Source organism: Pelagibaculum spongiae, assembly GCF_003097315.1.
Lineage (GTDB): Bacteria > Pseudomonadota > Gammaproteobacteria > Enterobacterales > Pelagibaculaceae > Pelagibaculum > Pelagibaculum spongiae.
In genome coordinates this window covers 57,672-442,556 of the sequence record NZ_QDDL01000003.1, presented here as the reverse complement: position 1 = coordinate 442,556, position 384,885 = coordinate 57,672, and the positions used below count along the sequence as shown (strand labels likewise).

Annotated in this window: 323 protein-coding genes, 22 tRNA genes, 3 pseudogenes and 1 CRISPR repeat array (1 of these 349 cut by a window edge); of the genes and pseudogenes, 213 read left to right on the top strand and 135 right to left on the bottom strand. The window is 43.6% G+C overall.

Annotated elements, in window-relative coordinates; genetic code table 11:
- Positions 1-398 precede the first annotated feature (398 nt).
- The 4 genes from DC094_RS10875 to mutS form a co-directional block, all read right to left on the bottom strand.
- Positions 399-1,895 carry an F-box-like domain-containing protein gene (locus DC094_RS10875; RefSeq protein ID WP_116687121.1) on the bottom strand — a complete coding sequence of 499 codons (1,497 nt, stop codon included), beginning with the start codon at positions 1,893-1,895 and terminating at the stop codon, positions 399-401.
- Between the two features lie 493 nt (positions 1,896-2,388).
- Entirely contained in the window at positions 2,389-3,918 is a 1,530-nt protein-coding gene (locus DC094_RS10865; protein ID WP_116687119.1) for an F-box protein, read from the bottom strand.
- Between the two features lie 197 nt (positions 3,919-4,115).
- Positions 4,116-4,439, bottom strand: a complete 324-nt coding sequence (fdxA, locus tag DC094_RS10860) for a ferredoxin FdxA (RefSeq protein ID WP_116687118.1) — start codon at positions 4,437-4,439, stop codon at positions 4,116-4,118.
- A 152-nt stretch (positions 4,440-4,591) separates the two neighbouring features.
- Positions 4,592-7,201 carry a DNA mismatch repair protein MutS gene (gene mutS / locus DC094_RS10855; RefSeq protein WP_116687117.1) on the bottom strand — a complete coding sequence of 870 codons (2,610 nt, stop codon included), beginning with the start codon at positions 7,199-7,201 and terminating at the stop codon, positions 4,592-4,594.
- A 306-nt stretch (positions 7,202-7,507) separates the two neighbouring features.
- Between mutS and DC094_RS10850 the strand changes: the two genes are divergently transcribed.
- The 14 genes from DC094_RS10850 to DC094_RS22115 all read left to right on the top strand — a co-directional run bounded on the left by DC094_RS10850 (position 7,508) and on the right by DC094_RS22115 (position 15,510).
- Positions 7,508-7,984 (top strand): CinA family protein, encoded by a 477-nt coding sequence (locus DC094_RS10850; RefSeq protein ID WP_116687116.1) that lies wholly within the window; start codon positions 7,508-7,510, stop codon positions 7,982-7,984.
- Positions 7,985-8,103: 119 nt separating this feature from the next.
- Positions 8,104-9,198, top strand: a complete 1,095-nt coding sequence (recA, locus tag DC094_RS10845) for a recombinase RecA (RefSeq protein ID WP_116687115.1) — start codon at positions 8,104-8,106, stop codon at positions 9,196-9,198.
- 174 nt (positions 9,199-9,372) lie between these two features.
- The gene (locus DC094_RS10840) at positions 9,373-9,915 is read left to right on the top strand and encodes a regulatory protein RecX (RefSeq protein ID WP_116687114.1); all 543 of its coding nucleotides are present in this window, start codon (positions 9,373-9,375) and stop codon (positions 9,913-9,915) included.
- A gap of 13 nt (positions 9,916-9,928) precedes the next feature.
- A complete protein-coding gene (gene alaS / locus DC094_RS10835) occupies positions 9,929-12,541 on the top strand; it encodes an alanine--tRNA ligase (RefSeq protein ID WP_116687113.1) in 2,613 nt (870 codons plus the stop codon).
- A gap of 58 nt (positions 12,542-12,599) precedes the next feature.
- The gene (locus DC094_RS10830; RefSeq protein ID WP_116687112.1) at positions 12,600-13,862 is read left to right on the top strand and encodes an aspartate kinase; all 1,263 of its coding nucleotides are present in this window, start codon (positions 12,600-12,602) and stop codon (positions 13,860-13,862) included.
- A gap of 166 nt (positions 13,863-14,028) precedes the next feature.
- Complete coding sequence (gene csrA / locus DC094_RS10825; protein WP_116687111.1) at positions 14,029-14,232, top strand: carbon storage regulator CsrA; 204 nt, start codon at positions 14,029-14,031, stop codon at positions 14,230-14,232.
- A 58-nt stretch (positions 14,233-14,290) separates the two neighbouring features.
- Positions 14,291-14,381, top strand: a tRNA-Ser gene (locus DC094_RS10820).
- 35 nt (positions 14,382-14,416) lie between these two features.
- A tRNA-Arg gene (locus DC094_RS10815) sits at positions 14,417-14,493 on the top strand.
- Positions 14,494-14,547: 54 nt separating this feature from the next.
- Positions 14,548-14,624: transfer RNA gene (locus DC094_RS10810), tRNA-Arg, on the top strand.
- 58 nt (positions 14,625-14,682) lie between these two features.
- Positions 14,683-14,759: transfer RNA gene (locus DC094_RS10805), tRNA-Arg, on the top strand.
- 70 nt (positions 14,760-14,829) lie between these two features.
- Positions 14,830-14,920, top strand: a tRNA-Ser gene (locus DC094_RS10800).
- Between the two features lie 35 nt (positions 14,921-14,955).
- Positions 14,956-15,032: transfer RNA gene (locus DC094_RS10795), tRNA-Arg, on the top strand.
- Between the two features lie 93 nt (positions 15,033-15,125).
- Positions 15,126-15,202 (top strand) — tRNA-Arg (locus DC094_RS10790).
- Positions 15,203-15,336: 134 nt separating this feature from the next.
- Positions 15,337-15,510, top strand: coding sequence for a hypothetical protein (locus DC094_RS22115; protein ID WP_158527290.1), 174 nt, complete (start codon positions 15,337-15,339; stop codon positions 15,508-15,510).
- Between the two features lie 927 nt (positions 15,511-16,437).
- Here the strand turns inward: DC094_RS22115 and DC094_RS10785 are convergent.
- On the bottom strand, positions 16,438-17,400 hold the full coding sequence (locus DC094_RS10785; RefSeq protein ID WP_241504024.1) for a tRNA dihydrouridine synthase: 963 nt from the start codon (positions 17,398-17,400) through the stop codon (positions 16,438-16,440).
- A 214-nt stretch (positions 17,401-17,614) separates the two neighbouring features.
- Here DC094_RS10785 and DC094_RS10780 point away from each other — a divergent pair, with 214 nt between their 5' ends.
- The 5 genes from DC094_RS10780 (at position 17,615) to DC094_RS10755 (ending at position 22,816) form a co-directional block, all read left to right on the top strand.
- Positions 17,615-17,869: an OadG family protein gene (locus tag DC094_RS10780; RefSeq protein WP_116687110.1), complete on the top strand. Its 255-nt coding sequence runs from the start codon at positions 17,615-17,617 to the stop codon at positions 17,867-17,869.
- A gap of 49 nt (positions 17,870-17,918) precedes the next feature.
- Complete coding sequence (gene oadA / locus DC094_RS10775) at positions 17,919-19,715, top strand: sodium-extruding oxaloacetate decarboxylase subunit alpha (protein WP_116687109.1); 1,797 nt, start codon at positions 17,919-17,921, stop codon at positions 19,713-19,715.
- A 10-nt stretch (positions 19,716-19,725) separates the two neighbouring features.
- A complete protein-coding gene (locus DC094_RS10770) occupies positions 19,726-21,003 on the top strand; it encodes a sodium ion-translocating decarboxylase subunit beta (protein ID WP_116687108.1) in 1,278 nt (425 codons plus the stop codon).
- Between the two features lie 458 nt (positions 21,004-21,461).
- Positions 21,462-22,010 carry a GNAT family N-acetyltransferase gene (locus tag DC094_RS10765; protein WP_133245521.1) on the top strand — a complete coding sequence of 183 codons (549 nt, stop codon included), beginning with the start codon at positions 21,462-21,464 and terminating at the stop codon, positions 22,008-22,010.
- Between the two features lie 617 nt (positions 22,011-22,627).
- Positions 22,628-22,816: a hypothetical protein gene (locus DC094_RS10755; RefSeq protein WP_116687105.1), complete on the top strand. Its 189-nt coding sequence runs from the start codon at positions 22,628-22,630 to the stop codon at positions 22,814-22,816.
- Here DC094_RS10755 and mnmL (DC094_RS10750) read toward each other — a convergent pair.
- On the bottom strand, positions 22,813-23,355 hold the full coding sequence (mnmL, locus tag DC094_RS10750; RefSeq protein ID WP_255420889.1) for a tRNA modification radical SAM protein MnmL/YtqA: 543 nt from the start codon (positions 23,353-23,355) through the stop codon (positions 22,813-22,815). The two genes, DC094_RS10755 and mnmL (DC094_RS10750), sit on opposite strands and share 4 nt — an antisense overlap.
- A 196-nt stretch (positions 23,356-23,551) precedes the next feature.
- Between mnmL (DC094_RS10750) and DC094_RS10745 the strand changes: the two genes are divergently transcribed.
- Positions 23,552-24,370, top strand: coding sequence for a hypothetical protein (locus DC094_RS10745; RefSeq protein WP_116687103.1), 819 nt, complete (start codon positions 23,552-23,554; stop codon positions 24,368-24,370).
- Positions 24,371-24,523: 153 nt separating this feature from the next.
- Here DC094_RS10745 and mnmL (DC094_RS10740) read toward each other — a convergent pair whose 3' ends face one another.
- Both mnmL (DC094_RS10740) and DC094_RS10735 read right to left on the bottom strand, forming a co-directional pair.
- Positions 24,524-25,441: a tRNA modification radical SAM protein MnmL/YtqA gene (mnmL, locus tag DC094_RS10740; RefSeq protein ID WP_116687102.1), complete on the bottom strand. Its 918-nt coding sequence runs from the start codon at positions 25,439-25,441 to the stop codon at positions 24,524-24,526.
- Positions 25,442-25,809: 368 nt separating this feature from the next.
- Positions 25,810-26,709 (bottom strand): YopT-type cysteine protease domain-containing protein, encoded by a 900-nt coding sequence (locus DC094_RS10735; protein WP_116687101.1) that lies wholly within the window; start codon positions 26,707-26,709, stop codon positions 25,810-25,812.
- A gap of 515 nt (positions 26,710-27,224) precedes the next feature.
- On the opposite strand from DC094_RS10735, the gene fusA reads away from it, so the two are divergent.
- The 9 genes from fusA to DC094_RS10690 all read left to right on the top strand — a co-directional run bounded on the left by fusA (position 27,225) and on the right by DC094_RS10690 (position 49,623).
- The gene (gene fusA / locus DC094_RS10730) at positions 27,225-29,306 is read left to right on the top strand and encodes an elongation factor G (RefSeq protein WP_116687100.1); all 2,082 of its coding nucleotides are present in this window, start codon (positions 27,225-27,227) and stop codon (positions 29,304-29,306) included.
- Between the two features lie 217 nt (positions 29,307-29,523).
- Positions 29,524-30,381: a helix-turn-helix transcriptional regulator gene (locus DC094_RS10725; RefSeq protein WP_116687099.1), complete on the top strand. Its 858-nt coding sequence runs from the start codon at positions 29,524-29,526 to the stop codon at positions 30,379-30,381.
- Positions 30,382-30,520: 139 nt separating this feature from the next.
- A complete protein-coding gene (cas1f, locus tag DC094_RS10720; RefSeq protein WP_241504023.1) occupies positions 30,521-31,525 on the top strand; it encodes a type I-F CRISPR-associated endonuclease Cas1f in 1,005 nt (334 codons plus the stop codon).
- The gene (cas3f, locus tag DC094_RS10715; RefSeq protein ID WP_116687097.1) at positions 31,522-34,905 is read left to right on the top strand and encodes a type I-F CRISPR-associated helicase Cas3f; all 3,384 of its coding nucleotides are present in this window, start codon (positions 31,522-31,524) and stop codon (positions 34,903-34,905) included. The genes cas1f and cas3f overlap by 4 nt, the downstream gene beginning before the upstream one ends.
- A gap of 39 nt (positions 34,906-34,944) precedes the next feature.
- The gene (locus DC094_RS10710) at positions 34,945-36,297 is read left to right on the top strand and encodes a type I-F CRISPR-associated protein Csy1 (RefSeq protein WP_116687096.1); all 1,353 of its coding nucleotides are present in this window, start codon (positions 34,945-34,947) and stop codon (positions 36,295-36,297) included.
- Positions 36,294-37,199: a type I-F CRISPR-associated protein Csy2 gene (gene csy2 / locus DC094_RS10705; RefSeq protein ID WP_116687095.1), complete on the top strand. Its 906-nt coding sequence runs from the start codon at positions 36,294-36,296 to the stop codon at positions 37,197-37,199. Before DC094_RS10710 ends, csy2 begins: the two co-directional genes overlap by 4 nt.
- Before the next feature lie 16 nt (positions 37,200-37,215).
- Positions 37,216-38,241, top strand: a complete 1,026-nt coding sequence (gene csy3, locus DC094_RS10700; protein ID WP_116687094.1) for a type I-F CRISPR-associated protein Csy3 — start codon at positions 37,216-37,218, stop codon at positions 38,239-38,241.
- An 8-nt stretch (positions 38,242-38,249) separates the two neighbouring features.
- The gene (gene cas6f / locus DC094_RS10695; RefSeq protein WP_116687093.1) at positions 38,250-38,831 is read left to right on the top strand and encodes a type I-F CRISPR-associated endoribonuclease Cas6/Csy4; all 582 of its coding nucleotides are present in this window, start codon (positions 38,250-38,252) and stop codon (positions 38,829-38,831) included.
- Between the two features lie 132 nt (positions 38,832-38,963).
- A CRISPR array of direct repeats spans positions 38,964-47,995; the repeat unit is 28 nt; unit sequence GTTCACCGCCGCAAAGGCGGTTTAGAAA.
- Between the two features lie 764 nt (positions 47,996-48,759).
- On the top strand, positions 48,760-49,623 hold the full coding sequence (locus DC094_RS10690) for a substrate-binding periplasmic protein (protein WP_116687092.1): 864 nt from the start codon (positions 48,760-48,762) through the stop codon (positions 49,621-49,623).
- Between the two features lie 222 nt (positions 49,624-49,845).
- Here DC094_RS10690 and DC094_RS10685 read toward each other — a convergent pair whose 3' ends face one another.
- Entirely contained in the window at positions 49,846-51,543 is a 1,698-nt protein-coding gene (locus tag DC094_RS10685; RefSeq protein ID WP_116687091.1) for an alkaline phosphatase D family protein, read from the bottom strand.
- Positions 51,544-51,826: 283 nt separating this feature from the next.
- On the opposite strand from DC094_RS10685, the gene DC094_RS10680 reads away from it, so the two are divergent.
- The 4 genes from DC094_RS10680 to DC094_RS10665 all read left to right on the top strand — a co-directional run bounded on the left by DC094_RS10680 (position 51,827) and on the right by DC094_RS10665 (position 57,266).
- On the top strand, positions 51,827-52,564 hold the full coding sequence (locus tag DC094_RS10680) for a hypothetical protein (protein WP_116687090.1): 738 nt from the start codon (positions 51,827-51,829) through the stop codon (positions 52,562-52,564).
- A 91-nt stretch (positions 52,565-52,655) separates the two neighbouring features.
- A complete protein-coding gene (locus tag DC094_RS10675) occupies positions 52,656-54,065 on the top strand; it encodes a glycosyltransferase (protein ID WP_116687089.1) in 1,410 nt (469 codons plus the stop codon).
- 174 nt (positions 54,066-54,239) lie between these two features.
- Positions 54,240-55,676 (top strand): glycosyltransferase, encoded by a 1,437-nt coding sequence (locus DC094_RS10670; protein WP_116687088.1) that lies wholly within the window; start codon positions 54,240-54,242, stop codon positions 55,674-55,676.
- 180 nt (positions 55,677-55,856) lie between these two features.
- Positions 55,857-57,266, top strand: coding sequence for a glycosyltransferase (locus DC094_RS10665; protein WP_116687087.1), 1,410 nt, complete (start codon positions 55,857-55,859; stop codon positions 57,264-57,266).
- A gap of 131 nt (positions 57,267-57,397) precedes the next feature.
- Here DC094_RS10665 and DC094_RS23035 read toward each other — a convergent pair whose 3' ends face one another.
- From DC094_RS23035 to DC094_RS10655, 3 genes are all read right to left on the bottom strand, one after another.
- A complete protein-coding gene (locus tag DC094_RS23035; RefSeq protein WP_500796512.1) occupies positions 57,398-57,505 on the bottom strand; it encodes a YibE/F family protein in 108 nt (35 codons plus the stop codon).
- Between the two features lie 125 nt (positions 57,506-57,630).
- Entirely contained in the window at positions 57,631-58,995 is a 1,365-nt protein-coding gene (trhP, locus tag DC094_RS10660; protein WP_116687086.1) for a prephenate-dependent tRNA uridine(34) hydroxylase TrhP, read from the bottom strand.
- A gap of 120 nt (positions 58,996-59,115) precedes the next feature.
- Entirely contained in the window at positions 59,116-59,925 is an 810-nt protein-coding gene (locus DC094_RS10655) for a TatD family hydrolase (RefSeq protein ID WP_116687085.1), read from the bottom strand.
- A 193-nt stretch (positions 59,926-60,118) separates the two neighbouring features.
- On the opposite strand from DC094_RS10655, the gene DC094_RS10650 reads away from it, so the two are divergent.
- The 4 genes from DC094_RS10650 to DC094_RS10635 all read left to right on the top strand — a co-directional run bounded on the left by DC094_RS10650 (position 60,119) and on the right by DC094_RS10635 (position 66,329).
- Positions 60,119-61,105, top strand: a complete 987-nt coding sequence (locus DC094_RS10650; protein ID WP_116687084.1) for an OmpA family protein — start codon at positions 60,119-60,121, stop codon at positions 61,103-61,105.
- Between the two features lie 306 nt (positions 61,106-61,411).
- Positions 61,412-63,088, top strand: a complete 1,677-nt coding sequence (locus tag DC094_RS10645; RefSeq protein ID WP_206605628.1) for an FAD-binding dehydrogenase — start codon at positions 61,412-61,414, stop codon at positions 63,086-63,088.
- Between the two features lie 329 nt (positions 63,089-63,417).
- Positions 63,418-65,157 carry a thiamine pyrophosphate-binding protein gene (locus DC094_RS10640; RefSeq protein WP_116687083.1) on the top strand — a complete coding sequence of 580 codons (1,740 nt, stop codon included), beginning with the start codon at positions 63,418-63,420 and terminating at the stop codon, positions 65,155-65,157.
- A 308-nt stretch (positions 65,158-65,465) separates the two neighbouring features.
- A complete protein-coding gene (locus DC094_RS10635) occupies positions 65,466-66,329 on the top strand; it encodes an outer membrane protein OmpK (RefSeq protein ID WP_116687082.1) in 864 nt (287 codons plus the stop codon).
- A gap of 247 nt (positions 66,330-66,576) precedes the next feature.
- On the opposite strand, the gene trpB is transcribed toward DC094_RS10635, so the two are convergent.
- From trpB to DC094_RS10615, 4 genes are all read right to left on the bottom strand, one after another.
- Positions 66,577-67,779, bottom strand: coding sequence for a tryptophan synthase subunit beta (gene trpB, locus DC094_RS10630; RefSeq protein WP_116687081.1), 1,203 nt, complete (start codon positions 67,777-67,779; stop codon positions 66,577-66,579).
- A gap of 185 nt (positions 67,780-67,964) precedes the next feature.
- Positions 67,965-73,691, bottom strand: a complete 5,727-nt coding sequence (locus tag DC094_RS22300; RefSeq protein ID WP_116687080.1) for a CBM96 family carbohydrate-binding protein — start codon at positions 73,689-73,691, stop codon at positions 67,965-67,967.
- A gap of 255 nt (positions 73,692-73,946) precedes the next feature.
- Complete coding sequence (locus DC094_RS10620) at positions 73,947-74,375, bottom strand: hypothetical protein (protein ID WP_116687079.1); 429 nt, start codon at positions 74,373-74,375, stop codon at positions 73,947-73,949.
- Positions 74,353-75,030: an SMI1/KNR4 family protein gene (locus DC094_RS10615; RefSeq protein WP_145959850.1), complete on the bottom strand. Its 678-nt coding sequence runs from the start codon at positions 75,028-75,030 to the stop codon at positions 74,353-74,355. Before DC094_RS10615 ends, DC094_RS10620 begins: the two co-directional genes overlap by 23 nt.
- A 110-nt stretch (positions 75,031-75,140) precedes the next feature.
- Here DC094_RS10615 and msrB point away from each other — a divergent pair, with 110 nt between their 5' ends.
- From msrB to sthA, 11 genes are all read left to right on the top strand, one after another.
- Positions 75,141-75,551 carry a peptide-methionine (R)-S-oxide reductase MsrB gene (gene msrB / locus DC094_RS10610; RefSeq protein ID WP_116687144.1) on the top strand — a complete coding sequence of 137 codons (411 nt, stop codon included), beginning with the start codon at positions 75,141-75,143 and terminating at the stop codon, positions 75,549-75,551.
- 18 nt (positions 75,552-75,569) lie between these two features.
- Positions 75,570-77,024, top strand: a complete 1,455-nt coding sequence (locus DC094_RS10605; RefSeq protein ID WP_116687077.1) for a glyceraldehyde-3-phosphate dehydrogenase — start codon at positions 75,570-75,572, stop codon at positions 77,022-77,024.
- Between the two features lie 302 nt (positions 77,025-77,326).
- Entirely contained in the window at positions 77,327-78,670 is a 1,344-nt protein-coding gene (locus DC094_RS10600; RefSeq protein WP_116687076.1) for a Na(+)-translocating NADH-quinone reductase subunit A, read from the top strand.
- A complete protein-coding gene (locus DC094_RS10595) occupies positions 78,670-79,890 on the top strand; it encodes an NADH:ubiquinone reductase (Na(+)-transporting) subunit B (protein ID WP_116687075.1) in 1,221 nt (406 codons plus the stop codon). The genes DC094_RS10600 and DC094_RS10595 overlap by 1 nt, the downstream gene beginning before the upstream one ends.
- Positions 79,883-80,668: a Na(+)-translocating NADH-quinone reductase subunit C gene (locus DC094_RS10590; RefSeq protein WP_116687074.1), complete on the top strand. Its 786-nt coding sequence runs from the start codon at positions 79,883-79,885 to the stop codon at positions 80,666-80,668. Before DC094_RS10595 ends, DC094_RS10590 begins: the two co-directional genes overlap by 8 nt.
- Positions 80,669-80,679: 11 nt before the next feature.
- The gene (locus tag DC094_RS10585) at positions 80,680-81,339 is read left to right on the top strand and encodes an NADH:ubiquinone reductase (Na(+)-transporting) subunit D (RefSeq protein ID WP_116687073.1); all 660 of its coding nucleotides are present in this window, start codon (positions 80,680-80,682) and stop codon (positions 81,337-81,339) included.
- On the top strand, positions 81,339-81,947 hold the full coding sequence (gene nqrE / locus DC094_RS10580) for an NADH:ubiquinone reductase (Na(+)-transporting) subunit E (RefSeq protein ID WP_116687072.1): 609 nt from the start codon (positions 81,339-81,341) through the stop codon (positions 81,945-81,947). The genes DC094_RS10585 and nqrE overlap by 1 nt, the downstream gene beginning before the upstream one ends.
- 16 nt (positions 81,948-81,963) lie before the next feature.
- Positions 81,964-83,184, top strand: coding sequence for an NADH:ubiquinone reductase (Na(+)-transporting) subunit F (nqrF, locus tag DC094_RS10575; protein WP_206605627.1), 1,221 nt, complete (start codon positions 81,964-81,966; stop codon positions 83,182-83,184).
- A gap of 47 nt (positions 83,185-83,231) precedes the next feature.
- Positions 83,232-84,248 carry an FAD:protein FMN transferase gene (locus DC094_RS10570; protein ID WP_116687142.1) on the top strand — a complete coding sequence of 339 codons (1,017 nt, stop codon included), beginning with the start codon at positions 83,232-83,234 and terminating at the stop codon, positions 84,246-84,248.
- Entirely contained in the window at positions 84,248-84,451 is a 204-nt protein-coding gene (gene nqrM, locus DC094_RS10565; RefSeq protein ID WP_116687071.1) for a (Na+)-NQR maturation NqrM, read from the top strand. Before DC094_RS10570 ends, nqrM begins: the two co-directional genes overlap by 1 nt.
- A gap of 243 nt (positions 84,452-84,694) precedes the next feature.
- On the top strand, positions 84,695-86,089 hold the full coding sequence (sthA, locus tag DC094_RS10560) for a Si-specific NAD(P)(+) transhydrogenase (RefSeq protein ID WP_116687070.1): 1,395 nt from the start codon (positions 84,695-84,697) through the stop codon (positions 86,087-86,089).
- Positions 86,090-86,146: 57 nt separating this feature from the next.
- On the opposite strand, the gene DC094_RS10555 is transcribed toward sthA, so the two are convergent.
- The 4 genes from DC094_RS10555 to mnmC1 all read right to left on the bottom strand — a co-directional run bounded on the left by DC094_RS10555 (position 86,147) and on the right by mnmC1 (position 92,730).
- On the bottom strand, positions 86,147-87,268 hold the full coding sequence (locus DC094_RS10555; protein WP_116687069.1) for a hypothetical protein: 1,122 nt from the start codon (positions 87,266-87,268) through the stop codon (positions 86,147-86,149).
- A gap of 710 nt (positions 87,269-87,978) precedes the next feature.
- A complete protein-coding gene (locus tag DC094_RS10550) occupies positions 87,979-89,106 on the bottom strand; it encodes an NHL repeat-containing protein (protein ID WP_116687068.1) in 1,128 nt (375 codons plus the stop codon).
- A 515-nt stretch (positions 89,107-89,621) separates the two neighbouring features.
- Positions 89,622-90,848 carry a conjugal transfer protein TraF gene (traF, locus tag DC094_RS10545; protein ID WP_116687067.1) on the bottom strand — a complete coding sequence of 409 codons (1,227 nt, stop codon included), beginning with the start codon at positions 90,846-90,848 and terminating at the stop codon, positions 89,622-89,624.
- 70 nt (positions 90,849-90,918) lie between these two features.
- Complete coding sequence (mnmC1, locus tag DC094_RS10540; protein ID WP_116687066.1) at positions 90,919-92,730, bottom strand: FAD-dependent 5-carboxymethylaminomethyl-2-thiouridine(34) oxidoreductase MnmC1; 1,812 nt, start codon at positions 92,728-92,730, stop codon at positions 90,919-90,921.
- A 390-nt stretch (positions 92,731-93,120) separates the two neighbouring features.
- On the opposite strand from mnmC1, the gene ilvB reads away from it, so the two are divergent.
- The 4 genes from ilvB to DC094_RS10520 all read left to right on the top strand — a co-directional run bounded on the left by ilvB (position 93,121) and on the right by DC094_RS10520 (position 96,850).
- Positions 93,121-94,815, top strand: coding sequence for a biosynthetic-type acetolactate synthase large subunit (gene ilvB, locus DC094_RS10535; protein ID WP_116687065.1), 1,695 nt, complete (start codon positions 93,121-93,123; stop codon positions 94,813-94,815).
- A 16-nt stretch (positions 94,816-94,831) separates the two neighbouring features.
- Complete coding sequence (locus DC094_RS10530) at positions 94,832-95,134, top strand: acetolactate synthase small subunit (RefSeq protein ID WP_158527288.1); 303 nt, start codon at positions 94,832-94,834, stop codon at positions 95,132-95,134.
- A 126-nt stretch (positions 95,135-95,260) separates the two neighbouring features.
- Positions 95,261-95,647 (top strand): Aq_678 family protein, encoded by a 387-nt coding sequence (locus DC094_RS10525; protein WP_116687063.1) that lies wholly within the window; start codon positions 95,261-95,263, stop codon positions 95,645-95,647.
- 30 nt (positions 95,648-95,677) lie between these two features.
- On the top strand, positions 95,678-96,850 hold the full coding sequence (locus DC094_RS10520) for a patatin-like phospholipase family protein (protein ID WP_116687062.1): 1,173 nt from the start codon (positions 95,678-95,680) through the stop codon (positions 96,848-96,850).
- Between the two features lie 150 nt (positions 96,851-97,000).
- Here DC094_RS10520 and yidD read toward each other — a convergent pair whose 3' ends face one another.
- Positions 97,001-97,297 carry a membrane protein insertion efficiency factor YidD gene (gene yidD, locus DC094_RS10515; RefSeq protein WP_116687061.1) on the bottom strand — a complete coding sequence of 99 codons (297 nt, stop codon included), beginning with the start codon at positions 97,295-97,297 and terminating at the stop codon, positions 97,001-97,003.
- A gap of 402 nt (positions 97,298-97,699) precedes the next feature.
- Here yidD and pyk point away from each other — a divergent pair, with 402 nt between their 5' ends.
- The 4 genes from pyk to DC094_RS10495 all read left to right on the top strand — a co-directional run bounded on the left by pyk (position 97,700) and on the right by DC094_RS10495 (position 101,742).
- Entirely contained in the window at positions 97,700-99,136 is a 1,437-nt protein-coding gene (gene pyk / locus DC094_RS10510; protein WP_116687060.1) for a pyruvate kinase, read from the top strand.
- Positions 99,137-99,332: 196 nt separating this feature from the next.
- Positions 99,333-99,596 carry a hypothetical protein gene (locus DC094_RS10505; protein WP_116687059.1) on the top strand — a complete coding sequence of 88 codons (264 nt, stop codon included), beginning with the start codon at positions 99,333-99,335 and terminating at the stop codon, positions 99,594-99,596.
- A gap of 930 nt (positions 99,597-100,526) precedes the next feature.
- On the top strand, positions 100,527-101,504 hold the full coding sequence (locus DC094_RS10500; protein WP_116687058.1) for a PD-(D/E)XK nuclease domain-containing protein: 978 nt from the start codon (positions 100,527-100,529) through the stop codon (positions 101,502-101,504).
- Positions 101,497-101,742: a hypothetical protein gene (locus tag DC094_RS10495; RefSeq protein ID WP_116687057.1), complete on the top strand. Its 246-nt coding sequence runs from the start codon at positions 101,497-101,499 to the stop codon at positions 101,740-101,742. The genes DC094_RS10500 and DC094_RS10495 overlap by 8 nt, the downstream gene beginning before the upstream one ends.
- A gap of 12 nt (positions 101,743-101,754) precedes the next feature.
- On the opposite strand, the gene tnpC (DC094_RS10490) is transcribed toward DC094_RS10495, so the two are convergent.
- Positions 101,755-103,197, bottom strand: a complete 1,443-nt coding sequence (tnpC, locus tag DC094_RS10490; RefSeq protein WP_116685486.1) for an IS66 family transposase — start codon at positions 103,195-103,197, stop codon at positions 101,755-101,757.
- Between the two features lie 258 nt (positions 103,198-103,455).
- Here tnpC (DC094_RS10490) and DC094_RS10485 point away from each other — a divergent pair, with 258 nt between their 5' ends.
- The 3 genes from DC094_RS10485 to DC094_RS10475 all read left to right on the top strand — a co-directional run bounded on the left by DC094_RS10485 (position 103,456) and on the right by DC094_RS10475 (position 106,215).
- The gene (locus DC094_RS10485) at positions 103,456-104,283 is read left to right on the top strand and encodes a hypothetical protein (RefSeq protein WP_116687056.1); all 828 of its coding nucleotides are present in this window, start codon (positions 103,456-103,458) and stop codon (positions 104,281-104,283) included.
- Positions 104,284-104,286: 3 nt separating this feature from the next.
- The gene (locus tag DC094_RS10480; protein WP_116687055.1) at positions 104,287-104,973 is read left to right on the top strand and encodes a hypothetical protein; all 687 of its coding nucleotides are present in this window, start codon (positions 104,287-104,289) and stop codon (positions 104,971-104,973) included.
- Positions 104,974-105,120: 147 nt separating this feature from the next.
- Positions 105,121-106,215, top strand: a complete 1,095-nt coding sequence (locus DC094_RS10475; RefSeq protein ID WP_116687054.1) for a transposase — start codon at positions 105,121-105,123, stop codon at positions 106,213-106,215.
- A gap of 294 nt (positions 106,216-106,509) precedes the next feature.
- Here the strand turns inward: DC094_RS10475 and DC094_RS10470 are convergent, their stop codons facing one another.
- Positions 106,510-107,091: a Fe-Mn family superoxide dismutase gene (locus DC094_RS10470; RefSeq protein ID WP_116687053.1), complete on the bottom strand. Its 582-nt coding sequence runs from the start codon at positions 107,089-107,091 to the stop codon at positions 106,510-106,512.
- 346 nt (positions 107,092-107,437) lie between these two features.
- Between DC094_RS10470 and grxD the strand changes: the two genes are divergently transcribed.
- The 4 genes from grxD (at position 107,438) to deoD (ending at position 111,722) form a co-directional block, all read left to right on the top strand.
- A complete protein-coding gene (gene grxD, locus DC094_RS10465) occupies positions 107,438-107,767 on the top strand; it encodes a Grx4 family monothiol glutaredoxin (protein ID WP_116687052.1) in 330 nt (109 codons plus the stop codon).
- Positions 107,768-108,127: 360 nt separating this feature from the next.
- Entirely contained in the window at positions 108,128-108,730 is a 603-nt protein-coding gene (locus DC094_RS10460; protein WP_116687051.1) for a peroxiredoxin, read from the top strand.
- 961 nt (positions 108,731-109,691) lie between these two features.
- Positions 109,692-110,927: a NupC/NupG family nucleoside CNT transporter gene (locus DC094_RS10450; protein ID WP_116687049.1), complete on the top strand. Its 1,236-nt coding sequence runs from the start codon at positions 109,692-109,694 to the stop codon at positions 110,925-110,927.
- 87 nt (positions 110,928-111,014) lie between these two features.
- Positions 111,015-111,722 (top strand): purine-nucleoside phosphorylase, encoded by a 708-nt coding sequence (gene deoD, locus DC094_RS10445; RefSeq protein WP_116687048.1) that lies wholly within the window; start codon positions 111,015-111,017, stop codon positions 111,720-111,722.
- A 145-nt stretch (positions 111,723-111,867) separates the two neighbouring features.
- Here the strand turns inward: deoD and rnt are convergent, their stop codons facing one another.
- Together rnt and pyrC are read right to left on the bottom strand one after the other, a co-directional pair.
- Positions 111,868-112,593, bottom strand: a complete 726-nt coding sequence (gene rnt, locus DC094_RS10440) for a ribonuclease T (RefSeq protein WP_178030895.1) — start codon at positions 112,591-112,593, stop codon at positions 111,868-111,870.
- Positions 112,593-113,633, bottom strand: a complete 1,041-nt coding sequence (pyrC, locus tag DC094_RS10435) for a dihydroorotase (protein WP_116687047.1) — start codon at positions 113,631-113,633, stop codon at positions 112,593-112,595. Before pyrC ends, rnt begins: the two co-directional genes overlap by 1 nt.
- A gap of 120 nt (positions 113,634-113,753) precedes the next feature.
- Here pyrC and DC094_RS10430 point away from each other — a divergent pair, with 120 nt between their 5' ends.
- The 3 genes from DC094_RS10430 (at position 113,754) to DC094_RS10420 (ending at position 116,678) form a co-directional block, all read left to right on the top strand.
- The gene (locus DC094_RS10430) at positions 113,754-114,647 is read left to right on the top strand and encodes a flagellar protein MotY (protein ID WP_116687046.1); all 894 of its coding nucleotides are present in this window, start codon (positions 113,754-113,756) and stop codon (positions 114,645-114,647) included.
- A 125-nt stretch (positions 114,648-114,772) separates the two neighbouring features.
- Complete coding sequence (locus DC094_RS10425) at positions 114,773-115,978, top strand: argininosuccinate synthase (protein ID WP_116687045.1); 1,206 nt, start codon at positions 114,773-114,775, stop codon at positions 115,976-115,978.
- 520 nt (positions 115,979-116,498) lie between these two features.
- Positions 116,499-116,678 (top strand): hypothetical protein, encoded by a 180-nt coding sequence (locus DC094_RS10420; RefSeq protein ID WP_116687044.1) that lies wholly within the window; start codon positions 116,499-116,501, stop codon positions 116,676-116,678.
- A 240-nt stretch (positions 116,679-116,918) separates the two neighbouring features.
- Here the strand turns inward: DC094_RS10420 and DC094_RS22600 are convergent.
- Positions 116,919-117,063 (bottom strand): annotated as a pseudogene (locus DC094_RS22600) (transposase); the annotation flags it as partial.
- 778 nt (positions 117,064-117,841) lie between these two features.
- Here DC094_RS22600 and DC094_RS10410 point away from each other — a divergent pair.
- The 5 genes from DC094_RS10410 to DC094_RS10395 all read left to right on the top strand — a co-directional run bounded on the left by DC094_RS10410 (position 117,842) and on the right by DC094_RS10395 (position 123,676).
- Positions 117,842-121,702, top strand: a complete 3,861-nt coding sequence (locus DC094_RS10410) for an Ig-like domain-containing protein (RefSeq protein ID WP_116687042.1) — start codon at positions 117,842-117,844, stop codon at positions 121,700-121,702.
- Between the two features lie 71 nt (positions 121,703-121,773).
- On the top strand, positions 121,774-122,322 hold the full coding sequence (locus DC094_RS10405; RefSeq protein ID WP_133245520.1) for a hypothetical protein: 549 nt from the start codon (positions 121,774-121,776) through the stop codon (positions 122,320-122,322).
- A 65-nt stretch (positions 122,323-122,387) separates the two neighbouring features.
- Positions 122,388-122,723: a YopT-type cysteine protease domain-containing protein gene (locus tag DC094_RS10400; protein WP_116687040.1), complete on the top strand. Its 336-nt coding sequence runs from the start codon at positions 122,388-122,390 to the stop codon at positions 122,721-122,723.
- A gap of 100 nt (positions 122,724-122,823) precedes the next feature.
- A complete protein-coding gene (locus tag DC094_RS22110) occupies positions 122,824-122,982 on the top strand; it encodes a hypothetical protein (RefSeq protein WP_158527287.1) in 159 nt (52 codons plus the stop codon).
- A 31-nt stretch (positions 122,983-123,013) separates the two neighbouring features.
- Positions 123,014-123,676, top strand: coding sequence for a hypothetical protein (locus DC094_RS10395; protein WP_116687039.1), 663 nt, complete (start codon positions 123,014-123,016; stop codon positions 123,674-123,676).
- A gap of 559 nt (positions 123,677-124,235) precedes the next feature.
- Here DC094_RS10395 and DC094_RS10390 read toward each other — a convergent pair.
- Entirely contained in the window at positions 124,236-125,516 is a 1,281-nt protein-coding gene (locus DC094_RS10390; protein ID WP_116687038.1) for a valine--pyruvate transaminase, read from the bottom strand.
- Between the two features lie 257 nt (positions 125,517-125,773).
- Between DC094_RS10390 and DC094_RS10385 the strand changes: the two genes are divergently transcribed.
- The 9 genes from DC094_RS10385 (at position 125,774) to DC094_RS10345 (ending at position 135,524) form a co-directional block, all read left to right on the top strand.
- On the top strand, positions 125,774-126,226 hold the full coding sequence (locus tag DC094_RS10385; protein WP_116687037.1) for a hypothetical protein: 453 nt from the start codon (positions 125,774-125,776) through the stop codon (positions 126,224-126,226).
- A 214-nt stretch (positions 126,227-126,440) separates the two neighbouring features.
- Entirely contained in the window at positions 126,441-127,304 is an 864-nt protein-coding gene (locus DC094_RS10380) for a putative selenate ABC transporter substrate-binding protein (RefSeq protein ID WP_116687036.1), read from the top strand.
- Positions 127,304-127,960, top strand: a complete 657-nt coding sequence (locus tag DC094_RS10375; RefSeq protein ID WP_116687035.1) for an ATP-binding cassette domain-containing protein — start codon at positions 127,304-127,306, stop codon at positions 127,958-127,960. Before DC094_RS10380 ends, DC094_RS10375 begins: the two co-directional genes overlap by 1 nt.
- Positions 127,947-129,473, top strand: coding sequence for a PhnE/PtxC family ABC transporter permease (locus DC094_RS10370; protein WP_145959849.1), 1,527 nt, complete (start codon positions 127,947-127,949; stop codon positions 129,471-129,473). The genes DC094_RS10375 and DC094_RS10370 overlap by 14 nt, the downstream gene beginning before the upstream one ends.
- Positions 129,474-130,178: 705 nt before the next feature.
- Complete coding sequence (locus tag DC094_RS10365; protein ID WP_116687033.1) at positions 130,179-131,174, top strand: BMP family lipoprotein; 996 nt, start codon at positions 130,179-130,181, stop codon at positions 131,172-131,174.
- A 187-nt stretch (positions 131,175-131,361) separates the two neighbouring features.
- The gene (locus DC094_RS10360; RefSeq protein ID WP_116687032.1) at positions 131,362-132,906 is read left to right on the top strand and encodes an ABC transporter ATP-binding protein; all 1,545 of its coding nucleotides are present in this window, start codon (positions 131,362-131,364) and stop codon (positions 132,904-132,906) included.
- Positions 132,906-134,003, top strand: a complete 1,098-nt coding sequence (locus tag DC094_RS10355; protein WP_116687031.1) for an ABC transporter permease — start codon at positions 132,906-132,908, stop codon at positions 134,001-134,003. The genes DC094_RS10360 and DC094_RS10355 overlap by 1 nt, the downstream gene beginning before the upstream one ends.
- 2 nt (positions 134,004-134,005) lie before the next feature.
- Positions 134,006-134,980 carry an ABC transporter permease gene (locus tag DC094_RS10350; RefSeq protein ID WP_116687030.1) on the top strand — a complete coding sequence of 325 codons (975 nt, stop codon included), beginning with the start codon at positions 134,006-134,008 and terminating at the stop codon, positions 134,978-134,980.
- Positions 134,981-135,128: 148 nt separating this feature from the next.
- A complete protein-coding gene (locus DC094_RS10345; RefSeq protein ID WP_133245519.1) occupies positions 135,129-135,524 on the top strand; it encodes a hypothetical protein in 396 nt (131 codons plus the stop codon).
- Between the two features lie 10 nt (positions 135,525-135,534).
- On the opposite strand, the gene DC094_RS10340 is transcribed toward DC094_RS10345, so the two are convergent.
- A complete protein-coding gene (locus DC094_RS10340; protein ID WP_116687028.1) occupies positions 135,535-136,167 on the bottom strand; it encodes a LysE family translocator in 633 nt (210 codons plus the stop codon).
- Between the two features lie 80 nt (positions 136,168-136,247).
- On the opposite strand from DC094_RS10340, the gene DC094_RS10335 reads away from it, so the two are divergent.
- The 3 genes from DC094_RS10335 to DC094_RS10325 all read left to right on the top strand — a co-directional run bounded on the left by DC094_RS10335 (position 136,248) and on the right by DC094_RS10325 (position 138,552).
- Positions 136,248-136,667, top strand: coding sequence for a VOC family protein (locus DC094_RS10335; protein WP_116687027.1), 420 nt, complete (start codon positions 136,248-136,250; stop codon positions 136,665-136,667).
- Between the two features lie 633 nt (positions 136,668-137,300).
- Entirely contained in the window at positions 137,301-137,735 is a 435-nt protein-coding gene (locus DC094_RS10330) for a hypothetical protein (RefSeq protein ID WP_116687026.1), read from the top strand.
- A 121-nt stretch (positions 137,736-137,856) separates the two neighbouring features.
- Positions 137,857-138,552, top strand: coding sequence for a hypothetical protein (locus DC094_RS10325; RefSeq protein WP_116687025.1), 696 nt, complete (start codon positions 137,857-137,859; stop codon positions 138,550-138,552).
- A 114-nt stretch (positions 138,553-138,666) separates the two neighbouring features.
- Here the strand turns inward: DC094_RS10325 and DC094_RS10320 are convergent, their stop codons facing one another.
- The 7 genes from DC094_RS10320 to DC094_RS10290 all read right to left on the bottom strand — a co-directional run bounded on the left by DC094_RS10320 (position 138,667) and on the right by DC094_RS10290 (position 144,117).
- A complete protein-coding gene (locus DC094_RS10320) occupies positions 138,667-139,401 on the bottom strand; it encodes an NRDE family protein (protein ID WP_116687024.1) in 735 nt (244 codons plus the stop codon).
- 78 nt (positions 139,402-139,479) lie between these two features.
- A complete protein-coding gene (locus DC094_RS10315) occupies positions 139,480-139,995 on the bottom strand; it encodes a DinB family protein (protein ID WP_116687023.1) in 516 nt (171 codons plus the stop codon).
- 17 nt (positions 139,996-140,012) lie between these two features.
- Positions 140,013-141,248, bottom strand: coding sequence for a hypothetical protein (locus tag DC094_RS10310; protein WP_116687022.1), 1,236 nt, complete (start codon positions 141,246-141,248; stop codon positions 140,013-140,015).
- Complete coding sequence (locus DC094_RS10305; RefSeq protein ID WP_116687021.1) at positions 141,248-142,156, bottom strand: cyanophycin synthetase; 909 nt, start codon at positions 142,154-142,156, stop codon at positions 141,248-141,250. Before DC094_RS10305 ends, DC094_RS10310 begins: the two co-directional genes overlap by 1 nt.
- Positions 142,153-143,013, bottom strand: a complete 861-nt coding sequence (locus tag DC094_RS10300; RefSeq protein ID WP_116687020.1) for a D-alanine--D-alanine ligase family protein — start codon at positions 143,011-143,013, stop codon at positions 142,153-142,155. Before DC094_RS10300 ends, DC094_RS10305 begins: the two co-directional genes overlap by 4 nt.
- Positions 143,014-143,082: 69 nt before the next feature.
- Positions 143,083-143,583, bottom strand: coding sequence for a hypothetical protein (locus DC094_RS10295; protein ID WP_116687019.1), 501 nt, complete (start codon positions 143,581-143,583; stop codon positions 143,083-143,085).
- A 66-nt stretch (positions 143,584-143,649) separates the two neighbouring features.
- Positions 143,650-144,117 (bottom strand): YHS domain-containing (seleno)protein, encoded by a 468-nt coding sequence (locus DC094_RS10290; RefSeq protein WP_178030893.1) that lies wholly within the window; start codon positions 144,115-144,117, stop codon positions 143,650-143,652.
- A gap of 280 nt (positions 144,118-144,397) precedes the next feature.
- On the opposite strand from DC094_RS10290, the gene DC094_RS10285 reads away from it, so the two are divergent.
- The 10 genes from DC094_RS10285 to DC094_RS10240 all read left to right on the top strand — a co-directional run bounded on the left by DC094_RS10285 (position 144,398) and on the right by DC094_RS10240 (position 156,643).
- Positions 144,398-144,751 carry a DUF423 domain-containing protein gene (locus tag DC094_RS10285; RefSeq protein WP_116687018.1) on the top strand — a complete coding sequence of 118 codons (354 nt, stop codon included), beginning with the start codon at positions 144,398-144,400 and terminating at the stop codon, positions 144,749-144,751.
- Between the two features lie 97 nt (positions 144,752-144,848).
- Positions 144,849-145,544, top strand: coding sequence for a phosphate regulon transcriptional regulator PhoB (gene phoB, locus DC094_RS10280; RefSeq protein ID WP_339374121.1), 696 nt, complete (start codon positions 144,849-144,851; stop codon positions 145,542-145,544).
- Between the two features lie 58 nt (positions 145,545-145,602).
- Positions 145,603-146,955, top strand: a complete 1,353-nt coding sequence (gene phoR, locus DC094_RS10275) for a phosphate regulon sensor histidine kinase PhoR (protein WP_158527286.1) — start codon at positions 145,603-145,605, stop codon at positions 146,953-146,955.
- Between the two features lie 264 nt (positions 146,956-147,219).
- The gene (locus DC094_RS10270; RefSeq protein ID WP_116687015.1) at positions 147,220-148,200 is read left to right on the top strand and encodes a PstS family phosphate ABC transporter substrate-binding protein; all 981 of its coding nucleotides are present in this window, start codon (positions 147,220-147,222) and stop codon (positions 148,198-148,200) included.
- A gap of 391 nt (positions 148,201-148,591) precedes the next feature.
- On the top strand, positions 148,592-149,650 hold the full coding sequence (locus DC094_RS10265; RefSeq protein WP_116687014.1) for a transporter substrate-binding domain-containing protein: 1,059 nt from the start codon (positions 148,592-148,594) through the stop codon (positions 149,648-149,650).
- Between the two features lie 146 nt (positions 149,651-149,796).
- Positions 149,797-152,022: an ABC transporter permease subunit gene (locus DC094_RS10260; RefSeq protein ID WP_116687013.1), complete on the top strand. Its 2,226-nt coding sequence runs from the start codon at positions 149,797-149,799 to the stop codon at positions 152,020-152,022.
- 15 nt (positions 152,023-152,037) lie between these two features.
- On the top strand, positions 152,038-153,690 hold the full coding sequence (pstA, locus tag DC094_RS10255) for a phosphate ABC transporter permease PstA (protein WP_116687012.1): 1,653 nt from the start codon (positions 152,038-152,040) through the stop codon (positions 153,688-153,690).
- Positions 153,691-153,797: 107 nt separating this feature from the next.
- Positions 153,798-154,592: a phosphate ABC transporter ATP-binding protein PstB gene (pstB, locus tag DC094_RS10250; protein WP_422615583.1), complete on the top strand. Its 795-nt coding sequence runs from the start codon at positions 153,798-153,800 to the stop codon at positions 154,590-154,592.
- A gap of 144 nt (positions 154,593-154,736) precedes the next feature.
- Positions 154,737-155,453 carry a phosphate signaling complex protein PhoU gene (gene phoU, locus DC094_RS10245; protein WP_116687138.1) on the top strand — a complete coding sequence of 239 codons (717 nt, stop codon included), beginning with the start codon at positions 154,737-154,739 and terminating at the stop codon, positions 155,451-155,453.
- Positions 155,454-155,881: 428 nt separating this feature from the next.
- Positions 155,882-156,643, top strand: coding sequence for a DUF2971 domain-containing protein (locus tag DC094_RS10240; RefSeq protein ID WP_158527285.1), 762 nt, complete (start codon positions 155,882-155,884; stop codon positions 156,641-156,643).
- 314 nt (positions 156,644-156,957) lie between these two features.
- On the opposite strand, the gene DC094_RS10235 is transcribed toward DC094_RS10240, so the two are convergent.
- Together DC094_RS10235 and DC094_RS10230 are read right to left on the bottom strand one after the other, a co-directional pair.
- On the bottom strand, positions 156,958-157,215 hold the full coding sequence (locus DC094_RS10235; protein WP_116687010.1) for a hypothetical protein: 258 nt from the start codon (positions 157,213-157,215) through the stop codon (positions 156,958-156,960).
- Positions 157,216-157,547: 332 nt separating this feature from the next.
- Entirely contained in the window at positions 157,548-158,471 is a 924-nt protein-coding gene (locus DC094_RS10230; RefSeq protein WP_116687009.1) for a M14 family metallopeptidase, read from the bottom strand.
- 240 nt (positions 158,472-158,711) lie between these two features.
- Between DC094_RS10230 and DC094_RS10225 the strand changes: the two genes are divergently transcribed.
- Entirely contained in the window at positions 158,712-159,827 is a 1,116-nt protein-coding gene (locus DC094_RS10225) for a transposase (RefSeq protein WP_116687008.1), read from the top strand.
- A 122-nt stretch (positions 159,828-159,949) separates the two neighbouring features.
- Entirely contained in the window at positions 159,950-160,381 is a 432-nt protein-coding gene (locus DC094_RS10220) for a GFA family protein (protein ID WP_116687007.1), read from the top strand.
- Between the two features lie 17 nt (positions 160,382-160,398).
- Here the strand turns inward: DC094_RS10220 and elbB are convergent, their stop codons facing one another.
- A complete protein-coding gene (gene elbB / locus DC094_RS10215; RefSeq protein WP_116687006.1) occupies positions 160,399-161,052 on the bottom strand; it encodes an isoprenoid biosynthesis glyoxalase ElbB in 654 nt (217 codons plus the stop codon).
- Positions 161,053-161,478: 426 nt separating this feature from the next.
- Here elbB and ppnN point away from each other — a divergent pair, with 426 nt between their 5' ends.
- The 3 genes from ppnN to DC094_RS10200 all read left to right on the top strand — a co-directional run bounded on the left by ppnN (position 161,479) and on the right by DC094_RS10200 (position 165,003).
- On the top strand, positions 161,479-162,849 hold the full coding sequence (ppnN, locus tag DC094_RS10210; protein ID WP_116687005.1) for a nucleotide 5'-monophosphate nucleosidase PpnN: 1,371 nt from the start codon (positions 161,479-161,481) through the stop codon (positions 162,847-162,849).
- A gap of 259 nt (positions 162,850-163,108) precedes the next feature.
- Entirely contained in the window at positions 163,109-164,119 is a 1,011-nt protein-coding gene (nadA, locus tag DC094_RS10205; RefSeq protein ID WP_241504027.1) for a quinolinate synthase NadA, read from the top strand.
- A 422-nt stretch (positions 164,120-164,541) separates the two neighbouring features.
- Complete coding sequence (locus DC094_RS10200; protein WP_116687003.1) at positions 164,542-165,003, top strand: hypothetical protein; 462 nt, start codon at positions 164,542-164,544, stop codon at positions 165,001-165,003.
- 297 nt (positions 165,004-165,300) lie between these two features.
- Here the strand turns inward: DC094_RS10200 and DC094_RS10195 are convergent, their stop codons facing one another.
- Complete coding sequence (locus DC094_RS10195) at positions 165,301-166,737, bottom strand: M48 family metalloprotease (protein WP_158527284.1); 1,437 nt, start codon at positions 166,735-166,737, stop codon at positions 165,301-165,303.
- A gap of 119 nt (positions 166,738-166,856) precedes the next feature.
- On the opposite strand from DC094_RS10195, the gene DC094_RS10190 reads away from it, so the two are divergent.
- The 3 genes from DC094_RS10190 (at position 166,857) to DC094_RS10180 (ending at position 169,340) form a co-directional block, all read left to right on the top strand.
- Positions 166,857-167,075, top strand: a complete 219-nt coding sequence (locus DC094_RS10190) for a sulfurtransferase TusA family protein (RefSeq protein ID WP_116687001.1) — start codon at positions 166,857-166,859, stop codon at positions 167,073-167,075.
- Between the two features lie 163 nt (positions 167,076-167,238).
- Positions 167,239-168,141, top strand: a complete 903-nt coding sequence (locus DC094_RS10185; protein ID WP_116687137.1) for a LysR family transcriptional regulator — start codon at positions 167,239-167,241, stop codon at positions 168,139-168,141.
- A gap of 125 nt (positions 168,142-168,266) precedes the next feature.
- Positions 168,267-169,340, top strand: a complete 1,074-nt coding sequence (locus DC094_RS10180) for an AI-2E family transporter (RefSeq protein ID WP_116687000.1) — start codon at positions 168,267-168,269, stop codon at positions 169,338-169,340.
- 186 nt (positions 169,341-169,526) lie between these two features.
- On the opposite strand, the gene bcp is transcribed toward DC094_RS10180, so the two are convergent.
- Positions 169,527-169,994, bottom strand: coding sequence for a thioredoxin-dependent thiol peroxidase (gene bcp, locus DC094_RS10175; protein ID WP_116686999.1), 468 nt, complete (start codon positions 169,992-169,994; stop codon positions 169,527-169,529).
- 222 nt (positions 169,995-170,216) lie between these two features.
- On the opposite strand from bcp, the gene dapA reads away from it, so the two are divergent.
- From dapA to purC, 4 genes are all read left to right on the top strand, one after another.
- A complete protein-coding gene (gene dapA, locus DC094_RS10170) occupies positions 170,217-171,098 on the top strand; it encodes a 4-hydroxy-tetrahydrodipicolinate synthase (RefSeq protein ID WP_116686998.1) in 882 nt (293 codons plus the stop codon).
- Positions 171,098-171,328, top strand: a complete 231-nt coding sequence (locus tag DC094_RS10165) for a hypothetical protein (protein ID WP_116686997.1) — start codon at positions 171,098-171,100, stop codon at positions 171,326-171,328. Before dapA ends, DC094_RS10165 begins: the two co-directional genes overlap by 1 nt.
- A 296-nt stretch (positions 171,329-171,624) precedes the next feature.
- A complete protein-coding gene (locus tag DC094_RS10160; protein WP_116686996.1) occupies positions 171,625-172,386 on the top strand; it encodes an MBL fold metallo-hydrolase in 762 nt (253 codons plus the stop codon).
- Positions 172,387-172,397: 11 nt separating this feature from the next.
- Positions 172,398-173,111 (top strand): phosphoribosylaminoimidazolesuccinocarboxamide synthase, encoded by a 714-nt coding sequence (gene purC / locus DC094_RS10155; RefSeq protein WP_116686995.1) that lies wholly within the window; start codon positions 172,398-172,400, stop codon positions 173,109-173,111.
- A 306-nt stretch (positions 173,112-173,417) separates the two neighbouring features.
- On the opposite strand, the gene DC094_RS10150 is transcribed toward purC, so the two are convergent.
- From DC094_RS10150 to DC094_RS10105, 10 genes are all read right to left on the bottom strand, one after another.
- Positions 173,418-173,861: a hypothetical protein gene (locus DC094_RS10150; protein WP_116686994.1), complete on the bottom strand. Its 444-nt coding sequence runs from the start codon at positions 173,859-173,861 to the stop codon at positions 173,418-173,420.
- Positions 173,862-174,235: 374 nt separating this feature from the next.
- Entirely contained in the window at positions 174,236-174,451 is a 216-nt protein-coding gene (locus DC094_RS10145; RefSeq protein WP_116686993.1) for a hypothetical protein, read from the bottom strand.
- 87 nt (positions 174,452-174,538) lie between these two features.
- On the bottom strand, positions 174,539-175,591 hold the full coding sequence (locus DC094_RS10140) for a DUF2804 domain-containing protein (RefSeq protein ID WP_116686992.1): 1,053 nt from the start codon (positions 175,589-175,591) through the stop codon (positions 174,539-174,541).
- 308 nt (positions 175,592-175,899) lie between these two features.
- Positions 175,900-176,595, bottom strand: a complete 696-nt coding sequence (locus DC094_RS10135) for an OmpW/AlkL family protein (RefSeq protein WP_116686991.1) — start codon at positions 176,593-176,595, stop codon at positions 175,900-175,902.
- 449 nt (positions 176,596-177,044) lie between these two features.
- Positions 177,045-179,126, bottom strand: coding sequence for a TRAP transporter large permease subunit (locus tag DC094_RS10130; protein WP_116686990.1), 2,082 nt, complete (start codon positions 179,124-179,126; stop codon positions 177,045-177,047).
- Between the two features lie 6 nt (positions 179,127-179,132).
- Positions 179,133-180,191 carry a putative solute-binding protein gene (locus DC094_RS10125; protein WP_241504022.1) on the bottom strand — a complete coding sequence of 353 codons (1,059 nt, stop codon included), beginning with the start codon at positions 180,189-180,191 and terminating at the stop codon, positions 179,133-179,135.
- 91 nt (positions 180,192-180,282) lie between these two features.
- Positions 180,283-181,341 (bottom strand): hypothetical protein, encoded by a 1,059-nt coding sequence (locus DC094_RS10120; RefSeq protein ID WP_116686989.1) that lies wholly within the window; start codon positions 181,339-181,341, stop codon positions 180,283-180,285.
- Positions 181,342-181,783: 442 nt separating this feature from the next.
- Positions 181,784-182,803, bottom strand: a complete 1,020-nt coding sequence (locus DC094_RS10115) for a LysR family transcriptional regulator (RefSeq protein ID WP_116686988.1) — start codon at positions 182,801-182,803, stop codon at positions 181,784-181,786.
- A gap of 10 nt (positions 182,804-182,813) precedes the next feature.
- Positions 182,814-185,852, bottom strand: a complete 3,039-nt coding sequence (locus DC094_RS10110) for an efflux RND transporter permease subunit (RefSeq protein WP_116686987.1) — start codon at positions 185,850-185,852, stop codon at positions 182,814-182,816.
- A 3-nt stretch (positions 185,853-185,855) separates the two neighbouring features.
- Positions 185,856-186,929, bottom strand: coding sequence for an efflux RND transporter periplasmic adaptor subunit (locus DC094_RS10105; protein WP_116686986.1), 1,074 nt, complete (start codon positions 186,927-186,929; stop codon positions 185,856-185,858).
- Between the two features lie 593 nt (positions 186,930-187,522).
- On the opposite strand from DC094_RS10105, the gene thpR reads away from it, so the two are divergent.
- From thpR to DC094_RS10065, 7 genes are all read left to right on the top strand, one after another.
- Positions 187,523-188,098, top strand: a complete 576-nt coding sequence (gene thpR / locus DC094_RS10095; RefSeq protein WP_116686985.1) for an RNA 2',3'-cyclic phosphodiesterase — start codon at positions 187,523-187,525, stop codon at positions 188,096-188,098.
- 324 nt (positions 188,099-188,422) lie between these two features.
- Positions 188,423-190,057 (top strand): anaerobic glycerol-3-phosphate dehydrogenase subunit A, encoded by a 1,635-nt coding sequence (glpA, locus tag DC094_RS10090; RefSeq protein ID WP_116686984.1) that lies wholly within the window; start codon positions 188,423-188,425, stop codon positions 190,055-190,057.
- Complete coding sequence (gene glpB / locus DC094_RS10085) at positions 190,054-191,340, top strand: glycerol-3-phosphate dehydrogenase subunit GlpB (RefSeq protein ID WP_116686983.1); 1,287 nt, start codon at positions 190,054-190,056, stop codon at positions 191,338-191,340. Before glpA ends, glpB begins: the two co-directional genes overlap by 4 nt.
- A complete protein-coding gene (glpC, locus tag DC094_RS10080; protein WP_241504021.1) occupies positions 191,340-192,620 on the top strand; it encodes an anaerobic glycerol-3-phosphate dehydrogenase subunit GlpC in 1,281 nt (426 codons plus the stop codon). The genes glpB and glpC overlap by 1 nt, the downstream gene beginning before the upstream one ends.
- Before the next feature lie 348 nt (positions 192,621-192,968).
- Complete coding sequence (locus DC094_RS10075) at positions 192,969-193,610, top strand: hypothetical protein (protein WP_206605624.1); 642 nt, start codon at positions 192,969-192,971, stop codon at positions 193,608-193,610.
- A 69-nt stretch (positions 193,611-193,679) separates the two neighbouring features.
- Positions 193,680-194,027 carry a hypothetical protein gene (locus DC094_RS10070; protein WP_116686982.1) on the top strand — a complete coding sequence of 116 codons (348 nt, stop codon included), beginning with the start codon at positions 193,680-193,682 and terminating at the stop codon, positions 194,025-194,027.
- 739 nt (positions 194,028-194,766) lie between these two features.
- A complete protein-coding gene (locus DC094_RS10065; protein WP_116686981.1) occupies positions 194,767-195,804 on the top strand; it encodes a transposase in 1,038 nt (345 codons plus the stop codon).
- Between the two features lie 220 nt (positions 195,805-196,024).
- Here DC094_RS10065 and DC094_RS10060 read toward each other — a convergent pair whose 3' ends face one another.
- From DC094_RS10060 to DC094_RS10045, 4 genes are all read right to left on the bottom strand, one after another.
- A complete protein-coding gene (locus DC094_RS10060) occupies positions 196,025-196,246 on the bottom strand; it encodes a VF530 family protein (RefSeq protein WP_116686980.1) in 222 nt (73 codons plus the stop codon).
- A 428-nt stretch (positions 196,247-196,674) separates the two neighbouring features.
- Positions 196,675-197,598, bottom strand: a complete 924-nt coding sequence (locus DC094_RS10055; protein ID WP_116686979.1) for a YeeE/YedE thiosulfate transporter family protein — start codon at positions 197,596-197,598, stop codon at positions 196,675-196,677.
- A 259-nt stretch (positions 197,599-197,857) separates the two neighbouring features.
- Positions 197,858-198,436 (bottom strand): putative antibiotic biosynthesis monooxygenase, encoded by a 579-nt coding sequence (locus tag DC094_RS10050; protein ID WP_116686978.1) that lies wholly within the window; start codon positions 198,434-198,436, stop codon positions 197,858-197,860.
- Between the two features lie 127 nt (positions 198,437-198,563).
- The gene (locus DC094_RS10045) at positions 198,564-200,291 is read right to left on the bottom strand and encodes a TrkH family potassium uptake protein (RefSeq protein ID WP_241504020.1); all 1,728 of its coding nucleotides are present in this window, start codon (positions 200,289-200,291) and stop codon (positions 198,564-198,566) included.
- A 116-nt stretch (positions 200,292-200,407) separates the two neighbouring features.
- On the opposite strand from DC094_RS10045, the gene mnmH reads away from it, so the two are divergent.
- Positions 200,408-201,502, top strand: a complete 1,095-nt coding sequence (gene mnmH / locus DC094_RS10040; protein WP_116686977.1) for a tRNA 2-selenouridine(34) synthase MnmH — start codon at positions 200,408-200,410, stop codon at positions 201,500-201,502.
- A 329-nt stretch (positions 201,503-201,831) separates the two neighbouring features.
- Here mnmH and DC094_RS10035 read toward each other — a convergent pair whose 3' ends face one another.
- The 5 genes from DC094_RS10035 to DC094_RS10015 all read right to left on the bottom strand — a co-directional run bounded on the left by DC094_RS10035 (position 201,832) and on the right by DC094_RS10015 (position 207,960).
- Positions 201,832-202,614 carry a hypothetical protein gene (locus DC094_RS10035; RefSeq protein ID WP_116686976.1) on the bottom strand — a complete coding sequence of 261 codons (783 nt, stop codon included), beginning with the start codon at positions 202,612-202,614 and terminating at the stop codon, positions 201,832-201,834.
- Positions 202,615-203,280: 666 nt separating this feature from the next.
- Entirely contained in the window at positions 203,281-203,970 is a 690-nt protein-coding gene (locus DC094_RS10030; RefSeq protein WP_116686975.1) for a hypothetical protein, read from the bottom strand.
- Between the two features lie 439 nt (positions 203,971-204,409).
- Positions 204,410-205,003 carry an ISAzo13-like element transposase-related protein gene (locus DC094_RS10025; protein ID WP_116686974.1) on the bottom strand — a complete coding sequence of 198 codons (594 nt, stop codon included), beginning with the start codon at positions 205,001-205,003 and terminating at the stop codon, positions 204,410-204,412.
- A 594-nt stretch (positions 205,004-205,597) separates the two neighbouring features.
- On the bottom strand, positions 205,598-207,316 hold the full coding sequence (locus DC094_RS10020; RefSeq protein WP_116686973.1) for an amidohydrolase: 1,719 nt from the start codon (positions 207,314-207,316) through the stop codon (positions 205,598-205,600).
- Positions 207,313-207,960, bottom strand: a complete 648-nt coding sequence (locus tag DC094_RS10015) for a TVP38/TMEM64 family protein (protein WP_116686972.1) — start codon at positions 207,958-207,960, stop codon at positions 207,313-207,315. Before DC094_RS10015 ends, DC094_RS10020 begins: the two co-directional genes overlap by 4 nt.
- Positions 207,961-208,502: 542 nt before the next feature.
- Between DC094_RS10015 and DC094_RS10010 the strand changes: the two genes are divergently transcribed.
- The 11 genes from DC094_RS10010 to DC094_RS09960 all read left to right on the top strand — a co-directional run bounded on the left by DC094_RS10010 (position 208,503) and on the right by DC094_RS09960 (position 221,137).
- Positions 208,503-209,294: a spondin domain-containing protein gene (locus DC094_RS10010; RefSeq protein ID WP_116686971.1), complete on the top strand. Its 792-nt coding sequence runs from the start codon at positions 208,503-208,505 to the stop codon at positions 209,292-209,294.
- Between the two features lie 14 nt (positions 209,295-209,308).
- The gene (locus DC094_RS10005; RefSeq protein WP_116686970.1) at positions 209,309-210,034 is read left to right on the top strand and encodes a spondin domain-containing protein; all 726 of its coding nucleotides are present in this window, start codon (positions 209,309-209,311) and stop codon (positions 210,032-210,034) included.
- 624 nt (positions 210,035-210,658) lie between these two features.
- A protein-coding gene (prfB, locus tag DC094_RS10000; protein ID WP_116686969.1) for a peptide chain release factor 2 occupies positions 210,659-211,757 on the top strand; the annotation gives its coding sequence in 2 pieces (ribosomal slippage) (positions 210,659-210,733 and positions 210,735-211,757; 1,098 coding nt in all).
- A gap of 113 nt (positions 211,758-211,870) precedes the next feature.
- Entirely contained in the window at positions 211,871-213,358 is a 1,488-nt protein-coding gene (gene lysS, locus DC094_RS09995) for a lysine--tRNA ligase (RefSeq protein WP_116686968.1), read from the top strand.
- Positions 213,359-213,730: 372 nt separating this feature from the next.
- Positions 213,731-214,006, top strand: a complete 276-nt coding sequence (locus DC094_RS09990) for a GIY-YIG nuclease family protein (RefSeq protein WP_116686967.1) — start codon at positions 213,731-213,733, stop codon at positions 214,004-214,006.
- Between the two features lie 112 nt (positions 214,007-214,118).
- Positions 214,119-214,733, top strand: coding sequence for a hemerythrin domain-containing protein (locus DC094_RS09985; protein WP_158527283.1), 615 nt, complete (start codon positions 214,119-214,121; stop codon positions 214,731-214,733).
- Positions 214,734-215,326: 593 nt separating this feature from the next.
- Entirely contained in the window at positions 215,327-216,064 is a 738-nt protein-coding gene (locus DC094_RS09980) for a complement resistance protein TraT (RefSeq protein WP_116686965.1), read from the top strand.
- A gap of 335 nt (positions 216,065-216,399) precedes the next feature.
- Complete coding sequence (gene fadB, locus DC094_RS09975) at positions 216,400-218,571, top strand: fatty acid oxidation complex subunit alpha FadB (protein WP_116686964.1); 2,172 nt, start codon at positions 216,400-216,402, stop codon at positions 218,569-218,571.
- Between the two features lie 11 nt (positions 218,572-218,582).
- Entirely contained in the window at positions 218,583-219,746 is a 1,164-nt protein-coding gene (fadA, locus tag DC094_RS09970; protein ID WP_116686963.1) for an acetyl-CoA C-acyltransferase FadA, read from the top strand.
- Positions 219,747-219,935: 189 nt separating this feature from the next.
- Complete coding sequence (locus DC094_RS09965; RefSeq protein ID WP_116686962.1) at positions 219,936-220,514, top strand: HAD family hydrolase; 579 nt, start codon at positions 219,936-219,938, stop codon at positions 220,512-220,514.
- A gap of 332 nt (positions 220,515-220,846) precedes the next feature.
- Complete coding sequence (locus DC094_RS09960) at positions 220,847-221,137, top strand: DUF3817 domain-containing protein (RefSeq protein WP_116686961.1); 291 nt, start codon at positions 220,847-220,849, stop codon at positions 221,135-221,137.
- Positions 221,138-221,316: 179 nt separating this feature from the next.
- Here DC094_RS09960 and DC094_RS22105 read toward each other — a convergent pair whose 3' ends face one another.
- A complete protein-coding gene (locus DC094_RS22105; RefSeq protein WP_158527282.1) occupies positions 221,317-221,493 on the bottom strand; it encodes a hypothetical protein in 177 nt (58 codons plus the stop codon).
- A 212-nt stretch (positions 221,494-221,705) separates the two neighbouring features.
- Between DC094_RS22105 and DC094_RS09955 the strand changes: the two genes are divergently transcribed.
- From DC094_RS09955 to DC094_RS09935, 5 genes are all read left to right on the top strand, one after another.
- Complete coding sequence (locus DC094_RS09955) at positions 221,706-222,416, top strand: hypothetical protein (protein ID WP_116686960.1); 711 nt, start codon at positions 221,706-221,708, stop codon at positions 222,414-222,416.
- Positions 222,417-222,841: 425 nt separating this feature from the next.
- Positions 222,842-224,005: a hypothetical protein gene (locus DC094_RS09950; protein ID WP_133245518.1), complete on the top strand. Its 1,164-nt coding sequence runs from the start codon at positions 222,842-222,844 to the stop codon at positions 224,003-224,005.
- A gap of 639 nt (positions 224,006-224,644) precedes the next feature.
- Positions 224,645-224,872, top strand: a complete 228-nt coding sequence (locus DC094_RS09945) for a YdeI/OmpD-associated family protein (protein ID WP_241504019.1) — start codon at positions 224,645-224,647, stop codon at positions 224,870-224,872.
- 142 nt (positions 224,873-225,014) lie between these two features.
- Positions 225,015-225,635 carry a LysE family translocator gene (locus DC094_RS09940; protein WP_116686958.1) on the top strand — a complete coding sequence of 207 codons (621 nt, stop codon included), beginning with the start codon at positions 225,015-225,017 and terminating at the stop codon, positions 225,633-225,635.
- A 155-nt stretch (positions 225,636-225,790) separates the two neighbouring features.
- Entirely contained in the window at positions 225,791-226,366 is a 576-nt protein-coding gene (locus DC094_RS09935; RefSeq protein WP_116686957.1) for a YdeI/OmpD-associated family protein, read from the top strand.
- Positions 226,367-226,999: 633 nt separating this feature from the next.
- Here DC094_RS09935 and DC094_RS09930 read toward each other — a convergent pair.
- Positions 227,000-228,499: a glycosyltransferase gene (locus DC094_RS09930; RefSeq protein ID WP_116686956.1), complete on the bottom strand. Its 1,500-nt coding sequence runs from the start codon at positions 228,497-228,499 to the stop codon at positions 227,000-227,002.
- Between the two features lie 152 nt (positions 228,500-228,651).
- Here DC094_RS09930 and DC094_RS09925 point away from each other — a divergent pair, with 152 nt between their 5' ends.
- A complete protein-coding gene (locus DC094_RS09925) occupies positions 228,652-228,858 on the top strand; it encodes a hypothetical protein (protein WP_116686955.1) in 207 nt (68 codons plus the stop codon).
- Positions 228,859-228,880: 22 nt separating this feature from the next.
- On the opposite strand, the gene DC094_RS09920 is transcribed toward DC094_RS09925, so the two are convergent.
- The 4 genes from DC094_RS09920 to DC094_RS09905 form a co-directional block, all read right to left on the bottom strand.
- The gene (locus DC094_RS09920) at positions 228,881-229,501 is read right to left on the bottom strand and encodes a 3'-5' exonuclease (protein WP_116686954.1); all 621 of its coding nucleotides are present in this window, start codon (positions 229,499-229,501) and stop codon (positions 228,881-228,883) included.
- Between the two features lie 45 nt (positions 229,502-229,546).
- Entirely contained in the window at positions 229,547-231,391 is a 1,845-nt protein-coding gene (locus DC094_RS09915) for a DUF294 nucleotidyltransferase-like domain-containing protein (RefSeq protein WP_116686953.1), read from the bottom strand.
- Positions 231,392-231,677: 286 nt separating this feature from the next.
- Positions 231,678-233,495: a sodium:solute symporter family protein gene (locus DC094_RS09910; protein ID WP_116686952.1), complete on the bottom strand. Its 1,818-nt coding sequence runs from the start codon at positions 233,493-233,495 to the stop codon at positions 231,678-231,680.
- Between the two features lie 17 nt (positions 233,496-233,512).
- The gene (locus DC094_RS09905) at positions 233,513-233,776 is read right to left on the bottom strand and encodes a DUF4212 domain-containing protein (protein ID WP_116686951.1); all 264 of its coding nucleotides are present in this window, start codon (positions 233,774-233,776) and stop codon (positions 233,513-233,515) included.
- Positions 233,777-234,352: 576 nt separating this feature from the next.
- On the opposite strand from DC094_RS09905, the gene DC094_RS09895 reads away from it, so the two are divergent.
- Together DC094_RS09895 and DC094_RS09890 are read left to right on the top strand one after the other, a co-directional pair.
- On the top strand, positions 234,353-234,982 hold the full coding sequence (locus DC094_RS09895) for a 3'-5' exonuclease (RefSeq protein ID WP_116686949.1): 630 nt from the start codon (positions 234,353-234,355) through the stop codon (positions 234,980-234,982).
- A gap of 154 nt (positions 234,983-235,136) precedes the next feature.
- Complete coding sequence (locus DC094_RS09890) at positions 235,137-235,523, top strand: hypothetical protein (protein ID WP_116686948.1); 387 nt, start codon at positions 235,137-235,139, stop codon at positions 235,521-235,523.
- Positions 235,524-235,598: 75 nt separating this feature from the next.
- Here DC094_RS09890 and yqeB read toward each other — a convergent pair whose 3' ends face one another.
- Together yqeB and yqeC are read right to left on the bottom strand one after the other, a co-directional pair.
- Complete coding sequence (gene yqeB / locus DC094_RS09885; protein ID WP_116686947.1) at positions 235,599-237,185, bottom strand: selenium-dependent molybdenum cofactor biosynthesis protein YqeB; 1,587 nt, start codon at positions 237,183-237,185, stop codon at positions 235,599-235,601.
- Positions 237,186-237,244: 59 nt separating this feature from the next.
- Entirely contained in the window at positions 237,245-238,141 is an 897-nt protein-coding gene (yqeC, locus tag DC094_RS09880; RefSeq protein WP_116686946.1) for a selenium cofactor biosynthesis protein YqeC, read from the bottom strand.
- A gap of 58 nt (positions 238,142-238,199) precedes the next feature.
- Between yqeC and DC094_RS09875 the strand changes: the two genes are divergently transcribed.
- The 3 genes from DC094_RS09875 to DC094_RS09865 all read left to right on the top strand — a co-directional run bounded on the left by DC094_RS09875 (position 238,200) and on the right by DC094_RS09865 (position 240,954).
- Entirely contained in the window at positions 238,200-238,871 is a 672-nt protein-coding gene (locus DC094_RS09875) for an NTP transferase domain-containing protein (protein WP_116686945.1), read from the top strand.
- Positions 238,872-239,255: 384 nt separating this feature from the next.
- Positions 239,256-239,888, top strand: coding sequence for an AF_1327 family membrane protein (locus DC094_RS09870; protein WP_133245517.1), 633 nt, complete (start codon positions 239,256-239,258; stop codon positions 239,886-239,888).
- A gap of 409 nt (positions 239,889-240,297) precedes the next feature.
- Positions 240,298-240,954: a M23 family metallopeptidase gene (locus tag DC094_RS09865; protein WP_241504017.1), complete on the top strand. Its 657-nt coding sequence runs from the start codon at positions 240,298-240,300 to the stop codon at positions 240,952-240,954.
- Positions 240,955-241,011: 57 nt separating this feature from the next.
- Here the strand turns inward: DC094_RS09865 and DC094_RS09860 are convergent, their stop codons facing one another.
- From DC094_RS09860 to DC094_RS09850, 3 genes are all read right to left on the bottom strand, one after another.
- Entirely contained in the window at positions 241,012-241,923 is a 912-nt protein-coding gene (locus DC094_RS09860; RefSeq protein ID WP_116686943.1) for a bile acid:sodium symporter family protein, read from the bottom strand.
- A gap of 346 nt (positions 241,924-242,269) precedes the next feature.
- Positions 242,270-242,728, bottom strand: a complete 459-nt coding sequence (locus DC094_RS09855; RefSeq protein WP_116686942.1) for a GAF domain-containing protein — start codon at positions 242,726-242,728, stop codon at positions 242,270-242,272.
- A 354-nt stretch (positions 242,729-243,082) separates the two neighbouring features.
- Positions 243,083-243,538, bottom strand: a complete 456-nt coding sequence (locus tag DC094_RS09850; RefSeq protein ID WP_116686941.1) for a DUF4442 domain-containing protein — start codon at positions 243,536-243,538, stop codon at positions 243,083-243,085.
- Between the two features lie 149 nt (positions 243,539-243,687).
- On the opposite strand from DC094_RS09850, the gene DC094_RS22100 reads away from it, so the two are divergent.
- From DC094_RS22100 to DC094_RS09830, 5 genes are all read left to right on the top strand, one after another.
- On the top strand, positions 243,688-243,855 hold the full coding sequence (locus DC094_RS22100; protein WP_158527281.1) for a hypothetical protein: 168 nt from the start codon (positions 243,688-243,690) through the stop codon (positions 243,853-243,855).
- A gap of 371 nt (positions 243,856-244,226) precedes the next feature.
- Positions 244,227-245,393: an AI-2E family transporter gene (locus DC094_RS09845; protein ID WP_241504016.1), complete on the top strand. Its 1,167-nt coding sequence runs from the start codon at positions 244,227-244,229 to the stop codon at positions 245,391-245,393.
- Between the two features lie 26 nt (positions 245,394-245,419).
- Positions 245,420-246,082 carry a TetR/AcrR family transcriptional regulator gene (locus tag DC094_RS09840; RefSeq protein WP_116686940.1) on the top strand — a complete coding sequence of 221 codons (663 nt, stop codon included), beginning with the start codon at positions 245,420-245,422 and terminating at the stop codon, positions 246,080-246,082.
- Positions 246,070-246,855, top strand: coding sequence for a peroxide stress protein YaaA (gene yaaA / locus DC094_RS09835; protein ID WP_116686939.1), 786 nt, complete (start codon positions 246,070-246,072; stop codon positions 246,853-246,855). The genes DC094_RS09840 and yaaA overlap by 13 nt, the downstream gene beginning before the upstream one ends.
- A 205-nt stretch (positions 246,856-247,060) precedes the next feature.
- Entirely contained in the window at positions 247,061-247,810 is a 750-nt protein-coding gene (locus tag DC094_RS09830; protein WP_116686938.1) for an START domain-containing protein, read from the top strand.
- Positions 247,811-248,258: 448 nt separating this feature from the next.
- Here the strand turns inward: DC094_RS09830 and gltX are convergent, their stop codons facing one another.
- Complete coding sequence (gene gltX, locus DC094_RS09825) at positions 248,259-249,746, bottom strand: glutamate--tRNA ligase (protein ID WP_116686937.1); 1,488 nt, start codon at positions 249,744-249,746, stop codon at positions 248,259-248,261.
- Positions 249,747-250,558: 812 nt separating this feature from the next.
- On the opposite strand from gltX, the gene DC094_RS09815 reads away from it, so the two are divergent.
- On the top strand, positions 250,559-250,798 hold the full coding sequence (locus DC094_RS09815) for a DUF7957 family protein (protein ID WP_116686935.1): 240 nt from the start codon (positions 250,559-250,561) through the stop codon (positions 250,796-250,798).
- A gap of 279 nt (positions 250,799-251,077) precedes the next feature.
- On the opposite strand, the gene DC094_RS09810 is transcribed toward DC094_RS09815, so the two are convergent.
- The 3 genes from DC094_RS09810 to DC094_RS09800 form a co-directional block, all read right to left on the bottom strand.
- On the bottom strand, positions 251,078-251,806 hold the full coding sequence (locus tag DC094_RS09810) for a hypothetical protein (protein WP_116686934.1): 729 nt from the start codon (positions 251,804-251,806) through the stop codon (positions 251,078-251,080).
- A gap of 320 nt (positions 251,807-252,126) precedes the next feature.
- Positions 252,127-252,807 (bottom strand): 2OG-Fe(II) oxygenase, encoded by a 681-nt coding sequence (locus DC094_RS09805; RefSeq protein ID WP_116686933.1) that lies wholly within the window; start codon positions 252,805-252,807, stop codon positions 252,127-252,129.
- Positions 252,808-253,118: 311 nt separating this feature from the next.
- Positions 253,119-254,345: a KamA family radical SAM protein gene (locus DC094_RS09800; protein ID WP_241504015.1), complete on the bottom strand. Its 1,227-nt coding sequence runs from the start codon at positions 254,343-254,345 to the stop codon at positions 253,119-253,121.
- Positions 254,346-254,550: 205 nt separating this feature from the next.
- Here DC094_RS09800 and DC094_RS09795 point away from each other — a divergent pair.
- The 13 genes from DC094_RS09795 to DC094_RS09735 all read left to right on the top strand — a co-directional run bounded on the left by DC094_RS09795 (position 254,551) and on the right by DC094_RS09735 (position 259,268).
- A tRNA-Glu gene (locus DC094_RS09795) sits at positions 254,551-254,626 on the top strand.
- Between the two features lie 61 nt (positions 254,627-254,687).
- A tRNA-Glu gene (locus DC094_RS09790) sits at positions 254,688-254,763 on the top strand.
- A 50-nt stretch (positions 254,764-254,813) separates the two neighbouring features.
- Positions 254,814-254,889 (top strand) — tRNA-Glu (locus tag DC094_RS09785).
- 60 nt (positions 254,890-254,949) lie between these two features.
- Positions 254,950-255,025 (top strand) — tRNA-Glu (locus tag DC094_RS09780).
- Between the two features lie 50 nt (positions 255,026-255,075).
- A tRNA-Glu gene (locus DC094_RS09775) sits at positions 255,076-255,151 on the top strand.
- A gap of 343 nt (positions 255,152-255,494) precedes the next feature.
- Positions 255,495-256,574 carry a DUF3080 family protein gene (locus tag DC094_RS09770; protein ID WP_116686932.1) on the top strand — a complete coding sequence of 360 codons (1,080 nt, stop codon included), beginning with the start codon at positions 255,495-255,497 and terminating at the stop codon, positions 256,572-256,574.
- Positions 256,575-256,647: 73 nt separating this feature from the next.
- Complete coding sequence (locus tag DC094_RS09765; protein WP_133245516.1) at positions 256,648-256,839, top strand: hypothetical protein; 192 nt, start codon at positions 256,648-256,650, stop codon at positions 256,837-256,839.
- Between the two features lie 96 nt (positions 256,840-256,935).
- Complete coding sequence (locus tag DC094_RS09760; RefSeq protein WP_116686930.1) at positions 256,936-258,012, top strand: 3-deoxy-7-phosphoheptulonate synthase; 1,077 nt, start codon at positions 256,936-256,938, stop codon at positions 258,010-258,012.
- Positions 258,013-258,060: 48 nt separating this feature from the next.
- Positions 258,061-258,136, top strand: a tRNA-Ala gene (locus tag DC094_RS09755).
- Positions 258,137-258,161: 25 nt separating this feature from the next.
- Positions 258,162-258,237: transfer RNA gene (locus DC094_RS09750), tRNA-Ala, on the top strand.
- A gap of 26 nt (positions 258,238-258,263) precedes the next feature.
- Entirely contained in the window at positions 258,264-259,007 is a 744-nt protein-coding gene (locus DC094_RS09745) for an alpha/beta hydrolase (protein ID WP_116686929.1), read from the top strand.
- Positions 259,008-259,049: 42 nt separating this feature from the next.
- A tRNA-Glu gene (locus tag DC094_RS09740) sits at positions 259,050-259,125 on the top strand.
- A 67-nt stretch (positions 259,126-259,192) separates the two neighbouring features.
- Positions 259,193-259,268 (top strand) — tRNA-Glu (locus tag DC094_RS09735).
- Between the two features lie 118 nt (positions 259,269-259,386).
- Here DC094_RS09735 and gltA read toward each other — a convergent pair.
- Complete coding sequence (gene gltA, locus DC094_RS09730; RefSeq protein ID WP_116686928.1) at positions 259,387-260,679, bottom strand: citrate synthase; 1,293 nt, start codon at positions 260,677-260,679, stop codon at positions 259,387-259,389.
- A 328-nt stretch (positions 260,680-261,007) separates the two neighbouring features.
- Here gltA and sdhC point away from each other — a divergent pair, with 328 nt between their 5' ends.
- The 9 genes from sdhC to sucD all read left to right on the top strand — a co-directional run bounded on the left by sdhC (position 261,008) and on the right by sucD (position 272,139).
- Positions 261,008-261,394 carry a succinate dehydrogenase, cytochrome b556 subunit gene (sdhC, locus tag DC094_RS09725; protein WP_116686927.1) on the top strand — a complete coding sequence of 129 codons (387 nt, stop codon included), beginning with the start codon at positions 261,008-261,010 and terminating at the stop codon, positions 261,392-261,394.
- Positions 261,385-261,735 (top strand): succinate dehydrogenase, hydrophobic membrane anchor protein, encoded by a 351-nt coding sequence (gene sdhD, locus DC094_RS09720; RefSeq protein WP_116686926.1) that lies wholly within the window; start codon positions 261,385-261,387, stop codon positions 261,733-261,735. Before sdhC ends, sdhD begins: the two co-directional genes overlap by 10 nt.
- Positions 261,736-263,502: a succinate dehydrogenase flavoprotein subunit gene (gene sdhA, locus DC094_RS09715; RefSeq protein WP_116686925.1), complete on the top strand. Its 1,767-nt coding sequence runs from the start codon at positions 261,736-261,738 to the stop codon at positions 263,500-263,502.
- A gap of 12 nt (positions 263,503-263,514) precedes the next feature.
- Entirely contained in the window at positions 263,515-264,216 is a 702-nt protein-coding gene (locus tag DC094_RS09710; RefSeq protein WP_116686924.1) for a succinate dehydrogenase iron-sulfur subunit, read from the top strand.
- Positions 264,217-264,479: 263 nt separating this feature from the next.
- Positions 264,480-267,305, top strand: a complete 2,826-nt coding sequence (locus DC094_RS09705) for a 2-oxoglutarate dehydrogenase E1 component (RefSeq protein WP_116686923.1) — start codon at positions 264,480-264,482, stop codon at positions 267,303-267,305.
- A 28-nt stretch (positions 267,306-267,333) separates the two neighbouring features.
- Positions 267,334-268,554, top strand: coding sequence for a 2-oxoglutarate dehydrogenase complex dihydrolipoyllysine-residue succinyltransferase (gene odhB, locus DC094_RS09700; RefSeq protein ID WP_116686922.1), 1,221 nt, complete (start codon positions 267,334-267,336; stop codon positions 268,552-268,554).
- A 26-nt stretch (positions 268,555-268,580) separates the two neighbouring features.
- Positions 268,581-270,023 (top strand): dihydrolipoyl dehydrogenase, encoded by a 1,443-nt coding sequence (lpdA, locus tag DC094_RS09695; protein WP_116686921.1) that lies wholly within the window; start codon positions 268,581-268,583, stop codon positions 270,021-270,023.
- 77 nt (positions 270,024-270,100) lie between these two features.
- Positions 270,101-271,270, top strand: a complete 1,170-nt coding sequence (gene sucC, locus DC094_RS09690; RefSeq protein WP_116686920.1) for an ADP-forming succinate--CoA ligase subunit beta — start codon at positions 270,101-270,103, stop codon at positions 271,268-271,270.
- The gene (gene sucD / locus DC094_RS09685) at positions 271,267-272,139 is read left to right on the top strand and encodes a succinate--CoA ligase subunit alpha (RefSeq protein ID WP_116686919.1); all 873 of its coding nucleotides are present in this window, start codon (positions 271,267-271,269) and stop codon (positions 272,137-272,139) included. Before sucC ends, sucD begins: the two co-directional genes overlap by 4 nt.
- A gap of 108 nt (positions 272,140-272,247) precedes the next feature.
- Here sucD and DC094_RS09680 read toward each other — a convergent pair whose 3' ends face one another.
- Positions 272,248-273,084, bottom strand: coding sequence for a hypothetical protein (locus DC094_RS09680; RefSeq protein ID WP_133245515.1), 837 nt, complete (start codon positions 273,082-273,084; stop codon positions 272,248-272,250).
- Positions 273,085-273,309: 225 nt separating this feature from the next.
- Between DC094_RS09680 and nhaB the strand changes: the two genes are divergently transcribed.
- Positions 273,310-274,809, top strand: coding sequence for a sodium/proton antiporter NhaB (gene nhaB, locus DC094_RS09675; protein ID WP_116686917.1), 1,500 nt, complete (start codon positions 273,310-273,312; stop codon positions 274,807-274,809).
- A gap of 100 nt (positions 274,810-274,909) precedes the next feature.
- On the opposite strand, the gene dnaQ is transcribed toward nhaB, so the two are convergent.
- Genes dnaQ through DC094_RS09660 form a run of 3 tightly spaced genes read right to left on the bottom strand, consistent with a single transcriptional unit; the run spans position 274,910 to position 276,821 of the window.
- A complete protein-coding gene (dnaQ, locus tag DC094_RS09670) occupies positions 274,910-275,644 on the bottom strand; it encodes a DNA polymerase III subunit epsilon (RefSeq protein ID WP_116686916.1) in 735 nt (244 codons plus the stop codon).
- Positions 275,645-275,652: 8 nt separating this feature from the next.
- Entirely contained in the window at positions 275,653-276,087 is a 435-nt protein-coding gene (gene rnhA / locus DC094_RS09665; RefSeq protein ID WP_116686915.1) for a ribonuclease HI, read from the bottom strand.
- Positions 276,084-276,821, bottom strand: a complete 738-nt coding sequence (locus tag DC094_RS09660) for a class I SAM-dependent methyltransferase (protein ID WP_116686914.1) — start codon at positions 276,819-276,821, stop codon at positions 276,084-276,086. Before DC094_RS09660 ends, rnhA begins: the two co-directional genes overlap by 4 nt.
- Positions 276,822-276,840: 19 nt before the next feature.
- On the opposite strand from DC094_RS09660, the gene gloB reads away from it, so the two are divergent.
- Together gloB and DC094_RS09650 are read left to right on the top strand one after the other, a co-directional pair.
- Positions 276,841-277,593 carry a hydroxyacylglutathione hydrolase gene (gene gloB, locus DC094_RS09655; RefSeq protein ID WP_241504014.1) on the top strand — a complete coding sequence of 251 codons (753 nt, stop codon included), beginning with the start codon at positions 276,841-276,843 and terminating at the stop codon, positions 277,591-277,593.
- A gap of 12 nt (positions 277,594-277,605) precedes the next feature.
- On the top strand, positions 277,606-279,249 hold the full coding sequence (locus DC094_RS09650) for a lytic transglycosylase (protein WP_133245514.1): 1,644 nt from the start codon (positions 277,606-277,608) through the stop codon (positions 279,247-279,249).
- A 205-nt stretch (positions 279,250-279,454) separates the two neighbouring features.
- Here DC094_RS09650 and DC094_RS09645 read toward each other — a convergent pair whose 3' ends face one another.
- The 3 genes from DC094_RS09645 to DC094_RS09635 all read right to left on the bottom strand — a co-directional run bounded on the left by DC094_RS09645 (position 279,455) and on the right by DC094_RS09635 (position 283,575).
- Positions 279,455-280,096 carry an IS4 family transposase gene (locus DC094_RS09645; protein ID WP_158527280.1) on the bottom strand — a complete coding sequence of 214 codons (642 nt, stop codon included), beginning with the start codon at positions 280,094-280,096 and terminating at the stop codon, positions 279,455-279,457.
- Between the two features lie 236 nt (positions 280,097-280,332).
- A complete protein-coding gene (locus DC094_RS09640; protein ID WP_116686910.1) occupies positions 280,333-280,728 on the bottom strand; it encodes a hypothetical protein in 396 nt (131 codons plus the stop codon).
- Entirely contained in the window at positions 280,729-283,575 is a 2,847-nt protein-coding gene (locus DC094_RS09635; protein ID WP_116686909.1) for a polymorphic toxin-type HINT domain-containing protein, read from the bottom strand. It lies immediately after the preceding gene.
- 216 nt (positions 283,576-283,791) lie between these two features.
- Here DC094_RS09635 and DC094_RS09630 point away from each other — a divergent pair, with 216 nt between their 5' ends.
- Positions 283,792-284,193 carry a hypothetical protein gene (locus DC094_RS09630; protein ID WP_116686908.1) on the top strand — a complete coding sequence of 134 codons (402 nt, stop codon included), beginning with the start codon at positions 283,792-283,794 and terminating at the stop codon, positions 284,191-284,193.
- Positions 284,194-284,303: 110 nt separating this feature from the next.
- Here the strand turns inward: DC094_RS09630 and DC094_RS09625 are convergent, their stop codons facing one another.
- The 4 genes from DC094_RS09625 to DC094_RS09610 form a co-directional block, all read right to left on the bottom strand.
- Positions 284,304-285,830, bottom strand: coding sequence for a SpoVR family protein (locus DC094_RS09625; protein WP_116686907.1), 1,527 nt, complete (start codon positions 285,828-285,830; stop codon positions 284,304-284,306).
- The gene (locus DC094_RS09620) at positions 285,827-287,083 is read right to left on the bottom strand and encodes a YeaH/YhbH family protein (RefSeq protein WP_116686906.1); all 1,257 of its coding nucleotides are present in this window, start codon (positions 287,081-287,083) and stop codon (positions 285,827-285,829) included. Before DC094_RS09620 ends, DC094_RS09625 begins: the two co-directional genes overlap by 4 nt.
- 15 nt (positions 287,084-287,098) lie before the next feature.
- Positions 287,099-289,021, bottom strand: a complete 1,923-nt coding sequence (locus DC094_RS09615) for a PrkA family serine protein kinase (RefSeq protein ID WP_116687131.1) — start codon at positions 289,019-289,021, stop codon at positions 287,099-287,101.
- Between the two features lie 353 nt (positions 289,022-289,374).
- Positions 289,375-289,731, bottom strand: a complete 357-nt coding sequence (locus DC094_RS09610) for an SCP2 sterol-binding domain-containing protein (protein WP_116686905.1) — start codon at positions 289,729-289,731, stop codon at positions 289,375-289,377.
- Between the two features lie 142 nt (positions 289,732-289,873).
- On the opposite strand from DC094_RS09610, the gene sohB reads away from it, so the two are divergent.
- Entirely contained in the window at positions 289,874-290,914 is a 1,041-nt protein-coding gene (gene sohB / locus DC094_RS09605) for a protease SohB (RefSeq protein ID WP_116686904.1), read from the top strand.
- A gap of 101 nt (positions 290,915-291,015) precedes the next feature.
- On the opposite strand, the gene DC094_RS09600 is transcribed toward sohB, so the two are convergent.
- Together DC094_RS09600 and DC094_RS09595 are read right to left on the bottom strand one after the other, a co-directional pair.
- Positions 291,016-291,510: a DUF934 domain-containing protein gene (locus tag DC094_RS09600; RefSeq protein WP_116686903.1), complete on the bottom strand. Its 495-nt coding sequence runs from the start codon at positions 291,508-291,510 to the stop codon at positions 291,016-291,018.
- Positions 291,491-293,155, bottom strand: a complete 1,665-nt coding sequence (locus tag DC094_RS09595; RefSeq protein ID WP_116686902.1) for a nitrite/sulfite reductase — start codon at positions 293,153-293,155, stop codon at positions 291,491-291,493. The genes DC094_RS09600 and DC094_RS09595 overlap by 20 nt, the downstream gene beginning before the upstream one ends.
- Positions 293,156-293,319: 164 nt before the next feature.
- On the opposite strand from DC094_RS09595, the gene DC094_RS09590 reads away from it, so the two are divergent.
- Positions 293,320-294,207, top strand: a complete 888-nt coding sequence (locus DC094_RS09590) for an esterase-like activity of phytase family protein (RefSeq protein ID WP_133245513.1) — start codon at positions 293,320-293,322, stop codon at positions 294,205-294,207.
- A gap of 22 nt (positions 294,208-294,229) precedes the next feature.
- A complete protein-coding gene (locus DC094_RS09585; RefSeq protein ID WP_116686900.1) occupies positions 294,230-294,472 on the top strand; it encodes a DUF2970 domain-containing protein in 243 nt (80 codons plus the stop codon).
- 58 nt (positions 294,473-294,530) lie between these two features.
- Here DC094_RS09585 and DC094_RS09580 read toward each other — a convergent pair whose 3' ends face one another.
- A complete protein-coding gene (locus DC094_RS09580; RefSeq protein ID WP_116686899.1) occupies positions 294,531-295,301 on the bottom strand; it encodes a sulfite exporter TauE/SafE family protein in 771 nt (256 codons plus the stop codon).
- 234 nt (positions 295,302-295,535) lie between these two features.
- On the opposite strand from DC094_RS09580, the gene cysB reads away from it, so the two are divergent.
- Positions 295,536-296,504 (top strand): HTH-type transcriptional regulator CysB, encoded by a 969-nt coding sequence (gene cysB / locus DC094_RS09575; RefSeq protein WP_116686898.1) that lies wholly within the window; start codon positions 295,536-295,538, stop codon positions 296,502-296,504.
- Positions 296,505-296,598: 94 nt separating this feature from the next.
- Here the strand turns inward: cysB and DC094_RS09570 are convergent, their stop codons facing one another.
- Positions 296,599-297,396 (bottom strand): phosphoadenylyl-sulfate reductase, encoded by a 798-nt coding sequence (locus DC094_RS09570; RefSeq protein ID WP_255420883.1) that lies wholly within the window; start codon positions 297,394-297,396, stop codon positions 296,599-296,601.
- Positions 297,397-297,589: 193 nt separating this feature from the next.
- Between DC094_RS09570 and DC094_RS09565 the strand changes: the two genes are divergently transcribed.
- The 3 genes from DC094_RS09565 (at position 297,590) to DC094_RS09555 (ending at position 300,400) form a co-directional block, all read left to right on the top strand.
- Positions 297,590-298,942 (top strand): PAS domain-containing protein, encoded by a 1,353-nt coding sequence (locus tag DC094_RS09565; RefSeq protein WP_116686897.1) that lies wholly within the window; start codon positions 297,590-297,592, stop codon positions 298,940-298,942.
- 267 nt (positions 298,943-299,209) lie between these two features.
- Complete coding sequence (thrH, locus tag DC094_RS09560) at positions 299,210-299,818, top strand: bifunctional phosphoserine phosphatase/homoserine phosphotransferase ThrH (protein WP_116686896.1); 609 nt, start codon at positions 299,210-299,212, stop codon at positions 299,816-299,818.
- 174 nt (positions 299,819-299,992) lie between these two features.
- On the top strand, positions 299,993-300,400 hold the full coding sequence (locus DC094_RS09555; protein ID WP_116686895.1) for a hypothetical protein: 408 nt from the start codon (positions 299,993-299,995) through the stop codon (positions 300,398-300,400).
- Between the two features lie 87 nt (positions 300,401-300,487).
- Here DC094_RS09555 and DC094_RS09550 read toward each other — a convergent pair whose 3' ends face one another.
- From DC094_RS09550 to pabB, 3 genes are all read right to left on the bottom strand, one after another.
- Positions 300,488-300,805: a YciI family protein gene (locus tag DC094_RS09550; protein WP_116686894.1), complete on the bottom strand. Its 318-nt coding sequence runs from the start codon at positions 300,803-300,805 to the stop codon at positions 300,488-300,490.
- A 71-nt stretch (positions 300,806-300,876) separates the two neighbouring features.
- Entirely contained in the window at positions 300,877-301,497 is a 621-nt protein-coding gene (locus DC094_RS09545) for a CoA pyrophosphatase (RefSeq protein ID WP_206605623.1), read from the bottom strand.
- On the bottom strand, positions 301,497-302,861 hold the full coding sequence (gene pabB, locus DC094_RS09540; protein ID WP_158527279.1) for an aminodeoxychorismate synthase component I: 1,365 nt from the start codon (positions 302,859-302,861) through the stop codon (positions 301,497-301,499). Before pabB ends, DC094_RS09545 begins: the two co-directional genes overlap by 1 nt.
- 397 nt (positions 302,862-303,258) lie before the next feature.
- Between pabB and DC094_RS09535 the strand changes: the two genes are divergently transcribed.
- Positions 303,259-304,245, top strand: coding sequence for a YhdH/YhfP family quinone oxidoreductase (locus tag DC094_RS09535; protein ID WP_116686892.1), 987 nt, complete (start codon positions 303,259-303,261; stop codon positions 304,243-304,245).
- Between the two features lie 48 nt (positions 304,246-304,293).
- Here DC094_RS09535 and phbB read toward each other — a convergent pair whose 3' ends face one another.
- Positions 304,294-305,043 (bottom strand): acetoacetyl-CoA reductase, encoded by a 750-nt coding sequence (gene phbB, locus DC094_RS09530; RefSeq protein ID WP_116686891.1) that lies wholly within the window; start codon positions 305,041-305,043, stop codon positions 304,294-304,296.
- Between the two features lie 425 nt (positions 305,044-305,468).
- Here phbB and queF point away from each other — a divergent pair, with 425 nt between their 5' ends.
- Entirely contained in the window at positions 305,469-306,296 is an 828-nt protein-coding gene (gene queF / locus DC094_RS09525; RefSeq protein WP_241504013.1) for an NADPH-dependent 7-cyano-7-deazaguanine reductase QueF, read from the top strand.
- A gap of 57 nt (positions 306,297-306,353) precedes the next feature.
- Entirely contained in the window at positions 306,354-306,851 is a 498-nt protein-coding gene (locus DC094_RS09520) for a SixA phosphatase family protein (RefSeq protein WP_116686889.1), read from the top strand.
- A gap of 38 nt (positions 306,852-306,889) precedes the next feature.
- Here the strand turns inward: DC094_RS09520 and DC094_RS09515 are convergent, their stop codons facing one another.
- Positions 306,890-307,390: a MaoC/PaaZ C-terminal domain-containing protein gene (locus DC094_RS09515; protein WP_116686888.1), complete on the bottom strand. Its 501-nt coding sequence runs from the start codon at positions 307,388-307,390 to the stop codon at positions 306,890-306,892.
- Positions 307,391-307,562: 172 nt separating this feature from the next.
- On the opposite strand from DC094_RS09515, the gene DC094_RS09510 reads away from it, so the two are divergent.
- The 5 genes from DC094_RS09510 to rmf all read left to right on the top strand — a co-directional run bounded on the left by DC094_RS09510 (position 307,563) and on the right by rmf (position 312,963).
- Entirely contained in the window at positions 307,563-307,949 is a 387-nt protein-coding gene (locus tag DC094_RS09510; RefSeq protein WP_158527278.1) for a phasin family protein, read from the top strand.
- Positions 307,950-308,101: 152 nt separating this feature from the next.
- Entirely contained in the window at positions 308,102-309,895 is a 1,794-nt protein-coding gene (locus tag DC094_RS09505; RefSeq protein WP_116686886.1) for a PHA/PHB synthase family protein, read from the top strand.
- A gap of 1 nt (position 309,896) precedes the next feature.
- Complete coding sequence (locus DC094_RS09500; protein WP_116686885.1) at positions 309,897-310,802, top strand: tetratricopeptide repeat protein; 906 nt, start codon at positions 309,897-309,899, stop codon at positions 310,800-310,802.
- A 79-nt stretch (positions 310,803-310,881) separates the two neighbouring features.
- Complete coding sequence (locus DC094_RS09495) at positions 310,882-312,594, top strand: hypothetical protein (protein ID WP_133245512.1); 1,713 nt, start codon at positions 310,882-310,884, stop codon at positions 312,592-312,594.
- A gap of 195 nt (positions 312,595-312,789) precedes the next feature.
- Positions 312,790-312,963, top strand: a complete 174-nt coding sequence (gene rmf / locus DC094_RS09490) for a ribosome modulation factor (protein WP_116687128.1) — start codon at positions 312,790-312,792, stop codon at positions 312,961-312,963.
- A gap of 174 nt (positions 312,964-313,137) precedes the next feature.
- On the opposite strand, the gene lexA is transcribed toward rmf, so the two are convergent.
- Positions 313,138-313,749, bottom strand: coding sequence for a transcriptional repressor LexA (lexA, locus tag DC094_RS09485; RefSeq protein ID WP_116686883.1), 612 nt, complete (start codon positions 313,747-313,749; stop codon positions 313,138-313,140).
- Between the two features lie 174 nt (positions 313,750-313,923).
- On the opposite strand from lexA, the gene thiI reads away from it, so the two are divergent.
- Positions 313,924-315,408, top strand: a complete 1,485-nt coding sequence (gene thiI / locus DC094_RS09480; protein ID WP_116686882.1) for a tRNA uracil 4-sulfurtransferase ThiI — start codon at positions 313,924-313,926, stop codon at positions 315,406-315,408.
- A 99-nt stretch (positions 315,409-315,507) separates the two neighbouring features.
- Positions 315,508-315,900: a DUF6172 family protein gene (locus tag DC094_RS09475; protein ID WP_206605622.1), complete on the top strand. Its 393-nt coding sequence runs from the start codon at positions 315,508-315,510 to the stop codon at positions 315,898-315,900.
- Between the two features lie 90 nt (positions 315,901-315,990).
- Here DC094_RS09475 and DC094_RS09470 read toward each other — a convergent pair.
- Positions 315,991-316,359: pseudogene (locus DC094_RS09470) on the bottom strand (transposase); the annotation flags it as partial.
- A gap of 135 nt (positions 316,360-316,494) precedes the next feature.
- Between DC094_RS09470 and DC094_RS09465 the strand changes: the two are divergent.
- Complete coding sequence (locus DC094_RS09465) at positions 316,495-317,640, top strand: transposase (RefSeq protein WP_133245511.1); 1,146 nt, start codon at positions 316,495-316,497, stop codon at positions 317,638-317,640.
- 315 nt (positions 317,641-317,955) lie between these two features.
- Positions 317,956-319,398, top strand: coding sequence for an IS66 family transposase (tnpC, locus tag DC094_RS09460; protein WP_116686879.1), 1,443 nt, complete (start codon positions 317,956-317,958; stop codon positions 319,396-319,398).
- 314 nt (positions 319,399-319,712) lie between these two features.
- On the opposite strand, the gene DC094_RS22860 is transcribed toward tnpC (DC094_RS09460), so the two are convergent.
- The 6 genes and pseudogenes from DC094_RS22860 to DC094_RS09435 form a co-directional block, all read right to left on the bottom strand.
- Positions 319,713-319,910: a lasso RiPP family leader peptide-containing protein gene (locus DC094_RS22860; protein WP_369406199.1), complete on the bottom strand. Its 198-nt coding sequence runs from the start codon at positions 319,908-319,910 to the stop codon at positions 319,713-319,715.
- Positions 319,846-320,445 (bottom strand): annotated as a pseudogene (locus DC094_RS09455) (glutathione S-transferase N-terminal domain-containing protein); the annotation flags it as partial. The gene DC094_RS22860 and the pseudogene DC094_RS09455, both read right to left, overlap by 65 nt.
- Before the next feature lie 31 nt (positions 320,446-320,476).
- Entirely contained in the window at positions 320,477-322,768 is a 2,292-nt protein-coding gene (locus DC094_RS09450; protein WP_116686877.1) for a peptidase U32 family protein, read from the bottom strand.
- 82 nt (positions 322,769-322,850) lie between these two features.
- Entirely contained in the window at positions 322,851-323,138 is a 288-nt protein-coding gene (locus DC094_RS09445; RefSeq protein WP_116686876.1) for a Fis family transcriptional regulator, read from the bottom strand.
- A 242-nt stretch (positions 323,139-323,380) separates the two neighbouring features.
- Entirely contained in the window at positions 323,381-323,692 is a 312-nt protein-coding gene (locus DC094_RS09440; RefSeq protein ID WP_116686875.1) for a DUF6693 family protein, read from the bottom strand.
- 118 nt (positions 323,693-323,810) lie between these two features.
- Entirely contained in the window at positions 323,811-324,206 is a 396-nt protein-coding gene (locus DC094_RS09435; protein WP_116686874.1) for a hypothetical protein, read from the bottom strand.
- 214 nt (positions 324,207-324,420) lie between these two features.
- Here DC094_RS09435 and DC094_RS09430 point away from each other — a divergent pair, with 214 nt between their 5' ends.
- On the top strand, positions 324,421-324,645 hold the full coding sequence (locus DC094_RS09430) for a DUF6429 family protein (protein ID WP_116686873.1): 225 nt from the start codon (positions 324,421-324,423) through the stop codon (positions 324,643-324,645).
- 51 nt (positions 324,646-324,696) lie between these two features.
- On the opposite strand, the gene DC094_RS09425 is transcribed toward DC094_RS09430, so the two are convergent.
- The 6 genes from DC094_RS09425 to DC094_RS09400 all read right to left on the bottom strand — a co-directional run bounded on the left by DC094_RS09425 (position 324,697) and on the right by DC094_RS09400 (position 325,396).
- Positions 324,697-324,772 (bottom strand) — tRNA-Met (locus tag DC094_RS09425).
- 34 nt (positions 324,773-324,806) lie between these two features.
- Positions 324,807-324,882 (bottom strand) — tRNA-Met (locus tag DC094_RS09420).
- A 56-nt stretch (positions 324,883-324,938) separates the two neighbouring features.
- A tRNA-Met gene (locus DC094_RS09415) sits at positions 324,939-325,014 on the bottom strand.
- 51 nt (positions 325,015-325,065) lie between these two features.
- Positions 325,066-325,141 (bottom strand) — tRNA-Met (locus DC094_RS09410).
- A 51-nt stretch (positions 325,142-325,192) separates the two neighbouring features.
- Positions 325,193-325,268, bottom strand: a tRNA-Met gene (locus DC094_RS09405).
- A gap of 52 nt (positions 325,269-325,320) precedes the next feature.
- A tRNA-Met gene (locus tag DC094_RS09400) sits at positions 325,321-325,396 on the bottom strand.
- Between the two features lie 498 nt (positions 325,397-325,894).
- Here DC094_RS09400 and rlmKL point away from each other — a divergent pair.
- Positions 325,895-328,072 carry a bifunctional 23S rRNA (guanine(2069)-N(7))-methyltransferase RlmK/23S rRNA (guanine(2445)-N(2))-methyltransferase RlmL gene (gene rlmKL, locus DC094_RS09390; RefSeq protein WP_158527277.1) on the top strand — a complete coding sequence of 726 codons (2,178 nt, stop codon included), beginning with the start codon at positions 325,895-325,897 and terminating at the stop codon, positions 328,070-328,072.
- 251 nt (positions 328,073-328,323) lie between these two features.
- Here rlmKL and DC094_RS09385 read toward each other — a convergent pair whose 3' ends face one another.
- On the bottom strand, positions 328,324-329,754 hold the full coding sequence (locus DC094_RS09385) for an IQM protein middle domain-containing protein (protein ID WP_116686870.1): 1,431 nt from the start codon (positions 329,752-329,754) through the stop codon (positions 328,324-328,326).
- A gap of 325 nt (positions 329,755-330,079) precedes the next feature.
- Between DC094_RS09385 and DC094_RS09380 the strand changes: the two genes are divergently transcribed.
- Positions 330,080-331,186: a transposase gene (locus DC094_RS09380; protein ID WP_116686869.1), complete on the top strand. Its 1,107-nt coding sequence runs from the start codon at positions 330,080-330,082 to the stop codon at positions 331,184-331,186.
- Positions 331,187-331,491: 305 nt separating this feature from the next.
- On the opposite strand, the gene DC094_RS09375 is transcribed toward DC094_RS09380, so the two are convergent.
- On the bottom strand, positions 331,492-334,020 hold the full coding sequence (locus tag DC094_RS09375) for a DUF6531 domain-containing protein (RefSeq protein WP_116686868.1): 2,529 nt from the start codon (positions 334,018-334,020) through the stop codon (positions 331,492-331,494).
- A gap of 222 nt (positions 334,021-334,242) precedes the next feature.
- Between DC094_RS09375 and DC094_RS09370 the strand changes: the two genes are divergently transcribed.
- Entirely contained in the window at positions 334,243-335,871 is a 1,629-nt protein-coding gene (locus DC094_RS09370) for a FimL-related protein (protein ID WP_158527276.1), read from the top strand.
- Positions 335,871-336,107: a glutaredoxin family protein gene (locus tag DC094_RS09365; protein WP_116686866.1), complete on the top strand. Its 237-nt coding sequence runs from the start codon at positions 335,871-335,873 to the stop codon at positions 336,105-336,107. Before DC094_RS09370 ends, DC094_RS09365 begins: the two co-directional genes overlap by 1 nt.
- A gap of 92 nt (positions 336,108-336,199) precedes the next feature.
- Here the strand turns inward: DC094_RS09365 and DC094_RS09360 are convergent, their stop codons facing one another.
- Positions 336,200-338,248, bottom strand: coding sequence for an outer membrane protein assembly factor BamD (locus tag DC094_RS09360; RefSeq protein ID WP_116686865.1), 2,049 nt, complete (start codon positions 338,246-338,248; stop codon positions 336,200-336,202).
- A gap of 137 nt (positions 338,249-338,385) precedes the next feature.
- On the bottom strand, positions 338,386-340,320 hold the full coding sequence (locus DC094_RS09355; protein WP_116686864.1) for a transglycosylase SLT domain-containing protein: 1,935 nt from the start codon (positions 340,318-340,320) through the stop codon (positions 338,386-338,388).
- Between the two features lie 292 nt (positions 340,321-340,612).
- Between DC094_RS09355 and uup the strand changes: the two genes are divergently transcribed.
- The 3 genes from uup to dusA are packed head-to-tail and all read left to right on the top strand — an operon-like array spanning position 340,613 to position 343,838.
- Entirely contained in the window at positions 340,613-342,538 is a 1,926-nt protein-coding gene (gene uup, locus DC094_RS09350; protein WP_116687127.1) for an ATP-binding cassette ATPase Uup, read from the top strand.
- A 3-nt stretch (positions 342,539-342,541) separates the two neighbouring features.
- Complete coding sequence (locus DC094_RS09345) at positions 342,542-342,850, top strand: glutathione S-transferase N-terminal domain-containing protein (RefSeq protein ID WP_116686863.1); 309 nt, start codon at positions 342,542-342,544, stop codon at positions 342,848-342,850.
- The gene (dusA, locus tag DC094_RS09340; protein WP_116686862.1) at positions 342,834-343,838 is read left to right on the top strand and encodes a tRNA dihydrouridine(20/20a) synthase DusA; all 1,005 of its coding nucleotides are present in this window, start codon (positions 342,834-342,836) and stop codon (positions 343,836-343,838) included. The genes DC094_RS09345 and dusA overlap by 17 nt, the downstream gene beginning before the upstream one ends.
- 82 nt (positions 343,839-343,920) lie before the next feature.
- Here dusA and DC094_RS09335 read toward each other — a convergent pair whose 3' ends face one another.
- Positions 343,921-344,244 (bottom strand): DUF6763 family protein, encoded by a 324-nt coding sequence (locus DC094_RS09335; RefSeq protein WP_178030891.1) that lies wholly within the window; start codon positions 344,242-344,244, stop codon positions 343,921-343,923.
- Between the two features lie 250 nt (positions 344,245-344,494).
- Here DC094_RS09335 and DC094_RS09330 point away from each other — a divergent pair, with 250 nt between their 5' ends.
- From DC094_RS09330 to DC094_RS09295, 7 genes are all read left to right on the top strand, one after another.
- A complete protein-coding gene (locus DC094_RS09330) occupies positions 344,495-345,295 on the top strand; it encodes an outer membrane lipoprotein-sorting protein (RefSeq protein ID WP_206605620.1) in 801 nt (266 codons plus the stop codon).
- Positions 345,295-346,716, top strand: coding sequence for a hypothetical protein (locus DC094_RS09325; protein WP_116686861.1), 1,422 nt, complete (start codon positions 345,295-345,297; stop codon positions 346,714-346,716). Before DC094_RS09330 ends, DC094_RS09325 begins: the two co-directional genes overlap by 1 nt.
- Positions 346,717-347,250: 534 nt before the next feature.
- Positions 347,251-347,598, top strand: a complete 348-nt coding sequence (locus tag DC094_RS09320) for a hypothetical protein (RefSeq protein ID WP_116686860.1) — start codon at positions 347,251-347,253, stop codon at positions 347,596-347,598.
- Positions 347,599-348,075: 477 nt separating this feature from the next.
- The gene (locus tag DC094_RS09310) at positions 348,076-348,471 is read left to right on the top strand and encodes a hypothetical protein (protein ID WP_116686858.1); all 396 of its coding nucleotides are present in this window, start codon (positions 348,076-348,078) and stop codon (positions 348,469-348,471) included.
- A 161-nt stretch (positions 348,472-348,632) separates the two neighbouring features.
- A complete protein-coding gene (locus tag DC094_RS09305; RefSeq protein WP_116686857.1) occupies positions 348,633-348,884 on the top strand; it encodes a hypothetical protein in 252 nt (83 codons plus the stop codon).
- Between the two features lie 94 nt (positions 348,885-348,978).
- Positions 348,979-349,206, top strand: coding sequence for a hypothetical protein (locus tag DC094_RS09300; protein ID WP_133245510.1), 228 nt, complete (start codon positions 348,979-348,981; stop codon positions 349,204-349,206).
- 466 nt (positions 349,207-349,672) lie between these two features.
- Positions 349,673-350,776 carry a transposase gene (locus tag DC094_RS09295; RefSeq protein ID WP_133245509.1) on the top strand — a complete coding sequence of 368 codons (1,104 nt, stop codon included), beginning with the start codon at positions 349,673-349,675 and terminating at the stop codon, positions 350,774-350,776.
- 485 nt (positions 350,777-351,261) lie between these two features.
- Here DC094_RS09295 and tnpC (DC094_RS09285) read toward each other — a convergent pair whose 3' ends face one another.
- The 10 genes from tnpC (DC094_RS09285) to DC094_RS09240 all read right to left on the bottom strand — a co-directional run bounded on the left by tnpC (DC094_RS09285) (position 351,262) and on the right by DC094_RS09240 (position 361,258).
- Positions 351,262-352,704 carry an IS66 family transposase gene (tnpC, locus tag DC094_RS09285; protein WP_116686853.1) on the bottom strand — a complete coding sequence of 481 codons (1,443 nt, stop codon included), beginning with the start codon at positions 352,702-352,704 and terminating at the stop codon, positions 351,262-351,264.
- A gap of 449 nt (positions 352,705-353,153) precedes the next feature.
- Positions 353,154-353,816: a 7-cyano-7-deazaguanine/7-aminomethyl-7-deazaguanine transporter gene (locus DC094_RS09280; RefSeq protein ID WP_116687125.1), complete on the bottom strand. Its 663-nt coding sequence runs from the start codon at positions 353,814-353,816 to the stop codon at positions 353,154-353,156.
- 167 nt (positions 353,817-353,983) lie between these two features.
- Positions 353,984-354,964: a ketopantoate reductase family protein gene (locus tag DC094_RS09275; RefSeq protein ID WP_116686852.1), complete on the bottom strand. Its 981-nt coding sequence runs from the start codon at positions 354,962-354,964 to the stop codon at positions 353,984-353,986.
- Between the two features lie 84 nt (positions 354,965-355,048).
- The gene (locus tag DC094_RS09270) at positions 355,049-355,489 is read right to left on the bottom strand and encodes a methylglyoxal synthase (RefSeq protein WP_116686851.1); all 441 of its coding nucleotides are present in this window, start codon (positions 355,487-355,489) and stop codon (positions 355,049-355,051) included.
- Between the two features lie 23 nt (positions 355,490-355,512).
- On the bottom strand, positions 355,513-356,553 hold the full coding sequence (locus DC094_RS09265; RefSeq protein ID WP_116686850.1) for an ABC transporter permease: 1,041 nt from the start codon (positions 356,551-356,553) through the stop codon (positions 355,513-355,515).
- A 4-nt stretch (positions 356,554-356,557) separates the two neighbouring features.
- Positions 356,558-357,436 (bottom strand): ABC transporter ATP-binding protein, encoded by an 879-nt coding sequence (locus DC094_RS09260; RefSeq protein ID WP_116686849.1) that lies wholly within the window; start codon positions 357,434-357,436, stop codon positions 356,558-356,560.
- A gap of 55 nt (positions 357,437-357,491) precedes the next feature.
- Entirely contained in the window at positions 357,492-358,793 is a 1,302-nt protein-coding gene (locus tag DC094_RS09255; RefSeq protein ID WP_116686848.1) for an AmpG family muropeptide MFS transporter, read from the bottom strand.
- A gap of 36 nt (positions 358,794-358,829) precedes the next feature.
- Positions 358,830-359,228, bottom strand: coding sequence for a hypothetical protein (locus DC094_RS09250; protein ID WP_116686847.1), 399 nt, complete (start codon positions 359,226-359,228; stop codon positions 358,830-358,832).
- Positions 359,229-359,323: 95 nt separating this feature from the next.
- On the bottom strand, positions 359,324-360,055 hold the full coding sequence (locus tag DC094_RS09245; RefSeq protein WP_116686846.1) for a TIGR04219 family outer membrane beta-barrel protein: 732 nt from the start codon (positions 360,053-360,055) through the stop codon (positions 359,324-359,326).
- Between the two features lie 240 nt (positions 360,056-360,295).
- Positions 360,296-361,258, bottom strand: coding sequence for a porin (locus tag DC094_RS09240; RefSeq protein ID WP_116686845.1), 963 nt, complete (start codon positions 361,256-361,258; stop codon positions 360,296-360,298).
- 225 nt (positions 361,259-361,483) lie between these two features.
- Here DC094_RS09240 and DC094_RS09235 point away from each other — a divergent pair, with 225 nt between their 5' ends.
- The 3 genes from DC094_RS09235 to DC094_RS09225 all read left to right on the top strand — a co-directional run bounded on the left by DC094_RS09235 (position 361,484) and on the right by DC094_RS09225 (position 362,887).
- Positions 361,484-361,687 (top strand): hypothetical protein, encoded by a 204-nt coding sequence (locus DC094_RS09235; protein WP_116686844.1) that lies wholly within the window; start codon positions 361,484-361,486, stop codon positions 361,685-361,687.
- A 44-nt stretch (positions 361,688-361,731) separates the two neighbouring features.
- Positions 361,732-362,205: a hypothetical protein gene (locus tag DC094_RS09230; RefSeq protein WP_116686843.1), complete on the top strand. Its 474-nt coding sequence runs from the start codon at positions 361,732-361,734 to the stop codon at positions 362,203-362,205.
- Between the two features lie 196 nt (positions 362,206-362,401).
- A complete protein-coding gene (locus tag DC094_RS09225) occupies positions 362,402-362,887 on the top strand; it encodes a hypothetical protein (protein ID WP_133245508.1) in 486 nt (161 codons plus the stop codon).
- Positions 362,888-362,920: 33 nt separating this feature from the next.
- On the opposite strand, the gene DC094_RS09220 is transcribed toward DC094_RS09225, so the two are convergent.
- The 4 genes from DC094_RS09220 to DC094_RS09205 all read right to left on the bottom strand — a co-directional run bounded on the left by DC094_RS09220 (position 362,921) and on the right by DC094_RS09205 (position 367,353).
- On the bottom strand, positions 362,921-363,496 hold the full coding sequence (locus DC094_RS09220) for a DUF2058 domain-containing protein (RefSeq protein WP_116686841.1): 576 nt from the start codon (positions 363,494-363,496) through the stop codon (positions 362,921-362,923).
- 273 nt (positions 363,497-363,769) lie between these two features.
- A complete protein-coding gene (locus DC094_RS09215) occupies positions 363,770-364,846 on the bottom strand; it encodes a DUF3549 family protein (RefSeq protein WP_116686840.1) in 1,077 nt (358 codons plus the stop codon).
- A gap of 288 nt (positions 364,847-365,134) precedes the next feature.
- Entirely contained in the window at positions 365,135-366,202 is a 1,068-nt protein-coding gene (locus DC094_RS09210; RefSeq protein ID WP_158527275.1) for a hypothetical protein, read from the bottom strand.
- Positions 366,203-366,633: 431 nt separating this feature from the next.
- Positions 366,634-367,353: a hypothetical protein gene (locus DC094_RS09205; RefSeq protein ID WP_133245507.1), complete on the bottom strand. Its 720-nt coding sequence runs from the start codon at positions 367,351-367,353 to the stop codon at positions 366,634-366,636.
- Between the two features lie 223 nt (positions 367,354-367,576).
- On the opposite strand from DC094_RS09205, the gene sbcB reads away from it, so the two are divergent.
- The 7 genes from sbcB to DC094_RS09175 all read left to right on the top strand — a co-directional run bounded on the left by sbcB (position 367,577) and on the right by DC094_RS09175 (position 376,565).
- Positions 367,577-369,004: an exodeoxyribonuclease I gene (gene sbcB / locus DC094_RS09200; protein WP_116686837.1), complete on the top strand. Its 1,428-nt coding sequence runs from the start codon at positions 367,577-367,579 to the stop codon at positions 369,002-369,004.
- A gap of 94 nt (positions 369,005-369,098) precedes the next feature.
- A complete protein-coding gene (ppc, locus tag DC094_RS09195) occupies positions 369,099-371,756 on the top strand; it encodes a phosphoenolpyruvate carboxylase (RefSeq protein ID WP_255420882.1) in 2,658 nt (885 codons plus the stop codon).
- Between the two features lie 496 nt (positions 371,757-372,252).
- On the top strand, positions 372,253-373,179 hold the full coding sequence (locus tag DC094_RS09190; RefSeq protein WP_241504012.1) for a DMT family transporter: 927 nt from the start codon (positions 372,253-372,255) through the stop codon (positions 373,177-373,179).
- A gap of 50 nt (positions 373,180-373,229) precedes the next feature.
- Positions 373,230-373,370: a TerC family protein gene (locus tag DC094_RS22855; protein ID WP_369406198.1), complete on the top strand. Its 141-nt coding sequence runs from the start codon at positions 373,230-373,232 to the stop codon at positions 373,368-373,370.
- Positions 373,318-373,533, top strand: coding sequence for a TerC family protein (locus DC094_RS22595; RefSeq protein WP_241504011.1), 216 nt, complete (start codon positions 373,318-373,320; stop codon positions 373,531-373,533). Before DC094_RS22855 ends, DC094_RS22595 begins: the two co-directional genes overlap by 53 nt.
- Before the next feature lie 129 nt (positions 373,534-373,662).
- On the top strand, positions 373,663-376,047 hold the full coding sequence (lon, locus tag DC094_RS09180; RefSeq protein ID WP_116686835.1) for an endopeptidase La: 2,385 nt from the start codon (positions 373,663-373,665) through the stop codon (positions 376,045-376,047).
- 254 nt (positions 376,048-376,301) lie between these two features.
- Positions 376,302-376,565: a hypothetical protein gene (locus tag DC094_RS09175; protein WP_133245506.1), complete on the top strand. Its 264-nt coding sequence runs from the start codon at positions 376,302-376,304 to the stop codon at positions 376,563-376,565.
- Positions 376,566-376,578: 13 nt separating this feature from the next.
- On the opposite strand, the gene DC094_RS09170 is transcribed toward DC094_RS09175, so the two are convergent.
- Both DC094_RS09170 and DC094_RS09165 read right to left on the bottom strand, forming a co-directional pair.
- Positions 376,579-377,079 (bottom strand): RrF2 family transcriptional regulator, encoded by a 501-nt coding sequence (locus DC094_RS09170; protein WP_116686833.1) that lies wholly within the window; start codon positions 377,077-377,079, stop codon positions 376,579-376,581.
- A gap of 76 nt (positions 377,080-377,155) precedes the next feature.
- Positions 377,156-377,647, bottom strand: a complete 492-nt coding sequence (locus DC094_RS09165) for a hypothetical protein (protein WP_133245505.1) — start codon at positions 377,645-377,647, stop codon at positions 377,156-377,158.
- Positions 377,648-377,744: 97 nt separating this feature from the next.
- On the opposite strand from DC094_RS09165, the gene DC094_RS09160 reads away from it, so the two are divergent.
- The gene (locus DC094_RS09160; RefSeq protein ID WP_116686831.1) at positions 377,745-378,551 is read left to right on the top strand and encodes an MOSC domain-containing protein; all 807 of its coding nucleotides are present in this window, start codon (positions 377,745-377,747) and stop codon (positions 378,549-378,551) included.
- 52 nt (positions 378,552-378,603) lie between these two features.
- Here the strand turns inward: DC094_RS09160 and DC094_RS09155 are convergent, their stop codons facing one another.
- The gene (locus tag DC094_RS09155) at positions 378,604-379,473 is read right to left on the bottom strand and encodes a S8 family serine peptidase (RefSeq protein WP_116686830.1); all 870 of its coding nucleotides are present in this window, start codon (positions 379,471-379,473) and stop codon (positions 378,604-378,606) included.
- Positions 379,474-379,780: 307 nt separating this feature from the next.
- Positions 379,781-381,073 (bottom strand): acetyl-CoA C-acetyltransferase, encoded by a 1,293-nt coding sequence (locus DC094_RS09150; protein WP_116686829.1) that lies wholly within the window; start codon positions 381,071-381,073, stop codon positions 379,781-379,783.
- 277 nt (positions 381,074-381,350) lie between these two features.
- Between DC094_RS09150 and DC094_RS09145 the strand changes: the two genes are divergently transcribed.
- Complete coding sequence (locus DC094_RS09145) at positions 381,351-382,775, top strand: 3-oxoacyl-ACP reductase (RefSeq protein ID WP_116686828.1); 1,425 nt, start codon at positions 381,351-381,353, stop codon at positions 382,773-382,775.
- 82 nt (positions 382,776-382,857) lie between these two features.
- Here DC094_RS09145 and DC094_RS09140 read toward each other — a convergent pair whose 3' ends face one another.
- The 3 genes from DC094_RS09140 to DC094_RS09130 all read right to left on the bottom strand — a co-directional run.
- The gene (locus DC094_RS09140; protein WP_116686827.1) at positions 382,858-383,271 is read right to left on the bottom strand and encodes a globin domain-containing protein; all 414 of its coding nucleotides are present in this window, start codon (positions 383,269-383,271) and stop codon (positions 382,858-382,860) included.
- A gap of 145 nt (positions 383,272-383,416) precedes the next feature.
- The gene (locus tag DC094_RS09135; protein ID WP_116686826.1) at positions 383,417-383,833 is read right to left on the bottom strand and encodes a globin domain-containing protein; all 417 of its coding nucleotides are present in this window, start codon (positions 383,831-383,833) and stop codon (positions 383,417-383,419) included.
- Positions 383,834-384,130: 297 nt separating this feature from the next.
- Positions 384,131-384,885: the 3' portion of an AraC family transcriptional regulator gene (locus tag DC094_RS09130; protein WP_116686825.1), read on the bottom strand. 277 nt of this gene lie beyond the right edge of the window; only the last 755 of its 1,032 coding nucleotides appear in the window; its start codon lies off the right edge, out of view; it ends in the stop codon at positions 384,131-384,133.

The following is a 384,885-nucleotide window of genomic DNA, read 5'->3' as shown; positions in this document are numbered from 1 at the left end:
ACAGCAGAGTTTTAAATCTGTAAAATAAAGCTGTTAATTTTAGTTAATAATTATTGGATAAGACCATCTGCCATAAATCCCAGCTGCCCGAAATGTTCACGTTTATCTTTAATGCCGTTTTATTTATTATCCGGGACGATGACCAAGAAATTTGGGATTACGAGGATATGAAACCAGCACTCGGGAAGAAGTGAGTGATGAGATTAGTTTAACTCGTGAGCGAGTAAAGAAAACTTAGGTTAAAGCGCTTCATAGCTTGCAAAAAATTTTAGAAAAACAAGGATTATCGATCGAGTCTTTATTCCGCTAGTTTTTATATTTTTAATGCGTGTTTAAAGTTTATAGCGACTCAGCTTCACTGGAAAGCTTGGTACTAGAATCATCGGAAATACCTTTCTCTAAAGGAAGGAGCTAAAGACTATCGATCGAATAGGTGCTGCATTGCAAACAGAAATACCCTTTGGTGTAATTAGAATCAGTAATTTGCCGCAGGGGCTGACAATATAACGAGATATCCTGGGTTTAAAAGAATCACCGTCACTGTCGCCGCTATCGGGGAAGGGATATGCTTGTTCTTCAGGCCCAATTTTCTGGCTCATTAACCCAGCTGTTGATGTGTATGTTAAATAATTATCCGATGATATAGTAATCTCATGGTAAGGTGGGTTGCCTGCAAGTTTAAAATTTGGATATATGTCATGTCTGTTTGTTTTCAGGTCGAATCGTACAAGTGATCCGTCAATTCGGACCAAATAAATTTCTTGCTTATTGTTCGAAAAAAATAGAGTGCTTTCGAATGGTAATCTTGGCCGGAGATGAGGCGGAGTCGTGTAATCAAAAGTAGTAGTTGTTGAAGTAAGTGGAGACCAACGATGAAGTTTGTCACACAATATAAAAATCGACTCTTCGTTAGGGTGAACCATCGCAGACAGAATTTTTTTTGAAAAATTTTTTTGAATTTTTTTGTTTACAGCAGCACAATCTCGATAGATTAGCTTGGTGCCAGTAGGGTTTATGCCAGGTGGTCTTTGGGTGTAGTACATCATGCCTAAAGTATAAGCTTTCAAAGGATGATCGACGACTTGGCCTTGAATATGAGTAATTGACAATTGCTGTAAGTAATGAGACTGCGGTATATTAAAACAAGATAGAGATGGTATTATATTATATGAAACGCCGGTATGCCTAGCTTCATCAAATATTAGCATTTCTACATTTTTCTGATTAATAGAGCGGGGGTTTAGTTTTTTCGGTCCAGCATGGGGGTCGAGTCTCCAACCAGAGAATCGGTTTTCTCTAAGGCTATATAAACGATCACCACTAAAAGTTAAATTACCAAAATCTGAAAACTTTTTGGAGTGGACGGAAATAGTGCCTAGCCTCCAAGATAGGTGGTTGTCGAAATTGAAAACCCATAGGGTATGTCGATCGTTTGGAAGCGAAAATATTGCAGCAAGCCATTGATTAGATCTTGAAATCGCGATTGAACCAATTTCTGAATCACGGGCTGGATAGTTTGTAAAAGGTAGTCGTTTGATAACGGAAAATGCTGGAGAATGTAGTCCTGAATCGCACCTCAGAGATTGACGCAGTGGCGTAAATTGACGTATAAGAAGCGCAGGTGAGCGCAGGGTTTGAAAAAAAACTTCGGCCTCACTTCTGGAAATCACGATATCATAATTAAGATGCCATGGGGTCCGGTGCGCAAAATCTCTGCTAAGATATTGCCGTTGAAATGAAGGGCACAGAACAATGTTGCGAAAGCCTATTGAGGTCTGCGTGAGCCTTGCAAGGGATTGAAAATCAAGATAGCTGAATATTTCAAACAACATCTCTTGAGGTAAGGTATCAAAATGCGAAAATTCAGATTGCCTACTTTCAGGGTCCTTATCCATTTGCTTTTCCTAAAGAAGGTTTTGCTTAAAGGCTTAGTATCTTCAAAATATAGTTCAGGATTCAGGATTTAGGATTATTAGTTGGTAATTTAAATGATATTGAGTCAAATGCAGCAGTGTTTTAAATCTGTAAAATAAAGCTGTTAATTTTAGTTAATAATTATTGGATAAAACCATCTGCCATAAACCCCAGCTGCTCGAGATGTTCACGTTTATCTTTAATGTCGTTCTATTTATCATCCGGGACGATGACCAAGAAATTTGGGATTACGAGGATATGAAACCAGCACTCGGGAAGAAGTGAGTGATGAGATTAGTTTAACTCGTGAGCGAGTAAAGAAAACTTAGATTAAAGCGCTTCAGCACTTGCAAAAAATTCTAAAAAAGCAGGGATTACCGACCGAGTATTTATTCCGCTAGCTTTTATATTTTTTGAAGAATAAAATGCCGTACCATTTATTTATAGGCGGCATTTTTAATACGTGTTTAAAATTTATTGTGGTCCAGCCACACTGGAAGATTCGCTCTGAGACGTATCGTGAATATGCGCTTTTAACATTTTGACTAACACTGGCATAGGTACTGCGTTGCAAATAGAAATGCCTGTTGGTGAAATTTGAATCAGCGATGTGCCGCAAGGGCTAATAATATAGCGGGATATATTAAGATCATCAGTGTTGGATAGTGAGGGATGTTTGTGTATCGCGCCTTCGTTTTGACCTTGCGAATTGACCTTCTGGCTAATTAACCCAACTGATGATCTGTACGTTAAATGGCTAGCTGGTAATTCAGTAATCCCATCGTAAGGTTGGCTGCCTGCAAGTGTGAAATTTGGGTGTGCGAAATGCTCTTTTGTTTCCAGATTGAATCGTATAAGTGATCCGTCAATCCGAACTAGGTAAATTTCTTGATTATTGTTTGAAAAAAATAGAGAGCTTTTGGGTGTTGTATTTGTAAATCGTGACATGTTTGGCTTAAAATCAAGTGGAGTGGTGTAGTTAAAAGTAGTGACTGTTGAAGTAAGTGGAGACCAGTGAGAAAGCTGTTTTTGGCAAAATATAAAAATCGACTCTTCATTAGAGTGAACCGCTGCACATTGAATATTACCTAGAAAATGCGTTTCAATTGGTTCGTTTTTAACGCCACAAGTAAATTTTTGATATATTAATTTAGAGGTAATTTCATCCGTTAATGCATTAAATTGTGAGCTGCTGTAATACATCATGCCTGGAATATGAGCCTTAAAAAGATGGGTGGCCCTACCTTTAATTAGAGTAACTGACGATTGCTGTAAATTATTAGGCCACAATATCGCGGTCTTCCCTTGCTTGCTATGTGAAACACCGGTAAGCGTGCTTTCATCAAATAGTAGCGTTTCTATATTTTTCTGATTATTAACAGTGCAGTGATTTAATTTTCTCTCTCTAGCGCTAGGGTCAAGGCTCCAAGCAGTGATTTGGTTTGCTCCACCGCTATATAAACAATCATTACCAAAAGTTAAAGCATGGTTTGATTTGGGAATAGTGCCCAGTTCCCAAGATTGTTTGTTGCGGAGATTAAAAACCCATATGGAAAGTTTGTCTGACGCTAAAAATGTTGCAGCAAGCCATTTATTAGAGTTTGAAGTAGCTATCGAATTAACTCTTGTAATACTGGATGGATAGTTTTCAAGAGCTATTGGTGTAGTAACGGAAAATGCCGGAGAGTTTAGTGCTGGATTGCTGCGCAGGGATTGAAATAGCAATGTAGCTTGATGTGTAGGAAATACAGGTAAACGTAAGAGTTGAAAAAAAAGTTTAACATCACTTGCAAGAAGCATTCTGCCATGCGGATGACTTTGAGGAATTTGACATGAAAGATCTTTGCCAAGATATCGCTGTTGAAATAAGGGGGATTCAACAATGCAGAAAATTTTTTTTGAGACTCGCTTGACTCTCATAAGAGATTGAAAATCAAGGTGAATCAGTATTTCAAACCACATCTCTGTAGATAATGTTTCGATTGGGGCTGCAGAAGGATCCATTGATGTTCCCTGAAGAATATTTTGGTTTAAAGGTTTCGGATCTTCAAAATATAGTTCAGAATTATTGACGGATAATTTAGATGATACTGTTTTGGTAAGTCATTGTTTTAATTTGTAAAATAAACTTGTCAGCCTCAATCAGTAATTGTTAGATAATCCCAGCTACCTTGCTTATGGCAGCCGGGTATCAAAGAAATTTACTGTTCCAAGTGCTCAAGCTTGTCTTTAATGCCATTCCATTTGTCTGCATCATCCGGAGCATCTTTTTTAACGGTCAACACTGGCCAAACTTGGCTTAAATCGCGGTTCAATTCGATATAAACTTCTTGGTCATCAGGTAGCTCATCTTCTGGGAATATCGCATCGGCAGGGCATTCTGGTTCGCACAATGCACAGTCGATACATTCATCCGGGTCGATGACCAAGAAATTTGGGCCTTCGTGGAAACAGTCAACTGGGCAGACTTCAACGCAGTCAGTAAATTTACATTTCACGCAATTATCGCCAACGATAAAAGTCATGGTCCAAATCCTCACTATCTCTGGCTAACCTCACTTAAGCAAAAGTACTCAAGCAGTGCCAATAAAAATGGTTGAACCGTTGCTGTTTTGCGACAAAATCCTGCAAAACAGTGGCAATTCAGTTGTTATGGTTGTGACTCGCTAGTTAGTTGCTAGCTGAGTAGTTCGCGCAAGCGATAGAGTTCATCCATTGCTTGTTTGGGCGTTAAATTGTCAGGATCTACTGCTTTTAAGGCTTCTATCGCTGGATGCGGTGCGCTGGCAAATAAATCGCCTTGCAATTGATCGGTCGAGCTCGTGATAGCTGGAGTTGCCGCTAGTTCGACTTCAGCTTGCAATGTAACTGGCTGCCCAGACTTAGCTTCCAGCAGTGCGAGCTGTTGTTTTGCCTGGTCAATAATTGGTTTGGGAACACCGGCCAGTTGTGCGACTTGCAAACCATAGCTCTGGTTGGCAGGGCCGTCCTGAACTTCATGTAAAAATACAATTCGATCATCATGCTCAATCGCATCTAGGTGAACATTGACCGTGCCAGAAGTATTTTCAGGCAGGCTGGTCAATTCGAAATAATGAGTAGCAAATAAGGTATAAGCCGAGATTTTTTCTGCCAGATGACGCGCAACAGCCCAAGCCAGAGATAAACCATCGAAAGTACTGGTGCCGCGACCAATTTCATCCATTAACACCAAGCTTTGGTTGCTGGCGTTATGCAAAATATTAGCGGTTTCTGTCATTTCAACCATAAAAGTTGAGCGGCCGCTGGCTAGGTCATCGGATGCGCCGATTCGAGTAAAAATTCGATCAATCGGGCCGATCAATGCGCTTTGTGCTGGCACATGGCAACCGATATGGGCCAATAGAGTAATTAATGCTGTTTGGCGCATGTAGGTCGACTTACCACCCATGTTTGGGCCGGTAATAATCAGCATTTTTCGATCATTTGAAAAGCGAGTGTTGTTGGCTACAAATGGGGTGTCCAATACCTGTTCGACCACCGGATGGCGACCGCCTTGAATATCTAACCCTGGCTGATCGGTAAATTCTGGCTGGTGGTAATCTAGGGTTTCTGCCCGTTCGGCTAAATTACTAAATAAATCAATGCAGGCAATTGCTTGTGCTGATTTTTGTAGCGGTGGTAGTTCACCAAGTAATTTTTCAAGCAAGGCTTCGTAGAGTGCTTTTTCACGTGCCAAAGCGCGCTCTTTACTACTGAGTGCTTTTTCTTCAAAGCTCTTTAGCTCTGGAGTAATAAACCGCTCGGCATTTTTTAATGTTTGGCGGCGAATATATTCATCGGGTGCTTGTAGAGCGGCCATTTTGGACATTTCGATGAAATAACCGTGTACTCGGTTATAGCCCACCTTCAAGGTAGAAATGCCGGTTTTTTCTTTCTCACGAATTTCCAAGTCGATCAGGTATTGCCCAGCATTTTCACTAATACCGCGCAGCTCATCTAATTCGCTGTCGTAACCTTCGGCAATCACACCGCCATCGCGAATCAGCATTGGCGGATTATCGATCACCGCTTTTTGCAACAGCCCGGTAATTTCCGGAAATGGTCCCAGCTGCTGTCGATAATCTTCTAAAGGTTCGCAGTCGGTGCCGGATAATAAATCGAGCATTTCTGGTAATTGTTCTAATGCATAACGCAACTGGGTTAAATCACGCGGGCGAGCAGACTTTAATGCGATACGTGCCAGAATGCGCTCAACGTCGCCAATTGGTTTTAATAATTGGTGCAAGCTGTGGTGACGATCTTGTTCGCCAATCGCAGCAATAATACCCTGTCGCTGCCGCAATAAATCATGATTGCGCAACGGGCGGTGTAACCAGCGTTTTAATAAACGTGAGCCCATCGCAGTGGCGCAATAATCCAGCACGCTGGATAAGGTGTGCTCAGTGCCGCCAGACAGGTTTTCAGTTAATTCCAAATTGCTGCGAGTTTGTGCGTCGAGCAATATACAGTCATCGCGCTGTTCTATGGCAATGCCGTGAATATGCGGTAGCTCGCAGCGCTGGGTGTCTTTGGCGTATTGTAATAAACCGCCAGCGGCGCAGACAGCTAATGGCATTTGTTCCAAACCAAAACCGGCCAAATCTTTAGTAGCAAACTGCTTTAATAGACAGTGGCGGGCACTGTCGATTTCAAAATGCCACGGTGCCATTTGCCGCAAACCTCTGCGGGCTTTTAGTACTGCGGGTGGCGTTAAATCTTCAGGGATCAACAGCTCAACTGGATTGATTCGCTGGATTTCCGACAGCATGGCTTCGCCGTCGTCTACTTCACAGCAGCTGAACTGACCCGAGGCCATATTTAAAACGGCTAAGCCAAAGCGACCTTTATAACTAACCAATGTGGCGAGCAAGCTGTCATTTTTTTCATCAAGCAGCGCAGAATCACTCACCGTGCCAGGCGTGACAATTCGAGCAACTTTGCGCTCGACTGGCCCTTTGCTGGTCGCCGGGTCGCCAAACTGCTCAGCAATGGCGACGGTTTCGCCCATTTTTACCAGTCGTGCCAGATAACCTTCGGCAGCATGATAAGGGATACCAGCCATGGGGATTGGCTCGCCGCCCGAATTACCACGGGAGGTCAGGGTGATATCCATTAAGCTGGACGCTTTTTTAGCATCGTCATAAAACAGTTCGTAAAAGTCACCCATACGATAAAACAGCAGATGATCTTTATGGTCTGCTTTCAGCTTGAAGTACTGCTGCATCATTGGCGTGTGGGGGCTTTTGCTATCCTTGATTTTGCTCATCAGTCTACTGTTCTACGCTCTGTGGAGGTTGGAAATCACTACGGGTTATTTCGGCTGATCACTGCTGTTGTTGATTTCAGCAAACCAATCAGCCGGCCATTGTAGCAATCGCTGTCCAAGGTGCCAGTAGAGAAGTGCTTTTTACGGTTAATCTGATTGATTCAGCAGGATGGATTACTGATCAAAACGAATTCGATATAGTTACTCATTTTTGAGATCCTGCAAGAATGCTGGTTCTGCGACGAACTGTGGTGGGGTTACTTATTTTATGCAGGTTCACTTTTGCCTGATAGCGCAGGAGGCGCCATGAATGCTTTTCAATTAGCTCAAGCGGTGGGCGAACGCCTACAGCAAAAGAAACTGTTTTTAGTTACGGCGGAATCTTGCACCGGTGGTGGCATTGCCGATGCAGTTACCGCCGTTGCCGGTAGTTCTGGCTGGTTTGAGCGCGGTATTGTTACCTATTCCAATCAAGCCAAAAATCGTTACTTGCAAGTGCCGATGGATCTGATTGATCAGCATGATGCGGTTAGCCAACAAGTGGCTGCTGCTATGGCGCTTGGTGCTGCTGAGCGTAATAATGAAGTCTCGATTTCTGTCACGGGCTTAGCTGGCCCAGATGGTGGCAGTGAAAAAAAACCAGTAGGTACGGTTTGGTTTGGCTTCTCAATTAAAGGAAATGTTGTCACTATTTGTCAGCATTTTATAGGTGATCGTCAGGCAGTAAGAGCGCAGGCAGTAGTCTTTGCCTTGTCTCAACTGCTTAAGCAACTGGCTGACTAATCATCAGTTATTGGCCAACGACTAGTGATTGTTAGAAAATTTTATTTGCAAAGATTCTTTGCCAGACCAAAACAACTGTATTAACATACAGCAAAACGCACTGTTTATCAGAGGATGGTATGGACGATCAAAAACGTAAAGCGTTAGACATGGCACTCGGTCAAATTGACCGCCAATTCGGTAAAGGCTCAGTAATGCGCCTGGGCGAGGAACAGCGTAAAGCGATTCCTGCTATTTCTACCGGTTCTTTGGGTTTGGATGTTGCGCTGGGTATAGGCGGATTGCCTAAAGGCCGAGTAGTTGAAATCTATGGTCCGGAGTCTTCTGGTAAAACCACGCTGGCATTGCAAGCGATTGCTGAATCTCAAAAAACAGGCGGCACTTGTGCCTTTGTTGATGCCGAGCATGCGTTAGATCCAAACTACGCCGAAAAACTGGGTGTTAATGTCGATGAGTTACTGGTTTCTCAGCCAGATACCGGCGAGCAGGCATTAGAAATTACCGATATGTTGGTGCGCTCAGGTGCAGTAGATTTAGTGGTAATTGACTCGGTAGCGGCATTAACGCCAAAAGCTGAAATTGAAGGCGACATGGGTGATGCCCACGTCGGTTTACAAGCGCGTTTAATGTCACAAGCACTGCGTAAAATCACCGGCAGCATCAAGCAAGCGAACTGTATGGTTATCTTCATCAACCAGATTCGTATGAAAATCGGTGTCATGTTTGGCAGCCCAGAAACCACCAGTGGTGGTAACGCACTAAAATTCTACGCTTCAGTTCGTTTAGATATTCGTCGTATCGGCGCTATCAAGAAGGGCGATGAAGTACTGGGTAACGAAACCCGGGTTAAAGTTGTTAAGAACAAGGTAGCTCCTCCTTTCCGTCAGGCTGAATTCGATATTCTGTATGGCGAAGGTGTTTCCCGTGAAGGTGAAATCATCAGCATGGGCGCCAAGGAAGAGATCATCGAAAAGTCCGGTGCATGGTATAGCTATTCCGGTACTCGAATTGGCCAAGGTAAGGAAAATGTTCGTCAGTATCTGAAGGACAACCCTGAAACTGCCAACGAGATTGAACAGAAAATTCGTAAAAAACTGTTGGTTGATCCTTTGCAGGCAGAAGCAGATAAAAAACAGGCAGCAACTGACGCGAAAGCGGCAGCAGAAAAGCCAGCAGGTAAAGCTGCGCTTAAGGAAGTTGGCAAAAAAGGCTAACTTCCCGGCAGTGCGTTAATCTGCCAAATCCTCTGAGAAGCCGCGTTTGCATTACGATGCAAGCGCGGCTTTTTTTGTGGTTAAAACTTTTTATGGCTGAACATTGCACTGGTTAATGAGTTTTAGCTGGTGGATCAAATAATTAATTTGCATGAATAATCGTCTAGTTGATCGGTGGCAGCTAAAAAGTGCCTGAAGGTCGAAGCCTTGTTGTTGCTGCGTTATACTGCTGTGTCGAATATTTTCCCTGCTGAGGATTTCTGTAGCACTATGGAAGATCAGGATATCCGGGTAAGGGCAATTGGTTTGCTCTCACGACGGGAGCATTCATTAAAAGAGCTGCAACAAAAGTTGTTAGCTAAAGGTGCCGACCCCGACGCATTGAAGCCAGTGCTGGAGTGGGTAGTAGCCGAAAATTATCAAAGCGATCAGCGTTATTGTGAAATGTTGGTGCGCAATCGTTGTGACGCTGGCTATGGCATGATGCGAATCCGCCAAGAGTTGTCAGTAAAAGGTATTGATAGAGAGTTAGCTGGTGAAGTGCTGGAAAGTTTGCAGCCCGACTGGTGTGACATTGCGTATCAGCAACTCCTGAAAAGGTTTGGCGAAAATTGGCAAGTGGGGCATGATGCCCGCAAGGTTCAAGCCTTTTTAGCTCGACGTGGATTTGATTCTTCTCAAGTAAAGGTTGCCATGCATCGGCAGCAAGATTGGTAGGTTAGAGGATTAGATGGATAACCGTTTTGTAAGTAGCGCAGATCTGCGTGAAGCTTTCCTGAATTATTTCGAAGAGCGTGGTCACCAGCGTGTGCCATCCAGTCCTTTGGTTCCGGGCAATGACCCGACCTTGCTGTTTACCAATGCTGGCATGGTGCAGTTTAAGGACGTTTTCTTGGGTGATGATATTCGTAACTACACCCGGGCGACGACTTCCCAGCGTTGTGTGCGTGCCGGTGGCAAGCATAACGATCTGGATAACGTCGGTTATACCGCGCGTCATCACACCTTCTTTGAAATGATCGGCAATTTTAGTTTTGGTGATTACTTTAAGCGTGAAGCGATTCAATACGCTTGGGACTTTTTGACCAAAGAAATGGGCCTGCCACAAGAAAAATTGTGGATCACCGTTTATGAAGATGACCAAGAAGCTGAAGATATTTGGCTAAAGGAAATGGGCGTTTCCGCTGAGCGTTTTTCTCGCTGCGGTGCCAAGGACAACTTCTGGTCAATGGGCGATACCGGCCCTTGCGGACCTTGTTCTGAAATTTTCTATGACCACGGCGCTGATGTTGCCGGTGGTCCTCCAGGTACTCCAGAAGAAGATGGCGATCGCTATATCGAAATCTGGAACATGGTTTTCATGCAGTACGACCGTGATGACAAGGGTGTATTAACGCCGTTGCCAAAGCCTTGCATCGATACTGGCATGGGCTTGGAGCGTTTGGCTGCAGTGATGCAGGACGTTCACAATAACTACGATATCGATTTATTCCAGAGTCTGATTAAAGCCGTCGCTAAGCTGGCTGATTTTAACGACTTGGAAAACCGCTCTTTGCGGGTAATTGCTGACCATATCCGTTCTTGCGCCTTCTTGGTGGTTGACGGTGTGGTGCCTTCTAATGAAGGTCGCGGTTATGTATTGCGCCGAATTATTCGTCGCGCAGTGCGCCATGGTCATAAGTTAGGTCTGAATGACAGCTTCTTCTTTAAACTGGTTGCGCCATTAGCTAAAGAGATGGGCCAAGCCTTCCCTGAGCTGGCGGAATCTGAAGCACGGGTTGAAAAAGTACTGCGGATCGAAGAAGAACAGTTTGCGCGCACCTTGGATCAGGGTATGAAAATCCTGGAACAAGCGATTGCTGAACTTGAAGGTAAAGTATTGCCAGGCGAAACCGTGTTCAAGTTATATGACACTTACGGTTTCCCACTCGATTTAACGGCTGATATTTGCCGTGAGCGAGATCTCGATTTGGATCAGGCCGGTTTTGATGCAGAAATGGCAGCGCAGCGAGCGCGTGCGCGTGCGGCAAGTAATTTTGCAGCCAACCGGCCTGAAGGTTTGGAGCTGGAAGGTAAAACCGAATTTACCGGTTATGCGCATCGGACTGGATCTTCACAGATTGCTCATTTATATGCGGGCGATCAGAAATCTGAAGCATTAAGTGAAGGCGATCAGGGTTTGTTGATCCTCGATCAAACGCCTTTCTATGCGGAATCAGGTGGTCAGGCTGGCGATAAAGGTTTGCTGGTGACGGCAACTGGTAGTTTCCAGGTAACTGATACCACCAAAGATGGCGGCTTATTCTTGCACCACGGTGTGGTTAAGTCTGGTTCGGTGGTTGCTGGTGATTTGATTGAAGCCAAGGTCGACACTGAAGTGCGTGACGCGACCGCGTTAAACCACTCAGCGACTCACTTGTTGCATGAAGCATTGCGTCAGTTGTTAGGTCGTCATGTCACTCAGAAAGGCTCTTTGAACGATTCAGCGCGGTTGCGTTTTGACTTTGCCCACCCTGAAGCAGTCACTGCTGAAGAGTTGTTGCAAGTAGAGCGTTTGGTCAATCGAAAAATTCGTGAAAACCTGAAAGTTTCGACTGAAATAATGACACCAGAGCAAGCGCAAGAAAAAGGCGCTATGGCGTTATTTGGTGAGAAATACGGCAGCGAAGTTCGCGTATTGACCATGGGCGATTTCTCCATGGAATTATGCGGCGGTACCCACGTTGAACGTACTGGCGATATTGGTTATTGCAAAATTGTCAGCGAGTCTGGCATTGCGGCTGGTGTTCGTCGTATTGAAGCAGTGACCGGTGAAGCGGCTGAAGCTTGGGTTACCGCTCAATCAGATCGTATCAATTCAGTATCTGCCATGTTTAAAGCGGCTCCAGATGAATTGGCAGATAAAGCCAAGCAGAATCTGGAGCGGGTTCGTGAGCTAGAAAAGCAGCTTAGACAAATGAATGAAAAACTGGCCAGTAATGCCGGTAATGACCTGCTCTCAACTGCAATTGATGTTGAGGGTGTTCAGCTGTTGGTTTCTAAAGTAGAAGGCGATGGTAAAGGTCTGAAGGATTTAAACGACCAACTCAAAAGCAAATTTGACAAGGGCGTTTGGTTATTGGCTGCGGTCAATGGCGATAAGGTCAGCTTACTGGCGGGTGTTAGCAAATCATTAATCAAAACTGTTAAAGCGGGCGATTTGGTTAACTTTGTTGCACAACAAGTCGGTGGTAAAGGTGGCGGCCGTCCGGATATGGCGATGGCGGGGGGTAGCGAACCTGCAGCGTTGGATGGTGCACTAGCCGGGGTTGAGCAATGGCTCAATCAGCGGTTGGCTGGATAATTAAATCGCAACGGGCAGTCACTTCGGTGACTGCCCGTTTTTTATATCGAAGGCAGAAATGACACTGATCGTAAAAAAATTTGGCGGCACTTCAGTTGGCACTGTTGAGAAAATCGAAGCAGTGGCAGATAAGTTAGTCGCAGCAAAAAAACAGGGTGAAGATATTGTCGTTGTGGTTTCTGCCATGAGTGGTGAAACTAACCGACTAATCGATTTAGCCAATCAAATAGATCCTGAATTACCAGCACGCCGTGAATACGACGTTTTGGTGTCAACAGGTGAGCAGGTCACAATTTCACTATTAAGCATGGCGTTAATTCGTCGTGGCCAAGATGCGCGATCCTATACTGGGTCACAGGTTCGTATTCTTACCGATGATGTGCACTCCAAGGCGCGAATTCTTAATATTGATGACAGCCGTATTCGAGAAGACTTGAATCAAGGGCGTATCGTAGTGGTTGCTGGCTTTCAAGGAGTGGACGCTGGCGGCAATATTACTACTTTGGGTCGTGGTGGTTCAGATACGACAGCGGTGGCATTAGCGGCTGCTTTAAAAGCAGATGAATGCCAGATCTTCACTGATGTTGATGGGGTTTATACCACTGATCCACGTGTTGAGCCTCGAGCGCGACGCTTGGAGAAAATTACTTTTGAAGAAATGTTGGAGCTGGCAAGTTTGGGCTCAAAAGTATTGGAGATCCGTTCGGTAGAATTTGCAGGAAAATATAAAGTTCCATTGAGGGTGCTTTCAACATTTGAAGATGGACCTGGAACACTTATAACGCTGGATGAGGAAAATAAAATGGAGCAACCGGTAATCGCTGGAATCGCCTTTAATAAGGATGAAGCCAAAGTCACGATTAAGGGTGTTCCTGATCGTCCTGGCGTGGCCTGGCACATTTTAGGCCCGATTGGCGAAGCTAATATTGAAGTGGATATGATTGTTCAGAATATTTCTGAAGACGGTTCCACTGATTTTACTTTCACCGTGCACAGAAATGATTACAGCAGGGCGCTTAAGATTCTTGAGCAAATTTGTGATGAGGTATCAGCGAAGCAAGTTGTTGGTGATGATTATATCGCTAAGGTTTCTTTGGTCGGTGTAGGTATGCGTTCTCACGCAGGTGTTGCTAGTCTCATGTTCAAGGCTTTGGCTGAGGAAGGAATTAACATCCAGTTGATCTCTACTTCAGAAATAAAAATTTCAGTTTTGGTCGATGAAAAATATCTCGAATTGGCAGTTCGAACGTTACATTCTGCCTTTGAGCTTGACGAGAAAGCCATCAAGCAGGAAACACTTGAAGGTTTTGCTAAAAAATAGAGATATGAAAAATTGAGCAGCTTTTCACAAAGAAGCTTTGGGGAGTCAACGATACTCTGTTGAGTTTCTTTGTAATAGAAAAAGGACAAGCTCGTGGGTGGCGGCCTGAGGGTGACATAATAAAAATGGAACGCGGAGCACATTTGGTTGTATATGGAGATTGAGAATGCTGATTCTGACTAGACGCGTAGGAGAGACACTAATGATCGGTGACGAAGTCACTGTGACTGTTCTTGGTGTTAAAGGTAACCAGGTACGTATTGGTGTAAATGCTCCAAAGGAAGTTTCCGTGCATAGAGAAGAAATCTATCAACGGATCCAAAAGGAGAAAGAGCAGGCCGCATCTGGAGACACTTTAGGCAATTTGTAATTGCCCGCACAAAAAGCTTGAAACCAAAAAAACTAGTGGTAGTATACGTGGCCGCAACGGAGAGGTGGCCGAGTGGCTGAAGGCGCTCCCCTGCTAAGGGAGTATACGTTAATCGCGTATCGAGGGTTCGAATCCCTCCTTCTCCGCCATTTTGTTTTAGTGGTATCGTTGCAGTGATTTATAAGCACCCGTAGCTCAGCTGGATAGAGTACTTGGCTACGAACCAGGCGGTCGTACGTTCGAATCGTACCGGGTGTACCATTTTTAAAAAAGGAATTGCATCGCAATTCCTTTTGTTTTGAATAAAGTTTTAATGCACCCGTAGCTCAGCTGGATAGAGTACTTGGCTACGAACCAGGCGGTCGTACGTTCGAATCGTACCGGGTGTACCATTTTTAAAAAGGGAATTGCATTGCATTGCAATTCCTTTTGTTTTGAAAAAGTTTTAATGCACCCGTAGCTCAGCTGGATAGAGTACTTGGCTACGAACCAGGCGGTCGTACGTTCGAATCGTACCGGGTGTACCATTTTACAAGAATTAATTTTCTTGTATGTTGCAAAAACATTGTTAAAAAGATAATGTTTCGCGGCAAATACGGAGAGGTGGCCGAGCGGCTGAAGGCGCTCCCCTGCTAAGGGAGTATACGTTAATCGCGTATCGAGGGTTCGAATCCCTCCCTCTCCGCCATTATTTTTAATGGCAGCAACAAGTAGTAATTTAATGCACCCGTAGCTCAGCTGGATAGAGTACTTGGCTACGAACCAGGCGGTCGTACGTTCGAATCGTACCGGGTGTACCATATTTTAAGAAGAGATTTAAAAGCCTCTTTTATCTTGAATTATTTAAGTAATTTAAGCATGTGTTGAAATACACATAATACAATAAGTTTTATGCACCCGTAGCTCAGCTGGATAGAGTACTTGGCTACGAACCAGGCGGTCGTACGTTCGAATCGTACCGGGTGTACCATCTTAGAAAGGAGATCAGAAATGATCTCCTTTTTTTGTGTTTGTCTGATAGGAAAATTAGAAAATTTTGAAATCAGAAAACTTTTTTGTTCTGAATCGTTCTAAAATATCAGAAAGCAGATATGGAGGCCGATTATGAAGGGCAAGATTGTTGATATCAGCAGCAAACGAAATGAAGCTGATCTTAAGCGTAAAGCAGAAAAATTAGATCAAATGAAAGATCGCTTTAAAGCTGCCCGAGCAGTTGATAAAGACGCACCAAAGAAAAAACTATTAAGCATTTTTACCCGCAACAAGCCCAAGCGCTAAAATGGCTAATCGACTCGGTCGATATCCGCCCAGTTCACCGTAAAGTCTTTAAAATTATAAATGATGTCTGGCTGGTCCTAAATGAGTGCTTATCTCAGCACAGTGGTAAGTTGCATTCTCTTTTTCATCGATCGGTGCGGCATGACAATCGCCTTTGCTAACTGTTCTATGTCTGTCTTCCCATCACCCTGTCTGCTAAATACTGAAAAGAAACCGGGCGGCCGTCAGCAGTCGTAATGGTTTGATGAAATCGTAAGTGTCCCCAGCATTTTTTAGTATTGCCCGTGCCCATATCGGTCGAGGAACGATGCACTGTAGTGAGCAACCAAAGCGGAGAAAAAACTCGACTGGAAAGCTCAGTATGGTTATCAGCCAGTGTTAGATATGCTTGCTCGGCAGTGGTCTGAAGTATCGCCAGTTGGAGGATATTGAAATCAGTAGGTGATATTTTATTATTTAATGCGAGTTTTTTAATGTGATCATTAAATAGAAAAGAATAAGATTATTTCTTTTTATCTTGAAGTGTTCGATGAACAATAGATGGGTGGTTTTGGCGGCGTAAATCCCATTGATAAGGGTCTTGGAATTAAATAATACACCGGTTGCTAATTATTCAGCTTTACCTGTGAACATATGAGGGAATTCTATAGTTTTGCTCTCCCTGCTTATGGATACCCGCCTTCCATGGCGAGCATGACGGAGTGACTAATGAAGCGCTGTAGTTTACAGCATACTCCGAGCTGTCATTCCGGACAGGGAAGCCGGAATCTATGTGCCAGGGATGGTAGCTCCGCTCCAGAAAATCATTTCAAAAACTGAAACTGTTTAGGGTAATTTAAAATTTCTGCGGCCCTAAAGCAGAAAAAGGTTCTTTTAAACGCTAAGGGGCTGTATCAATCAGACAAAAGCCCCAAGCGCGACAGTTGATTAAATGGCGTTTTGAATAAATTTTCCAGCAGTCACTGAGCATTTCTCTTTTTTTATCTGCTCGAATAAAACATCGGCCTCGATATAGTGTTTAGCTAATTCCCTGATCCATTGTTTAGTTCTGGAAACTGCATGTTTCCCCAAGCCTTTTTCTATCAGAAATTGATGATATTCATCGATCATTTGCAAAATTCTTGGCCAATCAACCAGTCTGCCAGTAGACACTTTTCCTTGTAGCGCCTGCTCAATTTCTAGCGCTAACCCTGGGTTATAAACAATACCGCGACCAATCATTACTGAGTGGCACTCAGATATTTCCAAGCAACGAAAATAATCATCAGCTGTTTTTATGTCGCCATTAGCGACTATGTCGATATTAAGTTGTTGTTTTGCTTTTGCTAACCATTCCCATCGAGCAGGATGTTTATAACCATCAACCCGGGTGCGCGCATGAATAGTGAGCCAATTGGCACCGGCTGATTCGGCTGCCGGGGCTGTTTCGTAGATTAACTCTGGGTCATCCCAGCCTAGGCGTAATTTTGCGGTGACTGGAATTTCTTTTGGTACAGCTTGTCGAACCTGATTAATTATCTGATAAACCTTTGTTGGCTCTTTTAATAATAGAGCGCCACCGCCATGTTTATTAACGGTTTTAGCCGGGCAACCAAAATTTAAATCAATACCAATTGCGCCAAGCTCTGCGGCTTTTGCCGCATTATCTGCCATGGCAATTGGATCGCTGCCTAATAATTGTAAATGAACCGGAATACCGCTTTTGGTCTGACAATTATTAGCCAGTTCCGGCATGATTCGAGTGAACACTTTTTGAGGATAAAGTTGGTTAGTCACTCTAAGGAATTCAGTTGTGGCTAACTGAAATCCACCCAGTCGTCCCAGCAAATCACGTATTGCCGGATCCAATAGACCTTCCATCGGTGCCAGCTGGATCAGGGGTGGACTCATAAAGCGACCTTGTGGTCTGCTTCCAATCAGATTTGCATCAGAAGTCTTTGTGTTTCTGGGTATAGGTTTGATTTGCGTCATAGCTATAAGGTAAATTGACTGCGTTTTTTTGCCCGGAAGCAGCAAACAAAGAATAGTATTGTTTCAGGGCGGCCATTCTATCTGCGAAAGCGAGCGCAGGCTATGAAGGTCATCTAAAAAGGGGTTACAGGCAATGTCAGAAATTTTGCTTGAAGGGGTCGAAATCATGCTGATAGGCATGGGGACGGTCTTTGTATTTTTGGGCTTATTGGTAGTTGCTACCAGTACCATGTCCCGACTGATCACCCGAATGCAGGGCGAGCCTGAGACGATTGCAGCCACTACGGCACAGCAATCTAAGCCGAAAAACGGCCAGGTAACTGATCCTGCATTATTAGCAGTGATATCCGCTGCAGTTCACCAGTTTCGAAGAAAACACAACAAATAATTTTAATCGGTCTTCAGACTGAGTCAGTTCTGATGGAGGTGTATTTGTCATGGCCAAAAAGCCGCTGGGTATCACAGAAGTAGTGTTGCGTGATGCGCATCAGTCCCTACTGGCGACGCGTATGCGAATCGAAGATATGTTGCCGATCGCCGAGAAATTGGACAAGGTCGGTTACTGGTCTTTAGAGACATGGGGTGGCGCTACATTTGATTCATGCATTCGTTATCTGGGCGAAGATCCATGGGAACGTTTGCGTCAATTGAAAAAAGCAATGCCAAATACCAAACAGCAGATGCTGTTTCGTGCACAGAATATTCTAGGTTATCGGCATTATGCTGATGACGTAGTAGAAAAGTTTGTTGAGCGTTGCGTTGCCAATGGTATGGACGTGTTCCGTATTTTTGATGCGATGAATGACATGCGCAACCTGGAAACCGCAGTTAAATCGGTGATCAAGCAAGGGCGACACGCCCAGGGCACCATTTCTTACACGGTTAGCCCAGTGCATAACATCGACATGTGGGTTGATATGGGTAAGCGTCTGGAAGACATGGGTGCTCATTCAATCGCAATTAAAGATATGGCCGGTTTGTTAAAGCCTTATGTGGCTGAAGAACTGGTAACTCGCTTGAAAGCGACCTGCGACATTCCAGTTGGTTTGCACTGCCATGCAACCACTGGCTTGAGTACCGCAACCATCGTCAAGGCTGTTGAATCTGGCATTGATATGGTCGACACCTCAATTTCTTCCATGAGCATGACCTACGGCCATTCGCCAACCGAATCTGTGGTATCGATTTTTGAAGATACCGAGCGTAATACCGGTCTGGATTTGGTGTTGCTTGAAGAAATCGCCACCTACTTCCGCGATGTGCGTAAGAAATACGCCAGTCGCGAAGGCTCGTTGCGCGGTATTGATGGCCGAATTCTGTTGGCGCAAGTGCCAGGTGGCATGTTGACCAATATGGAAAGCCAGCTCAAAGAGCAAGGCGCAGCGGATCGTCTGGACGAAGTATTGCTGGAAATTCCTAAGGTTCGTAAAGATCTCGGTTACATCCCTCTGGTGACACCAACTTCACAAATTGTCGGCTCTCAGTCAGTACTTAACGTGATGAGCGGCGAGCGTTACAAGGTGATTACCAAAGAAGCGGCCGGTGTTCTGAAAGGCGAATATGGCGCGACTGCAGCACCGGTTGATGCGGCGTTACAAGCACGGGTTCTTGATGGCGGCCAGCCGATTGCGTGCCGTCCAGCTGATTTAATTGAACCTGAGTGGGATAAGCTGCTGGCAGAAACTAAAGATCTGGCGGAGAAAGAAGGCTTCAAACTGGCTGATTCCGCTGAAGATGATGCTTTGATTTATGCCTTGTTTCCGCAAGTTGGCCTGAAGTTCCTGAAAAACCGTGGCAACGCCGATGCATTTGAACCGGCTCCAGGTAAAGAACCCGCGCCAGTTGTTCCAGTTGCGGCACCAACTGCTTCTGCGGCGGCAATTGGCCCTGAAACTTACACAGTTAAGGTTTCTGGTCAGGCTTATGTAGTGGAAGTTAGCGAAGGGGGTGATATTGGCCAGGTAATGGCTACACCAGCATCAACGCCAGCAATGGCTCCTGCGGCACCTGTTATGGGTGGTGGTGAGCCGGTACCGGCACCTTTAGCCGGTAATATCGTCAAGGTTCAAGTATCTGCAGGCCAGATGGTTGGCGAAGGCGATGTGATTTTGCTGATGGAAGCGATGAAAATGGAAACCGAAGTACGGGCATCTAAAGCCGGTACTGTGAGTGAAATTTGTGTCAAAGATGGCGATGCGGTTGCCGTTGGCGATCCTTTGATCAAGCTGGGATAAGGACTGGAGTATGCAAGAGAGTTTATTAAAGCTCTGGTACTCAACCGGTTTTGCAAATATTGAAATCGGCCAACTAGTAATGATGCTAATTGCGCTGGGTTTGATGTTTTTGGCAATTCGCAAGGGCTTTGAGCCCTTGCTGTTGCTGCCAATCGGTTTTGGTGCCCTATTGAGTAATATTCCCGGTGCTGGCTTATCGCTGGATGCTGCGGAATATGTCTTAAAGTACGGAACAAACGAAGCAATAGAATCGATACGTCTGGTGCTGGATGGTGTTAGCTACAAAGAAGCCAGCTATGAGTTGCAGCATTTAGCGCAAGAAGCTGCGATGGCAATTGGCTATGACCATGGCTTTATCCATAAATTCTACTTAGTTGCGATAGGTAGTGGTGTGGCACCCTTGCTGATTTTTATCGGCGTGGGAGCGATGACTGACTTTGGTCCGTTGTTAGCCAATCCGAAGATGATGTTTTTAGGTGCGGCAGCCCAGTTTGGTATTTTCACCACCTTGCTCGGTGCTTTAGCGCTTAATTCGATTCCTGGCTTTGGCTTTACACTGTCAGATGCTTCGGCAATTGCGATTATTGGTGGTGCCGACGGCCCCACGGCAATTTTCCTTGCATCGCGATTGGCACCAGATCTTTTAGGTGCAATTGCGGTAGCAGCTTATTCGTATATGGCATTGGTGCCGATTATTCAGCCACCTATTATGCGACTGCTAACTACCAAAGAAGAACGTGGCATCGTAATGAGCCAGCTACGGGTTGTCTCGCATCGTGAGAAGATTTTATTCCCGATCGCAGTGTTATTACTCTGTGCTTTCTTCTTGCCAGATGCGGCACCATTAATTGGTTGCTTCTGTCTCGGTAACTTGATGCGTGAATCCGGTGTGGTAGATCGTTTAAGCAAAACTGCGCAAAACGAACTGATCAACATTGTGACCATTTTCCTAGGCTTGTCAGTTGGTTCGAAATTATCAGCCGATAAATTCTTATCACTGGAAACGCTCGGTATTTTGGCATTAGGTGCTGCGGCATTTAGTGTTGGTACTGCGGCAGGCTTGATGATGGCTAAGCTGATGGGCAAGTTCAGTAAAGAGCCTATCAACCCGTTAGTAGGTGCGGCAGGTGTTTCGGCTGTGCCTATGGCGGCGCGAGTGGTTAATAAACTAGGGCTTGAAGCAAACTCTCAGAACTTCTTGTTAATGCATGCGATGGGGCCAAACGTAGCCGGTGTTATCGGCTCGGCAGTTGCAGCGGGTGTATTGCTGGCAATTGTTGGTGGCTAGATAGCTTCATTGATCGTTCCAAAAGCCGCATCTGAATTTTCAGGTGCGGCTTTTTTGTGCGCAAAATAAATGTAAGGTATTTTTGATGCTTTGTTTTAATAAAAATGGGCGTGCTGTGGAGGTGGTTCTGCTGAGGGGCTGTTCGGGTATTTAATCTAAAGAATGGCACGCCCCAGGTAATTTTGTCACTGTAGTGGCAAGAAAAACGTGTATATGATTTTTGTGTCCGAAGACACAAGTTAAGGCATAGTAATCGTTTTCTTTGCAGGTGTTGGGACGAAAATTTGGGGGTTACATAGCTCAAATTTAGCTCCTTGTGCTAAGTTATTCTTTGGGTTTGGATGCACTTTAGTAACGAAGCAAGGTGCTGTTTATAAAAAAAGTGGGAGCGTATTATTTTATCACTAATACATGAACAGTTGGTTTTGCACGCTGCTGCCAAGAGTGTGAAGTTAGTTATGACTCCTGCAGGGAGTCCTTTTTATTACCATATGGATCCATTTTATAATGTTAGCTTTGAAAGAAGGAAGTCTAAAATAAAAGAATCGAAGCAATCTGAAACTAGTGATATGAGGTTTCAAATTGCTTTATTTCATAAAGAAGAAAAATTTGCTGCCAAAATTGAGTTTGTATGCTTGAGTTCCGAAGAGTTAGCAGTCGACGAGTTTGATGTTGCTCTGGCATACAGAGGGAAGGGCTATGGTAGTTTGTTAATGGCTGCTATTTTTAGTGTCTCTATCATTAATCATATAGAAAAAGTCGTCCTGTACGATGTCTCCCATAATGATGGTATGTATGAATATTTTGGTTTCAAATACGTATCAGATGATAACGATATGGAAGTTCCTTTTTTCCTACAGCAGGGCCCTGCCAACCCAGGTGTATTTTGTTATTATCCAAACTTGTTTCTTTTAAAAAAATTAACAGGGAATGATGATAATGTGCGGATGGTAAATATTGATGCAGGGATTTTTTTTCAAAAGATGAGTGCGGTCAATACTGGGTGAGTTATGTTATTTATGGACGAGTGAGGTTGAAATCACTGTTGTTATTAATCACTAATGTAGTTTACTTGGCGATTGTAAGTCGGTTAAGGTGAAGTGAATTATCTCAGGTTGTCGATAAATAGTACTGAAATTCTAAGTGTACTCTTGAAAGGTAATGGTCATGTTTGCACTAAAAATAAATAAGAGGTTATAGGATAAAGCTCGCTCTATGGGGGTGAGGCTTGTTTGTTACCTTTTTTTGGATGAGCTTGTCAATAAAATTTGTCATTATAGAAAAAAGAGTATTTTTTTTGAAAACCCTATGATGAGATTATATAGTCTGGATTATCTTAGTGCTCCAGATGCATCATTTACATTGATGTTAGAAGAGTTGGCAAAGAAAAACACTATATGCTCTATTGCCTTTCTCAAATTGCACCCCAAACTAATCAAGTAAAAATAGAGCAAATACAAGTACATCAAAAGCAACTTAAAAAAGGGTGTGCTCGATTTTTGATGGCGACAGTTATTGACTTGGCAAAAAACAATAACTTGCATTCAATATTTTTTTTGATTATGCACCATTTGAATTTTATGAAAAATATGGTTTTTCACATGTTGCTATGTCTGGGGTAAGGATGCAATTGATTACTCAGGGGCCTGCAATTTCCGGGCGGCAATTTAGTCAAGGAAATGTTTTCTTAAAGAGGTATATAGGTGTTGATGCTGATGATGTTCAGTATGTTTATATACCATGTGGTGCAGAAACAATTCCTTCTGTTTCTCTGAATGAAGTCTTGCCAAATGAAAAAGTAACCTACTTCTAGTTAGTAGATAAGATTTTCAATTTACTTCCCTGTACCCCTTCCACCGCCAAAACCTTAGCAATTTTACTGCTAACGCCGCGTGCGGTGGTACACCATTCTGGTGCAATCAAAGTCGGTCGGCGTGCCTGGGCGGCAATGCGGTGATACACCACATGGGTCGGTGTCCGCTGAATCATTTCTGCCGCTAGTGCAATGTAATCATCTTCTTCCATCACTTCTAATTCACCCGCCGCATATTGCTTGGCCATTAAACTGCCACGCACCACCATTAATGGGTGCAATTTAATGCCGTCAACGCCGACTTCAATAATTCGGTCTAGCGTAGTGTGGCAGTCAGCTGCAGTTTCACCGGGCAAGCCGAGAATTAAATGGGCACATACCTGAAATCCTAAAGCTTTGGCTCGTTTTACCGCATCGATATAGGCATCAAAATGGTGGCTGCGATTAATCAGATCCAACGTATGGTTATGGGATGTTTGCAAGCCTAGTTTCAGCCAGACTTTATCGTCTATCGCTTTGAAAAAATGATAGAAAGACAACCCTTCGATGGCCGGTCATTTTGGGATGTCGTTCTAGCTTCTCTTCGAAATAAGTAATCGCAAAACATTTTGTCGGCCTGTGGTTTATGAGGCGTTTACATTGAAGTTGCCAGTGATAGTGTTAAAACTCATATTATTCCTTGAATAACTACAGTCCGGGTATAACCTTGTTATGTGACAATCATAAGGAAGAGCAATGGACTGTTCAGGTTCAAGTTTCACAAGTGAGTTTGTTGAGGCTCGGCAGCAATTTCACCAAGAAACTTATATGAGATTGAATGCAAAATTTAACCCCGAAATTTTCATTAGGTTTAATCAATTAGCTAATTTTGCAATTAAGCAAGTTTATGAACCTGTTATTGCGAGCGGTGAGCGTCAGTCTGTTAGAATACCGTGCCCTGATATGGGAGGATTTTGTATGGGTTTAGGTATTATGATGGTAATGTTTGGTGGAAATTTTGAAGAATTCGTAAAAGCGATTGCAACGCCGCGGGGGTTTATCCATGTTCAACAAATACAAAAAGGTTATATGGCTTTATTTTTTGCACAAACTTCTAAAATAAATGATGTGAATTTTTTGAATTGGATTAATTCATCTAGATGCTTATCCAAACTGCTCAATAAAGATTTTAGCGTTAGAGATACAAAATCAATTTCATTAGCTGATAGAATCATATGTGAAGACCAAGAGTTCGAGTGCAAAGAGAATGGTGGTTGTTGCTTTCATGTAGTGCTGCAAGGTGAAAATTTTTCGCATGCATTTATTGCTATTTGGGCAATTAATGGTGTTGCTGTATTTGATCCTAATGTAGGATATTTAGCATTTGAAAATGCAAGCATAAGAGTTGATATAAATTCTGGTGAATATTATAAAATTCCACTTTTAAATGATTTGCTATTTGAATTTATGAAATTGTATAAAGAAAAATATCAAGGAGGTCGTGGTCAAGATATTTTTCATTCAACTCCAATTTATTCTAACAACCCAGTGCTTATATCGAAACCAGTTGTGTAGCGTATAGCTTTTTAGATAGCTTGTTTGCAGTTTAAGATCACCATAAATATGAGGCTTCCTGTATTGATAATCCTTGATATATCTCAATCTTATGTGAAGCAGAAACAAATCCTTTTGTCTCTTCAAATAAAATTTTCCAAAAGAAAAAACGATTTAAATTTTAGTAAAACCACCTAATTTACTTCCCTGCACACCACTCACTGCCAATACCTTGGCAATTTTACTACTAGTACCACGGCCTGAGCTACACCATTCTGGTGCAATCAAAGTCGGTCGGCGTGCTTGGGCGGCAATGCGGTGATACACCACGTTGATCGGTGTCCGCTGAATCATTTCTGCCGCCAGTGCAATATAATCATCTTCATCCATCACGGTTAATTCACCCGCCGCATATTGCTTGGCCATTAAACTGCCACGCACCACCATTAAAGGGTGTAATTTAATGCCGTCAACGCCGACTTCAACAATTCGGTCTAGCGTAGTGTGGCAGTCAGCTGCGGTTTCGCCGGGCAAACCGAGAATTAAATGCGCACATACTTGTAATCCTAAAGCTTTGGCGCGTTTCACTGCATCAACATAGGCATCAAAATGATGGCCGCGATTAATCAGATCCAATGTGTGGTTATGGGATGTTTGCAAACCAAGCTCCAGCCATACCTCATAACCCATCGCTTTGAATTCTGCTAATAGCTCAAGTGTTGCATCGGGCAAACAATCGGGGCGAGTGCCAACACAAAGCCCAACCATATCTGGGTCTTGTAGCGCTTCCTGATAAAGCTGGCGAAGCACTTCTGATTCAGCATAGGTGTTGGTATAGGCCTGAAAATAAGCCATGTAATTATTGGCGCGTAATTTTTCACGCCCGGCATTTAGCTGGCTATCAATCCCGGCTTTGCGCAATGACTGGTCATGGAAAGAAGCGTTATTGCAAAAGGTGCAGCCGCCTCGGCCTAGCGTGCCATCGCGATTAGGGCAGGTAAAACCAGCATCGATGCCAATTTTCTGCACCGGAAAGTCGAAACAGCTTTTCAGATGTTTACCAAGGGTGTTGATGTATAAGTCAAGTTGCATAGTGAACGATGTGGCGGGGCAAAAGAGTGCAGATGCTATCAGCATCAATATGATAAGCAATGATGTATAGCACGGATGTTAATGTTGTCAGAAGCTTGCTATCTCGATAAACGAACCCATTTAGAAATGTAAAAAGTAGGTAGGACAAAATAAGTGAGGCATGCTTGTTTTGTAAGCTTTAATTGTTATATGGAAAATTTTCAATCAGTTATAGCTATTTCTACAGTGGCGCTAGCCGAGAGCTGTTTGTTTTCTAGTTGGCTGTGAATTTTTTAGAAAAAGTGCGAGAATTATTTTTTAATGATTGGCTTTCAATTATCGAAGTTAGCTTGTGATGGTTGACGTCCATGTCAAAAAAAATAGCTTTTTTAAGCAGACCAAGTCGAGATATAAAAATTTGAAGTGAACATAGCTCCGTATGTCTCGCGCCAAAATAACTCAAACCATAAGGCGAATGACTGTTTTTTTGGGAACCAAAATTCACCGAAGTTTGGATCAAAAAAAGTTACATCATCGTCAACCCACAATGCAACTGCATGCCCTTGATTGGGACTTCGAAAACTGAATTGTTTGTAATGGCCCGAATTTTCAACCAATCGCATTGCCATTTCACGAGCATTAGTAGCAACAGAATAGCTAAGAGGTGTGGTGCTGCTATTGCTTCCTGGTGTGATGCCAGTAGAGGGTTTCATTCCAAACACTTCAAAGATAGTATCCACCCATTGATCGCCATCAATACCGAGCTCGTAGGAGGATAAGAAGTCTGCGTTGCATACGCCTATATAGCTAGCCTGTAAGTTGGTTAAATAGATTGCTGACGATAATATTACCTCATCATTTGGACCAATTAACCATGACCAGAAGTCACGCTCTTTAGCGTGGCAATATATCCAATATACGGCCATCCCCTTACATAGTCCGCCCCAACTTTGTCCGTTTGGAGTGAACGAAGGGTCGCGAAACCAATACCCTAAGCCATACCGAGTGTCATATGACCCTTGGCTGAATTTTTTTACTTGAGCGCCGCCACATCTTAATGCAAGGTTCGCTAATTTTTCTGATTGTTGACTAGGATTAACGTGACAGTCAATTAGATGTGGATGACTAATTGCGTTGGTATTTTTTTTGCTAGAAGGCGTTGGCTTAATTCTTCGTGGAATAAGCAGTGGTAGGCCGCCAGGAGCACTTGATATAGGGGGTACTAGCGGCGGGTAAGGCACCCTGCTTCTTGGTCTTTGTCTGGGTGGTAATGGTGGTGGTAATGCCATAAAACCTCACTAAAAAGTTTAAAATCATCCAAAGATGATAAATAACATTAAAATTAAGGGTTGCAGTAAGTGCTCTTGTGTATATTTTTTTAACATTTACTTAATGGAGTGTTGGCTTTCTATTAATTTCAGTCGAAAGGTTATGTTTTGTGATTAATGGCTGTGGCGAATTGATATTTTTTACGGGTGCTTGGGTGAGTTTTTTAATAATAATTGTGACCAACTTATAAGATAAAATTTGAAATCATTGAAAAGCGACAACCTATCTAGTTAGAGCTGTTAGTTGACTTATGTCATATTTCAAGGGTTGGGCAAGCGTATACTCAAAGACAAATAGTTCGATTGGCACAGTTTTTTGACCGTTTAATTCATTTCACTTACTTGATTAGTAAAGAGATCGCTGGATTAGAGGTTGTTGGTCGCTATTGCGCTGTGAGTCATGAGTTGATGACGAATAGAGCATGGTCGCCAGATAAATCCGGTTGCTCCTTTGCTTGCCCTTAAGGAGGGTTGCGATGGCCGGTTTTCACAGTGATCACATTCGGAATATTGCGCTGCTTGGCCATGCCGGCAGTGGCAAAACATCTCTAGCCGAAGCTTTACTAGCCCGGGTTCAAGGAAAAGAATCTATGGGCAGTGTTCTAGGAAAGAATACCATTTCAGATTATTCCGATCTGGAAAAACAAGCAGGCCATTCGCTAGAAACTTCTTTACTTCACTTGATTTATCAGCCTAAAAAATCTTCAAAACCTGCAGCGCCCAGCTTAATTAATCTGCTCGACACTCCCGGCTATAAAGACCTATTTGGCCGTGCAATGTCGGTATTGCCCGCAGTAGAAACCGTGGCGATTGTGATTAATGCCAGAAATGGTGTTGAAGCGGTCAGTAAAAAAGCCTGGAAACTACTAAAAGAATGCAATAAATGCGGTTTGATTATTGTTAATCAAATTGATGACCCAGAAGCTGATTTACCCGCAGTAATTGAAGAGATTCGCCAGCAATTGGGCGAAGACTGTTTGCCGATTAATTTACCTTGCCCCGACCGCACGGTAGTTGATTGTTATTTTGAGCCTGAAGATAAAGCGACATTATTTTCTTCCGTTGAACAAGCACATTCTGATTTAGTCGACCAAGTAGTCGAAATGGATGAGCAGTTAATGGAGGTTTATCTGGAGCAGGGGCAAAACCTCAAGCCAGAACAGTTACATGATCCATTTGAAAGTGCACTGCGTCAGCGTCATTTAATACCGGTTTGCTTTACATCAGCGATTACTGGAGCAGGTATTGATTCATTATTGCGGGTAATCAGTGAATTAATGCCCACGCCGCTGGAAGGAAATCCTCCCGAGTTCTTGTTAGGTGAAGGTGAAGACGCAGCACCGTTTACTTTAACCCATGAAAATACCGACACCGATAATCACCATGTGATTGCCCATGTATTCAAGCTCACCATGGATCCATTTATGGGTAAATTGGGTGTGTTTAGAGTCCACCAAGGAATTGTTCGTAATGGTAGCCAATTATTTGTAGGTGATGGCCGTAAACCCCTGCGAATTTCTCATATGGTTAAGCTGCAAGGTAGCGAGCATATTTCAATAGAAGAAGCCCACCCCGGTGACATCTGTGCCATAGCCAAGGCCGACAGTGTTTTCTTTGATGCGGTATTGCACGACTCCCATGAAGAAGATCATTTCCATTTACTGCCGTTGGAATTTCCAACGCCCATGGTCAGCGAAGCCATTGCCCCCACTCGCCAAGGCGATGAGCAAAAAATGTCGGATGTTTTGCATAAAATGGCAGCAGAAGATCCGAGTTTAAAAATAGAATTCCGCGAGCAGCAAAACGAAACGGTTATTCTTGGTTTGGGTGATATTCATTTAAATGCGGTGTGCGACAAAATGGCGCAAACCTATAAAATGGAAGTTTCTCGAAGCGAGCCGACCATTCCTTATAAAGAAACCATCTCCGGAAAAGCACAAGCGACTTATCGCCATAAAAAACAAACCGGTGGTGCCGGTCAATTTGGCGAAGTCTCTCTCAGAATTGAACCTTTGGAAACAGGCGGTGGCTTTGAATTTATTAATGCCATTGTTGGCGGTGTTATTCCGGGCTCATTTATTCCTGCGGTAGAAAAAGGCGTGCGTGAAGTTTTAGCGCATGGCGCAGTGGCCGGTTTCCCATTGCAAGATGTTCGAGTGACCTTGTTTGATGGCAAGCACCATAGTGTTGACTCCAAAGAAATCGCCTTTGTATCTGCCGGTAAAAAAGCCTTTATCGAAGCGGTTGAAAATGCATCTCCTGTGATTTTGGAGCCCTACGTCAACCTTGAAATTGTCGTGCCAGCCTCAGCCACCGGCGATGTAACCGGCGACTTAGCAGGCAACCGAGGCATGGTTACCGGCACAGAAACCCGCGCTAGCGGCAAACTAGAAATTCATGCCAAGGCACCTTTAGCTAGCTTGCGGGGTTATAGCTCACGGCTGAAGTCATTCAGTGGTGGTGAAGGTGAATATTCCATGGAATTGAGCCATTACGAAGCCGTGCCTTTGGATTTACAAAAACAGCTGGTTGCAGCGTTCAGTAAGGAAAAAAATTAGTAGAGCAATATAAAAACCATAATTGATTGCTAATAATAAAAATGAACGGCGTAATGAAAGTTGCGCCGTTTTTTTTGTTAATTATATGGTGCTTGGCTTGCATCTCGATTGTTATGGAGATACAAAGAAAACAAGTTGTGGCGTTTTGACGCAATAGCGTCAAAGGAGCTTTTTTTTGATGCAATTTATCTGATTTAGTCATCTAAAGGAAAACAATATGCCTTGTCTGGATAAACATCATTACCAGCTGCAACTAATTGAAATGCTTTTAAAGTGGCAAGGGCAATTGAACAGTAGTGATTTGACTGAAAAGTTATCAATATCCCGCCAAAGTGCTTCAGCGCTAATCAAGCAGTACAAAAGTCGTTACCCGCAGAATATGTTTTACGACAATCAACGAAAAACTTATCTCGCCTGCGATCAGTTTAAAGAACACCTAAGCTGTTCAAATTTATCTGATTATTGTCATCAGTTTATGCCAGAGCAGGTAGTCGATAGGCAGCCGAGTTCTAATGATTTTGGCCATAGCGTGGTACTACACGGCTTGCAAAGGAATGTTCAACCACACAACATTCGGCCTATTCTACAAGCGATTCGCCAGCAACAGCGCATCGATATTCAATATGCATCTCTAAGCAACCCGCAGTTCAATGAACGTATTATCAGCCCTCACAGCTTGATTTTTGATGGCCAGCGTTGGCATGTTCGTGCGTGGTGTGAAAAGAGAAAAGCCTTCCGCGACTTTGTTTTATCGCGAATTCAGCAGATTCACTATTTAGAAGGCCCCAGCCAACATGGCTCAGCTGAAGATAAACAATGGAACCAACTATTAGAACTGGAAATTATTCCCGACCAAAGATTAGACCCACAGCGCCAAGCCATTATTGCGCTTGACTATGCCATGCAAAAAGATGCCAGTGGCCAGCACCATAAAGTGATCCACATTCGAGCAGCGCTACTTATTTACCACATCAACCAAATGCGACTTAAAGGGTTGCATGATCACCCGCAAATACAACAAATCACCCTATCTTCAGAATGCCGTCAACGGCTGCAACCTTGGTGGCCAAATTAAATGGCTGCTAGCGCGGTGAAAGCCAAGTTCACTTATTTGCTTGTTTAGTGTGTAAAGAAATTTTACATGTGTATTTGTACAGTTGTAGTAATGAATGCAGTAGGTTGTTTTAATCAGGTTATTCATCTGGCTGTCGTTCATGAAAGAAGTAAGGAAAGAAGCAATGGAAGCACTCACTGACCTTAAAGCAATTCTTCACTCGAAGCGCGCCAATATCTATTACCTGGATAAATGCCGGGTGATGCAAAAAGATGGCCGAGTGCTCTATCTCACAGAGGCTGAAAAACAGAATCAGTATTGGAATATCCCAATTGCCAATACCACGTGCATCTTATTGGGAACCGGAACCTCAATTACCCAGGCCGCAGTGCGAATGCTGGCTTCAGCGGGTGTGCTGATCGGGTTTTGCGGTGGTGGCGGTACACCGCTACTGGCGGCTAATGAAGTCGAGTGGTTATCACCGCAAAGTGAGTACCGACCGACTGAGTTTTTGCAAGGTTGGGTAGGCTTCTGGTTTGATGAAGCTAAGCGCTTACACACTGCCAAACAGTTTCAAATAGCGCGTTTGCAGTATATGAAAAAAGTTTGGGGTAAAGACCGTGATTTACAACAAGCCGGTTTTCATCTGGATGACCCGCAAATGGAGTCTCTGTTAAACCATTACCCAAAAGCAGTCGCACAAGCAGCAAATGTAGGGCACTTGCTACAACATGAAGCCCGAGTTACCAAGCAGCTATATAAAATTGCCGCTACCTGCACCAAATATGGCGAATTTGTCCGAACCCGAGATGGTGAAGACAACGCCAATGCTTTTTTAAACCACGGTAACTACCTGGCTTATGGTTTGGCAGCAACCACATTGTGGGTGCTCGGTATTCCCCATGGTTTTGCAGTGGTTCACGGCAAAACCAGAAGAGGGGCTTTGGTGTTTGATGTCGCAGATTTGATCAAAGACACCTTAATACTGCCCTGGGCGTTTATTTGCGCTAAGGATGGTGCGACTGAGCAACAATTCCGTCAGCAATGTTTGCAAGCATTCACTGACCATAAAGCCCTGGATTTTATGTTTGCTGAAGTTCAGCGGGCAGCGTTAAACCAGAGCTGGGATGAGTTAGATGATTGTGCTGAGATAACCCAGCCATGATGGTGACCTTTGTATCTCAATGCCAAAAGAATGCGCTGAAGAAAACTCGCCGAGTACTCGATGCCTTTGCCGATCGAATTGGTGATAACACCTGGCAAACCGTAATTACCGAAGAAGGCTTGCAAGCGGTGCGTAAACTGCTGAGAAAAACCGCTAGTAAAAATACCGCAGTGAGTTGTCATCGTTATCGGTCACGTTCTTCAACAGAGCTTATGTGGGTGGTGGGGCGAAAAGATGCTTTTAATCTGCAAGGTCGAGTGCCAGTGAATACCACTCAGGTGAATCGAACACTACGAGATGACGCTGAAGACTGGATCTATTTACCACTAATTCAAGCTTTGACCGCGCTAGCGGCATTACTCCATGATTGGGGTAAAGCGAATCAGCAATTTCAGAGCAAGTTAAAAGCGGACTCAGGAAAGCCACAAGGCGATGCATTACGCCATGAATTTATCTCCTGTTTATTATTCAGAATTTTAATTGAGCAAACAGATGCTTCCAGTGATCAATCATGGTTGGAGTTGTTTGCAAATGGTCAGCTACTGCAACTGAATAGGGTCGAGACGAATACAACATTAGAAAAGCCCTTAAAAGATTTGCCGTTGATGGCGCAAGTCATCAGCTGGTTGGTGTTGTCTCACCACCGCTTGCCTTATCAAGATACCACCGCCGCGATCTCGCCCACCTTTTCTGATTTGCTCGATCAGATGGATAAAAACTGGGGATATTTTAACCCCAAAGCCAGCCAGACCTTACAAGCCTGTCTGGGTTTTGAATTTGGCGTGTTAAGCGAAGCAAAACTGTGGTTAAAACAGGTAAAACGCTGGGCTAGCAAGTTAATAACGTTACAAGCACAGCTAGAACAAGTTGCTGACGATGGATCGATCCGATTATTGCTGCATCACTGTCGGTTAAGTTTGATGCTGGCAGATCATTGCTATTCATCACAGCAGGTTAGTGGGAAATGGCACGGTGAGAAAAATCTGGTAGCCAATACTCGCAGTTATCAGGCGGATAATAAAAAAGGTTTCTATAAAACCAGCGAACCCAATCAGTATCTTGATCAGCATTTGTTGGGCGTGTGCGACGCCAGTAAAAGCAATACCCGATTACTGCCAATGATTGAAAATCGATCATTAAAGAGCAGCGATACTGCCAAGTTAAAAAAACGCAGCCCGCAAGATTTTCAGTGGCAAGACAAAGCAGTGCAGCAGATAAAAGCCTGGCAGAAATCTGAAGCAGACTATCAAAAACAGGGTTTCTTCGCGGTTAATATGGCCAGCACTGGTTGTGGTAAAACTTTTGCCAATGCCAAGGTAATGCGAGTGCTATCTAATGATGGCGATAGTCTGCGTTATATTTTGGCGCTTGGGCTGCGAACCCTGACGTTGCAAACCGGCGATGAGTACCGACAAAAAATATTCAGTAAAACCGATGGTGCAGATTTAGCCGTGTTGATTGGTTCTAAAGCGGTTAAGGAACTGCACCAAAGCGCAAAAGCAGAAAGCTTAGATGATGTATTTCAACAAACGGGTTCTGAATCCGCGCAGCCAATGCTGGCTTCGCAAGACCAAGTGATTTACGACGGAGAAATTCCTGAAGACGGCTTGCAAACCGTTTTAAAAAATGAAAAAGACCAAGCGTTTTTCCACGCTCCGGTTTTAGCATGCACCATTGACCATTTAATGTCTGCGGTCACTTCAAGCCGTGGTGGACGATATATTTTACCCAGCTTGCGTTTATTGTCGTCTGATCTGGTCATAGATGAGATTGATGATTTTACCGGTGAAGATTCAATTGCCATTGGTTGGCTGATTCATTTGGCGGGTATGTTAGGCCGCAAGGTAATGATTTCATCAGCAACCATTCCACCGGCAATGGCCGAGGGTTATTTCAAAGCCTATCAGGCAGGCTGGCAGATGTTCGCAAAAATGCGCAACAGAAGCAGTAAAGTGGGTTGCGCCTGGATTGATGAATTTAAAACCTCCGTCGAAAGCGTTTATCAACCAGATAATACTGAACTGTTAAAACAGTATCAGGCACATCATCAAACATTTATTAATGCCCGTGTAACTAAATTGGCAACCGAAATTGCCAAGCGAAAAGCCATCATTATTAAGGCTGAAAAACTGTTAAATTTGCAGCAACCAGAAAAGCTGGAAGGCTACCAGCAAACTATTTTAGATGCTGCGATTAACCTGCATCAGCAGCATAGCTGGAAAGACCCCGCATCAGAGTCTGATCGTTCTTTTGGCCTGAATATTTCATTCGGTGTTGTGCGCTGTGCCAATATTTCTTTTGCATTATCGTTAACTCGTTTTTTACTTGATTGCCAAATTGATTCAGATTACTGCTTGCGTGTAATGCCCTATCACAGTCAGCAAGTGTTGTTGCTGCGCAATGCCCAAGAGCAACATTTAGATCAGGTATTAAAGCGCAAAGAAAAAGCAGGTGAGCAACCGCAAGCTTTAGATAATTCAGTAATTCAGCAGCATATTGTTACAGCTAAAAAGCAAAGTGCTAAACAACTGGTTTTTATATTGGTAGCAACGCCGGTAGAAGAAGTGGGTAGAGATCATGATTTTGACTGGGCAGTAATTGAACCATCTTCATATCGCTCACTGGTGCAAATGGCTGGCCGAGTACGTCGCCATCGCAAAACAGCCACCGAGAAACCGAATATTGGTATTTTGCAATACAACTGGAAAGCGTTGGAAGATGGAGATAAGGCCAAAGCGTGTTATTTCAAAAAGCCGGGTTATGAAACCGGCAAAACAATTAAAATTGGCCGACGAGAAAAGCCGTTAAGATGCAATTCTCACAACCTCGAAAAACTCCTTGATGAATCGGTAATTGCAGAACGGTTTGATGCAACTACCCGTATTGACAGCACAGATAAAAGCAGTGGGTTAGCTCAATTAGAGCATGCTTCGATTCAAAATGACTTAACTTCCAATCATGACAGCAAGCCTGACACATTAGATGGTTATCTGACCCAATACTGGTTTTTAAGCAGTATTTGCCAACAAAAAATCCGCTTTAGAAGAAGTGAGCCCGGCATTCAACTTTATTTGGCGATGTCTGAAGATGAAGAAATTTTCTTTATTGAAAAGGATGATGCTGGTAAGCCGGTTCGCACAGAAGATGGTGAGCTATCCAATGTTGAAAAGTCACAAAATATAGAAAGATATTCTCTTGGGTTACAACAAACTCAGCGATTGTGGTTGAGTCGAGATTATCTATTGCTCATTGAGCAGCAAGCTGAAAAACAAAGCATTAGTCGTTACTACGCCAGCGTGCGTTATGGCGAATTGACGATGAGAGATTCAAAAAGCCAATGGCTGTACAACGATCAGCTAGGGCTGTTTAAAGACATTTAATTTTCCTCGACCCAAGTATTCAATATAAGGGAGGATCCCATGCCAGATCCGGCAATTAAGGCGTTTTTTGAAGAACGTAAAGACGCCTGGTTAAAAAAAGCAATTAAATCATCTGTAGATGATTTACAGCAACAACAAAAAATTACGGAAGGGGAGGAAAAGTTTTCATTTGAACAATGGTTGCCTGATGCAGCAAAGCGTTCGATGCAAAGAGCTTTTTCTACGCATCCAAGTACTTTCAGTCATTCTGCAACAGGGATCAGCGAAAGTAACAAGAAAAAATACACGTATGTTACGCCGATAATTTATTACTCTGGATTGAGTAATGACGGTTTCTTACGCAGTGGGAATGTTGAATCATCATTGAGGTTAGATTCATTAGGTAATGCAGCTGCATTAGATATTGACTCGTTTCTTTCGTTAGAAATGCAAGATGGCCAGAGTTTATTGCAGCATATTGAACAAGAAACCGAACTGGCTCAGTCGCTGTTGAATATCAAAAGCAAATCTTATGCTGAGCTGCGAGATGGTTTTTTGGCAATGACGGCAGCTGCCACTGAACAGGTTACTAGCTCTAAAATCAAACAGGTTTTTTTCCCAATTCCTGATGACACGGCAGCCGAGGGTTATCACCAGCTGTCGATACTCACTAATTCGGGCATTGTATTTGAAATGCGTCGTCGGTTAGATGCATTGCGGTTCGGGCTCGAACCAGAAAAAATGTCGGATGATGACCGGAAAAAATATCTGACCAAAGATGAGCTAAAGCAGGCAAGAGACAAACGTCGTAACAAAGCGTTTTTCGAACAATCATTTTCTGAAATTTATGGTTTAACCACCATTGGCTATGGCGGCACTAAACCGCAAAATATCAGTGTGTTGAATAATCAAAATGGTGGCAAAGCACATTTGTTGTTGTCTGTTCCACCGAATCTGCAGCAGCGGGATTTTAATTTTCCGACCCGAGATTTTTTTCAGCAGGCAGTTTCACCTTATCAGGCAAAAGAGGCATTTATTGCCTTACATAAAATCTTTGTGACCCATTCGGCTGAATCGGTTATTCCACTGAAAAACCTGCGTTCAAGACGAGACAACCGACTGCAACAGATTACTGATGTGATTATTCAGGCAATGTGGCAAGCCAGAGCCGTGGCTGGTGAGCAGTTTTCTACAGCCACTTCGCAATTACCTTTGTGGCAAAAAAAATGGTTAGGCGTAGAAGTTTCAAAGCCAGAAGAAACAAATGATTGGATGGATAACGTACTGGAGCAAATCAGTCGCTGGATTATTCAGGGTTATCGAAAAATCAATAAAGATCACTGCACGCTAGGCGATGCAGAAATTCAATTCATTCATGCCTTTGTTGAACAATATCGGGAGGCATTGCGATGAGTAGTGACTATCTGGTTATTCCCAGAATCAAGGTGCATAACGCCAATGCGTTATCCAGCCCTTTTACTGTTGGTTTTCCTGCGATGACGGCTTGGTTGGGTGCGGTGCATGCTTTGCAGCGAAAGCTCAATCAGCAATCGATTACAGCAGAATTTTCTGCGGTAGGTGTGGTGAGCCATGCGTTTGATTTGCAAACCTATCAGGGGGCGGGTGACTTTGTTCACTCGATTATTGGTACCGCTAACCCACTAGATAAAAATGGTAATCGCCCGGCATTTATTGAAGAGGCACGCTGCCATTTAACGGTTAGCTTGGTGATTGAAATATCGGCAATGACCGGTGAGCAACAAAACCAGCTTATAGAAGGTGTTCAGCATTTACTTAATGCGCGAATGAAAATTGCCGGTGGCGACATTTTACAATTTCAAACACCATTTATTGCCAATGATTTTACTCAGTTTAGAAATCAGTTAATGCCAGGTTATGCGATTGTTGAACGGCGAGACCTGATGGTTGAAGCGATGGAGCAGGGCGAAGATGCTTTGGATGCTTTGATTGGTTATCTCCAAGTTGAAAATCATTGCCAGCCAGCGGAGGTCGACGATCAAAACCCGCCAGATGAAAAAGCAAAAGTTATCTGGTCACGTCAGCGTAAAGAGAATGCTAAGGGATGGCTGGTTCCCATTGCCACAGGGTTTCATGCAATCAGCCCATTGGGGCAAGCCAAAAACCAGCGAGACACTGATGCACCACACCGATTTGCTGAAAGTCTGGTGACGCTAGGTGAATTTAAAATGCCCTATCAGCTAGAGCAGGCCAGTGATTTGCTCTGGTATTACGAAACAGATTTAACCAATAACGTTTATTTATGCCAACAAGCGCCAGAAGCTGACGGTTTTTAATTCAAGGAGAAATATCATGGCTAAAAAAGAAAATATTGCATCGGTACTGGCGTTTGAGAAAAAACTAGTGCCTTCTGATGGTTACATGTACGGCACCTGCTGGGATGTACGTGCTGAACAAACTACACCATTAAAACTTCAGGAAAAATCAGTTCGCGGCACTATTTCCAATCGTCAAAAACCAGCTGTTCAAAAAGACCCGGCCAAATTAAATGCTGAAGTAGAAAAAGCGAATTTACAAACAGTTGATGCCTGCTCGCTGGCACCAGAGCAAGATACCCTCAAGCTGCACTTTACCTTAAAAGTGCTTGGTGGTATTTGTCAGCCATCAGCCTGTAATAACGCAGCATTTAAACAAAGTTATGCTAAAGCCGCGCGAACCTATATTGAAAAAGAAGCTTTTGGTGAGCTGGCGCGCCGCTATGCACTGAACTTGGCTAATGCGCGTTATTTATGGCGTAACCGGGTCGGTGCAGAAAAAATTGAAGTCGTGGTTAACGCATTAAACGGTGAGAAAAAGCAATGGAAATTCGATGCAACTGAATTTACTACGCGTCATTTTGATGCTGATGATAATCAAGTAAATGACTTGGCCGCGCATATGGCAAAAGCGCTTGCCAGTGATGATGATTTTTTGATGCTGGATATTTGCTGTTATGCCAAAGTGGGCAAAGCTCAGGAAGTTTATCCAAGTGAAGAGCTGGTGCTGGATAAAGGTAAAGGCAGCAAGAGTAAGGTTCTCTATTCAGTAGAAAATATGGCAGCGATGCACTCACAAAAGCTGGGTAATGCTTTGCGAACCATCGACACCTGGTATCCAGAATTTACCGATGTTGAACAAAGTGCCGGGCCGATTGCGATTGAGCCTTTTGGTGCGGTAACTAACCTGGGTAGAGCCTTTAGAACCCCAAAAGAAAAGCAAGACTTTTATAGCTTGTTTGATAACTGGGCGCGCGGTGAACAGTTGTCACGCACTGAGGACGAGCATTATGTAATGGCAGTTCTGGTTCGTGGTGGCGTGTTTGGCGAAAGCGATAAATAGGAGTCGCTATGAAAGTCTATATTGATCTGACTTTGCTACCCAGCGATGACATTGGCCAAAATTTTCTGTGGCAGAAAATGTTCCAGCAGATTCATTTGGCACTTGCTGAGTTAAATAATGCCAAGGGCGTGCAACCAGTTGCTTTAGCATTTCCTGGTTATCGTGTACATGGACTGGGTAATAAGCTGCGGCTGATGGCGATAGATTCTGCAGACTTACATGCGCTTGATTTGTCGCAGTGGCTAGATCGCTTAATGGATTATGTGCATATTTCATCGGTGCGCGATGTGCCAGAAAAAGTAGAAAAGTATGTTTGCTACTCCCGTCAACGTAGTAAAACGGGTGTTGAACGATTAGCCCGGCGCTATGCCAAGCGGCACAACATCGAGCTTGAACAAGCCATGGCACATTATCAGGACTTTCAACCGAAATATCTGAAAGCGCCATTTATTCAAATGCAAAGTCTTAGTGGTGATCAGCAGTTTCGCTTGTTTATTGAGCGAACCTGGTGCGCAGAAGCATCTGCTGAAGCGACAGCAGATTTTGGTAGCTATGGATTAGGCAAGAACACCGCCTTACCCCATTTTTAACCAATAAAATTGGCTCTTTAACAAATTGAAGTAAAATCAACGCGTTGTGTGTGGTGTCGAAAACATAGGTCAAAGAAGGATTTCTTTGAGCCAGGCGCCGCTGCAACGCGCTTTTTAGTTTGTTAAACTCCTGTTCACCGCCGCAAAGGCGGTTTAGAAACAAACAGAGGCATCGCTCCGATCTGAATCATCGTTCACCGCCGCAAAGGCGGTTTAGAAATTGAGTTAAAAGAAACCAGCCGATTGTAAATTGTTCACCGCCGCAAAGGCGGTTTAGAAAAGCCAGTTGGCGCTCTTCAAACAGCACGCCTGGTTCACCGCCGCAAAGGCGGTTTAGAAAATCGGCAGTTGACACTGTAGACGCGGTGATTAGTTCACCGCCGCAAAGGCGGTTTAGAAAATTGAAAAAGATGTAACTGCCATGCAAAGCAAGTTCACCGCCGCAAAGGCGGTTTAGAAACAGTCGTGCGGCTGCTATAGCAGAATCGTACAGTTCACCGCCGCAAAGGCGGTTTAGAAATGCCGGTGATCCCCTTGCTATAGCGCAAGTTTGTTCACCGCCGCAAAGGCGGTTTAGAAAGGAAAGCACTTACAAGAAAGGTCTAGTATCTCGTTCACCGCCGCAAAGGCGGTTTAGAAAATCAAACCCTTTAATCCAAAAATAACATTTAGGTTCACCGCCGCAAAGGCGGTTTAGAAAGGTAACATTTAGAAAAACAAGCCAGGGAACGGGTTCACCGCCGCAAAGGCGGTTTAGAAATTCCCAAATGCCAGCGGCTACATGTTGGGGCGGTTCACCGCCGCAAAGGCGGTTTAGAAAAAGCATGACCGAAACCGGACTACCGTCGCCTTGTTCACCGCCGCAAAGGCGGTTTAGAAATGTATGGTGGTTTTGGCTAATGTTGACGGTATGTTCACCGCCGCAAAGGCGGTTTAGAAATAAACGCTCAAGCGTTGCTGACAACGAGTGAAGTTCACCGCCGCAAAGGCGGTTTAGAAAAGTTGCTGCACATCTGCAAGCTTTAAATTATTGTTCACCGCCGCAAAGGCGGTTTAGAAAGATTAATGACAAGGTTGATTTGTTGTTGCTGCGTTCACCGCCGCAAAGGCGGTTTAGAAATGTATTCGTGCGGTGTAATGCCTAACTGCTGGGTTCACCGCCGCAAAGGCGGTTTAGAAAATTTACATCAAGGATTGCGGGTCGTTCGTTCGGTTCACCGCCGCAAAGGCGGTTTAGAAATCAAAACATCGCGGCGTTTAATCCTGATTGGAGTTCACCGCCGCAAAGGCGGTTTAGAAATATCAGGTCGTGGGTAGCGAACCGGGATTGATGTTCACCGCCGCAAAGGCGGTTTAGAAAACAAACGGCAATTGAAGATAGATCCTACTCACGTTCACCGCCGCAAAGGCGGTTTAGAAAAGTTGCCTTGCAGACGCTTTCTAAGATCATTTGTTCACCGCCGCAAAGGCGGTTTAGAAAATGATCTCGGTCTTGCATCAGACTTTGCTTTTGTTCACCGCCGCAAAGGCGGTTTAGAAACGTACCGCGGCGACACGGCAGGCACCGTCGCAGTTCACCGCCGCAAAGGCGGTTTAGAAAAGACGGAACAGAGACTTCATTTGCTTGAATGAGTTCACCGCCGCAAAGGCGGTTTAGAAATCATGACTGTAGTGTCGAAAAACCAGTAATTCGTTCACCGCCGCAAAGGCGGTTTAGAAATAATCTTGATTTTCAGTTTGTACGAATACCAGGTTCACCGCCGCAAAGGCGGTTTAGAAAATGGTCAAGACGCCCAAGTCTTCCGTCTTCAGGTTCACCGCCGCAAAGGCGGTTTAGAAAGCTAACGGATCGAGGACGGTTATCGGCTCGATGTTCACCGCCGCAAAGGCGGTTTAGAAATCGTCGATTATCAATCGGGCACAACAGTATACGTTCACCGCCGCAAAGGCGGTTTAGAAAAACCTACCGAAATATCACCATCCCAAATTTTCGTTCACCGCCGCAAAGGCGGTTTAGAAATGGTTCCTTGCCTTGCGATGATGGCGACGAAAGTTCACCGCCGCAAAGGCGGTTTAGAAAAACTTGACAACAGGGAAAGGAACAGTGCAAGCGTTCACCGCCGCAAAGGCGGTTTAGAAAATAGGGCACTTACCCTCAAGCCCATGCGTTAGGTTCACCGCCGCAAAGGCGGTTTAGAAAATCCCCAAACGTGACCCGGGTTGTGTATGGTCGTTCACCGCCGCAAAGGCGGTTTAGAAAGCTTTACCTTCAGATAACAGCAAGAAAATTGTGTTCACCGCCGCAAAGGCGGTTTAGAAATCAGATAAAAATCGGCCTATCGCTTCAGATACGTTCACCGCCGCAAAGGCGGTTTAGAAAAAAATCACCGTAGCCAGCACGCTGAATAATCTGTTCACCGCCGCAAAGGCGGTTTAGAAATTTAGATTATGGTTGGTGATCCATCCGCCAACGTTCACCGCCGCAAAGGCGGTTTAGAAAGAAAAGTGCACCCAAAAGGTAACCGAGATTTTGTTCACCGCCGCAAAGGCGGTTTAGAAAATCAGCTGGATTCGTTCGCCAGAAAATGCGGTGTTCACCGCCGCAAAGGCGGTTTAGAAAAAAAAGAGTAAAGAACTTGTTAGTGGCACTTGGTTCACCGCCGCAAAGGCGGTTTAGAAACCAAATACGTGTGGTGGCTCGATATCAAAATGGTTCACCGCCGCAAAGGCGGTTTAGAAAGCATCAATCGTTCTCAGTAATAATGATGTTGTGTTCACCGCCGCAAAGGCGGTTTAGAAACAAAAAAGACCCTAAAATCTCATTAACGCAAGGTTCACCGCCGCAAAGGCGGTTTAGAAAGCCTCCATCACCGCCGCCGTCACCACCACCATGTTCACCGCCGCAAAGGCGGTTTAGAAAGGTCGCATTGTTTCATGGATGCGGCGCACTTAGTTCACCGCCGCAAAGGCGGTTTAGAAAAAATGATCCGGATTCCTTGCCTTGCGATGACGGTTCACCGCCGCAAAGGCGGTTTAGAAAGAACAAAAAAGGGGCTACCAGCAATTTAAGATGTTCACCGCCGCAAAGGCGGTTTAGAAAGGAAAGTAATCTACATGCCACCGCCCGAGAATGTTCACCGCCGCAAAGGCGGTTTAGAAAAGAGATTAAAAGGTTTTTCTCTTCCATCTGGCGTTCACCGCCGCAAAGGCGGTTTAGAAAATTCTTCCAACCAGTAAAAACGGTTGATTTGCGTTCACCGCCGCAAAGGCGGTTTAGAAAATTGCGGTGAATGGCTGCTTCGTTCGCTTTCAGTTCACCGCCGCAAAGGCGGTTTAGAAATGATGCAGATGCAGATGACGACGATCTAAACGGTTCACCGCCGCAAAGGCGGTTTAGAAAAGCAATTTAAGATCGAAAGCGCCAACAGGTAGGTTCACCGCCGCAAAGGCGGTTTAGAAAATTAACCATACTATCATCCGCTACTATACCGAGTTCACCGCCGCAAAGGCGGTTTAGAAATACTTGTTTCTTACTTACACCCTACTTGTTCCGTTCACCGCCGCAAAGGCGGTTTAGAAATGGCAAAAAAAATGGGGAAGAAATTATGAGCAGTTCACCGCCGCAAAGGCGGTTTAGAAATTATGGAACGCACGGCAAAGGCATTGAGCTGCGTTCACCGCCGCAAAGGCGGTTTAGAAAACACGCTGCCTACTTGGTCTAGCGCGGGTTGCGTTCACCGCCGCAAAGGCGGTTTAGAAAACCAGGGTCGCTGACGATATCGGTCAAACGCCGTTCACCGCCGCAAAGGCGGTTTAGAAACAAAGCACCGCCGACAAAGCCGCGCTGGAAGAGTTCACCGCCGCAAAGGCGGTTTAGAAAATACTCAAGATCTAGGTGATGATCTACAAACAGTTCACCGCCGCAAAGGCGGTTTAGAAACAATGACGAACGGTATGCCGGAGGATCGAGCAGTTCACCGCCGCAAAGGCGGTTTAGAAATTCTTCTGTTGGATGATCCTCTTCATACGCTCGTTCACCGCCGCAAAGGCGGTTTAGAAACATCGGCGCAGGCGTGGCAGAACTTACTTGGCGTTCACCGCCGCAAAGGCGGTTTAGAAAAACAACCAATCAGGGCAAAGCCGCTTTACTGAGTTCACCGCCGCAAAGGCGGTTTAGAAAACCATTGATCATGTTTATTTGTTCTTTAATTGGTTCACCGCCGCAAAGGCGGTTTAGAAAATCCCTTCCGGGATGTCATCGCAGCCGAGATAGTTCACCGCCGCAAAGGCGGTTTAGAAAACCGTAATTATTAGCGCTTTTCTTTGCAATTTGTTCACCGCCGCAAAGGCGGTTTAGAAAACAATGCTTGGTAGCAGCAATACGCAGAACAAGTTCACCGCCGCAAAGGCGGTTTAGAAACATTCTGCGGGAGATAAAATTGAGGATCTTTCGTTCACCGCCGCAAAGGCGGTTTAGAAAGGAGTGGCTGGAGATTCACAGCAAGAATCTGAGTTCACCGCCGCAAAGGCGGTTTAGAAAATTACGTTGAGTCTGCGCCAATGGTCGCTGAGGTTCACCGCCGCAAAGGCGGTTTAGAAACGTGGCCAGCCCTGAAGCTTACGTGCTTGAAAAGTTCACCGCCGCAAAGGCGGTTTAGAAATTCTGAAACTCAGCACACGACTGGCGTACACCGTTCACCGCCGCAAAGGCGGTTTAGAAAACTACAAAGGAAAACTAAAGCCAACCGGCAAAGTTCACCGCCGCAAAGGCGGTTTAGAAAAAATTAATTACGATGAAAACCCATTTCTGTCCGTTCACCGCCGCAAAGGCGGTTTAGAAAATTTGATCAACAAATCTAAAAACCCTGTCACCGTTCACCGCCGCAAAGGCGGTTTAGAAAGCGTCAGATCGTTATGACGGTACTTACTGGCCGTTCACCGCCGCAAAGGCGGTTTAGAAAAGAGTTACTTAATGCCGCCTACCAGCTATTTGGTTCACCGCCGCAAAGGCGGTTTAGAAAAAAATAAGCCAGCCCGGTTTTGGGGTTGGCGGGTTCACCGCCGCAAAGGCGGTTTAGAAAATACGCCTGTGGGGTTGGTATTGGCGTAGAAGGTTCACCGCCGCAAAGGCGGTTTAGAAATAAAAAAGTAAATAGTAAACTGCTTTGCAATAGTTCACCGCCGCAAAGGCGGTTTAGAAAAAATACTGCAGTAGCTCGACTAAAGATTTTTTCGTTCACCGCCGCAAAGGCGGTTTAGAAAAAACAGCCTCAATAGTTACAGAAGATGGAAAAGTTCACCGCCGCAAAGGCGGTTTAGAAAATCACGAGTGGAAGTATCAATGTTGATTATTTGTTCACCGCCGCAAAGGCGGTTTAGAAATTTGATATCGACCACCCGCATAGCCAAAATGCGTTCACCGCCGCAAAGGCGGTTTAGAAAGTCGATGTAATTGATTTGAAATAGACCGATTAGTTCACCGCCGCAAAGGCGGTTTAGAAAAGATCTCACCATCAATCGAAACTGATAAATTAGTTCACCGCCGCAAAGGCGGTTTAGAAACGTTTAAGTTCGAAACGACACACATCGGCGGAGTTCACCGCCGCAAAGGCGGTTTAGAAAACAACCGGATCAAAAAGCTCCCGCTGCAAATGGTTCACCGCCGCAAAGGCGGTTTAGAAATTGACGAAGTGGTGCGGTATGCTTTGGGCGGAGTTCACCGCCGCAAAGGCGGTTTAGAAATTTCCCGCTCCTCGCTGCATTCCCGAGAGCTGGTTCACCGCCGCAAAGGCGGTTTAGAAAAACCAGGTAAGTACGCAAATCGTCATCGCCAAGTTCACCGCCGCAAAGGCGGTTTAGAAAACCGCGCAGCGAACTATCCGCATCGTAGTGGCGTTCACCGCCGCAAAGGCGGTTTAGAAAGGCGTTGATTCCACAAACGATATCGACTGGTCGTTCACCGCCGCAAAGGCGGTTTAGAAAAGCAGAACAACCAAGTCACCTGCAGTGCGCAAGTTCACCGCCGCAAAGGCGGTTTAGAAAGCCGTAGGTTTTGCGCGCCAGCGCTTCAACATGTTCACCGCCGCAAAGGCGGTTTAGAAAAGCTTTCGTAACGCTCCGGGTCAGATTTCATTGTTCACCGCCGCAAAGGCGGTTTAGAAAACTAAGGGCGCGGTCGGCTGGACTCGCATGGAGTTCACCGCCGCAAAGGCGGTTTAGAAAAACAGCTGAAAAACTGGATTCCTGAACTGTTCGTTCACCGCCGCAAAGGCGGTTTAGAAAAGAAACCAAGCCGCCGATTATTGGTCGCGTATGTTCACCGCCGCAAAGGCGGTTTAGAAAATCCTGGCGGCCATCGTTGCGCCGCTGAACCAGTTCACCGCCGCAAAGGCGGTTTAGAAAGCCATATGCTGAAGCTTGAAGCGCTAGTGTATGTTCACCGCCGCAAAGGCGGTTTAGAAAAACGTCTGACTTTGGTTTTGAAAGGCGTTAATGTTCACCGCCGCAAAGGCGGTTTAGAAATAGGTAACTCTCTTGAACAGATAGGCGAAGGGGTTCACCGCCGCAAAGGCGGTTTAGAAAATGTAGCCAAAGTCATTTTCATCAATTTCAATGTTCACCGCCGCAAAGGCGGTTTAGAAATGCAGGGAAGATGAGGCTGAGTTGAAAGGCGAGTTCACCGCCGCAAAGGCGGTTTAGAAAAACCAACCGCCCAAAGATGGCACAAAAGCCACGTTCACCGCCGCAAAGGCGGTTTAGAAAAAAAAAATGCAGCAGCATTATGTGCGCACGGCGTTCACCGCCGCAAAGGCGGTTTAGAAATGCAGGGAAGATGAGGCTGAGTTGAAAGGCGAGTTCACCGCCGCAAAGGCGGTTTAGAAAGTTATCGGTGCCGGGAATATCAGAAAAAGAAAGTTCACCGCCGCAAAGGCGGTTTAGAAAAGCACCGAAGTTGCGTGATTAACTCGCAATTCGTTCACCGCCGCAAAGGCGGTTTAGAAAAGACCCTTGGTTTCCAGAGAACAGCACTGTACGTTCACCGCCGCAAAGGCGGTTTAGAAAATCAAGCGGTTTTAATGGCCTTAAATTAGATAGTTCACCGCCGCAAAGGCGGTTTAGAAATGGCGAAAATAGCAACATTGACGGGAATTATTGTTCACCGCCGCAAAGGCGGTTTAGAAAGCTGAATGAAACCGGATTGATGCTCGCTACCGGTTCACCGCCGCAAAGGCGGTTTAGAAAAAGGAGTACGCGCAGGACGCCACGATCACAAGGTTCACCGCCGCAAAGGCGGTTTAGAAAAAAATCGCTTCAATCCTCGCTCTGTTCAACAAAGTTCACCGCCGCAAAGGCGGTTTAGAAATACACGATCTGGAAAAGGCGTTGGTATTGTTATTTCACCGCCGCAAAGGCGGTTTAGAAAAAGCGCGGGAGGTGTATCAATAATGCAAATATGTTCACCGCCGCAAAGGCGGTTTAGAAAACTCTGCAAATTTGAATAGTTTCTTGATCAGTGTTCACCGCCGCAAAGGCGGTTTAGAAAGCTTGTTCGCCAAAATTGGTTTTGTACCATTCGTTCACCGCCGCAAAGGCGGTTTAGAAACGAATAAATCAACAGGAACGCCGTAACGCGCAGTTCACCGCCGCAAAGGCGGTTTAGAAAATCACCGCTGCTTTTGATTCCGGTGGAACTTCGTTCACCGCCGCAAAGGCGGTTTAGAAAACCATGGGACAAGATCGGGCTATTATATATAGGTTCACCGCCGCAAAGGCGGTTTAGAAAATGTCTGAATCTTTGTACTCTGAGCAGTGCATGTTCACCGCCGCAAAGGCGGTTTAGAAAATCAGACTCTAGAGAATCCGCCTTTGTAAAATGTTCACCGCCGCAAAGGCGGTTTAGAAACCAAAAAAAACCCCGGATAATTTCCGGGGTAAGTTCACCGCCGCAAAGGCGGTTTAGAAAACCACCCGCAACGATTTCATGTTCGGTTGAATGTTCACCGCCGCAAAGGCGGTTTAGAAAATTTACGATGGTCGCCAGATTGCGAACTTCCGGTTCACCGCCGCAAAGGCGGTTTAGAAAAAAATGAGCGTAACCATTCTGTTCTTGTTTAAGTTCACCGCCGCAAAGGCGGTTTAGAAATACACGATCTGGAAAAGGCGTTGGTATTGTTAGTTCACCGCCGCAAAGGCGGTTTAGAAATGTTGGTTTTTACACTGTTGCCCCGAGTTCTTGTTCACCGCCGCAAAGGCGGTTTAGAAACATTTGTTACAACTACACGACCGTCAAACAAGGTTCACCGCCGCAAAGGCGGTTTAGAAAAAGTTGATCCAAAGACCGGCGAAAGCAAGCATGTTCACCGCCGCAAAGGCGGTTTAGAAAAAAATGAGCGTAACCATTCTGTTCTTGTTTAAGTTCACCGCCGCAAAGGCGGTTTAGAAAATCACCGAAACGTCAGCAGTAGCTACCACTTGGTTCACCGCCGCAAAGGCGGTTTAGAAAATTGTCTTCTGAGCAGATCTGAATACCTATTGGTTCACCGCCGCAAAGGCGGTTTAGAAATACAGTAATCGGTCTATTTCAAATCAATTACAGTTCACCGCCGCAAAGGCGGTTTAGAAAGCTAACTGAGCCATCACCATCTGATTTGCGCTGTTCACCGCCGCAAAGGCGGTTTAGAAAAATAGCGTATCAATTGAACCATTATTAGCCGAGTTCACCGCCGCAAAGGCGGTTTAGAAAGTTGAATGAAACCGGATTGATGCTTGCTACCGGTTCACCGCCGCAAAGGCGGTTTAGAAAAGGCTCAGGCTAACCCTACCCCAGCTAGCAAAGTTCACCGCCGCAAAGGCGGTTTAGAAAAATTGCTGCCGCGTTTCACCGCGCATTTCTGCGTTCACCGCCGCAAAGGCGGTTTAGAAACGAAACCATCACATCAATTAAAACGCGAATTTGTTCACCGCCGCAAAGGCGGTTTAGAAAAGCCGCAGCAATGGGTTTGCCGCATGCGAAGCGTTCACCGCCGCAAAGGCGGTTTAGAAACCAAAAAAACCGTAGAGCAAATATCTTGAAAAAGTTCACCGCCGCAAAGGCGGTTTAGAAAGGTAGACTTGCTCAACACCGCCGCGGTCTTCAGTTCACCGCCGCAAAGGCGGTTTAGAAATAAAAAATTATTTTGATGGCTATAACTTGATCCTACTTTTTTTTGTTGGCTATGCAGTGAGTTTTTGTAATTTAAAATATCGGGTGGTGCTGCGCTAATCCAATTTATAGTCTTGGAATTAAATAATACACCGATTGCTAATGATTCAATTTTACCTGCGAACATGTGAGGAAATTTTAGAGTTTTGCTCTCTTTGCTTATGGATACCCGCCTTCCATAGCGAGCATGGCGGAGTGATTAATGAAACGCTGTAGTTTTGAACATACTCTGAGTCGTCATTCCAGACAGGAAGTGCATGGATACACGGATTAGGGCGACGCAGGGTGCCAAACCCGATAAGTCGGAATCTATGTGCTAAGGATGGTAGCTCTGCTCCAGAAAAATCATTTCAAAAATTGAAATCGTTTGGGGTAATTTAAAATTTCTTCGGCCTTTATGTTTTAAATATCTGGCCTGGCAAGGCGTAAACGAGTAAGCATTTTAAGTAACCTGCCACTAAATATTCTGCATTAAAAAAATACGGTTATTTAGCTTTTCGAGTTGTCTCGGCGGAGGTTTTCCGAAGTGACTGTGCCCACGCTCACCACGCCCTTGCTAATACGTTTCATTCTTGAGGGGCTGTTGTAGCTTGTTAGCCGGTATCAGCGCGGTCAGATTTTTGACTAGGCTTTAACTATCTGTGAATTAAGGTGTACAGGTTGTAATTTTTGCTGCGTTTGTTACGGGTTTTTATAAGTTGTATTGGCTGTTTTGCTGGGTTGATAGTGGCTACTGAGTCTGCTGCTAGCCAAGTTGTCCCGGTTAACTCAAATTGTTCTGGCTGCCAACAGCAGATCAGTTTTGCGTTTTCAATTGGTCGGCCTGCACCCTATGTGATTGATGAAACGAAAGGGATTGAAGTTGAAATAGTTAGGGCAGCCTTGGCGGCGGTTGATGTTGAATTAAAGCCGGTCTGGATGAGTTATTTGCGTATGGATCGCATTGCGCAGTTGCCATTAGATGGCCGTGGTGTCACCAAACCAGGGTTGGTGCCGGCGCCAGAAGTCTATTATTCCCAGCCTTATATTTATTATCAGGATGTGGCGATTACTCGCACGAATGACAACTTGCAGCTTAATAGAGCGAGTGATTTAAAAGATTATAAAATCGCGAGTTGGCAGTCAGCAGCGAATGATCTTAACCAAGAATTTGCTAGTTTGTTTGCTGACAAAGGTGATTACAAAAAGCAGTTTTTCCCGGTGGTGAATGATTTCTCCCGTACTCGTTTATTTTGGTCGGGTCGGGTTGATGTAATCGTTGATGATTTGATTGTTTTCCGGCAAATGACAGAGCGGTTAAAGCGGCAAGATCCTAAAAAGCATTTTCGTTATCAGGTTCATTCGCTATGGCCAGTCAGAAATTGGTTTAATGCAGCATTTGTTGATAAGCAGCATCGTGATTTATTTGACCAAGGTTTAGCTAAGATTATTAAAAATGGTCGTTGGCAAAAAATATTTGAAAAATATCAAGCAGCACCAGTGGCTAAAACTTTTTTGTCTCCGATGAAAAGTTACCCTGATTTATATATGCCCGAACATATTGATGAGATAAATAAAGACGTGTGGGCTGGTCTGCTGGGTAGTTGGTGATGATCGTTAGATATATAAAAAAGCGCTCAAATAATTGAGCGCTTTTTTTGTATTTAAAATAAAAGAGAATTATTCAGTATGCGTATAAATACACGGATACTGGGAGCGTAGGTTGCTTATCTGAATTCAAATACAACAGTATTTATCAAGTCGTAAAGCATGTGCCTTTGGCACTTTGCAGGCAAGCCGCCTGTGCTCCCAGTAAAAGCATGGCATTTGCGATTAGCTGGCTGGCTGATTTAAGTAAAATGGTGCAGTAACTAATGCCGGTGGGTTGGCTTTGTTTTCAGCGGGGCCACTTTTTACTACTTCAATTCGGTTTCTGCCATTGGTGACTTCATATGCCTTGGCGTGAAATTCTTCATCGGAAGGTTCGTCAACCGTAGGTACATGGAACCAGTCAGCTTGAATTCTATCTCGCTTGATATCTAATACGACATATCCCCGGTAAAAGAAGTTGCAATATTTAATGTGTGGATTGACGATTTTGATTGCATCTGCTGCCAATACTGCCAATTTTTCTTCTGGTATGCCAGGAGAGCTAATACCTGGAGTAACAAACTCGACGGCAACCGAACCTTCTCCGCTGACGTAATCATACTGCTGACTGCTATATGGGTTTTCGGCAACTTCCATTGCCCAAGATGAGTGAATATCACCCGTGAGTACGACTACGTTATCAATCTTTTCACCGCTTTGTTTGCCGGTGATATGGTCGAGAAAACGCTGGCGGCTTGGCTTATAACCATCCCATTGATCCATATTAAAACCAATGTTATTAAAGCCCAGTTGCCCCATCATTACTTGCTGGCCCAATAATTTCCAAATGGTATTGTTGTTATTGGAACTACTCAGTTGTTGATACAACCAGTCTTCTTGCTCGGCACCTAATAAGGAGCGGCTTTCATCTTCCACCGTTTCCATATCAATTTTGGCAGTGAGGCGCTGCATATCTTCTTCATTAAACAAGCCATCTTTTACCAGCTTGGCAATTTCACTGACGATGCCAGGAGCTTGTTCGCTGCGGCCATAAAACCGAGTGTCTAGCATAGTCAGGTCGGCCAAGTCGCCTAGGGCAAATTGGCGGAAAATCCTAGATTTATCTTCGGCGTCGGTTTGCCGAATCGGCAGCCATTCATAAAAAGCACGAATTGCATTTTGCTTGCGTTCAACCCATGCGCCTTCTTCACCTTCGGTATGGTTTTCTGCGCCGCCATTCCAGGTGTCGTTGGTAAATTCGTGGTCATCCCAAACATTTATAAAAGGGTGTTGCTGGTGCACGGCTTGTAAATCAACATCGGTTTTATATTGGCCGTGGCGGGTGCGGTAATCTTGCAGCGTTAGCATTTCATGGGCAGGTAATGGGCTACGAATATCACCATATTGGCCGTCGCCATATTCATAAATGTAATCGCCCAAGTGCAAAACTAAATCGAGGTCGGCACGTTTAGCCATTTGTTTATAGGCATTGAAATAGCCATAGGGCAGGTTGGAGCAAGAGCACATGGCTATGCGCAAATGTTCAGGGCTGCCAGTAGGCAAAGTTCGAGTTCGACCGACCATGCTGGTGGTGCCTTGGGGTAAATCGAACTGGTAATAATAAGTGGTGGCAGGCTGAAGACCGGTTACATCAACCTTAATGGTGTGGTCGCGATCTGGCCCGGTTAAATGCCAGCCAGATTGAACAATGTTAACCATCTCTGGGTCGCTGGCAATGGTCCAGCGCACATCAATCATTTGGCTCATATCTTGTTGAGTCACCCGGCTCCATAAAATTACTCGGTCTTGTAGCGGGTCGCCGCTGGCAACGCCGTGGGCAAATTGAGCATCGGGATCTGCTGCTTTGGCTAAACCGCCAATCAGGGGGAGGGCTGCGCTAGAAGCTGCGCCAATAAAAAACCGTCTGCGGCTAATGGCCATTGTTATTATTCTCCGGGCTTATTCTTATGCGGCAGTTGCAGCTCAATCGGCTGCTGTGCCTTTTAGCTGACAGATTCTAACTGGCTTTTCTTTCAGTTGGGTGACTGTTTGTCGGTTGTTGTTCTTAAGGTGTTACGCGGGTACGCAAAAAGCCTCTGAGCAGTATGATTGCTGCGTATTGTTATGACATCGCATATTCAGCCAGTGAAGAACTCTTAGGGCTAGCAGAGGACAGATGCTTATGCTAAACCAAGAAGGTTAAAGTTAAGTTCTGAGGGAATAAATGGATTCGAATGATCTGGTATTTTACAAAGAAGAAGTGGCCTTGTTAAAGCAAGTTAGAAGTATTGCATCACCGCACCGGGTATTTAATTTATTCCATACAAGTGAAAGCAATAAGCTGTTAGAAGAAAAAAAACGAATAGGGTCTGAGATCCTGATTCGTGAGCAGAGTATTAAAGGGGGGAGATCCCCAATATTTACAAAGGAAGGGTTCAATATTGTTTCGAAATTGATCATGATTGAGAATGCATGGGATTGTCGAAGTATGTCAATTTTATTGTATTCATTATTAAAAGATCAGTTAAAGGGAAAAGCTTACCTTCTTATTTTTACTTGGAGTTTTGGGCGACATTATGCAGTAATGACAGGCTCTGAATATAGCAAGACGATGTTTAGTGAACCATGGTCAAATTTAAAGGCGAATAAAACAAATAAAAATGCGGTGGTTATTGACCCGTGGTGTGACTTGGTGGCACCGGTTAGAAATTATGCTGCTTTTGCTTCTATGATAATGAAACATAAAGAGAGCAGTGGTTGGAAAACGTTATCTCCAGGAGGTAACGTGGGCTCGTTGCCGCACCACTTTAAAGATGCTCAGGTGTATGGTGTCGATTTACAGGCTTGCTGGAAGATGGACTGGAATGAAGTTCTTGCGGAAGGGAGATGTATTTTTAAAGAACTAATATGGGCGCTGCTTTGGCATCTACCCGGAGAAAATGGATCCGACAAAGAAATCTGACAGAAAATAATTAAATAATGAGATCTGTAATGAATGGTGTCGTCGGAGTAAGGTGCCACTTTAAAAAATAAAAACAATAGGTTAAAGTTCAGTGATAAAAGAAACAATTGATATTGCTTTGCAGTCAATGTTGACGCAAACAACCAAATTGCTGAGAGTTTACCATTCAACTTCGCCAGAAATTCTTCAGGAATTCAAAAAGAATGCTGAAATAATGTTGGGAATGGAATTAGAGGGAGATTATCGAGTAAAATTTAAATTAATAACTTGGTTTGTGTGCTGCTCGTTGAATATCGATAGTACTAAAAAAATTCCGTTGCTACAGTTTGTTAATATTGTTTTAATCGCGAACCTAGAAGATGACAGGCTAATTGGTTTAATAAATACCGCTAAAACTGTTTATTCTAAACTAATGTTTTATTTAGTAGAACAAAATCCGATAGCGTCAAGCAGAATTGTTTTACCTTCCGATCAGTGCGTTCATCGTATCTGGGTTGGCGGAAAAATTTCAGAAGACCAGCTAGTTTCTATGGCTGCAGCAAATTTGATAGTCGCTAAAAAAATGGGCTTTTCACAGCCGGTGTTTCATCTCTGGACCGATAATTCAGCCATGCTGCATCAGAAAAACACAGGGAAGTTTGTGCACTTTAATCTGGTAGATATTTGCCAATTATATATAACCGATAGAACCCATCCAGATTTTAAGTTAATGAATGAATTGGTTGATTATTCTAGGTTGCTGATTAAATTCAGAGAGTTTGCAATAGCATCTAATCTGTTGAGGATGATCGTTCTATATCAATATGGTGGTTTTTATCTAGATGCTACTTGGGTGCAATCTATTTTTCCAATAGAACCATTTGCGTCTTCTACCGAGCCGGAGGGCTCATTGTTAAGTAAGGCCGAGTTAGGTAAAGCCGAATTTGCAGCGGCCTTAACAAGTAATGGTGAGTCTTATGAGCGACACTATGCTTTCGATTATTTATCTTACCAGACACCGTATTTTGATTTTTTAAATTTATCTAAAAACCCTTCTTCTGGTGGGTTTCGTGCTGCCAGCAATAAAACTTTAGTGTATGTTAATGGAAGGTTTAACCCAGTAGTTAAGTCCGTTTTACAAAACAGCAAAATTTATCTAGACAATCGATCTAGGCATGAAATTTCTTGGATATTAGTTAAATATCGAGAATTTAAGCATAAACATCTTAGGAATTCTTTTATTCGAGGTGCAGGCTACAACCAATCAGAAGATGATTTAGAATTCATTGTATCTTTAAGTGCGCTTCCTTTTGAAAGTGCACTCGCGCAAAATGGTTGTTTCGATTTTTATATTTATAATTACGCAGTTCATGCTGAAGGTGCTGGGCAGCCGATGTTATCGATCAAGGAATCGCCAAATACTCAATATCAATTTATTTCTAATATAGGTCTAGTTAAGAAATTCTCTAGAAGTTGGAAGAGCCTTGATTTAAAAGATAGGCAAAATGCAGAGTGGCCGTAGTTTTTTTTTGGTTTTCTTGTATCTATTTATTTGTATGAAGTTAAATGGTTTTAAATTAAAAAACTCGAATGGGTAGGAGAAATTAGCAGTGGGTGGTAGTGTTTTGCAGATTTTTAAGTAAAAAGAATCGAACTTGTTTAGAGCTCAGGTTCTAACTAAATTAAGAGATGATAAATGCTAAAAGAAATAATAAACTCAACTTTTATTAAGTTGGTGCAGTGCACTTATGATCTCCAGAGTAAAAATAGCAATGAAGAGCTATATCCAAATTTTTTAAATGCTGCTCAAGAGATTGAATTACATAAGCTCTCTGGCTCTGTGTATGGAACCTGTTATGAAAAGCTGAGAATAATAAATTTCTACATGACGTTCTTAATAGAAGAAGAGGTTCAATCTTGTAAAATCGAAATTTTTCTGCAGAAACTTTTAAGCTATCGGTCTAGAAAAGAAATAGAGTGTTCTGGGGCAGGCCTAGATTCTCTTACAGATGAAGATATTATTTTAATTGATATCGCACTTCCTTTATACCATCAATTGGTTTTCTGCTTGGCTGCAACTGGATCGAAAGAAAAAAATATTTCGCCGCAAAATCAGTTGTCTGAATCGGTTGTTGCGATTCATCGCATTTGGGTTGGAGATAAAGCGGGAGTAGATCGTCTAACTTCAATAGCAGCTGCCAATGAATACTTTTCTAAAAAAATTGGTTACCAACCTGCAATTTTTTATTTGTGGACGGATAATCATGCAATGCTGCAGCAGCAAGATGTAGGAGTTTTAAAAAGATTCAAGGTGTGTGATATAAATCAGTTGTACATAAAAAATAAGTGTGACCCGAATTTTGATATGATTAATGAGGTTGTAACTTACGCAAGAGTGTTATGTCATTTTAGAGAGTTTGCCAATGCTTCGAATTTATTAAGATTTGTCATACTGTATTTGTATGGTGGAATATATTTAGATGCAACTTGGCAAAGATCCATTGAAAATAAATATGAGCAAGATCAGGTTGAATTTAATAAAAAAGATTTTCCATTTTCAAGCATTACCACTGAAAATAACTGCATAGCATCTTATGAAATAAACTTGTCCTATGCTATGGGAGGAGTAGGGTTTGATGCTCTTATTAAAACGGAAAACGACGAATTTTATGTGGCGAAAGAGGCGATTAACAAAACAATGGTGCACGTCCCTGTAAAAAAGCATCCTTTGATTGAAGTTATTCTGAAACGCAGTCTACATATTATTCGCAATCGCTACAAAGGAGCAATAGGAGAAGCCTTGAGGCGCTATAGACACACAAAGCATGTAGTGCTCCATGATGTGTTTTATTCTGGACAACAATATGTTGAAAAAGACGGTGATTTAGCTTTTATCGGTTGGATTAGTCGTGTGGCTTTTGATTATTCGCTAGTTACAGAGGGCTACTGCAGTTTTCAATTGCACGATACAAGGTATTTGTTTCTTGCGCTTGATTGCAACCCATCATTCAGTATGGTTTATCAAAACCATCCATTATATGAATTTCATAGTATTTATGGTTTATCCAAGAAGCGCTCTGCTAGCTGGAAAAAAGCAGACCTGAAAAGCAGGATCCATGCAGAGTGGCTATAAACATATTTTTTTAAGATAAAATAATTGTTGCGGTAATTTGCACAAGGCCAAAGTGATTGATCTATTCTGTGAATAGCTTGGCATCGAACTTTGCAAGATGCGTGAATGAACCTGATATTTTGTGTGTTTGAGATGACTAAAAGAATGTCAGGTTAAGAAATAAAAAAAGGTTGAGGTTCAATGATAAAAGAAACAATCGATACTACTTTGCAGTTAATGCAATCGCAGGCAATAGAACTACAAAGAGTACATTGTTCAGCTCCGATAGAAATCCTTGAGAAATTGAAAGAATACCTATATATAGCGTTGAATTCAGTATACAAAGAAGATTACCAATTGAAAATCAATATGGTCACTTGGTTTGTATGTAGTGCTTTGAATATTGATATTAAAAATAAAATTCCATTTTCACAGTTTTGTAATGTTGTTTTAACAACAAGTCCAGAAGATGAAAGATTAACCCATTTAGTAATAACTGCCCGACGCGTTTATTGTGAGCTAATAACTATTTTGGTAAAACAAAATCCGATAACGCCAAGTATAGTTGCCTTACCTTCTGATCAGTGTGTTCATCGTATTTGGGTCGGCGGAAAGGCCTCGGAAGATCAGCTGGTTTTTATGGCTGCAGCAAATTTAACAGTTGCTAAAAATATGAGTTTCTCGCAGCCAGTATTTTATCTTTGGACCGATAATTCTGCCATGTTACATCAGAAAAGTATTGGGACGCTTGCGCGCTTTAATTTGAGAGATGTTTGCAGTTTATATGTAGTCGATAGAAGTCATTCAGATTTTAAGTTGATTAATGAATTAATTGATTATTCTAGGCTGCTAATTAAATTCAGAGAGTTTGCGATAGCATCTAACCTGCTAAGAATGATTGTTTTATATAAATATGGCGGTTTTTATCTCGATGCAAACTGGGTGCAATCCATTTTTCCAATCGATCCTTCGGCATTTCCTGCCAAGCCAGGATCACCGCTGTTTAGTCAAGATAAGTCGAAAGATGTTGAGTTCTCAGAAGTCCTAGAAAGTAATGGTATGCCTAATATAAGATGTTATGATTTCGATTTTTTATCTTACCAATCGCCATATTTGGGCTTTTTCAAAATCGACAAGCTGCCTTCTGCCAGTTTATGCCTTGCGAATACTAATAAATCTTTGGCCTATGTTAAAACAAAATTTAATCCGACAATCAGAACAGTTTTGGAGAACAGTAAGGTATACCTAGATAATCGATCTGAACATAATATTTCCAAAATATTGATTAATTATCGAGAGTTTAAGCATAAAAAGCTTAGAGATTCTTTTGTTCGGAATGAAGCTTATCGTACTTCATCTGATGATTTAAAATTCATTGTTTCGTTAAGCTCGCTCCCTTTTGAACATGCGCTTGTGCAGACTAGCTATTTTGATTTTTATATTGATTATGATGGAATTTATGCAGAGTGTGCTGATCAGCCAATGTTGTCTATCAGAATGACACCTAGCGGTCCTTATCGATTTGTTTCAAATATTGGCCTTGCCAATAAGTATTCTAATAGTTGGAAAAGACTTGATTTAAAAGATAGGCAAAATGCAGAGTGGCCGTAGTTTTTGTAAAATAGAGTAATTTTTATAGCAATTCTCAATGTGGATTACAGGCGAAGATTTAAGAATGTTTGCGTGGTTGTCGAGTTGATCAAAAAGAGCTTTGAATGACTCAAAGCTCTATGATAGCGATGTTAAGTGCCTTGAGGTGCTTCTGAAAAAATCCAGTTAGCTAACCAAGCGGTAAAGGGGATAGTTAAAACAACACCAACACTGCCAGCCAATGCATGGACAATACTCACAGCAATAATTGGTTAAATATTTTTTTGAATGCGCCACAAAAAATGCCGCGCAGTGTATTCACTGTGCGGCATTTTTAATCAATCTGCGCTGCTGTTAACGACCAAGGCGATAAAGCCGTGTTAGCTTAACCAAGTTCACGCATTAGCAGGCCATATTCTAATTCTTTGCCCTGCAGGAAGGCTGGGTCAATTTCGATGACCACTTCATGGCCAGAGCCTGGAGCAACCGGTTTGTCTTTACCTTTAACATCCCACATGTTTTCTAGCTTGAAGCTCATATTGCCTTGGGGGGTCATTAATTCAAGCTGATCACCACAAGCAAAACGATTTTTCACTTCAATGTGAATGCGGCCATTGGTTGGGTGAACTTCGGTAATTTCACCAACAAATTGCTGCTTAGTGCTAGTTGAGTTGCCTTGTTCATAGTTTTGGTATTCATCGTGGACGTGACGACGCAAGAAGCCTTCGGTATAACCGCGGCTGGCTAGTTTTTCTAAGCCATCCATTAATGACATATCAAAAGCTTGGCCAGAAGCTGCGCGATCGATTGCTTCGCGGTATAGCTGTGCGGTTCTAGCTACATAATAATGAGATTTAGTACGGCCTTCGATTTTCATCGAATGCACGCCTAGCTCGGTTAATTTTTCAACGTGCTGAATGGCGCGTAAATCTTTTGAGTTCATGATGTAGGTACCATGCTCATCTTCAAAAGCAGCCATATATTCGCCGGGGCGATTTTCTTCTTCTAGCAAGAACATTTTATCGGTAGTGCTGCCTTCGCCCAAAGTGGGTGGCGGAGCAATGATTTGCGGATCAGGCACAACAATTTGTGGTTCCTGAAGCCGAACCACATCACCGGTATCGGTTTCTTTGGCTTCGTGCGATTTGTAATTCCAGCGGCAAGAGTTGGTACAAGAGCCCTGGTTTGGATCGCGCTTATTAATGTAGCCAGACAGCAAACAACGGCCCGAATAAGCAATACATAGCGCGCCGTGAACAAATACTTCCAGTTCCATTTCTGGGCAGTGCTCACGAATCTCGGCGATTTCTTCGATTGATAGCTCGCGAGAAACAATCACGCGCCGCACACCGACCGAATACCAGAATTTCACCGACCACCAGTTAACTACGTTAGCTTGAACTGACAGGTGAATTTCCATGTCAGGCCAAGTTTCCCGAACCTTCATGATTAGGCCTGGGTCAGACATGATGAGGGCATCTGGCTTAAGGGCGATTACTTCCCCGATATCTTTAAGATAAGTTTTTAGCTTGCTGTTATGCGGTGCAATATTACTGGCGATATAGAATTTTTTGCCACGAGCATGGGCAAATTCAATACCTTTACCAATATTTTCAAGACCGAAATCGTTGTTACGAACGCGCAGGCTGTAACGTGGTTGGCCAGCATAAACAGCGTCAGCACCGTAGGCATAGGCGTAGCGCATGTTGCGCAAAGTACCAGCAGGGGAAAGTAATTCTGGTTTAAACATCTCAATTCTCAAGCTGATTGCAGGTCAGTATTCCTGATATTTTTGACAGCAAAATGTTTGCGGTCAATTTAGGCGGCGGATCATACCAGAGAGAATGTACGGTTGGCAGCCAAAAGATAATTAACTTGGTAGCTGAAGTTTCAGTGCAGACTGGGTGTTTTGCAGGCAGTTTTCAGCCAGTTCCGCTAAAGGTTGTTGGCGGATTGCGGCGATCACTGCGGCAATTTCAGGCAAATAAAGTGGGCTGTTGTTGGGCGTTGTATCGAGATTATTTATAAATGCAGGCCGCATATCAGGCGCATCGGTTTCAAGCACAATGGCATGATCCGGCAATTGCTTTAGTAGAGTTCTAAGGCGATTGGCTCTCGGGTGAGTCACTGCACCACCAAACCCCAGTTTAAAACCTAAGTCGAGTAGTTTATGTGCCTGCTGCAAACTGCCAGCAAATGCATGGGCAATTCCACCGTGGTGAAAATCTTTTTTTACCAGTTGACTGGTTATTTCATCCCAAGCTTTTCGACAGTGCAGAATAAGTGGCATTTGGTTACTTTTAGCTAAATCAATTTGCCGTTGAAAAAACAAGATTTGTTTATGACGATCTGTTTGTTTATCCCAAAAATCCAAACCGCATTCGCCAATTGCAATAATGGTCTGTCTGGGCAGTTTGTGATCATTGGTAATTAATTGCTGCAAAATTAACCAATCATTTTCATTAGCCTGATCGAGGAAGTAGGGATGAAAGCCTAGCGCGGCGTATAGCTGATAATTGCGCGCTATATTTAACTGGTTTACCCAACTTGCTGGTTTAACACCACTAATCAATTGGAAGAGAATACCTCTGGCGTAGCAATTGTCCACCAGTTGTCTTCTTTCTTTATTGAAGCAAATAAAGTCTAAATGGTTATGGCTATCAAAGAACTCAATAGGCATACGGTATCCTTAAAAAAATCTGGTTAATAATAGATTTATAGATAGCATGACAAAGTTCGCAAGAGCGCCAATCAACTGCTAAATAATAATGACTTGAATACGCCATAGCTGGCAAGGATTCCACTTATTTCTCCCTCCAAGTAGCCAGCAAAGGATACTGCCAATGTGCTGCTCATATTGAAGTGTTTTTTCAATGGCAAAATTTATTAAATTAGTTGTTGCTGCATTCTTGGTAACTATGGTTAGTGGTTGCTCGATTATTCCTGAAATATCTCCCCAATATAGAAACTGTCTAATTGCGGGTGCTGTTGCTGGCGGAGCATATCAAGCTATAGATAATGATGGCGAAGGCGTTGGCTCAGGAGCAGCCAAAGGTGCTGCACTTACAGGGCTGTTGTGTGCCGTTGCTACTTACAGACCCGAGCCTAAGTTATCAGAACTGGATACCGACCTAGATGGTGTTTTTGACGATAAAGATGTTTGTCCAGAAACCCCGCAAATAGCTAAGGTCGATGATTCAGGTTGTGCGTTGGATACCGATAGTGATGGTGTGCCAGATTACCGAGATGATTGCCGAGGTACGATTTCTATTGCCAAGGTCAGTAGTCGAGGTTGTCCATTAGATAGTGATCAGGATCGAGTGCCGGATTATCGAGATGATTGCCCTCTGACCAAACGTGGTACACCAGTTAATAGTCGTGGCTGTCCGAGAGATAGCGACAACGATGGTGTGAAAGATTTGCAAGACCAATGCCCAAATACCGAAAGAGGTGTCAGGGTTGATAAAAAAGGTTGTGAATTGAAAGCAGTTTCATTGCAAACCTTTGTCGAGCCGTTACCTTGGATGTCACCGGTGTTGTTTGAAATTGACTCGGCAGCATTGGCAGATAAAACAGTGGAAAACCTCAATCGACTAGCTGACAAGTTGCAAGGTAGAAGTGATTACTTCCTGACAGTGATTGGTCATGCCGATGATACCGGTAGCGAGCAATACAACTTGGACTTGTCAGTTCGCCGGGCAGAAGCTGCAGAAACATTGTTAATCGAGTTGGGTGTACCAGCTTTCCGGATTCAAATTTCCGGTGAAGGTGAGCATAACCCTGCATCTGCTAACGATAACGAGCGAGGCCGTAAGTTTAACCGACGTGTTGAAGTTGAGGTTGAGTACGAGAGCAATTAAGCCAAAAAGAATTTGGCTCGCTTAAAGCCAAGTTAAGGCGATATAAGAAAACCCCGGTTTGAGTTCAGCTCAAGTCGGGGTTTTTTTTATATCGCATCAAGTCGTGACACATCAAGTCATGCCTCATCAAGATGCGCGCTCAGGGGTTCTGGGTGGCAAGTTGATTTGGTCATCAATTCCTTAGGTAACAAATATCAAAAATAATGACTCTAAACGATTAAAAACTGCTGCCAAATTAGCGGTAAGTTGCTCATATTGATTTGTTGTTTCGATGCGGCTCAGGGATGAATGATGCAGGTAACAGAAGTGAGTAAGTCCGAAGTAGTGATCGTGGGTAGCGGTATCGCAGGAATTGTTGCCGCATTGGAGCTGCTGGAGAACGATCAGCAATGCCAGATCACCATGATTGATCGGGATGAAGCTAAAAAAATGGGTGGCCTAGCCCGGTCTGCTTTTGGTGGCATGGCGTTGATTGATACGCCTGAGCAGCAGCGAATGAAAATAAAAGATTCACCAGATATCGCACTAAAAGATTGGCTGTCTTTTGCCGAATTTAGCGAAAGTGATTATTGGCCACGCCGCTGGGCTGAATTTTATGTTGAGCGATCACGTCGTGATGTCTACGACTGGATGAAGGCTAAAGGTATTCATTTTATCCCAGCGGTTAATTGGACAGAAAGAGGCGATTACACGCCCGGTAACTCTGTTCCTCGATACCATGTTATTTGGGGTACTAGCCAACATTTAGTTGAAACGCTGATTCAAAAGTTACAAAACCACCCCCAGCAACAACGATTGCAAATGTTGTTTCGCCATCGGCTAGATAGTTTGCAGGTTCAACAAGGAAAAGTGACGGGAATAAAGGGCTTTGATGAGCACAATCAGCGTGATTTTGAAATTACTTGTGATCGAGTGATTGTTGCTACTGGCGGTATAAACGGCAGTTTGGATCGTGTTCGCCGGGTGTGGAGCGATGCTATTTCACCTGTCCCTAGAGCAGGCAAGCTTTTAAATGGTTGCCACCCTTATTGCGATGGTCGAGGCCATGATGCGGTAACGGCGGTTGGCGGCAAGGTAACTCGCTTAGAACACATGTGGAATTATGCTGCGGGTGTCGCGCATACCGACCCAAAATTTTCTGAGCATGGTTTAAGTCTAATCCCTCCTAAAACGGCGTTATGGCTAGATAGTTCTGGAAAGAGAATTGGCCCTAAGCCGTTAATTACTGCTTTTGATACTCATGATTTGTGTAAGGCGATCGCCGAGCTTCCTGATCAATATAGTTGGCAGTTATTAAACCTTAAAATATGTGAAAAAGAATTAGCGGTATCGGGGGCGCAACATAACCCGAATATTCGCGATCGAAATATACTGGCATTTATTAAAGATATTCTGCTGGGTAATAAATGGTTAGCTAAAGAAATGATTGACCATTGTCCAGATTTTATTACTGGAAATAACTTAGCTGAACTGGTGGATAATATGAATCAGCTAACCGGTGAAGATAAAGTCAGGCTTTCTGATGTGCGTCATGCGGCTGAAGCATGGGACCATCAAATAAACTTGCCTGAAAAATTCCAAAATGATGAGCAGCTTAGGCGGATTAAACACTTGCGACAGTGGAAAGGCGATAAGCTGCGTACTTGTAAGAAACAGACCATTCTCGATCCAAAGGCTGGCCCACTCATAGCGATTCGCGAGCGAATTATCTCCAGAAAAAGTCTTGGCGGTATTCAAACCGACCTTGATAGTCAGGTGCTCAATATACAAGGGCAGCCCATAGAAGGTTTATACGCAGTTGGCGAAGCAGCAGGTTTTGGTGGTGGTGGTGCCAGTGGCAAGCGCTCATTGGAAGGTACTTTTTTATCGGGTTGTATTCTTACCGCCCGCCAAGCAGCTAAGCATATTGTAAATTCTGATTTATCTGAACGACCAATCAACCGACAAGTAAGTGCAGAGAAAGAACTGGCTGCCGAAATATAACGATTGGATGTAGGTTGTACTGAGCCTCCGGCGACGACCACATGGATGTGGAAGGTAGGGCGACGCAGGATGCCAAAGCCGAACTACAGCTTTTGGGGTTTTCCGTAAGTGCCGTGCAGACAATATGTCGATTACCAGAAAATAATTCTAGACATCAATTGACGGAATTAATTGTCTCATGGTCAAGTTGCAGTTCACGCCTACAGCTGCTCAGTGCAACAGCGATCAGGATGATTTTAATATTCTTCGGTTCTTAGATCAGACATGCAGGAAAAGATAATGATATTTCTGCTGTTTCTAATAAATAATAAAAAATCCAGGGGAAAATAATGAAAAAAACAGGCGCTTGGTTGGTTAGAGATGCACTGGAAAAGTTAAAAATAAAATTCACTTTCGGTATTCCCGGTGTTCATAATACCGAGCTTTATGACGAGCTGAATAAATCGACTTCGATAAAACCGATACTAGTCACCCACGAAGGCTGTGGTGCGTTTATGGCAGAGATTCAAGGCCGGTTGGCTGATGCTGAGTCGGGTCATATGAGCGCTATGGCTATTGTACCTGCCGCAGGAGCGGCTTATGCGTCAACCGGAATTGGCGAGGCATTTCTTGATGGTATTCCTATGCTGGTGATTGCCGCAGGAACACGTACCGATACCGGGCATAGCTATCAATTGCACCAGATGGATCAGGTGGCAATGATGAAACCAATTACCAAATTCGCGACCACCGTTGAAACGCTGGATCAAATTCAGCCGACACTTTATAAAGCGTGGCAAAAAGCATTGGAAGGTGAGCCAGGGCCAGTATTTGTAGAAATTCCGGTGAATTTATTATTGTTTGCCCGTGAAATTAAAGCTTTGCCGTCGGTGCCTGGTTTACCGAAAACGCCGGTAATTGATTTATCTGCAGTAGAGCGTGCAGCGACATTACTGCAAAAAGCTAAAAAACCTGGGCTATTTATTGGTTGGGGTGCGAAGGGCGCGGCAAAACAAGTTCAGCAGCTAGCAGAGCAATTAGGTATGCCTGTTGCAACCAGTTTGCAAGGCGCAGGTTGTTTTCCAGCGAACCATCCATTGCATGCCGGCTTTGCTATAGGCCAGCATGCGGTGCCAGCGTCAGAAAATGCTTTTGCTGATTGCGATTGCTTATTGGCAGTGGGAGTTAGGTTTGGTGAAATTGCTACCGGAAGTTTTGGTATGCAAGTACCAGATAACTTGATTCATATTGATATTAATAAAGAAGTGTTTAGCGCTAATTACCCAGCAAAAATTGCACTGCATGGTGATTCAGCAGAAGTATTGGATCAGTTACAAGCAAAAATTACCGTCAAGCCTACCGATTCAAGCAAGCTAGCAAAGCAAATCGCTAACGACAAAAAAGCTTATTTGAATGAATGGTTGGCGCATAAAAATACTAAAAATCGAGTTAATCCCGCACGGTTTTTTCAGCAATTGCGCAGCACAATAGATGATGATGCGTTAGTAGTTGCTGACGATGGCAATCATACTTTTTTAACTGCTGAATTAATGCCGATACACTGTGTGGGCGGTTTTATATCGCCAACTGATTTTAACTGTATGGGCTATTGTGTTCCAGCAGCGATTGGTGCCAAGTTGGCCCAGCCAAAAAGAACGGTTGTTGGTATTGTTGGAGATGGTTGTTTGATGATGACTGGTTTGGAGCTAGTCACTGCAGTAAAGCATCAGCTAGGCGTGATGCTGTTTATTTTTAATGATGGTGAACTGTCGCAAATATCCCAAGCACAACACTTACCCTATAACCGCAAAACCTGTACCACTTTACCTGAGGTAAATATGCAAGGCTTAGCGATTATGGCTGGTGCTGAATATATCTCGATAGAAAACGACGGCCAGCTTGCTGAAGCGATGGCCAAGGCCAAGCGGCTATCTGAAAGCGACAAGCCAGTATTGATCGATGTCAAAATCGACTACAGCAAGCAAACTCGGTTTACGAAAGGTATTTTAAAAACCAATCTAAAAAGAATTGAATTGGGCGATAAGGCAAGAATGATTTCTCGGGCGGTGGTTAGGAAAGTCACTGGTTGAGTTCAAGAAAGATAAATGGTTGACATTTAATTATTTTATTTTTTCCTCAAAAAAGATAGGCAAGAAAGGCTCTCACTTTTCTTGTCTTTTTTTTATTTCGGCTCAAGCGTAATTTTTGTAGTAATTAAATTGAACTTTTTGCGTAATGAGCAACAAAAAAAATAACAACACTTGCTCTCGGTCAGTGAATTCGTGAAAAGCTGTCCTGTACAGACCAATGGTACTTTTGTGAGTGTGTATTTCGGAATGTAATGTGATCTGCCTAGAGCGGTTATTGACGACTGCTTGTATTTCGGAGTTTATGCACAATGAAAGCTATCAAGTATGCAGCAGTAGCTGCACTGGCCATGGGTATGGCTGCACCAGCATCGGCTGATTATTTATATGGTTTTGGTGATGTATCTGTTAACTATTTAGATTGGTCTGATGGAACTGAAGCACGTTCTGGCCACCACAACGAGTTTGTATACCTGGAACTGGAAGGTGGTGCAGGTTTTACTTGGGGTGAAGTATACGGTTTCTTCGATATTGAAAATGCTCCTCGTGGTAATGAAGGTATCCGTACTGCATACAAAGGCACTATCGCATATAAAACTGGTTTAGCAGACTTACGCCTGTATGGTCAGCATTATGCATCTAATTCTGGTGGGTTTAACGCTAGTAACACCGTTGCTGGTGTTAGCTATAACCTGGGTGGCAATGGTTGGTTCTTTAACCCATTTATTGGTTTCCATCATACAGTTACCACCAGTGTATTTGGTGCGGCTGGTGCAACATTGGCTAATGTTGATGCTGGTGTAGTTGATGACCCTGCAACTCCATTCGACGAACGCGGTGCTCCTCTGGCTGGTAAGTTCAGTGGCTTGAATGGTGGTATGTTCGGTTGGGTTGGTATGTACAACTTCGAACTGGCAGGTCAGAAGTTTGCAGTTTCACAGTGGCATGAAACTGAATTCGGCCGCAAGGATGCATACAGTAAGGTTGCTGTAGGTGTGTCAACATCGGGCAAATTGACTAGTGAAAAGTCTCTGAGCCATCAGGGTGCAGTTGCTGCATGGTGGAATATTACGCCTCAGTTCGCTACTGGTGTTCAGTACCGCTACGCAGACAGCAAGCTGGGCGGTGACGGATACAAGAATGCTGCTATCTACACTGTTAAGTACAACTTCTAATTTGTACTTCTCAGTAAAAAAGGCCGCTTTTGCGGCCTTTTTTAATGCTTGTAGGAAATGTTCAGTTCAATATAGGCTGGTTTTTCTGGGAGCGCGGGCGGCTCGCCTGCAAAGTGCCGAAGGCACAAGAGTGATTCATTAAAATGCTATCGCATTTAAATGCAGGCAAGCTGCCTGCGCTCCCAGCGTGTCGGTCTTTACAGAAAAAAGGCCCCTTAAGCTTGCTGAGTGTATGCGCAGAAAAAAATTACAATCCCAGCTTCTCTGCCACAAAATCTGCATCTTTATCGCCACGACCACTTAAATTCACCAAAATATTAGTCGTTTTCGGCAAATATTTTGCCATGCGAGCAGCAGCTGCAACGGCATGGGCGCTTTCTAATGCGGGAATAATCCCTTCCAATCGAGAAAGTTTCATAAAGGCATCGAGGCATTCATCGTCGGTGGCGGTGGTGTATTCTACTCGGCCGATATCTTTCAGATAGCAGTGTTGCGGGCCAACGCCAGGATAATCTAACCCTGAAGCAATTGAATAAACTGGCAATGGCTGGCCATTTTCATCTTGCAGTAAATAAGATTTAAATCCATGTAAAGCACCGGGTTTTCCAAGCGTCATGGTTGCAGCATGATCCGGTGTATCTAAACCTTTGCCTGAAGGCTCAACGCCAATTATTTTAACGCTTTCGTCACTTAAAAATGCAGTGAACAAACCAATTGCGTTTGATCCGCCGCCAATACAAGCCATTGCATAATCTGGTAGGCGACCGGTGCGTTCAATCATTTGCTTGCGGGCTTCTTCGCCAATAATTTGTTGGAAGTCGCGCACCATTGCCGGGAAGGGGTGCGGGCCAACGACCGAGCCAATCGCATACAAATAATCTTGCGGATTGGTTAAATATTCTTCAAAGGCACTATCAACTGCATCTTTTAAAGTGCGGGTGCCGCGGTCAACCGAAATTAGTTTACAGCCCAGGATTTTTATTTTGACGACGTTGGGGTGTTCTTTGGCAATGTCAATTTCGCCCATGTGGATTTCACAGGGAATGCCGACAAGGGCGCAAGCTGCCGATAAAGCAACGCCATGTTGCCCGGCACCGGTTTCGGCGATTACTTTCTTTTTGCCCATATGCTTGGCTAGCAAGGCTTCGCCTAGGCAATGGTTAATTTTATGGGCGCCGGTATGGTTAAGATCTTCACGCTTAAGCCAAATTTGCGCGCCGCCTGCATCATCGCTGAGTCGTTTGGCGTGATAAACCGGACTGGGGCGACCGACATAATGCTTTAGTAAATCGCGTAGTTCTTCTTTAAAAACGTCGGTCTGACGGATTTCTTCATAGGCTAGAGTGATTTCATCGATCGCTTTTTGCAGCTCAGGTGGGATGATTGAGCCGCCGTATTCACCAAACATGCCGTTGTGGTCTGGCATCGGCAGAAAAGATTGATTCGACATTGTTATTGCTCTCTTTTAATGCTGATTTGTGGGGCTAGATTCTAGATTCGCATCAAGAGAAAACGAATGCAATCAGCAGTAACCGGATTTTAGTAGTTGGCTGAATCTAAAAATGCCTGAAGCTCGGTTAAGTGCTTCAGGCATTTTTATTGTTACTCAATAGTTAAGAAGGGTATTTTCAGCGATTAATGGCGACCAAACGTATTGAAGTAACTGTATCCAGGCGTCGCATCGAACAGATGCCAAGCATCGTCGAATCGAATTAGTGTCCAGATATGACCGTTAGTATCCGCCTGAGTTGCGGCGTAGCCAAGATAGCGGGCATAGCCTGTGAATAGTGAGGTGTAGCCCCAGCATGCAATGCCTACTCTTTTTTCATTGTTTACTTGCTTGTTGTGCAAAATTTTATTCATTACAAAAGTGGCAGTGCCTCGACCAGCGGCAGAGTTGTAGTAGACGTCATCATTATCCCCTTTGATGAAATCATAAAATGCGCGTAGTTTTTCATAAGCTGTTTTGCCCTGTAAATTTAAGCGCTGTTCCATGGAGTTGTAATAGCCAAGAATGCCTGGATCATAATGATTAGCAGAACTTGTTGGCATTCGGTAATAGGCTTCATCTGCGGTATTAAATAGAGTCCATTTTTTATCATCTGCATATGGATTAACTACATAGGTGCCCCGCCCCATTCTTAGCCAAACATGAAAACGATCATCGTAATGCGGGGTTGTTCCTTCTCTTTCTAACCCGCTTTGCGGTAGCGCTTGGCCCTCTAGCTCAAGTGTTGCTGGATTATCATCTGGATAATAAATAATTGGATATTGAGCAGGCTCTGGAACCTTGTCGTATTCAATAATTGCACCGCCATGCACTGTGACACGATCTTGCCCGGCGGTGATTAGCGTTTGCGTCCAGTCTTCTTGAATCAAGTCTGAAGTGGATGCGGGTAACGGGTGATGATTGTTGATTCTTAGTTGTGGAAATTCGGTTGGATTTCCTCTGGACAGACCTTGTGCTCGAGTAACATGTGTTGAATCAGTTTGCTCATTAAACTCAAAACTTAATGTCATTAAGCCTTCCGTTAGCGGAGTGTCAAAGAGCGAGCTGATATCAATTAAATGGGTTTTTCCTGCATCAGAATAACGAATTATTTTTGATACATAAGCTTTAGATGGCAAATTGTTCACCACATTTCTAATAATGAGCGGTGTGCCATCATCACGAATATCTTTCAGAGTTATTTGTAAAATAACCGAGCGGGCTACTTCATTCTGAGCGGGAATATCGAATAGAAGTATGCCGTTATTTAAATTGACATCTTGCCTTATATAAATTGAATCTTTTATTGCTGCAGGTAGCTGAACTGGTTCGATTATTGGAATGGTAGTTGATGGCGTTGCAGCTAGAGTGTCATCATTTATTGAGCGAATTTGTGTGTGATCTAAACTGAATGATGCGAAATAGTCGCCATCACTAATCATCGATATTTGATAAGTGTTGTCAGATGTTTTTACTAGCGCTAATAATTCTGCATTTTCCAACATTACAGCGCTATCGGGTAGCGTTTGAACTGGCTTAGAAAACTGCAAATTAATTGTTTGATTGATTTGCCGATTAAGGAAACTTGAGCTTGCATCGTGGCTAACAGTAAATGCGGCGCTATTATCCGCCTGATATTTCAGGATTAATTTTGGTGCTTTATCTGCGACTTCTTTTGAAGAGAAATCGACAAAAGAATCTCCGTCGTGTGCGCGTGACATAAAGAATGATATTGCTGATTTATCTGTGCGCAGTGTAGAGGTGATCAAATTAGAAACATCAATTCGGATAGTTGTGTTAGTGGTATTTTCGGCAATCGTATTGCTTATTTTTGGCCCAAAAAATGGAAGGCGAGTTTTTGATGAGCCAAATATGAATAAAGTAAACCAGTTTACACTTGCTTCATTCCAATTATTGGCAACACCATCAATAATTACTGGCACGTCGCCATGCTTTATTTTGGCTACATGTAGCTCTAAAAAAGCAGATATGAGTGGTTCTGAAGTTATGGGTGTGTCAAAGCGTAAAATACTTTGTTGGTAGCCATTGTATTGCTGGCTACTGATTCTAAGGCTGTTTTCGTTTCCGTATTTAAAATCTGTACTGTTTGTTAAATAGCTGTCTGCTACGGCAGTTAAAGCTTCGGTGCGTACTGTATTATCGACCAGTTTCTTACTAGGTTCGATAACAATTGTGGTTGAAAAATCGCTGGATTTTTGGCCGCTAGTGGCTCTTAAAGTCAAGCGATAATAACCGGCGTATTGTGGCATTCCGCTAATGCTTAAATTGTTAGCGTCATGATGAATTGAAAGCCCCTGCGGCAGAACACCTTGAATCATTTCAAATGAATCTGCATTGCCGTTATTAAGGCTGAAAGAAAAATCAACCGAGCTTTGCGCATCACCTTGATAAATCGTTCGCCCGCTTAATAAAAACTCGGCGTCACCTTGATTGCTTGGGTCGTTAGGGTAAATGTCAGCATTGTCGCCAATGCCATCACCATCGCTATCAACTGTTTCTGAAGCATCATTTGGAAATGCATCGGCATTATCGCCCATGCCGTCTTTATCTGAATCTGAAGTTTCTTTTGGATCGAATGGGAAGGCATCAGCGTTATCGCCAACACGATCGTTATCTGAATCTAGAGTTTCATTCGGATCATTTGGAAAGGCATCGGCGTTGTCGCCAACGCTATCGTTATCTGAATCCAGAGTTTCATTCGGATTATTTGGGAAGGCATCAGCATTGTCGCCAACACTATCTTTATCTGTGTCTTTAGTTTCAGAAGCATCTAATGGGAAAGCATCGGCATTGTCGCCAACGCTATCGTTATCTGAATCCAGAGTTTCAGATGGATCATTTGGAAAGGCATCGGCATTATCGCCCATGCCATCACCATCGCTATCAACTGTTTCTGAAGCATCATTTGGAAATGCATCGGCATTATCGCCAACACTATCTTTATCTGTGTCTTTAGTTTCAGAAGCATCTAATGGAAAAGCATCGGCATTATCGCCAACATTATCGTTATCTGAATCTAGAGTTTCTTTTGGATCGAATGGGAAGGCATCAGCGTTATCGCCAACATTATCTTTATCTGTGTCTTTAGTTTCTGAAGCATCATTTGGAAATGCATCGGCATTATCGCCCATGCCATCACCATCGCTATCAACTGTTTCTGAAGCATCATTTGGAAATGCATCGGCATTATCGCCAACACGATCGTTATCTGAATCTAGAGTTTCAGATGGATCATTTGGAAATGCATCGGCATTATCGCCAACACGATCGTTATCTGAATCTAGAGTTTCAGATGGATCATTTGGGAAGGCATCGGCGTTGTCGCCAACATTATCGTTATCTGAATCTAGAGTTTCTTTTGGATCTAATGGAAACGCATCGGCATTATCGCCCATGCCGTCTTTATCTGAATCTGAAGTTTCTTTTGGATCGAATGGGAAGGCATCGGCGTTATCGCCAACACTATCTTTATCTGTGTCTTTAGTTTCTGAAGCATTATTTGGAAACGCATCGGCATTATCGCCAACACTATCTTTATCTGAATCTAAAGTTTCTTTTGGATCGAATGGGAAGGCATCAGCGTTATCGCCAACATTATCTTTATCTGTGTCTTTAGTTTCTGAAGCATCATTTGGAAATGCATCGGCATTATCGCCCATGCCATCACCATCGCTATCAACTGTTTCTGAAGCATCATTTGGAAATGCATCGGCATTGTCGCCAACACGATCGTTATCTGAATCTAAAGTTTCATTCGGATCATTTGGGAAGGCATCGGCGTTGTCGCCAACACGATCGTTATCTGAATCTAGAGTTTCAGATGGATCATTTGGGAAGGCATCGGCGTTGTCGCCAACACGATCGTTATCTGAATCTAGAGTTTCAGATGGATCATTTGGGAAGGCATCAGCGTTATCACCAACACGATCGTTATCTGAATCTGAAGTTTCTTTTGGATCCAATGGGAAGGCATCAGCGTTGTCGCCAACATTATCGTTATCTGAATCTAGAGTTTCTTTTGGATCGAATGGGAAGGCATCAGCGTTATCGCCAACACGATCGTTATCTGTGTCTTTAGTTTCTGAAGCATCATTTGGAAATGCATCGGCATTATCGCCCATGCCATCACCATCGCTATCAACTGTTTCTGAAGCATCATTTGGAAATGCATCGGCATTATCGCCAACACGATCGTTATCTGAATCTAGAGTTTCATTCGGATCATTTGGGAATGCATCAGCATTGTCGCCAACGCTATCGTTATCTGAATCTAGAGTTTCATTCGGATCATTTGGGAAGGCATCAGCGTTATCGCCAACACGATCGTTATCTGAATCTAGAGTTTCATTCGGATCATTTGGAAATGCATCGGCATTGTCGCCCATGCCGTCTTTATCTGAATCTGAAGTTTCTTTTGGATCTAATGGGAATGCATCGGCGTTGTCGCCAACATTATCTTTATCTGTGTCTTTAGTTTCTGAAGCATCATTTGGAAATGCATCGGCATTATCGCCAACATTATCGTTATCTGAATCTAGAGTTTCTTTTGGGTCTAATGGAAACGCATCGGCATTATCGCCCACGCTATCGTTATCTGAATCTAGAGTTTCATTCGGATCATTTGGGAAGGCATCGGCATTATCGCCAACGCTATCTTTATCTGTGTCTTTAGTTTCTGAAGCATCATTTGGGAAGGCATCGGCATTATCGCCAACATTATCGTTATCTGAATCTAGAGTTTCTTTTGGATCTAATGGAAACGCATCGGCGTTATCGCCAACACGATCGTTATCTGTGTCTTTAGTTTCTGAAGCATCATTTGGAAATGCATCAGCGTTATCGCCAACACGATCGTTATCTGAATCTAGAGTTTCATTCGGATCATTTGGGAAGGCATCAGCATTGTCGCCAACACGATCGTTATCTGAATCTAGAGTTTCATTCGGATCATTTGGGAAGGCATCGGCATTGTCGCCCATGCCGTCTTTATCTGAATCTGAAATTTCTTTTGGATCTAATGGGAATGCATCAGCATTGTCGCCCATACCATCTTTATCTGTGTCTTTGGTTTCAGATGGGTTGTTTGGAAAGAGGTCTGAATTATCGCCAACACCATCTTTATCTGAATCTGAAGTTTCTTTTGGATCTAATGGGAATGCATCGGCATTGTCGCCCATACCATCTTTATCTGAATCTTTGGTTTCGGCCGGATTGTATGGGAAGGCATCTGCATTGTTGCCCACGCCATCGCCGTCTGTGTCGGTGGTTTCACTAGGGTCGTTTGGGAATGTGTCGAGATTGTCTGTTACGCCATCTGAATCCGAATCCGGTATGCCGACGTCTGGAACGCCATTAGGCGTTGGATCAGCGTTGTCGCCGGTACCGTCCTTATCAAGATCGGCAGTTTCAGTTGGGTCGTTAGGGAAGGCATCAGTATTGTCACCGACACCATCTTGGTCTGAGTCTTTTGTTTCGGCGGGGTTGTTGGGGAATTTGTCTGCATTGTCACCGGTGCCATCATTATCGGAATCGGCAGTTTCAGTTGGATCTTTGGGGAATCTATCGGCGTTGTCGCCGACACCATCGTCATCTGAATCTTTTGATTCAGCGGGGTTGTTGGGGAATCTATCGGCCCTATCACCTACGCCATCGTTATCGGAGTCTTTGGTTTCGCTTGGATCGAAAGGGAATGCGTCCAGCTCATCTCGAACGCCGTCGGAGTCACTATCTAAAATAACGGGTTTAGTGTCTTCCGATGTTGTGCTTTCAGGAGTGCTGCTTGAGCAGCCTGCGATGAAAAAAATAGCAAAGAATAACAATAACGCTCTAAAGCGAAGAGGTGTGATGGCCATGTAATGCTCTCTTTTAGCCACCGCGGTGACAAAAAATGATAGTTGCGCTAATGATGGAAACCATATCAATTAATGTGTCGCGTTAATGAGAGCGGGCTCGCATTTGATGTGAGGTGGGCGTGAATTTCTTGCTTAAATAGTTGTTTTGATCTACCGACAATAGAATGGTGCTGTGTGGTAGAAGGCAGGCTGTTTTGAAAAAAAACAGCCTCTTAGCTAGAGCTCGGATGTGTGTGCTTTTTCTACAGGCACGCCTTATGCAAAAGCTGCTGTATCAATCGAACCAAAAAACATTTGGCATGCGTGTTTAATTTTAATTGATGACCGATCGTGTATGGCTTGCTCAATAATGCTGGCGATATTTTCTATCTGCTGTTGTTCTGAAACGTCGCTAATCGTGATGGCTTTGGTTAATTGTTTAAAGGCTCTTTCGCTTAATACTGCTTGGTCTAAGCCATCGGGATTGTAATCACCGCTGTGGCGAATATAGCCTTCTTCAGCCAACCAGCTCATGGCAGAAAGTGCCGAGCGAAAACGTCGATCTTGTAAGCCAAATTCATCTAATACTGCCGGGCCAGTTAGGTCATCAACATATAAGTTGGCCTTGCAAGGGAAATTTCTAAATAAGGTCAGCAGAATAACGCTGATATCTTTGTAAAAATCATCGATATGAACATCGAGCATGTTGGTTTCTCAGTTGCTGGTGGAGCTGGTCAATTAATGGCTGTTCAGGATTGTTGCGGCTTAATAGCTGGCCATGGCAATCGCTGGTGAGCTGATGATCATCTAATCGATGTAAAAAGTCATCTATAAAGCTGCCAAAGCTATCGGCGAGTAAAGAAACTTCTTTTGAATGATGAAATAGCACTAGTATTTGGCCGACTGTGCCAAAGCCTGCCGGTGAAAAATCGATGGCTAATGATGCGCCAGATGACGGTTGCTTAGATGAAGCCTGTTTAGATGACTGAGCTGTTTTACTGTGATTGCCTGCAAACACTAGCCATTTTTCACTGCGAAGCGGTTGTTGGATTTGCTCTGGTGAGATGATTTGGTAATCCAAGTTACTCTGGCAGAAGAAATGTTGCTCCAAAGTTAGCCAATGCAAGCCCAACCATAAACCGGGTGTTCGTTTATGGTTTTGGCCACTACTGAATTTATGCAGGCGGCGATAGTCATTGGGTAGGCAGCAGCTCCATTGTTGTTCAAGCTGGTTGATTGTGTGATTGGATATAGGCGGTTGCAGGCTGTCTTGAATCTCTGGCGAGATTGCACTCAAGTATGATTGCAGTCTTTTCCAGCGAAGTCCGGCGTGCCAAGTTGCAGCAATTGATTCGAGCATCAGAACCTCAGTGGCTTTTTCGAGTCTTACATCCAACTTACTTCAAAATTCAGTTGTTAAATTTGAAGTGGCTTGAGTATCTATATGTTTTTCGTCTGAGGAATCGACCAATGAGTGATGAAAAAAACAATCAAGATGAAATCTTCCGTGCAAAATTAACCCCAGAACAGTACCATGTGTGCCGCGAAAAAGGCACGGAGAGGCCTTTTACTGGTCGCTACTGGAATGCGTTCGACGATGGTGTTTATCGGTGTATTTGCTGCAATGAACCGTTATTTAATGCCGATGAAAAGTTCGACGCAGGTTGCGGCTGGCCGAGTTTTACCGACTCTGTCGGAAATAGTCATCAGGAGCACACAGATTCTAGCCATGGTATGACGCGCACTGAGGTGACGTGTCGTAGTTGTGGTTCGCATCTGGGGCATGTATTCCCTGATGGCCCTGCACCCACTGGACGGCGTTTTTGCATAAACTCGGCTTCGCTTGATTTCGATCCCACAAATTCAGACACAGATAACTAGCAAGAATGAGGTGTTGAAGTGAGCCCGGAGTATGACCAGAAAGAAGCCTGTTTCAGCGATTGGAAACAGCGCGAAGAAATCGCCGAGCAAATGCTGCCTGTTATAGGCCGTTTGTATCGAGATAATGGTGTGGTAATCAACCTTTTTGGTCGTCGATTGGTCAATCAATCCACGATCGGCATTTTGAAAGCCCATCGTTTCGTTCGCCAAATTGCTGGTAGAGAACTGTCGGTTAAAGAGACCTTCCCAATTATTCAAGCAATGACCAAGCTGAACCTAGCTTCAGGTCGAGTGGATGTTGCACGGTTGGCGATTGCCTGGCAAGAGCAAGCCGAAGGTGATCTATTTGACTTCGTCAAGCAACAGCTAGAAGGGTTGAATACTGGCCGTCAAAATGTGCTCAAACAGCCACAAGATGTCGTGCTGTATGGCTTTGGTCGGATTGGCCGTTTGCTAGCAAGAATGCTGGTTGAGCGTTCAGGTGGTGGCGATAAGATGCGCTTGCGCGCCATTGTGGTGCGTAAAACCGGTGCAGAAGATGACCTAGCCAAGCGTGCCAGCTTGTTGCGTCGCGATTCAGTTCACGGCAGCTTCCAGGGCACCATTCTGATCGATGAAGAAAACAGTGCATTAATTTGCAATGGTAACTTCATCAAGCTTATCTATGCCGATGGACCGGATAAAATCGATTACACCGCGCATGGCATTGATAATGCGATTGTGGTGGATAACACAGGTATGTGGCGCGACAAAGAAGGCCTAGGCTTGCATTTGAAAAGCAAAGGCGTTTCTAAAGTATTGCTGACTGCGCCGGGTAAAGGAGATATCCCGAATGTAGTACATGGTATTAACCACAATGAGCTGGATTCTGATGAGAAGATTTTCTCGGCAGCTAGTTGTACTACCAATGCAATCGTGCCAATTCTTAAAGTATTAAACGACAATTACGGCATAAAGAATGGCCATGTCGAAACTTGCCATTCTTACACTAACGACCAGAACCTGATTGATAATTATCACAAGGGTTCTCGTCGCGGTCGTGCTGCTGCATTGAATATGGTTATCTCTGAAACGGGCGCAGCAAAAGCGGTCGCTAAAGTCTTACCACAATTAGCAGGCAAATTAACCGGAAACGCTATTCGGGTACCGACTCCCAATGTTTCATTGGCAATCCTTAACCTGAATTTTGATAAGGCAACAGACCGGGATTCATTGAACAATGAATTGCGTCAGGTAGCCCTTCATTCACCGCTTAAGGAGCAGATTGCTTATACCAATTCTCCTGAAGTAGTTTCGAGTGATTTTGTCGGTTTCCCAGCGGCAGGCATTGTCGATTCGTTAGCAACAATTGTTGATGGCGATCGGGCAGTGGTTTACGTCTGGTATGACAATGAATTTGGTTATAGCTGCCAAGTCATTCGGGTGATTCAGCAAATGGCAGGAATTGAGTTTCCTGAGTATCCGTTAGGCTAAATTTGCCGCGTTTTTTTTCGTAGTTTTTCGAAAGCGCTTCCACAAAGTTTGATGGAAGCGCATTTTGTTGATTTTGGTCAGCAAAACATCAATTCCTTTGCGTGAGTTGAGTCAAAAATCAGTGATTTAAATGAACTAACATTCAGTGGCGATTGAAAAAATTGCGCGGTGTTCGCAAAGGAAAGGGTTATATCTCAAGCTATATGGTCAAAGGGATTAGCTGACCGTATAATACGGGCGATTTTTGTCCCTACTTCTCGTTAAGTAGGGCAGTTAACAAAACAGGGTTTATCGGGCTAATTATGCATAAGATCAGCAAAGGCTTGGATCTGCCCATAAGTGGTAAACCGGACTTCAACCAGACAACTAGTCTGAATGTGAAGTCCGTTGCATTGCTTGGGGAAGATTATTTTGGCCTACGACCTACCATGCTTGTGCAGGTGGGTGATCAGGTCAAGCTAGGACAGCCGCTTTTCAGTGACAAGAAAAATCTGGGAGTTATTTTTACTGCTCCTGGCGCTGGTAAAGTAACGGCTATTAATCGTGGTGCCCGTCGAGCGCTGCAATCGGTGGTTATTGAACTGCAAGGTGATGAGGCAGAAAGCTTTGAAAGCTGGTCTGTTGATCAGCTGGCTACAATCGAAAGAGAGAAGGTTCAGCAGAACCTGATCAACTCCGGTTTGTGGACATCGCTGAGAACTCGCCCATACAGCAAGGTGCCATCTCCTGAATCTAAAGCATCAGCAATTTTCATCAACGCAATGGATACTAATCCATTAGCTGCCGATCCTGCACAAGTTCTGGCAGAACGCGCTGAAGATTTTGCACGTGGTGTGACGGTTCTGTCCCGGCTGACTGAAGGCAAGGTATTTGTATGCCATGAGGCCTCTCAGAAATTGTCAGTTTCTGGTAGCAATGTTTCTGTTGAAGCATTCTCTGGTCCTCATCCCGCTGGCCTAAGCGGCACTCACATTCATACATTGCAACCTGCCAGCAAGGAACGTCCTGTTTGGTCGGTGAATTATCAAGATGTGATTGCAATTGGTCATCTGTTTGTTACAGGCAAACTAGATACCTCGCGCCTGATTAGTCTTGCTGGTCCAATGGTTAAAAAGCCTGGCCTAGTGAAAACAAGAATTGGCGCTTCAATCGAAGAAATTACTGCTGGCGCGTTACAAGCTGGCGATGTTCGCGTGATTTCAGGTTCAGTCTTGGCAGGCGCTAAGGCGCATGGCCCGCTGGCTTATCTGGGTCGTTATGACCTGCAGATTTCAGTAATCGAAGAAGGTTACAAGCAGGAATTCATGGGCTGGGCTGTACCTGGTACCAAGAAGTTCTCAATGACCAATACTTTTGTTTCTGCATTAAAGCGTAAAGGCCTTAGCTTGCCATTTACTTCCAGCTTTAACGGCAGTAAACGAGCCATGGTGCCAATCGGCGTTTATGAAAAAGTGATGCCATTAGACTTGTTGCCTACTCAGTTGCTGCGTGCACTGGCAGTTGGTGATATGGAAAATGCTGAAGCTTTAGGCGCATTGGAACTGGCAGAAGAAGATCTGGGTCTATGTACCTATGTGTGCCCAGGTAAGTTCGATTTCGGACCGATCCTGCGTGCGAATTTGACTCAGATAGAGAAGGAAAGCTGATGAGCAAGTTAAACCAGTTTTTCAAAGACCTGGAACCGCACTTTGAAAAAGGCGGCAAGCACGAACGTTGGTTTGCTTTGTTTGAAGCAACTTATACGTTTTTTTATACGCCTCCTGCGGTCACCAAGCAAGGTGCTCATGTTCGTGATTCAGTTGACCTGAAGCGAATCATGATTTTCGTATGGCTGGCTGCTATGCCTGCTGCATTTGCAGGTATGTATTTCACAGGTTTGAATGCTAACGAAGCCATCATTCCTGGTACTGCGGCTCCGGATACTATCCGTGGCGCAATTATTGCCATGTTCGGCACAGACCCTAACAGCCTGATTGATAATGTGATGCATGGCGCTGTTTACTTCTTGCCGCTGTATCTGACGGTATTTCTGATCGGTGGTTTCTGGGAAGTACTGTTCTGTATGGTTCGTGGCCATGAAGTTAACGAAGGCTTCTTCGTTACCTCTATCTTGTTTGCTTTAACCCTGCCTGCAACAACCCCTCTGTGGTTAGCTGCGCTAGGCATCACTTTTGGTGTGGTGGTGGGTAAAGAAGTATTCGGTGGTACTGGTAAGAACTTCTTGAACCCGGCTTTAGTCGGTCGTGCATTCTTGTTCTTTGCTTACCCAGCTTATATGTCTGGCGATGCAGTGTGGATTCCAATTCAGGGCTGGGAAGTAATTGATAACTTCTCTGGCGCAACTGCTTTAGGTACCGCTTTCCTTGACGGTATGGCTGGTTTGCAAGCAAGCGGTTACACCTGGATGGATGCATTTATTGGCCACATCCCTGGTTCAATCGGTGAAACATCGACTCTGGCGATCTTAATTGGTGGTGCGTTCTTGGTGGTTACCGGAATTGCTTCTTGGAGAATTATCCTTGGTGTGATGCTGGGTATGGTTGCCACTACTTTGCTGTTCAACGCGATTGGCTCTGACACTAACCCAATGTTCGCGATGCCTTTCCATTGGCATTTGGTTCTGGGTGGTTTCGCTTTCGGTATGATCTACATGGCAACCGATCCAGTATCTGCTTCGATGACTAACACAGGTCGTTGGTGGTTTGGTGCTTTGATTGGCTTCATGGTGATTATGATCCGCGTTGTTAACCCGGCGTTCCCTGAGGGCATGATGCTGGCAATTTTGTTTGCCAACTTGTTTGCACCTCTGATTGACCATTTCGTGGTCAAGGCCAATATCAAGCGGAGGAAGCTGCGTCATGTCTAAACAGGACAGCACTCTGAAAACATTATCTGTTGCTCTTTTGGTCTGTTTGGTTTGTTCGGTAATCGTTGCTGGTGCGGCGGTTACTCTTAAACCAATCCAACAGATTAACAAGGTATTGGATAAAAAGCGTAATATTCTGGCAGCGGCAGGTTTGCTAAAGCCGGGAATGGGCATTGAAGATACATTTGCCCAAATCGATGTTCGTGTAATCGATATTCGTACTGGTGAATATGTTGAGAAAGACGTAAGCAAGTTTGATCAACGTAAAGCAGCTAAAGACCCATCGCTGAATATTGAACTAGATCGCACACTAGATACTGCACAGATTAAGCGCCAAGCTAAAAATGCTCTGGTGTATCTGGTTAAGCGTAATGCTGCTGGTGAGCTAGATCGCAATGGTGAGTTGGAGCAAGTGATTTTTCCAGTTCATGGCTACGGTTTGTGGTCAACCATGTATGGTTTTCTTGCTGTGAAGAAAGACCTCAATACAATTGTTGGTCTTGGCTTTTATGAGCATGGTGAAACTCCTGGTCTAGGCGGTGAAATTGATAACCCTCGTTGGCAGGCAAAGTGGCAAGGCAAGTATTTGCTGGACGGCACTGGTCAGGTCAAGTTCGACATCGTTAAAGGTGCGGTAGTGCCAGGAAATGCTGCAGAGCAATTCCAGGTAGATGGCCTTTCTGGTGCAACTCTGACCAGTAATGGTGTAGAGAACATGATCCTCTTCTGGTTGGGTGAAGAAGGTTTTGGCCCATACATCAGCAAGCATAAGGCGTAGGAGTAAAGACCATGTCCGATACAAAAGACGCCCTAACAAAACCGCTATTGCGTAACAATCCAATTGCGTTGCAGATGTTGGGTGTATGTTCTGCACTGGCAGTGACCACTTCGATGTCGACCGCATTTGTAATGTGTATCGCATTGACTGCAGTAACCGCTTTATCGAATACCTTTATCTCGATGATTCGTCATCAGATCCCAAGCAGTATTCGAATTATTGTTCAGATGACCATTATCGCTTCTTTGGTAATTGTGGTGGACCAAGTGCTCAAGGCTTATGCCTATGAGATTTCCAAGCAGCTATCGGTATTTGTTGGTTTGATTATTACCAACTGTATCGTTATGGGTCGTGCAGAAGCTTTTGCGATGTCTAACAACGTCAAAGACAGTTTCTTCGACGGTTTGGGCAACGGTTTAGGTTACAGCATCATCTTGATGGTTGTTGCTTTCTTCCGTGAACTGTTTGGTACTGGCAAGTTATTCGGTGAGAGTATTTTCCCTCTGATTACCGAAGGCGGCTGGTATGAGCCAAACGGAATGATGGTTCTGGCACCCAGTGCTTTCTTCCTGATTGGTTTCTTTATCTGGGTTGTTCGTCAGTGGGACAAGAGTCAGGTAGAACAAGATCCGGTTAACTGCGCTAAAGACGCTGTAGGGGAGGGTCACTAATGGAAGAGTATATCTCACTATTTGTTCGCTCTATTTTCATCGAAAATATGGCGTTATCGTTCTTCCTAGGAATGTGTACTTTCCTGGCAGTTTCGAAAAAAGTAGATACGGCAATTGGCTTGGGTATTGCGGTAGTTGTCGTGCAGACCTTAACAGTTCCTGTCAACAACTTGCTGTATACCTTCCTGTTAAAAGAAGGCGCATTGGCCTGGGCAGGCTTTCCAGAAGTTGACCTGAGCTTTTTAGGTTTGATCTGTTATATCGGTGTTATTGCAGCGCTGGTTCAGATTATGGAAATGTTCCTAGATCGCTATGTACCTGCTTTGTACAACGCACTGGGTATCTTCCTGCCACTAATCACAGTTAACTGCGCCATTATGGGTGGTTCATTGTTCATGGTTGAGCGTGACTACAACTTTGGCCAAAGCATAGTGTTCGGTGCAGGTTCTGGTATTGGTTGGGCGTTAGCAATTGTTGCTCTGGCCGGTATCCGTGAAAAGATGAAGTACAGCGATGTGCCAGATGGTTTGAAAGGTTTGGGTATTACTTTCATTACAGTTGGCTTATGTGCGCTGGGCTTTATGTCCTTCTCTGGCGTGCAGCTGTAAAACAGGAGCGATTTAAATGCTGGAAATATCTCTCGGCGTAATCATGTTTACAGCGATCGTGCTGGCATTGGTTTTGGTTATCCTGTTTGCCAAATCTAAGCTGGTACCTAGCGGTGACATCACCATCATGGTGAACGGCGAAACTGAAGTTAAAGTACCTGCTGGTGGCAAGCTGCTAGGCGCTATGGCTGAAGGCGGTATTGTTATCCCTTCTGCATGTGGCGGCGGCGGTACCTGTGGTCAGTGTACGGTAACAGTAAAATCTGGTGGCGGTGATTTACTACCAACGGAAGAAAGCCATATCACCAAGGGTGAAGCTAAGCGCGGCACTCGTCTGTCTTGTCAGGTAGCTGTTAAGACTGATATGGAAGTAGAAGTACCAGAAGAAGTCTTTGGCTGTAAGTCCTGGGAATGTGAAGTTGAGTCCAACTACAACGTTGCAACTTTCATTAAGGAATTCAAGCTGAAGCTGCCTGAAGGTGAAGATGTTGACTTCCGTGCTGGTGGTTATGTGCAGATCGATGCACCGGCTCACCATATAAAGTACAAAGACTTTATCATTGAGGAAGAGTATCGCGAGGATTGGGATAAGTTCGATATTTGGCAGTATGAGTCCAAAGTTGATGAGCTGACTACCCGTGCATACTCCATGGCAAGTTGCCCTCAAGAGAAAGGTATCATCATGCTCAACGTGCGGATTGCAACACCTCCGCCACGTGCGCCTGCAGGTACACCTCCTGGGAAGATGTCTTCTTACATATTTTCGCAAAAGCCTGGTGACAAGGTCACGATCTCTGGTCCATTTGGTGAGTTCTTTGCCCGCGAAACTGACAATGAAATGGTATTCGTTGGTGGTGGTGCAGGTATGGCACCAATGCGTTCACATATCTTTGATCAGTTGAATCGCCTTAACTCCAAGCGCACCATGACTTTCTGGTATGGCGCTCGTTCTAAGCGTGAAATGTTCTATGTAGAAGATTTCGACAAGCTGCAAGAAGAGAATGATAACTTCAAGTGGCATGTCGCACTGTCTGATCCGCTTCCTGACGATAATTGGGATGGTCATACTGGATTCATTCATAATGTGTTGTTGGAAAATTATCTGAAAGATCACGCGGCTCCAGAAGATTGTGAATACTATCTTTGTGGGCCTCCAGTGATGAATGATGCTGTGATTAACATGCTGCACGATATGGGCGTGGAAGATGACAATATCCTGCTGGACGATTTTGGATGATAAAAAATAGCAATTTTGCTATTCACAAAAGCCCCCATTGGGGGCTTTTGCGGTTAATAGCCCTTTTTACAATTACGGTTTTTGTCGCGGCTTGTTCTGAGCCACAACCACGTGTCGCCAGCATTTCAGGCCCAACAATGGGCACCCGCTATAACGTTAAGCTGGTAGAAGTAGCAGATCTCGATTTGGATAAGGTTAAATCGGCGCTGGAGCAATCGCTGCGTGATTTGAACCAGAGCATGTCGACTTATATTCCAGTTTCTGAACTGTCTTTGTTAAATAAAGGCCAAGCGGGAACGGTAAAAGCCAGTGAGCAATTACTGACAGTTTTGGCGCAAGCCAAGCGAATCAATAAACTCAGTGGCGGCGTATTTGATATTACGGTTGGCCCATTGGTGAATGCTTGGGGCTTTGGTCCAGATCCTCGAACCAATAAAGCACCCGCCGACGCGCTGTTACAACAACTGAAATCAAATATTGGTAGTGATCACTTTCAATTGGATTTAACCGCCAAAACAGTCACTCGCGACAGTGCTGATTTGTATATGGATCTATCTGCGATTGCTAAAGGTTATGCAGTTGATCAACTGGCTGAAGTGCTCGATCAAAATGGCATAAAGTCTTACCTAGTTGAGATTGGCGGCGAAGTGAAGACTCGCTCGAAAAAACCAGATGGACAACCTTGGCGAATTGCAGTTGAGCGACCTACCGAAGGTGCTCAGCAAATTCAGCGAGTGATTGTGCTAGAAGATATTGGTATTGCGACTTCAGGCGATTATCGTAATTACTTTGAGCAAGATGGCGTGCGTTATTCGCATACGATTGACCCGAGAACCGGTTATCCGATTAATCACAATTTGGCTTCAGTCTCGGTTTTGAGCAAAAGTGTGATGGAAGCCGATGCCATGGCAACGGCATTAATGGTGATGGGCCCGGTTGAAGGAATGAAATTGGCAGAAAAAATGAAACTGCCGGTGCTTATGCTGGTCAAGGAGAATGAGAGTTTTAAAGAAATTGCTTCTTCAGCTTTCAATCCTTGGATGAAAAAAGAGCAGAAAAAATAATGTATATATTTTTAATTACTTTTGTTGCGCTGTTATTGGTTGTGTTGATGATGTCAGTCGGCTGGATTTTCTCTAAAAAGAAAATCAGTGGTAGCTGTGGTGGTATTGGAGCACTAGGTATGGATAAAGCTTGTGATTGTGAAGAAGTTTGTGACGACCATAAACTTTATCAAATCGAAGAGCCAGATTCTGCCGCTAAGTAAAATAGCCGTAATAGCCCAATTTTGTGACTGACATGAATGACTGTGTCGGTCTGACGGGTTGGTGAAACTAAGCAACCGTTAGGTATTGGTGATGTCTCTTGCTGGTATCTGATCGAGCCGAAGGGCAATGCTGATTTATTAGCTGCAAATTGCATCATTGAATCTTTCTAGTGCTAATTGGCTGGGAGTGCATTGCTTGAAATTTTCGCTGCCCGTTTCATACCACTCAAGGGGAGAGAGCGTATGGAACATTTCAAATATGATGTAGCAGTTATCGGAACCGGCCCTGGCGGCGAAGGCGCTGCTATGAAAGCTGCTAAGGAAGGCAAGCGGGTCGCTGTAATTGAAAAGCATCGGATTGGTGGTGGTTGCACCCATTGGGGGACCATTCCATCTAAAGCACTGCGCCATAGCGTGAGTCGCTTAATTGAATATAAAAGCGCGCCTTTATTTCGTGAAAAAGGCGGCAATATCAGTTTTAGCTTTCCAGAAATCCTACGTGCTGCCGAATCGGTTATTGAACGCCAAGTAAAATTGCGTAGTGGTTTTTATCAGTACAATAATATTGATTTAATTGAAGGCACCGCAACTTTCACCGGCCCTAATCAATTAACGATTGCCCAACCTAACGGTGCAAATGAAGTAATTGAGGCCAATGACTTTGTATTAGCAACCGGTTCTCGGCCTTATCAACCTGACGATATCGATTTTAACCACCCGCGTGTTTATGACAGCGATAAAATCCTCACGCTAGGTTATACGCCGCGTCGAGTAATTGTTTATGGCGCAGGTGTTATCGGTACTGAATATGCCTCGATATTTCGTGGTTTAGGGGTCAAAGTTGATCTGATTAATAACCGTGATCGCTTGTTGTCATTTCTTGATGATGAAATTTCTGATGCTTTAAGTTATCACCTGAGAATTAGCGGTGTTGTGGTTCGTCATAATGAAACCTACGACAAAGTAATTGGTGGTGATGACGGTGTTGAACTGCATTTAAAGTCTGGTAAAAAGCTAAAGGCAGATATTTTCTTGTTTGCTAACGGCCGTACTGGCAATACCCAAAATATGGGTTTGGAAGATATCGGTTTGCATCCAGATCGTCGAGGTCAGTTAAAAGTTGACCAGGACTACCGAACCGAATTGCCGCATATTCATGCGGTGGGCGATATTATTGGTTATCCGAGTTTGGCATCTGCGGCATATGACCAGGGCCGTTTTGCCGCCAGCGCGATTATTGAAGGGCAATGTCATCACCAGTTAGTGGAAGATATTCCTACCGGTATTTACACTATTCCGGAAATTAGCTCAGTGGGTCGCTCAGAGAGTGAATTAACCGATGCACAAATCCCTTACGAAGTTGGTCATGCTTTTTTCAAAGATTTAGCCAGAGCGCAAATTGCCGGGCAAACCGTTGGCATGCTAAAACTGCTGTTCAATCGTGATACTAAAGAAATTTTAGGGATTCATTGCTTTGGTGAACGTGCGGCAGAAATTGTTCACATCGGCCAAGCAATTATGTGTCAGAAAGATGGTGGTAACTCTTTGGACTATTTCGTAAATACCACGTTTAACTATCCGACTATGGCAGAAGCTTATCGAGTGGCAGCATTGAACGGATTAAATCGATTATTTTGATTGGTTGTTCTTAAATTGAAATAAAAGAGCCGGATTAATATCCGGCTTTTTTTTATTTTAATTTCCTAAAATTACCCAGCGAGCATTGCCATAATCTCCGATAATTAACTTGTCGCCTACAAAACTACATAAAGAAGCATCATCAAAAAGTGTTTCTGATTCCGTTAAAGCCATGCTGGCAGGTTGCATATTTTGAGTAGGAAACTGATTCCAAATTAGAATGCGGTTATTGCCACTGTCGCCTAGGCAAATCTGAGTGCCGTTGGAATGAATATATTCATAGTTCTGTTTAAACACGCTTAAATCAGGGTTGGTATCAGTTAAGCCATCTTGATTGACATCATTGGGTGCATCGTTAATAAAGTTATTTTGTCCCAGTACTAAATCTGCAGGTGCAAAGTTAGCTGTTGGGAAAGTATTCCAAATTAAAACTCGGGAATTATCTGAATCGGCAGCAATAATCCGAGTTCCGTCGCTCCAAACACTGGTTGGGTTATCAAGCGTTCTGGCAGACGGTGTGGCATCTTTGGTATCATTTTGGTCGTCATCATTTTCAGTGCAATGGGTAAAATCAGATTGCCCTAACACTAAATCTGCTGGCTGATTATTTTCAGTGATGGGTAGATTCCAAATCATAATTCGAGCATTTTGCCTATCGGCTGACAGCAAATAATCTTCTGTAACTGAAATATCAGTAGTATTAGACAAGGCACTGGCGCTACAGCCTGGGCCACCCAAAACAAAATCAGGCTCCAATGTTGCGTTAGATGTTGGAGCAGTGTTGTAGACAAGGATGTCTCCGCCTTGATAACTGCTCTCAATAAAGAATTGGCTGCTATTACTTTCAATTGAATTGGGTCGTAGAGTTTGGTCGCCTTTTAAAATGAAAGCGGGCGTGGGATTGTTGGTTTTCGGTATTCCAGTAAACCCCAGAATTGCATTGTTGTCGTAGCTGGTAAGGTAAAAGATACCATTATGCAGTAATGGTCGGCCATAGGGTTCCTCTAGCTCGGGGTATAGTAAAGAAGGCTCGTTGATTTGGGTGATTGAAATGCCAACCTGGCCAGGCTGAAAATTAACTGTACCGGGAGTTGAGGTTTGAGTATTGTCTGAGTCGCTTGAGCATCCAATGAGTCCAATGGATAATAGCAAGGGTAATATTGTGGTAAAGCGCTTCATTCTTTCCCCTAAATCGTTAGCTATAAAAACCGATCAAATTAGTTTGAGCAATAAGTAGAATAAAAAATACGTGAAAAACACCAGCTCTGTATTTCAATAGTCTAACTCTTTTATTGATAAGTTGCATTATAAGTGGGCGTCTGTCTCTGTCGCAGGCGTTCTAAATTCAAAATCGGTAGCGGCGTTCCTGACAATGACTTTTATTATGTCTTGAAATTGTCTGGAAAGTCGAAAGCATTTTTCTCGTATGCTCGCTAAGATTGGCGTATGAGGTATTAGAGGGTGGTATTAAATAATACTCCTATTTATCTCCGAATATTTGAGTGGATTTTAGAGCCTTGCTCTCGCTGCGTCGTGATATCCGCCTTCCTTAACGAGCATGGCGGAGTAGCTGGTTCGCTATGATGCTAGCCACTCACGCCGGGCAGTCATTCAAGACAGAAAATGCACGGATGGACGGATTAGAGCGATTCAGGCGGCAAATGTTCTAGATGTTTGTTTTGCATTTCCTTAATCTATGGAGGTCATGCCAAAGCCGAGAAACCAGAATCTATGTGCCAAGAACGGTAGCTTTAAATCAAAAGAATGCTTCAGAGTATAAAAAATAAACATAGGTGTTATTTAAAAATTATGCGCCCAGTTAGTGGAGAGATATTGCTAGGGTTTAGAGCAGAAATATTATTTCTGCTCCAAAATATATTTAATGTTAACTACTGTTGACTAGTGATATCAAATATTAACCATCGTTCATTGCCAAGATCATTTATTATAAGTTTGTTTTCAACAAAGCTACATGCGACAGGTCCTGAAAAAGGGATTCTGGATTGAGTTATCTCAATGTCAGCTGTTTGCATAATGTTAGTTGGGAATTGCTCCCACAGTAATACTCGATTGTTGAATCTATCTGTTAAACACAGTTGGCTGCCGTCGGAATGTAGCCTCGATGAATGAGCGACATTGTGTTTATTTATATTGAATGTACTTAAATTAGTCGTGAGATCTGAGATGCCATCCTGATCGGCATCATTGGCAGCGCTATTAGTAAAATTACTCTGTCCTAATACAAGATCTGCAGGCTGAAAGCTAGAAACTGGAAAGCTATTCCATATTAATGCTCTGTTATTGTTTGAGTCGAGAACAGCAATACGATTGCCATCGCTCCAAACACTTGTCGGGTTACTTAGTGTTCTCTGTGACGGTGTACTGTCAGCGATATCATTTTGGTCGTCATCGTTTTCTTGGCAATTATTTAAATTAGATTGCCCCAATACCATGTTTGCAGGTTGTTGATTTTGAGTGATAGGCAAATTCCAAATGATGATGCGATTGCTATTCTGGTCTGCAGCTAACAAGTGGTCTTCAGTTACAGAAATGTCTCCAACGAAACGTTGAGTACCATTGCTGCAGGAAGGAATAGTCAGGCTATAATATTCTGGCGATAAATTGTCGATCGTTAGTTTAGCGTTATATACAATAATATCCCGATTATTAGAACTACGACTAGTAAGGAAAAATTGCGAACTATTATTACGAATAGTTTGCACGCTGGAAAGTTCGGTATTATCTAGTACGAAACTAGGTGTCGGGTTGTTTTCTGTCGGGATACCATTAAAGCCAAAAACAACGTTTTCTGCATCATTCGGTAAATAAAATATACCGTTGTGAAATAACGGAGTGCTAAACACGTCATATAAAAAAGGATCAATGCTAGAGCTATCGGGGAGGTTGACTCTATCTATTGCTAAGGCTTCTGATTCGAATGAATTAGTGCCGCAAGATGCAAGTAGTCCTGCAGATAGCAATAGTGATGCAGCCCGCATGGCTTTTATTTTAAGCATATTAAGTGGTAACCCGTCAGTTTATAAAGTTAAATATTGCAAGCGGTTTGCAAATATTAGAACTGTCGATTGTAAATGTGTTTTTTGTTATTTTACATAGTTGACGATTGAATGGCGTTTTTTGGAAAAGGAATGGTTTTTTATAACATATAGTCTGTTTTAGCGATTGTTTAGATAGATTGTGCTCAATATAAGCGGGTGGATATAAAAAACCTGATTGTGACAAGTGATCGTTTTTTGTTAATTGTTAATTATTATGTGAAGATGTATTGGTTGTTTTACTAAGTTTTTCAAATAATAATATTGAAAATAAATATACGATCTATTGGTCTTCAGCTGTAAAGATAATTGTAGCGGAGGGTTTAGTAGATAGTTCAGCTGCTGACTGCTGCTTTGATGGTAACAGTAGGCGGGTTGTGACACTAAATATTATTAGGGTTTCAGTAGGGTGTCGAGCAGAGAAAACATCAAAATAAGAACTAACATTGAAATGTTAGTTCTTATTTTGATGTGTGTTAAAGCGGTGCAGAATAACCAATATTAAATGCAAATTTTCTTGGCAGAGAGCTGTCGTCGATTTCTACAGTATCTAAAGCAAAGGCCATATCCGCGGTAAATCCACCAAACCAAGTTGCACCGACACCGATAGTAGTCAGCTTTTCGCCTTCCAAATCTTTTTCTGCGCCCAGCCGAACGTTAGGTAACCAAGCTGTTTGCGGACGGTACATGGCGGCAAACTGTAATAATTGCTGCTCTTGTCCAAAGATGGTGGTGTGGTCGGTGACATCCATATAAGAAGTCAAAGTAAAGCTGTGATCGACGGACTCAAATGATGCTTCAACCGAAAATGAACGATCTAATGTGTATTCACTAGACGTTGGTGCGGCTGTTAATACAGCTGTATCGCTATAATTTAGTGTACCAAATTCAAATTTTGGTTCGTTGATATTGTAAATAGTCGCGCCCAATGTCAGGCCTTCGGTTTTCCAAAGTAGGCCTAAGTCAAAAGAGGGCTTAGTATTGCTCTCTAGGTTTTCATCGGCATTGTCTAAAATGTCACCCACCGAATCCATATCGCGGAGTGCAATTAGCTGACGACTTAATTGTAAATTGTGAATGTTAGCACGCAAACCACCGTAAAGTTCGCTGGATTTAAAATCGAATAAAGTACGGCTATAACCAAACGTTGCTCGGGTGTGTAAGGCACCAACTAAATAAGCAGCGGCATCTTCAGTTAAAATGTTGCTTGGGTTATTGCCGACGGTGTTGTCATCGTCAATTACCGATAAATGTGCGCCGCTGTCAAAGGAAATATCAAATACCAAAACGCCATCTAGCAAATCGTTTTTTACCACAACAGGCAACAATGGTATTGAAGAACCAAAACTCATATTGATATAGCCATCTTTGGCTAAACGAGTGATCGTTGAATCTAGCTTAGCAACAACTGCCGGATCTGATGAATCCAACCCATCAAGCACATCATCTAGATCATCTTCAAAGTTATCAATTTGACCGACTTCAGTTTGAAAGCCTGCGGAACCCCAAATAGCCATTCTGAAACTGTTTTCAGGCGTTAGCATAATACTGGCAGAAGCTGGGTTATAAATAGAAGCAGTCAGAATATTATCTGGCGTGGACGCGCCGCCTTGAGTCAGCAGAGCTCCTGGTTTGTGGATTAACGGATAGGCCTGAGCCGATAAAGACAGGCAAAGAGAGCCTAGTAATACCAATTTTTTCATAACTGCTCCTTGTTTTGCTATTTGCAAATATCAGCAATATTATGCCGATATTTGTTTAATTCCCGATAAACTAATCACGCTTTACCCGTGCTGCTTTGCGACTTGGATCAATGAAGGATGACAAATCGTTAGGATAAGGCAAGTTGCACAACTGACTGGTTAAAATTTCTGCCACCAGCGGCGCGGTTACCAAGCCCCGTGCACCATGACCAGTGTTGATCCATAGGCCAGGTTTTAGCGCGCCAGCAATCGGTGTGTAATCTGGGACGGTGGCACGAATTCCTGAAGTTGCGGAGATTAATTCAGGCTTCAATTGATCATACTCTTCTGGCAGTAATTGTTGCAAAGCTGCAATGTTTTGCTGATCTTGCTGTGAATCCACCTCAGTATTTAATTCACCGCGATTGAATGTTGCGCCAATACAATATTGGTCGCTGGTGCCGGGGATTTTTGCAATGTAGCTTTTGCCACAAATGGCTGGGTGAGAAATTGTTTTATTAGATTTAATTTGACTAACTTGGCCTTGCAGTGGGCGCGTTAATAAACCATCGAATTGCTCGGGTAACTGATGCAAATGACCTGGACAAAAAATCACGTTATTTGCTTGTCCAACCAATAGCCGCTGCTGATCAAATAATTTCCAGAACTGATTGTGCTGCTCAAGATGCGCAACGTTAACACCAGTTTTTAACTCAATAGACGGGTGATCAATTAGTAAATGGCAGATTTTAGCCGGTGCGCAAATACCTGCTTGGTCGATGATTAAACTCGATGCTTGAGCGTTAGTTTGATTGGCTGTTGCCGGTATCAATTGAGCGACTAGATTTAGCGCAGGTCTTTTTTGCAGCATGCTGGCCAGTCGATTATCACTATGCTTTCCAGGTTGCTCGACAATGCCGCAAGGGTTCCATATTGGTTGATCAGAAGTCTGACTCAGTTGTTCAATTCGGCGCAATGAATAGAAGTAGCCAATATTATGAAAGATTTCTCGCTTGCTTGGCTGCAAATGTAGCAAAGGCTTGAGTAGACCGGCCGGGTTACCAGAAGCACCTAAAGCGACTTGCGAGTTTTGCTCTAACAAAATAACTCGCTGGCCATGTTCGGCTAAGCGCCTAGCAAGGTGACAGCCAGCTAAACCAGCGCCTACAACAATGATTGGTTGTTCGACGGGTTGTTCTGTAAGTGAGTTTGCAGCTACTTCGGCAATGTCGCTATTGGTCGTTTTGCAAAACTGTCCAGCAGCGGTTCCCTGCTTTGCTGCAAAACCGATTTCAGCTAGCTGATGGCAAATAGATGAAGTGAAATGAGAGCTGGCTAGAGTCGTTTGCTGATGGGAACAGTTGGCAATCGCTTGAAAGAGTTCGCCTTGCCAAATTTGTGGATTTTTGTTTGGAGAGAATCCATCGAGATACCAAGCATCGACGCTGGCGTTCATGTTCTGCCACATCTCGCTGGCATCGCCTAAGAGTAGATCGAGTGTTATCCCATCTTCAAAATGCATTCGATGAAAGCCAGCCCAGGCTCTTGGCCATTGCTTTAGCAGTTGCTTGGTAAAGGGTGCTAATTCTGACCAAGGGGCGAGTGCCGCTTGAAGGTCGGCTCGACTCAGTGGAAATTGTTCCGCCGAAATATAATGCAAGCGTTCGCTATTTTGGCGATTTCTTTTCCATTCAAGCCAGCTACTTAGAAAATTTAATCCAGCCCCAAAGCCCGTTTCGCCAATCACAAAATTCTGACCGTGCCAGCGCTTGGGTAACTGGTTGCCTTGGAGGAACATTGCGCGATGGTCTTTGAGTCCGTTTTTACTGTGGTAGTAAACCTCACCGAACTGAGATGAAGATGGACCTTGACTATTTTTCCAATGGAGATCGCCGTGCTGCATTGATAAGAATCTGGCTGGTAAAAAGTAGCCTGAATTCTAGCAGACTGGGCTATAGATGGTCAGTTGAGGACAAGTTATAAATATGCCTTTGATTTGGTTATATAAGAATTCAATGGTCAATCAACCAAAGCTAGCTTGACAGGCTATAGAGCAGCTTATAGTCTGGTCGACATGAATAGATTTGTAACTTTCCTTATTAGCGTCTTAATAGTCGTGGTCGTCCTACCGGATAGGCGAGCGGCTATCTGCTATTGCTAAGGCAAAAAGTTCAGAAAAACCCGCTCGCCCAACCAGGCCGGCGGGTTTTTTTATGCAATTTACCAAGTGCACAACCTAATAATTCAGATAAAATGCTGGCAAAACGAACAAATTAAGAAGGGTGTTCAATAAATGAAAATGACAGGTGCCCATGCGATTTGTGAATCGCTGATCAGTGAAGGCGTTGAGATTATCTTCGGATATCCCGGCGGCGCCATTATGCCAACCTACGATGCGCTATATGATGTTCGTGACCGGCTAAAGCATGTGTTGGTTCGACATGAACAAGGCGCGGGCCATGCTGCTCAAGGTTATGCGCGAGCAACCGGAAAAGTCGGTGTTGCACTGGCGACCTCAGGCCCAGGTTCTACTAATTTAGTCACGGCGATGATGGATGCCACCATGGATTCAACGCCGATTGTTTGTATTACCGGCCAGGTTGCTTCGCATCTTTTGGGGACAGATGCATTTCAGGAATCAGACATCATGGGCATGAGTATTCCTGCCACCAAGTGGTGTACTCAGGTTTCTGATCCAGCTGAAATTCCTGCGGTATTGGCCAAGGCATTTCATATTGCACAAGATGGCCGACCAGGCCCGGTATTAGTTGATATCACTAAAGATGCTCAAATATCAGAAATGGACTTCAGCTATCAACACCATATTGAAACCATTGATACCAGCAAGCTATACCCACACAAATATCAAGATCTTAGCCAGCTTGAATTAGCCGCTGAATTGCTAAACAACGCTAAAAAGCCATTTATGTTATTAGGCCATGGTGTTCTGATTTCTCAGGCCGAAAAGCAAGCAGTTGAATTAGCAGACAAATCTGGTATTCCAACGGCATGTACCTTGCTAGGCTTATCGGCCATGGCACCAGACCATGAATTATATGTTGGCATGCCAGGTATGCACGGTAATTATGGTGCCAACCTGCTAACCAATGAAGCCGATGTGATCATCGCGATAGGTATGCGCTTTGATGACCGAATCACCGGTCGCCTGGATCAATATGGTAGCAAGGCCAAATTTATTCATATCGATATTGACCCATCGGAAATGAACAAAAATGTGCTTAATACTGCATCGATTGTTGCTGATGCCGGTGTTGCACTGGATGCATTGCTGCCATTAGTTAACGAGCAAAAGCATCCTGAATGGATCGCTGAATATCGTCGTTGCGATGAAATTGAATATAAGAAAGTCATCAAAAACGATATTTTCCCAACCAAAGGCCCATTACATATGGGTGAAGCGGTTCGCAAAATTTCTGATTTAACTTCCGGTGATGCGATTGTTGTTTCCGATGTTGGTCAGCACCAAATGGTTACGGCCCGTTATTACAATTACCGCAATCCAAATAGCCATATTACTTCAGGTGGCTTGGGTACTATGGGCTTCTCTCTGCCTGCTGCGATTGGTGCGCAAATGGGCCGTCTAGACAAGCAAGTAATTGCAATAATGGGTGATGGCGGCTTTCAGATGAATTTGCAGGAAATGGCAACCTTGCATCAGGAAGGTGCGCCACTGAAAGTGGTTATTCTCAATAACAGTCATTTGGGTATGGTGCGTCAATGGCAGGAAATGTTCTTTGATGAGCGTTATTCATTTGTTGGTATGGAAAACCCGGATTTTGTTGCACTGAGTAAGGGTTTTTACGTTGATGCAGAGCGGGTTGAAGATCGAGAAGATCTGGAAGGTGCGATTCAACGAATGCTCGATGCGCCAGGGCCTCGCTTGTTAGAAGTTGTGGTTCAGAATATGCACAACGTTTTCCCAATGGTTGCTACCGGTGATTCGGTATCTCAGGTACGCCTGGATTAATTTAGGAGATATGAATATGCTGCTGCATTCCCATACCATTACTGCTTATACCGAAAATGCGGTAGGTATATTAGCTCGAATGGCTTCATTGTTTTCTCGTAACCGGGTCAACATTGAAAAACTGCATGTAGAAGAATCTGAAACCAAGGGCATTTCTCAATTTACCATTGTTGTTTATTGTGATTCTGAGAAGGCACGCAAGTTGGTCAATCAGTTACGTCGTATCATTGAATTACAGGACGTATTTATTAGTCGCGATGAAATGATTGAAGAGTCAAAAGAAAATGAGACTTCAATTTCTGCTGCTGCCAACGGCTAAAAAATAAAACAGGCTGTTAGTTCTGCGGCCTGTTTAATCTGTGTCACGGATTTGCGGAATTATATCCGCAAATCCGTAGTCCTATATGTTATTTCATAGCTAGAAATAAATAAGGCCGGAGGCACAATGCTTTTAATTCGTTCGAGCTGCATACTGTTAGTTGTTTTTCTTTTTGGTTGCCAGTCAGTACCTGTTTATAAAACTCAATATATTCTTGAACCCCCTCGTGACAACCAAGGCCGCAGTTGCGTACTTTCTTGTGATGTTCCCCGACAGCAATGCTCAGCTTCTTCCGCGGTACAACAAAAAGTCTGCAATACTCAGCAGCAAGCTAAAACAAACCAGTGGCAGTTATGCCTTGACACACTGGAAGATCCAGCGGATTGTCAAGAACCTGAAATAAAAGATTGTAGTCAAGTAGATGCAGGAATTTGTGAAGTAACTTATCGTGGTTGCTATCAGGAATGCGGGGGCGAAATTCAGCAACGTAGGATCTGTACAGAAGGTTGCTAAGACCGCTCTCTGACCGTGGAGAGAATAATAATGAAACAGCAGGGGAAGACCGGATTAGTTTTATCGGGCGGAGGCGCTCGAGCAGCTTATCAAGTTGGAGTTTTAAAAGCGTTGGCAAGAATTCTTGACCAGCCGAAGGAAACCCCTTTTCCTGTTGTTTGTGGAACATCTGCCGGGGCTATCAATGCGATTTCTCTGGCAAGTTCTGCTGATAATTTTTCGCTTGCAGTTAATAACCTTGAAAAACTCTGGTCTAATTTACACGTTCAAAATATTTATCGCTCTGACCCATGGAATTTAATTGTTGGTGGTGGGCGCTGGTTTTTATCTTCGTTATTTGGTGGTGGCTTGGGAGATCAGGGTCATAGCTTATTAGACAATACGCCGCTCAGAAAACTGCTTGAAAAGCAGGTTAATTTTGATCAAATCGATATTTCAATTGCCAAAGGCTATTTGCATGCTTTGAGTATTACCTGTTCAGGTTATCGCTCAGGATTATCGGTTTCATTTTTTCAAGGTCATAGCTCGATCAAGCCCTGGCGTCGTACGTTACGCAGTGGCGAATTTGCTAATATCGGACTAGACCATTTAATGGCTTCAGCAGCTATCCCCTTTGTATTTCCTTCCATTCGATTACGCCGTGAATATTTTTGTGATGGCTCAGTTCGGCAATTGGCACCTTTTAGCCCAGCATTAAACCTAGGAGCCGATAAGGTGATCGCAGTCGGTGTCAGCAAGCCGCACAATATTGAAGAACCAAAACTACACCAAGCATCTTACCCGACCTTTGCCGAACAACTAGGCCATGTACTGGATAGTGTTTTTCTAGATAGCTTGAGTTTGGATTTGGAGCGGGTGCAGCATATTAATGAAATACTTGATGGTGTCGCCCATGGTTGTGAACCTTTGCCGGATCAAACTATGAAAAAGGTCGACACCTTAGTGATTGAGCCAAGCGAAGCGATTGATCATGTCGCGGCGCGACATAGCCAAGAGTTGCCGTTTACTTTAAGAATGCTATTGGCAGGAACGGGTGCGACTAAAAAAAGTGGTTCTACTGCTTTAAGCTATTTGCTGTTTGAGCCTGGCTATTGCCAAGAGTTAATTGCGCTGGGTTATAAAGACGCAATGATGCAGGCAGATAAAATTGAACACTTTGTTCGCTCGGAGCACCCTCAATGTTCGGAATCGACCTCGGTGTGACGCAGCGAGATATGAGCTGGTAGTAAAAGAGATCGCAAGTAAATGTAACGGTATGGTGTTATATCCAAGCAAGTGTTGTTTGGTGAGATTTAAACCTGCTGTATCAGAGCGGGGGGCATGCGAAGTGATGGCTAGAAATTATTGATCAACTTATCGCTTGTGCTGTGAGCAGTCACAGTCAGAATTTTCTGTTTGCAAAATTTCTCGGGTACGCTGTATTTTTTCAGCTTCAGTTAATGGTACTGGGTCATAGCCACCGGCACAAAATGGATGGCAACGGCCAATTCGTCTAGTGGCCATCCAGCCACCTCTAATTGCACCATGTTTGTTGATGGCCTCGATCGCGTAAGCAGAGCAGGTCGGGTAGTAGCGGCAATTGGGCCCCATCAATGGGCTGATCACCAGCTGATAAATTCTAACCAGCTTCAACATGATTTTCTTAAACATTTAGCAGTCTGCTCAGAGTGGGTTTTCTGTCGTTAAAAGTGTCGAAATATCGTGATTGGTTGTCGAGTTTGTCTAGCTAATTAGCAGCTATCCTATTCTGGAGTGTTGGAAATACAAGTGCAATCTGATGGTGTTGCCGATATAAGTTGGTAATGAGTGAGTGGTGCGATATTTATTGGTTGTTTTGATATTTAAGCGCCAGTGATTTATGACTTTATTTAACAGAAGTTGATTGGCTTACTCCAATAGAATGATAACGGTTTTCTGATTACAACTTTTTACTCATCGTTTAGCGATAGCTTGTTTTCCATCACGAAACTATCGCGTGGGAAGTTTATAATCTGCGCCGAAATTGCTGCTGAATTATGAAAGCAGCCCAGTGTTAATGTTATTGAGGTGGATATGAAACGCAGAACAAAAATTGTCGCCACACTAGGCCCTGCAACAGAGAAGCCAGAAGCTCTAGAGCAGTTAATTAAAGCGGGTGTAAACGTTGTTCGCATGAACTTCTCTCATGGTGAGCCAGAAGAACATATCGAACGCGCACGCTTGGTGCGTGAAATTTCTGCCAAGCTGGGCCGCAGTGTTGCTATCTTGGGAGACCTGCAAGGTCCTAAGATTCGCATTGGAAGATTCCGTACTGGCGCAATCCTGTTGGAAAAAGGCGACAAATTTGCTCTGGACGCTGAAATGCCAGTGGATGAAGGCGATCAACACCAAATCGGCCTGACCTACAAAACTCTGCCAAATGATTGTAAAGCTGGCGATATGCTGTTGCTAGACGATGGCCGAGTCACGCTGAAAGTTTTATCAACCAACGCTACGCGTATTGAAACTGAAGTTGTTAACGGCGGTACGCTGTCAAACAACAAAGGTATCAACCTGCAGGGCGGTGGTTTATCAGCACCTGCGCTGACTGAAAAAGACCGTCGCGACATTATTACTGCAAGCAAAATCGATGTTGATTATTTGGCAGTATCTTTCCCACGTTGTGGTGCCGATATGGACCTAGCGCGTCAGCTAATCAATGAAGCTGGCTGTTCTGCCGCTGTATTATCTAAAATCGAACGTGCTGAAGTAACCAATTGCGAAGCGCTGCTGCGTGAAGTGATCTTGGCTTCTGACGCGGTTATGGTTGCGCGTGGTGACCTAGGTGTTGAGATTGGCGATGCTGAACTAATTGGCGTTCAAAAGAAAATGATTGCGATGTGTCGCAAGTTGAATCGTCCTGTGATCACTGCGACCCAAATGATGGAGTCGATGATTCATAACGCACTGCCAACCCGCGCCGAAGTATTCGACGTTGCTAACGCAGTTTTGGACGGAACTGACGCAGTAATGTTGTCAGCTGAAACTGCAACAGGTGATCACCCATCTGAAGTAATCAAGGCAATGGCGAACATCTGCCTGGGTGCTGAAAAGCACACCCAAGAGCAGGGTATTCCTGCTTCTGAAATGTCAGAAGTTTCCATGCGTAAGTCTGATGAAGCGATTGCAATTGCAGCTACTTATGCGGCTAACCACTTAGATAGTGCCAAGGCGATTGTTGCTATCACTGAAAGTGGTACCACGCCATTGTGGATGTCTCGTTTAAGTTCACGCTTACCCATTCTGGCGGTAACCTGGAAGCTGTCTACCATGCGCCGCATGGCAATGTATCGTGGTGTTGAACCATTCTTCTTTGATGCAGCAGAAGTATCTTCCGATCAGGTAGTACGTGAAGCGCTGGAATCATTGGTAAAAGAAGGTCAGTTAAACCGTGGTGACGAAGTAATCGTTACTTGCGGCGATATGATTGGTAAAGGTTCTACCAGCGTAATGAAGATTGTTCGCGTTTAATCGCTAATCTTTGTTTGCATAAAAAAAACCGCCAATTGGCGGTTTTTTTTATGGCTGGAAAATATATTTTCAGGTGGGTTTTTAATAAATAAGCTGGTGTTGACGTCATCAAAACAATTAATTTCGAATGGCTCTGATATCTCATGGCTCTAGGTGATAGGGGTTTCGTTCTGGTGGTGAAGGCTTTTTAGTCAGCTTGTCGCTGTCAGATTTAGTCAGTCATAAAACCCGCATCGATTCATTGTTTCTCGATGAAGGCTTTGGCACCCTCGATGCCGAAACGCTGGAAATCGCGCTCAATGCACTAGATAACCTAAACGCCAGCGGCAAAATAATCGGTGTAATTTCCTACGTCGAAGCATTAAAAGAACGTATTCCATTACAAATTGAAGTGCGCAAGGAAAATGGGCTGGGATATAGCCAGTTAGCGGCGGAATATCGGGTGGGTTCAGCAGGTTAATTGTGACGCCATCCTTGCATATTGGTAGGTCATCCCTGAGCCACAGCGAAGCGTGACGTTTGTACTGTTGGTTTATATATAGGTAGGTCATCCCTGAGTCACGGCGAAGCGTGACGTTTGTACCGCGTCATGCTCGCAGTTTATTGTTGCCTCTCGCGGTATTCTCGTCAGGGAATGGCGGGAAGCCTGGAGTGACAAGTTCCGAGTATGCTGCTGGGTTCGTCATCCCGTCAGGGAAGGGCAGGAAAGGCATGGATGTCTGGAGTAGGATGACGCAGGAGCCAAAATCGAAATGCCCGGAGTAGAGCGACGTCGGGCAGAAAATGTTCCCGACATTTGCTCTGCATTTCCTCCATCCCTAGAAGCCAAAGCCGAGAATAGCGGGACAGAAAACCTGCATCCCTGCGTTTTCTGCATTCATCACATCCATGTGATTTACCCAGTGCCATGGATGGCAAAAGCAACACACTCAGCACCAAAACCCCACTCCAAACACGTTACAGCTCCCACTCAACTTCTCACCCCTTCAAAACCTATCTCTCAGCCGCAACTGCGGCAAATCAATATCTTATGTTGACCATTTAATCGTTAAGGATACAATTGAGTCATTCACCGCCCATGGTCTTTATTGCCCACCGACTCATAAATTAGTAATCCAAAAGCGATAATCTGATAGTCGAACACAAACTAAAAGCAGCTAAAGCTAGAATTTAATGCAGGTGGATGAATAGTCAGGACAGAATGTATTCACAGTCTCACGAACAAAAAATTTAGTGCTTTATTGCTGAGATAGATAGTGACTTAAATTCCAAAAAACAACTATAGGCGCTTTAATTAATAAGCATGTTGCTAAAGCGATAATAGTGTATCAACGTAAAATCTACCCGATTTATTTCACAGGTTAAATGTGCAGTCAAAGGAAGTCGTAGTATGTCAGAGACAGGAAACATAGAAGCAATAGCAAAACTCATATCAGGCGATATTTTCAAGTGGTTTAAATGGAAGTCTTTTCCACTGAGAGATACAGATTGGGATTGTGTAAATGAACATCATAAAAAGAAAACTCACCCTTCAGACGTGGTTTTTTATTATGATGATCCATACAGTGGTAAATGTATTTATTTCAATACCGATTTAAAAAGTTATGCCAAAGGTAGCATCTCTTCAAGTAGTGTAGGAAAAGCTTTAGCTTCTCTGGCTTTGTCTGCAGAGTGTGCAAACGTAAGCCCTAGCTGGCATGAGAAATTCATTATTGATGATAATAATTTTGGCACTGTCATTGGCTTGCTTTTCATTTATAACCATGACGATGAATTTGATAAAAACCTTTCAGAGATGATTGCAACTATAGATTTTAATAGAATAAACATTGCTGAAGATGTAAAAATATCTGTGATGGACCCGCTGTTAATACGACGACTGCTTAATACTGTCGTAGATATGAAGAAACTTGTAGTTGATGATATTTTACCAAAAAATAAATATACGTTCTTTTACCCAGATTTAGTTCGTGCTCGAAGGTTTGGAAGTGAATGGGATCAACCAGCATCACTCGAAGCTTTAACTGCACCTTGGCTTATTATTAAGCATAAAAAAACTGAAGAAAATAGTGATGGCTATATTATTTACTATCACAGCAAGGGTAATACGGTTGAAGAGTTTGTATACTTAATTGATGCCATGTCTCATTACCAAATGTTATTAAGTAATAAGTCGATCAGAGTAAGGTTTACAGATGCTTGTCCCGAGGCAACTATAAATTTCGAAAAAGCTAAATTAGAGTATTTAGCAATGTGGGGTGATGACAAATTCAGAAAAACACGACTTAAATCTATTGATGCAGGGCATATCACACAATTTGCAACAAAGTTAAGTCCATTGGAAATAGGAATGAGACAAGATGACTAATACACATGGGCCGTCAATTTATATTCCAAATGATAAAAATATATTTGATGCGTTGCAACATAAAAAAGTAACACACTCCACATTATTGATTTTTCTTCGAAAAAGAGGAGTTTTTGTATCATCTAATATTGAAAAAAATGAACTTGTCAGTATTATTTCTTCATTAACTCTTGATTACCATGATTATCTTTGGCTTTGCAAGCAATTAGAAAACCCTAACAGGAAAGAAAAAACGTAACCATTCAGCATGTCACACCAACCGATCCAATTTCTCCTGAATAAAGTCCGGCCATTTACCCGCAAATAATAACGACAAAGCTTCCCCAACACCGACCCCATTTTTTTGGCAGGTCGATATATAGCTCCGGATTCTGCAATACGCTTTCACGCCATCCCATGAGCGGAAGCAGCCTGATATCTTCTGCTGAACCTTGCTCATACGGAAGTCCCGTTCACCCTGATTATTGGTAAACGGTGCTCGGGTATTACTCATAAACCGCAGCACGTCTGCTTCAAAATCCCGCAGCCGCTCTAATAAATTTCTCGATTTACTTCGTGCTAATTTCCCTCGTTTTAATTGACCTTTTTTATCCGCTTTTTTTGGCTCAGGTGCCGGGCATTCCCGATCACCTGCTTTTAATATTTTTCGATATCGCTTCACCCATTTTTGACACTGCTTTTCATCCAACTCACCCCCCGCCTCATTGACTGCTGTATTCATTTCATAAAGCAGATCTTCCATTGCCTTGGCCCACTGCTGGCCATCTTGCTCATGGGCTCGCGCCAATTCACGTACATGATGGGCGTTACACAATACATGCAAGCACAGCACAAATCGGTAGTAGCTTTTCCAGTGATCGTGTACCAATAAACCGGTAAATTTAGGCAAGATGTCGATCGCTTCCATTGCCTCGATACCTCTTGATTCATGCGCTTCAATCCACGTCCAGCGGTCATTGCTCGCGACATGTAGCCACTTTCGTTTACCATTGATATTGACGCCGGTTTCATCGGCATGAATCAAATCTCCAGCACGCAAAATAGCCGGTACTAACTGAGCAAATGGCTTCAGTCGATGAAAAGCTTCCTGATTAAAATTGGCAAGGCTACCGGTGCTGATTGGCGCATCCAATATCTCAGCGAAGTGCTTTTGAGTCCGTTCATAAGGAATCAGCTGGTAGCTCGACATATAAACCGCGTTGGCTTTAAACTCATTGCCATATTGTATTGGCCGAGTGACCCCTTGCGGAAACTCAGCAACAAACTGGTTACCCTGCTCGTCTTGTAGAATCTGCGCCCGATATTCGGTGACATATCGGGTAATACGAACATCAACTACTTGGCGGCTTTCACTGCCAACAACACGGTATTTTCCTTTCGGCAATTGGCTACGATCAATCGTAATATCCAGCACTTCATCTGGGTCTTTCACCGGTGATAAATTACTGCCTTTATGGCCAGGCTGCCCGCCTGGGTTTTTATTGCTTTTGGCGCGCGATTTCTTTTCTCGATTAGGATCTGCCGATGGCGGAATGCTGGAGTTTTTGCTGTTTAGCCCTTTGCTATCAAGCAATATCTTAACGACGAGCATCAGCATACGAACCATCGCCACCAGTTCGGGCGGTAAGCTTTTGCTTTTGGCTAACAATCGCTCGGTTTCAGCGATGGTTTTATTAATTTCGATTGAGTCCATTCGGTTATTATCGCACAGGTTTTCAGGGTGGTTTTTTTGTCTCTGAGGCTTACTGTGGCGACTTTTTAGAAGCGGAATGCTGATGCGCTATTCTGAGCAAAAAACATTGATAATCAGGTGTGTTAATAGCAGTTTAATGCGGCGTTTAAGTGGTATTCTGAAAGAGGTGCTTAAATTCGGGAAAATATCAAAAAACCTGTCAAGCGATTTTTATATTAAATTGTGCTGAATGGTTACGAAAAAACTACACATTCTGTTATGAAAGGAGAGATAAGTAATGAACAAATAATGAAAGCTTGCAATACTGTCAAAGCCAATATTGGCATAGAAGATTCTGTTAAAATAATAAAAAAAGGAAGTAGTACTAGTCTCGTTGTAACTTACATAGATACTGATTTCACTAAAACAGAATTAAGACAGAGAACAGTTAAAAAATGTGTAGTTGAGCTAGAGAAAAAAGGTGAAGAAGTTACAATTAAAAGACCAGCTAACAAGAAAGCTAAAGAGATTTCAGATAGAGTGAAAACAGTTCTAATAGGTCAGAATCTGACAAAATTAGAAGAATCAGTAATATCACTTGAAGGTTTTTCAGAAGCTAAAATAAGAAGTGAGTTTTTTGATTTTTTGATTCGAAATATTAAAGGGTACTCATTTGATAATGTATCTAGTGTTGATGTTTATCACCAAGTAGATGAGCTAGATGAGCTAAGTGAAGATGATAAGCAGGATGCGCGTTTGGCTGGGTATATCAACAAAGCAGCCCTAGCAGGGCAAGGCGTATTAGATTCACAAGAGTTTAATCAGTTGCATAAAAGAGGTTTCTTTATTTGTAAAATAATATGGACTGTAGATTCATTAATTAGGTTTGGAGACAAGGCTGAACTTGAGGCTCAATTCGGAACGCCGAAATCTTGTACGGAATTTAATTATGCCGTCCGTGGGATATTTAATTACAATGAAAGAACAGCGATGCATAATGTTAAAAGAAGAGCTACTACACATATAGAAAATAATGAATTAAACTCTCTTCTAAAGGATGCTGCTGAACGAGCGCATGATGATATAAAAACTAAATACGGAGCCTAGCTCATGATTAAGGCCAAATGGTTGTACTCTGAATTGCCATTGTCATTAGATATAGTAACTACTCGATTATTAGCTGAACAGTACTCTGATGATAAAGGTGAAGGTTTTTTATTGAATTCTTCTGGGAAAAATTTTTTATCTGGTCGATATATTGAAAAAATCATAGGAAAATCCATAGTAACAGATCCTTTTGGTAATCAATCAGAGCAAACGACTGTAGCGTATTACACGTGTAAATTTAATTGGCAGAACGGTTCTAAATTATTATGTATAACGGAACCACCTCGTTCACTTCGGAAATTTCTAGCAAAGTTGCATAATTTGTTAGGGTTAGGGGTTGTGGTAGCAGATATTGATGTCGATCCTCTAAAATGGTTGCAGCAAATAGAAAGCCAGCTGGGTAGGACAACTATTACACATATATCTTCTTTGGGCATTCATACTCCTGTTGGTGGCCTCGCGAAAATTAGCGTATCAGGGAAAAAGGATATACGTACTGATTTTGAAGAATTAATATCGAACCGAAGGCACAAGATAGATAATGTTAAATTTAACCTAAAATATAGTAATGATATTCAAGCTTTAGTTGAATTAACAGGGGCTGGAAGTTGCAAGCTAAAGTCTTACAATCACAAAGAAATATTAGAAAAATTTAGGTTGTGCTTAGAGCTGATAGTTGAAGGCTATTAATTAAGGAGAACATTGCTATCCACCAGAAAAACCTGCCAGGCATAATTTTATTAATACAGCCCTGATGAAGATTAATTATTTTAATTTTTCAGCAGGGCTTTTGTTTTCTATGCTAGTGGAACTTCAATAGCGTAGGTAAGCAGTGCTATGACAGGTCATAATTTTAATTCCGCATCATCAAACATTTCTGTTGATTCCAAAAACAATATTTCTGCTCGTGACACCAATAAGGTAGAAATTGCCCGTGTTGGCCCTCGTCGCTCTGCTATGAACCTAGATTATTGTCATTGGTTCCACTGCGTGAGTAGGGTATGTCGCAAAGCGTGGTTATGTGGGGTTGATCCTGATACCGGTGAAAGTTTTGAGCATCGTCGTGACTGGATTGTAAAACGACTGGCATTATTAGCAAATGCATTTTCTATTGAAATTGCTAGTTATGCGGTGATGAGTAACCACTATCATTTAGTGCTTTGTGTTAATAAAGAAAAAGCTATGTCTTGGCGCGGTGATGAGGTACTGCAACGTTGGTGCAAGGTTTACCAAGGCCCAGAGATTGTTCAGCGATATTTGGCCGGCGATAATTTAATGCCATCTGAAGTGAAATATGCGGAAAGTTTTGTTGAAGAGTACCGAGCAAGATTAACTGATATTAGCTGGTTTATGCGCAGTTTAAATGAGCCACTAGCAAGAATGGCCAATGCGGAAGATGAATGTACTGGTCACTTCTGGGAAGGGCGTTTTAAAGTGCAAGCACTGCTTGATCAGCAAGCTATTTTAACGTGCATGGCCTATGTCGACCTAAACCCACTTCGAGCAGGTATAGCTAAAACGCCTGAGCAGTCTGAATACACTTCGATTCAACAGCGAATCCAAAGAAAACGAAATTCGACAAAAAAGACGAACCTAAAAGCGTTTAAACAAACTAGTGTAAAGCCAAAACTTAAACCATTTCATAGCAAAGATCCTTTGCAGGAAAAGATTCCGTTCTCTTATAAAGATTATTTGGAACTGGTTGATCAGACAGCGCGAATTATCCGCAAAGGAAAAACTGCTATGGATCCCTCACTCCCTCCAATTATTGACCGACTCGATATTGACAAGCATGGCTGGATGCAAACTATGAGCCGTGGCGGAAATAAGTTTCACCGCGCAGTAGGAAGCAGAAATGCATTAGAGAAATATGCAGAATTACTGAAGCAGCTTTGGGTGAACGGACTAGGAGATAGTTCTCTGTTTGACTAGCGAGATGCTTGATTGTTGTTGATGATCAGACAAGATTATAAAGTAAATTATGCCTGGCAGAATTATTGGTTTGCCAGTTCTCAAAAACCTTCCAAGTATTGATAGCGTACATTGAAGTAATCAATGTGGTACGCGCGTTTAAAAGAGTTTGTACTTGTAATGGATGCGAGGGAGTTGCTGGTGAATCAACTTTTTAGGCTGGATAAAATAAAAAAAACCACCAAAGTTTTTACACTCTAGCGGTTTTTTATTTTCAAAGTAACTCGCTTTAAAGGCTCGCTACTTTAAAAGAAATTACGCTGCGAAGTTCGCAGAAGCGAATTCCCAGTTTGCTAATGCCCAGAAACCATTTAAGTAGTTAGGGCGTACATTGCGATAGTCAATGTAGTAAGCGTGTTCCCACAAATCAACCGTGATCAGAGGCGTTTGGTCGCCAGTGATAGGTGTTGCAGCATTGCTGGTATTAACGATTTCTAAAGAACCATCGGCATTCTTTACTAACCAAGTCCAGCTAGAACCGAAGTTGTTCACTGCTTTGTCGTTAAACTGAGTTTGGAATTCTGCAAAAGAACCAAATGCTTTAGTGATGGCTGCAGCCAGTTCACCTGTTGGCTCGCCGCCGCCATTTGGGCTCAAGCTGTTCCAGTAGAAAGTGTGGTTCCAGATTTGAGCTGCATTGTTAAATACAGGGCCGGTTGAGCTCTTGATGATCTCTTCCAGGCTCTTGTCTGCCATATCAGTACCGTCAACCAGGCCATTTAACTTGGCAACGTAAGTTGCATGGTGCTTACCGTGGTGGAAGTCCAGAGTTTCTGCAGAAATATGTGGTTGCAGAGCGTCTTTTGCATAAGGCAGTGCAGGCAATTCAAAAGCCATGATTCTCTCCTGAGATCGTTTATTTTGTTCGCGATTCGGTGGCAGTACCGAAATGTATGCAGCGATTGTATACTGATCGAGATCAATTTCCAGTCGTAAGGGGTAGTAATCGTTACCTCTAAACGCTTCGTATTAGAAGATTGTTAAGCAAGATGATCGTTTTATGATGGTTTTTCCGGTTTTGACAATTTTATGAGTTGTTCTAATTGGTAATGACGGGCAGACAAAAGGCGGGGGAACTGAGTACCCCTATGAATATTGTGGCTGACCCGGTGCGCTGGCTGAGTTAAAATGCTGCAAATTTTTATCGCGCTCCCATTTCGGGAGGCTGTTATCGAGGTGGAACATGGATCAGGCTGTAGTTGATCAGATCAAACAACAGATCGAGCAAAACACGATTTTGCTTTACATGAAGGGATCTCCTCAGATGCCTCAGTGCGGCTTTTCAGCGCGATCGTCCCAAGCTTTGATGGCTTGTGGCCAGAAATTTGCGTTTGTTAATATTCTGGAAAACCCAGCGATTCGCCAGACTTTGCCAGAATATGCCGAGTGGCCTACATTCCCTCAGTTATGGGTTAAAGGTGAGTTGGTTGGCGGTTGCGATATTATCACCGAGATGTACGAAAACGGTGAGCTGAAAACCTTGATTGACCAAGCAGCACCAGATTCAGAATAATTGAATCGGGCTTTTTTAAAGAGCCTGCTGCTAAAAAAATGGTTGGTGCTCTATATAGAGTGTCAGCCATTTTTTTTTGCGTATGATTGTTCGTTTTATGCAATAACCACTTTTAATATGACGGTTTCGCTCTCTATTGAAGAAGCGGCGGTGTAAGTATTTGTTAGTTTGTGTTTTTTTTAATGGGTTTTTTAAGTGTTGGTTTGAAAGTAACAATGATTGGCTGTATCAATCGGTATCATAGAAAATTCCAAATAACTATTTATCAAGTTTTTGGTATAGGCTGTTGCTCATTGATTCGGGAGTTGCTCCCAAATCGTTCAAATACTGAATATTGAAAATTCTAATTAGGAGATAAAAATGAGTGTTCTGGTTGGTAAGAAAGCCCCTGACTTTACCGTTCCTGCAGTATTAGGTAATGGCGAGATTGTTGATGAGTTCACGCTGTCAACTGCAATCGATGGCAAGTACGGCCTGGTATTCTTTTATCCACTGGACTTCACTTTCGTATGTCCTTCAGAGCTAATTGCTCTGGATCACCGTATGGAACAGTTCAAAGAGCGCGGTGTTGAAGTTATCGGTGTTTCTATCGATTCACATTTCAGCCACAACGCATGGCGTAATACTCCTGTAGATCAGGGTGGTATCGGCCCAGTTAAGTACACCTTAGCTGCTGACATGACTCACGGTATCTGTAAGTCATACGACGTTGAATCAGATGGCGGCGTTGCTTTCCGTGGCGCATTCATCATCGACAAAAACGGCGTTGTTCGCTCACAAATCGTTAATGACCTGCCATTAGGTCGTAACATGGATGAGCTGATCCGTATAGTTGACGCGCTACAGTTCCACGAAGAGCACGGCGAAGTTTGCCCTGCAGGTTGGAGCAAAGGCGATAAGGGTATGGATGCATCTCCTACCGGCGTTGCGAGCTACCTGTCAGAAGAAGCTGACAAGCTGTAAATCCAGCTAAACAAGCTTCATAGCACTATAAAAAAAGCCGAGCACATTGCTCGGCTTTTTTATTTCCATGGACGGAATGTATGGCGCAAGGAGGCAGGAAGCCGATGCGTATATATATGAGGTTTGACATGCAAATGATAACTGTTATCATTCGCATGTCGATTGCGGTAGGGCGCGATTGGCTCTCTCCTACGCGGTAAAATCTGGGTTTGACCCCTCGAACTCCAGATAGCAGTCTCTGGGGGTGTGGCAGCACCCCTTGTTTTTTTTCTCTTGTTTGGTTTGTTCATTCTACTTTTATCTTATCCGTTTGATTTTCATCTTCTGCTATCCATCTGTTTTTAAATAACCTTTAATCTTTGTTATTGCTCGGCTCTGCTCGAATTTTGGCTTGATCTGTTTCCTGTCAGTCAGACTCAACGAATAGTGGGTTTGCAAGTAGTGGCTGTAGAGCGTGGTTTTGTTAAAAGTGAAGATTCGAGAGCAGTGATATTACGACGACTTCTGTTAATGTTAGTGAGTCGATTATTCTCTCCAAGTGACAACCTTTGCTTTACCTCTGGTTATTAATTAAATAATTGGTTAATTAAATAAAAAAATCACCTGCTTTTCTGTCAGGTTAATATCAAATTTTGTTGGGTTGAAATTCTCTTCCAGTAATGTCTCTTTTTTAAATAAAGTTTTTTAAAGTATTGGTCGTTGATTTGTTTTTATAAAAAACCGTGACTTAGTATTTTTGGAAGCTGATTTTTACTATTAGATTGAGATAGTTGTAGTTTTGTTGAGTGGGGGAGTGTTTATTAAAAAATATTTTTTCTCAGAAAAAACCGCCCCAAGTCAGGAAAGATTCTGATGAAAGGAATCAAAATGGCATCGCCTCGAGCGTCCCTAGATGCCCTCATATTATATGGGTATCGGTGCCCGATGGTTTACTAGATAATCTTAGGAGTTGATAAGTATTATGCAGCTTATAATGAGCTTAATTGGCATGGCCGTTCTGATTGGCCTTGCTCTGTTGCTTTCTGATAATCGCAAAGCCATCAAGTTACGTACGGTTGGTGGCGCTTTCGCGATACAAGTGTGTTTCGGTGCTTTCGTTCTGTATGTTCCCTTCGGTCAATCTGTGTTGGAGTCTATCTCTGGTGCTGTGAGCAATATTATCATTTATGCAAATGACGGTATTGGCTTTCTGTTTGGTGATTTAGCTAGATTTAAAGTTGGCTTTATCTTTGCAATCAATGTATTGCCCATTATTATTTTCTTCTCTGCTTTAATCTCGGTTCTTTATTACCTAGGTGTAATGCAGAAAGTCGTTAATATTTTAGGTGGCGCACTGCAAAAAGCGTTGGGCACTAGCCGTACTGAATCTTTATCTGCAACAGCAAATATTTTTGTTGGTCAGACTGAAGCACCTTTAGTGGTTAAGCCTTTTATTGCCAAAATGACGAATTCAGAATTGTTCGCGATTATGGTCGGTGGTTTGGCTTCGGTTGCAGGTTCTGTATTGGCAGGTTATGCCGGTTTGGGTATTGAATTGAAATATCTGATCGCTGCAAGTTTCATGGCTGCTCCAGGCGGCCTGATGATGGCGAAAATCATCAAGCCTGAAACTGAGGTTCCTCAAGACCAGGCTGCCGATATCGTTGAAGATGAAGCGGACAAACCTGCTAACGTTTTAGATGCAGCAGCGACAGGTGCTTCCGGTGGTATGCGTTTGGCAGCTAACGTGGGTGCGATGTTGATCGCCTTTATTGCATTGATCGCCATGATCAATGGCATGATTGGTGGCATTGCGGGTTGGTTTGGTATGGAGAATTTAACGCTGCAGGTTATACTCGGCTACGTATTCGCTCCTCTGGCATGGGTAATTGGTGTGCCATGGGCTGAAGCGACTCAAGCGGGTAGTTTGATTGGCCAAAAAATCATCGTAAACGAGTTTGTTGCTTACATTGATTTCATCGGAATGAAGGAAACCCTGTCTGCTCATACTCAGGCAATCGTAATCTTCGCTCTGTGTGGCTTTGCTAACCTATCTTCTATTGCCATTTTGTTAGGTGGTCTGGGCTCACTAGCTCCAAGCCGTCGTGGTGATATTGCTCGCATGGGTCTGAAAGCAGTAGCTGCTGGCTCGCTTTCAAACTTGATGAGTGCTGCAATTGCTGGCTTCTTTCTGACGCTGCTGGCATATAGCGCTTAATCAACATATCTAATGCATCAAGAAAGGGGCGAGTAATCGCTCCTTTTGATATTGTTTTTCCGATAGGGAAGTATCTGGAGTTAAATCATGGCAACACCACATATTAATGCTAAGTCTGGCGCTTTTGCTGAAACCTGTTTATTACCGGGCGATCCACTGCGTGCCCAGTATGTTGCAGAAAAATTTTTGGAAAATGCAGAGCTGGTAACTGACGTTCGTAACATGTTTGGTTATACCGGCACCTATAAAGGTAAGCGTATTTCAATCATGGGTTCAGGCATGGGTATTCCATCCGCCTCTATCTATTACAAAGAACTGATCACCGAATACGGTGTGAAGAATTTGATCCGTGTAGGCAGTGCTGGTGCAATCTCTAAAGACGTTAAAGTTCGCGACGTTGTCATTGGTATGGGCGCTTGCACCGATTCAAATGTAAACCGCATGCGCTTTAAAGGTTTTGATTTTGCCGCAATCGCTGACTTCAGTTTGCTGGAAAAAGCAGTGGCTGCAGCGCGTACTAAAGGTTCTAACCCAATGGTTGGTAATCTTTTCTCGGCTGACTTGTTTTACAACCCAGATCCAACCATGTTCGATTGCATGGAAAAGCACGGTGTTTACGGTGTTGAAATGGAGGCTGCAGGCTTGTACGGCGTTTGTGCTGAATTCGGCGCAAAAGGCTTAGCAATTTGCACCATTTCTGACCATATCCGTACCGGTGAAGCTCTGGATGCTGAAGCGCGCCAGAACAGCTTTGATGAAATGATCGAAATTGCTTTGGAATCTGCACTGCTGTAATTTTTAATTCTCAGCTGTCGAACCAGACAAAAAAACCGACATCTAGTGTCGGTTTTTTTTGTTTTTTAAGATTGTCGATGATCAAAAAAACGCCAGTCGATTGACTGGCGTTTCTATGTGGTTTTTATATCACACAGGGCGTGGATTAATCCGCTTGTGTTTCTATATCAGTATCCGATTTTTCCTGAACATTAGCGCTTTGTTCAGCTGGATCGCTGTCACTTGCTTGCTCTAATGGCCAGCCGCCTAATGCTTTATAACGGTTCACTAAAGCGCAGAATAATTCGGCAGTTTTCACTGTGTCATATTTTGCGGAGTGAGCTTCCTTGGCATCAAAATGAATACCGGCGGCGCGCACTGCACGAGCCAATACGGTTTGGCCATAAACCAAGCCACTTAAAGCAGCGGTATCAAGGGTGCTAAAAGGGTGGAACGGATTGCGCTTTATTTTGGCGCGTTCTGCCGCAGCATGCACAAAGCCTAAATCGAAGCCGGCATTGTGCCCGACCAATACGGCACGGGTGCAGCCGCTGGCTTTAATGGCCGCGCGTACCGGCGCAAATATTTGTTCAATCGCTTTGTCTTCTTTAATTGCAAAGCGGAACGGGTGCCATGGATCTATGCCATTAAAGTCAATTGCGGCTTTATCAATGTTGGCGCCTTCAAAGGGTTCAACATGAAAATGAATGGTTTCTGCTGGTTCTAAATCGCCGTCATCGTTCATGTGAACAATGACTGCGGCAATTTCCAGTAATGCATCTTTTTTGGCGTTAAAACCGCCACTTTCAACATCGATGACTACTGGCAAAAATCCGCGAAAACGCTTGCCCATTTCTTTGTTGTAAGTAAAAGAAGCTTGGTTATCGGACATCAGGAATTGCAACTCCAATCTAGGGTCTCTCCGGCAAACAAAGGTCTGACGGTTTGGCCACCCAGTGGTAGTTCAGCAGGAATAATTTGCGGCTTGCGCTGCAAGGTGATCTGCTGAGTATTTCTGGGTAGCTGATAAAAATCGGCACCGAAATGACTGGCAAAAGCTTCCAGTTGGTTCAATGCATCAGCTTTTTCAAATGCGCTGGCATACAGTTCAATTGCGTGCTTGGCAGTATAAATACCGGCGCAGCCGCAACTGCTTTCCTTGGCACCAATGACATGCGGTGCGCTATCGGTACCAAGAAAGAAACTTGAATCGCCGCTAATTGCAGCTTTAACCAATGCCTGGCGATGGGTCTCCCGTTTCAGAACTGGCAAGCAGTAATGATGTGGGCGAATGCCACCAGCCAATAAATGATTGCGATTTAATAACAAATGGTGGGCGGTAATGGTAGCGGCAACATTGTTAGATGACTGACTGACAAATTCTGCCGCCTGAGCGGTGGTGATATGTTCCAGTACCAGCTTTAAATTGCTGTGGCGCTGGGTCAGTGGCACCAAATGTCGCTCAATAAATACTTTTTCCCGATCAAAAATATCAATCTCTGGCTCGGTGACTTCACCGTGAACCAGCAGCGGCATATCTACTTCGGCCATCGCGGCAAGTACATCGTCAACCTGTGACAAATCAGTTACGCCAGCATCAGAATTAGTGGTAGCGCCAGCCGGGTAAAGTTTCACCGCATGCACTAAACCACTTTGCTTGGCCTTAATGATTTCATCAGGCGAAGTGTTGTTGGTTAAATATAACGTCATCAGCGGTTGGAACTGACTGCCTTGGGGCAGCGCTTGCATAATGCGTTGATGATACGCCAAAGCATGTTCGGTGGTGGTGACCGGTGGTTTGAGATTGGGCATGATAATCGCCCGGGCAAACTGGCTAGCGGCGTCATTAGCCGTATCAGATAGCATTTCGCCATCCCGCAGATGAATATGCCAGTCATCAGGACGGGTCATTTTAATGCTTGTTGTCGACATGTTTCTGTACTGGTTGGCGGGCGGTGGCTCATTTTAGCCGAGATTCTAACGAATGAGCAGGGCTAAACGAAATTGATTTTTATAGTAAAGATTTTTTAGTCGCTGCCGATAGTTAGTGTGATGAAAAATAATGTCCACATTCGGTCACTACTTTCCAGCATGTTGATAACGATGATGGTGCCAGCGGTTGCTGAAGCTACCATTCGCAGCTACGAAGCGCCGTTAAACAACTCTCGCTGGGAAATGACGGTCAGCACGCCTTTAGAGTGCAGACTGAGTCATCCGGTGCCCGGTTATGGTGTGGCAAATTTTTATCGGCAGTCGGGCAATGGCCCTGAAGGCTTTTATATGAAAACCTTTGATAAGCCAGACCAATTACCAACGGTGACGGTGCGCAGTATGCCGCCGCCATGGATGCATGGCGCGTCAGGAAAAGTACTGGCTCAGCTGGCAATGGCGCCGGGAACGATGCCGATTAATCTGAATGCTGACCAGAGTTATCGAGTGATCTCTGAACTGCGCCGCGGATTGTTTCCAACTTTCAGTTTTAAAGATCCCATTTCAGCGCAGCAAAAATATCAGGTGGCACTGTCGACGGTGGGTTTTCGCCAAGGTTGGCGTGACTGGCAAAGTTGCGTCACTTCATTGCTGCCTTATCGCTTCCCGCAAGTGAGTGATTCGGTGATTCGCTTTGCTTATGACAGCACTCGCCTAAATGAATCATCCAAAGACCGTTTGGAGCAGGTGCGCCAATATTTAGAAGTTGACCCGAGCGTGGTGGTGCGAATAGAAGCGCACACCGATGCAATTGGTGTGAAGCGTTATAACTGGGCCTTGTCACGAAAGCGTGCCCAGCGAGTGCAAAATTTCCTGGCACGCAATGGCTTAGATGCTAAGCGATTTGTGATTAAAAACTACGGCTATGACCGGCCGATTGCCAATAACCTTACTGAGAAAGGTCGCTCTGAGAACCGTCGGGTTTATGTGCGGCTGAAACGTAAAAAAAATTACTAATCTTTCCTGCTTGATATCCCTTGTCCGCTTTTTGCATGCTAGGATAACTCCCGAAAATATCAGGCCGCTAAGGGTGTCGGTCTGATGGCTGCTAATCGCCAATTTTAATCATAATGGGGATAGAAATGTCAGAAGTAAAAAAAGTGGTTCTAGCCTACTCAGGTGGCCTAGATACTTCTGTAATTGCCAAGTGGTTGCAGGATCAATATCAGTGTGAAGTAGTCACTTTTACTGCCGACATCGGCCAGGGTGAAGAAGTTGAACCAGCCCGTGCCAAAGCGCATGCTCTGGGTATCAAGGAAGTTTTCATTGAAGACCTCCGCGAAGAATTCGCCCGTGATTTTGTATTCCCCATGTTCCGAGCGAATGCGGTTTATGAAGGTGAATACCTGTTAGGCACTTCGATTGCCCGTCCTTTAATTGCCAAGCGACTGGTAGAAATCGCTGAAGCAACTGGTGCCGATGCTATTTCGCATGGCGCGACCGGTAAAGGTAACGACCAGGTACGTTTCGAATTAGGTGCTTACGGTCTAAAGCCAGACGTGAAAGTAATTGCCCCTTGGCGAGAGTGGGATTTGCTGTCACGTGAAAAATTGATGGCTTATGTTGATGAGCACAATATTCCGGTTGAACAGAAAAAAGGCAACAAATCGCCTTATTCGATGGATGCCAACCTGCTGCATATCTCCTACGAAGGTAATTCGCTGGAAGATCCATGGACTGAAGCTGAAGCAGAAATGTGGCGTTGGTCGGTGTCTCCTGAGCAAGCTCCAGATCAGGCAACTGAATTGGTTTTAACTTACAAGAATGGCGACATCACTGAAATCGATGGCAAGCCAATGTCTCCAGCGACTGTGATGGAATACCTGAACAAAGTTGGTGGCGAGAATGGTATTGGCCGGGCCGATTTGGTTGAAAACCGCTATGTTGGTATGAAATCACGTGGCTGCTACGAAACACCAGCAGGCACCATTATGCTGAAAGCACACCGTGCGATGGAATCGATCACACTTGACCGTGAAGCGGCGCATTTAAAAGACGAATTAATGCCACGTTACGCCAAGCTGATTTATAACGGTTACTGGTGGTCGCCTGAGCGTGAAATGCTGCAAGCGATGATCGATATTTCACAAAAGCATGTGGAAGGCAAAGTCCGTTTGAAACTGTACAAAGGTAATGTAATTATCTCTGGCCGTGCTTCAGACAAGAGCTTGTTTGATGAGAAAATCGCTACCTTTGACGACGACGGTGGTGCATACGACCAGAAAGATGCAGAAGGTTTTATCAAGCTTAATGCATTGCGTTTAAGATTAGGTGCTAAGCAGAAATAAATTGCAGCATTTAAATATGCAGATTTAAATCTGAAGAATAATAAAAACCCGGCTTTTTAGTCGGGTTTTTTATTTACAGGGATGTAATGTATATCGCAAAGAGGCAGGATGCCGGTGCGTGTATTTACAGGGATGTAATGTATATCGCAAAGAGGCAGGATGGCGGTGAATATCCGACACACTATGGGTCGGGGTTATTGGTGGTGGGCAGAGGCATCAACAGTTGAAATCAATTGCATCATGATCAAGTTGACAGGAAATGTTCCCGACATTTCTCTGCATTTCCACCATCCATGGCGGTCATACGCTTACGGCTGTTCCGTAAAACCTACGCGAACTACAACTTTTAGAAGTCGCGGTAAATGCCCTGCAAAAAAATGTGTCGATTAAGCCATTATGGCTTTATTAAACCATTGGAATTAATTGCAACATGGTCTGAAATTCTCGTAAAACCGAAGTGGGCGCTGAATTAATTAGAGTTATTCTTAATAAATATTCACAATTAATATAGGGGTAATGTATGTCTTGGAACATAGAAATTCTAGCCATTGATACAACAAAAATTGATGATGAGCAGCTGATACCAGATGTTTTTCATCCTGTGCAACATGACGTTTACTTCGAAGAAGCAGCTTCATGCTTGCGTGGCTCAGACCTGAGTGTTGGAAGATTTAAAGGTTATACGCTGATCATTGGTTAGACATTAAGAGCATGCTTTATTACTAAACCACTACTGCACCGACCTTTTTTGCATCCCTTTTGGTATTCTGGCGAACCCCTTCTTCTCGCCAAAGCCACAGCAAATGATCCCATGCTTCTTTTGCACGCTTTTTGTTATCGCGCGCAAACCAGCGCCAGAACTCTACCAATAAGCCACTTCCAAGTTTGCTCACTTGCCATGTCGAAACAACTTGATTCAGAGCGGTTTTCGCTTGATAGGCCAAATACCTACGCAACAATGCACCAATCAAACTTGTCCAGATCATCCCTTCAGCAATCTCCGGGTTTCGAGTGTTGAATTTCTTTAAATTTGTTAGACTTTTCCACTCTTTAAATAACAGCTCTATTTGCCAGCGTAGTTTATAACCTTGCTGGTTAAATTGAAATCTCAGCCACTATTGCCCAATGCTGTATCCTGACATGATCAAGCAATAGAAGTTTATCTGTGATAATTGATTGTTATCGAATCGAGTAAGCAGGTAGTGTTTTTGTTGCTTAATGTTTTTATTGTGGCTAGCAATTTTTACTTTATTTTTGTTAAAAATAAATCTCCTTGCCAGTTGTTAGTATAAATTAATTTCGATTAATGATTGAGGTGGTTCTGGTTATAGAATTTGATAGGGGGAGGGAATATAAAATCACTGTAGAATAATAAAGATTCTAATTTAGCTATCAATTTATTAGAAAAAAATGCGGCAGCCAAATAGCGTCTTGGAAGAACAGGTTGATAATAGAGCGTCATGAAAGATTTAAGTCATATTAACCGTGATTTTTGTAAGTGTAGGAAGCAGTGAGCTATTGATAGTTTTATAAGTTTAGAGATTTGAAGCTTGATGAGGCTATAAACTTATTTTATGATAATTAGTCCTTAAATCCCATCATGGTGATACGGGTCAGGGAATTTTCATTTTTAAATGCGTTGCTGTGCGCTAGATCCCGAATCTAATTTTGCTTAATGTTAGGCTAATGAACAGTGAGCTAGATTGCTGATTGAACTCTAGAGACTTACAGGTCTAGCAGAGATTTAATTGAAGTCGTTTTAAATAATAGTTAACTGGTTTACTAATTCATTCATTTACTAATATACCTGTCGTTATTAATAAAAACAATAATAAATCTTCGTCGGGCGGTGAGGCTTTGTTAATGGCTAGAAAGTCAGATAGTCCGATGATGTTGTGTTGTGGGTTGTTTCGAAAATTATTTCGTGGATTGATTGTCAGTTGGTTGCTGTTGTTTAGTGGCCAATTGTTTGCAGCCAACATCATTATTAGTCAGGGTGCTGGTTTTACAGATAGCACAGCAGTGTCGCCAGTCGGTGGCAATAGCGGGACGACTATTGGTCAGCAGCGGCTCAAGGTGTTTGAAAAAGCCGCCGAAATGTGGGCCAGCAATTTAGGTGTGAAAATTGACGTGGTGGTTGATGCCCGTTTCGAGCCCCAGTCATGTTCATCTTCCCAGGCAGTGTTAGGCTCGGCTTCAGCCGTCAATGTTTTCGCTGATTTCCCCAATGCTCCGCTTGCTAGTACTTATTATCATTCTGCTTTAGCTAATACACTTGCTGGAATCGACCTAGCGCCAGGCCAAGCAGATATTCTGGCCAGATTTAATTCATCGATCGACAACAATAACGATTGTTTAAATAATCGAAACTGGTATTACGGTTTTGATGGTCGCTCAGGCGGCAATATTGATTTTTTGAGTGTGGTTTTGCATGAAATGGGCCATGGGCTTGGCTTTAGTACCTTTGTTAATAAATACGCTGGTAGCCGTTTTATGGGTAAGGACGATACCTACATGGCTCGGCTTTATGATGCGGTACAAGGGCTAAGCTGGACACAAATGTCGAACCAGCAGCGTCAAACTTCTATGACCAGTAATGGTGGGCTGCAATGGTCAGGTGAAGTAGCAATAGAACGCGCCCGTATTAAATTAAATTCAGGTGTTGCTGGTGATGGAAAGGTTCGCATGTATGCACCAACTACCCTCGTTGGCGGTTCGTCAGTTTCCCACTTTGATACCGTATTATCACCCGATGAATTAATGGAGCCATTTATTGGCAGTGCGGTACAGAACTTATTTTTATCGGTCGGTTTGTTTCAGGATATCGGCTGGCCACTATTTTATGATGTCGATGTACAGCTGAACTGGGTTGATCCGGCACAAAGCAATCGTCTGTTAAATTCTAAAATATCCCAGCCGGGTAAGCCTTTTACCCTTAGCTTACAAATGAATAACCAAGGTGATGATCAAGCAACCGGGCAAGTAGTGGAAATTCGACTGCCACAAGGTTTACAGATTATTAGCGCTGAGGGGGCTGGGCAATTTTCTAATAACCGTTGGCAAGTAGACCAGTTAATTGGTGGTGCCAGTGCGCAGCTGAATTTACAGTTAATAGCAGCGATGCCCATTACAGGCTCTGTTGAAGCAGAAATCGTACTCAGCACCAGTGATGACCTAGATTCTCGGCCAAATAATAACCAGCCGAATGAAGATGACCAAGTAGCGCTTGCTTTGCAGGTAATGCCTGTTGCGCCGGTGGCAGTTAATGACAATTTTACCATTGCGGCTAATCAAGCTGCTAGCTTGGCATTGTTGCAAAATGACTTGGTTAGCGCCGCCAATTTCAATTTGTCTTCGTTAGAATTTGTCAATCAAACTAGCCAAGCTGGTTGGCAGCTATTAACCAATGGCGAATTACAAATTACTCCGGCTTTTGGGTTTACTGGTCAATTAGTATTCCAGTATCGAGTTAAGGCTCAAAACTCTTCATCGTTTAGTAATTGGGCAAACGTTACGGTTGAAGTAGTTGCCGATTCTGGGGTTCGTTTACAGCCAGATATGCTGCAAGGTCGAGAAGATCAATCAATCGCGATCAATCTACTAGATAACGATCAGGGCTTAACAGATCAGGCTGCGCAGTTGGTATCATCGCCAGAGAATGGTGTAGTGACTTTGCTGGGTAATGGTTTGTTAACTTACACGCCAGACGATAATTTTAATGGTAGCGATCAATTGATCTATTCAGTGGCGGGTATTAATGCCCAAGTGTCGATTAATATTGCGCCAGTTAATGATCAACCGTTTTTCGCTGAGATTTCTGCTCAACAATTAATAGTATCTGAAGCTTGGTCGCTACAACTAATCGCCAGTGATGTTGATGGTGATTGGTTACAGTTTTCTAGTAGTAATTTACCTAGCTGGATGAGTTTAAGCGCTGGCGGCAAGTTATCTGGCGTACCGTCATCATCGGGTTCAGAGCAAATTACTCTGGCGGTGAATGATCGAGCGGGTTCCAGTGTTAGCAAAACGATTAATTTAAATATTGCACCAGCTGAAGCGAGAGGGTTGTTTTTAAGTCAACGAGCGTCTCAAGCATCAGCGGAAAGAAATAGTGAAGCGCGGTTTAGTTGGCACTTGACTAATCAGTCAGATAAAAATTTATCTCAAGTAACATTTAACCTCACTTTGCAGTCTGATACCGATTTAATTGTGCTGCAAGATAGCGCTTGTCAGAAAATTGACCAATTAACCGTTCGTTGTTCATTGGGTAATCTCTCAATTAATCAAAGTCGCACGATTGGCCTGTCGATAACTGCCGAAAAAAATGGCCAATATCAAATTTTGGCTAATGCTTCAGCAACCGGTACTGATATGACTGCCTTAGCGCCATGGGCTGTGCGGGTGACAGGGTTACCTCTAATTGAAGGCGATGGTCAAGGTCCGCAACAAACCACTTTAACCAGTAATGTGGTCAGTAAAGATTTAGACCGTGATGGTGATAAAGATTTAATTATTCTGGCCAAATCAGGTGAAGCCAATCAGATTTTGTTAAATCATCAAGGTGGCTGGCAATCGGTTGCGATGTTTGACCCAGAAAGTGATAGTTATGCGGCGGATGTTGCAGTTATTAATGGCCAAATATTTATTGCAACGGCCAATGGTGCTGGTCAGCCGAATAAATTGTACTTGTGGCAAAATGATACGTTGCAATTGGTTCAAATATTTACTCGACCAGAAGAAGCGGAAAGCCGCAGTGTTGCCTTTGCTGATCTTGACGGTGATGGTAATCAAGACTTGGTGTTTGCCAACGCGATGATTAATCAGACTGCTACTGATTCAACAGTTTATCGATATGCGCCAGTTGAAGATTCTGCAGAAAGTTTAGCAATAGGTTCAGAAAAAAATGGAGAGTTTGTTTTCTGGCAAGCATTGCAAACCGAAGATGCTCAGACGTTAGCGCTGGCAGATATTAATGCTGATGGCTGGTTAGATATTGTTATTGCTGGTTATAAAAAGGATTGGTATTACCCTAATCAGGGCGTCCAGCAAAATGCATTCTCGCAGCGCTCGGAAATTCCAAATGCAGGTTACACTAATCAATTGGCAGTGATCGATGTAGATAATGACAATCGTATTGATGATTTGGTGATGGCGCGCCAAGCCTACGGTGATTCCGATGCTAGCGAAATGCTAGATAATGCTAATCCGATTTATCGGTTTCATAATGGACAATTTAGCTTGTTGAAAAAGTTGGGTCAGGCGGACACCTTAGGTTTAATGGCCAAAGATTTAAATAATGATGGTAGTTTTGATATTGTTTTTGTTGACCAGCAAGGAGTACATGGTTTTCATCAAATCGACCCGCAGGTAATGCAACAGATTACTTCAGATTACCGTGTTGATAATATGCAAACGGCTAGTTTGGTGCAGGATCAGCAGCAAGTGCTTGATCAGTTGTTTGTTTCTAGCTCCCAGCTATTTAACACTCCACATGCAATGGCAGTTACTTCATTGGATTATGATCGAGACGGCGATGATGATTTATTATTTGCTGCAACCGAAAATGGCGGCAGTGATCTCTATTTAAATCAGGGTAATAACCAATTTTCAACCCCACAAAATAATCAAGCGGCAGGTGGTGGAGGTGGTGGTAGTTTGCACTGGCTTGGTTTGTTATTGCTTATGATTGCTTTAAAGCGCCCTTGCAAACGATTAAGAGAATAAGACTATTTTTTCGATTAAAACTTAGGAGAGAAAGATTGTTTGTCATTAAACAGGAAACCTTGGAATCTTTTATGACAGATACAAATCAGAATATTCCTATATCTTTAGATTATGGTAAACGTCAGTCAGGGGTTGTTTTATACAAAGGTTTTGCTGTTAGAGCAGACTCCAGATCAGAGGGCGAAATTTTTCAAATTGGATTTGAAGAACATATATCGCGGCATTCGGTAGAAGGTCGACCTTACCCACTCAGTTATTATTATGGTTACAAGACAACTGGTTATGGGATATCTACTAGTAAAGGCCTTCATATTTTGGGGACAGGACATCCTTATTTGTATGCCGATAAACATTATATTGTTGACTTGCGTGATCATTCCTTTGCTATAGATTTACTGGCTTCCGCAGAGGAAATGGCTCGAGACTTGCCTAGTTTTTGTAGTAAAATACAGGAGGTTAATGTTGTGGGATGTATTTCCAATGACCATGTAGTTGGTGTGGTCAGGCATATCCAAAAGGGAATGCTGGGAATTGATTTGAATGTGAATTATAAAGCCGACTTTTTGAAAAAAATTATTGAGTATGAAAAAAAAGTAGGCGAGGCAGAAGTTATGATCTAAAATTTTTTAGTCAATTTAGTGAAGACGATAGGCATAGGGGTTTTTGCAAGTTTATTGATTGAATAATGGCTGGAAAGTATTTGTTAGAATGTGGTTCTGCTTCTGATGATTATATCTGGAAAGGTGGGGTTGAGCTTTTTATGCAGGTGAAAAAAATAGAACAGCCTTTAATTCTTCTTGTGTTGGGTGGTGGAAAAAATGGACATTCAATTGCATTGTATAAGACTAATACGGAAATAAGAATTTTTGATCCAAATTTTGGTGAGTTTTGGTTTCATCAAAAGAATTTTTCCGGTTTTATTGATAAGATTATTGAAATATATTATGGGAAATATAACTTTGTTAGTTTTATGTTAATTGATTGGCTGGAGAGTGATTGGTCTAAGGCCCAAGAAATGTAGCGCCGACTTAGTCTTGCAACTGACTAAAAGCAAAAGTAATTGAGCTGCATCAGCTGTAAATTGTGTTACATATAGTGCTAGAGGGGAATGTCCGCAGCGAATGTTTGACAAGCAGGATGGTAAACATATGGTTGTGGTTTTTAAAAAACTTAAAACCATAGAAAATCGACAGATTGATGACATGCGCGTCATAATGATTGTTTATGATAATGCCGATAATGACAGTGGTGAAGAATTGCTGGTAATAGAGGTGCTGTAGCTTTTATAAAAACAAACAAAAAGGATTTTCTATGGATACTTTTAGAGAATGTCAATATGTAGTGAATTTATATCATGCGATAGGGCCATCCGGTTGTTCTGATGAAAGGTATGGTTATCGAGGTAGTTGTGGGTTGCTTGCTAGTGATGTGGTTTTGCGCACGATTTTTAAAATCATTAAAACGCCAGAAGAAATAAGGCGCGAATTAAATTATCACCATATTTGTGGTACATTGCCTGGTAAAATAGCTTCGTTTTTAAACCAAAAGTTTACTGATGCTAAAAACAACCCTCGTGTTCAATATATAGACCGAAGCGGAGGTATTGCACCAGTCTGGTTGTTGCAAGCTACAAAAAATGAAAATAATCGGGCTGCAGCTTCTGTAGATCGAATTATTTATAGCGATAGAACAAACTTTTCACCGCAGATATTTAATAGAACAGATGGTAAGGGTGTAGCTGTGATCCGCTTTATGCAGCCAACAGAAGTTGGTTGCACGGGCAAGCCTTTTTTGGGGCATTTTTTTTTGCAAGTGGATTTTGATAATTTTGTGCTCCATCCTGACAGGCCGCATATAGCAAGAAGATTTAAAGATATAGAAAGTCAATGGGCTGACGGTATGTACGATATCGTAATTGTTTTCGACAAAGAGGATGAGATTATTGAAAATGATTTGGAAGTGGTAGATTTGTGATTATTATTAAAAAAAGTTGTTTTAGTTAAGATTAATGAACGATAGTTGAAGATGGAATCGAAGGCTAAGTATCTAATATTTTGTGATTTTTTTTGAGCTGAAAAAGGGGTCGGATGCTTTTTTAAATGATGTTTTTTCAGGAAGGCAGATAAAAACACAAGTGGAAATAGATGCACGATGGGTAGATGCAATGTAAGATATAGTAATTACTTACGATCACTCTGATTTGGAAAGTGATGAATCTGTAGAAGACGATAATTAATTATCTTAGTATTATTTTAAAACTAGTAATTATTCAATGCATCACACCAAATCAGCTGATTTTCCCTAAACAAATCCTAGCAAGGTTTGCCTGAAAATAATAACGGCGAAGGTCTTTTAATTTTGACTATGTCTCGCCATGTTGTTTTCATATAAAATGTAACTTCGAATTCAGCAATGAAATAACGCACTCTGTTCTGTGTGGAAATGCTCCCGATTATCCTTGTCACTAAAGATTCTGGTTGCATTAAAAAGGCCGAAATATCGGCCTTGTAGTTAAATCATTTTTTAGTGTGTTTTATTTTTCTTGCCAAGCTTTAGCGATCTCTTCAGCAATAATTGCTAAGCCGCGCTTTAGTTCGTTTTCATCTCTGGCGTAATTAATGCGGATGCATTCATCGCGGTGCTGCCATTTATCTTCTACTTCGCCAGTTAACCCCGGGAAGAAATAATGGCCAGAAACCACCAGTACTTCTCTGGCTTTTAAGCGGTTGTAAAGTTCAAGGCTACTAATGGGTAAATCCGGGAACCACAACCAAAGGAACATTGCACCTTCTGGTTTGTGGATTTTATAGGGATAGTCGCCTGCTTTAGCCATATTTTCGATAAAAGTAGAGACTGCAAATTGAGCGTGCTTCTGATACCAGGGGCGAATCACATCTTGGCATAAATTCATCAGCTGGCCATTTTTGACCATTTCTAGAGTTAACAAACTGCCCAAGCTACTAGGCGATAAATTCTGAATCGCGGTCACTGAACTGATTGCCTTAATCACTTCTGGTTTGGCAACGACTATGCCAGTTCGAGTGGCCGGTAGCCCAAGCTTGGAAAGGCTCAGGCATAAAATCGTATTGTCATTCCAAAAAGGTTTGGCATCGGTATAAATTAATCCTGGGAAAGGTAAGCCATAGGCATTATCCAGAATTAACGGAATGTCGTTGTCTCGTGCTAGTTGGTCTAAGTGCGCCAATTCTTCATCGGTAATCACATTACCGGTTGGATTGGTCGGTCGAGAAACGCAAATTGCTCCAGTATTTTCTCCAATATGCAGCCGATTGAAATCGACATGATATTTGTAGAAGGGCGCTTCGAGCATTTCGATTTCTGGCAAGGTGGACTTGAAAATTTCATGGTCCAAGCCGGTGTCGGCATAGCCGATATATTCCGGAGCCAGTGGGAATTGAATCTGCTTAAAGCTGCCATCGGAGAATTGGCCGCCAAACAGGTTGAACAGTACAAAAAAGGCTGACTGACTACCGTTGGTGAGTGCAATGTTTTCTGGGCCAACCTGCCAGCCAAATTGCTGCTTGAGCATTTTTGCCAGCTCAACGATGAATTCTGACTCGCCTTGAGGTGGATCGTAGATGCCAATTAGCCGACGTAGCAGTGCCGGGTCTTGTGCTATTTCCAGCATTCTTTGCTGCAAAATTTGCTCTACTTCGGGAATGTGCGCTGGATTACCACCGCCCATCATCACTGTATTTTCTCCAGATGCTGCCAGTGCTCGGCCAAGATCATCCATTAGGGAGAGAATTCCGGAATTGCCGGTGAATTTTTCACCAAATTTAGAAAACTGCATGGTGGTTTATGTGAGCCGAAGCAATGTTTGAAATAACGGGTCATCCATTATAGAAGAGGCGGCGGCTATTTCGCCAGCAGTAAATATCCTTGCTGATTAAATTGTTATTAAATCAAATGAATTGCAGTAGAAGTTATGAATATTTGTAAGCAGATATCTACTGTGGTTTGTTCAAACGGCTGTGATCTGGCGCGCGGAATAGCACCATTCAATGGTGCGGTGAAAGCAGATCAACCAAGCTCTAAATAGAAACTTAAATGGCAGGTTATGCAATGAAGTGGATTTATACCCTTAGTGGTTTGTTAGTTTTAGTAGGTGGCATTGGGATAGTGGTGATGATGAATGTTTCCTCAGAGCCAGTGGCTATTACTGATAGTGTTAAAACTAGAGTTTTGGAGCAGCAATCATCTAAGCAAAACAGTTACACCAATGAAGTGGTTGCCAATCAAGGGCAGTCCAAAGCGTCTGGATTGCCAAACTTGAATACCCGTCAATTGCCTGCGGATGTTTTAAATCAAGCAATAAAATTGAATGGCAAACCACTTGAATTATCTGAAGCACTGATTCAGTCAATGCGCCAAGATGACCAAGGGCTAGAAGAACAAGTTCTTTCTGACGGCACCAAACAGGTATTTCTACAAGGTCGTTTTCATCAACCTCAGACGGTAACCATTACTGATGATGGTCAAATAAAGATTGATCATTTTTAGCGGGGTTTACTCAGTTGACTAGCCTTAATTTTGTCAAGCCAATCGCGTAACGGGTAGTTAAATCAGTCATATCAGAAGTATCTAACTAACTGTTTGGTTATAACCAACATTTCCTTGCGTTTTATCAATGAATACTGTCGTGACTTGATCAGTTTTCTTTGTTGTAACTTTCTGATAAAAAGCACTCATTCCATAAAACATTCCAGAAGAAATCATGAAAAAATTGTTGCAGTACACGTTGTTTTCAATCTTGCTTAGTTGGTTTCCGCTGCAGGTTTCCGCTGAGGTATTTACCTTTACCGCGATTCCTGATCAGGATGAGCAGCAGTTGCAAAAGCGCTTTGGCAAGGTAGCAGAGTATTTGTCTGAGCAGCTAGGTGTTGAAGTTCGCTACATTCCGGTTAAGTCATACGCAGCTGCTGTCAGTGCATTCCGTAACGACCAAGTCCAACTAGCATGGTTCGGTGGTTTGTCAGGTGTTCGTGCGCGTCAGTTGGTACCTGGCTCAGTTGCGATTGCTCAGGGTGTAGAAGATCAGGCGTTTGAGACTTGGTTTATCGCCAATAAGCAAACAGAAATTGATGCTTCAGCTAACTTGTCTGAAAAATTACGCGGCCTACGTTTCACTTTCGGTTCTAAAGGCTCTACTTCAGGCCGTTTGATGCCTGAGTATTATGTGCGTCAGCAGTTCAATCAAGCTCCAGAGAAGGTGTTCTCACGAGTTGGTTTTAGTGGTGACCACAGTCGTACTATTGCATTGGTTCAAGCTGGGGCTTATCAAGCAGGTGCGGTTAATTTTAAGGTGTGGCAGCGTGAACTGGCTGAAGGAAAAATCGATACCAGTAAAGTTGATGTGATCTGGAAAACACCGGCGTACCCTGATTACCAATGGAGTGTTCGAGGTGATATCGAACAGCGTTGGGGTAAAGGCTTTACTGACAAATTACAGCAGGTTTTGCTGAACATTAAGCAGCCTGAAATTCTGGAAAGCTTTCCACGCAGCGGGTTCATCAAGGCAGATAATTCCGACTACCAACCCATTTTGGATACGGCAAAGAACATTGGTCTAATCGATTAATGTTTCAGCTGCAGTCAGTCAGCATTCATTATGACGATTTATCGGTATTAACCGATATTTCGTTTGAGATTAGACCGGGCGAAAAAGTTGCCTTGGTTGGTGAGAGTGGCTGTGGCAAATCCAGTTTGCTGAATTATTTGCGTCAGCAATTAGCAGCTGAACAGCTGGCATGGTGTCCACAGCACCATGGCCTAGTTCCGCCGTTATCAGCTTTTCATAATATCTTTATGGGTCGTCTGGAACAGTATTCGCTGTTTCAGGCGGTGCGTAACTTGATCGTACCGCTGGCCAGTGAAAAGCAAATAATTGAGCAGTTATTAGTCGAGTTGGGATTGTCGGAAAAACTGATGATTTCAATTGATCGTCTCTCAGGCGGACAGCAGCAGCGAGTAGCTTTAGCGCGTGCGCTGTTTCGTCAAGCAGCGGTTTTTTTGGGTGATGAGCCGGTTTCTGCACTTGATCCAGTGCAGGGTAAAAAAATGCTGCAACTGATAAATCAGCGCCATCAAACCAGTGTGGTTGCATTGCATGATCGAGATTTGGCATTAGCGTGCTTTGATCGAGTGATTGCACTGGGTCAACAGCAGATTGTTTTAGACGCTCCTGCTTCACAGCTAACACGAGCCGATCTGGATGCGGTTTATGCCCGGCGCTAAAGGCCCGTTTTCATCTAGCAATATAAAGTTGCCAAAATCTTTTAGTTTATCGAATGGAATAACCACCGCGGCAAATTACAAAAAGTTATCGCTGCTTTTGCTGGCGCTTGCTGTGGCATTGGTTTTTGTTTCTGATTTGACCGTGATTCACTCTGACCCTTGGTTTGAACTGCAACGAATGCTAATTGGTGTCGTTACACCAGATTTTAGCCAGATTGATCAGCTAGGTTTTTCTATTCTTACCACCTTGGCATTTGCCATATTGGGTGTTGCTGGTGGCTTGTTGTTGGGCTTTTTGCTGGCGCTTTATTATCCGCAGTCAGCACTGCTTCGCACGATTTGCGCCCTAACTCGTTCAGTTCATGAGTTGTTTTGGGGGCTTATCCTAATTCAGATTTTTGGGTTGTCATCTCCTGCCGGTTTGCTGGCAATCGCTATTCCTTATAGCTGTACTTTCGCCAAGGTGTTTGCCGAACAAATTGAGCATGCGTCGAATCAACCATTAAATGCACTGGCAAGCTCCCATGGTCTGGCGGCGCAGTTATATGCCAAGGTGCCATTAGTTTGTCAGCAAATGAAGAGCTACATACTGTATCGCACTGAATGTGCCCTGCGAGCCAGTGCAATACTCGGTTTTATCGGGCTGCCAACGTTGGGCTTTCATTTGGAAACAGCACTGAGTCATGGCGATTATTCGACAGCTGCTGCGGTGCTTTACCTGTTTGTTTTATTGGCAGGTAGCTTGCGCTGGTGGCTGCGCGGCTGGAGTTGGTTGCTTGCGGTGGTGGTCAGTAGCTTTACCATTTCCTGGGAACATCATTTTCAGTTGCGCTTTTTATGGCGCTTTGTTTCACAAGACATCGTGCCGGCACCGTTAAAAAATGGCTGGGTAGATGGCTGGCCGCAAGCATTGCTCGACTGGTTGATTTCATTGTTGCCGCAAATTAGCGACGGTGTTCTGAACAATCTGCAAGTCGGCTTTCTAGCGATGGTGTTCAGTGGTTCGATTGGCCTGATAGCTTTTCCGTTGGTAGCGGACAATCTAAACAGCGGTAAAAAACTCTGGTTAAGTCGCTTGTTACTATTAATAGTGCGCAGTTTGCCGGAGTTTTTGCTTGCGTTTGTATTGCTAATTGTTTTTGGACCTTCTTTACTTCCCGGTTTATTAGCGCTAGCGATTCATAATGGTGCGGTTATTGCCTATATGGTGGCGCGTTACAGTGAAGGTTTACATTTAAGAGACGATGCTTCTCGAGGTGGTTACCTGTATTTTTATGAGGTATTGCCAAGGCTTTACGGTAGTTTTCTGGCTTTCCTATTTTATCGATGGGAAGTGATTATGCGGGAAACAGCGGTATTAGGCGTTATCGGCATTCCTACGCTAGGTTTTTATATTGATTCGGCGTTCGAAGAATTTCGACTTGATCGTGCATTTTTGTTGGTTTTTATTTCAGCGTTACTCAATTTGCTGGTAGATCAGTTTTCTCGCCGCGTTCGAAGTCGCCTTGGCTAACTTGCTCTAAATGCCACCCTTTCGTTTTGACCGTTTTTGAATGAGTGACATTTGCCGGTAGTTCAAAGGTGGCTTAGGTGTAGGTTAAACCTTGATGTAGCTGCGTTTTGATGGCTAGTAAAATGCTGGCTTTTCTTTTGAAGTAAATGAACATTTTTTTGAGTGATGATGTTTTAAAGTCAGAGTTTTGCTGTTGAATCAATGAGGTGGGTAGTTTGCTCAATGTTAGTCAAACTAATGGTTTCTGATCAGTAGATGGTAGGTTGTCGGACAAGAAATGCTAGCGATATAAGATGCATAAGCCTTGTGGGATCTAGCTTATCGATAGGTTTGTCACTTTCAGCGGTTAAGCCGAATAATTCAGCAGGTCAAAAAATGTAAGTTGTTGGGTAAATAACTGTGACATGCTGCTGTTAGAGGCTGAATCCTTGACCTTGAGCAATAAACTAAATTCTTTGAGTTCAGTTACGAAATATACCCTCTCTTTTCGGTTGCACGAGAGAGGAAAAATCAAGATGATGAGCGTGACTTGTACAACGTGGGCTCGAGGAATTCTCGACGCAGACCTACTAACTCAGTAGAAATTTCCAACAGGCAACTGTGGCCATAAAATTTAGAGTGGTCTAAGGACGCTTTGTTTCTGAGTTAGGGCGGAGAGGTTCCGGTTTACGATGTGCTGTGCTTATCTAAGGGGGAGTTAATTAAATGCGTAAGATGACCAAATTAGCAACAGCTATTGCTCTGACGCTGGCTGCATCCAGCGCGATGGCCGCATATAAGCCATCAGTAATATTCGATATGGGCGGCAAGTTTGATAAGTCGTTCAACCAAGCAGCATATGCTGGTGCGGAAGAATTCAAAAAAGCCACTGGCATTAGCTACGGCGAATTCGAAATCACCAACGAAGCTCAGCGTGAGCAAGCAATGTTGCGCATGGCGCAGCGTGGCTTTAGCCCAATCGTTGCAGTTGGTTTCCAACAAGCGCCTGTTGTTGAAAAAGTTGCTAAGAAGTTCCCTAACACTAAGTTTGTTATCATCGACTCAGTAGTTGATCTGCCAAACGTTCGTTCGGTAGTCTTCAAAGAGCAGGAAGGTTCCTTCTTGGTAGGTGCATTAGCAGCAATGAAGTCTGAATCTCATTCAGTTGGCTTCGTTGGTGGTATGGCTATTCCTCTGATCAAGAAGTTTGCTTGTGGTTACGAGCAAGGTGCCAAGTATATTTCTAAGGACACTAAAGTTCTGCAGAATATGACTGGTACTACTCCAGCAGCATGGAACAACCCAACTAAGGGTGGTGAGCTGGCTAAATCTCAGTTCGACCAAGGCGTTGACGTAGTTTATGCAGCGGCAGGCGGAACGGGTGTTGGTGTTTACCAGGCAGCTAAAGATAGCGGTAAGTTCGCTATCGGTGTTGACTCTAACCAGAATCATATCCATCCAGGTACCATGCTGACTTCTATGGTTAAGCGTGTTGACGTTGCAGTTCGTACTGCATTTGAAGATGTTCAAACGGGCAAGTTCACTCCTGGTCTGCAAGTTCTGGGTCTGGCTCAGGAAGGTGTGGGTTGGGCATTAGACGAGAACAACCGTCCATTAATCTCTCCAGAGATGCAAGGCAAGCTAGATAAGCTGCGCCAAGAAATCATCTCAGGTAAGATCAAAGTTCACGATTGGAATACTACCCAGTCTTGCACGTACTAATCTTGGATCGATCAAGATAAATCGCTTGCCCGGCCTGGTAATAAGCCTGAGCCGGGTGAGTATAAGTTAGATACGACGTTGGTAATTCAAGTTGAAGACTCAGTGCTTAACTATCAGGCTGAATCGACAACTTTTTTATTGTTTCTGACACCTGTTATTAATCCGGCTGATAGTGGAGCGCCCCTCCATGACGAATCCTGCGATAGAACTGCAGAAAATCAATAAGCGTTTTGGTCCTGTCTGGGCCAATAAAGATATTGATCTTAAAGTGATGCCTGCGACCGTTCACGGAATTATCGGTGAAAATGGTGCGGGTAAATCGACCCTGATGTCCATTCTTTATGGTTTTTATACGGCTGACAGCGGCGATATGCTGATGGCGGGCAATAAAGTTGATATCAGAAATTCTCAACAAGCGATTGCCAAAGGTATCGGCATGGTTCACCAGCACTTTATGTTGGTGGAAACCTTTACCGTTTTGGAAAACGTGATGTTGGGTGCGGAAGGTGGAGCATTATTAGACAGCTGCACGGATACCGCACGAACTGCACTGAAAGAAATTGAAAAGAAATATGGGCTGGATATCGATCCGGATGCCATTGTTGGTGAACTACCAGTTGGTTTGCAGCAGCGAGTAGAAATTCTCAAAGCATTGTATCGTGGTGCGAAAATTCTGATTTTAGATGAGCCGACAGGTGTATTAACACCTCAGGAAGCCGATCAGCTATTTGCCATTCTCAATACATTGCGTGAGCAGGGTGTGACGATTCTTTTAATCACCCACAAACTGAAAGAAATTATGGCGATCACCGATGCGGTTTCGGTCATGCGTCGTGGCACTATCGTGGCTCACCGCGAAACTGTGAAGACTTCGACAGAAGAACTAGCTGAGTTAATGGTTGGCCGTAAGGTTCTGTTGGAAGTAGATAAAGGTGAAGCCAATCCAAGCGATGTAAAGCTGAAGCTCAATAATGTCAGTTTTTACGATGATCGTAAGGTGAAGCTGTTAAAAGACATTAGCTTTGAATTGAAAGCAGGTGAGATTTTGGGCGTTGCCGGTGTCTCGGGTAATGGCCAATCTGAGTTGTTAAAAGTGTTGTCTGGTGCGATTACTCCTCAAGAGGGTGTCATGGTAATCAATACCATGGGACAAACGCATACCTTTACGCCGTCAGATCTGCGTGACTCACGTATGATGCGCCACATTGCAATGGGGCACGTGCCTGAAGATCGTTTAAAACAAGGTTTGGTTAAAACCTTTGTTGCTCAAGAAAATGCAATCTTAGGATATGAAGATCGTGATGAGTACGGCACACCGTTGCTGAACCCAGAAACGATTAAAAAGGCCACCCATGAAATGATGGAAGCCTATGATGTTCGCCCTGCTTTGCCTTCATTGAAAGCCGCTAACTTCTCTGGTGGTAACCAGCAGAAGCTGATACTGGCCCGTGAAATGCTGAAAAACCACGAAATTTTGCTGGTGGGTCAGCCGACACGTGGTGTCGATATCGGCGCGATTGAATTTATCCACCGTAACTTGATTGCCGCTCGTGATGCAGGTGCTGCAGTGCTGCTGGTATCAGTTGAACTAGATGAAATCATGTCGCTGGCAGATCGGATTATTGTGATATCCGATGGCCGGATTTCTGGTGAAGTAATGGCTAAAGATACTAACGAGCGTGAGCTGGGTCTGTTAATGGCCAACGTTAGTAAGGGTGAGGAGAACGCCTAATGAGTGCTTTTCAAGAAAGTCCTGCATGGGTAAGAGTAGGGCTAGTCCCGATACTTCAGTTAACGCTAGCATTGGCCGTTTCATCTTTGGTTGTGCTAATGGTCGGTGAGAGTCCGATTGAAGCACTTAAGCTGATGGTATATGGCGCGACCAATCTAGAATATGGCGGGTTGGCATCGACTTTATATTATGCAACCAACTTTATCTTTACTGGTTTAGCCGTTGCCGTCGCATTCCATGCTGGCTTGTTCAACATTGGTGGTGAAGGTCAGGCATATGTCGCGGGTTTAGGTGTTGCTATTGTGGCCCTGACTTTTGACAGCACATTAAATGTTTGGCTGATGGCACCGATGATTATTGTTATCAGTGCTTTGTTTGGTGCGGTTTGGGGTGTTATTCCCGGCTACTTGCAAGCTAAGCGTGGCTCTCACATTGTAGTAACCACCATTATGTTTAACTTTATTGCTGCAGCAGTAATGGGTTATGCATTGGTCGAAATTATTGCACCTATGGGTGGTAACTCAACTGATAGTCGCTATTTTGCAGCGACTTCGGTATTCCCTAAGCTAAATGAAATCTGGCCAGATATTCCTTCATCCTTGCTAAACCCAACTTTGCTGATTGCATTGATAACAGCTTGGCTGGTGTGGGTGTTAATCTGGAGAACGCGTCTTGGTTATGCAATTCGCGTGGTAGGGCAAAACCCTAAAGCGGCGGAATATGCAGGTATTAACGTAGCGCGCATCATCATTATCACCATGGCTATTTCTGGTGCTTTGGCCGGTATGATGGCAATTAACGAAGTCTATGGCGCTCAGTCTCGTCTGATTCTGAACTTTACTAATGGCTTTGGTTTTATTGGTATTGCGGTGGCTTTGATGGGGCGTAACCATCCTGTTGGCGTTATTTTGGCTTCGATTCTGTTTGGTGCACTCTATCAGGGTGGTACCGAGCTGCAGTTTGATATGCCAAGCCTGAATCCTGAGCTAATTATGGTAATTCAGGGTGCTGTTATCTTCTTTACTGGTGCGTTGGATCGATTGGTTCGTGATCCAGTAGAGAAAATGTTTATGCGAAAGTCGACTGAGGAGGCCTGATCATGGATGCAAGTGTTTGGATTTTTTCAACCCTGGATTCAAGTATCCGTCTGGCGGTGCCACTGATTTTTGCTGCAATGGGCGGTATTTTCTCAGAGCGTTCGGGTATCGTCGATATCGGTCTGGAAGGTAAAATGCTGTTTGCTGCTTTTGTTGCAGCCGCTACCAGCTACGCTACAGGTTCTGCATGGTTAGGTATGTGTGCCGGCATCATGGGTTCAGTTGCCTTATCGATGGTGCATGGTTATGCCTCAATCAATATGCGTGGCGATCAGGTGATCTCTGGTTTGGCAGTCAATTTCTTTGCTGCTGGTATGACAGTCACATTGGGTCACGCTTGGTTTAGTCGCGGTGGTCAAACGCCAGGTCTGATTGGCGATCAGCGTTTCTTGCCTATCGAGCTGCCAGGCGCTGAATGGTTAGGTGATACCATTCCATTCTTTGGCCCGTTATACCGTGAAGTGATTTCTGGTCATAACATTTTGGTTTATTTATCATTTGCCATTGTTGGCGTTACTTGGTGGGTGTTGTTTAAAACCCGCTTTGGTCTGCGTTTACGTGCGGTAGGTGAAGAACCAAATGCAGTAGACACTGCAGGTATTTCAGTTGCTTGGATGCGTTATCGAGCAATTGCTTTTACCGGTGTCTTTTGTGGTCTGGCAGGTGCTTACTATTCAACTGCGCAAAATGCGGCGTTTGGTAAAAACATGACTGCAGGGCAAGGTTATATCGCTTTAGCGGCAGTTATCTTCGGTAAATGGCGTCCAAAAACAGCATTGTTTGCCTGTTTATTGTTCGGCTTCCTAAGTGCTTTGGAAACCCGAATGCAAGGTGTTGCAATTCCTGGAATTGGCGTGCTGCCAACTCAGGTATTCTCGGCGCTGCCATATGTTCTGACAGTTGTATTATTGGCTGGCTTTATCGGCAAAGCAGTCGCACCAAAAGCAGTCGGTCAGCCTTACATTAAAGAGCGTTAATTGCTGTTTTAAATATTTGTGCTTTAGCATTTAATGCTAAAAAAACCGGAGTTCAGAAATGGGCTCCGGTTTTTTTACACCGGTGTAATGCATTTTAAAAGAAGCATGACTGTAGTGTGATTTTCTTAAAGTAAAGGGAATAATGTCAGTGTTGTATCTGCTTTTGCTTGGTCCAACAATTTTGCTGGGTTGTGGCTTTGTTTTTGATGGCCAGAAGTTTGGCTGGAAAATCAGTTGGCTTTGGCAAATTGTACCGCTGATTTTATTGGTGGGTTATTGTGTCTGGCTTTTCTCGATTGGCAGCGATCAAGCGTTGCAAATGTTTCACGATCAAGGGGGTGGATTCAGATCCGGTATCAGGGGCGATACAACTTTTATTTTACCGGGTTTGGCATTTGCTGCGGTAATTTTTCCCGATCAACTTTATAAAATTGGCCCTGATCCTGCGAAAATTGCCTGGCTAGGCTTGAAAGGCTTATATCGATTTGCAGGTGTTGTTGCATTGTTTTTTATTTTCATTAGGCAGTATTTGTTTTCTCTATAGTTTGCCTCATTCACCCCACCGCCAACCAAACTCCGACGCCCATCATTAAACTGCCAGCGATGCGGTTCATCAGCTTGACGTTATCTTTGTTCATTAAAAAATGACTGAGTGCTTTGCCGCCACTGGCGTAAATTAATAAACAGCTAAATTCCAGTGTTAAAATAATGGCGATCAGTGAAATTAACTGTGGTACAAGCGCTTTGCTGTTATCTAAAAATGGTGGCAGCAGGGTAATAAAAAATGCCCAGCCCTTAGGGTTGGCAATCGCGGTGATAAATCCATTCAGTGCTAACTGCCATTTCCCTTGGCGGGCTCGTTCGCCTTTGCCCTCGCTTCCAGGCTCTGGAAGCACCAGCTTGCCTTTGGATTGCCACATTTGGATGCCCAGCCAAATCAGATAAGCCCCACCTGCCAGTTTGAGCACAATAAAAGCTTCCGGCAGTTTGAGCATAATGGTTGCCACGCCCAGTGCTGCTGCAGAAGCTACTAGGCCAACGCCAATCAATTCACCCCACATCATATGTAAACTGCGGCGAATCCCGATCGACATGCCAAGGGTCAGTGCCAGTGTCATGCACATGCCCGGTGTAATCGAGACAAAGAAAAAGGTCGGTATGAAGATTGAAAGCAAGGCAATAGACATGGCTAAATGACAAATGATTAAAGAACCGGCGACAATGTAACAGAAAATAGCATCAGTTAAGAGTTAGAGAGGAGTTGTGGATGAAGCAATCAATTGTACATATCGCATTGGTAGTCAATGACTACGATGAAGCGATTGATTTCTATGTAAACAAGCTTAAGTTTGAGCTGATTGAAGACAGCTATCAACCAGAACAGAATAAGCGTTGGGTGGTGGTGTCTCCGCCAGGTTCAAACGGTGTAGCCCTGCTGTTGGCCAAAGCATCCAAGCCAGTGCAAAAAACATTTGTCGGCAATCAGGCCGGTGGTCGGGTCTTTTTGTTTCTGAAAACTGATGATTTCTGGCGCGATTACAAAAGAATGCTAGAGCTGGATATTAAATTTGTTCGTCCACCCGCCGAGCAAGATTATGGCACGGTCGCTGTATTTGAAGATCTCTACGGAAATTTGTGGGATTTATTGCAATTAAATCCAGATCACCCGATGGCGGGGCGAAGATAGGTAGAAGCAACTTGATTGGCAGAAATGTTAACCAGTTTATTCTGTTAGAAGCTGTTTAAAATCTATTTTCAAACAAATAAATTTAAATACAACCGCTTGAAGTAACTGATAATATCCGGTGGCACACCATCCTTGGCAACTGGGTTCCGGCATCCATGCTAGGAATGACAGAGTGCGGGGGATCCAGTCACATGGAGGTGGGTTTAAAGCTCAAAGATTCTCAACACGTTCTTAGAGGCTCTCCGGGAATCAAAGTTGCGCAAAATATCAGTTTTGCGGTATTTGGAAAGAAATAAACCTTACCATGGAATAAAAAACGGCACCGAATAAGGTGCCATTTTTTTTGGATGGAATAAATCTTGCTGCTACTGAAGTAGCTTAAAAGAGCAGATGCTTTCAGGCAACAAACTGCCAATCTGAGCATTTATATGTTTTTTCTGGCAAATGACCGCCAGGCAGGGGTAAGTGAATGAAGGGAATCATAGTTGCTGTTTTAGCGCTGTTTCTTGTGAGTTGTGCAACGATAAAGCTTTGGGATTACGATGACTATTCAGAAAAATTTATAATCAGTTTTTAGAAGCAGAATCTCATCAGTTAATCGTAGCGGGTGATCAGCATGGTTTTTTTATTTCTATGAATGAAGATCTGGAAAAACTAAAACCACTTTACCAACATAACATTCCTTATCGGATTGACTTTGGGCGATTCAAGGTTGCTACAGACAATACACTCTCGGCGGATATAACCATTGAGGTTGATATGGATGTGGCTGAGAATGCTGACTTATACTCAGAGACTCCGAAATTGCTAAAACAAATGGGCTTTAGTAATGCCGGTTATGCGTCATTTGGTGTTAAAGGGAATAGTTATCAACTTGATATTTCAAAGTTGACGACGTTAGTGAAACCATGCGATGGGCGTACGATCAGAGTCGATTTTGAGGAGGGGCTTCCACAAAAAGCGGCAAAAGTGGCTTTGACCCCTGCTGCGCTGGCTATTGATGTCGCGGCTTCGCCTGTTTATGTTGTATTCGGGCTTGTTCTAGTAACAATTATGGCTGGTAAATGATTGATAGTGTGCTTGTTGTTTGGGGTGTGTTGTTTAGAGTGTGTATTAATTTAATGCATGCTTATCCAGTAATACGTTATTTAATAAAACAGCAGTATAATTTAATGGTAAGGAAACTATTGTGAAAAAATCGCTGTTGCTAATCTTGATGTTCTTTTTGAATGGATGTGCCACTTACGCTATGTGGAAAATTGATGAAAAAGAAGAAAATAGTTTTACGTCGGTGGTTTTAGACCCAGTGATAGCGGGTTATTATCATTCAGAAAAAAATGAGTTTTTACTGCTAGGGCTTGAATATGCATATTTGTTTGAAAAGGATAGGGATTTCAATTCGTTTCAACCAATTTATGATCATGTTTTGCCCTACCGAACATCATTTTCGAAGCTCAGTCTAGGGTTCAATAATAACTTTAATACTAGGGTGACCGTAACCGTAGCACCTGATTGTTATTGTAAGCGTCTTATCCTTGATGAAATAGCCGAAAAAGAGTTAGTGAGAAATGGTTTCATGAAAAATGCATTAGGCTACTACGAGCTGGATCTTCGGGTTTCAGGAAAGCGATTTGATTATGATAAAGATGAACTAGATGCTGCCTATCTGGATGTTGGGTTTCCAGATATATCAATAAGCTATGATGAAAATAATAATGAATACGGGGCTACTTTAACTAAAATATCACTTACTCCATTTATGCTCAAAAAAGACTTGTCGCTGATGGCTTCAACCAATCCCTATTTGCTGGCGGTTTTTTATGGAGTTGTTGGTTTAACTGTTTGGGTTGTCGAGGAGTTTGAAGGTGGTATTGTCCCTCCGTAGAATAGTCCGCTGTGATAATGGAGCTGAGTTTATAAGCCCGATTTAAAGCATCGTGTGAAAATAACAAATACGGATTGAATGGTGGTAGTTGAAAAATACAAGGCTAGGCAATGCCTAGCCTTGTGGAATCATATCCAGTTTGTTGCTGATTGCTGTAAATGTTTCACACGGCGATCCGCCGTAATAATCAAAACAGATCTGACCACTGCTCACCGCAATATGACTCAGGCTAACCGAGGTTGCGTCGTCCCGGTGTAAGCAAATAGATAAATGATTGGGGTGTTCACCGTGGTAACGATGAAATGCCAGCAGATCTTTGGCTGTTTTTTTCTCTGGCAGTGTTGCCCAAGCAGCAAAACGAACCTGGCTAACTTCAGGGAATTTAACTGAGGATGAAGTAAATGGCGCATCTTTTTTGCTGAATGTTTCCAGCTGCTGGCCACTCCATTGGAAAAAACTCGCTTGATTTATTTCTGGGAAAAAAGCCACCAGTGTAAAAGGTGCAAAATGGCTCATATCCATATTTGTTACAGTGCTTTCCAGCTGAAGGTAATCTTTACAACCGATTAGGTTACGCACCAGTTGACCGCGGGAAACCAGCGGGCCTTTTGGCATTTCGCCTTGGTAAAAATTTAACAAACAAAGGCTCAAACCCGTTTCATTAACTGCAATCCAGCTACCTTTTCCTACCGGATCTATCGGCATCAGAAAATTGCAGTGTTGACCTGTCAGTGAGCTGGATTCGCTATACAGTGATGGAGGTTCGGCAAGGGCTCGAGTGCGCTGTTCATCGCGATTGAAAAACAGCTGATAACCAGCGTTATCAAATAACCAACTGACAGTACACATGGATAATTTCGACTTTTATACAGTAAGAGAAATAAAACAAAAGATGTTTTGAATGCCTAGAGAACCGATCCGCAGCTATTAAGCTTGCTGGGATCGATTAAACGATGCAGTCGTTGGAGCTTGACCAATTGCTGAGTCAACTTGATGACCAATTAAGCGGGCAATTGCCGCCATAATCGCTAAATGGTGAACCAAGTGGCTGGAAGTAAAGCATAGTTCACGACCCAGCGTTGAAGTCACTTGAATGCTTTGGGTGCTAGATAGCATCACTTCAGATTTCACTTCAATCGGCTCAAACAAAGTTTGTTCCGTTAAAGTTTCTAGCCAGTTACGCGTTTGCTGAAGCTCTAACAAACCTACTGATTTATCCGTTTCTAAAGGAATCCCACGACGGCGAACATCGTAATCGATCAGGCCATTCTGCAATGGATGCATCATTGCCATATAAAGATCCAGGATATGTCGCAAGTGTTGGCCAATCGAGCTTTCAAACAAGCTACTACCGGTGTATTGATAGTCTTGTTCGCTGAGCTTTTCTATAAATTCACTCAGTTGATCGATGGTTTCAATATTGCCTTTTACAATCGTGTGCATGTGCGGATTCCAAAAAATTATCTGTAGTTCTGAGCCAGCTGATAAGCATTTTGTCGTGCGTATAAAAAGTAAATGCTCGCTAATGGGGCGCTAGCCCAGTAAATCCAGCTTAAAACAGTTTGATTATTATTTAGCTGGTCATAGTTAAATGGCAAGCCAAGTTGGCTGTTCGATAGCAGTTGTAGCAGCAGTGCAACGGCTGCGAAAAACACCCCAACACCCAATTGGGTGAACCAGCTTTTTGCTAGAAGATAGCGCTGAGTTGGCTGTTTGTCTGCAAGATCGAAGAAAAGCTTGTTAAACGCCAGTCGAAACAAGCTAGTAAAAAATGCGATTGCCACGATGGCTATCGATAGCATCAGGTTGTTATGATCTGGTGAGACCCAGCCTCGTAATATCCATGATGCAATATATAAGACAGTCGCTGCTTGAAATAGTTTATAAGCATCGACTTTGTCGATCTGACGTTTGATCAGGAAGAATATTACTGACAAACAAATCGTCAAGGTCACAATAATTAAACTAAGTCGACTGAAGCTTTGCTGGCCAATAAAAAATAACGAAAGTAGCCAGAAATAGCTTTCCAGAAACAGAAACAATCCATCAACAATAAATACGCCGCGAGAATTTTGCGAATCCTTAAAACGTATCACTTCCGATAAAGGAACTGTCTCGACAGTTTGTTGACCGACAGCCTGGTCGATTTGCTGACGATTGTTTACCGATTGTTGCATCCATAAACCAACAGCAGAAATTAGCAGGCTTAAAGCGAGTAACCAGCTTCCGCCATGATTTTCTAATAAGTAGCCGCCGGTTAAAATACCTATTTTGAGCAGGATGCCTACCAATATTTGGAAATTTCCAAACTCATTGCCTGAATTTTGGCTGGTGCTGAGCTTTTTAAATAACATTCGCTGGGGAAGCCAATAGCAACAGCTATAAACGCCATTCAATACTGCTAATACCAATATTTGAAAACTGGTTTGTGGCATAAGAACCAGCATACCCACCAGCAAACATTCGCTGAAAAAAGCCAGTTTGATCATCGAATGATTAAAACGACTATTTCTCAGTTTTTCCCATAAGCCCAATGCAATCAGAAAACTAAAGCCTGAGATTGAAATGAACCAAGCTACTTGGGCTAAAGATTGTTGCTGCCGCCATAAAATCACCGGGATGAAAAATGGTAGTAGACCAATCAGTAGCGCATGCAGGCCGGAAAATTGATAAAAATAGCGAATGTTTATCAGCATTAAAAAATATCTGCCTGAGCAACTTCTAATTTTTCTAGTGCTTCAAAATGCTTCGATAAATCTTCTTTTTCACCGTAACGAGGGTGATTGTGCATTTTAATGTAAGGGCGAGAATTGACTTCCAGCAAAATACCTTTTTGTTCAAGGTGGCTGTGCTCGATCCCTTTTTCTAAAATGACATCAATGCCTAAAATGTTAGCTTTGAAAATACCTAACACTTTTTCCATTAATTCAATGTTATCTGGGTGAACAGTTTGTTTGTCGATGGTTGAAATAATTCCGCCAGGTGCTAAAGAAATTCGATGGAATAATTTAACCAGCTGACCTTGTTCTAAAACTGAATCGATTGTCAGTTTTTGTTTTTTTAGAAAATCGACAGTGACCTGACTTTTAGAAAGCGGATGAATAACGGGGAATAAATTCATCTGCTGGCGAATTTGATTTTCTTCATCAATTAACTGACTAATGGTGGACTGACCATTTCCAATTACATAAGGTGCAAACCGTTCAATTACCGAAATGATTTTGCCATTTGCCACCAAAACACGATAATTTTTCCCTTCAAGGTATTGCTCAACGACTGTCGCTGGCCACCAGATTTTAGCTAGGAAAATGGCTTTCCAAAGTTGCTTGTAATTAGTAATCGGAAAATAACTGCCGCGAGAAAAACCACCGACATTAGGTTTTACTACCAAAGGGAAGCCGTGCTGTTTAGCGAACTGATGTGCCTTTAAAGGGTTTACAAAAATCAAACCTTTAGCATGAGGAACATCGTGCTCGGCAAATGCATCGCGTGCTTGCTCTTTAGAACGGCAGCTCTTTCTGACTTCCAGGCTATTGTAGCTACTGCAGCCATCCATAAACGTCTTACTGATATATCCGTATACATACTTTTTCAGCGATTTCACAAGGCGACACCTTTCTGCCGATCAACACTTTCTGTGCGACTACTTTGACTGGTTGTACGGTGAACATAAAGTTTTCTAAAGAACACCGACTTACTTTTATGGTATTTGGGGATACTACGGGTAACTTTGGCCAGTAAGTGAGCGTTTTTTAGTAAGAAGCGCAACTTGTCAGTCGAGGTTAAGCCGGCGGTTTCCAAGTAAAGAGGCATCGGCAGAAATAGGTTGATTTCTATAATATGAAATTTTCCTGTAGCCACTTCTTCAATCGAGTTGGCGCGCATACCAAAACGCGCCACTCTAAAATTATTTATCTGTTTAATATGTGACCAGATTTTCTGACGAGTTTCGTCAGATATTAAATCGTTGAGATCACGGTAGCTGGTGTTGTTGTTGTAAATGCCATTGATTGGAAATTCATCATCACTGTGATTAACCGTTTCGGTAATCGACATTAAAGAAAACTGGTGCTCGTTTTCTTCATCACGAATCACGTAGATTTCGAATTCACAGTTTTCAGTAGCACTTTCTTGAACCAAAAATGGCATTGCAGATAGATCGCGGCCTTTACGATGCTCTTGTAATTGTTCAAGATTATCAGCCCTTACGATGCCTGCTGAGTTTTGGCCCCATTCCGGTTTAATGAAAACCGGGTAGTGAGTTGGCTGCTCACTACCTGAATCTCGGAACTGATCTAGCCGCCAGCGAGCAGGGATTAACTGGTCAATGTCCAGTTTAGAGAAGATCCCTTTGGCCTTATTGAAATGCTCGGCATTCAGCTGGAAATACAACCAAGGCTTGGCTCTAAGCCGAAGACAAGCTGCGATATACAGCGCTACAATCAAAATTCGAGTAATCATGCCGGACTTTTCTCCCTGTATTGCTCGCTATATTGGCGACACTATACAGTGCAACGGATGTTATATGGGTTAGCTTTTATCTTTGATCAAACTGAAGTTGGCAATCGCCATTACTGAGCCAAGAATAAGGATTGATACTGCGGCGTAGAATAAAGAGCCGCCGTCACTTTTGCCTTGGTGTAAAACTTCAATTCCTAAAGGTGTTATCAAGTGGAAGAATACTGCACCAGCCATTACACAAGCTGAAAATAAACCACCAATACAATGGAATACACTGCGATCAATACCAAGATCTACTTTGGCAACTTTCTTTAGTAGGAAGAGTACAGCGGGAGCCAAAAGAATACTGGAAGCTATAAGCTCCGCAATGCCGACTGCGTATGAACCATAATGAGCAAACCACACGCCGATAGTGTCACCTACAATGCCCTGCATCCAGCCACCAATAGTGCCGAAGATGTGTTGTGTATCTGGGTGTAAGCTAAATTTGTATGGCAGCGAAGATAAAAATACTTTTGCAGTCCAGAGAGTAATAATCCAGCTAAAAATAGTGATCACTTGTTTTTTCATAAGTCCGTTTCCCGGGTGAGGCGGCAAGATGTTTTCAAAGTGCCGCCTTGGCTGGTATTAGTTGTATTAGTTAAGCACTTTTGGCCAGTAACCATCGGCCTTTATAATGAATTTTTCTTTATCCGCAACCCATTTTTTCTGAACGGTTGCATCGTAATTCAAATACAACTTTCCCTCATGAACTGTCCACTGGGTTGGATCGCCCTTCGCGGTATCGTTTTGTGCCACTGCCCAAGCGCAATACCCGCCGTATTGCGGTGCATATTTGGCCGGATCTGCTTTAAAAAGTGCCAAGTTTTCAGCATTTTTAAACTGCCACTTGGTACCTTTGTATTTAGTTGAGAACTTCTTACTACCTTTAACCGGCTTGCTTTCTGTAAAATAAGCAACAGTGTCATAGCCGCTCACAGCCGTGCTACTGAAGTAACTGGTGTAAATTTCACTTTTTGCTTGAGCCAAGCCTGGCGCAATCATTAAGAATGCGACCAACAGCAATTTGCTAATAGAAGGGATTCCTTGAGTGGAAAAGTTCATGTAACACTCCTTTGGTTTTTACTTTTGAGCCGGGACTGGCTTGTTGTCAGCCTATTGCCCAGTTGCTAGATGTAAATATAGATCGTCAACTCGGCTTGTAGTTCCAGAATTTTATCAACTGCCTTTAAGTGCTCTGATGAACTGTCGATCCGTTGTATCAGCGGTTTGTTAGAAAAATCACGACGAGTCGTTCTAAATCGTGTGATTGCTCGATATCAAAGATTTCAATTTCCAGATGGATTTGTGATACTGGCAGCATAATTTATAACAAGCTTTCCTAATGTTCTCCTTTACCTTTCTATTGGGCCTATCCGCAGTCGCACTAGGGGCCGCAGGCAGTCACCTGATACCTCAAGATATGCTGTTGTTGTGGCAAACCGCCGTTTCTTATCAGTTTTGGCATGTGCTAGCGGCGCTGATTTGTCTGGTTGCCAGTCGGCAAGCTGGACTGCAGCGTTTGCTATGGAGCGTGCCTTTTTTTTGGCTAGGGATAATTTTTTTCAGCGGCAGCCTTTATTGCAAAGCGTTGCATATTGATTGGTGGCCAGTGCAGCTAGCGCCCATCGGCGGCAGTTTGCTGATGTTGGGCTGGTTGATTGCAGCATTAGTCACTGCATTGGCCAGCAAAAAATAAAGAAATAGCAATATAGTTCGCTCTTGTCATATTACTGTCATCGGGATGACATTTAATGTGCAACCTATAAGCACAATGGACCCATTCACCGGAGGTGATCATGCCAAGAAGAGTGCTGGTTGTTGATGATGAAGCGCCGATTAGGGAAATGTTGGCTTTTGCCTTATCCCAGGCTGACTTCGAAGTCTCGGAAGCAGGAACCGTTGCCGAAACGGTGAGTTCCCTACAAGACAAATTACCCGATTTAATTCTACTCGACTGGATGTTGCCAGATGGTTCTGGTGTTCGGTTAGCACAGAAGCTGAAGGCAGATGAACAATACCGAGAAGTGCCAATTATCATGGTTACCGCTCGTGGTGAAGAAGAAGACAAGATCAAAGGGCTGGAAGTAGGTGCCGATGATTATGTCACCAAACCTTTTTCGCCCCGTGAACTGCTTGCTCGAATTAATGCCGTTATGCGCCGTGCTTCACCATTGAATGGTGAAGATGCAATTGAGGTAGAAGGCTTAAAGCTAGATCCAATTGCCCATCGAGTAACTTCAGTGAATGAGCCTTTAGATATGGGGCCAACAGAATTTCGTTTGTTGCATTTCTTTATGACCCATCCTGAGCGTGTTTATAGTCGTTCACAATTGCTGGATTATGTTTGGGGCACCAATGTATTCGTTGAAGAGCGTACTGTTGATGTGCATATCAGGCGATTGCGCAAAGCAATTACCGGACATGGTCATGAGCGATTAATCCAGACAGTTCGTGGTGCAGGTTATCGTTTTTCGGCCAAGGTGAACTAGTAATTCAGTCAAGGTGGTAGCGAATCTGCTTACCGCTTGAATGATTAAGGAGAGTGATATGGCGCTCTATTCACGGACCGGTAGCTTCGGTGTAGTGAGTCGCCTGTTGTTGTATTTCCTTGGTTGGACCACCGCAGGTTTATTGTTTGGTGGTTTGCCTTGGTGGTTATTGATCGGTGCGCTGGGGTTGCTCGGTTGGCACTATATACAACTGCAAAGGCTGCAAGTTTGGTTGCATAAGGGGCATAAGCTTTATCCGCCGCAATCGACCGGTATTTGGGGCAATGTGCTCTACGGCGTTTACCTGTTGCAAGTGAGAAACCGCTCCAGAAGGCGTCGGCTTGCTAGCTTGTTGCGCCGTTTTCGCCGGGTTATTTCGGCGCTGCCAGATGGCGCGGTTATGCTCGATAGCCAAGGTGAGATTCTCTGGTGTGGTGAAATGGCAGGCCCACTACTTGGTTTGCAGTGGCCGCAAGATAATGGCCAGCGGCTGGTTAATTTAGTGCGTGACCCCAAATTCACCGAATATCTAGAAAGTAATCAATTCGATCAGCCAATCACCATTAATTCTCCCAAAGATCGTTTGCTGCACCTTGAAGTTCGGGTAGTGCCTTATGGTCAACGGCAAAATTTGTTGATTGCCCGTGATGTCACCCAGCTGGTCAATTTAGAACAAACCCGCCGCGACTTTGTAGCCAATGTTTCCCATGAATTGAAAACCCCATTAACTGTGGTGCGCGGTTATTTGGAAACTATGTCTGATAGCGATCTTGACCCCATGTGGCTGAGAGCGATTAGCTTGATGGGTGATCAAACCCAGAGAATGAGTCAGTTAATCGATCAATTATTGGTGTTATCTCGGTTGGAGAATACTTCAAATGATTATTTACAGCGCACGGTCGATATTCCTTCCATGCTGCAAAATATTATTCGTGAATGCCAGGTTTTAAGTGGCGAACGAAAACACAATATCGAATTGCTGTTGGAGTGTGATTGTTCATTAAAAGGTAATGAATCTGAATTGCGCAGTGCCTTTTTAAATCTGGTCGCTAATGCGGTTCATTACACGCCGGATGGCGGCAATATTCTGGTGCATTGGCGTGCGCAAACACTGAAAAGTCAGGATGGTGAGTCAACCAGTGCTGTGCTGTCGGTGGTCGATGATGGTGTCGGTATTTCAGTGAATGACTTGCCTCGGTTGACTGAGCGTTTTTATCGAGTTGATAAAGGACGATCGCGCGATACCGGTGGTAGTGGTTTAGGCTTAGCGATTGTTAAGCATGCCGTAAGGCGCAATAGCGGTGAATTGAAAATCACCAGTGAATTGGGGCAGGGTAGTAATTTCAGCTGTCATTTCTCTGATGAAGTGGTTTCCAAGCCTGCAGTATCCAAATGTATCGGTCGTACTTGAAGCTGCTGGGTGTTGCCTGCTTTCCTTTTTCATCTCAATCGCTTACTGCATCAGGCTCATGGGGCTTCGCTCGCTTATGGCTTGGCGACATCTCCAGTCACCTTGGGTATATATAATAAAACTGTCACATTTCCGACATTTAATGGTCATTCACTAGGTTCATTCTTCACTGCGTCGTTACCAAGCCGACTTAAAATGCAGAGCTCAGATCATGAGCTGGTTTGGGTAATTCAGACCATACTAAAAAACAATTGGAGCTAAGTGATGCGTCTTGCAAAAATTATCGGAGCCATGGGTCTGGTCGCTGCCAGTGTAGTAGCTACCCCAGCTTCAGCAGCAGTAGATATCGAAAAAGCAGTGCCTGAATATCAGCGCGCGAGCGGCGTATCAGGCAATCTGTCTAGTGTTGGTTCAGATACTTTGGCTAACTTAATGGCATTTTGGACTGAAGAATTCAAACGCTTTTACCCAAATGTAAATACTCAAATTCAGGCGGCAGGCTCTTCTACTGCGCCACCAGCATTAACTGAAAACACTTCAAACTTCGGCCCAATGAGCCGCAAGATGAAGCAAAAAGAAATCGAATCTTTTGAAAAACGTTTTGGTTACAAGCCAACACCAGTTCGTGTTGCAATCGATGCGTTGGCGGTTTACACCCACAAAGATAACCCAATCAAGGGCATGTCAATTGCTGATATTGATGCGGTGTTCTCTTCAACTCGTAAGTGTGGTGGTCGTGATACCGCCCATAACTGGGGTGACTTAGGTTTGACCGGTTCATGGAAGGGTCGTGACATCCAGCTTTATGGTCGTAACTCAGTTTCAGGTACTTATGGCTATTTCAAAAAGAAAGGCCTGTGTAAAGGTGACTACAAAAATACAGTAAATGAGCAGCCAGGTTCTGCTTCAGTTGTTCAGTCAGTAGCAACTTCTTTAAATGCGATTGGTTATTCGGGTATCGGTTATAAGACTGCGGGTGTTAAAGCAGTGCCTTTAGCTAAGAAAGCCGGTGGTGCATTTATTGCGGCAACGCCTGAAAATGCTGTGACGGGTAAGTATCCACTGTCTCGCTTCCTTTACGTTTACGTAAACAAGCACCCAAATAAGCCATTGCCTCCAATGGAGCGTGAGTTTATCAAGATGGTTCTTTCTCAGATCGGTCAGCGTTCTGTAATCAAGGATGGTTACATCCCAGTACCAGCCAAAGTGATTCAGCAAGACCTAGCTCGATTAGGTATTAAGTAACTTTAAATAGTTGAATCAAAGCTAAAAAAACCACCTTCGGGTGGTTTTTTTTTGCTGTGTCGTTTGCTGTGCTTATAACGCACAGCCTGCTTAGAATAAGCGTTAAATTTGCCTAGCAACAGCCAGTGCCACTTCTTAGCATTTGATTTTAATCTGACAAAATATCAAGTTATTGCAATCTATTAAAACGATCGGGTTGAGTTTTATTATGTCTTTGCTCGATAAGAATTTGTATCTTATCGTAAAGGTTGTGTGTAATTGATTGTAAGGGCTGAATGTGATGGCCGGTCAATAAAAGTGCCAAAAAAATTAAACTACATTCTTTCGTTTGATCACCTTTTTATTTGATATTTATTTATAGCCGGTGTGGGTTTTATCGGCAGAGGGTTTTATGAAAAAATTACCATTAATTGCATTGTGTTTTTCATTAACGGCTTGCGCAAATTTCCCAGGTTCTGGCAATTTTTTATCATCTAACGAAAATCCAATTTGTAGTGAAGCACGTTCTGCCGTGAGTACAATGCCGGTGACGCAAAGTTTACGTTACGGTTTTTTCTCTGATTTTAATCCGCTTAGTTATGCCGCAACTCTGAATGAATTTAGTTCAGAAGCAAATGATCCCTTGGGCTATGAGCCTAGCTTAATCAAGGCCGTTTCTTTGTTTGGAAAAGGTGCGCTGCAGTTCCAATCCATTGCCATTCCCAATCCTTTTAAAGGTATTTGGTTAGATAGTGCATCAACCGATTTTGACTTGGTGGGTGGTGGTATTACCGCTTTGGAAAATCGAAGGTATGTAGGCTCAGATCACAGCTCACCATTAATTACTTTTGGTGTGGGGCACGTGAGTTTTCGCCAGTCATTATTAACCAGAGAAAATTTTGAGATTACGAATTATCATGAGCTAAATCATGGCCATAAAATAGGTGTGTTAGCCGGGACTACTGGAGAAGTTCGCCTATTAGAATTGGTCGGTTATGTAGATGATGCGGGCTATTTATCGGTGGGATCATTGGTAGGTTACCCACTGGATATTAAGTTAGAAAGTCATCAAGGTGATGTGTTAAGTGCAGCAGTGCAATCGCAATCCTTAGCTGGTCGGGTCTCGTTATCATATGAAGAAAGAAACCTTCCGCAAATTATTTATTTTAACAATGAATTTGATGCGTTGCTAGCGCTTGAATCTGGCGATATCGATGGATTTGCCCGAGGAGAAATTGGCAATCAGGTTGCATCGGTTCAAGATGAAGGCGTTGAGTTAAAGGTTGCTGTTATTGATCGGCAACAGGTTGAATATGGCGCGTTTAGTTATCCGGCCACTGCTGAAGGTGACTTGCTGCGCGGTGTGATGGATAAAGTCATCAGCTGCCTAACAGATGATAATAAAGTTGGCTTTGCCCAGTGGAACACCAATAATGAAATATTTTCGCAGAGGGCAAATAAATTTAGATAATCTTAGAATGCTTTGAAGGCGATTTTTTGTTGGAAAGGTGGAGAGGATGTTAATAAATTTTAAATGTCTTCTCCATCGTCATTTTAGTGTCATACAACTGTCTTAATATGCTGGCGTGAAATACATCATATAAGAGCAGTAAGCCAATGAGCCAAGAGCTTGCCAACATGGTTCTCCGCCGCAAGTGGCGAACCTTCAAAGATTTAAGTGCCAGGTACATGGTGGGTCTGGGCGGGATGAGCGTAATCGCCGCCTTGCTATTGATCTTCCTTTATCTTCTGTATGTGATTCAGCCGTTGTTTGTAGCGCCGGGTATTGAGCCGGTAGCCAGCTTTGAAAGAGCTGAGCAGGGACAAACATTAGTGCTGTCAATCGAGGAACAAACTGAGCAAGCACTACAAATTACCGATCAGGGCAAGTTGGCATTTTTCTCTACCGCCGATGGCAAACTCATCGCTAATTATGATCTTGGGCTGCCGCAGATTACCGTGGCAGCTGAAGCTGAGTCATCGACCGGTCTGGTTGCATTGGCCACGGAAGATGGTCGAGCGTTGGTGGTGCATTATGGCTACAAGGTCACCTTTCCAAATGATCAGCGTTTAATCACCCCGCAAATTGATTTCCCACTTGGCGAATCGCCGCTACAGCTTGATGACACTGGCGCAGCAATTGAAGCACTGAGCTTTGCTGCTGACCCAGAAGAAGGCAGTACGCTGGCTTACGTGGCAAATGGCGGTGTTTGGTTGGCAAATCTGATTAAGGAAGAAGATTTCCTTTCCGGTGATACGGTGTGGCAGGTTGAGAAAACCCGGATTGGCGATGCGCCGGCTAACTTGCAATCGTTAATGCTGCCAAAAGATCGTGACCGTTTAATGGTGATTAGCCAAGATGGCACCACAGAGCATTATCGAATTATTGATGGCGAAGCCGAGCTGGTTGAAACCTTCGATTTAACGCCTGACTCAAGCGAACTTTCCCAGGTGAGCTTCCTCACCGGTGATATTTCTCTACTAGTCGCCAATAACCAAGGCGAGCTTAGCCAATGGTTTTCGGTGCGTAACAGCAATGGCGATATGAGAATGCAAGATATTCGCCAATTTGAAAATCCACTGGGTAATGTCACCAGCATTGAAACCGAGCTATATCGAAAAGGTTTTTTTGGTGTTGACCAAAAGGGCGATGTGGCGATTTGGCATTCGACATCGAACAATCTGGTATTTAATGGCAGAATTACCGACCAGCCCATTCGTAAGCTGGCGATTGCGCCGCGCGCCAATGCAGTGATTGCTGAATCTGCCGATGGCAAAATGCATTTTGTAAAAGTGCATAACGAACACCCAGAAGTGACCTTGGCAGCCATTTGGGGCGAAATTTGGTACGAAGGTTATAAAGAGCCAGATTTTGTTTGGCAGTCATCTTCGGCCAGTAACGATTTCGAGCCCAAGTTCTCATTAACTCCAATTTCTTTCGGTACGCTTAAAGCGGCGTTTTACGCCATGCTATTTGCAGTGCCGCTATCGATTTTTGGTGCCTGCTACACCGCATACTTTATGTCACCCGGTGTGCGAACCATGGTTAAGCCAACCATTGAAATTATGGAAGCTTTACCAACGGTAATTCTTGGCTTTTTAGCCGGACTATGGCTGGCACCGATGATGGAAGAAAACTTGCCCGGCATTGTTGTGCTGGTATTAATGCTGCCGCCAGGTGTTATGTTGGCTGCTTATTTATGGAGTTTATTGCCAAAAGATTTCCGCCACAGAGTAGGCGATGGTAAGCAAGCCATTTTATTGGTGCCGGTGATTCTATTAATTGGCTGGTTCTCAATTGCGATTAGCCCAGTAATAGAAATAATCTTGTTTGATGGTAATACCCGTTCATGGTTAACCTCGCAAGGCATCAGCTTTGATCAGCGCAACTCTTTAGTAGTAGGTATTGCGATGGGATTTGCGGTCATTCCGACGATTTTCTCAATCGCCGAAGATGCGGTGTTCTCTGTTCCCAAGCACTTAACACAAGGTTCGCTAGCGCTAGGCGCAACACCATGGCAAACCCTAATTAAAGTGGTATTGCTCACCGCAAGCCCAGGTATTTTCTCAGCAGTGATGATTGGGTTAGGCCGCGCAGTTGGCGAAACCATGATTGTATTGATGGCGACAGGTAATACGCCGGTAATGGATTTCTCTGTGTTCCAAGGTATGCGGACACTTTCGGCGAATATCGCAGTAGAAATGCCAGAATCAGAAGTAGGTTCGAGCCATTATCGAATTCTGTTCTTAGCGGCATTTGTACTCTTTATATTTACTTTTGCATTTAACACAGTGGCTGAAGTGGTTCGTCAGCGATTGCGTAAAAAATACAGCTCACTTTAATTGGGGGATCGAACAATGAAAAAGTGGTTTGACTCCGGTTCTCCATGGATCTGGTTAACAGCTGGCGCAGTCAGCCTGTGTTTAATCATGGTGGTAGGGCTGTTATCGCTAATTACCTGGCGCGGGCTAGAGCATTTCTGGCCATCCGATATTTATCAGTTTGAATATAAAGATGCAGCGGGTTCGCAAAAAACAGTGATTGGTCAGATTTATGATCAAGAACTGGTGCCAGTTCAGCGCTTAAAAGATATTGGCATTGATTTAAAGTCAGATGACGAAGTCACAACGCGCTACCTGATTCGTACCGGTAACCGAGATATTCTTGGGCTAGATTTCCGCTGGTTAGTGGATGATTTGATCACCGAACGCTCAATGCCAAAAGATTTAATGGTTGCCGAGCGACGTGAATGGGGTAATTTTTACGGTTATCCGGTGGCGGTAAAGTCAAATGGCGAAGTGATTGCCAGCGGTGATAATCTGATCGAAACCATGAATGCTCGCCTAGCACGTGCCGATGTATTGCATGCGAAAATTCGTGAAATTGAAGTGGGTGAAATTGGTAAAATTAACTACCAATTGGAAAAATTACGCCTTAACCAGCGTTCTTTAGAATTGGATAACGAATTAACTGAACAAAAAATAACCGATTTCGCCGCAAAACGTAAAATATTGCAGGCCGATTATAAAGAACTAGAAGATCGGTTAATTGCACTTTATGGCAAAATCAATAGTGATGTTTTAGTCGGTCGTACCATGAGTGGCTTACACGTTGATATTTCTTTTGCCAAATTGGTGCGAGTCTATCAGCCCAATGCAATGAATGCTTCAGAAAAAATTGGCATTTATTTCGACCGATTAAATGAGTTTGTATTCGATGACCCCCGGGAAGCCAACACTGAAGGTGGTGTATTTCCGGCAATTTTCGGAACCGTATTAATGGTAATGCTAATGGCGGTTATTGTGACGCCATTTGGTGTTATCGCGGCAATTTATCTCAAAGAATATGCCCATCAAGGTTTATTAACCCGCATGATTCGAATTGCAGTAATCAATCTAGCTGGTGTGCCATCGATTGTTTATGGCGTGTTCGGTTTGGGTTTCTTTGTTTATATGCTGGGCGGACAATTGGACCAGTTATTTTATGCAGAAGCTTTGCCTTCACCGACTTTTGGTACGCCGGGCATTATCTGGTCAGCAATTACTTTGGCGTTATTAACCGTTCCAGTGGTTATTGTGGCAACTGAAGAAGGTTTAAACCGAATTCCTCGTGCGATACGTGAAGGCTCAATGGCACTCGGTGCGACTAAAGCAGAAACCTTGTGGCGCGTGGTATTGCCGATGGCTTCTCCAGCCATGATTACCGGTTTGATTCTGGCGGTTGCCCGAGCTGCAGGTGAAGTGGCACCGCTGATGCTAGTGGGTGTGGTTAAGCTAGCGCCTTCATTGCCGCTGGATGGTAATTCACCCTTCTTGCATCTGGATCGTAAATTTATGCACCTTGGCTTTCATATCTACGATGTAGGTTTCCAAAGTCCAAATGTTGAAGCAGCCCGTCCATTGGTATTTGCCACCGCATTATTGCTGGTATTGGTGATTATCTTTTTGAACTTGGCAGCGATCAGAATTCGAAATAACCTGCGCGAAAAATATCGTGCCCTGGAAAGCTAGAGAACCAGTAATCAAACTGGTAATCGTTGAGGTATTCAATGACTATGTTGAACGAACAAAAATTACAAACCGCTCGCCAGGTGCCTACTCACGGTATGGATATGACGATGCTGGATCGGCAGTCAGATAAATTGACACTGCAACAAGAAAAGATAGCCGTTGAGGTGAAAGACCTTAATTTGTACTACGGCGATAAGCAGGCGTTAAAGAACATTAACCTGCAAGTACCGAAAAACCGAGTAACTGCATTTATCGGCCCGTCAGGTTGTGGTAAATCGACCTTATTACGTTGTTTTAACCGGATGAATGATTTGGTTGATGGTGTCAATATCGAAGGTGAGATTTTACTCAAGGGTGAGAATATCTACGGCAAAGGCATCGATATTTCTGAGCTGCGCCGTAATGTCGGTATGGTATTTCAACGGCCTAATCCGTTCCCTAAGTCGATTTATGAAAACGTCGCCTATGGCTTACGTATTCAAGGGATTAACGACCGTCGCGTGCTAGATGAAACAGTAGAAATTTCATTAAAAGGCGCTGCCTTGTGGGATGAAGTAAAAGATCGTTTGCATGAAAGTGCACTGGGTTTATCCGGTGGTCAGCAGCAACGTTTGGTGATTGCCCGAGCCATTGCCATCAAGCCAGAAGTATTATTGCTTGATGAACCCGCATCGGCACTTGACCCCATTTCAACTTTAAAAATTGAAGAGTTAATCAATGAGTTGAAAAAAGATTTCACCATCGTCATTGTGACGCACAATATGCAACAAGCAGCGCGAGTGTCTGATTACACCGCATTTATGTATCTGGGTGATATTGTTGAATTTGACGACACTAATACCCTGTTTACTGCGCCAAGTAAAAAAGCCACAGAAGATTATATTACCGGTCGTTATGGATAATTCGCTAAGGCTTTAACATAGGTTGTGTTGAGCGGAAAGCCAATCACAACAATGCCTTTAACACGATCAAGTTATTTTGATGGTAATAGCGACAAATTTTTGCAGTTGTTTATTAAATATAAGCAACTGCTGGAGAAAGAAATAATGGAAAGAGTCAGCGGACAGCATATTTCCGGCCAGTTCAATGAGGAACTCGAAAGTATTCGTAATCGAGTGATGGTAATGGGTGGCTTGGTTGAAAAGCAACTAGAAGACGCAACTACTGCACTCATTAAACAAGATATTGCCATTGCTCAGCATGTAGTGATGAGCGACCATAAAATTAATGCGCTAGAAGTGTCGTTAGACGAAGAGTGCACCCAAGTTATAGCTAAGCGCCAGCCGACTGCATCGGATTTGCGGTTAATTATGGTGGTAATTAAAACCATTACCGACCTTGAGCGTATCGGCGATGAAGCAGAACGAATTGGTCGTATGTGCTTGCATATTAACCAAACCGGTGCGCAAAAATCACAACTAGCCAGCCTGAAACATATCGGCCGCTATGTGCAAGATATGCTGCATGAAGTGCTCGACGCCCTAGCCAGAATGGATGCTGATGCCGCCGTACGCATCGCCAAAATGGATGAAGGCGTTGACCGTGAATATGAAAGCGTGATGCGCCAGCTAATGACTTACATGATGGAAGATGTCCGCTCAATTCCCGGCATTCTCGACATTATGTGGTCAGCGCGGGCTTTAGAACGTATCGGTGATCGCTGCTGCAATATTTGTGAATACATTATTTACTACGTCAAAGGTAAAGATGTACGCCACACCAGCATTGAAGCAATGGAAAGCTTGGTGCAGCAGAAGCGGTGATGGTGGTAGTGGCGGTTGGTGATGGCGATTAAAGCAGCGATATCGCCGCAGAAACTTTGTAAGGCATTTATATGAAACGCTTTATAAGGCAACAGGAACGAGAACTAGCGTGGGGCTGGTTCTCGTTTTTTTTGTGGAGGGTGGGGTGTTGTCTAGACGCGGCAATTAATTGCTAGCCCCCGCGTCAACCTCGATAGGGCTGTGGGGATAGAATAGAAAGGCTCAAAAGGTGAGTGAGAAGACAACCCGGATAGAAAATGTTTCAGCTCTTTGTATCGACTATTTTCCAAGCTGGAAATTTTTAAGCAAAAACAAATAAAAAATGTAGAATGTTAAGTGTTGATTGAATCCTATTTCATTAGTGACAGGCACCAAAAATGCACCTTTATAAGTATCGTAGCTTTGAGGCTAACCATATTAAGGCTTTGGTGAATAACCAGCTTTGGTTTTCTAGAGGTGTTACATTTAATGATCCATTTGATTGCTCTTTGAATGTGCCGGTTACATTTATTGATAAAGTAGGCATGATGAAGTTCATGAAAAAACAAACGTTGGCTCAGAGGTTTGTTGATTCGGGGCATCTAACGCGAATGCAGATGGAACAAATTAGTGAACAGTATCTCGAAGACACTGAAAAGTTATTGCTTGAAGGGCGCTACCAAGATCATGAGCTAGGCTGGCTAGCTGATGCCGTTTTTGATCATATGTCTCGCTCATTTGTGCATTGTTTATCTCAAACAGGTAAGAACACTCTAATGTGGTCACATTATGCCAGTGCGCATTCTGGTTTTTGTGTAAGGTATAAAAAAGAACAATTAATCAATAGTGAATGCATATATAAGGCCGATTCTGTAAATTACGACGGCCAACCTATCTCTTTGATTGAGCAGCTGGTTGAACCAAACCAAAGGAATCTACCGACAGAGGTTTTGTTTAAAAAGGCTAAAGATTGGCAATACGAAGAAGAGTTTCGTCTTGTTCATTCTGATGTTGCTGACGGAGATGATGATTTATATAGGGTTTTAAGGCATGACGTTGATGCTGTAGACTGCATTATTTTTGGTTTTAACTCTGAAGATAAGAACATTAATGATTTGAAAGAAAAATTATCTGGTCGAAACATTGTTTTTAAAAAAATTGTTCGCTCACCATCCGGTTTTGATCTTTTTGTAGATGTTGGAAGGGTTTAATAAGAAAAACCCTACAGAAAAACCTTCGTAACCATTCAGCATGTCACACCAATCGATCCAATTTCTCCTGAATAAAGTCCGGCCATTTACCCGCGAATAATAACGACAAAGCCTCCCCAACACCGACCCCATGTTTTTGGCAGGTCGATATATAGCTCCGGATTCTGCAATACGCTTTCACACCATCCCATGAGCGGGAAAGTAAAACGTGCCAGCCATAATTTTTTTAATCCTTATCCAAATATAATTAATCCCTAGTAGACTGGTAAAAAGCTATCAGTCTATTGATTGTTGGCTTGAGTGGGCTACCAATATTATTCGCTTTCTTCTCGACCCAATAAATAATCCAGCCCACCAGTTATGGCGGCGACTTGTGCCAAGTTACATTGTTCTTCTGTCACGTGGCTGCTGTCGGGATAAACTTCAGTGGTGGTGCAATATTGGTTATTGCTAAATCCTGCGCATAGACCCAGTTCGCGAGCCGGGTAGTTAATTACACCTTCCTGTGCAATTGGTTTGCTTAATAGTTGGCTATCAGCTTCTGCTGGCGCAATATGGGTGATTTTTTTCACCGATTGAATAATCGCTTTTTTAAATTCCGACTGCAGGTTTTCAGTATCACCAACTAAATAAAATCCATCAGGTATGCTGTCGGGTTAGTAAGAAATATGCCAGCCATAATCTTTTCAATCCTTATCCAAATATAATTAATCCCTAGTAGACTGGTAAAAAGCTACCAGACTGCTGGATTAGATGCGCGGCTAACATTATTTGCCTTATTCTTGATTCAAGAAAAAACATGCCAGCCATAATCTTGCCAATCCTTGCCCAAATATAATTAATCCCTAGTAGGCTGGTAAAAACCTACCAATCTACTGATGTTTGAGTTGGATGCTCTGCAATGTTATTCGCTTTCTTTTCGATTCAATAAATAATCCAGTGCGCCGGTAACGGCGGCTACTTGTGCCAAGTTGCATTGTTCTTCAGTTACATTGGGGCTGTCTGGATAGACTTCAGTCGTGCTGCAATAGCGATTTTCACTAAAACCTGCGCATAAACCTAATGTTCGATTTGAGTAGTTAATAACGCCAGGTTGCACAGCTGCTGAGCCGATTATCTGACCATTGCTATCGGTAGGTGCAATATAAGTAATATTTTGCACCGATTGAAGAATGGCTTTCTGAAATTCTGGCTGCGGATTTTCAGAATCACCAACTAAATAAAAGCCATCAGGTATGCTGCCGGGTTGGTAGGTGATGCCATCTCTTGCGGCTAGTGCTGGCCTGAATTCGTCCTCATCTGAATCGGTGGTTTCATGTAAATCGATATGCGCCAAGATCTCTGTATCCAAACTGGCAACGAATGCCATTGCCTGTGCCGCTTCTTCGCAAGGGCTGTCGACATAAAATGATCGATTCGGGTCAATTGCATTAGCGTTCCATCGATTAATGGTTTCGTAGCCCCAAGGGCTGATGCAGGGAAGAATGATCAAATTAAACTGATGAATATATTGGTCGGCGAATTGTTTGGCAAATAACAAAGCGCCCTGCACGCCACTGGTTTCATAACCATGTACGCCGCCAGTGATCAGAACGGTGTGTTTTGTTGTTTGCCAGTTTTTTGAGGTAAGTGCGTATAGCGGATATCGCATTGGATTGACCGGTAATGAACCATACTGGCTTACCTGAAAATTACTGCTTAAGGCATGAAGCTTGTAGATTACCTCAGTCTTAAATTCACGTTTTAGCTGGGCTTGCTTGAACCAAGCTTGTTTTTCTGATGCTTGCCAGGGCTGGTTAGGCTGGCCGATAGGATAAAAATGTGTCATGGCGGGTTTCAATCGAATGAGGGATGGACTTAGCCTAATCGAGGTAATATTTCATGGCAATTTTCTTCAAAAAATATGTCAGGCATAATTCAGTTAATCACTTTGAATAAAGATCAGATCTTTTGATTTCTCAGCAGCTTGTATTTTCGGTATGGTCAAACAATCGTTCATATGTTTAGGTAATAATACTATTCGTTGTACTATGAATTATATCGTTAATAGCTTTGCGGAGGCTGTGTTATGAGAGATTTTTCATCAGCTTCAAACTCCACGTTAACTTCTTCTGAAGCGCCTTCTATTTCAAAATTTGATTTTGGTCGTCGGTATGTTGATAAAACAGAAATTAATAAAGTCGGCCCGCGGCGTGCTGGGATGAACCCAAAGTATTGTCATTGGTTTCACTGTATCAGTCGCTGTTGTCGCAAAGCGATGCTTTGTGGTGTTGATGCGCAGACCGGGGAAAGTTACCAGCATCGACGGCAATGGATTCTTGATCGATTAGCCGTGCTAGCTAAAGCTTTTTCAATCGAAATTGCCAGTTATGCCATCATGAGTAATCACTATCATTTGGTATTGTGCGTTAACCTAGAGCAGGCAAAATCTTGGTCGGGTGATGAGGTGTTGTATCGCTGGTGTCAGGTATTTAAGGGGCCTCAAATAGTTCGCCGATATCTAGATGGTGATAATTTAATGCCATCAGAAATAAAATATGTAGAAACATTTGTTGAAGAATATCGGCAACGACTGGTTGATTTAAGCTGGTTTATGCGAGCATTAAATGAACCGCTAGCAAGAATGGCTAACCGGGAAGATGAGTGTACAGGCCATTTCTGGCAAGGCAGATTTACTGCACAAGCACTGTTAGATGAACAGGCAGTTGCCAGTTGTATGGCCTATGTAGATTTAAACCCGCTTCGTGCTGGAATTGCCGATACTCCAGAAGAGTCAGATTTCACTTCAATTAAACAGCGAATTGAAAAATATTCTTCGGCTGACTCAGGTTTAGCAAAGAAAAATAAGCGAAAGGTACAGCCTCAGGATGGTCAAAACCATTACCCCAAATTAAAAGATTTTAAGTCAAATAATCCACAGGTAGAAAATATTCCTTTTTCTTTCAAGGATTATTTGGAGCTGGTTGATGCTACTGCACGAGTGATTATTTCTGGCAAGGCCTCGATATCAGAAGATATTCCAGGGATTTTAAAACGATTAGATATCGATAATCAGCTATGGGTAAATCAGATGAGTAATTCGGGTAAGCGATGGGCGCGAGCAGCAGGTAGGCCTGATAAGCTTAAGGCCTATGCGAAACTGTTGCGTCAGTTTTGGATGCAAAGTGGTGGTAATAGTTGTTAGGTATATGACAAAATAAATTTTATGTTTAGATTAATAAAATTATGCCTGGCATATTTTTATTATTTCGATTCTGATACAGAATGGTTTCAATTTCGAAATCGAAGTGCGAACAAGGGTCAAGCATGTCAAATAACACCAATAAGAATTGCCAAGCGGAATGTTTATGTGGCGCGGTTAAAATAACGGTTGCAGCGGTGAATCCGCAGTTCACTGTCTGTCATTGTGATACCTGTCGTCGCTGGGGTGGTGGGCCATTTTTTGCTGTGCAGTGTGGTGAAGATGTTTCGTTTTCAGGGGAAGAAAGTATTACTCGTTATGCTTCATCTGACTGGGCCACTCGGGGTTTTTGTAGTCAATGTGGCAGCCATTTGTTTTACCAGTTGAATAAAACCAGTAGTTATAATATGCCGATTGGTTTGTTTTCTCAGTTAGATGCACCCAAAATGAGTATGCAATATTTCAGTGATCAACGACCTGACTATTATTGTTTTTCTAATAAAACTAAACAGATGACTACTGCAGAAATAATGGCTTATTTTTCCAGTGAGGTTTGATTAGATTTCAATTGTTTTTAATGAGCTAATTTAATCACTGCTTGAACCAGCTTATTAATGCCGGTTGCAGCTTCGCTGATTCGGCTGGCTAGCATATAAGCTGGCGTGGTGACTAGTTTGTTTTGCAGATCGATAAAAATGTCATCGACTTCGCAAGTGTGATGTTTTGCGCCGCTGGTTTCGATTGCTTCAGCAGTTTGAGGGTCATTGCCTATGCTGCAGCCAACGCCTGGGCCAAATAGTTCTGCAGATAATGCCGGTGCGATGCCAATAAGGCCAATTGGTTTTTGTTGGCGATGCATCGCTTGAATAAAGTTTCTGACATGGGGGTCGATAGACAGTTCTGCGCCTTTACTAGCAAAATCACTCAAATTTATTGCTGCGCCAAAACCACCAGGAATAATGACCGCTTGGTAATCGTCTGGTTCAGCTTGCTCTAAATCGATAATTTCTCCCCGAGCTAACCTTGCGGATTCAGTCAATACATTTCGGCTTTCTGCCGCCCCGATATCACCGGTGAGATGATTGATGATATCAAACTGCTCAATATTGGGTGCCATGCATTGATAGCTTTCATCTGCCTGATCAATAGCCAGTAGTGTTAGAGTAGTTTCATAAATTTCTGATCCATCAAAAGCACCACAACCGGAAAGAATAACGGCAACTTTCATTAGTAACTCCTTGGCTGGCTTATTGTATGACTATGCCAATTTGTGTCTGTTTGATTGGGATTAATGATGGTTTTTTATCACTAAAGTCGAATTAAAACGCAATGATTTGTTTTACTGTCGCTCTTACAATCACTACTGCAGCAAATTAGCTTTTGACTAAGGCGCTGGCCAAGTGAGCTAGGCAAAAAGCCCAAGTTAGCAATCAAGTCTAGTTGATTAAGCACCAATTGATACGGGATCTACTTCAAGCTTTAGCGGCTTAGTTTGTGCCCGAACCACCTCAAGGCTAGCTGAATCCTGCACTTGAGGTGGTTTGGATATACACACCGCTTACGCCTGAATGATTCCGTTTGGTAGCAGTCGAATTGACGCAGCATGGCGCGCGGCTTATAGCTATGGGACATGGAATGAAAAGAGCAAAAAAATATGGCGAAATTTCCTACAGTCGATGCATTTGTTTCACCAGCAGGTAGTCTGGAAATTCTTTCTCAGCATGAAATTCAATCACTGAGCCGATTTGGCCATAGCAATTGTTATGACTTATTGCGAAATTGCCTGCTGGCAGTTTTGAATTGCGGCAGTGAAATGGATGATGGTCATGCATTGTTGCAACAATACCCTGATTTTACGGTTAATTTGATCGAGCGTGATCGTGGTATTCAATTGCATTTACAGCATGCTCCCGCCAGTGCATTTGTTGACGGTGTAATAATTAACGGTATTCGTGAGCATTTATTCTCTGTGTTACGCGACATTGTTTATGTCAATCATAAACTGCAGGCCTCGGGGTTAGATTTAAGCCAGCGACCAGAAGCGATTACTGACTCGGTTTTCCGCATTTTACGTAATGCAGAGGCAATGAAGTCTGCCCGCGACCCTAAGTTAATTATTTGCTGGGGTGGTCATGCAATTTCCCGAGAAGAATATGAATATAGTAAATCTGTAGGTTACCAGTTGGGCTTGCGAGCGATGGATATTTGTACCGGTTGCGGCCCTGGCGCCATGAAAGGGCCAATGAAAGGTGCCCAAGTTGCGCACGCTAAGCAGCGAATTGATGATGGCCGATATGTCGGTGTAAGTGAGCCAGGCATTATTGCTGCAGAATCGCCAAACCCTATTGTTAATGAATTGGTGATTTTGCCGGACATTGAAAAGCGACTGGAAGCATTTGTTCGTATGGGCCACGGCATGATTGTATTTCCTGGTGGTCCGGGAACTGCCGAAGAAATTCTGTATTTGTTGGGTATTTTAATGGACCCAGCAAACCACGGCATTCCTTTCCCATTTGTAATGACTGGCCCTGCATCGAGCAAGGATTACTTCGCAAAGATAGATGCATTTTTAGTGGGGCTGCTCGGCGAACATGTTCGTGATTACTACAAAATCATGGTTAACCAGCCAGAAGAAGTTGCCCGTCACATGAGTCAAAACATGGAGCAGGTACGCGAATATCGTAAAGAACATAAAGATGCTTATCACTTTAACTGGCGGCTGCGGATTGATCCGGTTCAGCAATTCCCATTTGAGCCAGAACATACGGCAGTTGCTGCATTGCAGCTAGACAGAGAAATGCCAGCAGACCAGTTGGCGGCTAATTTACGTCGAATTTTCTCAGTTGTAGTGGCTGGAAACGTCAAGGCTGAAGGCATTGCGCGAGTAAAAGAACGTGGCCCTTATCAGATTCATGGCGCACCGGATGTTTTAGAGCCGCTGGATCAGCTATTAAGATTTTTCGTAGAGCAGCGCCGAATGAAGATTGAAGGTGAATACGTGCCTTGTTATCAGATTGTCAATTAACGATAAGACGGGTTTGGATGATTGCTTAGGTTTAAGCAATCGTTTTGAAAGACCAGCCGAATAAAAGGGTTTACTGAGCGGCGCAATTTATATGAGATTTTATATGAATTTGCGTCGTTTTTTTGCATGACCCTTTTATGACCGGGCTGGCTTGGATAGAATCAGTCGAATAACACAGAGTTGGGTTGATCCCGGGAAGTAATCAATGGTTTGTAATGTGCGTCTGGCAGAGCAGCAGGCTTTGGATAAAGCGCGTCAGATGGCGGATCAGTCGCCGAATGATCAGCAAAAGCAGCAACTCAAGCAGCAAATCCGCGACCTACTCAAGCAGCATAACGCGGTCATGGTGGCCCACTATTACACCGACCCTGAGCTACAAGCGTTAGCTGAAGAAACGGGCGGAGTAGTCGCTGACTCTCTGGAAATGGCTCGTTTTGGTAAAAACCATCCGGCAGACACCTTGATTGTTTGTGGTGTGCGCTTTATGGGGGAGACGGCTAAAATCCTCTCGCCAGAAAAGCGAGTGCTCATGCCTACGTTGGAAGCGACCTGTTCGCTGGATGAAGGCTGTGAGCCGGTTGAGTTTGCCGCCTATTGCGATGCTCACCCAGATCATAAAGTAGTGGTCTATGCTAATACTTCTGCTGCAGTTAAAGCTCGGGCGGATTGGGTGGTAACTTCGAGTATTGCGCTGGAAGTGGTTGAGCATTTATCAGATCAAGGACACAAAATTCTTTGGGCACCAGACCGTCATCTAGGCCGATATGTGCAGCAACAAACGGGCTGTGACATGTTGTTATGGCAGGGCGAATGCGTGGTGCATGATGAGTTTTCTAGCCAGGCACTCGAGCAGATGAAGCATTTGTATCCGCAAGCTGCAGTGCTGGTGCATCCAGAATCTCCTTCTTCAGTGATCGATATGGCTGATGCCGTAGGTTCAACCTCCCAATTGATTAAAGCGGCACAAACGCTGCCACACCCGCAGATGATTGTGGCGACCGATGGCGGTATTTTTTACAAAATGCAGCAGGCCGCACCAGATAAAGAATTGTTATTGGCACCCACGGGTGGCAATGGTGCGACGTGTCGTAGCTGCGCCCATTGTCCGTGGATGGCAATGAACAATCTGCAAAATCTGGCTGAAATCTTCGATGCGAAAAATACTGAGGTTTTTGTTGGAGATGCATTGCGAATTAAAGCAATGAAACCTTTGCAAAAGATGTTGGATTTTTCGGTTGATATGAATATTCGCTTGAAAGGCAATGCTTGATTAAAAGCTAGCTGAGTTTTTTTTCAGTAAGACTTATTCAAATAAAACGGAGCGTTAATTGCTCCGTTTTATTTACCGGGACGTAATGGTTATCGAAAGGAGGCAGAGGCAGGTGTAAATATTTGCAATCGCAACTTTCGGAAAGAAAAGATAGTCGCTATGTGCTGCAGTCGAAGCCGTGCCCTGGACGCAATGTCAGAGGCGTAGTACTACTTCGATACCGAGAAAGACGACCGATATAGCAACTATGTAGAACGTGCTGAACTTATCTTAAATACGGCTTCACTATGGAAAGCGAAGCAAGACAGTGTTTGCGGGAGCGATCTCGACGCTAACTGATTCTTCTCTGCATTCCTGAACCCGGTAGCACAAAGTGAAACTGTGTGCGCCTTAATCAAGCCGAAACAATAGGATAAAAGATCATGAAATACATAACTGCAATGTTGCTAGCGATCATGCTAGCAGCTACGGCTAACGCCAGCGAGTACACCTACCCCTACCCCTCGCTAGCACCTAACCAGCCGCTGTTTCTAGCACTGCCCTGGGTGGGCGCTAAGGGTACCGCAGGCGAACGGCCTAACTCTTTGGTGCCTATAACTTCGGTGCGCGAGATCGATTGCGCTATCCTCGATAACCCCGATAACAACCCGCAAAATGCTTACAGCATTCGCGTGCGCGTCAATACTACTGAGCAGGGCACCGGTGGTCTGCATGATACTTGGGTAAGCTCGCCGGCTGCTGGTGGTACCACCATTGGGCTTCAATTCTTGGCAGAGCGTGGGATATTCTCCTACATCTACACAAGCTGGATCGGCTGTCAGAAAGCCTTGCCCGACGTTATGGAAGCGTTCGGCTTCCGCGTCTATGGATTCGACCGCGACTAGCTAAAATGCAGGCATAAAAAAAGGAGGGGGGCGCGCTTTCGCGCTCCCTAGGGCCTAGACCAGACAGACCTACCCAAGTCAAATTTACTCCGACAAGTCGATATTCTAAATGGTGTTTAACGCTTGGTCAGTCGGTGTCAGGTTCTTCGTCCATCATTGTATTAAGTGCTGTGATCTCTTGCAGTCGTGGCGCTGTATCGACAGTGATCGCAACGAGTTCGCCTGACCCTTCGTACACGGTAAACGTGCCATAGGCTGCAAAAGCTTTCTACTCGATTATTTTTTACAGTACTATTTCTACGACCTCAGTTTTTTTGCTTCTTGGTTAATTTCAGTCAGTCGCGCTTGTATCTCACTTTTTAATTGAGCATTTAAATCTTCAGTTTTTAATGCTTGTTTTAAATGCTGGCGAGCAGAACGATAATCACCGAGCAACACATAAAACTCAGCCTGACTGATTTTTGCCAGGGTATTCTTTCCGCTACGCCCTTGAGCTAACCAAAGTTGTTGATATACACGCGGAACCGGATGGTTGCGAATATGGCTTGCCAGTAGTTTCCTGGCTTTTTCTGGTGTTTTCTGTTCAAGGTATAAGCTAGCGAGTGCCATGGTTAACGGATGGTTGCCAGGCATTAAAGAGAGTTGTTCTGTCAGTAATAATAATGCTTGTTTTGGATGGCCATCTTTACTTAATGCAGTGGCTAATGGCACATTAATGAAAACTTCTGATGGAAACTGTTTTTGTAATTCACTTAGTTCAGATATCGCTTTAATATAATCTTTTTGGCGTAAATTGATCATGGCGCGATAATATCTTGCCTGAACGGTATTTTGACCTTTGTAATGGCTATATAAAGCTTGTTTAACTTGGCCTTCTCTCATTTGAAGTACTTCCAGCCGAGCTTTGGCTAATTCAAATGATAAATTGTTTAAATTATCAGGTTTTCCGAGTTGCGCGGCGCGTGCTTGTGCATCGGCAACACGACTGTCAGTTACTGGGTGAGTTAGCAAGAACTCTGGAATTTCCCGGCTATACAATCGGGTGGATTTTTGCATCCGCTGAAAAAAACGAAACATTCCTGAAGGGTCTAATTTGGCATTGGTGAGCAGCTGCATGCCAATTCGATCAGCTTCTTTTTCATTTTTTCGGGTGAAGTTAATCTGGTTTTGAATCAAACCAGCTTGGCTACCAATTAACAAAGCACTGGCTGCATCGGGACTGGTGCTAGCAACTGCAATGGCGGCGAAAATGGCGGCAATGGCTGGAATGCTTAATTGAGAATTTTCTTCAATTCGACGGGCAATATGACGCTGGGTGACGTGGGCGATTTCGTGGGCCAATACTGAAGCCAATTCGCTTTCGTTTTCAGCAGTGGTAATCAAACCGGTATGGATGCCGATATAACCGCCAGGGCCAGCAAACGCATTGACCTCTTTGTTACGCACCACAAAAAATTGAAAACGCAATTTGTCATCGGCACCGGCTGCCAGTCGATAGCCAAGTGATTCAACATAGTCTTCTATCAAGGGGTCGCTTTCAAAAGGTAATTGCCGTCGAAGTGACTGCATAAAACTTCTGCCGAGCATGGCTTCTTTTTCCAGAGAAATAGTCGCCAAAGAGCTGTCGCCAAGATCAGGAAGCTGAGGGAAGTGCTCACTTTCTCCCTGTCCCTGAACCGAAGTAGCCAACATCAATGTGCTGGATAGAATCAAAGATTGAAGCAGTTTGTACATTAAATAGTCTCGGCTGGTGTCTGCAGCTGTGACAGGCGTGGTCGCCCATGGTTCCTGAATGTATGATAAACCAACCAGCAGCATTCGGCTGCGGATATGTTTCGATTCTGGAAATTCATATGAATTGTGTTGATGCCCGTGATCTAGCTTGCCCTTTACCTTTGTTGCGATTAAAGAGAGCGCTGACAGAAGTAGCTAGTGGTGAATCGGTCACTATTATGACCACCGATTCTGGATCAATTAAGGATATACCGGCATTTTGTCGTCAAGTTGGCCATCAGTTAATTAGTTGTGTTGAAAAGCCAGATCATTATGTGATTCAGGTAGAAAAAAACTAATTAAAAGTGTCTGGATACGGTGACTGCTTAGTACCTGATTTACCTAGTTGAGTAATTGCTAACTATGTGAGATTAGGTATTTTTTTATTTAATGGCGCCATTAGTTTCCCTGTGCTATCCCTTCCTTATGTTTATAGTTTGGCCAGCTCATAAGGGGCAAGGAATGGCAGATCGACGATTGCAGGTGTTTCACACGGTTGCGAGGGTATTGAGTTTTACCAAGGCGGCGGAAGTGCTTCATATGACGCAGCCAGCGGTAACATTTCAGATCCGCCAACTGGAAGAATACTTTGCCGCAAGACTGTTTGACCGAACCCATAACCGGATCCGACTGACTGAAGCTGGCAAGCGTGCTTACCAATATTCTGAAAGAATTTTTACGTTATATAGCGAAATGGAAAACTCGGTAAAAGAAATTACCGGTGAGGTCGGCGGTGTTCTGGTGGTTGCTGCGAGCACCTCGGTAGGTCAGCATATTTTAACGCCAATGTTAGGTAAATTCCGCAAGCAATACCCTGATGTCACCATCAGAATGAAAGTGGGCAACTGCGATACAGTGTTGTCGATGGTTGAGCATAATTTGGCTGATATCGCGCTGGTTGAGTATTTCCCGAATAATAAACATTTCGCTACGCGTATTTATGGTGACCAACCTTTATGTGTCATCTTGCCTTCATCGCATCCATTGTCGATGCGTCAATCTATTGGTCCTACAGAGATGATGCACCTCGAATGGGTAGGGAGAGAGCGTGGCTCGGGTATCCGAGAAATCGTTCAGAGCTATTTGACCGGGCAGGGCGTGGATCCAGATCGACTGGAAATCGCGATGGAGTTGGGCAGCAATGAAGCAGTAAAAACTGCGGTTGCAGCAGGTCATGGTGCGGCCCTAATGCCGCGTATTGCATGCGAACATGACTACCGACAAAATGGTTATAAGATGATCCGCCTTGAGCCAGACCTGAAAGTGCCAGTAACCTTTGTCTATAAAAACCAGAAGTTCCATTTACGAGCAATGGAAGAATTATTAAATTATGCTGCAGAATATTTGCAAAAAACGACAACTTAACTCGCTATTAGTAACAAAAATGCCCAAGCGACGTAGCGCAAGCGATATAGGGGCTTTTGCCATATTGATCTGTCGATTATGATAATTAGCAGCTGATTCCTACCTATTTATAATTCGAGAAGTATATGGTCAATATGTTTGCCAGCTGGTACAAACGCTGGTCATCCAATCCGCAAACTGTCAGCCTGATTATGATCTTGCTGATGAGCTTTGCGGCTTTTTTGTTTCTGGGCCGCTATTTAACGCCAATTTTTGCCGCGCTGATTATGGCTTACGTGCTGGATTGGACAATTAGTCGCATGCACAAAGCTGGGGTGGCAAAAAATGTTGCTCTGACCATCGCTTTTTCAACCTTCCTTGGTGGCATGGTTTTGCTGGTCGCGGTACTCACCCCGTTATTGTGGCGACAAGTTTCAGCATTGATTTCTGAGCTGCCCAATATGCTGAATAATGCGCAAACATCGATTATTGAATTGATGCAGCAATACCATATGGTGATGTCGCCAGCTGATATTGAAAAAGTCAGCCAACTAATTACTGAAAAAGCGGCCAGTTACGGACAAGTGCTGGTATCAACTTCGTTGTCATCCATTTCTGATTTGCTAACGTTGGTTGTGTATTTAGTGCTGCTTCCTGTGATTGTGTTTTTTATGCTCAAGGATAAAAAACTATTGATGGAATGGTTCGTCAGTTTTATGCCGAGCCACCATGAGTTAGCAGAGCAAGTCTGGGAAGAAATGAATGATCAGATTGGTAATTATATTCGCGGTAAAGTGGCGGAAATTCTGATTGTTGGTGGCGCCAGTTATGTGGTTTTTGCGTTGATGGGCTTGAACTACGCACTTCTGTTGGCGGTGCTGGTTGGCTTCTCTGTGTTGATTCCTTATATTGGTGCAACAGTTGTCACCTTGCCGGTGTTGTTGGTGGCATTTTTCCAGTGGGGTTTGAGTACTGATTTTTACTGGTTGACCACGGCTTATCTAATTATTCAGGCGCTGGATGGCAACTTGTTGGTGCCATTGCTGTTTTCTGAGGCGGTCAATTTACACCCGATTGCTATTATTGCTGCGGTGCTGATTTTTGGCGGTGTTTGGGGCTTTTGGGGTGTGTTCTTCGCCATTCCTTTGGCAACATTAGTCAAAGCGATAATGAACGCTTGGCCATCGGCTAAGGAAGTTGGATCAGTCGAGCGTGACTAATTTTTAAAGCACAATGTTTTAAAGCACAAAGCCTGATGAATACCTGTCTCGGTTTCTTTGAGGCTTACGTTATATCGGTGTAAATAAAAAAAGGGCTGGCACAATTTGTGCCAGCCCTTTTTGCTGGTAATGCCATTAAAGCTGACGCTGCTAGAACTATTAGTACTACCGGATATGCCAAGATAGTTAATCTTCTAGCAGGGCCAAAATGTCAGTGTGATGGCTTTTGGTTTTAACTTTTTTCATCACTTGCATTATTTTTCCCTGTTGATCGATCAGGAAGCTCATGCGATGAATACCATCATATTCTTTGCCCATGAATTTCTTCAGCCCCCAAACACCAAAAGCATCAGCAACTGCATGATCTTGATCTGACAATAGGGTGAAATTGAGCGATTTTTTTTCTTCAAATCGTTTGAGCTTTGCGGGTGCATCGGGGCTAATTCCGATCACCAGAATGCCTGCATCGGCATATTCTTTATGGCTGTCACGCAGCCCTTCAGCTTGAATAATTCAGCCAGGGGTGAGCGCTTTAGGATAAAAGTACACCAGTGTTTTTTGCCCTTGAAAATCGGCAAGAGAGATCATTTTTTCATTTTGATCTAGCAAGCTGAAATTAGGTGCAACGTCACCCACTTCTAATGGTTTTAACATCGATGAGTTCCTTTTCTCATTATCAGAACTCCAGTCTAACACTGGTTGCTGATTTCATCAGCTCAACCGATAAACAGTTTCAAAAGGTATTCTGGCCGATTATTGATTGACAAGCCCTGTCAGCTGACTGAACGTTAGCTAACAGAGAAAGCAAACCGACAGCTTGAGTTTGCTACTAGCGGGCAGTAACATGCCGGTCGGAAACCTATAGAGGGTAATAGCATGATAACCGGCAGTATCGTTGCACTGGTCACCCCGATGACTGATCAGGGTGGAGTGGATGAAGCAGCGTTAGACAACCTGGTTGAGTGGCACATCGAGCAGGGAACAGATGCGATTGTTGCAGTGGGCACCACTGGAGAATCAGCAACCCTGACGCCTCGTGAACATATGGACGTGATCTATCAGGTCGTTCGAAAATCTGCTGGGCGTGTTCCTGTTATTGCAGGTACTGGTGCTAATGCCACCCATGAAGCAATTGAGCTGACGCATAGCGCTCGTATTGCTGGGGCAGATGCTTGCCTATTGGTGACTCCTTATTACAACAAGCCAACTCCAGAAGGTTTGTATCAGCACTTTAAGGCAATTGCCGAAGCTGAACCGTTAATTCCTCAAATTTTATATAATGTTCCTGGCCGTACCGCTTGCGATATGTTGCCAGAAACGGTTGGCCGTTTGGCTCAAATCGACAACATTGTTGGTATTAAAGAAGCCACGGGTGATGTTTCTCGTGTGGCAGCTTTGCGTGAACTGTGTGGCAATGATTTTGCACTTTACACCGGCGATGACGCGACGACAGTTGAATTTTTGTTAGCGGGTGGTAATGGCGCAATTTCTGTCACCAATAATGTGGTGCCACATGATATGGCTGAAATGTGTGCGGCAGCTTTAGCAGGTGACAGAGCACGTGCTGAGCAAATTAATACGCGGCTGGAACTACTGCATTCACGGTTATTCTGTGAAAGCAATCCAATTCCAGTGAAATGGGCATTGGCTGAAATGGGTAAGATGGGTCATGGCATTCGTTTACCATTAACCATGTTATCTCAAGAACAACATGCTTCGGTTAGAGAAGCACTAGTTGAATCAGGAGCATTGGCTTAATGATGCGAACAGCATTGATTGGATTGGCATTGGTCACACTGGCAGGTTGTAGTTTATTACCAGATTACAGTGACAATTATCTGAAAGCAGAGGCTCGCGGCCCGGTGGTAGGTAATGGATTGTTAAAACAGCGCCAGTTGGTCATCCCTGGTGAAGACCAAGCGCAATCGCCAAAGCAGTTTGATGAAACGCTAGTTCAACCACCTCAGGTGATTACAGTTAAGCCGTAGTAATACCAGATGATAAATAGATAAGGTGTCGCTGGCTTTTGGCTGGTTGCACCTTTTCTATAACTTTTAATTATCGGCAGTTTGTTTATCGTTGACTTTTATTAATTAAATAACTGAATAGTTGATGGTTTGATTGCCAGTAATTTTTTATCGCTAAATGAACAAGCAAACCCTATTTAAAATTCATAACTTATCGCTGGATTAATTGCTTTGGGCTAGAAATAAGCGCTCAAAATTAACTCATAAAATGTTGGTCAATGAATTTTATTAGTTTTGCATAAAATACGGGTTCAGGATTGAAATTCGCGTCTCTGGGAAGTGGCAGTAAAGGAAACGCAACGCTGGTAGCTAGTGGTGATCAATTGTTGTTGATCGATTGCGGATTCAGCCTCAAACAATTAGAAGCCAGAATGCAGTTGTTGGATTTAACGCCAGCTCAGATAACCGGCATTTTGGTGACTCATGAGCATAGCGACCATGCTTCTGGTGTGGGTGTTTTATCGCGGCGGTTTAAGCTGCCTGTATGGGCAACTCGAGGTACTTTGTCCCACAAGCTGTTAAATAAACTGGCGCAGGCTGAAGTAATTTGCAGCCATTCAGAATTTACAATAGGTGAGATTACCGTCTTACCCGTTCCGGTTCCCCATGATGCGGCAGAACCGGTTCAGTATGTGTTTCAAGCAAATAATAAAAAACTGGGATTGTTAACCGATACCGGCAATTGGACGCCATACATTTTGCAATCATTAAATAAATGTGATGGTTTGTTGTTGGAATTTAATCATGATCTGAAAATGCTCAATCAAGGTCCTTATCCGCCAAGATTAAAACAGCGGGTTGCTGGACTTTTTGGGCATCTAAATAATCAGCAGGCACTAGATATTTTGCAGCAGCTGGATTTAAGCAAACTGCAGCATCTAGTGGCTGGTCATATTAGTCAGGAAAACAATTCGCCAACTCAAGTGGCTGAAATGCTGCAACAGCAATTCGGTCAGCGTGGGTTTGATATTACTATAGCCAGTCAAGGTGAAGGTTTTGGCTGGAAGCACATCAACTGAAGGCAACGCTGATGGAAAAACGTGACGAGCTCTATGCAGGTAAAGCCAAATCGGTATTTACCACCGATAATCCTGAACTGGTGATTATCGAGTACCGCAATGATACTTCTGCATTCGATGGCGCCATAATTGAACAGCTGAACCGTAAAGGTTTGGTTAATAATTATTTCAACGCATTTATCATGCAGCAATTAGCCAAAGCCGGTATTCCGGTACATCAGGTCGAATTGTTGTCAGAGACTGAGTCTTTGGTAAAGCGTTTGGATATGGTGCCAGTAGAGTGTGTGGTGCGTAACCGAGCTGCAGGTTCAATCTGTAAGCGACTGGGTGTAAAAGAAGGGCTGGAATTAACGCCGCCTACTTTTGAGTTTTTCCTGAAAAACGATGCGTTACACGATCCAATGATTAACGAACATCACATTGAAAGCTTTGGTTGGGCTGATAAAGATGTGATTGCCGAAATGAAAGCGCTGACTTTTAAAATCAATGACATTTTAAAGCCGCTGTTCGCCAAGGCCGGTTTAATTCTAGTGGATTATAAGCTGGAATTTGGCGTGCAAAATGGCCAAGTCTATTTGGGTGATGAATTCTCTCCCGATGGCTGTCGTTTATGGGATGCTGAAACCCTCGAGAAAATGGATAAAGACCGCTTCCGCCAAGGTCTGGGTGGCGTAATCGAAGCCTATGAAGAAGTTGCGCGCCGTATTGGTTGCGAGCTGCCTTAATCGTCAGGTTGAGCAAAAAAGGCTTTGGTGAAAACCAAAGCCTTTTTTTTGTATGAGGTTTGCTGAAATAGGTAACAAACAGCTTTTCTTATGCATAAGCAGCGGCACAATAAAAACAAAAAAATGTAAGTGTAAAAGCCACTGCGATAGATTGAGTTACTGATAGCAGCCTCTCTCTTGCATGCGTTTTCGTTAGAAGATGACGAGGTAACTCTGCCTGTTGCAGTAAAAAGTATCGGTCTTCTATTGTGATTGTCAGTTTTTTTTCAGTGATCTGGGTTGATGGCTGAAACTTTTTTGTTGATTTTATTTTGAGAAAAGCTTTGGAGAAACCCAAAGCTTTTTTGAACAGGAATTTAGTTTTTTTTTTGAGCTGATAACTTCGCCGGTGGCTTCGTTAATAATGACCGGGAACCAGTAAATATCCCTGTATTGTGGTTTGACAATATAGGTATCACCGCCCAGAGCATTGAAATATGTAGATTGGTGCATGATTGCTGAGCGATGTTGGTCAATATCATTTAGTCTAACAGTGATTTTTCTCATGCCAGGAAGTACTTTGATTTTGGCGTAATTTCCGCCGCTGTAGGGAACTTCAATGTCATCAACAAAAAGAATAATGGCATCATCTGACTTGATTAAAGCAATTTCGCTATCAGGGAGGCTCTTATCGGCATACATTGCAGTGGTACAGCCACCCAATAAAAATGATGCGATAAGTATTTTTATCATGAGTACTACTTTGTTCATTTTGACCTCTTTCTGAAGTGGTGGAGGCTAATCTGCTCCGTCAGTTGTCCGTGAATTTTATATGATTAAATACAAAACGAATACTGTTTATTGTTTTGATCGATTTTTCAGATTTTGGGGTTCTAGCTATTTTCAGATGGCCTGGCTTAATATATATAAGCAGATCAAGCTTCGGGGCAGATAAACACTGATTGCCATAATTGTGCTGCATGCCAGGTCTTTTCTAAATATCGTGGCATTAATACACGACGAAAATTAAGTAGTGTGAGCTAAAAGAAGAGTATTGTTGTGGCAAGGGTTTGATAGTTGAAAAAAATGGCTCTGGTTGCCCAGAGCCATTTTCAGTCTCAGTCACTGATTAGACCGTTTTGCTACTAGGCCGACTTTTTTAATGCTACCTCAAGCTGAGCTGAGTAATCGTTTGCTGGCTGGCTAGTCGTTTGAATTGTCATTTTTTCACGCTGGAAAATTTTACTATTTGCAGCAATCGGCACGATAAAACTAGCTTGAATGGCTTGTTCAAGTTGCTGGTAATCCAGTTCAATCCAAGAGGCACACATCCATTCAACTGCTTCTGCTGAAATACACATACTGATATCCTTTAGAATCCTTTCCAAATCGGAATTATCGTAAAAATGTTGCTGTAAAAGAACGTTCGTTACCTTGGTGGCTGTAAGCTACCAGCGGGCATAATGCTCTTCAGTAAATCCGGGCAAAGCTTCGAAATCAATCCATTCTTCGGCCTCTGCACCGATTGTTTTGCCATATTGATCGGTGGTATTGATTCTAGCGCGACCTTTAAAATGGCCGTAATACTGCTTGAATCTAGTATCAATCAGGCCGGTTTTTAATTTTCGACCGTAGTGGCTTGCAGGGATAAACTCTAGTTCAAGATTTCCATCTGAAGTGATGATTTTCCAAGGTTTTTTATCATCACCCTGCTGATAGTTGAATAAAGCCATGTCCAGCTTGATTCTTTGATTATCGACCCACATGACATTTTCTGTGAAGCCAGTTTCGTTAACGCCAGCGGCTAAATTAACCCCAAAGTTTTTTCCATTAGCTAATTTTCCACTAATGCAAACCCAATTCCAACAGGTTTCGCGGCGCATATAACCACAGCTCCAGTCTAGCGAGCCTAAAAAGCCAGCCTGCTGTAAGTCGGTTTGTTGGTTTTCAAAATCCAGTATTCCTGTTACCGGCAAGCCTGCGCTTTTTCGAGTAAAAGTCCAGCCGTTAATTCCAGTTTTAGTGCAAACAGATAAAGGCTCAAAATTAGCCGGTTGATGAAGCTGGCATTGCAGTTTTAATCGATTGCCAATTGCCACGTTAATTTGCCGGTCGCCATTTTCAAGCGGGCGAATTGATATGCGCTTATTGCCTTGTTTGAATGACCAGCTATCTTGATCTGGCTGAAGGCCTGCCTTTGTACCAAGTGCGAAGGGTGCTTGTAAATTGGCTTCAAGCAACATGCCTCGTTCTTTATGAAGCAGATAACAGAAAGCACTGCTAACCCAGCCTAAATGAACAATAGCGACACCGACAGCATATTCGTCAGAGACTAAACCAAAGAATTGAAACCGGTTCAGTTTGATTTTTTTAGACAGTATTCCCAACTTGCGACCCATCGGTGAACGATAGTCAAAATCATAAGCATTGATGGTTTGTGGGCAGGGGTCTAGTACACCAAATACAGGTTGTCCGGAGCTATCAATTAACTGCTGAGTCATCAGTTGCTGTTCTTGTTGGAGATGATGCAGCTAACATATCGGTTGAGGCAAGTTTGCTCAATGAATTTGCTGTGATAACCGCAAAAAAAATCTCTGGGCTGCTAATTATATTAACAGCAGAGTTATCAAGTAGTGTGTATTACTCAATCTTGTGATATTTGAATCGATTGATCTTCAAGGGCACTATTTTGAATGCTACTGATTCAATGTTGGAATATCTTAGATTCATAAAATAGAAGTGCTATCAAATTACAAGCATAAAAAAGCCCGCATCAGCGGGCTTTGAATCAGGCTTGAGAGTGCCAGATTTAGTAGCGGTACGAAATGCCAGCCATATAGACCCATGGGTCTATATCAACGTCAACTTTCACGCTAGCGGCAGTATTTGTTGTGATGGTTGCTTCGGTATCAATATCGATGTACCAAACAGCTCCGCTTAATGACCAATTTTCATTAAGTTCGATATCCATACCAGCTTGGAATGCCAAACCGAATGAATTATCTAGCTCAATGTCCGTTGAAGTGATACCCGGATTGCTCAATGCGCCATCTAGTGTTGCAGCCAAGCCAGCATCGGTTTTCTCACTAAAAAATGCGGTGTAGTTCACGCCTGCACCGATATATGGGTGAATTGGCAAGTCGGCATTTGGAAAATAATACTGGAACGAAATGGTTGGTGGTAAATGTTTGGTTTCACCGATGCTTACACCAGATAAGCCACCAGTTCCAACTAGTTCGTGTTTAAATGGAGTGGCTGCAAGCAGTTCAACACCGAAGTGCTTACTTAGCATATAAGAACCAGTTATAGCTAATTGAGTATCAGATTTCACACCAACACCATTAGAGGCTGCTAATACAGGGCCGCTATCATCGTTTGGCTCAACCACACCGATACCGGCACGAACTATAATGTCGCCTTCCTGATACATATCAGCAGATGCTGAAAGTGGCGCAATAAGGAAAAGGGCAGCAACAGCAGATAAAACAGGTGAGAATACTTTCATTACAGAGGCCTTCTTGTAGTTTTGTGAATTCGATTCTGTTGGTTGTTCTCTGTAATCCATAATAAATGTATTGATATTTTTTATAATTGACTTGCGTCAATTATACTTTTTATGCGCCTAATTCATTTTATTCTATCTATATGAAAAAAAAGAAAACTGATTGTTGCGAAAAATTATCTAGAGTATAAAAATTGCCATGAGTCAAATGGTTTTTTGGATTTTAGAAGTGGAGTTTAGGGAGAGGAGTTACGGTATTTTTTCCTAAAAATCGATAGTTGATACAGAGTAGGTAAGCATTTAATTTATTGGTGTGTTAGCAGCTTTCTCTCTAATGCTGTAATTCAGTTTGAGCATCCTGCATCGTACTGATCGACTATTGCGTGATGGCGATGGAATGATGCGCAGGAAAATGATTTTCAGGAATATTTTTTCTAAAGCTGCGACAGATTTTAATAAAAAAACAAAGGCACATATGCCACCAGTAACAAGGTAATCCCCATAGTCGTCATCGGCAGCAGGTAGCGCTCATGACGTCGCCAAAAGCTTTTGTGGTGTTCGTGGGCGGCTAGCCAGACTTCTCTACCACCGATTACTTGCCTAGTAAGCAGGTGGTTTAGCGCAACCGGCGGACTTAGATAACCGAGCTCAAATGCCACCAGTGCAACCATCCAAAAATGCACCGGGTTTATGCCGCTTTGATAGGCTAACGAGGTAATAGATGCCGTTACCAAAATTACTGCGCCGTAAGGGTCCATTACCATCCCTAATAACACTAGCAAGCAAACTAGCAGTGACATGGCCAGCCATGGATTGGCTAATTGCGCCGGTGCCAGCGACATAATTTCTGCCCGATCAAATACACCGCCAATACTAATCGTCATGCCCATCATTAATAGTAATGCGCCGATATGAACGGTGGTTTCGTTGGTTGCTAGTCGAATTCTTAATAAGAAAGCAAAGGGTGCTTGGTCATCAGATTCGTGTGGCTCGCGCTTTCGTAAGCGACGATCGTAAAGCAGTAATGACAGCATAATAACCGGCAGAATGACCGGTGCGTTAAATTCGTCCAGTGCTGCGCCTAGCACTAGTTGATATAAAACCAGGACAACAGCACAAATCAGTATATAAGGAATCAGTTTTTTCGCAGCAGCGAGGCTTTGTGGCAGTGCGTTTTTCCAATGGGTGAGTTGCCAATTGATTTTGCTAGTGAGCAGAACAATTAGCAAAAATAAGCCTATGCTGAGCAGGAAAACCCAGATACCCCAGTCGAATAATTCCCTCGTCGTTACTTGTTTGTTCAGAGCCGCAATAATCACGACTAACAAGCAAGGGCGCAACACAACGCCCATGCTGCCAGCCATTGCAGTGGTAGCAAGTGCTAACTGTCTTCTGGCGCCTGCGCGGCGTAATTCTTGATAAACCATCGCGGCAACAGCAATAACAAATATGCCTGATGCGCCGGTCCAGGCGGTTGGCCAGGCAGCAATCAATAATGTAATTACGCCTAATAATTCTGCTGGAAGCTGCCAGGGCCTGAGTACATCAAAAACCAATTCTGCTAATCGAGTCTGTTTTAGCATCATGCCGATCCAGACGTATAAGCCAACATTTAGAAACAGTTGCGATAATTCCATCATCTGATTCAGGTAAATGCCCAATCCAGAAAAATGACCGGTGTAAAAGAAATAACCACCAGAGATGCCGCACATAAATGCGTAAAGTGGAATGCAAGCTAATGCCTTGGAAAAGCTTTCATCGCCACTGGTTTCTTTGGGTACTGAAATGCATTGCCAGAGGCTGACCAGGGTTAAAACTGAAAAGCCACCGCTCCAGCAAAGCAATAGTATTTCATGAATTGTAGGGACTGCTATGCCAGAAGCTAATGTTTGATTACGAAATGAGGTGATTGAAATTAGCATAATGATCGAGGCGACCATCTGCGAGAAGGCGCTAACTCGATAATCAATTTTACTATGGCAAGGTCTGAGAGAAATATGCTTGCGAGCTAATGCCGTCGTCAGACCGCACAGCAAAACTAATGCAGCTAACAATAATCTTTGCTGTTCTACGCCGACTTTGGTAATCGCTTCGAATTGATGCTCAACCCAGCGCCATACGATTAACGAAGGTGTTAAACCGTTACTTAAACTTTGCCATTTTTGGTGGGAATTTTGACACTCGGCCAACGACTGTTCAACTGATTGCTTTAAAGCAGAATGGTCAACCGCAGCTGGCGCTTCATCAAATAATAAATCCAATTCATCAGGTACTTGCTGGTTAGCATTTGCAGCAAGCTCTGCAACTCGAGCGTCAACATTAATATTGATATTACAGGTCGGTTGAACAAGATCGCTGCGCAGCTCGACATAATCAGACCACCAAAGATTACCTAGCTCCATCATTCGAGCGTGCATCATTCCGGCGCTACTAAAAAAAACAATAGCGATCAGTAGGATAAATGCCGGTAAGGTAGAGGCCCATTCTTGCAGGCTTCTTTGTTTGAGCAGTTCGATAGGCGCTGGTTGATCCATATTGAATTAATCGCTTTTTTGACTACATTCAGCGGCAGCGGGGCTCACCTTGCAACGCACTTTTTTCATAAATGCTAATGCTTTAGGGTTGTAGGTTCCGTTGTCTTTTAAAGAAGTTCGGACTTTTCGGAAAAGTAATTCACTCTTGTGAACGCTGCTAAGCGGCGGGGTAATCCAATATTCTTCTTCAATTTCTTGATCTGCTTTCAAAATAATTTCAAAAGCCATATCAAGTTGCTTTAGTGTGTGTGCGCGGGATTTTTTGCCAAAGCCCTCTGGAAATAAATCCTTACGAATCAGCATTTGTAAATTGAGCTGGCTAACCACGTGATTAATAACGCCGCCATTGGGTTTTATGCCGTGGTAAAGTTCGAGCGGTTTATAAGCTGCTGCAGGTGCATAAGCAATATCGACACTGCCATTATTGAATTTTCCGGCAAAGCTGGTGGTGCTAGAACTGACTACCGAAGCGCCGACTTGCCGTACCATTTCTAAAGATGCCGGGTCGTAATCTAATGTGGCAACACGCTTGCCAGCCATGGTCGATAAATTATCATTTTTACGGTCGCGTACAAATAAATACACACCGCCAGCTGGCATAATTCCAACTACTTCATAGTCATCCTGAACCATTAATTTTGCCGCTCTGGGGCTAAGTAATGTATTGAGAATTAATTTTAATTCCTGGTAGCTGGGAATCGCACCGAGTGCTTCTAAAGTACCAGTGAAATGATTGTAAGCACGTGCGCGGGTGCCGGTCATTAATACCGAATCACATTGGCCTGTTTTAAAATCGTCCGATGCAACACGTTCATCGGTATAGGCCTTTAATTGAAGATCAACACCCCATTGCAAAACATCAAGGCGATAATCTTTCATCATATTAAAAATATCGCCATTGGCACCTACCACATCAAATACGCATAGGCTTCTTTTGACCGGCTGTTGTGATGTTAGAGAATTGTTGGCAGTGTCTGCTGCCAGAATTTGACTGCTAAAAATCATGCAACTTATTGCAGCAATCAAAGCAGGAAGTAGGCGAGTGGTGGTCAATCTGAATTTCATAACAACTTCCTGTGGTCGTATTTTTATTAATTTGAATGCCAAGGTTAAGTTTGTTTTTTTATCTGGCAATCATAATTTAGCTAGGATCGTTTTAAAGTAAATCGTCAATCTCAATTGTTTCTTTTTTAGCGACTGGATCGCTGGAGAATTTACCTAATTGACCGGGCGGGGTTCTGTAGCCTATTTCTTCGGTCCATATTTGATCGGAGATTGCCTGAATTTGCAGTTGGGCCATGGTTTCAAACAGCATGCCATTTTCTGGTTGCTGTACTGGAGCTGCATTGGCATATTGACGAATCAGCTGCTTAACTTGCTGATTATTTTGTTGATTGATTGCAACCTGCATTGCTAGTAAGTGAGCAAGGTGAATGCCCTGTTGTTCGCCAGTGTTCAAAGCTGTTTGTAGTAAAGCTTCAGGTGACTGCTGGTTGGCAGAATTATCCTGTTGTTGGGATAAATTGCGAGGGGTGTTTTGTAAATGTGGCAGCATAATTTCGATGCTGGCTTGCATTGCATTTGGAATTCCCCACCAACGCTGATTATCCAAGCAAGGTAAGTTTTTCCAGGCCTTTATTACAATCTCTCGAGAAACATTCATACCGCTAGCTGCTTGAGTATCGCTATACACCGCTTGCATGCCAGCTGAAATGCCCATAATCCAGGAAAGCTGTTGTTGTTCGGAAAGGTCGCATTGGCCAGCAGGACGATTGGCTAGCTGATCTTGCTCGAAAAGTACCCAAGCATTTTGCAATCGTTTAGCAGCGACTTGCCATAAGCGCTGGGCAGCAATCCGACTATCTCGAGCTTGGCTAAGCTGGCCGGATTTTTGATAGCGGATCACTTCTAACTGCTTTTCCCATGCCTGTTGTTGCAAGCAAAAACCATTCGACAGATCGAGCATTATCGATATATCTGCTGGCATATCGGCAATTTGATCGAGTGATGAAAACACTGGCTGGCCAGCCAAACTAAGCGCACAGCCGCTATCAAGCCGGTCGCTATTCATCATGTCTGGAATTAAATGGCGCTGAGCAAAATCAGACGCAACCCAGCCAGCAGGTTTGTAGATCAATTGGCTACAACCGGTGGCAGCGAGCATGGTCAGCAAAAGAATAAATCGAAGGATTGGTACTGAAATCAGTGTTTTCATATTATTTTTATTTTTCACCCTGATATGGTCAGTATGCGGTATATACCTAAGCCACTTCAAGGTATACGTTCATGCATTTTGAAGTGATTTGGATATATGACTGAATAAATTAAACCAGACCAGACTCAGTTAATCGTCGACAGAAAGCAAGGTCAGATTAAATGCTGAGGTAACAACTATATCGCCGTTTAGTCCGGAGCTGTCATTTCGATCGGATGTAGCGAGATCTAAGCGCTATTGGTGACGTGTGGGCTAGTAATATATTTTGTTGCTTTAATAAGCGTCACAAAAAACCGCTATTACTTCTCAGTAACGGCGGTTTTTATTTGTTGTAATTAGGCTTTGGCATCCTGCGTCGCTCTACCTTCCACATCCATGTGATCGTCGCCACAGGCTGAGCACAACTTACGAAACAAAGAATTAAACGCCACAGAAGCGACCTCTAATCGACGATTTCTTTTCTGAAACCATCAAGTGACAAATGACTTTGCTGCGCTTTTGGCTGTGGTTCTGCTGGTTGCATAGGCTGTGCGGATTGCTGTACCGGCTTAGGCACTTCTTCACTAATTAAAGTGCGAAACCATTGGTGAGCTGGGTCGTGGTCATTTCGTTTATGCCATAGCATTTTCAATTCAATCGGTTCAACTTTTAAAAATGCAGGCAAGCGTACCGCATGCAGGTTTTTCCGAACCGGAGGAAATGCATTGGCACAGCTACCTGCAAACACCAACATATCACTGCCTTGCAATGCGCTTAATGCAGTCATGATATGCGGAGTTTCCAGCGCAATACGTCGTTCAGTGCCTAGGTTTTTAAACAACTCATCCATACGGCTGGTGTGGTCGTTATACCCTTCAATCAGCAATTTAAGATGGGGGTATTGCACCAATTTTTCAGCAGAGAGCTCTTGGCCAACTAATGGGTGATCTTTGCGCATAAAACACATCACCTCATCATCAAACAATGGGCTGGAAGAAATACTGGCTGGCTGTTGCCCTAATAGACTAATTGCTAGGTCTAGTCGGTCATGACTTAGCTGAACTAGGCTTTCCCGTGACCATTCGCTAATGGTCAAGGTCACACCCGGCGCCTGCTGTTGCAATTTACTCAGAACAGAAGAAACAAATGTCTGGGAAATTACATCCATCATTGCCAGATGAAAATGACGTTTCAGCGGCGCAGGATTAAAATTTTCCGGCGTAATCAACTGAGTCACTTGCTCTAAAATTCTAGCCAATGGTTCTTGTAGTTGTTCAGTACGCGGCGTGGGGATCAAACCATAGGCAGTACGAACAAATAGTGGATCGTCTAATGTGTCGCGCAAGCGTTGTAAGGTTTTACTCATTGCTGGCTGAGTAATTCTCAGTCGCCGAGCTGCCTTGGAAACGCTTTTCTCTTCAGATAACGCATTAAGCGCCACTAACAAGTTCAGGTCGATTCGGGAAAGTTCATCAATTTCCATAATACTTCATCTATCCTGTTGTTTCGGTGGCGGATATTTTGAAAATAACCGCGTACAGCAGCGGAGCAACCAGCAATGTCAATAAGGTTGCGAAGGCCAGTCCTGCCATAATAACCACCGCCATCGCATTAAAAAAGGCATCTGACAAAAGAGGTAGCATACCAAGGATGGTGGTAAGTGCAGCCATTAATACTGGGCGAGCTCGACTAAGTGCTGAATGGACAATCGCATCCATCCTCGGTTTACCTTGTGCAATCTCTTGATCTATTTGATCTACCAGCACAATGGCATTTTTAATCAACATGCCAGAAAGGCTCAATGCGCCCAGCAAAGCCATAAAGCCAAATGGCAGTCCGCTACCTAGTAAGCCAGCAGTAATACCGACCAAGCTCAAAGGTACGATTAGCCAAATTACCAAGCTTTGCTTTAAGCGCCCAAACAGCAGAATAACCGTAGCAAGCATCGCCAAAAAACTTAGAGGTAATTTTTTACCCAGCGCTTGGTTGGCCTTTGTTGAATCTTCGTATTCACCGCCCCAAGCAAGTTGATAACCGGGTGGTAATGGAATCGCTTCAATTTGTGGTTTGATTTTCGCGAACAGCTCACTAGCTAGGCCAGCTTGCTGGTCACATGATGTTGTCATGGTTCGTTTACGGTTGCGCCGCTGAATAATCGGGTCAATCCAGTTTAATTCAACATTGGATACCAGCTCGCCTAAAGGCACAGGTTTACTTCTATTGCGCCCCCAAACCGGCAAATCATGAATTTGATCGAGATTTAGTCGATCTTTTTTTTGCGCTTGCATTACAATCGGCATTAATCGGGTGCCGTCGCGATACAGGCCAACCGTTGTACCCGAAAAGTTTTGCTGCAATGCCTGAATTAAATCCTGACGACTCAAACCAGTTCTTCGTGCTTGTTGGGCAGAAAAATCGGGTTGTAACTGTTTGATTTTTTGTCGCCAGTCATCTCGCACATTCGCGGCATTTTGACTATCGCGCATAATCTGCTTAGCTTGCTCAGACAATGATCGCAATACATCAGGATCTGCGCCGCTAAACCGGGCTTCAATTTTAGCTTCCCGGCCTGGGCCAAGGCGAATGCGACGCACTTTAGGTTCGGCATCTGGCAAGTTTTCATCTAACCAGCTGACGAGCTTTTCGCCAATTGCATCAATTTGATCAGCAGATTCACTGCGAATCATAATTTGCGCATAACTTGAATTATCATATTTTGGTGAATAAACCAGCATATGACGCGCCGCACCACGACCGACAAAACTGGTGTAATTAACTACTTCTGGTTGTGTCGCTAACCATTTTTCTATTTTTAATATGTCTTGATTGGTTGCACGAATATCAGTCGCTTCAGCGCGCCAATAATCGAGATAAAATACCGGTTGAGTGCTGTTTGGAAAAAAGCTGCGTTTTACTAAACCAAAGCCAGCCACCGACATAGCCAGTAGTGCAAGCATCAGGATGATGGTAGTAATTCGATATTTTAAAACCAGCTCTAAAAGCGATTTATATGCACTATAAATAACGCCCTGATAAAGGCTATCGGCAGAAGCATTGCCGCCTTTTAAAAAGGTAATGCAATAAACTGGCGTTAGGGTAACCGCTAAAATCCAGCTGAGCATCAGCGAGATTAAAATCACATAAAACATCGAAGCGGTATATTCGCCGGTGTTATCGTTAGATAAGCCAATGGCGGCAAAGGCTAAAATCCCCACCAATGTTGCGCCCAATAAAGGTGAGGCGGTTTGGCTAATCACTCGCCGAGAAGCATCAATTGGGTTTTGCCCTTGCTCCATGCGAACTAAAATGCCTTCGCAAACCACAATCGCATTATCGACCAACATACCCATGGCAATAATTAATGCACCGAGTGAAACCCGTTGCAAGTTGATATCTAACACCTGCATTACAATGAAAGTCGCGCCAATCGTTAGCAGCAATACGCCGCCAATTAGCAAACCAGAGCGAAACCCCATTGCTAATAATAAAACGGCAATAACAATTGCCACCGCTTCAACTAAATTTTTAATAAATTCAGCAACCGACAGTTTTACTGCACTCGGCTGAGAATAGATCGATTCTAATTGCATGCCTGCAGGCAAACGTTGTTCTAATTCCAGTAGTTTTTGATCAACTGCATCGCCTAGCGTGACAATGTTGCTGCCCGGCACATTAGACAGCGCCAACGTGACGGCAGCGCGGCCTTGGTTGCGAATTAATTGCGAGGGTTCTTCTCGGTACTCTTGTTCAATATGAGTAATATCACCCAGCCGGACTAAGCCTTCGCGGCCTTGCAGGGTTAAATTTGCCAGTGCCTCGACCGCTTGTGGGCCGCCGTTTGGTAAAATCTGAATACTTTCATCGCCAATTCTTAGATGACCAGAATCGCTGACTAAATTGTGCCGATATAGCAAATCGCTAATCGCCAGTGGGTGAATGCCCAGCCCAGATAATCGGCTACGAGAAATTTCCACTTTAATTTGCTGTGGAATTTGACCGGCAATTTGTATTTTTGCCACATTAGCAACTTGCAATAATTCACGTTTTAAAAAACGCGCTTGGTCGTATAACTCCCGGTTAGAAAATCCTTCGCCGGTTAATGCCAAGTAAATACCGTAAACATCACCAAAGTCATCAACTACAACTGGCTTGCTGGCACCTGGTGGTAGCTTGCGACTGATGTCATTAACCTTTCGCCGTAACTCATCCCAGATTTGTGGCAGAGAATCAGCACGAAACTGGTCGCGAATCACAACCTTAACTTCAGACAGACCATTCCATGAGCTAGATGTGACGCGTTTTAACTGGCTGAGCTGCTGTACCGCATCTTCTATATGGTGAGTGATTTCTTCTTCGACTTCAGTCGGTGTTGCACCCGGATAACGAGTGTAAATTCTGGCTTCTTTTACCGTGAATTCCGGGTCTTCTAATCGGCCAAGGTCTTGGTAGCTAATGCCGCCAAAAACAACAATGGCTAAGGTAAGCAACCAGGCAATTGGTCGTCGATGAATAAAATAATCTGCAATTTTCATTGATTAAATTCCCCGTTCCCGAGGTAATTGCTGAATTTTTTGACCGGGCTGTAAAAAATGAACGCCGGCTGCAACAATTTTATCGCCTTTATCTATGCCTTGGATAATATTGATCATTTCACCCGATAATTGACCAACAGAAACTGCTGATTTATTAACCGTCATTTCAGGGGTAACTTTCCAAATAAAAGTATCACCCGCAGCATCGGCAAACACCGCAGCAGCCGGCACGGCCAAACCTTGTGGTCGGCGATAATCTGGGATTTTCAAATGAATAGCGGCGGTCATGCCGGGTAATAAATTGGCAATAGAAGGCCGAGTCATTATATAGCTGATTTGGTAGGCTAAAGTACTAGGATCTGGCTGGGTGTTGTGCTCTTTATAAACGGCTTTGAATCTGCCTTGAATACCATCAAAAGAAACTTGTGCAACTGGTGGCTGAGTATTGCGGCGCAGTTGCGACATGCTTTGTTCAGGAATTTGAAAGATAACTTCTAACTGATCAATTTTCTGAATTAATAAAATCGGTTGCTTAGCAGTAATATCTTGAAAAGGGTCGACCATATTACGTGCAATTACTCCAGAGAAGGGCGCACGTAAATGGGTGTAATCTAATTGATTTTGTGCATTTTCGTACGCGACTTCAGCAAGGCGAAATGCAGCTTGAGTGCTGTCGAACCGAGATTGAGACAAGGTATGTTCATTTTTAAGCTGTTGGGCGCGGCCATAATCGGCACGTGCTTTATCTAATCGAGTTTGTTTTTCTTTTAAATTTAACTGGAAGTCGGTTGGATCAAGTGCAGCAAGTAAATCACCTTCTTTTACTGTTTGACCTGGGTTCACTAGTAATTCTGAAACGGTGCCATGCACTCGAAAAGCCAGTTGTGATTGTTCGGCGGCTTCGATATGTGCTGAGAAAATTCGTTCTGCCGCAGCATCAGAACTCACCTGAAACAGCTTTACCGGCCGTGCATTCTCGCTTATAGGAAGTTGTTCTACCGGTTCGCTCTTACTACATCCATTTAAACCAAGCATCAGGCCAAGGGCCAAAGTGACAAGCTTGAAAATCTGTTTCATGTGCTGGATCTGCTCAAAGGTGACAGGTGATATTGATTTAAGGAATTATACCGCCAAGCAAGATAACTCACAATTATTTCTTGTTTTATCAGATATTTGCTGTGGTTATTTCTGTTATGGTATCTTGTAACTATTTGTAAAGCGGTCGGCTTTTCTAAACGTTTGGTAATTGTCAGGTTTGTTGCTTGCTAAGTTAGCGGTTATCTTTTAGATCCTACTGTTAGGCAAGATGGTTGAATCAATATACCTGTCGTACTTGAAGGTGCAGATGCGTTGGCTGCTTTCGCTCACCCCAATCACTTACAACTGTAAGCTCATGGGGCTTCGCTCGTTTGCCGCCTGCCTGCATCTCCAATTACTTTGGCTATAAAACGATTCGGAAAAATTTGGCGGGGATAATGGCGCAGCTTCAAGTTGGTGCTTTTATCTGCAAAAGTATGTACGAGCTTTAACTATTACCATCCATGGCAGCTGGGTCCCGCAATCCCTATACGGGATGACGGTACTCCAAATTAACCTCGAGGCTTACTGCTAACCAACAATTTAGTAACTGACAGAGACCGATTGATCTGCTTTTGGAGGTAGTAATTAAAATGGTATCCAGTGATCAATATCGAAGTTTTATTGCTTTGCAGCCTTCCGCTGCTCAAGCAGCATCTATCTGCCAATGGGCCAAGCAAAACCTACCCACACTGCCCAAAGATGTGGCTTTATATTCGCCAGAAAAATTGCATTTAACCTTGGCGTTTTTGGGCCAGCGCAGCATGGAATTTTTGCAGCAGTTGTCGCAGGCGTTACAACATATCCAGCCCAGTCTCAGTCAGGTAATCATTGCGCCCTATCAGCTAAAATTATTCCCTTGCGCCAACGACCCTCAATATCTGGCTTTAATGGCTGAGCCAAACCTTTCTTTATTAGATTTGTTGGCAAAAGTTGAGCAGGTATTGCTCAAGTTGGGTGTTGAATCTGAAGCACGTATTTTTCGACCACATATTACGCTTGCAAAACTTGATTCAAGTTCGTTTGAAGCTAATGGTGATCAAAGCCCATTGCCTATGTCAGTAAATTTACCAACCGATATTTCACAAACTGTCACGTTATTCCATAGTCAGTTAGATCATACGGGTTCAATTTATCAGCCAGTATTTTCGCTTAACCTGACAGAGTAGCGAATAGATGGTTTTTGATGAAGTAAATTATTTAAGAAAAACAATAGGTTCGATTGTTTGTTCATGTTGACTTATTTCATATTTTCGGTTTTGTTGTTTTCGTTCGCCATTTTAGTGAGCATTTATCTCTTTAGAGGTATTTTGGCGCGTTTGCGAAAAAATGCTGGGCTGCCTTGTCATAAATCAATCGAAATTTTCGGTTCCGATGTTCTTATAGGAATTCGAACTCACTCAAACTTTGGCATGTGACTCGTAAGTTTGTTGTAACAAACCTGTCCCGCATACCAAATAGGGTGTTGAAGTAGCTATCAGCCGGTTTGCAATATGAAAAAATTAGAGACCGATGTTGTCATCATAGGTGGCGGTGCCACTGGTGCAGGAGTCATGCGAGATTGCGCAATGCGCGGTATCAAATGTATTTTGCTGGAGCAATATGACATTGCGTCGGGTGCCACAGGCCGCAATCACGGACTACTCCATTCCGGTGCGCGTTATGCCGTGACCGACCAACACTCGGCCGCAGAATGCATAAAAGAAAACATGATCTTAAAACAGGTTGCCAGGCACTGTATCGAGCCGACTAATGGCTTGTTTATTACCCTGCCGGAAGATGACCTAGCGTATGTCGACAATTTTGTTTCGGCCTGCACCAGTGCTGGAATTCAAGCCGAGCGAATGGATCCTGCCCAAGCATTGCAAATGGAGCCAAGTGCCAATCCGTTGCTGACTGCTGCAGTAAAAGTGCCCGATGGCACGGTCGATCCTTTTCGGTTAGCCGCTTCGAACATGCTAGATGGCATTGAGCGTGGCGGTCAGATTTTTAATCACACCCGTGTCGAATCTCTGATAAGAGAACAGGGCCGCATTAATGGTGTGATTGCGCGTGATTTGCGCAATGGCGAATTGGTAGAAATTCGTTGCCAATATGTGGTGAATGCCGCCGGTATTTGGGGCCAAGGTATTAGTGAATATGCAGACTTGCGGGTACGAATGTTCCCAGCCAAGGGTGCTTTGCTAATTCTGGAACACCGCATGAATAACATGGTAATTAACCGCTGCCGTAAGCCTGCTGACGCCGACATATTGGTGCCAGGTGACACAGTTTCAGTGATTGGTACCACCTCAACACGCATCCCATACGACCAAATCGAACATCTCAGTTGTACCCCTGAAGAAGTTGATTTGCTAATGGCCGAAGGCAGCAAGCTTTGTCCGTCGATGGAACATGCTCGTGTGTTACGCGCCTATGCTGGTGTTCGTCCGCTGGTGTCGCTGGGCGATGATGATTCGGGGCGTAATATTACCCGCGGTATTGTCCTGCTTGATCACCATGAGCGGGATGGTTTAGATGGTTTTGTCACCATCACTGGCGGCAAGTTAATGACTTATCGCTTGATGGCTGAAAGAACCACCGACTTGTTGGCGAAAAAACTCGGTAACAGCGAACCCTGTCGTACCGCAGAAATTGCCTTGCCAGGTTCCGATGTTGAAACCACTGCAACCACTTTAGCCAGCAAAACTTCTCGCTCGGTTTCTGGTTCAGCCATTTACCGTCACGGTACCCGCGGCAAAAAAATTCTTGAAGATAAAAACACTGACCAAGACAGCGCATTAATTTGTGAATGTGAAATGGTCACTCGCGGTGAAATTGAATATGCCATTCGCGAGTTAAAAGTCGACAACATGGTTGATTTACGCCGCCGTACTCGTTTGGGTATGGGGCCGTGTCAGGGCGAAATGTGCGCTTACCGGGCTGCTGGATTGTTTAATGAATTTGGCGCTGCCAGTGAAATGGAATCTGTCCAATTATTGGCAGATTTTCTGGAAGAGCGTTGGAAGGGCTGTAAGCCGGTTCTGTGGAACGACACACTGCGTGAAGCAGAATACGCATATTGGGTATACCAGGGCTTATTTGGCCTTGGTGATATAGCCGATCAGGATCGAGAGATATTGCTATGAAATATGATGCGCTGATTATTGGCGGTGGTACCGCTGGCTTAAGTTGTGCGATTCGCTGCCTTGAAGCAGGGATGAAAACTGCGCTGATTAGTGAAGGGCAAAATGCTCTGCACTTTGCCTCTGGCTCTCTGGATTTGTTAGGTGCTTTAGACGGTGAACCGGTTCATCGACCGTTTCAGGTAATCGAAAAAATGGCCGAAACCCGGCCAAACCATCCTTATGCCTGTGTTGGCGTAAACCGGGTGCGTGATGCAATGAACTGGATGGCCGGATTATTAGGCGCTGAAGGCATTGAAATGGACGGCGAAGGTGAATCAAACCACTTGCGTTTAGGCACATTGGGTGTGATGCGCCCGACTTGGTTATCACAGAAAACAGTTAAACGTCTTCAGCCGCATACTAATTTAAAAAGTGTCGCTTTAATTACTATCGATGGTTTTCGTGATTTCCAACCGGCATTAGCCGTTGCAGCATTGCGAAAGCAGTTTGGTGATAAATTAAAAATCACCACCGGCAGTATTGATCTAGATGCATTTAAAACCGTTAAACGTAATCCATGTGAATTCCGTTCTAGCGACATTGCCTATATTTTGCAGCAGGGTGATTATTTAGCAGAAATTGCTAAAAAACTGCGCAATCAAGCACAAGGTGCAGATCTAGTAGCAATTCCTTCGGTATTGGGTGTTAAAGAAGGCATTGCGATGCAGCAAAGCCTAGAACTGCAAAGCGGTTTAAAACTGACCGAAGTACCGACCATGCCACCCTCATTGCCCGGCATTCGTTTGGCAGACGCTTTAAAAGCACGTTTTCAAGCGCTAGGCGGTGTATTGCTACAAGGTGACCGAGTGATTAGCGGTGAGTTTGAGCAAGGCCAATTAAAATCGGTAATGACCCGTCAGCAAGGTGACCAGCGCTTCCGGGCCGATCATTTTGTTCTGGCCAGTGGTAGTTATTTCAGCAAAGGATTAGTCGGCGATCGCCAGCAAATTCGGGAAGCTATTTTCGGACTAGATGTCATAGCACCGGTTGCACGTAATGAATGGCATAGCGAAAAATTCTTTGATCCAATGAGTCATCCATTTATGGATGCGGGCGTTGAAACCAATCAATTCCTCAATCCTAGCCTGCAAGGCGAAGTGATTGATAACTTATACTGTGTTGGTAGCGTATTGTCTGGCTATGATCCAGTGAAAGAAGGTAGTGGAAGTGGTGTTGCTGCTTCAACTGGTTTTTATGCCGCAGAACAAATTCTGGAAAACTGGCGTAAGAAGGAGGCGGTATAATGAGTGCCGATGGTAATTCTCCCACCTCACCTTTGGATATGGCTGCTCTGAGCAAATCATCTTTAGATGGATCGTTTGAAAAATGCATCAAATGTACTGTTTGCACAGTGTATTGCCCAGTTGCCAAGGCGAACCCTAATTACCCGGGGCCAAAGCAAAGCGGCCCAGATGGTGAGCGTGTTCGACGGAAAGATCCCGCATTATTTGATGATTATTTAAAGTTGTGCACCAACTGCAAGCGCTGTGAAATTGCTTGTCCTTCCGGAGTGAATATTGGCGATATTATTGCTCAGGCAAAATTAACCAATACCGAAGGCGGCTGGAAAAACAGCGGCGCGATTAGCCCCAAGCGTGTTCGAGATTATATCCTGTCTAGTACCGATTTAATGGGCGGAATGGTTGCTAACCCATTGGCGAAAATCGTCAATAAGGTGGTGGCTTTAAAGCCGATTAAAGTGGTAATGGAAAAAACCATTGGTGTTTCGGCGCAGCGAACCTTTCCAAAATATGCCGAGCAAAGCTTCGTTAGCTGGTACAAAAAGCAGGAAGCAACGCAAAACCAGTTTGAACGCCAGGTGCATTATTTTCATGGTTGCTCGGTTAACTACAATATGCCAGAACTGGGCCATGCATTGGTAGAAGTCCTCAATAAAATGAACATTGGCGTGCAAATTGCCAAAAAAGCTAAATGTTGCGGCGTGCCTTTGGTAGCCAATGGCTTTAAAGATAAAGCGATGAAAAATGCTACGGCTAATATCGAGGTTTATAAAGATGAGCTCGAACGTCAGCCAGGCACCATTATCGCAACATCTTCTTCTTGCAGTTACATGCTGTCAGATGAATATGATCATGTTTTAGGGCTAGATAACGAACCCTTTAAGAAAAACTTACAGTTTTTCTCTCGTTACCTAATTAACGAATTTGATGCTGGCAATATGCCGAAATTAAAGCCATTGAACCTGACGTTGGCTTACCATACACCATGTCACCTCGAGCGCTCTGGCGGTGTTATTTATACCTTGGAACTACTCAGTAGAATTCCCGGTATTAATTTAATCCGGCTTGACCCGAACTGCTGTGGCATTGCAGGCACTTATGGTTTTAAAGAAGAAAACTATGAGACCTCGCAAAAAATTGGCTCGCCAGTGTTTAAACAAATTGAAGAAAGTGGCTGCGATTATGTGATCACCGACTGCGAAACTTGCCGCTGGCAGGTAGAAATGAGCACCACTAAAGAAGTACTTCACCCGATTGAGCTGTTAGCAAGAGCATTGGCTTAGTTGTTGATTTATTTGTACCGAACTCTTAGCAAGGGCATTGGCTAAACCGATCGCGGTTGCCAATAAAAAACCAAAACCCGATTCATAAGGATCGGGTTTTTTTGTGGCTGAAACAAAAAAAGTGACGACTTGTCTTTATTATGTTGTTCACAACAGTTAGACTCCTTTTCTGCCGACAGCGTGGTAAAACATAAGGCTTACAAGTATAGAGTCTTGACGGCCGACTGATAAAACTTGCACTTAAAATCAAAGGCTTATGTATTGATGGAATGCTTTTCTAGATCGATTTTAGAACGCGCTCCTCAGTTGTTAACTTAAATTTCTAAAGCATAAAAATAAAGGAACGTTATGCCAAACATCACTGAATTGAAAGATGCAATCAGTACAAAAACTGTAAATTTGTTTTTGCTCACAATGGCAACTGCAGGAATTTATCCCATTCTTTGGTTGTATAGGAATGGTCCGGTTATTGAATCGATAACTAAGAATAAAATTTTTGATAGTGTGTTTATTATTTGGCTTGCTGTATGTGCCGGTCTCGGTGGTGCATTAGCGGGAAGCGGAGAAGAGGCTTTAGATATAATTGCTGGGCTCTTTAGTATTGGTGCAATTGTTTTGTATGTGGTTTGGGCATTTAAAGCTAAAACTGTACTACAGGAATATGCACTAAATGAACATAAAATAGATTTAAGAATGAATGGTTTTTACACGTTTTTATTTACTGTTTATTACATTAATTATTGTATGAATGACCTTCCAGAAGCAAAGCGAAAGCAAGAAATTTTAACAGGTAATAAAGCTGCCGCTCCTGCTGCCGCTCCTGCTGCCGCTCCTGCTGCCGCTCCTGCTGCCGCTCCTGCTGCCGCTCCTGCTGCCGCTCCTGCTGCCGCTCCTGCTGCCGCTCCTGCTGCCGCTCCTGCTGCCGCTCCTGCTGCCGCTCCTGCTGCCGCTCCTGCTGCCGCTCCTGCTGCCGCTCCTGCTGAAGAGTAATATTCAAAACTGATTGTTGCTATATTTTTATATGCTTGTAAATAATTTCATTTATCAGTGGGAATTAAAATGAAAAAATCTATCATAATTTCAACAATATTGATTGGCCTAGCTGTTGGGGGGTGCTCGCAATCAACACCTAAATGCGGGAGTGATGATGCTACTGATTTAGTGAAAGAAATATCAGGTAGAGAAATGGCCGCTCAGCTTGGTAGTGAGGCTGCAAAATTAATTTCTTACTCTGTAAATGCTATTCGAACAACTCATGAGGATAATGCAACAGGATCTTATGATTGTGCAGCACAGCTAGGTATTACGGCAAGTAATACAGGCATAACAAATGAAATACCCATCACTTACACAGTTGAAAGAACGGATGATGGAGAACAGTTTTTTGTTAATGTTTTTGGTTTGTAAACATACAAAGAAAAACTACTTTCAGTCGAAATTTTAGCGCGCTGTATGGTCTAAGCTAAGATCACGGTTGCCGATAAAAAACCAAAGCTCGATTCATTAGGGTCGGGTTTTTTTATGGCTGAAGATTTGGGCGCATATATTTTTTGCGGTTTTTGGTCGGTTTTTAACCCGCCTTTTTCTCAACAAAAAAACAACTGCCAGCCAAAGGTTTTTCTATGACATCCTAAAAACATTTGATTTCCCGAAATGCTCTATTCCAGCTAATCTCAATTAACCACTGAAATGAGCTGGAGTGGAATCTGATTATTAAGCATCCACTTAATAAATCGATCCAAAGTTATTATGCCGACACCGCGTGAATGATTTTAAGATGAAGAGTGTTTGATCCAAAAGCCAATCCATATATTCATGCATGTTCAAGATGCGTTAGGCGAGGGTGGCTATGTGGCGAAGATCCATCGATTATTCCTCAACTTCGAAAGAACTACGACCATCGCGAACCTCTGGCATACAGCTCTTGCAGATTACCTTCGAAGTAAACTGCAAAAACAACTGCCTGCAAAAACAACTGCCAGCCAAGGCTAAAAACAACTGCCAGCCAAAGGTTTTTCTATAGCAGCCTAAAAACATTTGATTTCCCGAAATACACTATTCCGGCTAATCTCAACTGACCACTGAAATGAGCTGGAGTGGAATCTGATTATTAAGCATCCACTTAATAAATCGATCCAAAGTTATTATGCCGACACCGCGTGCCATTCTGTTTGATCCAAAAGCCAATCCGTATATTCATGCCTGTTCAAGATGCGTTAGGCGAGGGTGGCTATGTGGCGAAGATCCATCGATTATTCCTCAACTTCGAAAGAACTACGACCATCGCCGACAATGGATTGTAGACCGGCTCGCCTTGCTAGTTCAAGCCTTTGCGATTGATCTAGCGGCTTATGCGGTCATGTCGAACCATTATCACTTGGTGCTCTATGTCGATGTTGCCAAAGCAGAGGCGTGGACTGATGATGAAATATTAACCCAATACTGCAAGGTGTTTAAGGGTGAAGGTTTGGTGCAACGTTTTCTTGATCCCAAGTTAAAACCAAAAATGACCCAAGCCGAAATTAAAATGGCTTACAGCTTTGCAGAAATTTACCGGCAGAGGTTGATGAGTATTAGCTGGTTTATGCGAGCAATTAATGAGCCATTGGCTCGCAAAGCTAATGCAGAAGACCAGTGTACCGGTCGATTCTGGGAAGGACGTTTCAAAGCACAAGCTTTGTTAGATCAGCAAGCGCTACTTACTTGCATGGCATATGTTGACCTTAATCCGCTGCGAGCGGGTATTGCTAAAACGCCAGAATCGTCTGATTATACTTCGATACAAGCCAGAGTTAATATTAAACAAGCAAAGCCAGCTAAAAATAAAAAAGAGAAACTTTCGATAAATCCGGTGTATCCAAAGTTAAAACCTTTGCTCGAAGAAAAAATGAAAAAAGCCCAGCGAGAGAAATGCTTGCCATTTAACTATTCAGATTACCTGGAATTGGTTGACGCGAGTGCACGCATGGCTCGGTATGATAAGAAATATCATATGGATCAAACCTTGCCACCAATATTCAACCGATTAAAGCTGCGAGTTGATGCAACGCAGTGGGCCAGCACGATGAGTGGACGAGGACCGTCGTTAATGAAACAGTTCACATCGGCGATTGGTAAGTATGCCGATATATTGGCATTCAAACGACGTGCTAGAGAGCAAGCTAAAACATGGGGCTTTACTTAGTTTGATATGAATTTCTGTATTTATATCGACAATTAATTTGGATTGTTGGCTGATTTAGTCATCTTGAATATCAATTTTTACCTGCAATAACTCAAAGTTTGAATGCGCTATAAGTTTATTTTTGGGTTGTACTTAAAAAAACATTGGCTGGCACAAAGCTTTTGCAGGTTACCTTCGAAGTAAACTGCAAAAGATAATGCCGATGTGGCTATTGCAGAAATTATTTTTCAAATGTTGAGGTGTGTAAACGCTCAACTTTGCTTCTCGCCCATTGGGTTTTTCGTAAAAATTTTAGTGATGACTTAATTGATGGATCACTTCTAAAGCAGTTGATGTCGATTTTCTGAGCAAGTTCATCCCAACCATAATGAGCGACTAGATTGGTTATGATCATCTCAAGTGTCAGACCATGTGATGGATTGTTCGGTTGTTCGTTACTCATGCGATATCTCAATGCTTATGATGTAGCCATTATGCCCTATTGATGGTGGTTATTCATTACGCTGTGTTACTGCCAAGTACTTTAGAGTGCGAGATCTGCTGTTTTCAGCATTGACCAAGAAAACTGAAAAATAGCTGCGGAAGGTTTGTTTGAGTCGTTATAAATCACAGTCGCTATCGGTATAAGTAAAACCGTGGCTGGCACGGCTTTATGGCACGGCTTTAGTTATAAATCACAGTCGCTATCGGTATAAGTAAAACCATGGCTGGCAAGGCTTTAGGCAAGGCTTTATTAGGCAAGGCTTTACTTAGAGTCGTTATAAATCACAGTCGCTATCGGTATAAGTAAAACCGTGGCTGGCACGGCTTTAGCACGGCTTTACCGCCGTTACCATTCGGCTTTACCAGTATGTTATTTATCGCAGAACATCAGCTTGCGGCAGTTTGAAATTTCCCGCGGAAGGCTTTTAATGCTGTGGAGCCACAGACAATACCAAATAACATGGCAGCTACGGTCGAGATTGCAGCAGTAGAAAGTGTCGGTAGTGCCAGTAATAATTGTGCGTCGTTACCGCCTAACGCCAGCGCCCCGCCAATGCCCATTAAGATGCCTGATAATAAATGACGAATTAATGATCGTAACTTAGGTATTTTAATTTTAAAAGCACGCGTGCGAGTTGCGGCGATCATCATGCCAGCCAGTAATGCGGCTAATGCGCCAAATCGGCTAAAGCTAGGCCAGTTGTCAGAGTGGCCGAGTACCGAGCCGCTAACGTCATGAAGCATGCTGCTGGGTGACCAGCCGGGCAGTGAGATAAACAATAATCCCGCTAGGAAACCAATGGCTAAAATACTTAACCAGGTTTTTTTGCGCTCTTTTTTGCTGAAGATGGCCCATAAGCTTAAGCCAACAGAAAGTATTGCCATTGCGGGTAGTTGGAATTCAGATAAGGGCTGCATTGAAGGTCGATCAGGCACCCAGTGCATTGATTCAACCAGGCACCAGCCGATAACCCAGCCAAAAACAGTTAACGACATGACCAGTTCGCCGCGACATAACCGGCTCATAGTAGAAATGCCGCAGCCTTGGTTAAACGCTGCGCCTAAGCCAAACAGAAAGCCGCCAAGAACAAAAATAATCGTGGCAGAAAAATTATAGAAAGGAATGTTGGCACCAGAGTAACCGGAAAGTACGATGGCAACCCATTGCCAGACGCCACAAAGTAAGGTTGCTGCTAAAAATTCGGCTTTGCCTGACATGGCCTCGTTAACGCCACGAACCAAGCATAAGCCAACCCATTGTGCTAGATAACCTAATGCCATTGCCGAAATTAAAATAAATAAATAGAGCATATAAATGAAATGTTATGGAGATTATCTGATTAGATTAGCAGTTAGCTGAATGTTTGCCGCTAACCTCGGCTTATCAGTCAACTGGAGATATTGGATAGATCAGCGGAAACAAACATCCTATTCTTGCAGCACATAATTTTATGCTAGATAGGTTTTCGTAGAGCCAAAGCGAAATGCAAATTGACCATGGTGTAATTAATTCCAATGGTTGATTGTTGCCTTCAAAATCTATCGATCAATCACGCTGTTGAAGTGAAAATTACTTTTCTGGATAAAGCCAAAAATCGAAAACTCTGGCCATTAGTGGCATGGCAACCCAAGTCATAAGCAGTGCGGTGCAAATGCAACTAATAAAAACTACAAAATAACGATCGTAACCTTGTAGCCAATGATCGAGCAATGGTGGGATAAATAATATTTGCGGATAAATAGCGAATAAAGACAATATGGCCATTTTATATTTGGCTGGCCGTTTTACAGAATGGTCTGGAAGATCAAACCAGAAATCGACACCATCATATTTTTGGTACACCGGGACCTGGTCAATTAACGGTTGTAATTGCTCCAGCATTTCTGCTCTTTGCAAAGACTCCTCCCATACCGCTAAATTCAAATGGTTGTTAAAGCGGAAAATAGTGGTAATTTCACGGCTGCTTTTTTTTGAAACGGGTGCTTGCGATGGAATGATGTTTGTGCCTTGATGACCAGGAAATTGATTAGCAACCTGAGCAATTTTTTTCGACCAAAGATTAAATGCATCCATTTGCTCTGACTTGATGCGATAACTCACCACAACGGTTACTGGGTCTAAATCTTCAACTTTGCAATGACAGGTCATAGGTACCACAAAAAATCAGGCAGAAAAGAGAGTGGCGATTATAGCGCTATTGCTGTAATCACCGGAAGGTTTATACCCCAGCCACTTCAGAATGCACACCTTGAAGTGGCTGGGGTTAAATTATTGCCTACCAGCGCCAAAACACTTTAGTGAACATAACCATTACCGTTAGAATTTCCAAGCGACCTAATAGCATGCCCATCGAAAGAATCCATTTTGCGCTGTCTGGCAAACTGGCGAAATTGCCTGACGGGCCAATGACTTCACCAATGCCCGGGCCAACATTGCCAATCACCGTGATCGCGGCGCTTAGGCTGGTTAGTAGGTCTTGGCCGAGAATCGCCATTAATATCGCAATAGCGGCAATCGACAGCATAAAGAAAAAGCAAAAAGTGATTAGCGATCGGAAGATATCTTCATCGATTTTGTGACCATTATAGCGCTCACTCAATGCAATATTGCCATGTAGCATGCGTCGGAATTGGCCACCGAAAATAATACCTGAGACTTGGAAGCGGAAAAATTTAATGCCGCCAGCGGTGGAACCAGAGCAACCGCCAATGCAAGACAGTAGCAAGAATGTCAGCGGTGCCATGCCGCCCCATTGAGTGTAATCGCCAAGTGCGTAGCCAGTGGTGCTAACTACTGAAACAACATTAAAGGCAACCAAGCGTAATGAATCATTAAGATCGTATTGGCTGTGGGTCCACAACCAGAGGGTTAAACCGCCAATCACCCATAATAAAAAACCAGTAAAGCCACGAACTTGAGGATCTCGAAGTAATTTTTTCGGCTTGCCAAGAAAAGCGACGTAAAGTACAAAAGGTAAGCTGCCGAGAAACATAAATACAGTACCGATCCATTGAATGGTCGGGTTATTCATGAAATGGCCCATTGAACTATCCCAAGTGGAATAGCCGCCGGTGGAAACCGTGGTCATCGAATGATTGACCGCATCGAATACCGACATGCCAGCCAGCCAGTATGCAACAAAGCAGGCAACAGATAGCAATATATAAACCCGGGTAATGCCGCCGGCAACTTGCGATGCTTTGGGTAGAGATTTATCGGTCCATTCGGAAGATTCCGTTTGAAACAGTCGCATACCACCAATTCGCAAAAAAGGGAGAATAGCCACTGCCATTACAATAAAACCAATTCCGCCCATCCATTGCAGCATCGAACGCCATAGCAAAACGCCATCTGGCTGGTTTTCCAGATCACTTAACACCGTTGAACCGGTGGTGGTCACGCCTGACATGGTCTCGAAGAAAGCATCGGTATAACTGATGTGCTCCAGCGCCATTAATGGCAGCGCAGCTAGGGCGCTGAATACAATCCAGGTTAGGCTGGTAAGCAAAAACATTTGCCGCGCGGTGAGGGTTATTCGTTCTTTCCAGCGGGCGAGCAAGCATAGGCAGGCAATTACCGAAGTAAATCCAGCGCTGGCAAAAAATTCTATCCAGCCAGATTTGCCTTCGGCAATAAATAAAATAGCGGGAATAATCATGGTCACGGCGAGCGCCAATAACAGCACGCCAAGAATAAAAATCACCGGGCGAAAACGACGCACCAGACTTAATAATTGAATAAGCATTAACAAATGTCGTACTAAATGAAGGATTAAAAAGTAAGAAAGGGGCTTTTGTATATATCTAGCCAGGTTCTGAATGTGCTCTTTAATCTCGGTTGCCAAGTTGGGCAACACTGCCAGAGAAAGTCGTAATATTTTAACACTGCTTGTCACTGTCTGATTGTTATAGGTCAGCTGTAGGCTAAAGCGATTAAGGCTGGCGACCGTTAATCGTCTGATAGCAGCCGTTCTGGCTTGCTTGATCAGGTGAGTCGCGTACACTTGCCGCCTGTTGCTACTCCCTGATGGGTTGTTTTGAGTAAACCCAGCCAAACTTTGGTCTGGCCAGCGGCTAGTTATAAGTAATTTTATATCAGTATCGATTATAAGGAATCCCGATGAATGTTTGGCTCGCTTCTGATTACCAATCACTATTTGTGAATGACGTCCCTTTAATGGACGTTCGCGCGCCAATTGAATTTGAAAAGGGATCTTTCCCCAATGCAACCAATTGCATGCTGCTGGATGATCTCCAGCGAGAGAAGATCGGTACCGAGTTTAAACAGCAAGGCCAAGATGCTGCAGTTGATTTGGGTGAGCAATTGGCTACTTCAGAGATTCGCCAGCAGCGACTAGACAGCTGGTTAGCATTTCACCAGCAAAACCCAGATAGCCTTTTATATTGCTTTCGCGGCGGTATGCGCTCGCAAATTACTCAAAAATGGTTAGCTGAAGCTGGCGTCGACAAAATGTATGTTGAAGGCGGTTATAAAGGCATGCGCCAATATTTAATCGAGCAAACGGCACAAATTGTTGAAGAAAAAAAGCTTTATATTATTGGTGGATTAACCGGCATTGGAAAAACTGAATTAATCTGGCAATTAGATAACACTATTGATTTAGAAGGTCGTGCCAATCACCGAGGTTCTAGTTTTGGTCGTCGGGTGGGTGGTCAGCCAAAAATTATTGATTTTGAAAATGCATTAGCAATCGACATGATTAAAAAATGTCACCAAGGTTGTTCGTCTTTGGTATTAGAAGATGAAAGTCGCTTGGTAGGTGGTTGTGTTATTCCACCCGTGCTGTTTGATAAAATGTGTGAATCTTCAGTGATCATTTTACAAGAGCCGGTAGAGCTGCGTTTAGAACGGATTTATCGTGAATACGTGGTGGAATTTCATCAAGAATGTCACAAGGCATATGGCGAAGAAGCCGAGCAAATGTTCAGTGAAGGTTTGATTCAAGGTTTGGCGCGTATTAAAAAGCGTTTGGGCGGTGAGCGTTTTGAAACAATGAATGTTCTGCTAGAACAGGCATTAGCATTATTTGACCAAGGCGTTGAAAATGCTCGCAGCTGTTTTTATCAGTTTATCGAACTGCTTTTGGAAGGGTATTATGACCCGATGTACCATTATCAGTTAGAAAAGAAACGTCAGCGTATTGTTTTTGAAGGTGATCGACAGCAAATTGCTGAATATCTAGCAGATAAATAATATTCATTTATTAATGCCATGTCTCGGCATTACTTATTGCAGGCTAGCTATTTATCTAGCCTGCAAGCGTTAAAATCCAACGTCTAATATTCCATTTCAGATGAACACAGTTTGTTTTTATAAAAATGCCACCGATGTTTTTTATAAAAAACTAATTGCCTGCTGATTAACCATCAGTATCGCGAAGAATCACGGCGAAACTCAATGCAATGATGAAAATCTCTTTGAAGCAGCGAAAGTTTGAGTTGTTTTAAAACTGATTTTTTATGACCGGTTGGCTGAGATTCAGGATGACGAGTAGGTTTGAATCAAAATATTGGAGGCGAATATTAAAAGTAGTGTAGCTGTAAGCCTTTTAGTTTAAGAGGATTAAGTGTAACCTCTAGGGTAAAATTAGATATTTTAAAACGACTAAGTTGATCTAAACGTCTTGGTACTTCAAGATTTTTATGCCATGATCCTTCTACTACATTCCAGTAATTATCCATCCATGGATCACAAATATACGCATCTTTCATTCGCCAAAAAACCTCTGGCACACATGCTGTTGGATCAAATGAAGTGCCAAGCCACACAGGAAGAATTTCATTAGACACTAGTAATACGCTATGTTCAGAAAAAACGGTATTGTACTGACTTAAAAAATTAATACTTAAATAATATAACTGAATAGCTTTACCTTCACCCTGTATGAACTTTTTATTTATTTCAAATGCTGCAAGCGCGACCATATCTGAGCACACTCCGTAGTATGGTTTAGGCCAATTATGCAAGCAATTCCCGTAATCAGAAAAACTTTTAGAGTACACGTCTAGTAAATTACTCTCACCTGTATAGAACTTATTGAATGAATCCATGGCATGTGGCAAAGGCAGTTCTAGCTTACGCAGCTTCGAAAGCTGCTTACTATATGGTTTTTCGTATATGGGATAATTTAAAGCTAGTTTCTTCAGTTTACTAACCAGTGTGTATTGTTGTGTGATCGTCTGGTCTTTTTTCTGCATAGCGGTCCCATACTCGCTGGGTACATTTTTAGCCAGCATAGACAACTCTTTTCTTATTCGAAATACCCCCCACTTCGCAATTTGCTCTAATTCTTTTTTAGAAACCATTATGTCTCTCCCTTTTAAAACTTAAACACCTGACCATTCGAGAATACAATTTTCTATAAACTGCGGTGTTTTGTGTCAACATTCGATGTTTGTGTAGGCTTAGCAATTACTAAATAAGATGCGTTGGGTAATGCAAAGTTGACTGTGTAGGAAAATATAGTAGTTTCTCAGTGGGCTTACCTCATCGGAGGTAATTAATTAATGCATTCATCCATCCACACATCCAGTCATCTATGTGTGAGACGATTAAGGGTCTCATTTAGCAAAGCTTTCGTCTTGTTACAACAAAGACTCTCGAACAGATACGATTAAAATTAGTGCGAGGCGGTGAGGGCTTTTGGTGTGTAAATTCAAACGCTATCGCATTTGAAGGCAGGCGAGTTGCCCGCGCTCCCAGTTACTTTGATAAGTATGATTACTAGTTTTGATTTACGGATGACCAGCGCCAAAGCTTAGTTGTGCTTGAACTGACTTGTTTTATGGCTGATTGAGATTCAGAACTACGAGTAAAGCACGGGTAAAAATGTTTTGGCGGGTATTAAAAATAGTGTGGCTGGTAACGATTTACACTTTACTGCCAGCATCCTGCCTTTCCTTTAATTTTAACTTCCAAAACTACGCCCTTAGGACGTAGCTTTTGAAATTATAATAAAAAATATTTTTTCTTTAAACAATACTACTTGGTAGTTGCATTTTCAACAAACTTCTTTCGTAACTGCCTGGAGGGCCATATTTAGGTAAAATTTTATGAATTTCATCAAGGAAATAACAAACATTTTCCATTGTGCTTTTTAAAAAAAAAGTGAAGCCAAGGTTTGGGTCGTATACTGAAATTTTGTCTAGCAATTTATATACACATATTGCGTGGCCGGTATTTCCTGTGCATCCCATTTGAAAAAAATAACAACAATTATCATGTTTTTCCATATATGAAGCATGCTGATAGAAACTTTCCTTTCTTATAAAACCTCGTGATGAAACCCTATACTGAGGGCAGATCAACTTTACTAAATGAGCAGTGTTACGCATCCTTATTTGCATAAACTGATAGCCTCTTATTTTCCCAATTCCTTCTAGTGATTGTACTTGATCTATTAATGATTGATAATCAAAGAAAGTGTTAATAACAACCATAGTGAGGCCGAAACAAGCGCCATTTAAAGCTGAGTTATCACTTTTTATTATGGAATCTTCATTTGTTCTTATTATAGTTGCAGGCATATAGGTTAATCGATCTATATGATCTATTTGATGATGCTCGTATACATGGCCATTGTATTTTTTTGCTAAATCTGAAAAAGCACTATGATTTCTAGGAAGATAATGATTGCTGGGACTGAGGGCGGGAGTTGGCATAAGCATAACCTCTAATAATATGCGTTTTTAAATGAAGATTTTCTCTAAATAAAACACGGGCAAACAATGGTTCTTTGTGGTTGTCACTCTATTTAGAGCTTTGGAATTTAATAATCATTCTGTAGTTTGAGGCATTATTTTAATAAACCACCAGGGTAGCTTACCGTCTCGCTCCAGTCGGTCCTCCAGTACTTCTTTTTCCATGGCATCCAACTTGACACTCGTTTTGTAAACTTTATTTACCAGTCTCGCTACTGGCCGAATTGCTTTGTAAATCATTGTCTTTGTGAGTCTTTATGCTTTATGTGTGGTTGATATTTCTCTTGTAATTTGGGCAGTATTTCTTCAAGACAATCCGCTATGAAATCAGCAGTTACTTTTGAAGGATTAAACTAGAGATAACTTTCGGATGTTTCTGGCAGTAGAATTCCAAAGGGCGTCAGCTTTTGTTTTGGTGCAAAATCATGGTCGTATGCATTATTTTCTGACGGCATTTAATTCGTCGAGAGAAATCACCAATACCCAGTGTCGCCTTGGCATCCATTGACAGCTCGAGGATACCTTTTGTTAAATCGGCCACACAATTGATTCGGTGAACCTGATCAAATGTGACATCTGTTTCAGGTGTTTTTAAAGGGTTGCATTTATGCACTTTCATTGGGTGATAGCCCAATTGATTGAGTTTGTTTAAAATAGTTCTTTCGCAAGGGAGGGTTTTGTCTTTGTATTTAAATTGAGAAATTAGTTTCTGGCGAACCATGCCCGCAGTGATGGGGGTATAGCTTCGGGTGCTACGGAACGTGGGATCAGTCTGTGAAGTGGGTTCAACAATCTCTTGAATATGGTCAAGCAGCTGTGGCGGTCGCTCTTCAGCCTTTTTTCTACCGCGCAGGTGGAATTGATCTTGAAAATCCTGGCCGGTGGCTAGCTCAATTGCGCCTTTCTGAATAGTGGAACGACTCCAGCCGAGGTGATCTTGTGCAAAAACTTGCCTGCCTTTAAGTTGATTGGCAGTATCTTCCCATAACTTCATGTCTTTCGATTTAGGTATGTCTAACACAGCAGGAAACAATCTGAATACGATATTTGTTTGGCAGCAAAATAATTGAATAGTTCAGATTTTTTTAAAGTTTATGTGCCCTTTTATATTTAGCGAATTTTTGATAGGCAATAGAAAAATAAAAAAGTTAAGGCGAAATATGATTTGTATTTAAAGCTCAAAAATACGCTTCATTTTGTTAGCTTTAGCTATGGGGATTTAACTCTTGACTTAGAAGGTTGAGCGATCGAGTTCTGGAGCATCGTTACAGAAGTTACACATCAGAGTTTAAAATTAATTGTTACTTTTTAGTTGTGACAAAATTTCTTCGTTAGGTGCTCAAAATTGATGCAATTTTAAAGCTAAATGTGTTGGTGGAAATGTTTTAACGCTATTTAAAATAGATGCTTAAGGAGTGTGTAGTTAACAAAGATTGCGGGCATCTTCTTGTATCTATACCACCTAGTATTGCTGCAAGTGATATTGCAGGAAAAATTAAAAAAAGTATGACAGTCTGCTAGTTATTAGTATTCTGTGCATTAACAAACGTCACTGGAAACGAAAGTAGCCTATTTGTGTTCCTACGATTTAATCCAATTTATAAATCGTTTTCCCGCCGACAATAGTCTGTTCTACCTTCACCTCCAATAAATCTTCCGCGGTCAGTGGATTTTGCGAAAGTACCACTAAGTCAGCAAATTTCCCCACTTCGATTGAGCCACGATTATCTTCTTGAAAAACTTGCCAGGCGGCATCAATCGTCATAGCGCGTAGCGCTTGTAGCACGGAGATGCGCTGATGGGCGCCGATCACTCTGCCAGACATAGAAGTGCGGTTAACGCTGGCCCATAGCAAACGAATTGGGTCTATCGGCGTAACCGGTGCATCGCTATGAATACTAAAGCGCATTTGATTCTTTACTGCCGAACCGGTTGGGCTCATATTCGGTGCGCGGATTGGCCCCATGTGGCGGGTGTAATGTTGATCGCCCCAAAAAAAAGTGTGGCCTGGGAAAAAACTAGGCGTAATACCTAACTGTTTCATTTTTGGCAGTTGGTCATCGCGGGTCATTTGGGCGTGAATTAGAATAAGTCGTGGATCATCTGCTGGGTAAAGTTGCTGGGCTTTTCCAAAAGCCTGAATAATATTATCAATCGCCGCATCGCCGTTGCCATGAACCGCCATTTGAAAGCCAGCCTTGTGATAACCGACAATTAGTTTTTCCAGTATCGGTTGATCTATTGCAGGAAAGCCCCGAAAACCGGGCGTTTCCGGTGGGTTTTGATAGAAGGGTTGCGACAAGTAAGCTGTTCTTCCTTGTGGGCTGCCGTCAGCTAGTAGTTTGACCGGGCCAACCAGGAATCGATTGGTTTGATAGCTTGCGGGTTTAAAGCTGCCATTAATAAGTTGTTTGCTCAGTGCATCGTGTTTTGGAAAAGCCACTAGCCGAAAAGGTAGTGCGCCAATCTGACTAGCCCAGTAAAAGGTCTTGATTAATTGGCCATTAATACCGCCGCTTTGCGCGGTGGTAATGCCGCTCGCGGCATATTCTTGTTTAGCTAGATCAAATATTTTGTAGTAATCGAGCAAAGAATAATCTGCTAGTAAATCTTTTAAGGTTAGCGCGGCTTTTTCTTGTAACAGCCCATTTAATTGACCCGTTTTTAAATCCCGACCAATAATTCCGCCCATTGGGTTGGGTGAAGATGAATCAATATTTAGCAATTCTAGCGCAGCAGAATTGGCAACGCCCATATGACCTGAGCTGTGCCATAGGTAAATGGGTTGGCTGATTGAGATTTGATCTAGTTCTTGCAAAGTAGGGTGACGTTGTTCTAGTAACGATGAATCGTCATAACCAAAGCCCAGTACCCAACGGCCTTTTTCAGTTTTTTGGGCCTGTTTTTCGACTTGCTGCAACAATTGAGAGATAGAACGGATGGGGCCAATTGGTGGTGGCGATAAATCTGCTGAAAAAGAAACCAAACCAGAGGCAGGGAAGTGGCTATGGGCATCGATAAAGCCCGGTAACATGGTTTTTTGTTGTAGGTCGATTAGCTGGCTGGCACTGGTTTTCAGTTGTAAAATTTTCTGGTCATTACCTACCTGCTCAATTTTTCCATCGCGTACTGAAACCGCTTGCGCAGAGGTATTGTTTTGATCCAATGTCAGAATATTGCCATTGAAATAAATCTGATGCGAGGGTGTAGATTCGGCTAAAAATCGTAAAGAAAAAAATATAATGCCAGCTAAAACAATTAAAGCAATCACTGCTTGTAGTAAACGATAACCCAACTTTTTGATCACTGTATAGCCTCAGTTGATTGCTTGTGCTTCTTGTAAATGATGCGCCCGAGAATGATTGAAATAATAAACAAAATACCCGCTAGCCATAATTGGCTTTGTGAATTGAGTTGTATGCCATTGCCGGTCAAAACAAAAATAGCGGCTTGCGGTAAAAAGCCAACAACCGAAGCCCAGAAAAAAGTCATTGCAGAAATATTGCTAGTGCCAGCAGCTAAATTGGTTAGCATATTAGTGCCCACTGGTAAAAATCTTAAGGTGAGGATTTTCAAAAAAGCCTGCTGTTTTATCAGTGTGTCCATAGTAGTAGTTGCTTGAGGGTAGCGTTTTAACACCCAAGGCCTGGCTAGCGTTCTTGCCATGGCAAAGGTCAATAGTGCACCGATGCTGATACTAACAATGGCTGACAACAAGCCACCAGCAAAACCAAAAGCAAACCCTGAAGTAATCGCAATAATCTGCCGTGGCATGCCAATAGCAACCGTCAAACTTGAAGCAACCATGAATAACAACATACCGGTGATGCCAGCGGTTTGAATTTTTTGTGCCAAAGCTGCTGGGTCAATCCACTGTTGAATCAGTGATTGGATCGGAACTAGCCATAGCACAACACCGAGAAGTGCTAGTCCGGCAAAGCCGCTGAGCAATATGAGGTTTTTATGTAGCGACTTTATAAATGGCTCCTTGGCTAGCGATTCAAAGGATTGTCTAATGGTAGTGCTTATATTTATTGTGACGATTTGTTTTGTATTGGAGTTTTTTGTCTCAAGAGAAGCGCAAATCACCGATACAGTTATCTACGATAACAGATAGTAGAAAAAGTTGGTTCAGTGAATTTTGTTAGAAAAATAGTGGTGAGTAAAAGTGCCCGATGTTTGAGCAGATAACCAAACTGTTTTGAGGTTCTGTGGGCATATTTTGAAGTGACATGGTTATAAAAATTCAACTTTCTGATTGGCCAGAAAAAACATGGTATTCAACCTATAAAGTTAGGATTATAGCGGAACTGAATGCTATTTCTATTTCCGCTAATATACAGCGATTTTAAATTACAGCCTGCTTATGTACTCTTTTGCGTTGAAAATAAAGTGTTTTTTATAAAAAATTAAATTTATTTAATTTAATTGTGAACTTTATTGAACGTGACTATTCAAAAGAATCGATTAAAACATAAAAAGGTATCACTATAATGAAACGCTTTCGGGTGGGGGCTTTATCTCTGGCTATCGTTGCAGGATTATCTGCGAATGTATCTGCTGCAGAATTAGAAATTCAGATTGAAAACCTGACAAATGGCATTTATTTCACACCGTTTGTTGCTGCGGCTCACACTGCAGAAACAAGTATTTTTGAGACGGGAATTGCTGCTTCAGCATCTCTAGAAGCTCTGGCGGAAGGTGGCGATATTGCATTGGTTCATGCAGATTTGACTGCTGCCAATGCCAGTGTATTTCCTGCTAGCTTGGCTGAAGGTTCGCCAAGCACTGGCGTTACTTTTCCTGCTGCAAAAACGCCAAACGTTGAAGTTAGCCCAGGCGTAACTGCTCCAATAATTCAAGTAACTAGCAGTGAAACTAATGCTTATTTATCCGTTGCTGCGATGTTATTGCCAACCAATGATGCATTTGTTGGTTTAAATTCGTGGAAGATTCCTACTGAAGCTGGTACTTACACGATTAACTTGAATGCGTATGATGCGGGTACAGAAGCCAATACTGAGTTGCTTGCAGTTGATGAAAACTCTGATGCAAATTTAACGATTCCGAACCCGTCAGACTTGGTTGAATCAGGTAGAGGCTTTCGCGGTACTGGCGGCCTAAATGGTATTAATGGAATTTCTGGATCGGATAATAATACCAACATACATATTCACCGCGGTAGCCAGGGCGACGATAACCTAGATGGTGGTACGAGTGATCTGGATTCCAGAGTACATCGTTGGTTGAACCCGGTTGCAAGAATTACCGTAACCGTTAAATAAGCGAGGGTTTCCAAATGATTAACAGGAAATTACTTGCCTTATCTTTAGTTGGTGCAACCGTTTTGGCTGGTTGTGGCAACAACAATAGTGACGATAAAACTGCACCGGTCGAGCCAGTTGCGGAATATCAGGTCACTGTAACCAATTTAACTAATGCACAGCCGATGTCAGAAGTCGCGATTGTGCTGCATGAAACGGGCTATCGTGCTTGGGTTGGCGGACAGGCAGCTTCGGTTGAATTAGAACATATGGCCGAGAGCGGAAATCCTCAGCCATTAATTGACCAAGCAGTAGCAGATGCAAGTTATCTGCAACATGGTGTAAATCCAGCGATATTAAAACCGGGTGAATCTGCTGAAATTAATTTATCAGTATATGAAGCATCAACCGACACCCGAATTAGTGGTTTTACCATGCTGGTAAATACTAATGATGCATTTACCGGTTTAAATAATGTGTCGCTGGCTGCTTTGGCAGTTGGTCAATCGGTGAGTTATCGCAGCAATGTGTATGATGCGGGCACCGAAAGGAACACTGAAGTAGCAGGTAGTATTCCTGGCCCAGCTGACACCACTGCAGATAGCGGTAACTTTTCAGCAGTGCGGGATGACTTCCAAAATAAGGTGGCCTTGCACTCAGGTGTTGTAACTGCAGACGATGGATTAACCGGTTCTGTGTTAACCAGCGTTCACAAGTTTGATAACCCGGCAATGAGCATTAAAATTACTCGAATGCGTTAATTTAGTTTCGTAGTTAATTTTTTTGCAGTGAATGTAAAAAGGCGATTTAGTACTTAACTAAGTCGCCTTTTTATTCTCCAATTTTAAGGTTAAAATCACCGACTTTATTCGGTCAACTTTAGCTATGATAAATTTAATCATGGGAAAAATTCACAAGGTGTAGGTTTGTATTGATGGGGCTTTCAGTCCGTAGTACGAAGCTATCGGCTTTAGCCAGTGATTGTTAGTTAGATTGATTTAATGAAGTTCAAAATACCAGCAGTAACCATCAAAACAACAATCGAAAAAAAATCCCGATATAGAAAATTATAATCTATTCAAAATGCTCTTGCTTGTATTCCATTAAGTTCTAACTATTGAATGGAGACTACCCACCAGTCTGCAAGTCCCGCCGGCTGATTTGTTATCCGTTGGATTTTCTAGCAGCCCTAGCTATAGATATTTTGCAGCCAGGCCGCTTAATAAATTGTAATTGTCTAACCATTTGTAAGGCGAATCAATGTAATGCTTGAAGTGAGTTGGTCGGCAAAACTGGCTAATCACCTGCCAAGGGGCGTTTTTTAGTTGGTTGACAAGCCTAGATCAGGTAAAATTTCTCGCCTTTATCACCTAGCTGATCAGACTATGTTGGAAACTGCTTCCACTGAACAAAGAATCAAAGATCTCCAGGCGCGTTTAGACGTCCTGAGGGGGTACCTTTGACTATGTCGTCAAGAAAGAACGACTAGAAGAAGTTAATCGTGAGCTTGAATTACCTGAAGTCTGGAATGAGCCTGAGCGGGCGCAAGCTTTAGGAAAAGAACGCTCATCATTGGAAGCGGTAGTCGAGACAATTGAGTCGCTTGATTCCGGCCTTTCTGATGCAGCTGAACTGCTTGAAATGGCTGCCATGGAACAAGACGATGATCTGTTTCAGGAAGTGTTAGGTGACTTGGAACGACAGCAAGAGAAATTGGAAACACTAGAATTCCGCCGGATGTTTTCAAATGAAATGGACCCGAATAACTGCTTTTTGGAAATTCAATCAGGCTCTGGTGGCACCGAGGCTCAAGATTGGGCCAACATGATTTTACGCATGTACTTGCGCTGGGCAGAAGCCAAAGGTTTTAAAGCAGAACTGATGGAAGTCTCGCAAGGTGAAGTAACCGGCGTTAAAAGTGCAGTGATTCAAATCAGTGGCGAATACGCTTTTGGTTGGTTGCGCACCGAAAGCGGCGTTCATCGGTTAGTTCGTAAATCTCCTTTTGATAGCAACAGCCGCCGACATACTTCATTTGTTTCGGTCTTTGTCTCCCCTGAAGTAGATGACGATGTTGCCATTGAAATTAATCCAGCCGACTTACGCATCGATGTTTATCGTGCTTCAGGTGCAGGCGGTCAGCACGTAAACCGAACTGAATCTGCGGTTCGAATTACCCACTTGCCGACCAATACTGTGACCCAATGTCAAAACGATCGCTCGCAGCATAAGAACAAAGATCAAGCGATGAAACAGCTGCGCGCAAAATTGTATGAGCTGGAAATGCTCAAGCGCAATGCAGACAAACAAGCAATGGAAGACAGTAAATCTGATATTGGTTGGGGCAGTCAGATCCGTTCTTATGTTCTGGATCAATCGCGTATCAAGGATTTGCGAACGGGTGTCGAAACCGGCAATACCGGTGCAGTACTTGATGGAGATTTGGATCAGTTTATCGAAGCCAGTCTCAAGCAAGGTTTATAAGTTTATTTTAGCTAGATGTATGCCCAAAGCATTTTCAAGCGCAGCGGGTGTATCTGGTTACCTGATTTTTTTCGCGGTGATGTCGCCGCAGTAATTACTTTTGCAGGTTAGTTATGTCAGAAAATATCCAACAGGATGAAAACAAGCTGATCGCGGTTCGCCGTGAAAAGTTAAATGCCTTACGTGAACAAGGAAACCCTTTTCCTAATCAGTTCCGTAGAAGCGATTATGCTGAGAACCTGCAGAAACAATATTCGGATAAATCGAAAGAAGAACTGGTTGAATTAAATGTTCAAGCGTCGGTTGCTGGTCGAATTATGTTGAACCGTGGTGCTTTTATGGTACTGCAAGATATGACCGGTCGCATCCAGCTATATGTTAACCGTAAAGGGTTGGATGGCGACGTATTAAAAGGCATTAAGAGCTGGGACTTAGGCGATATCGTCGGTGTTAGCGGTACTTTGTGTAAATCAGGTAAAGGTGATTTGTACGTTAATATGGAGCAGGTTGAGCTGCTGACCAAATCTTTGCGTCCATTGCCAGACAAGCACCATGGCTTGGCTGACCAGGAAATGAAGTATCGCCAGCGTTATGTCGATTTAATTGTTAACGAAGAATCGCGCAACGCATTTAAAATTCGCGCAAAAATCGTCAGCGGTATTCGCAATTATTTAGCGCAGCGTGATTTTGTTGAAGCCGAAACACCGATGCTGCAGGTTATTCCAGGTGGTGCAACAGCACGTCCTTTTGTAACCCATCACAATGCACTGGATATCGATATGTATTTACGTATCGCACCAGAACTGTATTTGAAGCGTTTGGTCGTGGGTGGTTTCGAGCGAGTATTCGAAATTAACCGTAACTTCCGTAACGAAGGTTTGTCGACCCGTCATAACCCTGAATTCACCATGTTGGAATTTTATCAGGCATACGCTGATTACAACGACCTGATGGATTTAACCGAAGACATGCTGCGTACCGTTTCTAAAGATGTAATGGGTACCACTGAAATTACTTATCAGGGTGAGCAGTTCGACTTCGGTCAGCCATTTGTTCGCATGTCGGTGTTTGATTCAATCTTGCATTACAATCCTGAGTTGAAAGCATCTGATATCGACACATTGGAAGGCGCGACTAAGGTTGCGACTGACTTGGAAATCCCGTTAAAAGATTTCTACGGTCTGGGTAAAATCCAGATTGAAATTTTTGAGAAAACGGTAGAGCACCGCTTAATGCAGCCTACTTTTATTACGCGTTACCCGACTGAAGTTTCTCCGTTGGCGCGTCGTAATAATGATGACCCATTCGTAACCGATCGCTTTGAGTTCTTTGTTGGTGGTCGTGAAATCGCTAACGGTTTCTCAGAGTTAAATGATGCAGACGATCAGGCGCAGCGTTTCAAAGATCAAGTAGCTGAGAAAGCTGCAGGTGACGATGAAGCAATGCATTACGATGCTGATTACATCAACGCATTAGAGTATGGCTTACCGCCAACGGCAGGTGAAGGCATCGGTATTGACCGTTTGGTCATGCTGTTCACCAATGCACCTACTATTAAAGATGTCATATTGTTCCCGCATATGCGTCCGCAAGAAAAGTAAGTTTCAGTTTTTTAATGTTTAATAAAAACCTGCGGTAAGTAATTTCTGCGGGTTTTTTATTGCCTTTTTAATAGGTTAGTTGGTTTTAGTAGTGATCATTGTAAATATCTAGCGGGTTAGTCTTTATGGCTTATATCACTAGAGAAAAACTGCACCTTGTTTTTACTGGGAGCGCAGGCGGCTCGCCTGCATACGAATGAGACAGCGTTTGCGTTGATTTTTTGCGCCTTCGGCACTTTGCAGGCGGGCCGCCCTCGCTCCCAGTGTTGAGTTATCGAGGTATAATATCTATTGCAAGAAACCAGACGAATATCTGGCGGCTTCCTGATAGAAATGAAAGCGTAATCAAATTGAATTGGATTGGATTGGTATATGAGCAAAGAAAAGCCGCCGTGGTTTGTTTACATGCTGCGCTGTTGTGATAACAGCCTTTATACCGGTGTGACCACCGATATTGTTCGTCGTGAGAAAGAGCATCAAGCAGGCGGCAAGTTAACTGCAAAATATGTTAGAGCAAGGCTGCCGGTAAAGCTGGTTTATAGCGAGCAAGTTGCAGACCGATCGCAGGCTTTAAAGCGTGAAATTGAAATTAAAAAACTACCTAAAAAAACCAAAGAGCAATTAATGGTGGCTCAAGAAAAGTTGTGAGCTTGTGCACACTTGTTACACCAAATACTGTTGTGCTTTCGAGCAGAGCGGCTGCATAAGTTTTTCTTTTTCCTCTAACGACAAGGCTATGATAGGATGCGCCCAACAATGCATGCAACATGCATCTATTAGTCACACATTTGTTTTCATTAATAAAAGTGACTTGTCTTTTGGTTTTGTCGTTATAAGAGGTGAGCGGATGTTTGGTTGGTTCAGCAAAAAAAAGAACAAAGCGCCTGAGCAAAAACCGGTCGCTGTTGAGGTTAAATCTGTAGCACCTGGAACAGGTATCAGCTTCAAGCCAGATTTGATCAAGAAATATTCCAGTGATCATCAAGAGCTATTGGGCTTATATGGTCAAGTTGCTGAAAAATTACAACAACAAGAATTTAGCGCGATACCCGCTTTATTAAAGCGTCTACAAGATGCGCTGCGTGCTCATTTGTTGGATGAAAATCTAAATTTCTACATCTATATGCAGCATTGCTATAAAGCAGATGAAGACAACCTTGAGTTAATCTCAGAATACCGGCGTGAGATGACCGATATCGGCCGCACTGCATTTAGTTTTTTAAAGCAATACGGTGAACCAGGTGCAGATGTATCCAGTGCAGAGTTTCGCTCGGTATTTGACCAAATTGGTGAGGTGCTCACACGGCGTATTGATGCTGAAGAAAACTACTTGTATCCGCTATATCGTCATCCCGATGAGTTTGCTGTGTTATAAAAATACTGCTTCAGTAAAAACGGTGCTCCTTAGCGCCGTTTTTTTTCAATTCAAAGATAACGATCTAAGTCATGGGTGGCAGGCTTTTTCTGTCATGAATAGAGCAATTTTGAATATATAAATGTTGGGTGCGCCTATAGGCTTACCCAACCTACGTTAGTTCGGTATTAATTGAAGCTTTTGGAATGAAAATCAATTGGTTTTTGTAGCCTGAGTAAGCCTACGACGCTCCCGGGAATTGAGAGTTTACATTGAGTAGACGCCGATTGAACGGCCAAGTTTATATGTTCTATTTCGGCAAATTAATGCAAGAACAAACGCAACGTTTAATGCAGTGACATAATACATCTCGTAAAAAGGCTGAATGCCGCTGCAAGCATATCTATATGTGTAATATATCCACACCCGTTTTAAATCGGCCGGTTAATTAACACCGGTATCAGCAAACTAATCTGTTCTCTTTTGTTGTCAAGCAGTCAAACCCATATACAATCAATACACCTCAACAGGTCTAAATTGCATGGAATGCAGTATTGCTTTGGAATCGAGCAATTTTCTTACTGGTGAAAAACAATAATACAGTGGGTACAAGGATGAATAATAAGACTGTTGTCGCAGCAATTGTTGCTGCTTCTGTAATGATCTCTGGTTGTGCAGCTACTCATACTGCCATTGCTAAGCGAAATCTTGATGTGCAGACCAGAATGAGTGCAACCATCTTCCTCGATCCGGTTGACTCAGATAAGAAAACGGTTTTTATCCAGCAGCGAAATACTTCTGACAAGCAAGATTTAAGTCTTGAGCAAGAGCTTCGTAGCGCACTGGCTAGCCGCGGCTATAAAGTGATGAATGAGCCGAGTCAGGCGTATTATTTACTACAAGCCAATATTCTACAGGCAGGTAAAATTAGCCCAACTGCTGCAGAACAGGCATATAGCGGCGGCTATGGCAGCTCTGTTGGTGGCGTTAGTGCAGGTGCGGCGGCAGGCGGCTTGGCTACCAGTAGTTGGGAAGGGGTCGTAGGCGGCGGTTTGGTTGGCGGTATTGTTGAAACCGCAGCCAATGCATTTGTTCAAGATGTCACCTACACCATTATTACCGATATTCAGTTATCTGAACGTGCCGGTAATGTGCAGGTTTCAGAAAGTAGTCAGCACGACCTCAAGCAAGGTACTTCAGGTGCCCGAACCGTCAACTATAGCGGCACTTCAGACTGGAAGCGCTACCAAACTCGTATAGTCTCTACTGCTAACCAGGTGAATCTAGATTTTCCCGCAGCATTACCTGATTTAAAGAAAGGCTTGGCGAACTCGCTGGGCGGCATGCTCTGATTGTAATTAAGTAGCTTAATAGAAGCGGCGAATACCCAAACCATTTCAAGGTGAAGAATTTTGAAATGGTTTGGGTAGATATGCGCCGTTTGTTTTTTAAGGCTTAATGGTTTTGCGAATGATGAGCAGTGGAATATATCGCAGGAATATTCACTGGAGCCAGATATGAAATCCTGTTATTTTACCTCCACACTAACAATAATACACGCCAAACAAGGCGTAGACTCGGCTGCAACAAGACAATTTTCGCTGCTCCAAATCTAATGGTTTCGGATGTCTGCAGTTGATTTGAAACCTTACATGGCGTTCTTTCCGGATGATCAGGAGAACCACCCATGATCTTTCAAGGTAAAGCCATCACCTGCCAATGGTTAGACGATGGTTTGGCTCGACTGCACTTTGATTTGCAAAATGAATCGGTTAATAAATTCAATCAATTAACCTTACAAGAGCTCAAGCAAGCGACTGAAAACTTGCAAAAGCTAGATGGTCTGCAAGGCGTGATCATTTCTAGTGGTAAAGACAGTTTTATTGTCGGTGCCGACATCACTGAATTTTTAGGCTTGTTCAATCATCCTGAAGAAGAGTTACGCCAATGGGTTGATAATGCGCTGGCTATTTTTAATGCAGTTGAAGACCTTCCTTGCCCTACGGTCACAGCGGTTAACGGTATTGCATTAGGCGGCGGTTTCGAAATGTGCCTAAGTAGTGATTTCCGTGTTGCATCTGAAAAAGCCTTAGTCGGTTTGCCTGAAACCAAACTAGGTATTTACCCTGGCTTTGGCGGGACAGTGCGCTTATCTCGCTTGATTGGTGCTGATAATGCGATTGAATGGATTGCATCAGGCAGTCAGAAAAAACCTGATGCCGCGCTGAAAGATGGTGCAGTTGATGCGGTAGTTGCCCCTGAAAACTTGGATGCTTCAGCAATTGCACTGTTAAAAGATGCAGTGAGTGGCAAAATCGATTGGAGATCTCGCCGCGCTCAAAAAACCGGGCCGCTGCAATTAAACCCAATCGAATCAATGATGGTGTTTGAAGGCGCTAAAGCATTTGTTGCTGGCAAAGCGGGGCCGAATTATCCGGCGCCAGTTGCTGCGATTAAATCAATGCAAAAAGGTGCAACCTTCCCACGTGATCAAGCGCTAGAATGTGAAGCGACTGGCTTTATTAAGGTGGCTAAATCTGACGTTGCAGCCAACTTAGTTCAGCTATTCCTTTCTGACCAATACCTAAAAAGCATTGCTAAAAAAGCCGCAAAATCGGTTGCTCCTGTGAAAAAGGCTTCGGTTTTGGGTGCCGGTATTATGGGTGGTGGTGTTGCTTATCAGTCATCCCGTAAAGGCGTTCCAATCGTGATGAAAGACATCAACGACGGCGCGTTAGAAATTGGATTGAACGAAGCATCTAAATTATTAAGCCAGCAAGTTAAGCGGGGCCGAATGGACGCCGCGGGTATGGCCAAGGTATTAAACGGTATTAATCCAACCTTAAGCTATGACGAACTGCAAGGCGTTGATTTAGTTGTTGAAGCGGTAGTTGAAAACCCTAAAGTTAAAAAAATGGTTTTAGCAGAAACTGAAAAACATATTGCTGCTGACACCATCTTAACTTCTAACACTTCGACTATTTCAATTACTTCTTTGGCCGAAGGTTTGCAGCGCCCAGAAAATTTCTGTGGCATGCACTTCTTTAACCCAGTGCATAAAATGCCGCTGGTTGAAGTGATTCGCGGTGAAAAATCTTCAGATGCTGCAATTGCGCGCACAGTAGCTTATGCCGCGAAAATGGGTAAAACCCCGATTGTGGTTAACGACTGCCCTGGCTTTTTAGTTAATCGAATTTTATTCCCTTATTTTGGTGGTTTCCAAAAGCTGCTGTCTGATGGTGCAGATTTTGCGCGTATCGATAAGGTCATGGAAAAGTTTGGTTGGCCAATGGGCCCAGCTTACCTGATGGATGTGGTCGGCATGGACACTGCGCATCACGCCGATGCGGTAATGGCTGAAGGCTTCCCAGATCGAATGAGCTATGACCAGAAAACAGCGTTAGACGCCATGTTTGAAGCAGAGCGTTTCGGTCAGAAAAATGGCAAGGGCTTTTATGCTTACGAGAAAGACCGCCGTGGCAAATTAAAGAAAAAGCCTGACCCAATCGCTTATGAATTAATCAAGCAGGTTTCACCTGAGTCAAAAGAATTTTCTGACCAGGAAATTATTGACCGTTTGATGATTCCTATGGTTTTGGAAACGTTACGTTGTCTGGAAGAAAATATTGTTGCAACACCTCAAGAAGCCGATATGGCACTGATTTATGGTTTGGGTTTCCCTCCATTTAGAGGCGGTGCAGTACGCTATTTGGATTCAATTGGGCTGCGTGACTTTATTGCTACCGCAGAAGGTTATGCTGATTTGGGCGCACTATATACCCCGACTGCTGGCTTGATCGAAAAAGCTGAAGCAGGCGGAAATTATTACCCGAAATCAGAAACAGTTAAACCAGCCTAAGGAGAACAACCATGAGTCGAGCTGTAATTGTTGACGCTGTTCGCACCCCCATGGGGCGCTCCAAAGGCGGCATGTTTAGAAATGTTCGTTCAGAAGCTTTATCTGCACGAGTAATGGATGCCATTGTTCAGCGTAATGCTGGATTAAATGTTGCAGAAATTGACGATATTGTTTGGGGTTGTGTTCAGCAAACGCTGGAGCAAGGTTTTAATGTGGGCCGTCAGGCGCAATTATTAACGCAAATTCCTAAAACAGTACCTGCGCAAACGGTTAACCGTTTATGTGGATCTTCAATGTCGGCCATTCATATTGCGGCGGCCAATATTCAAGCCGGCATCGGCGATGTTTATTTGTGTGGTGGTGTTGAGCACATGGGCCATGTGCCTATGAACCACGGCGTTGATCCCAACCCACAATTATCACACCAGGCGGCAAAAGCAGCTGGCATGATGGGTTTAACCGCAGAAATGCTGGCGACAATTCATCAAATTAGCCGTGAAGACCAAGATGCATTTGCCGCACGTTCTCACCGTTTGGCGCATCAGGCGTCTATTAATGGTGGTTTCGATCGTGAAATCATTTCAGTAGAAGGTCATGCTGCAGACGGTAGTTTAATTCTGTGCGAAAAAGATGAAGTGATCCGCCCAGAAACCACTGTTGAAACTTTAGGCGCATTACGCCCGGTGTTTAATCCGGTTAGCGGAAGTGTCACGGCGGGTAATTCGTCGGCATTGTCCGATGGCGCATCAGCCATGTTGATTATGTCTGAAGAGCGAGCAGCAGCTTTAGGTTTAAAGCCTTTGGCATATATTCGTTCAATGGGCATTGCCGGTTGTGATCCATCCATTATGGGTTATGGCCCGGTACCTGCGGTGCAAAAAGCACTGAAGGCTGCCGGTTTAGCGGTTTCTGATATTGATCTGTTCGAGCTAAATGAAGCGTTTGCTGCGCAGTCATTACCGGTGTTAAAAGACTTGGGATTGCGCGATCAAATGGAAGAAAAGGTCAACTTGAAAGGTGGCGCGATTGCATTGGGTCACCCATTAGGTTGTTCCGGTTCGCGTATTACCGGTTCACTGTTGCACAGCATGGTTGAGCGAGATGTAAACCTCGGTGTGGCAACCATGTGTATTGGCATGGGCCAGGGTATCGCGACGGTTATAGAGCGGATGTAACGTAAAAAATAGCTGTTTTTAATCTGATTTTTTTTGATCAGAGCGAGCTACAGCAATCAATATAGGTGTTTTTCCATTGATTGTTGTGGCTCGCTTTCAGCTCGATGCAACCTACAAGTTGCTGGCATTTCTTTGTAAACAATCTGCTTTCGGTTAGGCTGTTCTGCCGCGTTAGTTACGGACGGTAAAATGCCGAATTTTAAAGCAGTCATATTCGATCTCGACGGCACACTGGTTAGTTCATCGCTAGATTTTCAGCTCATGCGCCAGCAGGTTGGCTGCCCGGTTGCTATTGATATTCTTCAATATGTCGCGCAACTCCCCCAAGCAGAACAAGCTAATGCGCTAGAGATTATCCAGCAGATTGAACTAGACGATGCAAAAACCGCCACGGTACTTCCCGGTGCTAAGGCCTTGGTTGAACATTTAAACCAGCTCAATATTCCTATCGCGATTGTTACTCGCAACTTTGTCAAAGCCGCCAGAATCAAACTAGACAATAACCAGCTCGATATTCCCTTTTTAATTACCCGTGATGATGCACCCGCCAAGCCAGACCCCGCCGGGTTATTAATCATTGCAAAAGAATGGAACATTGCCGCCGAGGACATTATCTATATCGGTGATTACCTTTACGATGTACAAGCCGCAAACAATGCCAAAATGGTCTCGTGCCTTTATGCACCCGATGGTTTGCCGGAATATGCCGATCAAGCGGATATCACCTGTCAGCACTTAGATGAAATTATGCAGCTGATTAGTGGATGATTAATTTATTACTTTTGAGTTGCCATTCTTGGTGTTTGGGTTCCGGTTTCTCGGCTTTGGCGTGACCACCATGGATGGAGAAAATGCAGAAAAATGTCGGGAGTATTTTCTGTCTGCATCGTTCTAATCCATGCACCCATACACTTCTTGCTCGGAATGACAGAGCAAGCTTTTGGCTTCGGATTTAAAATGCAACACCGAAACGTCATTCTCACCAGGGAAGGTGGGAATCCATTGACATGGAAGTTAAATTGAAAACAAAAATCAAAATATCTTGAGTCGCATCTCAGATAGATGAAATGACTTGATAATTGATAAAGCAGGAGTTGTTTGTGTTAAAAGTTTTCCGAACGATTAGTGTGTTAGAAGGTTTGTCGTATCTGACCATTCTCAGTGTCACGCTGGGTTTGATCAGCCGTGAACTGGTGTTTGCCTTAGGCATGTTCCACGGCGTTTTGTTTGTTCTGTATTTAATTTTTTCCTTGCAAGTCTCACATAAAAACAACTGGTCGCTGCTGGTATGGTTTGCAGTGTTTTTAGCTTCGATCGTCCCATTTGCTTTTATTGCGGTTGAAGTGTTTTTGAAAAGAGTCGTTGCGAAAGCTTTGCCTTCGGGGGCTTGATTAGAGCAAGGCCATTGCAGGTCAAACTCCGCTACTCCAGATAAGAAAATCAGAATCCAAACACTAGAGATAGCAAGGTATCACCGCTTTATTGATGTAATATGTTGATTGGTTTGTTAATAGCGGTAGAATTGAAAACAACATTTGCTTAGTGCTTGTTTGCAGCTGCTTAATGGCCATTAAATGCGCATTTTAAAAGCATGTATGTGTTGATGATCCGAGCGGAAAGGCAAGCCGAGCCACTCGGATAACAGGGCGATATCGGGTAAAGCGACGACTGCATGGAAGCAGGAGGTAGAGTGACGCTGACGGCAAAATGCTCCCGACATTTGCTCGTATTCACTCCATCCATCCATGGAGATTGATGCTAAAACCGAGTAATGGATTTGTCATTAATGACTATTTTCATCACTTATTAATTAATAAGTGAGGCATTGTATTAATGGGGTTGATTAAACTTGCTGATTTGTGGCTGGTGATACCGGAAATATCTTGATAGTTGAGCCGGGCAAGTCGAATTTTCCTTCCAATACGATGTTAGAGCAATACAATAATAATCGAGTAAAACATGGTAAATATAGGCACAACGGACTTCTATATAAACGTACCAAGTTTACCTCGTGGTGAATTTGAGAGTTACTCCAGCTTACTTTTTGATGACTGGGAAAACTACGTTCATGATGTTTTAGAGCTACAGGATTACTCTCTTTCACTAAATGTTGAAGAAGGCTCAATAAAAGCTAAGGCTAAGATAGCCGCAACAACTCTCGGTATCCTTTATATCGGCATTGGTCAATATGGATCATTTATTTCTGGTTTAGGAACCATTGAGAGCCAAGTAATATCAGCGAGTGAATATCTTGGGCAACGTGCTGGAAAACCATTTTCTTCAAGAAATATAAGACCGAATATACGAAGGCGCGGAGAATCATTATCAAGGTTAAAAGGTATTTTCGAAAAAATTAAGAGAGGTCAAATCTCAGTAGAAGAAGCAATGATAGAATCTGAAATTCTGTTCGGGCCTGAGATGAAAAATGTTCCAGGTCTCATTGATGACTTAGAAAACGCATTTGCACAAGCTCCTCTCATGCCACAGCAAATACACCTACCTCTAGTTAGTGCTGATGGTGAAGAGTTAATGCCTGACGAAGAGAAGAATACTAAGAAAAATAAGCCTACAAAGCCTAAAGAGCCGATTCCTGCCCCTGACCACTACCGTATTGAAGTTTGGAGAGAAAGCAAAAAGAGCAAACGAAATTTAAGAGTTGTAGATTTGTAAGAAAAAACCGTGCCTAAAAAAAACCGTGCCAGCCAAAGGTTTCTTAACATTCAGGAAAACTAAACTTATGAGTAAACTGCTTCTCAAATTTACTAGTAAATTGTTATTAAAATAATTTGGGATTGAATTGTTGAAACTATGGCTGGCTATGATCGTTGTCAAAGAGACATCTTCGCCCTTGCTGCTTATAACTAAGGCGCAGGAGGGTTGTATAAGAAAGGTGTTTGGGCAGTATATGGAAGCCAGGCAAAACATAAGGGCTTTTCGACAACAAATGATTACCTCAAGAAAAACAATCATTCTCTAACCTGGGAGACTATAAAGTCTGGAAGAAGGGGGGGGGAGCTTGAAGGAAAATATTTTTAAACACTTGGAAACTGAAAAAGGATCAGGGATAAAGCAACAATATTCTGAAGTGGAAAACTATGTTGAAAAAATATTTTATAGCAATGGCAGAGGGGTGTATGGTCATTACCAGCAGTATTACTAAATCACTAGTTATGTTTATATCCCTTATGGTTATAAATATGCCAGTTTTCGCAGAAAGCTGGTTTGGTAATTTTAAACCCAGCAGAGTGCATAAGTTAGATGATTCTTACAGCACAAAAATACCTAATCGAGGTGGCGGCTTGCCCCATGCTGTATGCCTGACTCAGGGGCAATATTTTATTTTTATTGGTTGGGGGGAAGCCTTAACTAGTCGTGATGGTAGGCAATGGCATACAAGTACTACCCCTATGAAAGATTTAGTCTTTCGCCAGATGAGCTGTCAAAAAAACGCAGCATTTTTTTTTGCTTCGCCAGAGGTGTTTGTTTATGAGAAAAACCAATGGCGAACTATAGCTTCTATTGATGCAGCCTTCATACCACGTATAGATTATGATGGTTCTATTTCAGCTGTCGGTGAAATTCACAAAATCTCTGAGTTAAACATTAAAAATCCAATGATCAAGCTCTTTGATGGAAATAATGTTTTTGTAGCAAAAAAGACTTATAAGTCTACAGTAGCATCGTTTTATGTTGATGAAAATTTACTTTCAGTAAAGACCGGGCGCAATGAGGTAATTTTTGAGTTTGATTCAAATAAAGGTTATCCCTATTATGTTAATATCCAAGATCAAGATATTATATTGGATCAGGTGAAATGCAGTAAAAAACAAACAAGAGATAGTGATTGTCTTGAACTAAAAGCCTATCAAATATTAGAATCTGGTAAGTTGGGGCAACTGAAAATTAATGGTACTTTTCATCAATATATAATTAATCGAGATTGGTTTGGTAATTGCAGAAGGCTATCTAATCAGTTAACAAGTTGTGGGCTTGATACTCCTGAGATTAAGAGCTTTAAAGAAATTTCAATGATGACTTATATTGAAGGTAAAGGTCTTTTTATCAAACCGTTAAAGCCACATGACTATCGTCCGGAAAATGATGCCTTCTCTTTCCTTGGCGACAGCATTGCTGTATCATATGCGAGTGATCGAATGCTTGTGAGCGCTATTAGGTTGGATAAAAAGAAAATGTATGGTGAGATCGTTGAGTTTAAGTATGACGATATTGTAAAGCAGATATTACGACCCTATCAGTAGTTTTAAGTTCTGGCCGCTCTATTTTATTTATGGAAAAACAGAACGGCCTTAACTAATTACTGCCGATATTTACTAACAAAAAACGGGTTGCTGGCTGAGTTATCGAACAAACAACGCCACCCATGATATTTTTTATATCTGCCAAAAAATATTCAATTTCTCATATGGTTGCAAGTAAAACAGATGCCAAAGAAGCTAGTGCCAGCCAAAGGTTTCCTAATATTCGAAAAAATTAAGCTTATAAGTAAAAACTAAAAACTGATGCCACCCAAAAATATGACTATACAAGATAAAAAATAATTTATGAGTAAACTGGTTTGATGATTTATTCGTTTGCTTGTTATAAAAATATCTTATTATCTTATTGGCCAAACACGATTGTGGTTGGCAAGCAAGTTACTGAGCAAGTTACTGGATCAACTCAAGCCAAGAGCTTCACTCTTGAGCAGTTAACCGCTTTAGGGGCATATCGCTCACAAGAATGAAAAGCCTTGCCAGCCAAAGGTTTCCTAATATTTAGGAAAATGAAACTTATGAGTAAACTGCTTCTCAAGTCTACTGGTAAATAGTTATTACAATAATTTTAAGTTAGGTTGTTGATATTATGGCTGTCAGTGATCACCCAAGAGAACCCAATTAATGCCTGAGCCCGATCCATTAAAAATCATGACATTTGTTACGCCGGAAGATCTCGGTCATTGGTTGAAGGTGAATCACGCCTCTTACAGTGAACTCTGGGTGAAGATATACAAGAAAAAATCTGGGATTGAGAGTGTAACTTGGGATGATGTTGTGATCGAGGCGCTATGTTGGGGTTGGATAAAAAATAGTGCCACCCAAAAGGTGGCTATGCAAGGTAAAAAATAATTTATGAGTAAACTAGTTGGTTTATTGGTTTGCTCTTTATAAAAATATCTTATTCTTGGCCAAGTACCATTATGGGTGGCAAGTGTTCGGGTTAAGTGTTCTGGTTAATCTACAGGTTCGTTAGCCCTCATTGGAGAATCAATTGAGTATTGAAGTTTGGATTTCATTCATTGCCGCATCAATGGTTTTATGTTTTTCACCTGGACCAACCGTATTTTTGGTTATGGGAAAAGCGTTAGAGCATGGAAAAAAATCGGTTACTCCTTTAGTGGCTGGTACTTTATCTGGTGATGTCATTGCTATGAGTTTTTCATTTGTAGGGATGGGCGCTCTATTAGCGACGTCAGCAACGCTATTTAATATTTTAAAATGGGCGGGGGCGTTGTATTTATTATACCTAGGTATAAAAGCTTTCTGTACAAAAGCAACTGCCGCACACATAGAGTTAAAACAGATGGAAAAAAGTTCTGTTTATTTCAATTCGTTATTGGTAACTGCTTTAAATCCGAAAGGTATTATATTTTTTATGGCGTTTTTCCCTTTATTTATTAACGCTAATTCCCCAGTTTTGTCGCAAATGATAATTATGGCAGTAAGCTTTCTTGTTGTCTCAACTCTGAGTGTTACATTTTACGCTACATTTTCAGGCATATTACGCAATAAAGTTAGTTCAGTTAAATTTCAAAATGGTTTTAATAAAGTTAGTGGTGGTATGCTCGTTGGGGCTGGTGCTATTACCGCTACAATACAAAATAAGGGCTAAAAAAACCGTGCCAGCCAAAGCTTTCCAAATATTCGGAAAAATTAAGCTTATGAGTAAACTGCTTCTCAAGTTTACTGGTAAATAGTTATTACAATAATTTTAAGTTAGGTTGTTGATATTATGGCTGTCAGTGATCACCCTAGAGAATCTAATTAATGCCTGAAGCTGATCCATCAAGAATCATGACATTTGTTACATCGAAAGACCTCGGTCATTGGCTAAAGATGAACCACGCCTCTGACAGTGAACTCTGGGTGAAGATATACAAGAAAAACACGGGGATTCAGAGTGTAACTTGGGATGATGTTGTGATCGAGGCGCTATGTTGGGGTTGGATTGATGGTGTTAAGAAATCAATTGATGAGCAAGCTTATCTCCAGCGTATTACTCCCAGAAAAGCGCGAAGCAATTGGTCTAAAAGGAACACTGAGCATGCAGAACGTTTGATCAGTGAAGGCCGGATGATGGAAGCAGGGCTGGTGCCTATTCGTGCGGCAAAAGAGGATGGCCGTTGGGAGAAAGCTTATGTGGCAAGTGAAATAGAAGTGCCTGAAGATTTCCTAGCTGCATTGGAACGCCAGCCGAAAGTTAAAGCATTTTTTGAAACGCTTAATAAATCGAGTCGTTATGCTATTGCCTACGGTTTGATCAGTGCCAAGAAACCAGAAACCAGATTAAAGCGGTATACGAAGTTTATCAATATGCTTGTTAACCAAGAAAAGCCTAAATAAATAGCGCTCAATATAGGGTAATTGTTGAGTGCGCCTACAGGCTTACCCAGCCTACTTTAGTTTGGTATTAATTGAAATGTCAGAGTTACATTGATTAAAGCCGATTGGTTTTTGGATGTTGTTGAGTGCGCCTACAGGCTTACCCAGCCTACTTTAGTTTGGTATTAATTGAAATGTCAGAGTTACATTGATTAAAGCCGATTGGTTTTTGGATGTTGTTGAGTGTGCCTACAAGCTTACCCAGCCTACTTTAGTTTGGTATTAATTGAAATGTCAGAGTTACATTGATTAAAGCCGATTGGTTTTTGGATGTTGTTGGGTGCGCCTACAGGCTTACCCAACCTATTTTAGGGGCGCGGAATTTAATAGACGTCCTTAATGTAATTCGTCATGAGCGAAGCGAATAGCGACTCGCCAACGAAATGTCACGCTTCGCCGAGGCTCAGGGATGACCTACGAGAAGATACAGAAAAATTATTTATTTCCACGGCCCTTGGTTTGGTATTAATTTGAATATCAGAGTTTTATTAATGAAAGCTAATCGGTTTTCGTAGCCTGGGTAAGCCTGTGGCGCACCCGGGTTTATATGTGCCATATCTGTTAAATAGTGCAAAAACAAATACGACGATATTTTTAAATCTCAGCTAAAATTGGCCTTTTCCTGTTGCACGTCGACCAGGATTTATTGGTGTTAAATATAGCGCATTGAAATAAAGTACTGAGCCTTGGTGATATGCCGTTTTTTATTTGAAAACAATAACTTATAATGTTCTCAGGGCTTACTTGTAAATTATAAGGTGATTTATGATTGGCCAAAAATCTCATCGCATTATTTTCCAAGGCGGATATCACTAGGGAGCCTAAGTGCATGTCTCCGCACAAATCTTTATAATATGAAGTACCATGAACACCTTTATAGAAAACTTTTTTCAGATGCCTTCCTTTTATAGGCATGTAACGATCAGAGCATATCATATTATTGAGTGTTATCATGACCTCTGAGATAAAAGGGTGGCCTGGCGTTCCAACGTAAAGCTGCGTTATTTCTAAAGAATCTATCTTGCAGCGTTGTGATTCTAGAAAGGTATACTGATAGTCTCCGCTTCTTTTTGCTTTTATCATATTATTAGTGGTAGAAAATGGAGGAAAAGAGTAGATCTGGTCAGTAGATTGTTTTAGACAAGAATATGAATTTAGCAAATATATAGATTCTAAATTAGGTGTTAAGTACCCTCTTTCGGTAGCACCATTAAAATTATGAGGGTTTGTAATCCAGCTCATATCTAAGTAAAGGCCGCCGTAATGATATAGAGCCAGAATCCTTAATATATCGGAAGCATTTGCATAGTTTTGCCAATGTATTTGAGATCTTGCTTCAATTGCAAGTGCATGTGGCGTTTGATAATCGTCAATCAGCCATTCAGCATTCTTAATTTTAAAATAGCTATAAGGTTTTATTCCGCTGTCAGAAAATGCAAGCAGCTTTTTATTGTTGGTCCATAAATAATTATGGGAGACAAAATACACTGGCCGTATTGATTTAGCTACTTCAAGGTTGCACGCATATACTTGGAGCAACATTTCATCTGATGGAAACTTCCCTAGCCAAATTCGATGTATGCTTCGAACGCCAGGCTGGCTACGGGGGTTTGATGGCATACCACGGCCGATATCGCGTAAAAGCTGTTGTAAATTAGTCGAGCTCTTTACTGACGGCAATTGTTGCGGAGGAAACGCTGTTTGGATAGTTCCCGAACAACCATCAAATCCAATCAACCAAGATTTCAAGCCATACAAGGCATCTCGGGTTTGTTCTGAAAAATTTAAAGCGTTAGGAAAGTCTTTAGGTTTAACTGGAAGAATTGGCTCAGAAGGGCTGATCACTTGCATTAAGTACATGGCAAGATGATAAAACTCGCCGTAGTTATCTATTTTAGAGCAAGCTTCTATTTTTTTGAGGTGATCTCGTAAATAGTCTGCACCTGAGTTTCCTGAAGGTGCTTTCGGATTATTCACCTCCAGACCCTGAACAATTGACCTGAGTTTGGCAATGTACACTGTCACAACCAGCTTGTACTTAGCAGTGACATTTTGCCATTGAGGTACTATGGCTTTATATTTTCCAAATGGCACTCAGGCATCCTCTTTTCTATCTCAAATCCCGTAGTAAACGTAGCTTATGTGTTATCGTAACGCCCAATGAATAATTACAATATGGATGATGACGCACCCTTGTGATAAGCAGTATTGTCTAATTGATTTAATAGCAAGTAGGTGATTTTCAAATGGATGGTTCTTCAATAATGATTTGGAGTGTTTTGTTTGGCAGTATTGGTGTTGGATTCTTTATGTATGGAAGGAAACAAAAAGCGATTGTTCCTTTGTGTACAGGTTTAGCTCTTTTCGTATTTCCCTATTTTATGCCTAGCGTGACCATGCTACTAATCGTTGGTGTGGTTTTGATGGCTATTCCGTATTTTATTCGGCTTTGAATCTCGTATGCTCGCTTTGAATTTATTTGCCCAATTTGCTCCAGGCCAGTGCGACGGTGAGAGCATCACCCTTGGCAGAGTGGCGATCTAGCATTGGAATATCCAGTTCGCTGCAGATGGTTTCCAAACGTAAATCGGTAATGTGATCAGGCTGGCTATGTAGTTTCTTTTTATAGTAGCGGTGAGAAAGTTCTAGGGTTGGGTTGGGTAGTTCAAACCCTAGCAAGGCTTTGTAATAACGATTTAATATTTTTTGATCAAAACGAATGTTGTATCCCAATAATGGCCGGGCACCGATGAATTGGATTAACTGTTTGATTGCCTGTTCAGCACCTAGCGCTTGCTGTAGATCTATTTCACGAATCTGGTGAATCGGCACTGAAGTGGGATTAAGTGCTTTTAGTGGCTTAACGCGCAGCTCTAGTGTTTGCCCCGGGTAGATTTTTCCATGGCGAATCGGCACTGCGGCAATTTCTAATATTTCAGCATGCTGGGTATCTAGAGAGCTGGTTTCCATATCTAGGCTGATGATTTCGCCTTTAATAGCTGGCTGAAAGCAATCAGCAAATTCATGTTGCTGTTTATTTAGTTGGTAGTTAAGCCACCGACTTTTTAGTTTTCCGGGTAACAGGTTCTGCAGCATCACATATTTCCTCTTAAAAGTGATCTTTTGCACAAAGCTGGCTGATCATAATGTTTCCAAGTGGAAATGATGATGCAAGAACTGCCGAAACTTTTTAACCGTATGCAAGCAGAGCCGTAGCATGTCGCGGCGGCGATAATCTAGCTTGCTTAAATCGAGTTTGTTGCCATCACAGTCGCCAGCAATTTGTTGCTCTAGCCGCAATCGATTTAATACCAAAAAAGCTTCTTCCAGCTTTGATGCCTGGTTAGGGTCGATTTTATCTTTGGTATTTAATGTATCTAACCGGTCGGTGGAAGAGCGGGCGCGAATGCGTTGCTCCAGCGCGAGTGCGCGAATGCCATGAACCAATGGGAAAATACCGGCTTTTTTAATGTCAATTTTATGGTCGGCACCTTCTTTAAGGCGACCAAAAAAGGTCAGTGGTGTTTCAAAGTGCAGTGCCGGTGCGACAAAGCCAGCTAAAAATGACTGTCGTCGACCGAGCTGGCTGTTGAGCTCACCGTAAAAACCATCGAGTAGTTTGCTATTGCCCGCTAGACAATCTGCGTCGGCCATCATGGCCATTTCCATCATTCGCTGAGGGTTGCTGTTATCCATCCAGCCGATAATGCGTTTTTTCAATTCTTTTTGGCTAAATACCCAGTGCGGATTCGACACCATAATATTGCCTGGGCAACGCGGCCAGCCACAAGCCATTAGTAGCTCGCTAAAGCCTTCTAATAACTGCTGCGGTGGTCTAGGGAAGTCGTCATCAAAAATAAGCGCGTTGTCTTGATCGGTTTTTAAAACCTGCTCGCTGCGTCCTTCACTGCCCAGCGCCAGCAAGCAAACTTGCGAGTGATATTCTTTGGGGAAGTGAAGCTCGAATAACCGTTTGATGAGCTGTCGGTTGAGAGTGGATGCTAACTTCATGACAAAACCAGTACGCACGCCATTACTAAATAGGCTGCGAACTTGCTGTTCTATTTCTGGTGATAGCTCAATTAGTTCTGATAAATCATTGGCACGGGCAATCCGCATCGCCATTAAATGTGAGTGGCTGGACGCAAGCGATAGTATGGCGGTTAAATCCAACATGCCGACTAACTGGCTGCCATCAAACACAGCAACGCGCTCAATACGCTTTTGGGTCATTAGCAGTAATGCATCGAACAGATATCCGCCGACAGCGACGCTAATCAGTGGCGTGATAGCAACCGGGGCAACATTGGCAGTTAAAGGCAGCTGTTTAATTGCTAATGCTTTTAATAGATCGGTGCGGGTGATCATGCCTAGTTGAGGGTTTAAGTCGATTAACAAGGCATCAAGGTTTTTGTCTTCAATTAGACGGGCGCATTCTGACAAGCTGGTTAAACCAGAAACCGTTAATGCTGGCTTGCAATGTTCAGCGGTAATTCGACTGAGTAGAAAATCAGCCATGTTAGGTTGATTGGATGTGCGCTCTTGTTGATTTAATTGCTGTTGCTTATCGCCAAGGTTGGCTTGAAAATTTTGCTGGAATTCAGTGTTTTGCTTGCAAAGGGTTAAAAATAATTCAGCAGGAATTTCATGAATTAAAGCTTCTTCTAAACAGATATATTCGTGGCGCGCATTTTTTTCGAGCAGACCACGAACATCAAATAAATCTTCTTCGGCGTAATGGGCGTAGATTTTTTTGGGATCAGTCGGGCTGCGTTCTTCAATAATGCCTTTTTGTACCACCATCAGAGAAGCTGGTGCAGTGCCTGCGCGAATCAGCTTTTCGCCGGGCTTAAACCAGCTAATGCTCGTGGCGTGTTCTAATTGATGGCGTTGGCTTTCAGTCAAGCAATCAAAAGGAGGCTGATGAAAGCGCTGGTTAAGCAAATTGGGTTGTTTGCTGTCCGGAGGCGTTTTGTTTTGAGACATCTGCAGGCTCCCTGAAATAATAAAAAATTATTAACCTTGTTTTGAATAATTTTAAATAACAGTTAATCGTTTAATTATACGCGCCATATTATTTGGTGTTAATCATTCTGAGTAATAAATTTAAAGGTGTCTGATTGCGCCTGCGGCTTGTCAAACTTACATCCATCAAACCATTATCTTACTTTTTAAAGCAATCCGGCCCTGACAGTAAATACTGGCAGAGCCGGACTTTGGGGATGGTCAGAAAAAGACTGACCATCTTCAGTTCATTTCACGCTTGTGGCGTTTAATGAGTTGCACCACCTGCACCACGTGGAATCCGGATATGATCCACTAGCTTTTGGATAGCTTCTGGAGGCTTCGCGGTAAACCGTGAAACGGTAAAGGCAACAGCGAAGTTTACAAGCATACCTATTGAACCAATACCTTCAGGCGAGATACCGAACAACCAGTTAGCAGGAATGTTGGCTGCCATCGGTGCAACGAATACACCTTTGAAGTAAATGATATAGCCCATGGTAAATACCAAACCTGCCAGCATGCCGGAGATTGCACCTTCCTTATTCATTCTGCGGGAGAAGATACCCATCAGAATAACCGGGAACAGTGAGGAGGCGGCAAGACCGAAGGCGAATGCCACCACCTGAGCCACGAAGGCGGGCGGATTAGCTCCTAGATAACCCGCAATACAGATTGCGGCTGCCGCTGCAAATCTACCGGCCATTAATTCACTTTTCTCACTAATGTTGGGCATAAAGGTGCCTTTTAACAAATCGTGAGAAATCGATGAAGAAATAACCAGTAGCAGCCCGGCTGCGGTCGATAATGCTGCTGCAATACCACCCGCGGCGACGAGTGCAATAACCCAGTTGGGTAACTGTGCGATTTCTGAGTTGGCCAATACCATAATGTCTCGGTCAACATAGATCTCGTTAGCGAAAGGTGCGCCGTTAATGGCTTTACCAGCTGATGGGTTGGAAACCAACCGCTCGCCGTAATCGCCACGATCACCGCTAAAGGTAGGTTTGCCGGTCATAGCGCCACCTGCGGCGTACTGCACCTTGCCATCACCGTTGTGGTCAAACCAGCCGAGCAGACCTGAATTTTCCCAGGTTTTAAACCAGCCCGGAATTTCAGAATATGCGGTACCTGAACCGTCGCTACCGTTAATGCTGTCTACCAGATTCATTCGACCCAGTGCGCCAACTGCAGGAGCAGTGGTGTACAACAAAGCGATGAATACTAATGCCCAACCTGCAGACTGACGCGCAGCCTTTACGCTAGGAACGGTGAAAAAGCGAACGATTACGTGGGGCAAGCCAGCAGTACCGACCATGAGTGCAAGAGTGATCGCAAATACGTCAATCATGCTCTTGTCGTTAAAGGGCGAGGTGTAACTACCAAAGCCAAGATCGACCAAGGTTTTATCCAGTTTATCGAGTAGGAACCCTGAGCCGTCGGCCATTTCAGAACCGAGTGCTAACTGAGGGATTGGGTTGCCAGTGAACTGGAATGCAATAAATACCGCAGGAACGGTGTAAGCAAAAATCAATACGCAATATTGAGCGACTTGAGTGTAGGTAATGCCTTTCATGCCACCAAGAACGGCATAGATAAATACAATACCCATACCGATCATTAGACCAGTAAGAATTTCAACTTCCAAAAAGCGGGAGAATACAATACCAACGCCGCGCATTTGTCCGGCGACATAAGTGAAGGATATAAAGATTAAGCAAATTACTGCAACCACCCGAGCAGTAGAAGAGTAATAACGATCACCGATAAATTCAGGAACAGTAAACTTTCCGAATTTGCGAAGATAAGGTGCTAAAAGCATCGCCAGCAGAACATAACCACCGGTCCAGCCCATTAAGTACATGCCGCCTTCATATCCTAAAAAGGAAATTAGACCAGCCATTGAAATAAATGATGCAGCAGACATCCAATCGGCGCCGGTTGCCATACCGTTTGCGATTGGGTGGACACCACCGCCAGCAACGTAAAATTCTTTAGTGCTGCCTGCTCGAGACCAGATCGCTATTCCGATGTAGAGGGCGAAACTCGCACCTACTACCAGATACGTCAGAGTTTGTAGATCCATCAGTTGATCCTCAAAAGTTAGTCTTCGTCCACATCGAATTTTTTATCGAGTTTTTCCATTTGTCTGGCGTAAACAAATATCAAAACCAAAAATCCGTAGATTGCACCTTGTTGAGAGAACCAGAAACCAAGTTTGAAGCCACCTAACGGGATATTGTTGAGTGGTTCAACCAGTAGGATTCCACATAAAAACGAAACCGAAAACCAGACAGCCATACACTTTAAAAGCAGTTTTATATTGGCTTGCCAGTACGCCTCGTTCGATTTTTCTGAGGCCTGCATAATTAACCTCCTCCTCTATGGGGGCTTATGTTTTGCTCTTGAGAGAGAGCAATTTGAGTAAGTGAAATAGCTGATACGGCTGTTTATTTCTGTATCGACTGTGACACCTACGTCGCAGCAAGATCGTATTGATCCCGACCTGTCTTAACCCGGTTATTGATTTATCGCGGCGTGCTTCACCTGAGAGGTTCGGCCAACAGCTGCTTAAAAATGGGCTTGTTACAGGTTGATATTCACTATCTCCGAAGCAAGGCGTATCAGCTATCCGACTTTGGTCGAATATGGCTTGAAAATGAATCAATTGTATTGAATGTTTTGATTTTATATCTTTTGTTATCAGTTGCTTGTGGTGGGTTGTTGCGATTTTTTAATTGGGCGAGCCTGTTACTTTTAGCTACTTTGTCATTATTTTTTATTTTGGCCTTTATAGCTTGCGTTGGATCTTTAGCTAAGTTGTGGCTTCAAAGCAGATTGTTGGGCTGTGTCATGGGGGCGTCTTTATTCATCGAGTCAACTATTGCATGGAAGGTTTGATCAGCCATACACTGGCGCCAATTAAGTTTTAGGTGGTTTTTCATGTCGCAGAGAAATGCTGACACGGTCGTTGTATTGGATTTTGAAACTAGTGGTTTATCCCCTGACATGGGAGATAGGGCGATTGAAATTGGTGCGGTGCTTATTGAGTCGGGTCAGATTACCGATCGGTTCCAGCAGTTGATCAATCCGGGTTTTCGAATAAGTGGTTTTATTGCAGATTACACTGGGATAACCAATGCGATGTTGCAAAAGGCTGAAAAAGCACAACATGTGATGCCGCAGTTTGCCGAGTTTATCGCAGGGCACAACTTAGTCGCTCACAATGCATCATTTGACCAACGATTTCTCGATGCAGAATTAGCAAGAACTCGTGCTAGCTATAGCGGTAGTTTTGCTTGTTCAATGCTGCTGGCCAGAAGACTTTACCAACAAGCACCTAATCATAAGCTGGGTACTTTGGTTGAATATAAGCAATTACCCACCGATGGCACCTATCACCGGGCTTTAGCAGATGCTGAAATGACCGCTTATTTGTGGCTGCAAATGCTGCAAGATATTCAAGGGCAATATCCAATCGAACAGATTCCATTTTCTTTGTTACAAAAGCTGGCCAAAAAGCCTAAAGGGCAAGTGTCTAGTGTGTTACAAAAGTTTGCTAAGGCGAGTTAGCTGCACCTTGAAGTGATTTGGGTATAGTCAGCGCAGTGATAGCTGGAATGAGTTGATGGTCCAAAGGTCTGCATCGCTTGGCTTAACCGCTGGAAATTACGGTTTATAGAGCTAGGCTTTACGGAATATTAGCGGGTATTGGCCATTGAAACTTATGAAAAAATTACTGCTTCCTATATTGTTGGCATTGGCAATAACACCGATGGCAAATGTTTCGGCTAGCCCGGTGCTTGATAAAGTTGCCGGCCAAACCAACCAGTATATTGCCTTGGTTGAGCCATGCTTTCGGTCATTTGAAAAATTTGGATCACCGGCATGGGGGCAAGCTGCTTGCCGCCAATTGCGACTTACGCCAGCAACAGACATTCTTGTTTTTATTGAGCAGGCACAGGTAACACTGGTACAGCATTATGATGCATTGGTTTCCAAGCAAACAGATCAGCAACAGATTCAGCAAGTCGAGCAATCTATCAGATTAATTTTTAATTCGTTAGATCGGTTGGCGACCATGTTTACGCAAATAGAAGCACAGCGGCGTTAAAGTTTAGCGTCTTGTAATAGGATTTGTTAGCCAGAAGACATTAAATTTTCCGGCTAACAAATGTTAATTGCCGGTTTAATTGCTCAATTGCAGCATCGCTTCTAAAACGCCGCCGCCAATTGCTCTGGCTTTGTCTGATGCAGTTAGGTAGTCGGCCTTTTCACCTCTAGGGTCAATATCACCGACTTTAAAACCTTCGCTAACCTCTAATCCATTATTTAATAATCCCCGCAACATGCCATCGATGGAGGCTGTTAACGGCTGGTTATTAATTCGCGCAATTTCTTCACCTTTTTTTACCAGATCACCTAGCTTTTTATTGCTGGTAAATATACCGGCACAAGGTGCGCGTAATACGCGCTCACTAGTAAAGCCTGCAATATTGCCCGGAATTCCAGTATTTTCTGCTGCAGAGCCCTGAACAATTACCCTGCCTAAACGATGACCGCGGTTGGTTTCGATGACTGCATGAACGTCTTGCTGTGCAGTAAAGCCAGGGCCCAATCCAATGGTGGTGGGTGCCATGGTCATGCGGGTGCCGAGGTTTTGTTTGGCTAAAATGGCATCAATTAAAAAACGAGGTTTTAATTGTTTTAGATAATGACCGTCAGCATCAGTAATTACTGCAATATTTCCGGCATCCATAATGGCAATTGCATGTTTGCCGTCTTCAGCCTTTTCGGCAGCAATACCTTCAACGGTTGCTTCGCCGTCAAACTGCGCTTGAGCAAAGCTAACGCTGGTGCGGATAACGGTTGGCTTGGCCATTTCCATCATCACAATGCGATAACCTGCATTATGCAAACGAATCGCCACGCCGGTTGCGATATCGCCAGCACCACGAATCGCCACTAGTTTTTGGTTATAGCGATCTTGCAGTTTATTCATTGGCTGACCGCTACGACCGTTTTGTTCCATCATCAATTCAGCCATGATGCTAATAGCAATTTCTTTCGGTGTTTCTCCACCAATATCTAAGCCAAGCGGTGCATGTAAATTGGCTAAAATCGCATCATCAATACCACGGTTTCGCATCCGCTCAATTAAGGTTCTTACTTTAGCGCGACTGCCGAGCAAGCCAATAAAACTGGCTTCGGAATCAATAACGCTGGTTAAGCCTTCGGTATCTTCATGGTTGGTTGCGACTAAGGCGTGGGTGTTAGCGGTGATGGTGGTTTTTGCTAATGCCTCGACCATGGTTTCGCCATGAATTAATTTAGCTTCATGGGGGAACTTCATTGGGTCAAGGCTAGGTAAATAGCTGTCGGTGACGATAATGGAAAAGCCTAGCCCTGCTGCTAGGTGAGCTACCGCGTTATTTACATGGCCGCCGCCAACTAATAACAGTTCTGGCTTTAATCCATGAACTTCAATATGAACGCTTATGCCGCCAGCACAGTCAGAGCCGAGTGCTTGTTTACCGTTATGGGTTAACCCGCAATAAACCGTTCTAGGCGCGCGTTGGTTGATGGCTTCTAGCGCTTGGTCGACTACGTAGCGTTCGGCAACGCCGCCGCCAATAGTACCCAGTAACGAGCCGTCTTTATGGATTAACATTCGTGCGCTATGACGCGGTGCATGGCCTTTAGTTTCGACAATGGTCGCCATTGCAAAAGGAATATTGGCTTCTGAAAGATGTGCGGCTTCTGCGAATAAATTCATAATTTTAATTCAACTCTGCTCTATTCTACGCATCTGTCACTGCACATGCTGCGGCGGCTTTATCGTATGAATAAAGCATCCTGCTGCAGTGATCCTGCTAGGATCACCGAAAGCCAGTCGGCGCCGAAATCATTAGCACGAGTTGCCAGTGTTTGTGCTAATTCGGCAGCCTGTTGTTGCTGTTGTTGATTATCTGCCTGATTAATCAACCAGCAACATTTGGCTTTGGGTGGTCTGTTCTGAAAAAGGCCTTCTGGGCTAAGGATTAATTTTTCTAGGGCATTAGGGCTAACATATTCACCGGGCGCTAGACCTGTCAGTTGGCAGAATTGATCCAGCCGGTGAACCAGCTGATTACTGATCGGTTGCGATAATCCTTCCCAGCCTGATAATCCAATTACAAGATTTGTGCCAGTAGGGATTATTGGTTCTTGACCTGAAGGGGCTTTTAGTGGCTTTCTTGCCGCACCATCGGCTTCAACTATGACGATATCAAACAGTTTTTGCTCAATCAGCCGAGTAGGTAGTTCGGTTGAAATACCACAAAGTTTGTTATGCATGGCCGCCATAGACCCAGCGACGGGTTCCAGTGCGGCAATTGTTAGGCTGCCTTGATTGTCATTTTGAGCAGTATTTTGAGTATTGTTATCATTTTGATTGACGAAATTATCACGAAGCTTCTGCGCCAAACTGGTATTGGATTTATCAGTGATCAGCTGGAAGTTATCGGGCAAGTGATTAGCTTTATGCCGGCAAGGGCGATAGATTTTTGTGGTGGTGGTGAGTAAAACATTCAAATCTTGTTGTGATAGATAACTGCCCATTTTGTGCATTAGGCTGGTTTTACCACCGGCACCGCATATCGCAATAATTTGTGATTTTTTATCCCAGCCGAGCTGAGGTATGAGCTGCGACAAGGGTTGAGTTACCCAATTACTATTATGCTGATCTAACATTGTTCTCTCCCGCAAAACTAAATGCTGATAACACTAAGAGCCAAAAAGTGATTGCTAAATGAATAAAATTAATACCAGCTGCCTAATTATGGCGGCGGGCAAATCCAGTCGAATGCTTAACTCCAGTATTGGCCAATGGAAAATGAATTTGCCGCTGGACTTGCAGCATCCGGATAAAACGGTGTTGGATTTTTCGTTGGAAAATGCACTGCAAGCCTGTCAGAAAGTTATTCTGGTGGCAGGTTTTCAAGCAGAGCAATTGTTGGAAAAATATGCTGATGACGGGCGAATTGAACTGGTGGTTAATGCTGAATTTGCAAAGGGCATGGCGGGATCGATCCAATGTGGGTTGAATGTAATTGAACATGATCATTGTTTTATCAGCCATGGTGATATGCCTTTTATAACACCAGAAATTTACCATCACTTATGGCGGTTTTGGCGACAGCAGCTAACAGCTGAAGTTATTTTCCCTCAATATCGAAATCGCTTAGGTCACCCGGTGCTGATTTCACGAAAATTGTTTTCTGCAATTGCTGAAATTAATACCACGACTGAGTCGCCAGTTGAGAAAATCCGCCCCATATTGCAACCGTTTCCGACCGCACATTTAGCACTTGAACAAGCGATGTCGCCATCACAAGCCAAGGGCATTTTGCTCGATATAGATACGCCGGATGCTTATCAGGCAGCGTTGCAGTGGTATCAACAGATTCAAAGTATCAGTTGATGTCTGCTGCAGCTAACTTTCTGGCAGCATGGGTTTTATCGGTATCTAGTTTTGGTTGAATATTGAATTCGATGCTCGGGTTGGGCAAAAGCTAAGCCGAAGCTGAGTCCGATGGTGGCAGTTAGTCACTGCGAGCGGGATGACGCCTATCAAGATTTCGATCTATCTAAACTGTATCTTTTGATTCGGGTTATGGAATAAGGTCGATTCTCGCTAATAGATGCTGTAACTGGATGAAACAAATCAAATAAAAGATAGTTCTAAAATTATCTTTTCTTGAGTTTTCAGCAGTTTTCTACGATGGCCCGCAGTGATACCACCTCTTTTAGAAATATGGTAAAACCATCTCACTACTATAAAAAATAATAACAAAAAGCGACCACTATGCTCTCAGCCAATACACTACAAACGTTGGAAATTCTTCGCGACCCGTCCACCATGAAATGGTATGTGGTGCCGCTATTAACCATGGTCGGCTATGCATGGTTCAAGGAACTGGATAAAGGCAATTTATCTCGTGTGTTAGGTGCTTTAGCATTTCTAGGCGTGGATTTGTTCAACGAGACCTGGAATAGCCTAGTGATGCATCTTTCAGGTTTTGCACCTGTCTGGGGAACCCATGGCCCATCGGCCTATCAATTATTAATCGGTTGGAATATTGAAATTGTCTTTGGCTTTGCCTTAACCGGTTTAATGGCAACCATGATGTTGCCGAAAGATCCCAAGCTGAAAATATTTGGCATTAATAATCGAATTTTATTTATTGTGATGAATTCAATTGGCTGCGTATTTATTGAAATTATGTTGAATCAGGCCGGATTGCTGGTCTGGGAATGGGCTTGGTGGAGTGCCAAAGCACCTTGGTTAATCTTCCTAGTTGGCTATGTGCCTTTCTTTGCCGCTTGTTACTGGATTTACGATATGGACAGTCGTAAGAAGCAGTTCATGGGGCTAGGGGCAATTTATGGCGTCAATGCGGTATTTATTACCAGCATGGCTTTGAATGGTTGGGTGTGAATTCTTGCTCGAAAAGTGAGTACTTAATTCTATGCTGCGTAAGTTGTACTGAGCCTACGGTGACGACCACATGGGTGTGGAAGGTAGAGCGACGCAGGATGCCAAAGCCGAACTACAACTTTCGGGGGTTCTCACAAATGCCCGGCAAACAATATGTCGGGTATTGCCACAAATACCGAGCAGACAATATGTTGATTGCCAATGGATGACTCTAAAAATAATCCTTTAGAATCAATTGCATCATGATTAAGTTGCAGTTCGCGCTTACGGCTGCTCAGTGCAACCGAATAATTTATAGATTCCGTGACCCTAAGATCTAAAGTGTGTCTGCTGGCTCAAATATTTGTTTCAATGTTGGCTAGACTGATTGCTAATCTGTTAAATTTTGATAGTAAAGTCGAGCGAATACGTGCACTTTCAACCACCACTAAATCAATCTATCAAGCGCGCACTGCGCTGGTCGAACATCCGAAAACATTTGGTTGATCCGCCAAAACAGTTTGTGTCTGTTGCTTCATTTCCAGCTATTAATGAGCCATATCGATCACTGATGAAGTATTGGTTGCCGGGTATCTTGTTGTTGATTGTTCTTACTGGATTGATTCCTGCAGAAGAAATGAACATTCCAGTTAAAGGTGCAACCAAAGCGGATTGGAACCATAAAACCTTTTGGTATGGGCCTTGGGGTAGTTCTGGTGTTCACAAGGGAATCGATATCTTCGGTTTGCGTGATCAACCGGTGGTGGCTGCAACAGCAGGGCTGGTAGTGAGTGTTCGAAATTTAAGCAAGGGTGGCAAGGTAGTGTATGTATTAGGACCTAAGTGGCGAATACATTATTACGCACATTTGAATAGCCAAATGGTATTTGTCGGGCAGTGGTTGTCGCCAGGTGAAGTAATTGGTTCTTTAGGTGATAGTGGAAATGCGGCAGGAAAGCCACCGCATTTACACTATTCAATTATGAGCTTGCTTCCTATGCCTTGGCGGATAACTTTTGAAACCCAAGGTTGGAAGAAAATGTTTTATCTAAGTCCACATAAAAAATTAATTAATCTAAAAAAATAGTCGACTATTTTTCTGAAGTTTTCTCGTTGGCATATCGCAAATAATCAGACGATAGCGTTAAGCAACCTGCCGACTTATTTTCTTGCCGGTATATCGCCTTAAACCAATCAAACCGGCGGCTGCAAAAATCTGTAAACCACCGTAGAGCAGTAAGGTTAACAACACCATATCCCCAATTGGATCGGTTTTCCCAAGCACTGCCGGAAACAATAAAGCCTTGAGCATAAATCCGAGGTTAATGTTGCGCACCACGACTTCCATATCCACCGCGATAGCGTCACCATGTGATAATTTCAGTAGACCCCAGGAAATCAACCAGCTGACCAATGCCATGCTTAAAATAAACACCACAATTAAACCAACATTAGTGAAGCCAAAAGCTTCTAAATCTAATCGACCAGAGGCCGAAGCGCCAACCACAATCATTAATAAACCGAACAGTGAAATACGCACAGACCATTTGGATAAGGCTTTTGCTGAGTTAGGTAGCACGCGTAAATACAACATACCGAGTGCTAATGGCAGTAGTAGCGTTAAAGCTATCTCCTTCATTATTTGCGCTCTGGGCATAATAAAATCAGCAGGCATATCATGGCTGATCAAAAATTCTAGAATGAGCGGGGTGGTGATCAAACAGGCTAGGGTCGTGACCGCCGTGATAGCAATTGAAAGTGCAATATTGCCTCGGGCAAAGTGAGTGAAGATATTCGAAGTCGAGCCGCCGGGCACTGCCGCTATCAGAGCAATACCAATCGCGATACCGCCTGCGATACCAAAACCCCAGATAAAAACAAAGGCCAACAAAGGAACCACAAATAATTGAATAGTGGTACCGCTAGACACTGCTTTTGGTTCTATTAACAACTCTTTAAAGTCTTTCGGCGTTAAGGTGGCACCCATGCCGACCATTGCAGTAACTAATTGAAACACCGAAAACCAATATTCATTTGCGACGTAAAATTCACCCATGCCACACCCTTTTATTATTTAATCGTCCATGGCGAATATCGTAAAGAACTGAAGTGCGCTTGGGAAGCATTACCAATATTTTCTGTCGCAGAGCTGTTTTTTATGCAAAAACTACATTTGGTGTGACTTAAAATATTATCGACATTTTCCGGCTTTCAAGTTTCTAGTTCGGTTCTTGTAACGTAGATGTATTCGTCTGTTTCTGTTAATCAATACGAAAAAAAAGAATCGGGTGGCAATGGTGGAATTTTGTTGTAATAAAGAATCAATTAAATGCCGCCTTATATTACGGCATTTAATTGCGATGAGTAACAACTGTGTGGTTTGGCTTTGGTAAAGCGCGAATTTAATGGGCTAAATCGCTTTCAATTTTAGCCTGTAGCGCCAGAATACGATCTTTAGCGCTGGTACTGCCGGCTTCGAAGTCAAAACTCTCAGGGTGCAGTGCACACACCGTACCGACGACTTTCCCTTCTTGACGAAGCGGAACACCGTAGTAAGTACCTAGGCCAAATTTCACTAGATCTTCATTGCCTTGCCATTCTTTATCTACTGATGTATCAGCAACAAACAAAGGCGTTCCGGTATTAACGACTCGCTCACAGTAGAGGTTATGGCAGCCTTCTTGAGCGCTCTTGGAGCCTTGGTCGTCTTGAGAATAAATTGACTGAGCGCTATTGGCAACAATAACCTTCATGGTATCTGGTAGTGATTCCATGATTAAAATTGAGTGAAGGCCAGTTGTTATTGCCAAGCCATCAACCTCTGCTTGCCAGTATTGACGGTGTTTTATTAATGGAGGCATAAATTAAATTCTCATATTCATAAATTACTTGTTCTGTCAGAGTGACACAAAGCAGCTTTGGTTCAACTTGCTGTTTGTTGCAAAGATAAACAGATAAAAATGCCCGACAACCTGTATTGATTTCGATCAATAAATGGAATCTGTAATCTGTTTTTGTTTTCCTAAACAATTGGTTGTGTGGCTTTTGGTTGTAGCGAAAGGAGAGTGGGGTAGAAATGTTGTTAAATGGTTTTCGTGATAAAGAGTATTTTATAAATAGAAGTAAGGATTCACTGATGAAGAATCCTTACTGCCAATTACTGTGGTAAAAATTGGGTAGATATAAATCAACACAGTATTTTAAGTATGGAAAGGCTAGTCAGTTGGCTTTTTCTTTATATAAAGTGTTTTTGTAGCCAGCGCGACCAGATTATTTTCCTGATCTCGAACTTCCACTTTAAATTCAGGTAAATACTTTTCGCCGTTTTCGGTTTTTTGTTTAATGTCTTCAAGGTCTGCAGCAGAAATTTTAATGATTGCAGTGACTTTACCTTTGCCAGGCTTAATAAAATCGATATGAGCTGATTTGTCCCAAACAAAGTACTTTTTCCCCAACAGCTGCATTAACAATAGCATGACGTGGGGATCAACCATCGAGTAAAGACTACCGCCAAAATGCGTTCCAACGGCGTTTCGGTTATACCAGCGTAGGCTCATTGAGACCTGAAGTTCCGACCAGTCATTCGAGATATGCTCAATTTTTATACCTGCGCCAATATAGGGCGGGTAAAAATTGAGCAAGCGCTTGAGGGTTTTAGGGGAGAGTTTCATCTACTGCTCGTTATTTTTATTTATGGTACAGATTTTTCTATTACACCGGTTGTGTGTAATAAAGGCAAATATTTCAAATCGAGAATCGTAAATTACCTTGAAGGTTAAGCATTATGATTTAACTCTGGTTCGAGGCGGAGTTTGTTAAGGTGGCAAATCGTCTCAATCAGACTTACGCCTTTATGTGCTTTTTCTTGTCCGGCTATCCAAAAGAGGGGAATGGCAAGCCAGTAGCTGGTTATTTTGCTGAAGTGAAAGTTATTGTCGCAGGTCTCTTCAATTTTAATTCGATGGAACCGGTTGAGCTGCAGTTGTAATGTTTGACTGTGGGCTGTGCTAGTGACCGTGAGACCTTCAGGCCTTAACCGATAGTTTTTGATCGGCTCAATGCCATCAATCCGCAGCAAGTTGGTATCTTGGTCTTGGTAGCCAAACCAAAGGTGGTACTTGCCGATTTAAAAATAGCGTTCTTGCCGCATATTGAATCCTCTTGCGGTAGCTGTATTTATACTCAAGCCACTTCAATATGCAGGGTTTGGTCGGGATTAGAAACGTCTTTAGTCACAAGTTCATAGCGAACCTAAGTACCTGAATTCCTGATAGTGAGGTATTGATTGCAGCTGTTACTTGCCTTTGCCCGGCTTTTTTGTGACGCTTTCGCCAGAGATTTTTTCCAGGAGAGACCAAGGTGGGTCAGCCGGTACATTTTCAAGGGTTAACCAGAGTGCTATTGCCTGCTGCATGTTTTGTAGTGGTAGTCGCCGGAATGAAGGCGGCGGCACCGGTATTGGTGACTTTTTTACTCTCAGTTTTTATTGCCGTGATGAGCGCACCTTGTTTGTTTTGGATGCAACGTAGAGGGGTGCCTTCTGCCATTGCTGTGACTGGCTTGTTGGCCGGGGTCGTGGTGGTCGGTGGTGGTCTGGTTGCTGTAGTCGCGGGTAATTTGACTGTTTTTTATAAGAAATTACCCTTCTATCAGCAGCGAATTCAGGATGAAGCATCGGGCATTATTGACCTGTTGGAAAAGTACGGTATCGATCCTCCCGGGTTGGATCAGGTAAAAGATCAAATTGATCCTTCAGGCATTATGGATTTGGTCGCTCAAGTCTTGACTGGTCTTGGTGGTGTATTTACCAATGCTTTTCTGATTCTGCTAACAGTGATTTTTATTTTGTTTGAAGCTTCTAGCTTGCCTAAAAAAATTCACTTTGCTTTAGAGAATGCCCATACCACGTTGGATGGTTTTGATCGTTTTACTACCGGTGTTAATCGCTATTTGGCGATTAAGGGAATTGTCAGTTTAATGACAGGGGTGTTTATTACCGGCTGGTTGATGTTTATTGGTGTTGATCACGCCATATTGTGGGGCTTGCTGGCAGCATTATTGAATTTCGTTCCTAATATCGGCTCGATCATTGCGGCGGTGCCTGCAGTGTTATTGGCATTTATTCAACTGGGTGGCAGTGAAGCGCTATTTGCTGCTTTCGGTTATGTGCTGGTTAACCTTGTAATGGGTAATGTGGTAGAACCACGCTGGATGGGCCGAGGCCTTGGCTTATCGACATTAATTGTGTTTCTGTCTTTGGTTTTCTGGGGTTGGGTATTAGGTCCGGTGGGCATGTTGTTATCGGTACCACTTACCATGATTGTTAAAATTGCCTTGGAAAGTAACCCGCAAACGCTGTGGATGGCGATTATGCTTGGCGGTGACCCGGATGAAGAGCTGCAAGTTGAGGGTAAAGAGCTATCGATGGTGTTAGCCCAGCACAATGGATCGACCAACGAAGACGCTTCGTTTGAAGACAAGCCTTTATCTAATCAATCTCCGGATGAAAATAACCCTTCAGATTAACGCTGACGGATTGGCGAAAAAAAAACATGAATGAAGACAAGGCAGATACTCGGCAAAAATTACTCTTGGCAGCATTGAATTTATTTGCCGAGCAAGGGATTGATGGTGTTTCAATGCGCACCATTAATTCAATGGCTGGGGCAAAGAATGCCTCGGCGGTGCATTATCATTTCGGCAGTCGAGTGGGAATTCTTGAAGCGATCTTGCAATATTTTCTGGAGCGATTGCGGCCATTGAAGGATGATGCCCTGCAGTGGTACTTATCACAGCCAGAACCTCAATTGCGCGATTTGCTGCGAACTACTCTATCGCCTTTGTTGACCATTTATTATCAGGATCCTCAAGGTAAAGACTTAATTCGTTTGTTGGCGCGGATTCACTTAGATGGTCAGCCTGAAGCCAGGCGATTAGTGAATCAATATATGGGTGAGATGCTACAGCAGCTAGATGCAATGTTAACTGACTTGCTGCCAGATATTCCTAAAGATGTATTACGCCGCAGAATATTAGTGAGCTTATTGACAGTAATCCACTGCTTGTCTGAAATGGAGTGGCTATCAGAAACTCCTTTGGGAGACTTGCAAAACGTATCGCCTGTAGGCATGTTTTCAGGCTTTCTTGATTTCCTGGCTGGCGGAATAACCGCACCAGTCAGCCGGACTGAGGATGATTTTAAATGCACGTTGTAATTTCGCCAGCGAAAACGCTCGATTATAAAAATCCACTCAGTGATGCCCTTGAGCAAGCACCTGCTCAAACCGATCCAAGGTTTCTGCAGCAAAGTGAACAATTGGTGACGTTGCTCCGAAAGAAAACACCGACTGATTTATCTGGTTTAATGAAGTTGAGCGCCAAGTTATCTGAGCTGAACTTTGAGCGATATATTAACTGGCGTTTGCCACTTGAGGCCGATAAGACTCGCCCGTGTATTTTTGCTTTTCGTGGTGATGTTTATACCGGGCTTGATGTCGATTCCATGAGCGGCGAAGACTTAGCGCAAGCCCAGAAAAAACTGCGTATTTTGTCTGGGCTTTACGGGGTATTAAAACCGCTAGATCGGATGTTGCCTTACCGGTTAGAAATGGGCACCAAATTAGTGAGTAACCGCGGCAAAGATTTATATGCCTTTTGGGGCAGCCATTTGGTTGACTCAATCAATAGTGAAGTTGGCGATGGGGTGCTGGTTAACTTGGCATCTAATGAATATTTCAAATCAATTGCACGGCCAAACCTGCAGGCTAGGGTGGTCACGCCGATATTTAAAGACCAGAAAAATGGTATTTATAAAATCATTAGCTTTCATGCCAAAAAAGCCCGTGGTTTGATGACCTCGTGGATTTTACGTAATCAAATTGAAACCGTGTCTCAGCTAGAACAGTTTGTCGAAGCTGGCTACTACTTTTGTCCGGAACAATCTGCTGGCGATACCTTGGTATTCCTGCGAGATGAACAAACCGGCTAAATAACGTTACTGTAAGAAACTTTTCACTCAGCCGACATCAGATATGTCGGTTTTTCTTATGGGCTGGCTGGGATATGCTTGTTTCAGCTCGGAACAGTTACGACTTGCTTACTTCGCAGATGTAAAAAATGCGGGCGCAAGTTTAGGGAAATAATAACAAACCTCTCATGTCGCCTGCGGCTGAGTGATATAACAAGGAGCATCCATGAAATTAAAAGCAGCACTGGCCGGATTGATCATCATGTCTTCGGCAAATGTCGCGCTGGCCGAATCTCAAGGTTGGGAATTGGTCGAGGAAAAGAGTGGCGTTAAGGTCTTTACCAAAGTTGTAGAGGGCTCATCACTCAAGGCGTTTAAAGGTGTGACCACCGTTAATTCTTCCCTGTCGTCTCTGGTAGCTTTGTTGGCAGACACTACCGCTTGTGAAGATTGGATGCATAACTGTGGTGGTATGAAACTGGTTGAACAGGTTTCACCGACTGAGCGTTATAGCTATACCATCAACGATGCACCTTTCCCGGTGACCGATCGTGATGTGGTGGTTCATTCTGTGACTTCTCAGGATCCACAGAACTTGACGGTAACTATCTCTATGGACGGCGGCAAAATGATCGAAAGAATGCCGTTGGATGATGATTATGTCCGTATGAATTCATTGAAAGGTTACTGGCAGTACAAGCCAATGGGCTCTGGTGCTGTTGAGGTAACTTATGAAGCGCATGCTGATCCAGGTGGCAGCTTGCCCAGCTGGCTAGCTAACTCAGTGGTCGTTAAAACGCCATTAAACACTCTGAAAAACATGCCAAAGATTTTAAAGAAAGATAAATATCAAACAGCTCAAATAAACTATATTACTGAGCCAGGAGCACTTGCTGCAAAGCCTGTAGCACCTGCTGTTGAGATTGTAGCACCTGTTGAGATTGTAGCGCCTGTTACTGAGACTACTGCTCAATAATTAATGTTGTTTTATAAAAAGCCCTGCTGTTTTTAGCGGGGTTTTTTATTGACTGGAAATAAAAAATGCAGCGATTTAATTAATAATGGCTGTGCAAATAAATAATTTTTCTGCATCTTTTCGTAGGTCATTCCTGGGCCTCGGCGAAGCGTGATATTTCGTTGGTAAGTGGCGCTCATGACGAATTAAAAGTAAGTTGAGCAAGCCTTAAAGCGCACCCAACAATTATTTGAAGTAAGGTGTCGTCTTCTGCGAATGCTTGCGCAACGATTAATATCTATCCAGCTTATTAATAACTGCTCGCGGTAGTTTTTTTTGAGTCCATAAAAAAGTGTATTTTATGCATGTGAAATTTTATTAAATGCTACGAACTTTAGTTATAAAAAAACCTCGCTAGCTATTTTGCTAACGAGGTTTTTTATATTTCAAACTTTAGGCAGGCAGAAAATTATTCTGCGCCAAGCACTTTAAATTCTTTTTCCCAACGCTTGCCTTCTTTCTTGGATGGCCCGCCTAACACATTTAATGCGTGGCGTAAGCGAGCACGGCTCATATCTGGGCCGAGAATCGCCATTGAATCCATCACAGACCAAGAATTTGGCGTGCCAGCAATCGCGACAAAAATTGGGAACATAAAGTCGCCCATTTTGTGTCCCATTTGCTTAGATAACGTTTTCACATCATTAAAGATGCTGTCTTTGCACCAATCGCGCTGTGCTTCTAACTTCCACACAATAAATTGCAGCAGTTTGCGAACGTCATCTTTTTCAAGTTTTTTGTGTTCAAAATCAGCTTCGCTAACCTCCAGCATGCCCGAAAGCATGAAGCTGGAGATAGGCGCAACATCAGATAAACGATCCACCCGGCCTTGTGCCATTTCAGCAAATTGCATCAGGTAATCGCTATTGAGTGCCCAGTTTTTCAGTCGCTCAGCAAACTGTTCGGTGCTCAGGTCTTCACGAATCCAGGTGCCGTTTAACCAGCTGAGTTTTTCCTGATCGAAAATTGGTCCGCCCAGAGATACTCGAGAGATATCAAAGTGCTCAACCATTTCATCCAGAGTGAACTTTTCACGCTCGTCTGGCATTGACCAGCCCATACGGCCAAGGTAGTTAACCAGCGCTTCTGGTAAAAAGCCCATCCGCTCGTAATAACTAATGCTGGTTGGATTTTTACGCTTAGAAAGCTTGCTTTTATCTGGGTTGCGCAGCAATGGCAAATGGCACAGCTCCGGCATATCCCAACCAAAATACTTATATAAAAGCTGGTGCTTTGGAGCAGAGCTAATCCACTCTTCGCCACGAATAACATGGGTGATCTTCATCAGATGATCATCAACCACGTTAGCCAAGTGGTAAGTTGGCATGCCGTCACCCTTCATCAGGATCTGCATATCAACCTGTTGCCAGTCGATATCAATCTCGCCACGCAGCATGTCACTGAAGGTACAAGTGCCTTCGCGTGGTACTTTCATACGAACCACATGCGGTTCACCCGCTTCAAGCTTGGCTGCAACTTCTTCCTTAGAAAGACCCATGCAGTGACCGTCATAACCCTGAGCCAGTTTGTTCTCTTGCTGGTGACTACGAATTTCATCCAATCGCTCGTTGGAGCAAAAGCAATGAAATGCATGGTCATCATCGAGCAACTGCTTGATATGCGTGTCGTAAATATCGCGGCGTTCGCTTTGGCGATAAGGGCCGTATTCGCCGCCTTTATCTGGGCCTTCGCTCCAATCCAGGCCTAACCAACGCAATGAATCCATGATCATTTTTTCAGATTCAGGGGTGCTGCGTGCCTGGTCGGTATCTTCAACACGCAGGATGAATTCACCCTTGTGTTGACGGGCAAAGCAAAGATTGAACAGCGCAATGAAAGCTGTTCCTACATGGGGGTCGCCGGTTGGAGAAGGGGCGACTCGAGTACGCACACACATCAGCGTGAGACTCCGAGAAATATAAAGCGGCGATTATACGAGACAGGGGCTAGACAATGAATGGGTTGAAGCAAAATAAGGTGCTTTTTTCTAACCATACAGCAAAATATGATGTGGCCATTTGTGAGCTTCTCGTCATTCTCGCTAGGGAATGGCGAGAACCTAGTGACAGGGAGGTTTCACGGCAAGTTATGTGCGTCCGGAATAATTTACTGTCCCTAGTGAATGGATCTCAGTGGCCAATCGAATCAATTGGTTATGGTTTGAATAAAAATATTCCGAATAGGAGTATTTTTTTAACAAAAGGTTGAGCTGGCAGAGAAGTAAGGCCAGTGCGCTGCTTGAAAACGGTCGTTGGTTTGTTAGGCCGCGTTGCTAGTAAGCGCTGCGCTATCTGCATACTGAAGCTGACGAGCTGAAAGCCGGTTTACAATCTTCGGTATTTTTGTGTGCACGCGGTTGCAGTGGCATCTTCCGAGCCAAGTCATTCCGGACAGAAAGTGCATGAGTGCACGCATTAGAGTGGCGCAGGATGCCAAAGCCGAAAGCCAGGGGTGGTAGATGTTTAAGCGAGTTGCTAATTTCAAAGAATTACCTTTGCGTATCTTCTCTTCGAACATAGCTGGCATTTTGATGACATAAACGTCAATTGACATACCTGACTGCGCGCTATAGTGTCGATTTCCAACGGAAAAGGTGCTGAAAATCCGCTAGGGTAGTGGGTTGGTGAGCTTTAAACTCATATTCACTTTTGTGATAGATATAACCCTATACGGGCCTGTGTTCTGTTGGGTTTAAGTTAGGTGTACTCGATGATTCAGATTAATAAAAATAGAATCGAGATAAATGGAGGCACTGTTGAGTTGCCATACTCAATATTGGAAGCCAAGGAAATCAAGCAGGGCATTTTAATTATTTTTGACTACATGGAATTTGACAAAAATTCTGTGGCACGAAATTTCCACTGTGTGAACCAAGATGGCTCTGTTTTATGGATGGCAGAAAACCCTACAACTCAGAGTACAGATGCTTATACTAATTTTAAACGGTAATCAGGTTGTTGTTAATAATTTTGCAGGCTTTACATGCGCAATTGATCTAGCTGATGGTAAGTTGTTAAAAGGTGAGTTTACAAAGTAGTGCCTAACAAGTTCACGAATAATAAATGCCAAGCATAAATTTATTGAAAGAATGAAACCTCTACCGAATGAAACCTCTACCGAATGAAACCTCTACCATCCAAAGATATGACCGCACCAAGCCAAAACGTACCTTATGAGTAGACTGGTCTGATAATTAACCAGTCTACTCAATGCGAAAATGATTTGCTCCTATGCTGCGCGCTTGCGGCGTGGTGCATGAAAACGATGGGTTTTCTTGGTGAAGAAGGCCCGCTCGAACCAAGATATTTTATTTTCATAATGGTCTGAAGTCATAGGCTCAACGCCTTGCTTGGTAATTCGGTAGGGAACGCTGACGTCGATAGCATCTGAGTGAGCCGCTTGTTCTTGTTTGCGTTTGTCCATAAAAACATGATCGTCATATTGAGCTGTTTTGGCGTTATAAAAGCCGCCATAGCCAACTACCATTCCGTCATGAAAGCCTTTTTTGTAAAGTGCTTGTGCTACGCGTTCAGCATAAGGAGAACGAGTGCCAATTTTAATAATATCGGCATGGGAATAACCAAGAGAAAAGCGAGGAATATGAACGCCAGAAGAGCAAGTGTATAAATAAATACAAAACTTGCGTCCGAGCAGTGAACATAAGCCTTCATTCATCATCCGATTAACCAGTGCTTTTGCACCATAATTTTCTTCTGCGCTACCTAATCGTTTGCCCATTCTTCCATGGCCGACAATATATAATTCCACCAGATCACTATCAGGTTTGAAGTATAAGGCATCGGTTTCTCCGTGGGTTTCGGAAATAATAGGTATTAATTGACTGCCTGGAGGGAGTGTTGATGGGTCGCCTTGAAGAGATTTTCTTAAGTTACTGGCGCCGACATCAGAAGTCAGATCATCTACTGGAATATAAATTCTTTGTTCGACATTTGGCATTGGCTATCTTATCTTGAGTGCAAATGCATGGCGCATTCGAAAAAATCAAGATAGATATTTAAAATACCAAAAGCACTAGGTCAAAAAAAATAAGGCCGACGGTATTTATTGACCTCTGTAGCGTTATATGAGAGCGATAGTCACAAAATCTCGGCATTTAAATGTGTATCATTGTTATCTTTTAAAATTTCATTTTATGAGATTAATGAAAAACTCTCGAATGGTTCGCATTCGAGAGTTCTAGTTAATTTAAAATGATGTTAAAGATCTTTTTGTTTTTTAGAGTTAATTTTTGTGCAAGTATTCGTAGAAGAAGGAAGTTACTCAGACCAATACCAGCTCACCACGTTATAGCGATATAAACCTGCATATTCAGCATTCAATCTTTCTACCCAATGCTCAGAACCTTTTGAAAATCGATCAAAAAGTACGCAGCAATTATATAAGGGAGCAACGCTTATTTGCTTGTCATCTTGCCCTAAAAAAGTCAATTCTCCCCCTGCATTATTTTGCCACGATTTATTTAAATACAACAACATGCAGACTTCTCTTCCCGGTGAGTCGTCGGCATGTTGCGCAACAAAATCGGCGGCGCCTAATCGAAAATAATTGGTATTGATTTCAGGATCGGAGACGTTTATATCGGTTAGTTGCACATTGAAAATACGCGATAGTAGCGACATAAACTGGTTGCCACGCAAAAATGACAACAGATCTTGCGCTGCACTCGATTCATTTTCTTGCCGTTGCCAAACATCTCGCTGGACGAAGCGCTGCTCGCTGCTGGCTTTTTGCCACTCGGCATTGTCGACGTATAAGGCAGCATAAGTGTGCTGTTGAGTTTTCCAGTTATCTGGCTGCTGTAAAACCTGTATTACGTCATCGAGCCTGTCTGCATTAAACAAGTTATCAATCACGACATGGTTGGGGCAAGCGCTTAATAAAGACGCTCGATATGCATCTATTGCAGAATCGCTTGTTTGCTGATCATTCAACCACATTAAGAGTACCTGTTGGTTTTTTGTGTTTTTGACAGTGTTAAGATAAATGGTACGGGTTTTAAAGGTTTTAAAGGTTTTTATGTTTTTTTGAGAGGTGGTAATCCTGAATCCTAGGATTACCACCAAAAGAAATTAATTGATTACTCAATTTCTATTATTTCTACCGCAGGTTCATTTAATTCAATACCCGCCTGACGTTGCATTTCTTTATATTCTGCTTCAAAGAAGAATTCTTTTTCGCCAAATGCCGGGGTGAGTTGATCGAGCCATGAGGCTTTTTCATCATACTTGGCAAAGAATGGTCGTTGTAGCTAGTCATCATTTCTGGCTTGAATAAAGCGCAGTACGAAAACTTTCTCGCCTTGAATTTCTGATACACCAGAAATTTCAACTTTGCCCGGGCCGCCACTCATCGATGGGCCGCGGGCAGTTCTGGCTAACCCGGAAACCGAACCCATGGCTTTTTGGTAAATTTCCCAAGCGCGCGCCAGTGGCAATTCGAAATAACGGCTGGCACCGGTATCACGGGCGACAAACATGTAATAAGGAATGATGCCGAGTTGAATTTGCTTGTTCCACATTTTTGACCAAGTGGCTGCATCATCATTTATATGGGAAAGCAGTGGGCTTTGGGCGCGAATCTGAGCGCCGGTGGCGCGAATGCGGCGAATGGCTTCTTTGGTGGTCGGCGATTCCAGCTCTCGCCAATGGTTAAAGTGCGCCATTACCGCGACATGTTTACCGGCTTTAACCAATCGTTCCATGGCGGCGAGAATGCGATCGCTGTCGTCATCGGTCACAAAGCGCTGTGGCCAGAAGGTGAGGGTTTTGGTACCGAAGCGAACTGTCTGGATATGAGAAAGCTCTTCTCTATATAAGCCTTCCAGATAACGCTCCAGATGATCGGCGTTCATTACCAATGAGTTACCGCCGGTAATTAACAGGTCTGTCACTTCTTTATGGCTTTCCAGATAACCGAATAACGCCTCGGAATCGGTGGAAGAAAACTTTAACTCTTTGTCGCCGACAAACTGTGCCCAGCGAAAGCAAAAGGTGCAGTAGGCGTGGCAAACCTGGCCCTGGCTTGGGAAGAACAACACGGTTTGGGTGTATTTGTGCTGGCTGCCCGGCAGGCTATGGCCGTTGTAGCTCGGCACATTCATTTGCATTTGCCCGGCAGGATGCGGATTCAAGCTGGCACGAACTTCCATGGCGACTTGATGAATTTCTTGTTCGCTGGCGTTTTGCTTAATTAAATTGGCAATGCGATCAAATGATGCGTCGTCCAGCATGCCTTTTTGAGGAAAGGTCAGGCGGAACATTGGATCGTTTTCTGCATCTTCCCAATCAATCAAGTTATCAATTACGTGGGGGTTGGTACGAAAAGGGAATACCCGTGAGACCACATCAATATTAAATTTTAGCGCGGCAGGTAATAGGTTGAGCGCTTCAATTTTATGTAAGTGCTTATTGGTGAAGGCTTGGTACTCGATTTTTTCAAATGATGAGCACGGGGATAGCGTAACTGCTTTATTCACTAACAACTCCCGGGGGAAAACATGAAAAACTCTGCCAGGAAACTGGCATAAGAAGAAACAATCATACAGAAAGGATTTTTCCAGTTTTTGACCCGAGCAGGGCAAAGGACAACAGTCATGAGATGATGATTGAATGCTTGACAATAAAGGGCTCGATCCATAGTATGCGCCCCACTTGTTGCGGCTCAGCCGAAGCAAGTACTAGGTCCCCATCGTCTAGAGGCCTAGGACACCGCCCTTTCACGGCGGTAACAGGGGTTCGACTCCCCTTGGGGATACCAAATTTAAAGGCATTGATTTCAATCGCTTGGCGTGAAATTGGTGTAGCAAAGCAAGTTCAAGGTCCCCATCGTCTAGAGGCCTAGGACACCGCCCTTTCACGGCGGTAACAGGGGTTCGACTCCCCTTGGGGATACCAATTCAGTGGCATTGACTGAACATTCGATGCAACGCAGTAAAAAGTTCAAGGTCCCCATCGTCTAGAGGCCTAGGACACCGCCCTTTCACGGCGGTAACAGGGGTTCGACTCCCCTTGGGGATACCAATTTAGTTGAATCGATTAATAATTCGATTCGATGTAAGAAGTTTAAGTAAAAAGTTCAAGGTCCCCATCGTCTAGAGGCCTAGGACACCGCCCTTTCACGGCGGTAACAGGGGTTCGACTCCCCTTGGGGATACCAATTCAGTGGCATTGACTGAACATTCGATGCAACGCAGTAAAAAGTTCAAGGTCCCCATCGTCTAGAGGCCTAGGACACCGCCCTTTCACGGCGGTAACAGGGGTTCGACTCCCCTTGGGGATACCAATTAAGAAAGCCAACTCATTGAGTTGGCTTTTTTTTGCTCAAAATAAAGTGGTTCGAGCCTTGTTGTGTGTTCGGCTATGGCTTGTTTATCTGCCACTTGGCTGGTGGTTGACTATCAACGTCTACTGTTTTCTTTGTCGTCAGTTTCGTTTAGTTCCCTTCGATACTCTCTTTTGTGGTTTTCTTTTGCAGCTACTGTCTTTGGTATGTGTTGCCGCGGCTGGTTTGTAAGCGACTTGTAGCCCATGCTGATGTTTGCGATTGAGGGTTTGCTCGGTTGTCTGGCTGATTCTTAGTTGGTGATTAAATCTTTGTTTGAAAGTGAGTGCTTGGAGGTGTCTGGGTGGTTGCAGGGAAGCAAGCGTTGATTGAGATGGGCCGTGGTTTGTTTTTTGGGTTGTCGAGTGCGTTGTCATTGGGTGTGCTTCGATTGATCGTGTTGTTATTAATTTCAGTGTCTGGATTGTTAGCAGGTTGCAGTGGCTCAGATCGACCAAGTCGTGAGTATTTGCAGCGACTTGAGCGAGTCACTGATATGCAGCCACTGGACTTTCCTAGGTCAGATTTTTTTGCTGTGCCCAATAAACCAGATGCATTAATTAAAGAGGTGCGAGTCTCATTTAACTTGCTGGAATCTATCGAGTTGGATCGTTGCGGTATTTTGTCTTTGCTGGCAGAAGCGAATGGGCCTTTGGGCAAAATACAAAATGGCCCGCCTCGATTGCAGCGAGAGCTGAAGTTGTTTCAGCTGACTAAGCAATGCATCGATTCTGGTCGGGCGGGTGATTTGATCAAGCAAGTTGATCGGTTGCGGCGGGGGCGTTGGTCGGTTCGTTTTTGGAATATTTTGCTAGAGAGCCCTGAGGTTGGCCGACTCTATGCAGCTTCAGGTTTGCAGGGTGATGTGGTGATTTCTTTATCGCGCCCTTTGCAGATTTTGCTACAGGCGCAGCGGTCGCCTGAGCGGGTGAATATCGACAATGTCTATCCCGCATTTCAAGCGTTGTCTAATTTCGCTGGCGGTAAGTTTTGGAGAGAGCTGAAATTATTAACGGCAGAACTGCAGTTGGCTGAAGAGCGAGTGGAAGCGTTTTCTGCAATGGGGAGCTGTAACAACCCGTTTCGCCGCAAGCAAGTAAAGCGCATGCAAGGTTTGCTTTATCGTTATTTTATTCCGGAAATTCAAACGCGAATGGTGTTGTTGGCTCGGCAGGCTGAATTGCTTGAGGGTTTTTGGTTGGAGATGTTAAAAAATAAGCGACTGCTAGTGGGCTTGGAGTTTCAAAATTACCTAAATCGTCTGGTCGGGCAGGGCGGTTTGGTGAGTCAGTTTCGCAAGGTCAGTGTGTCTCACGCACAAGCCTGGAATGATTTGTTAAAAAAATGTGATATGTCGCCCGGAGTAAATAGGTTGAATGGCTAATCTGTGGTCTGGCCAACCACCCCGGTCTACCGGGCTGCTAAGATTGTGCTTGGGTTTAGTAGGAATTTTATTGATGAAAAAATTAGTTAAAATCGATGCCGATGCGCATTCAATGTTGAAAAAATTAAGCTTTAGAACTGATCGCCAAATGGGGGAGATAGTTTCGGAATTGGTGCGAGGTGCGTACAACGAAATGGTCGAAGAGTTTAAAACGGGTAAGGATGAACGCACATTTCCTCGCCAAGAGGGAGAATCTGGCTTCTAGGCTTTCTGTGTCGGCCTTCAGACGTTATAGTGGGGTTAGCCAGCAGTGACTCATAAAAATTAGTTATGAGTGGACAATAACAGGTGTGCCTAATTTATGTCTGAAAATGAAATACACAATGTGAATGTGATCTCGCAGGATGTTCTGATTACTCCCCGAGAGCTTAAGGCTCGCCTACCTGTCTCCGATTCTGCCGAAAAGACCATCCTCTCAGGCCGCAAGGTTGTTGAGGATATTCTTGACGGTAAAGATCATCGGCTGATAGTCGTAGTGGGGCCATGCTCGATCCATGATGTTAAAGCTGCGAAGGCCTATGCAGAAAAGCTGGCTGAGCTTTCTAAAAAAGTAGGCGACACGTTGTATTTAGTGATGCGTGTCTATTTTGAAAAACCACGAACTACCGTTGGTTGGAAGGGCTTAATTAATGATCCGCGAATGGACGACTCTTTCCATATTGAAGAAGGCTTAGAAGTCGCTCGTGAATTGTTGCTATGGATTAATGAGCTCGGATTGCCAGCGGCAACCGAAGCGCTCGATCCTATCTCTCCACAATATTTATCTGATCTGATTTCATGGTCAGCGATTGGTGCCAGAACCACCGAGTCGCAGACTCACCGTGAAATGTCTTCGGGCCTTTCTATGCCAGTTGGTTTTAAAAATGGCACCGATGGCGGGCTAGAGGTTGCGATTAATGCAATGCAATCGGTTTCCCAGCCACATAGTTTCCTCGGTATTAACCGTCAAGGGCAGTGTGTGGTGATTCGTACTCGCGGTAATAAGTACGGGCATGTGGTGTTGCGCGGTGGCAAGCAACCGAATTACGATTCGGTCAACATCGCTTTATGCGAGAAGCGATTGGAAGCAGTAGGCGAACGATCAAATATCATCGTCGATTGTAGTCACGCGAACTCCAACAAAGATCCTTCTCTGCAGCCGCTGGTTGCCGATAATATTGCTAACCAAGTGTTGGAAGGCAATCAGTCGATCGTAGGTATGATGTTGGAAAGTAATATCGAGGCAGGAAACCAAAAGATCCCAGCTAATTTGGAAGACCTGAAGTATGGTGTTTCAGTGACAGATGGCTGTATTGATTGGCAAACTACTGAGAAAACGCTGATCGATATGGCTGATAAGTTAAGAGAAACGCTGCCAAAGCGGCTTTCCTCTAAGTAAGATCGTTGACAGGCGGGGCGCGTTTCCATAGAATGCGCTCCGTCGATTGGGGCCATAGCTCAGCTGGGAGAGCGCAACACTGGCAGTGTTGAGGTCTGCGGTTCGATCCCGCATGGCTCCACCAATTTCCTTTTTAGTACGACGAAAAAGGGGCTATAGCTCAGCTGGGAGAGCGCAACACTGGCAGTGTTGAGGTCAACGGTTCGATCCCGTTTAGCTCCACCAAATTTTTAGCTCAAGGCAAGGACGCCATGGCTACATCTAATTCAGAAAAACCTTCCGAAAAATCTCCTGATAGTAATGCCTCTAATGGTAGGCTTTCAGAAAAACCTATTATTTTTTTAATTCATGGTGTTATGACTGGAAATTCAATCTGGTCTGATAATTTTTTGCCGTGGCTTGAAGAAAAAGGCTATCGAGTTTGCGCGCCTTCTTTGCCATGTCATGGCGAGAAATTTGACCCTTTTATGCTGCAAACTCAAACAATTGAATCCTATCTCGATTTTTTAGTCTCGGAAATTGAAAAATTACCTGAGCCTCCTGTGGTGATGGGTTTTTCGATGGGCGGGGCATTGTTGGCGCGGTTGGTTGAAAAGATCGAAATTAAATCGGTGGTTTTTGTTTGTTCATTGCCTTTGCAGGGTGGTGGTGCATTGTGCATGCAAAAAATTTCTGAAGGTAAGTTGTTTTCTTGGAGTCCAGGCGTCTTGGGTGTTTTGGCGAATGAACGGCTTAAGGAAGTGCTGCATGCTGAATCTGCGATAGTTCTTTCACAGTTGTCTTTGCCTTATTCGCCGGGTATTGAGCTGCAAAAAAAATCAGTGCTTGTAGTGGCTTCAGCTGCGGATGATTTTGTTCCAGAAATTTTGCAACGGCAAATGGCAGAGCAAATTTCAGCAGATTATTTATTGTTAGAAAATGCCGGGCATTGTTTTATGTTGGAGCAAAACTGGCAGCAACATTTAATAAAAATAGAAAAATGGATTTCTGCTTGACTCTTGGTTCTCAATCAGTAAAATTCTGCTCCGTCTTGAGATGTCCCCATCGTCTAGAGGCCTAGGACACCGCCCTTTCACGGCGGTAACAGGGGTTCGACTCCCCTTGGGGATACCAATTGAAAAGGCATTGATTCAAACAGGTTTTGATTTGAGTCGATGTAGCATGTAGTGAAAAGTTCAAGGTCCCCATCGTCTAGAGGCCTAGGACACCGCCCTTTCACGGCGGTAACAGGGGTTCGACTCCCCTTGGGGATACCAATAAAAAAGCCAGCTCATTGAGCTGGCTTTTTTTATGCTTGCGATTTGGGTCGGGTTTGAACGATCGAGAATTACTGCAGGTGCAAGCATTGAAAAGCCCGCCGAAGCGGGCTTTCTTTTAGCGCTCGGAAACAGGTTTCCATTCACGCTTGTCTTCGCCGGTATATAGCTGGCGAGGACGGCCGATGCGATAACTTGGATCGCTGATCATTTCGTTCCAGTGTGCAATCCAGCCTACTGTTCTTGCCAAGGCAAAGATTACGGTAAACATATTGGTTGGAATGCCAATGGCTTTCAAAATGATGCCGGAGTAGAAGTCGACATTCGGATAGAGGCTTCGTTCAATGAAGTACTCATCTTCCAGAGCGATCTGTTCCAGGCGCTTGGCGATCTTCAGTAGAGGATCGTTATCCAGGCCTAATTCACCTAAAACTTCGTCGCAGGTTTGTTTCATAACTTTGGCGCGAGGGTCGAAGTTCTTGTAAACCCGGTGGCCGAAGCCCATCAGGCGGAATGGATCGTTCTTGTCTTTGGCGCGAGCAACGAATTCATCGATTCGGCTCTCATCACCAATTTCTTCCAGCATAGTCAGTACTGCTTCGTTTGCACCACCGTGGGCTGGTCCCCACAGAGCGGCAATACCGGCAGCGATACAAGCAAATGGGTTGGCTCCAGAAGAACCAGCCAAACGAACTGTAGACGTAGATGCATTCTGCTCGTGATCGGCGTGCAGAGTGAAAATACGATCCATCGCTCTTTCAAGTACTGGGTTAACCTGGTAATCCGAGCAAGGCGTGCTGAACATCATGCGCAGGAAGTTCCCGGCATAGCTCTGGTCATTGCGTGGATAAACAAAAGGTTGCCCTTTGGTGTACTTGTAACACATTGCTGCAATTGTCGGGATTTTTGCAATCAATCTGAATGCGCAAACTTCCCGGTGATGCGGGTCTGTGATGTCTAAAGAGTCATGGTAAAACGCTGATAAGGCGGCAACAACACCGGCCATAATCGCCATTGGGTGGGCATCACGTCTGAAGCCTTTATAGAACGCAGCCAACTGTTCATGAACCATGGTGTGGTTCTGAACGGTGCTGGTGAAGTGCTCTTTTTGCTTCTGGTCTGGCAGCTCTCCATATAACAACAGATAGCAAACTTCCAGGTAATCAGACTGGGTTGCTAGCTGATCGATGGGGTAGCCGCGATGTAGCAATACGCCTTTTCCGCCATCGATAAATGTAATCTTGGATTCGCAAGATGCAGTCGATAAGAAGCCAGGGTCAAAGGTAAATACGCCATGACCACCAAGCTTGCTGATATCTACAACATCTTGACCAAGGGTTCCGGAGTGAATCGGTAATGCAACAGGAGATTCACCGTTCGGTAACTGTAATTGAGCCGTTTTTTCTGCCATTTATGGCCCTCCTCTGGTGTCGAAAATCTCACCCGACCAGGGATGTTTGGGGGGTTAACTATAAGAGTGGAGCGCGCTTTGTCAATTGCAGCATTGACGCAAGGCAAATTTTTTTTGGTCTTCGATGTAATAACTACCCCTTAGGTCATAGCTTTTATATCCAAATATGCACTTTGTTTTGATCTGTCGCTGGGATACTATTTGGCCGTGCTATGGGGTGTCTCGATACGCAGTCTATATTCTTATTGGTTGTATTTACCCATTGGTATCTTGCTGACGGTGTTCGCGCTGACGTGACGCCACTCCGTGTGGGAGAGTCGGAGCTCTTATGAAAGATAAAAGACCTAGAAATATTTCGCCTGGCGATATTATGGCGATGCAGCTGCCAATTACTGCAAAAGCCTCGATTCTGCACCGGATATCCGGTGTGTTGTTATTCCTGTTAATGCCAGTATTGCTTTGGCTTTTGGATTTTTCGCTCAGTTCTGAGCAGAATTTCCTTCAGTTGAAAAGTGTACTTGATGGCTCAGTTGGAAAGCTGGCGACGCTGTTTGCAATGGCGTTCTTGATTTATCACTTCTGTGCGGGTATCCGCCACTTGTTGATGGATCTTGGCTATGGCGAGGAAAAAGAAAGCGGCAAGCAGGGTGCTGTGGCGATGATGGTTGTCACTGCAATTCTGGTTGCGTTAACGGGAGTGTGGTTATGGCTGTAGATTACATTACAAGCCTTAGCAAAAATGGCTTGACCGATTGGTTGTATCAAAGAGCAACCGCGATAGTTCTGGCACTTTACACAATCTTCTTTGCCGGTTTTTTAATCGGTTCTCCTGAAATCACTTATGCGACTTGGAGCCATTTGTTTGCGGCTACTTGGTTCAAGGTATTTACCTTGGCAACAGTAATTTCTGTTGCAGTGCATAGCTGGGTAGGTATGTGGGGAATTTTAACGGACTACGTTAAGCCGAATGGTTTGCGCTTATTGCTGCAAATGTTGGTGATTTTTGTATGTCTGATTATTACTCTCTGGTGTTTACTGATTTTGTGGGGAGCCTAAATGAATATTCCGCAGGAACAGTTTGATGCAGTAATTGTTGGTGGTGGCGGTGCAGGTATGCGCGCATCACTTCAATTAGCCGCATCTGGATTTAAAGTTGCTTTGATTTCTAAAGTATTCCCAACGCGTTCTCATACGGTATCTGCGCAGGGTGGTATTACTTGTGCCATTGCTAGTTCAGATCCAAACGATAAGTGGGAATGGCACATGTACGATACGGTTAAGGGTTCCGATTATATCGGAGACCAAGACTCTATCGAATATATGTGTAAAGAAGGACCTAAAGCAGTTTTTGAACTGGAACATATGGGGCTGCCGTTTAGCCGAACAGAGCGAGGTACTATTTACCAACGCCCTTTCGGTGGTCAGTCTAAAGAATTTGGTGGCGAGCAGGCTGCACGTACATGTGCTGCTGCCGACCGTACTGGTCATGCTCTGTTGCACACCTTGTTCCAGCAAAATACGAAAGCCAATACCAACTTCTTCAACGAATGGTATGCAGTTGATCTGGTGACCAATGATGATGGCGACGTTTGCGGCGTTATCGGCATGTCAATGGAAACCGGTGAGTTGCGCTATCTGAAGTCTCGTGCAACGGTTTTTGCAACCGGTGGCGCGGGTCGCATTTATGCTTCAACCACAAATGCGCATATTAATACTGGTGACGGTGTTGGTATGGCTGCACGTGCTGGTGTGCCACTGCAAGACATGGAAATGTGGCAGTTCCACCCGACGGGAATTCACGGTGCCGGTGTTCTGGTAACTGAGGGTTGTCGTGGTGAGGGTGGTTACCTGTTGAACAAGAATGGCGAGCGCTTTATGGAGCGTTATGCGCCAAATGCTAAAGATCTGGCTGGCCGTGATGTGGTCGCTCGTTCGATGATGCAGGAAATTCTTGACGGTAATGGTTGTGGTCCGAACAAAGATCATGTCTACCTCAAGCTGGATCATTTGGGCGAAGAAACCCTCAATCTACGCTTACCCGGTGTTTTAGAATTATCTCGTACATTTGGCCATGCAGATCCAGTTAAAGAGCCGATTCCAGTAGTACCTACTTGTCATTACCAAATGGGCGGAATTCCGACCAATGTTCATGGTCAGGCGTTGCGCCGCGATGAACAAGGTAAAGAGCAGATAGTCAATGGATTGTATGCGGTAGGTGAGATTGCTTGCGTATCGGTACACGGTGCTAACCGCCTTGGTGGTAATTCATTGCTGGATCTGGTGGTGTTTGGTCGTGCGGCAGGTCTGCATATCGAACAATCACTGAAAGATGGTCTGGAATATGCCGATCATACTGATGCTGATATTGAAAAAGCGATGGCGCGTTATAACCGCCTTGAAACTTCTTCAGAAGGCGAGTCAGTTGATGATTTGCGTGAAGAGCTTCAGCAAACCATGCAGGCACATTTCGGTGTTTTCCGTGATGGTCCTTACATGGCTGAAGGTTTAGAGAAACTCAAAGATTTGCGTAAGCGAGTTGCCAAGACTGCTTTGAAAGATAAGAGCAAGTCTTTCAATACGGCTCGTATTGAAGCACTAGAGCTGGATAACCTGATGGAAACTGCATTCGCTACGGCGGTTGCAGCAAACTTCAGAACAGAAAGTCGTGGTGCTCACAGTCGTAATGATTATCTTGAGCGTGATGATGAGAATTGGTTGTGCCATTCTTTTTATGACACCAAGACTGAGGAAGTGACCAAGCGTGACGTTAACTTCTCACCAAAAACCAGGGAAGCATTCCCACCCAAGCCTCGGGTTTATTAAGGGAGTATGGCAATGAAATTCAAGATATATCGCTATAACCCTGAAACCGACAAGGCACCATACCTTCAGGATTATGATCTGGAAGTTCCAGAGGGTAAGGATTTAATGGTGCTGGATGCTCTGATTTTGTTAAAAAGTCAGGACTCATCTCTGGCATTCCGCCGCTCATGCCGTGAAGGTGTTTGTGGTTCGGATGGCATTAGCATGAACGGTAAAAATGGTCTGGCTTGCGTGACGCCTCTCTCAGAATTGGGTAAAGGCACCATCACCATTCGCCCATTGCCGGGTTTGCCAGTCATTCGTGATCTGGTGGTCGATATGGAGCTGTTTTATAAACAGTACCGTAAAATCGAACCATATTTGCAGAATGACACCCCTGCACCAGATCGTGAACGACTGCAGTCACCAGAAGAACGTGAAAAACTAGATGGTTTGTACGAGTGTATTCTTTGTGCTTGCTGCTCTAGTTCTTGCCCATCTTTTTGGTGGAATCCAGATAAGTTTGTTGGCCCTGCAGGTTTGCTGCAGGCGTATCGTTTCTTGGCAGATAGCCGCGATACGGCAACTGATAAACGACTGGGTAACTTGCAAGATCCGTTTAGTGTATTTCGCTGCCACGGCATTATGAATTGCGTCAACGTTTGTCCAAAGGGTTTAAATCCGACCCGGGCAATCGGTAAAATTCGATCCATGATGCTCAATAAGGCAGTGTGACAAATTGTTACTGATGCACTATAAAAGAGGTCGACCATTGGTCGGCCTTTTTTGTTTCACTATCAGCTGACAAAAATCAATGTTTGTTGTGGGTTAATTGTTGCGGATTAACTGTGATAGTCTTTAACCCGCTCGGGAAAAGCCTTGTTACAAACGGCTTTCCGTGATTAATGATGCTTTTTCTGGAACTCATGTACATTGCTGCTGTACTTACTACTGATGGCGACACAATCGCTGCAGACGAGAGTGCCCGGGGCCTATAAATGCAAGAAAAGTCTATGTCCGAGCTGTTTGGTACATCCCATTTGGATGGAGCCAATGCAGCCTATCTCGAGCAGGCATATGAAGATTACCTGCGAGATCCGAATTCTACCCCTGAAAAATTGCGCACTTATTTCGAAACCTTACCAAGGTTAGAGTCCAATCCAGGGCAGGATATTCCACATTCTGAAGTTCGTGATTATTTTCGAACCTTGGTTCGAAAAACTGGTGGCAGCAAGGTTCAACTATCCGCTGCTGAGTTGGAATTGGAAGCTAAGCAGGTAAAAGTCCTGCAGATGATTAATGCTTTCCGTTTCCGCGGTCACCAAAATGCTATGACTAACCCGTTAGGGTTGCCGATTAGCGATCCGCTGAACGAACTTACACTAGAATTTCATCAATTAAATAGTGCCGATCTGGATACTGTTTTCAAAACCGGCTCTTTTGTTGGTTCCGATGAAATGCCACTGCGCGATATTTATCAGGCGTTGCAACAAACTTATTGTGGATCTGTTGGTGTGGAATACATGCACATTACAGATACCGCAGAAAAGCGTTGGATCCAGCAGCGAGTTGAAAGTCTTCGCGGTAATCCCGGATTTTCTGATGAAGTCCGAATGCGATTATTGCGTCAGCTAACTGCCGCTGAAGGTCTGGAAAAATATCTCCATAATAAATATGTAGGTCAGAAACGTTTCTCACTGGAAGGTGGTGAAACATTAATTCCGATCTTGCATGAAATTATTCACCGTTCTGGTGGCTATGGCGTAAAAGACCTAGTTATTGGTATGGCGCACCGGGGGCGTTTGAATGTTCTGGTGAACATTCTGGGTAAATCTCCTGGTGAATTATTTGAAGAATTTGAAGGAAAACGCCGTGAAGGTTTAGCGTCTGGTGACGTTAAATATCACCAAGGTTTTTCTTCTGATGTGCAAACCGAAGGTGGCCCAGTCCACTTGGCATTAGCATTTAATCCATCGCACTTGGAAATTGTTTCTCCAGTGGTTATGGGTTCTGTTAAAGCACGTCAAGAGCGTCGTAATGATGAAACCCACGATCAGGTGCTGCCTATTACCATTCATGGTGACTCGGCATTTACCGGACAGGGTGTTGTTATGGAGACATTTAATATGTCTCAGGCGCGTTGTTATAAAGTCGGTGGCACAATTCGTCTGGTGATTAACAATCAGGTCGGTTTCACGACTTCCAATCCAACTGACACTCGCTCAACTCTGTACTGTACTGATGTTGCGAAAATGATCGAAGCACCGATCTTCCACGTTAATGCAGATGATCCTGAAGCTTGCTTGTTCGTGACCCAGTTAGCGCTGGATTACAGGATGCAGTTTAAAAAGGATGTGGTCATCGATTTGGTTTGTTATCGCCGTCATGGCCATAACGAAGCAGACGAACCAGCAGCAACCCAGCCTGCGATGTACAAAATCATTCGTAATTTGCCAAGCACGCGTGCGATTTATGCCGAGCGTATTGTCAATCAAGGTGTATTGGATTCCGACGGAATTAAAGCAGCGACCGAGCGTTATCGTAATCTGCTAGTGGCTAGAGATCGCGTGGTTTCAGAGCTGCTTGAAGGTGAGCAGAGCAAGTTGGCAACCGATTGGTCAAAATTCATCGGACACCACTGGGAAGCGCCGCACGATACAACAGTTCCTGCCGATCACTTGCGTAGTCTGGCTAAGTCTTTAGAGCAGCGTCCTGATGGCGTTGAACTGCAAGGACGTGTTGCCAAAATCTACCAAGATCGCCAAAAAATGGCGGCGGGCGCTCAGCCGGTAGATTGGGGTTTTGCTGAAACACTGGCATACGCCACTTTGTTAGATGAGGGTCATCCGGTACGGATTTCTGGTCAAGATTGTGGTCGAGGTACTTTCTTCCATCGTCATGCTGTTTTGCATAACCAGAAAAACGAAGGTGAATCTTACACGCCTCTCGCTAATATCAAGCCAGATCAACCCAGCTTTACCGTGATTGACTCGGTGTTGTCAGAAGAAGCGGTTTTGGCATTTGAATATGGTTTTGCGACAGCAGAGCCGAATGCGATGGTGATCTGGGAAGCCCAGTTTGGTGATTTCGCCAACGGCGCCCAGGTAGTAGTCGATCAATTTATCAGCTCAGGCGAACAGAAATGGGGCCGTTTTTGCGGCTTGACCATGTTCTTGCCACATGGCTATGAAGGCCAGGGCCCGGAGCACTCATCTGCGCGACTGGAACGTTATCTGCAATTATGTGCTGAGCACAATATGCAGGTTTGCGTACCGAGTACTCCAGCGCAGGTGTTCCATATGATTCGTCGTCAAATGCGCCGAATCTATCGAAAGCCTCTGATTGTGATGACACCAAAAAGCTTGCTGCGTCATCCATTGGCAACATCCACTATGGGTGATTTGTCATCAGGCACTTTCGAAACCGTCATTGGCGATGTGGATAGCCTGACGGCAAAAGATGTTTCACGAGTGGTTTTGTGTAGTGGCAAGGTTTACTACGACCTACTCAAAGTACGTCGTGAACAACAGTTAGATAATGTGGCAATTGTCCGTGTTGAACAGCTATATCCATTCCCAGAAGACAAGCTAAAGGCAATTTTGAAGCCTTATAAGCATGTTGGGGAAATTGTCTGGTGCCAGGAAGAACCCATGAACCAAGGTGCATGGTATTCCAGTCAGCACCATTTCAATGCTTGCCTGACTAAAAACCAGGTGCTGGTTTACGCCGGACGTGAAGCTTCAGCTTCACCTGCTGTCGGTTATTACTCTTTGCACGTTGAACAGCAAAACGGGCTGGTTAACGATGCGCTGGGCATTAAATGAATAAAATTCAGAGAAAGGGATCGACACAATGACAATAGAAGTCAAAGTCCCGGTACTACCCGAGTCAGTTGCAGATGCAACCATTCTTACCTGGAATAAGCAGGAAGGGGATGTGGTAGAAAGAGATGACGTTCTTGCTGAACTGGAAACTGACAAGGTTGTACTGGAAGTGCCAGCGACTGAGTCTGGTGTGCTTGGAAAAATTCTCAAGCAGGAAGGTGAAACAGTAGTTGCCAATGAATTGTTAGCAGTCATTGAGGAAGGTGCGGGTGCTGTGCCAGCTGCAACTGAGGCGGTCGCTTCGGAAGTAGCAGGCGATGCTAATGCAGCATCTAGTCCAGCGGTTAGAAGATTGTTATCCGAACATGATTTGGATGCAGCTTCGGTTAAAGGTACCGGTAAAGGCGGACGTATCCTTAAGGAAGACGTTCTAGCTGCAGCCAAAACATCTGCTGCACCTGCACAGCCAGCTCCAGTAGCTGCTGCGGCACCTGTTGCAAAAGCGGCGCCAGCACCAGTTGCACCAGTGGTAGAGCTTAACGATTCTGACCGTGTAGAAAAGCGTGTGCCCATGACACGTCTACGGGCCAAAATCGCAGAGCGTCTAGTCGATGCTCAGCACACCACTGCAATGTTGACCACCTTCAATGAAGTCAACATGAAACCAATCATGGATCTGCGCAAAAAGTACCAAGAGCGCTTTGTTAAAACCCATGATGTAAAACTGGGTTTCATGTCGTTCTTTGTCAAAGCAGTTACCGAAGCGCTGAAGAAATTCCCTGCAGTGAATGCATCAATTGATGGCAGCGATATTGTTTATCACGGCTATTTTGATATCGGTGTTGCAGTTTCTTCGCCTCGTGGTTTGGTGGTTCCGGTTGTTCGTAATACCGATCAAATGGGACTGGCAGATACTGAAAAGAAAATCATCGACTATGGCCAGCGTGCAACTAAGGGCGCAATTGCTCTGGATGAAATGCAGGGCGGTACCTTCACCATTACTAATGGCGGTACTTTTGGCTCGATGATGTCAACGCCTATCCTCAATCCGCCACAAAGCGGTATTCTGGGTATGCACGCAATTAAAGAGCGTGCGATGGTGGTTGATGGTCAAGTGGTTGTTCTGCCAATGATGTATCTGGCATTAAGCTACGATCACCGGATTATTGACGGTAAAGAAGCCGTTCAATTCCTAGTAACTGTTAAAGATTTGCTGGAAGAACCAGCACGTTTGTTACTGGATCTATAGGTTTTCGAGCGAGCTGAGGTTATTTCATGTCAGATCAATTTGATGTCGTCGTGATCGGTGCAGGCCCTGCAGGTTATGTTGCTGCAATTCGTGCTGCACAGTTAGGCTTGAACACCGCTTGCGTCGATAAATGGATTAACGCCGAGGGTAAGCCATCCCTCGGTGGCACGTGTTTAAATGTGGGTTGCATCCCTTCTAAAGCATTACTGGAATCTTCCGAGAAGTTCCATGAAGCACAAGAAGGTCTGGCGGCACACGGTATTAAATTATCCGCTGCGCCAGAAGTTGATGTACCCGCAATGATTGCTCGCAAAGACGACATTGTTAGTAAATTAACCGGTGGCATTGCCCAGCTATTTAAAAGTAATGGCGTTACCAGTATTGCTGGGCAGGCAAAATTGTTAGGTGGTCGCAAAGTTGAAGTGACCGATGCCGATGGCAATGTTCAACTGCTGCAGGCTGAAAATGTGATCATTGCAACCGGTTCTATCCCGGTCGATATTCCAGTTGCTCCAGCAAATGGCGATACCATTGTTGATTCTAGTGGCGCATTGGAATTCACCGAAATACCTAAACGTTTGGGTGTGATTGGTGCTGGTGTGATTGGTTTGGAGCTAGGCAGCGTCTGGCGCCGTCTTGGTTCAAAGGTTGTGCTGCTTGAAGCACAAGAAACCTTTATGCCAATGGCCGATCAAAAAGTAGCTAAAGACTTTCTTCGCCAATTAAAAGGTCAGGGTATGGATGTTCGCCTGGGTGCTCGGGTGATTAAATCTAGCCAGACTAAAAAAGGCGTCAAGGTTACCTATGAAGATAGCAAAGGTGAGCATACTTCAGAATTTGACAAGCTGATTGTTGCGGTGGGTCGCCGTCCAGTCACTCAGGCTTTATTAAGTTCTGAAGCAGATATTTTGCTGGATGAGCGTTCATTTATTCATGTTGATGATCAGTGCCGTACCAATCAGCCAGGTATTTTTGCCATAGGTGATGTAGTTCGTGGCCCGATGCTTGCTCATAAAGGTTCTGAAGAAGGTGTGATGGTTGCAGAAATTATTGCAGGCCGTCAGCGTCATATGAATTACGATGCGATTCCTTCAGTGGTCTACACCCATCCGGAAGTTGCTTGGGTAGGTAAAACCGAAGAAGAACTGAAAGCTGCCGGTGAAAAATATCGCGTTGGTCAGTTCCCATTTGCCGCCAGCGGCCGTGCTATGGCAATGAATGCCAATCAAGGTATGGTTCGTGTGATTGCAGATGAAACAACGGATCAGGTATTAGGCGTACATATCTGTGGCCCACAAGCGGGTGAATTAATCGCTCAAGCTGTGATCGCTATGGAAATGCAAGCTACTGCCGAAGATCTGGCGTTAACTGTTTTTGCTCACCCAACACTGTCTGAGGCACTGCATGAAGCAGCTTTGGCAGTTCATGGCGAAGCAATACATATGGCTGCACCGAGAAAAAAACGCTGATTGCTGCAGCGTTGATTGGTCAGTAATAAAAGCCAAGTAAGTACAATTTAATTCAAATAACTAATCGGAGCAGTTGCATGAACCTGCACGAATACCAAGCAAAACAACTTTTTGCTGAATATGGCCTTCCAGTCTCAGTAGGTCACGCAGTGGATTCCGCCGATGCGGCAGTTGAAGCAGCCAAAAAAATTGGTGGCGATAAGTGGGTCGTCAAAGCTCAGGTACATGCTGGTGGCCGTGGTAAGGCTGGCGGTGTAAAGCTAGTTAGCAGTGAAGAAGAAATTCGCGAATTTGTTAACAGCCAAATCGGCACCCGCTTGGTGACCTATCAGACAGATGAAAATGGCCAGCCGGTCGATAAGATTCTGATCGAAACCTGCACCGATATTGCCGATGAGCTCTATTTAGGTGCGGTGGTTGACCGCGCAAGCCGTCGTGTGACTTTCATGGCATCTACTGAAGGTGGCGTGGAAATCGAGAAGGTTGCGGCGGAAACACCAGAAAAAATCCTTAAAGCTGAAATTGACCCAATGGTTGGCGCTCAGCCATATCAAGCGCGTGAATTGGCTTATCAGTTAGGACTAGATCCGCAGCAAGTGCGTCAGTTCACCAAGGTCTTTATGGGCCTGTCGCAAATGTTCACCGATCTGGATCTGGCGTTGATCGAAATTAACCCGCTGGTGATCACTGAAGAAGGCAATATTCTTTGCCTGGACGGCAAGTTATCGGTTGATGGTAACGCGATGTTCCGTCAAGCCAAGCTTCAGCCAATGCATGATCCTAGCCAGGAAGATGAGCGCGAAGCGCTGGCTGCCAAATGGGAGCTGAACTACGTTGCTTTGGGCGGAAACATCGGTTGTATGGTAAACGGTGCCGGTTTGGCAATGGGTACCATGGATACCATTAAGTTGTTTGGTGGCGATCCAGCTAACTTCTTGGATGTTGGTGGTGGCGCAACCCGTGAACGGGTATCGGAAGCGTTTAAAATCATCTTGTCCGATGACAACGTAAAGGCAGTATTGGTTAATATCTTTGGCGGTATCGTGCGTTGCGATCTAATTGCTGAAGGTATTATTGGTGCGGTAGAAAGTGTTGGCGTTAATGTTCCAGTAGTAGTTCGTCTGGAAGGTAATAATGCACAGTTAGGCCGAGACAAACTCGCCGAAAGCGATTTAAATATTATCGCGGCTGAAAGTCTGTCAGACGCCGCTCAGAAAGTGGTTAAAGCAGCGGAGGACGTGGCATGAGCATCCTGATCAACAAGGACACTAAAGTAATTTGCCAAGGCTTTACCGGTGCACAAGGTAGTTTCCACTCTGAGCAAGCCATCGCTTATGGCACTCAAATGGTTGGCGGCGTTACGCCGGGTAAAGGCGGCCAAGTTCACTTAGGTCTGCCAGTATTTAATACGGTTGCTGAAGCAGTCGCAGAAACAGGCGCTGACGCAAGTGTCATCTACGTTCCTGCACCTTTCTGTAAAGATTCAATCCTTGAAGCTGCAAGTGCTGGCATCAAACTGATTGTTTGTATTACTGAAGGCATTCCAACGCTGGATATGCTGCAAGTTAAAATCCGTTGTGATGAATTAGGCGTGGTTCTAATTGGTCCTAACTGCCCGGGTGTAATCACTCCAGGCGAATGTAAAATCGGTATTATGCCGGCGGCCATTCACCTGCCAGGTAAAGTGGGTATCGTATCTCGTTCCGGTACTTTGACTTACGAAGCGGTCAAACAGACCACCGACCTTGGTCTTGGTCAGTCGAGCTGTGTTGGTATCGGTGGTGATCCAATTCCAGGTAGTAACTTCATCGACATTCTGCGCCTGTTCCAAGATGATCCTCAGACTGAAGCGATCATTATGGTGGGTGAGATCGGTGGTACTGCTGAAGAAGAAGCAGCTGAATTCATTAAAGCCAATGTAACCAAACCTGTGGTTTCTTACATTGCCGGTGTTACTGCACCAGCAGGTAAGCGAATGGGTCATGCTGGTGCGATTATCGCCGGCGGTAAAGGTACTGCAGCTGAGAAGTTTGCAGCACTTAACGCAGCTGGTGTTACCACCGTGCGTAACCTGAGCGAAATTGGTCAGGCAGTTAAAGACGTATTGGAAGCTTAATTTTTCCGATCGTTTGGTCGATGGTTTGACCAATAAAAAAATCCCCATTCGCCAAAGCGGATGGGGATTTTTTTGTTATCTGGAAAAAGTAATTTTCAGATAAAACTTCTAATTCTTAGCTTCAAGCTGCGCCAGAATTTCACCGGTACGCTTGTTGAACAGAACGATCTGATGCAGTTTAGCGCGTAAGCCATAGTATTGATCAATATGGCGTTTTGCTGAGGCAACGTTTAAATCACGGCTTTGCTGCCAGCTACCGGCGCAATGTTGTAAAGTTGGGCAAAAGCTCACAACCATTCTGGCGGTAATGTTAGCCGGATCACGCAGTTGAGGAATTAGTTTTTTAGGTACGGTCATTCGAATGTCGCGCCAATTTGAAACCAGTTTGCGATTTTTATCGGCAAATTGCAGCGCTGGGTACTTAATAAAAACTGCATAGTGCTTACCTAGGCTGGTAATGCTGGAAAGTACATTGGCAGGTTTATTTTGAGAAACGGGTGCGATGATTGTGGCATCTTCGCTTGAGGTCTGATCTGTAGCGAGTAAATCAGGTTGTACAAAAGGCGTCACGGTTGGTGCTGTAGTCGTTTGCTGAGTGAAGCTTAAAGAAGACTTCAAACGGATATGGTCGCCGGACAAGCTGCCAGGCATGGCAGAAAATGCTTTGTCTTTGTCTTTTAATAGATCAGCCATCGTCAAGCGAATCATGCCATTCTTCTTGATTTCCAGCGGCACTATCTGCTGATCGAAGTAAAACTTGGCTTTGGGAGAAAACGCGGCAACTGGTTGAAAGATGTCACCTTTTTGTTCAAACCACTGAGATGTAACTCGTTCTATGTCATCGGCAGAACGCTGAATAACCAATTCAGCTTTTTCTGCTGAGGTTGCAACTGCTGATACTAGAGTGAACATAATACCGGTCAGCACTGAGTTCCTTGTCCGCATTATTCTTTTCCTTTGCAAAACTATCTGCCCCATAAACATGAGTTTACTTAGTAAAGTGTGTCAGATATCTCCAGATATTACCAATAGTAGATAAATCGTCGAAATATATGACCGAACTCATAGCCCTTACTATTTTTGAGTCATTAATTGAGGTGTGAGGTTAATTGGTCATAGGGTTTCATGATAGTAGTATGGGCGCAGATTTTTAACCGATAGAGATTACAAATGAGCTCGTCAATCATTAGCGCATTTACCCACAACTTTCTGGGTCGTTCACCGACTTGGTATAAGTGGAGTATTTTGTTCTTTTTAGTACTGAACCCAATTCTAATGTTAATCAATCCCTTTGTTGCGGGGTGGGTTCTGATCGCAGAGTTTATCTTTACTCTGGCTATGGCATTGAAATGCTATCCGCTACAACCTGGCGGTTTATTGGCGATTGAAGCAATCGCATTGCATATGGCTTCAGCTGAAGCTGTTTACGAAGAAACGCTGAAGAACTTTCCAGTAATTCTGCTGCTGATGTTTATGGTAGCGGGCATTTACTTTATGAAAGACCTGCTTTTGCTGACTTTCACTCGCATTCTGTTGGGCGTGAAGTCAAAAGTGATGCTGTCGCTGTTGTTCTGCATCGTGTCTGCTGTTTTATCGGCATTCCTCGATGCATTGACGGTAACCGCAGTGGTTATTTCAGTCTGTGTTGGCTTTTATTCGGTTTACCACAAAGTCGCATCTGGTGTCGGTCAACATAATGATCACGATCATAGTAACGACAACAGCATAGAAACAGACAATCACCAAGAGCTGGATGACTTCCGTGCTTTCTTGCGTAGTTTGTTAATGCACGCTGCTGTAGGTACGGCACTGGGCGGCGTTTGTACTCTGGTTGGTGAGCCACAGAACTTGCTGATTGCTAAAGAGGCAAACTGGCAGTTCATTGAATTTTTCTTACGCATGGCGCCCGTAACCATGCCAGTGTTAGTCGCTGGTTTATTGACTTGCGTGGTTTTAGAGAAGGTTAAAATTCTCGGTTATGGCGCTTTGTTGCCAGAAAGAGTTCGTAGAATTCTAGAAGATTTTGATAAGGCTCAAACGATTAAACGTACCGATAGTGATCGGGCGCGTTTAGTTATTCAGGCATTGTCAGCAGCATTTCTGGTCATTGGATTGGCATTGCATATTGCAGAAGTAGGCTTTGTTGGTTTGGCAGTTATTGTCTTAATTACTGCATTTAGCGGTATTACCAATGAGCACCAATTAGGTAAGGCCTTTGAAGAGGCGCTGCCTTTCACCGCATTATTGGTGGTATTTTTTGCAATAGTTGCCGTGATTCATGAGCAGCACTTGTTCAAGCCAGTGATTGATTATGTATTGGCGCAAGATCCAGCTTCTCAGCCAGCACTGTTCTTTATTGCTAACGGCGTATTGTCGATGATTAGTGATAACGTATTTGTTGCAACGGTTTACATTGGTGAAGTGAAAACTGCCTTAAATAATGGTGTGATCGATCTGGAATTGTTTAATAAGTTAGCGGTAGCAATCAACACAGGTACTAATTTACCAAGTGTTGCAACACCAAATGGCCAGGCTGCGTTCCTGTTCTTGCTGACTTCGCCGATTGCTCCACTCATTCGTCTGTCATATGGCAGAATGATGTTAATGGCGCTGCCATATACCATCGTATTGAGTGTATTGGGCTTGGCAATGGTAATGGTCGCGGTTTAACCGATGATTACTATTTAGCGAGTAAGCTTGAAATAAAAAACGGGCCGAAGATTACTCTTCGACCCGTTTTTTGTTTAGAATTTTTGCTTATTTTAATCGATTATTGTTCCGAGACGATTTGCCAGATTGAGCTGCCGCCTGCGGCTTTGGCAACGGCTGTCATTCGTTTTTGGTGTTGCTCTATTTCACCCTCGGCGGCGCGAATAATTCGGGTTGCCGCTCGACCTTCTGGCAATTTCTGAGCTTCGCCGTTGCTAGATGTACTTTTAGATTGACCATTTTTATCTTGATCGGCGTTAAAACCGATTGATACCTGACCGCCAGTCAACATCAAATAAACGTCGGCTAATATCTCGGCATCGAGCAATGCACCGTGTAATTCACGTTTAGAGTTGTCGACACCTAGCCGCTTACATAATGCATCCAGGTTATTGCGCTGCCCGGGGTACATTTGCCTAGCCATCATCAAGGTATCGGTGATGGTACAGAATTGGTTGATCTTCTTATAACCGCCAACCATGCCTAGTTCATGATTCAAAAAGCCAACGTCGAACGCTGCGTTATGAATGACTAGCTCGGCACCATCAATGAAACGGACAAAGTCTTCAGCAATCGCAGAAAACAATGGTTTGTCTTTTAAAAACTCATCACTAATACCGTGAACTTCAAAAGCGCCTTGCTCAACATCTCGCTGTGGGTTGACGTATTGATGGTAAGTACGACCAGTGAACTTTCGGTTGATCACTTCAACGCAGCCAATTTCAATTAATCGGTTGCCTGCGGAGATTTCAATACCGGTAGTTTCGGTATCCAGTATGATTTTACGTTCGGACATTTAATAACCTAAATATATTGAAGCGCTGCGTCTGAAGCTAATTGGTCGGCGCGTTCATTTTGAGGGTGGCCACTATGACCTTTGACCCAGCGCCAATCTATCTGGTGGTCTTTGCAGGCTGAATCGAGCAGCTGCCAAAGATCAACATTTTTAACCGGTTGTTTGGCAGCAGTTTTCCAACCGCGTTTTTTCCAATTTTCAATCCAGCTGGTAATTCCTTGGCGAACATATTGAGAGTCAGTGGTTAGAATCACTTTGCAAGGTTGTTTGAGTGCTTGTAAAGCAAAAATAGCTGCAGATAACTCCATTCGATTGTTGGTGCTTTCCTTTTCACCACCAAAAAGCTCTTTTCGATGCTTTCCATAACGCATTACTGCACCCCAGCCTCCCGGCCCAGGATTTCCCTTGCAAGCGCCATCAGTAAATATTTCTACCGTTTTCATTTTCGAGTCAATCCGCCTAATTGAGAACCACCAACCGTTAGTGGTGGTAAACGCCGTCGCCATTTTTGTTTAATGGGTGTAATCGGATAAGCCGTTTTTTCTGCCAACACACAATACATACCACTGAACGATGGCTGAAAGCGCAAAATAGCTTGCTCCATTGTATCGCGTACCGGTGATGTTTCATCACTATGATCGGGTGGGAAGGGCAGGTGCCAATGCAAATTAAGCTGACGCATATTTAATAGCGTTAGCCAGTCTTGTAGGCGACTAACAGATAGCATGTTTTTGCTACCAGGAAAGCCTTTTCTGGTGATATTCCAGCAGCGCCAAAAGCTAAACGGGTTAAAACCCGCAATCAGTAATTTTCCGCCGGGAATTAAACACCGGCAGGCTTCACGCAAAAGTTGCTGCGGATTATCCGTATAATCGAGCGCATGATCTAGTACTACTAAATCAATCGACTCAGTCTGGTAAGGTAAATGCTCATCACCAATAATGTTGGCGGTTTTGGTCGGAGACAGGCCAAGCTGATGATGAAATCTGGCACGTATCGGACTGCAGTCAAGGTACTCAGGTTGATGAAAAGCAACCGAGACCATGTAGTAGCCAAAACTGTCGAGTAAATGATCCGACAGATATAAATGCTCAAGGTCAAGATAATGTACACCTGCAGGTGAGTTTAACCATTGCAGGTATTGGGTAGTTTTGTCAGCCTTTGTGCTGGTTTCCATGTGTTCTCGGGGTAAACTTTTGCAAGTACTCACGCTTCCAGCTTTTAATGATAACTACATCTGGCTGCTTGTCGAATCAACAGCGACAGTCGTGGTTGATCCAGGCGATGCTCAGCCGGTTATTGCCGCGCTAGATGAGTTGCAAAAACCTTTGTCGGCAATTTTGGTCACCCACCATCACTGGGACCATGTCGATGGTATTGCAGAGCTAGTCGAAAAATATCAATGCCCAGTGTATGGCAATACGCGCGTGTCGGCGGATTATTTGCTTCAGGGTGGAGAGACACTGGATATTGCAGGATTGTTGCAAAAAGTTCAGGTACTCTCGGTGCCGGGCCATACTTCAGATCATCTGGCTTACCTAATTGGTGAGCGACTGTTTAGTGGCGATACCTTGTTTTCTGCCGGTTGCGGTAAATTATTTGATGGTACAGCCCAACAGTTATTGAACTCTCTGGAGCAAATTTGTGCGCTGCCAGAGCAAACGTTGATTTATCCAACCCACGAATACACCCAGAACAATTTGCGTTTTGCCAAAGCGGTAGAGCCAGATAATGTCTGGGTTGATCAAAGAATTGAGCAGGCGTTGCAACTGCGTGGTCAAGGTTTGACCACCTTACCGGTCAGGCTGGTCGATGAGAAACGTTACAATCCGTTTCTTCGGTCACGGGAAAATAGCGTAAAAGTTGCTATAGAAAACCATATTGGCCGGTCATTAAATCAAGATGTTGATTTTTTTGCCGAGTTGCGACGCTGGAAAGATAATTTCTAATAGGGAAGTATTTTGAGAAGGTCGACGTATTTATTGCCGACACTGGTTTTATCTGTATTGATGCTATCTGCTTGTCAGGATCAATCAGTAAAGCCGGGGGAGCACCAACCTGAGTTAGTTAATAACCAGGTCGAAGTATCGCAGCAGCCATCAGTTATTGAGCAGCAGTCTGAATCAGACTCAATCGCTATTGAACCTGCATTACCTGAAATCAAACCAGACCCTGTCACACTGGAAATGGTTCAGCCGTTATTTGGTCGAGCAGATGGTGATTTATGGCGGCAACTCGCTTTTAATTTCACCTTGGCAACTCACACACATCAGGCGAGAGTGAAGAATCAGGTCAACTGGTATGCCAAGCACCCCGCTTATTTGAATCGTGTTTCTGATCGGGCTTCGCCTTATTTGTTCCACGTTGCTCAAATGATTAGTGATCGTAAACTGCCCCCAGAATTAGCATTGCTGCCAATTGTTGAAAGTGCTTTTGATCCATTTGCTTATTCATTCGGTCGTGCTTCCGGTATTTGGCAGTTTATTCCTGGTACTGCGCGCCATTACGGATTAGAGCAAGATTGGTGGATTGACGAAAGACGCGATATTCACCGCTCGACCGATGCTGCATTAACTTACCTCGAATATTTGCATGGTCTATTTGATGACGACTGGCTATTAGCGCTAGCGGCGTATAATTCTGGCCAAGGTACTGTACTAAGGGCAATTCGAAAAAATAAAAAGCTGAAAAAACCAACTGACTTTTGGCATTTACAACTGCCAAAAGAAACCCGCCATTATGTACCTAAATTACTGGCATTGGCAGAACTGGTTAAAAATCAGAAGCAATATAATCTGAAAATTAAATCAGTACCCAACCAGGTGGCTATTTCTCGAATTAAGCTCGATTACCAGCTAGATATCGCACAGGCCGCTGAATTAAGCGGGCTGACAATTGATGAGGTTTATCGCTATAACCCATCGCTCAATCAATGGGCAACCCCACCGGGCAAAGGTTTTGGCTTTATGCTGCCTAAAACCAAGAAAGATGCATTTGTCGCAGCATTAAAAAAACTACCGAAAAAACAGCGGGTCAGTTGGAAACGCTATACGATTAAATCTGGCGATAGCTTACTGCGAATTGCTAAACGACAGGGTTTGACGGTAAAACTGATTCAGCAGGTAAATGGTCTTTCTGGAAATAATATCCGGGCAGGGCAAAAGCTGATGCTGCCATCTTCGGCATTGCCGGCAAAAAGCTATGTATTAAGTGCTGACCAGCGTTTGAAGAAAATTCAAAATCGCCGTCGCGGCAGCATTAAACTACAGCACATCGTAAAAAGCGGCGATACGCTGTGGGATTTGAGTCGGAAATATAAAACCTCTACTAGCCGATTGGCCAAGTGGAACGGTATTTCCCCGAAAGACGCTTTAAAGCTCGGCCAAAAGTTGGTGATTTGGAAAGCAACCAAAAAATCCACCCGAATGCGTAAAGTGACTTACACCGTTCGCAATGGTGATTCTTTGGCGCGAATCGCTAACAAATTTAAAGTGAAAATTTCACAGATTAAATTGTGGAATCCTAAGGTGACGGGTAAATATATCCAGCCAGGGCAGCGAGTGAAGCTTTATGTGGATGTGTTGAAGCAGACGTCTAAAGGTTAGCGAAGCAATAAGAGCATGCTCCGCAGTCTCGAAATTTGAAAAAAACCGCAACGGCCCTAATCGTTGCGGTTTTTTTTGATCAGTAAGCACTACTGTCCGGTCATTGAATAACAAGCCTCAGCTCGTGCTGTAGCGAGGCTTGCACCGGAGGTTCTGTTTCCGGCGGCTTCGTGATCAAATCTATTAAACATCGAGCTGGTCAGGTTCAAACGGATAAGCTTGGCAATCCCTTGTAAAGATCTCTTGCTCGCACTTCCAATTTGAGCCAGTCGCAGTAATAAATAACCATTGCTACCAAAATCTGAATCTTTATCGCATTTTCCGAGCGACCTAAAAACCGTTTTATTTTTATATTTTGTTTGATCCATTTAAAAAACAATTCAATTTGCCAGCGTGATTTATATAGCGCAGCAATCTCTTGTGCTTCACACTTTAAATCATTACTAATAAATGTCAGTTCCTTGCCATCTTCTTCTCGGATAATCGTTATTCGACGAAGGTTTTGAGGGCATTTTTTACCTGCAAGACCACTTAACTTAATTACTTGGTCGTGAAGAAGGCTGGGCTGATTGACTGCTTTTTCTTCAATGATTTCATATTGAGCGTTGCTTTTCATTCGCCCTGCAAATCGAGTGTTTTGCTGGCAAAGCATATAGTACCAACCGTAATCATTGTACGCTCGATCAAACACATACGTCATTTCAGGTAGTACCGGTAAATGCTCTAAAACCTTGCGGTCATTCACTTTTGCATGGCTGATTTCAAAGAATACTGGCACTTTTGCATGCGGGTCATATACCGTGTGGATTTTAACGCCAGCTTTAGTGCTTCTCGAAACACTTGCCACCCACAATCGCATTTGGTCAAGAATAAAATATTTTTATAAAAAGCAAACTAATAAACAACCCGACCAGTTTACTCATAAGTTATTTTTTATCTTGCATAGTTTTTACGTTGGGTGGCGTCATTTTCACTGCAAAATTCAACGGTTGCAAGATAATAAATCACTTGCAACCATATGAGAAATTGAATATTTTTTGGTGGATATAAAAAATATAATGGGTGGCGTTGTGTCTTTTTAGATTAATCATAGTATCCGTCTTGGAAAATAGATACACTCTCGATCTTTTCCATCGGGCAATATAAAGCTATACCTATAGATTTAAAAATATATCCACCATCGTTATATGGTGCTTCATGACCAAGTTCTTTGAGTGCGGAAATTATTCTTTCTGCGCTTAAAGAAAACAACTTTAAGCTTTCAAATTCAACCAGGTTGGGCTTCAGAATTTCAATATACTCAAGATTTTCATTTGAATCATATCCCAAAATCAAACCTTCTCCTTCGTAGAAGTCATTTTCAGGCTCCATGAGGTGAGTCGTCGCAATAGCTGGTAAAAGCAGTTGCTTTATATCATCTCTTTTAGCGCCCAAAAAAAATGGGGGCGCTCCCTTTTTTGCTTCGAGTGTTAAATGCATTTACTTTCCTTTCTTTCGCTTGAATTGCGACCAATCGATTGAATCGTTCGGCTTTTTTGGAGCACTTTCAAGCATTTGACGAATATGTTCGTCATATTTTCCTGGATTTCGAAGCTGGATATCATCAATGCCCATTTGCAAGGCCTCGTCATATTTTCCCTGTTCTACTAACACAGTTTGTTTTGCTCTAAACCTTTTTGATGAAGCTCTATTACCCCAGTTCCCAGTTCTCCAGATATGGTCATCTTTATCCATTCGTATGGCCAAAGCATCGTTAGCAATGATATCACTAGAGTCATCTGCAATAGGATGATGAGACTCAGTGTTGTTTTGCTTTCCGTTTACCTTTGTATCTCGATGCCGCCCACCAAGAACCAGAGTACCTGCATGATTCTCCATACACCTCGCGTCATTATGCACCCATGCTTTCAGGGTACCAACGTGGTAGGTGTGGAAGTCATCAACCTCAATATTATATACCGTATGCAGTCCCGGCAATGGCTGGTTGCTGACCACTGTCAGACCTTGGCCCTGATAATCTACCAAAGGCGTGCCAGGCTCGAGCGCTTGTGCCTCGCGCCAGCCACAATCATTCACCCATATTGGGTGCTCATCAGTCGCATCAAAATAATCTTGCTGCCCCGCAGCATCAACAATGGTAATGCGCCGTAGTGTTTTTTCCGGGGTGATTTTACGGTGCAATACTGTTTTGTAGGTGGTTTGATAGCTTTCATCACAACGTGCCCAAACCTTAGTACCTACTGCTATGGTCTCAATAGCTTGTAGTCCATGCTCGGTTTGCACCAACGTGCCAGCGGCAAAACATGCAGGACCATCCGCTACTTGTTGTGAAGGTTGAGTCTGTGGCGCATCAACTCTTCCAGATTTGCGCCGAGCAAACCAATCCTTTGCGTTGTCAACAATACCTGGCAGTCGCTTGATGAGCCCCTTGGCTCCCGTAGCCAGTGTCAGGCCAATGGAAAGCCCTAATGCTGCATCACGGATGACGGTTTCATCACGACCTGTCGTTTCTGCCAACCAATTGGCTGCTTCATCTTGCGCGCCGTTTAATTTATCTTGCAATTGCTGATAAACGCTGGTGCGTTCCAACAACATCATCATGACTGTTTGCACAGGCGTTGCAATTGCTAGAGCAGTGGCTACCGCATCTGCAGCATTAGGATTATCTGCAATCTTCTGGTTCAGCGCCTGGCCCCACTGACCTAATTTAGCGGCATAATCGATTGCTTTATTAAGGACTTTGCCTTCCCAATAACCCAGATCTGCACGACGGTGTTCGGCACCATCAGCCTGAGAATCACCGAGTAAACGACCCAGGCTATAATCGGTGTCTAGAACCTCCCCAATGGCACTTCCTGAAGTGGTGAAGCTTAAGGTTTCGTCGCCAATTTGCAGTGCGAAATCCACCTTATCCTGACCTGCCAAGCCTTGGAGTGCCAGATACGACAGTACCGCCCCCTCATCACCTGGTAGGTCTTGACCACCTAGCTCTTTTTCTATTACGGCAGCGGCTGCATGCCCTTGTTCCTCACGGACTACAGATAACAATCTGGCAATGGCTGTTTCATCACCACTTTTCGCGGCATCCAGCAGCCCTTGGTCAATTAGAATATCGCCATTTTTTTGATAGCTACCTAAAAGCCCTTGGTCCTCTTTAAGCCCTTTAACTGGAATAATTTGATTTTGCTGCTTTTCCAGTAAACCATCTGTTTGTTTGCCAGCCTGATTAATTAAGGTTTGCGCACTATGGCGAGCTAATACTTCAGATTTAATCGAATCTCCGATGATATCGCCGACGAACTGGTTGGGATCGAACTTGTAATCATTTCCATAGGCCAGAGCTTTAATCCCTTCTGATGCCACAGCATCAATAGCAACCTGTGCTGCGGTGTTAGCCCAAGTACTTTCCAGTCCTGAGATCGCACTGGTTAATGGCTTGGCTACGCCGCCTACGGCCTTACGAACCGAGCCGCCTACCGCTGCATTGGCGACCGAAAAACGGAAACTATCCCAGCTGAATTTTTCTTGCTGGCCAAAGGCCATACTCAACCCTTGGGTTGCGGCATTAGAGACCGCCGCACGACCTAATTGGTAACCCCATTTGGTAAGCGCTTCACCACCCTTTACAGCGCCGCTAGCTTGTTCAAAATATTGAAGATTATCTACGCCCTTCAAAGCACCGCCAACCAGAGACCCTATGGCAGCAGTTCCGGCACTCTTCGCTGCAGCGGTAAAGTCAATTTTATCGACAATTCCAAGGCCTTTACCGACCACCTGACCGGCTAGCGAGCCTACAAAACCGCCAATAGCAGCTGATGCTACAGTCGCTATTGCTGTTCCTACTGAAGATATTGCCGCTCCTGTCAAGGCTGCACTGCCTGCAGCAAACGTTGCAGAAATACCTGTCGCTGCACCGGCTGCTGCACCGGCTGCTGCTGGAGCAAGTGCTGCTAGCGCCGCTCCCGCGGTATAAATCGTCGCAATAATAATCACCACGATCATCACGATCTGTTTGATTCCGCAACCTGGGTCTTTTGGCGGTGGTGCATCCGGCAGGGTCGGGGAGGTATTGCCCATTGCCTCGGAAGGCGAGTAGGGTTTGAACACATCCGAGGTATTGCTGACGTTGATGATTTTATTGGGCAGGGTAATCACGGTACCGTGGCCAATTTTTTGGGTAGCGCTGGTTAGGCCATTGGCTTCGGCGACGATGTACCATTTGCTGGCATCGCCCCACCGTTGAATCGCGATATCTTGGGCAGATTCACCACCGAGGTCGGATATTTTATAAGTGCCAGGTTCAGCCTGTTGCTTATCAGAAAGCACGCCGCGGAAAGCCGGGTCAAAGTTGGAAGCAAAGACCGGTTTGGCTTTATCACCATTACTGGCGATTGAGAGTACTTTAACTGCTGTGAAGTGCTTGCTAGAGGGGTTGTATTCTCCTTTGCTTTAATTCACTGTCGCTTGCATTGATCGTTTTGAGCAAAGCCTTGTCGTATATGGGTTGGTTAGTTTTGAGTGAATCGGATATCAGGAGTAAATATGCGATCGGTAAGATTTTTTTGTTCGGCTTGGCTTTCCGTAGTGATATTTGCTGTTCTAGCGGCAACCATTCAATCTTACACTTCGATAGATTGTGGTCGTCGAGCCGGCTGTGATGGCTGGGTATCGCTGATATTTATTACATCGATTGGTGTGGGGCTGATTCATGCTATTTGTTCGATGGGAAGTTTGAGTATTTCAGATAAATACTTCCCGGTTGCTGCTGGCAAGTTGTTGTATTGCACGCAGTGGTTGTTTTCGGTAGTGGCGCTTAGCGTATTGTATTTGAGTTTTCAAAGTGCCCTGGAAATAGCGCTTATTTTTGTGTCGTTTTGTTTGTATTCGATGCTGGCAGGTATGGCGTATTTGTTTGTGGTTTCAAAGATTCAGCGGCGCATTTAGAGTTTGTTGAAGATCTAAAATTAAAACGCCACTTCCATGTGGCTGGATCCCGTCATTCCCTGACGGGATGACTGTTCCAGCCCTCAGTAGTGATAATAAAAAGAAGCCAGCTATTCGCTGGCTTCTTTGGCAGGGCATTGAAAGTATTGGGTGCCACGGTGGTCTTCGGCAACAGATTCTAGTTTGACGTTAAAGCCCCACAATCGGTGTAAGTGTTTTAACACTTCATTAACATCAGTGTTCAGCAATTTTTTATTATGCTGAACATGACGCAAAGTGAGTGACCGATCGCCTTTTAGATTGACATCCCAAACCTGAATATTTGGCTCCTGATTACTCAGATTATATTGGCTGGATAACAGCTCACGAATTCGCTGATAGCCAGCTTCATTATGAATGGAGTCAATTTCTAATGTCGGCTGCTGGGTGTCGTCGTTTACCGAGAATAAGCGAAATTCACGAATCAGCTTAGGCGATAGGTATTGGGCAATAAAGCTTTCGTCTTTAAAATTTCGCATCGCAAAATCGAGCGTGGTATGCCAATCGCTACCGGCAATTTCTGGGAACCAATGACGGTCTTCATCGTCTGGGTGCTGGCAAATTCGTTTGATATCTTGAAACATGGCAAAACCTAATGCATAGGGGTTAATGCCGCTAAAACCGGGGTGATCAAACGGTGGTTGAGTGGTCACGCTACTGTGTTGATGTAAAAATTCCAGCATAAACCCATCGCCAACTAGCCCTTGATCAAATAGGTCATTTAATAAGGTGTAATGCCAAAAAGTTGCCCAGCCTTCGTTCATCACTTTGGTTTGTCGCTGCGGATAAAAGTATTGGCTGACCTTTCTAACAATCCTGACTACTTCACGCTGCCATGGTTCAAGTAAAGGTGCGTGCTTTTCAATAAAATACAGCAGGTTTTCTTGTGGTTCGCTTGGAAAGCGCTGCTGCTGATTGACTTGTTCGGCATTGGGGTTTTTCGGTAGGGTGCGCCATAAATCATTGACTTGTGATTGCAGATAATCTTCACGATTAGTCTGGCGCGCTCTTTCTTCTTCCATCGAAATAGGAGAGGGGCGCTTGTAACGATCGACACCATAATTCATTAATGCATGGCAAGAATCGAGCAGTTTTTCTACTTCAGCCTGGCCATGTTTTTCTTCACATTGGCGAATATAGTTTTTGGAAAACAGCATGTAATCAATAATTGCTGCTGCATCGGTCCATTCTCTGAATAAATAATTACCTTTAAAAAATGAATTATGACCAAAGCAGGCGTGAGCAATAACAAGCGCTTGCGTCGGCAAGCTATTTTCTTCCATTAAATAGGCAATGCATGGGCTGGAATTAATTACAATTTCATAAGCCAAACCCATATGGCCGCCTTTATACAACTTCTCCAAGTCGAGAAATTGCTTGCCATATGACCAATGGCTGTAGCCCAAAGGCATACCGGCTGAAGAATAGGCATCGAGCATTTGTTCTGCGGTAATCACTTCGATCTGATTTGGATAGGTATCTAACTGGTGGGACTTAGCTAGTTTTTCTATCGCATCATGATAGATATCCAATAGCTCAAAGTTCCACTCTGAGCCTTGTGGAAGCATGTCGGGTGAAGTATTTCCTGCCAGGGTCATACGCTCTGCCTATGAAAGAGTTCACGGAAAGTTGGATAAATATCTGCCGCCGATTCAATGCGTTTTAACTGGAAATTATTGCTGTCCTGAGAAACTTTTTTATACTCATCCCATAAGCTTTGGTGTAGTGCGGTGGTGATTTCTATGTAGCTGAAAAACTGAGTTTTAGGCAATATATGATTGCGTAATAAATCAGCACAATAGGGCGAATCCTTGGCCCAGTTATCACCATCTGAAGCCTGGGCTGCGTAGATGTTCCAACTACTTGAAGGGAAGCTGCGGTCGATAATGGTACGCATTAATTCCAGTGCGCTTGAAACTACCGTGCCACCGGTTTCTTGCGAGTAAAAGAACTCATGCTCATCGACTTCTTTGGCCTGGGTGTGGTGGCGAATAAAAATCACTTCGGTGTGTTCGTAATTTTTATTCAGGAATAAATACAACAAAATAAAGAAACGCTTTGCCATATCTTTGGTCGCTTGGTCCATCGAACCAGAAACATCCATTAAGCAAAACATCACGGCTTTACTGCTTGGCACTGGTACGGTGGTATAGCTGCGAAATCTCAGATCAAAATCATCAAGGAAAGGTACCCGTTTAATTTTTTTCTTTAATAGATCGATTTGCTGCTGCAGTGCTAGGAATTCAGGGTGTTTTTCATCAAAGTTAGCTTGCTGTTGTTCTAATGCCTTGAGCTCTCTTTTATATGGGGAAGTCAGGGCAATTCGCCGAGCAAGAGAGGCTTTCATTGAGCGAACCACATGCAAATTGGTCGGTATGCCACTGGTGGTGAAGCCAGCACGAACCTTGGCGGTTTCGGTTGAGTCGGTGCGATCTTTCTGCTCTAGATTTGGCAGTTCCAGATCTTCGAACAGTAAATCAAGATATTCATCGCGAGAGATGTCAAAAATGAAATCGTCGTTACCTTCGCCGTCGGGACTGGCATCACCGCTACCAGAGCCACCTTCGCCGGAAGGTGGGCGAGCAATTCGGTCTCCGGGCATAAACTCTTTATTGCCCGGATAAACCGTATTTTTTTTGCCACTATTTTGGTTGTGACCAAAATTGGGTTCGTGTAAATCTTCTACTGGAATATTAATTCTTTCGCCGCTTACCGTATCGGTAATGCTGCGTTTTTTACTTGCTTCAGTAACCGACTTTTTTATTTGCTGGCGATAGCGTTGTAAAAAGCGCTGTCGATTGACAGCACTTTTATTCTTTCCATTAAGACGACGGTCGATGATATTTGCCATAGCGACAACCTCCGCTTATGAGGCTTTGCGAACTCGTAAATACCACTCGCACAACAATCGTACTTGTTTGTTGGTATAACCTTTTCCTACCATGCGGCTGACAAAATCTTCGTGCTTTTGTAAGTCGTCATTTGATGCTTTGGCATTAAAGGAAATAACCGGTAACAAGTCTTCAGTGTTGGAGAACATTTTCTTTTCGATAACGGTTCTCAGCTTTTCATAGCTAGTCCATAACGGCGGGTTGCCATTATTTCTGGCGCGGGCACGCAGTACAAAGTTAACAATTTCATTTCGGAAGTCTTTTGGATTACTAATACCGGCAGGCTTTTCCATTTTCTCTAGTTCTTCATTCAGTGATTGGCGGTCAAAGCACTCACCGGTGTCTTGGTCACGGAATTCCTGATCTTGAATCCAATAGTCGGCATAGGTGACATAGCGATCAAACAGATTTTGGCCATATTCTGAATAGGACTCCAGATAAGCTGTTTGAATTTCCTTGCCGATAAAATCGATATAGCGCGGTGTTAGGTAGCCTTTGATAAAGCCTAAATAACGTTCGTGAATATCTTGTGGGAATTGCTGCTGTTCTAGTTCTTTTTCTAGTACATATAAAAGATGTACTGGATTGGCTGCCACTTCGGTGGTATCGAAGTTAAACACCTTGGAAAGAATCTTATAGGAGAAGCGAGTGGATAATCCTGACATGCCTTCATCAACACCGGCGAAGTCATGATACTCCTGATGGGATTTTGCTTTTGGATCGATATCTTTAAGGTTCTCACCGTCATAAATCCGCATTTTGGAATAAATGCTGGAGTTTTCCGGATCTTTTATGCGAGAAAGAATTGAGAACTGGGCAATCATATCGAGCGTGTGAGGTGCACAGGGACTCTTTTTAAGTGAGCTGTTTTCTACCAATTTATTGTAGATAGCAACTTCTTCGCTGACTCTTAGGCAATAAGGTACTTTGACAATATAAACCCGGTCAATGAACGCTTCGTTGTTTTTGTTGTTGCGGAAGGTTTGCCATTCTGACTCGTTGGAGTGGGCGAGAATAATGCCATCAAAAGGAAGTGCGGAGATGCCTTCGGTGCCGTTGTAGTTGCCTTCCTGAGTGGCGGTCAATAATGGATGTAATACTTTGATCGGTGCTTTGAACATTTCAACAAATTCTAGCAAGCCCCGGTTTGCTAAACATAAACCACCGCTGAAGCTGTAAGCATCGGTGTCGTTCTGAGCGTATTCTTCGAGTTTTCGAATATCGACCTTGCCCACTAATGCCGAAATATCTTGATTGTTTTCATCGCCTGGTTCGGTTTTGGCGATAGCAACTTGATCGAGGCGAGATGGATAACGTTTAACCACTCGGAACTTGGAAATATCACCTTTAAATTCATGCAGTCGTTTAACTGCCCAGGGTGAAATGATGGTTTTCGTATAACGTCGAGGAATTGAAAATTCTTGCTCGAGCAAATCACCATCAATATCTGGGTCAAACAGGCTTAACGGAGATTCATTAACCGGAGAGCCTTTAATGGCATAAAAGGGCTGATCTTCCATTAGCGCTTTTAGCTTTTCTGCCAGAGAGGATTTACCGCCACCGACTGGGCCAAGCAGATAAAGAATTTGTTTGCTTTCTTCCAGTCCTTGAGCGGCATGCTTTAGATAAGAAACAATTTGTTCCACTGCTTCTTCCATGCCATAAAATTCGCTAAAAACTGGGTAGCGCTTTATTACCTTGTTAGAGAAGATTCTGCTCAATCGTGCATCATCAGAAGTGTCGATGAGTTCAGGTTCACCAATTGCCTTTAATAGCCGCTCGGCTGATGAGGCGAAGCTTAATGGATCTTCTTTACAAAGCATCAGGTAATCCTGAAGGCTCATCTCTTCTTCCAAGTGGGATTTATAGCGTGCTTGATAGTGATTGAAAATGCTCACTGCCATCACCTCCTTAAAAGGTTGGATTCCATTCCATGGTTTCAGGCGGCGTGCCAAAATTGCCTGAAAAGACTGTTTTTCAGTGTATTCGTCTGCAAACGTAATGAATTGTTAGACCAACAAACCGCCGACTGGTTGCCTGAAGTTGCTGATAATGTTCAAGCTACTTCAAAATGCGGGATTTAGCCGCCCTGAAATGCATATTTTGAAGTGGCTTGGATATATATAAAGAAAGCACAAAAAAGAGCATTTATGAAAAATGCTCTTCATTTTTTTCTTTTATGAGGAGGGGGAGTTGTTACTTTTTGAACGGCCAGTTTTGTACAAGGTTGTATCAACTGATTTTTTAGCAATTAATTTTTCAATTTATCAAAGCAACGAATATATTTTAGCGCTGCAGAAATATTGCCTTCCAGTTTGACTTTGCCCAGCATTACCGCCATCGCTTCATTCAGTTCGCCCTTGACCAGTAATATGAGATTGCTGGTGTCAGTAATCAGGGTGAAAGTGGGTTCTGCGGCGTCACCATCGTGGATAGTGCACTGATTGTCTTCAATTCGGGTAAACCAACACTGTTCGCTATCAGTTAAGCGGATTTGGAAATCACCACTGAGATTTTCTTTTTCAGCGACATCCGGACGAAACAGTTTTGGATAAGCTTTTACCAGTTCATCGGCGTTTATTTCGGAACTTGCAGCTTGATTTGTCATGCTTTCCCTTTTTTTATGCAACCGGTTTTAGCGCTTCAATCTATCTTAATGTGTGATCAGTGGCAATTGCCTTTCAAAGCTCAGGCCTTGGTGGTGTATCATGCATCCAGACCATAAATTTGTGTATAGGAGAGAGAATTAGATGGAGTGGCTTAGCGAATACGGACTTTTTCTCGCCAAGACAATTACCTTTGTAATTGCAGCGGGTGTTTTGATTGCAATTGTCGCATCAGGCAAGGGAAAGAGTGGCGGCAAGGAAGGGCAACTGGAAACCCGTTCACTCAATGAACATTTTAAAAGCCTAGAGATGTCGATTCGCAGCAGTGTGATGGACGAAAAGGCTTTCAAAGAGTGGAGCAAGGCGCAAAAGAAAGCCGAAAAAACCAAACAAAAACAAGACAAACAAAAAAATAGCGAAGCAGTCACTAAACCTCGTATGTATGTTCTGGACTTTAACGGTGACATTCAAGCTTCAGCTGTCACTAATCTGCGCGAAGAAATCAGTGCGATTTTGCTGACAGCAGAAAAAGACGATCAGGTTTTGTTAAAATTGGAAAGCGGTGGCGGTACGGTTCACGGTTATGGTTTGGCTGCGGCACAATTGCAGCGAATTAAAGACCACGGCCTAAAGCTAACGGCATCGGTTGATAAAGTTGCAGCGAGCGGCGGTTACATGATGGTTGCAGTGGCTGATGAAATTGTCTCGGCACCCTTTGCAATTATCGGTTCTATCGGTGTATTAGCGCAGATTCCTAATTTCCACCGGTTGTTGAAAAAGAGCAATATCGATTTTGAACAACTCAGTGCCGGTGAATACAAACGAACTTTGAGTTTGTTTGGTGAAACGACTGATAAAGCACGCGAAAAGCTGCAGGTTGAGTTGGAAGAAACTCACGAACTGTTCAAATCTCATATTGAAGGTTTCCGTCCTCAGGTCGATATGTCACAAGTGGCAACTGGCGAGCATTGGTACGGTAAGCAAGCATTAGATCTGAAATTGGTTGATGCGATACAAACCAGCGATGAATACCTGATGAGCAAGCGTGATGAGTTGGATCTGATTGAAATCAGCTACAGCTTCAAGAAAGGTCTAAAGGACAAAATTCCAGGATTAGCTGCTTCATCGGTTGATTCTATTGTCGATAAAATCTGGACTCGTATGCTTAAGCAGCGTCATATGTAATCTACTTTTGTTGGGTTGATATTGCTTTGATCAGTAAACAAAAAGCCCGCTTTGAATTATCAAAGCGGGCTTTTTGTTTTTCACTAATTAGTACTTTCTGATTAGCTTTGCAGGCGTTTGCGCCATAAAGGTGGTCTTTCACCTTCAGGCTGATAATTGACTGCATATTGACCAATTTTTTTCAGTACTGCTTCAACGGGTTGATCATGGCGCAGTACCAACACGTTAAAGCCGCAGCGAGTTAGCATGGCAGCCTGATCTTGCAAAATATCACCGACTGCAATCAAGTCACCGCTATAGCTGTAACGTTCACGCAGTAAAGTGGCAATTGAGTAACCTCTGCCATCCGCAAAACTTGGAAATTCAATCGCAATTGCCGCCAGCGGCAGTAATTGCTGCAAATGTTCCGCAGGGTCAATATCGCCGGGTAGCAGCGGTACTAATTGTGCTTGCTGTTCAGCCGACTGCTGTTGCCATTGTTCTAACAGCAAATAGCGATAGGTTTTTGAAGCAGCGTTAGTTGGATCCGACTCTGGCTCATCTGCTGCATTTAGCCAAAGCTCATCGCTGATGACTCTATTTCTGATGGTTGCCATACGCGGCCTCCTTGAAAGCTTTTCCGCCTACCCGACGCACCATGTCGAGGAAGCGTTCTTCTGGTTGGCGCTCTGCCAGATATTGCTGCACAACATTTTCAATACCATCGATAATTTTATCTGCCGGGAAAGCCGGGCCAATAATTTTACCGAGTGTTGCATCATTAGTTGAACTGCCACCCAAGGTGAGCTGATAAAATTCTTCACCTTTTTTATCAACACCTAAAAGACCGATGTGACCGACATGGTGGTGGCCGCAAGCATTCATGCAGCCAGAAATATTCATTCTTAGCTCGCCGATATCATGCTGATAATCCAGATCATCAAAGCGTTGCTGTAATTGCAATGCAATTGGAATGGAGCGGGAATTGGCCAAGCTACAAAAATCGAGCCCTGGGCAGCAGATAATATCAAGCGCGCGATTAATGACCGGCGTTGCTAGCCCTGCTGTTTGCAGCTGTTCCCATAGTAGGGCCAGCTGACGAATTTCTACCACCGGCAGTAACAAATTCTGGGTATGAGTAGTGACGACTCGGCCCTGACTGAATCTGTCTGCTAGTTCGGCAACCGTGCGCATTTCATCCGAGGTAATATCACCCGGAACGCGCTCTTTGCCTTTTAGTGGAATGTACACCGCGCGATAACCAGCCACTTTATGGCCAACCGTGTTGTGTTCAATCCATTTGTTAAATTCAGAAGACTTAACCTGTAATTCGCTGAACTGTCCGCTATCCAATGCAGCTTCGGCAGAATATGCCGGCTGAATAAACCGTTTGCGCAGATAATCCAGTTCTTTTGGATCTAGCTTTAACGAAGATTCACGAATTTCTTGCCATTCCAGTTCAACCTGGCGGCCAAATTCTTCAATACCTAGCGCGCTAACCAGAATTTTGATGCGTGCTTTATATTTATTGTCACGGCGACCAAATCGGTTATATACCCGCAAAATAGCTTGCAGATATGACAGTAAATCTTGCTCGGCTAGAAATTCACGCAATTCTTTAGCAATAAATGGCGTTCGACCTAAGCCACCACCTACCAGTACTCTAAAGCCAATTTCACCTTGATCATTTTTTTGCACTTCCAGACCAATATCGTGAACTCGTGCTGCAGAGCGGTCGTTAGTCGAACCGCTGACAGCAATTTTGAATTTACGTGGCAGATAAGTGAATTCCGGGTGCATGGTCGACCATTGACGGATGATCTCGCAATAGGGGCGAGCATCAAGGATTTCGTCTTCGGCAACCCCGGCTAAAGGATCAGAAGTGACATTACGAATACAGTTGCCACTAGTTTGAATGGCATGCATTTGCACGCTAGCTAATTCAGCCAAGATATCAGGGACACTTGCCAGCGAAGGCCAGTTAAACTGGATATTCTGGCGAGTCGTGATGTGGCCATAGCCTTTGTCGTATTTGTCGGCAATTAAGGCTAATTTGCGCAGTTGTTCAGTGCTCAGCAATCCGTAGGGGATCGCTACCCTGAGCATCGGCGCATGAATCTGTTCATACAAGCCATTCATTAATCGAAGCGGACGAAATTCCTCTTCGGCTAAATCTCCGGCAAGATAACGTCGGGTTTGTTCCCGGTATTCCTGAACTCGTTCGTCGACCAATTGTTGGTCATACTCATCGTAGCGATACATGGTAAATTCTTTTCTGCAAACCCCAGCGTCGATGGAACATAACAGGCATCCTATATACTCGAAAGTAATTATTGGTCATAAGTATTGTGAAAAAAGTTATAAGAGGCGTTTTGAAACTTCCTTTATCGATAGGCACATTTTTTTTATTGGTTTCTGGCGCTGCTATGGCAGGGGAGCCTATTGGAATAGTCGATTTATCCGGCAGCTGGAAATTGCCGAAAGCCTTGCAAGATCCCTCTGGATTATCGCTTTGTGATCATCGGCTATCGATGGTTAGTGATCGTCAAGATCAGCAAGTTTGGCAGTTTGATCTGCCGGTAACCGGTCAGCCGCTACAGTGGAAAATTCAACCACTACAAATCAAAGCTTCTTGGGCCGGTGCTATCAAATTGGTTAGCGGCAAGGATTACGACTTTGAAGCGATTTCCTGTTTGCCAAGCCAAACCATGATTGCCAGTGAGTATAAATCTTGGTTGTTGCTTCTCGATGGTCAGGGTAATAAGCGGCGGCAAATTGATTTGCGTTCAGAGCTTGAGCGATTGCAGTTGGGGCAAAAATTTAATGCTGGAATAGAAGCAGTCACGTTTTGGCCTGAGCAGCAGCAAGCACAGCAAAACTCGCGAGCAAAAATAAAATTTCAAGGTGTAGTGCTAGGACTGGAGCGATCCCCTGCGGCACTGGTGTATCTCGATTTGAAACAAAATCCTACCAAATTGACTCAATTAGCAGTTAAAGGTGAAGCCTTTGAAGATATTTCAGGATTAGCTGTTGCTGATGGTTTTTTGTGGGTGCTAGAGCGCAGCCAAATGCGGGTGCGAAAAATGCAGTTGGACTTGCTCAATAACACGGCAACTACCGAACAATTGCTCGATTTGTCAGCCACCTTGCAGTTGCCAAAATATCGATTTGTGCCGCAAAAGCATGAAATTGCGGAAGGATTAGAAGTAGTCGACAAGGATTTGTATCTGGTATTAGATAACAACCGAAAGCTAGCTGAAGTAGGTGGGCACGATCAGGGTTGGTTGCTAAGGTTTAGCATAACTCCCCGATAATCAGCCAAGGCAGGCATTGATAATGCTCAGTAAATTTTTAATTGATAAAGCCGCAAACTCTATTTCTGGTAGCGGTTTGCGGCATTTTTTTGATGCATTAGCCGGTGCGGTACGCAGTTTTATTGGCGTTGGCAGTGATACGACCCGAAAGAAAGATTTAGAGCAAGTATCACCATGGATGATGATTGGCGCTGGGATTTTTCTATTGGTGGTGTTTTTGGTATCGATATATTTAATTGTCAGTCAGGTAGTGCCAAGCCAGTAATAACCAATCAAATAGTATTAAGTCAATAATACCGAACAGTTAAAGTAATATGCGCTGTTTAAAACAGCGCGTATTTTATGCCAAGTAGCATCAAAGCAGAGGCTAGAATCGGTTTCATCACTTTATCAGGCAGTTTGGCACCGAGCTTGGTGCCAAAATAAATGGCAGGTAATGAGCCAACCAGCAAGGCACCGAGTAATTGAAAATCAACATTTCCTAAATGTAAGTGCCCTAAGCCTGCCAGTGCCGTTAGTGGAATGGCGTGGGCAAGGTCAGTACCGACAATCTGCCGGTTCGACATGTGCGGATACAAGTACATCAATATCGCAGCACCAAATGCACCGGCACCTACCGAAGATAAAGTCACGAGTACGCCTAACGCCACACCCGTGATTAAAGTGATTGCTCGGCGGTGGCGTTGTAACCAGCTGCCAGGCTCAACCGGATGAGCTTGAATGCGATTGCGGTACAACAGCACCAGCGACGTCAGAATTAACATTACGCCGAGCGAAACCGTCAACACGCCTTCGTAACTCTTACCGATATCTTCCAGCTGATTTAGGCCATAAATTGTCACTAAAGTCGCAGGTAAGCTGCCACTGGCTAACCAACCGACAGTCGTCCAGTCGATGGTTTTGCTTTTATTATGAAGAAAGGTGCCGCTGGATTTAGTGATTGCAGCAAAAAGCAAATCAGTGCCGATTGCTGTTGCGGGAGGAAAGCCAAAGAACAGCAGTAGAGGTGTCATGAGCGAGCCGCCGCCAACACCGGTCATGCCTACGACAAATCCCACCAGTGAACCGGCGATAATGTATCCGATTAGCTCCATTAGTCAGGCAATGCTCCAGTTAACCCTGCAGAAAAAATATGTTTGATGACGATAGATGAATAAGTCAGCCATCTTTTTCTTGACGAGTTACTGTAATCGCTATTTACTATGCCATTAAAGAATATTTACCACTATTTTTATTCTATATTGATATATGGCCGGGCCACCTCAAAATGAAACAAGCCCACATTTGAGGTAGCTTGAGTTGTACCACTTGCCTTGGAAGACATTGTTATGAAGTTGCAGCAGCTGCGTTATATCTGGGAAGTCGCCCGTCACGACTTGAATGTTTCAGCGACCGCTGAAAGTTTGTTTACCTCTCAGCCTGGTATCAGCAAGCAAATTCGAATGTTGGAAGATGAGCTGGGTGTGCAGGTTTTTGCTCGTAGCGGCAAACATTTAACCCACGTAACTCCTGCTGGTGAAGTAATCATTAAGCAGGCGGGAGAGATTCTGTCCAAGGTACAAAGTATCAAGCAAGCGGCGCAGGAGTACAGTGCACAAACTGAAGGCAGCTTGACGATTTCTACGACCCATACTCAAGCGCGCTATGCGCTACCGAAGATCATTCGTGGCTTCATTGATAGCTATCCGGATGTATCATTGCATATGCATCAGGGTACCCCGGTACAAATTGCGGAAGAAGCCGCCACTGGTAGAGCTGATTTCGCAATTGCTACCGAAGCATTGGAGCATTTCAAGGATCTGATCATGATGCCTTGTTATGAGTGGAACCGATGTGTGGTGGTGCCAGAAGGTCATCCGTTGATTGATATGCCGTTAACGCTGGAAAATATCGCTAGCTTTCCATTGGTGACTTATGTGTTTGGCTTTACCGGTCGTTCTCAGTTAGACGACGCGTTCACTGCCAAAAATCTTGATCCACAAGTGGTGTTCACCGCTGCCGACGCGGATGTGATTAAAACCTATGTAAAATTAGGTTTGGGTGTTGGTATTTTGGCCAAAATGGCGGTTGATGAAGTAGCCGATGGTTTGGTTGTATTGGATGCTTCGCATCTGTTCCAGTCAAGCATCACTAAAATTGGCTTTAGAAAAGGTACATTCTTGCGCGGTTATATGTATGACTTTATGCAGCGCTTTGCACCGCACCTAAATAAAGAGCTAGTGGATCAAGCTATGGCCTGTCATGACCAAGAAGCTCGCGATAAATTATTTGATGATATTGAACTGCCAAAATTTTAGGTAGCTCGAAGCCTCCTTTAAAGAATGAAAAAAGCCTGACGCTTGATAAGAAGTGTCAGGCTTTTTTATGCGAAAGAGCTTTGTAGCAAGCTCGCTATTTAATTGGCAGAACTGAAATATCGCTGGTCTTGTGTAAACCACATTCTTTGGCGGTTTCTTCTTCCCACCACCAGCGACCTTCACGTTCGTGTTGTCCCGGTAAAACTGGGCGAGTACAAGGCTGGCAGCCAATGCTGACGAAGCCTTGCTGGTGCAAGCTGTTGACCGGAATTTTATTCTCGATCAGATAATTCCAGACCTGAGCGCTCTTCCAGCCAGCTAGTGGGTTGAACTTGAACAATGGCTTACCCGGCAAGGAAAACCTGTTGTCTAATTCGGCTACAGAAACGGCGCTTCGAGTGCCCGGGCTTTGATCTTTTCGCTGTCCGGTGATCCAAGCATCGACAGTTGCCAGCTTTCTTTCAAGCGGTTTTACTTTGCGGACACCGCAGCATTCCTGGTGGCCGTCCGCAAGGAAACTGAACATGCCTTTCTGATTTACCAGTGCTTCAACATCGCGATGGTCTGGGAACAAAAACTCGATTTTGATCTGGAAATGCTTTTCCACTGCATCAAAGAATTGATAGGTCTCAGGGTGGAGGCGGCCAGTGTCCAAGCTGAAAACCTTGACTGGTTTGCCCGTGGCTAATGCCAGATCAATCAAAATGACATCTTCGGCACCTGAAAATGAAATAGCGATATTGTCAAAGGCAGCAGTTGCTTGGCGCATGATCTCAAGCGGGTGCGCATTGACGTATTGTTCGGCAAATTGTTCAGGATTAAATGCAGGCGTACTCATCAATTCCTCGGCGATAGCAAATTGAAGTTTGGTCGGCCAAGCTGACTTCAGCATAGTGCAACCACCAGCAGAGGTGATTGGACGATTGGCGGACATACTTCTAGTTTTATTTCTGTAATGATTAGCAATGCACACTATCAGAAATCAGTTAGCTCACTTAGAACGATTATTAATAACATTGTTTCAGTCGGGTATATAAAAAAACCAAACAACCTGGGCGAAGCATCCCATAGGACAAGGAGCTTCAGTGGGATTTAAACAATATATCGATAAGCTGCGCCAGGGCGATACTTCATTATTATTAGCACCGCCTGCCAGCCCCAGCTTTCAATGGCAGCTGGTGATTAATCGCCAAGGCGTTGCATTAGAAGCGCCCCGATCTTTGGCAGTTCGCATGGGTAAAGAAACGCTGACCGGTGAACCTATCTGGTTTTGGCCTTGCTGGTATGAAAAAGGCTGGGAAATCTCTTTTCTTAAAGAAGCGCTTGATGATGCTTTGTTGGGAATAAAGGTACGTCGCGCCGGATTGCGAGCTAGGTTGGATACTGGAGAAGGCTGGTGGGAAGTTTCTTTATCACCGGTTGATAATAATCAGGATGAAACTGAATTCCTATTGTTGGAAGTCCATGATCAAACTCAGGTATTTCGACTCAGGCAACAAGCCGGAAAAATGCTAGATCGTCAGCGACAATTAGTAGAAGGCATTCAAGATGCGTTGCTACTAGTTGATGAAACTGGACATATCTTACAAGCCAACCGATTTGCCGAGCGTTTATTTACCCAACAGGTCAGCGGTAATCAATTAAAAACACTAATTCCTGAGCTTCAACAAATGACGGGTAATGGGTTTGAAGATGGAAGATTGCCGATTGAGAAAATCTTAAATGCCGAGCGAGAAATCCGTTATTTGCCGCAATTGTTGTCTACCTATGCCCGGGAAGGAAAGCGTAGTTTCCGCCTAGGTTATTGGCAGGCAGTTTCCGGTGAGAGTTGGGTCAGGTTAGAACCAGCAGCGGCGGCAATCGAAACACCGCAAGATATGGAAGCTGCGGCAGAGTTGCTTCATATGCGGATGATTCGCGACAGCCTGCTACGCCAGCATGATCAATTGCAGTTAGCTAATTCGTCACTAGCAGAGCAACAGTCTCATCAAGAACTTTGTCAGCTGGCCGGAAAGCTATCTCCATCAAAAGCAGCTTGGCCGCATGGTCAATGGGTGCAGCTGCGTTTGCCAGAATTAACAGGAATGGCAGCAGAAGTACTTGCAGGTAAAGCTGATCTTGATTTGCAGCTCAATTTAGATTACGGCGCGGTGACTATTCGGCTGGTAGATAACTACCTGTTACAAACCTTGGTGCAACTGCAATATTGGTTGTCAGGTTACCCGATTCAGTTACAAATCCATCAGATTAACCAAGATTGTTATTATGGGTTGCAGTTAATGATTGGCGGTGTCGATAAAAGTGAAATGCCGTTTTGGCTGCATACCTTAATGGATACATTGGTGGTGCAATTACACCAAGGACGATTATCTATTGAACAACAAGGCCGTTATTTAATGATTAGTTGGTTATTTGTTGCAGAACTGCAGCCACAATAAAGCTCGTTGTGGCTGTAATTTTTTCCCTGTCGTCCCCTTCTTTTTACCTTATCCTATAACCTCATTTTTCGTTTGCCTCTGTGCAGGCTGTTTGCTTTATTGTTTTCAACTCTCACTCATCTTAAAACAAACTGTGATTAAAAGGTTTTGTTCAAAATAACAATCATTTAATATGTCAGACCAATTCTGGTTGCTTGGTAGTTCTAACCATTGATTGCGATCTAGCAAGCCCAGTTGCTTTATTTCTAACAAACTCAGGAGTGAGTGATGCATCTTGCCTGCCTAGATCTGGAAGGGGTTCTGATTCCAGAAATTTGGATTGAATTTGCTCGTAAAACTTCGATAGACGAATTATTGCTGACAACTCGTGATGAGCCTGATTATGACAAGTTGATGCAATATCGGCTTTCAATCCTTCGTCAGCATAATCTAAAGGTTCAAGATATTCAGGAAGTGATATCGACGCTTGATCCACTTCCCGGCGCGGCTGAATTTTTAAACCAGCTACGACAAAAGTGGCAGTTAGTGATTCTCTCGGACACCTTTTACCAGTTTGCTATGCCGCTAATGGCAAAGCTGGGATATCCCACTTTGTTATGCCATCAGTTGAAAATTGATAGCCAAGGTATGATTGCGGACTATCAATTACGCCAACGTGATCCCAAACGAATGGCGGTGCATGGTTTCCATGGCATGAATTGCAAAGTAGTTGCCAGCGGTGACTCGTATAACGATACCAGCATGCTACAAGAAGCCGATGCCGGAATTTTATTCTGCCCACCTGAAAAGGTTGTAGCGGAATTCCCGCAATATCCAATCGCTAGAGATTATCAGCAGTTACTTGCTGAGTTTGAAAAGGCTGCTGTAAAACTATAATTTTTGTAGTTTAAGCTGAAGTTGTTTCTAGAGGATGTATTTCTTTAGAAACAATAAAACAGAAAAGGAATTCATGTGATAAGGGAAATATCCATCTCACTTGCAAGTGCTGTGATAATCGGTGTTGCAGGTTACATCTTAGTGGTTAAGGAAAACCAAAAAGATATCGAATAGTTGAAGTTAAGCGTTGTGGAGTTGAAGCAAAAAGTTGAAGCCATGGGATATATTGCGCAATTAAAACAATTGTTGCAAGAAGTTAGAGCTGAAGCGAAAAGCCAGCAATCTGCTTTAGTATCAACAAAATTGTTTATTGCACAGGCACATCCCGATCGAAGCATGGGAGGGCTGGTTAGTAGCTATCGTAAATTAAGGGCGCTTAACGATGAAGAAATTACTGCATTGGCAAGCAGTGTTTCATTTTTAGATGTGTCAAATGACAGGGTATTGCTTTCTGATATGGCCAAAGAAAGTAATCCTGAATTGATAAATATTTTGAAAGAGCACGAAATTGATGAAAATGACTTAAAAAATTATAAGAAGTGGGCCGTGCAGGATGATATTGCAGCACCTGGATTTCATTAAGATATTTTAAGCTGCAAGTTTTCTTGCAGCTATATAGGTTTTTTGACTGCTATTGGAAAAACAATAATGATTTAGTGTGAATATGGGTTAACCACCCATTTTAATTAATTCAGCAACTTCCAATTCGCCATTAATTTGCAAAAAAGGGCATTGTTTGGCGAGTGCTATGGCGGCTTCAATCGATTCTGCTTCGATAACGGTAAATCCGGACATTCGAATTTGACTGCCTGAGCTGACAGTGCCATTGGCTGCAATATGATGGGTGTTTTTAAATGGGTTGGCTGGGCTGATAGCTGCATCACCTAGTGAGACAAGCCAGTTTTTGTATTGCTCGAAATGTTGTTTGGCTAGTACCGGGTCTGTCGGGTGTTCGCCACCAAGGTAGCTGATGATAAATTGCGCCATAGTTGCAAACCTCTTGCAAAGATTGCAATCACTATAGTTCAGTTGGCGCGATTAAATGCAGAACTGGCTGGCTAGTCCCACTCATTTAACTGCTGACGAAAATTATATAAAATCCCCGCCGTAGCACCCCAGATAAACCGTTCCTGCCAAGTTAACGAATAAAATTGACGCAGTTTTCCGTTAAATTCTACGTTGTGGTTTTGGAAATTATCTTGCAGCAAAATCCAGTCGGCGGGCACTTCAAAAGCTTCGGCGACTTCACCTTGGTTGATGGTTAGCGGATGAGGTTCCATTAAGGCAGCAATCGGTGCAATGCTAAAACCGGTGCCAGTAACATATTCGGGCAATCGGCCGAGTAACTTAAGTGATGATTCAGGTACACCAAGTTCTTCTTCCATTTCTCGCAGTGCTGCCGCTTCAGCTGATGCATCTTCATGGTCGATTTTTCCACCGGGAAAACTGATTTGCCCAGGGTGGTGGCGTAGATGCTCACTTCGTTGAGTCAGCAGTATCTGCAAGCCCTGCGGGCGCTGAACAAAAGGGATCAGTACCGCGCTGGGGTTAACCGGTTGTGCGGGGTCGTGATTAGCAAAATCAGACAGGTGCAGGCTGTCTTGTTGTTGGCGACATGCCTGCATAAAGAAGTCGTGTAGCAGTTGAGAAGTGAGTGCTTGGGGAGTCAGCCGGTTCATTACATCGCTTTAAGCAGCCTGGCAATGTTGTCTACCTTATCAAAAGATTCCTGATATTCCTCATCAACTTTTGAATCATAAACAATTCCGCCGCCACCCCACCAGCGAATGGTATCGTCAGAACAGATTGCGGTACGGATAGTAATGCTAGTATCCATCTTACCTGAAAAGTCGATATAACCAATGCTGCCGCAGTATATTGAGCGGCCAATAGCTTCCAGTTCGTTGATGATTTCCATTGAACGCTTCTTCGGTGCGCCGGTGATCGATCCACCAGGGAAAGCATGCTGCAACAACTCAATTGGGCTTTGTTTTGGATCTAGTTTGCCGCGAATGGTGCTAACCAAGTGGTGAACATTGGCAAAACTTTCAATTTCAAATAATCCTGGAACATGAATGCTACCGGGAGTGCAGCTCATTCCAAGATCATTGCGCAATAAATCAACAATCATCAGATTTTCAGCCTGATCTTTCTGGCTGGCCTGTAGTTGCTGTTTGAGCAGTAAATCTTGCTGTGGTGTTTTGCCTCTAGGGCGAGTGCCTTTAATCGGCTTAGTTTCAACCTGCTGCTGGTCAAGCTTGAGGAATCGTTCCGGAGAACAACTGACTAAACTGCCATGCGGCGTACGAATAAAAGCGCTGAAAGGTGCTGGGTTTTTCTTTCTTAACTGCTGATAAGCCGACCAGCTATCGCCAGTAAACTTAGCTTCAAAGGCTTGGGTTAAATTCACTTGATAGCAATCGCCATCTTTGAGATATTTTTTAATTTTTTCAAAGTGGTTTTGGTATTGCTGCTTCGACATTAAATTAGTCGGTTCGCTAGTTAGTTTAAAGTCGGTGTATTTATTGCTGGATTTTTTTAATAGATCATTTTTTATATCTATTAATTGTTGTTCATTAATATGAACACCAGCAGCCATTAATTGGCAGGTTTTATTTTTATGATCGGTAACTAATAACCAGTCATAAAAACCCACCGCCATTTGTGGCATCCAGCTATCGCGATCCTGCTTGGGCTGGTCAATGTGATATCCCCAATAGCCAACCACAGCGCCGTGTAGCGGTGCTGTTTCAGGGCACTGCTGAATTAGCTGTTGTAATTTTTGCCACGGATTTTCTGTACCGGTTTGTTTTATGGGTGCAGTTTCTGGATTCACTTTGCCTTGGCTTAAAGGCCAATGTTTTTCCAGCGTCCAGCCATTCTGGTCAAACCAAAGGGTTTGCCATGGTTGTGCTGCAATAATATCCAAATCACCATCTTGTGAATTTGGCTGGCATGAATCGAGAAAAATTGCCCAGTCATTTTTTGCAAAATGGTCAAACCAACTGGATGCATCTTCCCGGTAAGGCAGTGATAGTCGCAATGTTATTTCCTGCAGTGATCGCGCGACGGATTCTACCTAACCGGCTGCAAGCTGCAACTTCTTGCAATTATATTCGCTGGATTACTGCCATGTACCCAAGTCCCCGAAGGTTTGGTTTAGATATGTTTCATATCGCTCTTTTTTTTAAAGAGTGATTCTGCAAAAGAAAGATGGCTATTCGCTTCAAACAAAACCTACTGAGATGACTGTAACTACTAAGGGTTTAGTCAGGTATTATGTGGCTGTGCCTAAGTTTCTAGCGCTAACTGTACCCTACATCTTGGGGCGATTTGGGTATAGACTGCTAGAGATTTGCTACACCTCGATGTTTTGCCAAAAGTGATTGGTAAACAAAGTTAATTTCAGGTCCCATTTGATACCTGGCTGGAGATAGAAAATGAATTCATTTCAAGCGGTACGAGTAACTTCCGATGATCAGGGAAACTTTGAACAACAAATAGTTAGTCGTGAAATTGATCAACTTCCTGAAGGCGAGTTACTGGTTCGTGTTGGCTGGAGTTCGCTAAATTTTAAAGATGCACTTTCTGGCTTAGGTATTCCTGGTGTAACGCGTAATTACCCGCACACCCCAGGAATTGATGCTGCTGGTGAGGTGGTTTCAGATTCCACTGGAAAATTTAAAGCAGGTGATCAGGTTATAGTTACCGGTTATGACCTTGGTATGAATACCGATGGTGGCTTAAGCCAAATGATCCGTGTTCCTGCTAGCTGGGCGACCCCATTACCACAAGGTTTAAGCACTCGTCAGGCAATGGTTTTAGGTACAGCGGGTTTAACCGCGGGCTTATCTGTTGAGAAATTATTGGCGCATGGTATTCAATCTGGCCGTATTTTAGTGACCGGCGCAACCGGTGGTGTTGGCAGTATTGCAGTGGCGATTTTAGCCAAACTTGGTTTTCAGGTAATCGCAGTAACCGGTAAGGCAGAAAGCGAAGCCTATTTAAAATCAATTGGTGCTAGTGAAGTGATTTCTCGTCAGGAAATTTCTGAGTTACCGGGAAAACCTTTATTGAAACCGCAGTGGGATGGCGCAGTGGATTGTGCTGGTGGTCAAACCTTAACTGCGATTTTGCGTTCATTAGCACCCGGTGGTGCGGTAAGTTGTTGTGGTTTGGTTGATTCGCCGAAATTAGAAATGACGGTTCTGCCATTTATTCTACGTGGTGTTTCTTTATTGGGTGTTGACTCAGTAGAAATTCCACTGGCTGCAAAAGCGACAGTGTGGCAAAAATTTGCAAGTGAATGGATGTTACCGGGATTAAACGACTTGGCAGACGAAATGCCGTTAACAGAAGTACCTGCAATTTTTAATGATATTCTCAAAGGTAAATTGAAAAAAAGAAAGCTGGTTAGAATCGACTAACCAACTTTTTTATACAAACTAGTACCTATTTAGGAACTGGTTTGGCGGTTATTGCATGTGCTGGCCGCCATTGATGGCAATGTTGGATCCGGTAACGAATCCAGCATTGTCATTACATAACCAAGCAATGGTTTCTGCAATTTCTTCTGGCTTACCCAGTCGGCCGACTGGAATGCCCGCAATAATCTGCTCGCGAATTTTCTCTGGAACTGCCATTACCATTTCAGTGGCGATATAGCCTGGAGAAATTGTATTGACGGTAATCCCTTTTGCAGCAACTTCCTGTGCCAGTGCCATGGTGAAGCCATGCATGCCGGCTTTAGCTGCTGAATAATTGGTTTGTCCGAATTGACCTTTTTGACCATTAATTGATGAAATATTAATGACACGGCCAGACTGTCGCTCAACCATTCGATTTATCAAAGGCTGAGTCATGTTGAAAACACTATTGAGGTTAGTGTCGATTACTGCCTGCCAGTTGTCAGAAGACATTTTGGCTAATCGACCATCCTTAGTAATGCCAGCATTGTTGATCAATACGCCGATATCGCCGAAATCACTTTCGACCATCTCAATGCAGGATTGACAACTTTCCAAGCTGGTTACGTCAACGGGTGCAGCATGAACATCCAGTCCTTGTTCTCTGAATTGCTCAGTCCATTGAGCGGCTTGTAGGGGGTCACGGGAAGGGCTGTAGGTTGCGACCACGCGGTAGCCTTGCTGGGCTAGCTTGAGCGTAATAGCTGAACCAATTCCACCCATGCCACCAGTGACAAGAGCGACTACTGTCTTGCTCATTGAATACTCCTTGTTTTCATATCCGGCTTACTTCCTGTGCCGGGTTAACTGCTGAATGCAGTAGCTACATTTATACGGATGGCTAAGCTTGCTTTCAAGAACTTGGGCGTGAAATATTTATTTCAATTGCAACTTTTTTAAGCCAAATGTAGCGATGGGTTACTGGTTGTTTTGTGCAAGGGAAATAATGATGTCCAAACCACTTCAAAATGTGAATTTCAGGATCTCAGAGCGAACTATGCATTTGAGGTGGCTTGGGTATAGCAACCAATCGAGAAGCCTTAGAATAAATGCATATTTTGTGCTCTTTTGATATGGGCCCTTGACGGGTGTTATGAAAAAGTCCCAAATGCCCAGCATTAGACAGAAATTCTAGCCGTAGCGACTGTGCCGACACCTGTTAAGCAGTGTTTCAGGAGATGAAATTGAGTATTGAGTCAAATCCGGATATTCCATTAGGAAAAACCAGTGAGTATCCGCAAAGCTATGATCCAGATTTACTGTTTCCAATCCCGCGATTGGGCAAGCGTCTGGAACTGGGCATTGACCAAAACCAATTACCTTTCTTTGGGGTCGATATATGGAATGCTTGGGAAGTCTCTTGGCTCAATCTGAAAGGCAAGCCTTGCGTAGCGATTGGTCAGATTCACTTTCCAGCAGAATCAGAATTTTTGGTCGAGTCCAAATCACTTAAGTTGTATTTCAACTCGTTAAACCAGCATCGACTGTCTTCGGTTGATGCGTTAGAAAAACTGGTTGCCGCAGATTTAACTCATGCAGTTGGTGTGCCGGTGGTAGTCACTATGAGTCATCCAGATCGCTATGAAAATTGCCAAGCGCCAATGGGGCAATGTATTGATGAATTGGATGTTGAAATTGACAACTATAGTTATCAGCCAGAACTACTAAAGCTGCTAGAGGACGGTGAAGTCCGTCATCAGCTTTTATATAGCCATTTATTAAAATCCAATTGCTTAGTTACCGGTCAGCCGGATTGGGGCAGTGTTTGGATTGAATACAGTGGTCAGGAGATTGACCAAGAAGCGCTGCTGAAATATTTGATCTCTTTTAGAAATCATAATGAGTTTCATGAGCAGTGTGTCGAGCGTATTTTCACTGACATTAAGCGCTTTTGTAACCCGCAGCGTTTAACGGTATGGGCGCGTTATGTGCGCCGTGGTGGTTTGGACATTAATCCGTATCGTTCAAATTGTCAGAGAGAATTTGTATTTGAGCGGGATTTCCGTCAATAACCAATAGCGGCTCAAAAGCAGGCGCTTTCGAATAATTTATAGCCATCAGGAGTGATTATGTCGCGACGTTTAATTCTTGTTCGGCACGGTGTCGCAAGTTTTCAAGCGACCAGTGATTTTGATCGCCCTTTGCTGGTGCAGCAATATTCCCAGGCAGATTTACAGCAAACAGCTGCTTGGTTAATTGAGCAAAAGATACAACCTTCCGCATGGCTGATTTCTCCCGCAGTGCGTTGCCAGCAAACGGCTGAATTACTAACGGAGTTAGCGCCGAGTTTATCGATTGGGGTGCCAGCAGAAAAAAAGCTGACAGAAGATGCTTTCTATTTGGCGTCTTATTCCAAATTACTATCGCGCATCGAATGGCATGAGTCGGGTGATTTGTTGTTGATAGGTCATCAGCCGGGGTTGAATCATTTGGCCAGTTGGTTATCTGCTAGCCCCATTGATGAATTTCTTAATCCGGGCCAAGCATTTGTTTTGAATTTACCTGATGATTGGTGTGGGCTGGCAGAGAACTCTGCCAACCATGTCGATTATTCTTCTGCCAATTAATTCGGCTATTTTGACCGGTTGCTTCGACAAACTGCTTTTTAAGCAGTGGTAGAATCCGCAACATTCTTTTCAATCTGTATCTGAGGCACTTTCGGCGCTTCAATCACCACTTTTTCTAATGGTGCCATCACTAAAGCTTCACCAGTAATCACTGGTTTTCCTAATTGATTGGTCACTTGGCAGTCGATCACTACCCGATTCTTTTCAGCATCAATTGTTTTTACGGTGGCTTTGGCAGTCAAACTGTCGCCAATTTTTACCGGCCGCAAAAAACTCAATTGCTGTGATAGATAAATAGTGCCAGGACCAGGCAATTGGGTGCCCAATAATGCCGATACCAATGCGCCGCCATACATGCCGTGAGCAATAGGCTCTTTAAATGGCGTGCTTGCTGCATATTCAGCATCTAGGTGAGCGGGATTGATATCACCCGATACTGCGGCGAAAAGCTGAATATCTTGTTGGGTGATGGTCTTTTCTAGGCTAGCAGAAAGGCCTTCGTGTAGTTGATCGAGCGGGATGTTTTCTAGCGAGTTCATAAGCGCAGCTTCTTTTGTGATGAGCATTCTTTATCGGTCATTTTGCCTGCTTGTGCGGCGAAAGCCAATAATTGAATTTTTAAGACGCTTTTTATGTTGCGCTGCACAAAAATCACTTGTATGCTGCATTGCAACAATCAAGGAAAATCAATCACAACAGAAGGAAGTGGCCATGTACACAGATATGATGAAGCAGTTTAACGATCAAGCACAGCGTATGACTCAACCGATGACTCGTTTGAATGAGCTGGCTGTAGAAAGCATCGAAAGATTGGCTGAATTCCAACTCGCTACTTTGCAAAGCTATTCAGAAATGGGTGTTCAGCAATTGAAAGCTGCGACTCAGATCCAAGATCTGGAAGGCATGCAAAAGTACGCAGCGGGTCAAGTTGAAGCTGTGAAAACTGTTAGCAAAAAAGTTGCCGATGATGCAAAGGTACTAGCTGAGATGGGCGCCTCTTTCAAAACTGAGCTAGAGAAAATGGCACAAGAAAGCCAAAGCGCAGTCGCTGCTGCAGTTAAACCTGCTACTAAAAAAGCACCATCTAAAGCTGCTTAAGTTTTAGTGGTAAAAAAAGCCGCCATCAGGGCGGCTTTTTTGTTATTTTATCAGCGATAACCCTGTGCAATGATTAGAGTAATTTTTGATTTGAATTATTTTAGTCAAATATCAGGGGCAAGGAAGTAACGCAAAACAACAAGGAAATGCATATGAGTGCTCAGACGCAGCATGACTCTGAAAGTCTTGATGAAAAGGCTGATGTAGTTCAGATTTTTGATGATATTGCCCGCCGAAGTCAGCGAATTGTAAAAGATTTTATGGATCGACAATCAGTCGGTGGTGGTGAGCCAGATGTAATGAATATTGGCGGTGCCTTCCTTGATCTGACAGAACAGCTGATTCAAGACCCAAGTAAGTTGGTAAATGCTCAGTTAGAGTTTTGGCAAAATTACGCCCAGCTTTGTCACAATATGTTGTTTGGCATGATAGGCCAGCAAGCTTCGCCGGTAGTTGAGCCAAAAAAAGGTGACCGACGTTTTAAAGGCAAAGAATGGACTGAAGTCGCGCTATTTGATTTTATAAAACAATCTTATTTGCTGACATCGCAGTTTTTTCAAAAATCGATTCATTCCGTTGATGGAATGGATGAAAAGAACCACCAAAAGCTCGAATTTATCACCCGCCAGTTTGTGGGTGCCATGTCGCCAACCAACTTTGTTACTACCAATCCAGATGTTTTAAAACGCACTATTGAAAGCCGTGGTGAAAACCTAGTTCGTGGTCTGGATCATATGTTGCAAGATCTAGAGCGCGGTAACGGTCGTTTAGATATCCGCATGACCGACTTAGATGCGTTTGAGTTGGGCAAAAATGTCGCCATTACCGAAGGTTCGGTCGTTTTTCAAAATGACATGATGCAATTGATCCAATATAAACCGACCACTAAAACGGTTTATCAAAAACCGATAATGATTATTCCACCGTGGATTAACAAATATTACATCCTCGATTTGTCACCAAAAAATTCCTACGTGCAATGGCTAGTGAATCAGGGTTATACCGTTTTTATGATTTCATGGGTTAATCCTGGTGCTGAGCACAAAGATAAAACCTTTGATGATTATTTAACTGACGGCACCTTGGCGGCGATTGATACCATTCGTCAAATCACTAATGACCAACCAGTGATGGCAACCGGTTATTGCCTCGGCGGTACTTTATTGTCTGCAACGGCCGCTTGGTTAAAAAGTAAGGGTCAGGCGGATAAACTGGAGTCGCTTACTTATTTGGCAACGCTGATAGATTTTAGTGATCCAGGCGAGCTAGGCGTGTTCATCGATGAGAAGCAGGTGGCTTCAATTGAGAGTAATGCAGCAGATGATGGCTACATGAATGGCCGTGTAATGGCTGGTAGTTTCAACATGTTGCGTGAGAATGATCTAATTTGGAGCTATTTCATCACCAATTACTTGTGTGGTGACACGCCTTTCCCATTTGATCTGCTTTACTGGAATTCAGATGCAACCAATATGCCGGCAAAAATGCATACTTGGTATCTGCGAAAGATGTACATGGAAAACTGTTTTAAGGATTCAGAGGGTGTTGAGCTAGCAGGGGTTGCAATTGATGTTTCGACGATTAAAACTCCGGCTTACTTTGTGTCGACGCACGATGACCATATCGCCAAATGGCAGTCGACTTACCCAGGTGCCAAATTGCATCAGGGTCCGGTAAAATTTGTTTTGGGTGGTTCGGGGCATATTGCTGGTATCGTCAATCCGCCAGTAAATAACAAGTATGGTTTTCAGACTTGCGATGAATTACCAGACAGCCCAGATGATTGGTTAGAAAATGCGCAGCAAAATGAAGGCTCTTGGTGGACCGATTGGGATATCTGGGCGTCGGAAAAGCGCGGTAAAAAAGTACCTGCCAGAATACCTGGTTCAGGAAAATTTAAAGCTCTGGAGGCTGCTCCAGGCAGTTATGTAAAGAGACGAATATAAAATGAAAAGGCTGGCCTGCCTGATTTTGATGAGTTTTTTGACAGTGGGTTGTCAGCAAGGGTTGTTGACTCAAGCTGAAGCACAAGCTGCTTATAAAGCTTACGATTATCGGCGGGCTATGCCGTCTTTGGTTAATCATGCTAAAGCAGGCGATGTGATTGCCATGCGTATGCTGGCAAAGGCGTATATGGCAGGTTTAGGTGTTGACTTGAATTTGCAAATTGCCGCCGCTTGGTATTTTAAAGCGGCCAGTATGGGCGACCGACAAGCTCAAGTTGTTTTGGCCGGTTTGTATGAAACCGGTACCGGCGTTGATGTTGATGTCAAGCAATTTCAATATTGGTTAGAACGGGCAGCAGTGCAGGGTGATCAAACCGCTGCGCGAAAGCTATATCAGCTGCTACTCAAACGAAAAGATTCCAAATCTAGAGCACAAGGCTTTGCTTGGCTAAAAGCACTAGCCGAAAATGGCAATATGGCTGCAATGGCCAGATTGTCTGAGCTTCTTGAAAAAAATAAGGATCCGAAGCTGGTTCGAAGCGCCATAAAATGGAAGCTGCGTGCCGCTGAAGCGGGAGATTCTGATTCACAATATCAACTGGCTATTTACTACTCGCAACCTGAAAAAGATAAGCCAAATTATTTTAAGGCTTGGCTGTGGTTTGACCGTGCAGCCAGACAAGGTGATGGCCGTGCATTGGTTGGTCTGGCGGGTTTAATGATTTATGGATTAGGTCGTTCAACCGATCTTTCATCAGCCAATGCTTTGTATTTGTTGGCACTGGAGCGAGGCTATGCCAGAGCGCAGGAAGGTATTTCTCTACTATCTAATCGCTTGACCGATGATCAACAGGAAAAAGCCAAGCAATTACAAGTAATCTACGGTCAACGTTATCCGGTTTCCTGATTGATTTAAGCTTAGCGATTTGAGATAACAGCTCCCTAAGCTGCGCATGCATGCGGCGATTAATTTTTCTGAGGAGTTTATGTCCAAATCAGGATGGCTGGTGCCAGCTTCATTGCTTATCACTTCTATGGCAGCAGCGACTGCCCACGCTGCAGTTTTCAAAGCTGAGCCTTTACAAATTCCTAGCGAATTTAGTGACGTTCAAAAAGGTAACGGTGGCCTTAACTTCCAAGTTAATAGTGTTTTGGTGCAAAACAATCTACCAGATCAGGTGGTTGGGCTAGTTTATGGTGCCGCATCTCGAAATTGTCGAACACGTGATGTACGTTTTAAGTTCACTACAACAGCGGCTTTTTGTGCTCGAGGGCTCAATGGCGTACTCACGACTGACTCTGTTAGAGGGGTTGAGGTTATTGCAGCAGTTCAAGATCCATTAACTGCTGAATCATCAGACCTGTCAATTACTGAAGCAACTAGTGCAGCGACAGGTTATTTTGTAGAAAATGTTGTCAGAGATATTGCCAATACATCAAATGGTATTGAAGTAGTCGGTTATTCTCATTTTGATGTGACAGCAGGTGAATGGCCAACAGGGCAGGCGGTGATTCGCCCGAGCCTAGCAATTAGAAATACTGCTACTCGAACCACTCGGGCGCAATTAAATAACACTGCATTGCCAACTCTTACGAGCTGGGGTAATGAAGATAACATGGCGAATGCGATTAATGCTGGCGGCGTTATTGTGGGTTGGTCTCGTCATTTTGAAGCGGTTGATAGAAGCAGTCTGACTTGTAGTGATGCGGATGATAGTGGTCTGCTTGATGTTTTAAGCAATTGCACGATTACAGATCATCAACGAGCAGTAGTTTACCCCTCAAATAATCGCCAAGCTTTTGATTTAGGTGCTTATCAAACCATCGCGTTTGATGATGTGGATAAATTTTCCTTCGCACTAGATGTCAGTGATGACGGTACTGCACCCGTTGTAGTTGGCAGAGTTGGAGATTTCTCTCGTGCTGAGGGTGATTCAACCATAAGTTGGGCACGAGGCTTCTGGTTTAGAATCACTGATGCTACAGATCCGCAAAATGGCCACGGCACGACCTTTGCCGGTATTGCAGCCGATGGCGATAGCGATAGCGGAATTGTAGCGCCGCTGGTAGATAACGAAGATTACGATACCAGTCTTAGTGCAATAAATACTGGCGGCATTGCCGTAGGATCTTCCCAAGTCTCTGCAACATTGACCGAAGCTATTAGCTTTGATACCTCAAGCCCGAATGAAGCGGCGGTAGGTCTTGGTTATCTTGAAACAGATCTGAGTTCTTCTGCTTCGGCGGTTAGTGACAGCGGTATTATCGGTGGCAACGCGGTTGTGCGTAGAACTTCAGTTTCTACCGGCAGTGAGCGACATGGCTTTTTATATTTTCCTGCTGGCAGTGATGTAGTTAATACCGATTCAGTGGAAATCATGCTCGATGCATCGAATCTGATCGATTGTAGCCAAGGAATTGTGATTACTGGCATCAATAAAATTGTCGGCGATAGTAGCAATCCAGTGATTTATGCATCCGCTGTGGCAACTGCAGCAGCCGATGACAGCTTACAAGGCAAAGTATTTAGCGTTCGTTTGACCCGTGCAAATGACAACGACCCTACTGCGCCTTCAGCACCTCAAGTGTGTGTCCCGGAGAAGCCGCTAAATGATTCGGGTGGTGGCGCGGCAGGCGGGCTAATGATTTTTGCTGGTTGGTTGGCAGTCTGTTTGAGACGTCGTAAATTTTTAAAATGATGTAACACTCAATAGCTGGCCGGTTTTTTCTACCTCAAGGTTTGGTCTAACTTTAAAAGGCTGCCTTGAGGTAGTTGTATCGGGTAAATGTGGTTTGCCAGCGCTACAACAATAACAAGTGACATTGCTGTACCTAGCTAAACCAAAACGACCTGATGCGTGTTTAATGCCAACCCTGAGGAGGAAATGGAAAGCATGAAGACACATAAGCGGGATCGCACGCAAAGAGCTTGGAGTAAAGGGTATCATGCAGGCTTGGTCGGTATGTCCAAAGAAGCTTGTCCGTATGCTGGGTCAGTCAATGTTCGACACAACTGGATGGTGGGATGGCGACAAGCCAAAGAAAATCTATCTCATGGTTTAGAGTGACGGTGTCACTGTTTAATATTAAAACTTAATTTTTTAACCAAAAAGGCCGCTAGATGCGGCCTTTTTGATTTCTGTGGCTTTGCTTATTCTGTTCTAACTAGCTCGAAGTTTAGCTTGTCAATAAGATCATTTATCCTATCGCTACTAGTAAACCTAAAAAACACCTTCAATCGATTAAGAGAAATCCCGGATCACACCAATTGCGATACCTTCAATCGCAAAAGCGGTTTTAGGGGAAACCTTGATCACATCGAAATCTTTGTTTTCCGGGTGCAGTAAAATTTGCTTGCCGGTTTTTTCAAATCGCTTTACGGTGACATCTTCTTCAATACGAGCGACAACAATTTGGCCATTGAGTGCAGTTTGAGCCTGGCGCACTGCCAATAAGTCACCGTCAAGAATGCCAATGTCTTGCATGCTTAAGCCTTCTACTCGTAATAAAAAATCTGGTTTTGAGCGAAATACTCCAGGGTTTACTTGAATTCTTTGCTCGACATGCTCAGCGGCCAAAATAGGCTGGCCTGCGGCAACCTTGCCTACTAATGGTAAGGTTTCGTCTGGGTCATGTTGGTGATCGCCCAACAATCGAATGCCGCGAGATGTGCCAGCCAACAGTTCGATAGCGCCTTTTTTAGCCAAAGCCTTTAAATGTTCTTCTGCAGCATTGGCAGAACGAAAACCAAAATGTTGGGCAATTTCAACCCGGGTTGGAGGGAAGCCAGTCAGCTGAAGGTTTTGCTTGATTACATCAAGGATTTGCTGCTGCCTGTGAGTTAACTTCAGCATGTTGGTACCTGAGTATTAAAACAGTGCTGTTATTATATTCAGTAGTTGGGTCGAGCGCAAAGTTGTGTTGAGTCTATTTTTATCAAGGGAAGTTTGGGACATGACCCAGCTTTAGCTATAATCGCCCGCTTGCTTGTCACCTGTATTGGCTAATCATAGGCCCGCGGATAATTCATGAAGTACCTGATCAAACTATTTCCAGAGATAACCATTAAAAGTAAACCGGTTCGAAAGCGTTTCATTCAACAGCTGAAAAGCAATTTGAATGTACAGCTCAAGCGAATCGACCCAGAAATCAAAGTCTCTGGTAACTGGGATCGGCTCGATGTTGACGGTGTTGTCGAACAGCATCAGGAAGCCGCAGAGCAGGTGCTTTCTTGCACCCCAGGCATTGGAAGTTTCCTGCGGGTGTTCCCGCATGACTTTGAAACCATCGACGATATCTTGCAGCTTGCATTGCCGCACTATACCGAAGTGCTCAAAGGAAAAACCTTCTGCCTTCGGGTGAAGCGTACTGGTAATCACCACGCTTTTAGCTCCATTGATGTTGAACGCCAAGTAGGTGGTGGTTTAAATCAGTTGACCGAAGCGGTTGGTGTTAAACTGAAAAAACCTGATATTACGATCAAAATGGAAATTGTTGGCCAGCAATGCTTTATGGTTCAGCAGCAGCAGCCAGGTTTGGGTGGTTTCCCGCTGGGTACTCAAGATGCTGTGCTATCGCTGATTTCAGGTGGTTTTGATTCTGGTGTTGCCAGTTATTTGGTTAACCGCCGTGGTTTGCAGACGCATTTTTGCTTTTTCAACCTTGGCGGCCGAGCTCACGAAGTTGGTGTTAAGCAGGTTTCTCATCAATTATGGGAAAAGTACTCTAGTTCGCATCGAGTGAAGTTTGTTTCGGTACCTTTTGAAGGTGTAGTCGCTGAGATTTTAACTCGAGTTGAAAATTCGCAAATGGGTGTGATCCTTAAGCGGATGATGTACCGGGCAGCCAATAAAATTGCAGATCGTTTGAAGCTAGATTGTATAGTGACCGGCGAATCGGTCGCACAAGTGTCCAGCCAAACCTTAGCAAACTTGAATGTGATCGAGAGAGTCTCTGAAAAACTGGTGCTACGCCCATTAGTGACTATGGACAAGCCAGAGATTATCGATATTTCTCGTCAAATCGGCACCCATGATATGGCCAGTCAAATGCCTGAATATTGTGGTGTGATTTCGAAAAAACCAACCACGCGTGCTCGTTTGCCAAAAATTGAAGCTGAAGAAGAACGCTTTGATTTTGCTGTGTTGGATAAGGCAATCGAAGATGCAGTAGTTCAGTCAATCGATAATGTGCTGAAAGATATTGAAGAGCAGCCTGAGGTTGAAGTGAAGCAAAAAGCACTGGCAGGTTCAGTGATTGTTGATATTCGCCACCCAGATGAGATAGAAACCAAGTCATTCGCTAGCTTAGTGAGTGAACCTGGCCAAGGTGAGTTATTGGGTGTTGAATTGTTGGAAATTCCATTTTTCAATATTCAAAACAAGGTCACCGAATTTGATCCGGCCAAGCAATATCTGTTCTATTGTGAAAAAGGCGTAATGAGCCAATTACATGCCTTGCATTTAAAAGAGCAGGGGCATGAAAATGTTCATGTGTTTCGCCCACAGAGCTAATCACTTTTAACATTTGAGTGATTTTAGCCATTGTTTTTTATAGGTCGAAGTGGTTTTCGCTTTGGTTTATCTATTAAGAATTGTTTTTACAGAGCATTTATGAAAAAAATATTTCAGTTAACCCATGAAAAAATTAAATATCCTCGTTTGGTCGAATCAGCTAAGCATGATGTTAAAAAATACCTCAAGCGCGAGCGCAACAAAAAATTACCACCGGATGCAGATTATTGGGGGTTCGCTTGTAAGTTCGGTCATGATAAAGAGCAGGCAAAAGAGATCCATCTTAAGGCAATCAACAAGTGTATCGATGAAGTAGAGTCGTTGGCTCTAGAGTCTTTCTACTTAGAAATTCTGGCGTATCCAGCAGTTCGTGAACCTCGCCAAGAGCATGGTTCTTTTGAAGGCGGCTTTACTGCGCAATCAGAAGATCAAGGCGCTTTTGAAAGTGACGTTGATGCTGAAGATGATAGTCCGGCTGAAGATCAGAATTAATCTGATTTTAATAACTGGTCTGGTAGCAATAAACATTTGCCAGAAAAACCGTAAACTTTCAATTTGCGGTTTTTTTATTTGTTTGCCTCTTCAGTAAAATCGGTGGGTTAGTTTTGGTTCGGGTAGTTTTCCAAGGCTATGATAGAGCGCTATCTCAGTGCATTTATAGCTTTTAAATCCATAAGATTTTCTCACCGTCAGTTTTACCTTGGTATTTAAGCCTTCAATAATCCCACTTGAATAAGCTTTTTTGGCCTTAAACCAGTTCAAGATTAAGTCTCGATGATTTCTTATAGTTTTCGCTACTTTCTTCATTGGTTCTATTTTTGATCGCATGGTTCTATTGCACCAACGATCTAAATAATTACCTGCATGATATGCTGAGGTGTACTGCCAAAAGCCATCAAAGTCTTCTTTTAGTAAATACGCTCTGACACTTTTTAGGTTGTATTTCAATAAGGTGGAAAACTAAATTTTGCAACTAATTTTGCCACCCACAAATTTATCTATGACCAACGCTATTGCCTAAAAATTTTTGATTTCAAATGTGAGTTCACGTCAGCTAACATCAACCAACCACTGAAATGAGTTGGAGTGGATGCTTGTAAAAAGCCTTCCTTTTTTATTATGCCAGCACCTCGTGCCATTCTGTTTGACCCGAAAGCGAACCCATATGTGCATGCCTGTTCAAGATGCGTTAGGCGAGGGTGGTTGTGTGGTGAAGATCCTGCGATTGTGCCTGAGCTTCGAAAAAATTATGATCATCGCCGCCAGTGGATTGTCGATCGAATTGATCTGCTGGCGCGGGCATTCTCAATTGATGTAGCAGCCTATGCCGTGATGAGCAATCACTACCATCTGGTGCTTTATGTTGATGTTGCACGAGCCAATAAATGGAGTGCGCGCCAGGTATTATTGCAATATACCAAAGTGTTCGATGCCGAGCCGTTAGTTAAAAAATACCTCAATTCACAAAAGCGTCGCCTACTTAGCGCAGCTGAAATTCATTATGTTGAAGCCAAAGCTGAAGAATGTCGTAAGCGATTGTATTCAATTAGCTGGTTTATGAAATCGATTAATGAACCACTGGCTCGGTTGGCTAATGCCGAAGACCATTGCAAAGGGCGTTTTTGGGAAGGCCGTTTTAAAGCTCAGGCGCTGCTTGATGAACAAGCATTGCTGACTTGCATGGCGTATGTTGACCTCAATCCTTTGCGAGCGGGCATAGCTAAAACACCAGAAACATCGGATTACACGTCCATTCAAGCAAGAGTCGAAACTGAACTGCCTGAAATAGCATCTAACCAAACTCGTATTAAAAATAATAAGAAATCGATTAAAAACCGGCGCTATGATTATCAGTTTGCTCTATTGAAACCTTTTTCAGATAGCGCTCACCTAAAGAATAAATCCAATGAACCACATGTAAAGCAAAAGCCTTTGCCGTTTTCATTAAATGATTATCTGGAGCTGGTTGATGCTAGTGCCCGAATGGCGAGAAATGATAAAAAATATCACATGGATAGCCAACTGCCTCCTATTTTTGACAGATTAAAAATCGATACCACTGCGGTCTGGTGGGCTAAAATCATGAGCGGCCAAAGTAAGGCGTTATCGAACGTTCGAGCATTTGCCCATGCGATAGGCAGTTATCTAAATATCAGCGCGTTCAAGGCAAGAGTGATGCAACAAACGAAAGTTTGGCGAGCAAATCAACCACCACCAAAAAACTCCAGCTAATACTGTTAATTAAATCTGTGTATTTAACTTGCCGGGCATGCCTGGTGTTTCTGTTGTCTAGGTTTTAGATGGTAAATTGTAACCATTCAGCACAATTTAATATAAAAATCGCTTGACAGGTTTTTTGATATTTTCCCGAATTTAAGCACCTCTTTCAGAATACCACTTAAACGCCGCATTAAACTGCTATTAACACACCTGATTATCAATGTTTTTTGCTCAGAATAGCGCATCAGCATTCCGCTTCTAAAAAGTCGCCACAGTAAGCCTCAGAGACAAAAAAACCACCCTGAAAACCTGTGCGATAATAACCGCATGGACTCAATCGAAATTAATAAAACCATCGCTGAAACCGAGCGATTGTTAGCCAAAAGCAAAAGCTTACCGCCCGAACTGGTGGCGATGGTTCGTATGCTGATGCTCGTCGTTAAGATATTGCTTGATAGCAAAGGGCTAAACAGCAAAAACTCCAGCATTCCGCCATCGGCAGATCCTAATCGAGAAAAGAAATCGCGCGCCAAAAGCAATAAAAACCCAGGCGGGCAGCCTGGCCATAAAGGCAGTAATTTATCACCGGTGAAAGACCCAGATGAAGTGCTGGATATTACGATTGATCGTAGCCAATTGCCGAAAGGAAAATACCGTGTTGTTGGCAGTGAAAGCCGCCAAGTAGTTGATGTTCGTATTACCCGATATGTCACCGAATATCGGGCGCAGATTCTACAAGACGAGCAGGGTAACCAGTTTGTTGCTGAGTTTCCGCAAGGGGTCACTCGGCCAATACAATATGGCAATGAGTTTAAAGCCAACGCGGTTTATATGTCGAGCTACCAGCTGATTCCTTATGAACGGACTCAAAAGCACTTCGCTGAGATATTGGATGCGCCAATCAGCACCGGTAGCCTTGCCAATTTTAATCAGGAAGCTTTTAATCGACTGAAGCCATTTGCTCAGTTAGTACCGGCTATTTTGCGTGCTGGAGATTTGATTCATGCCGATGAAACCGGCGTCAATATCAATGGTAAACGAAAGTGGCTACATGTCGCGAGCAATGACCGCTGGACGTGGATTGAAGCGCATGAATCAAGAGGTATCGAGGCAATGGAAGCGATCGACATCTTGCCTAAATTTACCGGTTTATTGGTACACGATCACTGGAAAAGCTACTACCGATTTGTGCTGTGCTTGCATGTATTGTGTAACGCCCATCATGTACGTGAATTGGCGCGAGCCCATGAGCAAGATGGCCAGCAGTGGGCCAAGGCAATGGAAGATCTGCTTTATGAAATGAATACAGCAGTCAATGAGGCGGGGGGTGAGTTGGATGAAAAGCAGTGTCAAAAATGGGTGAAGCGATATCGAAAAATATTAAAAGCAGGTGATCGGGAATGCCCGGCACCTGAGCCAAAAAAAGCGGATAAAAAAGGTCAATTAAAGCGAGGGAAATTAGCACGAAGTAAATCGAGAAATTTATTAGAGCGGCTGCGGGATTTTGAAGCAGACGTGCTGCGGTTTATGAGTAATACCCGAGCACCGTTTACCAATAATCAGGGTGAACGGGACTTCCGTATGAGCAAGGTTCAGCAGAAGATATCAGGCTGCTTCCGCTCATGGGATGGCGTGAAAGCGTATTGCAGAATCCGGAGCTATATATCGACCTGCCAAAAAAATGGGGTCGGTGTTGGGGAAGCTTTGTCGTTATTATTTGCGGGTAAATGGCCGGACTTTATTCAGGAGAAATTGGATCGGTTGGTGTGACATGCTGAATGGTTACATTATAAGTAAAGTTATGGGTGGCGCTTTTTTCCGCTTTTTTCCGTTTTCAAGTGCCGCTCCTGCAAACTTCAACGGTTGTAGGAGGTTAAACCAGTTACAACCGCATGAGAAATTGAATATTTTTTGGTGGGTATAAAAAATATCTTGGGTGGCGTCATTTATTTCGTTGTAAAGTTTTGCTGTTGAGAAGAGAGTTTACAGCAGTAGCGGTATATAAGCTAAGGCTATCCCTAATAGCTTTTGTGGGGGGGTGAAGAAATATCGTCAGGCACATTTTCTTCATGTCAGCTATGGGTTTAGTTGTGGCGTGAGAAAGCAGATCGTTTAATCCTCGCCCAGAAAACATTCTTTCTGCTCATCCAGCCACAATGGATATTTGGCCATAGCTTTTGAATACAAGCGACTCTGCAAGTGGCCTTCAAGCCAAGCTCGCAGGTTAGGGTAAGGCGCTTGAACGAACCATGCTCGATTAACTTTGGAGAACTGGCGGACAAAGGGCAGCAGTGCGTAATCGATAAAACCTGGCTTATTGCCGACAAAATATCCGCTACTTATTTCACCATTTGAATTGCTGCTAGTTTTCGATAATCTTTGCTCAAGTTCAGCAATAAAATTTTCACATTTTTTGCGTTCGTCGAGTTCATTTTCAAGATGAAATCGCTTGGCTTTTTTGTAGATTTCTAACTGCGGTTTAAATTGTTTATCGTTGCGTTTAATCAAATTCAGCATGGCGACTAGGTCGTTGGGACTGTCTTTGTGTAGCAAGTCATCCGGGTCATTTTGTTGCAGTGCCCACAGCATAATATCTAAGCTTTCATCGATGACTTTCGAATTGATTGAAAACTTATGGAGTGCGTCGGCAAAAACCAATACTGGAACGGTCCCTTTGGGAGAGATCGCTAGCATTTCTTTGGGTTTATTTTTCATGGTAATGGCGCGCAGCATAACTTGCTGCTGCGCCATTAGTAGGCCAAGGCGAGCACGCATTGCGTAAGGGCAGTGCTGTAGCGAATATAATATCGGCAGCATAAGCGTGGCGCTCTTTCCTATTCTCTTTTATCTAAAGCCCTTGGCGATATTGAGCATTGGTTGAAACTGTAATCATTTGATTTAATTGAGCTGAAGCTTGCTCGCTTCCTTGCAATACGCTTTCGAAGTGTTGAATCAATTGTGCTTTGTCTTGCTCTGCTTTTGAGCCTGCGCCGATGTTGGTTAAATCGATAAAGAATTCATCAAATAAGTCAGTTAAGTCATTCACAACATCCAAGTTTAAAAACTGTTCATGGTTATAAATACTTGGGTAACCACCTTTTTGTTTGTCGATGGAAAACTGAATGCCTTTGACGTTTTTAATCGTGGTCGCTTTCTCGCATTTCAACATGCAGCCATCTTCAATGCTGGGTTTTTTACAGCCGACGGTTTGCTGGAAGAAGCACTGGCGGCTGGTCATCATTAGAATGGGATGGTAAATGCTGTAATAGAGTTTGAAATCATCCGGGCGAGCGATATTGCGCAACTGCAGGCGGTTAATCTCATTAGAAATGAAAGCGCCGGCGCAGTTAAGCTCTTCTTGTAGTGTGAGTAGTGCATATGAATTGGTGGTGTTTAAGAAAGGGCCAGCGACCCATTCAATGTCCATTTCATAAGCTTTATAAGCGATGCCGGTATTGTTGGTGACGATTCGCTTAGGTTGCACTTGCTCAAGAATTTTTACCGCTTCAAAATAGTCTTTGCCAATTAATACGGCAGGAAACCAAGGAATTAATCTTGGGTTGGCCTTTAGCAAGTCAATGTATTTAGGGCAGTCTTTTTTAAAGCTTTCCGGTAGCTTAAAGTAGACATCGGCACCGGTTAAATCGCACAGGTGAAAATCTTTTTCATCGGCGATTAAAATTGACAGAGTAGGTTTGCCGGATGACCTATTGCTCTTATCCAATGCAGCCACCTCTACATTGGGTACCACTTCAATTGAATTATTAAGTAAAAATGCCAGCTGATTTTTAAGCGAGGTGACTTCTTTAAATGGAATGCTTAAGCCAGAATCGTAGCCTGCAAAACAGAATTCAAGATTAAATTCGGCATTATCAAAACTCTTAAAGCGTTTGGCCAGTGTTTTTTCAGTCAGCTCAGATTTTTCGGTGACTGCCAATACTGAGTCTGATTGAATGTTAATTGTTTTTGCATCTTGATCGCCGTTACTGATGGCATCACTGGCGGAGTCAGAAGCGTCAGCACCGATGATTGCGCTAATGCTTAATGGTGTGTCGATAGCACCTGAAAATTCAATTTTAAGCGGTAGTTTTGCAGTGCTTAAATATTGAATTTTTTCTCTTAGCTCAGCACCTAGCTGGTTTCTATCGATATACAGTTCGTCTTTGGCTTCTTGGATTTGAATTGCTGATATACCGTCACTGTTGCCAACCGCATGCTGAACGCTGTGGTCGCGTGGGTTGTCGATAAACATATCTTTGGTCAAGTTACCTTGCAAAAACGAGTTGGTGAAGTCGCGGTTAAATACTTTATGCAGGTTAGAGTCGTCGGGCAGCAGCTTGCCAGTTGCGACAAACTGATCAATCTGTTTTCGCCAAGTGTCGATTACGGTGTAAACGTAATGTGCGCCTTTAATTCGGCCTTCGACCTTAAGCGAGTCAACACCGGCTGCCACCAGTTCCGGTAGGTCAAAATAAGCGGAGTTATCTTTTAGGTTGAGCGGATATTTATTACCGGTTGCGGTGACTTCATATTCATCGCGGCAGGCTTGGCTGCAGCGGCCACGGTTGCCTGAGTTGCCAACGCTCACCGAGCTGGAATAGCACTGACCAGAAAACGCAATGCAAAGTGCGCCATGAACAAAAACTTCGGTCAGAACACCAAGCTCATGGGACAGCGTAGTCAGAGATTTAATTTCACCAATATTGAGCTCTCTAGACAAATTAACCCGCGAGGCACCTATTTTTTTTAAAAAATGTAGTTGCCCTTCATTGTGTGTGGTTAATTGCGTTGAAGCGTGAATATCTAATGTTGGAAAAAACTTTTTAACCAGATTAAACATACCGAGATCTTGCACGATAATGCCATCGATGCCGCTATTGACTAGTTTATTCAACAGCTTGATCATGGTCGGTAATTCTTGCTCAAGAATAACTACGTTGAGAGTTAAGAACACCTCGCAGTCATACTTATGCGCCAAGCGTAAAATTCCAGTTAAATCATCAAAGGAAAGATTGGCTGCTCTGTTGCGAGCATTGAAGGTATCTAGCCCGCAATAAACGGCATTGGCACCGGCAACAATGGCGGCTTTAATGGCTTCAACATCGCCACCTGGCGCTAATAATTCAATCTTTCTGCTCATCTGAGTCACTACTTTTTACAACCTGTAATTTTGAAAGGCGATTCTAGCGGCATCTTTGGTGGATTGCCATAAGAGAGAAGGATTATGGCTGGGTGACTAGCTTGATATTTTTACGAATATCTTTGAATTTAATCCCTTGTTTTAACAGGTTTGCTTGTAACAACTTAGCCATTTTCTCCTCAAGCAACAACGAGTCGACTGATTGTGCCGCATCTTGGAAATGACAGCTGACCATCAGGCTATTGGGGAAGTTGCTCCAATCGGCTTGATGGCTAAAGTGGCTGAAACCTGAAATGGCATTGGCCTTCTCGGTTGCAGTTGCTAGCGCTTTGCAGACGCGACTATCGAATTTTGCGGTAACTTTGTTCAAATTTTAGCCTTGAGTGTTTGCGATGGTTTTTAATCAAAAAGATGCGCGATCATTTTTTAAATTTAATTTATTGGCGCTTGGTATTAATAATCCAAGTGCTGCTTGAAAAAAAAACGCGAACATCGTAGGTTTGATAAGCTGAAGGCGCAATCAGACACTTTTGACTTTGTTAGGAAATGTCTGATTTAGCTAGTGCTCATCAAACCTACAACAAACGCTAAAAACAACCTCGGAAATGTTTCTTACAAAACCCGAGAATTATTCAGTGCGTAATTCCATACCCGGTAAAAGTAGAAAATATAACCAAGCCCCAGCGTCACAATTGAGATGATCGCCCATAAAATGACATGGCCTAGGTTGCCAAACAGGTCTATATCGCATTCCATCTTTCGCTCAATTCCACCGTCGATAATCGAGGTGCGGTTAATGATGAATTTTGAAAAAGAGTAGGGGAAGAAGAATAGGGCGATGCCTAAAGTGATGAAGCTCAGAATCACCCAGATAACCAGGTGGCCGATGATATCCATAATTGAAATATCAGCTTTGATGTTCATGGTGTGGTTCCTTGTTGGCTAGTTTGGGGCTGGTAAAGCTAGGCTTAGTAAGTGCTGTTGGTGAATCGTTATTTACTTACATTTACATGTAAATAACTTGATCTTATCAACTCAATTGCTAGTGAATAATTTTTAGTGGTTCTGTCTCAAAGATGCCAAATATAAAATAATCATCTGCTCGCTGGCTAGGTGGGTAATAAGCAACCCCTTTCTTGATGCCATCTTGATAGTGAATCAAAGAATGAATGCTGGGGCAGCCGACAAACAAGCCACATTCACCGCCACAGAGTGTACTGTAAGCATTTCCTGTAAATAGTTCTTTGCTGTCTTTTAAATAGACTTTTCCCGAGTAAAACGTGAGTAATTCATCAGATTCTACGGCAGTAAATAGCATGTAGCGGCAATAGCCGTAATCGGCTACTACCAGTAGTAGGATAATTAATATTCCTGCCGCGACGAGTTTGACGAAAATTTCAAATACTTTCAGTGCGGTAGCTAGTATTTTTCCGACCATTGCTTTGAATCACTCGTTAAATACATTGTCTGTTTGTATTTAATCAAATCACTTCTTCTATTGATAGTTTATTCATTTAGCTTTGGGGTGATTTTGAATGATACAGATAAACATGATTTCGAGAGTAGTGAAACCTTGATTGGAGAATGACGTTGGCAGAAGCAAAATTAAATATAAAATGACCAGCAGTTTCTAAATCAATGTAGAGATTGCAATGGAAATAGATCAGCAAAAAATTGATGACGCAGTTTTGGCGCTAATGTACCTGAATCTGCATGATGAATGTCGTAGTTGGAAGTCACTTGATTGGCAAGCAATGGATCGATTGCACCAAGAAGGTTTAATTGATAACCCAGCTAGCAAAGCTAAATCAGTTTGGTTAAGCAAGGAAGGGCGAGAAAAGTCTAAGGCGCTCTTTGAGCAGATGTTTTGTAAATAAAAGCCAAATTCCAGGCAAAAAAAAGCCATCTAAAAAAGATGGCTTTCTAACTGGTTGCGGGAGCAGGACTTGAACCTGCGACCTTCGGGTTATGAGCCCGACGAGCTGCCAACTGCTCCATCCCGCGTCAGTTCGGGGTCTGCATGCCACATGCAGTAAATTGGTTGCGGGAGCAGGACTTGAACCTGCGACCTTCGGGTTATGAGCCCGACGAGCTGCCAACTGCTCCATCCCGCGACAATTTGGTGATCTACTTTAACAATTTATTTTGGCAAACAAATTAGTAGATAATTTGGTTGCGGGAGCAGGACTTGAACCTGCGACCTTCGGGTTATGAGCCCGACGAGCTGCCAACTGCTCCATCCCGCGTTAATTTGGCGTTCTGCTTTACAATGCTTACACATTGTAAAGCAGAGAATATGGTTGCGGGAGCAGGACTTGAACCTGCGACCTTCGGGTTATGAGCCCGACGAGCTGCCAACTGCTCCATCCCGCGACAATACTTGTTCCTACATCAAAGTTTTAGCAAACAAATCAGTAGAGAATTTGGTTGCGGGAGCAGGACTTGAACCTGCGACCTTCGGGTTATGAGCCCGACGAGCTGCCAACTGCTCCATCCCGCGACAATGCTTTCTTTCTACTTAAAAATTTTGGCAAACCAATAAGTAGATAATATGGTTGCGGGAGCAGGACTTGAACCTGCGACCTTCGGGTTATGAGCCCGACGAGCTGCCAACTGCTCCATCCCGCGACAATGCTTGGCATTTACCTGAATCAATATTTAATCAAGTAAATTAATTCTTGCTGAAGGTTAAAGCTAAAACTAACAATGACCAAATAACTATCTGGTTGAGTTGGTTGTTTGCCTTGCCCTGTTACAGCGAGGACGCATTCTAGGCGGCAGCATAAGCAATTGCAAGTGGAATACTCAAACTACTTCGAAATGTAAGCTTCAGCTGGCGTGGTAAGCGTTTTAGGCAAGGCATTAATTGCAGTTAATGTGCGGCCCTTTTCAAAATTAATAACGCAGTATGAAACGCTTACAGGCCAGCCCTTCGGAGATCGCCGAGCAAAACCTGCTCGGCGTTGCATCTTTTATTAAAGGAACCACCATGAATATAAAGCTGCGCCTTGGTATGGTTCGTTCAATAATCCTGAAACTCACATGTCGCAGCGGTTTGGCTATCGTTCCCTTTCGTAAACATCTGCCAGCGACTATCATTGGCCGCCTGTTACTGGAGGTTAGATTTTGAGTCGTTTCTTTATTACATGTGCCAAAGGGCTGGAAGGCCTATTACTGGATGAGCTTCGTCAACTGGGTTTTGAAGATGCCAAGGAGACGCGAGCAGGTGTTTCGCTAACGGCCAGTTTTATGGAAGGCTGCAGAATCTGTCTTTGGTCTCGCTTGGCCAGCCGGGTATTGCTTGAGCTGGGTGAGTTTGCCGGTGAAAAAGATGTTTACCAGGCAACTTCGCAAATCGATTGGAGTGAGATTTTCACCGAGGATAAAACCTTATCGGTGCAAGCGATTGCTTCTGGTGTTGAAGGTCATAGCTTATTTATGGCCCAGCGCTCTAAAGATGCCATTGTCGATCAGCTCCGTGAAAAAAATGGCTATCGCCCTTCGGTAGATATTCAGCAGGCCGATATACGCATTCATGTTCTGGTGCGTGCATCGGGCATTCAAATCAGTCTTGATTTATCCGGTGCGCCTTTGCACCAGCGCGGCTATCGGCAACTAACGGGTTCTGCACCGATTAAAGAAAACCTAGCAGCCGCTATTTTAGTGCGTGCCGGCTGGCCAAAACTGGTTGCTGAGCGGCCTGAAGGTAAGCAGCTGACCTTAATCGATCCTATGTGTGGTAGTGGCACATTATTGATGGAAGGTTTGCTGATGGCGGCGGATATTGCGCCAGGTTTGAAATGGCGTGACTACTGGGGCTTTTCAGCCTTGCCAGAGTTTGATTCGCAGCAATGGCAGCAAATGCTGGCCGATGCGCGTCAAAGAATGGTCAATGGTATGGATCATTTGCCGCAGTTCCATGGTTACGATCTGAGTAAAAAAGTGATTGGTGGCGCTAAAGATGCTGCATCAGCTGCTGGCTTTGCTCGTTTAATGAAGTTTGAACACTTGGCTTTGGCTGACCAACCCGCGCCAGATGAAAGTGCCGCCGGTTTGCTGATTTGTAACTTACCCTATGGTGAGCGATTAGGCGAAGATGCTGAAATTGAAGTCCTTTATCAGCAGCTTGGCGACACATTAAAGCGTGACTATGTTGGCTGGAAAGCATCAGTTCTGTTATCCAACGCTGGGCTTGGTAAGGCGTTTGGTATTCAGTCTGACCGCCGCTATAAATTGTATAACGGCCCGTTGGAATGCCAGCTGTTGAATATGGATCTTAAAGACGAGAATTTCCGCCAAGTATTCAAACAAAGAATGCACCCGGCATTATGGCGCAGCTGCCGCAAAGATTTTCAGCCGACACCCCATAGTGAAATGTTTGGCAACCGTTTGAAAAAGAACCGCCGCAAACTTTCAAGCTGGATTAAACGAGAAAATATTCACGCCTATCGGTTATATGATGCTGACTTACCAGAATATGCGGCAGCAATCGACATTTATAACGATCACTTGTTGATTCAAGAATATTTAGCGCCTTCATCGGTTGATGAAAAAGCTGCTCGCCAGCGTTTTTCCGATATTTTGTGGCACTTACAAAAGCAGCTGAATATTGCACCGGAAAATATTCATATTCGAGTGCGACAGAAAGAAAAGAGCGCGGGCCAGCCAATTCATCAGGAAAATGGCGCGGCTAATATAGTGGTTGAGGAAGGTCAGGCAAAACTGGTTGTGAACCTGGAAGATAACCTCGATAGCGGTTTATTCCTCGATCACCGTCCAATGCGCCGTCATTTGTCGAGCATTGTAAAAGGTAAGCGATTCTTAAACTTGTTCGCCAGCACAGCAACTGCCAGTGTCCATGCGGCCTTGGCTGATGCCAGCTCAAGTTTGACGTTGAATATGTCAAAGTACTATTTAACTTGGGCGGAAGATAATTTCCGATTAAACCAAATTAGTACCTTAAAGCATCCTATTCGTAAGGTTGATTGTTATCAGTGGCTGGATTCTAAAGAGAAAGAGGGCGAATTTGACCTGATCTTTATGGACCCGCCAAACTTTTTCAATTCTTCACGAATGGACCGTTCGATCGATGTCACTAAAGATCACCCGTGGTTAATCGACCGTGCCATGGCGCGATTAGCAGCCGATGGCCAGTTGTATTTTTCTAACAACCGTCGTGATTTTAAAATGAGCGATGAAGTGAAAGAGAAATATCAGGTGCAAAATCTCGATTCGAAAATGTTGCCACCGGATTACGAGCGCAACCCAAAAATTCATAATTGCTGGTTGATTGAAACCAAGTAAATTAATTTCGGTATATTTCAACACTCAAAAACCACCGGCTAAAGTCGGTGGTTTTGTATTGCGGACTGAATGCTCAAATGTAGTGCCATGCGTTGGTGCAAGCTAAGTCATGACAATCAGTGCTTATACTGGGAGCGCAGGCGGCCCGCCTGCATAGTGCGAATACCTATAAGTGGTAGGTATTTTCATGCGGTTGAAGTGCATAACTGATTTAATAGTTAACCAGCTACCCAGCAAGAGCCAAGCTTTTATTATATTATCCATCCGTCTTGAGCATTTCCTTTCGGTAAGGCGCTTTGTGGTTGCGAGATGCTGTATTGTAAAATCACATCATTTCCCATGCCAATGGCCTCATGCTTACTTGTTTTTGGATTTACAGCAAAAACTTCTATTATATTTATATTGACACCATTACTTTGCATTACTCTAAGTGCTGACGCTAATGACGTTCTGTCGGGTTGGTAATGGCCACTGTCGTTACAAATAGCTTGCACCTCACCATGGACTATTTTTATAATGCCAGCGAATGCGACATTGGCTCCAGATAAATAACTTGAATGATAGAAATTAGTTATGGAATAACCCCTTGGAAACTCAAGATGCTGTGCGGCATAGAAAATACCAGATGTGCTCATTATACAGCCGCAGAAGTCAGAAACTGATTTGGCATGAAAGCTTTGCGTATTTGACCTCGCCATATTTTTTGATTCAGCGAGAACTAGACTTAACTGGCCAGTCGAAATATGCGAGTGGCTTGGTTTGAATGTCATGTTCTGAACCCTCTTAAATGCATCAGGTTCGCTCTGCCACCAATGATATTGCATAAGACGTCCACTTTGAAATTGAAGGCGAAAGCGTTCGACTTGTTCTTCAGATAAATATTCGAGTCGCTTATTTTCCAATTGCTTTTTGTCCTTAACTAGCTTGTGAGGCAAGATAGAATACTGAGGCAATGTATGGGCGAAGGTTAGAGAGGTTGTCGGTTGATGAGATGATGAGCGCGGTGGGAGCGGCGGAGGTGCAGTAGAATAAGGTTGTTGTGTGTAAGGTTTTGGTGGAATAGGTGGTGTAACAACTCTTTGGGGCGGTTCAAACATTTTTTTTGCTTTATCTTCTAAGCTGCTTAGTGGGCATTGAATTCTTTTAGCCAATAAAGTGCTAACTTTTGCAAATAAATCTGCAACGGCCGGCCGCCGAGTTGCTTTTATATCGTTTTGAGTGATGTAGAGCTTTTCATCCGTGTTTGCTGTGTTTGCTGTGTTTGCTGTGTTTGCTGTGTTTGCCGTGTTTGCCGTGTATGGAGCCACCTCTAACCACAATTTTAAAATCTTAAGTAATTGATAAAGAAGGCGTGTTTGTGCTTCGCCATGAACCTCGTTATAGATCATGACAAGGCTGGATATCTGATTTATTTCTGTATCAAGCGTCATTAAAAATAGCTGAATTCTTTCTGTGACTTCTAAAGAAGAAGGTGCTCTTATGGCTTCATCGACATCTTTTGGATCTATCCGGCCGGGGACATTGACATTATTAATTAACTGTAGCCATTCAGTTGTTGTAGGAAGGTTCGGGTTTGTTAAAGGGTGTTTTTCTAGATAAGCAAGCATGCGAGCCGGCGCAAGGGTATGGAAAACAATCCTAGAGCTAGGTGTTGCTTGTGAATGGTGAGCGCTAGAGTCCATTGAGTATTCCTTTTCTCATCAGTTGGTTAACTATAGCCATAGGAAAGAAAAAAAGAAGGTCATGCTCACGAAGGTCATGCGAAGGTCATGCCATCCAAAAGAATAGCTATGCAAGATGAAAAATAATTTATGAGTAAACTGGTTGGGTTGTTTATTGGTTTGCTATTTATAAAAATATTTTATTCTAAATAAATACTACCAACCATAGTTGTACTTATCGCTGGTAAAAAAACTTCTATTTCTTTTCTGGTTGCAAGTGACTTAATCTTTTGCAATCGTTGAAGTTTGCAGGAGCGGCACTTGAAAAAGTTGTCTTTTTAACATCATGCCAGCACCCAGAGCTATTCTCTATGACCCAAAAGAAAATCCGTTTCTACATGTAGTAAGTCGCTGCGTACGCAGTGGGTGGCTATGCGGCGAAGATCCAACGCTGCTTAAAAAATTTCGTAGAAACTATGACCACCGCCGCCAGTGGATTGTCGACCGAATTGATCGACTCAGCCAAGCGTTCGCGGTTGATATTGCATCTTATGCCGTGATGTCCAACCACTATCATCTGGTGGTGTATGTAGATGTGGAGCGCGCGAAAAAATGGAATATTAAGCAGGTGTTGTTGCAATACTGCAAGGTATTCGAAGCGCATCCATGGATTAAAGATTATCTCGATCCTGACAAATTTCACATGCTGACTCAAATGCAAATTCAATGGGTTGAAGAAACTGCTGATACTATTTATCGCAAGCGATTATATTCCATTAGCTGGTTTATGCGCTCAATTAACGAGCCGCTGGCACGAATGGCCAACGCGGAAGACCAATGTAGTGGTCGATTCTGGGAGGGACGATTTAAAGCACAAGCCCTTTTGGATGAGCAGGCGTTGCTCACCTGTATGGCTTATGTCGACCTAAATCCATTGCGTGCCGGTATTGCAAAAACGCCAGAAACATCGAATTATACTTCAGTGCAAGCTCGGGTCGAAACGGAATTACCCGTCAATAACCATCGTAGAAAGAAAAGCCGAAAAACAAATAATCAGCGGCGCTACGATTATAATTTCGCCCGATTAAAACCTTTTGTCGATAGCAAAACCAAATCTAGCATTAATATCAAAGATAAAATTCATCCGTTGCCATTTAAATTAAAAGATTATTTAGAACTGGTAGATGCCAGCGCCCGCATGGCAAGAAATGACAAGAAATATCATATGGATAGTGAGTTGCCGCCGATTTTTGAACGATTACAAATTGAGACTGATGCACGCTGGTGGGCATCTGCCATGAGCGGTCGCAGCACTGTGATGGCCAGTGCGCGACAGTTTGCCCACGCAATGGGTGATGCATTAAGTCTGAAACAATTCCGCCAGAGGGTAAAGCAACAGACACAAAATTGGCGAGATACGCAAAAGATGACTAGAAGTCAACCACCGTCTTGATTGTTGCTCGACGTTAATCAGCTTTCCTTGGTTAAAATAAGAAGATATTGATCACCGGAACTTATCCGGCTTTTGTCGTGCAATAAATTATAAGATAAATCAAAAAAAATAGGTGTGATATCAATATTGTTTGGTTTTATACAGAGTTTTGCTGTTTTTGTTGAGAAAGAGTTGCTGAAAATGAATATAAGAAAAATTTATTTCGATATTGTTATAATTTTGGGTGGCGCAAATAAAAAGGGTGGCGCAAATAAAAAAACGGCGTTTGTTTAAACGCCGTTGTTATTTGCTGTTGTTATCGATTTCTACCGACAATCACTTAACCAGTTTTCCAGGTTAAGTTCTGGGTTGTCTTGCCAGCGGAATTCACCGGAACACCAAAGTTGCTGATCTTTAGGAGATAACTCGGTAGGATCGAGTGCAGGCGTGTCTTCTTTTAAACGGTTGTAGCGTTTAAGCATTCGATCTTTCAAACGTTTTTTCTTATTCGCTACTTGGGCGATTTTTTCAGACTGTTTTAACTGAGCTGAAATGTCACCGTCTTTATCAATCAATAATTTATGCTGATCAGTAATAATTTCGCTTAATTGATCGTCCAGAGAAAAGCTGTGTAGATACACATAACTGCGGCTGGTATTTGTTGTTTGCGCATTTGTTGATTGAGTGTTCGGTTGTTCAGCATTGCTCGCTCGCGACTGCTCAAGCGACAGTTTGATCAAACGACCTAACGTATCTCGATCGGTTGATCTTTGTGGCATGGCTTGTTGCTGACCATCAGGCTGTACAATGCTTTGCAGCTGGCCAGTGGCTTGATACTGCAAAGTATAATTATCGCCATTCACCCGCATTTTCAGTTGTCGGTTAGCTGGCAAATAACCCAATTGATTATTAGTCAGGAACAAGTAAGGCCGTAACGACAACAGCGGCTGAAGTGCTTTGGCAAATGCTTTGTTGCTATAAACCAACGGCGTTAGATTATTCTGCTGTAATTCAGGAAAGAAAAAACTGCCGCTGAGTAGGCTTAATCGAGTAATCACTCGGCTGAGTTTTTTAAACTGTTGATCGATTTTTTGCTGATCACCATCCACAGAAATTTCTGACAATAAATCTTTCTTGGTTTGCGCGGTGACCTTGCCAAGATCTCCAGCATCCCACTGCCAGCCTTGGTTGGTTTTGAAAAAACTCAAAGAATTACCGTTCAAAGTGGCAGAACTTAAATAATCACCCTGAAATTTTATTTGCAATAGCAAGGTAGGGTCTTTAGCTGAAATCAAACGGCCTGCATTGTCATACTCAAGTTGCAGCTGATAGTTGCTGTTTGAGAGTGTTGCTGGCAGCCCTTGCTCTGTGTGTTGGCTGACCTCAAGCGTTGCTTGACCATCGATTTTTACTGAAGAAAAACGGCCAGTTTCATCCTGCTGATAAGTGATAGTTTTGCCTTTTTGAATAAAATTTTCTAGCCGTTGGCTGTTATATTCAAACAACCAGTCGCGGCGAGAGTCGGTGTAACGACTCAGCCATTGGTTTTGGCTTTCCAAGTAAATATCTTCGCCATTGAACTTTAATTGCTTGGGCCACAAACCTAGAGCAGGTTTTTTGCTAACCACTTTAGATGGCGCTGCTTTTTGATACCACAACAAACTGTCTAGTTTGTTGCTAACAATTTGTCGCTGGTCATCTTCCTTGATGCGGGTTTTGTTGCCTTTCAAATAACGCAGTTTGATTGGGCTGTTTCCCGGGCGAGTGATTTGAGAGACTCGCCCGTGCTGATCATATTTCCAACCTTGTGTTTTTCCTGAATGGGTTCTTGATGTGATTCTTTTTGGAAGCTGCTGACTGTATTTATATTGCTGATTGTTGGTCAGTTTTAGTAATCCATTTTTGTAAATGAAGTTAGCAACATCGGAATTATTGCTGGAGATTTTGCTTAACCGATTGTCTTGATAGCCAAATTGCAAACTGCTAGTGTCAGTTTGGCTGATTTTATCCAAGCGCATGGTTTTGCCTGATTTGTTCTCAGCTACTTTTTTGTAACTCAGTTTTATTTCTGACTGACCAGGGAACGTGACACTGGTTAGCAAACCATTCGTATTGTATTTTTCGATTCTACGATCCATCGCCAGCGTCCAACCATTATCACTATTTTTTTTCAGCTGGGCATGGATGTAATCTGGTAACTTCCACCGCTGTTTTTTCTTTTTAGCACGATAACTTTGGCCATCAGGGCGAGTCACTTTGATCGATGTTTTGCCAATGTTTAGCCGAGCACTATAGCTATGGCTCCAGCCAGCACCTAAACCGATGTCTTGAGAAATTGAACTGTTGTAAAATCGGCTAAAGGGAATGCCGTGGTAAATTGAATCCCATTTGAGTTCAGGCTCCACAAGAAATAAATTACCAGTTGCAGAATTTGCGCCTTCGATCATAGAAATGTGATCGGACTGATCACCATAATTGACCTGGTTGATTGAGGTATATTTACCGCTGCTGCAGATTTGAGCTTTTTCAGACCAGACTTGGTTGATGCCGCAAACACGACTTTGTTTGGTGGCCTTGTAAATTAAGGTTTTTTTGGAATTGTTGGGGTTGATGCCGCACTCAAGTTTGCAGTTGTCACCTTTACAGTTTTTTCGCGGAAAGCTGATGTCATTGATTTCAGCTTTGCCTGCGCCAAATTCTTTATCGGACAAATATTGACAATAGTCCCAAGGATCTTGGGCAAAAAGTGACTGACCGTTGTTGGTTTGTCCGCCATAGCCAGTTATCGTGGTGCTGCTCGCAACAGTCGTATAAAGCGCTAGCAGCAGAAACAAAGTCTGTAGAAGTTTTTGCATCGCGTTTATGATTCTTCTTATTGGGCTGCTTATATGCAGTCTTGATTTAGCTAGATGCTAACCCACTGCGCGAACATGCGGCAAGTCTGGCCAGAAAATTCGATAGGGCTAATGATGTTTACGCAGCAAAATGGGGCAGCATGTAATGTTCAGCTTGCATTTGGCGAAGCAAATTATTAGCTTTTGCCCAGCTTTAGCAGTTCATCGTTCAAAGGAGCGAGAGTGACAAATACCGAGGACTTCTCACCATTAAGCTGGATTCTCCCTGAAATCCGCAAGAACCTGAAACAGGTTCAGGATCAGTTAGAGAACCAAGCTGACAATCCTCCGCCGTTCAAGTTGGAGTCGGCCATTGAAAACCTGCATCAGGTTCATGGCTGTTTACGCATGGTTGAGACAGATGGATCCGCCTTGTTGGCTGAGGAAATGGAACAACTGGCCAAGGCTTTAACTACTCATAAAGTAGAAACGCCGGAAGAAGGTTTGTTGCTACTGTTGCAGGCGGTGATGCAGTTGCCGGTTTATCTGGAACAGGTTTCTGAGCGCCAAGCCGATAACCCAATGGTGTTGTTGCCACTATTAAATGAACTGCGCGCAGTTCGTAAGGCACCACTATTAAGCGAATCGGCGGTATTTAATCCATCACTAGCCGCTGCCCAACGCATCAGCTTAAAGAGTGAAGATTTACCGTTAGCTTCTTTTGAGCCAGTGGTGCGCCGATTACGTTTGGCTTATCAAGTCGGATTATTACGCCTGATACGAGGCGAATCGGCAGATGATTGGTCTTCACCGATGAAAATCGCTTTAGAACGACTAGACCAGTTGTGCGGCGTTCATCCAATGGGACAATTGTGGTGGGTGGTGCAAGGGGTGATTGAATCTTTGCAAGCAGGCGGTACTGATCAGGGCACAGCAATTAAATTGTTGCTAGCTCAGGTCGATAGCCAAATGCGTCAATTAGTACAGCAAGGCCGGGGTGTAATGGGCGGAAAACCACCAGAAGCACTAATGAAAAGTTTATTATTCTACGTTGCCAGAAGTACCAGTGATGGTTCGGTAGTGGCTGAATTACGTGAAGCCTTTAATTTGCATTCTAGTGGCGCCAGTGACGCTGAATTAGAGCAAGCGCGTGAATCATTGCGTGCTCCAGATGCTGAAATTCAATCGATTGTTGCTGAAGGTATTCGCGAAGAATTGGCCAAGATTCGTTCATTGACCGATATGATCGCTGAAAGCCGCGGTACAGAAGAAGATCCGATTCTCTTGGCGAGTAAGTTGCAATGGTTGTCTGATACCTTAGCAATGCTCGGTGCGGTTGAACCGCGCCAAATGGTGGTGGATCAACTCGATGCGATCAACATGAATCAGGGTGAGTTGCCCCAAGAAATGCTTAACGGAATTGCCGAAGCATTAGTGATGGTTGAAGCCACATTGGATGGTAAAAATACCACCAATAAAGAAGCGCTGGCGATGCACGAATTGTCGATCGCTGAAGCACATGTAATTCGCGAAGCGATGAGCAGCCTAGAAAGTGTCAGAAGCTCGTTTACTGGCTGGTTACGTGAACCATCTTCGCAGTTACAAATTGATATCGATCACTTGCTGACCAGTATCGCAGGTGGTTTGGTTATGGCCGGCTTTGACCGTGCCGGGCAGCTACTCAGCGAATTGCGCAATTTATGGTTGAATCAACTATCACAGCAAGAGCAGATCAGTCAGCAGCAGCAAGAATTGATTGCCGATATTTTGGCCGGCGTTGATTATTTCCTTGAGCGTTTGTTAGATAGCAATCGAATTCATGAGAAGTACTTGCAAGAAGCTGAGCAATCGCTGGTTGAGCTAGGTTATTAATGATTATTAAGTTGTATACCACGCTCGGCTGTCATCTATGCGAGCAAATGGAGCAATTGGTGGCTCAAGCAGCATTTGAGCAATCATTAGATATTCATCTGCAGCATGTTGAAATTAGCGGTGACGATCAGCTGGAAGAACGCTATGGCATTCGTATTCCGGTGATTCAAAAACCGACGGGCGAAGAGTTAGCTTGGCCAGTGACTTTACCGCAATTAATAGCATTTCTGACTTAACCACTGAGCTGTTGGCAGTCTGAGAATATTAAAAGGCCCCGCAGTGTGTTTAACACTGCGGGGCTTTTTTTGTCGGGTGTCATCGCTTAAATTTATAACCCCGAAACTTCTAAATACGGACTATAGAACCAATGGTTGGTCGGTTGGCAAGCATTGGATGTACTGCGAACAGCCAGCTTGATTCGCTGATTGCTAGCGGGCATATCGAGCGGCAACATTAGGGTTCGGCCTTCGGTATCCATTTGATAAGCCTTGCTCTTGACGGCTGATTTCTTGCCAACCTGATCTTGCCACTGCCATTGGAAATCACAAGCGGATGCCAGCGTGTTATCAAGCCCTTTCAAATAACCCAGTAGCCGCAATTTATTGCCTGCGATGCGCAACTGGTTAATTCTGAATAACCAATTGGCAGAATGATCTTGGGCGACAATCGGCTGATCTTTTAACCATTTGCTGGCTGAAATTGTGCTGGCCAATTGATTGAGTGGTAATTCAGGTGTGGTGCCAAGATGTTGTCCGTCACAATTTTGCGAAGAAACGGTCACAACCATATTGTCGGCATCGCTGCCAAGGTCGCCATCTAGCCAGATAACCTGCGGCTTGTTTTGCGCCGATAGCGGCAACGACTGCACATCATTATTAATTCGCCAATCTAACTCACAGCGAGCACCTGACTTATTAATGATGCGCGTTTTCAAATAACTGCGTTGACCACTTAGCACCACTTCTTCGACTTGAGCAAATAGTTGTGGCTTATCAATTAATGGTTTGGCAGTTAGCTGCTCTAGTGGAGTAATACTTGGCAAGTCAGCCAATGCTAAAGCCGGTGTCATAATCGACGCTTCAGGGCCACATGAACTACTACCGGTTTTAATTTCAAAAGACAGTGTGAGAGAATTGCTGCCAGGTAGTGGGGCTTTCAGTCGTTGGTTGTTTTTTGAAACATTGATAAATGGTGAGGCTCTACCTCGATCATCTTTCCAGCGAAGTTGATATTGGCAGGCTGAGTTTGGTGATTTTAATGCCATTAACGCCAACTGTTGACCAGAAATTCGAATGTCTTTCAAACTCAGTTTTGGATAGCCAGTGCCGAGCACAGACTGACTTTCTAACCACTGCGTAATATCACCGCTTCGAGTAGGCTTACTTTTCAAATTAAATGCAGCAGCTGATTTCCACTGGCCAATTTCGCCGCAATGAAGGCTTTTACTGGCGACTTCAATTTGAATTGCGCTGCTATCAGGGTGAAGTTCCTGTAACGAAATTCGCCACTGGTTGGATTTACCTAAAGCCACTAGCTGTTCAACTGGTTTGCTGGTTCTGCCCTGTTGATCTTTCCAGCGCCAGTTAACTCGGCAATCGGCCTTGGTTTTCGAACGGTCGCCGCTGATATAAACCAACAACTGATTATTCATTTTTTCTAATGCGGTTACTTCGAGCATCCATTGATTAAATAAAATGCCTTCTCTGGGCTGCCAGCGCTTGTATTGATTATTAGTGCGTGCTTTAAGGCGAGATCTGCCGAGTTTTCTCAGCATGTTTTTTACGTTGTTTGCAAAACGGCCATCGGGATATTGATTGGCATACTGCTGCAATAACCGCTTGTTATTAGATTGCGAAGCGCTTTCGAATAAACGATTTTCACGGCGGTTTTTAGCATCGCCGGCATAGCGGCCGTTGGGATAATCGGTTAAATATTGATCGTAGCTTTGCAAAGAATTAGCTGCTTGTGCCTGATCATAAAGCAAGCTGTCACGTAGTTTATCGACAATTGAAATGCGGCGGCTTTCAGGAAAAAACTTCAAATACAAAGTCATCGCCTGAAGATCATTTTCTTCAGTGGCGCTTTGAAATAGACGTTTATCTAGCGTGCGTTGCAGAATTTGTTGGCTGTTGTTTTCAGGGTATTGCTCAATGAATGAGACGATTTCGGCATAACCTGCACTCAAGAGCGCAGCTTTTACTAAAACATCTTCACGCGCCTGAAGTGCTTCATCAAGATAAGGGGATTCTGGATAGCGATTGAGATAGTAATCTAATGCTTCCAAGGTGGATGCTTGTTTTGCAGCATCTAACGAGTCTCGTGCTTCATCACCACAAGCTGCTAATAATAAAGCAATAACCAGTAAATATTTTTTCATTGGGTGGGTTTGCGCTTTTGCGCCTCCCGCTCTTATTAGTTTGATTCTATGTTATCGCCCCTTGTCTGATCGGCAAGGGGAGAATTAAAATTTTATGATAACTGATGATTCTTTGTCAGTTCTTGCAAGATGACAGATCAGGGAAGCTTGGCAATTTGTGGTAGCGGTTGAATGGTAGTGAGCATTTTTCGGGGATCGAGTTGGCCGCCCAAATGCTGTTGGTAAATTGCAGTGTAAATCAATGAATTTTGAACGTAATTCCGGGTTTCTTTGTAAGGAATAGTTTCAATCCAAACGTCTGGTGCCATCGGGCTGTCTGGCAACCAACGACGCACTCGATTAGGTCCAGCATTGTAAGCGGCAATTGCTAAAGGGTAATTCTGGCTGAATTTTTCCGACAAGCGGTGCAGGTAAGCACTGCCGAGACGAATATTAGTTTGCGGGTTTAATAAATCGCGGCGATTGGATAAAGGAATTGCATAACCGCGCGCGACTTGTTTTGCGGTACCTGGCAATAATTGCATTAAACCATACGCGCCGACAGGAGAGCGTGCATCTGACATAAAATCACTTTCAAGTCGGGCAATGGCATAGATTAATGCCGGTGGTAGCTCGTAACGAATCGATTGCTGTTTAACCGGTTCACGCCAAGCCAATGGGAATCTGAGGTCTAATTGATCAGAATAGTCTTTTGCGCCGGGCAATCGCATTGAGAAAATAGCCCGATCATACCAGCCCCAACTAATTGCTAACTGAGCGGCATCGACCGCTTGGTCATCGGGTAATTGCCTAACCCCAGCATTCCACTCTAAACGGGCTTTATTTACCTGGCCGAGTAAAAAGAACTCCTTTGCTCTTTCTACAAAAGGCAGTTGTGACAGTTGTTGTAAAAGCTGAGGATCTTGCTCGATATTCTCAGTTCTAACCGCAACCGGTTGATCGAGCTGCCAGCTAGCCATTAAACCGTAGTAATTACGGGTTTTAGCAATTTCTTTATAGATAGCGTTTGCGGTTAAATCAGCGCCATTGGCTTCCAATGCTCTGGCATGCCAATAGCGCCATTGGGTGGTTTGGCTGATTGATTCAGGTAATTCAGCTAAAACATCGACCAAAGTATTCCAGTCTTGTTGGCCAATTAACCAACGTAAATACCATTCCTGAATTACTGGGTCAGCTTTTTGTGCCAGTGAACGCTTTAACCAGACATCTGCGGCAGGCTCACCGGCTAATGCCAGTTTTAACGCCACTGCGCGAGATGCTTTTGGCAAACCGGTCCATTCAATGGTCGATTTTTCCTGCAGCATATCCAGCTGTAGCGGCAATTTATCCAGCTTGGTTCTTTTAATGACTTTTTTATACAGCGCATCTTGTAGTGCTAGCGATATTTCAGAATCTAGCGCTTGTGGCAGACGCTTTTTGTTAATGCGGTGTGGTGAGCGAAACAACTTAACCCAACTGCTAATCGCTTTGCGTGCTTCGGTGGGTTGATCTTTAACCAAATATTCAGCTAGCGCATATTCGCTGTTAATCAGACTGGCGGTTAGCCGTTGCCATAACAATTGATCAGTAAGTTGATTGGCTTTTTTCCATGCAGCTAGCACCGGGTCACATTGTTTTGGCAATGATTCAGGCGTTATCCATAACGGAATAACATCTGGCCAAATAGTGTTTGGATCTTCTTTGCGCTTGAGGCGGGCATTTAAATAGATGCACTGGTATTCAGTATTTTTGCTGTTTTTAAAATACTTAACGATTAAATCCCATTGATGGGTTTTTGCCAAATGCCGCCTTAGCCAGCCTTTCATATTGCTGGCGATTGGGGTGTTGGGGTAACGCTGAATGAATTTCTGGTAATGCTTGATGTTTTTAATACGAAAGCGCCGTTGCATCGCTTTCATTTCTAGGTAAGGAGCAAGTGGGTAATCGTCTAGTTGCTTTTGCATCTGTCGGAAATGTTTCAGGTTGCCATTTTTAAGCGCAGATTCGGCTCTGGTGTATAACTGGCGCTGCGACTCGGCGGCAAAACTATTAAAAGATATTAAGAAAGCAACAAGCAGAACAATGAGTCGCATAATTTCCCTGGCTGGCAGTCCATGCCTTTATTTGATCTGTGGCAAAAGTATAACCGGCAAACACGCTTCTCATCATTACAAAGAACAGACGGGTTAACTTTAGGTGTAGATAGTTTGAGTATTTTTTAACCCTTTGAAATAAAAGGTAGTGGCTCAAAGGTCAATCAGGGTTGGTAACGAAACTGTAGTTTATTAAAAATCAAGGAGTTGCAATTGTCGGATGGGTGTAAGGTTAAAATTGGTCGAATTTGGGTATAATCGCCAAGATTTTTTTCTGTTGGAGTTTCTACCCATGCCACTTTTGGCGTTGGATAAGGTTTTTCTTGGCTACGGAATGCAGCCTTTGTTAGACCACGTCACCTTGTCGATAGAACCAGGTGAGCGCATTGCGCTAGTGGGTCGAAATGGTTGCGGTAAGTCGACCCTTTTGAAAGTGTTGGCAGGCGAAATTGTGCCTGAAGAAGGGGAGCGAAGGTTAACCAAAAACGTGCGAGTGGCACGACTTGAGCAAGATCCACCGTGGGATGAATCTTCTCGAGTGTTTGATTTGGTCGCCGGTGGTTTGGCCGAAACGGGTAAATTGTTGTCCCGTTATCACCAGCTGGTAGATCAAGTTGCCGAGCAGCCAGAGCTACTTGATGAAATGGAAGAGCTGCAACATCAAATTGAAGCGGTTGATGGCTGGGGTTTTGACCAGCAAATAGAGCGCACGCTGACTCGTTTGCAGTTAGATGGTGATCAGCTGGTATCCAATCTGTCGGGCGGTTGGCGTCGCCGGGTAGCCTTAGCGGCCACCTTGGTTTCAGAGCCAGATTTATTATTACTCGATGAGCCAACCAACCATTTGGATTTAGAAGCCATTGTTTGGCTGGAAGAGCAAATCGTCCAGTATCCGGGTGCGATCATTATGATCAGTCACGACCGGGCAATGCTGCAGAAAATGGCTAATCGAGTACTCGATCTGGATCGTGGCAATCTCACTAGTTGGGAATGTGGCTACCAGACTTATATTGAACGTAAGGAAGATGCCCTGCATGCAGAGTCAATGCAAAACGCCGAGTTTGACCGCAAATTGGCATTGGAAGAAACCTGGATCAGACAAGGTATTAAGGCCCGTCGCACCCGTAATGAAGGGCGGGTTCGTGCATTAAAGAAAATGCGCAACGAACACTCTGATCGACGTCACCGGGTGGGCAAAGCCAACATCAAACTAGACCAGGCAGACAAGTCTGGAAAGTTGGTGATGGACTTGCAAGGTATTGGTCATGGTTATGGCGATAAAACCTTAATCAAAGATTTTGATTTAACGGTTCAGCGCGGTGATCGAATTGGTTTATTGGGGCCAAATGGTGCTGGTAAATCAACCCTGTTAAAAATAATGCTGGGTAAGCTTGAGCCAAAGCTGGGGCAAATTGCCCTCGGCACTAAGCTTGAGATTGCTTATTTCGATCAGATGCGTGATTTGTTAAATGAAGACAAATCGGTGATCGATAATATTTCCCAAGGGCGCGACCAGATTACCATTGGTGGAAAAGACCGCCATATCATCAGTTATCTGCAAGATTTCCTATTTACTCCTGAGCGCGCCAGAACACCGGTGCGAGCACTTTCTGGTGGTGAGCGAAATCGGGTGATGTTGGCGCGTTTGTTCAGCCAGCCAGCCAACTTGCTAGTAATGGATGAGCCAACCAACGACCTAGATATCGAAACTCTGGAATTGTTGGAAGAATTGTTAGGTGAATTTGCCGGCACGTTATTACTGGTCAGTCACGATCGTCAGTTCCTCGATAACGTGGTCACCAGCATGCTGGTGTTTGAAGGCGAAGGTGAGATTGTTGAAGTAATGGGTGGCTACCAAGATTGGTTGCGCATTTCCCAGATTCGTCAGCAAGCTAAAGTCGATGCCGAAAAGCGTCAGCAAAAGCAGCAGGCTCAAGTGGCTGCACCGGCCAATAAGGCGGTTGCTAAAAATGGCAAGAAAAAGCTCAGCTATAAAGAACAGCGTGAGTTAGAACAATTGCCATTAGAGCTGGAGCAACTAGAAAAACGTTTGGCGGAAATTGAATCGGCAATGGCTGATGTAGAATTTTTCAAACAGCCCCGTGAGAAAACCGACCCGGTGATTGAAGAACAAACTCAGGTTGAGAAAAAACTGGAAGTTTGCTTTGAGCGTTGGGATGAACTGGAAAGCCTCAAGAATGAACTGCAAGGGAATTAATCGGTGAGAGATAGACAATCTCTAAATCATCGCCAGCTAGCGCCGAAATTGAAATTATTCTATTCGGCTGGCTGCCCCTTTTGTATCAAGGTGTTTTTGGCAATGTTGTGGCTAAGGTTGCAGGGCAAGCTGTCTGCTGTGACCTTGGCGAATGTTGTCCGGCCAACGGTGCGTCAGCAGTTGATTGACGGTGGTGGCAAGAAACAAGTGCCATGTTTGGCAATTACCGATTCACAAAGTGAAAAAGTCATTTGGCTTTATGAATCTACTGAAATTATTGACTGGTTTAAGCGGTATGCAACAAGACGTTAATTCACAATACTTTTATGCCAATGGTTTACCAAAACGGCTAATCAGTGTTGCTCCAATGCTCGACTGGACTGATCGACATGATCGTTATTTTTTACGACTGTTGAGCAAGAACTGTTGGTTATATAGCGAAATGGTCACCACTGGCGCCATTATTTATGGTGACAAACAACGTCATCTGGATTTTAGCGAGTGTGAGCAGCCAATCGCATTGCAGTTGGGCGGCAGTGATCCACAAGATTTGGCCAAGTGCGCCAAGTTGGGTGAAGCCTGGGGTTATAACGAAATTAACCTCAATGTTGGCTGTCCCAGTGATCGGGTTCAGTCCGGTGCCTTTGGTGCCTGTTTAATGGCCAAGCCGCAGCTGGTTTCTGACTGCATTAAAAGCATGCGTGATGTGGTCGATATTGATGTGACGGTGAAGCATCGTATTGGTATCGATGACTTAGATTCGTATCAGCTGTTGTGTGATTTTGTTGGCAAGGTGGCAGAAAGCGGCTGTGAAACATTCATTGTTCACGGCAGAAAAGCCATTTTAGGTGGTTTGTCGCCTAAGGAAAATCGAGATATTCCGCCGCTGAAGTACGATACGGTATTGCAGCTGAAAAAGGATTTCCCCCATCTGGAAATCATCCTTAACGGCGGCATTCAAGATCTTGAGCAGGCTAAGCCATTTATTGGTCCATTGGACGGTGTCATGATTGGCCGGGCGGCTTATCAATCACCGTGGATTTTATCCCAATGTGATTCACAAATTTATGGCGGGGAAGATCAAGGCTATTCACGTGCACAAATAATTGAAAAGATGTTGCCTTACATCGACCAGCACTTAGCCCGTGGTGGCAAGTTAAAGCATATTTCGCGTCATTTGTTAGGGCTGTTTCAGGGCATTCCTGGTGCTAGGAAATGGCGACGGATGATTAGTGAGAATGCACATTTGCCACAAAGTAATGGCAAGCTGTTAGTGGACGCACTTGATCACGTTCGCTAATTGTCGAACGATCAAAAAATGGCTGGTAGCCTAAAGTTGCCAGCCATTTTTTTACCCATCATCAGGAGGTATGGAAAGTGTGTTAAAGATCCATGTCATCCAGATACCCCTCAGTTGACCTGAACTCTTGGTCGAGCACCAAATTAACCGCGTCGCCATTGAATTCAGCGTCATCATTCATGGTGTCCGGCTCTAATGCGCCGCTGGTATCATTGGGTTCGGCTGTGTAACTCAGCTGCATTTGCACCCAGCTTTCCACATCGAGTTCTGTGATATCGCCATTAAAGAATTGAATTTCGATGGTGCCATCTCGAGCGTCGACTGCGACGACTTCAAAAATACTGCCATCTTGCTTGTTTTGATACCAGTTACCAATGCTGGGAACCGGAGAAGTGTTGGAAGACATCTGATACCTCCTAAACCGGAAAAAGACCGGTTGTTTAGGATAATAATCGAAAAGCCGCAGTTTTGCGCAGTTGATTCAAATCATTAAACCCATCAACAAAGATTTAATACAAGTGAATTAAATTATCTTGACTCTGACTGTGGCAAGCGGGATATTTAGCAACACTTCGTTTGATAAAACCTTGCAGGTTTTACTGAAGCCATCCAGGTCCGATTAGAAGCCGTTACAGCGGCCGTTGGAGAAAATAATAATGAAAAAACAGGCGTTTTTGCTGCTAATGTCAGCAACTATTGTCACCTCTGTTACGACTTCTCAAGTTGTTCTGGCTGAAACTCCCCAAGAGAAAGGGCTACAAATTGCAGTGGCTGCTGACCAACATGCTGCTGGCTGGAACGACAGTCAGTCGGACATGAAAATGGTGCTGCGAAATGCCCAAGGTAAAGAAAGCATTCGTTATCTCAAGGTTAAGGCGTTGGAAATACCCGACGATGGTGATAAAAGCCTGACTATTTTCAATCAACCACGTGATGTAAAAGGCACCGCCTTACTGACTTTCTCCCATAAAGAAGGGGATGACGATCAATGGTTGTATTTGCCAGCGGTTAAGCGGGTCAAGCGGATCGCTTCTCGTAATAAAACCGGGCCGTTTATGGGTAGCGAGTTTGCCTATGAAGATATGAGTTCGCAGGAAGTCGATAAATACGATTATAAATATTTACGTGACGAGCCCTGTGGCGAATGGACTTGTTATGTAATGGAACGCTTCCCTAAAGATAAAAACTCAGGTTACACCCGGCAAACTGTCTGGATGGACCAAGCAGAATATCGTTTAGTGAAAACTGAGTTTTATGACCGCAAAAAATCTTTGCTGAAAACCCTCATTATTAAAGGGCATCAGCAGTATAAAGATAAATTTTGGCGTCCAGCTGAAATGCAAATGCAAAACCATCAAACTGGTAAAAGTACCGTGCTGGAAATCAGCAATATTAAGTTTGATAATGGTTTGTCAAAGAAAGATTTCAATAAGAATAGCCTGAAGCGGATCAAGTAATGAAGCTGAAGTTTTGGCTGGCAACTGCAATTCTAACGAGTTGTAGTTTGGCCAGCCAGCAGCTGTTAGCTGCATTTCCAGTCATTGGTGGTAAAGGCGCATGGGAAGCATCGGCGGCTTTTGAAACCAGAATTTTCCCTCGCTCTGGCTATGCAGGTCAGGGTAATTTCCAACCTTCGATAGTGTTTCAGCCTAGCTGGATATACGACAACGAGGACGGTGATTTTTCCTTCATTTTTTCTGGCTATTCACGTTTTGATTTAAGTGAAACCTTTGCGCCTTATATTGATGAAGCGCCAAAAAACAGCATCAGCCAGCATTACATCAAAGACATGTATGGGCTTTGGTTAACTGAGGATTGGGAATATTCGGCTGGTTTTCAGGAAGTATTCTGGGGCACCGCCGAGAGCTTGAATCTGGTTGATATTATTAACCAACAATCATTGATTGAGGGTTTTACTGAAACCAGCAAGTTAGGTCAGCCAATGCTTAAGGCAACCACTTCCCGAGACTGGGGCGATCTGGACCTGATTTTAATGCCGGGGGCGGTTCGCCAGCGTTACCCAAAACAGGGTGGTCGACTGTCACCGATTGTGGTATCGCCCAATGCAGAATATGCCGATGGTGACGGCGATCATAATATTGATTTAGCCATTCGCTGGGCGCGAACCTTTGGCGATATGGATTTAGGGCTGCATTATTTTAGTGGTGTCAGCCGAAGCCCGTCGCTGGAAGCGCGGTTAGACCAACTAGTGATTCAGCCGATTCCTTTTCAGATTGATTATCAGTTAGTGCCGGTGTATCACACCATCGACCAAGTCGGGCTGGATTTAAACTGGCTGTTAGGCGATTGGGTTTTTAAGCTGGAAATGATCGAAGTGCATGGTGAAGTTTATGCAGTAAAAAATTCTGGCTTAGACGGCTACTTCCGCGAATTACTAGCTATTTTAAATGTTCAAGCTTCAATTGAAGATCAATTAGCCGCGGGTGGCGCATTAACCCAAGAATTTCTAAATAGCATTGCGCCTAAAGCACCCGGCCGATATCGCGCAGCCGTTGCCGGTCTTGAGCTGGACTTAGGTTCGATACTTTCAAGCGACTACGACTGGCGACTGATATTGGAAACCTTTTACGATCAGCGTTCAGACCAAGCATTACCAGCCAAATTGTTTACCTTTGGTGGCCGATGGGCAATGAATGATGAAAACTCCCATGAAGCCGAATTAGGCATGCTGTTCGAGCCAGAAAGTGAAAGCGGCGCGCTGCGTTTTGAATTCAGTAGGCGGGTATTTGATGACTGGTTATTTAGCAGTAAAGTCCAGGCAGTTTTCTTGGGTGGTGGCTATAAAAATGTCTTGAGAGATGAATTGGATATCAGCCGTGATCATTATATTCAGTTATCGCTAGAGACTTATTTTTAATTGGGTTTGTCTGTTTTTTTTAAATGGTGCAGCTGTTTTTTTAAAGTGGCTAAGCTGCTTGGAAATATAAAGCAGCTACACCATTTAAATCTGCTTGAGCTTACCGAGATCCAGTGGCCAGTGGCGCTAACTTAGCGTTTCGATCCTGCCTTGAAATGACCAGTTACGTTGTAATTGCATGCTGCACCTGAAAACAATATTCGTATCGAGAGCGCTATATGCAGCGTTGTTCACGGTCAAACTCAACAAAAGTTAACCGTATATGTCGATTGAGTAAACTGCAAAACAACCATTTTATTTCAATGAGTTGAGATGCTTTTTCAAAACCCCTCTGTTCAGCGGCATTTTGTCGATAGTTCAATCAATTGACATACACGGAATCAAAATATATCGTCGCCAGCAAGACGTGAAAAGGCAAGCAAGCCACCAGAGTAAAGCCCTAGCGCCGAGCTAAAGCGGAATTTGTCTTTCATATTTATATAAGACTATGCGGCAAAAATGCGGCATAGGTTGCTGTTAAGTGCCAGGAGAATTATGAGCATCGTTAAGAAATTATGGATATTCGGTATGCTTGTCATGCCAATGGCATTCTTCTTTATTAACGGACTCAAAATAAGTTCAATCGATAGCGGTCCATTTTATGGGCTGGCGCTTATCATGGCGGGCTTCCCATTGAGTGGACTGGCTGTGCACCTATATTCATCAGTTATTATCGACTTTATTTTCAAACTCTTGGTTCCGGTTTATGAACCTGAGTTTTATTTTTATCAAGCAAATATTCAGTGGTTTGTTTATTGGTTATTTGCCTTTCTAGCAGGGTATATTCAATGGTTTTTTGCTCTACCCTGGGTAATCGGTAAGGTATGTCAAAAACGCACTTAACAAGGCCATGCAATCTGACTCCGCAACCTGTCACTTTTTGTGCAAAAAACGCACAAAAAGCGCCAGCTTGCTACGCAGTTGATGGCGGCGTTATGTGAAAGGTAGTTATTTGTTTAGTATCGGTCTATTTGTATTTTTGCTAATGTCAGCTGGTATTTTCTACTTTGCTGACGACGGAGGCGCTTTTGAGCACTACGCTGTAGCGTTCTTGTGGGCTGTGTTGGCAAAATTTTTTGTTGAAAAATTGCTAGGGCGCCCAATGAAGTATCTTCATTTCATGGATATCCCTGCGAGGCCCGATTCAGAAAAACATCGAAATACTATTCTAATAATTTGGTTTTCTATAGCCTGCTTTTTTAGCTACTTAATTGCATTTAAATGAGTAATTCACATAACAATCGCAGGCACCGGATCACAAATTTCGCCGCAGGCTCATTTGCTCACCGGTGTTGCTACCACGTTATAAGCAAAAATGAAATGAAATCACCAGATGAAAAACATATTGCTGAATTAAAATATAAGAGTGAAATTCGGTTTGGACCAGCGTACTTCACACTTACTATTGATGATGCAAAAATAAAGAATCGAATTTTCGGTCATAAGCTTCAATGGTCTGACGATTCACGGTATCTTGCAGCGGAAGAATGGCTTACAACTGACTCCCAAGAGGGGCCTATTATCAGGGTTACGCTATTTGACATATCCTTCAAAAGAATATCTGAGTTTCAAAAAATCGAAAAAGGATTCGCTGGTGATTTTCGTTTTGAAGGTGACGTGTTGGTTTACAAGAAATACTTTCATGGCAAGGGAATTATCAAGGAAGTCGAAGTCAATATAAACACCATCAATAATTGGGTAAATACAAGCTTATAACAATTGGCTCATGGCCGACCCCAAAAAGCTGGCCACGTCTTTTGTAACTTCAACCGCTGCCACTATCAGCTTTTTGGGTCGGCATAGCCACGCGTTAGCCGTTTATGGCATAGCTAAGTTTTATATCTACAATTTCGATTACTTAAACTAAAGAGAAAATAATGAAAAAATTTTTATTGATTAGCGCAACTGTATTAACGTTATCAGCATGTTCTGAGACTAAAGAATCATGGGTTGAAGGATGTTTGAATATCGGAATGGAAGAGCAGATGAAAGGAATGGAAGAAAGCGATCGATTCTCTGTTAAAAAAGGCGTAGAACAAGGGTGCCAAATGTTCGTACAAGAATGTAAGAAGTCACCTGATGGTGAAATGTGTATAGCTGTTAAAAAGAAATTTGGAGCCAAAGATTAATAAAATACGAATAAATTGCCACCTATTAATGGTGACAGCTTTCATTTTTCTAATTGCTACGCGTTATATGCTATACGTAGAAATGGAAAGAGAGTTGAGTAGTCAATTAATTAGGGCAAATTTTTCATATTTTATTGTTTGGATAATGGCATATTGGTTTGCCATAACTTCAAGAAAAATGATAACCAATTCAATTATTGGTTTTTTTGCTGTTATTCTATCGCCAAGTATAATGCCACTTGTTGGTTATATTCTTCTCATTGTGATGTATAAAATCAGAAGAATAAAAGTCAATCCAATAAAAAAAACGGCTAACAAATAAGGATAGGTGTCGCGCAGCCGACACCTTATCCGGGTGTTGAACAAGCCCGGGTGGCACTCTCTATAGTAAATTACAGATATTTCAACTAAGTAGGTCACGCCCTGCCGCTAAATGCAGGGCGAGCAAAGCTATAAACGCTGGAATCAGCATTTTTTATAGTGCATGTTTTTAGGTTTTTTGTAACGGCCCTCCTGCTCAATAATTACGCCATTATCCTTATTATTTCTGCCTTTCGGCTAGACCGGTCGTACCACGCCCAGGCAGCGCATTTCTTCTTTACAGCAAGGGCAGATACGACGGGGTTTGATTTTCTCTGGTGCTTTTTTGGTAACAATGACGCCACCCAAGATATTTTTTATACCCACCAAAAAATATTCAATTTCTCATGCGGTTGTAACTAGTTTAACCTATTGTAACCGTTGATTTTTGCAGGAGCGGCACTTGAAAAAGTTGTCATTTTCACATCATGCCAACACCTAGAGCGATTCTATACGATCCGAAAGAAAATCCATTTCTCCATGTAATTTCGCGTTGTGTTAGGCGAGGGTGGTTGTGCGGAGAAGATCCAACACTACTCAAAAAGCACCGTAAAAATTTCGACCATCGCCGCCAGTGGATTGTCGACCGAATTGACCGACTCAGCCAAGCGTTCGCCGTCGATATTGCATCTTATGCCGTGATGTCAAATCATTATCACTTGGTGGTGTATGTAGATGTGGAGCGCGCGAAAAAATGGAATATTAAGCAGGTGTTGTTGCAATACTGCAAGGTATTCGAGGCGCATCCATGGGTTAAGAGTTATCTCGATCCTGACAAATTCCACATGCTGACTCAAATACAAATTCAATGGGTTGAAGAAACTGCTGATACTATTTACCGCGAGCGATTATATTCCATTAGCTGGTTTATGCGCTCAATTAACGAGCCGCTGGCACGAATGGCCAACGCGGAAGACCAATGTAGTGGTCGATTCTGGGAAGGCCGCTTTAAAGCACAAGCCCTTTTGGATGAGCAGGCCTTGCTCACCTGCATGGCCTATGTCGACCTAAACCCATTGCGTGCCGGTATTGCAAAAACGCCAGAAACATCGGATTACACTTCGGTGCAAGCGCGAGTGGAAACTGAATTACCTGTCAGCAATCATCGTAGAAAGAAAAGCCGAAAAACAAATAATCAGCGGCGCTACGATTATAATTTCGCCCGATTAAAACCTTTTGTCGATAGCGAAAGCAAGCCCGGCATTAATATCAAAGATAAACCTCAGTCACTACCATTTAAATTAAAAGATTATTTGGAATTGGTCGATGCCAGTGCTCGCATGGCGCGCACTGATAAGAAACACATGGACAGCAGTTTGCCGCCCATTTTTGAACGATTACAAATTGAGACTGATGCACGCTGGTGGGCTTCTGCCATGAGCGGTCGCAGCACTGTGATGGCCAGTGCGCGACAATTTGCCCATGCGATGGGTAATGCGCTGAACCTCAAGCAGTTTCGTGATCGAGTTAAACAACAAACTGAAACTTGGCGACAGCAAATACCATCGCCTGGAAAACAACCACCCTCTTGATGCTCATTTTTATTGGGTAGGTTTAAGTCAGAAGCTTTAAAATAAGATGCAATTTAAATAACCGGGGCTGATCCGGTTTTCGTCGTGGCATCAATTTAATATAGTTGCATTTGAAACGAAGCAATCGACCGCCGTAATCACATTCAATGTTAGTATTTTAGGGTTATTCCGGTTATTAGATTTTTGGATTGAGGTATGGTTGAAATTATGGGTGGCGTGCTGTTTGCGGCGTGCTGTTTGCGTGTGCTGTTTGCGTGTGCTGTTTGCGTGCTGTTTAGGTGGCGTGCTGTTTAGCAGGTGCATAAAATCGAAATCCAACTGACACAGTGATGATATTGGTCATCAGCGCTAAAAAAACCAATTGCTGGCTATTAATATGACGATCTCTTGCTTTGTCTTTGACTTTAGTAAGTGCAAGGAGTGCGAAGAGTTTGTGATAGTTTTTTAGTATGCTTTTTATCAATATAACGTAACCATTCAGCATGTCACACCAACCGATCCAATTTCTCCTGAATAAAGTCCGGCCATTTACCCGCAAATAATAACGACAAAGCTTCCCCAACACCGACCCCATTTTTTTGGCAGGTCGATATATAGCTCCGGATTCTGCAATACGCTTTCACGCCATCCCATGAGCGGAAGCAGCCTGATATCTTCTGCTGAACCTTGCTCATACGGAAGTCCCGTTCACCCTGATTATTGGTAAACGGTGCTCGGGTATTACTCATAAACCGCAGCACGTCTGCTTCAAAATCCCGCAGCCGCTCTAATAAATTTCTCGATTTACTTCGTGCTAATTTCCCTCGCTTTAATTGACCTTTTTTATCCGCTTTTTTTGGCTCAGGTGCCGGGCATTCCCGATCACCTGCTTTTAATATTTTTCGATATCGCTTCACCCATTTTTGACACTGCTTTTCATCCAACTCACCCCCCGCCTCATTGACTGCTGTATTCATTTCATAAAGCAGATCTTCCATTGCCTTGGCCCACTGCTGGCCATCTTGCTCATGGGCTCGCGCCAATTCACGTACATGATGGGCGTTACACAATACATGCAAGCACAGCACAAATCGGTAGTAGCTTTTCCAGTGATCGTGTACCAATAAACCGGTAAATTTAGGCAAGATGTCGATCGCTTCCATTGCCTCGATACCTCTTGATTCATGCGCTTCAATCCACGTCCAGCGGTCATTGCTCGCGACATGTAGCCACTTTCGTTTACCATTGATATTGACGCCGGTTTCATCGGCATGAATCAAATCTCCAGCACGCAAAATAGCCGGTACTAACTGAGCAAATGGCTTCAGTCGATGAAAAGCTTCCTGATTAAAATTGGCAAGGCTACCGGTGCTGATTGGCGCATCCAATATCTCAGCGAAGTGCTTTTGAGTCCGTTCATAAGGAATCAGCTGGTAGCTCGACATATAAACCGCGTTGGCTTTAAACTCATTGCCATATTGTATTGGCCGAGTGACCCCTTGCGGAAACTCAGCAACAAACTGGTTACCCTGCTCGTCTTGTAGAATCTGCGCCCGATATTCGGTGACATATCGGGTAATACGAACATCAACTACTTGGCGGCTTTCACTGCCAACAACACGGTATTTTCCTTTCGGCAATTGGCTACGATCAATCGTAATATCCAGCACTTCATCTGGGTCTTTCACCGGTGATAAATTACTGCCTTTATGGCCAGGCTGCCCGCCTGGGTTTTTATTGCTTTTGGCGCGCGATTTCTTTTCTCGATTAGGATCTGCCGATGGCGGAATGCTGGAGTTTTTGCTGTTTAGCCCTTTGCTATCAAGCAATATCTTAACGACGAGCATCAGCATACGAACCATCGCCACCAATTCGGGCGGTAAGCGTTTGCTTTTGGCTAACAATCGCTCGGTTTCAGCGATTGTTTTATTAATTTCGATTGAGTCCATGCGGTTATTATCGCACAGGTTTTCAGGGTGGTTTTTTTGTCTCTGAGGCTTACTGTGGCGACTTTTTAGAAGCGGAATGCTGATGCGCTATTCTGAGCAAAAAACATTGATAATCAGGTGTGTTAATAGCAGTTTAATGCGGCGTTTAAGTGGTATTCTGAAAGAGGTGCTTAAATTCGGGAAAATATAAAAAAACCTGTCAAGCGATTTTTATATTAAATTGTGCTGAATGGTTACGATTTGTTTAAATATTTCCCAATCAGATTCTTTCATTACCATTTCCTAGGCAGCTTTTGAACAAGTACATCGTAAAATAATTTAGTGTAATTATCATCTGTGATTAATGCTAGAAATCAGTTGTGGCAGTATAAAAAAACCAGCTTTAGAATTTGAGTTCCGAAGCTGGCTCTGGAATGGCAGGCAAAACAAAAGTTGGTTACAAAATTCTTTTATTTACCTTTTAAATACCGCTGTACTCGATTTAATAACACACCGTAAAGTGGCAGGAATAGCAGCAAGCTGATGGCCAGTTTCCAGCCGTAGTCGACTGCGGCAATTTCCATCCAATTTTCTGCCATAAAGGCATCGCTGGAGTTATTGAATGCGATACCAAAAAAGCTGATGGTATCGACTAAATTACCGAAGATGGTTGAAGCGGCTGGTGCAATCCACCACTGAGACATTTGGCGCAACCGATTGAAAATCGTAATGTCCATCAGCTGGCCAATGATATAAGCGGCAAAGCTAGCCAGTGCAATTCGGGCGACAAAACTATTGAAGGTATCTAGGCCATTGCTCTGGAATGCGCCTTGATAGAACAGCACTGAAATAACGTATGACATCACCAGTGCTGGCAGCATCGCTCTGAAGATAATTCTTCGTGCGGGTTCTCTGCCAAAAATACGAACGGTTAAGTCGGTTGCTAGAAAGATAAACGGGAAGGTAAAAGCGCCCCATGTGGTATGCAAACCGAACATTTGAAACGGAATTTGCACCAGATAATTACTGGCAGTAATCACTGTGACATGAAACAGACTGAGTGCAATCAATAGGCGACTATTTTCTGAAAGAGTCACAGTTGAAGCAGAATTTAAAGAAAGGGCGTCACGCATCATCAAGCCTTTTTGTTGTACGAGGTGAGGGAACTCGGAAGGCGGGCGATTATAAAGTAATCCAACCCGCTGTCTAGTATTATCTGTTCAAAATTTGATCGAATCAAGTAGGGTTCGCCAGTCGCAGAGTTTAAAGCTACATCAGCTACTCGCTAGGTATTGATAAATCAGACCGAAGCAGCCTCGGCGGATTTGATCAGTCGGTAGATAGTTTGGTTAACGGGTAGAGATAGTTGAACTGTTTTCGCGATGTCTAGCAGATAACCATTGATCGCATCGATTTCGCTGAGTCGGTTGGCCTGGTGGTCTTGATGGGTTGATGAATAATTAGCGGCAGTTTGATTGATCACTTGCCAAATCAGATCGGCAATCGGTTGCGTGGCAAGTTCCGGGTATATCTTATTGCTAAGAGTTAAACATTCATCAATTAATTGCTGAGTAATTTGTTTCAAATGAAGGTTGACTGCCAGTTGGCCATTTTGACAATTAGCAATTGCAGTCAGCCCGTTGATGCAGCAATTAATCAGCAATTTTTTCCATGCGGCGAGTTTAATGTCGCTGTCGGTTTGAGGGTTTAAGTTGGCTTGGGTAAATGCAGTGATCCAGCTTGACTGACAATTCGCGTCAATTCTTATTTCACCAGTTCCTGCCTGATGAACTGTAAATTGCTGGTTTGTGTTGTTTTTACATGCGCTTTCTTTCCAAACATTTTCTTTCCAGGCTCCGTGGGTAGAGAGTGCATGAAACAATGAAATTTCAGGCTTTTGCTGGCGGATTAAATCACCGAGCTGTTCAATAATTCCCATGCCATTTTGAATCAAAATAATTTGTGCGTTGTCGGCTAACGCATTTATTAAAGGTTTGATTGCGGGTAAGGTTTGCCAAGTTTTCAGGCAAATGATTAGCCGCCGAATAGAATTTTTTTTAATATTTTCTGCGGTAAATGATGGGAATAAGTAGCGGGAGTTTTCAAATAGCACACCGCTTTTAGAAAATTTTTCCACTGCCTGCTGATCACGGCCAATTAGTGAAATGTTTTGTCTTGCTTGTTGCAACCGGCAAGCGATTAACAAACCAAGACTACCTGCACCGAGTAGGTGAATGGTTGAAGTAGTACTAAAAGAATTCACAGCAGAAGGATTCGTCATTTTATTATTGGATTACCAAAAGCAGAATTAAAGCAAGGTAGAGCGGGTTCTACCCTGCTTTTAGTTTTTCAGTATTTCGGTGATTTAATCCAGCGTGCGGGCACGATAGCTGGCAAAATCTTCCCGGTTTGCTTGATAGCTAGCCAGTATCGGCGAGCTAAACAGCAGATCAGCAGTTGCCCGGTTACAAGCCACTGGAATATTCCAAACTGATGCTATACGCAGCAGAGCCCGAACATCTGGGTCATGTGGTTGGGCTTCCAACGGATCCCAGAAGAACACCAGTAAATCGATTTTTTGCTCGACGATCATCGCGCCAATTTGTTGGTCGCCACCTAGTGGGCCACTTTCTAAGCGCTGGATGGGTAAATCCAGTTCTTTTGAAATCATGGCGCCGGTGGTGCCTGTCGCACATAAATTAAATTGCTTTAGAATTTCATGATGTTGATGCGCCCAATCTAATAGATGAGGTTTTTTTCCATCGTGGGCAACCAGTGCCACAGTACGTTTTTTTTGCTCAGTCATATCTAACTCTCTTTAACATCAGTCTATCCTTGTTCGCTCCAGCGAAAAGAAGTGGCGGCAATCAAAAGAAAGATCATGGTCATGATGATCAAGGTAATTAAGCTTGGCGCTACCGAGGCCAAATCTGCCCCCTCGGTCATAATAGCGCGTGCGCTAGAAACGATATGGGTCAAGGGCAAGGCTTGAGCAATTTGCTGCAAAATTGGACTGGCACCTTCCAATGAAAACCATAACTCTGATAGAAACATCATTGGCCAAGAGAACAAATTAAGTAGACCACCGGCCAGTTCTTCGCTGCTTAATCTGGCACAAATAGCCAGCGCCAAGCTGATTAGGCAGAAAGCGCCGGTAATCAAAACGGTAAACAGTAGCAACCAATTGCCCAGCATGGTTAAGCCGAGCAGTTGCCAAGTACCGATAAATAATACGCTGCTTACGCTAACGACCAACAGCATGCGAGAAACTACCTGCGCCAAGATAAATTCCAGTGGTCGAACTGGGGTGGCTTGCAGACGTTTTAAAACACCATTTTTTCGATAGCGCACCAAACTATAGCCAACACCAAACAGACAAGAAAACATCATGTTCATGCCGAGCACACCGGGCAATACCCAATCGACATAGCGAATTTCGTTACCTTCAACGGTTTGTTTTTCTGCTGGTTTTGCCAATGTTCCCTTAACAATATTTTCGAGGGTATAACCTTTCGGTGAGCTGGTGTTAACCCAATATTGCAAAGGTTGAGTTTGTTGTGAGTTGCTCTGAATCAGCATATCCATTTTATGGTGCTGCAGTTTTTTCAGCGCGCTGGCTTTTTGATCGACTGAATATTCAACAAAATCGATATATTTAGTATCGAGCAATGGTTGAATGGCTTGTTTATTTGAAGTGTCTGGTGCGATGTATCCGACCTTGAACATTGCCTGCCCGCCGTAACCAAAAGCAAAGGCGAAGCCGAGGATTAGCAGCAATGGAAATGCTAAATTCCACATCAGAGTGCCGCGATCGCGGTAAAATTCTTTGTTACGAGCGCCAATTAGCGCCAGAATATTGGTTATTCTCATCGCATTAGGCTCTCAGTTGGTGACCGGTTAATTTAATAAATAAATCTTCTAGATTCGCACTATGAACCTGCACATCTTCCAGCGAAACACCTTGTTGAATCAGTCGAGCGAAGTCTTGTTCCAGGTTGCTGCTAGCCAACTCTATGCGATCTCCCGCTTGTAATAGCGGTAGTTGTAGCGCTTGCAATGCTTCGCGTTGACTCAATGGTAAACGGATCATTCTTTCAGGAAAATGCTGGTTTAATAAGTGCTTTGGAGAACCTTGTTCTATGATTTTTCCATGGTCAATAATTACCAAATGATCACATAGTAATTCAGCTTCATCCATATAATGAGTGGTCAGCACAACTGTTTTTCCTTCACCGAGGATTTTTTGTACTAGGTTCCAGAAATTACGCCGAGCTTGGGGGTCGAGTCCGGTGGTGGGCTCATCAAGAAATACCAATTCCGGATCATTAATTAATGCCAGCGCAAGCAATAGGCGCTGTTTTTGTCCGCCAGATAATCGCTTAGGTTCCCGATTGAGAAATTCAGCTAAATCGCATAACTCGATCAGTTCTTTTATCGGACGGTTTTTTGGATAAAAACTACCGAATAATTCTAATAATTCCAGGCAATTTAACCGATCGGGCAAGCTGGTTGATTGAAACTGAATGCCAATGTTTTGCCGAAAATCTTTACCGGGTGCTTTACCTCGGTAAAGCACTTGGCCAGAGCTAGGTGGTAAAATACCTTCCATCATTTCGATGGTGGTGGTTTTTCCGGCACCGTTAGGTCCAAGCAAACCAAAGCAGCTGCCTTGTTTTATCTGAAAACTGATGTCGGCGACGGCTACTTGCTCTTTGAAGGTTTTCCGTAGATTTTCTACAGCCAATAAATCCATTGCAACTCCCTGAATGCCACCGCTGGAGTGGCATTTTTTCGATCAAACCGCTTTTTTATTCGGCATTTTGTTTGAGGTTTTTTACTTCGCTAGAGGTCTTCATTTCTCCATCTACTTTCATTTCACTATTCCAGGGCGCAACCACTAGCAATAAAAACATGCCGGGTATTGCGAGCAACGTGCAGAGATAGAAGAAATTACTCCAGCCAACACTTTCAACCAGAACACCCGCATAGGCGCTGGTAATGGTTCTTGGAATAGCAGTTAAAGCGGTAAATAATGCAAATTGAGTGATGGTGTGAGCGCGTGAGGTGGTTCTGGCAATAAATGCGACAAATGCCGCTGTGCCTAAGCCGACACCGAGATATTCAAAAGCAATAACAAATGCCAATATCCATAAACTTTTCTCAGCGTTGGCTAAATAAGCAAAGCCCAGAATGGAAACAATCTGCACTACACCAAATAGCCATAATGCCCGATTGATACCGGTCTTTATCATTAATATGCCGCCAAAAATACCACCAAAAATTACTGGCCATAAACCGGCATGCTTAGCAACTATGCCAATTTCAGTTTTGCTATAACCTAAGTCGAGATAAAACGGCGTAGACAATGCAGTTGCCATCGAATCGCCCAGCTTATATAAAAACATAAAAGCCAGAATGGTCAGTGCATATTTAACACCATGCCGACCAAAAAATTCTTTAAATGGCTCAACAACGGCCTTTTTAATGCTAGTGGGTGGTGCGTTTGGATGCTCGGGTTCTTTAATAAATAAAGTCATAGCGATTGCAATCAGCATAAATAATGCAGTGATTTCAAAAACTGTTTGCCAAGGCATATGATCAGCAAGAATTAAAGACAAAGAACCTGGGACCAGCCCCGCAATTCGATAAGCATTAATATGAAGAGAATTACCGAGGCCTAGTTCTGCATCTGATAATACTTCCCGCCGGTAAGCATCAAGTACGATATCTTGGCTGGCGCTGAAGAAGGCAATTACAAAGCAAATATAGCCAATGGTCCAGATCTGCTCGGTTGGAGAAAAGCGGCCCAGGGTAGCAACGGCAATTAAAATAGCGATCTGAGATATCAGCATCCAGCCCCGGCGGCGACCGAGAAAGGGTAACTGAAACCTTTCCATTAAAGGTGCCCAAATAAATTTCCAAGTGTAAGGAAAGGTCGCTAGAGTAAAAAAACCGATTTCTTTAAGGCTAACTTGCTGATCGCGTAACCAGGCCGGCGCTAGGGAAATCAGAATATATAAAGGCAGGCCGGAAGCGAAACCAGTAAACAGGCAAACCAACATGCGCTGGTTAGCAAAGGTTCGCCAGGTTAACGGCTGGGATGGCGTCATATAAATCTCTGGTAATGGTTAATAAAACTTCAAATTTTATTCAGTGACAAACTGAGGTAGTTCACCGTCCAAATACCAGCGTTTATTTTCCTTATTCCATAGCCAAGTTTGTTCGTCAGTTAGAGAATGTTCTTTTTGAGTGCCTTCATCAACATAGCGGATTTTGACGACTTGCTTGAGCTTATTGCCATTGTCTTCACTATTTCGAACTAATACATCATATCCAGTAATACGAATACCATCGAACGCATCGCGCTGTTCTGTGGTGAGATGTGTTGGAGATAAGTGGTAGTAGAGGGCAGCTTGGTCAAACGAATTACCGCGAACCATCCGGTGATAGGTCATCAGTTGGTCGGTAAGTTTGGCGTCTCTTGGATTTTTGTAACCACAGGCAGTAGTTAAAGAAAGGATCAAGGTCAGTAGAAGCAGGCGCACAATTAGTCCCTGTTATTGGCTTTAGTCTACTGAGGATAACATCGCCCCCGCAACTGCCCAAGCAGTAGTGGGGGGCAAATGTGAAAAGAGCTGAATTACATGGCGTAACTGAGGTTTAGATAAGCACCATCAATGGTTGCATCGGCATCTACGCCATCAAGGCCATCGACTTTTAGATTTATTACACGATAGCCGAGGTTGGCACCAAAGCCAGAAGCATGCTCGTAAGAAACTTGAGCTGAATAATCTGAAATATTATGGACACCGATATCTAGCAAGCTGCCATGGGCATCCAGACTGAGGCCATCAACCGGTGTGCTGAGTTGGAAGCCGACATAGCCCATAGTTACAGGGCTCGCAAAACGTTCGAGCCGACTATTGGTTGAGTTTGAGAGTTTGATTTCGCCATCAACTAGCTTGGTGGTGATACCGACATCAACTTGGAAAAATGTATCGATTACTCGATAAAACATGATTACATCACTGTATCGAATATCAATAACTGAATTTAACTGAGTGCCGGCCGTGAAAGTTTGATCGCCGAAGACAATTTCGGTAGAAGCTGAGCCACCACCATTGGTATCAATTTCTGTGTGGCGAAGTTTCAGGTTTGGAATCAGTGGTAGCTGATGAATAATTTCAAAACCAACCACTCCTTGGCTTTCGTCTTCATGCTTTAAATTGATGTTATCTGGGCCAGCAGAATAATAACCATCAAAACCATGATTCCAAGTTCCGATTTCTACTTTGAATGAATAGGGTTCATCTTCGGCAAAGGCGGAGGTGGTAAGCGCTATGAGTGCAAATGCGGCAAGGTACTTCTTCATAGATATTTCCGAATATTAATTATGATAAAACTGAATTGTGAGCTGAAAAGGTATCAGCTCTAACTCTATTGATGAGAAACAGAACGATTAATGCTGTAAAAATTAGTATAGAAGAAAGTTGTGAAAAGACAGATTAAGACTATGAAGGGCATAAAAAAACCAGCAGTCGGTAGACTGCTGGTTTGCGCAAATCTATTTAGTTAATCAGTCGAAGCAGCTGATTAACTGAGATAATTACATTTATAGATCGTAAGACAGTTCATAAGCAGCAATCAAACCAATAATGTTGGTTTTATCGCCATTACCTGAACGCTTTTGTGCAAAAGCCATTCCTAGCTCTAACCCATTTTGCAGCGCATAACCGCCAGCAATTTCTAGTTGACGAGTCTTATCATCAGCATCATCGGTACTACTAAAACCAACAACGCCACTTATTGGACCAGAAGCGACTTCGATCGCAGCAGTTAGGTAATTGATATCATCTTTATCGGTAGCAATTTCCAGCATAGGTGTTAGTTCAGTAGCGCCTATTTCTGAGCTGTGACCCAAGCCAAATACCCACGCGTCGGTGTTATCAGTATTATCACCGTTGTCAAAATCAGCATAAGCAGCATGAATCGTCAGTGCTTTAAATTCACTATCTACAGCAATTGCATAGGAAGCGAACTTGTTATCAGGAGAGCCCGAACGTTCTACAGATTCAATATAGCGCTTGTCTAAATTACTATCGCCATGGAATACCCCAGCACTGATACTGATCGAGCCTGTATTGAAGTAACCACCAACAGCAATTTGTTCGGTAATTTCATAGTCGCCCGCAAAGCCAGAAGTGAAAATACCTGGAGCATCAAAACCGGTACCAAAATTGATGCCGGTTTTACCAATAAACCCACCAAATTGCTCAGTGTCATATTGCAGCTTGAATTCGTTAATGTAGAAACCGTGATCTTCCAGATAGCGATCGTCGCTATTTTCACTTTCATTGATTTCTTCTAAAGCGATTTGTCCAAAGAAGCTTAACTGCTCAGTAATACCCACAGTAATTTCTGGTTCGATAGTTGCGAATAAATTCGCCTTTTCATCTGCATTACTTTCAGCGCTATATAGGTTGTTATATTCCAATTCCATAGGAACAGTAATGTTGGCATCAGCCATTGCGGCGACAGGGAACATGGCAATTGCCAGAAGAGACTTTTTGAACATGGGTACTTCTCCAACAGACACTTTTTTATGGCCGGAAGCAGGTCACCGGCTGATAGCGAGGCATCTTAAAGTAACCATCTCCAAAAATAAACAGCAATGAGAGTAATTCGCATTTGCTTTTAAGTGTAAAAATGTTGATCAGAAGACAAAAGCAGTGCTGTTCACTGGCACTAAATCGCGCGACAATGCGATACAAATCCAGATGTCTTCAGCGAGATAAACAGTATGATCGCTAATGCCTTTCCATATGGGGGAACTGGTTGGAGTTTGTTGGAACAGGGAGAGATCAACCCTAAGACACTCGAACTGGACTTGCAGGGATATTTGATTGCAAATCCTGCAGGAGAAGCCTTGCCAGATCTCTATAGTTGGCAGCAAGCAATCGATAAATTACAAGCCTTAACAGGTGTAATCATTGAGCAGCAATAAGCTGAAATGGTTTTAAGTACATTGGGTTTTAACAGGAGTAACTATTGAGCGGTAATGCGTTGTGGTGGCTGGTGCCATTAATAGGTTCATTAATTCTTTATCCTATTTGGGGGCTGATACCGAGAGGTCGAGAAGCTAAGCAATTAAAGTTTCGTCAGATGGCCAGAGAAGCGGGCTTACTCGTTCAAATTCCACGAGTGAAGAAACCTGATGGTCGAGTTGCCATCAATATGTCTGCCGGGAAAGCAGAATATTGCTTAGCTTTGCCAATGTCAGCGGTCGGACATTGGCGTGCGACATATGATCAGTTTGAAGAGATGCAGCCCTGTGGTTATCAACCTGAATCACCAGTATCTGATTTTTTTGGCCGTTGGTTAGTAGAACATGATGGTGAATTGACGATCTCCCAAAGAGGCAAGCAGCTAGTTGCGCTTTGGGATGAGAGAGGAACAGAAGTTTCTCTTCAAAGAACCATTGAGCTGTTAAAAGATTTGAAACAACTTCAGGAAGCAGGGTAGTTACTGCTTCCTTGCTCGATAACCAACATAAACCTGTGCTGGGTCTCATTTTTATCTTCAACAATTTTTTTAAACGAATCACTTTGATTCAATGAACTAGCACATTATTGAGCGAAATTATTTCCTATGCTTTAACCGCACTGTTATTTAGCACAGTGCCTCTGGCAATATTTGTTGCGATTAAAGCGAGGTTAGGGTGAAGATAAATAATTTTATTATATTCGCTTTATTTTTCATGCTACCGATGGGTGCTTTGAGTATTGAGCTAGCTGCGCCGTTAGAGATCAAACCGGTTCAAGTACATTCATATAGTGTTTCAGCAGATTCAAAGTTACAAACATTAGCGGTTTTTTCTGCAGGTAATGATCTGATAGAGCCTATTCAGTGGCAGGTCAGCTCTGATGCCACTCAAGCGGTTGTTTCGCTAAAAGTATCAAAAGCCAATCAGGTTGAGTTGTTGTATCAGCCAGAACCAGAGTTTTTTGGAGAAGATATAGTCATTGTTGCTGCAAAAAATACAGCAGGCCAAACGGACCAATTGCGATTTACCGTGACAGTGAAGCGTTTATCGACTGCTGAGAAGGGTTTTCAATATGGCGGTGGAAAATTGTTGATGACTGTTGTTATTGTTTTATTGTTGTTTGTTTTTTTCCGGTTAAGTGATCAGGCAATCAGGAAATAAAAAAGCCCGGATTTCGGGCTTTTAAATATCAACTTACCAGTCAAGATCATCTGGAATTTCAAATTGAGAATAATGATCTGCATTGGGATCATCTTTATCAACGGCAGCATCATCCTTAGATTTAACAATATCATTCAAAAAGACAAAGGTTTTAGGTGAAATGTTTTGCACTTTTAAGCAAGACTCGGCTGCCAGAATATGATACTCACCACCCCAGTTAACCACACCTAACTGACCCGCCTTAAGAAGGTCACGCTGCTCGCCAGTGACATGCACTGTATAAATCTTTTCACCGTTGGAGTAGTTGAACGTTTCCTCGGCACCTGCTTTGTTCTTACGGTGCTCTTTGGTGATTTGGCGCATTTGTGCATCGCGGGCTTTCTGCTTCTTGGCGGCTTCCCGACGCTCATTGAGCTCACGGTCACGTTCAGCCTGTGCGGCTTTCAGCGCGGCTGCTTCTGACTGCATAGGGTCAACTGGCTTGCGTTCATCTTTCTTGCGATTCAGCACCTGCTTGGTTTGCTTATGCTTGCCAGATTTAACCTGCTTGGCCTTTTGCTTGGTAACCAGCCCGGCCCTCAGCAGCTGATCCTGAAGGGAATTGCTCATATGGTTCTGCACTTTCAAAGAAATCTGAGAGAAATATATAGCCAGCAGCGAAGATCGCAAGTCCTGAGCAGAGATTTCCTATGAGGATTGCTATCAAAGAATCATCAATAGTCATGTCGACAAGAGGTAAGTACATGATGGAAATCTAATAATTCTATTCAAAGAAAACCAATGGTGAATGATTTTTTATTGAACGTTTTGTTGCCGTCAAGCCGGTTTTCACACGGCCTGACTAGCAAGGAATGAGTATGGAGAGTAACGCTAGCGTCTGAGCTAGTGTTTAGCACCATTAGCTTGTAACGATGCCATTTGCATCGCAAAAAATTCACCGGTTGCTTTACTTAATGAATCACTGCGTTCGGTTGAACGTAATACCTGCATTAATGGCGCGCGCACGCCAGGAATTGCCATCGTCTCTGCCAATAATGGGCTGAATAACCGAGCGCTTTCACTGTGATTGGCCATGGCTTCCAGCCATGCCTGTGCCACTTCAATTTGTTTTAAATCCTCAAAACAACGGCTGGCAATCACAATGAGTAACTCAGTAGAAACTTCTGCTTGTTGTAATAATTGGCTAATCAACTTTTGCCGGGCCGCTACAGACGTTGCAGATTGACTAGCGCTAATTGCGCGTAACAACATAGGAATAAATTCCTGTTGCTGTGATTGCTTAATGCTTTTTCTGATTCTACGAATTAGAGCTTCAACCAAATCATCATTCAGGTCGCAGTGCTCTAGGCATTGGCAAAGGGCACTAAGTGGCTCTACTTTTAATTGATCAATTTTTTCAGCGTAATCTGCTTCAGACTTTAATGCGAAATCGGCAAAACCCTGAAAAGGTAAAAACTGCCAGTCGCCGGAATTATTTAAAATAAAGTCTTCAACTTGCTTCATTGCTGGTGAAGCTTCCATATTCAGCGCTTTGCCAAAGTGAGCATGAATCATAGCCAGTACTGGTTCCGATGGGCGAATGCCCCATTTGCTCTCATTCATCTGGTCTTGAGTATGTTCACCCTCGGCAATTGCCTGAAGGCTAGTGCCCAACTGATTCAGTAACTGGTGTAAAAAACCGTCCCGTTCATTGGGCTGCATGCAGCCATGTTCATCCAGTGGGAAACTTAAACACCAGATCTGGTGCTGTTCTGGCTGATCTTCACTCCACAGCAAAATGGCAAAGTTGGCTTTGCGTTGCAGTGGGAGCGGGTAGGGTATCTGGCCATTTTCAAAGCCTTCAAACACCTCCGGTGTAAGTGGGCTGACTCGACGATTCAAATCGAGAATGCAGGATTGGCAGCCGATATGGCGCAAAAAGCCACTGATACTGGAAAGGGTGTTGGCGCTAGGGTTCATTGAGAGTCCAATCCGGGCAAAACGGCGATTCTAACAAAACTGAACCGAGATGGCTTGATTGGAGGCACTCAGTTATTTCACGGCCAATCGTCTGAATGTGGCCGACGAATGATCAAGCATGACTTTCTCGCTAACTAGAAACAACAGCTTGGATAGCAGAAGCTTTGACTGGGTAGACGCCCGACAGGTAAAAGGAAAAGCAAAACAGATCTGGTTTAATTTTCAAAAGCCTGATCGCAATCAGGCACTTTAATTTTTAATCTCACCGAAAATACTGATGACTGGTGATTAATGCTGGTGGTCAGTGATTAACTGGCAGTAACCATTAACGGAAAAAACCTCTTCATCTTCAATCCAGCGAGCATAGCGTTTTTCCATCATTACCAATCTTTGCTGAACCAGGTCAGTATCTTTTTGTTTTCCTTGGTAGTTAAAGTAAACTTTACCATCGAATTTTTCATCCACGCTGTCTTTGTGGCGACTGAAATGTTTGGTTAGCGTACAAGTTGCATGGATATACGCCTGATCACGGCAATGCCGATCTGCAAAACGTAATACGGTATCAAAATCATCATCGTAAGCGGGGTCGCTGCAATTAATTTCGATACTATGCCATTGTGAATTTTCCGATGAAGGGATTTGACGAATTACAAATTCAGGTTCGTTTTCAAATACCACTGGCGCATGAATATCTGCTAGGTCAATTTCCAATAATACCTGGTTCTCAGCAACCAGTTGATCGGTTTTTAAATTCAGATATAACTTGTTGCTGTGCTGGTGGTAAAATGGCTTAAAACGCGCTTGCGGAAACCAGTGTTCCGATAACTCGACATCACGAATCAGCGACAGATCAAAACGATCGAGAATTAGCAATTTTTTCTGAAAGGAATGCCCATAAATAACGTACTGTTCAGATACATAAAGACCTGCCCCATCAGCCTGCCAGTAATGGTTATCCCAACCAAAATCTATCTGGCGTAACTCCTTGCCTGAGTGAGCATCCAGTACTTCAACACCATTGCTGGTTGCTAAAAACACTTGCTCTTCAACCAGCTGCCAACCATCAATAGTGTACTTGGTAATATGTGACCAGTTTGGCTGACCATTCTCCAGTGTAAAGCTGGTAATTTCGGAGTTGCTATAAATATCTGGATGAACTGATTTTCCGTGATAATCAATTAACGGAATTTGCTGGTTGGAGCGATGCCCTAACATTACTATAACTCTCTCGCTATATGAGACTGCTACCAGATTTTCGTCTTTCCTGAAATTAACTCGCTTTTCTAGCTCAATATTCCATTTTTTATCAAAAGCCACATCAGATAAATGAATCGTTTTTTTTCTATCCATCTTCAAGATATTGTTACCTACTTGACACCAAAAACCTCCCCTAATAACTGACTTTCTAAGTCTATTCTCTGATATTTCGAAAGATACAATTGTCCCAGTTGACAAGCTACTATAATAAAGCACCTCACTCTCATTTTGATTCATTGCATTATTATGAGCAATAGCAATTTCATGTTCAGAAAGTAGGTCGCACCCTTCCCCATTTATATCACTAAGTCGATAAATGTAGTCTTGTTGGCTAGCGCCATCTCTCTCATAAGAGAAAATTTTATTAATAAATCTATGCCTAATACATCCTTTATATAAAGAACAATCATATTTATGACAGTATACTTTGTCATTCAGGCTATATGCCCCTCCTCCATACTTTGAAAAAATAATCTTGGGAAAACCTTCTAACCCAGAAAAAACCGAGCTCACATGAAGAAGAATTATATTCATTTATCACCTACCAGAACATTTAGTGAGTTTACAACAACAAATCCAGCCTCATCCATTTCTTCAATTAGCGTATCCACTCTTTGGAGCCACTCAAACGGAGTTAAGTCTTCTCCATTCGCAAGTAGCCTTTGCAAGTTTTTTGATATGCTTGGATCGAGAATTTGCTGTCTAATATACTCAAGAATATCTTCTGAAGTTGCATTAACACTAGGCAAAAAGTGCCACTGTTTCCCTGTATTCCCCTGTGAAAATGCAACGATATCATTAAATAGTTGGCCTGCTTTATTCCTTGTACCATTAGCTGGATCAGAGGCTACGAATTTCATGCTTTGCTGCAAATTTTCTTGCCAGGTTCTTTCAAGGAAAACCTTAACTTCAATATCCTTTAGCACACCCCCAACTAATGCCTGAATATCAACCCTTCTGATGTTAAGCGCCTCACCTGCAACCATAACAACGTCTAGGTTACGTTCTATGTTATGAATGACTACTTCACTATCTTTCAACAGGTTGGCTAATACCAAATATTGACCGACAGCACCTTTAGTCTTGTTAGTGCTGGTGCTATCAAAGTCAGAAAAAATAGTCGTCATTGCAGTTGCTGCACGCTCTGGACCAAGACTTTCCTGCAAACGATGGAACGGGAAATCAAGAATGCTATGTACCATCTGATCAACACTAAGCTCTTTTCTTAGTCCTACATCCCATTTCCCCAAATTTTCAAACCTTCTTACCAGAATCGGGTCGATTGAATGTAATTTAACAAATGATCGTATTCCCAGCATATGGTCTGGCAGAGCAATCTATAGGAACTTCGTGCTCTACAGTAATGACTTTTAATCAGCTTGTCTTTATCAAAATCAGACAGCTGATTGCTAGATTGGACGACCAACCACTAAATCTGGCAAGATTTGCCACGACTTGTTATTTGGAAATGTTATGGGCAATACCCTCTATTGGCACGACTATGAAACCTTCGGTGCGAAGCCGTCCCAAGACCGTCCGGTGCAGTTTGCCGGAATTCGTACCGATGAAAATCTGAACATTGTCGGCGAGCCTTTGATGATCTATTGCCAGCCGCCACAGGATCGCTTGCCGCACCCAATTGCTTGTAAAATTACCGGTATTACGCCGCAGATGGCGGCAGAAAAAGGTTTGAGTGAAATTGAGTTTATCCAGCGGATTGAAAAAGAGCTGGCGCTATCTGGCACTTGTGGGGTGGGTTATAACTCGATTCGTTTTGATGATGAGGTAACTCGCCATGCGCTATATCGAAACTTCTTTGACCCTTACGCCAGAGAATGGCAAAACGGCAATAGCCGCTGGGATATTATTGACATGGTGCGTTTGTGTTATGCACTGAAGCCAGAAACGCTGGTATGGCCTGAAGTCGATGGCAAGGTCAGTATGAAGCTAGACCAATTAGCACCAGCTAATGGAATTGGCCATGCCGATGCTCACGATGCCCTCGCCGATGTACGAGCGACCATTGAGTTAGCTAAGAAAATTAAAACGGTCCAGCCTCGACTTTATGATTATTGCTATGGTTTACGATTTAAAAGAAAAGTCGCTGAGTTAATTGATTTAAAAAATTGTCGGCCAATGCTGCATATTTCTGGCATGTTCGGTCGAGATAAGGGTTTTGCCGCGTTAACCGCGCCGATTGCTAAACATCCAGAAAACCCTAATGGCATGGTGTTGTTCGATTTAACCAGCGACCCACAATTATTATTTGATTTGCCTGCGGAAGAAATTGCCCGCCGACTTTACACGCCTGCCGCAGAATTATCAGAAAATGAACCTCGGGTGCCATTAAAAACGGTGCATTTAAACCGTAGTCCGGTATTGTTGCCAGCTAAAATGCTCGACCAAACAGCTGCAGAAAGATTAAATATCGACCGCCAGTTATGCCAACAACACTGGCAGAAATTAACCGAATTATTGGCCGGTAATCAGCAGGCACTATGGGATAAATTAAAAATAGTTTTTTCTCACAAATCGGACAAACAACTGGACCCAGAGCAACAGCTGTATAGCGGTGGTTTTTTTAATACGATGGATAAGCGTTTAATCGACCAGGTTCATCGTTTATCACCTGAAAGTTTGCGTGATACACCACCGGGTTTTCAGGATGCTCGGTTACCAGAAATGCTATTTCGTTATCGCGCCAGAAATTGGCCAGAAACTTTAACTGAAGAAGAACAATTACGCTGGCAAGCTTGGTGTCGTGGTCAGTTATTAGAAGGTGATTTCTCGATGCAAGATTTTCAGGCTGCGCTAAATGAACTGGAAGCTGGTGATCCATTGCAGCAACCACTGGCTGAATGGGCGCAGCAGTTGTCACACAATGCCGGGCTTTCGTCATAAAGCGAGCGGTGATTTGGCGCTTTGATTGATAGTTGTCAAAAATGCAGGGTAAGCTGGTTGCTATTGCTCATATTAGAAATTGAGGTAGCAGCCAGTGTCCACAGAAGACGTTCATGCACCCCTGCGCGAAGATGTTCGCCGTTTAGGTGAAATGCTCGGCGATACGATTCGCCATCAAGCCGGTGACGCGGTATTTCACAAGATCGAAGCGATTCGCAATTTGGCTAAACACGCCAGAAGCCGCGATGATGATCAGCCTTTAGGTGGCCAAGGGCTGGCAGAAATCCTCAAAAATTTGCCAGAAGATGAGTTACTCCCAGTCGCTCGTGCCTTCAGCCAATTCCTTAACTACGCCAATATTGCCGAGCAAGCTCACAGAGTTCGCCGCCGTCGTAGTTATCGACAAAAAGCCGGTACACCGCCGCAGGATGGTTCTTTAGATGAGCTGGTGCCTCGTTTATTAAAAGCCGGAATCGCGCCTGAACAGGTAGTAAAAACCCTAGTGGAAATGCGAGTAGAGTTAGTGCTTACTGCGCATCCTACTGAAGTCACGCGGCGGACTTTGATTCGAAAGTACCAAGAAATCGGCAATATTTTGTTGGAGCTGGATCGCACTGATCTGACGATTAGTGAGCGCAGTAATAAGACTGATCGGCTGCGCCGACGGATTATTGCTTGCTGGGAAACCGATGAAATTCGCCGTCAGAAGCCAACCCCTCAAGATGAAGCCAGCTGGGGCCATACCAGTATCGAGCAAGATCTCTGGAAAACCCTTCCAGATTTTATGCGGGAATTGGACCGAGTATTGCAGCGATATACCGGCCAGCGATTGCCGTTAACCGCCGCACCGATTTGCTTTGCATCTTGGATGGGTGGCGATAGAGACGGCAATCCGAATGTAACCCATCGAGTGACTGAAGAAGTGCTGGCGATGGCGCGTTGGAAATCGGCTGATCTGTTAATTACTGATATTCAGGAATTACGAATGGATCTGTCGATGAATCTTTGCTCACCAGAGTTGCGAGAAAGAGCCGGCAGCCATGGCGAACCTTATCGACAATTCTTGCGCGGTGTTCGCGATCGGCTAGAAAAAACCCGTGATTGGGCCGCATCAAAAATGATGGGTGAAGTCGGTGATGCCCAAGGCATTTATCTGGATGACCAATCGCTGCTAGATGACTTGATGCTTTGCTACAACTCGTTAGTAAGTTGTGGCATGAAGTCAGTTGCTGAGGGCTCACTTACCGATTTGATCCGCCGTGTCGCCTGTTTCGGCTTAGCGCTGATGAAATTGGATATTCGCCAAGAATCCACTCGCCACGCAATGGCACTCGATGAAATTACCCAGCACATTGGCTTGGGCAGTTATCTGGAGTGGGATGAAGATCAGAAGTTGGAGTTTTTGCTTCGAGAGCTGCAATTCAATCGCCCGCTGATTGATCGTAACTTCCCAGCATCACCGTTAACTCAAGAAGTGCTTGATACCTTAGCGCTGATTGCCGATCAACCTGCGAATGCCTTGGGCGCCTATGTGATTTCGATGGCGACTTCTGCATCAGATGTGCTGGCAGTTCGCTTACTGCAAAAAATCATGGGGGTACAGCAGCCGATGCGAGTGGTGCCTTTATTTGAAACATTGGATGACTTGCGCGGCGCACCAGCGACTATTCAGCAGCTGCTGAATATTCCTTATTACAAAGATGATATTCAGGGCGAAATGGAAGTGATGATCGGTTACTCCGATTCGGCAAAAGATGCCAGCTTCCTGACGGCTTCATGGGCGCAATATCAAACCCAAGAAGCCTTGATCAAAATCTGCAAAGATGAGTCGGTGCACCTGACTTTGTTCCATGGTCGCGGTGGTTCGGTAAGTCGTGGCGGGGCGTCAGCCCATGCGGCGTTATTGTCGCAACCTCCAGGTTCAGTAAATGGCAGTATTCGGGTAACTGAACAGGGTGAAATGATCCAGTTCAAGTTCGGAATGCCGGGCATTGCCCAGCGAAGCCTGGAGCTATATGCCGCAGCGACCTTGGAAGCAACTTTGTTGCCACCGGCGGCACCAAAGGCTGAGTGGCGCGAAATGATGGACCTGATGGCTGGTGAGTCAGTGGCCGCTTACCGCAAGGTAATTCGAGAGCAGCCAGAATTTGTACCCTATTTCCGAGCATTAACGCCTGAGCAAGAATTGCAGAGATTAAGTTTGGGTAGCCGACCGGCCAAGCGAAAAGCCGATGGAGGTGTGGAAAGCTTGCGCGCTATTCCTTGGGTATTTGCCTGGACACAAGTTCGCTTGATGCTGACCGCATGGCTAGGCGCAGACAAAGCGCTGCAAGCCGCAGTAGATCAAAAGGGTGTCGAGCCGCTACGTGACATGCTGCAAAACTGGCATTACTTTAAAAGCTTTGCGGGCATGTTGGAAATGGTATTGGCTAAAGCAGAACCAGCAATTGTTAGTTATTACGAACAGCAGTTGGTTCCTGCAGAACTTCAGCCGTTGGGTAGTCAATTACGAGCAGATTTACAGCATTGCAAGCAGGTGCTGGCAGAAATTACCGGTAAGGATATTTTGCAAGGTAATCCGGTGTTGAAGCGCTCAATTGATGTTCGAAACCCTTATGTTGATCCATTGCATTTATTGCAAGCTGAGTTAATGGCTCGCTGTAGAGCAATCTCATGTGAAAGCACAGAAGTCGAACAGGCGATGCTAGTAACGATTGCAGGCATTGCAGCAGGCATGAGAAATACCGGTTGATGGGTTTGCAAATAGAATTAAGTTAAAAAAGTTGCCGGGCCGCGCGCCCGGCTGCTGGACAGCATGATTGTTCAGGAGCATCTGCTCTAATTTGCTGCTTTCCGTTGCAGAAAAAAATGTTAAGATTCAAAGTTAGAGATGACTAGCCCAAAATAAATCCACTCGCGCTATAAAGAATTAACAGGGCAAGTGCGAGCAGGCCGATTGATGTAGTAAATACTGGCGAAGGGCTTAACATAGATAGAACACTCCTTAAACAAAGACCGAATCCTTGTGGTCAGAATGCATCCTGCAAAATAGATAAACTAAAATTTCTAGCGACTTAATACTTCTATTGATAAAACTAGCAAAGCATTCCCAATACTTCTAACGCACTACTTTCAGTTAATTAATCATAAATTTTGATCGGTGTTATAAAAACAGCTACTCAAGCTGGCTGCTTTCAAATAACAATAACGATAGAATGGCAGACTGAATTTTTTTGATGATCAAATTTGTGAAAAACTCCCGTTCTTACCTGCCTATTATGGCACTTTTATTTGCCATGTTCATTTGGGGTGGTTCGTTTATAGGTATGAAAATCGCACTGCAAACCATGACACCGATGGTGGTGGTGTTTTGTCGAATGTTGATTGCAGCGATTATCTTTCTACCGATGTGGAAACTCTTCAAACCAGCAAAAATTCGACTGGAAGACTGGAAGTGGCTCATTGCGATGGCTTTTTTTGAACCCTGTATTTATTTTATTTTCGAAGCTTGGGCATTACAGTTAACCAGTGCATCGCAAGCTGGAATGATTACCGCTATGTTGCCATTAATGGTTGGTGTAGTAGCATTTTTCATGTTAGGCGAACGGGTGAGTCGTCGCAGCTGGTTTGGTTTCTTTATTGCCTTTGTTGGTGTGATTTACTTAAGTGTGATGGCTGAGCAAGACGTATCAGCACCCAATCCATTGTTGGGTAATTTTTATGAATTGTTAGCCATGGTTTGTGCGGCTTTTTATACTGTTTTGGTTAAAAAATTATCCAACCGATATTCTGCTTTATTTATTACTGCGGTTCAGGCTTGGGTGGGTGCCATATTTTTCTTGCCGCTGGCGCTTTGGGAAGGTTTTCCATCTAGCATCACATTTGAAGCGGGCAGTGCTTTATTCTATTTGGGCGCTATCGTCACATTGGGCGCTTACGGTTGCTATAACTACGGCATTAGCCACATACCGGCTGCCAGCGCATCGGCCTACGTTAATTTGATTCCAGTATTTACATTAGTTCTTGCGGTGTCGATGTTGGGTGAAGTACTCACTGTTGGCCAAATTAGCGCCGTGGTGGTGATTGGCATCGGCGTGTTGATTAGCCAGCTACCGGGACGTAAAAAAAATAAACAGATCGATCAAAAAAATAACTTGCTGCAAAGCGAAGGGTAAGATGTTCGAGTAGATTTATGAACCTCTAAGCCTGCATCGCATTAGCAACCTTGACCGGGCTGGACATTGTACTTGGGATCGATAACATCATTTTTATTTCGATGCTGGTGAGCAGATTGCCTGAACACCAGCGCCAACATGGCCGAGTGGTTTGCCTTGGCGATGATGATTACAGCCAAACCGATTGGTGATTTTGTTGAAACGCATTCGACATTGAAAATGCTGGCGCTGAGTTTTTTGATTATGGTTGGTCTGGTATTGGTTGGTGAAGGTCTGGATTTCCATATTCCCAAGGGCTACATCTACTTTACAATGGCGTTTTCATTAGATGTTGAAATACTCAATATTCGCTGAATTTCGAAGTCACATAAAAAAAACGCCTGATTTGAAGCTTCCGAACGACCGGCGGAGAGATTCTAAGTTGAATTTCTCGTCGGTTGGCCGTATCTAAATTGGTATTGCAGTGTTTTTGCCAAGGAAGCTATGAGCAATCTATCCAATGATGATGACGTGGTCATCGAAAAAGAAGAAACCGGCCTGATCCTGCCAAACCAGGCACTTCCCACTCGCGTTTATTTAATCCCTTCTCACAATCGTCCTTACTTTCCAGCCCAGGTTCAACCCTTGGTGATCTCACGTGATCATTGGGAAGAAACGGTGGAGCGCGTTTCTGATTCCGATCACCAGGTTTTAGGCCTGTGCTTTGCCAGTAGCAATGGTGAAGACGAGCCAGTAAATCCTGAAGATTTTCGTGATATCGGCTGTGCGGTTAAGCTGCATAATGTTCATGAAGATGGCGATAAATTATTATTTATTGCACAAGGGATGCAGCGTTTTAAAATTAAGCGCTGGATCAGTAAAAAAGCACCTTATCTGGTTGAAGTAGAGTACCCCAAAGAACCGGTTGAAGATAATGACCAGCTAAAGGCCTATGCGCTTGCTTTAATTAAATTGATTAAAGAATTGCTACCGTTAAATCCGCTGTATAACGAAGAACTCAAACATTATTTAAATCGTTTCAGCCCTAATGACCCATCACCCTTGGCAGATTTTGCGGCAGCAATCACTACTGCTAAAGGTGAAGATTTACAACAGGTTTTAGAAACCCTCCCGCTGATCAAGCGAATGGAAAAAGTACTGCTACTGTTGCGTAAAGAATTAGAAGTCGCTCAATTGCAGCATAAGATCAGTGAGGAAGTGAATAACAAGATTAATGATCGTCAGCGCGAATTTTTCTTACGTGAACAATTAAAAATTATTCAGCGCGAACTGGGTATTTCCAAAGATGATCGCAGTTCGGATGTTGATGAATTCGAAGAGCGAATGGCCAAGTTAAAGCCAACCGAACAGGTGGCCAAGCGTTTTAAAGAAGAGCTGCATAAATTATCGATGTTAGAGACAGGTTCGCCAGAATATGCAGTAACTCGAAATTATCTCGATTGGATCACGAATGTTCCTTGGGGTGTGGTCAGCAAAGACAGCTTTGATCTAAAAAGTGCCCGTCAAGTATTAGATAAAGAACATACTGGCTTAGATGATGTTAAAGATCGGATTATTGAATTTTTGGCCGTTGGTGCGCTGAAAGGTGAAATATCTGGCTCAATTATGTTGTTAGTCGGCCCGCCGGGTGTTGGTAAAACCTCAATTGGTAAATCAGTTGCTGAAACCTTAGGGCGTAAGTTTTATCGCTTTAGCTTAGGTGGCATGCGTGATGAAGCTGAAATTAAAGGCCACCGCCGAACTTACATTGGCGCCATGCCAGGTAAGTTGATTCAGGCACTGAAAGAAGTCGAAACGGCTAATCCAGTAATTATGCTAGACGAGATAGACAAGGTGGGCGCGTCTTACCAAGGCGATCCTGCATCGGCGTTGCTCGAAGTGCTTGACCCTGAACAAAATGGTGAATTCCTCGATCATTATTTGGATTTGCGGGTCGATTTATCCAAGGCATTGTTTATTTGTACTGCCAACCAATTGGATACCATTCCTCGGCCTTTGTTAGACAGAATGGAAACGATTCGATTATCTGGCTATTTAGCGAGTGAAAAGCAGGCAATCGCTAAAAAACATTTATGGCCAAAATTGTTGAAAAAAACCGGTTTAAAGAAAAGCCAAATTGCTTTAACTGATACCGCATTAAAACAGTTGGTCGAAGGTTATGCCCGAGAAGCGGGTGTACGTCATCTAGAAAAATTACTGCATAAAATCCAGCGTAAAGCAGTAGTTAAAGTATTGGAAAATCCGAAGCAAAAAGTCAGCGTTTCTGGCCGTCAGCTGGAAGATTATCTGGGTAAGCCATATTTCACGCCCGACAAGCGCCTTGCCGGTATAGGTATCGTGACTGGACTGGCGTGGACTTCAATGGGCGGTGCGACATTGGCGATTGAAGCGGCTCGAGTACATCAGCGGCTAGCTGGCATAAAGCTAACCGGAAAACTGGGCGATGTGATGAAGGAATCGGCAGAAATTGCTTATAGCTTTGTCAGTTCGCGTACTGAAAACTTCAATATTGATCAAAAGTGGTTTGATAAGTCATTTGTTCATTTACATGTTCCAGAAGGCGCAACGCCAAAAGACGGTCCAAGTGCTGGCGTTACCATGACGACTGCGCTGATTTCTTTAGCGACAGGTCGTAAGCCAAAGCCCGGCATTGCGATGACGGGTGAGTTGACATTAACTGGATTAGTATTCCCGGTTGGTGGCATTAAAGAAAAAGTAATTGCAGCCAAGCGAGTGAAAATTTTTGAACTGATTTTACCTGATGCGAATCGAGGTGATTTTGAAGAATTGCCTGAATACATTAAAGAAGGTATGACAGTTCATTTTGCTGAGAAATATCAAGATGTCGCAGATGTGGTTTTTGGATAAAGATCACATAATCGATAAGTTGGTTAGTTAGATCTTGTGATGTTGCAAGCATAGCTGATTTATAACATGGTTTTTTAACTGATCAAAAGCCAGAGTATGGATAACACCTGCTCTGGTTTTTTATTGGAACAATGCTTACTTCATCATGCCGGTTAAAGCTGAATTTTTCGAGTTATACAGCTAAGCAAACAAAGGTAGATAAACCGGTTTTTATCCGATTAATATTTATTTCTTTTTTAATGTGCTTTTCAGTTATGGCGCTTATGCCTGTGGCTTTCGCCAAGGTAAATCAAGAGAGGGTCGCAGTTAAGCAACTTGAAGGAATTGAACAGCAGCTAATCTTGCATAGCGGATTAACTGTTTCTGAAGTGCGCTTAGTAGTGCAACGAGCCTGGGCTCAGTTTCGATCTCAAGCTCGTTATGCCCGAGCTGACAGGGATCTGGCAGCTCGGTCTGATCATTTTCAACAATTAATAATGCAACAAATTCGCTTTACACAAAGCCAATCTAAGCATTAAACGTTGTTAAAAATTAGCAAGGTAGTGCGCCACAAGCAGTGATAGGCGGCAGCTCAGAAATATCTGCCATTTCACCTTTGTAAGCAATCCCTAATCGTGCAGCCATCATTTCTGGATTTTTAAGGATGTCAGCCAAGGTGTGTTTTTCTAATTCACCCATAAAAGCTTCAGTCGCTGTTTTCCAGATATTGCGCAATGAACAAGGCTCGTAAATAGTGCAATCATTGCTGTCTGCGCAGCTAATGATTTCCATTCCTGGTTCCATTAACTTAACCACCTCTGCCAGCATGATTTCTTCAGGAGCACGTGCCAGACGAAGGCCGCCATGTTTGCCGCGACGGGTTTTTAGCAGCCCGTTATTAGCTAACTGATTGACGATTTTCATTAAGTGAGTACGTGATATCTGATAAGTCTCAGCCATTTCTGCAATGGTTGTTAATTCATTGCTGGTGTCTTTTAATGCGGTATATACCAGTGCGCGTATTGCGTAGCTGGTGTGTTTAGTGAGATGCATCGTTTATTCCTCTGCCAGAATCACGGGCGAGACAAATGTGCCTCGAACCTGCCCCGTCAACGATATCCTTCCGTTGTTATCTGGCTGCTAGCCCAAAGTTTATGCAGATCGCTTGAATTCTATTTGTTTCATCGCGAATTGCTGAGAGAGGAAAATCACCATGGCTAAGCGCACTTTCAAGGCCAATAGCATTTGCTGTTAGCGCTAAAAAGTCCGATTCTTCGAGTAAATCGATGGCATCTTGGTACAACTGAAGATTGTCTTCTTTGATGAATTTATCATCAGAGACGGCAATTATGCCGGTTTCACTGTGTAATCTTATTCCGAGAGGAGCCCAGTGCTTATCTCGACTGTCTGGCTTACCCAATGACTCATGCCACGCCAAAAGAAAAGCGGGGCGCATTCCCCAGCTGGATCCTAGATCCCGCCGTTCTACATCTGCATGCCACTGCCCAGGTAACGCTTCAAAACATATTGAAGATTGCTGGTCGGTGTTGTCCAATCCCAGATCCACTATCTGGAGTACATCGGAACGCAATATAAAGTTCACTTCCATGGCTTGAGTCAAATTTGTTTGAACCTGAGGTGAATGATAGTCGGTTCTATTGAGCTTGATTCGTATCTGATAATCTTTTATCAATATTCATGAACCTGAGATCTGTGCCATGAAGCTACATCAAATATTCATCTATCCAGTAAAGTCCTGTCGAGGGATTGCTTTGACCAAAGCCAATGTCGGCCGATTTGGACTTGAGTGGGATCGCCGTTGGATGATAGTCGATGCTAACGGGAGTTTTTTGACCCAGCGCAAACATTCCAAAATGGCCATGATTCAACCACATTTGAGTGACTCAGGTGTTTTGTTGAATGCCCCAAATATGCCCGAATTGGAAATTGTTAGTGATGGTTTGGGTGAGGATATTCAAGTTGAAGTTTGGGGTGATCAAGTTTTAGCAGAAAATTGTGGGCAGCAAGCTGCGCAGTGGTGGAGCGAGTACTTAGGAGAGCCTGCAACCATGGTCTTTATGCCAGATCATGGTTTACGTCAGGTCAGCCTGAAGTACGCAGAGCAGGGCAATCACGTTGGATTTGCAGATGGTTTTTCGTTACTGGTAATTTCAAAATCTTCGTTGGATGATCTTAATCAGCATTTATCAGAAGACGTCGATATGCGCAGATTCCGGCCAAATATTGTGGTTGATGATTGTGAAGCATTTGCTGAAGATACGATTAAAAAACTGCAAATAAATGATATTGAGTTTTCAGTAGTTAAACCTTGCAGTCGATGCGTTATGTTGCGGGTTAACCCTGATACCGGAATGCAAGATAAAATCGACCCGCTAACTGCATTGGCTAAATATCGTCGCGATTTATTTGGCCATAAAGGTATTTTCTTTGGGCAGAACTTGGTGCATCACAAAGAAGGTGAGATTGCAGTGGGAAATGAAATTAAGCTGTTAGGTTTGAATTGATCTGGTGTTGAGTTTTCCGAGAGGAATACTCTCGGAAAATTAATCGTAATCGTTAGTAGCCCATTTGAATAATCTGTGCACGTATTCCTTCAGGGTTAATGATACCGTGCCCCCAAATTTCATCAACGCCGGGCTCACCCATATCTATTGCAGTTTCAAAAATAATTTCTGCTACTTCTTCGGCTGTAATGCTTGGTATTTTTTGCAAAATTTCTATTGCCATTGCTGAAACAAAAGGTGCGCCAAAGCTGGTGCCCTGAAAATTAGTATCTAAAAGGTGGAAATTATAAGGTGCGCCTATCCATCGGTGTTTCAAAACTGCTCCAGGCTTTTGGCCAAAGGAAAAATCTGGCCCGACAACGATCCAATTACTGTCCTCTCCATTGTCTATTGCAGCTACCATGGCCATATCACAAGCACGATAAAGAGGTGTGCCAGGAAGGTATAAACCGGAAGCTCTGCCGATCTCTGCTGCTTCTGGAGTGCAGGTATTTTGAGTATTTCCTGCGGAGGTTATTACCAATGGAGAAATTGCTAGTGCTGCAATTCCATCTATATCTCTACGCACATTATTGTCGATAATAGAAGGTGAAAAACTACGATTAATCACTGAGGTTTTGCTAGGTTGATTGTAAAGCACGTCGGGAAACAAAGAGGTGCTGCGATGGAAAGTTACATTGTTTTGAGGTGTAAGTTCGAAAGAATGTTGGCCACTTGCAATTTGAAGTACTAGTTCACCGTGAGATAACTGGTTGGGATAGCCTTCTCTTGGAATAAACGTATCAGTAATAAAAACTTCCAATGGTATATTTTGTTGCATGCTAGGGATGACTTGGTCATCAAGCTCATTTTGATTGCTCCCACCACAACCTGTAACTGTTGCCAATGTGACTGATGCTAATACAACCAAACCCTTAAACATGCCAGATACCTTCTTGTTTCAAGTTATCAAAGTTATAGGCAGTGATTTGTTTGGCCGGTGGAACTAGTTGGCAGAAAAATTAATAAATGGATTGTTTTTTTAAATAGGATAATTAGTCGACAAGAGAAATGTGACGCAAATAGCTTTTAATTTGATGTGATTCAGTAAATTGAAAAAAATTGATTTTCGTCGAGTAGCTACGGCTATTAAAAAAGGCCGCTAAAAAGCGGCCTTAAAGTATTGCAAGTTCTGATTTTTTATTCTTGTTCTATCTTGTTGTTATTTTTTCAGAATTGCATTTTACGCATTAATTCTTTTCTAGAATCGCAGTCACACCTTGTCCACCAGCGGCGCAGATTGAGATCAGGCCTTTACCTGAGCCTTTCTGTTCCAGCATTTTCGCCAAGGTAGCGATAATACGACCACCAGTTGCTGCAAATGGGTGGCCAGTAGCCAGTGAACTACCGTTAACGTTCAATTTACTACGATCAATGCTGCCTAACGGTGCTTTCAGGCCAAGCTTATTCTTACAGAAGTCTTCGTCTTCCCAATATTTCATGGTAGCCAGAACTTGACCGGCGAATGCTTCGTGGATTTCGTAGAAATCGAAATCTTGTAATTTCATGTTGGCGCGCTTGAGCATTTTCGGCACAGCATAAGCTGGAGCCATTAACAGGCCTTCGCGGTGCGGGTCACTCTTACCGATGAAATCAACTGCTGCTGTTTCATAGAAAGTCAGGAAAGCCTGAACTGGTAAGTTGTGTTCTTTAGCCCATTCTTCGCTGGCTAATAAAACAACCGAAGCGCCGTCGGTTAATGCCGAGCTGTTACCTGCAGTCAAGCGACCAGCTTTCTTATCAAAAGCCGGTCGTAAAGTAGATAGCTTTTCATAAGTGGTATCAGGGCGCATACAGTTGTCACGCTCTAGACCATTGAATGGAGTGACTAGATCTTTGAAGAAACCATCTTCATATGCACGGTGTAGATTTTTGTGACTGACTGCAGCCAGTTCATCCATATCTTCGCGCTTAATGTCCCACTCTTTAACGGTAAGTTCGGTGTGACCACCCATAGACAGCTTGGTGCGAGGCTCGCCGTTAGAAGGCACTGCAGGTGCTAAATGCTTAGGACGCAATTTTCCGATCAGAGAAATTTTCTGACCTGAAGTTTTAGCGCGGTTTAAATCCAGTAAGATTTTACGCAAGCCTTCGTTAACACCGATCGGTGCATCGGAAGTGGTATCAACACCACCGGCGATACCTGCATCGATTTGTCCCAGGGCGATTTTATTAGCAACCAGCATGGCGGCTTGTAGACCAGTGCCACATGCCTGTTGAATATCCATACAAGGGGTATTCGGATCCAGTGCGGTCGATAACACAGATTCACGGGTCAGGTTAAAGTCACGTGAGTGCTTGATAACCGCACCAGCAACAACTTCACCTAATTGTTCGCCTTGCAGCTTGCAGCGGTTAACCAAACCATTTAATGCCGCAGTTAGCATTTGTTGGTTGCTTGCCTTTGAATAAGCACTGTTTGAACGGGCGAACGGAATGCGGTTTCCGCCGATGATCGCAACTCTTCTTACCTTTGTATTCATATGGATTCCTGGCTCTTGTTCTATATCTTCCAGTATTCTTTTCGATTACTGGCAGTATCCGATTAAACCGAGTCTAGGGAATAATGATGTATCGGCATTGGCTGAATTGACAAAGATCAAATGATAGTTGGTCAATCCAATCTCCAAGGCAACCTGATGTAATCCGTCGACTGACGGCTTATGCATATTTAAGCAACTTATAAGACTCTCCCGTACTCTGCACCTTTAGGTAGTTTGGGTATAAATCAAACAAGATTAAGAACAGGATTTCCCAGCCATGAGTGATTTCATCCAGAAGATGTCCAATTCCAACCTGGGGCGCAGCGTGCTGGCCAATCTGGGTTTACCAACTCCGATTGAACTAAGACGCTTTAACCCAGCTCAGAAAACCTTTTTTAAAGGTGATTTGCTGTTGGGTACTGCCAAGGGCTCTGAATTGCTGGATCAGGTTTGTGCCAATCTGAAGGATTCAGAAGCACGGGTTTATTTTGCAGCGAACACACTGTTATCCGGTGTGGTCTCCGATGCAATTACTGGCGCAAATATCGAAGCGCGTCAGATACATGCCGAAAAAGGCCATGTAAAAGAGAAGTTCCGTGCTTTAGTTTTTGATGCAACAGGCGTTAAAACAACTGAAGGCTTGAAAGAGTTATATGACTTTTTCCATCCAGTACTGCGTAATTTAGCTCCATCTGCACGTGTGATCATTATTGGCCGTCCACCTCAGCAAGCTGCAACACCAGAAGCAGCAGCTGCGCAACGTGGTATTGAAGGTCTTAGTCGTTCAATTGCTAAAGAAATTGGCAAGAAAGGCGCGACCTGCCAGGTCGTTTATGTAGAAAACGGCGCTGATCAAGAACTGAATTCTTCTTTGCAATTTCTGCTATCAGCTAAGTCTGCTTATGTTTCTGGACAGGTAATCACTGTTAAGAAATCTGACCAAGTAGCAATGCCTACCAACTGGGCGCGACCTTTAGAAGGAAAGGTTGTTCTGGTTACCGGTGGTTCACGTGGTATTGGTGAGTCGATTGCACGTGTTATGGCGCGTGATGGTGCTAAGGTCGTTGTTCTCGATATTCCACCAGCAGCGCAGCAGTTAGAAAAAGTTGCCGGTGAAATTGGTGGTTTGCCGCTGGTAGCTGATATCTCGGCTAAAGATGCGCCGCGTAAAATTGCTGATTTCCTGAAGAATGAATGCGGTGGTGTTGATGTTGTGGTTCACAATGCCGGTATTACTCGCGATAAGACTTTGGCCAATATGCCTGCTCAATGGTGGGCAATGACCATCGATATCAACCTGTCTTCAGAAGAGCGTATCAACGAAGTATTGCTCGGTGAGCAGGTGATGAATGACAATGGTCGTATTGTTTGTGTTTCATCTATGAACGGTATTGCAGGTCAGGTAGGTCAGACTAACTACTCCACGTCTAAAGCGGGTGTGATTGGTTATGTTCAATACATGGCCCCTCGTTTAGAACGCGGTATTACCATCAATGCTGTTGCACCAGGTTTTATCGAAACCGCAATGACCGATGCGATTCCATTTATGACGCGTGAATTTGGCCGTCGCCTTAACTCCTTGTCACAAGGTGGCAAGCCAGTAGACGTAGCTGAGACGATTGCTTTTTTCTCGTCTCCAGCATCTTCTGGGGTAACTGGTAATATTGTTCGAGTTTGTGGCCAGTGTATTGTTGGTGCATAGGTAGGATTTAGCGAACTCGTACCGAGTTAGTGAAATCAAAAGGGCTGCTTTGGCAGCCTTTTTGTTAGCCAACAGAATGATTTTAAAAGGAAAGAGCGCCCTTTAGCATGGCTTCAACCAACTCCTGATAAAGATGCCTCCACGCCTGCTCTGTTTCATCAGTCCAGCTATCACCACTGAATTGCTTGAGCGTTTCAATAAGTGCTTCACCGAACAATGGATAGTGGGCTTTTTCAGCAAAATAAATGAAATAATGTTTTTGCCCCAATGCTCTAAGTGATGGTTTCATAGACTCTAGTTGGTCAATAGCATCGACTAGAGTTGTCATTGTCTGATTGAGTTTATCTATTTGTCCCTGCATTTTTGCCGGAAACAAAGATTGTAAAGTTGGGTCTAGCTCAAAGAGCTTTTTATAGTAAGCCTCAGCAAAACCCTGGTTAACTCCGTCAAGGCCTTGCCAATTATGCTGAATAAGTTGGTTACGCTGAATGGACATTTACTGGTGAGCCAGCTGCGATGAAATAAGTTCTGGCTATATAGATGATTAAATGCCAGTTGGTTCAGTTAAAAAGTGATAAAACTGAGTGAAAGGTTATAGATTTACCATCATGGGTAAATCATCATAAAGATCGGAAAGTATGTCATAAATCTTTGTTTATTCTCATCAGCATACTGTTAGTAACTAGCTGATAAATTATTTGCCATGCGTTTTCAATCTCATCACTCCAGTGGCTATTTGCCGCTTGTGCGATGGTTTCAATCAGAACCTGACCAAACAAAGTGTAATATTCAGGCTTTGCTTGATAAACCAAGTGATGTCGTTCGCCAAGTTCTTGTATCTGTTCCAGCATATTATCTAGTTCATCCAAGCCCAAGATAAGCATGGAAATACTTTCCATTAGCTTGCGTTGTTGGGCTTCTAGATCTTTTGGAAATAAAGGCGCGAGTTCGGGGTGTCTGAGAAAAAGCTTATTATAAAACTGTCTGCCGAGTTTTTCGGGGTCTTTCGAAGCATGATGCCAGCTATAGGCAATTAAAGATTTTTGTTGATTGTTCATCGTTACTTCTTGTGTTGCTCATAACAAGTTGTAAGACATAGTTTAGTAGGCAGGTGGCTGAAATATTTTATTTGGTTGAAATTAACAAGTTTGTTATTTGTATCGAAAAGTGAGATGTGTTCTAAAACAATTGTTTATTTGGGGTTTTGCAAAAAAATCCTTCGAAATAACAATAAATTGATGATTTTATTGATTGCAAAGCAATCAAGTTTTAGATGGGGTCTAGGAGTGAGATTGTTGCTTTATTAAGGGAGGATGAAAATCGTAGCGAGCGCCTAAAGCAAAGGCTGAAGGCTACTAGCTCGCTATAGCGTTATCCAGCTTACTGCGGCGATATTCAATCGGTGTAACGCCCGTCCAGCGCTTGAATGCCCGGTAGAATGTACTTGGCTCTGAAAATCCGGTCAGATAAACGATTTCATCGATTGAGTCATCAGTACCAGCAAGCAGCCGTTTAGCTAAAGAGCAACGGTAGTCCGCTAATAGCTGATTAAAACTGGCACTAGCATCGGTTAGTTGGCTGCGTAAACTGCGAGGTTTTAAATCCAATCGGCCGGCAACGGTATCCAGACTGACATTACCATTCTCCAGTTGCTCACCAATAGCGCGATTTACCTTGCTGATAATGCCTTGCTTTTCTAGCTTGGAAAGATGTTCGTTAGCCAGCTGCTCGTGAACTCGCAAGATTTCTGGCTCAGCCATTGAAGACGGTAAGGTCATTAGCTGACAGTCAAAGCTGATGCTGTTTTGTTGGGCAGAAAATTCAGGCTGACAACCCAGTAGCCGCTGATATTCATCGGTACAGGATGGGGCTGGGTGAGTAAATGAAATAGACAAGGGTCGGAAACGACCATTGGTGATTCGCTTAAAAAACAGTGCTAGAGCGAGAGTTACGCATTCTGAAAAATGACGCAAATTATAAAGTTGTTCACTGTTTTCTGAGATAACTAACTGGCATTGATTCTTAAAGGGGCTTGATTGCTCTAGTCGTGCAGCAAAAGCATCAGAAAGTAATCGTTGATATTCCAGTGCTCTGTTCAGCCCTTCTCCAA

Coding starts and splice junctions, on each gene's coding strand:
- ppnN (WP_116687005.1), top strand. CDS start 161,479: ATGGCGAAATTTCCTACAGTCGATGCATTTGTTTCACCAGCAGGTAGT.
- trpB (WP_116687081.1), bottom strand. CDS start 67,779: ATGTCGAATCAATCTTTTCTGCCGATGCCAGACCACAACGGCATGTTT.
- DC094_RS10410 (WP_116687042.1), top strand. CDS start 117,842: ATGGCTAGAAAGTCAGATAGTCCGATGATGTTGTGTTGTGGGTTGTTT.
- DC094_RS10200 (WP_116687003.1), top strand. CDS start 164,542: ATGAAATACATAACTGCAATGTTGCTAGCGATCATGCTAGCAGCTACG.
- cysB (WP_116686898.1), top strand. CDS start 295,536: ATGAAGTTGCAGCAGCTGCGTTATATCTGGGAAGTCGCCCGTCACGAC.
- DC094_RS09505 (WP_116686886.1), top strand. CDS start 308,102: ATGAGTGCTCAGACGCAGCATGACTCTGAAAGTCTTGATGAAAAGGCT.
- uup (WP_116687127.1), top strand. CDS start 340,613: ATGCCACTTTTGGCGTTGGATAAGGTTTTTCTTGGCTACGGAATGCAG.
- DC094_RS10485 (WP_116687056.1), top strand. CDS start 103,456: ATGAAAGGAGAGATAAGTAATGAACAAATAATGAAAGCTTGCAATACT.
- DC094_RS10655 (WP_116687085.1), bottom strand. CDS start 59,925: ATGCCTATTGAGTTCTTTGATAGCCATAACCATTTAGACTTTATTTGC.
- DC094_RS09660 (WP_116686914.1), bottom strand. CDS start 276,821: ATGGAAACCAGCACAAAGGCTGACAAAACTACCCAATACCTGCAATGG.
- DC094_RS10105 (WP_116686986.1), bottom strand. CDS start 186,929: ATGAAACAGATTTTCAAGCTTGTCACTTTGGCCCTTGGCCTGATGCTT.
- DC094_RS09365 (WP_116686866.1), top strand. CDS start 335,871: ATGATTATTAAGTTGTATACCACGCTCGGCTGTCATCTATGCGAGCAA.
- pstB (WP_422615583.1), top strand. CDS start 153,798: ATGCTGGATCGGCAGTCAGATAAATTGACACTGCAACAAGAAAAGATA.
- sthA (WP_116687070.1), top strand. CDS start 84,695: ATGGAACATTTCAAATATGATGTAGCAGTTATCGGAACCGGCCCTGGC.
- DC094_RS09955 (WP_116686960.1), top strand. CDS start 221,706: ATGGTAAATATAGGCACAACGGACTTCTATATAAACGTACCAAGTTTA.
- DC094_RS09385 (WP_116686870.1), bottom strand. CDS start 329,754: ATGGACTCTAGCGCTCACCATTCACAAGCAACACCTAGCTCTAGGATT.
- DC094_RS09510 (WP_158527278.1), top strand. CDS start 307,563: ATGTACACAGATATGATGAAGCAGTTTAACGATCAAGCACAGCGTATG.
- yqeC (WP_116686946.1), bottom strand. CDS start 238,141: ATGTTAGATCAGCATAATAGTAATTGGGTAACTCAACCCTTGTCGCAG.
- DC094_RS10470 (WP_116687053.1), bottom strand. CDS start 107,091: ATGGCTTTTGAATTGCCTGCACTGCCTTATGCAAAAGACGCTCTGCAA.
- cas1f (WP_241504023.1), top strand. CDS start 30,521: ATGAAAGAAGTAAGGAAAGAAGCAATGGAAGCACTCACTGACCTTAAA.
- DC094_RS09175 (WP_133245506.1), top strand. CDS start 376,302: ATGGCGCTTATGCCTGTGGCTTTCGCCAAGGTAAATCAAGAGAGGGTC.
- DC094_RS09965 (WP_116686962.1), top strand. CDS start 219,936: ATGCCGAATTTTAAAGCAGTCATATTCGATCTCGACGGCACACTGGTT.
- DC094_RS10380 (WP_116687036.1), top strand. CDS start 126,441: ATGAAAAAATTGTTGCAGTACACGTTGTTTTCAATCTTGCTTAGTTGG.
- DC094_RS10375 (WP_116687035.1), top strand. CDS start 127,304: ATGTTTCAGCTGCAGTCAGTCAGCATTCATTATGACGATTTATCGGTA.
- sbcB (WP_116686837.1), top strand. CDS start 367,577: ATGGGCAATACCCTCTATTGGCACGACTATGAAACCTTCGGTGCGAAG.
- DC094_RS09310 (WP_116686858.1), top strand. CDS start 348,076: ATGAAATCACCAGATGAAAAACATATTGCTGAATTAAAATATAAGAGT.
- DC094_RS09330 (WP_206605620.1), top strand. CDS start 344,495: ATGAAAAAACAGGCGTTTTTGCTGCTAATGTCAGCAACTATTGTCACC.
- DC094_RS10400 (WP_116687040.1), top strand. CDS start 122,388: ATGGCTGGAAAGTATTTGTTAGAATGTGGTTCTGCTTCTGATGATTAT.
- tnpC (WP_116686879.1), top strand. CDS start 317,956: ATGGACTCAATCGAAATTAATAAAACCATCGCTGAAACCGAGCGATTG.
- DC094_RS09360 (WP_116686865.1), bottom strand. CDS start 338,248: ATGAAAAAATATTTACTGGTTATTGCTTTATTATTAGCAGCTTGTGGT.
- DC094_RS10770 (WP_116687108.1), top strand. CDS start 19,726: ATGCAAGAGAGTTTATTAAAGCTCTGGTACTCAACCGGTTTTGCAAAT.
- fadB (WP_116686964.1), top strand. CDS start 216,400: ATGATCTTTCAAGGTAAAGCCATCACCTGCCAATGGTTAGACGATGGT.
- DC094_RS09135 (WP_116686826.1), bottom strand. CDS start 383,833: ATGAACAATCAACAAAAATCTTTAATTGCCTATAGCTGGCATCATGCT.
- DC094_RS10310 (WP_116687022.1), bottom strand. CDS start 141,248: ATGCTGATAAACATTCGCTATTTTTATCAATTTTCCGGCCTGCATGCG.
- DC094_RS09320 (WP_116686860.1), top strand. CDS start 347,251: ATGAGCATCGTTAAGAAATTATGGATATTCGGTATGCTTGTCATGCCA.
- DC094_RS10010 (WP_116686971.1), top strand. CDS start 208,503: ATGAAACGCTTTCGGGTGGGGGCTTTATCTCTGGCTATCGTTGCAGGA.
- DC094_RS09850 (WP_116686941.1), bottom strand. CDS start 243,538: ATGAAACTCTCCCCTAAAACCCTCAAGCGCTTGCTCAATTTTTACCCG.
- DC094_RS10320 (WP_116687024.1), bottom strand. CDS start 139,401: ATGTGTACTGTCAGTTGGTTATTTGATAACGCTGGTTATCAGCTGTTT.
- DC094_RS09440 (WP_116686875.1), bottom strand. CDS start 323,692: ATGAACATCAAAGCTGATATTTCAATTATGGATATCATCGGCCACCTG.
- traF (WP_116687067.1), bottom strand. CDS start 90,848: ATGAAAAAATTGGTATTACTAGGCTCTCTTTGCCTGTCTTTATCGGCT.
- DC094_RS10360 (WP_116687032.1), top strand. CDS start 131,362: ATGACGAATCCTGCGATAGAACTGCAGAAAATCAATAAGCGTTTTGGT.
- DC094_RS10405 (WP_133245520.1), top strand. CDS start 121,774: ATGACAGATACAAATCAGAATATTCCTATATCTTTAGATTATGGTAAA.
- DC094_RS22105 (WP_158527282.1), bottom strand. CDS start 221,493: ATGGATGGATGGAGTGAATACGAGCAAATGTCGGGAGCATTTTGCCGT.
- tnpC (WP_116685486.1), bottom strand. CDS start 103,197: ATGGACTCAATCGAAATTAATAAAACCATCGCTGAAACCGAGCGATTG.
- DC094_RS22115 (WP_158527290.1), top strand. CDS start 15,337: ATGAAGGGCAAGATTGTTGATATCAGCAGCAAACGAAATGAAGCTGAT.
- DC094_RS10180 (WP_116687000.1), top strand. CDS start 168,267: ATGGTCAATATGTTTGCCAGCTGGTACAAACGCTGGTCATCCAATCCG.
- recA (WP_116687115.1), top strand. CDS start 8,104: ATGGACGATCAAAAACGTAAAGCGTTAGACATGGCACTCGGTCAAATT.
- nqrM (WP_116687071.1), top strand. CDS start 84,248: ATGTATATATTTTTAATTACTTTTGTTGCGCTGTTATTGGTTGTGTTG.
- DC094_RS09140 (WP_116686827.1), bottom strand. CDS start 383,271: ATGTCCATTCAGCGTAACCAACTTATTCAGCATAATTGGCAAGGCCTT.
- nadA (WP_241504027.1), top strand. CDS start 163,109: ATGGCGGATCAGTCGCCGAATGATCAGCAAAAGCAGCAACTCAAGCAG.
- glpC (WP_241504021.1), top strand. CDS start 191,340: ATGAGTGCCGATGGTAATTCTCCCACCTCACCTTTGGATATGGCTGCT.
- DC094_RS10495 (WP_116687057.1), top strand. CDS start 101,497: ATGACTAATACACATGGGCCGTCAATTTATATTCCAAATGATAAAAAT.
- mnmL (WP_116687102.1), bottom strand. CDS start 25,441: ATGCAACTTGACTTATACATCAACACCCTTGGTAAACATCTGAAAAGC.
- DC094_RS09920 (WP_116686954.1), bottom strand. CDS start 229,501: ATGCTGCAGAACCTGTTACCCGGAAAACTAAAAAGTCGGTGGCTTAAC.
- DC094_RS09950 (WP_133245518.1), top strand. CDS start 222,842: ATGTTGAAAAAATATTTTATAGCAATGGCAGAGGGGTGTATGGTCATT.
- DC094_RS10150 (WP_116686994.1), bottom strand. CDS start 173,861: ATGAACAAAGTAGTACTCATGATAAAAATACTTATCGCATCATTTTTA.
- DC094_RS10590 (WP_116687074.1), top strand. CDS start 79,883: ATGTCTAAACAGGACAGCACTCTGAAAACATTATCTGTTGCTCTTTTG.
- DC094_RS09520 (WP_116686889.1), top strand. CDS start 306,354: ATGTCGCGACGTTTAATTCTTGTTCGGCACGGTGTCGCAAGTTTTCAA.
- nqrF (WP_206605627.1), top strand. CDS start 81,964: ATGCTGGAAATATCTCTCGGCGTAATCATGTTTACAGCGATCGTGCTG.
- DC094_RS09830 (WP_116686938.1), top strand. CDS start 247,061: ATGAAATTAAAAGCAGCACTGGCCGGATTGATCATCATGTCTTCGGCA.
- DC094_RS09610 (WP_116686905.1), bottom strand. CDS start 289,731: ATGACAAATCAAGCTGCAAGTTCCGAAATAAACGCCGATGAACTGGTA.
- DC094_RS10350 (WP_116687030.1), top strand. CDS start 134,006: ATGGATGCAAGTGTTTGGATTTTTTCAACCCTGGATTCAAGTATCCGT.
- DC094_RS09475 (WP_206605622.1), top strand. CDS start 315,508: ATGAAAAAAATATTTCAGTTAACCCATGAAAAAATTAAATATCCTCGT.
- DC094_RS09805 (WP_116686933.1), bottom strand. CDS start 252,807: ATGTGGTTGAATGATCAGCAAACAAGCGATTCTGCAATAGATGCATAT.
- DC094_RS09170 (WP_116686833.1), bottom strand. CDS start 377,079: ATGCATCTCACTAAACACACCAGCTACGCAATACGCGCACTGGTATAT.
- DC094_RS22300 (WP_116687080.1), bottom strand. CDS start 73,691: ATGGCCATCACACCTCTTCGCTTTAGAGCGTTATTGTTATTCTTTGCT.
- fdxA (WP_116687118.1), bottom strand. CDS start 4,439: ATGACTTTTATCGTTGGCGATAATTGCGTGAAATGTAAATTTACTGAC.
- DC094_RS09375 (WP_116686868.1), bottom strand. CDS start 334,020: ATGCAAAAACTTCTACAGACTTTGTTTCTGCTGCTAGCGCTTTATACG.
- DC094_RS09295 (WP_133245509.1), top strand. CDS start 349,673: ATGCCAACACCTAGAGCGATTCTATACGATCCGAAAGAAAATCCATTT.
- DC094_RS09150 (WP_116686829.1), bottom strand. CDS start 381,073: ATGAATACAAAGGTAAGAAGAGTTGCGATCATCGGCGGAAACCGCATT.
- DC094_RS09430 (WP_116686873.1), top strand. CDS start 324,421: ATGGAAATAGATCAGCAAAAAATTGATGACGCAGTTTTGGCGCTAATG.
- DC094_RS10830 (WP_116687112.1), top strand. CDS start 12,600: ATGACACTGATCGTAAAAAAATTTGGCGGCACTTCAGTTGGCACTGTT.
- lysS (WP_116686968.1), top strand. CDS start 211,871: ATGTCAGAAAATATCCAACAGGATGAAAACAAGCTGATCGCGGTTCGC.
- rnhA (WP_116686915.1), bottom strand. CDS start 276,087: ATGAAAACGGTAGAAATATTTACTGATGGCGCTTGCAAGGGAAATCCT.
- DC094_RS09600 (WP_116686903.1), bottom strand. CDS start 291,510: ATGGCAACCATCAGAAATAGAGTCATCAGCGATGAGCTTTGGCTAAAT.
- DC094_RS10145 (WP_116686993.1), bottom strand. CDS start 174,451: ATGTGTATTTCAGCAGAAGCAGTTGAATGGATGTGTGCCTCTTGGATT.
- DC094_RS10265 (WP_116687014.1), top strand. CDS start 148,592: ATGAAAAAATTACCATTAATTGCATTGTGTTTTTCATTAACGGCTTGC.
- DC094_RS10420 (WP_116687044.1), top strand. CDS start 116,499: ATGTCTTGGAACATAGAAATTCTAGCCATTGATACAACAAAAATTGAT.
- cas6f (WP_116687093.1), top strand. CDS start 38,250: ATGAAAGTCTATATTGATCTGACTTTGCTACCCAGCGATGACATTGGC.
- mnmC1 (WP_116687066.1), bottom strand. CDS start 92,730: ATGCAGCACGGCGATCTCCATTGGAAAAATAGTCAAGGTCCATCTTCA.
- DC094_RS10670 (WP_116687088.1), top strand. CDS start 54,240: ATGCTAAAAGAAATAATAAACTCAACTTTTATTAAGTTGGTGCAGTGC.
- DC094_RS10745 (WP_116687103.1), top strand. CDS start 23,552: ATGGACTGTTCAGGTTCAAGTTTCACAAGTGAGTTTGTTGAGGCTCGG.
- DC094_RS10480 (WP_116687055.1), top strand. CDS start 104,287: ATGATTAAGGCCAAATGGTTGTACTCTGAATTGCCATTGTCATTAGAT.
- DC094_RS09325 (WP_116686861.1), top strand. CDS start 345,295: ATGAAGCTGAAGTTTTGGCTGGCAACTGCAATTCTAACGAGTTGTAGT.
- DC094_RS09910 (WP_116686952.1), bottom strand. CDS start 233,495: ATGGATCTACAAACTCTGACGTATCTGGTAGTAGGTGCGAGTTTCGCC.
- DC094_RS09915 (WP_116686953.1), bottom strand. CDS start 231,391: ATGTCTCAAAACAAAACGCCTCCGGACAGCAAACAACCCAATTTGCTT.
- csrA (WP_116687111.1), top strand. CDS start 14,029: ATGCTGATTCTGACTAGACGCGTAGGAGAGACACTAATGATCGGTGAC.
- DC094_RS09160 (WP_116686831.1), top strand. CDS start 377,745: ATGAAGCTACATCAAATATTCATCTATCCAGTAAAGTCCTGTCGAGGG.
- pyrC (WP_116687047.1), bottom strand. CDS start 113,633: ATGTCGACAACAAGCATTAAAATGACCCGTCCTGATGACTGGCATATT.
- DC094_RS10725 (WP_116687099.1), top strand. CDS start 29,524: ATGCCTTGTCTGGATAAACATCATTACCAGCTGCAACTAATTGAAATG.
- DC094_RS10475 (WP_116687054.1), top strand. CDS start 105,121: ATGACAGGTCATAATTTTAATTCCGCATCATCAAACATTTCTGTTGAT.
- DC094_RS10365 (WP_116687033.1), top strand. CDS start 130,179: ATGCGTAAGATGACCAAATTAGCAACAGCTATTGCTCTGACGCTGGCT.
- gltA (WP_116686928.1), bottom strand. CDS start 260,679: ATGGCAGAAAAAACGGCTCAATTACAGTTACCGAACGGTGAATCTCCT.
- rmf (WP_116687128.1), top strand. CDS start 312,790: ATGAAGACACATAAGCGGGATCGCACGCAAAGAGCTTGGAGTAAAGGG.
- nqrE (WP_116687072.1), top strand. CDS start 81,339: ATGGAAGAGTATATCTCACTATTTGTTCGCTCTATTTTCATCGAAAAT.
- DC094_RS10335 (WP_116687027.1), top strand. CDS start 136,248: ATGAAGCAATCAATTGTACATATCGCATTGGTAGTCAATGACTACGAT.
- DC094_RS10195 (WP_158527284.1), bottom strand. CDS start 166,737: ATGTACAAACTGCTTCAATCTTTGATTCTATCCAGCACATTGATGTTG.
- DC094_RS09585 (WP_116686900.1), top strand. CDS start 294,230: ATGCTCAGTAAATTTTTAATTGATAAAGCCGCAAACTCTATTTCTGGT.
- DC094_RS09435 (WP_116686874.1), bottom strand. CDS start 324,206: ATGGTCGGAAAAATACTAGCTACCGCACTGAAAGTATTTGAAATTTTC.
- DC094_RS10230 (WP_116687009.1), bottom strand. CDS start 158,471: ATGACACATTTTTATCCTATCGGCCAGCCTAACCAGCCCTGGCAAGCA.
- DC094_RS09275 (WP_116686852.1), bottom strand. CDS start 354,964: ATGACGAATCCTTCTGCTGTGAATTCTTTTAGTACTACTTCAACCATT.
- DC094_RS09145 (WP_116686828.1), top strand. CDS start 381,351: ATGAGTGATTTCATCCAGAAGATGTCCAATTCCAACCTGGGGCGCAGC.
- alaS (WP_116687113.1), top strand. CDS start 9,929: ATGGATAACCGTTTTGTAAGTAGCGCAGATCTGCGTGAAGCTTTCCTG.
- DC094_RS10130 (WP_116686990.1), bottom strand. CDS start 179,126: ATGGATCAACCAGCGCCTATCGAACTGCTCAAACAAAGAAGCCTGCAA.
- DC094_RS10635 (WP_116687082.1), top strand. CDS start 65,466: ATGAAAGCTATCAAGTATGCAGCAGTAGCTGCACTGGCCATGGGTATG.
- DC094_RS09705 (WP_116686923.1), top strand. CDS start 264,480: ATGCAAGAAAAGTCTATGTCCGAGCTGTTTGGTACATCCCATTTGGAT.
- DC094_RS09765 (WP_133245516.1), top strand. CDS start 256,648: ATGAAAAAATTAGTTAAAATCGATGCCGATGCGCATTCAATGTTGAAA.
- DC094_RS10030 (WP_116686975.1), bottom strand. CDS start 203,970: ATGCCAACTCCCGCCCTCAGTCCCAGCAATCATTATCTTCCTAGAAAT.
- DC094_RS09890 (WP_116686948.1), top strand. CDS start 235,137: ATGAAAAAATTACTGCTTCCTATATTGTTGGCATTGGCAATAACACCG.
- DC094_RS10685 (WP_116687091.1), bottom strand. CDS start 51,543: ATGGCCATTAGCCGCAGACGGTTTTTTATTGGCGCAGCTTCTAGCGCA.
- DC094_RS10780 (WP_116687110.1), top strand. CDS start 17,615: ATGTCAGAAATTTTGCTTGAAGGGGTCGAAATCATGCTGATAGGCATG.
- DC094_RS22110 (WP_158527287.1), top strand. CDS start 122,824: ATGTTTGACAAGCAGGATGGTAAACATATGGTTGTGGTTTTTAAAAAA.
- DC094_RS10385 (WP_116687037.1), top strand. CDS start 125,774: ATGGCAGGTTATGCAATGAAGTGGATTTATACCCTTAGTGGTTTGTTA.
- DC094_RS10595 (WP_116687075.1), top strand. CDS start 78,670: ATGAGCAAGTTAAACCAGTTTTTCAAAGACCTGGAACCGCACTTTGAA.
- elbB (WP_116687006.1), bottom strand. CDS start 161,052: ATGAAAGTTGCCGTTATTCTTTCCGGTTGTGGTGCTTTTGATGGATCA.
- DC094_RS10115 (WP_116686988.1), bottom strand. CDS start 182,803: ATGGAAATTGATGAACTTTCCCGAATCGACCTGAACTTGTTAGTGGCG.
- DC094_RS10430 (WP_116687046.1), top strand. CDS start 113,754: ATGAAAAATAATGTCCACATTCGGTCACTACTTTCCAGCATGTTGATA.
- DC094_RS09570 (WP_255420883.1), bottom strand. CDS start 297,396: ATGCTGAAGTCAGCTTGGCCGACCAAACTTCAATTTGCTATCGCCGAG.
- DC094_RS10710 (WP_116687096.1), top strand. CDS start 34,945: ATGCCAGATCCGGCAATTAAGGCGTTTTTTGAAGAACGTAAAGACGCC.
- DC094_RS09895 (WP_116686949.1), top strand. CDS start 234,353: ATGTCGCAGAGAAATGCTGACACGGTCGTTGTATTGGATTTTGAAACT.
- DC094_RS10875 (WP_116687121.1), bottom strand. CDS start 1,895: ATGGATAAGGACCCTGAAAGTAGGCAATCTGAATTTTCGCATTTTGAT.
- sucC (WP_116686920.1), top strand. CDS start 270,101: ATGAACCTGCACGAATACCAAGCAAAACAACTTTTTGCTGAATATGGC.
- DC094_RS10165 (WP_116686997.1), top strand. CDS start 171,098: ATGATGCGAACAGCATTGATTGGATTGGCATTGGTCACACTGGCAGGT.
- phbB (WP_116686891.1), bottom strand. CDS start 305,043: ATGAGCAAGACAGTAGTCGCTCTTGTCACTGGTGGCATGGGTGGAATT.
- pyk (WP_116687060.1), top strand. CDS start 97,700: ATGAAACGCAGAACAAAAATTGTCGCCACACTAGGCCCTGCAACAGAG.
- DC094_RS10220 (WP_116687007.1), top strand. CDS start 159,950: ATGTCAAATAACACCAATAAGAATTGCCAAGCGGAATGTTTATGTGGC.
- DC094_RS10260 (WP_116687013.1), top strand. CDS start 149,797: ATGAGCCAAGAGCTTGCCAACATGGTTCTCCGCCGCAAGTGGCGAACC.
- pstA (WP_116687012.1), top strand. CDS start 152,038: ATGAAAAAGTGGTTTGACTCCGGTTCTCCATGGATCTGGTTAACAGCT.
- DC094_RS09945 (WP_241504019.1), top strand. CDS start 224,645: ATGCCTGAGCCCGATCCATTAAAAATCATGACATTTGTTACGCCGGAA.
- DC094_RS10270 (WP_116687015.1), top strand. CDS start 147,220: ATGCGTCTTGCAAAAATTATCGGAGCCATGGGTCTGGTCGCTGCCAGT.
- DC094_RS10290 (WP_178030893.1), bottom strand. CDS start 144,117: ATGAACTTTTCCACTCAAGGAATCCCTTCTATTAGCAAATTGCTGTTG.
- DC094_RS10425 (WP_116687045.1), top strand. CDS start 114,773: ATGTCAGAAGTAAAAAAAGTGGTTCTAGCCTACTCAGGTGGCCTAGAT.
- sdhC (WP_116686927.1), top strand. CDS start 261,008: ATGAAAGATAAAAGACCTAGAAATATTTCGCCTGGCGATATTATGGCG.
- DC094_RS10025 (WP_116686974.1), bottom strand. CDS start 205,003: ATGAAGTTATGGGAAGATACTGCCAATCAACTTAAAGGCAGGCAAGTT.
- DC094_RS09380 (WP_116686869.1), top strand. CDS start 330,080: ATGCCAGCACCCAGAGCTATTCTCTATGACCCAAAAGAAAATCCGTTT.
- glpB (WP_116686983.1), top strand. CDS start 190,054: ATGAAATATGATGCGCTGATTATTGGCGGTGGTACCGCTGGCTTAAGT.
- DC094_RS10330 (WP_116687026.1), top strand. CDS start 137,301: ATGAATGAAGATCTGGAAAAACTAAAACCACTTTACCAACATAACATT.
- DC094_RS10640 (WP_116687083.1), top strand. CDS start 63,418: ATGAAAAAAACAGGCGCTTGGTTGGTTAGAGATGCACTGGAAAAGTTA.
- DC094_RS09545 (WP_206605623.1), bottom strand. CDS start 301,497: ATGAACCGGCTGACTCCCCAAGCACTCACTTCTCAACTGCTACACGAC.
- phoR (WP_158527286.1), top strand. CDS start 145,603: ATGGCGCTCTATTCACGGACCGGTAGCTTCGGTGTAGTGAGTCGCCTG.
- msrB (WP_116687144.1), top strand. CDS start 75,141: ATGAGTGATGAAAAAAACAATCAAGATGAAATCTTCCGTGCAAAATTA.
- dnaQ (WP_116686916.1), bottom strand. CDS start 275,644: ATGTCCGAACGTAAAATCATACTGGATACCGAAACTACCGGTATTGAA.
- DC094_RS09305 (WP_116686857.1), top strand. CDS start 348,633: ATGAAAAAATTTTTATTGATTAGCGCAACTGTATTAACGTTATCAGCA.
- DC094_RS10500 (WP_116687058.1), top strand. CDS start 100,527: ATGTCAGAGACAGGAAACATAGAAGCAATAGCAAAACTCATATCAGGC.
- DC094_RS09215 (WP_116686840.1), bottom strand. CDS start 364,846: ATGAACCCTAGCGCCAACACCCTTTCCAGTATCAGTGGCTTTTTGCGC.
- DC094_RS10140 (WP_116686992.1), bottom strand. CDS start 175,591: ATGACTCAGCAGTTAATTGATAGCTCCGGACAACCTGTATTTGGTGTA.
- DC094_RS09855 (WP_116686942.1), bottom strand. CDS start 242,728: ATGCCTCCATTAATAAAACACCGTCAATACTGGCAAGCAGAGGTTGAT.
- DC094_RS09355 (WP_116686864.1), bottom strand. CDS start 340,320: ATGCGACTCATTGTTCTGCTTGTTGCTTTCTTAATATCTTTTAATAGT.
- DC094_RS09580 (WP_116686899.1), bottom strand. CDS start 295,301: ATGGAGCTAATCGGATACATTATCGCCGGTTCACTGGTGGGATTTGTC.
- DC094_RS10120 (WP_116686989.1), bottom strand. CDS start 181,341: ATGAAAACACTGATTTCAGTACCAATCCTTCGATTTATTCTTTTGCTG.
- DC094_RS09860 (WP_116686943.1), bottom strand. CDS start 241,923: ATGGGTGAATTTTACGTCGCAAATGAATATTGGTTTTCGGTGTTTCAA.
- yaaA (WP_116686939.1), top strand. CDS start 246,070: ATGCACGTTGTAATTTCGCCAGCGAAAACGCTCGATTATAAAAATCCA.
- DC094_RS09875 (WP_116686945.1), top strand. CDS start 238,200: ATGAATAAAATTAATACCAGCTGCCTAATTATGGCGGCGGGCAAATCC.
- DC094_RS10390 (WP_116687038.1), bottom strand. CDS start 125,516: ATGCAGTTTTCTAAATTTGGTGAAAAATTCACCGGCAATTCCGGAATT.
- DC094_RS09630 (WP_116686908.1), top strand. CDS start 283,792: ATGCGATCGGTAAGATTTTTTTGTTCGGCTTGGCTTTCCGTAGTGATA.
- DC094_RS10225 (WP_116687008.1), top strand. CDS start 158,712: ATGAGAGATTTTTCATCAGCTTCAAACTCCACGTTAACTTCTTCTGAA.
- thrH (WP_116686896.1), top strand. CDS start 299,210: ATGCATCTTGCCTGCCTAGATCTGGAAGGGGTTCTGATTCCAGAAATT.
- DC094_RS09280 (WP_116687125.1), bottom strand. CDS start 353,816: ATGCGTGACGCCCTTTCTTTAAATTCTGCTTCAACTGTGACTCTTTCA.
- DC094_RS10865 (WP_116687119.1), bottom strand. CDS start 3,918: ATGGATCCTTCTGCAGCCCCAATCGAAACATTATCTACAGAGATGTGG.
- DC094_RS10340 (WP_116687028.1), bottom strand. CDS start 136,167: ATGTCTATTGCCTTGCTTTCAATCTTCATACCGACCTTTTTCTTTGTC.
- DC094_RS10075 (WP_206605624.1), top strand. CDS start 192,969: ATGCCAAACATCACTGAATTGAAAGATGCAATCAGTACAAAAACTGTA.
- DC094_RS10370 (WP_145959849.1), top strand. CDS start 127,947: ATGCCCGGCGCTAAAGGCCCGTTTTCATCTAGCAATATAAAGTTGCCA.
- DC094_RS10600 (WP_116687076.1), top strand. CDS start 77,327: ATGCATAAGATCAGCAAAGGCTTGGATCTGCCCATAAGTGGTAAACCG.
- lpdA (WP_116686921.1), top strand. CDS start 268,581: ATGTCAGATCAATTTGATGTCGTCGTGATCGGTGCAGGCCCTGCAGGT.
- DC094_RS09760 (WP_116686930.1), top strand. CDS start 256,936: ATGTCTGAAAATGAAATACACAATGTGAATGTGATCTCGCAGGATGTT.
- DC094_RS10520 (WP_116687062.1), top strand. CDS start 95,678: ATGAAACAGCAGGGGAAGACCGGATTAGTTTTATCGGGCGGAGGCGCT.
- DC094_RS10285 (WP_116687018.1), top strand. CDS start 144,398: ATGTTCTCCTTTACCTTTCTATTGGGCCTATCCGCAGTCGCACTAGGG.
- DC094_RS09535 (WP_116686892.1), top strand. CDS start 303,259: ATGAATTCATTTCAAGCGGTACGAGTAACTTCCGATGATCAGGGAAAC.
- DC094_RS09155 (WP_116686830.1), bottom strand. CDS start 379,473: ATGTTTAAGGGTTTGGTTGTATTAGCATCAGTCACATTGGCAACAGTT.
- DC094_RS09240 (WP_116686845.1), bottom strand. CDS start 361,258: ATGTTCAAAAAGTCTCTTCTGGCAATTGCCATGTTCCCTGTCGCCGCA.
- DC094_RS10005 (WP_116686970.1), top strand. CDS start 209,309: ATGATTAACAGGAAATTACTTGCCTTATCTTTAGTTGGTGCAACCGTT.
- phoU (WP_116687138.1), top strand. CDS start 154,737: ATGGAAAGAGTCAGCGGACAGCATATTTCCGGCCAGTTCAATGAGGAA.
- nhaB (WP_116686917.1), top strand. CDS start 273,310: ATGAGCTCGTCAATCATTAGCGCATTTACCCACAACTTTCTGGGTCGT.
- oadA (WP_116687109.1), top strand. CDS start 17,919: ATGGCCAAAAAGCCGCTGGGTATCACAGAAGTAGTGTTGCGTGATGCG.
- odhB (WP_116686922.1), top strand. CDS start 267,334: ATGACAATAGAAGTCAAAGTCCCGGTACTACCCGAGTCAGTTGCAGAT.
- DC094_RS09985 (WP_158527283.1), top strand. CDS start 214,119: ATGCAACATGCATCTATTAGTCACACATTTGTTTTCATTAATAAAAGT.
- DC094_RS10550 (WP_116687068.1), bottom strand. CDS start 89,106: ATGCTTAAAATAAAAGCCATGCGGGCTGCATCACTATTGCTATCTGCA.
- DC094_RS10395 (WP_116687039.1), top strand. CDS start 123,014: ATGGATACTTTTAGAGAATGTCAATATGTAGTGAATTTATATCATGCG.
- fusA (WP_116687100.1), top strand. CDS start 27,225: ATGGCCGGTTTTCACAGTGATCACATTCGGAATATTGCGCTGCTTGGC.
- DC094_RS10555 (WP_116687069.1), bottom strand. CDS start 87,268: ATGAAGCGCTTTACCACAATATTACCCTTGCTATTATCCATTGGACTC.
- trhP (WP_116687086.1), bottom strand. CDS start 58,995: ATGTTTAAACCAGAATTACTTTCCCCTGCTGGTACTTTGCGCAACATG.
- DC094_RS10295 (WP_116687019.1), bottom strand. CDS start 143,583: ATGAAAAAACAAGTGATCACTATTTTTAGCTGGATTATTACTCTCTGG.
- DC094_RS09495 (WP_133245512.1), top strand. CDS start 310,882: ATGTCCAAATCAGGATGGCTGGTGCCAGCTTCATTGCTTATCACTTCT.
- yidD (WP_116687061.1), bottom strand. CDS start 97,297: ATGTTTAAGAAAATCATGTTGAAGCTGGTTAGAATTTATCAGCTGGTG.
- DC094_RS09265 (WP_116686850.1), bottom strand. CDS start 356,553: ATGAGAATAACCAATATTCTGGCGCTAATTGGCGCTCGTAACAAAGAA.
- DC094_RS10110 (WP_116686987.1), bottom strand. CDS start 185,852: ATGAAAATTGCAGATTATTTTATTCATCGACGACCAATTGCCTGGTTG.
- DC094_RS09550 (WP_116686894.1), bottom strand. CDS start 300,805: ATGGCGCAATTTATCATCAGCTACCTTGGTGGCGAACACCCGACAGAC.
- mutS (WP_116687117.1), bottom strand. CDS start 7,201: ATGAGCAAAATCAAGGATAGCAAAAGCCCCCACACGCCAATGATGCAG.
- DC094_RS10755 (WP_116687105.1), top strand. CDS start 22,628: ATGCAATTGATTACTCAGGGGCCTGCAATTTCCGGGCGGCAATTTAGT.
- DC094_RS10530 (WP_158527288.1), top strand. CDS start 94,832: ATGCTGCTGCATTCCCATACCATTACTGCTTATACCGAAAATGCGGTA.
- lexA (WP_116686883.1), bottom strand. CDS start 313,749: ATGCTGAAGTTAACTCACAGGCAGCAGCAAATCCTTGATGTAATCAAG.
- DC094_RS09500 (WP_116686885.1), top strand. CDS start 309,897: ATGAAAAGGCTGGCCTGCCTGATTTTGATGAGTTTTTTGACAGTGGGT.
- DC094_RS09260 (WP_116686849.1), bottom strand. CDS start 357,436: ATGGATTTATTGGCTGTAGAAAATCTACGGAAAACCTTCAAAGAGCAA.
- DC094_RS10850 (WP_116687116.1), top strand. CDS start 7,508: ATGAATGCTTTTCAATTAGCTCAAGCGGTGGGCGAACGCCTACAGCAA.
- DC094_RS09620 (WP_116686906.1), bottom strand. CDS start 287,083: ATGGCAAATATCATCGACCGTCGTCTTAATGGAAAGAATAAAAGTGCT.
- yqeB (WP_116686947.1), bottom strand. CDS start 237,185: ATGAATTTATTCGCAGAAGCCGCACATCTTTCAGAAGCCAATATTCCT.
- DC094_RS09450 (WP_116686877.1), bottom strand. CDS start 322,768: ATGAGCAGAAAGATTGAATTATTAGCGCCAGGTGGCGATGTTGAAGCC.
- DC094_RS09255 (WP_116686848.1), bottom strand. CDS start 358,793: ATGACGCCATCCCAGCCGTTAACCTGGCGAACCTTTGCTAACCAGCGC.
- sohB (WP_116686904.1), top strand. CDS start 289,874: ATGGAGTGGCTTAGCGAATACGGACTTTTTCTCGCCAAGACAATTACC.
- DC094_RS09590 (WP_133245513.1), top strand. CDS start 293,320: ATGGCAGGGGAGCCTATTGGAATAGTCGATTTATCCGGCAGCTGGAAA.
- DC094_RS09840 (WP_116686940.1), top strand. CDS start 245,420: ATGAATGAAGACAAGGCAGATACTCGGCAAAAATTACTCTTGGCAGCA.
- glpA (WP_116686984.1), top strand. CDS start 188,423: ATGAAAAAATTAGAGACCGATGTTGTCATCATAGGTGGCGGTGCCACT.
- DC094_RS09870 (WP_133245517.1), top strand. CDS start 239,256: ATGCTCTCAGCCAATACACTACAAACGTTGGAAATTCTTCGCGACCCG.
- fadA (WP_116686963.1), top strand. CDS start 218,583: ATGAGTCGAGCTGTAATTGTTGACGCTGTTCGCACCCCCATGGGGCGC.
- DC094_RS09925 (WP_116686955.1), top strand. CDS start 228,652: ATGGATGGTTCTTCAATAATGATTTGGAGTGTTTTGTTTGGCAGTATT.
- DC094_RS10050 (WP_116686978.1), bottom strand. CDS start 198,436: ATGACCTGTCATTGCAAAGTTGAAGATTTAGACCCAGTAACCGTTGTG.
- DC094_RS10135 (WP_116686991.1), bottom strand. CDS start 176,595: ATGAAAGTATTCTCACCTGTTTTATCTGCTGTTGCTGCCCTTTTCCTT.
- DC094_RS10315 (WP_116687023.1), bottom strand. CDS start 139,995: ATGCACACGATTGTAAAAGGCAATATTGAAACCATCGATCAACTGAGT.
- DC094_RS09990 (WP_116686967.1), top strand. CDS start 213,731: ATGAGCAAAGAAAAGCCGCCGTGGTTTGTTTACATGCTGCGCTGTTGT.
- DC094_RS10615 (WP_145959850.1), bottom strand. CDS start 75,030: ATGCTCGAATCAATTGCTGCAACTTGGCACGCCGGACTTCGCTGGAAA.
- tnpC (WP_116686853.1), bottom strand. CDS start 352,704: ATGGACTCAATCGAAATTAATAAAACAATCGCTGAAACCGAGCGATTG.
- dapA (WP_116686998.1), top strand. CDS start 170,217: ATGATAACCGGCAGTATCGTTGCACTGGTCACCCCGATGACTGATCAG.
- DC094_RS09335 (WP_178030891.1), bottom strand. CDS start 344,244: ATGTCTTCCAACACTTCTCCGGTTCCCAGCATTGGTAACTGGTATCAA.
- csy3 (WP_116687094.1), top strand. CDS start 37,216: ATGGCTAAAAAAGAAAATATTGCATCGGTACTGGCGTTTGAGAAAAAA.
- DC094_RS09710 (WP_116686924.1), top strand. CDS start 263,515: ATGAAATTCAAGATATATCGCTATAACCCTGAAACCGACAAGGCACCA.
- thiI (WP_116686882.1), top strand. CDS start 313,924: ATGAAGTACCTGATCAAACTATTTCCAGAGATAACCATTAAAAGTAAA.
- DC094_RS10450 (WP_116687049.1), top strand. CDS start 109,692: ATGCAGCTTATAATGAGCTTAATTGGCATGGCCGTTCTGATTGGCCTT.
- csy2 (WP_116687095.1), top strand. CDS start 36,294: ATGAGTAGTGACTATCTGGTTATTCCCAGAATCAAGGTGCATAACGCC.
- DC094_RS09680 (WP_133245515.1), bottom strand. CDS start 273,084: ATGCGGACAAGGAACTCAGTGCTGACCGGTATTATGTTCACTCTAGTA.
- DC094_RS10620 (WP_116687079.1), bottom strand. CDS start 74,375: ATGCTCGATGTTCATATCGATGATTTTTACAAAGATATCAGCGTTATT.
- DC094_RS10060 (WP_116686980.1), bottom strand. CDS start 196,246: ATGAGTAACGAACAACCGAACAATCCATCACATGGTCTGACACTTGAG.
- DC094_RS09640 (WP_116686910.1), bottom strand. CDS start 280,728: ATGCATTTAACACTCGAAGCAAAAAAGGGAGCGCCCCCATTTTTTTTG.
- DC094_RS09515 (WP_116686888.1), bottom strand. CDS start 307,390: ATGAACTCGCTAGAAAACATCCCGCTCGATCAACTACACGAAGGCCTT.
- thpR (WP_116686985.1), top strand. CDS start 187,523: ATGGTATCCAGTGATCAATATCGAAGTTTTATTGCTTTGCAGCCTTCC.
- dusA (WP_116686862.1), top strand. CDS start 342,834: ATGCAACAAGACGTTAATTCACAATACTTTTATGCCAATGGTTTACCA.
- DC094_RS09220 (WP_116686841.1), bottom strand. CDS start 363,496: ATGAGCAATTCCCTTCAGGATCAGCTGCTGAGGGCCGGGCTGGTTACC.
- DC094_RS10680 (WP_116687090.1), top strand. CDS start 51,827: ATGGATTCGAATGATCTGGTATTTTACAAAGAAGAAGTGGCCTTGTTA.
- sdhD (WP_116686926.1), top strand. CDS start 261,385: ATGGCTGTAGATTACATTACAAGCCTTAGCAAAAATGGCTTGACCGAT.
- deoD (WP_116687048.1), top strand. CDS start 111,015: ATGGCAACACCACATATTAATGCTAAGTCTGGCGCTTTTGCTGAAACC.
- DC094_RS10765 (WP_133245521.1), top strand. CDS start 21,462: ATGACTCCTGCAGGGAGTCCTTTTTATTACCATATGGATCCATTTTAT.
- sucD (WP_116686919.1), top strand. CDS start 271,267: ATGAGCATCCTGATCAACAAGGACACTAAAGTAATTTGCCAAGGCTTT.
- DC094_RS10300 (WP_116687020.1), bottom strand. CDS start 143,013: ATGATTACTCGAATTTTGATTGTAGCGCTGTATATCGCAGCTTGTCTT.
- purC (WP_116686995.1), top strand. CDS start 172,398: ATGGAAAAACGTGACGAGCTCTATGCAGGTAAAGCCAAATCGGTATTT.
- DC094_RS10125 (WP_241504022.1), bottom strand. CDS start 180,191: ATGAAATTCAGATTGACCACCACTCGCCTACTTCCTGCTTTGATTGCT.
- DC094_RS09905 (WP_116686951.1), bottom strand. CDS start 233,776: ATGCAGGCCTCAGAAAAATCGAACGAGGCGTACTGGCAAGCCAATATA.
- DC094_RS09745 (WP_116686929.1), top strand. CDS start 258,264: ATGGCTACATCTAATTCAGAAAAACCTTCCGAAAAATCTCCTGATAGT.
- DC094_RS10585 (WP_116687073.1), top strand. CDS start 80,680: ATGTCCGATACAAAAGACGCCCTAACAAAACCGCTATTGCGTAACAAT.
- DC094_RS09980 (WP_116686965.1), top strand. CDS start 215,327: ATGAATAATAAGACTGTTGTCGCAGCAATTGTTGCTGCTTCTGTAATG.
- gltX (WP_116686937.1), bottom strand. CDS start 249,746: ATGTGTGTGCGTACTCGAGTCGCCCCTTCTCCAACCGGCGACCCCCAT.
- cas3f (WP_116687097.1), top strand. CDS start 31,522: ATGATGGTGACCTTTGTATCTCAATGCCAAAAGAATGCGCTGAAGAAA.
- DC094_RS10065 (WP_116686981.1), top strand. CDS start 194,767: ATGCCGACACCGCGTGCCATTCTGTTTGATCCAAAAGCCAATCCGTAT.
- lon (WP_116686835.1), top strand. CDS start 373,663: ATGAGCAATCTATCCAATGATGATGACGTGGTCATCGAAAAAGAAGAA.
- DC094_RS22595 (WP_241504011.1), top strand. CDS start 373,318: ATGGCCGAGTGGTTTGCCTTGGCGATGATGATTACAGCCAAACCGATT.
- DC094_RS09595 (WP_116686902.1), bottom strand. CDS start 293,155: ATGTATCGCTACGATGAGTATGACCAACAATTGGTCGACGAACGAGTT.
- DC094_RS09815 (WP_116686935.1), top strand. CDS start 250,559: ATGATTCAGATTAATAAAAATAGAATCGAGATAAATGGAGGCACTGTT.
- rnt (WP_178030895.1), bottom strand. CDS start 112,593: ATGTCCGATAACCAAGCTTCTTTTACTTACAACAAAGAAATGGGCAAG.
- DC094_RS10055 (WP_116686979.1), bottom strand. CDS start 197,598: ATGCTCTATTTATTTATTTTAATTTCGGCAATGGCATTAGGTTATCTA.
- DC094_RS09810 (WP_116686934.1), bottom strand. CDS start 251,806: ATGCCAAATGTCGAACAAAGAATTTATATTCCAGTAGATGATCTGACT.
- DC094_RS09935 (WP_116686957.1), top strand. CDS start 225,791: ATGCCTGAAGCTGATCCATCAAGAATCATGACATTTGTTACATCGAAA.
- DC094_RS10650 (WP_116687084.1), top strand. CDS start 60,119: ATGGCAAAATTTATTAAATTAGTTGTTGCTGCATTCTTGGTAACTATG.
- DC094_RS10190 (WP_116687001.1), top strand. CDS start 166,857: ATGAATTGTGTTGATGCCCGTGATCTAGCTTGCCCTTTACCTTTGTTG.
- mnmH (WP_116686977.1), top strand. CDS start 200,408: ATGAATGTTTGGCTCGCTTCTGATTACCAATCACTATTTGTGAATGAC.
- DC094_RS10185 (WP_116687137.1), top strand. CDS start 167,239: ATGGCAGATCGACGATTGCAGGTGTTTCACACGGTTGCGAGGGTATTG.
- DC094_RS09270 (WP_116686851.1), bottom strand. CDS start 355,489: ATGACTGAGCAAAAAAAACGTACTGTGGCACTGGTTGCCCACGATGGA.
- sdhA (WP_116686925.1), top strand. CDS start 261,736: ATGAATATTCCGCAGGAACAGTTTGATGCAGTAATTGTTGGTGGTGGC.
- DC094_RS10665 (WP_116687087.1), top strand. CDS start 55,857: ATGATAAAAGAAACAATCGATACTACTTTGCAGTTAATGCAATCGCAG.
- DC094_RS09245 (WP_116686846.1), bottom strand. CDS start 360,055: ATGAAGAAGTACCTTGCCGCATTTGCACTCATAGCGCTTACCACCTCC.
- DC094_RS09625 (WP_116686907.1), bottom strand. CDS start 285,830: ATGACCCTGGCAGGAAATACTTCACCCGACATGCTTCCACAAGGCTCA.
- DC094_RS10460 (WP_116687051.1), top strand. CDS start 108,128: ATGAGTGTTCTGGTTGGTAAGAAAGCCCCTGACTTTACCGTTCCTGCA.
- DC094_RS10355 (WP_116687031.1), top strand. CDS start 132,906: ATGAGTGCTTTTCAAGAAAGTCCTGCATGGGTAAGAGTAGGGCTAGTC.
- DC094_RS10070 (WP_116686982.1), top strand. CDS start 193,680: ATGAAAAAATCTATCATAATTTCAACAATATTGATTGGCCTAGCTGTT.
- DC094_RS10785 (WP_241504024.1), bottom strand. CDS start 17,400: ATGAGTCCACCCCTGATCCAGCTGGCACCGATGGAAGGTCTATTGGAT.
- DC094_RS10525 (WP_116687063.1), top strand. CDS start 95,261: ATGCTTTTAATTCGTTCGAGCTGCATACTGTTAGTTGTTTTTCTTTTT.
- DC094_RS10035 (WP_116686976.1), bottom strand. CDS start 202,614: ATGGTTTCTAAAAAAGAATTAGAGCAAATTGCGAAGTGGGGGGTATTT.
- ilvB (WP_116687065.1), top strand. CDS start 93,121: ATGAAAATGACAGGTGCCCATGCGATTTGTGAATCGCTGATCAGTGAA.
- grxD (WP_116687052.1), top strand. CDS start 107,438: ATGGATCAGGCTGTAGTTGATCAGATCAAACAACAGATCGAGCAAAAC.
- DC094_RS09235 (WP_116686844.1), top strand. CDS start 361,484: ATGATCGCTAATGCCTTTCCATATGGGGGAACTGGTTGGAGTTTGTTG.
- DC094_RS10735 (WP_116687101.1), bottom strand. CDS start 26,709: ATGGCATTACCACCACCATTACCACCCAGACAAAGACCAAGAAGCAGG.